This window comes from Marinobacter nauticus ATCC 49840 (assembly GCF_000284615.1).
GTDB lineage: Bacteria > Pseudomonadota > Gammaproteobacteria > Pseudomonadales > Oleiphilaceae > Marinobacter > Marinobacter nauticus.
Window position 1 is genome coordinate 688,955 of record NC_017067.1, and the last position, 461,373, is coordinate 1,150,327.

Consider the following 461,373-nt stretch of genomic DNA (forward strand, 5'->3'; position numbering starts at 1 on the left):
CAGGTTTCAAATCTCGGCTGCCGCATCAGGCAAAGCGAGTTCGATGCCATGATCCATTTCAGGTTAGTGGCAACGTCGATGCCTTCCACGCTAACGATGAACTGATGCTCGAGTTGCTCCGGGATGGTCATGAAAGGCTTGTGATAGGCCTGCAATGCGGGCTCTTTGTGGCGCACACATCCGATATCGCAAAGTTGGCTGTCGGCCCATTTTCGGGCGAAAGCAATGCGTTCCGGGTGATTGGATTTTCCCCGCCAGACAGCCGTAGGGTGTTTATCTTCGAAGGTGAGCTTATCTTCGACCTTGACGTAGTGGCGAACAGTATTGAGTTTCAGGAGCACGGAGTGCGCGTTGGTGTCGCCAGCGGTGATCGGCCGGCTCTTCACGAAACGGGGGTGCTCGGGTATGCGGGTAACATCGCCTAACTGATAGGCAACCCTGGCGTCTCGTGGAAAGTAACGGATCACGTTACGAAGATCAAAGTAATAGGCACTGCTTTTATTGCGCGGTGAAAACGAGCGGATGGGCTCGGCATCGGGCGCCGGTGCGAAGGTTTGGTGTAAACGGTTGTAGTAACGAACCCGGGCCATGATGTCCGCCCGAGTGCTTGGTGTCAGGCTCTCCAGCTCAGACATAAGGCGGTCACGTTGCTGTGACCACCACGCCCAGGGTAGAACGCCGGACAACGCGTTGGCGGCATAGAAGCCGGCTTTGTGCAACCGATTGGGGCGGGCGTTCTGCTTTGCCATACAACCTTCCTGAATACCGGACGAGAAATGTATGGCAATAAGTTGTAATCAAGCCCCATGTCATCCGGGTGACGATTCTGTGGCAATTCGATGACGTTGGGGCTGGCGCTAACGACAGATTTTATGAGGGTAATAGGGGTTGGGGTTGCCGGGCGGGCGATGTCGCAGGCGCTTGTACTCCCATTGATACTGAGCGGGTGCCATTCGAATGACTTTCTCGACCGATTGGTTCAGCGCGGTTGCGGCGACCACGGGATCTGAGTCGCCATTGCCCGGAACTGCCTCCTCAACGATCAGGCGGAATCCATTGCCATCCGGCAGGCGTTCAGCAAAAGTGACCAGAACGTTGGCTCCGGTTTTCTGAATCAGGCGATTCACCAGCGTCATGGTGCGCACTTCCATCCCGAAGAAGGGAGCATAGGCGTTGGTTTTGCCTCGTGGCGACTGATCCGGAAGTATGCCGGCCACCCCGCCTTCTTTCAGAATGCCCATCAGCCGGAGCAGTCCCTTACGGTCACCGCGCACCAGTTCGGAACCCAGACGACCACGTACGCGGATCATGTAGTCCTCGAATTCCTTGATATGGGGAGGGCTGTAGAGGGCAGCCATCTTGTAGCGAGACGAAAAAAACAGTCCGGTCAGTTCCCAGTTGCCGAGGTGGGGGGCGAGCAGGATCAGTCCCTTGCCGGAGGCCAACGCCTGATCAACCAGCTCCAACCCTCGGGTTTCCTTGATAAGTTTGAAGCACTTGTCGACCGGCCATTCCCACATCAAAGGAATCTCCATCGCCGTCATGCCGGTATGGGCCATGGATTCCTTCGACAGTCTTTGCTGTTCCTCCGCCGATAGTTCCGGCAGGCAGATCCTGAGGTTTACGTCGGTGGTTTTTCGCGAGCGACCGTTCAGGCGCCAGGCCAGCAAACCGACGAACCTGCCAATGGCCTGGGCAAGTTTCAGAGGCAGCAGGCCGGCGATACGCAACAAGCCGGCAATCAGAAAATACTTGAGCTTGCTCATGACCGACCGTAACGATCCTCGTAACGAACAATGTCGTCTTCACCGAGATAGGAGCCGGATTGAACCTCAATCAGCTCAAGATCGATGACGCCGGGATTCTCCAGAGAATGGATCTGGCCAACCGGGATGTAAGTGGACTGGTTTTCCGTGACCAGATAGGTTTTCTCGCCATTGGTAACTTTGGCGGTGCCACTGACCACGATCCAGTGTTCAGCCCTGTGGTGATGCATCTGAACCGATAGCTTGGCGCCGGGTTTAACCGTGATTCGCTTGACCTGATAACGGGTACCGTTATCAATGGAATCGTATACCCCCCAGGGGCGGTATACCTCCCGGTGATTCATATGTTCGTGGCGACCATCATTCTTGATCGCTTCCACCACTTTCTTGACGTCCTGAACCTGATCTTTGTGAGCGACCAGCAGGGCATCTTTTGTTTCGATGATCACCAGGTCCTTCACACCTACGGTGGCTACCAGTCGGCTATCGGCCCGAACCAGGGTGGTCTCGGTATTGTGGGCAATGACATCGCCCGAGAAACAGTTGCCGTTGGCATCCTTGTCGCTCACTTCCCAAAGCGCTGACCAGGAACCAATATCGCTCCAGCCTGCATCCAGTGCGACTACCGCAGCGTTATCCGTTTTTTCCATGACGGCATAATCAATGGAGTCTTCCGGGCACTCAGCAAAGACGCTTTCGTTTACGCGGGTGAAATGCAGATCCTCACTGGCGTCATCCAGCGCAGCCTGGCAAATGGCGAGAATATCCGGGCGGTGTTTCTGAAGTTCCTGAAGGTAAGTGCGAGCGCCAAAAAGAAACATGCCGCTGTTCCACAGGTAATCGCCGGAGCTGAGATACTGTTCCGCAGTCTTCTGGTCTGGTTTCTCGACGAACCGGCTGACTTCGAAGCTGCCGTCTGCCAGTCCGGAACCCTGTTGAATATAGCCGTAACCGGTTTCGGCATGGCCGGGTACAATCCCGAAGGTGACCAGCTTGCCCTGCTCGGCCAGCGGGATTGCCTTTCGAATACCGTTCTGGAATGCGCCCATATCCTTGATCAGATGATCCGCCGCCAGTACCAGCATCAGTGGGTTCTGATTCTCATCGGTTTTTCTGATCAGTTGCAGGGCAGCAAGGGCGATGGCCGGCGCCGTGTTGCGGCCACAGGGCTCCAGGATAATGCGGGCATCGTTGTAGCCGGACTGGCGCATCTGTTCTGCCGCCAGGAACCGGTGATCTTCGTTGCAGATCAGCAGCGGGTCAGCAGATTCCATGCCCTCAAGTCGGGCGACCGTGAGTTGCAGCATGGACAGTCGATCGTCCGTCAGTTTCAGGAACTGTTTCGGATTCAGTTGCCTGGACAGTGGCCAAAGGCGTGAGCCGGTGCCTCCGGCCATGATGACGGGGTGAATCATGTGCACACTCCGGGATGTGAAAGTTGCGATGGATGCAGATAAAAGTGGTCGATATCTTATCACGCTGCCAGGCACGGTTTTATCTTAAGCGTTGGAAATCTTCCCAGGAATGTCCCTGGCTATCCTGCTCCCAGGCTAATCGCTTTTCGAAACGTCGAACCTTCCTTTCAATATAGCGCTCGCTCCAGCCGGGTGCCGAGGCCAGGGCCTGGGGGATAGCAGGAGCCCCCAGGCCGTCCACCAGAAACAGCTCAGGTTGGCCGGTACGATCGGTTACTACAAGATTGTGTGGCAGTAGATTGCGGGTAAGAATGCGGTTCGCGGTCAGCCAGTTCTCAAACCGCTGAATGGCCTCAAGGAGCTCAGGCGTTAGCCCTCCGCCCCGGATCAGGAATTCGAGTGTCGGTGCTATATTGCCGTCCTTGCAGCGAAGCATTTCGCTCTCGTTCGCTGGCCCCAGGGTGGTCGCAACCCGGCCATAGAACTTTGGTAAATGACTCCACAGGCTTTCTTCGTTACCTGTTTGAATCAGGCGTCTTATAGCCGGTTGCTGGTGTGCTCTCAGTTCCTGGGTGTTGTCATTGAGCCGGGCTTTTCCCAAAAGCCGTTTCACCACTGACTGTTTTTGATACCTTGCCTGGATACTCCCGGGGCGAATTACCTTCAGGCAGCGGTCCGGATTGTCCGGATGTTGAAAGCAAAAACGATTGGCACCTTGCGCAAAGGGCAACAGTGAATCCAGATTGGCTTCCGCCTGATGGTATTGATTATGTGCACTATCCACGGCGTGTAACCTCACGGTACACCTGCAAGGTGTTCGCAACCATAGAATCGACGCTCAGTTCACGGGCAGCAAAATCCCGTACTCCAGCCTGAGACTCCACCAGTTCGGCAATCGGCGTGTTGAGAAGCGAAGATAGCCCGGCGGTGTCACCCGTCGGACAGATGTGCTGTGGTGGGAGCAACTCATTGGCCACGGGCACATCGGTTGAGACTACTGGTTTTCCCGAAAGAAGAGCTTCTGCACAGACATAGGAAAAACCCTCGCGCCGAGAAGAAATTACAATGCCGTCGACGGACTGCATCAGTCCGGGAATATCTTCCTGATAGCCGATGAGCTTGACTCTGCTGGTAAGCTTTAGCCGTTCGATCCTCTCCTGCAGTGCCTCGTGCTCTTTCCCGTCCCCTGCGATCAGCAGGCTGCCTTTTGCGCTCTGGAAGGCATCAATAAGTTGATCGAAGCCCTTTGCGTGAACCAATCGGCCGACAGCCAACCACAAGGGGCGATCGTAAGTCTGGAAGTTGAAGGGCGCTTCCGGGCATCGCTCGATGTTTATTCCGTTATAAACGACGGTTACGTTTCCGCCAATATCACTGGCCAATGCGTGGCTAACGGCAATAATCCTTGAAAACCGATTGGCAGCCGGATATCGGGATTTGAAATTGTGAATGGTCGCGATGAAACGGGTTTTGGGAAACAGGGGCGACAGTAGCTGGATTGTCGCAGCGGACTTACTGCCCTGAGCATGAACCAGGTCGAATTCCTGAGCCCGAAGCGCCTTTACGATCGAGCAGATCAATGTAGGAGAATAACGGGACCCTTTGGTGTTGACCGGGTACCGGTTTACTCCGGGATCAAGAGCTTCGAGGTGTTCCGGTGCCGACATGCAGTAGACAGATACACCCGCTCCCGCCAGTCCGTTGGCAAGATCGGCGAAGTGTTTCTCCATGCCGCCTTTTGCGGACGGAGGCGATAGCATCATCAGCAGAACTTTCACTGGAGCTCCGCCCGTCTGGTCTGAATTGCTGCTTCGTATATCTCGAGTGTGGACTCTGTCTGCGCCCGCAGTAAAAACCGGTCCGGAAGAAATATATCAGGCTTGGGTTTGTCCAGCAGCCCGAGCACGGCGCTGGCAAACGCGCCGGTGTCGTCCGGTGTTACCAGCCCTTCCCGGAAACAGGCTTGCAGGGTTTCCGCTGCACCGCCGCGGTTGTACGCCACCACCGGTGTACCGGACGCCAGGGCCTCGGTGACTGTGCGGCCGAAGGGCTCTGGCTTGGTGGACATGTGGCACACCACCTCGGCCAGCAGGTAGAGGTTGGTCATGTCGTTTCGCTGGCCGAGAAACGTGACTTTATCAGTCAGTTGCAAACGACTGCGCTCCTTTTCCAGCTCCTGCAGAAAGCGCTCCTTACCCGGTTCTGCGCCGCCAACGATGATGCCGTGACAATCCGGGCGTTGACGTACGATACGCGCCATGGCCTCCAGAAAATGCAACTGGCCTTTCCAGCGAGAGATACGGCCCGGCATCATGATGATCTTTTTGCCGGCGAGTTGAGGAAACCTCCCGAGGAGGTGGTTTTGCCATTGTTCGTTGATGGCTCGGTTGCGGAAGGCTTCAATGTCTACGCCACGCTGGACCACCGTCAGCTTGTGTTCCGGCACAGCAAAGTGCTTCAGAACATAGTCTCGTACGCAATTGGACACCGCTATGACCTGATCCGCTTTTGCCATGATGGCGCTGTAAGGCGTCACTGAATACATGCCGTGGAAGGTCGAAACTACGGCCGGGCGTTCATATTGTGGCAGCGTTTTCAACGCCAGGTGAACAATCCAGGCCGGCATTCGGGAACGCACGTGAACGATGTCTGGCTTCAGATCCTTCAGCAGCTTGCGCATGGGCAGTATCTGTCCGAATGAAGCCGGCGTTTTTCGGTGTATCGGCATGTGAATATGCGAGGAGCCCTGGCCGCGGACCTGTTCGGCCATCGGGCCGCCGTTGGAAACCACGAAGGATTCGTGGCCTCGTTTCACCAGTTCGGCAGCGAATTCAACAGTACCTCTTTCCACACCGCCACTGTGCAGCGCCGGTAACGCTTGTAGAACCCTCACCTTGTCCGCTCCCCGTCCTTGTTCTGATACTTGCCCAGGAATATCTGCATTACCCAGCGGCCGGCCCGGTCCGCTTCCCAGAGACGATCGTGTCGTTCGGGCTGTTCGGCCATGATTGATGCGTGGTCGGCCCAGTGCGCCAGCAGTCCTTTCTTTGCGAGTTGCTCGACACCATTGGCTACCCTGCTTCCCGATCGAGGATTAAGATCCAGAAGGCCGGTTGGCACCCCCGACGTAACGGCTTCGCACACCATGGACTGGCTATCCGGTGTTACCCAGACGGCTCTTGATGACGCGAGCTGGTGGTTCAGCCAGCCCTCGTGCGTCTGATTGTGGTCAACGACTGAAATCCTGGGGCCCTGAAGCTCCGAGAGGCTGTCGGACAGGGCTTTTGGTGTGCGCCGGGAGTTGGTGATGGTCCAGCGCCATTCGGGGTAGCGTGCCATCAGGTCGCCCAACTGCGAAAGAATGGCATCATCATGCCAGTCATAGTGCTGCGATGGTCCTCCGATCAGTACCAGAGCTTCGGGCTTGCTGGTGAGCCTGGCCAGGGGCGTGACGGCATTAATTACCCCCTCTGTGATCAGAATGTTGCGAGCAGGCTTAACCTTGTCGTGGGCCGGAATAATGGCGGCATCGACCAAACGGAGGGGGAATCCAGGCTTCATCAGCACGAGCGTTTTTGCCTTGCGATAGCGTCGCAAGGCCAGCAATAACCGGTGGGTTCCTGAACCGGCCCCGATTATAAGTGCAGGGGCGGGCAGGTTTGGCACCGAAGCCGGCGCAATTCCCGTCAGTGCTCGCCACATCGGGGTTGGGTAATCCGTGGCGTTTATCCAATGGAGGTCCGCGCCGGCGAGGACGCGCAATCGATTACCCAAACCGCGTAACTGGTTGCGATGGCCGGCCTTGTTGTCGGTAATCAGCCAGATAACGGGTGCGGTGGCGCCGGAGTCCCTGTTCAAGAGTTACCTCTTCTTCTTCCGTTTTCGGCCATAGAAGCCCGGATCATCCCTGTTCGGTCTGGTTTTGAAGCGGCGGTGCATCCAAAGATACTGGTCGGGCGCCTTGCGGATTTCCTGCTCGATAATGGCGTTGATCCTGGTGGCATCCTCAAGATCATCGCCACTGGGGAAGTTCTCCAGGGCAGGGTGGAAATAGATGTCGTAGCCCGGGCCATCTTCCCGGCGGAAATGACTGAAGGGAACAACCTTGCACTTGCTACGCTCAGCAATCCGCGATGTGGCAGTAATGGTGCCGGTTGGAATCCCGAAGAAGGGCGCGAAAACGATGTCTTTCCGGCCGTAGTCCTGATCCGTGGCGTACCAGACGGCCCGGTTGTTCTTCAGGCAGCGAAATAGCCCGCGAAGGTCACGTGCGCCCAGCACCGAACCGTAACGTCGGCCGCGAGCCCGCGTCATCACTGCGTTCATCAGTGGGTTGTTGTGATCCCGCTGCATGACGTCTGCCTCAATATACTCCGTCGCCAGGCTACCACCCAGATCCAGCGTGCTGTAGTGGCCTCCGAGCAACAATACGCCATGCCCCTCTTCGAGCGCTTGCTCGAAGTGTTCGAGACCGTGAACTCTGGTGATCTTTTTGAGTTTTGACGCATCGCGAAACCAGGCAACACCAATCTCCATCAAGCCAATCCCGTTGGCGATAAAAGCATTGCGAACCAGCGCGGCCTGTTGCTGCTGGTTCAGCTCCGGGAAACACAGGCGAATATTCACTTCGGCAATATGGCGCCGGCTTTTCGCCAGCCGCCAGGCCAGCAGGCCAGCAATCTTGCCCAGCCACCATTGCAGGCGCAGCGGCAACTGGGCCACTAGCCACATCGCGGCTATGCCAAGCCAGGTTGGCCACCATCGTGGATGGCGGTAGGCTGAATAGTCTGTGTTTCGTGGTAGTTTGCGGTACTTCTTCTTCAAAATCGTGAATCCTGCATCGACAAACGGTTTTCCGGGGGGCAAGATGCCCGTCCAAAGAAAAATTGGCCCTATGATAACGCACTGTTTTGCCGGGAGTCCTGCGTGTTCCAGTTTATCTATTCCCAGCTGATTCGCCTTGTGCTGCCGTTCATACTGATCCGGCTGTGGTGGCAAGGGCGTAAAGCGCCCGCCCTTCGGCGCGACTGGCAACACCGTTTGGGTTGGGTGCCCGAAATTTCTGGCCCGGTTATCTGGGTACACGCCGTGTCTGTGGGTGAAACCATTGCGGCAGGCCCGTTGGTCAGGCGCCTGCTCGCCAGGAATCTGGGGGCCACTATTTTGATGACGGCGATGACCGACACCGGGTTGGCCCAGGCCCGCAAGATGTTTGGTGACAGGGTAACGTATGCCTACGCCCCATACGACACACCCGGCGCCATCCGGCGTTTTCTGGACCGCATCAATCCCAGGATTCTGGTTATTCTCGAAACTGAAATCTGGCCCAATATGATCCGCCAATGCCGCCGGAGGAGAGTTCCGGTTTTCCTGATAAATGCGCGCTTGTCCGAGCGTTCTGCCCGTGGTTACGAACGGGTCAAAGGGCTGGCCGCGCCGATCATGAAAAGCATTACCTGGGTGGCGGCGCAGGCCGACCGGGATGCTGACCGGTTTCGGCGCATTGGCGTTGCCGCCTCCCACGTTGAGGTTACTGGCAGTGTGAAGTTTGATGTCGATATACCGGATGATGTGCGTGCGGCTTCCAGTGCCTTGCGTGAGGAGCTTGGGGCTCGCCCGGTCTGGATTGCCGGCAGCACGCACTCCGGAGAAGACCAGCAATTGCTTGACGCTCATCAGAGAATACTTCAGCAACATCCTGAGGCTTTGCTGATTATTGTGCCCAGGCATCCGGATCGCTTTGACTCTGTCGCGGAGCTGGCGGAGAAAGAGGGGTTTTCTGTTGCCCGTCGTTCAACCGGTGATGACCCCGCCGAAGCTCAGGTTTATCTGGGTGACACCATGGGCGAACTGATGATGCTGTACGGTGCCAGTGATATCGCCTTTGTTGGAGGTTCGTTGATCGAGCGTGGTGGGCATAATCCACTGGAGCCGGCAGCCTGGGGAATACCGGTTTTTTCGGGGCCTCATGTTTTCAATTTTGAAACCATATACGAACACTTGCTGACGGATGGTGCTGTGCAGGTAATAGACGGGGCGAAAGCCTTGGCCACGGCGCTCAGTAAGCTGATGACTGATAAAGAAGAATGCCGGGCCTACGGAGTGCGTGCATTAAGCGTCGTTCAGAAAAACCGGGGTGCCTTGGATAAGGTTGTCGAAGGGATTATCGAACGTCTGTAGCTCCGGGTATCGCCGGTGATACCCGGAGCTCGCCTTTTGGGGATTACCGGGCAGGGTTGTCCAGTGTGCGGTCTTCCTCTGCCATCGCTTCTATGCCTCGCGCACCTTCACTCAGCCAGTTGTTCAGATCCACCAGATCCTGAGGGCTCAGGGTTCCGGCTGCCTGTTTCAGTTGCAGAGTGTTGATCACGTAATCATACCGCGCATTGGCGTAGTCCCTCAGGGCGACGTAGTAAGCCCGCTCTGCATCCAGAACTTCCACGATGTTGCGGGTACCAACGTCATAACCGGCCCGGGTGGCATCCAGGGCGCTACGACGAGAGATGATGGTCTGCTCCAGTGCCGATGCCGTTTCCACGTTGTTGTTCACGGTGAGGAACAGGCTGCGGGTGTTTACCTGTACATCGCGACGGACGGTGTTCAGATCCTGCTCTGCAGCGGTGACCAGAGAGCGTTGTTGGCGCACGCCGGCCTGGGTGCCGCCGCCCATATAGAGAGGCACGTTGAGCTCCAGGCCAATAACCCCCTGGGTTCCTTCCTGCTGAGGGTTTCGGGCGCCGTCCAGCTCGGACTCGCCATAGGATGCCACCAGGTCCAGTGTTGGCAAATGGCCGGATTTGGCAACTTTAAGATTGGCCTCGCTGGCGTTCAGTTGTGATAAAGCCGCTTGAATGGACCAGTTCTGGTCCAGGGCTGTTGTTTCCCAGGCATTCGGGTTCATGGGCTCAGGTCGACCGAGCGGGAAATTCTCGCGCAGGTTTTCCAGGTCATCGGCGTATTCGCCGGTCAGTCGCGCCAGCTGCTCCCGGGCGACATTCAGCTGGTTGTCGGCTGCGATGCGCTGGCTTTTGCTGTCGTCATAGCTGGCGCGGGCTTCGTACACCTCGGTGATGGCGATCAGGCCGACGTCGAAGCGTTCCTGCGCCTGTTCATACTGGCGCTGGATTGCTGCTTCAGTCGCGCGAGCTGTTGCAACGGTATCCTGAGCGCGCAGGACATTAAAATAGGCGGTTGCAACATCCAGAATCAGTTGTTGCTGGGCCAGGTTGTACTGGGCCTGGGCGGCTTCGGTCTGGAACTGGCTGGCGTCGTAGCGGAACCAGTTGTCGGCGCGGAAAACCGGTTGCGACAATTGCACGCCATAGTTGAATGACTTGTAGCTGTCTCCCGGGCCGTTTTCAGCGTCGAAATCCGTGTGGTTGGCTTCGGCAAACGCACCAACCTGCGGCAATAAGGTACTCTTGCTCACATCGCTGGCGGCTTGCTGGGCCTGAAACTGTGCCAGCGCAGAGGCGATGCCGGAGTCATATGACAGTGCCTGCTCATAAGCCTCCACAAGATCCAGAGAGAAAGCGGGCTGGGCTGCCAGCAGGGTGATCAAACCTGGAAGTAAACGTTTCTTCATTATTGCTCCTGAAAACTATCTCCGGGCATCCGTGATCTGGACACAGGTATCGGCAGGTCAACGTGTAGAGCGCGGGTTTATCCCGATAGTGACCCAAAGGTATTGGTGGCCCATTATGGACAATAATCGTTCCCGTCTCTACACTTGAAAAGCTCACTCATTTTGTGAGCAAAACAGAATATTTATCGCGTCTTGACGGGGTGCTGATTCGCCTGAAGCAGGTGATCGGCTGAGATTGCAACGCAGAACCCGCGACCTGATCCGGATAATACCGGCGTAGGGATTAAGACCGTACGAACCATGCCGGAAGTAGGTTTCGAATTACCTTCGGCATAACTCCGTCATACGCGACCCGACCACCTGAGCAAACACGGGAGCAGACGATGACGGATATCCCATCCTACCTGAGCGATTCCGCACAAGTAGACTCCGCAGCAATCAAACCATTACCAAGCTCACGAAAAATATACGTGCAGGGTAGCCGAGCCGATCTGCGCGTGCCTATGCGGGAAATTACTGTGGGCGACACGCCCACTGAAATGGGCGGCGAAAAGAACCCGCCAGTGGTGGTGTACGACACCTCCGGGCCCTATTCAGACCCGGAAGCCAGCATTGATCTGCGCAAGGGGCTGCCGCCGGTGCGCGCTGCATGGATTGCCGAACGCGGCGATGTCGAACAACTGGAAGGGTATACCTCTGAGTTTACCCGCCGGCGTATGAAAGATCCGACTCTGGATCCGCTCCGGTTTATGGACGAGCGCAAACCCCTGCGTGCCAAACCCGGCAACAATGTGTCCCAAATGCATTACGCCCGGCGGGGCATTGTCACTCCGGAAATGGAATACATTGCCATCCGGGAGAACATGAAGCTGCAGGAAGCCCGAGAGAATGGATTGCTGGCCGAGCAGCACCCCGGGCAGTCATTCGGTGCCAACCTGCCGAAAGAAATTACCCCGGAATTTGTCCGCGACGAAGTGGCCCGTGGCCGCGCCATCATTCCAGCCAACATCAACCACCCGGAAATCGAACCGATGATCATCGGTCGCAACTTCCTGGTGAAGATCAACGGCAACATTGGCAACTCGGCAGTGACCTCCTCCATTGAAGAGGAAGTGGAAAAACTCACCTGGGGCATTCGCTGGGGAGCGGATACCATCATGGATCTGTCCACCGGAAAGAACATTCACGAAACCCGGGAATGGATCATCCGCAACTCCCCGGTCCCCATCGGCACCGTGCCCATCTACCAGGCCCTGGAAAAAGTCGGCGGCGTGGCCGAAGATCTGACCTGGGAAATCTTCCGCGACACCTTGATTGAACAGGCGGAGCAGGGCGTGGATTACTTCACCATCCATGCTGGCGTGCGCCTGCACCACGTACCGCTGACCGCCAAACGCACCACCGGCATTGTGTCCCGAGGTGGTTCCATCATGGCCAAGTGGTGCCTGGCTCACCACAAGGAAAGTTTCCTGTACGAGCACTTTGAAGACATCTGCGAAATCATGAAGGCCTATGATGTCTCCTTCAGTCTTGGTGACGGCCTGCGCCCGGGCTCCATTGCCGATGCCAATGATGCCGCCCAGTTTGGTGAACTGGAAACCCTCGGAGAACTCACCAAAATTGCCTGGAAGCACGACGTCCAGTGCATGATCGAAGGCCCCGGCCATGTGCCGATGCAGTTGATCAAGGAGAATATGGACAAACAGCTGGAATGCTGTGACGAAGCGCCGTTCTATACGCTCGGACCGCTGATCACCGATATTGCACCGGGCTATGACCACATCACGTCTGGCATCGGGGCGGCCATGATCGGTTGGTATGGTTGTGCCATGCTTTGTTATGTCACGCCAAAGGAACACCTTGGACTGCCCAACAAGGACGATGTGAAAACCGGCATTATCACCTACAAGATCGCCGCGCATGCTGCAGATCTCGCAAAGGGTCACCCGGGTGCCCAGATCCGCGACAATGCGTTGTCCAAAGCACGATTCGAGTTCCGCTGGGAAGACCAGTTCAATCTGGGGCTGGACCCGGATACTGCCCGCGCCTACCACGACGAAACCCTTCCCAAGGAATCGGCCAAGGTGGCGCATTTCTGCTCCATGTGTGGCCCCAAGTTCTGCTCCATGAAAATCTCCCAGGAGGTCCGGGATTACGCGGCAGAGCACGGTATCGATGAGGTGTCGGCGATTGATGCCGGTATGCAGGCGAAATCACGGGAGTTTGTGGAATCGGGCAGCAAGATCTACGACAAGATCTGACCCGCATTCACTTGGTTCCATGATGGCGTGAATCCGAGCCTGGCGGGGTGTTAACTTGCACCCCGCCGTGGCTCCGGCTATCGTTCAAGGCCGAATGCGCAACCGGGTGAAGTAATGCCAAAACCATTCCAGTTCAACGCCAGCGACGTCAAAGTCGAAAAACGTGAAACCGTGTTCCAGGGCTTCTTCCGAATGGACAAACTCTGGCTGACGCATCCGCGCTTCGATGGTCGCGACATGCCCGTCTTTACCCGGGAACTGTTTATCCGGGGTGATGCCACCTGCGTGCTGCCATACGATCCGGCGCGCGACGAGGTTGTACTTCTGGAGCAGTTTCGTTTGGGGGCGCTCCACCGTAACCAGTCCCCCTGGTTACTGGAACTTGTTGCTGGCATGAATGAGGATGGTGAGAGTCCGGAAGAGGTGGCCCAGCGAGAAGGTCAGGAAGAGGCTGGGCTGAGTTTCAGTCGCCTGGACAAAATCTGCGATTACCTGGTTTCCCCCGGCGGTACCACGGAAATGATCCACCTGTATTGCGGTCAGATCAGCACCGCCGAGGCTGGTGGTGTTTTCGGTATGGAACATGAGCACGAGGACATTCTCAGCCACGTGGTGTCAGCGGAAGAATGCTTTGCCATGATTGCTGATGGCCGCATCAATAACGCCGCCGCGATTATTGCCATCCAGTGGCTGCAATTGAACCGGGAGCGTTTGCGGCGGGAGTGGCAAGCATGACGGAGTGGGTAAAGCGGCCCAGGCAATATGTGCCGGACCTGCGCCAGTTGGGGGCGCTCTGCGACGGCAACTATCAGCGCCTGCGCAAGCTGCGCCAGCTTGAGGTGGATGGCAAACCCGTATGTGAGTTCGAACTGCACCGGGAGAACCAGTACCTGGGCCGGGTGCGAATTGAAGTGCTGCAAACGGCCAGATTCACAGAAACCCTGCTGCTGGAGCAAGTCCACAACAGCGGCCGATGGCTGAACAACCCGCGGATGACTGTGCGCGTATACCACGATGCCCTCATGGCCGAAGTAATCAGCTGCTACCGGCAACGACAGATTGCGCCCGTGAATGACTATCCGAACCGGTTTATGCATCACCCGGATGAAAAGGTTCAGGTGAACGGCTTCCTGGCCGATTGGCTGGACTATTGCCTGCGTTTCGGGCACCTGCCGATGGAGCATGCAGCCTGGTCTGCGGGCGAAGGCATCGATTGAAAACCCTCATCTCTGAACGGTTTCTCAGTTCGCCGAAAGTCTATAAAGCCGGTTGCCGGACCTGTGGCAGAGTTGTCAAATACTGCAAAATATAGCGTGCCGCTGGTCAGAATGTGATCCACCTTCCATTCGTGAACAATCAATCTGAACTAAGCCATCGTACACTTGTCTGGATTATCAACTGCTTGCAGAAAACAGAACAGGCCTGGCATGACCAAACCCACAACGGCGCGCCCACTCAATGTGTTGCAGCTTACCGATCCGCACCTGATGGCGTCTGCGGATGGAGCCTTGCTGGGAGTCAACACCCGTGACAGCCTGGCGGCGGTGATTGACGAAGTGCTTCGCAATCACGGCCAGCCCGACCTGATTCTTGCCACCGGAGACCTCACCCAGGATGCGTCGCCGGAGGCGTATCGCTATTTCGCTGAACAACTGAAGGCGTTTGATTGCCCCTCGCTCTGGATTGCTGGCAATCATGACGATTCCGCGCTCTTGTCTTCCATTGCGGCGGAGTCCGGCTCTGATCAGAAACAATGGGTCCAGGGCGGCTGGCAGTTTGTCATGCTCGATTCCTCGGTACACAGCAAGGTGTATGGAGAGCTTTCGGCCGATGAGCTGAGTTTTCTCGACAGGGCTTTGTCCGAGCAACCAGAGATGCCTGCTGTGGTTAGTCTGCACCACCACCCGGTGGATATCGGTTCAGACTGGATGGAAAAAATCGGGCTCAAAAACCGGGACGCCTTCTGGCAAGTGATTGACCGGCATCCGCAGGTTCGGGTAGTGCTGTGGGGCCATATCCATCAAGAGCTTGAACAGCAGCGCAACGGTGCTTGCCTGCTGGCTACACCTTCCACTTGCATCCAGTTCGCCACAGGATCCAGTGACTTTGCCGTGGAACCTCTGGCACCGGGTTATCGCTGGCTGGAACTTGATCCCTCCGGCAGCTTCAAGACGGAAGTCCGCCGAGCGGAAAGTTTCGAGTTTGACCTGGACGAGAAGAGTACCGGGTATTGATTCGGGCCTGGCTGAAGGCAGATCACGGTTTACGTTGACGGCTTTGATAATATGACAAGCCTGTGAAGGGGATTTCACAGGGAAGATCAGCACTCGTCAACGGATGACACGGAATGAAAATCATACAACCTCAGGATCTGCGGGCTGCGGATCTGCCAGGGCTGGAATCGCCCTTTTTTGCCTTGGAAAAAGCCCGGCGCTTTATTCAGAACAACCCCAACATAAATCTGGAGCGCCTCCTTGGACAGCCGGCAACTTACGGTCTGGGAGCGCGGGCGTTCAATCTACAGCGCAATACCCATATTGAAAATGTCCTCCGGGAAATACGGGATGGGCGACTTCTTCTGGTTTTTGACAGTATTGATGGCGAGCCATCCTCACCCGTCGTGCGTTGGCGTGAGGAGGTGGGAGGCGAGGGCCGTTGGCAGGTGACAGACGCCGGAGTTGATCATGAGATCATCGCCGGAGTAAACGCTCTGAATCAGCACGGTATTACCCCGGGAGATTTGCGGGTTCAGGGCAGTCTGGGCGTGGGAAGTCTGCCTTCAGGCGATTTCGCGATGGAGTATCGCCTTAAACAGCGCGAGCAGGCTTCGCGGCAAGACGTTCAATCCGGCGGCTCACCCAGCTCATTCTCGAAAAACGTTTTGCCTGTCTCTCCACTGACCAAGACGACCGAATCTTCCACCACCGAAGCACCTCCGGAGGTCCATCTCGAAATCGGCATCTTCACTGATGGCACCCTCAACAATGCTGAAAATTCCAGGGAACTGGAAGAGCGAGTGGCGACCGAATGCGTTGAGGCTTTTGAGCGCGGCGAGATGTCACTGGAGGAATGTGAGTATCGATTGTCTCTGGCATTGGGTGGGAGTTATGGCAATGCGCCGAGTAATGTGGCGAAGCTGGCTCGTCATTATATTGAGTCCAGTGAAGAGTCGAATGGTCGAGCTATACATCGTCTGTTGATTTATGCGCCTGGTATTGGCACCAAAACTGGCGAAGGTGATTCGCTGGTTGGATCTGTTTCTGGAATGGGGGAAACAGGAATTGTTAGTCAGGTGAGAAATGCGTTTTTTCGAGTTGTTCGGCGAATTTATGGTTTGGGATTGTCGAGCAATATTAGAACGCTAACGGTAGATTTATTCGGATTCAGTCGTGGAGCAGCCTCGGCTCGCCTGGCTGCCCACGAAATACTCGAAGGACCAACTGGTGCACTGGGGCGGATGTTTCAGTCATTTGACATGGAATGGCCAGGTAAGGTTGCTGTCCGCTTTGTGGGGGTATTCGACACTGTGGCTGCGGTAATTAATCCGCTCGCCATTGATTTATCGCCGTCGAATGAGCGTAATGCACCTGTTACTGTCTATCTCGATCCCAAAAAGGTAGAGGCCGCAGCGCATTTAATTGCAGCTGACGAACATCGGGAAAATTTCTCCCTCAACAGCTTACGGAATTCTGATGGCAGTCTCCCTGAAAACTTCCGGGAAATCTCATTGCCGGGGGTGCATTCCGATATCGGTGGTGGTTACTCGGATAATCAACGCGAGGATGTTCTGGTAACTCCTTACTATGTGATTCCGACACATCGTCATCGTTGGCCAGAGCAGACGATGGAATGGGATAACCTGAATAACTTGAAACTCAAATTTGAATCGGAAGGCTGGATCGGGGAATACAGTATGCCTGTTCAATCATCTGAAGAACCGGATCCAGCACCCAGTCAGCTCGGTCCGCTGGGAGATGCTTATTATCAAGTGCATAAGAAAGTATCCGCTCACCCGGCGCCAGATGGACGGGTAGAGCTGGCGTTGCGGATGGTGCGGCAGGTTAGGGGAGAGTACTCCAGAATAGCTTTCAAAGTTATGTGGGAATTGGCCAGCCAGGCTGGAGTGCCGCTACGAGATATTCGTGCAGACGAAGAAACGCGTATACCTGATGACTTGATGCAAGTTTCCGAGGACATTCTTCATCAAGTTATTTCTGGTTGTGATTCTCCCTCGTTGACCTTGGGTCAACAGGCATTGATTAGGCAGCGCTATGTTCACTATTCGGCAAACTATAACGCGTTAAGGTTTATGATCGGTGAAACCGTTACGAACATTCGTTTCGGACGAAACTTTAGTCCTAATGCTCCTGCTTCGTCAGGAGAGCGCGCCATTCATGCCAACCGATAAGGTGCCGTTATGTATTCTCTTCGAAGGCTTTTGATGATTGTCAGCGTTGGCTTGCTTATCACTGGCTGCTCCACATCGAAGAAAGGTGATATTCCCTGGTATATTGGTGTAGCTGCTCCCCAGCACTATGAGATGTGGGTGATGAACATGCACCTCGAGAGGTCGGGTGAGCGCAGCTGGCGCGTGCCTATAGGCACTGTTTCATGTTGTTGGACGGGCAAGTATGGTCCACGAGGTGGTGGCGGTGAAATGGATCCGTTTCCCAACTTGATTGCGCTTCACTGGTTCTCGTATGCCGAGCAGAAGTTTTACTCAACGTTGATCAGGGTTCCTGACGATCTGGAAGCCAGAATGAGTGTGCCCGCCCTTACCACGACTCCTAGTGGCAAAGAACGTTATATGCCCCGCCATAGCCTGGTACTTGGCCTGGCCCCCGGCGGCCAGGTCGTAATGTGGATGATGAGCCAGCGAAGTAACGCGGTGGAGGTGATGCGAGTATCTGCTACTGAGGTTGAGGGCGACCCCGCCGATTTTGCCAGTGCCACAGCGTCTTATCTGGAGGAGCATGGCGATTACCTGGAAGAGCACGGCTTGCAGCTCGACAAGTGGTAGCCGCACCGATCAATCTGCGGGTGCCTTTTTTTGAGCGCACCCACAGATTGCAGGTTTGTGCATCCTAGCTTCTCAGTTCCCGTGCGGCCGCTACCATGGTTTCCAGTGCCGGCGTCACTTCTTCCCATTTCCGCGTTTTCAGGCCGCAGTCCGGGTTAATCCACAGCCGTTCTGCGGGGATACGTTCAGCCGCCAGAGTCATCAGGTTGATGATGTGTTCCTTGTCAGGAATGTTGGGCGAATGGATGTCGTATACGCCCGGACCAATGTCGTTGGGGTATTCAAAGCTCCGGAACGCATCCAGCAGTTCCATGTCTGACCGAGAGGTCTCGATGGTGATGACATCGGCATCCATACGGGCAATGGCTTCGATGATGTCGTTGAATTCCGAGTAGCACATATGGGTATGGATCTGGGTGCTGTCATCTACGCCGTTGGCGGCGATGCGGAAGCTGTTGATTGCCCACTCCAGATACGTTGCCCAGTCCGACTTTCTCAGCGGCAGACCTTCGCGCAGAGCGGCTTCGTCGATCTGGATGATGTTCACGCCGGCTTGTTCCAGATCCTGAACCTCCTCGCGAATTGCCAGGGCCAGTTGCAGGCAGGAATCCTTGCGAGGCTGATCATCCCGCACGAAAGACCAGTTCAGAATCGTCACCGGGCCGGTCAGCATCCCTTTCACTGGTTTGTCCGTCAGCGACTGGGCATAGCGGATCCATTCCACGGTCATGGCCTGGGGTCGGCGGATATCGCCAAACAGAATCGGAGGTTTCACGCAGCGCGAACCGTAAGACTGAACCCAGCCGAAGCGCGTGAAGGCATAGCCGTCCAGTTGCTCGCCAAAGTATTCCACCATGTCATTACGTTCGGGTTCGCCGTGTACCAGGACATCCAGTCCGAGCTTTTCCTGCTCTTCCACGCAACGAACGATTTCTGCTCGCATTTGTTCGATGTAAGCCTTTTCGCTCAGCTCGCCCTTACGGAATTGCAGTCGCGCCTGTCGAATCTCGCGGGTTTGCGGGAAAGATCCGATGGTCGTGGTCGGGAAGGCGGGCAGGTTTAGTCTCTCCCGCTGGCGGACGATCCGCTGAGGGTAGGGACTCTGGCGATTGCCAAGCTCAGACGTGGCGGCGGCAACGGCCTTTCGAACCTCCGGATTGGTCACGCGATGGGAGCTGCGGCGGCTATCGATGGCCAATTGATTGTCTGCCAGCTCGGCGCGCACGCTGCTGCGGCCCTCGTTCAGTGCTCTGGCGAGAATCTTCAGTTCGTCGAGTTTCTGAACCGCAAACGCCAGCCAGTTGCGAATGTCGCGATCTAGTTCCTGTTCCCGGGAGAGATCGACAGGGACATGCAGAAGCGAGCAGGTTGGTGCCAGCCACAAACGTTGCCCCAGTTTTTCGTTCAGGGGTTCCAACCAGCCCAGAGTGCTGTTCAGATCCGATTTCCAGATGTTGCGACCGTTGACCACCCCGAGAGAAAGCACCTTGTGGCTCGGCAGCCAGTCTGCCACGCGACTGACCTCGGCCGGCGCGCTGATGGCATCAACGTGCAGGCCTGCAACGGGCAATTCGCACGCCAGTTGAAGATTGTCCCTGAGCTCGCCGAAATAGGTGGCCAATAGCAGTTTCGGGCGGTTCGTTTTGAGCTGGTGGTAAGCCAGATTAAAGGCATAACGCCAGTTGGCGTCCAGGTCCGTGACCAGGGCAGGTTCGTCAATCTGAACCCATTCCGCGCCGGCATCCGCCAGGGCTTCCAGGAGTTGGGAGTACACCGGTAGCAGGCGCTCCAGCAAATCCAGAGGATTGCTTCCATCCGAGGTTTTTCCCAGCCAGAGATAGGTCACCGGGCCAATAATCACGGGTTTTGCGTTGAGTCCCTGCTTCCGTGCTTCGGACAGTTGTGTTAACAGTCGTTCCGGATTGAGTTCAAAGTGAGTGTCAGCTGTCAGCTCCGGCACAATATAGTGGTAGTTGGTGTCAAACCACTTGGTCATCTCGCCAGCGGCAGTGGCGCAGCAGGGGCTATCATTGGCACCCCGGCCACGTGCGGCACGGAAGTAAGCGTCCAGCTCCGAGCCTTCTTTGCTGGCGGCCCGGATGGGGAGGTTTCCCAGAGTGACGGACATATCCAGCACCTGGTCATAAAGGGAAAAATCGCCTACCGGCACGTAATCGAGCCCGGCCTGTTGCTGCCAGTGACGCCGGCGCAGATCGGCTGCCGTGATGGCCAGTTCCTGTTCGGTTTGCCGGCCGCCCCAATAGTCTTCCAGCGCGAATTTCAGCTCACGCTGGCCACCGATACGGGGGAAGCCGAGGTTATGTGTGGTTGCCATGATTGAGTCCTTGAATCCTGTGTGTTGAGTCAGGTCTCAAGGTTAGGTGGGCTTTTGCATGAATAAAAATGGTATTATTTCACTAAATCATGAAAAACGTTCACGGAAAGGTTATGGTCGAGCGGCATCATCTGGAAATCTTGCGAGCGGTGGAGCGCCAGGGTTCACTGACGGCTGCGGCGGAACAGCTACACCTCACCCAGTCGGCGTTGTCCCACGCTATTCGTAAACTGGAGCAACAACTGGGCACTTCGGTCTGGCTCCGAGAGGGGCGTCAGTTGCGTTTGACTCAGGCTGGTCATCAACTGCTGGCATTGGCCAATCGTTTGCTGCCGCAGTTTGAACACGCTGAGATGCAGATTCACCAGATTGCCCAAGGGCAGCGCGGCAGCTTGCGAGTTGGCATGGAGTGTCACCCCTGCTATCAATGGCTTCTGAAAGTAGTAGGCCCTTACTTGCAGCAGTGGCCGGATGTCGATGTGGATGTGAAACAGGAGTTCCAGTTCGGCGGCATGGGCGCGTTGTTTGGTCATGATATCGACTTGCTGGTTACCCCGGACCCGTTGCATAAGCCCGGTGTACGTTTTGAGCCCGTGTTCGATTATGAACAGGTGTTGGTGGTGTCGGAAGATCATTCGCTTGCCGATGAAAAATGGGTAGAGCCGCATCAACTCGAAAAAGAAACGCTGATTACTTATCCGGTGGCAGTAGAGCGTCTGGACATCTTCACGCGGTTTTTTCTGCCGGCGCATACCGCACCGGCACGCCATAAGACCATTGAGACCACCGATATCATGTTGCAGATGGTTGCTGCAGGGCGAGGGGTGAGTGCTTTACCACGCTGGCTGGTGGATGACTATGCCCGGAACATGCCCATCAGAGCCCTGAAACTCGGTCAACAAGGTATGCCCAAACAGATTTTTCTGGGTTTCCGGGAGCGTGACGAGGCGGTGGATTATCTGAACGCGTTCGTGAAGCTGGCCCGCAGCATTCGCTGGAACTAGTCTCTTCGGTTAAACTGCGCGGAAAATTATCACAGGACACACAAATCATGAGTGAAATCCCTTCTGATCTGAAGTACATCGAAACTCACCAGTGGGTGCGCGTGGACGCTGACGGCACCGCCACCGTGGGCATCACCGATTTTGCCCAGGAGCAGCTGGGAGACGTGGTCTACATCGGTGTGCCGGAAATGGGCGCAACGGTAAACGGCGGCGAAGAAGCCGGCGTGGCAGAATCCGTGAAATCCGCCTCAGACGTTTTCAGCCCGGTAACCGGCGAGGTCATCGAGATCAATGAAAAGCTGGAAGACGAGCCGGAAATCGTGAACGAAGACCCCTACGGCGATGGCTGGATGTTCAAGGTAAAGCTGGCCGACGAAGGCGAGCTGGAGGGCCTCATGGATGCGGCTGCCTACGCTGAACACGTGGCCGCTGAGGAATAATTATTGATGGAATTCCCCGTTCTCTATCTGCGCAAAGGCGCAGAACGTCGTCTCCGGGCCGGTCATTTGTGGGTGTACAGCAACGAGGTGGATACCCGCCGCAGCCCGCTGACGGAGTTTCAGCCCGGCGCGCAGGTGCAGGTTCGGGCATCGAACGACAAACCGATGGGGGTGGCGTTTGTGAATCCCCATGCCCTGATCTGCGGTCGTTTGATCAGTCGTGATGCTGCTCACGGCATGACGCCCAAGCGGCTGACTGATCGCATGGAGGCGGCCCTGAGTCTGAGGGAGCGATTGTTTGATAAACCCTTCTATCGCTGGGTATTCGGCGACAGCGATGGTCTTTCTGGCCTGGTAGTAGACCGGTTCGATGATGTCGTCGTAGTGCAGATCTCCACCGCCGGCATGGAGCAGATGAAGGAGGCTATTGTCCGTGCCGTCCAGCGCCTGGCTCATGCCCGCATCATCGTGCTGAAGAACGATGGCAAAATGCGCAAAGTAGAAGGGCTGGATACTTACGTGGAGTTTGCCCACGGTCCGGAAGCCGACACCGTACTGGTGGAAGAGAACGGCGCCCGCTTTGAAGTGCCCCTGGCGGGCGGCCAGAAAACCGGTTGGTTCTATGACCACCGCATGAATCGCCAGCGCCTGCAGGCCTACGCGCCCGGCAAAAAAGTTCTCGATGTGTTCAGTTACGTGGGCGGTTGGGGCATTCAGGCCGCTTGCGCCGGCGCATCCCAGGTGACCTGCGTGGACGCATCGTCAGCCGCCGTAGATGCGGTACACCACAACGCCAAACTGAATGGGCTGGAAAACGTGGATACCATTGAAGGTGATGCCTTTGATGCCCTGAAAGCCCTGGCGGACGAAAAGGAAAAATTCGACATCGTGGTGCTGGACCCTCCTGCCTTGATCCCGCGCCGCCGGGACCAGAAAGCTGGTGAGCAAGCCTATGCCCGGTTGAATCAATTGGGGCTCCGGCTGCTGGAACGCGACGGACTATTGGTGTCGGCCTCCTGTTCCATGCATCTTTCCCAGGAAAAGCTGATCGATATTATTCGTAGCAGCGGACGCAAGATCGACCGGTTTGTGCAGTTGCTGGAACAGGGTCACCAGGCGCCGGATCATCCGATCGTACCGGGGATTCCGGAGACGGACTATATCAAGTCCTGCTTTGTGCGTTCCCTGACTGGGTTTTTGTGATCTGCGGGCGTTACGCCCGCAGCGAAATCACCGCCCAGCCATTCTCAATTGCCGTTTTCTCCAGGGTAGGGTCCGGGTCCACCGCCACAGGATTGTCCACCTTCCGCAACAGCGGCAAATCATTGTGGGAATCGCTGTAGAACCAGGCGCCCTCAAGGCTCTCGCCGTGGGCAGCCAGCCAGTCATTCAGCCGCTTTACCTTGCCCTCCTGAAAACTCGGTGTGCCCGCCACTTCACCCGTGAATTTCCCGTTCACCAGCTCTGGCTCAGTGGCAATCAAATGATCCACTCCCAGCATTTCGGCAATAGGTTCGGTAATAAAACGGCTGGTTGCCGTAATGATCATCAGCGTGTGGCCCCGCTCGCGATGATCCGCGAGTAACTTCACCGCCTTGTCCAGCATCATCGGCTGCACCTTCTTGGCCATGAAAGCAGCCCGCCAGCCTTCAAGCTCTTCCAGATTGTGGCGGGTGAGGGGGGCCAGTACAAAGCGCTGGTAATGGAAAACATCCAGCTCTCCATTCAGATATTCCTGATAGAAGCGGTCGTTGGCCCGCTTGTACTCCTCCGCATCCACCATGCCCTCTTCCACCAGGAATTCGCCCCATGCATGGTCGCTGTCCCCGGCCAGCAAAGTGTTATCCAGATCAAAAATCGCGAGCGTCAAGCCTTCTCCTCCCATCCGTACAGGCATCATGGCAAAGGCGACAGTCTACCACGGCATGGCAGTAACGTGCCGCCAACAGCTCCGTTTGCCGAAGCCTTGGGTTTCTGTAAGAATGAGAGCAACTTGGACAATTTTCGCCGGTTAAAAAATAACCGGCAGCCGACTACTACGAGGACTGTGCCGTGATCGACTCAGACGGTTTCAGACCCAACGTCGGAATCATTCTGGCCAACCACAGGGGAGAAGTTCTCTGGGCAAGGCGAATAGGGCAGGACTCCTGGCAGTTTCCTCAGGGCGGTATCAAGCACAACGAAACCCCCGAGGATGCACTCTACCGGGAGCTTGGAGAGGAAATCGGCCTGTGTGCCAGCGATGTGGAAATCATCAGCTGCACCCGGGGCTGGCTGCGTTACCGGCTTCCGAGGAGGATGGTACGCCATAACTCGCACCCCGTATGCGTGGGGCAAAAACAGAAATGGTTCCTGCTGAGGATGTTATCGCCAGATGCGCATGTACGCGTGGATGGCACGGATTCACCGGAATTCGACGGCTGGCAGTGGGTGAGCTACTGGTATCCGTTGGGGCAGGTGGTTTCATTTAAACGAGAAGTATACAGACGCGCGTTGAGGGAGCTGGCCCCAAGACTGTTTCATAACATGGAGCAGTGGCACCGGGCCGAGAACCCACGGCGTATGAAGGAACATCAGAAATGACGGACTGACTCCATGCTGAGCATCCTGCGAAGTCTAGTACAAGAGGTAAACAGCGCCCGCGATCTCCAGGAGGCGTTGGAAATCATTGTATCGCGGGTGCAAAAGGCCATGGGCACAGAGGTCTGCTCGGTTTATCTGCTGGATCCCGCCTCCAATCGCTATATCCTGATGGCTACCGAAGGCCTGTACAAAGACTCCGTGGGTCAGGTCAGCCTGGCCTACTCCGAGGGTCTGGTGGGGCTTGTCGGTTCCCGTGAGGAACCCATCAATCTTGAAGATGCGCCATCCCACCCGCGCTACCGTTATTTTCCGGAGACCGGTGAGGAACGCTTTCGCTCGTTTCTGGGGGTGCCGATCATTCACCATCGCCGGGTACTGGGCGTGCTGGTGGTTCAGCAGCGGGAGAGTTCCCGTTGCTTCGATGAAGGTGAAGAAGCTTTTCTGGTCACCGTGTCTGCCCAGTTGGCGGGTGTGATTGCCCACAGTGAGGCCACAGGTGCCATCAGTGGATTGTCGCTGACGGGTGAGGAAGCCCGCGATGTCAGTTTCAGCGGCGTTCCCGGAGCGCCGGGTGTCGCCATTGGAACGGGCGTGGTGGTTTATCCTGCCGCCGATCTGGATGTGGTTCCGGAAAAGCCGACCGAAGACATCGATCAGGAGCTGGAACTCTTTCGTTCAGCTGTTTCGGCGGTGCGGGAAGATATCGAGCGCGTTGCCAACCGCCTTGCGTCCCAGCTCCGGCCGGAAGAGCAGGCGTTGTTCGATGTCTATCTGCGGATGCTGGGAGATGAGGCGCTACCGGGTGAGGTGGCGAATCGAATCCGGGAAGGCGTCTGGGCTCAGGGCGCCCTGAAACAGGTGGTTCAGCAGTATGTTCGTCATTTCGAGATGATGGACGACCTGTACCTGCAAGAACGTGCAGTCGACATCCGTGATCTGGGCCGCCGACTACTCTCACACCTGCAGGAAGGTGAGCAGAAGCATCTGGAGTATCCCGAGCGTACCGTGCTGGTGAGTGAAGAGCTGACGCCGGCCATGCTTGGTGAAGTGCCCAAAGGGCAATTGGTTGGGCTGGTCTCGGTAAAGGGGTCGAGCAACTCCCACGTTGCCATCCTGGCCAGGGCAATGGGTGTGCCCACGGTGATGGGTCTGGTAGACATCCCGGTTAACCAGCTCGATAGCCGGGAACTGGTGGTAGATGGTTTCGAAGGGCAGATTTTCGCGTCTCCCTCAGCGGATCTCAGGGCCTTTTTCCAGGCCATCTGCGACGAAGAGGACGAACTGGTTCGGGGCCTTGAAGCGCTTCGTGACAAGCCCTGTGAGACCACTGACGGTCATCGGGTCTCGCTGCTGGTGAATACCGGTTTGATGACCGACGTGGTGCGCTCCCTTTCCCATGGTGCCGAGGGCATCGGCCTGTACCGCACCGAAGTGCCGTTCATGATCAAGGATCGCTTCCCGTCAGAGCAGGAGCAGCGGGAATACTACCGGGAACAGCTGGAGGCCTTTGCTCCCAATCCGGTGACCATGCGAACCCTCGATATTGGCGGTGACAAGGCACTGACCTATTTTCCCATACAGGAAGAAAACCCGTTCCTTGGCTGGCGCGGTATCCGGGTAACGCTGGACCATCCTGAGATCTTCCTGGTACAGGTGCGGGCCATGCTTAAGGCCAGTGAGGGTCTGAACAACCTGCAGATCATGTTGCCGATGATCAGCAATATTTCTGAGGTGGAGGAGTCCCTGCACCTGATCTATCGGGTCTATCACGAAGTTCGTGAAGAAGGGTACGACATCCATATGCCCAAGGTGGGTGTGATGGTGGAAATCCCGGCCGCGGTTTACCAGATTCGTGAGCTGGCGGAGCGGGTGGATTTCCTGTCAGTGGGCTCCAACGATCTGACTCAATACCTGTTGGCGGTAGATCGCAATAACCCGAGGGTGGCGCAGCTGTATCACTCCTATCATCCGGCGGTGCTGCAGGCGCTGGTGCGGGTGGCTCAGGATGCCCATTCGGTGGGCAAGCCAGTGGGTATCTGTGGCGAACTGGCGGGTGATCCGGGCGGCGCGCTGTTACTGATGGCCATGGGCTATGATTCCCTGTCGATGAACGCAGCGAGTCTGCCGAAAGTGAAATCCGTGATCCGCAGCGTGGGGCGGGAATGGGCCATTCAACTGTTGGAGGATGTGCTGTTGCTGGATTCGCCCCATGTCATCAAGAGCTGTGTTGATCTGGCGTTACGCAATGCTGGTTTTGGTCGCTACTTGCGTCCAGCCCGTACCTCGTCGGCAGCACTGGCAGAACAGGCCGTTTCCTGAGCAGTGTGAGGGTTATAGTGTGCGCACTCTAAATTCCCTTGTTAGGTTGTTGGATAACTGAAATCCTGCAGCAGTATCCGATAAGGACAGTCAATGAAGACAGCGACCGAGCTCAAGCCAGCACCGAGAATTGGCCTCGCCCTTGGCGGCGGTGGGCCTCTGGGTGGTATTTACGAGATCGGTGCCCTGCGGGCTCTGGACGAAGCCCTGGATGGTCTGGATTTCAATAATATCGATGTCTATGTCGGCGTAAATGCCGGCTCTTTTGTGGCTGCCAATCTGGCAAACCAGATGACCACAGCCCAGCTTTGCCGCATCTTTGTAAGGAACGAAGCTGAGGTTCACCCGTTTCACCCTGAGGTTTTCTATCGTCCGGCTTTGCGTGAGATCGGGCGCCGGCTGCTCGCCGTTCCGGGCTTGCTTTCAACGGCGGTCAGCCGGTTTGTGAACAACCCTTACGACCAGAGCCTGCTGGAAGCCATGACCATTCTGGCCCAGGCGGCACCGGCCGGACTTTTCGATAACGAGGGGTTGCACGAGTACCTGAAGCGCGCCTTCACCATGCTTGGCCGCACGAATGATTTTCGTCAGCTCAAGCGCAGTCTGTATGTGGTTGCTGCAGACGTGGAGAGCACGGAAGCGGTCTGCTTTGGTGCGCCCGGGTACGATCATGTCCCCATATCCCGGGCGGTTCAAGCCAGTACTTCATCTCCGGGGCTGTACGTGCCGGTCGAGATTGATGGTCGTTTTTACGTGGACGGTACGCTGCGAAAGGGGTTGCATGCCTCGGTCGCTTTTGAAGATGGCGCGGATCTGGTGTTGGCGGTCAATCCCCAGGTGCCCATCGATGCCAGTGCTGCGGTGCGCGCGGGGACCATGAAGCCGGGAGAGCTCACCCGTTCCGGAATGCCGAATCTGTTGTCCCAGATGTTCCGGACCATGGTTTATTCCCGTATGCAGTCGGGTATTGCTCAATATACCCGTGATTATCCGGATAAGGACATACTGCTGTTTGAACCTACCCGGGATGATGCCAAGCTGTTTTTCTCAAATGTGTTCAGCTTCCAGAGTCGCCGGATGGTGTGTGAGCACGCCTATCAGATGACCCGCCGAGATCTGCTCCGGCGGGCAGATGAACTGGAGCCCAAACTGCGCAAGTACGGCATTACGCTGCGCCGGGATCGTCTTGAGGATGAGCAGAGAACCATCAGTACCAGCCTGTATGGTGAAATGCTGCCCCTGTATGTGGCCAAAGGTCGCAAGAAGCAGGGCGAGAGGAACCGGATTGCGAGCGGCTTCAGTACCGTCACGCACCTGTTCTCAAAGGCAGAATAAGTACTGATGTTGCCGATACGGGCATGAAAAAGCCGGAGAGGTCATCCCCTCCGGCTTTTTTGTTGGCATTTCAGGAAACCGCGAATCAGAGAATGTAGCGGCTCAGGTCTTCGTCTTCAGACAGCTCGCCGAGCTTCTCGTCAACGTAGTCCGCGGTCACCTCAAAGGTATCGGTGACCTGGTCGCCAGCGTCGTAGGACAGACTTTCCAGCAAGCGCTCAAGCACGGTATGCAGGCGGCGCGCACCGATATTCTCGGTGGTTTCGTTCACCTTGTAAGCCACTTCCGCAATGCGGGCGATGGCATCGTCGGCGAAGGTCAGTTTCACACCTTCGGTGCCCATCAGCGCTTCATACTGCTGCACCAGCGAGGCATCCGGTTCGGTCAGAATGCGCTTGAAGTCGTCCGGCGTCAGCGCCTGCAGCTCCACGCGAATCGGCAGGCGGCCCTGCAGTTCCGGAATCAGGTCAGAAGGCTTGGACAGGTGGAAGGCGCCAGAGGCAATGAACAGAATGTGGTCGGTCCGAATGGAACCGTATTTGGTGCTTACGGTGCTGCCTTCAATCAGAGGCAACAGGTCGCGCTGAACGCCTTCCCGGGACACATCCGAGGAGGTGTTTTCCGAGCGTTTGGCAACCTTGTCGATCTCATCGATAAAGACAATCCCGTTCTGCTCAACCGCCTGAATGGCCTTCTGCTTGATCTCTTCCTCATTCACCAGCTTGGCGGCTTCTTCGTCCTTCACCCGCTTCATGGCATCCGCCACTTTCATCTTGCGGGTTTTGCGCTTGTCCGAAGACAGGTTGGAGAACATGCTCTGCAACTGGGAGGTCATCTCTTCCATACCCGGAGGTGCCATGATCTCCACGCCGGCTCCACTGCTGCGCAAATCGATCTCGATTTCCTTGTCGTCCAGCTCGCCTTCCCTCAATTTCTTGCGGAACAGCTGTCGGGTCGAGGAGTCCGCATTGGTGCGCTGGCTGTCTTCGTTAAAATCCCTGGGGGGCGGCAGCAGGGCATCCAGAATGCGGTCTTCGGCGGCATCCAGTGCACGGTGTTCATGCCGCTTCATTTCCTGTTCGCGCAGCATTTTAACCGCCATGTCGGCCAGGTCGCGGATGATGGACTCAACATCCCGGCCTACATAGCCCACTTCGGTGAATTTGGTGGCTTCCACTTTCAGGAAGGGGGCATCCGCCAGTTTGGCCAGCCGGCGGGCAATTTCGGTTTTGCCGACGCCGGTGGGGCCGATCATCAGGATGTTTTTCGGGGTAATTTCATCCCGCAGGCTGCTGTCCAGTTGCATGCGGCGCCAGCGGTTACGCAGGGCAATGGCGACGGCGCGTTTGGCTTCTTCCTGGCCCACGATGTGTTTGTTCAGTTCGTGGACAATCTCTCGGGGAGTCATTGCAGACATGGTCGCTCCGGTCGTCAGTCTTTAATGGGCAGCACTTCCAGAGTGCGGTTCTGATTGGTGTAAATGCAGATGTCGCCGGCAATTTCGAGCGCCTTCTCGGCGATTTCGTGGGCGCTGAGCTCGGTGTTTTCCAGCAGCGCCCGGGCGGCGGCCTGGGCAAACGGCCCGCCGGAACCGATAGCGATCAGCCCCTGCTCCGGCTCGATCACGTCGCCGTTGCCGGTAATGATCAGAGAAGCGGTTTTGTCCGCAACGGCCAGCAGGGCTTCCAGTTTGCGCAGGGCGCGGTCTGTGCGCCAGTCTTTGGCCAGTTCTACAGCGGCACGGGTGAGGTTGCCCTGGTGCTTTTCCAGCTGGGCTTCGAATCGCTCGAACAAGGTGAAGGCATCGGCGGTGCCACCGGCAAAACCAGCGATTACCTGGCCGTTGTACAGGCGGCGTACCTTTCGGGCATTGCCTTTCATAACGGTGTTGCCGAGGGATACCTGGCCATCACCGCCCATGGCGACTTCATTCTCCCGGCGTACGGAAACTATCGTGGTCATTGGCGCTCCAGTTGCCTGTTTGAATTTGTATTTTGGCTTTATGGAGGCGCTGGGCGGGATTTCAAGAGCAGGGGAGGTGGCTGAACAAAGTTCAGCCTTCTTTCGGGATCTTCCGCACCAGAGGCTGGATATTGATAGTAACCAGCTTGTCGACCGCCGAGTTCATCTGGCTGCGTGAGTTGAATGGTCCCACATTTACGCGGTACCAAACACTTCCGTTGTCGAGATCAATACGCTGTACATGAGCTCTGAGTCCCTGGAAGGCGATCTGTGCGCGCTGTCGCTCGGCGTCTTCCTTACTCCTGAACGAGCCAGACTGTACGACATAATCGAACTCCTGCATGGCCGGGCCCGGGGTATATTCTTCCACTTTGGGCGGAACGACCTCGGATTCCGGCAGCATTTCATAGAACCGGAAGTTCTGCTCTTTCGGCCGGCCATCCTGTTTAGCCGTGGTGTTGGCGGGTTGCTTGGGCGCTACCGGGGTCTGCTCCTGAATCGGGGTTTGCCTGGCAGTTTCCGGCCCGCCGGGCAAGGTGTTCAGGTAGACGATAAAGCCGATGAAGCCACCCACGGCGGCCAGAGACAGGATGGTTTTCATAGACAACGCGCCATGCTGTGAGTGTGATGGTGCACTCTTTTGGGGTTTGGACGGCTTGCGGGGCCTGGCCGCAGGCTTGCTGGCGGCGGCCCCTTTGCCCGCAGGGCGATCTTTCCTGGCGTAATCTCTGGCCATGGCCTGATTACATCTCCTCTGGTGCGCTTACGCCGAGCAGGTCCAGGCCGTTGGCAATCACCTGGCGCACGGCCAGGTACAGGCTGACTCTTGCGTCCCGCAGGGCGGTATCTTCAATCAGCACCTTGTGGGCGTTGTAGTAAGTATGGAACTGGCCCGCCAGCTCACGCAGGTAATGGGTGAGGTGATGCGGCTCGCGCTGGGCGGCAGAGTTGGCAATCAGTTCCGGATACTTCGCCAACTGGTTGGCCAGCTCTTTTTCTTCATCCAGAGTCAGCAGGCTCAGGTCGCCGACGCATTCGTTCATGCCACGCTGTACGCCCTCGGCGGCCAGCTTGCGCAGCACGCTGCAAATCCGGGCATGGGCATATTGGATGTAATACACCGGGTTTTCATTGGTCTGGGAGCGCGCCAGGTCGATATCGAAAGTCAACTGGGAATCCACGCGACGTGCCGCCAGGAAGAAGCGGGTGGCATCCCGGCCCACTTCGTCGATCAGATCCCGCACGGTAACGTAGCTGCCTGCGCGCTTGGAGATTTTTACTTCCTGGCCAGAGCGGGTCACCATCACCATCTGGTGCAGAACGTAATCCGGCCATCCCTGGGGGATATCTGCCTTCAGGGCCTGCAGTCCCGCGCGAACACGGGTTACGGTGGAGTGGTGGTCAGCGCCCTGCTCGTTAATTACGGTGGTAAAACCGCGCTGCCACTTGTCCAGGTGGTAGGCGACATCGGGCAGGAAGTAGGTGTAGCCGCCGTCTTTCTTGCGCATTACCCGGTCTTTGTCGTCGCCGAACTCGGTGGTTTTCAGCCACATGGCGCCATCCTGCTCATAGGTGTAACCGTTGGCCTTGAGGCGCTCAACGGTGGCTTCCACCTTGCCATCCTCGTACAGAGAGGATTCCAGGAAATACACATCGAACTGAACCCCGAAGGCTTTCAGGTCCAGGTCCTGTTCACGGCGCAGGTAGGCGACGGCGAATTCCCGGATGGCATCCCGGTCTTCCGGATCTGCTTTTGCGGTTACCTCGCGGTCATCGGCCACCACGGTTTCGCCAGCAAGGTAGGCGTTTGCCACATCGACGATGTAATCGCCCCGGTAGCCATCTTCCGGCCAGCTTTCATCTTCCGGCGTCAGGCCCTTAACGCGGGACTGCACCGAAAGGGCCAGATTGTTGATCTGCGCTCCGGCGTCGTTGTAGTAAAACTCCCGGGTAACGTTGTAACCGTTGGCTTCCAGCAAGCGGCACAGGCAATCGCCAATGGCGGCGCCCCGTCCGTGACCCACGTGCAGAGGGCCAGTGGGGTTGGCAGACACAAACTCCACCTGAACCTTTTCGCCGTTACCAGAGTTGTTGCGGCCGAACTGCTGTGCTTCGTCCAGGATAGTGTTCACAATGCCGAAGGCGCTGGCGGTGCTCATGAAAAAATTGATAAACCCCGGCCCGGCAATCTCCACTTTTTCCACGGCGGAGTTCTCAGGCAATGCAGCCACCAGGGCTTCGGCCAGCTTGCGAGGTGGGCAGCCGGCGGCTTTGGAGGCCACCAGGGCAATATTACAGGCATAGTCCCCGTGGGACTTGTCTTTGGTGTTGCCCACCTGAGGAGTGAAGCTCTGGTCTGCCGGCAGTGTGCCGTCAGACTGCAGGGTCGCCAGTGCAGACTGGAGAAGCTCGGATACGGTCTCTTTCATGCTGTCGAATGACTCGGTTTGCAGAAGAATGGGTGTCAGGGCAGGGCGCCCGTTAAAAACAGAAGGGGCGTATTATCGCGGAAAGTTGGTGTGTAAGCAAAAAGACTCAGGAAAACACGCTTGGCCAGTGACGGCGATGACAGGCGGTGAGGTTTAGCGGGGGTTTTAAAAGAAAATGGGCCTTTCCAGGCCCATTTTGTATCAGACAATATTAGTTACAAGCGGTTGGGTTATAGGGGCTCTCTGTGCCACCCGGCGGGCGTACGTCCTCATTGGTAAGGTCTGCGGACAAGCACGGGAGTATAAATTCCCTGGAGTTAGAGCTTGTGAAACCCTCAACATTGGAGGTCGCGGTCAGACGAACCCTTACCCAGCTACACTCGCCTTTTGGATAGCGAATATCGAATTCAACAGAGCCGCTGGCGTCTGTGGATACCGAGGTAGGCGCTGATGCCGGGTTGGCGATTTCAGTACCGTTTACCGGGTCCGCATGATTGGTCTGGCAGCTTTGACTTACGTTGGTAACCCAGAGGTCTCCGTTGTAGCTGTAAGTGCCCTTGTAGAATTCCAGCGGCAAAACGCTCAGTTGGACTGGCTGGTTGGTGCTGGCGTTACCATTTGCATCGGTAACCAGCACGCTCCATGGCATGTCATACACGGTTTCATTGGGTGCTGCGATGGTGTTGCCGGTGCCAAGGATGAGAGTGAGTGCTCGCCCGGCAACGGTCAAAGAAATAGAGGCCTCGTCGGTTGAGCTGTCCTGACGGGTGATGCGAGCGGTTACCTGCACGCCGTCTTTATCGCTGATACTGCTGGTGGACCGGTAGGTCGAGATCGCCCGGCCCTGGCTGTCGGTGTTGACGGTGCCTGGTGACAGGGTGCCGCCGGTGGGATCTACCAGCGTGAATTCCACGGTCGCGTTTTTAACCAGGTTACCGTTTACATCGCGAACGGTGGTAATGATGCTCGCCTCGTCGTTGGTTGATACCTGGGTCTTCGAGGCACGGATGTTCACTTCGTGGGGCGCTGAAGAGACAAACTCAATGGTGGTGTTTGCCTGAATCTGGCTGCCACCGGCGGCATCAGCGCTTGCAGTGACTTCAGCAATACCCACGTCGGAAGAGGAAATGCTGACTTGAGCGGTTCCCTGAGCGTTGGTTGTCACGGAGCTGTTGGAGAGTGTCCCACGGGTTGTGGAGAAGCGTACCGTCTGGCCGACCACGGGGGCTCCGTTCTGAGTCCAGGTGACGGACAATGCTTGTGGAGTGTCGATTTCAACTTCATTGTCAGCCAGAGTGCCGAAAGCAAAGCTGTCCGCAGAAACGTTGATGTTGATCTGTGCCGAAACCCTTGACTCGCCTTCATAGGCGGATACGACAACGGTATCTGAACCGCCGCTCGAAGCAGTCAGTTGGAACTGAACCCGGCCGGAAGCATCGGTTGTCAGTGTTGGGCTTGAGACGGTGTTCTTCTGGCTCGATACTGACACGGCGGTGTTTCCGATGCCTTGGCCTGAAGAGTCAAGCAGCCGGGCCTCGTAGCTGGCATTTGCGCCATTACTGATGGCTGAAGGCCCGGTGAGGCTCATGTTAGTTCCGGTGACGGCGATATTCACGGAGTTTGAAACGCCACCCGTAGATGCGGTCACGGAAATGGTGCGGTTGCGGGCGTCTCCCTGAGTCGAGAGTTCTGCACTCGCTTGACCTGCGTCCGTCGTGGTTTGGTTGGTAACGGTCAGTGACCCGTTATTGGAGGCATTGAAGGCCACTTCAAGACCAGGCGTAAGAATGCCATTCTGATCCCGTACAAGTGCGGTAATCTGAGCCTTGTCCTGTCCGGAAGATCCAATGGAAGGCGTGCTGGTAATAAGCTGGATGGAGCCGACCGTGACGCCCGGAGTGGTTGGTGTCCCGGAGCCGTTATCTCCACCGTTGTTATTGCTACCGCCCGCTAATGGTGTGGAGCCACTGTCGCCTCCACAAGCTATGAGCAAAAGGCTCAGCGACAATGCGGCCGCACGCGCAAGGAATTTCCATGCCATTTTATTTCTCCAGTTTTCATCGACAGCAAAAGCCATAAACCTGCGCATTCCCGCACGAGAACCGCAACCTCAGGTTTTGATCCAAGAGTAGTGGTTATAGTGCTGAAAATCATAGCACAGTCAGTTCAAACTGAATGAGTATGAATGGTGAATTCTGAAAAAGATTGTAACGAATTGCAGAATATGGACTGTGTCACGATTCGGGATGATGATCTTCAGCCAGTCTCCTGAGGGTCAACATCAACAATCCATTTGGTGCTCGCTGGCAGCTTGCATTGGTCCAGGTACTGGCAAATGTGAGTAAGCAGATGGTTGAGTTGGCGCCGGTGGTTACTGCACAGGATCAGCTGCGCCCGGTGTCGGTCGGCTTTGCGTGCAATTACCGCCGGTAGCGGCCCCCAGGTTTCTATGCCGTTCGCGGCCGTCATTGGTTTAATGCTGTCTAACAGTTGCAGGCTTGCCTGCATGGTGTCGGCTTCCGCGCGGAGTATGGCCATGGCGCGGAATGGTGGCAGGGCGCCGGTTTGGCGTTCAGTCAGAAGTTGGTCTGCCAGAGCGGCATAATTACCCTGGCAGAGCGATTTCAGCAGCGGGTGGTCGCTGTGGCAGGTCTGGATAAGCACTTTGCCGGGTTTTTCGCCCCGGCCAGCGCGGCCGCTCACTTGCAAAAGTGTCTGCACCATCTGTTCCGGCGCCCGAAAATCGACACTGAACAGGCCACCATCGGCGTTGACGACGGCAACCAGGGTCACGTTGGGAAAGTCATGGCCCTTGGCGAGCATCTGGGTGCCCACCAGTATGCAGGGCGCACCGCTGTTAACCTGAGCCAGTATATTCTGGATACTCCCTTTGCGCTGGGTGCTGTCCCTGTCTACCCGTACAATGGGGGTGTTCGGAAACTGTTCGGCCAGGGTTTCTTCTGTGCGCTCTGTGCCCTGGCCTACGGGTTTGAAGTTTTCACTCCGGCATTTGGGGCAGCTGTGGCTTGCGGCCATCTGGAAGTCGCAGTGATGGCAACGCATGGCTCTGTCCCGGCGATGGTATGTCAGTCGGGTGTCGCAGCGCGGGCATTCCTCCATGTGGCCACAATCGAAGCACATCATGATGGGGGCGAATCCCCGCCGGTTCACAAATACCAGTGCCTGCTCACCTCGTGCCAGTGTTTCCTTTATAGCGTTCAGGGTGGGGCGCGAGAGGCCGGCTTCCAGAGGGCGGCTGCGGATGTCGAGCAACTCCACTTCCGGAGGTGAGGCATTGCCAGCCCGTTGTTCCAGCCGGATAAGGTGGTATTTGCCTTGCCTGGCGTTGTGCCAGGATTCCAGCGAAGGCGTTGCTGAGCCCAGGATGACGGGGCATTGATTCAGGTGAGCCCGATACACGGCAACGTCCCGCCCCGAGTAGCGAAACCCTTCGCCCTGCTTGTAGGAGTTGTCGTGTTCTTCGTCCACAACAATGGCGCGAAGATTCGTGAACGGCAGCAAGACGGCGGAGCGGGTGCCAATCAGAATAACCGGTTCCCCATGTCGGATTCTCAGCCAGGTAGCCAGGCGTTCGCTGTCGTTCAGGGCCGAGTGCCAGGCCACAATCCGGTGGCCGAAATAACGCCGGAAGCGCTCGAGGGTCTGGGGCGTGAGGTTGATTTCGGGAACCAGTACCAGAGCCTGTTGGTCGTCCTGCAGTTTTTGTGTCAGGTAATGAAGATAGAGCTCGGTCTTGCCGCTCCCGGTGATGCCATAAAGAAGTGTGGCGCTGAAGCGATCTGTAACCTGCGGTAATTCTTTGGCCGCTGCCAGTTGCGCGGGTGAGAGTCTGGGGCCGTCTGCTGTGGCGATGCTCTCGCTGGAAGTCGGATGCTGTGGATCGCTAAGTTCGATGAGGCCTTTATCGCGAAGGCTTTTGATCTGAGGGCGGTTGAAGCCGGCTTTAACCAGTTCGCCGGTCGATATGCCGGGTGCGCGCTGGATGGCTTCCAGCAAGGCTTTCTGTCGATGGGCGTTGGCCGGCAGTGGGGCGATGTTTTGGGTGCCTTGCCAGTGTTCATCCTGTTTCTGCTGTGACGGCCGGCCTCGGCGTAATGTGGGAGGCAGGGCGGTGAACAGGCACTCACCCAAGGGGTGCTGATAGTAGTCGCTGGCCCAGCTAAGGAGTTGGAAGGTGGCTGCGGGTAAGGCGAGCCACGGCTCCAGCACTTCCAGAATGGGCTTGAGGGTAATGCCGTCTGGTGGTGTCACGCCGGTTTCCACCACAAGGCCGGTGAGGGTTTGCCTGCCAAAGGGTACTTTCACGCGTTGCCCGGGTGAGACTGTCACGGTCTCCGGGATTCGGTAATCAAAGAGTCGCCGGAGCGGGCGATTCAGGGCGATGCGAGCGGTTGAGGGCCGTGTCACGGTAACTGCGTATCCTGAAAGCGGGCAAAAGTAGGCTGGTTGCATGGTATCCGGACTGTTCCGGATGGCCAAGATACTTGCCTGTGGTCGGGTTTGTCAGTAAGATTCGCGGTCTGTTTCTGGCCGGGCTTGATTGTGCACGGTCTTTTCAATTGATTCAAACATGCGGTGCCTGGCACCTGGGCAGCAAAGATGCCCCGTGATCAGGTAGCGGCATGACCTAACGAGGTTCGCCATGAAAGAAGGTATTCACCCGAAGTACGAAGACATCACCGCTACCTGTTCCTGCGGTAATGTGATCAAAACCCGTTCCACCATCGGTCACGATCTGCAGCTGGACGTATGCTCCCAGTGCCACCCGTTCTACACCGGCAAGCAGAAGGTTATGGACACCGGTGGTCGTATCGATCGCTTCCAGAAGCGTTTCGGCAGCCGTATCGGTGGCAAGAAAGACTGATCCGCGCCGGGATGTTGAAAAAGCGCCTTTGGGCGCTTTTTTTGTGCGCCAATGAAAAATAAAGTTTGCTATATACGCAAAATGCACTATTGACTGTTCATAAAATATTCGATTTCGGCTTGTCGTTTTGGGTCGGGCGCGCCATAATGGCGCGCTCCGTTGGGCGAGCTCCAGCGGGATTTACCTTTAAACGTGACAAACGGAACAGTGGCAATGTCTCAAGATCTGAAAGAAGCAGCCCTTGAATATCACGCCAAACCGCGGCCGGGTAAGCTGAGTGTTGAAATCACGAAGCCGACCCAGACTTCCCGCGACCTCTCCCTGGCGTACAGCCCCGGGGTTGCCGAACCGGTCCGCGAGATCGCGAAGGACCCCGAGAACGCTTACAAATACACAGCCAAGGGTAACCTGGTTGCCGTGATTTCTGACGGTACCGCTATCCTGGGTCTGGGTAATCTCGGCCCTCTGGCGAGCAAGCCGGTTATGGAAGGCAAGGGCGTACTGTTCAAGCGCTTTGCCGGAATTGACGTCTTCGACATCGAGGTTAATTCCGAAAGCCCGCAAGCGTTTATTGAAACTGTTGAGCGCATCGCCGATACCTTCGGTGGTATCAACCTCGAGGACATCAAAGCACCGGAGTGCTTCGAGATTGAGCGTGCGCTGATTGAAAAGTGTAACGTGCCCATCTTCCACGATGACCAGCACGGTACCGCTATTGTAACTGCGGCCGGCATGATCAATGCTCTTGAGCTGCAGGGCAAGAAAATTGAAGAGGCAAAGGTGGTATGTCTGGGCGCCGGTGCGGCCGCCATTGCCTGCATGAAGTTGCTGATCAGCTGCGGTATGCGCTCTGAGAACATCTTCATGCTCGACCGTAAGGGTGTGATCCACTCTGGTCGTGATGATCTGAACCAGTACAAGGCGATGTTCGCCAACGATACCGACAGGCGTACTCTGGACGACGCCATCGACGGTGCCGACGTGTTCTTGGGTCTGTCCGGCCCGGACCTTCTGACTGCCGAGCAATTGGCGAAAATGGCGCCGAACCCGGTGGTGTTTGCCTGTTCCAACCCGGATCCGGAAATCAGCCCGGAAGTGGCCCTGGCTACCCGTGATGATCTGATCATGGCGACAGGTCGCTCTGACTATCCGAACCAGGTGAACAACGTGCTTGGCTTCCCGTTCATTTTCCGTGGTGCACTGGATGTACGTGCAACCGCTATCAACGAGGAAATGAAGGTTGCCGCGGTTAACGCAATCCGTGAACTGGCCAAAGAGCCGGTGCCGCAGGAAATCTGTGAAGCCTACGGTGTTGATTCGTTCGAATTCGGTAAGGAATACATCATTCCAAAGCCGATGGATGTTCGTCTGCTGGAAGTGGTGCCGGCCGCCGTGGCCCGTGCTGCGGTAGATTCCGGTGTTGCGCGTAATCCGTACCCTGCGCATTACCCGCTGAAGTCTATGGACGACATCATCTGATCGGGATGTAGTCTGGCTTCAAAAAAAACCGGCGGAGATCCCGCCGGTTTTTTTGTGCGTCCTGCTTGGGTGGTGCTGCGACAGATCAGAAGATCTGCCGAGACAGGTCGTCCCCGTTACCGTTGTCGCCGTTCCCTCCGATACTCTCGGCTGGCAGAGGCGAGGGTGCGTCTTCTTCCTTGAATATCTCGAACACGGCTTCTTCGCCGGGCCTGGCTCTTTCTCCGGTTTCCGGATTGATGCGGATATTCACGATGCCGTTGGGCCTGGGCATGGTGGCTGCTGGCTGGTCTGCCAGTGCTACTTTCATATAGTCGACCCATATCGGCAGTGCGGTACTGGCGCCATACTCGCCCCGACCCAGAGGGGAGGGTTGGTCAAATCCGACCCAGACGGTAGTTGCGATATCGTGGTTGAAGCCCGCGAACCAGGTGTCTTTCTGCTCGTTGGTGGTGCCCGTCTTGCCGGCAATGTCGCTGCGATTCAGGGCCAGGGCGCGACGTCCCGTTCCCCGGCGAACCACGTCCTGCATCATCGAGTGCATGATGTAGATTGATCGTTCGTCGGCCAGGCGTTGCATAATCCGTGGTTCGGTTGTGTTCTCCTCGGCTGCGGAGGCTGGCAGTGTCATGCCTTCAATTTCGGGTGGTTGCTCCGAAGTGCTTTGTTCGGCATCGGCGAACTGCGTCTGGGAGGCGTCGCAGTTCTCGTCGCATAATATGGTCTTCGGGGCTTCATAGACCATGGTGCCGTCCCATTCCTCGATTCGTTCAATCAGGTAGGGCTGTACGTCGTAACCGCCATTGGCGATTACCGCAAAGCCTCTTGCCAGCTCCATGGGTGTCAGCAGGCCGCTGCCCAGCGAGAGCGAGAGGTTGGAGGGCATGTTTTCAGTCGGGAGTTTGAGTTGCTTCAGGTAGCTGAGGGCGGTGTTGATGCCCAGGTCTCTCAGCAGGCGGATGGAAACCAGGTTGCGGGAGCGGTAAAGGCCCTCGCGCAATGTGGTTGGTCCGTAGAACTGGCCCGATGAGTTTTGTGGTCGCCATGCGGTTTCAAGTTCGGAGTCTTCGAATACGATCGGAGCGTCGTTGTAGATGGTCGCCGGTGTTCGGCCGTTTTCCAGCGCGGAAAGGTACAGGAACGGCTTGAACGTTGAGCCTGGTTGGCGGCTGGCCTGGGTGGCGCGATTGTACTTGCTCTGGTTGAAGCTGTAGCCTCCCGCCAAAGCTTCAATAGCGCCGGTTTTGGCTTCCAGGGAGATGAGTGCGCCCTCGATTCGGGGGGCTTGCGCCAGGGATACTCGCAGTTCGGTGACGGACTGCGTGGGGGCGCTCTCGCTGCCAGATTCTGCCTCAGAGTCTTTAATCTGTGGCAGTTGGTCAACTTTTACATAGATGACCTCCCCGGGGTTGACTACATCCGAAGGTTTTTCTGGTTCGGGGCCGGTGATGCTCTCGGTTCGGAATCGGCGTGCCCAGGTCATGGTTTCAAAGGGCATGACGCCGGGGCCCAGGCGCCGGGCATGTACTTTTACTTCGTTCTTTTCGTCGTCTATTGATGTCACAACGGCTGGTACCAGCGTTTCAACCCGCGGGTAGTTCTGCATCTTGTCCGACAGTTCGGCCGGGGTCAGGCCTTCAATGTCGAACTGTCCGGTGGGGCCCCGGAAACCGTGCCGGCGGTCATAGGCTTCGAGGCCTGCCCTCAGGGCTTCGGTAGCGGTTTGTTGCTTGTCGCTGTCAACGGTGAGGGTCACGCTGTAGCCATCGGTGTAAGCATTCTCTCCGTAGCGGCGAACCATTTCGGCCCGGGCCATCTCGGCCACATAGTCTGCATCCACTTCGGCGTCACGAGTGTTATAGCTGGCGGTCAGTGGTGCTTTGCTGGCCAGAGACCAGGCGTCTTCGGTGATGTAGCCCAGGTCTTTCATTCTGCCGAGAATCCAGTTACGGCGAATCAGGGCCCGCTCCGGATTTGCCAGGGGGTTGTAGGCAGAGGGCGCTTTGGGGAGGCCGGCCAGCATTGCCATCTGGGCCAGTGACAGTTCTGTCACCGGTTTGTCGTAGTAAACCTGGGCGGCAGCGGCGATTCCATAGGCCCGGTTGCCGAGGTAGATCTTGTTCAGATAGAGCTCAAGAATCCTGTTTTTATCCAGTTCACGTTCAATCTGAAGAGCCAGCAGTATCTCGTTGAACTTTCGTATGAAGGTCCGGTCGCGTGACAAAAAGTAATTTTTTGCAACCTGCATGGTGATGGTGCTGCCGCCAGACTGGATTTCTCCGGTGGTGATCAGTTCCACTGCAGCCCGCGTCAGGCCTTTAATGTCGACTCCGAAGTGCTCGTAAAACCGCGCGTCTTCCGCTGCCAGGAAGGCTTGTAACTGAATTGTAGGGATCTGTTCTATTGTGATCGGTGCCCTTCTCTTTTCACCGAATTCTGCTATTAATCTGTTGTCTTTGCTATACACCCGAAGCGGCGTCTGCAGCCGGACATCCAGCAATTGCTCCACCGGTGGCAGATTGGGCCGAAGATAAAGATACAGGCTTGAGGAAATAATAATGGCGACACTCAGGCCGGTAAGAAAGAACCAGGCAAAAACGCGAGATGTACGCAACAAATGAGACATTTTTTTCTGACAACTGTTGGATATAGGTCTATTATTTGAGAAATTGCTTTAGGAAGGTTCGGTCGCCTCGCCGTCTGCAATGTCTCCCGAAATTCGAGAGATTGCATTGTAGACGGAATAAATAAGAAATTCTCTTACATAAAAAACACATAGAACGCCTCTGAAATGATCGCCTTTACAGGGAGTGGTTCAGGGGTTCCAACGCCGGGTGCATTTAACCAGGTATAGGGTGAGCGCGTGTTCGGATTACCAGGAAAAAAATCCAGTGCCGTCCTTGGAGTGGATGTAAGCTCCAGTTCGGTCAAGCTGCTAGAGCTGTCAAAACATGGCGATCGATACAAGGTCGAGAGCTATGCGGTAGAGCCGTTGCCGGCCAATGCAGTTGTTGAAAAAAACATCACAGACGTCGAAGCGGTTGGGGAAGTGCTCAAACGTGTCGCGTCCAAGTCACGTACCAGTGTGAAGCAGGTGGCTGTTGCTGTTTCCGGCTCGGCGGTGATCACCAAGGTTATCCAGATGGACGGTGGTCTCAACGAGTTTGAAATGGAAGACCAGATTGCGCTGGAAGCCGATCAGTACATTCCTTACCCCCTCGATGAAGTGGCGATCGATTTCGAAGTCCAGGGCCCGTCTGAATCCAACCCGGATCAGGTGGATGTGCTGCTGGCGGCCTGCCGTAAGGAAAACGTCGACATCCGCGAAGATGCCCTGGAAATTGCAGGGCTGACAACCAAGATTGTCGACGTGGAAGCCTATGCTCTGGAGCGGGCTTACAGCCTGATTGAGCCTCAGCTCGACTCTCAGGGAGAAGAGTTGGTGGTTGCCATCGTTGATATTGGCGCGACCATGACAACTCTGAGTGTGCTGGCAGAGGGTAAGACGGTCTATACCCGTGAGCAGATTTTTGGCGGAAAGCAGCTGACGGAAGAAATTCAGCGTCGTTACGGATTGTCGCTCGAAGAAGCGGGTCTGGCCAAGAAGCAGGGTGGTTTGCCAGACGACTACAACGAGGAAGTCCTGACCCCGTTCCGGGAAGCGGTTGTTCAGCAAGTGGCGCGGGCGCTGCAGTTCTTCTTCGGCGCGAGTCAGTACAACGCGGTGGATTACGTGGTGCTTGCCGGAGGAACAGCGTCGATTCAGGGGCTCACGGAAATGGTGGAAGAGAAAACTGGAACGCCAACCCTGGTGGCCAATCCATTTGCCAATATGGCGGTGGGCTCCCGGGTTAACGCCTCTGCGCTAAGCAATGATGCCCCCTCGTTGATGATTGCCTGCGGTCTGGCAATGAGGAGTTTCGACTGATGGCAAAGATTAACCTCAGACCCTGGCGGGAAGAGCTTCGCGCCGAGAAGCAGAAACAGTTTGTTGTGATGATACTGGGCGCCGTGATTATCGCGGGTGGCCTGGCTTTCCTCTGGAAATCGGATATGGACAGCCGGATTGCCTATCAGCAATCCCGTAATGCCTATATTGAGACTGCAACCAAAGAGCTGGACAAGCAGATCAAGGAGATTGAAAACCTCAAGCGTCAGCGCGATGAATTGCTGGCACGCATGCAGGTGATTCAGGATCTTCAGGGTAAGCGACCGGTGATTGTGCGGGTGTTCGATGAATTGGTGAGGACTCTCCCGGACGGGCTTTACTACACTGATCTCAAGAAAGCCGGTGAGCGGCTCGATATCGTGGGTATGGCCGAGTCAAACAGCCGGATTTCGAACCTGATGCGTCAGTTCGAGGATTCGGAATGGTTTGCCAATCCCAATCTGACCAATGTGGCTGCAGCAGACAGCGCCCGGTCCGGATACAGCCAGTTCAATCTCTCTGTCCAGCAGCGGACGCCTGAGCCCGAAGGGGAGGATAACTGATGAGCCTCGCGGACTCTCTGAAAAGTCTTAATGAATTCGATATCAATGACCTGGATATCAACAATGCCGGCATCTGGCCGGCTCCGGTCAAAGCCATTGTGGTGTTGATTGTCTTCGGCCTGATACTGGGTGGCGGTTACTGGTTCTTTGTCAAAGATCAGTATGCCCAGCTCGATCAGGTGGAACGAAAAGAGCAGGAGCTCAAGCAGCGCTACGAGCAGAAGGCCTATCAGGTAGCGAACCTGGATGTGTTCAAGGCCCAGATGGAAGAAATGGAAGAAACCTTTGGAGCCCTGGTACGTCAGTTGCCTAGTGAAACCGAGGTGCCTGGCCTGTTGGAAGATATTACCAATACGGCGTTAGGAAGCGGTTTGGCGTTGCAGGAAGTCAAACTTCAGCCGGAGCAGCAGCGAGACTTCTATTCGGAGCTTCCCATTAATATTCGGGTGTCAGGTTCTTATCATGAGCTGGCTTCCTTCGTAAGCAGCGTGGCGAGCCTGCCGCGTATCGTGACGCTGCACGATCTAACCATCAAACCAATTGGCGGAGACGGAGACCAGCTTGATATGCAGGTGGTTGCACGTACTTACCGCTACCGGGCTGGAGAATGAGCATGACAGGAAAGCATGCGGGAAAGGCCTGGCTGGGTGTGTGTCTGGCGTCTTTGCTGACGGCTTGTTCCCAGGGAAACGGTTTCTCGGATCTCGACAAGTTCATGGCAGATACCCGGGCCAAGCCTCGTGGACACGTGGAGCCTTTGCCGGAGTTTAAAGCCTATGAGGCTTTCAGTTACTCGGCGGCAGACCGTCGCGCACCTTTTGAGCCGCCGGTGGATGTCCAACTTACGATGGTTGATGAGCAACCGGTCAGTGACGTAGAGCCGGACCTGGATCGGCCGCGCGAGGTGCTTGAGAACTTTGATCTGAAGTCGTTGACCATGGTAGGCACGCTTCAAGGGGTTGAGGGCAATCTGTTCGCGTTGGTGCGCGATGATATGGGTGGCATTCACCGTGTTCGCACCGGCAATTATATGGGGCAGAACTATGGCCGTATTGTGGGTGTCAGTGAAACCCGCATTGAACTAATTGAAATCGTTCCGAATGGCCGGGGTGGATGGGTAGAACGCCCGCGCTCCCTGTCTTTGGATGAAGGCTGAGGAGCGGTAACGGTATGAATTCAAGAAACATGCACGAACAAACAGGTTTAGGGTCGAGGCTAGCGATGTTCAAAAAACTCAATGTCTGCGTAGGCGTGATTGCCATCGGGTTATGGAGCGGCCTGGCCAGCGCGGTCACGCTGCAGGACTTGTCGTTTTCGTCGCTGCCAGGGGAGCGGCTGGAAGTCACCATGCAGTTTGATGGCACGCCGCCCGAACCTTCGGGCTATACCATAGAGCGGCCTGCCCGGATTGCGGTGGATCTTAAAGACACCACCAGTGCCTTGAACCAGCGCAGTATCCCGCTGGGTACCGGTAATGCTCAGAGCGTTACCGTGGTCGAAACCAAGGATCGCACCCGGTTGATCTTTAATCTGGTTGAGTTGGTGCCTCACGACACCGTACGCACCAACAACTCTCTGGTAATGACCATTGGTGGTGAGTCCGATGCCGTCGCCTCCACCTCTTCTCAGCCAGCACAGCGTACGACAACGGCTTCTCCTGCATCGTCGAATGCGTTGGCCGGTGTTGATTTCCGTCGTGGTAAAGAGGGCGAAGGTCGGGTGATCGTCGATCTGGGTAGCAGCACGGCGACCGTCAATCTGAACGAGCTGGGCGGCCGTATCCGTCTGACCATGCCTGACCTTCAGGTTCCTGCCGATCTGAGACGTCGGCTGGATGTCACCGATTTTGCGACACCGGTTACTCGCATCGATACTTTTGTGGAAGATGGCAGTGCGGTAGTCGAGATCAGACCACAGGGTGAATATGACTATATTGCCTATCAGTCAGGTCGTGAGTTTACCGTAAGCATTGAAGAGCTCTCGCGTGAAGAGGCCGAGGCACGCCGTGAGGAGAAATTCCCATACACCGGCGACAAGCTTTCCCTGAATTTCCAGGACATTGAAGTGCGTTCGGTGCTTCAGCTGATTGCTGATTTTACCGGGCTTAACCTGGTCGCCAGTGACACAGTGGGTGGAAGCATCACTCTGCGACTGCAGAACGTGCCATGGGATCAGGCGCTGGATCTGATCTTGAAGACCAAAGGCCTGGATAAGCGTCAGATCGGCAACGTCCTGTTGGTCGCGCCTGCCGAAGAAATTGCGGCCAGGGAAAAGCTTGAGCTCGAGACCAACAAGCAAATTGCGGAGTTGGCTCCGGTTCGGTTGGATATTATTCAGGTGAATTACGCCAAGGCGGCTGACATTGTTGAGCTGATCCAGGCGGACGAAGAGCTCATTTCTTCCAGAGGCTTTGTTTCATCTGATGCCCGTACCAACACAATCAGTGTCCGGGAAACTGCTGAGAAGCTCGATGAAATCCGTCGACTGGTATCGACATGGGACGTTCCTGTCCGTCAGGTTTCTATTGAAGCGAGAATCGTCAGGGCTCAAACCAACGTGGCTGAAGATCTTGGCGTTCGTTGGGGTGGCGCGGCGTATAACGTAGACGGTGATGATGTTGTCACGGTTGGCGGGTCTCTCGGTACTCTGCAAGAGGCTCGGGATGCGGCAAGCGGTGGAAGCAACACTATTTCCTTCCCGGGAGCATTGGGTGTAGATCTCGGTGTGAGTGGCGAGGGGGCCTCATCTTTTGCGATTGGTTGGGGTAGCGATGATTTCCTCGTCGATCTCGAGTTGTCAGCGCTTGAAAGTGATGGTCGTGCGGAAGTGGTGTCCCAGCCCAGAGTGGTGACTGCAGATCGCCAGAGCGCGTCGATCAAATCTGGTGAAGAGATCCCTTATCAGGAAGCGTCTTCCAGTGGTGCGACTTCTGTATCGTTCAAGGAAGCGGTGCTTTCTCTTGAGGTGACCCCGCAGATTACGCCCGATGACAAAATCATTATGGATCTCGTGGTCAACCAGGATTCCCGGGGCGAAGTAACCGCAGGTATCCCGTCTATCAATACTAATGAAGTGACAACACAAGTATTGGTTGCTAACGGCGAGACGGTTGTCCTGGGTGGTATCTTCCAGTCTGAAGTTGCCACGCAGACCACAAAAACTCCGTTCCTGGGTGACATCCCCTATCTCGGGCGTCTGTTCAAGCGCACCGAGCATGTTGATGAGCGCAGCGAGCTGTTGATCTTTATTACGCCGAAGATCATCAAGAACGATATCTTGCAGTAAGATTGGTGTAAGGAAAAAAGCCGCCGGGTAACCCCGGCGGTTTTTTTTGTTCTGGGCTTGTTGCCCGATACCGAGCCGCTTATGGATTGCCGGTCCTTGTGCTATTCTCACCCGCCTGAAACCTGTTGAGCGGAAATTATGTCTTTGCCCAAACGTGTTGTTCTGGTTGGGCCCATGGGGGCTGGAAAAAGCACCATTGGCCGGTTGCTGGCCAGGGAGCTCGGCTATCGATTCCTGGACTCGGACCGGATTATCGAAGAGCGATGTGGTGCCAATATTCCCTGGATCTTCGATGTTGAAGGTGAGGACGGTTTTCGTCAGCGTGAAACCTCAATGCTTGAAGAGCTGTCCAATGAGGTGGGCACGGTGCTGGCGACCGGGGGCGGTGCCGTCATGCGTGCTGAAAACCACGGATTGCTGAAAAAGAACGCTGTGGTGGTTTACCTTAAAACGTCCATAGACCAACAGGTTGAGCGCACACGCAAGGACAGGAACCGACCGTTGTTGCAGAACGACGATCCGGAAGGCGTGTTGCGCAGGCTGTTTGCGATTCGGGACCCGCTCTATACCGAGTTGGCGGATATCGTTATGTTTACCGATCGTAAAAGCCCCCGTCTTGTGGTTCGGCAACTGGTGAACCGAATCAATCCTAAAACGCCCCGCCACAGAAGACAGCGGCGGAAAGAGGGCAGGCATAATGCACAAGGTACTTCGAGAGCTGAAGGTTGAGCTCGGGGAGCGCAGCTATCCGATCATTATCGGGCAGGGGCTGCTGGGCTCGTTTGACCTGACACCCTGGGTGGCAGGCCAGCAGGTCATGATCGTAACTAACGATACCGTTGGCCCCCTGTATCTTGAGAAGGTGAAAGGCTGTTTTCCCGGCAAGGCCATTGAAGTAGTGACCTTGCCCGATGGAGAACAGTTCAAGGATTGGCAGACGCTCAACCTCATTTTCGACGCGCTTCTGGAAAAACGACATACCCGCAAAACGACACTCGTTGCCCTGGGCGGCGGCGTTGTGGGTGATATGGCGGGTTTCGCGGCGGCCTGTTACCAGCGTGGCGTTCCCTTCATACAGGTTCCAACCACGCTGCTCTCTCAAGTGGACTCGTCTGTTGGGGGGAAAACAGGGATAAATCACCCGCTTGGCAAGAACATGATCGGTGCTTTCCATCAGCCGCAGGCGGTGCTGATCGATACCAACAGCTTGCAAACACTGCCGGAGAGGGAGGTGTCTGCCGGTCTCGCAGAGGTGATCAAATATGGCCTGATTCGGGACGAGTCTTTCCTGGCCTGGCTTGAGGATTCCATGGAGAGCCTGTTGCGACTTGATGCTGAGGCATTAGGTGAGGCGATCTATCGTTCCTGTGTCTGTAAGGCGGAAGTTGTTGCGCTTGACGAACGAGAGGGTGGGTTGCGTGCAATCCTCAATCTTGGTCATACCTTTGGTCATGCCATTGAAACCTTTGCTGGCTACGGCAACTGGTTGCACGGTGAAGCCGTGGGCACGGGTATGATGATGGCAGCCGATCTCTCTGTGAGAGAGGGGCTGATCTCGGCGGACGACCGGGCCCGGGCGGTTGCCCTGATTCGGCGCGCTCGTTTGCCTGAGTGGGCACCGAGCGGCATGACATCAGAGGACTTCATGAATCTGATGTCCGTGGACAAGAAGAATGTGGATGGTCGGCTACGGTTGGTTCTCCTGAAAGCAATAGGTGATGCCTTTATCACCGAGAATGCCTCCGCTGACAACATCCGTGATACCTTGAGGGCATTCCTGCCACAGGCAGGCTGATGGGCTCTGAGTTTCGAAACAGGGACAGCGTGTGACTCAAGAATCCTTGAACAGTTCCGATGGTGGGGGGCTTTTCCCTCGACTCCAGCAGCGATACGGTCTTCGAGACAATCCTCTCGAGATGGAAACGCCGTTTTTCCCGGATGCCATGCGTCAGCACGCTTTGGAGACGTTGCGCCATCTTTGTGGGTTCGGGGACATGGTGCTGGTTCTGACCGGTGCGCCGGGGGCCGGTAAGACCCGGGTATTGGCAGAGTTGGTGCGCAGCGAGTCCTCAAGGCTTGATTTTCATCGAATTCCCGCGTCGGCGCTTACCAGCCGCCAGGCTCTCGCGCGTTACCTGAAACAACTGGCAAAATCCGGGATACCGGCAGACTCTGAGCCCAGAGAGGCCGTTTATCGCTTTTTTCGCTGGTCCGAATCCGGCCTCCGCCGAGGTCACCGGCAAGTGCTGCTGATTGACGATGCAGACCGGGTTGAGTCGGATGTTCTGAATCTTCTGGTAGCAGGCTTTGTGGCATCAGAACGGTCTGTTTCTGCCGTTCCGATTCTGGCCGGAACCGAGCAGGTCTGGAGCCAGTTGGAAGATCGTCCGGATTCCGCTTATGCGCATCACCTGAACCTGCCTCCGTTAAGCCGCGAAGATATCAAGGCTTATCTCGAACCCAGGGTTCACCGGGCGGGTGGTTCTCAGTCTGAGCTGCTGTCGGCCTCTCGGCTGAAAAAGCTTGAGGTGTTGAGTCAGGGTAGCTTTGGTCGGCTAAAGCGTGTTGCGCCGGGTGTTTGGCTGGACATGGTGCCGTCTTCGGCAACGTCCTCTTCAAAAGCTGGTTTTACGGTTGCGCATTTACGGTGGCCTGCGCTGGGGCTGGTGTTGCTGGCGGCATCCTGGTGGTTTGTTTCCCAGCAATACGAGAGCACGGTTCAGCGACAAGCCGGCGCCGAGGTTGAGCCTGAGCCAGTCCGTAAGAGCATTACCATTGGTCCGGGTGCTGAGGATCCTGAACCGGAAATAGCGCCTTTGATTGCGCCTGCGGGCCAGGATGAGCCTGTCGTTCCGGGCGAGAACAATGCGGCTGAGGAATTGACACAGGCCCCGCCTGAAACAGAGATTGTCCCAGAGCCAGAGCCAGAGCCAGAGCCAGAGCCAGAGCCAGAGCCAGAGCCAGAGCCAGAGCCAGAGCCAGAGCCAGAGCCAGAGCCAGAGCCAGAGCCAGAGCCAGAGCCAGAGCCAGAGCCAGAGCCAGAGCCAGAGCCAGAGCCAGAGCCAGAGCCAGATTTGCCCCAATTCGCTCCGGAAATGCCTGACTCATACGTGCCAATAGGTGAGCTGCGAGCGCGGGAAGGGTGGACACTGCAACTGGTTGCCGGTAATTACGAGTCGACCGTACTGGAGGTGCTTGGCCGGGCATCTGACGAGTCCGCCCTCGAGTATACTGTCGGTGAAAGGCAAGGGCGCCAGTGGTTCATGTTGTTGTATGGCCGCTTCGCCAGTCAGGCTGAAGCGCAGACTGCGGCGCGTAATCTTCCCCCGGAGTTGGGAGTGAGCAATGCCTGGGCGCGGGCATTTAGGAGCCTGTAGGTCTGCACCATAGTGGTGCGTTTTTCGGGGTGGCGGTGGCCCGAACAGCGAAAAAAATTGTATACGTAGTTTCACGTGTGTAAAATCCCTTCCCCCTTTTTTTCGGTGTCAGCGCATTTCGTGCACCATATTGGTGCAGTGGCGTCGCTGGCGGGAAGCATTTACACGCGAGAGAACGCTTATGACAACAGGCTTGTATCATCCTGATGAGTTCAGGGACAACTGCGGTTTTGGCCTGATTGCCCACATGAAGGGCGAAGCGAGCCATAAGCTGTTGCAGACAGCCATTGAATCTCTGACCTGCATGACCCACCGGGGCGGCATTGCTGCCGATGGCAAGACCGGTGATGGTTGTGGTCTGCTTATTCAGAGCCCCAAGGCCTTCCTCTATAAAGCTGCCCAGGCAGCCTTCGGCAAAAAACCTGGCGACTTGTTTGCGGTTGGCCAGGTTTTTTTGGCTAAGGACGACGCAAAAGCTTCTGCTGGTCGATCAGCTATTGAAAAAAGGCTTACGGAGCAAGGCCTTGAAATTATGGGTTGGCGGGAAGTGCCCGTCGATGACAGTTGCCTTGGCCCCATGGCTCTGGATTGTCTGCCGCGCATCGAACAGGTATTTGTAGAGCCCGGCGGCAAGGAAGAAAAAGAATTTGCGATCAGTCTGTTCGTCGGGCGCCGCCATGCTGAACGAGATATGGCGGAAGACCCGGAATTCTATATCTGCAGTCTTTCCCATAAGACGTTGGCCTACAAAGGCCTGATGATGCCCGCGGATCTGGCCAACTTCTACAAGGATCTTGGTGATCCGGATCTGCAAACGGCCATCTGTGTTTTCCACCAGCGCTTCTCGACCAACACCATGCCGCGTTGGCCACTGGCGCAGCCGTTCCGGTTCCTGGCCCATAATGGTGAGATAAACACCATCGACGGCAACCGTAACTGGGCAATCGCCCGCGCAGCCAAGTTCAGCTCACCGGATTTGCCGGATCTGCAGACCCTGCAGCCGCTGGTTAACCTGACTGGCTCCGACTCCTCCAGCATGGACAACATGCTGGAAGTGCTCCTGGCAGGTGGTGTTGACCTGTTCCGGGCGGTGCGCATGATGATTCCGCCTGCCTGGCAGAATGTCGATACCATGGATTCTGAACTGCGTGCCTTTTACGAGTACAACTCCATGCACATGGAGCCTTGGGATGGCCCGGCGGGCCTGGTAATGTCAGATGGCCGTTATGCGCTGTGTATGCTGGATCGCAATGGTCTGCGTCCCGCACGCTGGGTTATCACCAAGGACGATTTCATCACCCTGGCCTCGGAAGTAGGTACGTACAGCTACTCACCGGATGATGTGGTGGCCAAGGGGCGGGTTGGCCCGGGTCAGATGCTGGCCATCGATACCGAATCCGGCGAGGTCCTGCATACCGGGGATATCGACCAGCGGCTCAAAAAAGCCCAGCCCTACAAGCGCTGGCTCAAGGACAATGCACTGCGAGTCGAGACCACGCTGAATCAGGCGACCCCGGAATTCAAGCTGATGGAATCCGACGAGCTTCTGGTTCATCAGAAGATGTTCAATATCTCGTTTGAAGAGCGGGACCAGGTGCTGCGCCCACTGGCTGAGAGTGCCCAGGAGGCGGTCGGTTCCATGGGGGACGATACCCCGATGGCGGTTCTGTCCAGCAAGGTGCGCCATGTGGCGGATTACTTCCGTCAGAAGTTTGCGCAGGTCACCAACCCGCCCATTGACCCGCTCCGTGAGACCATCGTCATGTCTCTGGAGACCTGTCTGGGTGCAGAGCAGAACGTTTTTGAGGAGTCTCCGGAGCACGCTAACCGGATTATCCTGACCACGCCGGTGCTGTCGCCGGCCAAATTCCTGAAGATCAGCAATAACGATCGCCCGGGATTTGAGGTGGCAAAAATTGCCCTGAGCTATCGGCCGGAAGAGGGCCTGGAACAGGCGGTTCGTCGAGTATGTGACGAGGCTGAAAAAGTCGTCCGTGATGGCAAGGTGCTGCTGATTCTCAGCGATAAGGACCTGGCTCAGGGAGATCTCCCCATCAATGCCCTGATGGCCACCGGCGCAGTGCATCATCACCTGGTGGCGAGAGGTCTGCGCTGTGATTCCAACATCATTGTTGAGACCGGCTGGGCTCGGGATCCGCATCACTTTGCGGTACTGTTCGGATTTGGTGCCACGGCGGTCTACCCGTACCTGGCGTACCAGATCCTGAACGATCTGATTCGCACCGGCGAAATGCTGATGGATCCGATCGAAGCCAAGAACAATTACCGCAAGGGCATTAACAAAGGCTTGCTGAAGATCCTGTCGAAGATGGGTATCTCCACCATTACCTCCTATCGCGGTGCCCAACTGTTTGAAGCCATTGGTCTTGCCGACAATGTGGTAGACCTGTGTTTCAAAGGCGTCCCGAGCCGGATTCAGGGCGCCGACTTCTTCGATTTCCAGCAGGATCAGGAGCAGTTGGCCGCGGTTGCCTGGAAGCCCCGTAAGCCTATTTCCCAGGGCGGCCTGCTCAAGTACGTGCATGGTCAGGAATACCACGCCTTCAACCCGGATGTGGTGGGCAAACTGCAGGATGCCGTGATCAGTGGCGACTATGGCACCTACAAGGAATACGCCGGTCTGGTCAATGAGCGCCCGGTTGCCACCCTGCGCGACCTGTTGGTGTTCCGTGAGGGCATCCAGTCAATTGACCTGAGCGACGTGGAGCCAGTGGAAAACATTTTCCCGCGTTTTGACTCTGCGGCGATGTCTCTCGGTGCCCTGTCGCCGGAGGCGCACGAGGCTCTGGCCGTGGCCATGAACACGCTGGGTGGTCGTTCCAACTCCGGTGAGGGCGGCGAAGACCCGGCTCGTCACGGCACTAACAAGCGTTCCAAGATTAAACAGGTGGCTTCCGGTCGTTTCGGTGTGACCGCTGAGTACCTGCGTAGCGCCGATGTTATGCAGATCAAGGTGGCTCAGGGTGCCAAGCCGGGTGAAGGCGGCCAGTTGCCGGGCGGTAAGGTGAATGACCTGATCGCGCGCCTGCGTTACTCGGTGCCGGGTGTCACCCTGATTTCGCCACCGCCGCACCACGACATCTACTCCATTGAAGACCTGGCGCAGCTGATCTTCGACCTGAAACAGGTGAACCCGGAGGCGCTGGTGTCGGTCAAGCTGGTATCAGAGCCCGGGGTGGGCACGATTGCCGCGGGCGTTGCCAAGGCTTATGCCGACCTGATTACGGTTTCCGGTTATGACGGCGGTACCGCAGCCAGTCCGCTGACCTCAATCCGCTACGCAGGCTCCCCCTGGGAGCTGGGCCTGACGGAAACCCAGCAGGCGCTACGCGCCAATGATCTACGAGGCAAGATTCGCCTGCAGACCGACGGCGGCATCAAGACTGGTCTGGACGTGGTGAAAGCCGCGATTCTGGGCGCGGAGAGCTTTGGCTTCGGTACCACTCCGATGGTGGCGTTGGGTTGTAAATACCTGCGGATCTGCCACCTGAATAACTGTGCGACGGGTGTCGCGACACAGAACGACTATCTGCGCGAGGAGCACTTCAAGGGCACCGTGGAAATGGCCATGAACTTCTTCCGCTTTGTGGCGGAGGAAACTCGCGAATGGCTGGCGAAGCTGGGTGTGCGTTCTCTGGAAGAGTTGGTCGGCCGTGTTGACCTGCTGGAGCGTCTGCCGGGTAATACCGAGCGCCAGAAGAAGCTGGATCTGACCCGTCTGCTGCAGAATGACCACATTCCGGCTGACAAGCCGCACACCTGTCAGATTGAACGCAACAAGCCTTTCGATGAAGGTAAGCTGGCGGAGCAGATGGTGCAGGACACCGCTGCTGCCATCGCCGAGAAGTCCGGCGGTGCCTGGAGTTACCGGGTGACCAACTGTGACCGTTCCATTGGTGCACGCCTGTCTGGCGAGATTGCCGCCCGTTACGGCAATCAGGGCATGACCGATGCGCCCATCACTCTGGACCTGACCGGCACCGCTGGCCAGAGTTTCGGTGTCTGGAACGTCGGTGGTCTGAACCTGATTCTGGAGGGTGATGCTAACGACTATGTGGGTAAAGGCATGACCGGCGGTAAGCTGGTCGTCAAGCCGCCCCGTGGTAGTGACTTTGAGACCCAGGAAACCTCCATTGTCGGTAACACCTGTCTGTATGGCGCAACTGGTGGCAAGCTGTTTGCGGCCGGCACCGCCGGTGAGCGCTTTGCGGTTCGTAACTCCGGCGCCCATGCCGTGGTTGAAGGTGCTGGCGATCACTGCTGCGAATACATGACGGGTGGTCTGGTCACCGTGCTGGGGTCCACCGGCTACAACTTTGGTGCCGGCATGACCGGCGGGTTCGCCTATGTGCTGGACCTGGACAACACCTTTGTGGACAAATACAACCATGAACTGGTTGAGATCCAGCGTATTTCCCGTGAAGACATGGAAGCCTACCGGAACCACCTGCGTGGCGTGATCCGGGAGCACATCTCTGAAACCGGAAGTGCCTGGGCAGAGCACCTACTTGAAGATTTCGACGATTACATCGGCCGTTTCTGGCTGGTCAAGCCCAAGGCCGCGAACCTTCGCAGCCTGCTGGCAAGCACCCGCGCCCGTCCGGAATAACGGGCAGGTCCAACAAGGTTGATGGGTTGCACTCCGGTGCGGCCCCCGTCGAAATCGAGCTGATGAGAGTGGCAACATGAAAGAACGTCTCAACAATGACTTTCAGTTTGTGGAAGTTGGGCGGGTAGACCCGAAGAAGGTGCCTGCCAAGAAGCGCAAAAAGGAATTCGGGGAAATCTATCACCCGTTCAGCGAAACCCATGCGGCCTCCCAGTCCCATCGCTGCCTGGCGTGTGGTAACCCGTACTGTGAATGGAAGTGCCCGGTACACAACTATATTCCGAACTGGCTGAAGCTGGTGTCGGAGGGCAACATCATGAAGGCGGTGGAGCTGTGTCACCAGACTAACTCCCTGCCGGAAGTCTGTGGTCGTGTGTGCCCGCAGGATCGCCTGTGTGAAGGTGCCTGCACCCTGAATGATGGCTACGGCGCGGTTACCATCGGTTCTGTTGAGAAGTACATTACCGACACCGCATTTGCGCTGGGCTGGAAACCGGACATGTCCAATGTCACCTGGACTGACAAGAAGGTGGCTGTGATTGGCGCTGGCCCCGCAGGGCTTGGTTGTGCTGATGTTCTGGTGCGCAACGGCGTCAAGCCTGTGGTGTTTGATCGTTACCCGGAGATCGGTGGCCTGCTGACCTTCGGTATTCCTGAGTTCAAGCTGGAAAAATCCGTCATGTCCCGCCGCCGCAAGGTGTTCGAGGAGATGGGCGTGGAGTTCCGTCTGAGTACCGAGGTGGGTAAAGACGTTCAGTTGAACAAGATCCTGGAAGAGTTCGATGCCGTCTTTATGGGCATGGGTACCTACACCTACATGAAAGGTGGGTTCCCCGGTGAGGAGCTGCCGGGTGTCTATGACGCCCTGCCGTTCCTGATTTCGAATGTTAACCGTCGCCTGGGTTTCGAGAAAAAGGAATCTGACTTCATCGATATGAAAGGCAAGCGTGTTGTGGTGCTGGGTGGTGGTGACACCGCTATGGACTGTAACCGGACTTCCATTCGCCAGCAGGCCGAGAGCGTGACCTGTGCCTATCGCCGCGATGAGGCCAACATGCCTGGTTCCCGTCGGGAAGTGGCCAACGCGAAAGAGGAGGGCGTCAAGTTCCTGTTCAACCGTCAGCCCATCGCCATCATCGGTGAAGACCGCGTTGAGGGTGTAAAGGTAGTCACCACGGAGCTGGGTGAGCCGGACGAAAACGGCCGTCGTCGTCCGGAAGTGGTTCCGGGCAGTGAGGAAGTGATTCCGGCTGATGCCGTGCTGGTAGCGTTCGGCTTCCGCCCGAGCCCAGCACCCTGGTTTGAAGAGCTGGGCGTGAACACGGACGACTCCGGTCGGGTGACTGCGGCAGAAGAAGCCGAGTTTCCGTTCCAGACCAGCAATGCCAAGATTTTCGCTGGTGGCGACATGGTGCGTGGCTCGGATCTGGTGGTTACCGCAATCTGGGAAGGACGTCAGGCAGCCGAAGGCATCCTGGACTACCTGGACGTTTAACGCTGGATTGACCAGAGTCAGAAAGGGCGGCTTGCTAAGGGTAAGCCGCCCTTTTTTATTCGTGCAAACGGGGTATCATTGCTCCCCATTGTCTCTGACCATTTTTACCGACGAGAACGGGAAACTCTATGACCGAGCTGAAGAACGATCGCTTCCTGCGCGCCCTGATGCGCCAGCCTGTAGACCGCACCCCGGTGTGGATGATGCGCCAGGCAGGCCGTTACCTGCCGGAATACCGCGCAACCCGGGCCAAGGCCGGCGACTTCCTCAGTTTGTGCAAAAACACCCCGCTGGCCTGTGAGGTTACCCTGCAGCCGCTGGAGCGTTACCCCCTGGATGCCGCCATCCTGTTTTCTGACATTCTGACCATTCCCGATGCTCTAGGGCTGGGGCTCTATTTCGAAACTGGCGAAGGCCCGAAATTCCGTAAGGTCATTCGTTCGGAAGCAGATGTGGATGCACTGCCCAGGATGAATGCTGAGTCTGACCTGGACTACGTGATGAATGCGGTGTCTACCATTCGCCGGGAGCTGAATGGCCGCGTGCCGCTGATCGGTTTCTCTGGCAGTCCCTGGACTCTGGCCACCTACATGATTGAAGGTGGATCTTCCAAGACCTTCTCGGAAGCCAAGAAGTTGATGTACGGTCAGCCGGAGGTAATGCATCGTCTGTTGGACCATCTGGCGGATTCGGTCATTGACTACCTCAATGGCCAGATCAAGGCCGGCGCCCAGGCTGTGCAGATTTTTGATACCTGGGGTGGTGTGTTGAGCAGCTGGGCCTATGAAGAGTTTTCCCTGCGCTACATGAAGAAGATTGTTGATGGTCTGATTCGCGAGAGCGAAGGTCGCCGTGTGCCGGTGATTGTTTTCACCAAGAACGGTGGTCAGTGGCTGGAGTCTATCGCTGATTGTGGCGCCGATGCTGTGGGGCTGGACTGGACGACGGACATCGGTAACGCCCGTGCCCGCGTGGGCGACAAGGTGGCCCTGCAGGGCAACATGGACCCGGCCATGCTGTATGCGCCGAAGGCGCGCATTCGCCAGGAGGTGGCGGATATCCTGAAGCGCTATGGTTCTGGCTCGGGGCATGTGTTCAACCTTGGGCATGGGATTACGCCGGATGTGGATCCGGAGCATGCCGGGGCTTTTATTGAGGCGGTTGTTGAGCTTAGTGGGCAGTATCACCAGCGAAGCTAAACTAGGAGATTGCCGTCATTTGTAGCCTGCGAGCTTGGTGCTTGCGGGCTGGTGGAACGGCCTCCGAAAAACCGCTACGAGCACTTCCCTGTGCGCTTCTCTCCGGCCATCCATGGCCTCCGACATTTTTCGGAGGCCGTTCCACCAGCCCGCTAATCAACCCTCTGGAAGTATCCTCTCTAGAATGGATGCAGCGTTTTCGGACGGTGGCTTCTCTCGCTGTGGTTGCTGGAGGTTCTTTGCTGTACTCCCTTTTGTGCCCGGTCTATAGTCATAGAAAGCAATGACTTTTGATCCGGAGCATTCCCTTGTCTGCTAAAACCTCAGAAAAACGCCGGTTTCACCGAATCAGTTTCGATGCCCCCTGTGAGCTGCATTGTCAGGACCAGGTGTGGTCAACGGAGGTGTTGGATATTTCCCTGAAGGGTGTGTTGGTTCAGCGGCCAGAAGGATGGAAGGTTCCTCTGAACAAGCCCTGTGAAGTGGTGATTCACCTGAATGAGCATGAAGCTGCGATTGTAATGGCGGTGGAGCTGAAGCATGTGGAGGATCATCGGCTGGGATTTCGTTGCCAGTACATTGATCTGGACAGTGCATCGCATTTGAAGCGGTTGGTAGAGCTGAATCTGGGGGATCAGGCGCTTTTGGAGAGAGAGTTTGCGCATCTCATTGATTGATAGTTTTGCGGGGGTTTGATGTGGATAGGTCCAATGTTTGGTTATTGCGGGCTATTTCACTCAGGTTGCTAGGCTGGTGTTGGAGAACGCTTCAAAAAATTTCGGAGGCCATGGATGGCCGGAGAGAAGCGCACATGGATGTGCTCGTAGCGGTTTTTTGAAGCGTTCTCCAACAGCAGCCCGACGCTAAAGCCAGAAGGCTAGGGCCAAAACTCAAAGCTCCTCAAGAGCCGAAAGAGCATCCGAAAGCTTGGTCACCGGAATCACCTTCATGCCATCGACAGGCTTACGCGGAACGTTGGCCTTGGGCACCAAAGCCCGGGTAAAACCGTGCTTGGCCGCCTCGTAGATACGCTCCTGGCCGCTTGGTACCGGCCGGATCTCGCCAGACAAGCCAACTTCGCCAAAAATAACCAGGTCCTGCGGCAGCGCCCGATTCCGGAATGACGAAACCACAGCTGACAGCAAAGCAAGATCCGCACTGGTTTCGTTGACCTTCACACCGGCCACCACATTTACAAACACATCCTGATCGGCCACATGCATGCCGCCATGGCGGTGCAGCACGGCCAGAAGCATCGCTAAGCGGTTCTGGTCAGTCCCTACCGCTACCCGTCTAGGGTAGCTCCCCTGGGCCATGTCCACGAGGGCCTGAATCTCCACCAGCATCGGCCGAGTGCCTTCCCAGACGACCATCACTACGCTGCCCGGCGCCGCTTCCTCGCCTCGATTCAGGAAGATGGCGCTGGGGTTTTTTACTTCCTTCAGACCTTGTTCCAGCATGGCGAACACGCCCAACTCATTAACCGCGCCGAAGCGGTTCTTGATGCCGCGCAGGGTTCGGTAGCGGCTGTCGCTGGAGCCCTCCAGCAGGATCGAGCAGTCAATCATGTGTTCGAGCACCTTCGGCCCCGCCAGGCTGCCATCTTTGGTGACGTGCCCCACCAGCAAGAGGATGGTGCCGGTTTGCTTGGCAAAGCGGGTCAGAAAGGCGGCGCTTTCCCGAACCTGGGATACCGAGCCAGGGGCGGATTCAATGTCCGCGACATGCATTACCTGGATACTGTCGATTACCAGAATGCGGGGCTTCTCCGCTTCCGCCACCTGCATAAGCCGCTCAACGGAGGTTTCCGAGAGCATTTTCAGGTCTTTGGTGGGCAGGCCCAGCCGCTTGGCGCGCATGGCCACCTGTTGCAGGGATTCCTCACCGGTGACGTACAGCGCTGAGTGCTTCTCGGCCAGTTGGCAAACCGCCTGCAGTAGCAGGGTACTTTTGCCCGCGCCGGGGTGACCGCCCATGAGTACCGCCGAGCCTTCCACCAGGCCGCCACCCAGGACACGGTCGAATTCCTGCATGCCGGTGCTGATGCGTGCCTGCTCTGCCAGGCTGACTTCGTCCAGGCTTTTTACCTCCGACAAGCTGCCGGCATAACCCTCAAAGCGGGCGCTGCGAGCACCTTTGCCGGGGCCTGAGACGCCGCGTACTTCGCTGATGGTGTTCCAGGCCTGGCAGGCGGTACATTGGCCCTGCCACTTGGAATAGTCGGCACCACACTCGGTGCATACAAAGGCGGTTTTGGCTTTGGCCATGGGTATGGTTCCGTGTCGGGCAGATCGGGGAGGGCAAGCGGGCCGACGCGAAGGCCGGCCCGGTCATCGGTTACGCCAGTTTCTTGTACTTCATACGCTTGGGCTGCATGGCGGAGTCGCCTTTGCGCTTCTTGAAGTCGGCGTCGTAATCGGTGAAGTTGCCTTCGAAGTAGACTACTTCGCCGTCGTCTTCGAACGCCAGGATGTGGGTCGCTACCCGGTCCAGGAACCAGCGGTCGTGCGAGATCACCAGGGCGGAGCCCGGGAAGTTCAGCAGGGCTTCTTCCAGAGCGCGCAGGGTTTCCACGTCAAGGTCGTTGGTGGGTTCGTCCAGCAGCAGCACGTTGCCACCCTGTTTCAGCAGCTTGGCCAGGTGCAGGCGGTTGCGCTCACCGCCGGACAGGTCGCCCACCCGTTTCTGCTGGTCAGTGCCCTTGAAGTTGAAGCGGCCCACGTAGGCCCGGGACGGGGTCTCGTAGTTACCGACCTTGATGATGTCCTGGCCGTCGGAAAGCTCTTCCCATACAGTCTTGCTGCCGTCGAGATCGCGCATCTGATCCACATAGGCCAGTTCCACGGTTTCACCAACGGTGATGGTGCCGGAATCCGGTTTGTCCATGCCTGCGACCATCTTGAACAGCGTGGATTTGCCTGCGCCGTTACCACCGATGATGCCAACAATCGCACCCGGTGGAACGTGGAACGAGACATTCTCGTACAGCAGGCGGTCGCCGAAGGCCTTGCTGATGCCGTCCACCTCGATCACCTTGTCGCCAAGGCGAGGTCCGGGCGGGATATACAGTTCGTTGGTTTCGTTGCGCTTCTGGAATTCCTGGGAGCTCATCTCCTCGAAGCGGGCCAGGCGCGCCTTGCTCTTGGACTGGCGACCCTTGGCGTTGGTGCGTACCCATTCCAGCTCGTGCTTGATGGCTTTCTGGTGAGCGGCCTCCTGCTTGGCCTCCATCTCCAGGCGCTTCTCTTTGTTCTCCAGCCACTGACTGTAGTTGCCCTCGAACGGAATGCCGTGGCCACGGTCCAGTTCCAGGATCCAGCCGGCGACGTTGTCCAGAAAGTAACGGTCGTGAGTGATGGCGACAACGGTGCCGTCGTAATCGTGCAGGAAGCGCTCCAGCCAGGCCACGGATTCGGCATCCAGGTGGTTGGTAGGCTCGTCCAGCAGGAGCATGTCAGGGCCGGACAGCAGCAGGCGGCAAAGGGCCACACGGCGGCGCTCGCCCCCGGACAGCACCTTGACCTTCTGGTCCCAGGCCGGCAGTCGCAGGGCGTCTGCCGCCACTTCCATCTTGCGCTCTATGTCGTGGCCATCGGTAGCCTGGATAATGGCTTCCAGTTCGCCTTGTTTCTTGGCCAGTTCGTCAAAGTCCGCATCCGGCTCGGCGTAGGCGGCGTAAACCTTGTCCAGCTCCGCCAGAGCGTTGTGTACGTGCGAGACGGACTCGTCAACGATTTCCTTTACGGTCTTCTCCTCGTCCAATTCAGGCTCCTGCGGCAGGTAGCCCACATTGATGCCGGGCTGTGGCCGGGCCTCACCGATGTAATCCTGGTCGACACCCGCCATAATACGCAGCAGGGTGGATTTACCGGCGCCGTTCAAACCAAGTACGCCGATTTTGGCGCCCGGAAAGAAGCTCAGAGAGATGTCTTTCAGAATTTCCCGCTTGGGCGGTACCACCTTGCCCACGCGGTTCATGGTGTATACGTATTGAGCCATTTTGGCATATTCCTTTTATCAAACAGTAGCTTGAAAAATGAAAGCACGTCAGGCGACTGATCGAGGACTTCGGGGTGAGCGATCCGGGATCGTCAAAATCAGGGATGATTTTGTCGAGCGTACAGGGACGTATTTACAGCGTATCCCGGATCGCTCACCCCGAAGGCCGATACCACGGACGTCGGTACCTGAGAACAATAACCGGGTAAGGTATCTAAAGCGTTCCGCGATAGCAATTGACAGCCTCCGGTGTGCCGGTATCTGCGGACGGCATAAAGGATGATTTTTAACCCGCTTTCAAGATAGAATAGCGGCCCAATTTTTCAGGGGTTCCGGCTTGCAAAGAGGCATCGCCGGGCCAGCCATACAGACAGGGGCAGCACATCCATGTTTACTCGTGATATGAAAATCGCCGGTTTCGATGACGAACTTTGGAACGCTATGCAGGCGGAAGAAAAGCGCCAGGAAGCACACATCGAACTGATCGCGTCTGAAAACTACACCAGCCCGCGGGTGATGGAAGCCCAGGGCAGTGTGCTGACCAACAAGTACGCTGAAGGTTACCCCGGCAAGCGTTACTACGGTGGCTGCGAGTTTGTGGACATCGCTGAGGATCTGGCCATTGCCCGCGCCAAGGAGCTGTTTGGTGCCGCCTACGCCAACGTGCAGCCGCATTCCGGTTCACAGGCCAACTCTGCGGTGTTCATGGCGCTGCTCAAGCCCGGTGATACCGTTCTGGGTATGAGTCTTGCTCACGGTGGCCACCTGACCCACGGTGCCAGCGTGAACTTCTCCGGCAAGATCTACAACGCGGTTCAGTATGGCCTGAACCCGGAGACCGGTCTGATCGATTATGACGAAGTGGAAGCTCTGGCTGTCGAGCACAAGCCGAAAATGATCATCGCGGGCTTCTCTGCTTACTCGCAGGAGCTGGACTTTGCCCGTTTCCGTGCCATCGCCGACAAGGTGGGCGCGTATCTGTTTGTTGACATGGCCCACGTGGCTGGTCTGGTCGCCGCTGGCGTCTACCCGGATCCGGTACCTCACGCCCACGTAGTTGCGACCACCACGCACAAAACCCTGCGCGGTCCACGTGGCGGCCTGATCCTGGCCTGTGACGACGAAGATCTGCAGAAGAAGCTGAACTCTGCTGTGTTCCCGGGCGGTCAGGGCGGCCCGTTGATGCACGTGATTGCGGCCAAGGCCGTGTGCTTCAAGGAAGCCATGAGCGACGAGTTCAAGGCCTACCAGCAGCAGGTCGTGAAGAACGCCGCCGCCATGGCAGAGGTGTTCATCGAGCGCGGCTTTGACGTGGTTTCCGGTGGTACCAAGAACCACCTGTTCCTGGTGAGCCTGATCAAACAGGACATTACCGGTAAAGACGCGGATGCCGCGCTGGGCAAAGCGCACATTACCGTGAACAAGAACGCCGTGCCGAACGATCCTCGTTCACCGTTCGTAACGTCCGGACTGCGCATTGGTACTCCGGCGGTGACCACACGCGGCTTCAAGGAAGCCGAATGTCGGGATCTGGCAGGCTGGATGTGTGACATCCTCGATAACCTTGAAGACGAAGCGGTTAATAGCCGTGTGCGGGAGCAGGTGGAAGCTGTCTGCGCACGGTTCCCGGTCTACGGCTAACAGGCTTAGAGACAGGTCAGCCCGGGCGCTCCGGTGAGTGCCCGGGTTCTTTCTTTCCGGAGCAGGTGATTTATGCATTGTCCTTTCTGTGGTGAAGCCGATACCAAGGTGATTGATTCACGCCTGGTGGCCGAGGGTGACCAGGTTCGCCGCCGCAGGGAGTGTCTGTCCTGTCGTGAGCGATTTACCACCTTTGAAACTGCCGAGCTGGTGATGCCCCGGGTCGTTAAGCAGGATGGTACCCGGCAGCCATTTGATGAAGAAAAGCTGCGGGCCGGCATCATGAAAGCTCTGGAAAAACGTCCGGTCAGCATTGAGGAAATCGATGCCGCCCTGAACCGTATCAAGTATCGTCTCCGCTCGACAGGTGAGCGTGAGGTCAAGTCGATGCAGTTGGGTGAGGAGGTAATGACCGAGCTGCGCCAACTGGACAAGGTTGCCTACGTGCGTTTTGCGTCGGTTTACCGCAGTTTCCAGGACATCAACGAGTTCAAGGAAGAGATCGAGCGGCTGTCCCAGGGCAATGGCGATACCGCGGTGGATGTTGCCAGGGCATTGGTGGATAACGGTACAGACAAAGGCAAGGCATGATTTCAGACCGTGATCGGGCAATGATGGCCCGGGCCGTTCAACTGGCCTGGCGCGGTCGCTATTCCACCCATCCCAATCCCCGTGTTGGTTGTGTTATTGCCAAAGGCGATCTGATTGTGGGCGAGGGCTGGCACGAGCGTGCCGGTGAAGCCCATGCGGAAGTGCGTGCTTTGAGCCAGGCAGGCCATGAGGCTCGGGGAGCCACCGCCTACGTTACGCTGGAGCCTTGCAGCCATTACGGGCGCACGCCGCCCTGCGCACGGGCACTGATAGATGCCGGTGTGGCCCATGTGTTTGCCGCTACCAAAGACCCCAACCCGTCTGTGTCCGGTCGGGGGCTGGATATGCTCAGGGAGGCTGGCATACGGGTGACCGAAGGCGTGATGGCCGATGAGGCTTCGCGTCTGAATCCTGGCTTCATGAAGCGTATGAATACCGGCCGCCCCTGGGTTCGGCTGAAGATGGCGGCCAGTCTTGATGGCCGGACCGCCATGGCCAGTGGTGAAAGCCAGTGGATAACCGGCCCGGAGGCGCGCGCGGATGTGCAGCGTTTGCGGGCGATCAGCGACGCCATCCTCACCGGGGTAGGTACGGTACTGGCGGATGACCCTTCGTTGACCGTTCGGCGGGACGAGATGGGCGATATCGGCGATGCCACGGATCCGTCCCGGCAGCCGTTGCGGGTGATCGCCGACCGGGATGCCCGTACGCCGGCCACCGCCAGGATTCTTCAGGGTGGCAATGTGCAGGTATTCTGCGCCAGTTCGACACTGGCCTCCGGCCCGGCCCAGGATCTGGCTGCGCTGGGCGTCAGCCTGACCGGGGTTGCCTGGAAAGATAACGGTGTTGATGTCGCCGAGTTGCTGGACGCGCTGGGAGAGCTTGGTATTAACGAGTTGCTGGTTGAAGCCGGCCCTACGCTGGCCGGTACGTTCATCGGTGAAAATCTTGTGGACGAGCTCTGGCTCTACCAGGCCCCGGTTTTCCTGGGTAGTACCGGCAGGCCGACAGCGCATTTGCCGCTGGAGACCATGGCCGACAAAGTGCAATGGAAGGTGCTGGATCGTCGTCAGGTGGGTGAGGATCAGCGTCTGATCCTGGCTCGCCACTAATCATTCAATCCATTCCCCGTGAACCGGCTAGACTGTCGGGAGGGGTGAAAGGGTGCAGAACCGTATGGCACTGAACAGCATTGAAGAAATCATTGAAGACATTCGCCAGGGCAAAATGGTCATCCTGATGGATGATGAGGATCGCGAGAATGAGGGCGACCTGGTGATGGCGGCGGAGCACTGCACGGCAGAGGCCATCAACTTCATGGCACGCTTTGGCCGCGGACTCATCTGTATGCCCATGACCCGTGATCGCTGCGAACAGCTGGGTCTGCCGTTGATGGTTCAGCAGAATGCTTCTGGCTTCGGAACCAAATTTACCCTGTCTATCGAAGCCCGTGAGGGTGTTACCACGGGAATTTCTGCAGCGGACCGGGCTCGTACCGTGCAGGCAGCGGTTGCCCGGGATGCCAAGGCTTCTGACCTCGTTCAACCGGGACATATTTTCCCGCTGATGTCCGATCCTGGTGGCGTTCTCAGCCGTGCCGGTCACACCGAAGCGTCGTGCGATCTGGCGGCCCTGGCTGGCTGTGAGCCTGCCGGTGTGATCTGTGAAATCATGAATGATGACGGCTCCATGGCACGGCGCCCGGATTTGGAGAAGTTCGCAGAAGAGCATGATCTGAAGATCGGCACCATCGCAGACCTGATTCATTACCGCACTATGAACGAGCGCACGGTGGAGTGCGTAGAACAGAACGAACTGGATACCGAGTACGGCCTGTTCAAACTGCACACCTACCGGGACAATATCCAGGGTGCTACCCATCTGGCTATGGTAATGGGCGATATCCAGCCGGAGGAGCCGGTGTTTGTGCGTGTGCACATTACCGATACCCTGCGCGATCTGCTGGGTGCACGCCGCAAAGATTCCCGGAGCTGGCCGCTGCATCACGCACTGGAGAAGGTTGCGGAAGAAGGCAAAGGCGTGGTGGTGCTGCTTAACAGTGCTGAAGACAGCTACAACCTGGAAGACCGGATTCAGGAGTTCTTTGACAAAGGGCAGGGATCCTCAGGCAAGGGCAGTTCCGGCGTGTATTTTACCGTCGGTACCGGTTCCCAGATTCTCCGGGATCTTGGAGTCGGTAAAATGCGCCTGCTCAGTCCGCCGGTTAAATTCTCCGCCATCTCCGGTTTCGACCTGGAAGTGGTGGAATACGTACCTTACGCCCCCGAATGATAAACCCGGTTATCGCCAATAAGGCGATGACCCGTGAAGGAGCCCGAGATGGCAGATATCAAAGTAATTGAAGGTGATTTTACCCAGTGCAGCGGCCGCTATGCGCTGGTGGTTGGCCGGTTTAACGGCTTTGTGGTGGAAAGTCTGGTGGAAGGTGCAGTGGATACCTTGCGTCGTCACGGCATTTCCAATGATGACATTGCCATTATCCGTGTGCCGGGTGCCTATGAAATGCCACTGGCGGTCAAGCGTGTTGCCGAAACCTCGGACTACGACGCCATTATTGCCCTCGGCGCGGTAATTCGTGGTGGTACTCCCCACTTTGAATACGTGGCGGGCGAGGCCTCCAGCGGCCTGGGCGCTGTCAGCCTGGAAACCGATGTCCCGGTTACCTTCGGCGTATTGACCGTAGATTCCATTGAGCAGGCCATCGAACGCTCCGGCACGAAGGCCGGCAACAAGGGCGCGGAAGCCGCCATTACTGCCCTGGAAATGGTCAGTCTGTTCAAAAAGTTGGGTGAGTAATGAGCGAAGCGGGTGACACTTCTCCCCAGCCGGGGAAAACCGGCCAGCCCAAGGCAGGCGATCGCCGCCGGGCACGGGCGCTGGCCATGCAGGGTTTGTATCAGCGGCACTTCAGCAAAACGCCGATTTCTGATATCGAAGCCGAGTTCATGGTCGACAACGACATGAGCAAGGTCGATATCATGTATTTTCGGGACCTTCTGCGTGGCGTTTACCGCGAGCAGGCAGAGCTCGACAAACTGCTGGAGCCGTTTCTGGATCGTCCCCTCAAGGAGGTCGACCCGGTTGAACTGGCGATCGTTCGCCTGGGCGCCTATGAGCTGAAACACCGCATCGATGTGCCCTATAAAGTGGTCATCAACGAGGGTATTGAAATGGCCAAGCGCTTTGGTGGCACCGAAGGGCACAAGTTCGTGAACAGCATTCTGGACAAACTCAGCCGCCGGCTTCGCCTGGCCGAGACCCGCCCGCGTTGATTCATGGGTGAATTTGAGCTGATCCGGAAGTATTTCCAGCCGCTGGCCGATGGTGCCGGGCAGGATCAGCTCCTTCTCGGTCCCGGCGACGACTGTGCGATCCAGCGGGTATCGCCGGGGCTGGATCTGGTGTTTTCTGTGGACACCCTGGTAGAGGGCGTTCATTTTCCTTCCGATTATTCGCCAGATTATCTCGGATGGCGAGCTCTGGCGGTTGCGGTAAGTGATTTGGCCGCGATGGGCGCAAGCCCGGTCTGTTTTACTCTGGCTTTAACCTTGCCAGACGCCAATCAGGGCTGGCTGAAGCCGTTTTCAGAGGGGCTGGCCCGGGCCAGCAAAGCCTTTGGTATCGCCCTGGCGGGCGGAGATACTACCCGCGGCCCCCTGACAATCAGCATCCAGGTGCACGGAACTGTTGAGAGTGGGCGTGCGCTGTATCGATCCGGCGCGAAGCCCGGCGACCTGATATGTGTCAGCGGCACGCTCGGGGCGGCCGGTGCCGCTCTTGATTACCTTGCTGCCCCCGCGCCCTCACCGGCCCAGCTCGCCTTGTTGTCACGTTATCATTTCCCGCAGCCTCGTCTGTCACTGGGTCAGCAGCTGGCGGGCTGTGCCTCCTCTGCCATAGATATTTCTGACGGGCTCCTGGCGGATCTCGGCCATATCCTTGATGCCTCGGGGGCCGGAGCGCGAATCGACACGGGACGTATACCGATGATGGCAGAGTTGATTGCATTAAAGGGTGAGAACGCCCGGGATCTGGCGTTGGGAGCAGGAGATGACTATGAGCTTTGCATCACCATCCCGCCAGAAACCTTCGGCACTCTTGACGACTCTGTGGCCCGTGAGCTGACGGTCATTGGAGAGATTACTTCGGAGCCTGGCCTTCAGCTGAGCGGGCCGGTCTCTGGCGTCATTCAAGGATATGAGCACTTTGGGAGACCCGCATGAGTGATGAGCTGATGCATGAACCGGACGCCGCCCAGGTCATCTTGCCCCCTGGCTTTCTGAAAAACCCGGTCCACCTGTTGGCCTTCGGTTTTGGCAGCGGTGCAGCGCCCAGAGCGCCGGGAACCTGGGGTAGCCTCGCCGCTATTCCGGTTTGGTATGCCTTTTCCTGGATGCCTCCGTTGGCCTACTGGCTCGTGGTTCTGGCGGCGTTTCTGGTGGGTATCTGGTTGTGTGGCAAAACCGCGACAGACCTGAAAGTGCATGATCACGGCGGTATTGTATGGGATGAATTTGTGGGGATGTGGATTGCCCTGGGCCTGTTTCCGGATCAGCTTTACGGGGTGCTCATGGCGTTCATGCTGTTCCGGCTGTTTGACGTGTGGAAGCCCTGGCCCATTAACTGGCTGGATGAGCGCTTGCCCGGCGGGCTCGGGATTATGGTGGACGATGTCGTCGCCGGGGCCATGGCGCTGGGTTGCCTTTGGGCGATTGACGTCTGGGTGATGCCCTATATTATCTAGCGGGGCATCACCCATTCGGTCTGTCGGGTGGGTTAGTGCACCTGCTGCTCTTCTGGCAGCATGCGAACAACATGCAGAAAGCGTTTAAGGCCGACTTCTGCCCGCTCTCTTGAGGCAAAAGGCCCGCTATCGAAGCCCTCGCGGGTTGTAAAGTACCATTTGCTCCCTACGCAGAAAAAACGACTGCTGCGAAACGGGACGGGGCCTTGCTCTCCTGTCCTGCGCTGAGTGTCCATGGTTTCTCCTGAGCCCACTTGTTCTTTTCTTCTCGGGCTGTGCGTTGTGTAAGCCGACTTGTTTAAAATTAATCCAATTGCAGCCGAATTCAACAATTTTTTACATTCTTACGTTGGGCGTCACATTCCGGACCTTCCTGCAGTGAAAGTGAATTCCGTTGCGTGCCTTGCTCTGATCCGCCCGGATGGTCAGAATGCTTGGCAGAGTTGTCCTCAACATTGCAGGCCGTGCCAACGGCCATCCCTATGGATAAGGAGATGAAGTGAGTATGTGTCACGTTCCAAGGCTTTTCAAGTTGCTGGCTGTTCTGGCGAGCGTTGTCATGGCGGGCTGTGCATCGAGTGTGGCCAGAGTGGATACCTGGGAAGGCCAGTTGCCGGCGACGACAAAACCGGCTGTGCTGCAGGCGCCCGGTGAGATACAGGTGATCAGTGTGAATGGTCGGAACATGACCAACTTCCTGATTGAGGATCTGGCACTGGACTACGGTTTGTTGCCGGGAGAGAACGAGGTGGTGTTCCGCTACAAAACCATCTGGGCGAAGAGTGGTGTGGTACGCAACGGCGAATCCAAAGTGCATGTTATCGAGAGCAGCACTCAGGTGGCGCGTTTCACGGCGAGCCCGGACGCAGTCTATGGTTTCGAGTTTGATAAGCCGGCAAGTCGCCAGGAAGCCGAAACCATGATGGAGAGCTTTTCAGCAAAGATCGTTGCCGGCAATGGCACTGTCGTGGCGGTATCTGAGGAGTGGGACGGACAGTCCCGGCTGACGGACAGCCGCACTCCGGTTCCGGCTTCCGGGGGCGAGAGCACCAGCCGACCCCAGGAAGGCAGCACTCTGGAGCAGCTCAAAGCCATTTGGGCCGATGCTTCTGATGAAGACAAGAAAGCCTTTTTGCGTTGGGCATTCGAATAACCCGGCGCCGGGCCTGCGGGCCCGGCTATCTTCTGAATCTGCCCAGCCCGCCTTTCAGCAGTTTTTCCACGTAGGCAAGGACATCGTCGGTCATGTTGTGTTGTGGTTCCGGAAACTGCTCATGGCCCTGATCGGGGCCCAGCTCCGCTGCAGCTTTCTCTATCGCTTCCAGACTGTCGTGTACCAGTTCCGGTAGCTGGTCGCTGTCGGCGACCACGTCCGGGCAAAGAGTAAAGTTCAGGGTGAGCTGGCCCTGGTAGCTGACCGCAACAATCACCAACCCAAGGCTGTCGAATAATGGGGCACTGTTGTACTGGCGCACCAGTCGGGCACCTTGCAGGTACAGCGGTACCTGCGGGCCCGGTACGTTGGTAATCGGCACGTTGAACAGTGGCTGGTAGCGCTGTGCGACCTGCAGCTCGGAATACAGGCGGGCGGACAGTGCCAGCAGCGTTGACGGAAGTAGCTCGGTCAGCCGGTCTGCGGCTATGGCTTCACGGTAGGGCTCGGATTCAACCGCATTGCGGTGAATTCGCCGGATCCGGGCTGCCGGGTTGGGTTCTGCGGTGGCCAGGTCCAGCAACATGGCTGACATCTGATTGCCGGTGGCCTTGCGAAGACTGCTGGAACGAACCGAGATCGGCGTCATGGCGACCAGCGAGGATTTCGTTTCTATGTTCTGGTTGGCGAGGTATCGGGCCAGGGATTCGGCACACAGGCCGAGGACCACATCATTCAGGGTGACGTCGACCAATGAGCCCTTGATGGCTTTGAGCCGGGACAAGTCCACGCTGGTTGAGACAATTCGCCGGTTGGCGGTAATCTGCCGGTTGAAGGGGCTGTGGGGCGCGGTGAACAAGGGCAGTGGCAATGGCAGCTTGTGTAATTGCTTCTGGATCAGCCCACGGGTGGTGGCTTCGGCGGCGTTATAGGCCAGAGAGGCCAGCTGCATCGGCGTTTTCAGCATGTTGGCGCCGGCCTGCAGGAAAACCCGCTCTTCTGAAGGTTCCTGCCTTGGCAGCCAGGGACGTGGTGGCGTGATGGTTCTCGGGCTGGGTGTGTACTCCAGTAGCTTGCCCATGATTTCCTCACCGCTAAACGCGTCAATGGCGGCATGGTGCAGCTTCACGATCAGTGCAAACCCTTCTTTTTCACCCTCCGGATCGTCGATCCGGAAACCATCGACAAAGGTGATGTGCCAGAGTGGTCGGTCCCGTTTCAGCGGCTCTTCAAGAATCTTCGAGGCCAGGGATATCAGGCTGGCCTGCTTGCCGTGTTCGCCAAGGTTTACGTAGGCCAGGTGCCGCTCGATGCTGAAATCGGCGTCGTCCACCCAATAGGGGCGGCCAAGCCGGAGAGGGATTTCTTTCAGCTTCTGGCGGAACAGAGGTACCACGTGGAGCCGGCTGCGCAGATAGGCGACGAAGGTGCTGAATGCCAGTGGGTTGGACAGCCCGCTGGCATCGAACAGATAAATGCCGCCGATGTGCATCGGGGTGGTGTCCGATTCCAGATACAGGAACGAGGCATCCAGTTCCGACAGCTGACGCATGGAACGCACTCCTTGTGTTTCTCGTTGTATTCGGCTGGTCAGTATACTTCAGGTCGTGAATTCGCCGGTTGGCCCCTTTGCCTCAGGAATCGGCAGGCTTGAGCCACTGGCTGAGGCTCTGGTCTTCGCTCAGCCGGTTCCAGAACCACATCAGTGCCTTGCCTTTGTCTTCACTGTGGCGGGCCAGGTGAATGGCGATCGGGGGGCGTGGTTCGTGCACGGCTTTCGCCACCAGCCGGCCTGAAGCCAGTGCCTCCCGGATGCGTGGCAAGGGCAGCCAGCCAACGCCAAGGCCTGCTTCCTGTATGGCAATTTTCTGGTCGATGTTGGTGACGGTCAAGGTTCGTTGGCGCCGGAAGATGCCGGCATGGCCGGGTGGCAGCGCGCGGGAGGTGTCGGCGGCAACGGCAGCGGGAAATGGGGCGATGTCGCTTTCTTTCAGGGGTTCTTCTGCCTGGGCCAAAGGGTGGTTGGCCGCCACGGCAAAGACGAAAGGTATCTCGCCCAGTGGCTTGGTGGTAAAGCTTCCGGCGGGCTTGCTGAGCTGGTCTGCGCCGATCACCATGTCGACGCGCCGGCTTTGCAGGGCGTCCCAGGCGCCTGCAAAGACCTCCTCCACCACCTGTACATCCACTGGAACGCCCAATTGGTAAAAAGCGTCAATCGCCGGAAACAGGCATTGTGCCGGCAGCAGCGAGTTGAATCCTATTCTAAGCCTGGTTTCCCAGCCCTGAGCTACCTGGCGGGTAGAGTGAGCCAGGTTCTCGGCGGCTTCAAGCAGCGAGCGGCCTTCCTCCAGCAGGTAACGACCGGCGGGCGTGAGCACGGCTTTGTGGCCGGTTCGGTCAAAGACACTGACGCTGAGGTCTTCCTCAAGCTTCTGAACGGTGTAACTGATGGCCGAGGGAACCCGGAACAGTTCGCTGGCGGCACCGGCAAAACTGCCCTTGCGGTCGATAGCGTCCAGTACTTTGAGTGCGTCGATGGTAATGGCTGTATGCATGTTCGAATAATCTGAAAGTGTTTGCCAGAAATGCTTGCTATCAGCCTAGCAGCACAGCCGTTAGCCTGTCTCTATTAATTCAGAACCGGGTCGGCCCCATCACACTTCATCAGGGCAAATTTCATGGTGGTTGACCTCGCAGGAGGGTAGTTATGGGCTTGTTGGTTGACGGCTGTTGGCACGATCAGTGGTATGACACGGGCAGAACCGGCGGCAAGTTTGAGCGCGAAGCGGCGCGGTTCCGAAACTGGGTAACCGCTGATGGCTCTGCCGGGCCGGCCGGAGAGGGTGGTTTTCCTGCAGTGAGTGGCCGGTATCACTTGTATGTTTCCATGGCCTGCCCCTGGGCCCACCGCACCTTGATTTTCCGGAAGCTCAAAGGTCTGGAGAACCATATTTCGGTGTCTGTCGTGCACCCGGACATGGTGGAAAACGGCTGGGAGTTCCGGCCCGGTCGCAAAGAACATCAAGACGACTTGTATAATTTTGACTTCATGCACCAGATTTATGCCCGTGCCGCCCCGCATTATTCTGGCCGGGTCACGGTGCCGGTGTTGTGGGACAAAGAGCGCGAAACCATTGTCAGTAATGAATCCGCAGACATTATCCGGATGTTCAATTCCGCCTTTGATGGCCTTGAGGGCGTGAATAACGACCGGGATTTCTACCCGGAAAGCCTGCGTGGTGACATCGAGGCGGTGAATGAACGGGTTTACCACACGGTGAACAATGGCGTTTATAAAGCCGGGTTCGCCACTGCGCAGGACAAGTATGAGGAGGCCTATCAGGCCCTGTTCGACTCCCTGGACTGGCTGGAAGAAAGGCTGGCGGAAAAGCGCTATCTCACCGGTAACCGGCTAACCGAGGCCGATTGGCGGCTGTTCACCACGTTGATCCGGTTTGATGCGGTGTATTACAGCCACTTCAAGTGCAACCGCCAGCAGATCCGCGACTATCCGAATCTGTCCGGCTATGTGCGGGAGCTATATCAGGTGCCGGGCGTGGCTGAAACCGTGGATCTGGGCCAGATCAAGCGTCACTACTATGTAAGTCAGCGCACCATAAACCCAACCCAGATTGTGCCGGTGGGGCCAGAGCTGGAATTCGAAGCACCCCACGGGCGTGAACATCTCGGCTGAATGGGCCTGGTTGACTAGCTTACCCGGGCTACCGCCACTTCGGTCAATAATTCCAGCGCCTGCCGGTGCTCAGAGCCCGGCAGGCAGGCCAGCAGGTCTCTCGCGATCTGCGCCTGCTCTTTTGCTTTTGTCATGGTGTATTCGATGGCACCGGACGCCTTAACGATATCCAGTACCTTCGGCAGGTCATCCAGCCCTCCCTTCCGGATGGCCTGGCGGATCAGTTGCCTTTCGGCTTCGCTACCATTGGCCATGGCGTAGATCAGCGGCAGGGTGGTTTTGCCTTCCGCCAGGTCGTCTCCCACGTTCTTGCCCATGGTTTCGGCATCGCCCTGATAATCGAGAACGTCATCAACCAGCTGGAATGCCAGCCCGAGGTGTTTGCCATAGTCTTTCAGGGCATTTTCCTGTTCCCTGCTGGCTCCGGCCAGCAGGGCGCCCGTGTGGGACGCGGCTTCAAACAGCATGGCGGTCTTGTTGTGGATAACGACCATATACTGGTCTTCGCTCAAGTCCGGGTTCTTCACATTCATCAGCTGCATGACCTCGCCCTCGGCAATAACGGCCGTGGCGTGCGACAGCACGTTCATGATCGGCAGGCTCTGCAGCTCGACCATCATTTCGAAGGCCCGGGCATAGAGGAAATCGCCGACCAGCACGCTGGGCGCGTTGCCCCATTTTGCGTTGGCTGTGCTGCGGCCGCGGCGCATATCGGAGGTGTCTACCACATCGTCGTGCAGCAGGGTGGCGGTATGCAGGAATTCAATCACGGCAGCCAGCTTCAGATGATCGTCTTTCTGGTAGCCGGCGGCCTGGCTGGCCAGGAGAACCAGCAAAGGTCGCAGGCGTTTGCCGCCGCTTTCGATAATGTACTGGGCGATTTTCTCAACCAGCGGGACATCGGAAGCGAGCCGCTTGATGATAAGGTCGTTAACGCGGCTGAAATCATCCGCTACGGTGTCGTAGATGCGCTGGGCTGTCATCGGGCCGGTAAGTCCCTTGCTGGTGTTTTCGTTGAGTTTTCGGGCAGGTCGCGGCAATGCTAGGTATTGCTGCTTACAGTGTCAACTTGAGCCGGAATCCGGCTTGTATTGGTCGACGGGTTTTCGTACAATCACGCGCCCAACTCATCCCAACCTGCGCTCCCTGCAATAGGGTCGCCAGAGCGCTTCCCTTAGAACCAGGTGGATAAGAGCAGGGATGGGTCAATCGCGGAGACTATGAATGTACGCAGTTATTGTTAGCGGTGGTAAGCAGCACCGTGTAAAAGAAGGCGAAACTCTGAAGCTGGAAAAGCTGGAAGTTGAAACCGGCGGTTCCGTTGAGTTTGATCGTGTTCTTCTGGTTGCCAATGGCGACGACGTAAAAGTTGGCGCTCCGGTTGTTGAAGGTGCCAAGGTGACCGCAGAAGTGGTTAGCCACGGTCGTCACGACAAAGTGAACATCATCAAGTTCCGTCGTCGTAAGCATCACATGAAGCGTCAGGGCCACCGTCAGTGGTTTACTGAAGTCAAGATCACGGGTATCCAGGGCTAAGCCCTCGAATAACCCCTTAATGAAGGAGGCTGGTAATGGCTCATAAAAAGGCAGCAGGTAGTACCCGTAACGGTCGCGATTCCGAGTCGAAACGACTTGGTGTCAAGCGCTACGGTGGCGAGTCTGTATCTGCAGGCAGCATCATCGTTCGTCAGCGTGGCACCCGTTTCCACGCTGGCAGCAACGTAGGCATTGGCAAGGACCACACCCTGTTCGCGAAAGCGGAAGGTCAGGTGAAGTTCGAAACCAAAGGCCCGCAGAACCGCAAGTTCGTAAGCATCGTTCCGGCTGCGTAAGCAGCGGCGATCCGGTTCTGTTGAACCTTGGGTTTGCCTGATATGCTGATTTAGTCAGTTCTCAGGTGAATCCGGAGCCCCGCAAAGCTTCCTTGAGGCTGCGGGGCTTTTTAGTTTATGCAAAGGCATTTGGCGTATGAAATTTGTAGACGAAGCCACCATCATTGTTGAAGCCGGTAAAGGCGGGCATGGTTGCCTGAGCTTCCGGCGGGAAAAGTACGTGCCAAAGGGTGGTCCCGACGGCGGTGACGGTGGGGATGGCGGTTCCGTCTATCTGGAGGCGGACAGCGCACTCAATACCCTGATTGATTACCGCTTTCAGCGTAAATACAAGGCCCAGAATGGTGAGCCGGGCGCTGGCCGTAACTGCACCGGTACCAAAGGCGAAGATCTGGTGCTGCCGGTGCCAGTTGGCACGACGGTGGTGGATATGGATACTCATGAAGTGCTGGGTGATCTCACCAAAGAAGGTCAGCGTCTGAAAGTGGCTCAGGGTGGTTTTCACGGCCTTGGCAATACCCGTTTCAAGTCGTCCGTTAATCGTGCTCCTCGTCAGACCTCCAAAGGGTCTGAGGGTGAGGCGCGTAATCTGCGTCTGGAGCTGAAGGTTCTGGCCGATGTCGGTTTGCTGGGTTTGCCCAATGCTGGCAAGTCTACGTTCATCCGGTCGGTTTCCGCCGCGCGCCCGAAGGTAGCGGATTATCCCTTCACCACCCTGGTACCGAATCTTGGTGTGGTCAGTGTGCAGGCTCATCAAAGCTTTGTTATCGCGGATATTCCTGGTCTGATTGAGGGGGCAGCCGAGGGTGCGGGGCTTGGTATTCGTTTCCTGAAGCACCTGGTCCGGACGCGCTTGTTGCTGCACCTGGTGGATGTTGCTCCTTATGACGGCTCGTCCCCGGCCGACGCGGTCAGGGCGATTGCCCACGAACTCGAAAAGTTCAGTGAAACGCTGGCCAGCCGTCCTCGTTGGCTGGTGCTGAACAAGGTCGATATGGTCGCCGAGGAAGATCGTGAGGCCCATTGTCAGGCCATTGTTGATGAGCTTGGCTGGGAGGGGCCTGTGTTCCGCATTTCCGCGCTGAGTGGTGAGGGCACCAAACCTCTGGTGCAGGCCGTGATGCGCTGGATTGAGGAGCAGGCCGAGCAGGAAGCCGACAATCCCGATTTCGCTGAGCAGGAAGCCGCGCGCAGGCGTCGCATGGACGAAGAGGCCCGTCAGAAAATTGAGGCGGATCGTCAGGCCCGTAGAGCGGCCCGTAACGCGGATGATGACGACGACTTTGACGACGATGATTACGACGTTGAAGTGGTTTACGCACCGGAATAACTCACTAACGGAAGAGACTGTACCGCTATCATGAGTGAACGCCTTCAGCTTCGACAGGCCCGCCGCCTGGTGGTCAAGATCGGTAGTGCCTTGCTGACCAATGATGGCAAAGGTCTGGATGTGGCCGCGTTGGGGTTGTGGGTAGATCAGATCGCAGAGCTGATTGCCGAAGGGGTGGAGGTGGTGGTGGTGTCCTCCGGCTCGGTCGCCGAAGGCATGAGTCGCCTTGGTTGGACAGTTCGCCCCCAGCACTTGCACGAGTTGCAGGCTGCGGCTGCTGTGGGGCAGATGGGGCTTGTGCAGACCTGGGAGGCCCAGTTCAAGCGCCATGATATCCATACGGCGCAGATTCTGCTGACCCACGACGACCTCTCCGACCGCAAGCGTTACCTGAACGGCCGCAGTACCCTGCGTACGTTGCTGGATTACGGTGTGGTGCCGATCGTGAACGAGAACGATACGGTGGTGACCGACGAGATCCGCTTTGGTGATAACGACACCCTGGGTGCGCTGGTGGCTAATCTGATTGAGGCGGATGGTCTGATTATTCTGACCGATCAGGTGGGGTTGTTTAATAAAGACCCCCGCAAGCACGGCGATGCCGTGCTTGTGACCGAGCGCAGGGCGGAAGATCGCGAGCTGGATGCCATGGCCGGCGGTGGTGCCGGAGCGCTCGGGCGCGGTGGTATGCAGACCAAGCTGAGGGCGGCCCGGTTAGCGGCCCGCTCAGGCGCGTTTACGGTGATTGTTGGTGGCCGGATTGAGCATGTGATTGCCCGATTACGCCAGGGTGATGTGATTGGTACCTTGCTGTTGCCGGAGCAGGGGCGGCTGGCGGCCAGAAAGCAGTGGATTGCCAGTCACTTGCAAACCCGGGGCAAGCTCACGCTGGATGATGGTGCGGTGAAGGTGTTGCGCCAGGGTGGACGGAGTCTGTTGCCGGTGGGTGTGAAGGCTGTGTCCGGGCAGTTCCGGAGGGGGGAGATGGTCTCCTGTGTCGATCTGACTGGCAAAGAAATCGCGCGGGGGCTGGTTAACTATGATGCTGATGAAGCCAGGGCCATCTCGGGCCGGTCCAGTGATCGCATTAATGATGTTCTGGGTTATGTGTCCGATGAGGAGATGATCCATCGGGATAATCTGGTGGTGGTTTGATCTTTTTCGCTTGATTCAGACACAAAAAAACCGGCTGATTAGCCGGTTTTTTTATTTCGCACAGAATCAGGCGCTTTTCAGAGCCTTGATTTTGGCGTTCAGACGGCTCTTGTGGCGAGCAATCTTGTTCTTGGCGAAGATGCCTTTGTTGACCATGCTGTCCATGATCGGCTGAGCTTCTTTCAGAGCAGCCTGGGCTTCATCGTGGTTGCCGGCCTTGATCTTGGCGTCGACCTTTTTCATGTAGGTGCGTGCCATGGAACGCAGGCTGGCGTTATGCTTGCGGTTTTTCTCGTTCTGACGAGCGCGCTTCTTGGCTTGCGGGGAATTTGCCACCGTAAAACTCCTGAAAATTCGTTGCTATAAAAAAGAAATTTTTACATCGCGGGCGCGCCAAAACCAGCGCGTCGAAATAAATGACGCGGAACTATGCCGCTGAATGCCCGAAATGTCAAGGCCGCCGCACGGTTCGTGCCTCGCCTGCAAAGCCCTGTGATACACTCCGGCATCGCAGCGCTGGGGCTGGCCGGGGGGCGTTACTCCGCCTTGTGGATTACCGAGATGGCCCGTAGCTTCCACTCAGGATTCTGGACGCCGAAATCATGTCTTCCGAACAACGAAAGCCACCCTCAACAGGGAAGTCAGAACCGCCCAGGGCGCCGGGATTGTTGAGATCGTCTGGCGTGGTCGGGATGATGACCATGCTGTCCCGGGTGTTGGGGCTGGTTCGGGATATGGTGATTGCCCGCTATTTTGGCGCGGGAGCGGGGGCTGACGCGTTTTTTGTGGCATTCAAGATTCCCAACTTCCTCCGGCGTCTGTTTGCCGAAGGTGCGTTTTCTCAGGCTTTTGTGCCGGTGTTGTCATCCTATCGGGAAACGCAGGATATTTCGCAAGTGAAACGCCTGGTAGATGCCGTGGCCGGTTCTCTGGGTTTGGTGCTTCTGGCGGTAACTCTTGTTGCGATGCTCGGCTCGCCGGTGCTGACCGCGGTGTTTGCGCCAGGATTTCTGGGTGACGACGTCAAGTTTGCGCTCACCAGCGAGATGCTGCGCATTACCTTTCCGTATCTGCTGTTGATATCCCTGACCGCCTTTGCGGGTGGCATTCTCAACAGTTATGACCGGTTTGCGGTGCCGGCCTTCACTCCGGTCTTGCTGAACCTGGCGATGATTTCGGCGGCCATTTTCCTCACACCGGTGATGGATGAGCCGGTGATGGCCCTGGCCTGGGGTGTGTTCATTGCCGGGGCCTTGCAGCTGTTTTTCCAGTTGCCGTTTCTGATGCGCCTGGGGCTTCTGCCCAGGCCCCGGATCGATTATCGGCACGAAGGGGTAAGCCGTATCCTGAAGCTGATGGCGCCGGCGCTGTTCGGGGTTTCGGTCAGCCAGATCAATCTGTTACTGGATACCGTGCTGGCCTCCTTCCTGCAAACCGGGAGCGTGTCCTGGCTGTACTACTCCGACCGTTTGTCGGAGTTGCCATTGGGGGTGTTCGGTATTGCGATCGCCACGGTGATTCTGCCCAGTCTGTCGCGCAAGCATGCGGCAGCATCTGCGGACCAGTTTGCGGCGACCCTGGACTGGGCTGTGCGGGCCGTTCTGCTGATCGGCGTGCCGGCCGCCCTGGCGTTGGCTTTGCTGGCAGAGCCCTTGATCGCAACTCTGTTCCACTACGGCGAAGTGACCGATCGCGATGTCGCGATGTCAGCACAAAGTCTGCGGGCCTATTCTGCGGGTTTGTTGGCGTTCATGTTGATCAAGGTGCTGGCACCGGGTTTTTTCGCCCGGGAAGATACCAAAACCCCGGTAAAGATTGGTGTGATCGCCATGGTCGCCAATATGGTGTTTAACCTGGCGCTGATCGTGCCGCTGGCGCATGCCGGGCTTGCGCTGGCGACATCGCTTTCTGCCTGGCTCAACGGTTATCTGCTCTGGCGCGGACTTCGCAAGGAAGGCGCCTGGAAAAGCCAGTCGGGCTGGCCGAAGTTCCTGATGCAGCTGGCGGTTGCGAACAGCGCGCTGGCAGCGGTGATCCTCTGGCTGAACGTGCCGGTTGGCCAATGGCTGGCCTTTACTGGCCTGCAGAGGGCTTCGGAAATGACGATTCTGGTTGTGGCTGGGGTTCTCGCCTATTTTGTTGCGCTGGCCCTTGCAGGTGTTCGCGTGCGGCAATTCCGCCAGAAGTAAGGCATCGTCATTTCTACCACGCCCGCTCCTGGGGTATAATCGCGCGTTTTCTCACCAGTGCGTCGCGCGTTCGCGCCGGCGCGCCGAAAGCCATTGGCAGCATTAGGGTTCGCAGTACATGCGTCTGATTCGAGGCCTGACCAATCTCAAGCGTATCGCGGGAAGTGCGGATTCTCCGCTGGCCGATGGGTGCGTGGCCACTATCGGCAACTTTGACGGCGTTCATCGGGGCCACAAAACCATCATCGATCAGGTCAGAGGCAAGGCTCAGGCACTTAACCTGCCGTCTGTGGTGATGATTTTCGAGCCTCAGCCCCAGGAATTTTTCAAGGGGGCGGAAGCGCCTCCCCGGTTGATGCCGTTTCGCCAGAAATTTGAAGCTCTGCTTGGCGAAGGCGTTGATGTGGTGCTGTGTATCCGCTTTGACGAAACCTTCCGCAGCTATTCCGGCATGGGCTTTATCGAGGATGTGCTGATCCATGGCCTTGGGGTTCGTCACCTGGTGGTGGGCGACGACTTCCGCTTCGGCTGCGACCGGGCCGGCGACTTCAGGCTGTTGCAAAGCGTGGGGCAGGAACGGGGCTTTACAGTTGAGAATACCCGCACCGTTGTCGTGGACGGAGAGCGGGTGAGTAGCACCCGGGTGCGCAACGCCCTGAATGTGAACGGACTTGAGGAAGCCGAGCGACTCTTGGGGCACCCTTACCGGATCCATGGGCGGGTGGTATATGGCCGGCAGCTGGGCCGGCAGATCGGCGCGCCCACCGCCAATATCCTGCTGCATCAGATGCCGGCGCTGAGAGGGGTTTACGTGGTGAGGGCCCGGCTCGATACCGGGGAATGGCGTGATGGCGTGGCGAACATCGGCCTGCGCCCCACGGTAGATGGCAAGCGACCATCGCTGGAAGTGCACCTGTTTGACTTTGCTGGCACACTTTATGGCCAGCACCTGGAAGTCGTGTTCCGCCATGGCCTGCGGGACGAAGTGAAATTCGACTCTGTTGACGAACTTCGGCAACAGATCGCCCGGGATTTTGAGCATGCCCGGGCCTGGTTGGCGGAGAACCCCGCCACCCCGGAAACCTGATTCAACTGACCAACCAAGAGTACGCACACAGACATGAGCGACTACAAGCATACCCTGAATCTGCCGGAAACTGCGTTCCCCATGCGCGGTAACCTGGCCAAGCGCGAGCCGGACATGCTCAAGCACTGGCAGGACCTGAACGTTTACGGCAATCTGCGCAAGCAGCGCCAAGGTCGTGAGAAGTTCATCCTGCACGATGGCCCTCCCTACGCTAACGGCAGCATTCACATCGGGCATGCGGTCAACAAGATCCTGAAAGACATGATCGTGAAATCCCGCAGTTTCATGGGCTACGACGCACCCTACGTGCCGGGCTGGGATTGCCACGGTCTGCCCATCGAGCACAAGGTTGAGCAGGAAATCGGCAAGGCCGGCGTGAAGGTGGACTACAAAACCTTCCGCCAAGCCTGCCGAGACTACGCCACCAAACAGATCGAAGGCCAGAAGGCCGACTTTATCCGCCTGGGCGTGATGGGTGAGTGGGACAAGCCCTATCTGACCATGGATCCGAAAGTGGAGGCGGGCATTGTCCGGGCGTTGGGCAAGATCGTCGCCAAGGGCCACCTGGTGCGGGGCTTCAAGCCGGTTTACTGGAGTGTGGTTGGTCAGTCCGCACTGGCAGAAGCCGAAGTTGAATACCAGGACAAAACTTCAACCCAGATTGACGTGCGCTTCACTGTCGTGGATCAGGACGCCGTACTGAAAACCTTCGGAACCAGCGAAGGTGAGGGCGATGTATCCCTGGTGATCTGGACCACGACTCCCTGGACGATTCCCGCCAACCAGGCGGTGTCCATCGGTGCCGATATTGAATACGCACTGGTACAGTTAGATGTCGGCCACGGCGCTGAGCGAATGATTCTGGCCACGGACATGGTGCAGGGCATCATGGCTCGCTGGGGTGTGGAAGACTACAAAGTGCTGGCCAACGTCTCCGGTTCCGCACTGGAAAACCAGTTGCTGCAACATCCGGTGTACGACAAGCAAGTGCCTGTGCTGCTGGGTGACCACGTTTCCCTGGACGCCGGTACCGGTGCAGTACACACAGCGCCTGACCATGGTATGGAAGACTTCGTGGTGGGTAAGGAATACGGCATTGGCACCCTCAACCTGGTGAAAGCCGACGGCACCTATACCGACGCGGCCGGCGAATTCGCTGGTGTGCACGTATACAAGGCCGATGAGCCGGTATGCGCCGCGCTGGAACGCGAAGGTAAGCTGGTACGCTCGGAAAAATTCCGCCACAGCTACCCGCACTGCTGGCGCACCAAGACCCCGCTGATCTACAGGGCTACGCCCCAGTGGTTCATCAGCATGGACAAGCTTAACCTGCGCGCCGATGCCCTGGAAGCCATCAAAGGCGTGCGCTGGGTGCCGGCCTGGGGCCAGAATCGCATCGAGGCCATGTTCGAGCAGAGCCCGGACTGGTGTATTTCTCGTCAGCGCACGTGGGGCGTGCCGATCACCCTGTTTATCCATAAGGAAACCCAGGAGCTGCACCCGAACACCCAGGAGCTGATCGAGAAAGTCGCCCAGGCGGTGGAAACCGGCGGCATCGATGCCTGGTACGACATTGACCAGAACGAACTGCTGGGCGCCGATGCTGACCAGTACGAAAAAGTGCTGGATACCCTGGACGTCTGGTTTGACTCGGGTGTCACCCATGACTCTGTATTGCGGGTACGTGAAGAATTGGGCCAGTTCCCGGCCGATATGTACCTGGAAGGCTCTGACCAGCATCGTGGCTGGTTCCAGTCATCCCTGAAAACCTCCATTGCCATGAATGGCGTGGCGCCGTACAAGCAAGTGCTCACTCACGGCTTCACTGTGGATGCCAAGGGCTACAAGATGTCCAAGTCCCTGGGTAACGTTATCGCCCCACAGGAAGTCATGAACGAGCTGGGTGCAGACATCCTGCGTTTGTGGGTCTCTGCCACCGACTACAGCGGTGAGATGAGCGTTTCCAAGGATATCCTGCGCCAGACTGCAGACGGCTATCGCCGTATCCGCAACACTGCACGCTTCCTGTTGAGCAACCTGACCGGGTTTGATCCGGACCAGCATATGGTCGCGCCGGAAGACATGATTGCCCTGGACCGCTGGATGGTCGACCGCGCCCTGCAGCTCCAGAACGAACTGCACGAAGACTACGGCAACTATGCCTTCCTTCGGATCTACCAGAAGGTGTACAACTTCTGTGAAGCCACCCTGGGTGGCTTCTACCTGGACATCATCAAGGACCGCCAGTACACCACCCAGGCCGACAGCCTGGCGCGACGTTCCTGCCAGACCGCGCTCTATCATGTAGCCGAAGCCCTGGTGCGCTGGATTGCGCCAATCCTGAGCTTCACCGCTGATGAAATCTGGCAGCACCTGCCGGGCAAGCGCGGCGACACCGTGTTCTACGAAACCTGGTACGAGGGCTTGAGTGCGCTGCCTGAAGGCTTCGAGTTAGGCCGTGACTACTGGCGAGAAATCTATGCCGTGAAAGAAGCGGTCAACAAGTGCCTGGAAGAAGTCCGTGCCCGTGGTGAAATCAAAGGCTCGTTGAGCGCGGAAGTGACTCTGTACTGCGAAGGTAGCCTGGCCGAGCGTCTGAACTATCTTGGTGAAGAGCTGCGCTTTGTGCTGATTACCTCTGAAGCCACCGTTAGGCCGGTGAGCGAAGCGGCCGGCGTAGAGCAAACCAACCTGGAAGGTCTGCTGGTGAAGGTGACCCCGGCGACTCACGCCAAGTGCGAGCGCTGCTGGCACCACCGTGAAGACGTGGGGCAGAACGAGCAGTACAGCGATCTGTGTGGCCGTTGCGTGACCAATGTGGAAGGCCCGGGTGAAACCCGTGCATACGCCTGATGGATGCGGTCATGACTGAAAGCACTGGCAGTAAATTGAAATGGCTGTGGCTGGCGCTGCTGGTCATCGCCATTGACCTGGGCACCAAAGCCATAGCCACGGCTATGCTGACCTACGGTGACCCGGTACCGGTACTGCCCAGTTTCAACCTGACGCTACTGCACAACACTGGCGCGGCATTCAGCTTCCTGGCCGATGCCGCCGGCTGGCAGCGCTGGTTCTTTGTCGCCCTGGCGGTCGTGGTCAGTGTGGTGCTGGTGGGCTGGCTGAGAAAACTCAAAGCCGATGAAACCTGGACCGCGATTGCCATCGTATTGATCCTTGGTGGCGCCATCGGCAACGTATACGACCGGGTGGTGCATGGTTACGTGGTGGACTTCCTGCATTTCTACTGGCAGGACTGGCATTTCCCGGCCTTTAACCTGGCCGACACCGCTATCACCATTGGTGCTGCCATGATGATCATCGATGCATTCCGCAAACCCGCTGGTGCCAGCGGCGATGCTGATAGGAGCAACTGAACCCCATGAAAGAACTGCCCATCGATAAGGGAACCCGAGTAAAACTGCACTTCGCCCTGAAGTTTGAAGACGGCGAAACTGTGGATTCCACCTTCGACAAAGAGCCGGCTACCCTGGAAATCGGTGATGAAAACCTGCCGGAAAATTTTGAAGCCTACCTGATGGGCCTGAAAGCCGGCGACCACAAAACCTTTGAAGTGCCGCCGGAAAAAGCCTTCGGCCAGCACAACCCCAGCAATATCCAGACCTTCAAGCGCCACGAATTCAGTGCTGACATGGTTCTGGAGCCGGGTGTGGTGATTTCCTTCGCCGACGCGCGCCAGCAGGAACTGCCTGGTGTGATCAAGCGGGTAGAAGGTGACCAGGTGGATGTGGACTTTAATCACCCGCTGGCAGGGCATACACTGAGCTTTGAAGTTCAGATTATCGACGTTGAACCAGCAGGGCCGACACACTGATTATGCACATTCGACTCGCTAACCCCCGTGGCTTCTGTGCCGGCGTAGACCGTGCCATAGAAATTGTCAACCGCGCGCTGGACGTGTTCGGAGCGCCCATCTACGTGCGCCACGAAGTGGTTCACAACAAATTCGTGGTAGACAACCTGCGCAACCGGGGCGCGATCTTTGTCGACGAGTTGGACGAAGTGCCCGACGACAAACTGGTGATCTTCAGTGCCCACGGCGTATCCCAGGCGGTACAGAACGAAGCCGCCCGGCGCGGCCTGAAAGTGTTCGACGCTACCTGCCCGCTGGTCACCAAAGTGCATATGGAAGTGATGCGTTACAGCCGTGATGGCCGCGAGTGCATCCTGATTGGCCACCATGGACACCCGGAAGTGGAAGGCACGATGGGCCAATACGATCACAGTAACGGCGGCGACATCTATCTGGTGGAAGACGAAGCCGACGTACAAAAGCTGGAAGTGAAAGACCCCAGCCGTTTGTCATTCGTTACCCAAACCACGCTGTCCATGGACGATACCGCACGGGTAATCGACGCCCTGCGCGCCAAATTCCCGAAAATCGAAGGCCCCCGCAAAGACGACATCTGCTACGCCACCCAGAATCGGCAGGACGCGGTCAAGCAGTTGGCCGGTGACTGTGATCTGATGCTGGTGGTGGGCTCTCCCAATAGCTCCAACTCCAATCGCCTGCGGGAACTGGCGGAACGCATGGGCACGCCTGCCTACCTGATTGATGAGGCTGCCCAGATAGAGCCGCAATGGCTTGAGGGCAAGAAGGCTGTAGGAGTCACTGCTGGAGCGTCGGCTCCGGAGGTGCTGGTTGCCGACGTGATTGCCCGACTCAAGGAGTTGGGCGGGGAAGAACCCGAGGAAGTCTCCGGCCGGGAGGAGAACATTGTCTTCTCGATGCCGAAAGAACTGAGGATTGAAGCCCTTCAAATCGACTGAACCTGAAGGGCTATCAATTCGTTTTGATGTTACCAGCAGCCCGCCTGGGCTGCGCCTCTGACGCCTTCATCGTTCAGCGTCAGCGTGCCGCAATCATCATTGGCTTGAGCACCCGTGGGGACCGCCTGCAGAGTATAGGTGTCGCGCGTCGCGTTCACGGAAAAGCTGATGTTATAAAACGCTGTGCCTGTTTGCGGCGATTGCGTGAAGGGCAATACTGGATTATTCCCACCATCTCTGTAGTCAAAGCCGTTTGAGTAGCGTCTTTCCATCCACTGGGCCAGTTCCAACAGGTCTGCTTGGGCTGTGGTTCGTCGGGTTTGTTCCACCTGGTTCTGGTAGAGCGGCAGGGCTATTGCAGCTATGATCGCGATGATTGCAACCGCGATCATGAGCTCGACCAATGTGAAACCGGCATTCGATTGAATCTTCAAGGTAATAGATCCTTACTCTGGAATGTGTTTTGGCGGATCAATCGCGTATAACGCTGAGACCCACCGCCACTGTTGGCCCCGAGCCGCCCGCAGTATCGGGCGACAGTTCCAGTCTGATGGAGTCTCCTGGCTGAATTTGCTGCAGCACCTGTTCTCGTGACCAGACGGTATTCCTGAACTGGACGAGTCTGTCGAGCGTGAAGGACTCATCATCGACGATCAGGATGGATTCCTCAGCGTGGATGGCGTTTATGGCCCCCTCGTAAAAACGATCATTTGTATTCATAGGCGTGCCGTCAGCGATCTCCTCCTGAGCCTGAAGGCCGGAAGAAATGGATATCGCGACCAATAGGGCGCCTAAACTGCCCAGGGTTTTCTTGTTGATTCGGCGAACGCCGAGAAGCTTGAACGGATTCTTCATGGTCAATCCCGTTTCTAGGTTGAATCAGTTTTGGGACCAGCTTCTTAACGAAGCTGCTCCCAGGTCTGTCTTCCGATGTTTGTGTCGAGCGATCTGGCGCATAAGCCATCCTCGCATGGATCGCCGGGTGACAACTGAGTCGGGTCCAGCCCCGGAATGACGATCTCCGCGTCACCGTCGGACGTGGCTATGGTCCGGTTTTCGCCACCATACCCAACCTGGATACCACTGGGCGCATACCCCCCGGTAATATCGCCGGTATTGAATTTTCCGTCGCTGTTCAGGTCGAAAACTGCCGTGTCTGAGGGCGCACCGGTGCTCAGCCTGAGGTCCATCAGAAACCCTGTTCGTCCGCTGCCACAGGGGTCGCGGTCTGGAATAACGGTCGTGAAACGCACCCGATCCGGGTTAACACCAAATGGGAAGGTGGCACGACTGATCACCCGTTCGCCTACCTTATTCCCGTTATAAGCCAGATCCAGGTACCAGCCACTTTGGGTTGTCAGGCTGTTGCCGGAGGTGTCTCGGACAATGAAGCTATTGGATCCATTTCCGGATGCCTTGCTGACACTGATACTTTCCTGTTTGGTGATGGTTTGCTCCAGCAGGTCTGAGCGCGCTAATCCGCTCTTGTTCAAATCATCCTTGATGGCATAAAGCGACTGAATATCGTAGTCACCTTCGTCCCCGCTGCGGAGGAAACTACCGGTGCCGAAGGCGACAACCAGTTCATCGCTGTCGTTTGGATTAAGCGCCACGCGCGGGGCCACCGTGATCGGCTGGCTATTTCCCGCTGGACTTTGCGCTGTAAATACCTTGGTCGCGGACCAATTAGACACTCGCCCTGTCAGGTCAAACCTCCAGAGGTTGCCCAACAGGTCTCCACCGTAGGCATAACGGGTTACCGGGTCGGTTTCAGGAAAGCTGGTTACTGTCACTGATGCCAGTCCATTGGGGCTGGTGGCAGAGCCTGCTCCAGTCTGAATTTCTTTGATCAGGGTACCGGTCTCAAGATCCACAACGAACAAGCTCGATTGCCCGCTGTCGCCATTGTAGCCATTGCCGAACAGGGCCACCCAGGTGCCATCGCCCAGCCGGGAAATCTGCGGATCGGTTACGCCATAGCCCAGGTTCGGGTGTGAAAACTCCCATAGAACGTCATCCGATGGAGAGAAAGAACCCGGGTTGGTGACATCAAGTGCGAAAACGGTTTTTCCACCGATGCCCATGCCTCCCAGCAGCACCGTGCGCCAGGACTGCGTCCCGCCGCCAGACTTGTCGATGTAGGCGTCCTGGACACGGGGTGTGCCATCCATGAAATATTTATGGGTGTAGTTGGGCTGCATCAGCTCAGAGATTCGTGCGTAGGTTTTTGACCCCGAGGGCAGCAATAGCTCGGAGGGGATGTAGCCAAACAACTCTTCCCCGGTTTCGCTATTGAACGCATGGAGTATGCCGTCGTTCGCGGGTACGTAGAGCGCATCGACACGGTTCTGATACGAGGACGTGGACCTGAAATTCCGGTAAGCGACCCCCTCAGGGTCCGGGAGCCGGGCGAAACCATAGTTGGTTTTACCCACGAACTGGGGGTTGGCGTTGATGATATCGCCCATCAGGCGCAATACGCTGGCGCCACCGTCGTCCTGAACCAGCCGGTCTCTTAACGTCGGGTGGGCATTGTTATCCCCATGGAGCCATGCAATTCGATTGTGCCCAAGGTTGTCCTGGGTGGAGTTGAGCGTGGGGTCGGCGTTCAGGGCGTTCTGCTGTGCCGTCGACAGATTCGACAGCGAGCTGGCCGATGCAAACTCCAGCTCAACCCCGGCACTGCCATTGTGGGTAATCAGCTTGCGCGCTTGCGGCTGAGTGCTGGCGAGGACTTCTTCAGCATTCCAGGCTTCTGAGCCCTGATCAAAATTGAAGGCGGTTAACGTGCCAGACCAGTCCTGACTCCTGAATCCAGCGAAGAAACCCAGGGAATCGGTGCGGAGCACTGCTGAGCTTACTGCTGCCGAGGATGCGGAGGTTTCAGAACGTGCAATGACATCGCCCAGGAAGCCCTGGATTTCAGTGGTGAATTCGGTTGGATTCTGGGCGCTGGCATAACCGCCCCGGCCGTTAATGGCTGCGTGTAACAGATCATCGATATTATCCGGGCTTTGGTCGGCGCCGGGCTCTGGCCAGTTAATGGTGATATTTTTGCTCGAGTCCAGTGCGGCCAGCGCGTCGGCTTCCTTGATGTCGCCGGTCACACCCAGGCCGATGGTAAACGTGGTCATGTGCTGCCAGAAGGCCGGATCTGTCGAAGAAACCGGCACTTTATTGGCCAGGTCCGTTCTCAAATCGGTCTTCCAGTATTTCATTGCCACGTCTGCGAGAGTGTTGGAATAGCTGTCCGAAAACGGCGACACCGCCTGGTAGGTGAAGTTTTTACCGTTGGGATCGGGATTGTTGTAGGTGGGGCCACCGGTTCCATCTATGTTGCCAACCTGCGGACTGCTGCCGTTCCAGATACCGTCCGTCATCAGGATTGAGAAACTCTGCCGACATTCAATGTGAGAGGTATTGTCATTGGTGCCGGGCACTTCACCCCAGGGCCCGAGGTTGTCGGTTCGGGAATAATATTGACCAACGTCCTTGAGCGCGGTCCGCAACGGGGTGCCGCCATTGATGCTCTTACCGTGCAGCCAGGTCAGGAAGGTTTGTCGGCGTGCCGCAGTGTACGGACGCACCCCGCTCACAAGCGTGTCAGTGTTAACACCATCAATGGTTCTTCCGTTGACGTTGATCGCGCCATAGCCAACTCTAATGTTCTCGGGGAGGTCAAAGAAGGCTTCAGTGATACCGGATTTTGCGGCCAATGCCCGGGTGCTGTAATAGGAAAACCAGTTGGCATAGTTCTGTTTTTCTTCGGCCGAGGCATTGTTTAGCAATACGGCTGTATAACAACTGTTTTGCCTGGGGTTGCTGTCACAACTCGTTGAGGAGTTGAACTGCATATAGAAGCCTTGCTCGATGCTGCCAATCTGGTCAAACCGAATATCATTGCGCAGGTCGTCCGTACCCTCTGATTGATCAAAACCGTTGACCCACGCGTTGGTGTAGGACGAGTTCGGATACCGGCTACTGCCATCTGGCTTGTAGGGCGGCGTGTAGGTCACCGACGGGTCATAATAGATTTTATTGACGTGGCTGGAGTAGTAATAGTTGTTGCCCGCTCGCCCGCTCAAATCGTCTGGCATAAAACGCCAGCCCATGGAGCCCGAGTCGTCAAAAATGAAAACCAGGTTGGGATCCACTGATTCCTTCAGAAACAGTGGCACTTGTGACAGGTTTACCTGAGCGATCGCAGATTGTGCGGTCAGGATAGAAAACGCCGCACTGACACCGAAGGTGGTCAGCTTTGACAGCTTTCTCGACTGTAGCCGTTTGCGGAAGATTTTTTTCATAACTGGCTCTCCGGATGGAATGAGCAATCCTAATCTGATGTTCGTTTATGGTTTTCTTTATCACTGAGGCGGTAGCAGAACGGTTGACTGCAGAACCGTCACTGCCTCGGCACTGCCGCCTTGGGCTCGGGCAGTTGTCATATACCTCTCAAAGCAGGGTTGGCCCGGTTCAATCGGGCAGACATCGGCCAGTCGGGCAATGTGGTAAATCGGCTGTGCGCTGACATCCGGGCCGGCATTACCAACGCCCAGGCGAGTCGGATTGGTGCCATCCCAGAGCCACGGGGTCGCAATCAGCGGCTCATCGAAAGCCGTGAGGCGTGTCGGCAGACTGTTCAGAATATCGTCTTCTGCCTGTCGCAGGGCTGCTTCGGATGCCTGAAATGAAAGAGCTCCATCATGGGCGTTGCTGGCCATCCGTTCCTGCATGATGGATCCCTGCATGCCTCCGATAGCCAGCAGGGATATCAACAGCAGCATGACCAGGGCAACGATCAGGGTGGCGCCTTGCTGTTGTCCAGGAAACTGGCCATTCGCGAGCGGATAACCTGGGGAGACTGCGTCAATCATTGCATTCTACCTCTGATGGTGGTGGTGCCGACGGAAACCAGTCGAACTCGTCTGTCACCGTTGTTGGCCTGGGACACTTCGCTGCCCAGGACGTCAAACAACCGATCGTTTTCTTCATCAAGCACCTCGTCCCGACTGCGGGTGATTACCGCAAATCGGACGCTTGAAACCGAATCCCAGTTAGCCACGAGGTTGGCGGGAACATAATCGTCTGCGGCTTCGTCTCCAACCGTGTCGACGCCATACAGGAGTTGCAGCGTCTCGACCCCTGACACGAGTTCCTGTGGGGGTTCTAACGGTGTCATCAGCCGTCGAAACAGGGCGGGTTCGCCGTTGGTGCCCTGACCGATGTAGTAAGCCATAGAGGTAAATTCATACACTCGTGTTTCAGAGTCATATGCCAGGTTGAAATTGTTGCCATTATTGCCTGGTATGACATTGCCGCCTGCCATGGTCACTGAGCTCGAGTTGAAGTTATTGCTCTTTTGAAACAACTCGCCTTCAGAACAGTCTCCCAGTGTTGCCAGTACGATCCGGTTGACGGGCACCTCGGAGTTATCAACGAGGTTGATGCTGTTGCCGTTCTGAGGGTTCGCTGCGTTTACAGGCACGCTCAGGGGGGTGAGGGCGTTTATAACGACCACGTCTGAATTGGCCAGTACCGAGCCGGCCAACTGGGCCGGCAGCTGCGCGCCAGCATTACCAGAGGACCAACTGCCCGCACCCGGTGTGTTCAGAGCGGCGGGAAGGGTAACGCTGTCGCCGGGTCCGGTGCCGTTGAAATCCCAGCCCTGGACGGGCCGCCCCAATGGCATCAGCAGGCCACCATTCAATCGATTATCGACAACCTGGTCCAGCGGCCGGCCCATCTCTGCGAGGCAGCCAAAGCTGCCTGCGGACCGGAAATCCGGGGCGAGGATCGCAGACACAAAGCGTGCGCTCTCTTGAGCATGGGCAAGTCCCTGGGTTTGGCGATACGTTTCGTTTCCGCTCAGATAAATCTGTGTGACGCCAAGCGTCAACAGCAGGCCCAGTGCAACTGCAATCAGCAACTCCACGAGTGAAAGCCCGCGCTGGGATTGCCAACGGGGAGCGGAAGCGTGAGCTCTTGCTTGGATAGTGTGCGCCATCAGATCTGAGTCCTCACCACTACGGGGTTCATTGCCTGGTCGTTTTGATCCCAGTCGATCGTCACAGTGACCGTGTTGTTGAGGCCGTCAATGACAACTGTGCGTTCTGCATCCGGGAGCAGGCAAGCCAGGTTGTTTTCCCAGGTTGCCAGATCATTTGCAGCTACACTCCCGTTTGCCGGGACGAAGGATGTGTCGCAGGCGCCGCCATCAGCGCCTTGGGCATCGCCTTGAGCCAGTGCGTAGCCGGCGATGTTATCCGGATTGGCTCGAATTCGGTCAAGCAGATCCTCCGCCAGCTGAACCGCCTGGCTGCGGCTTTGCGATTGCGTGTTCATCTGCAGGGAGACCACCTGTGTCGATGCGACGCCCAGAATCCCGATACCGAGAATCAGGACGGTGACCAGTATCTCAATGAGTCCGATACCTGCCTGGCGGGTCAGAGCCATGGGGCTGTGCGAATTCACTGTGTCATTTAGGGAATTGATCGTCACGGGCATACTCCGTCTTCCACTTCAGTTCGCCCTACCGGACTGATTCGAATAGTCCGAAACCGTATATCCCCGGCAGCGCAGCCAACGGGAGCGACCGTAAATGTCTGGGCTGCCTGCGGTACCAGAAAACCTCGGCGGTCAAACACGATGTCGGCCGCTGATTCGGTATACGTCAGATTGCCGGGAGCCTCAAAAACACGAATCTGGTTGTTTGTGCAATCACCGGCAGCACCGCCCTCATGGACGCACCAGCCACTGTCGAGCCCGCCATCGGTGCTGAGGGTCACGTTCTCGCCACGCTTGATAGCTTCCGATCTGGCCAGCTTGATGGATGAAACAAGCAGGTTGGTACCTGATACCAGGCGGTTGTTATCGATTAACCTGCCAAATCCCGGAATGGCGATGGTTGCGACAAGCGCGAGAATGACCATCGTCACCATGAGCTCAATTAGCGTAAAACCCGCAGTTCTGTTCCTCATATGCCATCCTGCCCATTAATACAGCCTCAATTACAGCAGAATGAGTCGTACAGTCCATGAGTCTTGCGATAAAAGGTAGTTGTCAGGGAATGAGCGGTCCGAGTGTCTGATAAAATGAGACCCCGTACCCGCTATCCCGGTGTGCGATCAGGAACAGACCACGGTGGTGCCCCACGGTAACCTGATGGTTCCGTCCCGGTCCTCGTCCTCCAGGCTGCGTAGACGTCCCCCGATATTCAGAGCCAGGTAGCTCATTCTGATACCGTTCGGCTGGGTCCCGGAGCACACCACTATGCTCCCCATTGTGCCGCGGCTCATTCCGGTTGAAGCGAACTGGAAGTAGCCCCGGCCGGCGGTTCGAGTATGGAGTCTTGCCTGGTTGTCGTTGAGGTGGAAAACCTGATGGCTACGCCCATTATCCGGACGCTTGTCGTTGTCGGCGTCAAGGAACACGTGAACCGGACGGTTCCAGTCGTCGATGCAGGATTGCGCCGGTGTAAGTGGGCATACCGTGATCACTGTCCTGCGGGTGACGGCCAGTGAGCGGGCACTGGCAAACATGCGATGGATCTGATTGACTGTATCCGTGTGGCGCGTTGAGGTGATCAGTTGGGGCCAGGAGACACTGGCCAAGGTAGCCAGAATGGCCATGATAGATAGCGTAAGGGTCAGCTCTATAAGCGTAAACCCGCCACTGCGTATTTTGTAACGCATAGCGAACATCCTTGTCTGAGGTTATCTGATGAGCTCTGTACATCCTGTTCAGAGCCTGTCAATCCTAACCCAGGCCGCTGGCCTGATTCTAAGTACTGAGTCTACTTCTGGATTACTCCATCCCCAGTTTCTTTAATCGATACCTCAACGCCCGAAAACTGATCCCTAAGCGCTTGGCCGCGGCCGTTTTATTCCACCTTGTTGCCTCCAGAGCCTTTTCAATAGCCTGGCGCTCAATGCTTTCCAGATAGCCCTCAAGATCGATCTCACCCTCGGGCACCGGAGCTGCGGCAGCATCCGTTTCTGACTCCGTCTCTCTGGACGCGGAGGCCGAGCCCGCTGGCACGACACCGCCGCCAAGATGCAGATCTCCGGCATCAATCAGGTCTTCATCGCACAGGGTAAAAGCGCGTTCCAGGATGTTCTCCAGTTCACGAACGTTACCGGGAAACTCGTAGCCTTTGAGTCGTTCGATGGCGGCCGCGGTGAGTTTGGCCGGGTCGCACTCGTATTCCCGCGCTATGCGTTGGAGAATGTGCTCGGCCAGCAGGGGAATATCCTCGGCGCGTTCGCGCAGCGGTGGAACCGCCAGTTCGATGACGTTGATCCGGTAGAACAGATCCTGGCGGAAGTCGCCTTCCTGCACCAGTTCCGGGAGGTTTTTGTGGGTGGCGCTGAGCACCCGGATGTCCACTGGCACTTCTTTGGTATCGCCGACCGGGCGGACGGCTTTCTCCTGGATAGCACGCAGCAGTTTTACCTGCATGGCCAGTGGCAGGTCGGCCACTTCGTCCAGAAACAGGGTGCCACCATCGGCAGAGCGGAACAGGCCCTGCTTGTTCTCGACGGCTCCGGTGAAGCTGCCCTTCTTGTGGCCAAAGAACTCGCTTTCCATCAATTCCGAGGGGATTGCGCCACAGTTCACTGCGATAAAGGGGCCGTCACTTCTGGGGCCTTGCAGGTGAATCATGCGGGCGACCAGCTCCTTGCCGCTGCCGGATTCGCCGCTGATAAACACCGGTGCCTGGCTTCTGGCGAGCTTTTTCGTCTGTGTGCGCAGTTTCCGGATTTGCGGCGAGTCGCCCAGAAGCAGGCCAGGCTCATCGGAATCAGCGGTTCCGCGGGTCTGGGGTTCTGACAGCTTCAGAGCGCTGTTGACCAGTTCCCGCAGGCGGGGCAGCTCCACGGGCTTGGATACGAAGTCAAAAGCGCCGGCTTTGAGCGATTCGATAGCCGTATCCATGCTGCCATAGGCGGTGATCACTGCAACGGGGGTGCAGGGAGTGTGTTGCTGGATCCAGTGAACAAGCTCTATGCCATTGCCGTCGGGCAGGTTCATGTCGGTCAGGCAGAGCTGGGGGTTGTGCTGCTGCAGCAATTCCCTGGCGCTGGCCAGATCGGGGGCAGTGTAGGTGGTAATGCCCATCCGGGTGAGGGTGATTTCCAGTAGATCCCGGATATCCGGCTCGTCGTCAACAATCAGCGCTGTCTGTGTAGTCATTCTGTGTCTTCGGTTCCCTGTTGAATTCAAACGCCCGATGGCCAGCTGGTCAGATCATTCGCCCGGGGTGAGCAAACGTTATGCGGAATCGGCACCCCGGCTGTCCGTCATCGACCAGCGACAGGTGTGCCTGGTTGGCTTCGCATAACTCCCTGGCCAGGTAGAGGCCAAGCCCGGTTCCGCTTTTATCCGTGGTGAAAAAGGGCTCGAATACGGAATGCCGATGCTCGGCACTGATGCCCGGGCCAAAATCCCGAACGTCCACGTAAGCCCGTTTGCCATCGGCCGTGGCGCCCGCAATTAATTGTATCCTGTTTTGCCCGGTCTGCTGTTTGCTGTACCGCAAACCATTGTCGCACAGATTCACCATCACCTGCTCAATCTGGCTCTTGTCGAAACGAGCCTGTGGAATCTGCTCACTGATATTCAACTCGATCGTGGTGGCCGTTTCCCCATTCACCGTCTGCACGAAATCATCCCGGAACTCGCGAAGCCATTGGCCGACATCTATCAGCTCGGAATTTGCGGTCCGGCGGCGAGAGAGGTCCAGTACATTCTCGATGATGCCATTCACCCGTCGGGAGTGACGGCGAATGATATCGAGCATGCGAAGATCCCCTTCATCCAGGCTGGGGGATTCTTCCATTAACTGGGCAGCGTGGCTTATGGCGCCGAGAGGATTCCGGATTTCGTGAGCGATGCCAGCCGTTAAGCGTCCGAGTGAGGCCAGCTTCATCTGTTGGGCCTGCTGGGTCACTTTGCTCATGTCTTCAATAAACACCAGAATCTGGTCGCCCCGCTCCTGGTCCAGTTGCGTGAAGTTGGCCTGCAAAAGCGGTGAGGTAGACGACGCCTGAAAGGGTTCAATCCGCATGTTGGGGTTTTTCAGCCAGCTTTCGAGCCCCTGCCTGAGCGGTTTAGGCAGTAGCCTTGCACGGGGCTCCAGATCTTCTCCATCGGCGCTCACACCGAACAGCAGTTCTTCGGCGGCGGCGTTGGCAAGCCGAATCTGGCCGAAACGATCAAGCACCAGGATGCCGGTACGCATGCGCTGGATGATCTGCTGGTTGATCTGTTCCAGTTCCTGAATGCTCCGTGCCCGGCTGCTGGCCAGGGCTTCGCTTCGGATCATCCGTTTTGAAATGCCCTGCAGGACAAAAGCCGCGGCAAAGTAGAGTATGCCCAGAGAGCCCGCCCGGACAATGTCGTCGGCGGTTTCATTGATGGCGAGTACCGCCCAGCCGGAGATGCCGAGAGAGCAGATGGCAGCCAGCGCCGCGTAGAAGGTGCCTATCCGGCTTGGTGTCAGAATATTGCCCGCCGCCACCGAAATGATAACCAGGTTGGCCAGGCCATTAGTGATACCGGTGCTGGCCAGTAACAGTCCATGCATCACCAGTATGTCGATCAGAATGGAGAGCGTGATATGCCGCTGTCGTGGCTGGAAGCCGGCAAGCAGTAGCAGTGCGGTAAAGCCATTGATTGCCAGGTAGGTAACCACGCCCGCCTGGTAGTACTCCAGCCAGCGGAACTTGCTGTCGGTGGTGAATGGATCGAAGAGCAGCAAGCCCAGCAGCATCAGGCTGATGACCACGCGATAATGATTGTAGATCCGGAACAGCCTTCCCTGTTGCTGCTTGGCCGGCGGCCCGAAAGCAGAGCGCTTGCTGTCTTTGTCGGCAGTGTCTTGAGCCATGGAGCGAGTCATCTGTCTGTGTGCGGGAGAAATCTTTGTTGTTGACGGGTTATAATAGCCTTTTAACGGCAACAAGTTACAGGAGCTAGTCCATGCCGGAAGCCGGTCAAACATCCCAGAGCCAGAACGCCGCCCGAAAACTCCGCGTTGTTATGGCGCAACTGGATTTCCTGGTTGGAGATATTCCGGGCAATACCGATCTGATTCTGGAGGCAACCCAGCGGGCCTGGGCGGAGCATCAGGCCGATATCGTTGTCTTTCCGGAGCTGTGCCTGACCGGCTACCCGCCGGAGGATCTCCTGTTGCGCCCAAGTCTGGACCTTCGCGTGCGCGAAGCACTGGAAAAGCTGCAGAGTGCGGCACTGCCTCCGGCGATGGTCATCGGGGCTCCTATTCGCTCTGGAGGGTTGCTATATAACGCGGCGCTGGTGATTGAAGCCGGTCAGATTCGCGGTCGCTACTTCAAACGCTTCCCGCCGAACTACCAGGTTTTTGACGAAAAGCGCTATTTCGCCGAAGGTTCCGACACACTGGTGCTCGACATTAAAGGCCAGCCTGTCGGCATTACCGTGTGTGAGGATCTCTGGAAAGATGGCCCTGTGGAAGATGCGGCAGCCGCGGGTGCTCGGCTCATCCTTAATCTCAATGCCTCGCCCTACGATATCGATAAACAGGCCCGTCGCAAGGCTTTGCTGGAACGCAAGTCCCGGGAGAACCGGGTCAGCATCGTCTATGTGAACCTTGTGGGCGGCCAGGATGAGCTGGTGTTTGATGGCGGCTCCATGGTGTTTGATCGTTCCGGTGGGCTGTCGGCGGAAGTGCTTCAGTTCGAGGAAGGGCTGTACCCGGTGGACCTCTTGTGCGAACACCACTGCCAGCCGATCTCCCGCCCATTGCCGCCAGAACCGCAGTTGGAAGCCAATGTATACCGCGCCCTGGTGACTGGTGTGCGGGATTACGTCAACAAGAATGGTTTCAGGTCGGTAGTACTTGGCCTGTCCGGCGGCATCGATTCGGCGGTTACACTGGCGGTTGCGGTGGATGCACTGGGCAAGGAGCGTGTGCACGCGGTGATGATGCCGTTTCGGTATACCTCCAGCATCAGCCTGGAAGATGCCGAAGCCGAGGCCACCGCCCTGGGTGTGCAGTATGACGTGTTCTCCATTGAGCCCATGTACGATGCCTTCATGGCGGCGCTGGCAGAACCGTTTGCGGGCACCAAGCCGGATACCACTGAGGAAAACCTTCAGGCTCGTCTGAGGGGGGTGCTGCTCATGTCGCTGTCCAACAAGTTTGGCTCGTTGGTGCTCACGACTGGCAACAAGAGTGAAATGGCGGTTGGCTATTCCACGCTATACGGTGACATGGCCGGTGGCTTTGATGTTCTGAAGGATGTGCCGAAAACGCTGGTTTTCCGGCTGGCGCGCTACCGCAATACCCTGTCACCAGTGATTCCAGAGCGGGTGATTACCCGCCCGCCCTCAGCCGAGCTGGCGCCAGACCAGAAAGACGAGGACAGCTTGCCGGGCTATGACGTGCTGGATCAGATTCTGAACCTATACGTGGAGCGTGATTACAGTGCTGATGCTATCGTCGCGGAAGGGTTTGAGCGCGAGGATGTGGACAGGGTGGTCAGGCTGGTTGATATCAATGAATACAAGCGGCGCCAGGCCCCCATCGGTGTTCGTATTACCGAACGGGGCTTTGGCAAAGACAGACGCTATCCCATTACCAATGGCTGGAAGAGCGGGAAGTAATCCCGCTCTTACTCATCCCCCATCAGACCGAAGGTCACCACGTTGGTCAATGACCGGTTCTGGCGGCGAAGAAGATCTGATTCGTACTCACCGTTGTCATTGAAGGCGTCGCTGTTCGGGAAGTTTTTTCTCAGCGTGGCAATGGCATCGTTGGCGCCCTTTTTCAGCTCCAGAAAGCGGAAGGTATCCGCCATGATCATCAGAGCCTCTTCCACTGAAGGCGAAGACGGGTAGTTCTCCACTACGTAGCGAGCACGGTTGTTGGCGGCCACGTAGGCTTCACGTTTGATGTAGTAACGGGCAGCGTGCAGTTCCAGTTCGGCCATTCGATTGCGGATGGCGATCATACGCTGGCGGGCGTCCAGAGCGTAGTCACTGTCCGGAAACCGGTTGAGCAACTGTGAGAAATCGCGGAACGCCTGCAATTGCTCGCCGGGATTGCGTGCGGCCGCATCAACAGGGAAATAGCGTGTGGCCAGTCCCAGGTCCAGATTATAGGAGGCGAGCCCTCTCATGTAGAGCGCGTAGTCCAGATGCTCACTCTGCGGATTCAGGCGAATGAAGCGGTCGGCGGCAGCCCGGGAACCTTCAAGGTCGAGGTTCTGGTAACGGGCAAAGATCAGATCGAGCTGGGCCTGTTCGGCATAACGGCCGAATGGATAATAGGTTTCCAGGGCATCCAGGTTCTGTTCGGCTTCGTTGAAGTTGCCCGAGTTCATGGCCTCACGGGCATTCTCGTAATAGGTTTGTTCCGGCAGGACTTCCACCTCCTTCTGGGACGCACAGCCGGCGGCCAGCGCAAAAAGTGTGGAAAGTAGCAGTAATCGAACGACTGATCTCATGCCGGAATCCCGTATAATGTTCAGAACTTGTGGTTGGATTGGTCATTGTAACGGGGAAGGCTGTCTGTGTGCAGTGTTTCCCGATATTGGCACCAGAATCTGACCGAAACGTAACATCGCCGCCTGTCCGGCGGCCGTCTGCGCCAGAAACCAACGGCGAAAACGAGGCTGAATGACTTCCGAAAACCGAATTACCGGCCAATTTACCGTACCGCCGGAGCTCAGCGATAAACGGCTGGACCAGGCGGCGGCGGAACTGATGCCCGAGCATTCCCGCTCCCGCCTGCAGTCCTGGATCAAGAGCGGAGCCCTGACGGTGAATGGAAAATCCCGTAAGCCGCGAGACAAGGTAATGATGGGCGATTCCCTGGCTCTCGATGCTGAGCCGGAAGTGCAGGTGACCTGGGAAGCCGAACCCATCAGCCTGGATATCGTCTACGAAGATGAGCACTTGCTGGTGATCAACAAGCCGGCCGGGTTGGTGGTGCACCCAGCGGCCGGCCATGCCGATGGCACGCTGGTGAACGCCCTGCTGAACTACGCGCCGGAAGTGGAAAACCTGCCGAGGGCAGGTATTGTTCACCGCCTGGACAAGGATACCTCCGGCATCATGGTGGTGGCCCGCAGCCTGATTGCACATACCTCCCTGGTAGACCAGTTGCAAACGCGCACGATGGGGCGGGAGTATGAGGCCGTGGTGGTGGGCGCGCTGACCGGTGGTGCAACAGTTGACGCACCTATTGGCCGTCATCCGCAGGATCGTAAACGCATGGCCGTGGTTTCCAGTGGCAAACCGGCGGTCACCCATTACCGTCTGCTGGAGCGTTTTGCCGCGCATACCCTGGTTCGTTGCAAGCTGGAAAGTGGCCGCACCCATCAGATCCGTGTGCACATGGCGCATGTGCGCCACCCGCTGGTTGGTGATCCTGCCTACGGTGGGCGTCTGCGGTTGCCCAAAGGCACTACAGAGGAGCTTCGGGATGTACTGGCTGCGTTCACCCGGCAGGCCCTGCATGCGAGACAGTTGACCCTTGAGCATCCGGAAACGGGTGAGATTCTGAGCTGGGAGGTGCCGCTACCAGAGGATATGGTTCACCTGATCGAAGCTCTGCGCAAACACGCCCGGGAGCTGGAAGAACGTGATTTCTGACAACTACATCCTGAGGCCGAGTTGGTCCGCACCGGGGGCGGTGCAAGCCATGTGCACGACTCGCAAGGGAGGCGTCAGTGAGGCGCCGTGGAGCTCGCTCAACCTAGGGGATCATGTCGGGGATAGCCCTGAATCTGTCGCCGAAAACCGGCAGCGCCTGGCCCGCTTCACGGGGTTAGAGGTGGATCGGATTGGCTGGTTGAATCAGGTGCATGGTGCGAGGGTGGTCGAGCTTACACCCGACAACGCCAAGCTGGTTCCGGAAGCGGATGCCAGTTTCACCCGATTTCCCGGCCTTGGTTGTGCCATTCTGACTGCTGACTGCCTGCCCGTGGTGATTGCTGATTCCGATGGAACCGTAGTGGGGGCTGCTCACGCCGGCTGGCGCAGCCTCAGCGGAGGCGTGCTGGAAAACCTGGTCAGTGCGATGGCGGTTGAGCCTGACAAGCTTTCGGCCTGGCTGGGTCCCGCCATTGGCCCAGACAGTTTCGAAGTTGGTCCTGAAGTGCGCGAAGCGTTTGTTCGCCATAGCCCGCGGGCTGCGAATGCCTTTAAAGCCAGGGGAGCTCGCCCGGGCCATTTCATGGCCGATATCTACAGCCTGGCAGCCCTGCGCCTGCATCAGGTTGGTGTCTCGGCGGTCGCTGGCGGTAGCCTGTGCACCGTTCAGGATCGGGAATGGTTCTTTTCCTATCGCCGGGATGGTCAAACCGGCCGTATGGCGACCCTGGTCTGGTTAAAATCCTGAACTCCTGATTGCTCTCCCTGATGTGTTAACTGACAGCCGTCAAATTTCTGACGAATTGAGGTCGGCTCAACTTGAACTCCCCCCACTTGCCCCTACATTAAGTTTCAAAGCAATCGGAATATCCGCACCACAGGGTTGATCGGTATTCACTACGAATTTTGGGGATAAGAACACATGAGAATCGACAAGCTCACCAGCAAACTGCAAACCGCGTTGGCGGATGCGCAGTCCATCGCGGTTGGCAAAGATCATAACTTCATCGAGCCCGTGCATCTGATGCAGGCCCTGCTGGACCAGCAGGGAGGCTCCATGAAACCGCTGCTCAAACAAGTGGGGGTCGAGCCCGGCCGGGTACGGCAGGCCGTGGCGAAGGAAATTGAGAACCTGCCGGAAGTGCAGGGCAATGCCGGCGATGTGTCCATGTCGAACGACATGGGTCGACTGTTCAACATTTCCGACAAGCTGGCCCAGAAGCGGGGTGACCAGTTCATATCCAGTGAGCTGGTTCTGCTGGCGGCGGTTGAAGACCGCGGTTCGCTGGGGCGCATTCTGCGAGAGCAAGGCGTTGACAAGGCGGCGCTGGAAAAGGCGATTGACGAAGTGCGTGGGGGAGAGTCGGTGAATGATGCGGGCGCTGAGGAAAACCGTCAGGCGCTTTCAAAGTACACCATTGATCTTACCGAGCGGGCTGAAGCCGGTAAGCTGGACCCGGTAATCGGTCGCGACGACGAAATCCGTCGCACCATTCAGGTACTGCAACGCCGGCGCAAGAACAACCCCGTGCTGATCGGTGAGCCTGGTGTGGGTAAAACCGCGATTGTTGAGGGGCTGGCCCAGCGTATCGTCAACGGCGAGGTGCCCGATGGCCTGAAGGACAAGAAAGTACTGTCGCTGGACATGGGCGCATTGATTGCCGGCGCCAAATTTCGCGGCGAATTTGAGGAGCGCCTGAAGGCGGTGCTTAACGAGCTGTCCAAGCAGGAAGGCCAGATCATCCTGTTCATTGACGAAATCCACACCATGGTGGGGGCCGGTAAAGCCGAAGGGTCCATGGATGCCGGCAATATGCTGAAGCCGGCGCTGGCCCGGGGAGAGTTGCATTGTGTCGGCGCCACCACGCTGAATGAGTACCGGGAAAATATTGAAAAAGACGCAGCACTGGAGCGCCGTTTCCAGAAAGTGCTGGTCAGCGAGCCCAGTGAGGAAGATACCATCGCCATCCTGCGTGGGCTGAAAGAGCGCTATGAGGTTCACCATGGGGTTGAGGTAACGGATGGCGCCATCATCGCGGCCGCCAAGCTGTCTCATCGATATATTACCGATCGTCAGTTGCCGGATAAGGCCATTGACCTGGTGGATGAAGCGGCCAGCCAGATCCGTATGGAAATGGACTCCAAGCCTGAGGCTCTGGATCGCCTGGAGCGCCGGCTGATTCAGCTCAAGATTGAGCGGGAAGCCCTGAAAAAGGAAACCGACGCAGCCTCTAAGAAGCGGCTGGAAGAGTTGTCTGCCGTTATCGGCAACGTTGAGCGCGAATACGCCGACCTTGAGGAAGTCTGGAACACTGAAAAGGCGGCTCTGCATGGCTCCCAGAAGATCAAGAGCCAACTGGAGCAGGCCAGGATTGACCTGGAGAATGCCCGCCGTGCAGGGGATCTGGGCAAGATGTCCGAGCTGCAGTACGGCAAGATCCCGGAGCTGGAGCGCCAACTGGATATGGCCAGCCAGGCGGAAATGATGGAAATGAAGCTGTTGCGCAACCGGGTCACGGATGAAGAAATTGCGGAAATCGTTTCAAAGTGGACCGGGATTCCGGTATCCAAGATGCTGGAGGGGGAGCGCGACAAGCTGATGCGCATGGAGGAAGCCCTCCACGATCGGGTCATTGGCCAGGATGAGGCCGTGGAAGCGGTATCCAATGCGGTGCGCCGGTCCCGGGCTGGACTGTCGGATCCGAATCGTCCCAATGGTTCTTTCCTGTTCCTTGGGCCGACCGGGGTGGGGAAGACCGAGTTGTGCAAGGCGCTGGCAAACTTCCTGTTCGATACCGAAGAGGCCATGGTTCGCATCGATATGTCGGAATTCATGGAGAAGCACTCGGTCGCCCGTTTGATTGGTGCGCCTCCCGGATATGTGGGGTATGAAGAGGGTGGCTACCTGACCGAGGCCGTGCGTCGCAGGCCCTACTCGGTTCTGCTTCTGGATGAGGTTGAAAAGGCGCACCCGGATGTCTTCAACATCCTGCTTCAGGTGCTGGATGATGGGCGTCTGACCGATGGTCAGGGCCGCACGGTCGACTTCCGCAACACAGTGGTGGTGATGACCTCAAATCTGGGTTCCCACATCATTCAGGAGAAGGCCGGAGAAGAGAACTACGAAGACATGAAGTCGGCGGTGATGGAAGTGGTTGGCACTCATTTCCGGCCGGAGTTCATTAACCGTGTGGATGAAGTAGTGGTGTTCCATCCGCTGGCGGAGTCCCAGATTCAGGGCATTGCCCGCATCCAGATCGAGAATCTGGCTCGTCGCCTGAAGGATCAGGATATGAAACTGGAACTCGGAGACGACGTCATGCAGTTGCTGGCGGAAGTCGGGTACGACCCGGTTTATGGTGCTCGGCCGCTGAAGCGGGCGATTCAGCGCATGATCGAAAATCCGCTGGCGCAAAAGCTGCTTCAGGGTGCGTTTGTGCCCGGCGATATCATTCGCGCAACGGTGCAGGAAGACCGGTTGGTATTCAGCAAGAACGGCTGACGAGGGAACTACAGTTGCTGATTTAAAAAAGGGCGGAAGACACGAGTCTCCGCCCTTTTCTGTTATCCGAACCCCTAGGGTTTAACGCGGGCTGCTGCCACCTTGTTCCGGGCCGCAGTTTTCGTCTGCGATTTCCTGGAATTTCTGGCGCTGCTGCTCTATTTCCTCAGGGCTCAGGTATCGGGTTTCACCGTTCTCCTCCACCCGGATACGAGCGTTGTTATTGATCACCTCAAGATTGGAGCGAGCTGTGCCGCAGTTGGCCTCGCGCTGCTTCCGGCGAGCTTCTTCAACCGCGGATTCTTCTCGTTGCTGCTGCTCTGCCGCTTGTTGTTCCTGCAGTTCGTCCAGCTGTTCCTGTGCGCTTCGGCGCTGAACACCAGCGCCCTGACTGGTGCCGGAACGAACGTTGACCTGTTCGGCGTTACGGCCGGTTGGCTGTCGGTCGCCAAAGTGTGTTACGCCGTTCTCGTCTGTCCACTTATAGACCGAAGCGCTGGTTGCAAGGCCGGGTGCGGCCGCCATCAATACCGTCAGCAATAATATTTTTCGGTTCATGTCTCTGCTCGTCACTTGGTTACTGCCTGTGGCTATCATGCCATCGGATGGCTGGATTTTCCTGTCTCTGGTTCAAAATCTTGCACGCAGTTTTGCACAGTATGGCAGAGAGAGGCGAATTCGGCGGTAATTAAGCCACAGCGCCTATTGACAGCGAGTTTCCCGCTGTCAGAATTACCGATTGCCTGAAGACTGGGGTCAATACGGCAGGCAATCCCGAGCGAGTATCCCCCGTTAATCACCACACTGCGTTCGCCAGCGTCTGGCGGGCCTTGGTTGTTGCTTACGTGCAACCCGTTGATTGGCCGTTCTCCGCAACCCTCAGGAGGGCGGCTGGCCAGGAGACAACCTCTTTAGTTTTGGTGTGGAGGAGTACGCCGGTTCCGCTTTCACAAGAAGCAGGGAAACCGAGAATCCAGGCAACCGGGGCGTAACCCGGCTCATTCACTCGTAGAAGAGGGTAGAAAATCGTGGAGTTATTGTCTGGCGCCGATATGCTGATCCGCTCCCTGCAGGATGAAGGGATCGAATACATATACGGCTATCCGGGTGGTGCAGCCCTTCATATTTATGATGCGCTGTTCAGGCAGGACAAAGTCAAGCATATTCTGGTGCGGCACGAACAGGCGGCGGTCCACATGGCCGACGGCTATGCCCGTGCAACCGGAAAACCAGGTACCGTACTGGTGACCTCGGGTCCTGGAGCCACCAACACCATTACCGGCATTGCCACCGCGTTCATGGATTCCATCCCCATGGTGGTTCTGTGCGGCCAGGTTGCATCCACCCTTATTGGTGAGGATGCCTTCCAGGAAACCGATATGATCGGTGTTTCCCGTCCGGTGGTTAAGCACAATCTGAGCGTTCGTCACCCCGAGGAAATCCCTGAGGTAATCCGCAAGGCATACTACATCGCTGCTACCGGTCGTCCCGGTCCGGTTGTGGTTGATATCCCGAAGGATATGACCACACCGAATGAGCGCTATGAGTACTCCTATCCCAAGAAGGTCAAGCTGCGCTCCTATAACCCGGCGGTTCGTGGCCATGCCGGTCAGATCAAAAAAGCCGTCGACATGCTGATGGCGGCCAAACGCCCGGTCATCTATGCCGGCGGCGGTGTGATCCTGGGCAAGGCTTCCAGCCAGTTGACCGAGCTGACCCGGACCCTGGGCTTCCCTATCACCAACACCCTGATGGGCATTGGTTGCTATCCGGCGACTGACAAACAGCACCTGGGCTGGCTGGGTATGCACGGTACCTATGAAGCCAACATGGCGATGCACCATTCAGATCTGATTCTCTGTGTGGGCGCGCGCTTTGATGATCGCGTGACCAACGCCACCGAGAAGTTCTGCCCGGGCGCGCGCATTATTCATATCGATATCGACCCGGCATCTATCTCAAAGACCATAGATGCAGACGTGCCCATTGTCGGCCCGGTGGATGCGGTACTGAAAGAAATGCTGTCGCTGGTAAAAGAATCCAGGGACAAGCCGGATGCCGAGGCGCTGGCATCGTGGTGGAAGCAGATTGAAGAGTGGCGCGCGTTCCACGGCATGCGTTACGAGACCAGCCCGGATGTAATCAAGCCCCAGGAAGTGGTCGAGATGCTCTGGAAGCTCACCAATGGTGATGCCTTCGTAACCACCGATGTAGGTCAGCACCAGATGTTTGCTGCCCAGTACTACAAGTTCGACAAGCCGAACCGATGGATCAACTCCGGTGGCCTCGGCACCATGGGCTTCGGCCTGCCGGCCGCCATGGGCATCAAACTGACCCATCCGGAAGATGAAGTGCTGTGCTTTACTGGTGAAGGCAGTATCCAGATGAATATCCAGGAACTGTCCACCTGCAAGCAGTACGATCTGCCGGTGAAGATCATCAACCTGAATAACCAGGCTCTGGGCATGGTCAAGCAGTGGCAGGACATGAATTACGAGTCTCGCCATTCCCAGTCTTACATGGAGTCTTTGCCGGACTTCATCAAGCTGGCGGAAGCGTATGGTCATGTGGGTGTGCGCATTGATCGCAAGGAAGACCTGGAGCCCAAGCTCAAGGAAGTCCTGGCCATGAAAGACAAACTGGTGTTTGTCGATATCTATGTGGACCGCTTTGAGCATGTCTATCCCATGCAGGTCGCTCGAGGATCCATGAAAGACATGTGGCTCAGCAAAACGGAGAGGGTGTGATCATGCGTCGAATCATTTCTGTTTTGCTGGAAAACGAACCCGGCGCACTGTCTCGTGTGGTTGGCCTGTTTTCGCAGCGCAACTACAACATCGAAACCCTGACCGTGGCGCCCACGGAAGACGAAACCCTGTCTCGCCTGACTGTCACCACGACAGGTTCCGACAAGGTTATCGAGCAGATCACCAAGCAGCTGAACAAGCTGATCGAAGTGGTCAAGCTGGTGGATCTGACCGAGGGCGCTCACATCGAGCGGGAGCTGATGCTGGTCAAGCTCAAGGCAACCGGATCCCAGCGTGCCGAGATCAAGCGCACGGTGGATATCTTCCGTGGCCAGATTGTGGATGTCACCAGTTCTGTCTACACCGTGCAGCTTGCCGGCGACAGTGAAAAGCTGGACGGCTTCATTCAGGCGGTGGGCACTTCGGGTGTTCTGGAAGTTGTTCGCACTGGCGTATCTGGCATTGCCCGGGGCGAAAAGGTGCTCAGCCTGTAAGGGCTGCCGAAACAAATCGAAAATCATGGCCCCGAGGGGTCAGTACATATAATAGAGGTTTCTCATGCAGGTTTATTACGATAAGGATTGCGATCTTTCCATCATCCAGGGCAAGAAAGTTGCCATTCTCGGCTTCGGCTCCCAGGGTCACGCTCATGCGTGTAACCTGAAGGACTCCGGTGTAGACGTGGTTGTTGGTCTGCGTGCCGGTTCATCCTCCATCGCCAAGGCTGAAGCCTATGGACTGAAGACCAGCGATGTGGCTTCTGCCGTTGCATCTGCAGACGTGGTCATGGTTCTGACGCCGGACGAGTTCCAGGCCCAGCTGTACCGTGAGGAAATCGAGCCGAACCTGAAGCAGGGCGCTACCCTGGCCTTCGCTCACGGTTTTGCGATTCACTACAACCAGATCGTTCCGCGCAAAGATCTGGACGTGATCATGGTTGCTCCGAAAGCTCCGGGCCACACTGTGCGCACCGAGTTCACCAAGGGCGGTGGTATCCCTGACCTAATTGCGATCTTCCAGGACGCGTCCGGCAACGCCAAGAATGTAGCTCTGTCCTACGCCAGCGGCATCGGCGGCGGCCGTACCGGTATCATCGAAACCACCTTCAAGGACGAAACCGAAACCGATCTGTTCGGTGAGCAGGCGGTTCTGTGCGGTGGTGCGGTTGAGCTGGTTAAAGCCGGCTTCGAAACCCTGACCGAAGCAGGCTACGCTCCGGAAATGGCGTATTTCGAGTGTCTGCATGAGCTTAAGCTGATTGTTGACCTGATGTACGAAGGCGGTATCGCCAACATGAACTACTCCATCTCCAACAACGCCGAGTACGGTGAATACGTAACCGGCCCGGAGGTGATCAACGAGCAGTCTCGCGAAGCCATGCGTAACGCACTGAAGCGCATCCAGAGTGGTGAATACGCCAAGATGTTCATCTCTGAAGGCGCATTGAACTACCCGTCCATGACCGCTCGCCGTCGCCAGAATGCGGCTCACGAGATCGAAACCGTGGGCGAGAAGCTGCGTTCCATGATGCCGTGGATTTCCGCGAACAAGATCGTGGACAAAGACAAGAACTGATCCGGATTTTCGGTAAGGTTTGGAAACGCGGCCCCTTGTGGCCGCGTTTTTCGTTTATACTCCGCCCAAATGCTTTCCGGAGTTTATGGAATGACTGAAGAAAAGAATACCGTGGAAAAATCAGAAACCAGGAAAGCCGCAGATCCGGAAATTGAGCCCGGTGAAGTGGTTGAAGAGGAGCTTGTTGAGGGGGCAAAGGTTCGTCGCAAAGGCATTTACCTGCTTCCCAACGCGCTGACGACAGCCTCTCTGTTCTCTGGATTCTATGCGATTGTTTCTGCCGCCAATGGTGTGTTCGACAATGCGGCCATTGCCATTTTCGTGTCCATGATTCTGGATGGACTGGATGGCCGTGTTGCCCGGATGACGAATACTCAGAGCAAATTCGGTGAGGAATACGACAGCCTTGCCGACATGGTGGCCTTCGGTGTTGCGCCCGGCCTGGTGGCGTTTTTCTGGTCCCTCAACGGATTGGACAAAGTGGGCTGGGTGGTTACGTTCATCTACGTGGCCGGCGCAGCATTGCGGTTGGCCCGGTTCAATACCCAGATCGGCTCCGTGGACAAAAAATACTTTGTGGGCCTGCCCAGTCCATCGGCAGCTGCCTGTGTTGCGGGGCTGGTGTGGTGTTTCCACAGTTTCGAGCCATCGTCCTGGCTGACGTTGCTGACAATTATCGTTGTGGCCGGAACCGGTGTGCTGATGGTCAGCAATATCCTTTACCGCAGCTTCAAGGATCTCGATCTTCGAGGTCGGGTTCCTTTCGCGGCAATACTTCTGGTGGTGCTGGTGTTTGTGGTGATCGCCCTTGATCCTGCCACCGTACTCTTCACCGGGTTCCTGATTTACGCACTTTCCGGCCCGGTTCGGGCTCTGTTCCGTCGCAAGCCGGCCCGCGCTCGGTAGGACTTACCCCTCGGCCGAGTGAATCGGCCGGGAATTTTCTCGGGAACCTCCGGTCAGTTACCTCAAGTAATGAATTGGAGATTCCCGATGCTTATCAAGCGCCGCCCGTCGTGGGCTCTGTCAGAATCTGAAGTGACGCCTGAATCCGTCTACCTGAACCGGCGGAAATTCATGGCCTGGACGATGGCATCCGCTGCGGCGCTGACCATGCCGGGCCTGCTCAGGGCGGAGGAGGGCGGAATTCCTGGCGACTCCCTGCAATATAAGGCCATGCCGGCGTTTTCTACCGACGAAAAGAAAGCGCCTTACCCCGCGATTACTTCCTACAACAATTTCTATGAATTTGGCACAGATAAGGGCGATCCTGCGCGCTATGCCGATGCCATGTCGGTCGACCCCTGGTCTGTGTCTGTCGAAGGTGAATGTGCAAAGACAGGCACCTATGCGCTGGAAGATCTGTTGAAGCCTCATCAGTATCAGGAGCGTATTTACCGGTTGCGTTGCGTGGAAGCCTGGTCGATGGTGATTCCGTGGGTCGGTGTGCCGTTGGCCGAAGTGCTCGCCAGTCTGCAGCCGACATCAAAAGCTAAATACGTCTACTTCGAAACGCTTCATGATCCGGACCAGATGCGTGGGCAGCGCTCCATGTTCAGCGTGATTGACTGGCCCTACCGGGAGGGGCTCCGGATGGACGAGGCCATGAACGAGTTGTCGTTTCTGGCCATTGGTTTGTACGGCAAGACCTTGCCAAACCAGAATGGTGCGCCGATCCGCCTGGTTGTGCCATGGAAATATGGCTTCAAGAGCATCAAGTCGATCGTCCGTATCCGCTTCATGGAGCAGCGACCCAAGACCAGCTGGGAGATGATCGCGCCTGAAGAGTATGGCTTTTATGCCAACGTGAATCCGGAAGTGGATCATCCGCGATGGAGTCAGAAGCGTGAGCGTCGCCTGCCCTCTGGTTTGTTGAGCCCGAACTGGATCGAGACGGTGGAGTTTAACGGCTATGGTGAACAGGTCGCCCATTTATATAAGGGCATGGATTTGTCCAGGTATTATTGATGGCATCCAAGGCTTCTCGTCAATTTCCCTATGCTCCGGTTAAAGTTCTGGTTTTTCTGATCTGCCTGATTCCGCTCGCGTTGATCGGGTGGGACATCCAGAACGGTAATCTGGGGCCTGATCCAGGCCAGACCATTACGGAAGCACTGGGTATCGCGGCGTTCCAGTTTCTGCTGATAACCCTGTTGATCTCACCATTGCGAAAAATCACAGGTTGGGCTGGTTGGCTCCGCTTTCGCAGGATGGTGGGGTTATATGCTTTTTTCTACGCGGCTTTGCATGTGCTCGCCTTCCTCCAGTTCATTCTTGGATGGTTTGATTTATGGGCAGCCTTTACCAAGCGCCCCTATATCATCGCGGGTGGCTTGGCGTTCCTGTTAATGGCGCCGCTGGCGGCGACCTCGACCAGGGGCATGATGAAAAGGATGGGGCGCGGCTGGAAACCATTACATCGTCTTATCTACAGCTCGGCACTCCTGGCCTGGGTTCATTTTCTGTGGCAGGCGCGCAGCGACGTGACCGAAATGATGATCTATGGCCTGGTGCTGGCTGTTTTATTGGGCGCTCGCGTGTACTGGTCAGGTTTTTCCACGCTCATTCCTCTGAGAAGAGCGTGATTTTGATCAACGTCTGAGCGTTTTGGTGGGTATTTGATCGCTGGCGTAGGTGGAAACCGAAGCCCGGTAAAATAAATTGAAAATGGGCGTTGACAGTTTTCCTGAGGGCTGTAGAATGCGCACCACTTCTGAGGGACACGGCAGACAACGCCGGTTCACGAGGGATGCAACTACTTGAAAGTGTTCGAAAATTTGCTTCAAAAATTCTTCGAAAAAAGTGGTTGACAGGGCAGCGGAACGATGTAGAATACGCGGCCTTGATTGAGCAACAGCTCAAACGCTCTTTAAAAAGTTAACCAAGTAATTCGTGTGGGCGCTGGCCGAGGTATTTCGGACACGAAATATCAGGACAGTGACTCGTCGAAATTGAGTTTTGTCTTGAGCAAGAATTAAGAACTTTCGGGTTCTTGTATGATTTAAACTGAAGAGTTTGATCATGGCTCAGATTGAACGCTGGCGGCAGGCTTAACACATGCAAGTCGAGCGGTAACAGGGGAAGCTTGCTTCCCGCTGACGAGCGGCGGACGGGTGAGTAATGCTTAGGAATCTGCCCAGTAGTGGGGGATAGCCCGGGGAAACCCGGATTAATACCGCATACGTCCTACGGGAGAAAGCAGGGGATCTTCGGACCTTGCGCTATTGGATGAGCCTAAGTCGGATTAGCTAGTTGGTGGGGTAAAGGCCTACCAAGGCGACGATCCGTAGCTGGTCTGAGAGGATGATCAGCCACATCGGGACTGAGACACGGCCCGAACTCCTACGGGAGGCAGCAGTGGGGAATATTGGACAATGGGGGCAACCCTGATCCAGCCATGCCGCGTGTGTGAAGAAGGCTTTCGGGTTGTAAAGCACTTTCAGTAGGGAGGAAAACCTTATGGCTAATACCCATGAGGCTTGACGTTACCTACAGAAGAAGCACCGGCTAACTCCGTGCCAGCAGCCGCGGTAATACGGAGGGTGCAAGCGTTAATCGGAATTACTGGGCGTAAAGCGCGCGTAGGTGGTTTGGTAAGCGAGATGTGAAAGCCCCGGGCTTAACCTGGGAACGGCATTTCGAACTGTCAGACTAGAGTGTGGTAGAGGGTAGTGGAATTTCCTGTGTAGCGGTGAAATGCGTAGATATAGGAAGGAACACCAGTGGCGAAGGCGGCTACCTGGACCAACACTGACACTGAGGTGCGAAAGCGTGGGGAGCAAACAGGATTAGATACCCTGGTAGTCCACGCCGTAAACGATGTCAACTAGCCGTTGGGACTCTTGAAGTCTTAGTGGCGCAGCTAACGCACTAAGTTGACCGCCTGGGGAGTACGGCCGCAAGGTTAAAACTCAAATGAATTGACGGGGGCCCGCACAAGCGGTGGAGCATGTGGTTTAATTCGACGCAACGCGAAGAACCTTACCTGGCCTTGACATCCAGAGAACTTTCCAGAGATGGATTGGTGCCTTCGGGAACTCTGAGACAGGTGCTGCATGGCCGTCGTCAGCTCGTGTCGTGAGATGTTGGGTTAAGTCCCGTAACGAGCGCAACCCCTATCCCTGGTTGCTAGCAGGTAATGCTGAGAACTCCAGGGAGACTGCCGGTGACAAACCGGAGGAAGGTGGGGATGACGTCAGGTCATCATGGCCCTTACGGCCAGGGCTACACACGTGCTACAATGGCGCGTACAGAGGGCTGCCAACTCGCGAGAGTGAGCCAATCCCTTAAAACGCGTCGTAGTCCGGATCGGAGTCTGCAACTCGACTCCGTGAAGTCGGAATCGCTAGTAATCGCGAATCAGAATGTCGCGGTGAATACGTTCCCGGGCCTTGTACACACCGCCCGTCACACCATGGGAGTGGATTGCACCAGAAGTAGTTAGTCTAACCTTCGGGAGGACGATTACCACGGTGTGGTTCATGACTGGGGTGAAGTCGTAACAAGGTAGCCGTAGGGGAACCTGCGGCTGGATCACCTCCTTAAACGAAGCCGAATGCTTCGGTCAGAGTCCACACGAATTACTTGGTTGGCTAATAAAGAGAGCAGATGGGTCGTTGCAGGCCCGTGTTTTGGGTCTGTAGCTCAGGTGGTTAGAGCGCACCCCTGATAAGGGTGAGGTCGGTGGTTCAAGTCCACCCAGACCCACCAGAATTGTTCAGCTCGTCGTTGTCGAAGTACTTGCATAGCAGGCTATGCGGCGCACTTCGACGCCTAGATCTGATCAATTCTTGTAGATAGCTTCTTGGGGCTATAGCTCAGCTGGGAGAGCGCCTGCCTTGCACGCAGGAGGTCGGCAGTTCGATCCTGCCTAGCTCCACCAAACTTTACTGACTAACTTCGGTTAGCAGTGTACAGAAACGAATGTTTCATATCGATGAAGCCTTCCTTTCTGATCACTGGGTCAGATTTGCTCTTTAACAAATTGGACGAGATAGAACACGAATATTTTTCTCTCATTATCTCCGAGAGAAAATGTTCAAAGTGATAGCGATTTCAAGCGTTATCCGGTGTTGTCGTTGAAGTGGTTGTTCTATTGCTTCAAGTGACTGTCTCGAAGATACCTCGGAATCAGGCTTGCCTGGTGATGAGTGTGACTTCGTGATCAGTTGTCTTGGGGTTATATAGTCAAGCAACTAAGCGCATACGGTGGATGCCTTGGCAGTCAGAGGCGATGAAAGACGTGGAAGCCTGCGATAAGGTTCGGGGAGCTGGCAAACGAGCTGTGATCCGGACATCTCTGAATGGGGAAACCCACCAACCTTCGGGTTGGTATCTTACACTGAATCCATAGGTGTAAGAGGCGAACCAGGGGAACTGAAACATCTAAGTACCCTGAGGAAAAGAAATCAACCGAGATTCCCTAAGTAGCGGCGAGCGAACGGGGACCAGCCCTTAAGCTGAACAACTGGTAGGAGAAGGCTCTGGAAAGTGCCGCCATAGTGGGTGATAGCCCCGTATCCGAAACCTGAGTTCAGTGAAATCGAGTAGGTCGGCGCACGAGAAACGTTGACTGAACATGGGGGGACCATCCTCCAAGGCTAAATACTCCTGACTGACCGATAGTGAACCAGTACCGTGAGGGAAAGGCGAAAAGAACCCCTGTGAGGGGAGTGAAATAGACCCTGAAACCGTATGCGTACAAGCAGTCGGAGCAGACTTGTTCTGTGACGGCGTACCTTTTGTATAATGGGTCAGCGACTTATGTTCAGTGGCGAGGTTAACCGTTTAGGGGAGCCGTAGGGAAACCGAGTCTGAATAGGGCGAATTAGTCGCTGGGCATAGACCCGAAACCGGGCGATCTATCCATGAGCAGGTTGAAGGTGCCGTAACAGGCACTGGAGGACCGAACCCACTGTCGTTGAAAAGCCAGGGGATGACTTGTGGATCGGAGTGAAAGGCTAATCAAGCCCGGAGATAGCTGGTTCTCCCCGAAAGCTATTTAGGTAGCGCCTCGGACGAATACCACAGGGGGTAGAGCACTGTTTGGGCTAGGGGGTCATCTCGACTTACCAACCCCATGCAAACTCCGAATACCTGTGAGTACTATCCGGGAGACACACGGCGGGTGCTAACGTCCGTCGTGAAGAGGGAAACAACCCAGACCGCCAGCTAAGGTCCCAAAGTACCAGTTAAGTGGGAAACGATGTGGGAAGGCTCAGACAGCTAGGAGGTTGGCTTAGAAGCAGCCACCCTTTAAAGAAAGCGTAATAGCTCACTAGTCGAGTCGGCCTGCGCGGAAGATGTAACGGGGCTCAAACTGGTCACCGAAGCTGCGGCTGCATACTTTGTATGCGGGGTAGGGGAGCGTTCTGTAAGCCTGCGAAGGTGTGTTGAGAAGCATGCTGGAGGTATCAGAAGTGCGAATGCTGACATGAGTAACGACAATGCGGGTGAAAAACCCGCACGCCGGAAGACCAAGGGTTCCTGCGCAACGCTAATCGGCGCAGGGTGAGTCGGCCCCTAAGGCGAGACCGAAAGGTGTAGTCGATGGGAAACGGGTTAATATTCCCGTACCTTGGATAGCTGCGATGGAGAGACGGAGAAGGCTAGGTGAGCCGGGCGACGGTTGCCCCGGTTTAAGCATGTAGGGAGTGGACTTAGGCAAATCCGGGTCCACAATCCCGAGACGCGACGACGAGTGCCCAAGGGCGCGAAGTCATTGATGCCCTGCTTCCAGGAAAATCTTCTAAGCTTCAGGCTATTCGAGACCGTACCCCAAACCGACACAGGTGGTCAGGTAGAGAATACCAAGGCGCTTGAGAGAACTCGGGTAAAGGAACTAGGCAAAATGGTGCCGTAACTTCGGGAGAAGGCACGCCGGTGTGTACGTGAAGCCCCTGCGGGTGGAGCGGAAGCCGGTCGAAGATACCAGGCCCCTGCGACTGTTTATTAAAAACACAGCACTCTGCAAACACGAAAGTGGACGTATAGGGTGTGACGCCTGCCCGGTGCCGGAAGGTTAATTGATGGGGTTAGCATTCGTGCGAAGCTCTTGATCGAAGCCCCGGTAAACGGCGGCCGTAACTATAACGGTCCTAAGGTAGCGAAATTCCTTGTCGGGTAAGTTCCGACCTGCACGAATGGCGTAACGATGGGGGCGCTGTCTCTACCCGAGACTCAGTGAAATTGAAATCGCCGTGAAGATGCGGTGTATCCGCGGCTAGACGGAAAGACCCCGTGAACCTTTACTATAGCTTCACAGTGAACTTTGAGCATGCTTGTGTAGGATAGCTGGGAGGCTTTGAAACCGGGACGCCAGTTCCGGTGGAGCCAACCTTGAAATACCAGCCTGGCATGTTTGAGGTTCTAACTCTGGCCCCTTATCGGGGTTGAGGACACTGTGTGGTGGGTAGTTTGACTGGGGCGGTCTCCTCCCAAAGCGTAACGGAGGAGCACAAAGGTGGGCTAAGCACGGTCGGACATCGTGCGGTTAGTGTAATGGCACAAGCCCGCTTGACTGCGAGACAGACACGTCGAGCAGGTACGAAAGTAGGTCATAGTGATCCGGTGGTTCTGTATGGAAGGGCCATCGCTCAACGGATAAAAGGTACTCCGGGGATAACAGGCTGATACCGCCCAAGAGTTCACATCGACGGCGGTGTTTGGCACCTCGATGTCGGCTCATCACATCCTGGGGCTGAAGCCGGTCCCAAGGGTATGGCTGTTCGCCATTTAAAGTGGTACGCGAGCTGGGTTTAGAACGTCGTGAGACAGTTCGGTCCCTATCTGCCGTGGACGTTGGAGATTTGAGGAAAGCTGCTCCTAGTACGAGAGGACCGGAGTGGACGAACCTCTGGTGTTCGGGTTGTCACGCCAGTGGCATTGCCCGGTAGCTATGTTCGGACAGGATAACCGCTGAAAGCATCTAAGCGGGAAGCCCCTTCCAAGATGAGATCTCCCCGAGGCCTCGAGCCTCCTGAAGAGCCGTTCAAGACCAGGACGTTGATAGGTCGGGTGTGTAAGCGCTGCGAGGCGTTGAGCTAACCGATACTAATTGCTCGTGCGGCTTGACTATATAACACCCAAGACAATTGCGGATGACGCAACGAAATCCACATCACTCAGTTCCTTCTCGTCCCCCAGTGATCAACCGTTTTGCCTGACGACCATAGCGGTCTGGAACCACCTGATCCCATCCCGAACTCAGAAGTGAAACAGACCTGCGCCGATGGTAGTGTGGCGTTGCCCATGTGAGAGTAGGTCATCGTCAGGCGCCTAATGCCTAAAAACCCCCGACAGCGAAGCTGCCGGGGGTTTTTTATTTCTGGTTCCGGAGAAGTGATATACTTCACCGAAAATCAAAGCAACGTTTCTGATGGGAGCCCAGCAATGGCCGCTAGTGAACACCTGGTCATTTTTGATACCACTCTGCGTGATGGCGAGCAAAGTCCGGGCGCCACCATGAACAAGGCGGAAAAACTCCGCATTGCCAAGGCGCTCGAGAAGCTTCGCGTAGACGTTATCGAGGCGGGGTTTGCCATTGCCAGCCAGGGCGACTTTGATGCAGTCAAGGCTATTGCCGAGAACATCAAAGAATCCACTGTCTGCAGTCTGGCTCGTGCGTTGGACAAGGATATCGACAGGGCCGCTGAAGCGATCCGCCCTGCCGAGCGCTCCCGTATCCATACCTTTATTGCCACCTCGCCCATCCATATGAAGCATAAACTTCAGATGGAGCCAGATGAGGTGGTCGAGCAAGCCGTGCGCGCTGTCAAGCGGGCGCGTAGCCACGTTGATGACGTCGAGTTCTCCTGTGAAGACGCCGGGCGGTCAGAGCTGGATTTTCTTTGTCGCATCATTGAAGCCGCTATCGATGCCGGCGCCCGTACCATCAACATCCCTGATACCGTGGGCTATGCCATTCCTGAACAGTTTGGTGAGACCATCCGTCAGTTACTGAACCGTATCCCGAATGCCGACAAGGCTGTTTTTTCAGTCCATTGCCATAACGACCTGGGGCTTGCGGTAGCCAACTCGCTGGCTGCGGTTACCCACGGTGCCCGTCAGGTCGAATGTACTATCAATGGTCTGGGCGAACGGGCAGGTAACGCAGCGCTGGAAGAAATAGTCATGGCGGTTCGTACCCGCCAGGATCTCTTCAATATTGATACCCGCATAGACACCCAGCATATCGTCCCGGCATCACGTCTGGTGTCCACCATTACCGGGTTTCCTGTTCAACCCAACAAGGCGATCGTCGGTGCTAATGCCTTTGCCCATGAGTCCGGCATCCATCAGGATGGCGTGCTCAAGCATCGTGAAACCTACGAGATCATGCGGGCACAGGACGTAGGCTGGCATACCAATAGCCTGGTTTTAGGTAAGCATTCCGGCCGCAATGCCTTCCGTACGAGACTACTGGAGCTTGGTATCCAGTTTGAAACCGAAGGGGAGTTGAATGAGGCCTTCACCCGCTTCAAGGCACTGGCCGACCTCAAGCATGAGATTTTTGATGAGGATCTGCAGGCGATTGCCAGCGATACCAAGCAAAAGGAAGAAGAAGGCCGCTTCGGTCTGGTCTGCATGCAGGTCTGTTCTGAAACCGGCGTTGTGCCCAAGGCGCATCTGACCATGACCGTGGACGGTAAGGAACACACGGTAGAGGCTGAGGGCAGCGGTCCTGTAGACGCAACTTTCAAGGCCATTGAATCTCTGGTGGATTCCGGGTGTAACCTGCAGCTGTATTCGGTCAACAATATTACCAGCGGCACTGATGCCCAGGGGGAAGTCACCGTTCGTCTTGAGCGGGGCGGCCGTATTGTGAACGGCGTTGGATCGGATACCGACATCATTATTGCGTCGGCGAAGGCCTACATTGAAGCTCTGAACCTGATTTCCAGTGGCGGTATTCGCCAACATCCCCAGGTGGCTGATGTTTAAAGCGCCCGAAGGATTGCCATGGAGGGATTCGTGATAGGGAATGAGGCGGAGCGGCAGTTCTATCTGGCGGCGGCGGGCATTCGGATGTGGTATGCCCGCGAGAGTCTGCCTGGTGCGGCGCCAAGCCCCGACTTTGATTTCGGAGTGGAGGACGAGCCGCAATTCCAGCCCGCGTCGGAGATGCCTCAGATTGGGCGTAAATCTGAGCCGCTGTCTGGTGACCAGGGGCGGGAGCGCATTGCTCAGCTCCAGAGCCTGATGGGCAACAAGCCTGAATCCGGGCAGAAGGCGGACAACGCTGGGCAAAAGGCCGCGGACCCAGTGAAAGCTCCACCTGCCACCGAGCCCCGGTCTGAAACTCCAGAAACGGTGCCAGAGGCCTCCCTGCCGGCCTCGGAACCAGTAGAAGTACAACAGCCGGAGCCAGTGCACCGGGTGTGTCTGACTGCCTGGAAAGGCTCCCGGGTCATGCTCTTGTGCCATATTGCAGAGGACGCCAGTTTTGCCTTGCAGGAAAATCTGGCTCGTAACATATTGCGAAGCATTGGAGAGACCGGGGTGTCTCAATGCAGAGTAGTGCGCTGGCCCTTGTTCAATAACCTGAAAGTGACGCTCAACAGTGAAAGCGATCTTGTCTCAGTCATAGCCTCTGCTTTTGCTGGCGACGCCCCGACAGAAACGCTAATAACGCTGGGGCTTGGCGACGAAACTCAGGCACGGTTGATCGAGCGTGGCCTGGGCCGGGTGCCGGAGATTGCGTTTTCCGGCACGCTCGCATCACTGGCATCAGACCCCTCCCAGAAGCGACTGCTCTGGCAATCGATTCGGGTTCTCGTACCTGGCCGATGAAAGCATCACAGCCTTTTCTCGATGTGCACAACCAGGATGTCCGGGTACGCCCTCTGGTCGAGGCAGACCTGGCGGCGGTCATGGAGCTGGAGTGTCAGGGACACTCCCATCCGTGGCCGAAATCGACTTTTCTTGACTGTTTTAAGCCGAATTACAGGCTCTGGGCCGCTGAGCGTGGCGATGAGCTGATTGGCTACGCGGTTGTGGCCTATATGGTCGACGAAGCCCATCTGCTGAATATCTGCGTCAGTCCTCGTGTGCGTGGTCAGGGTGTCGGGCGCTGGCTGCTACGGCATCTGATCGCTGTCGCGGTGTCGGATGGTATGGAACAACTGATTCTGGAAGTGCGGGTTAGCAATGATGCCGCCACCCAGCTCTATCTGAGCGAGGGTTTCTCTGAAATTGGCAGAAGGGCCGGCTATTATCCCGATGGCGCTGCACGGGAAGATGCCCTGGTCATGGCGCTGCGGTTCACCTGAGGACGGTATAGGCCGTATAATGCTCGGCTTTAATCCATCTCGATTCAGGTCACCAGAGTTTATGCCTAACCTTTCCCAGGAAGTGGCCAAGCGCCGCACCTTTGCGATCATCTCGCACCCGGATGCCGGTAAGACCACCATTACAGAGAAGGTGCTGTTGTTCGGCCAGGCCCTGCAGAAGGCGGGAACCGTCAAGGGCAAAAAATCCGGACAGCACGCCAAGTCTGACTGGATGGAGATGGAAAAAGAACGGGGTATTTCCGTCACCACGTCGGTGATGCAATTTCCCTATGGTGGAAAGCTGGTCAACCTGCTGGATACACCGGGTCACGAAGACTTCTCCGAGGATACCTACCGGACACTGACCGCCGTCGACTCCTGCCTGATGGTGATTGACAGTGCCAAAGGGGTCGAGGAGCGCACTATCAAGCTGATGGAGGTGACCCGCCTGCGTGACACCCCGATCCTTACCTTTATGAACAAGCTGGACCGGGATACCAGGGACCCCATCGAGTTGATGGACGAAGTGGAAGACGTACTGAAGATTGCCTGTGCGCCGATTACCTGGCCCATTGGTATGGGCAAGGGGTTCAAGGGTGTTTACCACCTGCTGCGGGATGAAGTGATTCTCTATCAGTCAGGCCAGGGGCATACCATTCAGGAAAAACGTGTAGTCAAAGGTCTGGACAACCCGGAGCTGGATGACGCCATCGGCAATTACGCTTCCGATCTTCGTGATGAGATCGAGTTGGTCAAAGGGGCTTCCCACGAATTTGACCAGGAGGCTTTCCTGGCTGGTGAGCTGACCCCGGTGTTTTTCGGAACAGCGCTTGGCAACTTCGGTGTTGATCACATGCTTGATGGTCTGGTGGATTGGGCGCCGGCTCCTCAGCCCCGGGCCACGGATGTGCGCCAGGTGACCCCGACCGAGGATGGCTTTTCCGGCTTTGTCTTCAAGATTCAGGCAAACATGGATCCACAGCACCGGGACCGTATCGCTTTCCTGAGGATCGTGTCAGGTAGTTACAATCAAGGCATGAAGGCCCGGCACGTCCGTATCGGTAAAGATGTTCGGTTCTCCGATGCGCTCACGTTCATGGCTGGTGACCGTGAGCATGCGGAAGAAGCTTTTGCCGGTGACATCATTGGCCTGCATAACCACGGCACCATTCAGTTGGGTGATACCTTTACGGCGGGCGAGGACATGAAGTTTACCGGTATCCCGAACTTCGCCCCTGAGCTGTTCCGGCGCATTCGATTGAAAGATCCGCTGAAAGCCAAGCAATTACAGAAGGGCCTGATCCAGCTTTCCGAGGAGGGTGCAGTTCAGGTCTTCCGTCCGCTGAAGAACAACGATCTGATCGTCGGGGCGGTGGGTGTGCTGCAGTTTGATGTAGTTGTCGCCCGCCTGAAAAGTGAATACAAGGTGGAAGCGGTTTACGAGCCCATCAACGTGGCAACTGCCCGTTGGGTAACCTGTTCCGATGAGCGTAAACTGGACGAATTCCAGCGTAAGAATCAGGACAACGTCGCACTGGATGGCGCAGATCGCCTTGCGTACATCGCGCCGACCATGGTGAACCTGAATCTTGCTCAGGAGCGTTATCCGGATATCCAGTTCCACAAGACCCGGGAGCACTGATTCGCTTCCGGGAGGAGGCCGCCATGCAGTTGGTAGACGCCCATTGCCATTTTGATTTCCCGTTTTTTGACGGGCATCGGGAGACGGTGTTGGCGCAGGCGGCCAGCCTTGGAGTTTGCGCGGTCGTGATTCCGGGGGTCCGGCGGCAGGACTGGCAGCGTGTGGCGAGCATGGCAGATGCAGAGAAGGGTCTCTGGTACTGTCTGGGTATTCACCCCTGGTTTATTCAGGAGCACGGCGCTGACGATCTGGCCGAGCTTCAAAGGTTGCTGTCTTCCGCGCCCCAAGCCTGTGTTGGCCTTGGAGAGTGTGGTCTGGACGCCCTCAAAGGCGATCTGTCTGAGCAGGAACCCTGGTTCGAGGCCCAGATTGATATTGCCCAGCGGCTCGGTCTGGCGCTGGTGATTCACTCCGTCAAGAGCCATGATCTGGTGCACAGTAGTCTGAAACGCGCCGGATGGAACGGGCGCGCATTGGTTCACGGCTTCTCGGGTAGTTATAAGCAGGCGCAAAAGCTGGTTGATCTGGGTTGTTACATTGGCGTGGGTGGCGTGATTACCCACGATCGGGCCCGGAAAACCCGGGATACCATTGCCCGGTTACCGGCGGATGCGCTGGTTCTGGAAACCGATGCGCCGGATATGGCGCCGGCCGGAGTGGCGAAAGGGCAGAATTCGCCCATCCACTTGCCGGAGATTTTTGAAGCCCTGGCAGATCTGCGGAGTGAGCCCCGGGAGTCGCTGGCTGAAATACTGTTGGCCAATACCGCGAAGCTCTACCGAAAAGATCCGCTAACTCTGGTGCCGGGACCATAGGGGATTAACGAAACAGCATAGGTCGGGGTTGGCATTCGATAGGGGTTCGAGTATACTTCGCGCCCTGGCTTTTCAAGGCGATGTCATTATCTCAGCCCCGAATGATGGCAGCGCAACATACAGGTATGAACCTCCTCCGGATGCCTTGCATGTACCGGTGGTGGTTTTTAACGTTTCTTATATAGCGTTCAAGGCGGAATCAATGAAGACTCTGAGTGCGAAACCAGAAACAGTAAAACGTGACTGGTACGTTGTAGACGCAGCCGGCAAGACGCTGGGTCGTCTGTCAACCGAAATCGCCCTTCGTCTGCGGGGCAAGCATAAGCCTGAGTATACCCCTCACGTGGACACTGGCGACTACATCATTGTTATCAATGCCAGCCAGGTGAAGGTTACCGGCAAAAAGGCATCGGCTAAAATGTATTACAGCCATACCGGCTTTCCGGGTGGAATCAAATCCATCAATTTCGAGAAGCTGGTTGACAAGGCTCCCGAGCAAGTCATTCAGAAGGCCGTAAAAGGCATGCTTCCGAAGGGCCCGCTTGGCCGCGCCATGTTCAAGAAGCTGAAAGTGTACGCAGGCGCTGAGCATGCTCATGCCGCCCAGCAGCCCAAAGAACTCGACATCTAACGGAAGGCGAATATGTCTGTAGCACAAAATTACGGTACTGGTCGCCGCAAATCATCCACGGCTCGCGTCTTTATCAAGCCGGGTAGCGGTAACATCTCCATCAACGGTCGCACTATCGAAGATTTCTTCGGTCGTGAAACCCTGCGCATGATTGTTCGTCAGCCGCTGGTGGTTGCCGAATCCGAAGATCGTTTCGATATCGCCATTACCGTAAAGGGTGGCGGCATCAGTGGCCAGGCTGGCGCCATTCGCCACGGTCTGACTCGCGCGCTGATGGACTACGACGAAACTCTGCGTCCGGCACTGCGCAAAGCGGGTTACGTAACCCGTGATGCCCGTAAGGTTGAGCGTAAGAAAGTGGGTCTGCGCAAAGCGCGTAAGCGTCCGCAGTACTCCAAGCGTTAATCGACGTTCAGTCGATTTGGAAAAACCCGGCCTTGTGGCCGGGTTTTTTTATATCTGTACTCCGGAATTATTTTTGATCTGGCGCAGGGATAGGCTCGCCTGCCGACCTTTCCGGCTTGTAAGCGGGGGGTAATTTCATTACCATTTCAGCGCTTATATTTTTGGGTTGTGAAGTCCTTTTCGAAGCGCAGTGCCGGTTTTTCCGCGTCTGTGCCTCGCCTGATGGGAGAAAACCATAATGAGTAATGGCGACGTGAGCCAAGGCCGGCGCCGGTTTCTGATCGGTGCTACGTCCGTGGTAGGTGGTGTCGGCGTCGTCGGTGCAGCCGTTCCTTTCGTAGCGTCCTGGAACCCCAGTGCGAAAGCGGAAGCGGCCGGTGCACCGGTAACCGTCAATATCAGCAAAATCGAACCGGGTCAGCAAATCACCGTTGAGTGGCGAGGTAAGCCTGTTTGGATTATCCGCAGAACGGAAGAAATGCTGGCGAATATCGAGAAGCTCAATGACGCAGTGAAGGACCCGATGTCGGAGGCGCCTCAGCAGCCTTCGTATATCCAGGGGCCCTTGCGAGCGATCAAGCCAGAGTTCGGTGTCTATGTGGGGCTCTGTACCCATCTGGGCTGCGTGCCCTCCTACCGGCCAGAGGTTGCGCCGGCTGATCTGGGTGAAAACTGGCTTGGTGGGTTGTTCTGCCCGTGTCACGGTTCCCGCTATGACATGGCCGGTCGGGTTTATGAGGCTCAACCCGCGCCGCTGAACCTTGAGGTTCCGCCGTACCGGTTTGACGATGATGTGACCATGACCATTGGTCTTGATCCGGAGGCCGCGTGATGCAAAAGCTGATTAACTGGGTAGACGAGCGTCTGCCAATCGTTGAGGCCTGGAACAAGCACCTGGCCAAGTATTACGCGCCGAAGAACTTTAACGTCTGGTATTTCTTCGGTTCACTGGCAATGCTGGTGCTGGTCAACCAGCTAGTGACCGGTATCTGGCTGACTATGAGCTACAACCCGTCTGCCGAGGGGGCGTTTGCCTCGGTGGAATACATCATGCGTGATGTGGAGTGGGGTTGGCTGCTGCGATACCTGCACTCGACCGGCGCATCTGCGTTCTTCGTTGTGGTGTATCTGCACATGTTCCGTGGTCTCATGTACGGTTCCTACCAGAAGCCGCGGGAATTGATCTGGATTTTCGGTATGCTGATCTACCTGGTGCTGATGGCAGAAGCCTTCATGGGCTACCTGCTGCCCTGGGGCCAGATGTCATACTGGGGTGCCCAGGTAATCGTTAACCTGTTTGGTGCGATTCCGGTCATCGGTGAAGATCTGTCTCTGTGGATTCGCGGTGACTATCTGATCTCCGGTATCACGCTGAACCGTTTCTTTGCCCTGCACGTGGTTGCTCTGCCAATCGTTCTGCTGGGTCTGGTTGTTCTTCACATCCTGGCGCTGCACGAAGTGGGTTCTAACAACCCCGACGGCATCGACATCAAGAAGAACAAGGATGAAAACGGTATTCCGAAAGACGGTATTCCGTTCCACCCGTATTACACCGTTCACGATCTGCTGGGCGTTGGTGTGTTTTTCTTCATCTTCTTCATCGTTGTCTTCTTCTTCCCGGAGATGGGCGGTCTGTTCCTGGAAAAGCCGAATTTTGAACCGGCCAACGCCCTGAAGACACCAGCGCACATTGCGCCTGTCTGGTACTTCACGCCGTTTTACGCGATGTTGCGGGCGGTGACGGTAGACTTTATGGGGCTGCCGGCGAAGTTCTGGGGTGTTGTGGTCATGGGTGGTGCGATTGCGATTCTGTTCGTGTTGCCGTGGCTTGACAGAAGTCCTGTCCGCTCAATCCGCTACAAGGGCTGGTTGAGCAAGATTGCCCTGGCAATCTTTGCGGTGAGCTTCGTAATCCTTGGCTACCTTGGACTGGTTCCCGCAACAGAAGGTCGCACGACTGTCGCTCAGATTCTGACAGTGTTGTACTTCCTCTACTTCATTCTGATGCCGTTCTACACGCGCATGGAGAACACCAAGCCAGTTCCAGAGAGGGTGACAGGATAATGAAAAAGCTGATTGTTGGTCTTTTCATCGCACTCCTGCCAGCGCTTGGCCTGGCGGCTGGTGCCGCGGTTCCTCTTGATCATATGGAGCCGGATCATACGGACAAGGCGTCGCTGCAGCGCGGTGCTGCCTTGTTTACCAACTACTGCATGGGGTGTCACTCCATGGAGTATGCTCGCTACAAGCGTGTTTCGGATGATCTGGAGATCCCTGTCGAGCTTTACGAGGAAAACCTGATCTTTACCGGTGCCAAGATCGGTGAGCTCATGAAGAACTCCATGAACAAGGATATGGCGGCCGGCTGGTTCGGTGCGCCGCCACCCGATCTTACGCTGGAAACCCGTCTGCGTGGTGAGTCCTGGGTATATTCATACCTGCGGGGCTTCTACAAGGACGATTCCCGGCCACTGGGCGTAAACAACGTGGTGTTCGATAACGTTGGTATGCCTCACATTCTGGTCGAGATGCAGGGTCTGTGCGCCGTGAAGCCGAACATTGGTGTCGGGGCGTCTGTTGAGCCGTTGAGTGGTAACGTCAATAACGCAGACGCTTGCCCGGATTACGCAACGGAGGGCTCGATGTCCGGTGCGGAGTTTGATCAGGCCATGTGGGATCTGACCAACTTCATGTCCTACATGGGCGACCCGGTCAAGGTGGAGCGCGAGCGTCTCGGTATCTTCGTGCTGATCTTTGTGGCGATCTTCTTTGTCTTCGCGTACCTGCTCAACCGCGAGTACTGGAAAGACGTACACTAAGATTTAGGGTATAATCCCGTGTCCTTGATTCCAGCGAGTCTTTAAGGCTCGCTGGATTTTTGCGTTTTGCATTGTTTCGATTTTTAGAATCGTGAGGTAGCTATATGGGCGTTGTGACCAAGCGGTCATCAATGACTTTTTTCTCGGATCCCGCAAGCCACTACAGTCACCGGGTGCGTATTGTCCTGGCTGAGAAAGGTGTCACTGTTGATATCGTGGATGTGGATCCGGACAACCCGCCGGCGGAACTGGCGGATATGAATCCGTACAACGCCCTGCCAACCCTGGTAGATCGGGACCTGGTTCTGTACGAGCCCAACATCATGATGGAGTATCTGGATGAGCGTTTTCCTCATCCGCCGCTGCTGCCGGTTTACCCCGTTGCCCGGGCTAACAGCCGCCTGATGATTCACCGCATCCAGAAAGACTGGTGCGGACTGGTTGATCAGATCCTGGCGCAGCCGGGGGCCAAGGCCAGCGATGCCGCTCGCAAGGAACTCAAGGAAAGCCTTCTGGCCACGGCACCTTTGTTTGCCGAAATGCCGTTCTTCCTGTCGGAAGAGTTCACCATCGTGGACTGTTGTATTGCGCCGATCCTGTGGCGTTTGCCGGCTCTGGGTATTGAGCTGAATGAAAAGCAGGCCAAGCCTTTGCAGAAGTACATGGAGAGCATCTTTGCCAGAGAAGGCTTCAAGGCAAGCCTTTCGGATCTGGAAGAAGATATTCGCAGCTGATTGTCAGCGCCCGTATTTCAGGGTAGGAGTTAAGCAGTGTCTGACATGACTATCGCCATGACATCCAGTCGTCCCTATCTGGTCCGTGCGTTGAACGAATGGATCCTCGATAACGACTGTACCCCGTATATCGTGGTGGATGCCGGCATTCAGGGTGTTCAGGTGCCTACTGAGCACGTTGCCAACGGCCAGATTGTGCTCAATATCAGCCCCGGCGCCGTGCGCGGACTGGTGATTGGCAATGGTGCGCTGGAATTCAGCGCTCGTTTCGGTGGTGTGCCGATGCAGGTTTTCATACCGTTGCAAGCGGTTATGGCCATCTATGCCAAGGAGAACGGCGAGGGCATGGTGTTTGGCAGTGAGCCTGGCTCTCCCGATCCGGAGGGTGGAGGTGAGCCCAAGTCGTCACGGCGAGCGGAAGACCGCCCGAATGGCAGGCCAACCCTGAAAGTGGTCAAGTAATAAAAAGCCGGCGATGCCGGCTTTTTTATTAGCCTCCAAAAAGCTTGTGGTCAATCAGGTCGCAGAAGGCGTTGATGATGACCAGCAGTAAGGGCGTGGCCTCGCTTGGCGGCAAATCGTTTAGTGCGATTTCATGGTCTTCAGGGTGCATCAGGGAAGTGATGTCGGATTTTTCCCTGGCGCTCAGCACCACAATCCTCATTTCCCGGTCGTGGGCAGCCTGGATGGCCTGGATCAGGTTTGCCTTGTGGCCGTCATCCACGATCACAAACAGAAGGTCGCCGGGCTTGCCAATGGCTCTGACCTGACGAGAGAAGGTGTCGTTAAATCGATTGTCACGGCAGATAGCGGAATAAGTGGTGGCGTCCGCCCCAAGGTTGATTGCCGGTAGTGCGGGGCGGTCCTGGTCAAAGCGGGACAATAATGCCGTGCAGAAATACTGGGCCAGTACGTTGGCGTTGCCATTGGCGCAGGTAATGATCTTGCCATCCTGGAGCAGGGCGTCAACAAATGCCTGCGCTACCTGCTCAATGGCGGGGCCAGCGGTGCTTGCCGCCTGTGCTGTGTGCTCCATATGGCTGGCGAACCACTGGTTGATTCTCTGTTCGGTGTCGGTCATGGTTTCTGGTCAGTCTGCCTGAATTGCGTTTTTGATCCATTGTATACGGTACTTGCTGGAGTGGCCTGGTGTGATGCCGATAACATCGATCCGGCTGACCCGGTCCCAGAGCCCGTGGCGGTGCAGGTAGAATGAGGCTGCACGCACCAGGCGTTGCTGCTTCACCGCGGACACCGAGCTTATCGGGTCCACCAGCGCACCATCAGCGCGGAAGCGAACTTCAAAGAACACCAGTGCTTCGGCATCCATTCCAATAAGGTCGATCTCGCCGCCACGATTGTGCACGTTCCGCTCAATAATCCGGATGCCTCTGCTTTCCAGATACCGCGCGGCGACACCTTCGTAATGCTGTCCGAGTTTTCTGGAGCCTTCCCTGGCCATCGGTTATCAGTTGTTTGCAGTCGGGGCGGGTTCACTTTCCCGGGGAACCGTCGGAGAAAGCAGTTTGGGTGTTCCCCCCTGGAATTGTGCCCAGCGTTGTTCGCGATGAATGCTGCCGTCAGGATCCATGGTCAGAATGCCGGTTTGCCCTTCAATGGCGGCATCTTCAACCTGGCGTAGAAGCGGCAAGCGCTTGCTCAGTTGCCAGGCGTCGGCGCCCATGGCGAAAAGGCGCCCCAGTTGCCCGGTGGTGCCACTCAGATACTGGCGCGATTCTTCCCGCAGGCTATTCGTCTCGGCCAATACCCAGGGGATGTCCGTAAAGAAGACCCGGTCAATATCCCTGTCCCGGCCCGGATTCGGCGTACCCTCGTACACGATGGAAGGTGAGTATACCGGCAGATCGCCGCCATAATAGAAGGCGAACAGTGGCTTGAACTGGCGGGCAACCGTGGGTGCGGCAACCAGCACGATGCCCTCGGCATCCTGGCGGCGGCGGGGTTCAAATTCCACATTCAGGCCAATTGTTCGCTCCACCTGAATGGCGCGCTGGCGGGAGTCGGTAATGCCCAGCAGGTCAGCTGTCACCGAGCGAAGGTTGTCTTCCGGGAAAAAGCGTTCGATGTCGAGCGCTCGTAACCCGAGCTGGTCCATCCTCGCCCGCAGGGCGGCTTCAACCCGGTCTCCCCATTCGCCGTGGGGAATCAGTACGAGAACCTGTTCGATGTTCTCGGCATCGAGTCTGTCGGCGATCTGTCGCGCCTCGTCTTCGGCAGATAGCCCGAACTGATAAAGGCCGTCCGGGATACGGGCATCCGGGCCAAGGTAGTTCAGGCCCAGTGCCGGAATCGGCAGCGTGTTCATGTTAGCTAGCTGGGACAGTGCTTCCTTGTCCAGCGGGCCAACAATCAAATCAATGTCGCTATTGGAGAGTTCCTCGTAGAGCTCGGAAAAAGAGCCGGTGGAGGTGTCGATGACCCGAATATCGGTTTTACTGCGGTCCGTGGTCTCATCCTGATAATAGGCGGCCAGGAAACCGTCGCGAATCGCTTTGCCGGCGCTGGCGAGGGCGCCTTGAAGCGGAACCGCCAATGCCAGTTTCTCCGGCCGGCTTGCCGCAAGTTCAGCCAGCAGGGCGAGATCCATGGGGAGCACCTGTGCTGCGGGGTGTCCGGGCCAGTTATTCTGCCATTGCCGGATCAGGCGCCCCTGATCATCCAGGCTGGCCCCCTTGGTGCGAAGGCGCAGAGCGAGCTCAAGCCATCCTTGAACCTCGAATCCGAGAGCGTTGTTGGAGGCGGATTGCAGGGTTGAGCGGTTGATGGGCTTGAGCAATTGCCAAATGCGATTATGCACCTCCTGCGGGGAAGTGCTGGAGTCGGTCTGGCTGAGCAGGATCAACGTCAGTGCCCCGTCCAAAGGTTGTCCGGCCAGCTCATAGGTCCGGGCCTGCAGCATGGCTGCCCGGGACATTAACTCCGCGGGGTAGGAAAGAAAGCTTTCTGGGGTGCTATCTGTGGCGAGCTGCTCAGCCCATTGGCCGTCCTGTAACTCGCTGGCACTGGCCATGGACAATAGTAAGCGTTGTCTGGCGATGTCCTCCGGAGCATTTTCCAGAGCGGGGGCCTGGAGAATGACTCGGGCATCTTCGTGGCGGCCTTGATCCTGGAATCGGCTGGCCACCCTTAATAGATAGCGTTGGCCAACCACCGGATCACGTTCATCGCTGGCCAGTGACAGTGCCTGCTCCGGGCTTTGTGCCATATGTTCATCGAGATTGACGGTGGCGCAGCCGCCCAGATAGAACAGAACGAGGGTGATCAGGGCCAGAATTGGGCTGTGACGGAAGCGATTTGTCATGGCGGGCTCGGTACTCTCTGAATCGTTGGGCTTGTGGTGCCGCGTTTTAGCTGGCAAGTTTACCAGCTCCCGGCGCATTTCACATGACGGGACAGTCATGGGCCGGAAATAGCGGCGCCGCGGTTCATTTCAGTGGAGTTTATTATGTCCAGTTCTGTAGCAAGCGTTGTCGGTGGCCGGCTTTCAATTGTTGCCACGCCCATCGGTAATCTGGCCGATCTTTCTGATCGTGCCCGGCAGGTGCTCGCTGCGGCGGATCTGGTCGCTGCGGAGGATACCCGTCACAGCTCGCGCTTGTTACAGCACCTGGGCCTTAGCAAGCCTTTGCTAGCGCTACACGATCATAATGAGAGGGATCGCGTTGGCAGAATCCTCTCTGCCCTTGCTGAAGGGCAGCAAGTGGCGCTGGTTTCCGATGCTGGCACCCCGTTGATCTCCGATCCCGGGTACATCCTGGTACGTGAAGCCAGAAGGGCGGGCTTTCCGGTTTCCCCTATCCCCGGTCCGTGTGCGCTGGTTGCGGCATTGTCGGCGGCAGGTTTACCGACGGATCGTTTTCTTTTCGCAGGTTTTTTGCCGGCTAAACGGGCGGGTAGACGTTCAGCGCTCGTGGAATTGCGTGAACAGACTGCCACTCTGGTGTTCTACGAATCCCCCCATCGAATTCTGGACCTGATGCAGGATCTGGTTGATGAGTTTGGCGATGGTCGGGAGTGTGTCCTCGGTCGGGAGCTGACCAAAACCTTTGAAACTTTCTACAGTGGGACGGTTAAAGAAGTGTTGGCGGAGTTGGAGGTCGACCCGCATGGCAGTCGGGGCGAATTCGTGGTGATGGTCCGAGGTAACGATGTCGTGGCCGGTTCGTCGCTCGATCTGGATGCCGATAAGCTGTTAAAGCTGCTTGTTGCAGAGATGCCGGTCAAAAAGGCAGCGAAAATCGTCGCGGAAGTCAGCGGCATCGGAAAAAATGAACTGTATCAGCGAGCGCTGCAGTTAAAGGGTGATTAAGTCTTGCATGCCTGCGCGCACGCGGGTATTGTCAGCGCCGAGCTCGCCAGACAGTCGCCGCCGGTTGATCCGGGGGAGGAAAGTCCGGGCTCCGCAGGGCAAGGTGCCAGGTAACGCCTGGGCGGCGTGAGCCGACGGAAAGTGCAACAGAAAGTATACCGCCTAAGCGCTTTCGGGCGCCGGTAAGGTTGAAATGGTGCGGTAAGAGCGCACCGCGTGGCTGGCAACAGTCCACGGCGATGGTAAACCCCACCTGGAGCAAGACCAAATAGGAATCCAATGGCGTGGCCCGCGCTGGATTCGGGTAGGTTGCTTGAGGTCTGTGGTGACGCAGACCCTAGATGAATGACTGTCCAAGACAGAACCCGGCTTATCGGCGAGCTCGCCTCTTTTCCTGATTATTCGGATGTGATCTACATACTTCTCACAAGTTACCTTTTATAGCCAAAAAATCTTAAACCTGAAGTTGGCTGTCTAAAGGTGTCTGCAGGTATTTGTTTTTTATCCTTTTCTTTACGTCTTTTTAACGCTTCGTTCCGTTTCTGCTTTGTAACCTCTTGTCGTTAAAGGAACTTTCCTGTGTGTGGTGCCTGTCGCGGCGCTTGCATTGTTATTTGCGTGTTTCTATAGTGTGCGGGAGTGGGAAAAAGTGGTTTTTGGTGGAATTTTGTGGAAATGAAAGCCTCGGACTAGACGTTAATGAGCAATTTTCTTGGCAGTCATGCCATCAATATGGACGCGAAGGGTCGCCTGGCGATCCCGACAAAGGTGCGTGAAGAGCTCGCGCAGCTTTGCGGTGGCCGTATTGTATTGACAGCCAACGCCGATGAAGAGAAGTGCTTGTTGCTCTACCCCGAGCCGGAATGGGAAGTGCTGCGCCCGAAAATCGAGGCGCTGCCCAACATGAACAAGGCGGCCAAGCGTCTGCAGCGCCTCATTCTGGGTAACGCTGCCCTCATGGAGCTGGATGCGTCCGGCCGGATTCTGGTACCGCAGACCCTCAGAAATCACGCCAATCTTGAAAAACGGCTGATGTTGGTCGGGCTTGGCAAGAAGTATGAGTTGTGGAGTGAGGAAAGCTGGAATGCTTACCTTGATGCCTCCGCAGCCGACGAGGAAATGCCACCGGAAATGGAGGCGCTGTCGCTATGACCGTACGCCAGGACGATCAGGCCAATGAAGGCTATCAGCATCGCTCGGTACTGTTGGATGCAGCGGTCGACTATCTGGTTACAGATGAAAACGGCCGTTATGTCGACGCCACGTTTGGCCGGGGCGGTCATAGTCGTCTGATTCTCGGCAAGCTCGGTCAGGATGGTCAGCTCCTGGGCATTGATAAGGATCCGGAAGCTATTGCCGTCGCCAGAGAGCTGGCATCTGAGGATTCCCGGTTTCAGTGGTACCACGGCTCGTTTGCCGGACTGGATCTTGCGCTTGAACGTCAGGGTTGGTCACAGGTTGATGGCGTGTTGATGGATCTGGGGGTGTCGTCGCCACAACTGGATGATGCTTCCCGCGGTTTTTCGTTCATGCGGGATGGTCCATTGGATATGCGAATGAACCCGCAGCAGGAGCCGAGTGCTGCCCAGTGGCTGGCCGAGGCTGATGAGCGGGAAATCGCAGATGTGATCTGGCGATACGGCGAGGAGCGGTTTTCTCGCCGTATCGCTCGTCTTGTCGTGGAGCGGCGTCAGGAGCAGCCGATTGAAACCACGCGGCAGCTGGCGGAGTTGGTTGCGGAGGCCGTGCCGAAGAAAGAGAAGCACAAGCACCCCGCCACCAGGGCTTTTCAGGCTATCCGGATTTTTATCAACCGGGAGCTCGAGGACCTGGAAGCCGGTCTGGCCGCGGCAGTTGATCGCCTGGCTCCCGGTGGGCGCCTGGTGGTGATCAGCTTTCACTCTCTTGAGGATCGTCTGGTCAAGCGCTTTATGCGTGATCTGGCGCGGGGGCCAAAGCTGCCGAAGGGGATACCGGTCACGGCGGAGCAGGAAGAATCCGGGTTCCAGCTGATTGGTAAAGCCAGCAAGGCCAATGAGCAGGAAATTACTGAAAACGTCAGGGCTCGCAGCGCGGTCATGCGAGTGCTTGAACGTAAAGCGAATTAATCGAAACGCAGGGGAGCGCGACGCCATGGGCGCGGTAGCGATTGAGCAACCAGTAAAAACCAACAGGATAAACAAACAGCGGGTTCGCGAGGGTGTTGCGACAGCCGTTCGTTTGTCCCGTCAGGTGTTTGATGCAACACGGGAAAGTCGGGTTCTGGTTACTCTGGTGTTGGTGGCGGTACTGACGCTGTCGTCCATAGGGGTGGTGGTCAGTGCCCATGAGAACCGCGAGCTGTTCAATACGTTGTCGGGTCTGCAGGAGCAGCGCGATGCCTATCAGCGTGAGTGGAGTCAACTGTTGCTGGAGCAGAGTGCTTTGAGCGCTCACGGGCGGGTCGAGAAACTCGCTGCTGAGCGCTTCAACATGGTGGTGCCCGGGCGGCAGGACATTGTACTCGTGCCTTTGATGTCACCGCTGGCAGCGAACTAAAACCAACAATAACCATCCGGGGTAACTGAAGTGTCCGGTCAGGGAACGCACGCAAACAGCTGGAAGCAGAGGCTGGTGACAGGCTTGAAAGCCTGGCGCTTCGGCTCTGTGCTGGGCGTTTTCCTGCTGGTTGTGGCCGGCATTGGATGGCGGTTGGTGGATCTTCATGTGGTGGATAATGACTTCCTGCGCAAGCAGGGAGATGTCAGAACCATCCGCGTTGAATCTATCGATGCCCATCGAGGCGTGGTGACGGATCGTCATGGCGAGCCTTTGGCCGTCAGTACGCCCGTTCAGACCGTGTGGGCAAATCCTTCCGAAACCGATCCCGAAGATCCGCAACTGGCGGCTCTTGCCCGAATTCTTGGGTTGTCTGAGGGCGCGCTGCGGGAGCGATTGCGCCAGTATGCTGGCCGCGAATTTATCTACCTGCGCCGCAAAGTGCAGCCCTCAATGGCGCGTGAAGCGCTGGCTCTAGGTGTCGGTGGTATCTATGCCCGGCAGGAATATCGTCGTTATTACCCCGCGGGAGAAGTCACCGCTCATGTGGTCGGGTTTACTGATATCGACGAGCATGGCCAGGAAGGTATCGAGTTAGCCTATAACAAATGGTTGACCGGTGAGCCGGGCCAGAAGCGGGTGCTCAAGGATAACCGTGGGCGCGTCATCAAAGATCTGATGCTTATCCGCGATGCCCGGCCCGGGAAGGACCTGGAACTGAGTATTGATCTCCGGCTGCAGTATCTGGCCTATCGGGAGCTCAAGGCGGTGGTCGGTGCTCACAAGGCTCGCGGCGGTACGCTGGTGATGCTGGATGTCGACACCGGTGAGGTGCTGGCCATGGTCAATCAAGGTTCCTACAACCCGAATGACCGGTCACAGCTTGCCGCAGAAAACCTGCGCAACAAGGCGATTACAGATCTGTTCGAGCCCGGCTCAACCATGAAGCCGCTGACGATAGCGGCTGCTCTGGAGTCCGGGGAATACACGGTTAACAGCACCATTGATACTTCCCCGGGCTTTCGGAGATTTGGTCGCTTCACCATTCGGGATCATCGCAATTACGGGGTGCTGGATCTGACGGAGATTATTGTCAAGTCCAGCAACGTCGGGGTGAGCAACATCGCAACGGATCTGGGTGGCGATACTCTGAGAAACCTCTATGCCCGCCTGGGCCTCGGCCAGGCAACTGGTATCGGCTTCCCTGGGGAAGCCGTTGGTGTTTTGCCGGCCCCCCCGAAATGGCGGCCGGTAGAAGAGTCCACCTTGTCTTATGGCTACGGCATGAGCGTTAACGCCTTGCAACTGGCACAGGCGTATATGGTTATTGCCAATGGTGGAATTCGTTACCCCCTCAGCCTGATGAGGCAGGAGCAGAGGCCGCAGGGGCAACGTGTACTGTCTGAACAGGTGACACGGGCCGTGCGGGACATGCTCAAGCAGGCGGTTGCCCGTGGTACTGGCAAGCGCGCCCAGCCCGGGCTGTATGCGGCCGGAGGCAAAACCGGGACCGTTCACCTGGTGGGAGCGAACGGGTACGAAGACAGTCAATATAAGGCCATCTTTGCCGGTATGGCACCGATTGATGACCCCAGAATTGTAACCGTTGTGGCCGTGGATGCGCCGCAGGCCGGAGAATATTACGGCGGAGAAGTTGCCGCGCCGGTATTCGCCCGGGTGATGGGTGACGCGCTGCGACTGCTGAATGTGAAGCCTGAACTGGAAGTCAGTGAAACACGCGTTTCGCAAGTAACTTCCGGGGGGAGAGGGTAAGCCATGTGCATCACATCCATCAGCACCTTGCTTCAGGGCATTATTGAGGTGCCATCGGTCTTCGATGTCACTATCCACGGACTGAAGACGGATAGCCGGAAAGTGCAGCCCGGTGACGCCTTTATTGCTCTGGCCGGGGCACGAACGCCCGCAGAGCACTATATGGATCAGGCCATCAGCGCCGGTGCCACGGCTATTCTGCTTGAGTCCGAGCGAGAGCGGCAGTGCCATGAGCGCCACGGCGCGTTAATTGTGCCCGTGGTTGGTCTGCGCGCCCGTCTGGGCCGAATTGCTGATCGCTTCTTCGAGCATCCCTCGCGCCATCTGAGAGTGATCGGGGTTACCGGCACCAATGGCAAGACGTCGGTGACCCAATACATCTCCCAGTTGTTACGGGAAACCGGCACGCCCTGCGGGCTGCTGGGTACCCTGGGTTATGGCATGCCGGGCAGTATCGAGTCGGCCACGCATACCACGCCGGATGTGGTCCAGGTGAACCGGGTATTGAACCGCATACGCAATGAGGGTGGTCGGGCTGCAGTAATGGAAGTGTCGTCGCACGCTCTGGATCAAGGGCGGGTTGATAATCTGACTATGACCGGTGCGGTGTTCACCAACCTCACGCGTGATCACCTGGATTACCACGGTTCCATGGAAGCCTATGGCGAGGCCAAGGCCAGGCTGTTCCTGCGGGAAGAACTGCACTTCTCAGTGATCAATTTTGACGATCCGTTTGGCCGGCAGCTTTACGGTCAGCTTGAGGGCCAGTGTGACCGGGTTCGTTACAGTCTGCATGAAGCCCAGACGGAACTCTGGTTGAAGGAATTTACGCCCACGGCCTCAGGGTTTAGCGCCAGGGTCGATGGGCAATGGGGCGAGTTTGATCTTACTGTCCCCCTGTTAGGGAGTTTCAATGCCAGCAATGTTCTGGCAGCCCTGGCTACCGTACTGACGCTTGGCGTACCTGTTGAGCGGGCGGTGTCCGTTGTCAGGGAGCTGTCACCGCCCCCGGGGCGTCTTGAACGATTCACCGGCCCAACCGGCAAACATGTGGTGGTGGACTATGCCCACACGCCTGATGCCCTGGCCAATGCCCTTGAAGCATTGCGGCCCCACACCCGGGGCAGGCTGATCTGTGTGTTCGGTTGCGGTGGCGACCGGGACCCCGGCAAGCGGCCGGAAATGGCGAAAGAAGCGGAAAAGCGGGCGGATTACGTCATCGTAACCGACGACAACCCGCGTACCGAGCAGCCTGAACGGATTGTCAGCGACATTTCTGCTGGTTTCACTCAGGCTGGTCGCTGGCAGGTGATTCACGACCGCGCTCAGGCAATTGCCGAGGCATTGGGTATGGCCAATGAGGATGATCTGGTGCTGATTGCAGGTAAAGGTCATGAAGCCTATCAGGAGATCCGGGGCCAGAAGTTGCCGTTCAGCGACGCCGAGCAGGTACGCCATCTATTGAACCTGAATGGAGGTGTGGCATGATGCGCGCCTTTTCGCTGGCGGAAGCTCGCGAGTGGCTTCAGGCCACCCTGGCAGGGGCGCGTACTGATGCGGGTGAACTCTGGTTTGATGGCGTCTCCACCGATACCCGATCGGTTGGAGAGGGGCAGCTGTTTGTTGCTCTGCGCGGTGAGCGGTTTGATGGTCATGAATTCCTTGGCCAGGCCCTGACACAGGGAGCCGTCGCTGCGGTAGTGGATACCGAGGTCACCGACGTTGCCATTCCGCAACTGGTCGTTAGCGATACGGTTCAGGCCTTGGCCGATCTGGCCAGCGCCAATCGCAGCGGAAGCGCGGCCCGGCTGGTGGCGATTACCGGCAGCAGTGGCAAAACCACGGTTCGTGAAATGACCGGGGCCATTCTCGCCGGCATGGGGCCGACCTTGGTGACTGAAGGCAATCTCAATAATCACATTGGTGTTCCGCTGACCCTGTTTCGGCTGACGCCGGATCACCAGTTCGGCGCCATTGAGCTGGGGGCCAGTGGTCTTGGCGAAATTGCCAACACGGTGTCAATTACCCGACCGCAGGTTGCGATTCTGACCAATGCAGGCCAGGCGCACCTGGAGGGTTTTGGCAGTTACCAGAATATTGTTCTGGCCAAAGGCGAGATTATTGATGGCGTGCCGGCAGATGGAGCCGTCGTGCTGAACCGGGACGATCCTGCCTTCGATCAATGGCATGCCCGTGCGGGCCAACGGCGGGTGCTGGGGGTTTCCCGGATGGGGCACCCGGGCGCGGATTACCGCGCGGAGGCGATCATGGCCACTGATCAGGGGTTTGAATTCCTGGTGTTGGGGCCAGACAACTGGCGCTGTCATCTGGTGCTGGGGTTGCCCGGTGAACACAACATTACCAATGCTCTGCTGGCTCTCGCGGCCTGCAGGGAACTGGGAGCGACAGATCAGCAGGTTCAGTCCGGGCTCATGCAGGTAGAAGCCGTGAAGGGGCGTCTCCAGGTGCTCAAGCCGGCCCCGGATCTGACCCTGATTGACGACAGTTACAACGCCAATCCGGCGTCTATGAAAGCGGCGCTGGACGTTCTGGCGTCGTACCCGGCGCCCCGGCTGGCGGTGCTCGGCGCCATGGCAGAGCTGGGCGATGAGGCGAACGAGCTGCACCGGCAGGTGGGTGAACATGCCCGTGCCCGTGGAATTGAGAAGGTTATGGTGGTGGGAGCCGGAGGTAACGGCTACGGCACCGGATTTGGTGACGAGACAGAGTTTTTCCCGAGTCATGAGCAGGCGGTGAGCGCCATTGTGGCGGGCCGGAGTGGTGCTATGACGGTCCTGGTGAAAGGTTCTCGTAGTTCCGCCATGGATCGCGTGGTGGAGGGAATTCAGAAAAAGGTGAAGAACCCATGCTGCTCTGGCTGACAGAGATACTATCGCAATACTTTTCGTCGCTGACGGTGTTTCAGTACCTGACACTGCGGGCGATCCTGGGCATTCTTACGGCGCTGCTCATCTCGCTGGTGATCGGTCCGGTGATGATTCGCAAGCTGAGTCAGTATCAGATCGGCCAGGCCGTACGTGATGACGGCCCCCAGACTCACCTGAGCAAAGCCGGTACGCCGACGATGGGCGGCGCCCTGATTCTCGTGGCCATCGCCATTTCCACCCTGCTGTGGGCGGATCTGACCAATCGTTATGTCTGGGTGGTGTTGCTGGTTACCCTGCTGTTCGGTGCCATTGGCTGGGTGGATGACTACCGTAAGGTTGTGGAGCGCAATCCCCGGGGCCTGCCGGCACGCTGGAAATACTTCTGGCAGTCGGTGATCGGGGCCACGGCCGCGATCGTGCTCTATGTCACTGCTTCACTGCCCCAGGAAACCTCGCTTTATCTGCCGTTCCTGAAAAATGTCTCGCTGACCCTCGGGCCGGTGTTGTTCATTCTGCTGACCTACTTCGTGATTGTTGGTAGCAGCAACGCGGTAAATCTGACAGACGGCCTGGATGGTCTGGCTATCATGCCAACCGTCATGGTGGCGGGGGCTCTGGCCATCTTTGCTTACCTCTCGGGCCATGCGCAGTTCGCCAATTACCTGCTGATTCCGCATCTGCCCGGAACCGGTGAGCTGATCATTTTCTGCGGAGCCCTGGTGGGTGCAGGACTCGGGTTCCTGTGGTTCAACACTTACCCGGCGCAGGTATTCATGGGCGATGTCGGTGCCCTTGCCCTGGGAGCCGCCCTGGGCACAGTGGCTGTCATCGTCCGGCAGGAAATTGTGTTGTTCATCATGGGCGGCGTGTTCGTGATGGAAACCATTTCTGTGATTCTGCAGGTGGCCTCATTCCGGCTCACGGGTCGGCGGATCTTCCGGATGGCGCCGCTGCACCATCATTTTGAATTGAAAGGCTGGCCCGAGCCACGAGTCATTGTCCGGTTCTGGGTTATTACTGTTGTTCTCGTTCTGATTGGCCTGGCCAGTCTGAAAATCCGATAGGAAATTGCTACGGCTATGAGTGTCATTGTTTCGGATCGTCGCACGTTAATCGTAGGGCTCGGTAAGACCGGGCTTTCCTGCGTGCGTTACCTGTCCGGGCAGGGGCGTGAGATTGCTGTGGCTGATAGTCGCCTTCAGCCACCAGGCCTGGATGAGCTGAAGGTCGGTTGGCCAGACGTCCCGGTTTACCTGGGCGAGTTTGATGAGGAGCTGTTTGCCGGTTTCAATGAGCTGATAGTCAGCCCGGGAATCAGTATTGCAGAGCCGGCGATTGCCGGTGCGGCGGCCAGGGGCGCCCGGATTCGCGGCGACATCGATTTATTCGCCGATGCGGCCGACGCGCCGATCATTGCCATCACCGGCTCTAACGGCAAAACCACGGTAACAACCCTGGTAGGGGAAATGGCGCGAGCTGCGGGCCGCAATGTGCAGGTGGGCGGTAATATCGGTACGCCCGCGCTGGATTTGCTGGACCAGGGTGCGGATCTCTATGTGCTGGAGCTGTCGAGTTTTCAGCTGGAGACCACCGAAGAACTCGGGGCTCTGGCGGCCACTGTGTTGAATGTCAGCGATGATCACATGGACCGGTACCCGGACAAGATGGCGTATTTCCAGGCCAAACAACGGATCTACCGTGGCTGCAAAAATGCCATCGTGAACCTCGACGATGCCCTGAGCACGCCCATGGCTCGGGATACCCTGAGGTTTCTGTGTTTTGGCTTTAACCGGGTGAATCCGGAGACCTTCAGTACCCGGGATGATGACCAGGGTACCTGGATTACCTGGGGCCTGGATAACCTTTTGCTGGCCAGTGAACTCCAGTTGATGGGCAGGCATAACATCAGCAACGTGATGGCCGCCCTGGCGCTGGGGCACGCGGCTGGCCTGGCCATGGAGCCGATGCTGGAGGTGGCCCGCAGCTTCCGGGGGCTGCCCCATCGCTGTGAATTCGTCCGCAACCTGAATGGGGTGGATTACATCAATGATTCCAAAGGTACCAATGTTGGTGCCACGGTAGCCGCCATTGAAAGCCTGGTGCCGGATTCAGGCAAGGTGATCCTGATCGCAGGCGGAGATGGCAAAGGCGCGGATTTTCAGCTGCTCGCAGAGCCGGTGGCCGCATGCTGTAGGGCCTTGGTGCTGATTGGACGCGATGCCGGCAAGATATCCGAGGCGGTAGGCGCGTCAGTGCCGCAGTATCGCGCAACGTCAGTGCAAGAAGCGGTCAGCCTTGCCCGCCAGGCGGCGGAGCCGGGCGATCGGGTGCTGTTGTCTCCAGCCTGTGCCAGCTTTGACATGTTCCGGGATTACAACGATCGCGGCGAACAGTTCCGCGCTTTGGTGGAGGGGCTGTGATGCAGGCAGGCGTCAGCGTTCCTCATTATCAGGGTGTGGCGGGTGAGTTGCAGCCGCTGCCGGTGCTGATTATTACCTCCGTGGCCTTGCTGGTGACTGGTGTGGTGATGATTTCGTCAGCGTCGATGGACATGGCGGCCGCCACGTTGGGCAACAGTTACCACTACGTTATTCGCCAGATCCTGTTCGCCGGTCTTGGCTGTGCCACGGCTCTTGTTGCTGTCAACGTGCCGGTATCCTGGTGGGAGCGCAGCGGATGGCTGCTGCTGGGCATTGGCCTTCTGGTATTGGTGCTGGTACTGACGCCGCTCGGCCGCACGGTTAATGGTTCTACCCGGTGGATTCCCATGGGGCTGTTCAATGTTCAGGTGTCTGAAGTCGCCAAGCTCTGCCTCATAGCCTACCTGGCCGGTTATGTGGTCCGTCGGCGGGAAGAACTGCTCCATACCTGGCCGGGCTTCCTGAAACCCCTGGGAGTTTTGGGCGTGGCATCGGTGTTGCTGGTTATCCAGCCCGACTTCGGCGCAACGGTGGTGCTGGTGACGGCGGCGGCCGGCATGATTTTTCTGAGTGGCGTGAGGCTTAGCCGGTTCATGCCATTGATTGGCGTACTGGCGGCGCTGGGTACGATTCTGGTGGTCACCCAACCGTATCGATTGAAGCGGGTGGTCAGCTATCTCGACCCCTGGAAAGACCAGTTCGACAGTGGTTATCAGCTCACTCAGTCGCTGATTGCCTTTGGTCGAGGCGAGTGGGTGGGCGTTGGCCTGGGGAACTCGGTACAGAAACTGTTCTTCCTGCCAGAGGCCCATACGGACTTTATCTACGCGATTATTGCCGAGGAGTTCGGTTTGCTTGGAGCGCTGGTGGTGCTCGGCCTGTTTGCGGCGCTGGTGGTCAGTGGCCTGGTGATTGCCCGGCGTGCGGAGAAAGCCGGCATGGCGTTCGGCGCCTGTTTCAGCTACGGCATCACGCTGCTGATCGGGTTGCAGGCGGGCATCAACATGGCAGTAAGTACAGGGCTGTTGCCAACCAAAGGCTTGACCCTGCCTCTGGTCAGTTATGGCGGCTCCAGCCTGATGGTTACCTGCATTGGTATCGCGGTTATCGCCCGGGTAGAACTGGAGCGGCAGGATCGGGCCAGGGTGGCATCGGAAACAAAGAGCAGCGGGCGCAAAGGAGGAGCAGTGTATGACTGATTCACCTCGCCGTCGCTTCCTGATGATGGCTGGCGGCACCGGCGGCCATGTGTTTCCTGCGTTGGCCACAGCCCGCGCGTTGCAGCAACGGGGGCACGAGGTGCACTGGCTCGGGGCCAGCGGCGGCATGGAAGAACGTCTGATTGGAGACACCGATATTCCGCTGTCGCTCATTCACATTTCCGGCCTGCGCGGTAAAGGCAAGCTGGCGCTGCTGCTGGCACCGTTCCGGTTGATGCGCGCCCTGGGCGAAGCCTACACCCATTTGCGCCGGATCCGCCCCGACTGCGTGGTAGGTATGGGCGGTTTTGTCACCGGGCCGGGTGGTATTGCCGCCTGGCTGATGCGCAAGCCGCTGGTGATTCATGAACAGAACGCCATCGCTGGAATGACTAACCGTTGGCTCACACGTTTTTCCGAAACGGTGCTTGAGGCGTTTCCTGACAGTTTTGGTGACCAGACGGTTACCCGCTGTACTGGCAATCCGGTGCGGGGCGAAGTGGCGTCGATGGACGCCCCCGAACAACGATTGGCGGGCCGAAGTGGCAGGCTCCGGGTGTTGGTTATTGGTGGCAGCCTGGGAGCACAGGTGTTCAATCAGCAGCTGCCCCGGGCCCTGGCGCTGATGCCGGAGGCTGATCGCCCGGATGTTCGGCATCAATGCGGTGAGAAGAATCTCGAGGCGGCCCGGGCGGCCTACGACGAAGCCGGAGTCAGTGCCAGCATTGAGCCCTTTATCCGCGATATGGCGGAGGCCTATGGCTGGGCTGATCTGGTGATCTGCCGTGCCGGAGCGCTGACGGTGTCTGAGCTCTGTGCGGCGGGAATTGGCGCGGTGCTGGTGCCATTCCCCCACGCGGTCGATGACCACCAGACCCGGAACGGCCAGCACATGGTGAAAGCCGGGGCGGCCATTCTGGTTCCGCAGCCAAAGCTGAACCCGGAGGTGCTGGCGGAAACCCTGAAAGATCTGGCAACAGATCGAAAACGAATTCTGACTATGGCGAAGGCCGCCCGCTCGCTGGCCCGCCCTGATGCAACGGAGAGAGTCGTGAATTACTGTCTGGAGGCCGCCAATGGCTGATGCAACCAATCCGCCACTGGTCTATCAGGTGCCGGAAATGCGCCGGATCCGCCGCATCCATTTTGTCGGGATCGGTGGTGCCGGGATGAGCGGTATCGCCGAAGTCCTGAAGAACCAGGGCTATGACGTATCTGGCTCTGATATCCGGGACAGTGCTGTTACTGCGCGCCTGCGGGCAATGGATGTCGATGTGTACATCGGTCATCGCGCCGAAAACACCGATCAGGCCGACGTGGTGGTAGTGTCTTCGGCCGTTGCCGGCGACAACCCGGAAGTGGTCTCTGCCCGTGAACGGCGGGTACCGATTGTACCCCGGGCCGAGATGCTGGCGGAGATCATGCGCTATCGCCATGGTATCGCTGTGGCCGGTACCCACGGCAAAACCACAACCACCAGCCTGATTGCCTCCGTGTTGGGAGAGGCCGGACTGGACCCCACCTTTGTGATCGGTGGCAAACTCAACAGCGCCGGAACCAATGCCCAGTTGGGTGGTTCCCGTTACCTGGTGGCAGAGGCCGACGAAAGCGATGCGTCGTTCCTGCATCTGACACCGGTTATTTCTGTGGTCACCAACATTGAAGCTGACCACATGGACACCTACGGTGGGGATGTCGAAAAGCTCAAGCAGACCTTCGTGGACTTCCTGCACAACCTGCCGTTTTACGGTGTTGCGGTTATGTGCGTGGACGACGACTACGTTCAGGAGATCATTCCACGCATTTCCCGGGCCATTATCACTTATGGCATCGACAATCCTGATGCTGATTACCGGGCGGAGAACATTACCTCTGATGGTCTGAAGACCCGGTTTCTGGTTCGTCGCCCTGGTGGTCGGCCGGATCTCCAGGTGGAGCTGAAAATGCCGGGTCGTCACAACGTTCTTAACGCCCTGGCAACGATTGCCGTGGCGACCGACGAGGGGGTGGACGACCAGGCCATCTGCCGCGGGCTGGCTGGATTTGCCGGTGTTGGCCGTCGGTTCCAGGTGTATGGCGAGTATCAGACACCGAAAGCAGCAGCGACGCTGGTGGACGACTACGGCCACCACCCCACCGAGGTGGAGGCCGTTATCCGGGCTGCCCGCGAAGCCTGGCCCCAGCGCCGGATCGTGATGCTGTATCAGCCACACCGATACACCCGGACCCGGGATCTATATGAGGATTTCGTGCGGGTATTGTCCGAAGTGGATGGGCTGTTGCTGATGGATGTGTATTCCGCCGGTGAGCCGGCTATTCCGGGAGCAGACGGGCGGGCTTTGTGCCGGAGCATTCGGCAGCGGGGCAAGGTAGAACCCGTGTTCGTTGAAGATAACCGTGAAATCGAGAGTCTGCTGGCCAATGTCCTGCAGGATGGTGATCTGTTGATCACCCAGGGGGCCGGCGATATCGGTGGCGTAGCAGCAAGGCTGGCAGCAGCAGGAGTCAAGGCAAGTGAGTGATCTGACCCACAACGACATTCAGCCGTATCAGGCACCCCCCGAACTGGTTCGGGCACTGGGGCGCGTGGCTGTGTTCATGGGGGGCGATTCCGCCGAGCGGGAAGTATCCCTGAAAAGTGGCAAAGCCGTGCTGGCAGCGCTGCAATCGGCGGGTATTGATGCGGTTGGCCGGGACATTCGGGGCTGTCTGCTGCGGACCGTGGACGAACCCGATTTCGATCGCGTGTTCATTGCCCTTCATGGCCGTGGTGGCGAAGACGGGACCCTTCAGGCGATCCTTGGGCAGGCAGGCATTCCCTATACCGGCAGTGAAGTGCTGGCATCGGCACTGGCCATGGACAAATTGCGCACCAAGTATGTGTTCGAAGGTTGTGGGCTGCCTACGCCGGCATTTCGTGCCATGACCTCCGTGAGCGAGGCCGAGGACATTGTGACGGCACTGGGGGCGCCCCTGAGTGTGAAACCGGCCCACGAAGGTTCGAGTATCGGTATCCGTAAAGTGAGCAGCGCGGCAGAGCTGGCTGAAGCCTATGAGGCGGCAGCCCGGCTGGATGATCTGGTGCTGGTAGAGCAGTGGATCGAAGGGCCGGAGTTTACCGTCAGCCTGCTACAGGACAAAGCGTTACCGGCGATTGGCCTGAGCACCGATCACGCCTTTTACGACTATGACGCCAAGTACCTGGCGGACGATACCCGGTACCGTATTCCCTGTGGTCTGGCGCCGGATGACGAATTGAGATTGCAGCATCTGGCCCTGGATGCCTTCCGGGTGCTGGGCTGTCGCACCTGGGGACGGGTCGACATCATGCAGGACCGGACCGGTGAGTTCTGGTTGCTTGAGGTGAACACGGTTCCCGGTATGACGGACCACAGCCTGGTGCCGATGGCTGCAAAGGCGGCCGGCATCAGTTTTGAAGAACTGGTGGTGCGAATTCTCAGGGATACGCTGGCGGAGGGCATCGATGCTTGAGACGTTGCTGATCCGGAGCCGGGCGGTACCGCCCGAACCGCCACGCCGCCGGGGGGCAACCTCTGTCGGGCCTGAGCGGGACCGGTTTGGTGTGTTGAAAGCTGTGCTGTCGGCCGTACCCTGGTTGCAGGTCGGCCTGGGCGCAACGGTGGTACTTCTGGCCGCCATGGTGCCCTGGGCAACGGACCGGATGCTGACCGCCATGGATCAGCAGATCCTGGCGGTGGATGTGCGGGGCGAATTTGTTGGCGACAGCCAGACGGCTATTGAGCGAGCGGCCGGCGCCTGGATTGGCAAAAGCTATTTCGCCACCGATCTGGCTGACATCAAGGCTGAACTGGAACGGCGCCCCTGGGTGGCGTCGGCAGCGATAAAGCGAGTCTGGCCAGGCCGTCTTGAAATCGATATTCGGGAAAAGAAGCCATTGGCCTACTGGACCGATGGTCGACTGGTGAGCCGTTCAGGCGAACTGTTCTCGCCGCCGAATCCGGAGGTGGCCGGAAAGCTGCCTCGTCTGGCTGGGCCGGATGAGCGGGTCAGGGACGTGATCGGTATGGCCCGAACCATGAGCGAGCAGTTGGTGGGATATGGCCTGGGTTTTGCCGGACTGGCGCTGGAGCAACGTGGCGCCTGGACCCTGACTCTCAGCAATGGCATCGAAGTGGTGCTGGGGCGAGATCAGGTAGAACAACGGTTTGAACGCTTTATCACCGTTTATGAGAACCGTCTGGCCTCGCGGGTTGATGAGGTCAGCCGCATAGATGTCCGCTACTCGAACGGGGTAGCGGTGCAGTGGAAGACGGACGTGGCTCAGGCTGCTCCGAAATCCTGATAACGATTACTACGAACCTGGGGTTTGGTGAAACACATGTCATCGGTTGAAACGGAAAACATGATTGTCGGCCTGGATATTGGAACCTCCAAGGTGGTGGCGATAGTCGGCAAGCGCAAGATGGATGGAACCATCGAAGTAGTCGGTATCGGTTCACACCCGTCCCGGGGGCTCAAGCGCGGTGTAGTGGTGAACATTGAAACCACGGTACAGGCCATTCAGCGCGCAGTCGAAGAGGCTGAACTGATGGCGGGGTGTCGCATTCATTCGGTGTACGCCGGTATTGCTGGCAGCCACATCAAGAGCCTGAATTCCCACGGCATCGTGGCGATCCGAGACCGGGAAGTCACCCAGGCGGATATTGACCGGGTGATTGACGCTGCCCAGGCGGTGGCGATTCCGGCGGACCAGAAAATCCTGCACATCCTGCCTCAGGAGTTCGTCATCGATAACCAGGAAGGTATCAAGGAACCGATGGGGATGTCAGGTGTGCGGCTCGAGGCCAAGGTGCACCTGGTGACCTGTGCCGTGAATGCAGCCCAGAACATCGAGAAGTGTGTCAAGCGCTGTGGGCTGGAAGTGGATGACATCATTCTGGAACAACTGGCTTCTAGCCACGCCATCCTGACCGAGGATGAAAAAGAATTGGGCGTCTGTGTGGTGGATATCGGTGGTGGTACAACCGACATTGCCGTGTTCACGGGCGGGGCAATTCGCCATACCGCAGTCATCCCGATCGCCGGTGACCAGGTGACCAACGACATTGCCATGGCGTTGCGCACGCCCACCCAGAATGCCGAGGAAATCAAGATCAAGTACGCCTGCGCCCTGACCCAACTGGCGGGTGCGGAAGAAACCATCAAGGTTCCCAGCGTGGGAGACCGGGCTCCGCGGGATCTTTCGCGTCAGGCTCTGGCGGAGGTCGTTGAGCCCCGCTATGAGGAGCTGTTCACGCTGGTGCAGTCTGAGTTACGCCGGTCCGGGTTCGAGGATCTGATCCCGGCAGGCATCGTGATTACAGGCGGCTCGTCCACCATGGAAGGGGTGGTGGAGCTGGCTGAAGAAATCTTCCACATGCCGGTAAGACTGGCCTGTCCGCAGGCGGTTTCCGGTATGACGGAAGTGGTCAACAACCCGATATACGCCACTGGCGTCGGATTGTTGATCCATGGCTTCCGGCAAATGGATCTTGGCCGGGCGCCGGTGCTCAAGGGGGAGGAGGCTCCCTCGCTGGTTGAGCGCATGAAAGCCTGGTTCACCGGTCATTTCTGACGGTGTTCCGGTTGCAGTACACGAAGGTCTCTCGAAAAAAACACAACGATTGAAGCAACCGGCCTGGAAAGGCCGGACACAGCACGAAGGAGTAGGGGAAATGTTTGAACTCGTTGATAATGTTCAGCAGAACGCAGTTATCAAGGTCGTCGGTGTTGGCGGTGGCGGTGGCAACGCCGTTCGTCACATGCTCAACAGCGACGTGGAAGGCGTTGAATTTATCTGCGCCAACACAGATGCCCAGGCCCTGAAGGACCTGGACGCACGTCAGATTATTCAGCTGGGTGGCAACATCACCAAGGGCCTGGGCGCGGGTGCCAATCCGGAAGTCGGTCGCCAGTCTGCACTGGAAGATCGCGACCGTATTGCCGAAGCTCTGAGCGGCTCCGATATGGTGTTCATCACCGCCGGCATGGGTGGCGGTACCGGCACCGGAGCAGCCCCCGTGGTTGCTGAAGTTGCCCGTGAGCTGGGTATCCTGACGGTTGCGGTGGTTACCAAGCCATTCCAGTTTGAAGGCGGCAAGCGCATGAGCGTGGCTGAAGCCGGTCTGAAGGAACTGGAAGAGAGCGTTGACTCCCTGATTACCATTCCCAATGAAAAGCTGTTGGCAGTCATGGGCAAGAAAACCAGCCTGCTGGATGCCTTTGCCTCCGCCAATGATGTGTTGCTGGGTGCGGTTCAAGGCATTGCTGACCTGATTACCCGCAACGGTATGATCAACGTCGACTTTGCCGACGTGAAAACGGTTATGTCCGAGATGGGCATGGCGATGATGGGTACCGGTCGCGCCACCGGCGAGAATCGTGCCCGTGAAGCCGCAGAAGCCGCGGTTCGCAGCCCGCTGCTCGAAGATATCAACCTGCAGGGTGCCAAGGGTATTCTGGTCAATATCACCGCTGGTATGGACCTGAATCTGGGCGAGTTCTCCGAAGTGGGCGACATTGTGCGCGAATTCGCGTCCGATTCAGCCACTGTGGTGGTCGGTACCGTGATCGATCCGGAAATGACCGACGAACTCAAGGTTACTGTTGTGGCGACTGGCCTGGGTGGCGAGCGCGAGAAGCCGACCAAGGTGGTGGACAACACCCGTACCCTCGATGGCAAGACCGATTACAACCAGCTGGATCGCCCGGCCGTGTTGCGTCGTCGTGCGGTTGCCCAGGGTAATGTGGCGCTGGATCAGAGCAAAGAAAGCGAAGAACAGGGCGTGGACTATCTCGATATTCCCGCATTCCTTCGCCGGCAGGCTGATTGATAATCTGTTCCAACCGTGGCAGGGCTGGCTTTACTGTGAATCAGAAAGCATAAGCTTCCGCCTAAGTTGAGCTGATGCGCCATAGCTCATGACTATTGCAAAAGTTAAGTAAAGTCATGTTGGTTAAATGGTACTCAGTCTTGAATTCTGATACTCTCCGGGCAGTTTTTTGCTCAGAATATCGACTTTTTGTGACGGAATAATGAACCGATGATCAGACAACGGACACTCAAAAACACCATCCGCGCGACCGGTGTTGGCCTGCATTCCGGGGAAAAGGTATACCTGACCCTGAAGCCAGCACCCGTCGACACGGGGATCATCTTCCGCCGCACGGACCTCGACCCGATGGTCGAAATCCGTGCCTGTGCGGAGAATGTGGGTGAGACCATGCTGTCCACGACGCTGGTAAAAGACGGTGTCCGTGTGGCGACGGTAGAGCATCTGCTCTCCGCCATGGCTGGTCTCGGCATCGACAACTGTTTTGTCGAACTCAGCGCTGCAGAAGTGCCGATCATGGATGGCTCTGCCGGGCCGTTCGTGTTCCTGCTTCAGTCTGCCGGTATCTCCGAGCAGGAAGCGGCCAAGCGTTTTATCCGCATCAAGCGCGAAGTCACTGTGGAAGAGGGCGACAAAAAAGCTACCTTCCTGCCGTTTGAAGGCTTCAAGGTGAGCTTCGGGATTGATTTCGATCACCCGGTCTTCAAGGGCCGTGCCCAGACAGCGACCGTGGACTTTTCCAGCACCTCCTTTGTGAAGGAAGTGTCCCGGGCCAGAACCTTCGGGTTCATGCGCGATATCGAAAAGCTGCGGGCGATGAACCTGGCACTGGGTGGCAGCGTGGATAATGCGATTGTGGTGGACGACTACAAGATCCTCAATGAGGACGGTCTCCGCTACGATGACGAGTTCGTCAAGCACAAGGTACTGGATGCCATCGGCGATCTCTATCTGTTGGGCAACAGCCTGATTGGTGAGTTCCGTGGTATCAAATCAGGTCACGACCTGAACAACAAGCTGCTGCGCAAGCTCAGGGCAGAAGAAGACGCATGGGAAGTAGTGACCTTCGATGATGAAGCCACTGCACCTATCTCTTACATGAAACCTGTGCTGGCGGCGGGTTAAGGCGGGAAGCCTTAATCCCGGACGTGGCTGGCGAGTTTTTCGAGAACCTCGCGTAGAGCTTTATCCTTCGTGTGCCCGGCTTCCTCCTGGAGGAGCCGGGCATTTTCTTTGCTGAGCGGCTCTTTTACCGGTTTGCGTCGGCTGGCGAATCTGGGTGGGCTGACCTTGATTCTGACCTTCCAGACGTAGCGGAACAGTTCATTCTCCCTCAGTGCCGACATGATCTCGTGCTGGCGGAAGCGCAGTCGCGTGGCTTTGCTCGCGTTATCAGTGGACAGCACCAGTTCCCCCTCCCGGCAGCTGACAAATCGGGTACCCTCGGACAGTTCTGCGGGAATGGCCGCGAGTACCAGTTGTTCGGCCTGTAGGTGCAGTTCGGCTTTGGACATCAGCTCTTTGAGCGTATTGTTGCCAGCCGACCCTTTGCCAAAGATCATTTTTTGATCATTTTTTTCCGTCATGGTCGCTTTTTTCTCGACGAGCCTGTTTACGATTGGTTACACTTCGGCACGCTTTGTGCGTAGCGCCATTGTTACTCTCGTTTTACATTGTCACGAGTGAGAGAGTCTACCGGGCGCTGCGATTATTCAGTACGTAGTTGTTGCCAAGGATAGCAGACCCGCTCGGAATATTTCCGGGTCGCAGCACTACAGGGATACGGTTGCGGCTCAACAATGAAACCGAAAGACGATATGAACGTAATTTTCGTAGGCAAACGTCACGGTCAGTCCAGGGCAATACCGCTGAATGGGCCGCTGTTGTGTGGCCTGGTCTTTCTGGTGTTGGCCACGCTGGCGGCAGCCGGATGGGCTGGCTATCAGGTGGCGATCAGTCAGTTTGAAGCTCGGCAACCCACCGAGTCTGAGCTTGTGGCCGGCTGGAAAGAAAGGCTGCAAGATCAGAAGGACGAAGTCGCCCGGGTTCGTGAGAACGTGCAGCAGCAGATTGATGCGCTGACCCTTCGGCTGGGCCAGATTCAGGGTCGTCTGCTGCGCCTGGATGCGCTCGGCCAGCGATTCGTGGAAACCGGCATGGTCGCCAGCGATGAATTCAATTTTGACAAGCCGGCAGCGGTTGGTGGCCCCGAAGAAGATGCGCTACCCGGGGATTCCTACACGGCTCCCGAGCTGACGGACATGATCAATCAGCTGGAACAGCAGATCAACGATCGTGAAAAGCAACTGCGCCTGCTCGATAAAGTCGCTTCCCGCAAAAAGCTGGAAGATGAGCTCTATGTGCAGGGGCGGCCGATCACCTGGGGCTGGCTCTCGTCCAAATACGGATACCGCTCGGATCCTTTTACCGGAAAACGTACCTGGCATGCCGGTGTTGATCTGGCGGGCAAGGAAGGCAGCGACATTATTGCCGTGGCGGCTGGTGTTGTAACCTGGGCCGACGAGCGCTATGGCTACGGAAATCTGGTTGAAATCGACCATGGCGACGGCCTGGTTACCCGGTATGCCCACGCCAAGGCCATCAAGGTTAAGGTTGGGGATGTGGTGCAGAAAAGCCAGGTTGTTGCACTGATGGGCAGCACCGGCCGGTCCACCGGCCCCCATGTGCATTTTGAAGTTATCCGCAATGGTAAATCCGAAAATCCCGTGAAATACATCCAGCGCGCAAGCCGCTGATTCCATTCCCGTGAACCCCGCCTTTTGTCCTGTCGCCAAATAAGGTTAGAATGCCGGCTTCCTCCGTTTAACTGAAGAAGCAGTGGTCTATGTTCACAAAGCTTGCAACCAAGATGTTCGGCAGTAAGAACGCCAGAGAAATCAAGAGGATGCGCAAAGTAGTCGCGCGTATCAATGAACTTGAGGAACAGTTTGGCGCATTGTCTGACACCGAGTTGCAAGGCAAGACTGCTGAGTTCCGGCGCAGACTTGATGAAGGTGAAGCGCTGGACAGCCTGCTGCCTGAAGTGTTTGCCACAGTGCGGGAGGCCAGCCGCCGGGTGATGGGCATGCGCCACTACGATGTCCAGCTCATCGGGGGCATGACCCTGCATGAAGGTCGAATAGCCGAAATGAAGACCGGTGAAGGGAAAACTCTGGTGGCTACCGCCGCGGTCTACCTGAATGCGCTTCCCGGTAAAGGCGTGCACGTGGTAACCGTGAACGATTACCTGGCTCGCCGTGACGCCGAGTGGATGGGCAAACTTTACCGTTTCCTCGGCATGCAGGTGGGAGTGGTGGCGTCGGGCCAGCCGCCGGAAGAAAAGCGTGCCGCCTATCAGGCCGATATCACCTATGGCACCAATAACGAGTTCGGTTTCGACTATCTGCGCGACAACATGGCCTTCAGCATTGAGGACAAGGTTCAGCGCGGTCTTAACTTTGCCATTGTCGATGAAGTCGATTCCATCCTGATCGACGAGGCCCGTACCCCGCTCATTATTTCCGGTGCCGCTGAGGATTCTTCCAAACTGTATCAGGCCGTCAATGCTCTGGTGCCGAGTCTTGAGAAAGGCGAGGTGAGCGAGGAAGGTGAATCCTCCGGTGACTTCACCATTGATGAGAAATCCCGTCAGGTTGAACTGACTGAATCCGGTCATGAGAAGGTTGAAGATCTGCTGCTTGGTCAGGGCCTGCTGAAGGAGGGCGAAAGCCTGTATTCGGCTGCCAACCTGAGCCTGCTGCACCATGTGCACTCGGCGCTTCGCGCCCATCACCTGTTCCAGAAAGACGTGGATTACATTGTCCAGGGCGGTCAGGTGGTGATCGTAGATGAACACACTGGCCGGACCATGCCTGGTCGCCGGTGGAGCGAAGGTCTGCATCAGGCTATTGAAGCAAAAGAAGGGCTCAAGATTCAGGCCGAAAGTCAGACGCTGGCGTCGACTACCTTCCAGAACTATTTCCGTCTCTATGACAAGCTGGCCGGTATGACCGGTACGGCGGATACCGAGGCCTTCGAATTCCGCCAGATCTACGGCCTGGACGTGGTGGTGATTCCGCCGAACAAACCGATCCAGCGGATTGATTACAACGACCTGGTGTACCTGACCCAGGAAGAGAAATTCCACGCCATTATCGATGAAATCAAGGATGTGACCGCAGAAGGGCGGCCTATTCTGGTGGGTACGGCGTCCATCGAGGCCTCCGAGCTTCTGTCCATGCTGCTGAAGAAGGCGCGGATTGACCACAAGATCCTGAACGCCAAACAGCACGAATCCGAAGCCCTGATTATTGCCCAGGCCGGGCGGCCGGGCGCGGTTACCATTGCCACCAATATGGCGGGTCGGGGTACCGATATTGTCCTCGGTGGCAACTGGGAGTACGAAGTTGCGGCCCTGGATAATCCCTCGGAAGAGGAAGTGGCTCGCATGAAGGCGGAGTGGACTGAGCGCCACAACCAGGTACTGGACGCCGGTGGCCTGCACATCATCGGTACCGAGCGCCACGAGTCCCGCCGGATTGATAACCAGCTCCGGGGGCGTGCCGGTCGTCAAGGGGATCCGGGCTCTTCCCGATTCTTCCTCTCGCTGGAGGACAACCTGATGCGGATCTTTGCGCCGGAGCGCGTGAAGAATCTGATGCAGGCCATGGGCATGAAGAAAGGTGAAGCCATCGAGCACCGGATGGTCACCAATGCCATTGAAAAGTCGCAGCGCAAGGTCGAAGGCCGCAACTTCGATATGCGTAAAACGCTGCTTGAATACGACGATGTGGCCAACGATCAGCGTACGGTCATTTACGAGCAGCGCAACGAGGTGATGGCGTCCAACGACGTTTCCGAGATGATCGATACCATCCGCGAAGACGTGGTGGATTCGGTGGTCAGTGAGTTTATTCCGCCGCAAAGCATGCCCGAACAGTGGGATGTGCAGGGGCTGGAGGCTCAGTTGCAGTCCGAGATGGCGATTGAACTGCCCATCCAGCAGTGGCTGAAGGACGACAATAAACTGTATGAAGACAATCTTCGCCAGAAGATTCTCGACGCCATTGTGGCTGAGTACAAGGCCAAGGAAGAAGTGGCCGGTTCCGAGGCCCTGCGCAAGTTTGAGAAGCAGGTTTTCCTGCAGGTGCTGGATACCCTGTGGAAGGAGCATTTGTCCAACATGGATCACCTGCGCCGGGGTATCCATCTGCGTGGCTACGCTCAGAAGAACCCGAAGCAGGAATACAAGCGCGAGGCGTTTAACCTGTTCGAAACCATGCTCGATACCATGAAGCGTGACGTTACCCGGGTTTTGTGCCATGTGCGGGTTCAGAGCCAGGAGGAAATGGCGGAAATCGAACGTCGACGCAAGGAAGAGCTGGAGCGGGAAATGGCGCGCGCCAAACTCCGCCACGAGCAGGCCAGTGCCGCCCAGGCAGAAGGTGAGGGTGACGATGGCCAGCAGGCCCAGCAGGCAACCCCGGAGACCTTTGTCCGCCAGGAGCGCAAGGTCGGTCGTAACGAGCCGTGCCCCTGCGGGTCTGGCAAAAAGTACAAGCAATGCTGCGGAAAGGTGAGCTGATCAGCCACTGAGTAGCCGGAAACCAGAACCCGCAATTCGCCAGTGCGCTGGCGCTTGCGGGTTCTGTCGTTTGAAGATCAGGAAAATTCAAGGAGACAGGCATGGCGGTAGGTCCAGGAACCTTACCCGATTTCTTCCCGGTGGCGGGAATCAAGCTGGGCATAGCCAGTGCGGGGATCAAAAAGCCCGGCAGAAAAGACATCGTGGTGTTTGAGCTGGCGCCGGAAACCCGGGTAGCGGGTATTTTTACCCGCAACCAGTTCTGTGCGGCCCCAGTGGTCCTTAGTCGCCGCCACCTGTCCCAGGATGCTCCTCGATATCTGTTGATCAATACCGGCAATGCCAACGCCGGTACCGGCGAACGGGGCCTGACGGACGCCGCGGCCTGCTGCGAGGCGCTGGCGAAAGAAGCGGGCATTTCTGCCAGCCAGGTATTGCCGTTCTCTACCGGGGTGATTGGAGAGCCATTGCCGGTCGCCAAGATCGTCAGTGCACTGCCAGAGGCTTTGGCCGACACCCGGGAAGACCGCTGGGCAGAGGCGGCATCCGGCATCATGACCACCGATACCCGCCCTAAAGGCGCGTCGCGGCAGCTGGATCTGGATGGCCATCGGGTGACCATTTCCGGAATCAGCAAGGGCGCGGGCATGATTCGCCCCAACATGGCCACCATGCTCGGCTTCATCGCTACCGATGCCCGTCTTGCGCCGGAGGTACTGCAAACGCTGGCTTCTGAGCTCGGCGAGAAGTCGTTCAACCGCATTACCATTGACGGCGACACCTCCACCAACGATGCCTGCATGCTGATGGCCAGTGGCCAGTATGGCGGGCCTGAGATTACCGCCGACAGCCCGCTGCTGCCGGAACTGCGGGCGGCCTTGCAGGACGTATACCTGGAACTGGCCCACGCCATTGTCCGGGATGGCGAGGGGGCTACCAAATTCGTCACCATTGATGTCAGCGGCGCAGCCAGCCAGCAAGAAGCGCTTGATGTAGCCTATACCGTGGCGCACTCCCCGCTGGTGAAAACCGCCCTGTTCGCGTCAGACCCGAACTGGGGGCGTATCCTGGCGGCCGTTGGTCGTGCCGGTGTGGAGAATCTGGACCTCAATGCCCTTGAAATTTACCTGGGCGATGTCTGCCTGGTGCGCAACGGTGGCCGAGCCGACGACTACTCCGAGGCTCGGGGCCAGGCGGTGATGGATCAGGAAGAGATCACCATTGCTATTGACCTGAAGCGGGGCAATGTCCGAGAAACGGTCTGGACCTGTGATTTTTCCCATGATTACGTGACCATCAATGCCGAATACCGTACCTGAGTCTGTCGAGGGTCTTTCGGCTAACCGTAAGACTGTTCATGTAGCGGTGGGCGTGATCGTTCGCGATGGTCGTGTCCTGATTGCAAGGCGCCCGGACAAAGCCCATCAGGGCGGTTTGCTGGAGTTTCCGGGTGGTAAGGTCGAGCCCGGAGAAACCGTCCAGCAGGCACTGTGTCGGGAAATCGCCGAAGAGACCGGGCTGGTTCTGACTGAGGACAGCCTGGAGCCGGTGATTGGCATACGTCACGACTACGGCGACAAGTGTGTGTTTCTTGATGTCTGGTCAAGCCACTCGGCTCAGGGCGAGCCAGAGGGGAAAGAAGGTCAGCCGGTCAGCTGGCTGGCTCCTGAGGCGCTCAAGGACGAAGAGTTTCCTGCCGCTAACCGGCCCATCATCAGGGCGCTGCGATTGCCCCATCGGCTGGCGGTTACCGGAACAATTGAGGATGCGCCGGCAGGCCTGGCCAGACTCGGTGCCGCTCTCGACCGGGGGCAGCCGGATTCACTGGTGGTGCTTCGCGCTCCGACCCTCTCCGGGGCTGCGTACCTTGAGCTGGCCGCAGCGGCTCTGGGCGGGTGCCGGGAAAGGGGCGTCGGGTTGATTCTGCATGGGACGGCAGACCTGTGTCGGGCCGTTCCAGATGTCCAGGGCGTTCACCTGCCTTGGCGCGAGGCGCAGCAGCATTCAGAGCGCCCTGTCAGCGACGATTACTGGTTGGGTGTGTCTTGCCATAGTGCTGAGCAATTGCGCCATGCAGAGCGCCTGGAGGCGGATTACGTGGTCCTGGGTAATGTGCTGGAGACGCCCAGCCATCCGGGGCAGCCCGGAATCGGGTGGGCTGCTTTTCAGGCGTTGGCGGCAACGGCAAATGTGCCGGTTTACGGTATCGGAGGTCTCGGACCTGAGCACCAGTTCCGGGCCCGCGCGCTTGGTGGCCAGGGCGTGGCTGGTATCGGTTTCTGGTGGTAGCCATCTGTGGCCCGGGGCGATTACGGATTCCAACCAGGCCCGGGCCATGCCAAAGTAACCTCTTCAACAGATCAATCGGAGTTTTCTGTGACAAAACTGACCCATCTGGATGACAAGGGTGAAGCCCGAATGGTGGATGTCACCGACAAAGCGGTGACGGAACGCGAGGCCAGCGCCGAGGCCTGTGTCCGGATGGCTCCGGAAACCCTGAGAATGATCCTGGAAGGTGAGCACCCCAAGGGGGATGTGCTGGCGACGGCCAGGATAGCAGGCATCATGGCTGCGAAACGAACCCACGACCTGATTCCCCTGTGCCATGCGCTTAACCTGACCTCCGTGAAAGTCGAACTGAGGGCTGGCGATGATGGCGCCTCCGTGGCGATCGAGACCCGGTGCAAACTGGCCGGTCAGACCGGTGTTGAAATGGAAGCGCTGACGGCCGCGAGTGTGGCCGCCCTGACCATTTACGATATGTGTAAGGCGGTCGACAAAGGTATGGTGATCGATAATCTGCGTCTGCTGGAAAAGAAAGGCGGCCGCTCCGGCCACTGGCAGGCCCGGGAGCAATGATCTGAAGCCTGGCGGCGACCGTAACCTTTCGGGTACTGCATAATCCGGAGGGGAACTGTGTCGACACTACGCCAGGCAAGCAGCCGCATGATAGAATGCCCGCCCAATTTGTCCGAACCACGAGGAAACACAGTGGCTGTTCGTTACATTGAAACCTGCCGTTTGCCCACCCCCTTTGGTGTGTTTGATATGCACGGCTTTGAGGAGCCGGACACCGGGAAGGAGCATGTGGCGCTGACGTTGGGGGACATTGATAGCGCAGAACCACTGCTGGCACGAACCCACTCAGAGTGTCTGACGGGTGATGCCCTGTACAGCATGCGTTGTGACTGTGGTTATCAGCTGGAAGAAGCGTTGCGCAGTATCGCCCGGGAGGGTCGGGGTATTCTGATGTACTTGCGTCAGGAAGGCCGCGGTATCGGATTGCTGAACAAGATCCGGGCCTACCGTCTGCAGGACCAGGGCGCCGACACCGTGGAAGCGAATGAGCGTCTGGGCTTTGGCGCAGATCTCCGGGATTACAGCATGTGCAAGGACATGCTTGAGCACCTGGGCATCAAAAGCCTGCGATTGATGACCAACAATCCGCGCAAGGTGAAGGCGCTGGAATCCTACGGCATCAACATTGCCGAGCGCGTGCCTCTGCATGTGGGCCGCAATCCGCATAACGAGCACTACCTGAATACCAAGCAGAGCAAACTGGGCCATTGGCTGGAAACCCACCAGGATGACGACCCGGTCTGACCGACCTCTGGCGGATCAGTTGTGATCCGCCTTCGTTCCCGAGTTATTTAGCCGCCACCACTGTCGGGTATCCGAGCTGCTCCATTCGCGTGGCAATGCTGCGAAGAATGCCTTCGGTATCCAGCCCACAGTCCCGCAGTAATTCCTTATGCTGACCGTGTTCAACGAACGCGTCCGGCAGTCCCAGTTGTAATACCGGCATGGAAACCTGGCGGGCATTCAGGAATTCCGTCACCGCGCTGCCCGCGCCACCGGCAATAACGTTTTCTTCCAGGGTGACCAGCAGGTCGTGGGTTTCCGCCAGTTCCAGTACCAGGGCCTCATCCAGAGGCTTGACGAAGCGCATGTCGGCGACCGTGGCGCCCAAGGCTTCTGCTGCCTCCAGTCCCGGCGCCAACAGAGTGCCGAAATTAAGGATGGCAATACCGCTACCGTCGCGTACGCGCCGGCCCTTGCCGATGGGCAGTGGGGTGAGTTGCTGCTGGATTTCGGCCCCAGGTCCGGTACCCCGGGGGTAGCGAACGGCAGCCGGGCCGCTGTATTCAAGGCCGGTGTGCAGTAGCTGCCGGGTTTCGTTTTCGTCCGACGGCGTCATCACCAGCATGTTGGGAATGCAGCGTAGATAGCTGATGTCGAAGGCGCCAGCGTGGGTGGGGCCGTCCTCGCCGACCAGGCCCGCACGATCAATGGCAAACAGGACATCCAGGTTCTGGATGGCGACATCGTGTACCAACTGGTCATAGGCTCGCTGCAGGAATGTTGAGTAAATGGCCACGACCGGCTTGGCTCCATCGCAAGCCAGACCTGCCGCCAGGGTGACGGCATGCTGCTCGGCAATGGCGACATCAAAATAGCGATCCGGGAAACGCTCTGAAAAGGCCAGCAGGTCTGAACCCTCGCACATGGCGGGGGTAATTCCGGCTACCCGGCTGTCCTGTTCGGCGGCATCGCATAGCCACTGCCCGAAGACGTTGGCGTATTTCGGGCTGGCCGGTTTCGGCTTCACCGGTTCCGGCTTGCTGGCGGGCACCGGTTCAATCTTGTTGATGGCATGGTAGCCAATCGGGTCCGCTTCGGCAGGGGCAAAACCTTTGCCTTTGGTTGTGACCACGTGCAGGAACTGCGGGCCTTCCAGCTCACGGATGTTCTCCAGGGTTTCCACCAGCAAGGGCAGGTCGTGGCCGTCGATGGGGCCAATATAGTTGAACCCCAGCTCCTCAAACAGCGTGCCGGGCGCAATCATACCCTTGAAATGTTCTTCGGTTTTCTTTGCCAGGGCCATCAGGTGAGGAGTGCCTTTGAGCACCTTCTTGCTGCTGTCGCGCACCTGATTGTAGGTACGGCTGGAGAGCAGCTTGGCGAAATAGTTGGAAAGCCCGCCGACGTTGCGTGAAATCGACATGTCGTTGTCGTTCAGCACCACCAGCATGTCGGCATGAAGGTGTCCGGCATGATTCAGGGCTTCAAAGGCCATACCCGCGGTCATGGCACCATCCCCGATAACGGCAATGCTCTTGCGGCCGGTGTTCTGCATCCGGGCGGCGATTGCCATGCCCAGTGCCGCGCTGATGGATGTGCTCGAATGACCTACGCCGAAGGTGTCGTACTCGCTCTCTGCCCGTTTCGGGAAGCCGGCCAGGCCTCCTTTACGGCGAATGCTGCCCATTTGTTCCTTGCGACCGGTCAGAATCTTGTGGGGATAGGCCTGGTGGCCGACGTCCCATACCAGCCGGTCTTCGGGGGTATTGAAAACGTAGTGCAGGGCCACCGTCAGTTCGAGCACGCCAAGGCCAGCGCCGAAATGACCACCGGTCTGGCCCACTGACCACAGCAAGAACGCTCGCAATTCCCTGGCCAGCCGGGGCAAGTCCTCCGCTGGCAGTTCACGCAGCTGGGATGGCACGTCTATCCGGTCGAGCAACGGCGTATTGGGTCGCTGCGACGGGATTTCCCTGAAAATGTATGTGTCCTGCATCAGCTCGGGTCTTTATCGGAATGTGGGTTCTATGGCTGGCATTATAAGGGAACAGGCGGCCCGGTTTCATACATCCCGGGCCAGTTGTTACAAAATGGTGATGCTTGGCCTTGAAATGGTTCAGTGGCTGCGTGCCACCACGTAGTCAGCCATGGCCCTCAGGGTGTCGGCTTCCGAGTCGAAGCTCTCCAGTGCGCTCAGAGCTTCATCAAGCAGTCTGGCCAGGTGCTGGCGAGCTCCCTCGATACCCAGTAATGCCGGATACGTGGGTTTTGCCCTGGCGGCATCAGAGCCCTGGCGTTTTCCGATGACCTCGGTGTCGCCCTCAATATCCAGAAGATCGTCCTGCACCTGAAACGCGAGCCCCAGTGCGCTGGCGTAATCCGTCAGGTTGCTCAACTGGCACTCGGTCACGGTTTCAGAGGTTAGTGCGCCCAGGCGAACACTGGCTTCGATCAGGGCGCCAGTTTTGTGCCGGTGCATGGCTTCCAGTTGCGCCACGCTCAGCTGTCGCCCCACGGATTCCAGATCAATGGCCTGACCGCCAACCATGCCTTGATGACCGCTGGCCCGGGCCAGCTCCGAGATCATGGTCACGCGTTGTCGATCTGACAACGCCGGCGCATCGGACAGCAACGCAAATGCCAGTGTTTGCAACGCGTCCCCGGCCAGAATGGCCGAAGCTTCGTCAAAGGCAATGTGAGCGGTCGGTCGGCCCCTGCGGAGATCGTCATCGTCCATGGCCGGCAAGTCATCGTGGACCAGGGAATAGGCGTGAATCAGTTCCAGAGCGCAGGCTGGCGCCAGGGCCGTGCTTTCGTCGCTGCCCATGGCTCGGGCGGCAGCCATGCACAGGGCCGGACGCACTCGTTTGCCGCCGCCCAGAACGCTGTAACGCATGGTTTCCTGGAGCCGTTCTGAGGTGGCGTGGCGGGCAAGGCAGCGGTCCAGCTCCCGATCAACCTGTTGGCGGCACTGGTCCAGATAGGCCTCCGCCTGGCGGATGCGATGGTCCATCACTGCTCGTCGTCTGCTGAGAAAGGCCGGGTTTCCAGTGTGCCGTCACTGTTCTGCACCAGCTGCTCGACCCGCTGTTCGGCGGATTTCAGGGCACTCTGGCACTCCCGTGTCAGCTTGACGCCGCGCTCGAAAGCCGCCAGTGATTGTTCCAGGGACAGTTCGCCCTGTTCCAGGTCACGAACCAGTTGTTCCAGTTCGTTCAGGGATTTCTCAAAGTCGGCTATGGAAGCGCTGCTGGTGTTCTCGCCGGCCATGGGGCGACCTCCGGTCGGGTGTTTCGGAAATTGCGCGGATTATAACAGAGTCGGTTTGCTATCGCTGCCAGCTGAATTGCCGTTTTTCCAGGGCCTGGGCATTGGGTCCCCAGGATTGTTCTGTCACCCTGACTTCGCCCTGTGCGTCCAGTGTGACGATGGTAGTGGCCCGTGTGCCGTAGTCACTGCCGACAATGAACGGTGACGATAGAAATCGTTCGGTCTCAATGCCTACGCCAGTATCGGGAAGCATGGCGTCGGGCGCCGGGCTGGTGTCCTGAAGCAAAGGCAGGAGTTGGTTGTGCAAGTCCTCGGTACGGTGGCTCGCAGCTTCAACCACGGTGGCAAAGGCCTTTCTCAGGCGCAGCAGTTTCGGCCAGGGTGTCTGTAAAAGATGATTGCTAAGACCAAAGCTGCCTCGGAAGAGTTGGCGCCCGGGGTGCGCGTCGCGGTTGCTGTAATACCAGCCGCCGCGTTCTGTCAGAGACACCAGGTTAAATCCGGCGTACCGATCGGGTTCGCTGTTCAGAGCAGCGCCCAATACGCTGGCGGGTTCAGCCAGGGCACGAACGGGCAGCTCGCCGCGGCTGGAGCGACCGGTTTCCGGGCTACCCTCCCGCACATTGGTGACAGCGGCAACCTGACCGTTCGCGCTGATGGCCAGCCAGGTGCCGCCAGAAGCCAGGTCTCTCCCGGCCAGCAGATGCTGACCGCTGTCGGCCTGCCACCAGTCCATGGCGGCCGTGGGACGGCGGAAGAATTCATCCCGGTTGGCAGCAACCACCAGGGGAAAGCGGGGGTTCTGGCCGATGGCAAAAGCAATTAGGCACATGGGTGAACGGAATTCCTTGGATGCGTGGGCTGAAGTTGCTGGCATTCCTGCGTATCATACCAGCCTGATCTGAGCCGGGGTGGTCTGTAACCATGAGCATGATAGGCATCATCGTACTGTATCTTTTATTGGGCGCATTGGCAGGCACCATGGCCGGTCTGTTTGGCATTGGTGGCGGTCTGGTGATTGTGCCGGTACTGATCTTCAGTTTCGGGCTGCAGGGGATCAGCCCGGAGATTGCAGCCCATCTTGCTGTGGGGACGTCTCTGGCCACCATTGTCTTTACCTCCATCAGTTCCATACGTACCCACCACCAGCATGGCGCAGTACGCTGGGATCTGTTTCGCCCCATGACTTTTGGTATTGTGGTTGGCGCTGTGCTTGGTGCCTGGACAGCTGCGATGCTGAGTGGCCCGGTGCTGGAAACCATTATCGGGGTGTTCGTCATTCTGGTGGCACTGAAGATGATTCTTGAGGTCAATCCGAAGCCGGGGCGGGATGTTCCAGGCACCACGGGGCTCGGGGCAGCCGGCGGTATCATTGGCTGGGCATCGGCCATCTTCGGTATTGGTGGTGGCACTCTGACCGTACCCTATTTGAGCTGGTGCAACGTCAAAATGCAGCAGGCGGTGGCGACTTCGGCTGCTTGCGGCTTCCCGATTGCAATTGCGGGCGCCCTGGCCAATGTCTGGACCGGCTGGCAGGATCCCGATCTGCCCGAGCTGAGTCTTGGTTTTATCTACCTGCCGGCGTTGGTGGGTGTGGTTGCCACCAGTGTGTTCTTTGCACGAATCGGCGCCGGGCTGGCCCATCGTCTGGATGGGCGTCTGCTCAAGCGCATCTTTGCCATTATGCTGGTTCTGGTTGGTTTACGGTTTCTTCTGAGCTGAGAGAGCATTCATGCTGCAACATCCACAGTTTGACCCGGTGGCGATCGCCCTTGGGCCGTTGAAAATTCACTGGTATGGCCTGACCTATCTGGTCGGGTTTGCCGCCGGCTGGTGGCTGGGCCGTCTTCGGTCCCGCAAGCCCTGGTCGCCACTGCAGGAAGAGCAGGTGGGTGATCTGCTGTTCTATATGGCCCTGGGTGTGATCCTCGGTGGCCGCTTTGGCTATGTAGTGTTTTACAACTTCGATGCCTTTATAGCGGACCCGCTCTGGTTGCTCCGGGTCTGGGAAGGCGGTATGTCTTTCCATGGCGGGTTGCTGGGGGTAATGCTGGCCATGTGGTGGTATGGCCGAAAAACCGGAGCCGGGTTCTGGAAAATCGCCGATTTTGTCGCGCCCTTGGTCCCGGTCGGGCTGGGTGCCGGGCGAATCGGAAATTTCATAAACGGCGAACTCTGGGGCAAACCGACAGACGTAGCCTGGGGCATGGTCTTTCCGCAGGCGCCAGACACCCTTGCCAGGCACCCGTCGCAGTTATATCAGTTCGCGCTGGAAGGCGTACTCCTGTTCGTGATTCTCTGGTGGTTCTCCTCAAGGCCCCGCCCGAAAATGGCAGTGTCCGGCCTGTTTCTGGTGTGCTATGGCATCTTCCGTTTCCTGGTGGAGTTCGTTCGCCAGCCAGATCCACAGTTGGGTTACCTGGCCTTTGACTGGCTGACGATGGGGCAGGTGCTCTCTGCACCGATGATTGCCGCCGGCGCCGCCCTGATGTTCCTTGCTTATCGGAGAAACGTCCAATGAAAGCCTATCTCGATCTGATGCAGGATGTTGTCGATAACGGATTCGACAAAGGTGATCGCACCGGCGTGGGCACCCGCTCGGTGTTCGGCCGCCAGATGCGTTTCAATCTGCAGGACGGTTTCCCGCTGGTGACGACCAAGAAGGTCCACCTGCGCAGCATCATTTATGAACTCTTGTGGTTCCTCAAGGGTTCCACCGACAACACCTGGCTGACAGAACGCAAAGTCAGCATCTGGAATGAGTGGGCACTGGAAAACGGCGATCTCGGTCCGATCTACGGCAAGCAGTGGCGCAGCTGGCAATGCCACGACGGCCGCGTGATTGACCAGATCAGCGAGGTGATCGAGCAGATTCGCACCAAGCCCAACTCCCGGCGCCTGATCGTCTCCGCCTGGAATCCGGCCGAGCTGCCGGATGAGTCCATCAGTCCGCAGGATAACGTGCGGGAGGGGCGCATGGCCCTGGCGCCTTGCCACTGTCTGTTTCAGTTCTATGTCGCCGACGGCAAGTTGTCTTGCCAGCTCTATCAGCGCAGCGCCGACCTGTTCCTGGGCGTGCCCTTCAATATTGCGTCCTATGCCTTGCTGACCCATATGATTGCGCAGCAGTGTGATCTGGATGTGGGGGAGTTTGTGCACACATTTGGTGATTGTCATCTTTACCGGAATCACCTGACGGACGATATCGTATTCGAACAGCTCAGGCGTGAGCCCCGTGCGTTGCCGAAGCTGGTCATCAAACGTAAACCGGAATCCATCTTTGACTACGAGCTGGAAGATTTCGAGTTCGAAGGTTACGACCCGTACCCCGTGATCAAAGCCCCTATAGCGATTTGAGCAAGGAACCCGTTATGCGCAAGGCCCTTATCGTAGCTATGGCCCGAAACCGGGTGATCGGCCGGAATAACAAGCTGCCCTGGTATCTGCCAGGTGATCTGCGCTACTTCAAGCAGGCCACCATGGGCAAGCCCATTATCATGGGTAGAAAGACCTGGGACTCCATCGGCCGGCCTTTGCCCGGGCGGATGAACGTGGTGATTTCCAGAAATCCGGAATGGCAGGCGCCAGCCGGAACCGTTGCCGCAGCGTCGCTGAACGAAGCGTTGGTGAAAGCCGAAGCCCAGGCGGAGTTGGAAGGTGGTGATGAAGTGATGATTATTGGCGGAGGCCAGATCTATGCCGAAGCGCTGCCAATGGTTGACCGGATATACATCACCCAGGTGCACGCAGAGGTGGACGGAGATGCCTTCTTTCCGGAAGTGAACTGGGACGAGTGGGAAGAGATCGGGCGCGAAGATTTTTCTGCGTCTGACAACAATCCTTACGACTACAGCTTTGTCGTATACCAGCGTAGCCGGTCAGAATGACCGGCTAGCCAATCAGGCCTCAGCGCGGCGCGCGCTTGGGGCCTTTTCCTGCAGGCTTGCCGCCCTTGCCGGCGGGCTTGCCACCTTTCGGCCCGCTCTTGCGGAAGCCGGGTTTGCCATCCTTGCTGAACTTCTTGCCAGGGCCGCCTTTGCGGAAGCCGCCTTTGCCCGGAGGCGGGCCTTTGCGATCCCGGCGAGGCGCGGCGGAAATCTCGGGCAGTGCTTCCGGTTGTTCCAGTGGCAGAGAATCCGGCTGGGAGGCTTCCAGCAAGCAGGCCATGGCGCCAGCGATGGCGGCCATGTCCATGTCGTTACGTTCGGCGATCTCATCCAGCAGGGCGATGGCCTTGGCGGCGCGAGGATCGTCGGTGAAGCCCAGCAGCTGCGCCTCAAACTGTTCTACCCGCATTTTCTGCAGGGCGGCAGGTGACGGCAGCTGGTACGGTTCCATCGGGGAGTTGGTGGCCCGCTCCAGAGTGCGCAGCCAGCTGCGCTCACGCGGAGTCACCAGCAGGATAGCCTTGCCGGTGCGACCGGCACGGCCGGTACGGCCAACCCGGTGGATGTAGGCCTCGGTGTCGTAGGGCACATCGTAGTTGATAACGTGGGTAATCCGGGGTACGTCCAGACCACGGGCGGCGACATCGGTGGCAATGATGATATCTTTTTTGCCACGCTTGAGATCTTCAACGGTCTGTTCGCGCTGACGCTGGTTCAGGTCGCCGCTCAGGGGCGCCACAGCGTGGCCGCGTGCGGACAGCTTCTCTGCCAGCATGGTAGTTTCGGCCTTGGTGCGCACGAAAATGATCGAGGCGTCAAATGGCTCAACTTCCAGAATGCGGGTCAGCGCATCCAGCTTGCGCTCGGCGTAGACCGGCAGCACGAACTGAGCGATGCGTTCAACCGTGCGGGTTTCGCTCTCGATTCTTACTTCGGTAGCGTTTTTCAGGTAAGTCTGCGCAACCTTCTTGATCTGTGGCGGCATGGTGGCCGAGAAGAGCGCGCGCTGGCAGGTGTCCGGCGTCTTCGCCAGGATGGCTTCCACGTCATCAATGAAGCCCATGCGCAGCATTTCGTCGGCTTCGTCCAGCACCAGTGCCTTCAGGCCGTCGAGCTTCAGGGTGCCCTTGCGCAGATGGTCGAGCATGCGGCCAGGTGTGCCCACAATAACCTGGGCGCCACGCTTGAGGCCGCGAATCTGTGGTGAGAAATCCTGGCCACCGTAAATTGGCAGAACATGAAAATTGCGGAACTTGCTGGCGTAGGTGGTGAACGCTTCCGCGACCTGAATCGCCAGCTCCCGGGTAGGGGCCAGCACCAGAATCTGTGGCTCGGCCACGTTAGCATCAATCCGGCTCAGCAATGGCAGGGCGAAGGCTGCGGTCTTGCCGGTGCCTGTCTGGGCGACGCCCAACAGGTGGTTGCCGGCCAGCAGAGCAGGGATGGATTGCGCCTGGATGGGCGACGGGGTTTCATAGCCAACGGCGGAGACGGCTTCCAGTACTGCTGGATCCAGCCCCAGTTCGGCAAAAGACAATTCTGACATGAATGTACTCGGTATTCGGAGGGTATCGCACTGCAAAGGCAATGCATGATTTTGGCGCATTATAGTCTGTTTGGGGTGGTTTTTATACGACTATTGCCAGGCAATCGATAGGTAGTTGCCGGGGCCGGCCTATTGTCAGGCTTCGACAAGTGGTGCAGTCTTACCGGTTTGCAGGCTAATGAACAGGATCTAAAACAAATGACGTTCGATGACCTTCTCGGTGATGTCCGGAATAACTGCGAAGTGGTGATACCGTCAGACTGGGGCCAGGGACGTGCCACGTTCGGCGGCCTGGTCGCGGCCCTGGTGTTTGAGGTGATGGCATCAAAAGTGGCGGATGATCGCGCCATGCGGGCTCTTCAGGTGTCTTTTGTCGGCCCCGTAGAGCCGGATGTGCCGGCCCGTGTTGAGGCCGAAGTCCTGCGTGAAGGCAAGGCAGTATCCCAGGTCCAGGGACGGATCCTTCAGAATGGCGAGCCCCGCCTTGTCTGTCTGGCCAGTTTCGGGGGAGACCGTGAGTCTGCTGTCCGAGTGGCGCCGACATCGGCGCCGGAAGCGGTGCCGGTAGAGCAATGTCAGTCACTTCCGTATATCCCGAAAGTGACGCCGGAGTTTACCCGTCATATCGAAATGCGCTGGGCGTTTGGCCATATGCCATTCTCCGGTAAGGGCGGGCGCGAAATGGGGGGCTGGATGAAGTTCCGGGAAGCCCCGGAGACTATGACCGACGCCCACATTGTTGCTCTGGTAGATGCCTGGCCACCGGCGCTGTTGCCGCATCTCAAGGGGCCGGCGCCAGCCAGTTCCCTGAGCTGGGCGCTGGAGATTGTCCATCCCCGGCCTGCCATGAAGCCGGATGACTGGCTGCTGTACCGGGCAACCATCGACCAGGCTGGCGCCGGATATGGTCACACTCATGCTGGTATCTGGACTCCGGCCGGTGAACTGGTGGCCCTGAGCCGGCAAACGGTTACAGTCTTCGGCTGAGTGAGGCGGGCCTGGCTATCAGGCCGCCATCTCGGCTTTGAGCGCGTCCAGAATGACCCGGGCAAACTGTCGGGGGGAATCTTCCTGCAGGAAATGTCCGCCGTTGAGGGTGATATGGGGCTGGCCGAAGGCTCCGGGGATTCGCCGCTGCATATAACGGTCGCCACCCCGGGTAATCGGGTCGCCGCTGCTGAAGCAGGTGATAAAGGGTTTGCGCCATTTTTCCAGCACGCGCCAGGCTTCCCGGTTGGCGGCGCTGGCCGGGTCGTTGGGTGAGGTTGGCACCAGTGCCGGGAACGCCCGGGCACCGGCTTTGTAATCCGGTGTCGGGAAGGGCGCCTCGTAGGCGGCTATTTCGGCCGGGCTTAGTGACCGTTCGGTACCAAGCTGGACAATCCGGCCTATCGGAAACCAGGGGCTATGGCTGGCAAACGCCTTCCAGAGTCTGAAGACGGCCGGTACCCGGGTGTCCCCCGTTGGCAGCATGCCGTTGCCGACAATGATCCGGCTGAACCGACGATGATGCTCTGCCGCCAGCCTTAATCCCAGCAGTGAGCCCCAGTTCTGACACACCAGCGTGACGTTGGTCAGGTCCAGTGTTTCAAGCCAGTGGGTCAGCCAGCGCATGTGGCTGTCATAACTGTAGTCGCTGACATCGGCGGGTTTGTCTGACTTGCCAAAACCAATCAGATCGGGCGCCAGCACCCGATGGCCCGCTTCGGCGACAAGCGGAATCATGTGCCGGTAGAGATAGGACCAGGATGGCTCCCCGTGAAGCATCACCACTGGGTCTGCGTGGGCGGGCCCTTCGTCTACATAGTGCATCCGAAGACCTGGCTCAACATCCAGATAGTGTGCTGAAAAGGGGTAATCCGGGAGGCCTGCGAAGCGGGCTTCGTCGGTTCTCAGAATACGCATGCCATCGACTGTCCTGACTGAGTGGTTGCGTGATTATCGGTACGACAATCGTCGAAGGTCAGGATAAATCAGATGGGAATTTTGTGTGTTTGAGTTGCGTAACAGAGCGTTGCCAGTTTGAATCAGGATGCGATGTCAAACAGGCGTTCTGGGTTTTCCACCTGGGCCAGAGCCTCGTCGCAGCAGTTCACCGCGCCGCAATCGTCCGCGGAGCACAGGCCGATGGTGTTGCACTCAATGGCCTGATGGGCGTCGCCCTGGTTACGGAAAATTCTGGCGCGGGAGAGAATGGAATGGCAATGCCCGCACAACAGGGTGGGCACGGCGCTCCCCTGGGCCAGGATGGCAGTGTAATGGTTGTTGTCTGTCATAGTTATCCTCCTGATCAGATCACAGTAAGGGCGAAGTGTGACACTTCAAAGTCAGTCCGGGCCTGGGCCCTGCACTTCGGCTTCCGCAGTTGTACGTATCAGGCGTCAGGATCGACCAACGGCCGGCGGTTGGAGCGCTTGTCCTCCCAGTCGAGTTGCTTGGGGTCGTACCAGCCAAGTCCGTCCAGAACCCGTTGGCGAGTGTATTCAGACAGCGTGGGCCAGAGCTCCTGGAAATCCTCCAGGCCGCGATCCCGCAATCGTTGCTGCTTGCCACTCAGGCGGCTGATGGTTCTGGGCAGGTGCAGGGCCTCGCCCAACTGGCCGGGCACGAGTACCTCCTGGCCCATCACCTTGCGACGATGGGTTCGGGCTGCCAGCACTTTCTGCAGTTCCAGTGCCGCCTCCAGAGCGCTCTCCACGGTAAAGTTGTCTGCTTCCAACCACATAACCTGTATTGTTGGCTGATCGATAACCGACCACTATAACGCGAACCCCACTACACTGGCCACGCTATCGTGGTAGTCTGCTTTCCCTATCGGCCCGGTGGGCATGTTCTGGACAGGAATTGTTTAACTATGTACGCAAAACTTGAAACACGGACTTTTCTGGCGATGCTGCTCGGTGTGTCGCTTGCGTTCATTCTGTTGATGAAGCCGTTCTTTGGCCCGATCTTCTGGGCGGTGGCCATTGCTCTTATTTTCCATCCGGTGCAGCTGTTGCTGGTACGGCGACTGGGCGACCGGCCGACACTTAACGCCCTGATAACACTGTTCGTGTGTATGGTGATCGTGGTGATTCCGGTGCTGGTACTGGGCGCGGCGCTGATTGCGGAAGGTATGGGGATCTACCAGAAGATCCAGGCCGGAGAGATCCGGCCGGGGGAATACATTGATCAGGTTAACCAGTCGTTTCCTGCCATCCAGGCCTTTCTGGCCCAGTTTGACATCAACTTTGCGGATCTGAGGGACCGCGCCGTTAATGCCTTTCTGGGGGGGAGCCAGTTCCTGGCCAAGCAGGCCCTGGGCATAGGGCAGAACACCTTTCAGTTCTTTCTGGGGCTGGCTCTGATGGTTTACCTGGCCTTTTTCCTGATCCGCGATGGCCAGAAACTGATAGAGTTGATGATTCGCGCCTTGCCGCTGGGTGATGAGCGTGAGCGCCTGTTGTTTGCCAAATTCGCGGAAGTCACCCGTGCCACGGTCAAGGGTAACCTGCTGATCGCCATCATTCAGGGTGCGCTCGGTGGCGTAATCTTCTGGATACTGGGCATTACCGGAGCCTTGCTGTGGGGGGTGGTCATGGCCATCGTCTCATTGCTGCCAGCCGTCGGGGCTGCGATTGTCTGGGTGCCGGCGGCCATCTATCTGGCTGCCGTGGGGGACATTGTGTCGGCCATCATTCTGACCGCCTATGGGGTGGTGGTGATTGGTCTGGCGGATAACCTGCTCCGGCCTGTGCTGGTAGGGCGGGACACCAAAATGCCGGACTATCTCGTGCTTTTGTCCACCCTGGGCGGCATTGTTATGTTCGGCATCAATGGTTTTGTCATGGGTCCGCTGGTGGCGGCGCTTTTCATGGCGTTCTGGGGCATTTTTATCCGTGAATTTGGCCAGTATCACTATGCCGATCCGTCAAATCCCGAGAATGGTCCGGCCCGCGAAGATTAAATTATGTTATGGTCTATGGAGCGCTGATACGTAGAGGAAGGCGCCACACTATAAAAACAGAACAGCAGATGTCACAGAGATATCCAGGAGTAGATCAGGTGAGAACCATGAAAACAGTCACCCGTCATATCGGCAGGACGGCGCTGGCGGTCGGAACGGTCGCCCTGCTGGGTCTGGCACCCGTTGCCCAGGCCAATGAAGTGGTCGCGCTCAAGCACGCGCTTTATGGCGCCGGTTACGACATCACCAATGTCAGCCCGAGCATGGATGACAAAACCCGGGCGGAACTGACCCGCTTCCAGAAGGACAACGGCCTTGAGGCAACCGGTATCCTGAACGAGGAAACCGAGCGGGCTCTGGGGTTGATCACCGTGCAGCAGGCGGCCGCTGATGCAGGCCAGTCTGCACCGGCCGCAACTGCGCAGGCGGCACCGGCGGAATCGGCTCCGGCTGAGACCGAGTCTTCTGCCGATGACACCATCGAAGAAGACGAAGATGGTGGCTGGTCGCTCTGGTAAACGCCAGGCCCCGGATAAAAAAAGCCCGCCAGGAAAATACCTAGCGGGCTTTTTTGTGGTCCAGACTCAGTCCAGCTTGCTCAAATCCCGAACCGCACCTTTATCGGCACTGGTGGCCAGCAATGCGTAGGCTTTGAGGGCGGCGGATACCTTCCGGTCTCTCGGTAGCTCCGGTTTCCAGCCCCTGGCGTCGCGTGCTTCCCGTCGCTGTGCCAGTTCTTCCTTACTGACCTGAACATTGATAGATCGGTTGGGGATGTCGATCAAAATGGTATCGCCATCCTCAATCAGTCCAATCGCGCCACCGGCAGCAGCTTCCGGCGAAGCATGGCCGATGGAGAGCCCTGACGTGCCGCCGGAGAACCGGCCGTCAGTCAGCAGTGCACAGTCCTTGCCCAGCCCCTTGGATTTAAGGTAGCTGGTCGGGTAGAGCATTTCCTGCATTCCTGGACCGCCTTTGGGCCCTTCGTAGCGAATGATCACCACATCACCGGCTTTGACCTCGTCACCCAGAATGCCCGCTACGGCGGAATCCTGGCTTTCGAAGACCCGGGCCTTGCCCTCGAAGACGTAGATGCTTTCATCAACGCCCGCGGTTTTCACTACGCAGCCATCCTGGGCGATATTGCCATACAGTACGGCCAGACCGCCTTCTGAAGAATAAGCGTGTTCCACGGAGCGGATGCAGCCGTCTTCACGGTCGCCATCGAGGCTTGGCCAGCGGGTGCTCTGGCTGAAGGCTGTCTGAGTCGGAATGCCGGCGGGGCCGGCTTTGTAGAATTCGATCACTTCAGGTGTTGGTGAGCGCATGATGTCCCAGGTTTCCAGGGCTTCGCGCATGGTTTTGCTGTGAGTCGTGGGCAGGTCAACGTTGATCAGTCCGCCGCGCTCCAGTTCACCCAGAATGCCCATGATGCCGCCGGCGCGGTGCACGTCTTCCATGTGGTACTTGGGGGAGTTGGGAGCGACCTTGCACAGCTGCGGAACCTTGCGGGACAAGCGATCGATATCGGCCATGGAGAATTCAACACCGCCTTCCTGGGCTGCAGCCAACAGGTGCAGGATAGTGTTGGTGGAGCCGCCCATGGCAATGTCCATGGTCATGGCGTTCTCGAATGCTTCCACAGAGGCGATGCTGCGCGGCAGAACGCTGGCATCGTTCTGCTCGTAATAGCGTTTGGCATTCTCCACAATCTGACGACCGGCTTTCAGGAACAACTGTTCCCGGTCGGCATGGGTGGCCAGCATGGAGCCATTACCGGGCAGGGCCAGGCCGATGGCTTCGGTCAGACAGTTCATGGAATTGGCGGTGAACATGCCGGAGCAGGAACCGCACGTGGGGCAAGCGCTGCGTTCGTATTCCTCGACCATCTCATCGGTCGCCGTTGGATCGGCGGCGATGACCATGGCATCCACCAGGTCGAGCTTGTGTTCAGATAGCTTGGTTTTTCCGGCTTCCATCGGGCCGCCGGAAACAAAAATGGTGGGAATGTTCAGGCGCATCGCGGCCATTAGCATACCCGGGGTAATCTTGTCGCAATTGGAGATGCAAACCAGAGCATCGGCGCAGTGGGCGTTGACCATGTATTCCACCGAGTCGGCGATGATTTCCCGCGACGGCAGGGAGTAAAGCATGCCATCGTGCCCCATGGCGATACCATCATCCACAGCAATGGTGTTGAACTCTTTGGCAACACCGCCGGCCGCTTCGATCTCGCGGCAAACCAGCTGGCCCAGGTCTTTCAGGTGAACGTGCCCGGGCACAAACTGGGTAAAGGAGTTGGCAACGGCGATGATGGGTTTGCCGAAGTCCTCGTTCTTCATGCCGGTGGCACGCCAAAGGGCGCGGGCACCGGCCATATTGCGGCCGGCGGTAGAAGTGTGGGAACGATACTGGGGCATGGTAGGCGGTTCTCTCCCTAGGTTATCGGATAAAGTGAAAGACCAGAGGATAACAGATTCGACGCCGCTCGCATGGCTGTTTTCCCGAGTGGTGATTACAATACGTAACATGTGATGCCCGTTTATTATCCAGCAGTTCAGGGGAGTCTGCCTATGGGCGGCCAGGAAAGCCTGCCATTACGTCGTCTTAAAAGTTTTCAGCCTTTGGGCCGTCTGACTGACGATCAGCTTGTGTTGTTGGCCAGCCGGGCTGAGCGCAGAACCCACGGACCAGGGCAGAGGGTCATGGAACGGGGCGTTCGGGATGGTCTGGATTATTTTCTGATTTCCGGCGCCGTGGAGCTGCAATCGGTTGATGGTCGTAAGTCGACCATTGAGGCTGAGACCGACAAAGCTCTCAATCCAGTAGCCCGTCTGCAGCCCCGGATGTATGACGTTACTGCGGTCAAACCCTGCGAGTTTCTGGTGATCGAGCAGGAAGTGCTGAACCAGATGCTGAGGGCGGCGCCCATTTCCCAGGTGGAAATGGACTCGTCCGATCACGACGAAGATCAGAGCGAAGAGCACCATCTGTTGATGGAGTTCTACTCTGAGCTGCGGTCCAATCAGGTCCAGCTGCCGAGTGTGCCGGATGTGGCCTGGAAAGTCCGGCGGGTGGTGGACCGGGAGGACTCGTCGGCCACCGAGGTCGCTTCTGCGGTGTCGGCAGACCCGGCCATGGCGGCCAAGCTGGTACGTTCCTGCAACAGTCCGCTCTATCGCGGTTTCAGCGATGTGCGCAATGTGCGTGAGGCCGTGGTTCGTCTGGGCATGCGAACCACCCGGCAATTAGTGACGGTGTTCGCCATGCGCGAGGTGTTCAAGACCCGTCGGGCGCCATTGCAGAAAGAAATGGAGCAGCTATGGCGCCATTCCCGGGAGGTGGCGGCGCTGTGCTGGGTGTTGGCGGACCACGCCACACGCATTGATCCTGAGGAAGCCTTACTGGCGGGGTTGCTGCATGATATCGGGGTGGTTCCTGTACTGGTGCAGGCCGAGCACCACGTCAATCTGTTCGCCGATGACAGAAACCTGCACCATGCCATCGACGAACTCCGCGCCGATGTCGGGTGTGCGGTACTTGAGAACTGGGCGTTCCCGAAAGCCTTCGTGGAGGCGGTGCGTCATGCGGAAGACTGGCATCATGAGTGCCGGGAAACTGCGCCCCAACTGGTTGATGTGGTGATTGTTGCCCAACTGCATTCGATGATTGGCTCCAGCCAGAATGAGGGGCTTCCAGCCTTTGATCAGGTGCCGGCATGGCGCCGGCTGGGCGAGTTGGAATTGAATGCTTCCAGAAGTCTGCAACTGCTGAGTGAGGCCCGGGAACGGGTGGATGAAGTGCAGAAGCTTCTTTCGATTCGATAGACCAAGCCGCAGCAGGAGCCTGGCCAGTAGTGACTGAAAAACTTATGAACGTACCGCTGTTTCCATTGAATTCAATCATACTCCCCGGGGGGCGAATCCCCCTGCAGCTGTTCGAGCCCCGTTATATCGACATGCTCACCCGTTGCCTGAAGGAAGATCGCGGCTTTGTGGTGGTTTTGTTGCGAGAAGGTGCCGAGACCGAAGCCCGGGCCTCGTTCTACGACATGGGTACCTACGTCCGGATCATCGACTTCCAGCAACTGGATAACGGTTTGCTGGGTATCACCGTTGAGGGAGATTGCAAGGTTTCCGTCGTCCGTAGCTGGCAGCAGGAGGATGGCCTCAATGTCGGCGATGTGGAGTGCCTGATTGCCGAGGCCGAGAGCGATGTGCCGGAACGCTACCATGAGTTGCCCTCGGTTTTGCGGGCACTGTTCCGGCATCCGGTGGTCAAGGATCTGGAAATGGATGTGGATTATGACGATGCCCGCCATATTGGCTGGAGGCTGACCGAATTGCTGCCGCTGGATAAGCAGGAAAAACAGCGGCTGGCGGAATTGCAGGATCCGCTTGAACGGCTTGACCGACTGCAGCAGTTGCTGGAAGCGCTGGAGCAGGGCGGCTGACAATTATAGCTGGGGTGCGTAACTCACCACGGCTGTTTCCCAGTTACCCATCATGTACATGGCCACGAAAACCAGCCAGCCGATACCAGCGGCCCAGGTCAAGCTGTCCGGGCTCAGCGCCACCCTGTCGTATCGGCTGTAACTGGCCCGTGTCGCACCGGTGATCGCGAGCCCCAGAAACAGGCCTCCAAGCACATCCGTGAACCAGTGCACGCCGAGATACAGTCGGCTCAGCGCTACCGGTAGCAAGGGTAGTGACAGAAACAGGTAATGTTGCCAGCGCTGGTGTTTGCGGTTTTCGCCGGCGACGAAGCTGGCGGCCAGGGTAACCAGAACGGTCATACCGGCCGTATGCCCGCTGGGGAACGCGCCGGAGCTTGGTGCCGAGAGCACCTGATCTGGCCGGCTGATGCCGATGCCCGCTTTCAGCAGCCAAACGCTGATCCCGGTGATGGCTGCGGCACTGGCAATATGAATGGCGGCTGCGTAGTAGCCCCGGAACGCCAGCAACAAAACGGCAATCACGGCGGCAGCGAACAGGACCGGGGGATCGCCCAGCAAAGTGAGTGCTACCATGGGAAAATCCAGCAGGGGTTGGCGCAGAGCGCTGAACCACTGCAGCACTTGCTGGTTCATAGAGGCCAGCTCATCACTGACTCCGACCAATTGCGCGACCCCAAGAAACAATGCGAGCGAGGAGGCCGTCATTAGCAGAGAGGGCAGAGGAAATTCCCCCTGCTGAGCCGGCCGCTCATTGCTGTACAGGCGCCAGAACCGGTGTGTTGCGTCGTATTGACCCATCCGGGATTCCAGCCATTGATAGAGCCAGCTCCCTTCACCAACACCGAGCCGAATCCGCAAAACAATCAGATAGACAACCACCAGTGCCGCACCACTGACCGCAAGTACCAGATAGAAATGGGGTGGGGGTTTGATCTCGCTGCCCATGGCCGAGCCTACGAAAAATCCCGGCAGGACATACACCAGGGCCCAGCCCGCGGCTGATAGCAGATTGAAGGTGAGAAAACGCTGCCAGGACATGGTCAGCGCACCGGCAATCAGGGGAATGACCGGGCGTATCGGCCCAACAAAACGGCCGATGACCACGCTCTTTCCCCCGTGGGCGCGAAAAAAGCGCTCTCCGCGGGCAATGAGCCCCGGGTATCGACTGAATGGCCAGACGGTATCCAGGCGCCCCTTGAGCAGTCGGCCGATGGCGAAGCTGATCGCATCCCCTGCCACGGCACCAAGGCCGGCCCACAGCAGGGCGTCGGACAAGGGCAGGCCGCTCTTGCCGGCAAGCGCGGCAAATGCGAACAATAAAGCCACTCCAGGTATGATAATGCCGGCAACCGCCAGCGATTCTATCAGCGCGGTCAGGAACAGGGCGGCAATCAGCCAGCCCGGATTGGCGGCTACCCAGGAAGTAACGTCAGTGAGCCAGGTCGCGGTCATGCCTTGACGGGCTCTCCCGGGCTGAACCAGGCAGAATCCGCTCCTCGCTTCCTGGCTTCGAGCATGGCGGTGACGGCGCGGTCACGCAATGAATGGGTGCTGGTGTCGCCGTTGCCCCGGGTGGTGCAGCCGAGGCTGACCGATATTTTGCCAACCTGGGCCCAGTCATGTTCACTGAGGGTCCTGCGAATGCGCTCTGCAATGACCCGTACCCCTTCCTCCGGCGTAAACGGCAGGATCAGGAAGAACTCCGATCCGTTGATACTGTAGAGCGAATCCCCGGCCCGGATGATTTCAAACAGGGTGCCTGTGACGTCGCGCAGCAGCGTTTGCAGGCCGGCCTTACCGTGCAGGTCGCGAATTTCGTCGGCATGGTCGATGTTCAGGCTGATCACCGACAATGGGTGGCCGGTGGCAATGGCACGACTGATTTCCTTCTGCAGTGTCTCATCCAGAAAACGCGCGTTATGGGCTCCGGTGGCGGGGTCGGTAATGGCAAGATCTTGGGCCGATTGCGCCATGTGGTCATAGTGCCAGATATACAGGGCGGTCACTGCCAGAAGTGCTATAAGGCCGGCTGTCGTCATCAGGGCTGTGTCTATGGGTGTCGACAGCCAGGCGACAACCAGCACCGGCACCAGTAGCATCGCTGAGAGCATTAGCCCATGCCGCAGGGGCAGAATCAGCAGGTTCAGAGAAAGCAAAGGCATGGCCCAGTGGCTGATGCCCGGGGCATCCATTGTCAGTACCGCTGCAACCAGGCCACTGTTAAGGCCGGCGAGAATGACCAGGTGGCCGGGTGCGGAAAGCTGCTGGCGACGGCATAGCCAGGTGTAGACCAGGCCGGCAACCAGTAAGGCGGTCATGGCCAGGGCCAGATAGAACAGCTGGTAAAAGCCGTAACGCAGGTTCTGCAGTGCCAGCGCGGCGGTGAACAGCGCCGCCAGGCCGTAGCCAAAGGCGTGGGTCCAGGTTCGGAGTCGGGTCTCGGTCATTGCGCTGCCTCCCTGCCGGAAGGTTCAGTCAGTCCGCTGGCCTCCGGGGGAACCGGGTTGCTGTAGGTCTGGGTCCGGTTACCACCCTGCTGTTGGGCACGCCGCAGGGCGTTGGCAACGCTCTGTTGCAGGCTGTCGGCATCGTCGCCGATGTTGAGCCCGGCCACGCCGGTACTGACCGTAAGCTTCAGGCCGTGCGAATCCATCAGCGTGCACAGGCCGCGGCGAACCTGTTCTGCTGTTCGGGCAGCCTCGGCAGTATTGGCGCCGGGGAGAATCACCAGAAACTGAAGGTCGGCCACCCGGTAGTAGGTATCGAAATCCCGAAGCTGGGAGTGCAGGTAGCGGCCGATGCGTGGCAGAATCGCACGAATGTCTTCGTCCGGATCGACGTCGCTCAGGTGAGTATCCAGCCCGATCATCATCACCGACATGTTGGTGCCTTCCCGTTCGCTGCGTTGTATTTCTTTGTGCAGGTCGGCTGACAGGTATTCCCGGCTGGCTGCCTGGGTAAGCTCATCGGTACGGCGCAGGGGCGCAAGCTGCCGGGATTTGTACTCGCGCATGAACACCAGAATGGCTCCGAGGAGCGTGGTCAGTACCAGTGCAGTCATCATCTGGTGCCTGTCCGGGAGGGCTATCGCCCACTGGGTGCCGGCCAGCACCAGGAAAATGAAGATAACAGTAACAATGGCGGCCAGATAGACCGGCGCCATGGCAAACAGTACCAGCGGTAGGGCATAGAGCCAGTGGCTGAGTGGCCAGGGGCCCAGCCAGATGGCCGATACCAGCGCCAGAACCAGGGCTGTCAGAAAGAATGCCCGTAATTGTGGCCAGGGGGCATTTTGATGTGTTTTGCCCTGATGGGTGCCCGCAAGGCAAAGACCAGCCGCAGCTGCAGCTGCCACTGCCGCCAGCAGTTCCCCCATGAACAGACAGAGCCCGGTGGTCAGGCCAAAGGCAATAAACCCGCTGCGGGAAAACTTGCCGGGAAGAAATTTTTCGGCGGTTTGGGGCATTGAGTCTGTCCTTTGCTGGCGCATCCATTTGAACCTGTGCAGCGCTATAATAGTCGTTTGGGGTGCGGACTTGAAACGGGAAAGGTAAAGTAACCCTCCCGTTTTGGAATCAGCTTGCAGAATTAAGGGTAAATCAATGGATGTAGCAGCCTACATGACGGAGCTCGGCCAGCAGGCCAGGGCCGCTTCCCGGGAAGTCGCCCGGTCCTCCACTGCCGTGCGGAATCAGGCACTTCGGGCCACCGCCGCCGCCCTGGACGCCGCCAGATCCGAGCTTGCCACGGCTAACAGCAAGGATCTGGAGCGTGGCCGGGAAAATGGACTCGATAGTGCCATGCTGGACCGCCTGGAACTTACCTCTCAGCGCATCGATGCCATGATTGAGGGTTTGCGACAGGTGGCTGCGCTGCCGGACCCTGTGGGTGTGATTACTGATATGACGTATCGCCCGTCGGGTATTCAGGTAGGCAAGATGCGGGTTCCGCTGGGGGTGATCGGTATCATTTACGAGTCCCGGCCCAATGTCACGGTCGAGGCTGCCAGCCTGTGCCTGAAATCCGGCAACGCAACCATTCTGCGCGGCGGCTCCGAGGCGATTCACTCCAACCAGGCCATTGCCCGTTGTCTCAAACAGGGCCTGAGCGAGGCGGGGTTGCCGGAAACTGCAGTCCAGGTGGTCAGCACCACCGACAGGGCCGCTGTGGGTGAGCTGATCACCATGCCTCAGTTCGTGGATGTAATTGTTCCCCGCGGCGGTAAGGGCCTGATTGAGCGCATCAGTCGGGACGCCCGTGTGCCGGTAATCAAACATCTGGATGGTGTGTGTCATGTTTACATCGACAGCCATGCCGACCCGGAGAAGGCGCTGAAGGTAGCGGTTAATGCCAAAACCCAGCGTTACGGGACCTGCAATACCATGGAAACCCTGCTGGTTGATGACGAGGTGGCGGAGGACTTGTTGCCGCTGCTGGCGGAACAGTTCCGAAGCAAAACCGTGGAGTTGCGGGGGTGCCAGCGCACCTGTGCCATTCTAGGAGATATTGTCGAAGCTACCGAGGAAGACTGGCACGCGGAATACCTTGCCCCCATTCTGGCGGTGAAGGTCGTTGATGGACTGGATGGTGCCATTGAGCACATCAATCGCTACAGTTCCCAGCACACCGACAGCATTATCACCGAAAACTACACCCGAGCCCGTCGGTTCCTGACTGAGGTGGATTCCAGCTCTGTCATGGTCAATGCCTCAACCCGATTTGCCGATGGCTTCGAGTATGGCCTGGGCGCTGAGATTGGTATTTCCACCGATAAAATCCATGCCCGTGGGCCGGTCGGTCTGGAAGGGCTTACCTCACAGAAATACGTGGTGTTCGGTGACGGCCATATCCGGACCTGACACCATGCACGTGATCTACGGTGGCACCTTTGACCCGATTCACCACGGTCACCTCCGACTGGCACTGGAAGTGTCCGAGGCGCTGGAGGTGAGCCGGGTGCATCTGGTGCCCAGCCATATCCCGCCGCATCGGGGTAACACCGGCGCCAGTGCAGCGCAGCGTCTGGAGATGATCCGGCAGGCCATCGCTGGCGAGCCCGCGTTGGCGCTGGACGAACAGGAGGTGCAGCGGGGCGGAGCCTCATACACTGCCGATACACTGCGCCAGCTTCGGGCCGAGCTGGGGCCGGATTGCCCTCTGGTGATGGTGGTCGGTACCGATGCCTTCTCATCGTTTGACCGCTGGCGCGAGTGGCAGGAGATCCCCGGGCTTGCCCATATCGTGGTGGTGCGCCGCCCCGGCTCGGAACTGCCGGTGGGCAGCGAGGCAGCGCAGTTGGTTGCAGAGCGCTGTGTGGGTTCAGCGTGGGAGCTGCATTCGCGGCCGGCGGGCCAGGTACTGGAGCTGGCACCGCCGTTGCTGGATATTTCCGCCACGGGTATTCGACGGCGTATCGCGGCGGGCCGGTCGCCACGCTACCTCACCCCGGATGACGTCTGCCGGAGCATCCGCGCCTGGGGGCTCTACGGTGCCCGGCCCGTTGAAGGCCAATAGGAGTTATTCACAGGCGTCTTTGATGCTACAATCGCGTCTGAATATCATTGATCGGGTGGCCATACCGGCCAGTACCCGTACTACAGGGTAATTATGCAGGCTGAACAACTGAAAGATCTGGTCGTTAACGCACTGGAAAATATCAAGGCTCAGGACATCAGTGTGATTGATGTTCGCGACCGCACCAGCGTGACCGATTTTATGGTTCTGGCATCCGGTACCTCCAACCGACATGTAAAATCCCTCGCGGATTCGGTGGTGATCGAGGCCAAAGAGCAGGGTGTACGTGCATCCAACGTTGAAGGTGAAGGCGGCAGTGACTGGATCCTGGTTGATCTGGGTGACGTGGTTGTTCACGTGATGATGCCTGCTACCCGGGAGTTCTACGATCTGGAGCGCTTCTGGCGTGATGCTCCGGATCTCGGTGCTGCGGGCAGCGAGTAGTCATGCGCCTGCGTCTGATCTGTGTGGGGCAGAAAATGCCCGACTGGGTCACTGCGGGGTACAACGACTACGCTCGCCGGATGCCGCCCGAGTTGCCCCTTGAACTGACTGAAATCCCCATGGCCCACCGGGGCAAAAATCCCGACATCTCCCGGCTGATGCAGCGGGAAAGCGACGCTATCCTGTCTGCAGCAGGCGCTCGTGACCGCGTGGTGGCTCTGGAGGTGGGTGGGCGCCCCTGGTCAACGGAAAAACTCGCCTCACAGTTGGAAAACTGGCAACAGGACGGCCGGGATGTCGCTTTTCTGGTCGGAGGCCCCGACGGCCTGGCGGATGCCTGTCGACAGCGAGCGGACCAGCAATGGTCACTGTCGCCTCTTACCTTGCCCCACCCTCTGGTGAGAATCCTCTTGGCCGAGCAACTCTACCGGGCCTGGAGCATCACCCGTAACCACCCTTACCACCGGGCCTAGGAACAGACATGGTCTGGGGCGAACTGAAAAATACCGCAGCGGAGCGTCGGCTGTTCCAGCGCCGGGCCATGGTGATGCTGGTGTTCGTCCTGGTGCTGATGACCGGGTTGCTGGCTCGGATGTACCAGTTGCAGATCGTTGAGCACGAAATTTACACCACGCTGTCTGACAAAAACCGGGTTCAGGTACAGTCGGTACCGCCTCCCCGAGGCCTGGTGTACGACCGGAATAACGTTCTGCTGGCGGAGAATCGCCCGGTATTCAGCCTGACGGTAGTGCCGGAGCGCGTTGGCGATATGGACGCAACACTGGCGCGCCTGAGCGACATTCTGAGTATTGCCGATGAAGATCTGGAACGGTTCGAGCGCCGACTGCGGGAGCCGCGGCGTCCGTTCCAGGCGATCCCCCTGAGTTACGATCTCGACGAAGCCGAAATTGCCCGCATGGCAGTGCACCGGCATCAGTTTCCGGGGGTGGAAGTTGAGGCCGAACTGGTTCGCTACTATCCCCATAGCGAGCTGACCGCCCATGCCCTGGGGTTTGTCGGCCGTATCAATCGCGACGAACTTCAGCGTATCGATCCGGTCAATTACGCGGGGACCAACTACATCGGCAAATCCGGGATTGAGCGTTTCTACGAGGAGGCGCTTCACGGTCAGGTGGGCTACCAGCATGTAGAAACCAACGCCCGTGGCCGGATCTTGCGGGTGCTTGAGCGAGTAAATCCTGTTCCGGGCGAAGACCTCCAGCTCCATCTTGATTTGCGGCTCCAGCGTCGGGCGCATGAGCTGATGGAGGGCAGGCGAGGTGCGATCATTGCTATCGAGCCCAAGACCGGCGGGATTCTGGCGCTTGCCAGTGTGCCCGGTTTTGATGCCAATAAGTTTGTGACCGGTATCAGCGTCAATGATTATCGCGAATTGAGTCAGAGTATCGATAAGCCATTGTTTAACAGGGCGCTCCGGGGCCAGTACCCCCCTGCGTCGACCATCAAGCCCATGATGGCTGTTGCAGCGCTGGACAGCGGAGCAACGGATAAAGACCGTAGAATCTGGGACCCGGGATACTTCCAGCTACGTGAGGGCGGGAGGCGCTTTCGGAACTGGAATCGCTCTGGCGATGGCTGGGTGGATCTGAAGTACTCCATGGCGAGATCCAATGATGTTTACTTTTACGCAGTGGGCGTTGATATGGGGGTGGATGTCATGTCTTCCTATCTGGCCCGGTTCGGCTTTGGTGAGGATGCCACCCTGGATGTGTCCGGTGCTTTGACCGGGTTGTTGCCGACCGCAGACTGGAAAAGGGCCGTGAGAAATGAACCCTGGTATCCCGGAGACTCAGTCAACATGAGCATTGGACAGGGTTTTTTGCTGGCAACGCCCATGCAACTGGCAACGGCTACAGCATTGATTGCCAATCGCGGAGCCTGGGTTGAACCCAGGTTGCTTAAGGATGTTCATGGCGACAGTCCAGTGGAGGAATTCCTCCCGGAGCAGACGCATGAGCAGCTTGAACTGAAGGATCCTGACGATTGGGAATATGTCGTCGATACCATGGAAGAAGTGATGCACGGTGCCAGGGGGACGGGGCGAAGCGCTGGTCGAGGCGCAAGCTACCGAATGGCTGGAAAAACGGGCACGGCCCAGGTATTCAGTCTTGGTCAGGATGAGGAGTACGACGAAGAGCAGATAAGGGAACGACTTCGGGACCACGCGCTGTTTGTCGGGTTTGCGCCAGCGGATGACCCCAAGATCGCAGTGGCGGTTATCGTTGAAAATGGTGGCAGTGGCAGCGGCGCCGCGGCTCCGGTTGCCCGGGCCTTGTTTGATGCCTGGCTGGAGGAGTTTCCGGCGGAGCAGGCGGAACCTGTAATCAGCGATTCCAGAGCGGCCGGGGGAGATAACTGATGGCCGGTAGCAAATTGTGGAGCACTCAGACTAGCAGCGATCTGGGGCGCAATCGCAGTATCTGGTCAGCGTTGCATCTGGACCCGATTCTCCTGGGGCTTCTGTTGTTGCTCGTCGGTGGCGGCCTTTTTGTGCTTTACAGTGGGGCTGACCGGAATATTGATGTGGTCAAGGCACAGGGTATTCGCCTGGGCGTTGCCTTTGTGGTGATGTTCGTATTCGCTCAGTTGGATCCGGCGGTCTTTCGCCGATGGGCGCCCTGGCTCTACGGCTTGGGGCTGATCGGGCTGGTCGCCGTGTTGCTGGTGGGTGTCGGTGCCAAAGGGGCGCAACGCTGGCTGGCGTTGCCTGGCCTGCCCCGGTTTCAGCCTTCCGAGTTCATGAAGCTGGTGGTACCGATGATGGCAGCCTGGTATCTGTCTCGCTATTACCTGCCACCGACCTTCCCCAGGGTGATGACGGGGCTGGTGATCGTTTTGCTGCCGATGTTCCTTATCATCCAGCAACCGGATCTCGGTACCTCTCTGCTGGTCGGCATGGCCGGCATTTTCGTGGTGTTTTTTGCCGGTATCAGCTGGAAGTTGATTGCCGCGTTCCTCGCCATGGTCTCGGTTTCTGCCCCCCTGATGTGGTTCTTCGTCATGCGGGAATACCAGAAGCAGCGGGTATTGACGCTGTTGGACCCCCAGAGCGATCCACTCGGAGCCGGCTGGAATATTATCCAGTCGAAAACCGCGATCGGTTCCGGCGGTATGGAGGGCAAGGGCTGGTTGCAGGGCACCCAGTCACACCTGGAGTTTTTGCCGGAAAGCCACACTGACTTTATTGTCGCGGTGCTGGCAGAGGAGTTCGGTTTTATCGGTATGTTGCTGCTGTTGACGGTGTACTTCCTGATTATCCTGCGTTGTCTCTATATTTCGGTTACCGCCCAGGACTCCTTCAGCCGGTTGGTGGCCGGAGCACTGACCATGACGTTCTTCATCTATATCTTTGTCAACATCGGAATGGTGAGCGGCCTGTTGCCAGTGGTCGGTGTGCCTTTGCCGTTGATCAGCTATGGCGGCACCTCAAGTGTCACTCTGATGGCGGCGTTCGGCGTGCTGATGTCGATTCACACCCATCGTCGGATGATCACCGCCTGAACCAGTAATGATGGCTGCCCGGTAATGGTGTATACACAAGGGAACCCGTTACAATGTTGCTGGTCAGTAATGGCGGTATCAATACACAGGTTTTGGGGTAGTGAACAGACATGGTCAAGGTCTCTGACAAACGGATTCCCGCACTGGCTTTAGCTGCCTTGCTGGCCGGCTGTGCCAGCAGTCCTGAAGTTGACCACTCGTCACGCTATACCATTAAGCAGGATCGGGCACCTTCGGGCAGCTTTGACGCCAGCGGCCTGGCCGATGCCACACCCCGATATGAGCAGCCACGGTCGGCTGGCAACAAGTCGCCCTATACGGTCTGGGGCAAGCGCTATCATGTGATGGACAGTAACGACGGCTACGTGCAGCGCGGCACCGCGAGCTGGTATGGCGAGAAATTTCACGGCCACAAGACCTCCAACGGTGAGGTGTTCGACATGTATGCCATGTCGGCGGCACACAAATCCCTTCGGATTCCGGGTTACGCGCGAGTGACCAATCTCGATAACGGCCGTTCGGTGATTGTCCGTGTGAACGATCGCGGCCCCTTCCACGGGGATCGGCTGATCGATCTGTCCTATGCCGCTGCCAAGAAGCTCGGCTATCAATCCCGTGGTACCGCCAGGGTCGAAGTGGCCGCTATTACGGTGCGTCCGGACGGCGCCATGTTTCTGGCTGGCAAGCCGTTTGATGCCGCTGGCCAGGCTCCGGTGGTTGCCTCGCCGGCTTCCGGATCAACAGACCTGGCTGCCGGTGAGGGGCTGTTTGTTCAGCTCGGCGCATTCAGTCAGCGGGATCCGGCTGAGGCCATGCGCGAGCGTCTGCTGGGAGTGCTGGATAATCCTGTGAGGGTCCGGGAGATCACCACTGATAATGGCCGGTTCCATCGGGTTCAGGTGGGGCCATTCAAGAGCGAGGGCGACGCGCGCTACGCTCAGAACCTTCTGGAATCAAGAGGGTTCCGGCAGTCTATTGTACTGACCGATTCGCACTGAACCGACTGAGTTCAGAACCAACATAAGACAAGCATCTGACGACGAATGAAACTATCCATGGCTTTCAAGACTGTAACTCGAACACTGTTTCTGGTTTTTTCCCTGTTGCTGATGAGCGGGCAGGCCTCGGCGCAGGCGGTACTGATCCCGTCTCCGCCGCAGATTGCCGGTAGCTCCTGGGTATTGATGGATCCGCTCAGTGGTCGTGTGATCATGGAGCACAATAGCAATGAGCGTTTGCCACCGGCGAGTCTGACCAAAATGATGACGGCCTATATTGTCGAGCGCGAGCTGGATGAAGGCCGTATCTCCATGTCGGATATGGTACCTATCAGTGTCAAGGCCTGGCGCACAGAGGGGTCCCGAACCTTCGTGCAGGAGGGCACCTCGGTGTCCGTTGAGGATCTGCTCAAGGGTGTGATTATCCAGTCTGGCAACGATGCGTCTGTGGCGTTGGCCGAGTTTGTGGCCGGCAGTGAAGGGGCTTTCGTGGACATCATGAACCAGCAGGCGCAACTGCTGGGCATGAAAGATACCCACTTCGAAAACGCCACCGGCCTGCCCTCCGCAGACCATTTCTCAACCGCCTACGATCTTGCGGTCCTGGCACGGCATATTATCCAGGACTACCCGGAAAACTACTCGCTGTATGCGCAGAAGCACTTCACCTACAACAATATTCGTCAGCCCAACCGAAACAGCCTGCTATGGCGGGATGATAGCGTTGATGGTTTGAAAACCGGGCACACGGAAGAGGCCGGTTATTGTCTGGTGGCATCGGCCAAGCGGGGTGAGACCCGGCTGATTGCTACGGTTATGGGAACCAGCAGCTCTGAGGCCCGGGCCCAGGAAGTGCAGAAAATGCTCAACTACGGCTTCCGCTACTTTGAAACCGAGCGGCTGTTCCGTGCCGGTCAGGAGCTGATGGCGTCCAGAGTGTGGGGCGGTCAGGCGGATGAGGTGTCGGTAGGCATGCCGGAGGATATCTATGTCACCATTCCCCGTGGCTCCCGCGAGCAACTGGAATCGGTGGTCGACCTTGATTCCGTGATAAAAGCGCCCATTAAGGTGGGAGATGAGCTGGGCCGCGTTCGTGTGGTTCTGGATGGTGAAACCCTGGTGGATGAGCCGGTGCTGGCACTTACCGAAGTGCCTGAAGGCGGTTTGTTCAAGCGCATCTGGGACGCCATCAAGCTGTTTTTTGTTCAACTGTTTAACTGAGGTTGAGGCGCTGTTTGCCTTAGCCGGGAGTAATGTGCGGCATGACTGAGCCGAAAGCACCAAAAATCGAGTTTCCCTGTGACTATGTCATCAAGGTGATTGGCAATGCCGCGCCCGATTTCACCGAATTTGTGGTGGAGGTCGTTGAGCAGCATGCCCCGGGACTGTCTGAAGCGGACATCTCGGTGAACGACAGCAGCAAAGGCCGGTTTTCTTCGGTTCAGCTGAAAATTGTGGCGACCGGTGAAGATCAGCTCAAAGCACTCTTTGAAGAGCTTAAGGCCAGTGGCCGCGTTCACATGGTGCTGTAACGGTGGCTGACCTCATCGTACGGTCACTGGGGCAACAGCCCTACATGGAAACCTGGGAAGCGATGAAATCGTTCACCGCCAACCGGGACGAGGCCACCGTGGATGAGCTCTGGTGCCTGGAGCATCCCAGGGTGTTTACCCAGGGGCAGGCGGGCAAAGCCGAGCATATCCTTCTGCCAGGAGACATTCCGGTAATTCAGGTGGATCGTGGTGGTCAGGTGACCTATCACGGCCCCGGGCAGCTGGTGATCTACCTGCTGATTGATCTGACCCGGCGTAAACTCGGGGTGCGTAACCTGGTCAGTGCCATTGAGCAGGCGATTGTCCGTACCCTGGCCCAAGGCGGCATCGAAGCAGCACCGCGGTCAGATGCGCCGGGTGTCTATGTGAATGGCGCCAAGATTGCGTCCTTGGGTTTGAGGGTCCGCCGGGGCTGCTCCTTCCATGGCCTGGCTTTGAATGTGAACATGGACATGGAACCCTTCTCCCGAATCAACCCTTGTGGCTACGCGGGTATGTCCATGTGCCAAGTCAGTGATTTTGAGGCCGGAGCCTCGGTCTATGACCTGGAACGCCGGCTGGTGAGCGAGCTGGTCGAAGGCCTGGGCCATTGTCAGGTGGAGCAACGTCAGGGCTGGTGAAGCGCCTCAGTAGCCTGACATACGCGATTTCTCCCCAGCGTCTTGGCCTGATACAGCGCCTCATCGGCCCGTTGCAGCAGGCGATCGATCGACTCCGACCCCTGTATACAGGCCACGCCGATGCTGATGGTGGCGGTCACTCGCTTGCCCGCGCAGTCAATGGCCTGGCTCGCCACGGCTGAACGGATTCGCTCTGCCGTAGCGGCGGCTTCGGTCAGGGCGGTTTCGGGGAGTAGTACCAGAAACTCTTCTCCGCCCCAGCGGGCGATGGTGTCCACCTTGCGGCTCTGGCCGGTCACGGTGCGGGCAACCAACACGATCATGTCGTCGCCCGCCTGGTGACCGTAGCAGTCGTTTACATTCTTGAACAGGTCGATATCCATCAGCAGAACCGAGAAGCTGCGACCGTTACGCAGGTAGCGCTGATACTCTGTTTCCAGTTGTTCCAAACCTTCGCGGCGATTGGCCAGGCTGGTGAGCGCGTCGTGCTTGGCGGCGTACTCGAATTCTGCGGCCAGCCGGATCAAGCCTAGCTTGCTCCGCCGCCGGCTCTGGTCGAGGATGTAGCAAGTGGCCATTTCGAAAGCCAGCACGATGATCATGGAAAGCCGGAAGCTGGTACTGTAGGGCGAGTCAAAAACCATATCCCCCAACGGACTGAACAGAAATAATACGGCCAGCCATCCGCCCACACAGGCCAGTATGCCGACTCTGGCTTCACTGATGTAGAAGATTATGGGGGGATAGGCGAACAGCCAGATGATGGCCGAGCCGTCTTCAACCGCCTGAATGGCCAGGTAGGTAAACAGAGCGATAATCAGGGTAATGAATGCCCGGCGCTGGAGGGTTTTGTGGCCCAGGCTCAGAAAGACGATCGCATTAATGGCCAGAAGGGCGGCGAAGGCCAGCAGCAGCCGTGAAGTTAACGGGTCCCCGTGGCCGGACGAGCGCCAGGCAAAAAACACAAGCAACGGCACTGCCGCACAGGTGAGGCCGTTGATCAGGGCCGGTACCGGTATTTCGCCTTTAACGCGAAACTGCGACAGCTCGGCGTCTGGCGTTCTTGAAGCGGGCTGATTCATGTGTGGGTGGTGTTGTTGTAGTTGATAAATATCACAGAAACCCTGTCAACCAATACTAGACCGCTTTGTGATCTGTGACTGTGTCAAAACGTAACCGATGTCACGAACTCTTTTAAATTGGTCGAAGTTTATACACATTGGCTCCAGGGGCAGTGCCGGCGCGACGACTGGGTTAGGTAGTCGCGCGCCCAGATCCGTATAATGGTCAGATGAATTGCAGGCATTCACATTTCCTGACATAAACAGGTCTTTCATGTCTTCCAGCCGACCCGGAAAATCCGTCTCCCGTATCAAGACCGGCAGCTTTGAGCGCAGGTTGTCGCTGACCAGAGCCGGACTGTTCGCCGGCACGCGCATGGCGTCCCATATGGCGACTAACTGGTTCAGCAACAAGGAAACCCGGGAGCAGCGGCATCGGGCAATGCTCTCCAGTCAGGCCCGGTTTCTGGTGGACGAACTTGGCCGGCTCAAGGGCAGTGTGGTCAAGATCGGGCAGGTCATGGCGCTGTACGGCGAGCATTTTCTCCCCGAAGAAGTCACTGAGGCGCTGCACACTCTGGAAGACCAGACCACCTCTCTGGAGTGGCCGGCCATCGAGCGGGTGCTCAAAGCCGAACTGGGGGAGAGCCGGCTTTCTGAACTCGATATTGACCCGGAGCCTATAGGAGCCGCCTCACTTGGCCAGGTTCATCGTGCGGTACGCCGTAGCGACGGGTTGGAGCTTGTGCTCAAAGTGCAATACCCCGGTGTTGCCGATGCCGTCGACAGTGATCTGAACGCTGTGGCTCATCTGCTCAAAGTGGCGCGGCTGGTCAGCTTCGGCCCTGAATTCAACGACTGGCTGGAAGAAGTCCGGGAAATGATGCACCGGGAGGTGGATTACCGGCTGGAGGCCCGTACCACCGAAAAGTTCCGCCAGATGCTAAGCCATGATCCACGCTTTGTGGTGCCAAGAGTGCTGGCAGAATTTTCAACGGATCATATTATTGCCTCGACCTATGAGCACGGCCATTCGGTCAGTTCAGTGGCGGTTCGTGAATTGCCACTGGAGCGACGCAGTGCCCTGGGCCAGGCAGCCCTGGAATTATTTTTCCGGGAACTATTTGAATGGGGTGAGATCCAGACCGACCCGAATTTCGGCAACTACCGGATACGTATTGCGGGCGAACAGGGTGGTGATTCGGAAACTGACCGGATTGTCCTGCTGGATTTTGGCGCCGTGCAGAGTTACTCGTCTGACTTTCTGAAGCCGGTCATCCAGATGATCAGGGCTTCCTATGAGGAAGATCTGGAGCAGGTTGTTGAGGGCGGAATCAAGCTCAGATTCATGAGCCGGGACTGGCCGGCGGAGGTGCTGGACAAGTTTGGCAAGGTCTGTATGTCAGTACTGGAACCCCTGGCGAAGGATCGCAGTCAGTGGCCGGATTATGCCGTCAACAGCCATGGCCAGTACCGCTGGAAACAGAGCGATTTGCCCTCGAGAGTGGCCAAGCAGGCCGCAAGGTCTGCCATCAGCCGCTATTTTCGTGTACCCCCCAAGGAATTCGTGTTCCTCAATCGAAAACTAATCGGGGTTTACACGTTCATTGCGGTGTTGCACTCCGAGTTCAACGGCGAGGACTTGTTGAGAAAATACCTCTATGGGAGCGGTGCTGCCTAGCCAGACGCGGTCAGCACCACCCAGATGACGAAGGCATAGCGCAGTCCCTTACCAATCCCCACCAGAACAATAAAATTCAGCCAGGGGACTCGCATAATGCCGCCCACCAGAGTCAGTGCATCGCCGCCAATGGGCAACCAGCCCAGCAGGAGCGACCACTGACCATATCGATTGAACCGGTTTCGTGCCTTGTGAAGTTGAAGTTCACTGACGGGAAACCAGCGTTTGTGCTTAAAGCGATCCACTTGCCGGCCGATAAGCCCATTAACCACTGACCCCAGAGTATTTCCCATGGTTGCCCAGAACCACAACCAGAACAGGGGATAATTCTGGCTGACCAGGGTGCCGAGCAGTATTTCCGAATACGCGGGCAGCAGCGTTGCCGCGGCAAAAGATGTCAGGAACAGGGTCAGGTAGGCCAAAAACGCCTCCATGCTCTAGGATGTTGGTTAAGCCTCACAGAAAAAGGTTTCGATGTACATGAAACAACTCTCTCTGCGCGTAAAACTCTACGCCCTGGTGATTGCACTGCTGCTAACCATGGGTGTGAGTATTGTTATCACCGCCCAGCTCTCCCTCGGTTCCATGGAGGAACGGCTGACCCGGGAAACCCGGGGCACGGTGCAACGTATTGTAATGGATCAGCTTAGCGCGACCGCAGGGAAATACGGTGAGCTGGTGACCGGAGTATTCGAAACCGCCTACCAGACGCCTGAAGTGGTTCGCAGCCTGATTACCCGCAATATAGAAGCGGACAGTTCCGGAAGGATAAGCCGGCGCGACCTTCAGGAAAACATTGGGGCTGTGCTCGAGGAACAGAAGCATCTGAGTTCGATTTACGCCCAGTTTGAGCCGGATGGTTACGACGGCCAGGACATTTACTTTACCGGCGGCGTGGAAGAACACAGCAGTGATGAGGGTACCCTTGAGATCTACTACTATCGGGACCCGGCCGGCAATGTGTTGTTCAGCAGAACCGAAGACCCTGCCACCAAATACCTGGACAACCGCAATGAGTTCGGGATCCGTGAAGCCGAATGGTACCTGTGTTCCCGCGATTCTCTGAAGCCCTGCCTGATGGAGCCCTATGAGTATGAGATTGAAGAGGGCTACTCCGAGCTGATGACCAGCCTGGTGGTGCCGGTGATCAGTGACGGCGAGTTTGCCGGGGTGGTCGGTTCCGACATCAACCTGTCGACACTGCAGTCGACCATTGCCCGCGTCAGCGAGGAACTCTTTGGCGGCCAGTCACGGGTCACATTGCTGAGCGAGAAAGGCCTGATTGCTGCTTCGAGTCATTATCAGGAGCATCTGGGCCGGCCACTGCGGGAAGCACTGCCGGATCTGGCTGGCGAATTTACGGCGTTGCACCGCAACGGAGGCAGCTTCGACAACGGTGAGATTCTCGCCGTGTCGTATCCCGTCAAGGTCGCGTTACCGGGCGCTGAATGGTCGCTGTTGATTGAATTGCCGCGCGATATCGCCCTGGCCAGTGTGAATGAAATAACGGCGTTGCTGTCAGACGAAGTAACCAGCACGGCCACCCGCCAAACCGTGGTGGGCATTGTGGTGGTCGTGCTTGCGATTGCCGTATTGGTGTTGCTGGTGCGTTCGGTTACCCGGCCGCTGGACGAAATCCGGAAGCGCATGCGCAATCTGGCCAGTGCCGAGGGCGATCTTACCCGTGAACTGGATATTGACACTCATGCCGAGCTGATTGACCTTGCTGGCGGCTTTAATGCCTTCCTGGCCCGCCTGAGGGAAATGATCAACGACCTCAAAGATGTGAATGCCCAGGTGCGGGGGCAGGCTTCGGATGTGGGCTCCATTGCACGGGATACCGATGAACAGACAGCCCGCCAGCATCAGGATATCGACAGTGTGGTGACCGCCATGAATGAAATGTCGGCGGCGGCGGGGGAAGTGGCCGGCTTTGCTGGCGAGGCAGCGGATAATGCCCGGGCGGCGCGGGATGGCATTAAATTTACCCAGGATACTCTGGGTACGGCGTTGCGGGGCGTGGATGCACTGGCCGGCGATATGGATCAGGCCAGCTCGGCTATTGGTCACGTGGCCCAGCGCAGTGAGGAAATTAACCGGATTCTGGAAGTAATCCGTGGCATTGCCGAGCAGACCAATCTGCTGGCACTGAATGCCGCTATCGAGGCTGCACGGGCCGGAGAGCAGGGGCGTGGCTTTGCGGTGGTAGCCGATGAAGTGCGCACGCTGGCGTCCCGAACCCGCGAATCCACGGACGAGATCAGTGGCATGATTGAGCGCCTGAAAGGCGACGTGGACGGTGCGGTAACGGTCATTGGAACCGGGGTGGAGCGAGCCACCAGCGCGGTAGAGGGAACCCGGGAAGCCAGTCACTCGCTGGCCACAGTGGTTGAGCGTATCGCCACGATTGTTGAACATGTCACCCAGGTGGCCACCGCCGCTGAGGAGCAGAGTTCGGTGAGCGAGGAAATTAACCGGAACCTGACCCACATCGGCGACGCAGCCAACGATCTGAGGGAGTTGGCGCAGCGGGTCCGTCAGAGTGGCGAAGCGCTCGATGGCCAGGTTCAGGTGCTGGATCGCGAACTGGGCCGCCTGAATACTTGAGGCTGGCCCTTCCTCGGGCGATATCGGTATCGTCAGCTACTATCACGATCATGGCGAGGATCAATTTTCAATTGGTGCTCGCCATGCCATTATTGCGACATTATAAATGCGCTGAGTGCCAACCACTCGCAACCCTTTGAGTCAGGAGGTATGTATGGAGCAGGTCACGATTTATGGCCGTTCAAGTTGTGGTTTTTGCGTTCGGGCAAGGGACCTGTGTGAATCCAGAAACATCCCCTACGTGTGGGTGGACATGATCGAAAAAGGCATGAGCAAACAGGACATTGCCGACCGTATCGGCCATCCGGTCTACACGGTGCCCCAGATTCTGGTGGGTTCCGAGTATGTGGGTGGTTTCGACGATTTCTCGGCGTATGTGCGCCGCCATGAGGCGCAAACGGCCAGTTAGGTCGCAGCCGTTTGTAGCGTAAAAAAAGCCCGGCAATTTTGGCCGGGCTTTTTTGTAGGGCTGCAGGGCAGGATCAGAGTTCGAACTCGGTCCTCAGTTTCTTCTCCACCAGCTGGTTCTTCAGCTTGGCAACCCTGGGCAGACCGTCGTCAAACGGCGGGAAGCTTTCGCCGGCGATCAGCGGCTGCAGGTAATCCCGGCAATCCTGAGTGATGCCAAAGCCGTTGTCTGTGATGTAATGGATCGGCATTTTCTTTTCCTGGTTGGCGACCTCGCTGAGGTTGGCCTCGCCGATTGACCAGCGATAAGGCTTGGCCTGATCCCGCACGATGGTGGGCATCAGAGCCTGTTTGCCTGCCAGGGCCATTTCCACCGCAGCCTTGCCAACCGCGTAAGCCTGCTCCACATCAGTGGCCGAGGCAATGTGCCTGGCTGCACGCTGCAGATAGTCTGCCACTGCCCAGTGGTATTTGTGGCCCAGGGCCTGTTTCACCATATTGGCCAGGGCCGGTGCAACACCACCAAGCTGGGTGTGGCCGAAGGCATCCTTGGCGCCGGCATCGGCAACGAAGCGGCCGTCTTCGTATTGGGCGCCTTCAGACGCCACCACCACGCAGTAACCGTAATCCCTCACGCACTGATCCACTCGTTCCAGGAATTTCTCCCGGTTGAAGGGAATTTCCGGGAACAGGATGACGTGAGGCGGCTCGCCTTCGCTCTGTCCGGCCAGTCCGCCAGCGGCAGCAATCCAGCCGGCGTGGCGACCCATCACTTCCAGAATGAAGACCTTGGTGGAGGTTTCACACATGGATTTGATATCCAGGCTGGCTTCGAGGGTGGATGTGGCAATGTACTTGGCCACGGAACCAAAGCCGGGACAGCAGTCGGTGAAGGGAAGGTCGTTGTCGACCGTTTTGGGCACGCCAATGCAGGTGATCGGGTAACCCATACGATCGGCCAGTTGGGAGACCTTATAGGCGGTATCCTGGGAATCGCCGCCGCCGTTGTAGAAGAAGTAACCGATGTCGTGGGCCCGGAACACTTCAATCAGGCGCTCGTATTCGCGCTGGTTCTCGGAAATGTTCTTGAGCTTGTAGCGGCAGGAACCAAAAGCCCCGCCGGGCGTGTGGATGAGGGCCTGGATGGCGTCGTCAGATTCCAGACTGGTATCAATCAGCTCTTCTTTCAAAGCACCGATGATGCCGTTGCGGCCGGCATAGACCTTGCCGATCTGGTCCGGATGTTTGCGTGCGGTCTGGATAACACCGCAAGCACTGGCATTGATAACGGCGGTGACCCCGCCAGACTGGGCATAAAATGCGTTCTTGATAGCCATCTCGGGCTGAAGCCTCCTGCTGGTTCAACGATGGCGCAGATGATACGCCAAACACCGCGGTTTTTCATGAGCATATGCCGGCTCTTGACCGCGCAGAAAGTATGGTAGAGGCTTGGCAGGTTTCAAACCGGAGGCACAACCTTAATGCATATACATATTCTGGGCATTTGCGGCACGTTCATGGGCAGTCTGGCGGTGATCGCCCGGGAGCTGGGGCATAAGGTGACCGGTTCGGACCAGGGCGTTTACCCTCCCATGAGTACTCAGCTGGAGGCCCAGGGCATTGCGTTGACAGAAGGTTACCGGCCCGAGAACCTGGAGCCGAAACCGGATCTGGTGCTGATCGGAAATGCCATGTCCCGGGGTAACCCGGAAGTGGAAGCAGTGCTCAACCGGCGCATTGATTATATGTCTGGCCCTGAATGGCTTGCCCGGGAGGTCCTGCGCCACCGTTGGGTGATGGCCGTAGCCGGTACCCATGGCAAAACCACCACAACGGCCATGTTGCTGTGGATTCTCGACCAGGCCGGCTTTGATGCCGGTTACCTGATAGGCGGTGTGCCCCAGGACTTTCCGGTGTCTGCCCGGCTGGGCAGCAGTGATTTCTTTGTGATCGAGGCGGATGAGTACGACAGCGCGTTCTTTGACAAGCGCTCCAAGTTCATCCACTACCGCCCGAATACCCTGATTCTGAATAACCTGGAATTCGACCACGCCGACATTTTCGAAAACGTGGAAGCCATCGAGCGTCAGTTCCACCACCTTGTGCGTACCGTACCGTCTCAGGGCCTGATCATTCGACCCGCTCTGGACAGCCACCTGGATAATGCCCTGGAGATGGGGTGCTGGAGCCCGGTGCAGGATACGGCTATCGGCAGCGAGATCAGCCGCACGGCGGACTGGCGGGCTGAGCTTCTGGTTGAGGATGGCAGCCGCTTCATGGTTATCCACCATGAGCAGCCGGTTGCGACGCTGAAATGGGGGCTGACCGGCTTGCACAATGTGCGTAATGCCCTGTCGGCGATTGCCGCTGCCCGTCATGTGGGCGTTACGCCTGACCATGCGGTGGCGGCGTTGTGCCGGTTCTCTGGAGTGAAGCGCAGAATGGAGCTGGTGGGCGAAATCGGCGGTGTGCGCGTATACGACGACTTTGCCCATCATCCAACCGCGATTGCGTCTACCCTGGAGGGATTGCGCAATCGGGTGGGGGATGAGCCAATCCTGGCCATTATCGAACCCCGCTCCAATACCATGAAGCAGGGTGTGCACAAGCAGACGCTGATCCCGAGTGCCGCACTGGCGGATCGGGTGCTTTGGGGTAATCTCAGTGATATGGACTGGTTGCCGGAACTGGTGGGGAACTGGCAGGCGGAACATGGTGAGCTGGATCATCACAGGGTGGAGGCGTCGGTGGAGGAGCTGATTGAGAAGGCCCTGGAGGGACTGCCAGAGACCTGTCATATCGTAATCATGAGTAATGGCGGTTTTGGCGGCATTCATCGGAAACTGGTGGCGGAACTGGAGAAGCGTCGTGGCTGAACAATCACCGGTTGTTAATCTGGCGTTTACCGGCGCGTCGGGAGCCCAGTACGGGCTTCGTCTGTTGCAGTGCCTGGTAGCCAACGGTTGCCGTGTGAACGTGATGATCAGTAAGGCGGCCCAAGTGGTGATCGCGACTGAAACCGATTTTCGGCTGCCGGGTTCTACGCCTGCCATGGCAGAGGCCTTGTCGGACTTCGCCGGTGCGCAGCCCGGTCAGGTGCAGGTCTTTGGCCGGGAGGAGTGGTTTTCTCCACCGGCTTCCGGTTCCGGCGAGAAGGCGCCGCTGGTGATATGCCCCTGCAGCACTGGTACGCTCTCGGCCCTGGCGACCGGGGCCAGCAATAACCTGATCGAGCGCGCCGGCGATGTGGCCCTGAAGGAGCGCCGCAAGCTGATTCTGGTGTTACGGGAGACGCCCTATTCTGAGGTGCACCTGGAAAACATGCTCAGGCTTACCCGCATGGGTGCGGTGATGATGCCGGCGAGCCCTGGGTTCTATCACAACCCGCAGTCGGTGGATGATCTGGTCGATTTCATGGTTGCCCGGATTCTCGACCACCTGGATTTTCCGCAGACTCTGGTACCCCGCTGGGGCGAGAAGAAAGCCGACTGACCCGTTCCGGGGCGATGGTTTTGGCCAAAGCGATTGATGGTTTTCACCATTGAGCGAAACCCCGCCCCGCCACAGACTTGCTGAACACAACGATAAACCAACCCGTTCACCGAGGTTCAGCAATGATTCCACGTACTCTGTTCGATGCCGATCTTGAAGGCTTCCGGGACTCCGTTCGCAAATTCCTGGAACAGGAAGCCGCTCCGTATCACGACCAATGGGAAAAGGATGGCCAGGTCAGCCGGGAGCTCTGGAAAAAAGCGGGCGAGCTGGGGTTCCTATGCCCCATGCTGCCGGAAGAGTACGGCGGTGTGGGGGCCGATTTCCGTTACTCGGCGGTGATCATGGAAGAAATCTCCCGGGCCGGATTGTCCGGCATTGGCTGGGGGCTGCACTCCGATATCGTGGCGCCCTATATCCTGAACTACGGCTCGGAAGAGCAGAAGCAGAAGTATCTTCCCAAAATGGCATCAGGTGAAATGATCACGGCCATCGCCATGACCGAGCCTGGGGCAGGTTCCGATCTTCAGGGCGTGAAAACCACGGCCATCCGCCAGGGTGACCATTACATTCTGAATGGCTCAAAAACCTTTATCACCAACGGTCAGCTAGCGGATCTGGTGATTGTTGTTGCCAAGACTGACCCCAAAGAAGGTGCCAAGGGCACCAGCTTGTTGCTGGTCGAAACCGCCTGGGAGGGCTTTGAAAAGGGCCAGAATCTGAACAAGGTGGGCATGAAGGCCCAGGATACCTCTGAGTTGTTCTTCCAGGACGTAAAAGTTCCGGCAGATAATCTGTTGGGCAGCATGGAAGGACAGGGCTTCTTCCAGTTGATGCAGGAGTTGCCGGCAGAGCGGCTTCAGGTGGCTCTGACCGCCGTCGCTGCCGCCGAGGCCGCCTGGCAGTGGACCCTGGATTACGTGAAAGAACGCAAAGCCTTCGGTAAACCGGTCATCGCGTTCCAGAACACTCGTTTCAAGCTGGCCGAGCTGAAAGCCGAAATCACGGCAGCCCGTGTCTTTACAGACCGCTGCCTGGAGCTGCACCTCGACAAGAAGCTGGATATCCCGACGGCGGCCATGCTCAAGCAGCACACCACCGACCTTCAATGCAAGGTGATGGACGAATGCGTTCAGCTGCACGGTGGCTATGGCTACATGTGGGAGTACCCGATTGCACGGGCGTGGGCCGATTCTCGCGTGCAGCGGATCTACGCCGGTACCAACGAAATCATGAAAGAAATCGTGGCGCGGTCGTTCTGACGAATTGCCCCGATTTGCAGGCCCCGGCACATTCCGGGGCCTGCTCGTTACCAAACTTTACAATTTGCCAAGCCTGTCAAGGTCTCCCGGCGGCACATCTCCTAAAGTAGCGGCACAACCTCTAACAAGGATAAATGGTTGCCGCGATGAAACGTCTGATCAGTGTTACCGTTCCTCTGCTGTCACTTGTGATCGCCGGCTGTGGCGATGAATCCGATGACCTGCCGGTTGATGGCCGGGAGTTCGATGGTGTTACCTACAGTGAGCGAGCGCCCTACCAGGGGCGGGTAATCGATGGTTACCTCAACAATGCCCGGGTCTGGCTGGATCTTGACGACAATGGTCAGTACACCGCAGGGCCGGTGGAGATTGAGCTGGACAGCGGTAATACCCACATACTCGAAGACGGCGAGCCAACCGTGATGAGCGGTCCCGGCGGGCGGTTTTCCATGGACGTTTCCGCACTGGATGTTCCGCCATCGATCGGCGCAAACCTGGACCCCAGGGATTATCCGCTTTATGCCCTCGCGATTCCCGGCCAGACCCTGGAGGAGCGTAGCTACGGCGATGAGGCGGTCAGCCGGGCGTTTTTGATGTCAGCCAGCCCCGGCGTAACCAATATTACCCCCCTGACTACGCTGGCCCGTTTCCGGAGCCTGGCCGGCCAGTGGAATGCTGAAAATCCGATTCCGGATAACCGGTTCGCTGATCTGGACGGTATCAACCTGTGGAAGGACTATATTCTTGCCAATGATGACCGGGCTCACGCCTATGCCCGGGCGTTGGCGCGGTTCATGGCCAGCCAGATTCCTGATGGCTACAACGATTACCTGGCAGGGAATGGCAGTGACGGCAGCGAAGCCAGCCTGTTACCGCCTGACGGGGTGTACCTGCTTGGTTATTCGGTGGTGCAGAACGTTGATGAGGTTATTGCCATTGTCGATGCTGCTGCGTCCGGTGGCAACTACGGCAATGTGGATACCGATACGCTGGTACTGCCGGATGTTGATGTGGAAGTAAGCAATCCCAGGCTTCTGGTGAGTCAGCGGATTTCGGCACGGCCAACCCGATCAGACGTACTGCCTACCAGTACCTCTGATCTCGGTGCCTCGGCTGAGCTGTCTTTTGAATACAGTGAAGGTGGCAGGCTGCTGGCCGTATCCAGTCGGGGCTGCATGGGGATTTCATTGCCAGAGATGGCCCGCCTGTTTCAGGCCGATGGCTATATGACCAATCTGAAGACTCAGTGGCTGCCATCTTCCTCCCTTTCGCCCCAAAGTGCCGTCTGGTACGACGAGGAGGGCGTGCACGAGCGTCTGGAGTTTGCGTGGGAGAATGGCACGGCCAGTCTCGATACCGTCACTACGTGTCACGAGCAGACGCTCGGGGTAACGCCAAGGGGAACCGAACTGGATGGTATCAGTGACATCAGCTGGGTTTGGGATGAGCAGACCGGGACTCTGCTGGAATCCGTGCCCGGCAGAGCTGATGATCGCGTGCTGACATTAGAGGAGGCCAATTCGCCAGCGGACATTCTGGATGGCGAGCAGTCGCCACGGGATCTGGTCAGTGGGTATCGGCTGACCGCGGGCGGTGGCCTGGAAGCAGCCGTTGAGTTTGCAGGTGGTGGAGCCTCCTGCGCGCCCCAGGGTGTTGCGCCTAACGATACCGAGCGCAACGGCCAGTATGCGACCCGGCTGTTTCCCTTCTCATTTACCAGTGACGTTGCCGCTTCCGATCTTTTCGGGGCTGGTGCCTATGAATACGATATTGATGAGCGTAATGGCGTCTCTTTTGCCCGCTTGCTCCGGTTCCCGTTCCTGGATCGGGCGACCGCAAATAGGCCAGAAGTGGATTCTGCGAACGGGGCGTTCCAGTGGCAGCTGTTTTACGACGCACTGAACAGCGAAGAGCTGGATATGCAGCGTCCAAACCTGCTCAAGACGGCGTATCTGGTCGATTTCGTCGCCACATCCGATTGCGGTGACGGTCCTCTCGACCGGCCGGGCCGGGCGTATTCCACAGTGGAGTACGAGTACCAGAGCCTCTCGGACTATCTGTTGGACAGGCTGTCGGAGTAAGGCGGTTTGCGGAAAGGGCGATGGATGTTCTGTCTGTCGTCCTTCCAGACAGCACAAAATGCTCGGCGTAAATACGGCGAGTTCGACGTCAGATGCTGCTGATTTTTCGGGATTTTTAATTTCTTAGGCCATTTTCTGGGGAAGAAAATGGTGCCGAGGAGAGGACTTGAACCTCCACGGGGTTGCCCCCACTAGCACCTGAAGCTAGCGTGTCTACCAATTTCACCACCTCGGCAGGTGATTTGCAGATTCGCGTATAGTTTATTGAAAACCTAGCGTTTCTGCCAGTGGTGAGGAGTTGCCCCTCAACCGATGGCGCGTACTTTAATGATTCGTTCAGGTGCTGTCAAACATTTTTTTCAAAAAAGTTTCGGCGGCAGAGTCTGACGATTTCAGGGTATTTGTGCCTATATTGGCGCCCTTGTTAGGCAGCATTCCCATCCCAACGTTATACTGCATCAAACATGAATGATGCCGCACGGTTTGCGGTGAGACAGAAAGGATCCGAATGGTTTCCAGGAAGAACAAACAAAGTGACCCTCATGCCCAGCGTGAGGCCCAGAAATATGACAACCCCATCCAGAGTCGGGAGTACATTCTCCAACATCTGAAAGAGCGGGGCGCGCCGGCCACGCACGAGACCCTGTGTCAGGAGCTCGGGCAGACGTCTGCGGAAGGAATTGAAGCGTTGCGCCGTCGTCTGATTGCGATGTGCCGTGATGGACAGTTGATCTGTAACCGCCGTGATGCGTTCCTGCCGATCGAGGAAGCGGATCTGGTCACCGGGCGTGTGGTTGGACATCGTGATGGTTTCGGGTTTCTGATCCCCGATGACGGTGGCTCCGACCTGTTTCTGACTGCCCGGCAGATGCGCCAGGTATTCCACGGTGACCGGGTAGCCGCCCGGGTGGATCAGGTGGATGATCGCGGGCGCCGGGAAGGCAAGATTGTAGAAGTGCTGGAGCATCGCACCTCCCAGATCGTCGGTCGCTTTTTTAAAGAAAGCGGCATCGCCTTCGTAGTGCCAGAGAACGCCAGAATCAATCACGAGATACTGGTTCCGGATGAGCAGGCTGGTAAGGCGGTTCACGGCCAGTATGTTGTGGTGGAAATCATTCGTCAGCCGACGATTCGAACCCAGCCCACCGGCCAGGTTATCGAGATTCTGGGCGAGCACATGGCGCCGGGAATGGAAATCGATGTGGCCATTCGTTCCTACGAAATCCCGCATAGCTGGCCGCCCGCGGTCGGTGAGCAGGCCGCCTCGATTCCCGCGGAAGTGGCAGAGAAAGACAAGGCAAACCGGGTGGATATCCGCAACATGCGCCTGGTGACCATCGACGACGAGAGCGCTCGTGACTTCGATGATGCCATTTACTGCGAGCCTCGTCCCCGTGGTGGCTATCGGTTGGTGGTGGCCATCGCTGATGTCTCCCATTATGTCCGCCCGGGGTCGCCACTGGATGAAGAGGCCATTCAGCGCGGTAACTCGGTGTATTTTCCGGACCACGTGGTGCCCATGCTGCCGGAGAAGCTCTCCAATGGCCTGTGTTCCCTGAACCCGGATGTCGACCGTCTGTGCATGGTGGCCGACATGACCATCAGTGCCGCCGGTAACATCAGCGGCTACACCTTCTATCAGGCCGTAATGCGCAGCCATGCCCGGCTGACCTACAACAAGGTCAGTGCCATGCTGGAGCATCCGGATACGGAGCAGGGCTACAAACTCAGCGCCCACTATGCGGATCTGCTGCCACATCTGCACAACCTGTATGACCTCTACAAGTTGTTGCGAAAGGCTCGCACCGAGCGTGGGGCCATTGATTTCGAGACCACGGAAACCAAGATTGTTTTCGATGCCCAGCGCAAGATTGAGGAAATTGTTCCGGTGCACCGGAACGATGCCCACAAGATTGTCGAAGAGTGCATGCTGTGCGCCAATGTGGCGACGGCCCGCTTCCTCAAGAAGCACAAGATTCCGGCGCTTTACCGGGTGCACGACGGGCCTTCGGAAGAGCGTCTGAGCAATCTGCGCCTGTTCCTGGGTGAGCTGGGATTGCAGCTGGGCGGCGGCGACAAGCCGTCATCGGCAGATTACCAGGCCTTGCTGGGTCAGGTGGCCGACCGCCCGGATGCCAATGTCATCCAGATGGTGATGCTGCGCTCTCTGAGCCAGGCGGTGTACAGTCCTGAGGAAGCCGGGCATTTTGGTCTTGGCTTCGCCAGTTATACCCACTTCACGTCGCCAATTCGACGTTACCCGGACCTGATTGTGCATCGGGCCATCAAGTCCCGGATCCATAATCCCGAGGCAACCAAAGATCTGGTGTCCCCGAAGGTGCACGATCCCGAATTGGCTGAGTATCCCTACGATTATGCCCGTATGGAGCAGTTGGGTGAGCATTGCTCCATGACCGAACGCCGGGCCGACGATGCCACACGGGATGTCATGGCCTGGCTCAAGTGCGAGTTCCTGCGCGATCACGTGGGCGAGGAGTACGATGGCATTATCGGCGCGGTGGTGCCGTTTGGCTTCTTTGTTGAGTTGTCCGATATCTACATCGAAGGTCTGGTACACGTCTCCACGCTCAGTGGTGACTACTTCCATCACGATGCCGTCAAGCATCGTCTGATTGGTGAGCGCACGGCGGTCAGCTTCCGTCTGGGTGACGAAGTGCGTGTCCGCGTGGTGCGTGTCGATCTGGAAGACCGAAAAATCGATCTTGAGCTGGTAAGCACCCCCAGGCGCCGGAAGGCAGACCGCGATGCGCTGGAAGTGTCCAAGCGCGAGCCGCGGGGCAAGGGCAAGGGTGGTCGCTCCGGTAAAGGGCAAAAATCCGGTAAGCCGGCCAGCGCCAAGGAAAAGCTGGCCGCAGAGGCTGCCCGGGAGGCCCGGTCCAAATCGGCCAAAGGTAAACCGTCAGGCTCGGGCCGTAAGCGCAAGAGTCGCAAATAACATGTTACGCAGGAATTGATTGTCAGTGTCTCAGGAATATGTATTCGGCTGGCATGCCGTAGATGCCGTGCTGAAAAGAGAGCCGGAGCGGTTGCAAAGGGTCTGGATTCAGACCGGTCGTCAGGACAAGCGGGTGAAGTCGGTTACCGATGCCCTTGACGGTCTGGGGGTGCCCTGGAAAGTGGTGCACCGGAAAGAGTTGGATGAGCAGGTGTCCGGCGTCCACCAGGGTGTTGTTGCTGCCGTTGCGGAAAGCCGGGAGTGGACCGAGGATGATCTTCTTGCCCAGTTGGCCGCCAGCGACAAGCCGCCATTCCTTCTGGTGCTGGATGGCGTGACGGATCCCCATAATCTGGGTGCGTGCATGCGCACCGCCGATGCGGCGGGAGTGCAGGCCGTGATTGTGCCCAAGGATAAATCTGCCTCGTTGACGCCGGTTGCCCGAAAGGTCGCCTGTGGGGCGGCAGAAACGGTACCGTTTGTCCGGGTGACCAATCTCGCCCGTTTCCTTCGGGAGTTGAAGGACCAGGGCGTGTGGTTGATTGGTACGGCAGGTGAGGCGGATGCCACCTTGTATCAGGCTGATTTCAAGGGGCCGGTTGCTCTGGTCATGGGTGCCGAAGGTAAAGGCATGCGCCGTCTGACCCGTGAACATTGTGACCAGTTGATCAACATTCCGATGCTCGGCCACGTCGACAGTCTGAATGTGTCGGTGGCGACCGGTGTCTGTCTGTATGAGGCGTTGCGCCAGCGCCTCGGTTAAACCTTGCACAAACAGGCCTGCGGGCCTAGAATACGTCACCCCTTTTTCAAGGGGTGGCTTTTTATTGTCTGTTGTATGGCAATGGTTAGCTTCGCTTTTGATCAAGCCTTTCTTGTAAAGCCTTATTGATAAAGCAAAAAAGAAACCGGCAGCACTTGCTGTCACCTCCTTGCTTTCACGCTCCGGCCACAACCACTGGTATGGCCACCGGGAGAAGGAAGCTGTTTAAACCGTAGGGAGAACTCATGCGTCACTACGAAATCGTTTTCATGGTACATCCGGATCAGAGCGAGCAGGTGCCCGCGATGATCGAGCGTTATACCAGCGTCATCACTGAAGATGGCGGCAAGGTACATCGCCTGGAAGATTGGGGCCGTCGTCACCTGGCTTACCCGATCAACAAGATCCACAAGGCTCACTACGTGCTGATGAACATCGAGTGTTCACAGGCAGCGATGGACGAGCTGACTCACAACTTCCGGTTCAACGACGCCATCATCCGTGACCTGATTCTGCGTCGCGACGAGGCCGTTACCGACCTGTCTCCGATGAAAGCCGCTGAGTCCCGTGAGGACCGTCGTTCCGGCGGAGACGATCGTCCACGTCGTTCAGCTGACTCTGAAGAGCGTCAGAGCGCATCCCAGGACGAAGAAGAGTAATTAACCGGAGTTAGGAGTTACGTTATGGCTCGTTTTTTCAGACGTCGTAAGTTCTGCCGCTTCACGGCAGAAGGTGTTAAAGAGATCGATTACAAGGATCTGGACACCCTGAAAGGCTACATCACTGAAACCGGCAAAATCGTGCCCAGCCGCATCACCGGCACCAAAGCACGTTATCAGCGTCAGCTGGCTACCGCTATCAAGCGTGCCCGCTACCTGGCACTGCTGCCGTATACGGACGGTCACGACCACTAAGTTTTAACGGACAGGACCCGGGACCATGCGTGCACTGGCACAGTATGTAATGCGCGGTCCCCTGCAGGCTGGCGGGGTTGCAGCGGTTACCACCGCAGTACCCTTACTGTTCTGGATTGGCGCAGCGGTAACTGGCCTGGTCGTTCTTCGACTGGGCATTCGCCAGGGGCTCAATATTGGCCTCTGGGCTTTGATTCCGGCGATCGGGTGGGCCGTTTACGGCCAGGATCCCACGGCGCTGGCGGTGCTGCTGCAGGTGATGCTGATGGCATCCATTATCCGGACGACGCTGTCCTGGGAAAGAGCGCTGTTGTCCGGTGCCTTTCTGGCGATACTGACCGGGCTGATGTTGCCTGTGATGTATCCGGCGCTGCTGAACGATCTGGTTCAGGCTGGTGTCGAGGTTTACGAGCAGTACAACACTGAAATGGCCCGTGCGCTGGGTGGTGAACTGGAACAGGTTATCCGGGACACCATGAACGCCAGCATGGCCGGTACCTACTTTGCCACCGCCATCGGTATGACGATGCTGGCAAGGTCGTGGCAGGCGGGGTTGTATAACCCCGGTGGATTCCGCAAGGAATTCCATGGCCTCAGGTTATCGCCGGCGGTAGCCGTAGTGTGCGCCATCACCATGGTGGTCGGCCCGATTCTTGGGCTGAATGCCATCCTGCTGGCCTGGGCTGCGGGCACCCCGCTGGTTCTGGCCGGGTTGGCTCTGGTGCACGGTGTGTTTGCTCGAAAGCAGTGGAGCGGAAACTGGTTGGCAATGTTTTACGTTGCTCTGGTTCTGCTGGGTCCCAATCTGTTGATGCTGTTAGTGGTTCTGGCTTTTGTGGATAGCTGGCTGGATATCCGGGGGCGTATACCCGCCGGTCCGGCTGAATAAAGCACGAAGAGGTTAACGAGATGGAAGTTATTCTGCTCGAGAAAGTCGCAAACCTTGGCTCCCTGGGTGACAAGGTAAAGGTTAAGGCCGGTTACGGTCGTAATTTCCTGCTGCCGTACGGCAAGGCCGTTCCTGCTACGGAAGCAAACGTAAAGGCGTTTGAAGAGCGTCGCGCTGAGCTGGAAAAAGCTGCTGCTGAGAAGCTGGCTGCTGCCCAGGCCCGTGCCGAAGCTCTGGAAGGCGCTTCCTTCACCATCACCTCCAAGGCTGGTGAAGAAGGTAAGCTGTTCGGTTCTATCGGTGTTCGTGACATTGCCGACGCAGTGTCTACCGGTGGTACTGAAGTCGAGAAGAGCGAAGTTCGTCTGCCGGAAGGCCCGATCCGGGTGACTGGCGAGTACGACATCGAGCTGCAGCTGCACACAGACGTTGAAGTGACCATCAAGCTGGCGGTTGTTGCCGAGTAATCGGTAGCCCAGTGACAGGTCGATTCAACCAGCACTGAAGCCACAGGTTTCCGTGCTGAAAAACGGGCCCGAGCCGGAGACGGTTTCGGGCCCGTTGCTTTCTGGTATTCTTGTAACCTCGTTTGTTCATTTCCCTGATGTCGGTGTCTATGGCCAATCCCACTCTGAAACCTGCTTCTATTGATCCGGAAACCAGTCGCATCAAGGTCCCGCCGCATTCGGTCGAGGCTGAACAGGCGGTGCTCGGCGGCCTGATGCTGGACAACCGTCGGTTTGACGAGATTGCCGAGATTATTTCAGCGGCTGATTTTTACCGGCAGGACCATCGCTTGATTTTCGGCGCCGTGGAGCGCCTGGCCAGCGAGAGCGAGCCGCTGGATGTGGTTACCCTGGCCGAGTTTCTGGAACGGGCCGGCGATATCGAGGATGCCGGTGGCCTGTCTTATCTGGCGGAACTGGCCGAGAAAACACCCGGCGCCGCCAACATTCGGGCCTATGCTGACATTGTTCGCGAACGCTCCATTCTGCGGCAGTTGGTAGAGGTGTCCGGCAAGATCTCCGATTCCGCCTTCAACCCGCAGGGGCGGAAAAGTAACGATATCCTGGACGAAGCCGAGCGCAGTGTGTTCCAGATTGCCGAGGCGCGTACCAAAGAGGGCTCTGGCCCCAAGGCCATTAACCCCATTCTGGCCACCACACTCAGCCGCATTGAAGAGCTGTTTGAGTCTGGCGAGCAGACGACCGGTTTGACCACCGGATTCCGGGATCTGGACGACCAGACCTCCGGTATGCAGCCGGCTGACCTGATCATTGTGGCGGGGCGCCCCTCCATGGGTAAGACCACCTTTGCCATGAACATCGTTGAGAACGCGCTGATCAGCACCGGCACCCCGATACTGGTGTTCAGTATGGAGATGCCCGCAGATGCACTGGCCATGCGTATGTTGTCGTCACTCGGTCGCATTGATCAGACCAAAGTGCGGGGCGGCAAGCTGGAGGAGGATGACTGGCCCCGGCTTACTTCCGCCGTCAGTCTGTTGAAGGACAAGCCGCTTTACATCGATGACACTCCGGGCCTGAGTCCGACCGAAATGCGCTCCAGGGCCCGTCGGGTGGCCCGGGAGAACGGCGGCAAGATTGGCCTGATCATGGTCGACTATCTGCAGTTGATGCGGGTGCCGGGTAACACCGAAGGCCGTACTGCCGAGATTTCCGAAATCTCACGCTCACTCAAGGGTATTGCCAAAGAGCTGGGCTGCCCGGTTGTGGCGCTGTCCCAGTTGAACCGGAGTCTGGAGCAGCGACCCAACAAACGCCCGGTCAACTCGGACCTGCGGGAATCCGGTGCGATCGAGCAGGATGCCGATGTGATCATGTTCGTATACCGGGATGAGGTCTACAACGAGGATACGCCGGATAAGGGCATTGCCGAGATCATTATTGGTAAGCAGCGGAATGGCCCGATCGGTACCATCCGTCTCGCGTTCATCGGTAAATACACCAAATTCGAAGACCTGGCGCACGGCGATTACAGCGATTACGGTGGGGATTATTAATGCCACGCCCCACCGTTGCCCGCATTGATCTTGACGCCCTGAAACACAATTTCCGCCGGGCCCGGGAACTGGCCGGAACCGCCTATGCCATGGCGGTGGTCAAAGCCGATGGCTATGGCCATGGCATTCGCTCGGTTGCTGATGCTCTGGCCCCGGAGACCAGCCGGTTTGCGGTGGCCTGTATCGAGGAAGCCATAGCCATTCGCGGTGCCGGCCATCGGCACAGCGTGGTGCTGCTGCAGGGCACCCATCAAAAGGATGATCTGGCCGAATGTGAGCGGTCGGGTTTTGAACCGGTGCTCCACTGTCAGCAACAGTTATCGTGGCTCGGTGCGGGGCGTTCTCCCAGATTCTGGATCAAGGTCAATACTGGCATGAACCGTCTGGGCTTCCGGCCCGAAGAGCTGCCGGAGGTGATGGCCGGGCTTGAGGAAGCGGGCCTGAAGCATCTTGCGATTGGTTTTGTCACTCATTTTGCCTGTGCCGATGATTCGGACAGCGAAATGACCGGGCTCCAGACCCGGATTTTTGAGCGGGCAGTAGCCCCCTGGCCGGATTTGATGCGTAGCGTTGGCAATTCTGCGGCTCACTTTCGCCCGAATCAGCCGCTGTACGAGTGGAGCCGCCCGGGGATCATGCTCTACGGGGCGTCACCCATGGAGGGCAAAACCGGTGCGGAGCTGGGGCTTTGCCCTGCGATGACCTTGCAGGCGCCTCTGATTACCACACGCGTGGTCCGTGCCGGGGAGTCGGTAGGGTATGGCGCTTCCTGGACGGCCAGTCAGGATACCCGGATGGGCATGGTGGCCATTGGTTATGCCGATGGCTACCCGCGTCACGCGGGTACCGGAACGCCAGCCGCTGTGCGCGGCCAGCGAATCCGTTTGTTGGGGCGGGTCTCCATGGACATGTTGGCGGTAGACCTGAGTGCTGTCCCTGAAGCCCGCGAGGGCGACCTGGTGGAGCTCTGGGGCAAAACCGTGAGTGTCGACGAGGTGGCCGGTTACGCCGGTACCATTGGCTATGAGTTGCTCACCGGCGTTACGTCGCGGGTGCCTCGGGTTCATGAATGATTTCTTCGATGAAATCGAGAATCGCCGCCAGGCTGCGGTCGTCCAGTTTCTTGAGGACTTTGTGAATCACCATTTTGCTGCCCTTGAGCATGCTACTGATGCCCATTTTGGCCATTCCCATCATCATGCTGCCGGCATTCAGGCGGCGTAGTGGCTCAAGGAAAAAGAAATCCAGCCCGGATTCGGTCAGTTCAACGATGAGCTCATACAGGCGGTCGATGGCCTGCTTGTCGGCTTTGCCGCGGCCTTTGAGCTCACTGACGGTATAAAGAGCCCGGGTTCTTAGTTCATCGGGGATAGGGGCCACTATATGGCTCTGTTGTTTCAGCATTGGGATTCCCGTTGTTGTATGCTTGTCGATCCGGGAGCGTTCACCGGCTCCCCGTAAGGCTGACGTTTCAGGCTGCATGATACTGCAGTAAAGTAGTGTTCCGAGCCATTGGCCCGAGTGTTTCCTGACATCCGTCACATCAGTGATATTCCGGAGGCGTTGTTTCCACGTGCATGTACTTGTTGTTCACGACTATGGCCCGCTTGGCAAGGTGCTGTTGGAGCGCCTGCGGGAAACGCATCTGCGGATCAGTCCTTTGCTGGTCAGTGATCCTGCCAATGTCGACCTGCATGCCCTGGATAACTGGATTCCTGAAGACACCGCGCTGATTATCAATGCGTTGTGGCTCGCGGATCCGGAAAAGGCGGAGAAAAACCGGGAGGCGACTCACGAAGCGGCGTTTTCATTGCCGTTGGCGCTGGCCGAGCATGCCCGTGAGCGTAACATGGCTTTACTGCAGCTTTCTTCATGTTATGTGTTTGATGGCCGTAAACAGGGTGCCTACATCGCGTCGAATCCAGGGCAGCCTGTTAACGAGCTGGGTCGCTGGCAATGGGAATGTGAGCAGGCCCTGAGAACGCAGCTCCCGCGGCATATTATTCTGCGTACCGGCTGGAGCCTGGCCCGGTTTATCGGCAAGGTTCAGCGAAGTACGGCGCAAGGTGGCCTGTCTTTGCCCGGCCGCTGTCAGGGGCAGCCGGTGGCGGTGAAGGATCTGGCGAGGGTGATCGTGGCAGTGGCGCTCCAGATCGATTGTGGTGCTGAAGTCTGGGGTACCTACCAGTATGCCGGGGCAGAAGAGATCAATCTGTATGAACTTGGGTTGGCGATAGCCGGCATGCCCGGCATTCCTGAGGGAATCAAGGTGGTGGACGAGGTGCCCGACTGGGGCCACATCGAACCGGTAAACACCACTATGGTCTGTACCAAGATCCGCAATACCTTCGGCATAAAACAGATGCCGTGGCGCACCTGGTTGTCTGAAGAGGTGGCGATGTTGAAGGAATCGAACAGCGCTGAGCGGGTTCCGGCAAATTCCTGAATCCGCTCAGGGCGTGTGGCTGGTTAGTGCTTACTGGCCCTGACGGGCGAAATCCCGCGTTACCATCTGCAGCGCTTCCACATCCAGCAGTTCCACTTCCCGCCCGCGAGCGCGGATGATGCCCTGATTCTGGAAGCGGGTGAAAACCCGGCTCACGGTTTCAACTGCCAGGCCCAGGAAGTTGGCAATGTCGTTCCTGGCCATGGGCAGGCTGAAATTGGTAGCCGACATACGACGACGGCGGAAGCGGCTGGAAAGCGAGAGCAAAAGCGCCGCAATGCGCTCTTCTGCGGTATTCTTGCTGAGCAGCATCGCCAGCTGATGGCTGTTCTGGATTTCCTGGCTCATCAGGTGATACATGTGGTGCTGCAGTTCCGGCAGCTTGCCCGTGAGTTCCTCAAGCCTGTCGACCGGGAATTCACACACGCTGGTACGTTCCAGCGCTTTGGCAGTGCAGGCATAGTTCTCGCTGCTCATGCTGTCCAGCCCCACCAGTTCACCAGGCATGAAGAAACCGGTTACCTGTTCTTCACCGCCTTCGGTAATAATGGATGTTTTGATGGAGCCGCTCTTGACCGCAAAGCAGGAGCGAACCGGGGTACTCTGATCGAAAATATGCTCGCCGCGGTTATAGATTTTCCCCTGCTGGACAATGTCCTCAAGGCGATCAAGATCGTTCTCTTCAATGGCCAGAGGTAGACACAGGTTGCTCAGGCTGCACTGGTGACAGGAGGCCTTGAGAGGGGATACTTGGTGAAGTCGAATTGCCTGGGCCATAGTTGACGAACCATCCGGGTTGATCCATTCAAAACCGCACCGAAGCGTGTGCGGTGCGTCCTCAGCCCCAACAGGTAAGGCTTTTGCCTGCGTTCGGGGCGGACACCCTGGGCGATCCGGATACCTGGGCATGCGGCGGATTCCCATGGGTGCCAATGCTGAAACATCTGGTTTCAGTCACCTTGATTTAAATCAAGTATAGCAAAAAAGGCTAGTCTTATGCCCAAACTTTAGTCTTTTCGGGTTTGGCTTTTACGCCGACTCCGGCTAGCGTTTCTTCTTCTTGCGCTGCTCGTCTTTTCTTGCTCTCTCTTCCGCCTCGGCCTGTTCCCGGGCTTGTGCTTCGACCAGTTCCTGTTCCACCATATCCGGCGTTTCCAGCGAGATCCGGCCCAGCGTCCCGGCCCGGAGTTCGTTCAGCAGCACTTCGGAAACCTTGTGCAGATCCGGTACCCCGCCGCGGCCCAGGAAACGGCGTTTTACGGCGATGGCATCCATCAGTGCCAGCCCATCTACGGGTGTTTCGTCCAGCCCGTAGCGGTTGACGACGAGCTCCGGGTAGTGGGCAATCAGATAATCCGCCTCGAATAGCGCAACATCCTCGAAATCCAGTACAGCACTGCGGATTGCGCCGGTTATTGCCAGGCGATAGCCGCATTGCACCGGCGAAAGCTTGGGCCAGAGGAAGCCAGGGGTATCGTAGAGCAGAACGTTATCCGGCAGTTTGATGGCCTGTTGTGCCCGGGTAACTGCTGGCTCGTTACCAGTCTTGGCGGCGGGCCGGCCAGCCAGGGTATTGATCAGTGTGGATTTGCCGACGTTCGGGATGCCCAGGATCATCACCCTCAAGGCGCTTTTCTGTCGATCATGCCCGGGCGTCATCTCTTCCGCCAGCTTGAGGATGCCCAGGGCTTCCTGGCGTTGATTGTGTGTGAGCGTGACCGCACGCACGCCCCGTTCCTGCTCCAGCCAGGCCAGCCATTGCTCGGTGATGACCGGGTCGGCCAGGTCTCGCTTGTTAAGCACCTTGATCAGCGGGGTATCGCCACGCAGCGAAGGCACCAGCGGATTCTCACTACTGAAGGGAATCCGGGCGTCCACCACCTCGATGATGAGGTCCATCTGGGGCATGACTTTCTTGATCTCCTTTCGGGCCTTGTGCATATGCCCGGGAAACCAGTTAATGGCCATGGTGTATACTCCGCTGATTGATTGAGGGCGCCATTATGCAGGGGAATGACTAAATTTTCACATTCATCAAATCCCGCCAGTGCCGCGCCCTCAGAGCGAATCAAACTGAGAACCTGTACAAATTGAAGGGATATCGGGGTGAAATGAAGCAGGAGAATGCTTTAGGGTGTCACTTCAAACGATCAAAGCCAATCCGTGGTGGCTCCCGACAGGCCGCCTCAATGATGGAGAACAGTATGAAGCTCGCAAAATTCATCGGTTCCGCACTTGTCGCCCTGACTATCTCAGCGCCGGCGATCGCACAGCAGTCGCCGGGTGGTCAGCCGGATCAGGTTGCCCAGCTCGCGCAGATGGTGGGGCTGTCTGAAGAACAGCAAACCGAGATTCGCGGCATCATCGACGACATGCAGGGCGAGATCGGCGAACTGCGCCAGGATGCCCGCTCGCTGCAGGAAGACCTGCAAGAGCAGATCAAGCCGGATTACGACGAGTCTGCCATTCGTGACAATGCCGCCAAACTCGGTGATGTGACCGGTGAAATTGCAGCGCTTTCTGCCCTGATGCAGGCGAAGGTGGATGCGGTGTTCACCCAGGAGCAGCGTGATGAGCTGGATCGCCGCATGAAACAGATGCAGCAGCAGATGCAACAACAGCGTCAGATGATGCAGCCTCAGGGCCAGCAGTAATTCGCTGAGTCGGTGTATTTGAGAGAAACCCCGCCGGAGCCTGGCCCCGGCGGGGTTTTTTGTTATCGGGCGTTAAACGGTCGAACCAGAATGATCAGCCTGGGCAGCAAGGTGAGCGCACCCAGCAAGGCCATGAACATGGCAAAACCGGTGAACAGGCCAAAATAAATGGTGGGAATGAAGTTCGACAGCACCAGTATGGAGAAACCGGCAATGATGGTCAGCGAGGTGTAGAACATGGCCTGGCCGATACTGCGGTGACAGCGATGCATGGTGGCCAGGTAGTCGCCGTCTTTGGCGAACTCGGTTTTGAAGCGATGGATGTAGTGGATGGTGTCATCTACCGCAATCCCGACGGTGATGGCCGCCACGGTAATGGTCATCATATCCAGTGGAATGCCCAGCCAGCCCATCAGCCCCAGTACTGAGCCTGCGGCAATCAGGTTGGGTGCCATACCCACCAGCGCCAGCTTCACGGAACGGAACAGGATCAGAAACATGACCAGTATAGCGCCAAACACCACGCCGATGGTTTTGATCTGGGAATCGAACAGGCTCTGAAGCATGTTGTTGTACATCACTGTCATGCCTGAGAGCAGTATGCGATCCCGGTCGTAACCGAGTTCGGTGCTCAGGTGGTGGCGAATGTCATCCAGCAGCTCCTGTCGACGCAGGTCTGGCATGGTTTCGAGTATGCGGATACTGAATCGCGCCTTGTCCTGCTCCTCAGAAATATAGGGGGTCAGCAGAATATCCTGTAGATCGTCCGGTACGGCGGCGGGCACAAAGGCCAGCTCCAGGGCGTCCAGGGGCTCACCGCCGTTAACCTGGGCCAGCAGGTCGAGTGTGGTCTGTATGGACAGGACTTTGCCGGTCTCCGGCAGGCTATGCAGGTAATCATGCACCTCACCGAGTTGGCGCATTTTCTGATAGGTGTACCAGGTATCCCGGTATTCCTCGTCACCGCAGTCTTCCACAAACGGGTCGCAGTCACTGGCGAAGGGGTCTGTGTTGGCATTTGCCGGGGCGGGCTGGTCGGTGATGACCACATCCAGCGGCGTGGTGCCCCCCAGGCGGTCGTCTATGGTAACCATGCCCTGATGGATTTCGGTGGAGGACTTGAAGTAGTCGATAAAGCTGTTCTCCACCGTCAGCCGGTTCAGGCCAATCACGCAGAGCACGGCAATGACCCCGGAACTGACCAGAACCGTCCCGCTGAAGCGCTCGGTGAAGCGGGCGAAGGCATCGGTGAAGGGCACCTTGTCTGAGCTCACGCGCTGGTCGATAGGGGGTGGCAGCAGGCTCAACAGGGCCGGGAAGATCAAGAAGGTAATGAGAAAAGCCACGGTCAGCCCCAGGGTCATCATCCAGCCAAAATCGATGACTGGCCGGATGCCGCTGAAGGTGAGAGAGCCGAAGGCAACAATGGTGGTGATCGCCATATAGAAGCACGGTCGGATCATGGTCATCAGGGTGTTGCGCAGGATGTTGTTTGGCGCAGCCTCGGGCTCGTCATGCTGGAATTCCCGGTAGCGCACAATCAGGTGGATGGTGAGCGACAGGGTCATGATCAGTAGCAGCGAGATAAAGTTGGACGAAATCACTGTCACCGGCCATTGGGCCCAGCCCAGAAATCCGACCATCAGCCAGACGGTAAAACCGCAACACAACAGTGGTACCACGACCCAACGCCATTGCCGGAAAATAATCGCCAGGGTGAGCAGCAGGAAAGCCAATACCCCGAAGCCGAAAGTGGAGAGATCGTTTTCAATAAACCGGATCATGTCGGCGACAATCATGGGCACGCCGCCCAGGTGGATGCTGGCGTGGTCGCGGTATTGCTCCAGTATGGCGCGAACCTGATTGATGGTGGCATCACGCTCTTCACCCAGTTGCTCGGTGTAGCGGATAAATTCGTCGCTTGTCTGCTCAAGTTGCGTCCGCTCGGCCTCGCTGGCCTCGCCCCGATTCACCTTTTCCCGGAGTTCGTTACGCTGGTTGAGTAAGTCAAAATAGCGGTCCGGGGTTGGCAGGTTGACCTGGATGGCCGTGGTCTTGCCGTCCTCGCTGATAAGCAGGTTGGGGTACATGGGGTTGTCCAGCAACGCCTGTCGGCCGGTCGCCGGAGCCACATCGTGTTCATCCAGTGTTTTGATCTCGCTGTCGACGGTGTCCAGGGTAAGGTCCGGACTGTGCAGCAGCGGTACATTCAGAATGCTGTTGGTGGAACCGACGGCCTCAAGAGCCTGCAAGTCGTCGCGAAGAGCCCTTAACCGCGACAGGCCTTCGGTGGTGAACAGGGGCTCGTTGGGGGTGTAGGTGACCACCAGGAAATCGTCAGAGGTGGTGAAGGTCTGGTTTACCTGTCGGTACTGCTCCAGCGAACGATCGTTTTCCAGCACCAGGGATTCTGCCGAGGCATCCAGCCGGAACTGATCAAAACGCAGCGCGGTCAGTGCCAGTAGCAGGGCAAACAGGGCCAGAACAATCCAGGGGTGGGGCAGGATAAAACGGTCGTAGAAGGCGCCAAGGCGATTCATGAGTTACAACTCTGCAGTCAAAAACGAGTGCAGAGTGTGCCACAAACCTCAGCGAACTGTGACCTTTGCCGAGGCTTCTTCCAGTGAACGGATCAGTTGCTCCAGACGTTGCGTCATATCCGCGCTTTCCGAGAGCTGGACAACCATGTTCCGGGTAGTCTCCCGGATGTCCTGAACATTGGTCAGAACCTGATCGGTATCGGCGGTCTGTTCGGCAGACATATCCGCGATTTCCTGATTGGTCCGGTCGATACGACCGACCACCTCGTTAATGGCTTCCAGGGCCTGGCGCCCCTTCTCGGATTCTTCCACGCATCGCTCGGCGTCGTCTGAGCTCCCCGTCATCTGTTCGACAGCGGTATTCATGGAGGCCAACAGGCGATCCAGGGTGGTCTGGATCTGGTCGGTGGAGTCCTGAACCCGGCGCGCCAGGTTACGGACTTCTTCGGCAACCACCGCAAAGCCCCGGCCCTGTTCGCCCGCGCGGGCGGCTTCTATGGCGGCATTGAGGGCCAGCAGGTTGGTTTGCTCGGCAATGCCCTTGATTTCGGTAATGGTCTGGCCAATCTCATGGCTGTTTTCGGCCAGTGACTGTACGCTGCCAGCAGACTGGCGAACCACACTCGCCAGCCTGCGAATGCTGTCGGCGCTCTGGCTGACCCGTTGGCTGCCATTTACCGCAGTTTCCCGGGCTTCTGTTGACAGTGTTTTGGCAATGCCTGCCTGTTCGGCAATGCCGACAAAGCTTTGCAGCATGGCCTCAACGGATTCGGCTGAGCGGTTGGCGCCTTCCTGTTGCCGCGTGAGGCTGTCCCTGCGTGCGGCGGCCCGCTGGGTGAGAGATTCGACCTCCTGGTGCAGGTGCTCGGTGGCCGTTTTCATACTGCGAACGACATCAGATGTACGATCCTGCATCGCATTGAAGGCAGCGGCCATTTCGCCAATTTCATCCCGGGAGTCGACGTCGGCCCGACGGCTCAGGTCGCCGCTGGTCTGCACCGCAACCATGGTGTTCTTGAGCCGGTTAACATGGCGTTCGATAAAGGAAATCAGCAGCTGGGAACCGGCCATCTCCAGCGCCATGAGCACCGCCACGATCAGTGCAAAGCCCGGCGCGGTGTCTGCAAAAACCTGGCTGAAGCTGGATTCGGTCTGGCCTGCAATCACCTGCATGGCATAGAGCACCAGCAGACACAGCACCGCAAACACGAGAATATTCAGCAACCAGAATTTGTACTTCAGCCGGATATTTCGCAACAGGGTCAGCATTGGCAGCTCTCAGTCAACGGCCTTGACCGGAATCTGCATCGCCTTGTCGGGCACGGGAACCTCCGGCACGCTCAGGCCAAGATTGTTCTTGTCGAATACCCGGTCGGCCCGGTAGCTGGAGCGAACCATGGGGCCGGACGGCACTTCCATGAAACCTTTTTCCAGACCAATGTCGCGGTAACGGTTGAATTCTTCCGGGGTGACGTAACGCTCCACCGGCAGGTGGTTCGGCGTGGGGCGCAGGTACTGGCCCAGGGTGAGAATATCCACACCAATGGCGCGCAGATCGTCCATGGTTTCAAGGATTTCCTCTTCGGTTTCACCCAGACCCAGCATCAGGCTGGTCTTGGTGAGCACATCTGGCCGATGTTTCTTGGCGTGGGCCAGTACGCTCAGGGTTTTTTCGTAACCGGCACGGGGGTCTCGCACACGACTGGTCAGGCGCTTGACGGTTTCCACGTTCTGGGCGAAAACGTCCAGTCCGGAATCCACCACTTTTTCCACGTCGCTCATTACTGCATCAAAGTCCGGGGTCAGGGCTTCTACCGCCACCTCCGGGGTACGCTGTTTGATGGCCGAGACACAGGCCGCGTAATGTGCGGCGCCGCCGTCGGGTAAGTCGTCACGGTCTACCGACGTCAGCACGATGTAGCGCAGGCCCATCAGTTCCACAGACTTGGCGGTGTTTTCCGGCTCTTCCGGGTCAAGCCAGCCTTTAGGGTTGCCGGTGTCGACCGCGCAGAATTTGCAGGCCCGTGTGCATACGGAGCCCATCACCATGATGGTGGCGGTGCCGTTGGTCCAGCATTCGCCAATGTTAGGGCAATGTGATTCCTGGCAGACGGTGCTCAGGCGGTGCTCGGTTACGTTCCGGCGCACGGCATCGTAGCGCTCGCCGCCCGGCATGCGCGCCCTCAGCCATTTCGGCTTGCGCTCCAGAGATTTGCCTTCCGTGTTTGATGATGAACGCTTGACGCCGTCCTTGATGGCGGAGAAGCCGTGTTCGTTACGGAATTTGGAACCACTGGTAATGCGGGGCTTTGCGCTTTCGCTCATTGGCCAGGAACTCTCGGATAAGGGTGTGGTGAACCTTTAAGAGTAATCGGCAGGCAGGGCAGTTACAAGGCAGGTAGGGGCAATCACGGGGTTACCGGGCACGACTTTGGTCGTACCCGGTTGAGGGATATCAAGCCTGGGATTTTTCCAGGGCCTGAGTGATATCGGCGATGATATCGTCGGCATCTTCAATGCCGATCGACAGCCGTACAAGGTCTTCGCTGACCCCCGCACTTTTCAGCTCGTCAGCATTGAGCTGGCGGTGGGTAGTGGTGGCCGGATGGCAAGCCAGGGACTTGGCGTCGCCAATGTTCACCAGTCGCAGGATCAGATCCAGGGCATCGATGAATTTAGCGCCGGCTTCGCGGCCGCCTTTAATGCCGAAACTGAGAATGCCGGAGGCCTTACCGTCACAGATCTTGTCGCAGGTCGCCTTATAGGGGCTGTTCGCCAGGCCGGCGTAGTTGACCCATTCCACGGCGGGATGATCCTGTAGGAACTGGGCAACCTTCTGGGCGTTGTCGCAGTGGCGTTCCATGCGCAGGGCCAGCGTTTCCAGCCCCTGCATAATCAGGAAAGAATTGAACGGCGACAGGGCGGAGCCGGTGTTGCGAAGCGGTACCACCCGACAGCGGCCGATAAAAGCGGCTTCGCCCAGGGCTTCGGTGTAAACCACGCCATGGTAGGAGGGGTCGGGCTGGTTCATCATCGGGAACTTGTCGGCGCTGGCCTTCCAGTCGAACTTGCCGGAGTCCACCACAATACCCGCTACCGTGGTGCCGTGGCCGCCGATGTACTTGGTTAGCGAGTGAATCACGATATCTGCGCCATGCTCGAACGGGCGGCACAGAAACGGCGTGGCGACAGTATTATCGACAATCAGCGGAATGCCGTGCCTGTGGGCAATCTCGGCCCACTTCTGGATATCCACCACATTACCGGCCGGGTTGCCGATAGATTCACAGAACAGGGCTCGGGTCTGGTCGTCGATGGCGTTCTCTACCGCCGCGAAATCATCGTGGGGCACCATCTTGCATTCGATGCCCTGGTTCGGCAGCGAGTGAGCAAACAGGTTGTAGGTGCCGCCGTACAGCTGGCTGGTGCTGACAATGTTGTTGCCCACCTTGCAGATGGTTTGCAGGGCATAGGTAATGGCCGCCATGCCGGACGCTACTGCCAGTGCGCCAATACCACCTTCCAGCGCTGCCATACGCTCTTCCAGAACCGCGTTGGTGGGGTTCATGATGCGGGTATAGATGTTGCCCTGTACCTTCAGGTCAAACAGGTCGGCACCATGCTGGGTGTCGTCGAAGGTGTAAGACGTGGTCTGGTAAATAGGCGTGGTGGCGGCCTTGGTGGTCGGGTCGCTCTTGAAGCCGGCGTGCAACGCGAGAGTAGCTGGTTTCATCACAACATTCCTTGCTGGTGGATTGTTCGTTATTGGTTTAAGGAGCCGAGTATGCCACAGGCATTCGGGCTTCGGCACAGTTCCAGCGGTTATACCGATATAAGGTGGAACGCGGAGTCAGTCCAGGACACCGTATACCAAAGCTCTGAGCTGCTGTCGGATGGGGTAGGACGAAGACGGCATCAGCTGGGTCATGAAAATCACCACCAGATCTTCCACCGGGTCGATAAAGAAGCTGGTGCTAGCCAGGCCGCCCCAGCCGAATTCTCCCGGCGAACCAATCGTGGCGGATTTGGCGATATCGGTTTTGACCGAGAACCCTAATCCGAAGCCGCTGCCGGCATAAGGTGTTTCAGTAAAGCCGCCAATAGACAGGGCAGGGAGATCCTGGCCGCCCGGTAGGTGGTTCAGGCGCATAAACTCCAGGGTTTTGCGGCCGATGATGCGCTGGCTCTGATATTCGCCACCCTGGCACAGGGCCTGGGCGAAGCGGAAATAATCATCTATGGTGGACACCAGCCCGCCGCCACCCGACAGGAATTTGGGTTCCTTCAGATAGCGTGACCGCTCCGGATCATCCTGAAGTTTCATGGTATTACCGGATTGGTACAGGTAGCAGGCGGCAAAGCGTTCCTGCTGGTCTGGTCGCACATGAAATCCGGTATCGGTCATGCCCAGGGGGGCAAAGATGTGCTCCTGAAAGTAGCTGTCCAGAGATTGGCCGGAGAGCAGCTCAACCAGGTAGCCCAGGACATCGGTGGACACAGAATAGTTCCACGCAGTGCCGGGAGAGAACTCCAGAGGTAACTCGGCCAGCCGGTCGACCAGCTTGTCCAGAGTCAGAATGGTACTGCCATCCAGTTTCAGCTTGCGGTAGGCGGCATCTACCTCGGTTCGCTCGGTGAAGCCATAGGTCAGCCCGGAGGTGTGGGTCATCAGATCCCGGATTGTCATGACCGAGGCCGCGGGTTCGGTCTCGAAATCCGGATAACGGCCTCCCTTGTAGACGCGTAGATTGCGCCAGCCTGGAATGTATTTGTGGACCGGGTCGTTGAGCAGGAACTTGCCCTGCTCGTACAGCTGCATCATGGCAATGCTGGTGACGGGTTTGGTCATGGAGTACACGCGGAACAGGGTGTCCCGGTTCATCGGTAAGTTTCTCTCAACATCCCGCAGGCCCTGGGCGTGACACCACAGAATCTCGCCATGCCGGGCTACCAGGGTAACCATTCCAGGAAGCTTCCCCGGCTGAAGGTAATGAGTGTCAAAGAAAGAAGCGATTGGTTCGAATTTTCCGGTATTCCGTTTTGGCATAGTCACTGTGCACAGGTATTGAAGAGGTTGGTTCCATCAGCGTGTTGCCAGCAGACTGGGCATTTCTGTACTACCCTGAAACCACCGTTCGAGTTGCACGGGCAGGGAGCAGCTGACATGGGCAGGATACCGCACTGGCTTGCGCCGGTTTTAATCTACTTTCTCACTATACCTTCATTATCGGGTGCCGTAACTGACGAAACCGTCTATCCCGTCGGTGTTTTTGAGGGGATTCCGCGGGAAATTGGCGTTGAGAACGGCTCGCTGGTTGGCCGCTTTGCCGACATTTACCGCTGCGTCTTTGATCGGGTGGAAGGGAACTTCCAGTTTATTGAGATGCCGCTGGCGAGAATTCTTTTTCAGTTGGAGAAGGGAGAATTGGCGATTGGGTTGCCTCTTGTGCAGACGGCAGACCGCGACCAATATGCCGATTTTGGTGGCAGGCTGTTCCAGACCGAATACGTGTATCTGTTTTTGGAGCAATATCCGCCTTTGCGCCAGGTGTCCGGCCTGCGTTATGCCTTTGTGCGTCGGTTCATAGGCAACCAGTTTCTTCAGGGAGACAACGCCAGTGCGGTCATGGTGGCTGAATGGAAGCAGGCCGTTGATATGGTGAAGCTTGGCCGCGCTGATGTCGTGGTTTTACCGGCGGTTCTTATCGACCATTTGATGGCGGGGTATGAAAAGCCATTCTACGTACGAACCGCGGCGTGGGTAGATCTTTCGTTGTATGTGTCACACCGCTTCGGTGCGGGGCGATTGGCACCGGAATTCCGTAGAGCTATTCGTGATTGCGAATCCTATGATGACCGCGAGTAATGGCTGACCCGGATTCTATCCTTTTTTGTGGAGCAATCGTTCAAAAAGAAGTACTGTATTCGGTAGCGGCATAAACTGCTTACCGGTGGCCTATCCCTTGATATCAGATTCTCTGTACCGTTTTCTCTTCTATGTCCTGCTGTTGATTCCTGGTGCAGTGAAGTCAGACGCGTTTCCATTGGCTCCCCTCATCGTCATGGCGCCCGACATACCCGGGATGTCGGAGCCAGGTGAAATTGGCCGAGATGTAGAATTGGTGAATGCTGTGCTGGAGGCCTGCGGCTGGGAAGCCGAATTTGTCTACCAGCCCTTCGGTCGCCACATCCGTACTTTTCGCGACCTGAGTGCCGCCGATGCCGTTATGACCGTCCCGCTATCTTTGGACATACCGGGGGTCTCCACGTCTGCCTATATCTGGTACCACAACGGCGCTTTCTATAACGCGTCGGTGGTTGGTCCCATAACGACAATTGATGATCTGGCAGGGTTAAGGGCGGTTACGTTTCAGAATGGAATCGACATACTCAGACTATCTGATCGCGTGGAGGAGTTTGAGCTGTTGCTGGAGGTGACTGACCAGACGATCCACGCCCGGATGCAGTTAATGGGCCGTGTTGATGTCATTCTTGCCGACGGTCTTGTGGTGGCTACTCTGGACAGGCGGATCCGTTCAGACCGTCGTTTTGGGGAGAGTTGGCCAAAAGAGCTGGACGATTTTGTATTCTATCCGGTTTTCAATCCTACTCCTTACAAAATGGTTTTCCGAAGTGAGGAGCTTGCCACTCAGTTTGACGAATGCTTTGATCGCCTCAGTGCGAAAGGCCGGATCGTTGAAATCAACAGCAAACACATTGATCAGTATCAGGAGCTGCTGCTGCACCGGTATTTGGGGTTCTAGCCAGCTCGCATCGCGGTATCGTTGAGAATCTTCTAGTGTGGAGCCTGGTACTTCTGAATTGGAAGCAAGCGTGTCGTCCAAAGGGATTTATTTCTTTCTCGTTACTCTTAAACGGGGACGCTCACCAGGTTCTTTTGCCCGCTGCCAATGACAGTCCCCGAATAACCGCCTCTGATGACGGCTATCTGATTCTGAACTACGACGACTTCTTATCTGAGAACTTGCTGCTGATTCGAAAAGACAACTCCTAGGATTTAACAGACGAGGAATTCAGTCGCCTGTCTGAGCTGGTCTTTATGTTCGGAGCGCAAGCATCCTCAATTGCTTCTTCATCCGGCATTCACTGACTGTGATTGACAGTGTGTTTCGGGGGCAGTTGAGCCGGCAAGTTGTTGTTGTCGGCAACCGAGGGACAAAAAGGGGACAACCATAAAAAAAGGGCTACAGCGTGAGCTGTAACCCTTTGAATTCTGGTAGCAAGGGGCGGAGTCGAACCGCCGACCCCAGCATTATGAGTGCTGTGCTCTAACCAACTGAGCTACCTTGCCATTTCGCTTCGGGACACGCCCCAAACGAGGCGCGTATTTTCGGTATTTGGGCTCATTCTGTCAAGGCTTTACGGCCAAAAAATACCGAAAATTACACGTTGAACCGGAAGTGAATAACATCGCCGTCTTTGACGATGTAATCCTTGCCCTCCAGGCGCCATTTGCCGGCATCTTTGGCGCCGGCTTCGCCGTTGTACTGTACGAAATCGTCGTAGCTCACCACCTCAGCCCGGATGAAGCCGCGTTCGAAGTCGGTGTGGATAACGCCAGCCGCCTGAGGGGCTGTGGCGCCGATTCTGACGGTCCAGGCACGCACTTCCTTCACGCCGGCGGTAAAGTACGTCTGCAGGCCAAGCAGGCCGTAACCTGCGCGGATCACACGGTCCAGCCCAGGTTCTTCCATGCCCATTTCATCCAGGAACATGGATTTCTCTTCGTCTTCCAGTTCAGAGATCTCGGCTTCCAGCTTGTTGCAGATGGGTACCACGACTGCGTTTTCAGAAGCGGCAATCTCACGCACCTTGTCCAGGTGGGGATTGTTCTCGAAGCCGTCTTCGTTCACGTTGGCGATGTACATGGTGGGTTTGACGGTAAGCAGGCAAAGCTCGCGAATGAGTGTCATCTGGTCTTTGTCCAGGCCCATGCTGCGCACTGGCTTGCCTTCGTTCAGTACCGGCAACAGTTTTTCAAACATTTCCAGTTGGGCCTTGGCTTCTTTGTCGCCACTCTTGGCGACGCGCTGGACGCGTTTGATGGCTTTCTCTACGGTGTCGAGATCGGCCAGGGCCAGCTCGGTGTTGATCACTTCGATGTCGGAAGCGGGATCTACCTTGTTGGCCACGTGGATGACGTTGCCGTCTTCAAAGCAGCGCACCACGTGAGCAATGGCATCGGTCTGGCGGATGTTGGCCAGGAACTGGTTGCCCAGGCCTTCGCCCTTGGAGGCGCCGGCGACCAGACCGGCGATGTCGACGAACTCCATGGTGGTGGGCACCACCCGTTCCGGCTTGACGATCTCCGCCAGTTTGGTGAGGCGCGGGTCTGGCATGGCCACCACGCCGGCGTTCGGCTCGATGGTGCAGAACGGGAAGTTTTCCGCGCCGATGCCGGCTTTGGTCAGTGCGTTGAACAGGGTGGATTTGCCGACGTTGGGAAGGCCGACGATGCCGCAGTTAAATCCCATGGAATGCCTCTGCTGGAACTGAAAAATTTGGGCGGATTATACCGGTGTATCGGTAAGGGTGCGAGTAAGGGGATGTGCCTTGCTCAGGGCGTTGGTTTGAAGCTGTGCAAACGGTTCATGGCGGCAGCCAGTTTGCCGCTGGCGGCATCCGGTAATACCCGCATGACTTCGTCAAACACGGCGGTCAATTGTTCGGTTTCCTGTTTGCCCAGTCGGCCCAGTACAAAACCGGTGACTTTGCGGCTGTCGCCGGGGTGGCCTATGCCAAGGCGCAGGCGCTGGAAATCGTTGGTGCCCAGATGGGCGATGGTGTCGCGCAGCCCGTTGTGGCCGCCGTGGCCGCCGCCTTTCTTGAGTTTGGCCGTGCCGGGAGGCAGGTCAAGCTCGTCGTGGGCAACCAGAATCTGTTCAGGGGAGATCTTGAAGAAGTCCGCCAGGGCCTTGATGGCAATGCCGCTGCGGTTCATAAAGGTGCTGGGGTTCAGTAAGTGCAGGTCCAGGCCCTGCCACTGAATGCGGGCGTATAGCCCGTGATACTTCTTTTCGGGACGGAGCGTCTGACCCGCTTCGCGGGCCAGCGCTTCGACGAACAGGGCGCCGGCGTTGTGGCGGGTATTCTCGTAGTCGGAACCGGGATTTCCCAGTCCAACCACCATGACAATATCCTGTGCCATTCGCCGTTGCCCCCGGAGTTATTACTCCTCGCCGCCTTCTTCGCCTTCCTCGCCTTCAGCGTCGTCCGCCTTGGCGCCTTTCGGCTTGTGAATAGAGGCAACTGGCAGGTCGTGGTCTTCGCCCTGCTGCAGAGCGGCAACTTTAACGCCTTTCGGCAGTTTCAGGTCGCTCAGGTGAACTACCTGATCCATCTCGACTTCGTTCAGGTCGACTTCGATGAACTCGGGCAGGTTCTGCGGCAGACAGATCACTTCAACTTCGGTCATGGTGTGGGAAACAATGCCACCCTGGAGTTTCACGGCCGGAGCTGTGTCTTCGTTGATGAAGTGCAGCGGTACGTTAACGTGAATCTCGTGGTCCTTGTCAACGCGCAGGAAGTCGGCGTGAGTCAGGATGGGCTTGTACGGATGACGCTGCAGATCCTTCAGGATCACGCTCTCTTTTTTGCCCTGAATGTCGACGGTCAGGATGTGAGAGAAGAAGGCTTCATTTTCGATGGCCTTTTTCAGTTCATTGTGCCAGATGGCGACCGGAGTTGCGTCTTTGCCGCCACCGTAGATGATGGCCGGAATCTTACGCTCTTCGCGACGCAGGCGGCGGCTCGCACCTTTCCCCTGATCGTCACGAGGAAATGCTTCAATAACAAAATCCTGAGACATGGTAATTACCTCGTTGGTCATCTGAGCGGCCCGCGACCAGGCTCTGAACAGATGAGCATTTCAAAAAGACCGGAGTTTTCCGATCGACTAAAAGAGTCGGGAGCCCTGTTGGACTCCCGACCCGGAAACTGCCTTTAAGTCTGAGGGTTACAGCGATAAGGCTGTTCAGACGTTCTCGAACATGGCACTGATGGACTCTTCGTTGCTCACGCGGCGAATGGATTCGGCGAGCAGCCCAGCCATGCTGAGGGGGCGGATTCTATCACAATTTTTGGCTTTGTCACCCAGCGGGATGGTGTCGCACACCACCAGTTCGTCCAGCTCCGAGTTGTTGATGTTCTCGATGGCCGGGCCGGAAAGTACCGGGTGAGTAATGTAGGCAACCACGCGGGAGGCGCCGTGCTCTTTGAGCGCGTTGGCGGCTTTGCACAGTGTGCCGGCGGTGTCGACGATGTCATCCACCAGGATGCAGGTCTTGTCGCGGACGTCACCGATGATGTGCATTACCTGGGAAACGTTGGCCTTGGGGCGACGCTTGTCGATGATGGCCAGGTCGGCATCATCCAGACGCTTGGCAACAGCGCGGGCGCGGACAACGCCGCCTACGTCCGGAGATACGACGACAAAGTTCTCGAACCGCTGTTTTTCAATGTCTTCAAGCAGTACCGGGGTGGCGTAGATGTTGTCCACCGGGATATCGAAGAAGCCCTGAATCTGGTCGGCGTGCAGGTCTACAGTCAGCACACGATCCACGCCAATGCTGGAGATCATGTCGGCGACCACTTTGGCGCTGATGGCTACCCGGGTAGAGCGAACGCGACGATCCTGACGGGCGTAGCCGTAGTAAGGAATAACGGCGGTGATTCGTGTGGCGGATGCACGACGCAGGGCGTCAGCCATCACGATCAGTTCCATCAGGTTGTCGTTGGTGGGGTAGCAGGTGGGCTGGATAATGAAAACGTCGTGACCACGAACATTCTCATTGATTTCAACGGTGGTCTCGCCATCGCTGAAGCGGCCTACAGTGGCCTGGCCCATGGGAATATGGAGTTTTCTGGCAATGTCACGCGCAAGTTCGGGGTTGGCATTGCCAGCGAAAATCATCAATTTGGACACGACAGCATCCTTCTCAGTATCGGCGTTTGATTCAGAAGAAGCGGGAGAAAGGTGGCTGGGGTGGCAGGATTCGAACCTGCGCATGACGGGATCAAAACCCGTTGCCTTACCACTTGGCGACACCCCAATATCATCGTGCTTTTTTGGCATCATTTCAGCTCTGTCAGCTTTTTGTGCAGAGGTGAATGGTTCACCCCTTTAGCTACGAACCCCGTGATGCCGGAGGGTTTGCTTTCCCAGATAATCCGGGCTGCGGATTCTGTCGGGAAACGTCCAAAAATGCAAGCCCCGGTTCCGGTTAATCTTGCAGGTCCGAATTGTGAAAGCCACTCCAGGCTCTGGTTAACCTCAGGATACAGTTTTCGAACTACATCCTCACAGTCGTTTCGGTACCTCGAGGCGTCTCCCTCAAAAGCGGGGCGTATTTTGATTTTTGGTGTGTCCCTTGTCAACCCTTCGGCTGAAAAAATCTTTCCGGTGCTGATGTTGCACTCGGGTTTGAGCACCACAAACCAGTCTTCCGGCGGGTTTGTGGGGGTCAGCTTTTCGCCGACACCCTCGCCAAAGGCTGCATGGCCACGCACAAATACCGGCACATCGGCGCCCAGGCGCAGGCCGATTTCTGCAAGCTGGTCTTCGCCCAGATTCAGTTCCCAGAGGCGGTTCATTGCAAGCAGGGTGGTTGCGGCGTTGGAGCTGCCGCCACCCAGGCCGCCGCCCATGGGCAAGCGCTTGTGGATGTGAATGGTAACGCCGGGGAGCGTGTTCTCGGTGGTTGCGGCCAGGGCTTTGGCTGCCCTGATCACCAGGTTGTCACTGTCCGGAACACCTGGTACGGGTTCTGCCAGTCGTATGCCGGGCTGCTCCGGAGTCAGTGTGAACGTGAGTTCGTCGCCATAGTCCAGAAACTGGAACAGGGTCTGGAGCTCGTGGTATCCGTCCGGGCGCCGGCCAACGATATGCAGGAACAGGTTGAGTTTGGCGGGCGAGGGCAGGGTAATCCGGGTTAACAATACTCAGTCCTCTTGTTGCCATTCGCTGATGACCACGCGTACCCGTTTGTCGCCGTTCAGGGCTGTGATCCGGGCAGGAAGCGCGGGCAGGCTGTCAATGAATGGCTGCCAGCGGTCATAGCGAATTTCCCAGCCATCCTGCCGCAGGATGGCCAGTTGGTGCTGTTCGTCGAACAGCAGGCGGAAATCACCCTCCGGCGCCGGCAGTCCTCGAACCCACCAGGCGAGGTTGTCGATGGGCAGGTTCCACCCTGTAGCGGCGGCCACCAGGGTTTCCGGGTCTGAGGACTGGTAGGTCTCACCATTGGCCAGAGTTAATTCTATGAAGCCCGGAACGCCCGTGAGTCGTGTTGTGCCCATGCCCAGGAATGAGGATGACAGCGAGAGGTCGTAGCGTTCACCCTGCTGGCGCCAGCCGTTGATAATGGCAGTGCCGCTGTCTGAGGGTTGTTTTACCGCCAGCTTTCCTCTCAGTTGCCATTGGTCAAAGCGGCTCAGGTGGTCGCTGCGCTCGGCCCAGTCGGCGGGCGGCTGGTTGGTCATGCCCTCGGGCAAGGGTTCCAGCTGGATGGTGGTACAGCCGGTTATGGCACCGGTTAGCAGTGCCACGCCAAGTAGTCTTCGGATCATTGGTCGGCCCCATCACTGGTCAGCCGGTCGATGGTTTCCCGAAGAATTTCATGGTCCGGGTTCTGGTCCAGTCCTTCTTCCCAGATGATGCGTGCCTGTTCTTCATTACCGGTTACCCACAGGACTTCGCCATAGTGTGCCGCTACTTCCGGGTCCGGGTAGGCTTCCCAGGCGCGGGCCAGAAAGTCGAGGGCCTGATTCGTTTCGCCCTGGCGAAACAGTATCCATCCCATGCTGTCCAGAATGGCCGGGTTCTCCGGATCCAGCGCGAGGGCTTTTTCAATATAGCCGCGGGCTTCATCCAGGCGATCAGTGCGCACCGTCAGAATGTAGCCCAGGGCGTTCAGGGCAACGGCATTTTCCGGTTGCAGTTCCAGGATGGTTTTCAAATCCTGTTCGGCACCAGCCGGTTCTCCCATGGTGTCCTGCAGCATGGCCCGCGCATAGCGAAGTTCAACGTTGTTGGGGTAGCGTTCCAGTGCGGCATCGGCTGCGGCAAGGGCTTGCTCATTCCGCTCCTGGTCGATCAGCAGATTCACCTCCAGCAGCCAGAACTTCTCGGCGTGATCAGGGGCTCGCTCGCGCAGGTTCTGGATGTGGGCAATGGCCTGGTCCAGTTCGCCGGCCTGGGCCTGCAGTTCGCTGGCACGGGCCAGCGACGGGAAGAAATAGTTTCCCCGTTGCACGCTCTGGTAGTACTCGATCGCCTGGTCGGTATTGCCGGCATCTTCCTCAATGCGTCCCAGGTAGTAGCTGGCTTCGTCTTCATGGTGGCCCTGCTCGATCAGGCGGGTCAGTTCCTCCCGGGCCAGTGCGGGTTGCTGGTTTTCCAGGGCGACCAGGGCGTGCGAGAGTCTCAGCCCCGGGGTCTCCGGATAGCGCTTTACCAGCCGTTCGAATTCGTCCTGGGCGGCCTGCAGTTCGCCCTCGTTGATCAGCATGCGGCCATAGAGGGTGCCCATCTGGCGGTTGGCCGGGAAGCGCCGGGTATTGGTGGTCAGGTAATTCAGGGCCTCACGTTTCTGCCCGGTCTGGTAGAGCAGATCGCCCTTTAGGATGATGGCGGGCTGGAAGTTCGGCGCCTGCTCAAGCAACTGGTTAATCTGCCGGAGGGCGACCGTGGGGGTGCCGGTTATTTTCTGCAGCAGGGCAATGCTGTACTGCAGTTCGGGGTTATCCGGGTGCTTGACGGCCAGTTGACTGTAAAGCGCCAACAGCTCCTGTTGCTGCGCGGGCGGTAGTCCCGCGGCCATGGCAGCGAGGCTGTCAAAATCCGCGTCTTCTCCCTGGTCCATGATCTGCTCCATATGGAACAGGGCGTTTTCCAGTTTCTGGCGCTTGACCGCCTGAATGGCCGATATCCGATGTGCCTCCAGATTGTCGGGGTCCACGTCCAGCCAGAGCGTAGCCAGTTGTTGCTGGGCATTGTCTGCATTGAGAGACTGGGCGATCCGCATGGCCCGCTCAATCACGCCGGTGTCCCGTGAGGTTTTCGCAGCCTGGAGGTAATTGACCAGGGTGACATCGTAGCGCCCACGCTGGCCGGCCACTTCAGCCGACAGAAGCTGATAAAGCACTTCCGGTTCGAATTCGGCATAGTTGATGGGCGTGACAGGCGGGGTAGCTGCGGGGGTATCGGTCCCGGTTACCTCATCGGCGGGTTCCGGGGTGCCAGAAAATACGGCGCAGCCCGGAAGTGCGGCGAGAGTGAGTCCCAACAGGCAGGTAACCAGATACGGTGCGGATTTTTGCATGCAACTTCCTGTGTGCTATCGGCGATAGGTCTGTGAAAACCGTTTTCTGCCCGGTAATTGAGGCAGATCGGGTTGCGGCCACGGCCAAGGCCCTATAATGGCATAAGCATCTGAACTTGCCCAACCTGTCCGCACTTGCCGAAGGCGACGGGTTTTCGGGTGGCGACTGAGCAGTTGCCCCGGTAGAATGGCGAGTGATTATCCATAATCTGGGCAGGGTTTTCTGTACTCCAAATGGCACTAGTAACGCTGGGAATCAACCATCGCACCGCACCCGTGGAGATCCGCGAGCGTGTGGCGTTCACGCCGGAGCGAATGGCCGAGGCCTTTTCAGAACTCCGTGCTGCCTCCGGTGCCAGCGAGGCGGCTATCCTGTCCACCTGCAACCGGACGGAGCTTTATCTGGCCGGGGATGATGACTGCGCCCCCTCAGTGCTGCGCTGGCTGGCCGGCTTCCACGAGCTGGATGTGGCCGATCTTGAAAACGTACTCTATGTGCATCGGGATTCCGACGCGGTTCGTCATATGATGCGGGTGGCCGCCGGCCTGGACTCCATGGTGTTGGGCGAACCGCAGATTCTGGGCCAGCTCAAGGATGCCTATGCGCTGGCACGGGAGCACAGCGCCACCGGTTCCTTTCTGTCCCGGTTGTTCGAGCAGACTTTTTCCGTAGCCAAACGTGTACGTACCCAGACAGCTATCGGTGAAAACCCGGTGTCGGTTGCCTATGCCTCGGTCAGCATGGCACACCACATTTTTGCGGACATGTCCCGCAACAAGGCGCTGCTGATTGGTGCCGGGAAAACCATTGAGCTGGTAGCCCGACACCTGGCAGAAGCCGGCGTGCGCAGTTTTCTGGTGGCCAACCGTACACTGGAGAAGGCCCAGGCGCTGGCAGAAGCCCACGGAGGTAAAGGCATTCTGCTCTCGGAAATTCCGGATCATCTTTCCGATGTGGATATCGTGATTTCCTCCACCGCCAGCCCCTTGCCGATTCTGGGCAAAGGCGCGGTGGAAAGGGCGTTGAAGAAGCGCAAACACCGGCCCTATTTCATGGTCGACATTGCCGTGCCCCGGGATATTGAACCGGAAGTGGCGTCACTGGCTGACGTCTACCTCTATACCGTAGACGACCTGCGTCAGGTGATTGAAGAGAATATTCGCTCCCGGGAAGGCGCGGCCCGTGAGGCGGAAAATCTGATCAGCAGTGGCGTTCAGGATTTTCTGGATCAGCTGCGTGCCCTGGATGCGGTTTCCACCCTCAAGGTGTTCCGTCAGCGAGCAGAATTGCTGCGTGATGCGGAAACCGAGAAAGCCCTGCGCGCCCTGCGCAACGGTACTGATCCTGAGACGGCTCTGCGCTCACTGGCGCGGGGCCTGACCAACAAACTTCTACACCAACCCTCGGTTCAGGTACGCAAGGCGATGGCCGAAGGCCGTACCGAAGTGACCGAATGCCTGAGGGAGCTTTACCAGCTGGACGCACTGGAAGCTGACGAGCCCACCACCACGGAAAAACTATGAAACCATCCATCCAGTCCCGCCTCGAACAGCTTGTTGAACGGTTCGAGGAGGTGAACGCGTTGCTGAGTGATGCATCGGTGATTGCCAATCAGGATAAATTCCGGGACCTGTCCCGCGAATTCGCCGAGATTGAACCGGTGGTCAAGTGTTTTCAGGCTTGGCGACAGTCTCTGGAGGACATCGATGCGGCCACGGAGCTGGCCAAAGACGGCGATGCAGACATGCGGGAAATGGCCGAAGAGGAGCTGGCCAGTGCCCGGGCTCGCAGTGAAGAGCTGGACGAAGAATTGCAGCGTTTAATGCTGCCCAAAGACCCCAATGACACCAAGAATGTGTTCCTGGAAATCCGTGCCGGCACCGGGGGCGATGAAGCCGCTATCTTTGCCGGCGACCTGTTTCGCATGTATTCCCGCTATGCCGAGAAACGCCGGTGGCAGGTCGAGGTGCTCAGCGAAAATGAAGGGGAGCACGGCGGTTTCAAGGAAATCATCGCCCGCCTCTCTGGCGATGGCGTTTATGGCACCCTGAAATTTGAATCCGGTGCGCACCGGGTGCAGCGGGTGCCGGAAACCGAATCCCAGGGCCGCATTCACACCTCGGCCTGCACGGTTGCCGTGATGCCGGAGGCCGACGAAGCCGAAGCAGTCGAGATCAACAAAGCGGACCTGCGGGTGGATACCTTCCGCTCCTCCGGTGCCGGTGGTCAGCACGTTAACAAAACTGACTCGGCGATCCGCATCACCCACCTGCCCACGGGCATTGTGGTGGAATGTCAGGAAGAGCGTTCCCAGCACAAGAACCGTGCCAAGGCCCTGAGCCTGCTGGCCTCCCGCCTTCAGAATGCCGAGCTGGAAAAGCAGCAGAAGAGCGTGGCGGAAACCCGCAAGAGCCTGGTGGGCAGCGGTGATCGTTCCGAACGTATCCGCACCTACAACTTCCCCCAGGGCCGGGTAACGGATCATCGTATCAACCTTACTCTGTACAAGCTCGACGAAGTCATTGCCGGAGATCTGGACGCCGTGGTGGTTCCCTTGCAGCAGGAACATCAGGCGGAATTGCTGGCAGACATGGCCAATGAACAGCAGTGAATGTTCGCTCACCTGTGAGGCCCTGCTGAGGGAAGCGGCAGGCCGGATTGGCGGTGAATCTCCCAGGCTGGATGCCGAACTCCTGTTGAGCCATATCACCGGCCTGACCCGCACCAGTTTCCGGGCGTGGCCGGAGCGGGACGTGCCGGTGGAGCAGGCAGAGCGGTTTTTCGAGTTGGTGGGCGAGCGTGCCAGCGGCCAACCCGTTGCCTATCTGCTGGGTGAGCAGGAGTTCTGGTCTTTACCTCTGAAAGTCAGTCCGTCCACCCTGATCCCCCGGCCAGACACGGAGTGCGTGGTAGAGGCGGCGTTGTCGCTGGAATTACCTGCCAGGGCAAGCGTGCTGGACCTCGGCACCGGAACCGGTGCTATCGCGCTGGCGCTGGCCAGTGAACAGCCGGGTTGGCAGGTTATGGCCAGTGACCGTGTTGAAGACGCGGTCGCCCTGGCCCGGGAAAACAGCCAGAGCCTGGGGCTGCCCATTACCGTGGTAAAGAGCCACTGGTTTGACCAGATTCCCGCCGGTACTTTCGATCTTCTGATTTCCAACCCACCGTATATACCGGCCAGCGACCGTCATTTAAGGGAAGGCGATGTGCGCTTCGAGCCCGAGTCTGCCCTTGTGGCTGGAGACGACGGCCTGGACGATATTCGTCTGCTGGTGACCGAAGGACTGAACTGGCTCAACCCCAATGGCTGGATGCTGCTGGAGCATGGCTACGACCAGGGCAGCGCTGTACGGGATTTGTTTGCCAAAGCCGGATGGCGCAACATGGAAACCCGCAAAGATTACGGCGGCAATGATCGCATGACCCTGGCCCGAAAACCGGCCAGCGACCAATAGCGAGAACAACTATGCTCAGCGACGAAGAACTCCTCCGCTACAGCCGGCAAATCCTGATGCCCCGGTTCGACATCGCCGGCCAGGAAAAACTCAAAGCCGCCCACGTACTGGTTATTGGCGCCGGCGGCCTGGGTTGTCCTGTGGCCCTCTACCTGGGCGCCGCAGGTATTGGCCACCTGACTCTGGTTGACGATGACCAGATCGAGCTGGCAAATCTGCAGCGCCAGATAGCCTTTGAGCAAAGCTGGCTGGGCAATTCAAAAGCCGAGCGTCTGGCCGAGCGGGTGAGGGCGATCAATCCGGAGATTACCGTTAATGCGGTGAATCGCCGGGTGGATGGTGATGATTTGCGCCAGTTGGTGAGCGAATCCACACTGGTGCTGGACTGCACGGACAACTTCAATACCCGGTTCGCCCTGAACCGGGCTTCGGTTTCCTCGAAAGTGCCCCTGGTTTCGGGGGCTGCAATAAGAGGTGAAGGCCAGCTTTCTGTTTACGATCCCCGCCACCCAGAAAGTCCTTGTTACCATTGCCTGTATCCTGAACAGGGCAACGAAGACCTGACCTGCTCAGAAGCCGGCGTCATCGCTCCGTTAGTCGGCATGATCGGCTCGGCTCAGGCCATGGAAGCAATAAAAGTAATCTCAGAGGTAGGCAGGCCGCTTGTCGGTCGCTTGCTCCTACTCGACGCCTGGCAAATGGAGTGGCGAGAAATGAAACTCGCAAAAGATCCAGACTGCTCCGTATGCGCAGGCTAACGCCAAATGATCAGTCCTTTAGCGCCTGAAACCTGGCAATGGCCTCTTTACGGGACTCTTTCAGATCGACAATGGGTCTGGGGTAGCCTTTTGGGATAACACCACCCCTGGAAGGGTCATGAATCCGCTTGTTGTCGAGCTTTGCCAGCTCCGGCACCCAGTTCCGAATAAACTCCCCCTTAGGATCAAACCGCTCACTCTGGGTCACCGGATTGAACACCCGAAAGTAGGGCGCAGCATCGGTACCCGTTGAGGCACTCCACTGCCAGCCACCGTTGTTCGACGCCAGAAAGCCATCCACCAGATTCTGCATAAACCAGGCTTCACCAAGCCGCCAGTCGATAAACAGGTTCTTGGTGAGGAACATGGCAGTGATCATCCGCAGGCGATTGTGCATCCAGCCGGTGGCTTTCAACTGGCGCATGGCTGCATCCACAATAGGGATACCCGTGCGGCCTTCCTTCCAGGCTTCGAAATGCTCGCCCGGCGTATTCCAGGCCAGAGCCTCGGTTTCCTCCTTGAACGCACGCCCCATACTCACCCGCGGGTAGTGATAAAGGATATGGATGTAGAAATCCCGCCAGGCGATTTCATTGATCCAGGTTTCCACGCCTTCCCCGGAAAGGCCGGATTGCTTTGCCGCAATCAGGCACTGGCGCCCGGAGAGCACGCCATTGGCCAGGTAGGGGGAGAGCTGGCTGGTGCCATCCAGCGCCGGGAAGTCCCGGTTATCTTTGTAGTCCTTGGCGCGATCCGCCAGAAACGCTTCCAGCTGCTCGTGAGCGGCATCCTCTCCCGTCGGTACCAGCGGCTCCGGTGCCGCTCTGAACGGCGCAGGCAGGGTGTCGGTCTGTTCGGGTTTGACCGCGTTGCCGATCGCGGCGGGCCTGGGGTGCAGAGTGGGCCGTGTTTCCTCTATCCAACTGCGCCAACGACGGGAGAAAGGCGTAAACACCGAGTAGGGTTCGTTCTGCTGGGTCAGAATCTGGCCGACCGGGGCGACGGTCTGATCCCGGTACTTGCTCACCCGGATGCCGAAATCCACCAGGCGATCGCGCAGTGCTTTATCCCTGCGGCGTTCGTTAATGCCGTACTCCTCGTTGAAATGGACGTCGGCAATGTCACTGTCCTTGCAGAACTGCAGCAGTGCATCGCTGCCATCCGAAAAACGCTCGGCGTTCAGGAATGTCAGTGGAACGCCAAGCTCAGCCAGTTCCCGGGCCAGGGCGTTGGCGTGTTCAAGAACAAAGCGTACCCGGGCGGCAGACCAGTCGTGTTCCTGCCATTGCTGAGGGGTGACTACAAAACACGCGCGCACCGGTTCTCCTGACTGGCACGCGGCCGTCAGGGCAGGGTTGTCGGCAAGCCGAAGGTCGTTACGGAACCACACCAGTTGTGTCATCGGGTCATCCAGGTCGTTGACGGGTGCATATAAGGGTAAATACAACCCAAAAAATCATAGGCTTGTATATTCGCTGCAACTACCGGATTGGATTATAGTTAAAACCAGCCGCCACCGAATCACGCTGACAACAAGGAGCCGTTTCGCAGGCATGACCGAGCAAACCGAAAGCCAGCGCGAAGGTGTCTGGGCGCACCCCTATCAACTGGCATCCGGCCAGACACAGCAACATCAGCTTGGACATACCCGGGTCTGGATTACCCTGCTGGATCTTGAGTGGCAGGTGCGTGAGGAGAAGCTGGATATTCATTCCGATCCCCTGCATTGGCAGGAAACCCTGGGCCATACCGTGCCATCCGCTGATATTCCGGTGCAGCGTTTTGTGCGTATGGATGATCAAGGTATCGTCCGCTTCAACCCCGCTATGGGCTGTCGTCCCACGGTTATACGGCCATTCCAGCCTTTAACCATTCCTGCCGGTGGGCGCTGTTTGCTTTACGTGGGAACATCCTTGTGGATGAAAGTGTGTGTAGGCGATGGGCAAACAGAGCTGACCGAGATCCCGCTGGCCGTGCCCTCCATGACCTGGCTTGGCCGTAACACCATGGAGGGAGAGCTTTGCTACGCTTCCTCCACGTTTGGTCGTCTGGCACTTGAGGCGGTGCCGAAACGTCCCTGGCGGGCCGTTACTCCGGTGACCATCATCAATCGCCGTGAGCAGGCACTGCTGCTGGAAAGGTTCAGCCTGCCCACGCCATTGCTGGCCCTTTATCGTAACGAGCGTGGACAGCTGTGGACGCCGGGTGTCACGGTAGAGTGTGAAACCGATATGAACTCTGCCAGCCTGAATATTGAACAGTCGGTACCCGCCTGTGCCGGTCAATGCCAACTGGTGGCGCCGCCCCGGGAAAAGCTGGCCAAAGGGCGCCGCCTGGTGCGGGCGTTTGACCGAATGTTTGGCTGACAGAATCAGGAGCAACTCTGTTGATTGAGGCTATTGAGGCTACGTTTATTCAATTGATCAGTGGCATTGCCTGGGGGCAGTGGCTGGCGGCGGGATTTTTGCTGGTGCTGGGTATCTTCCTGGGTACCATGCTGGCCCGGAGCGTCGGGCGGCTGGTCGAAAGCCGCACTTCACGGCACCACCAGGTGCTCATCCGGCGCCTGGTGTTCTATGTGATTTTCGTACTGTTTGCTATCGCAGCGCTGCGGGAAGCCGGGTTTTCACTGGAAGTGGTGCTGGGGGCGGCCGGTATTCTCACGGTAGCCATTGGCTTTGCTTCGCAGACATCGGCTTCCAACATCATCAGTGGCCTGTTTCTGGTGATGGAGCGTCCGTTTGAGATAGGCGATGTCATCGAAGCGGATGCCACCATTGGTGAGGTGGTGGCGATTGATCTGCTCAGTGTAAAGCTGAGAACACCGGACAACCTGTATGTGCGTATCCCCAATGAAACCCTGATCAAAACCCGGGTGGTGAACCGGTCCCGGTTTCCGATCCGGCGGATCGATTTGGTGATCGGTATCGCCTACGCTGAAGATGTGGAGCGGGTGCGGGATCTGTTGCTCGGGCTGGCGGAGACCAATCCGCATTGCCTGGAAGAGCCCCGGCCATTTGTGCTGGTGACCGGTTTCGGGCCTTCGTCTGTGGATCTCCAGTTTTCCTTCTGGGTGGCCCGGGAGGATTTCCTGGAAGGTAAAGGCGGCATGATGATCGCTATCAAGAAAGCACTGGACGGGGCTGGTATTGAAATACCGTTTCCTCACACCAGTGTCTACGCCGGCAGTCATTCCGAACCTTTCCGCATACAGCTGGTCGGGTCGGAACAACAGCAAGAAAAGGAATTACCGGATGTCGACAATAAAACCTGAAGCCATTAAAACCACTCCCCCGAAAGCCGCGGAGAACAAGGTTAGTCTGGGGTGGCGGGAATGGGTGGCGCTGCCTGATCTTGATATCCAGCGTATCAAGGCCAAGGTGGATACTGGCGCCAGGACATCCTGTCTGCACACGTTCCGAACCGAGCCCTATACCGAAAACGGCGAACGTCGTGTGAAGTTCTGGGTGCACCCGGTTCAGAACGACCTGCACCATGTGGTGGAATGCGATGCCCGGGTGCTGGATGAGCGCACGGTATCGGATTCCGGTGGCCACAAGGAACAACGCCTGGTGATTGAAACCACGCTGGTCCTGGGCGACCAGAGCTGGCCCATTGAAATGACACTGACCAACCGGGACTCCATGCGGTTCCGGATGTTACTTGGGCGCACCGCCATGGCGGGACGCTCAACGATTTACCCCGAAGCTTCTTATCTTGCCGGCGAGCCGGCACCAAGGACCTGACTATGAAAATTGCGGTACTGTCCCGAAACCGTCACCTGTATTCGACCCGGCGTCTGGTGGAGGAAGGCATTAACCGTGGCCACGAAGTGAAGGTCATCGACTGCCTGCACTGCTCCATGAACATCACCTCTGCCGATCCGAAAATCCACTACCACGAAGAGGTGCTGGAAGATTTTGATGTTGTGATTCCCCGCATTGGTGCCTCGGTCACGTTTTACGGCACTGCGGTGCTCAGGCAGTTTGAGATGATGGGCGTGTTTCCGGTGAATGAATCGGTTGCCATTACCCGTTCGCGCGACAAGCTGCGCTCTTTACAGTTGCTGGCTCGCAAAGGTGTCGGCATGCCGGTGACCGGTTTTGCCAATAAACCGGACAACGTGCCGGAATTGCTGAAAATGGTGGGGGGGGCTCCGGTGGTCATCAAACTGCTGCAGGGCACCCAGGGCATCGGCGTGGTGCTGGCGGAAACCCGCAAGGCGGCAGAAAGCGTGATCGAGGCCTTTATGGGCCTGAAAGCCGATATTCTGGTGCAGGAGTTCATCAAGGAAGCTGGTGGCGCCGATATTCGCTGCTTTGTGATCGGCGACAAGGTTATTGCTGCCATGAAACGCCAGGGCGCTGAAGGCGAATTCCGCTCCAATCTGCACCGCGGTGGCACCGCCTCGCTGGTGAGAATTACTCCGGAAGAGCGCCGAACTGCCATTACTGCCGCCAAAGCCATGGGCCTGAACGTCGCCGGCGTGGACCTGCTGCGTTCGAGCCGAGGTCCGTTGGTGATGGAAGTAAATTCCTCGCCTGGCCTGGAGGGTATTGAAAATGCCACCGGAAAGAACGTGGCGGGCATGATCATCAACTGGACCGAAAAGAACTATAAACCCTGGAAAACCAAAACCCGGGGCAGGGGATAAGAAGGCATGGCCAGAGCTCCGTTTGAGATTGCCGGCGTAGAGGTGAAAGCCGGTACCCGGGAGACCGTGGAAGTCCCGGTGGCAAAACTCTACACCCATACCCCGCTGCATATTCCGGTGGAAGTGGTACACGGCCGCCGGGATGGCCCGGTATTGATGGTCTGTGGCGCCATCCACGGCGATGAGATCAACGGTGTTGAAATCGTCCGCCGTGTATTGAAGAACTCCGCGCTGCGGCACCTGAGGGGCACCCTGGTGGCGGTCCCGATTGTCAATATCTTCGGGTTCGTGCAGCGTACCCGCTACCTGCCGGACCGGCGGGATCTGAACCGCTGTTTCCCGGGCTCAGAGAGTGGTTCTCTGGGCGGGCGTATTGCCTATCTGTTGCGCACCCAGATCATGGAAAGCGTCACCCACATTATCGATCTGCATACCGGCGCCATTCACCGGTTCAACCTGCCGCAGATCCGCGCCGAGCTGAAAAACCCGGAAACTTCCCGCATGGCTGAAGCCTTTGGAGCGCCGATCATTATCAATGCCGGTCTGCGCGAAGGCAGCCTGCGTGCCTACGCCGATTCACTGGATATTCCGGTCATTACTTTTGAAGGCGGCGAAGCCCTGCGCTTTGACGATGTCGTCATTGCCAGCGGCGTGAAGGGCATTATCCGGGTAATGAGGGAATTGGAAATGGTGCCGGCCAAGAAAGGCCCCAAGGCGCCGAAAAAGCGTTCGGAAACGGCGGCCAATTCGCAGTGGGTGCGGGCAGACATCGACGGTATCATGCGGCCGGTGGCCAGGCTGGGCCAGAAGGTCCGCAAAGGGCAGCGGCTGGCCATGGTAGCCGATCCCTTTGGCGAGACTGAAGTGGCTATTACTTCACCCTGTTCCGGGATCGTCATCTGTGTGAACAACCTGCCCTTGGTGAACGAAGGTGAGGCCATCTACCACGTGGCGCGGTTTGATGAGTTGGGTGAGGCCGAGAAGGCCATGGACTACTTCCGCAGTTCCTTCGAGAGCGAGATGTCGGAAGAAGCCGTGGTGCCGGTACACCCCTGGGATGAACTTCAGAAATAACCGACTGTTGGAGCACGTATGATCTGGCACCAGAACACTATTGAGCTGGCCCCGCTGCCCAGGGGATTTAACCTGGTGACCAACGAAATCCTGGCCCAGGCGCCGGAACTGACGAACTGCGAAGTGGGGTTGCTGAATCTGTTCATTCAGCATACCTCCGCTTCTCTTGCCATCAATGAGAACGCCGACCCGGACGTACGTGGCGATCTGGAGCGTCACTTCAATGTGATGGTGCCGGAACACGCCGACTATTACGAGCACACCCTGGAAGGCCCGGATGACACCACCTCCCACATCAAAAGCGTGATCATCGGGCCGTCGCTGACCATCCCCATCAGCCACGGCCATTTGGCTCTCGGTACCTGGCAGGGCATCTACCTTTGCGAACACCGGAATCATGCCGGTGGCCGTAAAATTGTGGCGACATTACAGGGGCGTTGGTGAGGCAGCTGAGGCTGTGTCGAGGAACCCGGCGCCAGGCTAAAGTGTGGACTGTAGTTTTGCGCTGAACCGCTGAAGCTTGCTCCGGGCAGCGCTCCAGTTTTCCTCCCCGACCAGGTCCGTGAATTCCTGGTGTGCTTCTTCCCATCTGATCAACGCTTGCCCGTAGACTTCCTCTCCCTGTCGCGTCAGAGATAGCCCCAGAGATCGCTTGTGTCCTGAGGGCTGGGACTGCAGTAGCCCCTTGCTAATCAGCTTGTCGACTGTCCTTTGTAATGAGGTTCTCTCCATGCCCAGGAGCTCTGCCAACTCATTGATCGAGTTGGGAGGTGCTAATTTGATGGCATTCAGCACAGAAAACTGGGTAACGCGCAGGCCAGTGTCGGCCAGGGCACGGTTGTAGTGCCGGGTCACCAGTCTTGAGAACACCCTTGAGTACAGGGCGGCACAGGTTTTCCCGACATCCAGAGGGGTTGTTTGGTCGTTGGCACTTTTCTCGGGCATCAGGGCTGCCTGTTTTATTAAGTGTATATGCAAGATGGTAGGTTCATCGCTGGGCTATGTCCAGCGTGAGAGTGCATGGAGCGGTCAGGGTGATGCTCAAAAAATATCTTGTAATCATTTAAAAAGTGTATATACACTTAAAAGGCTTTTCTGTATTACAAGGACATTTCGAAAAATGATCGCCGGACAGATAGAGGTAAACAGGCATGAACCTTTCGCTTAATCTATTTCGGGCAGCTTTTGGGGCATACAGCCGACTACTGCCAGCGCGAGCAGCCGTAAGAGCGGTGAAACTGATGACGAGTCCCCGCATTGCGGCAGAGAGGCGGCTTTCGCATAGAGAGCTCTTTGGAGGTCCGGTAATGCTTCGGGGCGGCGGTATGCTGTCCATCCATGGCCGAGGCCACAAGAAGATGCTGCTGGTGCACGGCTGGTCTGGTTGGATCGGGCAATTCGAGTCGCTGTTCGCTGAGGTTGATCCGGACGAATACACCGTTTATGCGGTGCATCCCCTCGGCCATGGCGAGTCGTCGTCTGAACAATCACATCCGGGACGATTCATTGAGGCCGTGCTGGATGCACATGACTATGTGGGTAAACCCTTCGATGTCGGCATCGGTCATTCGCTGGGTGCTGCCGCGCTGGTTTATGTAGAAGCTATGGACCCCTGCTTCAGAAGGCTGGTTTTGGTTTCGGGCCCGGCCACCATTGAGGGAGTGTTGGATCGGTTTGCCCGGTTTGTGAATCTCGGCGGACGGAGTAAGCAACTCTTCCTCCAAGGTATGGAAGCAACGGTTGGGCTGGCAGTGGACCGGCTGGACCTGCTCGCCCTGGCGACCTCTATCCAGAAGCCCGCGCTGCTGGTGCACGATGATAGTGATCGGGAGGTCCCGGTAGAGGAAGCAAGGCGACTGAACCAGGCATTTCCGAACAGTTGCCTGGTCCAGACCTCAGGCTATGGCCACAGCCGTATACTGCAACAGCCTGACGTGATCCGTGACATTCTGGCGTTTGCCCGGGATACCGCCGTGCGGTAACGGAATTTTCAAGCTTAAAAGTGTATATACACTATTGGGAGAGTAGGATGTCGGAACATCAAAAGCACCAATCAGTCGGATATTCGTTTTTCAGCCTAGTGATTCGTTACCGGTGGTTTGCGCTGGTGATATCGCTCATGGTGGTTGGGGGGCTGGGCAGCCAGCTGGGCGCACTGAAAAAGAACACCCAGGCCGACGCCTTTATCGATGAAAATGAGCCGGCCTTGATTTACCGGGATGCCGTCGAACAGATTTTCAACCTGAAGGACCCACTGGTGATTGCCGTCCAGAACCGGGGCCCGACCGGCATCTACAACGAGCACAGCCTGAAGCTGGTGCGCTGGCTGAGTGATCAGCTTCAGGCGGTGCCGAACATTGATCCTCAGGGCATCACAAGTCTTGCCACGGAATCCAATATCCAGGGCGATACCCTGGGTATGGAGGTTCGGGAGTTTCTCGATGGTCCGCTGGACCGGACCCATATTGCCTGGATTGAGCGCAGCATAAAAAACTTTCCACTCTATCAAGGCAGTCTGGTAGCCGAAGACGGCTCCATGACCCTGATCATTGCCGAGTTGCTGAATCAGGATCAGGCGGAAGCCACCTATCAGTTGGTCCGGCAGTTGGTTGAGAGCGCACCCACGGGCCGGAGCCAGGTTTACCTGGCCGGGGAAGGCGTGGTGTCCGCGTACCTGTCGGAATACGTCGACCGTGACGCCAAGCGCCTGAACCCGATGGCCGGGCTGATTATCACCCTGGTGCTGGTGGTGGCGTTTTTCTCACTCAGAGCAGCCTTGATTCCCAATCTGATAGTGGCTGGCACCGTGGCCGGCACCCTGGGGGCCATGGTCCTGGCAGGGGCCGAATTCTATGTCATTACCAATGGCCTGATTGTCTGCATGATCGGGATTGCGGTGGCCGACTCGATTCATATTTTTTCTGAATATTACGAAGTCATGGCCGGCGATCCGGCCTTGTCCCAAACCGAAGCGATTGCCACTGCGATGGCCGGTATATGGCGTCCGGTTACGCTGACTACCCTGACGACGGCAGCCGGATTTCTGGCGCTATATGCCACCAATGACATGCCACCACTGAAGTTCTTCGGCCTTTTTGGCGCCTTTGCCGTGATCCTGGCGGGGCTTTTGACGTTGTTCGTAACACCGTCACTGTTGTCGCTTTTCCGGGCCCGGCCCAGCCCACGCTTTCGCAGGCACGAATCCAGCCTGCCCAGCCGGGGGCTGGCGTCCGGACTGGGTTCATTGTCGCTACGGTATCCGAAAACGATACTCCTGACCGCTGCAGTGGTTGCCAGTGTCGCCGGGCTGGGCGCTCTGAAGCTGGTGATCAATGAAGAGCGCATTGAAAACTTTCAGCCCCATGAGCCGATCTACCTGGCTGACAAAACGATTAACGCGGCGATGGATGGCACCTATTACCTGGATGTGGTGATTGAGACCCCGGCGCCGGAGGGCATCTATGATCCCTCGGTGCTGCAGGCGATCAGTGAGTTGCAGGTCTTCCTGGAAGCGCAGCCCGGAATCCATGGAACCACCTCGATTGCCGACTACATCAAACAGATGAACAAGGCCGTGAACGAGGATGATCCGGCGTTTTACAGGGTACCGGATGACAAGAACCTGGTTGCCCAGCTGTTTCTTCTTTACACCGCCTCTGGCGACCCGACCGACTTTGAGGAACGAGTGGATTCGCAGCGGCAGAGGGCGCTGATCAGAGCCAACCTGAAAGAGGGCTCTTACCTGATCAGCCGTTCATTGATTCCCCGTCTGGAGCGTTACCTGGCCTCGGAGTTTAAAGGGGATGTGGCAGCCCGGATCAGCGGCCGCGTTAACGTAGACTATCACTGGGTCAGTGGTATTGCCGAGACTCATGCCAGGAGCGTGATCGTCTCTTTCCTTGCCGTGCTTCTGATGGCGGCACTGTTGTTCCGGTCGGTGACCGCTGGCTTGATGGCGGCGATTCCGGTGGGCTTGTCGATTCTGGTCATCTACGCGGTCATGGGAGTGAAGGGCATATGGCTGGGGGTGGGCACCTCAATGTTTGCCGCCATCGCCATCGGCCTGAGTGTTGATTTTGCCATTCACACCCTGGACCGGCTCCGTGAGGCCATGTCAAAGCCCGGCCACCTCAGCCCCGGACAGCGTATCGCTACCGTGTTCTCGTCTACCGGGCGAGCACTTTGGTTCAACCTTCTGGCCGTGGCGCTGGGCTTTGGTGTGCTGATGACCAGCCAGGTGCCGCCGCTGATGAATTTTGGAATGCTGGTGGCGCTGTCGGTTTCGGTTGCCTTCGTGGCCAGCTTGCTCCTGTTGCCTGCCATCACCCTGGTGTCTCAACCGGCCTTTATGGTGGGTAAACCGGGAAGTTTCATGAAAACCGGGTTGATACTGCTGGCGCTGATGGGCGCGGCTGTGCTGACCAGCAAGGCGTTCGCCCTTGAGAAAGCGCCGACCGCCCGGGAGATTATCCAGCTGATGAACAGTCGTCCTGAGGGCGTGTCGGTGCAGAGAGACATGCTGATCACCCTGACCGATCAGGGGGGCAATATTCGTGAAGAGCAGACCCGCGCCTTTCGCCGTTACTTCGACGACATCAAGAAAACCGTCATCTTCTATACGCAGCCAGCCACGGTGGCCGGCACCGCATTTCTCACCTGGGATTACGCGAACCCGGCCCGGGAAGACGATCAATGGCTGTACCTGCCGGCCTTGAGAAAAGTGCGCAGAATCTCGGCTTCTGACCGGGGTGACTACTTCCTCGGAACCGACTTTACCTACGAGGAGATCAAGAAAGAGAGCAAGATTGCCGCCGAAGATTACCACTTCGCCTTGCTCGGCGAAGAGCACGTGGACGGCCACCACACCTGGCTGGTGGAGGCCTCGCCGGTGGGGCCGGAGGTAAGCCGCGCGTTGGGCTACGGACGAGTGCTGATGCGCGTTGATTCCTCGTTATGGATTCCACGACTGACAGAGTACTGGGATGTAGCTGGTCATTTTCTGAAGACCGTTCATGCCCGACGTATCGAGATGATCGACGGCATCTGGAGTACTACCGACATCGAAGCCATCAACAGGAAAACCGGGCATAAAACCCGTATTCAGTTCCGCGACACCGATTATGGCGTTGATGTCCCGCCCCGGTTGTTTGAGCAGAATGCTCTGAAACGAGGGTATTGAGATGAAAGCGCTTCCCGTCATCGGTTGGCTGCTTGCATGGTGCCTGTTGTCGATGCCGGCACAGGCCCAGGAAGTTCAGCACTCGTCGATCCTGGAGATTGGGGCCGCCTATGCTCATGAAGCCGGGTCCTGGCAAAAACAGGACATTACCTGGCGTCCGGAGTGGTTGGTACGATTTCATTCCGGGGCGCGGTTGATGCTGCGAGGGCAGGCGCGCCTGGACGTACAGGACGAACTGAGCCCGGGCCAGCCCAGGCAACCCTTTCGTGCGCGGTACACGCGTAAACGTCTGCCCAATGATCACCTTGAGCTGGAACTCAGGGAATTCTATCTGAATCACTACCTGGCGGACGCCTTTGTCAGCCTGGGCAAACAGCAGGTTGTTTGGGGGCAGGCCGACGGCCTGCGAGTTCTGGATGTGGTAAACCCGCTGAGCTACCGGGAATTCATTCTTCCGGACATCGAACATCGCCGTATTCCATTGTGGTCAGCGCTGGTGGAATTCCCGGTGCATGAGTGGACAGCCCAGATGGTCTGGATTCCTGATGCTACGGTAACGGAGAGTACACTGTCCGGAGCAGCCTATTCCCTGTTTCCCGACCCGCCTGGTGACAGCCGCCTGATGGTTGATCGTCCCGATTCGCTGACCACCAGCGATTTCGGGGCAAGATTCTCCACCTTCGAGCGAGGCTGGGACCTGTCTCTGAATTATCTCTATCACACCATTGACGACCCCCTGATTCGGTTCGACCCTTCAGAGCAGCGGGTTCTGGCGGACTACAACCGCTCTCATCTGCTTGGCGGAAGCGCCTCAAAACCCTTTGGGAATGTCACGCTTCGCAGTGAGGTGGGGCTGGAAAGCGAAAAACGGTTTCTGACCCCTGACACTGGAGCCATTGTTGACACAGCCGTTGGCTCCTATGTGATCGGGCTGGATTTCAGTGGATGGCGTGACTGGTTTATCAGCGCCCAGTTCTTTCAGACCTACCGTTTCTCGAACGATACGCCGGACCGGTCTTCGCAAGAACAAGCCACACTTCTGGTCCGACGTAATGCGCTGAACGATGCCCTCACGATGGAGGCGCTCTGCCTTTACGATCTGAACAACCGGGATTCGCTGATCCAGTTGCATGCTGAATATGCTGTGGCGACCAGAGTGGTTCTGAACGCTGGCGCAGACCTGTTTTTCGGTGAATCCACGGGTACTTTTGGCCAGTTTCATGATGAAAGTCGCCTGGAGGCGGGTTTGACTCTGAGTTTTTGACAACGTGGTCTTGTCTAATCCGATAGGGCGCCACCCCAAGAACACAATGGGTGGGTATCCACCCATTGTTGGTTTTTCTGTGGGTGGTAAGCCACCCAATACTCTTCGGCTGTTTAACTGTCGGAATATCAATTCGTTGTTTTGTAAGTGTTTTTACTAACTGGCCTGGCCCTTGCTGAATGCTCCCCCAGCGAGGCCGGGCAGGTCTCATCAGCACCCAACCAACAAGATGAATCGGGAGCATTTCTTATGAAACTTCAAACCATTCTGGCGGCTGCGATCGCCTCCTCCGTTGTTGCTGGCCCTGTGATTGCCCAGGATCGTGCCGGCTGGCCTGAGAGCTTTACCGTTGGCACGGCAAGCCAGGGCGGCACCTACTTTGCCTATGGCTCCGGCTGGGCGAACTTTGTGGCGGAGAATCTGGGGGTGTCTGGTGGCGCTGAAATCACCGGCGGCCCGGTTCAGAACATGGCGCTGGTCCACACCGGAGACCTGAAGTTTGGCCTGACTACCATGGGCCCCGCCCGTGAGTCCGTGGACGGGCAGAGCCCGCTGGCACCGGGCATGAAGATGGACAACGTCTGTGCCATGTTCCCGATGTATGAAACCCCGTTCTCCATTGCCACGCTGTCCAGCTCCGGTATTACCAGCATCTCCGAGATTCCGGACGGCGCCACCATTGGTTTCGGGCCAGCCGGTTCCACCTCGGATACCTACTTCCCGCGCATGATGGAAACGCTGGGCGTCAAGTTCGAGCGCCGTAACGGCAGCTGGTCAGACCTCGGTGGCCAGCTTCAGGACGGTCTGATTGATGTGGTGGCCTTCGCAGCCGGTATTCCCATTCCGGCGGTCAGCCAGCTGGAAGTCCAGACCGACGTTAACGTGATTGGCATGAACGATGACGAAGCCAAGAAGATCGTCGATAACTTCCCGGTGTCTGAATTCGTGATTCCGGCCAGCACCTACCAGTCCCTGGATGCTCCGTCCCGTGTGGTCTCCATGTGGAACTTCGCCATGGTGAACTGCGATATGCCGGAAAGCTTTGTGTATGAAATCACCAAGCTGACCATGGAGAACAACGACAAGATGGTGTCGATCCATAAGGCAGCGCGCCACTCCGTCCCCGAGAACTACACCAAGAACAAGGTACTGCCCTGGCATCCGGGTGCAGCACGCTGGTTCAACGAGAACGGCTATCCCATCGAAGACGCTGCCATCAAGCAGTAATGAACCTGGCCGAAGGGTCGCCTGACGACCCTTCGGCATCCGGTCGATACCGATTCACCGCCTCTCAGACAGGCAGGACTTATCATGACCAAAGAACAATCCCATGCCAGCGGTGAAATCCAGCTGGCAGAAAACCTGACGGTCAATGAAGACCATGTATTGGCCCACAATGTGGACGAAGAGCCGGTGGAGGCGAACCGCCGCCTGTACACCGGTATTTTGCTGAAGTTCGTCGTGTTGCTGGCGATTGCCTATTCGGCGTTTCACCTCTACACCCTGAACGTGTCGCCCATGGAAACCTGGTCGTTCCGTATTGTGCACGTGGCCGGTGCCCTGGTGTTGGGCTTTATCTTGTTTGCCGGTGCCCGCTTCGTTTCCGGTGAAGAAGGTGCTGCGAGGCATCGCTGGACCACCTGGTTTGCAGCAGTCGCACTGATTCCCGCGCTCTATGCGCTGTACCAGACTTATGCCTTCCACCAGATGATTCTGGGTGGCACCCTGCGGATTCCCGCCGAACTTGAAACCTGGCATTTTGGCTGGCCGCTGCTGGCGGCTTCCGGTGTGGGTATTGTCATGAGCTGGTTCCACCAGCGCGATCGTGCCCGGTTCAGCGTGCCGGATCTGGTTCTGATCGTCTGCTCTGTGGCGGTTGCTGCCTACCTGCTGGTGGTGTTCAACACCTCCATGCGGATGACCACCGGCACCGCGTTTGCCCCCGTGGGTATTTCTTTCGCCGCTGTGGCCGGTACCGCGCTGATTATGGAGCTTACCCGCCGGGTAGCCGGTATGGCTCTGGTGGTGATTGCGCTGGTGTTTCTGGCCTACGTCTTCGCCGGCCCCTACCTTCCGGGCTTTCTGGGGTATCCCGGGCTGTCGGTGCAGCGCTTCTTCAGCCAGGTCTATACCGATGCGGGTATTCTCGGGCCGACCACGGCGGTGTCTTCGACCTACATTATCCTGTTCATTATCTTTGCCGCGTTTTTGCAGGCGTCGAAGGTAGGTGACTACTTTGTCAATTTCGCTTTTGCGGCGGCTGGCCGGTCCCGGGGTGGTCCCGCCAAAGTCTCCATTTTCGCCTCTGGCCTGATGGGTATGATCAACGGCACCAGTGCCGGGAACGTGGTATCCACCGGTTCCCTGACCATCCCCTTGATGAAGCGGGTTGGCTACAGCAAGGAATCCGCCGGCGCGGTTGAAGCAGCAGCGTCTACGGGCGGGCAGATCATGCCGCCGATCATGGGTGCGGGCGCCTTCATCATGGCGGAGATTACCGGTATTCCCTATACCGAAATTGCCATTGCGGCGATTATTCCGGCGATTCTGTACTTTGCCTCGGTCTACTTCATGGTCGATTTCGAGGCCAAGAAGCTGGGCATGCGGGGCATGCGCGAAGACGAGCTGCCCAATTTGCGCCTGATGCTGCGCCAGGTATACCTGTTTGTGCCCATCATCATTCTGATCGTGGCGTTGTTCCAGGGCTACTCGGTGATTCGTGCCGGTACTCTGGCCACGATTTCTGCGGCGGTGGTCAGCTGGATTTCCCCCAACAAGATGGGCCTGCGGCAGATTCTGCATGCGTTCGAGATAGCGGCCTATATGTCGATTCAGATCATCGTGGTCTGTGCGGCCGCCGGTGTCATTGTGGGTGTGATCTCACTCACCGGCGTTGGCGCGCGGTTCTCGGTGCTGTTGCTGGATGTGGCGGCCCACAGTCATCTGCTGGCTCTGGTGTTTGCCATGTTTATTTCCATTCTGCTGGGCATGGGCATGCCGACCACCGCAGCTTATGCCGTTGCAGCTTCGGTCGTGGCTCCGGGCCTGGTGCAGTTGGGGATTGAGCCGCTGACGGCGCACTTCTTTGTCTTCTACTTTGCCGTGGTCTCGGCCATCACGCCGCCTGTGGCACTGGCGTCCTATGCGGCGGCGGGTATTTCCGGTGCCAACGCCATGTCCACATCGGTCGCATCATTCCGGATCGGCATTGCGGCGTTCATCGTGCCCTTCATGTTCTTCTACAACAGTGCGCTGTTGATGGAAGGAGGGTGGTTCGAAATCGGACGGGCGCTGATTACCGCTACCTTTGGCGTGTACCTGCTGTCTGCCGGTGTGCTGGGCTGGTTCGCACGGTCGTCCGCCCCGGTTCTGGTACGGTTGTTACTGGTGGCCGCAGCCCTGCTGACCATCGAGGGTGGTTTGTGGACGGATCTGGCCGGTATCGCGCTGGCGGTAATCGCCATGCTCATCCAGCGCAAGCGTGCGCCGGCTCTGGCCGCAGCCTGATCTGGCCAGTACCCGGAGGACAACCTGCCGCTGAGCGGGTTGTCCTGCCGGTCCGGGGGCGCTAGGCTTGGCCGAAGCCCCTCTTTGATGTCTCGGAACTGAATTCCATGCTCCAGCGCTTCAGCGTCGTTGTGATTCTGGTTGTCATCATGCTGCTGTCCTGGCTTCTGGGCGGTTGGTACGGTTATCGCCAGCTGGAGCAGGAGGCCCTGCAAGAGGCTTTCCGGTACCGACAACTGGTTGCGAATGAGCTGAACCGGTATCTGCCGGTACCGGCTCTTATCGCCGAACACCCCCTGTTAGCCGACGCGCTCAAGCAACCGAATGATGCCGTGACCCTGCTTCGGGCCAACGAGCAGATGCAAAGAATGGCCACCATTGTCGGCGGCTCAGATATCTACCTGATGGATTTGTCTGGTTTGACGATTGCGGCCAACAATTTCGGCCAGCCGGACACCTTCGTTGGCAATAATTACGCGTTTCGCCCCTACTTTTCTGAAGCCGTGCAAACCGGAGATTCAGTGGCCTATTTCGCCTTGGGTTTACGGTCCCTGGAGCGTGGTCTGTACTTCACTCATCCGGTGCGCGATCAGCGGGGCAAAATGCTCGGGGTCGTAGCCATCAAGATATTGGTCCATGAGCTGGAGTCGCAGTGGCACCGGCCAGAATCGACCCAGCAGGCGCAAATGGTGGTGCTGGACGGCGACGGAATCAGTTTTCTGTCCAGTCGCAGCCAGTGGTTGTATCGGGACTTTCGGCCAGGTGACAAGGCCGAAAAAACCGCCCGCGTGCGGCAACGTTACCCCGAGCGGGATTTAGAGCCTGTTGACTTCTCTGTCACTGGCAAGCCGTGGGGGCTGGCGGATTATTCCACACGGATTCAGTTACGGGACAGCAACAGTGCTGGCACGTACCTGACCGTCGAGGTGGACCTGCCCAGGCTGGACTGGAGCCTGATGGTACTGACCGAGACGCGATCAGTACTCTGGACCCGCGCCGGTTTCCTGGTCAGCGGGCTGGCCTTGTTCCTGGCCGGGTTCCTTACCTGGTTGTATCTTCGCGAACGATACCGGCGGGAACGTGAACTGGCCTTGAGGGGAGAGCAGTTGGAGCGTCGCGTTGCTCAGCGGACAGCCGATCTTAAACGTTCCAATGACCAACTGCTGGAAGAGATACAGGAGCGGGAGAGAGCCCAGACCGAGTTGCGTGAAACCCAGCAAGAGCTCATCCAGGCTGCCAAGCTAGCGGTGCTCGGGCAAATGTCGGCGGGTCTGAACCACGAGATCAATCAGCCCCTGACCGCTATCCAGGGTTATGCCCGCAACAGTCGGAAGTTTCTGGAGCGAGGGGCCACCGATATGGTGGATGCCAACCTGGGGGAAATTGTTGCCCTGTGCGACAAGATGGCGGAGCTCATCCGACAGTTTAAGGTGTTCGCGAGAAAATCCGAGGGCCCCCCGTCGGTGGTTGATCTCAGATTGGCGGTGGATGGAGCCCTCAAGATCATTCGTGCCCAGCACAGCAGTAGCGGCATTGGCATCGATTGGCATCGCCCGGAGCAGCCGGTCATGTGCCACGGCGATCTGATCCGGATCGAGCAGGTGATGGTCAATCTGGTGGCGAACGCGGTTCAGGCGGTTGAAGGCCGTGACGAGCCGTTGATCGAGATCATGATTGATGAAGAAGAGGGGAACTGGCGTTGCCGGGTTCGAGACAATGGGCATGGCCTTCCCGGTAACACAGAGAAGGTGTTCGAACCGTTTTTTACCACCCGCTCCGTCAAACAGGGGTTGGGCCTGGGGCTTTCCATTTCCCGTCAGATCGTTGAAGCTCTGGGCGGAAACCTGGTCGGCCACAATCGTGACGATGGTCCGGGTGCCGAGTTCGTTCTCAAATTGAAACAGCGTAGGGCAGAGGAATGACAACCGCTTCAGTCATTTTTGTCGATGACGACCCGGATATCCGGCCACTGATGGAACAGACCCTGGAGCTGGAGGATATCCCGGTGGCCTGTTTTGCGGATGGAGCCTCAGCTTTGCAGGAGGTTCATCCGGATTTTGAGGGCATCGTCCTGTGTGATTACAACATGCCGGGCATGGACGGCCTGGATGTGTTGCAGCGCATCCGGCAGATTGATGAAGATATTCCGGTCATTCTGCTGACTGGTCAGGGCGATATCAGCACGGCGGTATCGGCCATGCAGCAGGGTGCCTACGATTTCATCGAGAAACCGTTTGATCACGAGGAGTTGATTGAACTTCTGCGGCATGCCCTTGAGAAACGGCATCTGGCGCTTGAGAACCGGCGGCTGAAAGCTCAGCTCCGACACCTTGCCCGCCCCGGCCCCCGGATGCTGGGCGATTCGCCGGCTATGCAACGGGTGATGGCGACCATTGATCCGGTATTGGATATCTCCGCAAACGTGCTCCTTCATGGTGAGACGGGGTCCGGTAAGGACGCGCTGGCCAGATATATCCATGAAAACAGTCCACGCAGCAGCCACAATTTTGTTGCGATCAATTGCGGCGCTGTACCCGAGAATCTGATCGAAAGCGAGCTGTTCGGGCACGAGGCCGGTGCCTTCACAGGTGCTGACAAACGACGTGTTGGCAAGATAGAACACGCTCATCGGGGAACCCTGTTCCTGGATGAGCTTGAAAGTATGCCCATGCCGTTGCAGATAAAACTGCTCCGGGTTCTTGAGGAGCAACGGGTTGAGCGGCTTGGCAGCAACCAGGTCGTGGACGTGGACGTACGTATTATCGCCGCCACCAAATCCGATCTGAAGGAACTGAGTGACAAGGGAGAATTCCGGTCCGACCTTTATTACCGACTGAATGTGGTGAAAGTGGATATTCCGCCGTTGCGGGAGCGAAAGGAAGACATCCCCAAACTGTTCCATCACTTTGTGCTGATTGCTGCCGCTCGCTATGACCGCGAGAGTGTGCCTTTGGACGCACGTCAGGCTGCCCGGCTGATGCAGCATTCCTGGCCCGGCAACGTTCGGGAACTGCGTAACCTGGCTGAGCGATATGTCTTGCTGGGCCCGGCAGCCCTGGCCGAAGGGGATTCCGCCAGCGGACCGAACATTGCCAGCCGGCAGACGTTGTCGGAAATGATGGATGGCTTTGAACGCTCGGCGATTGTCAGTGCTCTGAACGCCTGCCACGGTAGCATCAAGGACACCATGGTTCAGCTCGGGATTGCCCGCAAGACGCTGTATGACAAAATGAAGAAACACGGGCTGGACAAAGCCGAGTTCAAGGACTGACCGTTACAAAAGATAACGCCCTGGTTGCACTGGTTTTACAAACTACGAGGTTTCCTCGATAAATCTGTCGTGTGTTTTTCTGTAGGATTGCTAATCTTTTTTTAGCGGACTTCTCCGACAGTCATTCCAACCACGGAAAACACACCACATGAAGAATCTGACCATCCAGGCGAGGGTGCTGTTGCTGGCACTGGTGCCGGTTATTGTTCTGACTGCATTGCTGACCACTTACAACCTGAATCAGGCCCGCTCGATCGGAGAGCAGGCGGTTGCAAGCTTCTCGGAAGACATGGAGGCCAGCAAGCGCCAGGAGCTGCGCAACTATCTGGAGCTGGCAAAAACGTCCATCCAGCATCTTTATGAGCAGCCGGGCTCGGCCAATGATCCTGAGGTCCAGCAGCAGGCCTGGGACATCTTGCGGCAACTGCGTTTTGACGACTCCGGCAGTGAGGGCTATCTGTTCGCCTATACCACGGAAGGTGTTTCGGTGATGCATGGTGTCAATTCCGCCCTGGAAGGCCGTAACCTCTGGGGCTTTCAGGACCCGAACGGCACCTACCTGATTCGCGAACTGATCGAGGCTGCGCGCAATGGTGGCGGCTATGTACCCTATGGCTGGAAACACCCGGAAACCGGTAACGTAGCCCCCAAGTTAGGCTATGCCGAAATGCTGCCGAAATGGGGCGTGATGATCGGCACCGGATTCTGGATTGATGGCCTGGAATCTCAGGTTGCTTCCATGGAACAGCGGGTGGGCGATTCCCTGGGTGAGGCGATCATTGGCTCGGTGACCACCTCCCTGATAGCCCTGGCCATTATTGTCTTCCTTGCCCTGGTAGTGGTTCGCGGCATTATCAGTCCGTTGAAGTCGGCGGTGACGGCGATGAATGGCATTGCCAGTGGCGACGGGGATCTTACCCGTCGGCTTGACGTCTCGGGCAGGGATGAGCTGTCCCAGTTGGCCACGGCGTTCAACAGCTTTGCGGATCAGGTGCATGGGCTGGTCCGCCAGGTCCGCCAGTCGGCCGAGACATTGAATGTTACCACCGGCGAGTTGAACGAGGTCATGGTGGAAGCCGAGCAGGGCGTTGAGCGCCAGAAATCGGAAAGTGATCAGGTAGCCACCGCCATGAACGAGATGACCGCCGCAGCCCAGGAAGTGGCCGGTAATGCCAGTGAAGCGTCGGATTCGGCTGGCCACGCTACCGCTCAGGTAACCGATGCCCAGGGGCTGGTCTACCAGGCCATCGAGGTGATTGGCGGGCTCTCCAAACAGGTGGAAGAGGGGGTTCAGGTCATAGAAAAACTGGGCACCGACTCCCGCCAGATCGACAGCGTGCTGGAGGTTATTCGGGAGATCGCCGACCAGACCAACCTGTTAGCCCTGAATGCTGCCATCGAGGCGGCTCGCGCCGGAGAAGCCGGCCGTGGCTTTGCCGTGGTTGCCGACGAGGTACGTACGCTGGCAAGCAGGACCCAGAAGAGCACTCAGGAGATCCAGGCGACCATCGAGCGGCTGCAGAAAGGTGCCCAGCAGGCGGTAATGCTGATCGGCGCCATCAGCCAGCGCAGCGAGGAAACCGTGGAGGAAACCCGCCAGGTGAACGAAGCGCTGCAGCGTATTTCCCAGGCCGTGAACACGATTACCGATATGAACACCCAGATTGCCAGTGCTGCGGAAGAGCAGACCAGCGTGTCGGAAACCATCAACCAGAATGTTCACGAAATCGTGGCAATCTCGGAACAGACTGCCCAGGGAACCCGTCGCGCCGGCGAAGCGACCCAGCGCCTCAAGGCACTGGCCGGTGAGTTGACCGACGAGGTCAGCCGCTACCGGGTCTGAGCAGAGTTACCTATCCAGTCGAAGGAAAAGGCGCAGTCACGCAAGTGACCTGCGCCTTTTTTTTGCCTGGATCAGGGCGCGATCTTCTTTTTCAGGGCTTTGGTCAGCGGCCTTGGCAGGCTCGGCAGCGACTTCAGCAGCCAGGGCAGCACCTTTCTTTTTACGCCATTCAGGGATTCCGGCACCACCGCTTCAATCAGGTGCGGGCCGGGGTTGTGTTTGGCGTATTCCATGGCTTTGATCAGCTCTTCCGCCGTGGTTACCCGGGTGCCGTGCACGCCCATGCTCTGGGCCAGCAACGCGTAGTTGGTGACCGGGCCACTGATGTCGAGTTGGGATTTCGCCTTGGCACCGGCTTCTTCTGCGCCAACCCGTTCCAGTTCTACGTTCAGGATCGAGTAGGAAGCGTTGTTGAAGATGATGGTGGTCACGTTCAGGTTTTCCCTCGCCATGGTCCACAGGGCCTGGTTGGTATACATGGCGGTGCCGTCACCGATCAGTGCGTAAACCTGGCGATCCGGACAGGCGATGGCTGCGCCGACGGCGTTGGGCATGCCTTGCCCGATGGCCCCGCCGGTGAGGGTGATCAGGTCGTGCCGTGGCGAGCCTGCGGTCATGGCGTTCAGCATCAGGCCGGAGGTGATGGCTTCATCCACGATAATGCTGTTCTCGGGCATCAGTTCGCCCACCGCCCGGCAAACCTTTTCGGCGGTGAGTTTACCTTTGGGCAGACCGGGGCGGCCGGGCGCCTGCAGCTTGGGTTGGGCATTGCTGGCACCGAGAGTATCGGCCAGCTTTTTCAGGCTGGCGGTGGCATCCTGCTCCGGTGTGCTCAGAGTGTGAGCCGTGCAGTTGTCTGGCACCAGGTAGCTTTGTTTGCCCGGATAGGCGAAGAAGGATACCGGGGCCTTGGCATCCACCAGAATCAGGTGGTCAAACTCGGAGAGCTGCAGGGTAGCCAGTTCCGCCAGGTAAGCGATCCGCTCCACCGGCGGCAGGCCGGCGCCCCGTTCAATGCGGGTTGGGAAGGTTTCGGCAAACAGGGTGACACCGTTGTGAGCGGCAATGCGTGCCGCCTCCAGCAGAGCGGGCTCACGCAAGGCGCGGCCACCCAGCAGCAGGGCGGTTTTCCTACCGCTCTTAATGGCTTCTGCGGCCGCTTTAACAGCGCTATCTTCAGCTGCAGGCGCTTGCGGTTGAGTGGGTGCGGCACAAGGCTTGCCGCCTTCGCCCCAGGACACATCCGCTGGCAGAATCAGAGTGGCTACCTGCCCTGGCAGGCCCCGGGCGGCGGTGATGGCTTCGGCGGCATCCTGGCAAAGGGCTTCTGTGCTTTGTGACGTGCGCACAAAACTGGGGGAGATGTTGCGAGCGACCGTTTCGATGTCAGACTGCAACTGGGCGTCGTATTTCACATGGTAGGTGGCATGGTCGCCAACAATGTTGACCACCGGTACCTTACCCTTGCGTGCATTGTGCAGATTGGCCAGGCCATTACCCAGGCCACAGCCCAGGTGCAGCAGGGTAGCAGCGGGTTTGTCCGCCATCCGGGCGTAGCCGTCGGCGGCACCGGTGGCGACGCCTTCAAACAGGGCCAGTACCGCCCGCATTCCGGGTTCGCTGTCCAGGGCGGCGACAAAATGCATTTCGCTGGTGCCCGGGTTGGTAAAACAGACTTCAACACCCGAATCCACCAGGGTTTTCATGAGTGCCTGAGCGCCGTTGGTCATTGTTGTTCTCCAGCTTGGGTCAATTCGTTTGTATTGGTCCGGTCGAGATGGGTCTCGTTGATATCGGCAATTCTGGTGACACCGGTCAGGGTCATGGCCAGTTTCAGTTCCTGCTGCAAGGTGTTCAGGAGCCGGGTTAATCCGGCCTGGCCTTCCGCAGCCAGGGCCCAGGCCCAGGGCCGGCCCACCATCACGCCGTTGGCTCCCAGCGCGAGGGCCCGGAAAACGTCCACGCCGTTGCGAATGCCGCCATCCACCAGGATTTCGGTGTCGTTGCCGACGGCGGCCACGATATCCGGGAGTTTGCTGGCGGTGGCGGCTACACCGTCGAGCTGGCGACCGCCGTGGTTGGACACCACGATGCCATCGGCACCCACGTTGACGGCTGCTTTGGCATCGTCCACTTCCAGAATGCCTTTCAGGATCAGCTTGCCGGGCCAGCGTTCCCGCAGCCATTCGATGGCCTGCCAGGTGACGGAAGCGTCGAACTGGGTATCGACCCATTGCTTGAAGGAATCCAGGTTACTGGCCTCTGGCACCGCGTCGCTCAGATTGCCGAAGGTGAGGGGGTTACCTTTTATGGCTACCTGCCATAGCCACCCGGGCCTCGATAGAAGCTGCTGCGCTTTGAGCGCAACGGAACGGGCGCCGGCGCTGTTCAGGCCGTTGCGGGTATCCCGATGCCGGGGGCCGGGTAGGGGCAGGTCGATGGTAAATATCAGCGTCTGGCAGCCGGCATCCCAGGCTTTTTTCAGCAGGGTGTCTACGTAGTCCCGGTCACGAATCATGTACAACTGGAACCAGAAGGGCGCCGTGGCGGCTGCTTTCACTTCTGCCAACGGGCATATGCCAACGGTGGAGAGGGTGAAAGGCACCTCGGCGGAGTTGGCTGCCTTCACAGCCTGGGCTTCTCCCCGTTGTGCCATCATGCCGGCCAGCCCCAGAGGCGCCAGGGCGACAGGCATGCTGCAGGATTGCCCGGCCAGCTCGGTGCGGGTGTCCACGTTATCGACATCAATCAACACACGCTGGCGCAGGGCGATATCCTGCCAGCCGCGGACATTGGCCCGCAGGGTGTGTTCTTCGGTAGCGCCGCCGTCCAGGTAATCTGCCAGAAACCGGGGCAGTTTACGGCGGGCGAGTTGCTGGTAATCGGCGGCGGTGGCCGGATAACTCAGGGGCATGGTCTCAGTTTCCCTTGGTGATGGAGCGGGCGGCAGCCCGCGCCGTCAGAATGCAACCGGGCAGGAAGGTGCCTTCGAGTGACCGTTTGCCATTGCTTCCACCGCCGCCAAAACCGGCCGCTTCGCCGACACAGTACAGGCCGCGGATGGGTTGCCCGCTGGCATCCATTACCCGGCTTTGCAGGTCGGTGCGTAGGCCACCCAGGCTCTTGCGGGTAGTCAGTTGCATGTGAATGGCGATAAACGGCCCGGCGCCTGGTTTCTGAAGAGGTGCCGGTTTGCAGGTGCGCAGCCGGTCCGGGCCCCACTGGCGGGCGTGGCGGATCATGCGGATTTGGGCATCGTTGTTCAGTTGATCGCCCTTGCTGAAATTGGCATCGAAAGCATCGGCAGTGGCCTGCAGGTTGGCGGCGTCAATGTCCAGAGAGCAGGTCAGGGCGTTCATTTTCTTCGCCAGCCCTTCCAGGGTGTCATCCACCAGGAAGTGACGGCTTTCGTTCTGCATCTGATTCACCAGCGGTTTGTTGCCCAGCAGCAGTTCTTTCAGGAACAGCGGGAATTGTTTGTCCCGGATGCGGGCGTTGTGTTCAGCGCCGGAGATGGCAAATTCTTTCAGAGCGATGCGCCGGTTCAGCAGGTGCCAGGTCCAGGGTTTTTCCTGATCGGCTACCCGTTGGCACAGCCAGTGAGTATCAAAGCCGGTCACCAGGGGCTCCGGCCCGATACGTTCGCCCCGGTGGTTCAACCATAGTGCGGATTTACACGGTATCGTAGACAGGCCGTGGCCCGGGAAATGCGGATAGGGGTGGGGAAAGCCCGCGGCATAGTTCCACATTTCGCCGGCGTGAGTGATGCGTGCGCCAAGGTGGTCTTTGGCCCAGTGATGCAGTTTGCCATCGGCAAACGGGTGGGCACCGTTAAGCATGGTGGCCGGTTGCGGCCGATGTCTGGGCCAGTTGGCCCGGCACTCGGCGTGGCTGCCGTTGATACCGCCCATAGCCAGCACCACATTCGCAGCCTCAAATCGCACTTCTTCGCCGGTTTCCTCGTTGATGGCAACGGCGCCACAGACCTCACCGGCCTGATGGTCGAGTGCGGTAATTCGGTGCCGGTGATGAATGGCCAGTCTGCCACCGGTACTGGCTTCGTGCAGGGCATTGACCATGCAGCGCACCAGTTCCCGGGAGGTGCCCCAGGTGATGTGGTAGCGGGGCACGCTGTTGCCATCGCCAAAACGGCCTCGCTCCACCCAGTTCACCGCCGGCATGAATTTGATGCCCTCGTTGGCGAGCCAGTCGTGCACCTCGGTACGGGAATGCTCAACGTAGTAGCGGGCCCACTGCATGGGCCACTCATCGTTCGGGTCCAGTTCGCCGAAACGCAGCCAGTCGTTCAGCGCCAGTTCCGGCGAATCGGCGATTCTCATGCGCCGCTGAAGCGGCGTGTCAATCAGCATCATGCCGCCAAAGGCCCACAGCGCCAGACCTCCGAAGCGTTCGGGGCTGTCACGATCAACAATGGTTACGGACTTGCCAGCTCGCAGCGCTCCCAGGGCGGTGACAATGCCCGCCAGTCCGCCGCCGGCAATCAAAAGGTCTGAGCTAACAGGTTTCACCATGGTGCGTTTCCGGATTGTATTTTTGATTTTGTTGTTACAGACCATATAACGCTATGATCGGTTCTGAATTGACTTCAGAGGCCATAATAATTGACGTTAGAAGCCACCGTATCGATGGGCTGGGTCAATACCGTGATCGATGCCGCGAAGAATCTGGGCGTTCCCGAGAACCTGTTGCTGGAAACCGCTGGTCTGCCGGCCGGGGCCCTGTCTCTCGAACGATGGCCCATCGACTTCATTACCCGTCTCTGGCACGCCGCGGAGCAGTGCACGCGGGATCCCGGGTTTGGTCTGAAAGTTGGCGCCGGGGTGCGGCCGGCCAGTATTGATGCGGTCAGTTTCGCCATGCAGAGCGCCGCCACGCTGCGCGAAGCCATCACCCTGGTCCAGAAATACCAGCGGCTGATCTCTGATGGCGGTCGCTTCCAGATGATACCGGGTAGCAGGGGCACCTGGATTGTCTACCACCCCCGGCAGGGGCGTCTGGCGTTCAGTCCGCATCAGATTGAAGCGGTGCTGTCGGCCGTGGTCAGCCTGACCGACTGGATTGCCGGTTCTGCGGTTGGGCCTGTGCGAGTGCAATTCAGTCAGGCCCGTCTGGGGCCGCTGTCAGGGTACCGGGAGGTGTTTGGTTGCCCGGTGGAGTTCGAGCAGGCGTTCAGTGGTTTGCTGGTGGGTAATGAGGTGCTGGACAGGCCTTTACCACAGGCAGATCCGGCCCTTGCCCGTGTACATGAACAGTACAATGCAGGACGGCTGGCGGCGCTGGAAAAGGGCGCTGTGTCGGCAGAGGATCTTCGACAATGGCTGGTCGCCCGGATGGGGCCAAACCTTCCACGACGGGCAGAAGCGGCCAGGATGTTGGGGCTCAGCGAACGTACGTTGGCCCGTCGGCTGGAGGCACAGGGCTATACGTTCAACAGCTTGTTGGACGAGGTGCGCCGGGAGCTCGCCCTGGCGGCGGTGCGGGAATCGGGGTTGTCCCTGGCAGAGATCGCTTTATCGCTCGGATTTGCAGAGGCCAGTACCTTTTACCGGGCATTCCATCGCTGGACTGGCATGCCCCCGGCTCGCTGGCGCAAACAGGGGGCGCACTGAAACCTACAGATTGGCTTCGGCAAACTCTGCCAGTACCGAACGGGGCACGCCTTGCAGATGGATGTGACCGCCGTGGCGGAAGCCCTTGAAGCGCTCAGTCATGTAGGTCAGGCCGGAACTCAGGGGGCTCAGATAGGGGGTGTCTATCTGCGCCAGGTTGCCCAGGCAGATCACCTTGGAGCCGTTACCGGCCCGGGTGATGATGGTCTTGATCTGGTGCGGGGTCAGGTTCTGTGATTCATCGATGATGATGAGGCTGTGCTGGAAGCTGCGGCCCCGGATGTAGTTCATGGATTTGAAGTGCAGAGGCACTTTGCTGAGGATGTAGTCGACGCTGGCGGTCATGTTCTCATCGTCTTCGTGCAAAGCTTCCAGGTTGTCCACGATCGCACCCAGCCAGGGTTCCATTTTCTCGGCTTCGGTACCGGGCAGGAAACCGATATCCTCATCCAGGCCCTGGGTAGAGCGGGTCGCGATGATGCGTTTGTAGAGTTTGCTGGCCACGGTCATTTCAATACAAGCGGCCAGGGCCAGAATGGTTTTACCGGAACCCGCCGAGCCGGTCAGGTTCACCAGGTGGATGTCGGGGTCCAGTAACAGGTTCAGGGCCATGGCCTGATAGATATCCCTGGGCACCAGGCCCCAGACTTCTTCATTCATCAGGTCATGCTGGTGCAGATCCTTGAGCACCAGTTGGTCCTCGGAGATATCAACTACCTTGCCGATGAAGCCCTGCTCGTCAATCACGAACTCGTTGATGTTCAGTTTCGCCAGTTCCCCTTCGCGTTTGAGCAGGTGTTCCGTCACTCCCTCCCGCTGGATGGTTTCCACCTTGGCGATACCGTCCCAGAACGAGTTCGGGAACTCCTTGTAGCCCTTGGGCAGCAGGTCAATGTCGTCAAGTAGCTGGTCGTTGTGGTAGTCCTGGGCTTCGACACCAAAGCCGCGGGCCTTTAACCGCATGTTGATGTCTTTACTGACCAGGATGATATCCCGTGACTTGTGGCGTGCCTGCAGGGCGGCGAGGGTGTTGATGATCTTGTTGTCGTTCAGGTGCTCCGGCAGGGAATGATTGCCGGCACCTTCGGTGCTCATGATGATTGAGAGGGTGCCCAGTGGGTCCGCTTTCTTGCCGCGCAGAATCGGCACGCCTTTCTCGATGTCCTTGGGGCTGGCATCACCCAGCAGTTTGTCGATGTTACGAATGGCCTGGCGGCAGTCGGCAGCAACCGTCTGTTTGCCGGATTTCAGGCTGTCGAGCTCTTCGAGGACGGTCATCGGAATGATGACATCATGTTCTTCAAAGTTCAGGAGGGCATTCGGGTCGTGAATCAGGACGTTGGTGTCGAGGACATACATTTTCCGGCGAGCTTGCGGTGCTCTTGGCATAGGGGGCGCTACCTCTCTGGTGGCTCAGTCGGTCTCGGCGCAGCGTTGCGTCAGGTCTCTGTCGGAGATCAGTTTCAGCATGTCATAAGTGGTTATGATACCGGTGATTTTTGAATCCCGGGTGACAAAGATCCGGTGCAGGTGCTCTCGCATCATGATATTGGCAATGTCTCGCACTGGCGTGTCTTCGTCAACCGACAAAACAATGGGCGTCATGATGTCCCGGACCTCAACCGGAACCTTGCCCATCTCTTCGAAGATGACCATACGCAGACGCCGGGCCTCTTCCTGCTCCTCTTCGGTCAGCCTGGGCTGATCGCCGGAACGGGAGGCATTCCAACGGAATTCGGTAATGTCCTTGAGGGTGGCTATGCCGATGATGTCGCCGTTGTCGTCGGTAACCGGGCTGCCGGTGATTTCGTTGTCGGTGAGGAACCTGGCGAGGCGATCCATAGTCCAGTTGTGGGGGACAGCCTTGATGGTCGGGGTCATGATCTCATGGGCGAGAACACTCATGTGCGGGCATCTTCCGTTTGCTGTGCTTTTGATGAAGCTTAGCCGTTCCGTGGCCTGCCGTCACCCCTGCATTGTGGGTCGGGTTAACGGGCTTCCGGGCTTACGCCCTGCAATGTGCCGTCTTCGCCCCATTGCAACTGGTAACCCTGATAGCGATCCTGTTTGGCGACGGCTTCCAGTGCGAGGATGGATTTGACCGGTATATCGACAATCAGGCTATTGACCAGCCATCCGGGCAATGCGCCGTTGGGTTCGGTGTGCTGCACCCAGACCATTCGGGTTCGGTCGCCCTCGGGAGTAAACCGGTAGAGTGTGTCGGAGCGGTCCACCCGCACGCGACTGTTGAACTCGGCCCGCATGTTGGGAGTGGCGTTGAGGTCCATGACAATCTCGCCGGTGGACGCGTCGCCGCGGGTACGGATGCGCAGTACATAATCCCGGTCGGCTACCGGCCACGGCATATCGTTGACCGAATAGGCATAGCGATCGTGGAAGTCCCCCTGCCCAAAGGCATGGGATTCGGTGCAGTTGTGAACCCATTCCTCACAGGATTCCGGATTGACCATGACGGCCATCAGGTTCTCGATAGGAACGTCCAGTTCCGCTACTGCCTTGAAAGCCTCGAACCCCGAGCCTTCCCGCGCCATGGTGTATATCCGCACATTGTCCACTTCCTTGCGCAGTGACCAGGCCTCGGCATCTTCCGATGGCAACGGGCCGGTTTCACTGGCGGACACAGACAAGGTCATCAACAGGCCCATAATGCCGGAAATCAGGCGGCTAACGCCGTGGGCTCTGGTTGTGGTCATAGGCTAAACTTCCGTTGTAAGAGTGAGCCGAGTCTACCACGGGGCGCAATGGCCCCCGCCTGTGAATGCGGGGGTTTGTGAACCAGGTAGCTTAGTTACACAACGCACACCACGATTGGCCTGATCTGACGAACATTATGACAACACAGAAACTGGTAGATGCCCGCGGACGAATAACGCCAGGGCTGATGGAGCATCCTGTCGACACCATCAACTATCTCGACTACGACCTGCGCACGGTGATGGACAAGCCTCGGACCCGCCTGGCCAGACACTGGCGTTTCAACCAGTTCCAGTTTGTCAGTGCGATGGCACCGGGCTGGGTGTTTGGCCTGGCTATTGTGGATCTGAACCTGGTGGGTAATGGCTTTTTCTATCTGTTCGATTTCGAGAGCGGACAGATGTTCGAGCATTCGTTTTTGCAGCCTCTGGCCAGGAACACGAACATAGAGCCCTATCCTGAACGCGGTCACGCCCGGTTCCGCAAAGGCGACTTGAGCATGGCCATTGAACCGGCCACCGGCGGTCGGAATGTGAGAGTGAGCGGACCCGGTAATATCCGGGTGGATCTTGAGTTGCGGGACACCGAACAACCCTTGCGGCTGGTGTCGCCGGCCGGATACAACGGCTGGGTGTTCACCCGGAAATCGGCCGGGCTGACGGTGGACGGTGAAGTGCGCCTGGGCGATGTGGTCTGGCGTTGCGATGAGTCTACCCGTGGGTCCATCGACTGGAGCTGCGGCTTCATGCGCCGGGAGACTGCCTGGAACTGGGCCAGTCTGGCTGGGGTTGCCGACAATGGTGTTTCAGTGGGGCTGAACCTGGCCGCTGGTGTGAACGAGACCGGGATGACCGAGAACGCGCTCTGGCTCGACGGACGTCGCATTCTGCTGGGGCCGGCCCGATTCGAGTTTGATCGCTATCAGCCCGGGGCAGACTGGCGGGTCACCACCGACGATGGCCGCGTTGACCTCCGTTTCGTGCCCGCTGGCGCGCGCCGGGAAAAGCTCAACGCCTGGGTTATTGCCTCCAATTTCCGTCAGTTTGTGGGCACTTTCCAGGGTACGGTTGCGGATGAAAGCGGCAAAAAAATCCCCGTAAACGGGTTACGGGGATTGATGGAAGATCACTTTGCCCGGTGGTAAACCGGGCGTAGCCATCACTTTTCGGGCAGGGTGACGTTCAATTCCAGCACGGAGCAGTGGTCATTGCGATCCACCTCCACCTGTACCATGTCGTCGCTGATCTGAACGTACTTGCGGATCACCTGCAACAGCTCCTGCTGCAGCTGGGGCAGGTAGTCCGGCTGTTCACGCTGGCCCCGCTCATGGGCCACGATAATCTGCAGTCGCTCCTTGGCGACACTGGCCGTACTGTTTTTCTTGCTTCTGAAGTAATCGAAAAAACTCATCCCTTAGCCCCCTTTGAACATCCGTGAGAAGAAGCCTTTTTTCTGGGACGTCATGAAACGGTGTTCCCGTTCCTCGCCCAGCAGCCTCGCAACGGCATCTTCATAGGCCTGGCCGGCATCGCTTTGCTCCTCCAGAATGACCGGCAGGCCCTGGTTGGAGGCATTCAGTACGATCTGGCTCTCGGGAATCACGCCAAGCAAGGGAATGGCCAGGATTTCCTCAACATCCTGTACCGACAGCATCTCGCCTTTTTCTACCCGGTCCGGGTTGTAGCGGGTCAGTAGCAGGTGTTCCTTGACTGGGTCCTGCCCCATTTCCGCTCGCCGGGATTTGCTCTGCAGTATGCCCAGGATGCGGTCTGAATCCCGTACCGATGAGACTTCCGGGTTGGTTACGACAATCGCCTCGTCGGCATAGTAGAGCGCCATCAGGGCGCCATGTTCGATGCCGGCCGGGGAGTCGCACACGATGTAGTCGAAGGTTTCGGACAGTTCGTTGATGACCTTCTCCACACCATCTTTGGTGAGAGCTTCCTTCTCGCGGGTCTGGGAGGCAGGCAGGATGTAGAGCGTTTCTACCCGCTTGTCCTTGATCAGGGCCTGGTTGAGAGTCGCTTCGCCCTGAATGACGTTAACGAAGTCGTACACCACCCGGCGTTCGCAGTTCATGATCAGGTCCAGGTTGCGCAGACCCACGTCGAAATCAATCACGACGGTCTTGTGGCCACGCTTTGCCAGACCAGTGCTGATGGAGGCGCTGGTGGTGGTTTTGCCCACGCCGCCTTTTCCTGAGGTAACGACAATGATTCTAGCCAAGGTTCAGTTCCTGTTTCTCGGTGGATTCGTCATGGTTTCAACTGTTGTTATCGGTTGTCACAACATCAGGCCTTGTCCAGTGGCGTCACCACCAGTACATCGTCCCTGAGCTGGATCTGCACAGCGCTTTTCCAGCCAATGTCCTGAAGATCTTCGGAGATTTTATAGTGTCCGGCGATGGACACAAGCTCCGCCTCAAGTGACTGGCAGAACACCCGGGCAGACTCGGCACCGTGAATGCCGGCCAGCGCCCGCCCGCGTAACGGGCCGTATACATGAATATTGCCGGCAGCCAGAACTTCGGCTCCAGCCTGCACCGGCGCAAGGATGATCAGATCGCCTTCCGGCGCGTATACCTGCTGCCCTGATCGAACCGGTTGATTGATGATTTTTGCCGGTGCCGGTTCGTTTGCAGGCTCCGGTGCAGCGGCCGCTTCCGGTTCGGCTTGTGCCGGAGCTTCCTGGGCCGGCTTTTCTTTCAGGCTGCCGCCGGGCAGCAGTGCCAGGGAGGCTCCCCGGGCAAGCCGGCGCTGATCGTCGTTGGCGGCACGTACGCCAATCACATGGATGTTGTGGCGGCGGCAGGTCCCGATCATCTTGAAAAAATCGAGTTCGCTGTCAAGGCCTTCATATTTCTCCAGGCTGATAATCAGCGGGATGTCTTTGAAGAAGCCCGGCGCCTGGCTGATCTTGTCCCGAAGATTGGCTTCAAATTCGTCGTTGTCGAAGTAGTAAAGCTCAAGGGCGGTCAGGGAAACACTGGCACTCTTCAGTTGAAAGCTCTGTTTTGTGTCGGTGGCTGCGGAATCGCTCATGGATGGACCTGTTCTCCGGTGTCTGAGGCATGGGCATCTCCGAGGGCGCGCAGCGGAGGGGCATCGAAACGGATGCCGGACCAGCCCGTGCTGATAAACTGGCGAATGTTACCATGGCTGTCCCCGGCCGGGTCGCCGAGCACCTGCTCGTAGTGTTGGGCGAACAGGCGCAGGGTGTCGGTCTCGCTCAGATTACAGTACTGACCCAGGCCGAAGACCCGGCAGGAGCCAGCGTTTTCGCCAGTCTCGTTGCGAAGCGGGCCGTTGCTGAAACCGGTGGGCCGAAATTCGAAATACTGATTGATCAGTTTCAGGGTGTCGTCGAAATCGGCATGACCGGCCTGCACTGAGGCCAGGTGGATACGAACCGCTTCATTAACATTCATTATTTGTGATCCTGCTTGGGGCCGGTCTGGTAGTTGGCTTTCCATTCTTCGTACGGCATGCCGTAGATTTCTTCCCGGGCGTCCGGATCTGAAATGTCGAACCCCCGCTCTCCCGCTTCGGCCCGATACCATTTGGACAGGCAGTTGCGACAGAAACCCGCCAGATTCATCAGGTCGATGTTCTGGACGTCGTTGTTTTCACGCAGGTGCTGCACCAGGCGCCGGAAGGCGGCGGCTTCGATTTCGGTGCGTTCAGACTCGGGAATCGGGTTACTCATGGGGCCTCGCTGTTGCTTGCCGGGACTATCGGGATTTCCTGACATTCTCGGCATGTTACCGTAAGATACAAGGCTGTATAAACGTACAGATTGTTAACGTGAGCCCGCCCCTATGGCCCAGCGCAAGATCATTCATGTGGACTGCGACTGCTTCTATGCCGCCGTCGAGATGCGTGACGACCCAAGCTTGCGGGATGTTCCGCTGGCGGTGGGTGGCGAGGGCGGCCGTGGTGTGGTGACCACCTGCAACTACCGGGCCCGGGCTTTTGGCGTGCGTTCGGCCATGCCCGGCAGCGAAGCCCGGCGGTTGTGCCCCGGCCTGGTCACGGTACCGCCGGACATGGGCCGTTACCGGGCAGTTTCCCAGCAGGTGATGGCGATACTGCGGGAGATGACCGATCTGGTTGAGCCCTTGTCCCTGGATGAGGCGTTTCTGGATGTGACCGATGTTGACGCGTTCAAGGGCAGTGCCACCTTGATGGCGCGGCACCTGCGGGAGCGGGTGAGCAGGGAAGTCGGCATTACCATTTCCGCCGGCGTGGCCCCCAACAAGTTCCTTGCCAAAATTGCCAGTGACTGGCGCAAGCCCGATGGTCTGTTTGTGATTACGCCGCCGGAGGTGGCCGACTTTGTAAGCGAGCTGCCGGTGGAAAAGCTCTTCGGTGTAGGGCAGGTGACCGCGGCCCGGCTGCACGCCCTGGGTGTGAAAACCTGTGGCGATATGCAGGCGCTGGGTGCCGACGTGTTGATCGAGAAGTTTGGCAAACAGGGCTATCGTTTGTTTGAAATGGCCCATGGCCGGGACAATCGCCCCGTTGTGGTGTCGCGGGTGGCCAAGTCGGTGAGCGTCGAGCGTACCTTTTCCCAGGACCTCCCGGACCGGAGCGCCTGCGATACCGTGATGCCGGCCCTGGTGGCCGACCTCAATCTTCGCCTCTCGCGCAAGGGGCAGCACAAGCCGATACACAAGCTGTTCGTGAAAATCCGCTACAGCGATTTTTCCACCCACACGCTGGAGCGGGTTCGGGAGTCCGTCACCGAGCCGGCCCTGATGGATTTCCAGCCACTGCTCGAAGAGCTGATGCCCAAAGACCGCCCGGTTCGCCTGCTGGGCGTGGGTGTCCGGTTCCGCAATGACGATGCTCCGGTCACCCAGTTGCGCCTGTTTGACTGACTTCGGTCCCCGCGGGCATATCCGCCATTTTTTTAGTTTAAAACGGTATGGCTGCCGCTTTGACGTGACAGTGTGTCACCTCTAGCTTTTAGGTGACGCTATCCTGCTGTAAGCGTTGCGGGCCACGCCCGCCCCGAAACAACAATCGCAGGAGAACAAGAATGAACAAAGCTGGCTGTTGTGGCCCCTGGCGCTCCGGTGCGCTGGCGGGCTTGTTGTTATTGTTGCTGTCGGCTCCGGTATCGGCGGAGCTGGGGGATTATGGATTCTGGCGAACTCTGGGTAACCTGGCGTCGCCGCCCGGTGCCGATAATCCGGTGACATCGGATCAGCGCCAGGGTGCCTACCCTTTGTTGGCCAATCCCGATGGCTACGAGAATTTCTCGGCGGGGGCCTACTACCAGTGGCAGACCATCGCACTGGCGCCGGAAACCGGCGCTGTATGCGGTAACGGTTCGGAGTACAAGTTCTTCGTGAACCGGGTGCCGAACACTTCCAATACCGTGGTTTATTTTGAAGGTGGCGGTGCCTGCTGGGATTACGAGAGTTGCAGTGGCCAGACCGGGATCCGGGGAGCTCGTAATCCCGATGGTATCCCGGATGATTACATGTCTCTGTTGAATCCCGGCGCCAGCCTGGTGAGCCCGTTTGTGGTTCGTCTGCATCCCTGGACCCGGGTAAAAACCCAGAACTGGAACATGGTCTACGTACCCTACTGTACGGGGGATATCTATTCCGGTGACCGGGTGGCGGTGTATGAAGATCCTGAAGGCGAGGCGGAACCTCTGATCTGGCATCACAACGGCCTGAGGAATACCCGGGCGGTGATCAGCTGGCTCAAGGACAACCTGCAACGCCCCGGGCAGATGCTGGCGACCGGTTGCAGTGCTGGTGGCATTGGTGGCCTGACCAACTATCACCCAACCCGGCGGGACATGGCGCCGACTCGAAGTTTCCTGATCAACGATTCAGGCCCTGCCTTCAGTGCGCCGGTTGGCGCCGACCCTCAGCAGTATCCTTCGGTGCTGCTACAGAGCTTCATCAGGCAATCCTGGGGGCTGGACCAGCCGGGCGGCCCGCTGGCTTACCTGAAGTCCGGTTTACCGGCACTGAACCTGAATGACCTCGGCAGCCTGTATCCTGCGCTGGCGACGGCGCTGCCACAGGACCGTATGGGGCATACGCATTTCTGGCGGGACCTGAACTACTCCTCCTATTCCTATGAGCGCTTCTTCCCGGAGATCGAGAATGCGCCGGATCAGGCCACCAAGGAGGCTTTGCTGCATCAGAAGTGGGCCGTGGATACCGAACGGTTGACGCAGACGCTGGCCGGGCTGGATAACTTCGGCTATTACCTGCCCATGTTTCGGGACGTGAATGAAAGTCACTGCACGTCCATTATCGAGTTCGCCAATTCGGATATTCAGGAGTTGGGCCTGGAACTGGGGGATTTCGTCAATAACGTGATGAATGGCAGCGGTGCGGTGATGCAGGCCTCGGAGACCGATACGGTGGCCGATTACAACAAACCGTTCAACCTGTTGTACTGGTCGCTGGATCAGTTGCTCTGATTATTGCCGGCGGACCGGCCCATGGCCTCTACCCGAGCTTCCTGAAGGCGCTCACGCAGGTATTGGTCCCGGGTCAGTCCGCCGGGAATATCATCCATGGCCATCACTTCTTCCACAATTGCCTTTTCCCGGGCCTTGTAGCGTTCGAAGTCCGGCCTGGGTTCCTCCAGCCAGGCCTGCAGTCTGGCTCCGGATTCAGCCCGGTACCGGTCCATGAGTTGCTGTGCGGCGGCTTTTGCAGCCTCCTCATCCGGCTCCAGAATCTGGATCATCGCCAGTTGAATCAACGCGGCTTCCGGAGCACTCACCTGCGCAGATCCTTCGTATTCGTTCATACGCTCTTGCAGGGCATCGGCCTGGGCCCGGCGCTTCTGTTCGGGGAGAGATGGGGCGTTGGCAAAGAAATCGTGCAGGTCATCTTCAAATTCAAGCCGCTGGGCGTAAGCCTTGACCTTGGGGTTGTCCAGCAGTGCCTGTTGTTCAGGTGTCAGGGTATCGGAAGAGGGCGGGGGTGCCTCGTCCGGATCTGAAGCGGTATCCGGAGCGTTTCCGGCTGGTGGTAACTCGGGTGGCGGGGTATTGGTCGGCCACAGGAGCGCCAGCGCCAGAATAATTGCGGCCCCGGTGACCAGCAGGATCTTTGTGTTCATGACTCACTCCGGCAGGATTCTCCGGAATCAGTGTAGACCAGAATGCGGCAACTGCCTGGGTTGGGCTCAGCCGGCCAGCCACTGCATAGAGGCCCAGCCCATGGTGCCACCAATCAAGGCGCCGGCCAGGACATCGCTGGGGTAGTGGAGCCCGAGAATGACCCGGGATGCCGCCACTGACAAGGTGAATGGAAGCACACACCAGGCCAGGGCCGGGAGCGCAACGAACAGCATGGCCTGAAAACACACCGCGTGCAGGGTGTGGCCGGAGGGAAAGCTGTACCGGTCCAGTGGCGGCGTTGCACAGTTAATAACCGGAAACGAAATAAAAGGCCGTTCGCGGATCAGCCAGCGCTTCAGGGCCTTGTAGGTCAGTGTGCAGGTGAGCCCGGTAAGCGCCATTTGAAGTGCCAGGGCCGGGCCATAGTCCCCGGCGTAGAAAGGCAGTGAGAGAATCAGTGCGTACCAGAACCAACCGTCGCCAAGTCGGCTGACGACTCGGAAATACCCCAGAATTGGCCGGAATCGTACGCTGCGGTTAATGGCCTGGCAGACCGCGAATTCTCGCTGGTCGGCCAACTCAAAGAAGCGAGATGCCTTGCTTGTTAATGCCATGGTATCGGGCCTGTGCAGTTTGGTTTAAAACCAGCTGTTCAAACTGGTCGATCTGGCTGCTCCAATTCAATTCGAGGGCGTCCAGGCGAGCCTGGGCGCGGACTCGGTTCAATAGTGAGGGCTGGTCGGCCAGTCTCAGGGCGTGATTGATGAAGGCTTCGTCGTCTGTCAGTTCAGCCTTCATGCCGTTTTCGTCGTGTCGGATATGTTCTGCGGCTGCCGCATCGTCGAAGGCGACGATGCCCAGTCCGCTGGCCATGGCTTCCAGCACCACGTTGCCGAAGGTGTCGGTTTTGCTCGGAAACAGGAACAGGTCACCGGAGGCAAAGTGCCGGGCCAGATCTTCGCCCCGTTGGGTGCCACAGAATATGTAGTCCGGGTGCCGGTCTTCCAGGGAGCGGCGCATGGGGCCATCCCCTACCAGCACGAAGCGGGCATTAGGATGCAGGCCGCGGATACGCTCGAAGCAGGCAACAGCCATACGCAGGTTTTTTTCCGCAGCCAGGCGCCCGACATAGAGTACGGCACGTTCGTTGTCGTGTAGCCCCCATTGCCGACGCAGGGATTGGTCGCGTTTGTGGGGGGTGAAGCGCTGGCAATCCACGCCCCGGCTCCAGAGACCGGTGCGGGTGATCCCCATGTCCCGGGTAACCCGCTGCATGCGACCGGTAGGCACCAGGGTGATGGCTGTCCTGTTATGGAACCAGCGACCGTAGGCACACAGCAAACGTTCGAGCAGGCCCGCTCCGTAATAGCTAGAGTACTGGTGGAAATTGGTATGGAACCCGGAACTGACGGGCAGGGCGAGGCTGCGAGCCGCATTCACTGCCGCCACGCCGAGTGGCCCCTGGGTTGCCACATAGATGCCGTCGGGCCGCTGTTTCTGCCAGAGCTTTTTCAGGCTCGAGGGGCGGGCGGTACCGAAGCGCAGATCTGCGTAGCCGGGAAGAGGCAAGCCATTAACCACCAGTTCGGTGGAAAACAACCCGCTCCCGGTACTCTCAAACAGTCCTTTCTGTTCGTGGGGCTGCCGGGGGCGCACCACGGTTACATGGTGGCCCCGTTGCATCAGCCCCTGACACAGGTGCCGCATGGTGTTGGCAACACCATTGATTTCCGGCGGAAACGTCTCGGAAACAATGGTAATGTGTTGCGGTCGCCGTTCGGTCAACTGGGCTTCGGTCACGGGGGTTCCTGAAGGTTCTGCTGTCATGCCTTTACTATGGAAAGATGCCATGACAGAAATGCGACAACTCCGTGACATTCCGTTTACGTGTTTATACCCCGTCTCTTATCGACCTATTGCAAGGAGATTCCATGCAAACGCGAAAACTTGGCTTTACAGATATCGAGGTCAGCCTGATCTGCCTGGGAACCATGACCTGGGGCGAGCAGAACAGCGAGCAGGAAGCCTTTCAGCAGCTCGACTATGCCATGGAGCAGGGCATCAATTTCATCGACGCCGCTGAAATGTATCCAGTGCCACCCAGGGCAGAAACCCAGGGTCTGACCGAGCAGTATCTGGGCAACTGGCTGGCCCGCCGTGGCCAGCGTGATGATCTGGTGATCGCCAGCAAGGTGGCCGGGCCGGGTAATGGTCTCGGGTATTTGCGCGGGGGGCCGAGGCTGACCCGGGAGCATATCCGCTCTGCCTGTGAGGGCAGCCTCAAGCGCCTGCAGACGGATTACATCGATCTTTATCAGGTGCACTGGCCGGACCGGAGCGCCAATTTTTTTGGCAAGCTTGGTTATGACCGCAATCCCGATGAGCAGATGACGCCCATTGAGGAAACACTGGAGGCACTGGATGAACTGGTTCGTGAAGGAAAGGTCAGACACATCGGGCTTTCCAACGAGACACCGTGGGGCACGATGCAGTACCTGCGCCTGGCGGAGCAGCATGGCTGGCCCCGGGTGGTCTCTATCCAGAACCCCTACAACCTGTTGAACCGGTCCTTTGAAGCGGGGCTGGCGGAGTTTGCCCATCGTGAAGGCACCGGCCTGCTGGCCTATTCACCGCTGGCCTTTGGCATGCTGACCGGCAAATACCTGGGGGGAAAATGGCCGGAAAAGGCCCGGCTGACTCTGTACGAGCGGTTCAGTCGCTATACCAATGACCGGGCGGCGGACGCCACGAGGGCCTATGTTGAGCTGGCTCACCAACATGGTCTCACGCCGGCCCAACTGGCACTGGCCTGGGTGAACAGTCGGGAGTTCGTAAGCAGTAACATCATTGGCGCAACCACCATGGAGCAGCTCAGGGAGAACATCGGGGCAGCCAGTGTGACTCTGAGCCCCGACCTCGTGTCCGCCATCGAGGCGATCCATGCCGAGTTCACCTATCCCTGCCCTTGAAGACTGTATGCATAAGGGCTTGCAGTAGCCAGGTGCGATCCTGCCGCTCCGACCAGCGGCAGGGTCGTTACATACTGCAATATAAGTGATCATTTATTGACAAAAAAGCTGGTGCCAGGCGACGGAACGCTGGCGAAATTGTGTGCAAAATCACACCAATCTTCGTCGCAATCATTAGACTTTGGTACTGTGAATTACATAAAGCCAATGTCGATACCGGATTTCCTGTTGCCATGATTCTTCGCCTGTTCGTCGTCCTCCTAGCCCTGAATAGCGTCGCCTTTGCGATGCGGGCTGACGCTGCGCAGCCCATGTTGTCGGAACCGATGCTTTCCGAGCGCATGATGGCCGAGCGCGACGAAATGACGACGGCGGAGGATGTTTACGAACTTCAGGAATGGATGTCCGGCGATTATGAAGACGACCGCAGCGATGCACTTACCGCTATCGGCTCCCGTCTGCTCAGCCTGAGCCTCAGCCGCTCCCGCACTGCTGAAAAGACCTATGCTTCCGATCCGGCTCAGCCTGACCACGGCATCGCCCTGTTGAACGAAGGTGCCTGCCTGAACCTGCGCTGGAAGTTCTGACCGCTGTTCCTTGGCGTGCCCGCCATCTTTCTCCCGACATCCGCTTTGTCAAAATGTCATGACCTGACGCATTGTCAGCTTGAATCTGCCGTGTGATCATCCACCTTAATTGAGATTCTCAAGCGACGAGGAGCCGGTAATGGCAGCAGAGAACGGAGTCTATTGCGACGACGCAGAACGGTGTGTTGATCGGGTGATTGAACGGGTTGGCAAGCGCATTACCCTGGGCTTGCCGCTTGGTCTTGGCAAGCCGGTGAGGTTTGTGAATGCGCTCTATCAGCGTGCCAAGGATGATCCGGACATTGAGCTGCATATTGTGACCGCGCTCTCCCTGTTAGCGCCTGAGGGCAGTTCTTCACTGGAAAAACGTTTCATGGGGCCCTTCGCCAAGCGCCTGTTTGGCGATATTCCGGAACTGGCCTATGCCCGTGATGTCGCCAATAACCGCTTGCCAAGCAATGTCCAGGTGTCTGAATTTTTCTTCAAAGCTGGCAGCTACCTGAACAATCGCAACCAGCAGCGAAACTATGTATGCACCAACTACACCCATGCCGTTCGCGATCTGATGGCGCAGGGTGTGAATGTGGTGGGGCAGATGGTTTCCCCAGGCGAGCCCAATGGCTTTCCGGGCCAGGTGAGCTTTAGCTGTAACCCGGACCTGTCACTCGATATCCTGCCGCTGCTGCGGGAGCGTGAACAGCAGGGCGTACCGGTGGCCATGGTGGCTGAAATCAATCAGTACCTGCCCTGGTTTGGCCATCATGCAGCCGTCGAGGAACAGCAGTTTGATCTTCTCTTCAGTCATCCATCGACAGACTATCCGTTATTCTCGGCTCCTCAGATGGCCATCAGTCCGTCTGATCACCTCATTGGATTCTACGCCAGCTGCCTGTTGAAGGATGGCGGAACCCTTCAGGTTGGCATCGGTTCACTGGGAGCCTCGCTGGTTCACAACGCCATTCTGCGCCACAAGCACAATGATGCCTGGCGCGCAGTTTATGACCACCTGGATGTGGGATCCAGGTTCCCTGTGGTTGACAGCTGCGGCGGTACCGGTACGTTCGAGACCGGCCTGTATGGCTGTAGTGAAATGATGGTGGATGGCTTCCTGTATCTGATGCAGGAGGGCATCCTGAAGCGGGAAGTATTTGATCATGCCGGTTTGCAGACTCTGATCAACCGGGGCGAGATTACCCTGACGCCGTCGCTCGACATGCTGGATGTGCTGGTCCGGGAAGGGCTGATCGACTCGCCATTGCGGGCGCGGGATGTCAACTGGCTGATTCAGTACGGCATTCTGCGGGACACAGTGGAATTCCGTGGCGGACGCCTGCGCCTGAGTGAAGATCACGCTGTAGAAGCAGACCTCAGCCAGGATCAGACCCGTGAGGCGCTGGCGGCCCTGGGTCTTGGTTCAAGGCTCATCGGTGGTATTGCCATGCACGGGGGCTTCTACGTGGGGCCGGAGGCCTTCTACCAGGCTCTGAGAGATCTGTCGCCAGAGCAGCGTGACAAGATCTGCATGACCAGTGTCAATTTCATCAACCACCTTTACGATCACCGTTTCGGAGATCAGAAGCTCAAAGCCGCCCAGCGTTTGCACGGTCGGTTTATCAACTCTGCGATGATGTACACCCTCAATGGCGCGGCAGTGTCAGATGGGCTCGATGATGGTCGCGTGGTCAGTGGTGTGGGGGGGCAGTACAACTTTGTTTCGATGGCCCATGAGTTGCCCGGGGCGCGCTCCATCCTGGCTCTCAGAGCCACCCGCATGTCGGGTGGGCAGGTAGTGTCCAACATTGTCTTCAACTATGCCCATTGCACCATTCCAAGACATCTCAGGGACATTGTGATCACCGAGTACGGCATTGCCGATTTGCGGGGGCGGTCCGACGAAGATGTGTTCCTGGCGCTGATCCGTATTGCCGATTCCCGTTTCCAGGCGGATTTGCTGAAACAGGCCCAGAAGGCGGGCAAGGTCCGTGACGATTTCCGCTTGCCTGCGGACTGGCAGAACAATACGCCGGCGTCGGTTCGCCAGGCTTTGGCTGCACCCGGTAAGGGCGACTGGTTCCCGGCGTTCCCGTTCGGCCGGGATTTTACCGATGAGGAGCTGACCCTGGGGAAAGCCCTTAAAGGACTGAAAGCCGCAACCGCTACTCCCCGTGGTAAACTGGCGACCCTTTGGCAGGCCATCCGGGCAGAAGACGATACTGGCCAGTACGCGGTGCTGCTCGAACGCATGGGGTTGAACAACCCCTCAGGCATTCGGGAGAAGCTGGATCGCAAACTGGTGATACATGGCCTGCAGCAACTTGAACCCGCGACAAAGACAGGAAGCGAAAACAGCTGATGCAAGCCGATAACCCGAACACCCGGCCGGATGTTTTTACCGTCCATTACGTGCTCAAGAACCGCATCGGTGAGCTGGTGGATACGTCTGAAGGCAGCGAGCCTCTGCACTTTATCTACGGCAGCCCCGAGATCATTGCCGGCATTCAGGAGGCGGTGAAAGACCGAAACGTAGGTGATTGCCTGGAAGTGACCGTGCCACCGGAGATGGCCTACGGCGAATACCGCGAGGACCTGGTGCGCAAGGTGCCCCGTTCCCTCTTTGAGGGCGTTGAAAACCTGGATGTGGGCATGAAATTCCAGACTAACTCCGGTGATCAGGCCCAGGTGGTACAGGTGGTGGCGATCGACGGCAACCTGGTCAAAGTGGATGCCAATCACCCTCTGGCCGGTTTCACTCTCTATTTTGATCTGGAAATCGTGGGTCGTCGCGAGGCTACTGAAGACGAGGTAGCTCAGGGTCGCCCGCTGTTCTGAGAGGGCGTTCGGGTACCTGGTCGAACTCGCCCGAGTGAATGCGGGCGAGGCCCTGGCTGATCTGCTGGTGTATGCACCCGGTCAGCTCATTCAGGGATAGATCCGGATCCGGTCCAAGGGGCGGATGCAGTATTACGATGATCTGCCCCGGTGGCTGTCGCAGCAGCCTGAACAGATGACAGTGGAAACTGTCATCGCCCACAAAGGGCGCCAGTGAGTCAGGGCGCCGTTCTCGCCGATAACCGATGGACACTGGCTGTATGGCCGTGTTGCTGTCCCGGGCGGCGCTCATCAACAGTCCGTGCATGGGTAATACGGCTACCCCGGTGCTGGTGGTTCCCTCTGGATAGACCATCACCGATTCTCCAGCCTGCAGGCATTGCGCGATACTGGCTTTGATAGCTCTGGCCTGACCGCCGCCACGTTTGATGAACAGCGTGCCGGCCTGCCGGGCCAGCCAGCCGATCACCGGCCATTGACCTACTTCCGCTTTTGACAGAAACCGCATGGGCGTGATGCTGCCAAGAACCGGGATGTCTGACCAGCTGATGTGGTTGGCGACAAACAGGGCGTTTTCCGGGCAGGGCTGGCCATAAACCTGAACCTGCCAGCCCAGGCATTGACATGCCTTCCGAAAACAGATTGTGGCCCAGGGATTCCTGTCCACCGGTCTGGTCCTGGCCAGATCGGAGATCCGGAGCAAAGCCGCCAGCGCGCAGGCTCCGACAAGGAAGCCTGCAAACATTGCTAAGCGAAAGCTCAATCGAAGCCAGCTCATCGGCAATCCTCCGAATCAGGCGGGGCGACGCAGGAAGTGCCGGCTGTAGCGGCCGGCCAGGTTACTGACCTCCAGCAGCACCAGCATGTCGGCACAGCGGAATTCAGGATCCCAGCAAGGCTCGCCACAGACCCTTGCGCCCAGGCGCATGTACGCCTTGATCAGGGGCGGTATGTCCACAGAGCGTTCTGATTCCGGATGGGCAAGATGTGGCAGTTGGCGCTTTGGCGTTACCCGGCAATGCGGCTCAGACAGATGCTGTTGTTGCAGAAGCCGGGCCACATGCCAGGCTTTCGCCCCGCCGTCGGCCATGCTGATACTGGCGCAGCCGATCAGATGGGTAACGTTGCGCTGCACCAGGTACTCCGCCACCGCTGACCACAGCAGCGTGATGGTGCCGCCATTGCGGTAGTCCGGGTGCACGCAGGTGCGGCCGAGTTCAGCCAGTGTTCCGGGCAGGGCTTCCAGAGCCGCGAGATCAAACTCGCCTCGGGAGTAGAAGCCGCCAACGGAAGCCGTATCGTCCTGGTGAAGTATGCGGGTGGTGGCCACCAGTTCACCGGTGTCTGCGTCGTTGACGATCAGGTGATCGCATGCCGCATCGTAGGCATCGGCATCAATACCCGGGATTGTGGCGCCGAGATCGCTGCCATACTCCTCGGAGAATACCCGGTAACGCAGGCGCTGCGCCGCTTCTATGAGCTCCGGGTCACGGATCAGTTCGGTGCTCAGGTTACGGCCCCGGCGGGGTTGAAGGCTCGCGGTGGTTGCAGTCATGGCTTGGCCTCTGTGTTTCTGTTTCAGGTCAAGGCTATGAAGCGGGTATGACAGATGGGTGACGCCGGGGTGACGTCTCTGTGACAGTGCGAGACCGTTTTCAGGAAAACGGATATGTGTCACAGGCTGTAACCCTTTGGCGGTTCCATGTATATTTCTGAATAGCATGTATAATTGCTGTAACTGAACGTTGCCTGTATCGTCGGGTGTACAACCCTGAAACCGGAATAAAATAATCAGAGATGGATGGCGTGGAACAAACAAACGAGAGTTGGCGAATCCTGATCGTAGAGGACGATGAGCGGCTTGCGGATCTGACCCGCGAGTACCTTGAGAACAATGGCCTGACAGTGTCGTTGGAAACCCACGGGGGAGCCGCTGTTGAGCGGATCCGCAACGAGCAGCCTGATCTTGTGGTTCTGGATCTGATGCTGCCTGGCGAAGATGGTCTGTCTATCTGCCGGCGGGTACGGCCGTTCTTCAATGGCCCCATTATTATGCTCACCGCCCGGACAGACGACCTGGACCAGGTCCTGGGCCTGGAAATGGGCGCGGATGACTACATTGGCAAACCGGTCCAACCGCGCGTTCTGCTCGCCCGCATCCGTGCCATGCTCCGCCGGGTAGAAACCTCGCCCGTTAGTGGGCAGGAGACGTCCGGGGAGGAGCCGGTGCGTTTGCAGTTCAACGACCTCGTGGTCGATCGTTCCATGCGTGAAGCCTGGTTAAGTGACGAAAGTATCGACCTCACCAGTGCTGAGTTCGACCTGCTCTGGCTGCTGGCCAGTAATGCCGGGCGGGTGCTGAGCAGGGAAGAGATTTTCACCGCACTCCGGGGCATCGAGTACGATGGGCAGGATCGTTCCATTGACGTTCGCGTGTCCAGGATCCGCCCGAAAATCGGTGACGATCCCATCCACCCGCGCCGTATCAAAACCGTTCGCAGCAAGGGCTACCTGTTCGTCAAGGAAGCCTGATCGCGCCTGAGGCGTTGCCGCCCCGAAGGTGGCAACGCCGGTTACCAGGGTTGGCCCGATGTCCCTGAAATTTTTCCTGAAAGCCTACGCTCGTATTGCGGCCATTGCGGCGGCGGTCGTGCTGGTGTGCGTCCTGCTGTTTAACGGCATCAACTCCGTTCGCGAACAATACTGGCATGAGCAGGCCATGACACCGGTTATGCGTTGGCTGGCAGCGGCCCCGGATCCGCTCAGTCAGTATCACTGGATGGCCCCGATGTTTGGTCTGCACAGTGGCGTTGCGGCCGACTTCGGGCTTTCCCGGGTTGCGCTTGAGCGCCTGGGCTATGGCCAGGTGGTGGCGCAGTCAACCGATAGCGGGTATGGCTATTATGTCCTTGGTCTCGGGGGCGAGGTGCTCGGCATACATCTGGAGCAACCCTACCGGGATCTGGCCCGGGCAATCTCGTTGATGGTGCGTTGGCATCTGGATACCAGCCCTGCGGCTCAGCGTGCGGATGTGGCGCAGCAATTGGCAGAGTCTCTGAATCTCGATATCCGTCTGGTTCAGAAGACCGAGGATCTGCCGGATCAGCAGGCGCTTGAGCGGCTTGGCGACACCGGGCTGGCGATTTTTGAACACGGTGATAACCGTGCCAGGGCGCTGGTTCGTTTGTCGGAAGGCGCATTGGTTGTGGTGACATTGCCTCCCCCCTTCAATCCCTGGGGCTGGCCGATTATCTTGCTGCTGACCGCTGTTGTCGGTGGCGTGCTGGCAGTGGCCCTGTTTCTTGCGTTGCGTTTTGTAGAGAGTCATCTGCGCAAGGTTGAGTCGGTAGCGATTCGTATTGCCCGGGGAGAGATGGGAGCCCGGGTGGAATCCGAGCAGGGCACGCTCGTTTCCCGGCTGGGGACTTCGTTCAATGGAATGGCGGAACATATCCAGCGCCTGGTGCAGGTGCAGCGGGAAATGATTCACGCGGTTTCCCACGAACTGAGAACGCCGGTGGCCCGCATCCGGTTCGGCGTCCAGATGATTGAATCCGGTAGTACTCAGGAAGTGCTTGAAAAGCAGCTCGAGGGCATTGATGGCGACATCCAGGAGCTCGACGAACTGATTGACGAGATCCTGACCTATGCCCGGCTGGAGCAGGGCGGGCCGGTGTTCAGTCTCCGGGAGGGATCGGTCACGGATATAGTCAGGCAGGTTGTCTCCGAACAGCGGCTTATCCGGGAGGGAGTCGACATTGAGTGTCAGATTGACGAAGCTTCGGAGCGCTGGGCACAGGCCGATATGGAACCTCGTTACATTCACCGGGCGATTCAGAACCTGGTCGGCAATGCCGCGCGCTATGCCGCAGGCCGTGTGCAGGTGAGTTGCCACCTGGATGAAGATAATTGCCGGATTGATGTGGAAGACGATGGCCCGGGCATTCCGGAACAGGATTGGGAAAAAGTGTTCACCGCCTTTGCCCGGCTAGATGACAGTCGTACCCGTACCTCAGGCGGCTACGGGTTGGGCCTGTCCATTGTTCGCAGGATTCTGTACTGGCACGGTGGGCAGGCGTTTGTGGGCCGCAGTGATGTCTTGGGCGGAGCCCGGTTCAGCCTGGTCTGGCCGCGCCTGAAGCCCGCAGACCCGGATTTGTGAACCAGTGCTCGGTACCTCACCTGATGTAACAAAGCTCTACACAACCACAACTGAACCCTCCGCAGCCCTGGGTAATACTTCAAAGCGTAAGGGATGACTTTTGAGGTTGTAGTTCTTACGAACTTTCCTTGTTTCATTCGTCATTTGAGGGCCGGTTTTTCCGGCCCTTTTTTTATTTCCGCGCCGCGTCACACCGCTCGATCCCCGTCCTGTTAGAATCTCCTGAAAACAACAGGAGGTTTTGATGTCCCGATATCTGCTTGCCATAGACCAGGGTACCACCAGTTCCCGCGCCATCGTGTTTGATGACAAAGGCGCTCAGGTGGCCGTTGCCCAGCAGGAGTTTCACCAGTACTTCCCCAAAGATGGCTGGGTTGAGCACGATGCCATGGAAATATGGGACAGTACGCTGGCGGTCTGTCGTGCAGCGCTGAACAACGGCAAGATCAAGGCATCTGACCTCGCAGGCATCGGCATTACCAACCAGCGGGAAACCACTGTGATCTGGGACAGGGCGACGGGGCAGCCGATTCATCACGCCATTGTCTGGCAGGATCGCCGTACCGCGTCCTGGTGTACCAAGTTGCGCCAGGATGGCCATGAATCCCTGGTGGTTGACCGCACCGGATTATTGATTGATCCCTACTTCTCTGCCACCAAGATAGCGTGGATTCTGGACAACGTTGACGGTGCCCGCCAGCGCGCGGAAGCCGGTGAGTTGGCCTTTGGCACCATTGATACCTGGTTGCTCTGGAATCTGACCGGCGGCAAGCACCATCGTACCGATGCCACCAATGCGTCCCGCACTGCACTGTTCAATATCCATACACAGCAATGGGACCCGCAGCTGCTCAAGCTGTTTCGGGTGCCTGCTGCTCTGTTGCCGGAGGTATTCGACAGTGCAGCTGAGTACGGGTTGACGGAACCCGAATGTCTGGGCGCTTCGGTGATGATTGCCGGTATTGCCGGTGATCAGCATGCCGCTTTGATCGGCCAGGCCTGTTTTGAGCCGGGAATGGCCAAGAGTACCTATGGCACAGGCTGTTTCCTGATGCTCAACACCGGCCAGCAGGCCCTGCGCTCTGAAAACCGGTTATTGACGACGGTAGCTTACCGCCTCAACGGCAAACCCTGCTATGCCATTGAAGGCAGTATTTTTGTTGCCGGTGCCGCCATGCAGTGGCTCAGGGATGGGCTTCGGCTGATTTCCCATGCCCGGGAATCGGCGGAGCATGCGGCGACGGTCGGTGTGAATAATCCGGTGTATCTGGTGCCCGCGTTCACCGGCCTGGGGGCCCCGCACTGGGACCCCAACGCCCGGGGTGCAATCCTGGGGCTGACCCGGGATACCGGCATTGCCGAGATTGTCACGGCGGGTTTGCAATCGGTGTGCTATCAGACCAAAGACCTGGTGCGCGCCATTCGCAACGATGGCGCCCGACTGGAATCGCTGCGAGTTGACGGAGGTATGGCTGTGAACGACTGGGTGATGCAGTTTTTATCGGACATTCTCAATGTGCCGGTTGACCGGCCGAGCGTGACTGAAACCACGGCGCTGGGGGCCGCATATCTTGCGGGTTTGCAGACCGGGGTTTTCGATAGCCTGGAGCAGATTACGTCGCTTTGGGAATGCGAGCACCAGTTCCGGCCGGATATGGCGCCGGGGCTGCGGGAATCACTCTATGCCGGCTGGCTGGATGCTGTTGAGCGAGTCTGTAATCACTGAGGTTCAGTGGCCGGTGCGTTCGAAGGCGATCAGGTGATCAGCCTCCACCCGGACCGGTACCTGCTCACCCAGGTTAAAGTCCAGGTGGCTCCGGAAGAGGGCCTCAAATTCAGTGTCTTCTGAACACCGGAAACGATAGAGCGTGGAGGTTCCGGCAAAGGTTTTTTCCACCACCTTTGGCTTCAGCTCTGAGTCTTCATCGAAAACAATGTCGTCCGGCCGGATCAGGACGTCCAGCAGGGTGCCTGGTTGCCATTTGTAGGCCCGGTTGCCATGGATGACGCCCAGTTCCGATTCTATGGTGTCAGGGCCCAGGGCCTTGCCGGGAATAAACCCACCTTGCCCGACAAAACTGGCCACGAACCGGTTCGCCGGCTCATGGTAGAGGTTGTAGGGCACATCCCACTGTTGAATCTGCCCGTCCCGGAGAACCGCCACCTGATCACACATGGCAAAGGCTTCCTGCTGATCATGGGTAACCAGGATGGCGCTGATGCCGAGAGTCTTGAGGATTTCCCGCACATCCAGGCTCAGCCGGCGGCGCAGATCCGTGTCCAGGTTGGAGAAAGGCTCATCCAGCAGGATCAGTGTTGGCTCTGGTGCAAGTGCCCGGGCCAGGGCCACCCGTTGTTGCTGGCCGCCGGACAGCTCGTGGGGATAGTTGTCTGCAAGGTCCTGGAGGTGCACCAGGTTCAGCAACTCCATGACCTTTTGTCGACGTTCCGCTTTGCTTAATGACTTCAGACCGAAGCCGACGTTATCGGCAATGCTCAGATGCGGAAAAAGGGCATAGTCCTGGAACACCATGCCAATCTTGCGCTTTTCCGGTTGCAGTGCCCGCCCGGGCAAGCTGATGGCCTGTGACTGCAGGCGGATTTCACCCCGGGAAATCGGCAGGAAGCCGGCCAGTGCCCGGAGAATGGTGCTCTTGCCACAGCCGCTGGGGCCCAGCAGGCAGCCAATATCGCCGTGGCTGAGGGCAAAGCTGACGTCCTTGACGACGGAATCACCGCCGTAGCCACAGGACAGATTGTTTACTTCCAGCAGCCAGTCTGCGGGGGGCACCAGGGCTTCGGGCATGGATCAGTCCAGACGATTGAGAATCAGGAATTCCAGCAAGGCTTTCTGGGCATGCAGCCGGTTTTCCGCCTCATGCCAGACTGCCGAGCTTTCGTGGTCCATCATGTCTGCCGAAATCTCTTCACCCCGGTGGGCGGGCAGGCAGTGCATGAAGAGGGCGTCTTTGTCGGCCTGAGCCATCAGAGCCGGGTTGATCTGATAGCTGCGGAAGGCTTTTTCCCGGGCTTTCTGCTCGTCTTCCTGGCCCATGGAAGCCCAGACATCGGTGACCAGCAGTTGGGCGCCTCGTGCTGCCTCTTCCGGCGCGCGCACAACGGTCACCCTGTCAGCATGCTGTTCGATCAGTTGTTGATCCGGTTCGTAACCCTCTGGGCAGGCAACGTTCAGGCGGAAATCGAAACGCTCTGCAGCGTTTATGTACGAGTGGCACATATTGTTGCCGTCACCAATCCAGGCCACGGTGGCACCACGGATGCTGCCGCGAAGCTCCCGATAGGTCTGCATGTCGGCCAGCAGCTGGCAGGGGTGGAATTCGTCGGTGAGAGCGTTGATCACGGGCTTGCTGGAGGCAGTGGCAAAGCGCTCGACCGTTTCGTGGGCAAAGGTACGGATCATCACCGCGTCGACCATGCTGGAGATCACAATGGCAGAATCCTCGATCGGTTCGCCGCGGCCAAGCTGTGTATCCTTGGGCGAGAGGAACATGGCGCTACCCCCGAGCTGGGTCATGCCGGCTTCGAAGGAAACCCGGGTCCGGGTGGATGATTTTTCGAAGATCATTGCCAGCACCCGGTTTTTAAGGGTGTCCCTGGTCTGGCCTGAACGCCACTCTTTGCGTAATTTGGAAGCATGATCGAGCAGATCTTCCAGTTCCGCCGTGGTCATGTCGTTCAGTGTCAGAAAATGTCTTGCTGCCATGAAAGGCCCCTGTTTCAAGCAAACTGCCCGTTCGGAAAAGCCAACAAGTCTAGCCCGTCGCTACCCTGAAAACAACGCCGGGCGCGGTGCTGTTGTTCTGGGTCAAAACGGACGGTTTGTTGAGGCCTGAGGCACCCGTGTACAATAAGCGCAAAGGCCGTTTGGCGGCAAAGCTGACTCCCAACCAGAGGAATGAGTTCATGGACATCAATGAAACCATCAAGAGCCAACTTGAAGAGAACCCGGTTATTCTTTACATGAAGGGCACCCCGCAAGCTCCGCAGTGCGGTTTCTCGGCACGTACTGTTCAGGCTCTGATGGCGTGCGGTGAGCGCTTTGCGTTTGTGAATATTCTCGACAATCAGGAACTGCGTGAGGCCCTGAAAGTCTATTCCAGCTGGCCAACCTATCCGCAGCTCTACATCAACGGTGAGCTGGTGGGTGGTTGCGACATCGTTCTGGAAATGTCAGAAAGTGGCGAGCTGGCCAAGATGGTCAAGGATGCTGCGGGTCAGGCCGAGGCCTGATCATTCTGCTACTCGTAACGGTATTTAAGCTTTATCGTAAAACGACCTCCTATCCCGCTCTCTGGAGCGGGATAGGGGCTTGCCTCTAAAGCCGCCCGGTATATTGCGGCGTCTACATCCTTTAGGTCCGTTGATTTAACGATTTTCGCGCCCGTCACCGCGCCATTTCCCATTAATCTGAGTTCTATTTCTGCTATCCATGTCTTTGATCCCTCCGAGTCTACAGGCACCCTAATCGTCTCTCGGAAGAGATATTCCGACAAATGACTTGAGAGTTTTGCGACAAAAGGGTCTCTTTCATCGGGAGTCTCAGTCTTTTGCTTTACTGGCTCCGGCGTTTCTACGGCCTCGCTTGCACGTGCAGTCAATGCAGGTGTAGCAACTGATGCAGGGGATTCGAAGGATGTTGCCCGGGTTTGGGTGCTTTCGGTTGTCCGCTTCGGGGAATCTGGCTGTGTCGCAGTGACGGTTTGCGATTCGGGCGGAGCACTGAAGGTAGATTCTGTCGAGGTTACCACCGGCTCGGCCGGCGGGATCTCGAACTCGGAGTGCCTGGGCTTTGGCGGTTCCGGGCTTGCCACGCTCTCTGGTGTCGGGACGGCCGCCGGGGTTGTCAGCGTAAAAACCAGCCGGTGAGTCAGTTCCCGGGCCTCCTTCAGAGGCGATGGAAGCCCGGCCAGTACCAGAGTGTGAGCCAGTATGGCCAGGGAAACCGCTAGCAGGAGCCGATAGGATGCCGGCATTGAGGGTGAACGAAAACCCGTGTCCGGCATCTATATCAGGCGGTTTTTGTGCGCAGGTTGCCCACGACGGCATTCAGGGCCCGGTCAATCAAGGCACCCTGTTCGAGCAGCGTCAGGCGGCCACGGCGCATCTCATGAGCCAGCTCAACACGGGTTTTCTCAATGACTTTCAGGCCCATACGGTTGACGAACACAAAGCAGTCCGCTTCGTCAATAATGGCTGAGAGCTTGCAGCGGAAGCTGGTGCCGTTGACCAGGCGGAACTCCACCCAGTTGCCAATTTCGATAGTGTCGAGCTTGGCCACATATTCGGCAATCGCAGCATCTTCCAGTTCCTGTTGCCGTTCAACGGCGGTCTGGTGCACGGTCGGGGCTTCGTCTTCGGCATCCGACGGTGCATCCTGACGGGCTTCGATGGCGGCGTTGGTCCGGAAGGCCTCAGCCAGCTCATGCTTCAGGTGCCCCATCATCTGATCAAGCCGGGTGGCGTTGTAGGAGACTTCCTCAAGTCCTGCCCGCAGTGATTTCAACAGACCGGGCACAACCCGAACCCACTGGTCACGCTCTTCATCTTCTTCATGGGGGTGCAGGCACCAGATCAGGTCATCCACGACCCGTGCTGTTTCGTGCCAGCGATGTTCGGTGTCGTCCTTCAGATAGGCCAGGAACATAACCCGGCTCCAGCCATTCATCAGAATATCGCTGACCGAGTCCGGAAGCCGGTAACGGGATACTTTTTCCCGTAACAGCCGGTCCACCTCTTCCTGGGCCTTCTGGGATTTGATGCGACCACGTTCCGATTCTCGTGTTCTCTGTTCCACCAGGGAGGCCTTACGGTTTTCTCGCTCCAGGAATTGCTCAAATTCTTCGTTCAGGGTTTCGAACAACTGAATGTTGCCATCGAATTCATTGAGGATTCGTTGCACCACGTTGTGTATCTGACCGTACAGCTTGTCTCGGGTTTTCTCATCACTACTGCTCCAGCCAATGCCCGCGCGGGCGAGGGAGTTGAGCAGCTTGCGGGCCGGGTGGGTTGCCTTGCTGAAGAAACTCTTGTCCTTGATCACAACCTTCAGAATCGGAATCTGCAGGCGACTGATCAGCACCTGAACCGGGGCGGACAGGTTGTAGTCATCAAGGATGAACTCGAACAGCATGGAGACCAGATTGATCAGATCTTCATCCACTTCATTCAGTGCGGGCTGGCGACCATCTTGAGCGTCGGCCTTGGCCAGCAGTTGCTGAACGACCTGGCGCAGGTCGACGGTTACGGGCTCACCCGTGCTCAGGTCGTCGGTTCCCGGCCAGTTTTGCTGAAGCGGAATGGCGTTGAGCATATCGGCCAGTTCCCGGCCTCCGACCACTCTCAGAGAGGGATCGGCGCTGCGTGGGGGCATGCCGGCATTGGACCTTTGCAGAGCCAGCATCTGACGGATCTGGTCAAACAGTACGGTGTCTTCCGGGCGTTGATCGTAGCCGGCAGTCGTCTCGCTGGGGCTTTCGGCAGAGCTGTCTGCTGTTGCAGATGGCTTCTGGTTCTGGCTCTTCTTGCCGTGATAACGGAAGTTCGGGATAACGCCGGCCTGGATCAGAATGCGATTGGCTTCATCCAGGAGCATGCCCAGGTTGGAGATAACGTAACGGTCAAATTGCTTGAGCAGGATGAGCCGTTCGCGAATCTGGATATCGAGGGCCTGGATCGCTTCGGTAAAAGCGCTGCACAGGTGCTCCGGTGCCATCGGGTTGACTGGCTCCTGCTCGGTGGCGTCCGGATAGATCTCGGTAAAACGGGCCTGCAATTGCAGTAAAGGGCCTTGGAAGTGCGCCTTGGCCTTGGTGGTCATGGCGTTGAAGGCAACCTGTTCTTCCAGATCGTCATTGCCAACCAGCGAAAGAGTGTCGGCACTGGCCTGCGGGCTGGCTTCGGTTGACGGAAGCTGGCCGGCATGGGGCGGGTTGGCAAAGAACTGGGCAACCGTATTCTGAAAATGACGCTCTACGCCCTTGCGCTTGATGCGAATCTCGCGCATGGCTTCGAAGTAGCGGTTTTGTTCATTGTTGCTGCGGGCATTGTTGGCCAGTTCGAAGAGTGAATCATCGACGGCATCGAAAGCCCCCTGCAACAAATCACCCAGCCCCGCAACAACGGTGTCGCGGATGCGGGCTACCTCCGCAGGAACCGGTCGGGTGCTTGCCGCTTCCCTGTGCTCGCGGAGGTAATGTATGCCGGACTGCTTGTTCATGGCCGACTCCTGTTTACGCCTCAACCGGATACATGACCGAGCCTGATTCTTGTCTGTTCTGATTATTGGATAAATTTAGCGCATTTTGATCTGCATTAACATGAATAAACGCTAACCTGCGATCAGGTTCATAAACTCCGGCCACGCTTTTTCTTGCGTTTGGGGTGGACAATGGCGGCTTTAACCACGTTGTCCTTGATTTGCAGGACTTCAATACGATGACCGCCAACTTTCAGACACACGTTGGTGTCCGGAATATTTTCCAGAGTTTCGGTGATAAGTCCGTTCAGGGTTTTCGGGCCATCGGTTGGCAGATGCCAGCCCAGGGTCTTGTTGATCGTCCGCACGGCGGCACTGCCATCGATGATAAAGGTGCCGTTGTCCTGGGGAATGATGTCGGGCGAGGTGGCGGCATAATCGGTGGTAAATTCCCCGACGATTTCCTCAAGAATATCCTCAAGCGTAGCCAGGCCCAGTACATCGCCGTATTCATCCACCACAATGCCGAACCGGCGTTTGCCTTTCTGGAAGTTCAGTAGTTGGGTATTGAGCGCAGTGCTCTCCGGAATGAAGTAGGGTTCCTGGCACAGCTGCATGATCATCGCCTTGTTGATGTCTGCCTCCTGCAGCAGCCTGGCCGCGCTGCGAAGGTGCAGAATGCCCTGAATGTTGTTGATGTCACCCTTGAAGATAGGCAGCCGCGTGTGTTGGCTGCTTCTGAGCTGGCGCAGGATAGTGTCTGTGTCGTCTTCCAGGTCGATGCCGACGACTTCGTTTCGGGGCACCATGATGTCATTGACGGTGACATTCTCCAGATCCAGGATGCTGACCAGCATGTCTTTGTGCCGGGCCGGAATCAGTGCGCCGGCCTCGTTCACCACGGTTCTGAGTTCTTCGCGGCTGAGATGATCTTCCGAGGCCTGGGCCGAGGAGACGCCCAGAACGCGAAGAATGCCGGTGGTAAACAGGTTGACCGTCCATACCAGCGGGTACAGAAGTTTCAGCAACGGCCCAAGAATATGACTGGCCGGGAAGGCAATTTTTTCAGGGAACAGGGCTGCGAGAGTTTTCGGGGTGACCTCGGCAAAAATGAGGATAACGATCGTCAGCAGTAAGGTGGCAATTGCGATACCGGCGTCGCCCCAGAGGCGAATCGCGATGACCGTGGCGATCGATGACGCAAGAATGTTCACGAAGTTGTTGCCGATCAGGATAACGCCGATCAACTGGTCGGTTCGGTTAAGCAGGCCTTGCGCTCGCTGGGCCCCTTTGTGGCCGGTGTTCGCCATGTGTTTCAGGCGGTAGCGGTTCAGGGACATCATGCCGGTTTCAGAGCTGGAGAAAAACGCAGAGAGGATGATCAGTCCGACAAGTAGAATAAACAGCGCGGTGAGCGATGTTTCGTTCAAGAGAGCAGCCCTTATATTGAGGATAAGTTGCGAAAATAGGATTTGAAGGTAACAGGTGTCAAGCGGGTTAGGTCAGTAAGGGGGGCGGGTCTCAGACGCCCCGGTGGAAAACCAGCTCGAGAACAAACTTGCTGCCGTAGAAGGCCAGCATCAGCAGTGCGCAGCCTGCCAGTGTCCAGCGACTGGCGGTGATGCCGCGCCAGCCTTTGGTGTAGCGGCCTACCAACAGTCCGACAAAAACCAGCAGGGACAGCAGGGAAAAAATGGTTTTGTGGGCCAGATCCTGAGCAAAAAGGTCTTCAATGAAAACAGCGCCAGTGACAATGGCGAGTACCAGCAGCACAACGCCCGCCCAGACCATTTCAAACAACAATGACTCCATGGTTTGCAGCGGTGGCAGGTTCCTTACCAGCAAGCTGTTGTAGTTGCGCTTGAGCTGCCGGTTCTGTACGTACAGTAAAACCGCCTGTATGGCTGCCAGGGTAAACAGGCTGTATGCCGTGACTGACAGGGCAATGTGAGACAGCATGCCGTAGCTTTCTTCGGACACCAGACGAGACGGTGTGTGGGTAATCAGCGCCATGACAATGGTCAGTGCTGCAATCGGATAGGCCGCAATGAACAGGCTTTGTACGGGTTTGCTCAGATTTAGTCCCAGAAGCAGAAAGACAATGAGCCAGGAGATCAGAACGGAGCTCTTGAAGAAACTGAAGTCGAAGCCGCCGTCCAGGTGTACGGTCTGGGCAATGAGCAGGCCATGGCCGATCAGGGCAAGCACGCCAATCAGTGTCGTAACCGCCAGGTTGCTGTGGACCTTGCCACGTAAATGGAGGGCCTGAAGCGCGGTTCCAACGCTATAGAGGAAAAGTGCGGTAACCGCGAGAATCAGCGTTCCCATGACATCCTTAATCGTGTTGCCTGATGAAGTGAAATCGGCGCGGAGTTGTTCAGAGGCTCCGTAGTCTGGGTATAATGTCGCGATTATGCAACAGGAATCAAGCAGGCCGACCTGGCTTCTTGATCTGTGTGAACAAATTCTCCGGGGTACGGAAGAGCAACATGTTTGAGAATCTCCAGGACCGGCTATCCGGTAGCTTGCGCAAGATCTCGGGCCAGGCGCGCCTGACTGACGACAATATCAAGGACACGCTCCGTGAAGTGAGGATGGCCCTGCTGGAGGCTGATGTCGCCCTGCCGGTGGTCAAGGCCTTTATTGAAGGGGTTCGTGAGCGTGCGATTGGCCAGGAAGTTCAGCGCAGCCTGACCCCGGGCCAGGTCTTCGTTAAGGTTGTCCAGCAGGAGCTGGAACGAGTCATGGGGGAGGGCAATGAATCCCTGAACCTCGCCACGCGTCCGCCCGCGGTTATTATGATGGCGGGCCTCCAGGGTGCGGGTAAAACCACGACGGTGGCCAAGCTGTCCCGTTTCCTGAAAGAGCGTGAGAAAAAGTCCGTGCTGGTGGTCAGTGCCGATATTTATCGGCCGGCGGCCATCCGTCAGCTGGAAACGCTTGCCGGTGAGGTGGGCGTTGAGTTCTTCCCCAGCACCACCGAGCAGGACCCGGTGGATATTGCCAATGGTGCCATCGAGGCTGCCCGCCGCAAGCACATTGATGTGGTTATCCTGGATACCGCGGGTCGTCTGCACGTGGATGAGCAGATGATGGGTGAAATCGGTCGCCTGCATAAGGCGGTGAACCCGGTTGAAACCCTGTTTGTGGTTGATGCCATGACGGGCCAGGACGCGGCCAATACCGCCAAGGCATTTAACGATGCGTTACCGCTGACCGGCGTGGTGCTGACCAAGACCGACGGCGATGCCCGTGGCGGCGCGGCGTTGTCCGTGCGTCATATCACCGGCAAGCCCATCAAGTTCCTGGGTATTGGTGAAAAGTCAGACGCCCTGGAGCCTTTCTATCCGGATCGTGTTGCCTCCCGCATCCTTGGTATGGGGGATGTGCTCTCCCTGATTGAGGAAGCTGAGCGCAAGCTGGACCGAAAGAAAGCCGAGAAGCTCACCAAGAAGATCAAGAAGGGTAAAGGTTTTGATCTGGAAGACTTCCGCGACCAGCTCCAGCAAATGAAGAATATGGGCGGTATCGGCGGACTGTTGGACAAGTTGCCGGGCATGGGGCAGATGGCCCAGATGGCACAGGCTCAGGTTAACGACAAGTCGGTTGGTCAGATGGAAGCCATTATCTGCTCCATGACGCCAAAAGAGCGCCGTTATCCGGATGTCATCAATAACTCCCGCAAGCGTCGGATTGCCGCCGGTTCTGGTACCCAGATCCAGGACGTGAACCGTCTGCTCAAGCAGCACAAGCAGATGCAGAAGATGATGAAAAAGTTTGGCAAGAAGGGCGGGGTGGCTAACCTGATGCGCGGTATGGGTGGTATGATGCCGCCCGGCGGCGGTGGTGGCATGCCCCCGTTTGGCCGTATGTAAAAAGCCTTACATATAAAATGGGGAAACCGGTGGTTTCCCTGTTTTCATTGGCGCTTTTTTCGCATAGAATAGCGCCCCTTTCGAGTATGGGTCTTCCCGTCAGCCGTGAAACGGTGTGTCGGGAATCGTACAAAGTTCGTACAACAGAACAGGATATTGGTCGAAATGGTAACAATCCGTTTGGCTCGTGGCGGCTCCAAGAAGCGCCCGTTCTACCATCTGACAGTCACTGACAGCCGTAACTCCCGTGACGGCCGTTTCATTGAGCGTGTTGGTTTCTTCAACCCGATTGCCCGTGGTCAGGAAGAGCGTCTGCGTGTTAATCGTGAGCGCGTTGATTTCTGGCTGGGCCAGGGTGCACAGGCCAGTGAGCGTGTTGCTCAGCTGCTGAAGGCTGCTCAGTAATAGCATTGTTGGTACCGGGGTTGTAAAGGCATGACGCAGAATTCGCAGGAAACTGTGATCGGCCGGATCACCTCGGTGTTCGGGGTAAAGGGTTGGCTTAAGGTCTTCTCTTACACAGACCCGAAAGACGGAATACTGAACTACCGTGACTGGACTCTGCTCCTGGACGGCAAGCGTATTCCGATCAGGCTTGAGGAAGGTCGCCGCCAGGGGCAGGGGATCGTCGTCAGGCTTAAAGGTATTGATGATCGTGAAGTAGCCCGCACCTATTGCGGAGCGGAGATCCGGGTTCCCACCGAGCAACTGCCGGAACTGCCCGAAGGGGAGTTCTACTGGCATCAGCTGGAAGGTCTGGATGTCTTCACGGTAGAAGGTGAGTGCCTGGGTAAGGTGCATCACCTTCTGGAGACAGGCTCCAATGATGTCCTGGTGGTGCACGCTACGGCGGGCTCTATTGACCAGCGCGAGCGTCTGATTCCCTATCTGCCGGATCAAGTGGTTCAGCAGGTAGATCTCAAAGGCTCTCGCATGGTGGTTGACTGGGATCCGGAGTTCTGACGGGTGTGGATTGGCGCAGTCAGTCTGTTCCCGGATATGTTTTCTGCGGTGACGGATTACGGGATTACCGGGAGGGCAGTGCGTGAAGGTCTGTTGACCTTTCAGAGCTGGAATCCTCGGGATTACACCCACGATCGTCATCGCACGGTGGATGACCGGCCTTATGGTGGTGGCCCGGGGATGCTGATGAAAATTCAGCCTCTGCGGGACGCAATCCAGGCGGCCAGGGCATCGGCACCCGGCAAGGCCTGTGTGGTCTATCTTTCGCCGCAGGGTGAAAGGCTGGATCAGTCGGTGGTGGAGTCACTCGCCGCCGAGCAGCAGCTGATTCTCGTTGCCGGTCGTTATGAAGGTGTGGATGAGCGCCTGATTGCGGCAGAAGTCGACCGGGAGGTATCCCTTGGGGATTTCGTTCTCTCGGGTGGCGAGCTGGCAGCGATGGCTGTAATTGATGCGGTAACACGCCTCATCCCCGGAGCGCTGGGTCATGCGCAGTCGGCAGAGCAGGATTCCTTTGCCGACGGATTGCTGGATTGTCCGCACTACACCCGGCCCGAGGTTTACGAAGGTCAGGCGGTGCCGGAAGTTCTGTTGGGCGGTCACCATGAACAGATCCGGCGTTGGCGATTGAAAGAATCGTTGAGGCGAACCAGTGAGCGGCGCCCCGACCTGCTGGAAAAGCGGGAACTTACGGAAGAAGAGCGTCAGTTACTGGAAGAAATTTTGAACGAACCGGGTGCCTCTGAGTCATCAGGGCATTGAAAGATTGGGTATCAGGAGCATTACGATGAGCGGCAAGAACAACATCATCAGTCAACTTGAAGCAGAACAGATGACCAAGGAAATCCCCGCGTTCGCGCCGGGCGATACCGTGGTTGTACAGGTTCGCGTAACTGAAGGTAACCGTGAGCGTCTGCAGGCGTTTGAAGGCGTGGTTATCGGCAAGCGTAACCGTGGCATGAACTCTTCCTTCACCGTTCGTAAGATCTCTTACGGCGTGGGTGTTGAGCGTACTTTCCAGACCTACTCCAAGCTGATCGACAGCGTCAGTGTGAAGCGTCGTGGTGACGTGCGTCAGGCCAAGCTTTACTACCTGCGCGATCTGTCTGGTAAGGCAGCTCGTATCAAGGAAAAGCTTAACTGATTCAGACTCGTCTGTTCAGTACCAAAAAGCAGCCTCAAGGGGCTGCTTTTTTTATGGTTTAATGCCTGCGATGACTCCGGAATCGAAGAGGGTGCTGTGCCAAGGCCAGAAGATGAGCAGTTGATAGAGCGTTTCAGTGACGCGGTCTGGCTTGAGGATGGCCTTGGCGAGCAAACCCGGCAGGCCTATGCCAGTGATCTGTGCCGTTTGTCCGGGTGGCTGGAGCAGCAAGCTGGGGCGCCAACCCTGCGCAGCGCACGACGCACAGACCTTCTGGCCTGGATGTCCCGGGGCTTGTCCGACGGCCTGAAAACCAGCACGGCGGCCCGCCGCCTGTCTGGCGTAAGGCGCTTCTATCGTTTTCTGTTGCGTGAAGGCATTATTGCCGAAGACCCAACGTTGCGGATTGACAGCCCTAGGTTGCCCCGGCGCTTGCCGGATACCCTGACCGAGGCCGACGTGGAGTCGCTGCTGACTGAGCCGGACCCGGAGCTGCCGGTAGAATTGCGGGATCGGGCCATGCTGGAGATTCTCTATGGCTGCGGACTTCGGGTTTCCGAGTTGACGGGGCTGACGGTGGACCAGGTCAACCTGAGGCAGGGCGTGGTTCGCATACAGGGCAAGGGCGGCAAGGAGCGTTTGGTGCCGCTGGGTGAAGAAGCTGTGGACTGGTTATTACAGTATATGCGGCAGGCCCGGGGCGAGCTGCTGCGAGGCAAAACCAGTGATGCCCTGTTTCCGGGTAATCGTGGCACCGCCATGACCCGGCAGGCCTTCTGGTATCGAATCCGGCATTATGCGATTCGCTGCGGAATCACCAAGCACCTTTCTCCTCATACGCTCAGGCATGCATTTGCCACCCATTTGCTCAATCACGGGGCGGATCTTCGGGTGGTGCAGATGCTGTTGGGGCATTCAGATCTGTCGACCACCCAGATCTACACTCATGTTGCGCGGCAAAGATTGCAGGATCTTCATCAGGCCCACCACCCCAGGGGTTGACTGCGGCCGCTCCGGAGGCTGAACTAATCCGATTTTCCGGTGTCGCAGACACCACACAAACCGACAGAGGTAGTTTCAAGCTCATGAACATCAAATCAGTAGCAGCGTCCATTGGACTGGCGCTGACCCTGGTCGGGGCGCCAGCCTCCCAGGCAGGCGAAGCCGAAGACCGCATTGCCCAGCGGCTGACCGAGGCGGTTCCCGGTCTCAAGGTAAACTCTGTTCGCGAATCTGAGGCAAAAGGGTTGTACGAAGTTCAGAGCAACAACGGCGACACCATCTATACCACGGAAGACGGCACCTATCTGCTGACGGGCGATCTGCTGAAAATCACCAAAAACGGCATTGCCAACGTTACTGAAGAATCCCGTGCGGGTTCCCGTAAGGACCTGATGGCGGATTATGGTGGCAAGGGCGTGATTTCGTATCCGGCCAAGGGTAAAGAGAAGGCGGTCGTTAATGTGTTTACCGATATCGATTGCCCCTATTGCCGGAAGTTGCACGATGAAGTGCCCCAGTTGAATGAGTACGGTATTACCGTCAATTACTACGCGTTTCCCCGTTCCGGGCCAGGTACGGCCTCCTTCAATAAATATATCTCGGTCTGGTGCGCTGACGATCAGCAGGCCGCTATGGATGCCGCCAAGGCCGGGCGTTCGGTAGAGCAGAAGAGTTGTGAGAACCCGGTGGCAGAGCAGTATCGTCTCGGCGGTCAGGTGGGTGTGACCGGCACGCCGGCTATTTTGCTGGAAGACGGCAATATGGTTCGGGGTTATGTGCCGGCCCGAAATCTGGCTGAGGGTCTCGGTATTCTGTGACCCTGTCGGTGTTCGTCGCCAGTCGTCATCTTTGTTGAAAGCGTGACCGATTCAGGGCTTATTCAGCCGGCCCTGAATCGGTATACTATGCCCCCTTATTGCAATCCATCAGCACCCCCATCGGGATCAGAGGTGAGAGCTTGAAAGACGTCAATGTCGGAATTTGCGGACTGGGAACCGTAGGCGGCGGTACATTCAATGTCCTGACTCGCAACGCCGAGATTATTGCGGGTCGTGCCGGCTGCAACATCCGGATTGCCCGGGTGGCGAGCCGCCATAGCCGCGATGACCTTGATCTGGGCAATGTCCCGTTCAGTACCGACATTTATGACGTGGTGAACGATCCTTCGATTGATATCGTGGTGGAGCTGATTGGTGGCTATGATGCGGCCAAAGAGCTGGTGCTGGCGGCCATTGCCAACGGCAAGCATGTGGTGACTGCCAACAAGGCCCTGATTGCCGTGCACGGTAATGAGATTTTCGACGCAGCGGAGAAGGCTGGCGTCGTGGTTGCCTATGAAGCCGGCGTTGCCGGCGGCATTCCGGTGATCAAGTCTGTGCGCGAGGGCCTGGCCGCCAACCGCATTGATACCATTGCCGGCATTATCAATGGCACCGGCAATTACATTCTCACCGAAATGCGCGCGGGCCGGGAATTTGGTGAAGTTCTCAAGGAAGCGCAGGCACTGGGCTACGCGGAAGCGGACCCGACGTTCGATGTGGAAGGCATTGATGCCGCTCACAAACTGACCATCCTGGCGGCGTCCGGGTTCGGCGTTCCCCTGCAGTTTGAGAAAGGTTTTACCGAGGGAATTTCCGGTATTACTCCATATGATATTTCCCACGCAGAGTTGCTGGGGTACCGGGTGAAGCACCTGGGCATCGCCCGTCGTCGTGAAGACGGTATTGAACTGCGGGTGCATCCGACGCTGGTGCCACAGAGTCATCTGATTGCTCAGGTTGATGGCGTTCTTAACGCAGTCCTGGTGGATGGCGATGCTGTTGGCCAGACCATGTATTACGGTCCTGGTGCCGGGGATGAGGCTACAGCATCTGCGGTCATCGCAGACATCGTGGACGTCGCCCGCGCGGTGGCCAGCAACAGCCAGCAGCGCATTCCCTACCTCGGGTTTACGCCGGACGCCCTGGAAGACCTGCCGGTGCTGCCAATGGAAGATGTCCAGTCGGCTTACTACCTGCGAATCCAGGCCTTTGACCATCCGGGTGTGTTGGCCAAGATTGCTGCCATTCTGAGTGAGCATGGCATCAACATCGAGTCAATCATGCAGAAAGAATCCGAATTCAAGGATGGCCGGATTCCGGTCATCATCCTGACCCACACGGTTCAGGAGCGCCAGATGAACCTGGCCATTGACGAGATGGAATCCCTCGCCGACATCGATGGCAAGGTTGTCCGCATTCGCGCAGAAAACTTTAACTGACAGGTACGCACGTGAGATACATCAGTACACGGGGTGAAGCTCCCGCACTGGGCTTTGAGGACGTTCTTCTGACCGGGCTGGCCACCGATGGTGGCCTCTATGTGCCGGAATCGTTGCCGCACTTCAGCCTGGAAGAAATTCGTAGCTGGCGTGGGCTTCCCTATGCGGAGCTGGCCTATAAAGTGATGTATCCGTTCGTAGAGGATGCCATCCCGGCGGACGACTTCCGCAAGATGCTGGATGAAACCTACAGCGTGTTCAGCCACCAGGCGGTGGCACCGCTGGTTCAGCTGGACACCAACGAGTGGGTGATGGAGCTGTTCCGTGGCCCGACGCTGGCGTTCAAAGACTTTGCCCTGCAGCTGCTGGGCCGCTTGCTGGACTACGTTCTGGAGAAGCGCAACCAGCACGTTGTGATCATGGGGGCCACCTCCGGTGATACCGGTTCTGCTGCCATCGAGGGCTGCCGCCGGTGCGAGCACGTGGATATCTTTATCCTGCATCCGCATCAGCGAGTGTCTGAAGTGCAGCGCCGCCAGATGACTACGGTGCAGGGCGACAACATCCATAACATCGCAGTCAAAGGCAACTTCGACGACTGTCAGCGCATGGTGAAGGAGAGCTTCGGCAATCAGTCCTTCCTGGGCGGCAAAACCCAGCTGGCGGCGGTGAACTCCATCAACTGGGCCCGGATCATGGCCCAGATCGTGTACTACTTCCAGGCGTCTCTCGCTCTGGGTGGCCCGGACCGCAGCATGGCGTTCTCTGTGCCCACAGGCAACTTTGGCGATATTTTCGCCGGCTACCTGGCCAAGAAAATGGGGCTGCCCATCAGCCAGCTGGTGATTGCCACCAACCGCAACGATATCCTGCATCGCTTCATGAGCGGCAACAAGTATGAGCAGCACCAGCTGGAGCATACCCTGTCGCCGAGCATGGACATCATGGTGTCCAGCAACTTCGAGCGTCTGCTGTTTGATCTGCACGGCCGTGACGGCGCGGCGGTCAAAGCCTTGCTGGAAAATGCAGCCAAAGGCCCGGTCAGCATTGAAGACTACCGCTGGAAGCACGCCCGCAAGCTGTTCGACAGCGATGCGGTGGACGATAAAACCACCTGCGACACCATTCGTGACGTCTACGAGCAGAACGAATATCTGCTGGACCCGCACACCGCCATTGGCGTACGCGCTGCCCGCAACTGCCGCCGAGACTCTGCTGTGCCCATGATCACTCTCGGTACCGCGCACCCGGCCAAGTTCCCGGATGCGATTGCCGAATCCGGCCTGAGCGTGAAGCCGCAATTGCCGGCTCACATGGCTGATCTGTTCGAGCGGGAAGAGCGCTACACCGTGCTGGATAACAATGTGTCCGAGGTGCAGGGTTTTATCGCCAAGCATTGGAAGAACGCCTGATCCGGCATGACCCCTAAAAAGATCCTGCGTCGCCCCCAGCCGTCCGATGTGACGGGATGGGGGCAAAACCTGCCTCCCATCCTTCGCCGTCTGTACGCCGCCCGCGGTGTGCAATCCGACGACCAGCTCCAGTACACCCTGAAACACCTGGCTTCGCCGATGCAGCTTCGCGGTATTGATCGCGCAGTTGAACTGCTGGCCGAGGCCATAGTGCAGAAACAGCGGGTAATGGTGCTGGGGGACTTCGATGCCGATGGGGCCACCAGTACTTCGGTGGCTATGCTGGGTTTGTCGATGCTCGGTGTGGCGGCGATTGATTTCCGGGTGCCCAGCCGATTCTCTGATGGCTACGGCCTGACACCCGGCATCATCCACCGGTTGCAGGAAGACGGGAATTTGCCGGATCTTCTGGTGACCGTCGACAACGGCATCTCCGCCATCGAAGGCGTGCGTGCTGCCCGGGAGTTGGGCATCAAAGTGGTTATCACCGACCACCATCTGGCCGGAGAAGAGCTGCCAGATGCCGATGCCATTGTGAACCCCAATCAACCCGGTTGTCCGTTCCTGAGCAAAAATGCTGCGGGAGTGGGCGTGATGTTCTACGTGCTCACGGCGCTGCGTAAGTACCTGCGAGACAACAACCGGCTGCCGGACCCGGAGCCTAACCTGGGTAGCCTGCTGGACCTGGTGGCCGTGGGTACCGTGGCCGACGTGGTGCCGCTGGACCATAACAACCGCATCTTTGTGGAGCAGGGCATCCGCCGCATCCGCAAAGGCGAAGCCCGACCGGGCATCCTGGCCCTGCTGGAAGTAGCCGGCCGCGACTACACCGAAATCAGCGCCACCGATCTGGGCTTTGTGGTTGGCCCGCGCCTGAACGCTGCCGGCAGGCTGGACGACATGAGTATCGGCATCGCCTGCCTGCTCGCCGACAGTCGCGACGAAGCGCTGCGTCTGGCCCGGGAACTGGACAACTTCAACCGCGAACGCCGCACTATTGAAAAAGACATGAAAGCCCAGGCCCAGGACCTGTTGGCCTCCATGTCCCTCGATATTGACGGCCTGCCCTGGGGGCTGGCCCTGTTCGACCAGGACTGGCACCAGGGCGTGATCGGCATCCTGGCGGCCCGCATCCGCGAACAGACTCATCGCCCCACCATTGCTTTTGCGCCCGACGACGACGGCGAACACCTGAAAGGCTCTGCCCGATCCATCCCCGGCCTGCACATCCGGGATGCGCTGGCCGTGGTTGATGCGAAGAATCCGGGCTTGATGAAAAAATACGGCGGCCACGCCATGGCCGCCGGCATGACCATCGCCCGGGACGACCTCGCATGTTTCAGCAACGCCTTCGACCAGGCCGTGCGTGACACGTTGAAACCGGAAGACCTGGAAGCCGCCATCACCACTGACGGCCCACTGGCTCCGGAAGAGCTGAACCTGGACACCGCCTACCTGCTCAAACGCGCCGGCCCCTGGGGCCAGCACTTCCCCGAGCCGGTGTTTGACGGTGAATTCCGGGTAGTGAGCCAGCGGATTGTCGGCGAGAACCATCTGAAGCTGGTGCTGCAGCCGGTTGAGGGCGGCGGCATTATTGATGGCATCGCCTTCAACACCGGGCCGGAAGTGCCGGACTTTACCCGGAGTGGCGCGCGGGTGGTTTATAAGCCGGATGCCAATACGTTCCGGGGGCGGACCAATTTGCAGCTTCTGGTGGATTACCTGGAACCTTTGGGCTGATTAGGCTTGCTGATTTAACCCGCAAATTCCGGTAGAATCCGCCCTCTGTTTTTATCGCACCATTTTCCAAAGCGAGACAAGGTTTCATGGAAATTAATCCCATAGTGACGAAGATCAAAGAGCTTCGCGAGCGCACCGAAGCGCTGAGGGGGTATCTTTGACTACGATCAGCGAAGTGAACGCCTGACCGAAGTCGAACGCGAACTCGAACAACCCACCGTCTGGGACGATCCCGAGCGGGCCCAGGCATTGGGCAAAGAGCGCTCAGACCTTGAACTGATCGTTAAAACCATCGACAACCTCACCAACGGCCTGGCCGATGCAGAAAGCCTGCTCGACATGGCGGTGGAAGAGGACGACGAAGGCACTGTCCAGGAAATCGAAGCCGATCTCGAAAACCTTGATAAAGAACTCGAGAAGCTCGAATTCCGCCGCATGTTCTCCGGCGAAATGGACGCCAACAACGCCTACCTGGATATCCAGGCCGGCTCCGGCGGCACTGAAGCCCAGGACTGGGGCAACATGCTGTTGCGTATGTACCTGCGCTGGGCCGAGCGTCGTGGCTTCAAGGCCGAAATCGTTGAACTGCAGGAAGGTGAAGTGGCCGGCATCAAGAGTGCCACCATCCACATCCAGGGCGACTATGCCTACGGCTGGCTACGCACAGAAACCGGCGTACACCGCCTGGTGAGGAAATCCCCGTTTGATTCCGGCAACCGTCGCCATACCTCTTTCTCTTCCGTGTTTGTATCACCGGAAGTGGACGACAGCTTCGAAATCGAGATCAACCCGGCGGATCTGCGGGTCGATGTGTATCGCGCTTCCGGCGCCGGTGGTCAGCACGTAAACCGGACCGAATCCGCAGTGCGACTGACCCACAACCCCACGGGCATCGTGGTGGCCTGTCAGGCCGGCCGAAGCCAGCACCAGAACAAAGACCAGGCCATGAAGCAGCTCAAGGCCAAGCTCTTTGAACTGGAAATGCAGAAGCGTAACGAAGAGAAACAGAAAGCCGAAGACTCCAAGTCTGACATCGGCTGGGGTAGCCAGATCCGTTCCTACGTGCTGGACGACAGCCGTATCAAAGACCTGCGCACCAAGGTGGAAACCAGCAACACCCAGTCGGTGTTGGATGGTGACATCGACAAGTTTATTGAAGCCAGTCTGAAGATGGCGCTGTAGACGGCGCCATCCAAACCAAACCGGACCATTCCGACTTCTTTAGTGAGCCAAGATGACTGAACAGACCCAGAACGCCGCACAGCATGAGGATAACAAGCTGATTGCCGAGCGTCGCGCCAAACTGGCTGCGCTGCGCGAGCAGGGCAATCCGTTCCCGAATGACTTCCGTCGCGATGCCACCGCCGCCGAACTGCAGGCGAAGTACGGTGATAAATCCAAGGAAGAGCTGGAAGGTTTGGGCATCAAGGTGGCCATTGCTGGCCGCATGATGCTCGACCGCAAGGCGTTCAAAGTGGTTCAGGATATGACCGGCCGCATCCAGATCTATGCCTCCAAGGACGTCCAGAAAGACACCAAGCACTGGGATATGGGCGACATCGTGGGCGTGCGTGGCACTCTGTCGAAATCCGGCAAGGGCGACCTGTATGTGACCATGGACGAATACGTACTGCTGACCAAGTCACTGCGCCCGCTGCCGGAGAAGCACAAGGGGCTGACCGACACCGAAGCCCGCTATCGGCACCGGTACGTGGACCTGATGGTGAACGAGGACAGCCGCCGTGTGTTCCATGCCCGGTCGAAGATCATCAACGCCATGCGCCAGTACTTCGCCGAGCGCGATTTCATGGAGGTGGAAACCCCCATGTTGCAGGTGATTCCGGGTGGCGCCACCGCCCGTCCGTTCGTGACCCATCACAACGCTCTGGGCATCGATATGTATCTGCGCATTGCGCCGGAACTGTTCCTCAAGCGCTTGGTGGTCGGCGGCTTTGAGCGTGTGTTCGAAATCAACCGCAACTTCCGCAACGAAGGGCTGTCCACCCGGCACAACCCCGAGTTCACCATGGTCGAATTCTACCAGGCCTACGCCGATTACAACGACCTGATGGACCTGACCGAAGACATGCTGCGTACCATCACTCAGAAGGTGCTGGGTACCACCACCGTAATCAACACACGGGTGCTGAAAGACGGTAGCGAAGAGACCATCGAATACGATTTCGGCAAGCCGTTTGAGCGCCTCACTGTGGTCGACGCCATCCTGCGCTACAACCCGGACATCACCCGTGAGCAACTGGCTGACGACGCACAGGCCCGAGAAGTGGCCAAGAACCTGGGTATCCACGTGAAAGACATCTGGGGCCTGGGCAAGGTGCAGATCGAAATCTTCGAAGCCACCGCCGAGCATCGCCTCACCCAGCCGACATTCATCACCGAGTACCCGAAAGAAGTGTCGCCCCTGGCCCGCTGCAAAGACAGCGATCCGTTTGTGACCGAGCGCTTCGAGTTCTTCGTGGGCGGTCGCGAGATTGCCAATGGCTTCTCTGAGCTTAACGATGCCGAAGACCAGGCCGAACGCTTCCAGGCCCAGGTGGCTGAGAAAGACGCCGGCGACGACGAAGCCATGTTCTACGATGACGACTATGTCATGGCCCTCGAATACGGTTTGCCGCCTACCGCCGGTGAAGGTATCGGCATCGACCGCCTGGCCATGCTGCTGACCAACTCGCCATCCATCCGCGACGTTATCCTGTTCCCGGCCATGCGCCCGGAGCACAAGGCCGAACAGAAACCGGAAAGCGAGTAAGCCCATGCACCCTGCCGAGGCACTGGCTCAACAACTGAGGCCCGGCCGCGGCTGGGACCACTGGCTGGCGGATGAGTTCCGCCAGCCCTACATGCGGCAACTGGCCGAATTCCTCGCCGCCGAGGAACAGGCCGGCAAGGTTCTGTATCCCCCCAGCACCCACTGCTTCAATGCCCTCAACAGCACACCGCTGGCGAACGTAAACGTAGTGATTCTTGGCCAGGACCCCTACCACGGCCCCGGCCAGGCCCATGGTTTGTGCTTTTCCGTGCGCCCTCAGGTTCCGCCACCACCGTCCCTGGTCAATATCTTCAAGGAAATCGAAACCGACCTGGGTATCGCGCCACCGGATCACGGCTGTCTACAGCCGTGGGCAGAGCAAGGCGTGCTACTGCTCAACAGTGTCCTCACGGTCGAGCAGAGCAATGCCGGAGCCCATCAAGGCAAGGGTTGGGAGCAGTTTACCGACAAGGTGATCGAAGTTATCAACCGGGAGCGCGACAACGTGGTGTTCCTGTTGTGGGGCAGCTACGCCAAGAAAAAGGGCCAGCACATTGACCGGAACCGCCACCTGGTTCTGGATGGCCCACACCCGTCACCGCTCAGTGCCTACCGTGGATTCTTTGGTTGCCGGCATTTCTCGAAGGCTAACGAATGGCTGAGGGAGCAGGGCAGGCCCTCCGTTGATTGGGCTTTGCCAAGCAAAGCTGCGTTGATTGCCAAGTATAAAAAGTGACGCGCTGACGAAGGCGGTCGGCAGACTCCCGAAGAAAGCCGGAACCTATTGAAGCAGCGCCATAGCTGCTTCCATCTGCGCATTCAGATCCTCTTCCTCGCTCATATCGACATTCGGATCCAGTCCCAGCCGATCGAACGCAGAAATCTTCGTCCAGTCCATCTCGTTCCAGGGATGATCGCTCCCGGCAACCAGCTGCAGGTTGGCCACCATGACCAGATCGGCATAATCCGCTGCCGGCACCTCACGCTGGAAGTTGGCGTATTCCAGAGGCACATTCTGCAGTTCCTTTGGAAAATCCCATTTTTTCAGAATCATAGAGCCAATACGCGGGTGCAGCTCATCAATCACATTGTCCAGCATGATGCTGCTGATCTGGATATCCTGATCCTCCACATAACGCAGAATCGGCAGAATACCGATCAGGTGCACCAGGCCAGCCAGCGTTGCCTGATCCGCCTTCAGGCGGGTGTAATGTTGCGCCAGAACATGGCACACGCCCGCCACTTCGGTGCTGGTCTGCCAGGTGGCGCGCAGGCGCTTGTCGATCATATCTGACGTGGCCTGGAACATCTGTTCCATCGCCAGCCCCATGGCCAGATTACTGGTGTAAGCCATACCCAGCCGGCTGACCGCCATGTTCAGGTTCTCGATGGCGCGACTGCCGCGAAACAGCGGGCTGTTGCACACCCGGATGATACGCGCCGAGAGCGCGGTATCGTTGCTGATGACCTTAACCAGATCAGCAATGGCAGAGTCTTCGGACTCGGCAATCTCCCGTACCTGAAGCGCTACCTCAGGCAGGGTTGGAAGTACCAGCTTGTCGTTTTCAATGGCAGCCGTCAGGTCAGACTTGATGGTTTCAACAATATTGGCCATGGTCAGTTAGGTTCCACTTGTCTGGAGGCATCCCGCGTACGGGGATAAAACCGGTATGTGTTTTAATTTATAGCAAATTTTTCCGGTATTTCCTGTCAACTTATGTATCCGGCTGTTCGGCTTTCTCTCGTTCAGGGACCGGATAGGGTATCGGCCGCACCTCAAGTTGCAGGCCCTCATAACCGTCTACGCCCAGGTGCTTGCTGGCCGCGTCATGTCGGATCACCGCCAGCATTTCCCCCTGCTGCTCGCCAGTCAGTACTGAGTTAACCACCTCGCCCACGGCACTGTCATCGGCGATCAGGCGGGTACCGGCTGCCGGGGCGACGTCAGTGCCGGAGAAGGCGACCCGGAACAGGCTTTTCTTTAACTGGCCGAGGAAATGCATCCGCGCAATCACTTCCTGTCCGGTGTAACAGCCTTTCTTGAAGTGAATGCCTTGCAGGTGCTGAAGGTTGAGCATCTGGGGAACATAGGCTTCCCGGGTCGCAGCGGTCAGCCAGGGTACGCCGGCGCTGATCTCCGAGGCCTGCCAGGTCGGCATAGGCAGTTCGGAGGTGGGCGGCAACGCAGGCTGGGCATCGGTTTGCCAGAGTTCGAAGCGAGCGAGGTGGTTGCTGTCATCTTCGACACGAATCAGGTACCCGTTATCGGTACTTAACACCTGACCGGGGCGGGTCAGTTCGTCTGTGGCCGCGCCGGCAACCTGTCGGGCGGTCTCGATCCCCAGTAGACCGGTGATCCGGCCCGAGTCAAGAACGCCAAGGGATGTGCCCCGGAACAGCATCAGATACTTGTTCAGGTGCTGAAGGGTGTCGTCGGCGGTCTCCCGCTCGAGGCTGAGCAGCAAGTCTTCGCCATCCCGGACCAGTCGCGTAATGCAGTAGGCCCTGCCCTTCGGGGTGCAGGCTGCTGCCCTGAGCGACTGTCCGGCAGTGACTTCGTCCACACTCTGGCTGAACTGGCCCTGGACAAACTTGTTGGTACCCGGCCCGCTGATTCTGGCCAGAACCCGGTCGGTCAGATGAGCCCAACCCTCGTAAGTGGGATTGGCTGGCGTTTCGGTATTGGCGTTAGTCATCGAAAACTCCGGATGGAATCGGGGGTTCACCGTGAAATAGCTGCTGGCCCTGCAAGGAGCCACATGCGCAGCCGACGGAATGCCTGTTCGGAAACATTGCCACGACATAGCCGGGATGGACTGAGCAGGATCGCGGTCATGGTGTCTGATCTGGTGACAACGGACTCTACTTTCAAGACCAGAAAGGATGCACCGAGCGAGCTGCAGCCGCAAACTCTGACGGTAACTTCCTGGCCATTGGCCAACTGGCATCGAAGATGCCGGTCGTCAGTGGTCAGGCTGATAATGGCATTGGCTCCACGGAGCCGGCCACAACGACGGAATTCCTGCCAGCCCAGAAGCAGGGAAACCGGTAACAACACCAGTGCCAGCGGGGTGATGGACAGGCTGATTGCCAGTAGTACAGCAGACAGCGCCAGCCAGGGCAGGCTGGCGCAAATACCCGCGGCCCTGGAGGGCGACAGGTTCAGTTCAATCGGGTTGGACACGGTTCAGGATCATGTCAACGATGTGACGAAGATCCGGGTCCTCCGGCTTGCTGCGCTGCATGAACCACTCGAACATGTCCGTATCCTCGCAACTTAACAGCTTGCGGTAACGGGCCTGGTCTTCCGCTGAAAGATCCCGGTATACCTCTTCAAGGAACGGGAGCAGCAGAACGTCCAGTTCCAGCATGCCGCGGCGGCTGTGCCACCACAGGCGATGAAATTCGGTGTGATCCTGAGAAGTATTGGTTTCGGACATAACGGATTCTGCCTTTGGAAACGGAGTAAGGCCCGGTCTCAGGGAGACAGGGTGCGGTAAGTCGTCGGCACCAGCACGGTATCCTGGGCGTCATTCAGCAGGCCCGGATAATCCAGTGTGTAATGCAGGCCACGGCTTTCCTTGCGTTGCAGTGCCGAGCAGATGATGAGGTCGGAGACTGTGACCAGGTTGCGCAGTTCGATCAGGTCATTGGAGACCCGGTAGTTACTGTAAAACTCGCCGATTTCACGGGACAGCAGGTCAACCCGGTGTTTCGCCCGCTGCAGGCGTTTGGTCGTTCGGACAATGCCGACATAGTCCCACATAAAGTGCCGAAGCTCGTCCCAGTTATGGGAGATGATGACGTCTTCGTCGGAGTCCCGCACCTGGCTCTCGTCCCAGTCCGGGGCTGACGGTGGTGGCGGTATGTCAGCCTCCCTGCGGGTGATGTCCTGAGCCGCGGCCCGGCCATATACGAGACATTCCAGCAACGAGTTACTGGCCATGCGGTTGGCGCCGTGCAGGCCGGTGAAGGCGGCTTCGCCAACGACATAGAGCTGGTTGATGTCGGTGCGCGCCCGTTCATCACTGACAATTCCGCCGCAGGTATAATGGGCAGCAGGCACCACGGGGATGGGTTCGCGGGTAATGTCGATCCCGAAGCTTAGACACTTTTCGTAAATGGTCGGGAAGTGCTGTTTGATGAAGTCGGCCGGCTTATGGCTGATATCCAGGAACAGGTGGTCTGCACCCAGGCGCTTCATCTCATGGTCAATGGCCCGGGCAACAATGTCCCGGGGCGCGAGTTCCGCCCGTTCATCAAACCGGTCCATAAATCGACTGCCATCCGGCAGCCTGAGCACGCCACCTTCGCCCCGAACCGCCTCGGTAATCAGGAAGGACTTGGCGTGCGGGTGGTACAGGCAGGTGGGGTGGAACTGGTTGAACTCCATGTTGGCAACACGGCACCCCGCCCGCCAGGCCATGGCAATTCCGTCTCCCGAAGCGCCGTCCGGATTGGTGGTATAGCGATACGCCTTGGAGGCGCCGCCGGTAGCGATGACGGTGAACCTGGCTCGAAACAGTTCCACATGATTGTCTTCGAGATTCAGGATGTAGGCGCCGACGCAACGGTTGCCGGGAAGCGCAAGCTTGCGGTTGGTAATCAGATCCACAGCCACCCGGCCGGCTTTCAGGTCAATATTCGGCCTGGCCTGGGCCTGGCTCGCCAGGGTGGTGGAAACCGCGTGGCCGGTGGCATCGGCGGCGTGGATAATCCGGCGATGGCTATGGCCACCTTCTCGGGTCAGGTGGTAGTCCTCTCCGTCATCCTGCCGGGTGAACTTCACGCCGGAGTCGATCAGCCACTTGATGCTTTCCTTGCTGTGTTCCACGGTAAAGCGGACCGCGTCTTCGTGGCACAGACCGCCGCCCGCGTTGAGGGTGTCCTGTATGTGATTCTCTACGGAATCGGTATCGTCCAGAACCGCAGCGATGCCTCCCTGGGCCCAGAGGGTGGCGCCAGAGCTGATATCGGCTTTGCTGATGACGCAAACCCGCAAGTGCTCCGGAAGATTCAGCGCAACGGTAAGGCCGGCAGCGCCGCTGCCGATGATCAGAACATCGTATTCGTAGGACTGTGGCATTGAGTCGTGGTCGCGGGCCATAATGTGGACGTGTATTGAACTAAACTTTACGCTTGCTGTCTATTTGGGCTAACGGATAACCCTGTCAGCCGGGTGCGGTCTGCATCAAGGGTTAGTGAACGAACGCTGGAACAGCCCAATGACACAAGCCACTCGTATCGAGGCCAGACCACTGGCTCCCAAAACAGGACTTTCTGTTGCTTCGTCCATGACGCCTGACAATGACTGGAAACCCGGTGAGCAGTCCGACAGCCAGACGGATCTGCAGTTGGTTCGCAAGGTCCGGAACGGAGATCGTGCGGCCTTCGATCTGCTGGTGGTGAAATACCAGTCCAGGGTCGCGTCTATTATCAGCCGCTATGTCTACGACAGCCAGGAAGTCATGGATCTGACTCAGGAAACCTTTGTCAAAGCCTTCCGCGCGATTGATCGCTTTCGCGGCGACAGCGCGTTTTACACCTGGTTGTACCGGATTGCCGTAAACACCGCCAAGAATTTCCTTGAGGCCCGCGGCAGGCGGCCCCAGGGATCGGCGGATGTCACCGATGCGGAAAACTTTGATGATGGCGGCCGACTGCGTGACCCGGCCTCGCCGGAGCGGTTGCTGCAGAGGGAACAGTTGCAGAAAGCTCTTGCGGAAGCCATTGCCAGCCTGCCGGAGGAACTGCGGTCGGCGTTCCTGCTCAGGGAATACGATGGCCTGAGTTATGAAGATATTGCCCGGATACTGGAGTGCCCCATAGGTACCGTGCGCTCAAGAATTTTCCGGGCGCGGGACTCGGTGGATCGCCACCTTGGCCCGCTCCTTGATCAGTCAGTAACGTGAATGAGGTTGCATCCTATGGATGAGCGTCTCAGAGAAACACTGTCTTCGATGATGGATGACGAGGCCGATGAGCTATCGGTTCGTCGGTTGTTGTCACATGGCAACCAGGAGGACGTGCGCGGCCAGTGGCAGCGATGGCAGCAGATACGTGATCTGATGCACGAGCAGCACGGTCCTGCCGATGGTATTGATGTTGCCGGCGCGGTGAGGGAAGCGCTCGATGGCCATGCTCGCTCAGAACAGGCCCGGTCGCCGGTGGAGGTGCCCAGGGTGTCGGTCTGGCGCTGGCCGGTGGCCGCCATGGTGTTCATGGCGTTGATTGTGGGCTTCGGTGCTGGAGCCGGCTGGGATACCCGCACCGGAGTACCTGTTCAGGCACTGGCCGGCGGCAGTACTGAGCCTTCAACCTCCGCGGTAACGCTGTCGGCGGCGGTTGAGGAAGTGGCACTACAGCGGCTGGACGAAGACCAGTTGCGCCAGATGCGTCAGTACCTGCTTGAGCATGCCCAGCACAACAGCGTGGGTGCAGGTCGTGGCTCGGTGGGTTACGCCCGCCTGGTCAGCGCCAGTGGTAACTATTGAACCGGGAGCATGGGTTTATGAATAACCGGGTATCCAGCAGGTCGGTATTCGGAGCGGTTGCCGCTCTTGTGGCTCTGCTGTGCCTGTTGATCAATCCGGTGAGGGCCGAGTTGGCCAGCGAGACAAAGAAAAGCGGTGAAGCCCCGGCGGCCATGGCCTGGCTGGAGCGGCTTGGCCCTGCACTCAACATGACTTCGTACCGCGGGGTCTTTGTTTATGCCCGGGGCGATCAGGTACATTCCATGCGCATTGCCCACCGTTACCGGAACGGGCGTGTTGAGGAACGCCTGGTGATGCAGGACGGCGGCAGTGGTGAAATCGTCCGTAAAGGCATGAACGTGGTCTGTGTATTGCCTGACAGGGGCAGGGTCCGGCTGGACGAGGTGATACCTTCGGGCCCGTTCGCAGAAGCGTTTACCAGTCAATTGATGCCGTTTGGCCGCTGGTATCTGCCTGAACTGGCGGGTGAAGACCGGGTCGCCGGCTACGATGTGGTGATCGTGGCGCTCGGGGCCCGGGATGATGATCGCTACAGCCACCGCCTCTGGCTGGAAAAAGAGACGGGACTACTGGTCAAGAGCCAGGTGCGGGATGTAAACGGTGAGGTACTGGAGCATTTTCAGTTCACCGATCTTGAGATCACTGACGATATTTCCGACGAGGAACTCGAGGTTCAGACCCGTGGTCGTGAGATTAGCCGTACCCTGGACGATGGCCGGAAACAGGAGTCATCTGTTGGCCGGATGAATGGCTGGACTTTGTCCTGGCAGCCGGAGGGCTTTGTGCCGGCGGCTGCACCACGTTCGGGCAGTGGCAAGGCCGTGGCGTTCTCCGATGGCCTGGCTGCGTTTTCCGTATTTGTTGAGCCTGTCGGGCGGCTGAAAATGCCGACAGGCGCTTCCCGTATAGGGGCAACCACCATCTACATGCGCGAAGTCATGGTCTCTGATCGCCCCTTCCTGATAGCGGTGGTTGGTGAAATTCCGCCGGGCACCGCACGAAAGGTGGCAGATGCCGTGGAAGTGGATGACGATTTCGTAGCTGAGCTGTCCGGTCATGATCACGGAAACCGGTAAAGTCGTGGCCCTGGTGGGTGATCAGGTTTGGGTTCAGACGATAAGAACCAGTGCCTGTCAGAGTTGCTCGGCCCGCTCGGGCTGCGGGCAGCGAGCCCTGGCTGCGGTATCCGGCGGCCGGGCCAATCAGGTACTGGTAGATAATTCCGTGGGCGCCCGGGTGGGGGATGAAGTGGTCATCGGTCTGGATGAACAGTCGCTGCTGAATGCCTCGCTGATTATTTATGGTTTGCCGTTGGTGCTGATGGTGCTTGCCAGTGTGATGGCGCATACCTGGGCCGCGGGGTCAGACCTGGGCGCCATCGCCGGAGCGGTGGCAGGCCTGGGCGTCGGGTTCTGGCTGGTGCAGCGTTGGCAGGCCGGGGCCGGTGATCGCTACCAGCCGCGGTTGTTGAGGGTAAAGACAATTCCATCCTCGACATGTCCATGATCCCTACCGTTTTTTAAGTTGAAAATTCACGCCTCAGCCCCAGAATAGCTCTATAAACGCAAGTAAAATCAGGGGGTTCTACATGCCAGAAAAAAATATAGAAGCTGCCCGTATGCCTTCCCTGGCCAGGCCCGGGGCCATGCTGGGCGTTCTGCTGATGCTGGCTGCCATGGTGTCGGTATTCTGGAGCCAGGGCGTCGCAGCCAGAGGCCTGCCGGATTTCACTGAGCTGGTGGAAGATAACTCCAGTGCGGTGGTGAATATCAGCACTACGACGGATCCGGGCAGCCAGAGCTCTGGCTTCCATGGGCTCCCTTTTGATGAAAGGCAACTGGAGCAGTTGCCGCCTTTCCTTCAGGATTTCTTCCGCGGCCCGCAGTCTCCTTTTGGTGGTTCCCCTCGGCCGCAGCAGCCGCGCAGGAGCATGGGCTCCGGCTTTATTGTGTCAGCGGATGGTTACGTACTGACCAACAATCACGTGGTTGAGGGTGCCGATGAAGTGATTGTGCGCCTGAATGACCGCCGCGAATTTTCCGCCACTATCGTGGGTACCGATCCCCGCTCAGATATGGCGGTTCTCAAAATCGAGAATGGTGAAGACCTGCCGGTGGTCAGCGTTGGACGTTCCCGGGATCTGAAAGTCGGCGAATGGGTTTTCGCGATCGGCTCGCCATTCGGGTTTGACTACACGGTGACGGCGGGCATTGTCAGTGCTCTGGGCCGCTCGCTGCCATCTGAGAACTACGTGCCGTTTATCCAGACCGACGTTGCCATTAACCCCGGTAACTCCGGTGGCCCGCTGTTCAACCTGGAAGGCGAAGTGGTGGGCATCAACTCCCAGATTTACACCCGCTCCGGCGGCTTCATGGGAGTGTCGTTCGCCATTCCGATTGACGATGCCATGAACGTATTCCGCCAGCTCCGTGACAAAGGTACCGTCGCCCGGGGTTGGTTGGGCGTGCTTATTCAGGAAGTGAACCGGGATCTGGCCGAGAGTTTCGGGCTGCGCCGTCCCCGCGGCGCGTTGATTGCCGAAGTGATGCCGGATTCACCGGCGGAAAAGGGTGGCCTTGAGGCCGGTGATATTGTGCTGGAATACAATGGCGAGGATGTTCAGTTGTCCTCTGACCTGCCGCCCATGGTTGGCCGTACACCGGTGGGTGAATCGGCGCGCCTGACCGTGTTGCGAGGTGGTGATGAAATCACCCTCGACGTGGAAATTGGCAAGTTGCCGGAAGACGGCGATGACGCTGCCCAGCCGTCCACCGGTAGCCGCGACAACAGTGCGGGCGCACCGCTTGGGTTGTCCGTTGAGCCGCTGGCTCCCGAGACTGCCCGTTCAGTTGGCGTGGAAGGCGGTGTTGTGGTCGCCGGCGTAGATCGTGGCCCGGCGTTTGAGGCTGGTATTCGTGCCAGGGACATCATTACCGAGATCAACCGCCATCAGATTCGCTCTGTGGAGGATTTCCGGTCTGTGGTCCGCGACTTGCCGGAAAACCGGGCGGTTTCGGTCCGGATTGTAAGGCAGGGGCGGGCGATCTATCTGGTCATGAAGCCCTGAGTTAATAACGACATTTTATGAAAGTTCAGGCCCCCGGCGTGTCAGGACGCGTCCGGGGGCTTTTGGTTTTTAAGTCATAGTTTGTCCGCTTTGGACGAACACTATAAAAGCCATTCAATGCTTTTTGCCCACCAAGTTGACCCGGAATTTCTGTCATTAACGATTAAGCCGTTTTTAAACAAAAGCGAACGTTCAAGATCCTCCACTGCGAACCGGTTTTTAATTCAGTCCTGAAGAACAATGAGCCGCTTCAATGGTTCGGCAATGCAAAGCCATTAGTTAACGAAATAGCGGCCCCATTTGTTCATGAAACCTGTTTATACGCAGTATTTGAGCATGAAGCCATGGACCGTTCCCTGTAGTTTGGCTGTAGGAAGCTCAACCAAGCCTTCCGAGAACCGGAAACGTCGACAACATCCACGACGCAAAGAGTGTCATCCGACCGGTGAGCACCATTACTCCCATTACAACGAGCACCAAGCCAGCAAGCGCTCTCAGCAGTCTACTCCAGCGACTGAGCCAGCGTACTCGTTGCCGAAAGTGTTCAATAAACAGGGCGGTTCCGAGAAAAGGAAGAGCCAACCCCAACGAATACGCCGCCAGATACAGCATGCCCGCCTCAGCATTGGCATGCGTGGAGCTGAGCGCCAATATGGCCCCGAGTATGGGGCCTATACAGGGTGTCCAGCCGATGGCAAACGCGGCGCCAATTCCCCAGGTTGCAAGATCAGGAATTTAGTCTTCAGTAGGGCACCTACTTCGGTATACGCCTATATTTTCGGTTTGAAAATAAGTGAACGTTCATTTATTTTAGGCCGACCAATTTGAAGCGTTGAGCAGACAAATGCGGCAAAGAGACGACTCGAAACGAATAGCCTTCCTGGAAGCTACCGTGAGGGAAGTAGCAGATCACGGTTTTTCAGCAACCTCGGTTGGCAAGATAGCCAAGGCTGCGGGTTTGTCACCAGCCACGCTGTACATCTATTACGAAGATAAAGAACAGCTTTTATTGGCGACATTTTATTACGTCAGCGATCAGGTCATTGATGCGGCGCTGGACAGTTTTTCTCGCGGGAAAGATCTGCGTGAAGGACTGCGACGCCAGTGGCACACACTGTTCCGGATCGGCCTTGAGCGTCCGGAACTATTCCGCTACCACGAGACGTTCACGCATTCTGCTTGGATGACTCCCGAGATCCAGGCACGAAACGAAAGCCGAGCCGCAAATCTTTTGAATGCAGTTGATCAGGGAAAGCAATCCGGGCTGATCAAACCGGTACCTTTTCCACTTCTCGAAACGTTTATGTTCCGCCCGATTTACCACCTCGTTCAACGATGCCTGCAAGGGTCGTTCGAAGGTACCGATGAGCATATCGAATTAGCGTTTAATATGGCTTGGGATGCGGTTGCCGATCGTCGGAATACCTAATTTTTTCTGGAGAGTGACGCGTTATGAAATTCAAGATGGTCAGTACCGCCATGCCCTTGAGAGGCCTACAAGCGCTTGCAATGCTTTCGAGCCTCCTGGTGATGGGATGTTCGGCGGAGGCGCCCCCTCTGACACAGCAAACTGTCTACCCGGTAAAGCTCATGACGCTGGAGCAGGCGCAGTCAGGCACGCTCAATCAGTATCCGGGCAGAGTCTCGGCGTCTGACCATTCAGAACTCTCTTTCAGAGTGGGAGGAGAGCTGACGGAGCTGGCCGTTAAAGCAGGCGACACTGTGGAAAAAGGGGAGGTCGTTGCCCGCCTGGACGATCGGGACGCAAGAACCCGCCTGGAAAACGCCCGGTCAAATTTCAATCTGGCACAGGCCACCTTCGAGCGAATGCGAATATCGTTGGAGCGCCAGGCCATCAGTCAGGCCCGTTTCGATGAGGCCGAGGCCGAGTACCTCTCTGCCAGAGCGCAACTGGCCAGCGCGGAGGACCAACTTTCCTATACCGTTCTCAAAGCGCCATTTGATGGCGTCATTTCACGGGTGCCGGTGGATGTCTTTCAGGTTGTATCAGCGCAGCAGGCCATTGCCGAACTGCAACGGCCCGGCTCTATCGACGTCTCGTTCCAGATGCCTGAACAACAGGTCCGCCGCCTTCAACCACAGAGATCCAGGAACGTTCGCGCCAATGGCAACACTATCGCGTGGGTACAGTTTCCCGAGCTTCCCGATAAACGCTACGCCGCGAGCTACAAAGAGCATGACAGCAATGCCTCTCAGGGGTCGCTCAGTTATGAGGTTACCGTAACGCTCCCTGAACCCGAGGACATCACAGTGCTTTCGGGGATGAGCGCGACCGTTCTGCTTGATTACGGCACATTGGCTGGAGAGAGCGCCCCGTCGTGGCTGATACCAACCGCGGCGCTTGTAACACCTGACGCAGAACCCGGCACTAGCGTGGTTTGGCGATACGTGGCTGCTGCCGATGGTGAGAATGGCGATAACACGGGCAGCGTCGAGCCGGTGGATGTCGAGCCGGGTAAGAAAATGAACGATGGCGTGCTTGTTCGGGGAGAGCTCAGCCCGGGCGACAGAATCGTGGTTGCCGGCGCTCACCGGATGAACAGGGATCGTTCGGTCCGTCCCTGGGAAAAAGAGGGCGGGCTCTGAGATGGTCGATTATTTTCTTGATCGGAAGTCCATCAGCTGGATGGTCACGCTGTTGCTTGGGGTTGGGGGCATGTTCGCGTTTCTGGGTCTTGGCCAGCTTGAATTCCCGGAGTTCACGTTACGTTCCGCCTTGGTGACCACCCAATATCCCGGAGCAACGCCTCTTGAAGTCGAGGAGGAGGTTACGCTGCCTCTGGAAAAAGCGATCCAGCAGATGCCGGGCATCGATGACATTACTTCGGTGAACTCGGACGGCTTGTCGCAGATTACTGTCCAACTCAAGAAGACGGTCAGAGAAGGGGAGTTAGACCAGTATTGGGATATCCTTCGGCGAAAGATTAATGATGCCCAGCCTGGTCTGCCACCAGGCGTGAACACGTCCATCGTGAACGATGACTTTGGCGATGTCTTCGGCCTGCTGCTCACGTTGCGTGGTGACGGCTACTCGCTGAAAGATCTTGGTGACCATGCGGATCTCATTCAGCGAGAACTGCGATTGTTGGAGGGCGTCGCAAAAGTCAGTATCGGTGGTCGTGTCGACGAGCAGATGATCGTGTCACTGGACCGTGACCGTATGCGTGCTCTTGGCATCTCGCCAGAATACCTGGCAAGCCTTCTGAATGCGCAGAATACGGTGGGCAACGCTGGCCACCTGCGCAGTGAAGGGCTGTCGTTATCCGTTCAGCCAACCGGTCAGCTTGATTCCGTTCAGGCACTTGAGCAACTGGCAGTTGGAAGCGCTGATTCGGGTATTATCCGGCTCAGCGATCTGGCCGAAGTTCGCAGGGTGACCAATGACTCACCCGCCTTGCTTTACCACTCTGACGGATTGCCTGCTTTGACCATCGGCGTGTCATTTGCAGAGGGCACCAACGTTGTTGATGTAGGTGAGAGTCTCAATGAGGCTTTGAAACGCCTGGAAAAACAGCAACCCATCGGCATGACACTGAACACAGTGTATAACCAGCCTGAAGTAGTCGAGGAGGCAGTATCTGCTTTTCTCATGAACCTTGCTCAGGCGGTGGGCATTGTCATTATTGTGCTTTTGCTGTTCATGGGGCTGCGAAGTGGCCTGCTCATGGGGCTGATCCTGCTGATTACCATCATGGGTACATTCGTGCTTATGGCAATACACGGTATTCAGCTCCAGAAGATTTCATTGGGTGCGCTGATCATTGCGCTGGGGATGCTGGTCGATAATGCCATCGTCGTCACCGAGGGCATGATGATTGGCCTTTCCAAGGGCAAGTCCAAAAGGCAGGCAGCCAAAGAAGTGGTCTCGCAGAACCGGTACCCGCTGCTCGGCGCTACCGTGATTGCCATTACGGCCTTTGCTCCTATCGGCCTTTCACCAGACACCACCGGAGAATTCATTGGCTCCCTGTTCTGGGTTCTGTGCTACTCGCTTTTCCTGAGCTGGCTGACGGCACTCACTCTGACCCCGTTTTTCTTTGATATGTTCTATCCCGACAAGCTCGAGAGTGTCGGGCAGTCATCCGATAACGACCCCTATAAGGGAATTGTTTTCGTCGTCTTCCGCCGCCTGCTGACCTACGCGATTCATTATCGCTTCGTGACATTAACACTTGCGATCGCGCTTCTGGCTGGGGTTCTATCGTTCTCGGGACAGGTTAAGAATGCTTTCTTCCCGAATGCCACAACGCCACTCTTCTTTGTTGACCTTTGGTTGCCCGAGGGCGCCGACATCTTGCAAACCGAAGAGACCGTAAAGCGGCTGGAATCGCGCGTGAATGACATGGACCAGGTCGTTCAGGTGACCAGTGTCACCGGTGGCGGAGCCCAGCGTTTTACGTTGACGTATTCACCGGAGCAGCGATACGCCAGTTTTGGCCAATTGATCGTAGAGACCCGGGATAAGGCGTCGAGAGAGGCCCGTATGGAGGAAGTCATTGAGCAACTGCGTACAGACTTCCCGAACGTGCATTACAAAGTGCAGGCTTTGCAGGTGGGGCCCTCAGCCAAAGCCAGTCTTGAAGCTCGTATCTTTGGAGAAGATCCCGAAGAACTCCGGAAAATCGGTGTGCGCGTGCAGGCAATTTTTGAAAATGAACCTCTGGCCGACAGCGTGCGCTTGTCCTGGGGTAATCGGGAAGCCGTGATCGTACCGGAGTTCCTCGAAGAACAGGCCCGGCGCCTTGGCGTATCTCGCGAATCACTGCACCAGGCGTTGTTGCTGAATAATCAGGGGCAGCAGGTTGGAGTGTACCGTGAGGGGAGCGACCTCATTCCGATCATTATGCGGTCAAGAGAGGAGCAGCGTTTTGACATCGAAAACCTTACCTCGATCAATGTCTGGAGTGAAGAGCAGGGCCGCTATGTCAGCGCGGGCAACGTCATCAATGCCATCAATACGGAACTGCGGGATCCGTTGATAAAACGCAGAAACAGGGAGCGGATGTTGGCGGTTTATGCCGAACCCATGCCTTTGTCGGGGGAGACGGCGGCGAGTGTGCTGGAGAGGATCCGCCCGCAGGTCGACGCGCTGGAGCTTCCCCACGGCTATTCGATTGAGTGGGGTGGAGAGTACGAGACCTCATCCGAAGCTCAGACTTCGCTTTTCTCCTCGCTGCCTCTTGGACTGCTGGGGATGTTCATTATTTCGATGCTGTTGTTCGGTAGCTTCCGACAGGCTCTGTCTATCTGGATGATTGTTCCTCTCATGATGATTGGAATCATTGGTGGACTGGTATTGCTCGGCGCGCCTTTTACATTCATGGCGCTGCTCGGGACTCTGAGTCTGATCGGTATGGTACTGAAGAATGCCATTGTGCTGGTTGAGGAGATCAATATTCAGTTAGAACAGCAGGATGATGCATTCACTGCGGTGGTTGAGGCCGCGGTAAGCCGGGTACGACCTGTGCTTATGGCGGCCGTAACCACCATGTTGGGAATGATTCCTCTGTTCAGCGATGCCTTCTTCGCGAGCATGGCGCTGGTTATCGTGTTCGGTTTGGGTGTTGCAACGGTATTGACGTTAGTGGTGCTGCCAGTGGTGTACTGCACGTTAATGAGAATTTCTTATCATCAATAACGCACCCGCTGTTTTTCAGGCGTCTTTTTTTCCTCCGGACAAGCGATCCGGAGGAAAAAAGCCTCCGGCAATCATTGCATTCATCAGTTCGCCTACTTTTGCACGCAGGTCATCCCTCAACAACCTCATTGCCGGCGTTATTGACTGTCGGGTAGGACAAATCAGCCACAGCTCGGATACCGGCGGCGCATAGTCCGGCATGATTGTGGTGACACGGCCTGCAAGCAGATCATCCGACATATCAAGACACGATTTTATCGCAAGACCGCGACCAGCGACGCACCACCGGCGAACCAGATCGCCATCGTTTGAGGCGCGATCGCCCGTCATTTTGACTCGATATTCCTCGTCTCCCCGTTTGAACGTCCAGAGGTCAAATGGGATGTCCTGCAACTGATAGAACAGTCCGTTGTGGTTCTCAAGGTCATCAGGATGAATGGGGCGACCATGACGCGAAAGGTAATCAGGAGATGCGCAAAGCAGGCGCGGCACATCGCAAATTTTGAAGCCATACAGGTTGGTGTCACTGGGCGCGCCGTAGCGAAGCGCCATGTCGACCGAATCCCGGTAAAAGTCCACGTTGGTGTCAGTAATCTGAACTCTGAGATTCAAACCTGGATGCGTTGCCATCAATTCGTCGATCCAGGGCACAACGCGGTAGCTGACCGAGCAATGACCACACCGGGTTGCGCAATAGGGCGTCACTGGGCGATGTGCCTGTTTCGCTAAGCGCTGTTTCCAGGTTGATGGATGGCAGCATGTCCTTGTAGGCAACGGACGTTCGAAAATCATTTGCCCTGATAGCCATATAGGCCGCTTTAAGGTCCGGGCGACGCTGCAATGTTTGCTCTGCAAGGTCGGACAGGGGTAAAAGAACCTGCGGATAGTCGGCGGAAATGACCGTGCTAGCCTGGCTTCGCCCGAGCAACAGGTTCAACGCCCTTTGCTGTTGCTGCAGGGATTCCTGAACTGCAATCAATGTCGCCCTGGCACTGGCCGCAGAGCTTTGGGCGCTGTCCAGATCTTCAAGGTCACCCAGTCCCGAGCGGTAACGCTGAAGAATCCACTGTTCGTTTTTTTCCAATAGCTCCGCGCGTTGCTTTTCGATGGCAACGGAGCGATTCAGATTCACCAGTTTCAACCAGCCCTGCATGACCTCGGCTGCGAGCGTATCCCGCGCAGCTTGGTAGAGAGCCAGCTGTTCAGCAACGTCACTGGCGGCAGCCGACGCCTCATCAGAAATCTTCGACCACAAATCCAGCTCCCAGCTGATGCTGACGGTGCCGGTGTAGGCAGTATCTAGACCGTCAGTGTTATTCGCGACGAATCCAGCCTCGACGTCGGGGAGTTGATCCGCCTGAGTCGCTCGGTATTGAGCACGGAGAATTTGGAGTGAAAGCCGTGTTTGCTGGAAATCAGGATTGGCCGCGCGCGCTTCGACAATAAGCGCGTCCAGGTCATGGCTGTTGACCAGCTCATTCAGGTAGGCTGTTTCGAGACCAACCTCCATCTCAAACTTGGAGACGACGTTCTGACGCTCGGAATCGGCCTGAGCGAGATAGTCCGTTCTCGTGGACAACGAACTGCAGCCTGCAATAACCAGGCAGCATAAAGCAGTCAGCACTACTTTCGAGCAGGGCAAGCGATACATAGGTAAAGTCCATTCGGGCGCGGTCAAATCTGCGGTAAACGACGGGATACAGACTATCTAGGAGGTGGTTAATGGAGGGTTAAGACCTTCATGGACCTGCCTATTATCTACGGCGACGACCAATGGATGCTCCATGAAGAACAGGGCCATGCGCGTGTCACGAAGACCAAAGAAGCATTCGAAGCAGCCGCCGCCCCGACGTGGCGGAAGAGTACAAGAACTACTGCGGTGAAGGACGCATAAAATGGCTTAAAAACGGCGAACCTGTCACTCCGCATGTTGCTGAGCGCCGCGAACAGGTAGAACAGGTTGGTGTTCTTCGACAGGCTGCGATCGCGGACTTTGGCATAACTTAACTGCCGCTTGATGGTGCGAAAGGGATGCTCCGAGTTCAAAAAGTCCGTCAACTGGACCAGAGTGTTCCAGTGCAATTCCACGAATCGGCCCGTTAGGCTGGCGCTATCTTCCAAGCTGAATGTTCGCTTTGCGACCGTGACCTGCTACCCTCTTGCTCAACGAACCAGCCCAGATTTTCCAGATTTTCCAGATTTTCCATTCCAAATAGACGGCCGAAGCAGTTGATTACCCCCTTACATCTTTGAAAGAAAAAGCACGGTCAGCCACACTGGCTGAGAGCAAATTAAAAGAGAGAGAATTTCGAATGGTGAAGGTTAGCGTTTTAGGCTTTCTTGTCCTGATGTTTGCAAGCTCCGTATCGGCGCAAAGCACTTATTGTGATGATTTTGGAAACTGCTCGGGCGGCGGAGTAAACACCTACACGGACGACTTTGGAAACACATCCGGAACTGTCGAAGGGAGGTCCTACAATACATACCGAGATGATTTCGGTAACACGTCAGGGTCGATTGGAAACGAGAGCATCAATACGTATTCAGATGAGTTTGGGAATACAACGGGAACGATTGGCGGCGATTCAGTAAATCTTCATACCGATCAATTCGGAAACACGACCGGAACGATTGGAGGAGAGAGTGTGAACTGCTATACCGACAGCTTCGGAAACACCACCTGCTAATGATCAGTCGCAACTTCCAACGAAAAAGCCGGCCATAGAGCCGGCTTTATGATTTTTAAAGAGGCAATTTGCCGCCAAAGAAGTGTAAACACCCCCCCCCCGTTTTAGTGGCCCCGCTTACGAGATTACGCTCAAAAAAGACAGCCTCTGCCCAATTATCGAATGTCCGCTTTGCGACCTGGCTGGCCAGCAGAAAACAATATTCTGAACCATACTTAAAGGCCCTTCCCCTCCAAAGAGGGCCACGTCATGACATTTCCTATCAGCAAAGCTCCCTGGAACAAAGGGAAGCTTGTCGGCCAGAAGCTACCGCTCAAGCTCGAACAAATATGGGCTATCCGTATTCGGTTAGAGATAGCAAAGAACATCCGCGAACTGGCGATGTTCAACATGGCAATTGACTGCAAACTCCGATCCTGCGATCTGGTAAAGCTATTGGTTCGAGATATTTCCAGAAACGGTGAGGTTCTGGATCGGGCGCAAGTCATCCAGCAGAAGACCAGTCAGCCTGTTCAGTTTGAGATAACAAAAAAGACGCGCGAATCGGTCGAAGCATGGATCGAGTTGCGCCGACTCTCAGGTATGGATTATTTGTGGCCGAGCCGGATACGAAAGTCTGACCATATCACGACTCATCAATACGCCCGTCTTGTCAAAAAGTGGATTACCAGCATTGGACTAGATCCTTCAGTCTACGCAACCCATTCAATGAGACGCAGCAAAGCGACATTGATCTACAAGAAGACCAAGAATCTCCGAGCCGTCCAGTTGCTGTTGGGACACACAAATATGTCGAGCACCGTGCGGTACCTTGGTGTCGAGGTCGAGGATGCTCTGGAGATAGCTGAGAGTATTGAAATCTAGTTGCGTAACTTGTGTCCTTGGTTCCCTGTGGATGCCGCAGACGCTACCAGCTCCGGTCGATGATCACCCTCGACCCTCTTGTTTCGATCAGGCTCCTCCAGTCGCTAAACAAAAGCGAACATTCTAGTCACGCCTTCCCTCCGCCTCCGAAAGCACCACTGCCAAATCCTCGGGCACCGGCATGGGTGCAAACGCGCTGACGTTTGCACGACCGGTGTTTCCGACCGGAACCCAAATTCGGGAAAAGACCAGGGCGGCAATGGTTCGGGTCAACTGCCCCAGCACCTCACGAACGTCTCTTGTTCGCCAACCCAGTCTGAGCATCCGTAAGTGGGTTGCAGCGTGCGCCAGAGCATATTTCTGGCTGAGGATATGGGCACGTTCCAGATGGGTGAAGGCTGTCTGGAAATCGCCTGCGCCTTCCGCCCTGCCTGTCGCCTCAAGCTCCGCAATATAGGATGGCTTCAGTTCACTGTGCATTGATGTTTACTCCCCGTAGATTGGCAACGGCAAGCCGATAATCGACCGCCTGCCCCCGAAAGGTTCAGCCTTTCAGTGCCAGTATGCGTTTGGCACCCATCAAGACGATGCCACCGACAATTCCGCCAATAATCAGATCTGGGTAGTTGGACCCGGTCCAGGCAACGAGCAGCCCCGCAAGTATTACCCCCAGGTTGATGACCACGTCGTTGGCTGAAAATATCCAGCTGGCTTTCATGTGAGCACCGCCTTCACGGTGTTTTGCGATCAGGAGCAGGCAACTGATATTCGCAATGAGAGCAACAGAGGCGACGGCCATCATCATTAACGACTGAGGATCACTGCCGAACAGAAAACGTCTGCTAACTTCAACCAATACCCCAGCGGCAAGGATAAGCTGGAGGATGCCTGCCACATGGGCCGCTCTGACCTGCATTTTGATGCCGTGCCCAACGGCGTAAAGTGCGAGACCGTAGACGGCGGCATCGGCAAGCATGTCTAGCGAGTCTGCAATCAGGCCAGCGGACTGGGCGATCAGGCCCATCGTCATCTCGACCAGAAACATCAGGCCGTTGATTGCCAGCAGTATCCATAAAGTGCCGGATTCTTCGCTTTCGTTGGCCTTAGAAGATTCAGCCGCTCTGACGGATTCAGCGCTGGCGTCTTCTGTCCGCTGCAAGGAAGCACCCAGGCCCAGGTTTTCCAGTTTGCTGGTAATAGGACCGGTTTCTCCATGGTGGATAATTTCCAATGTACGACCCGATAAATCGAATGACAGCGACTGAATGTTTTCAACGCCAGTCAGTGCCATTCGAATCATTCGCTCTTCCGAGGGACAATCCATTTTTGGTATTTTGTAGGTGCTTAGCTGGCTACCTGTTTCGGCGGTGGCGCGTCCCTGAAACTTGTCATCTACGACAGAGTCTTCACTACCACACTGCCCATTGCAGGGTTTGCTCATTTTCTCGGCTCCGGTTTTCGTACAAATGATGCAATTTAAAACCCTGTAGCCACTACAGGGTCAATAACTAATCTACACTAGTAGTCGTCAAAATCGGCGTTTGTCTGGATAAAGATCTACAATGATAAGTGCGATGGTGTGGACGTCTAATTTTATTTCGAGGGTAAACTTTATGATTTCATTTAAAGGACTTACAGCAACCGCTGCGTTGTTGGTTTTTCCTGCATTCGTGCTAGCGCATGGTGATCAAGGCTCATGGCAAGGGCATGGTCCTGGCATGATGATGGATCAGGAGCAAATGCAACAGATGCACCAGAACTGGTCTCACATGAACCAGCTGATGCAACGCATTCCTGATGAAGCTTCACCGCAAGAACGGCAACGATTGATGCGAGAACACAGGGAGGCGATGCAAGAGCAAATGGGTTTTATGCATCACGGTATGATGGGCCCCGGCATGATGCGTGGACAAAACGGCATGATGGGAGGTCAGCACATGATGAACGGCGGCGGTAAATCAAAGAATGGTGGTAGTCTGTCTAACGAGCAACAAATTCAGATGATGCAGGAGCGCATGGATCAAATGCAGCTGATGATGGAGCAAATGCTGCAATACCAGCAAAATCTAAAGGTAGAGTGATCGAGAAGCCTTCAAATACTTTTACTTAACAGACGCGTAGTAACTGGCGAGTTTGATAGGCTGAAGTTTGTGAAAACGGCGCAGTAGCTGGGTTTCGGTCTCAACGAAATCCCTGGCCTTTTACGGCTGGAAGATGGCGCTCTGGGCACCACTTCGAATGTTCGCTTTGCGACCAGTCCGAGCTAGAGAAACATCTTCCTTTACAGGAAGTCGCGCGTGGTGTTCTGGTTCTATGCGGAGCACGAACATCTTGATTTAATGGTGGGATGCCCTTCAAAAGCCGTCAATCGACCACATCGAGATACCGCTTCCCCTTTATGTAAATGCGATAGATTGTAATTGCATTGGTTACTAGCACGAGGGCTTCAGCCAACGTGCCACCCACCGATCCAGCGATGATGTGGCTGGCCATCCATGACAGCGCCGCCAGGCCAAGGCACACCCGCATCGGGATGCCGCGGAGCAAGAACATCCCAACGGTACCCAGAATCATCGCGATGATTGCCGGCAAATCCGACCAGCTCTGCCAAGTAAGCACAGACGCCAGACCGCTGACGACTAAAATAGCCGCCATCACCGATATATTTCGAGGGTAATGATGTGCAAGGCAAATTCGGGCGATTACCAGCAAGGAAAGTGCCGCAGCGGTCCAGCTTCCAAAGAATGCGAATTGCAGTGCAAAGGCCACGTTCGCGGAGAGCAGCAGGACAAACAAACGCTCGTCTTGCTTGCTCGAAAATGCCAGAACGCAGAGAACAAGAGAGATTAGGCCGAAGACTTGACCGGCCAATGTGCAGTAATTGTCATACATAGCATTCGTGCTCTTCGAGGTTATCCGCCAAGCCTGTCAGAACCACTGATTCTGACCGACAGCGAAAAGACTGCTGTATTTCATACGTTTGTAGCTATGCTAATGTTTGCGATTGGACAAAGTAATTCTATAAACGTGCATGCTTTCCTTGCAGAAACGCACGGGAAATAGATCGACTTCGACTGATGGGATTTGAAATGACACGCGGTCACCTTACCTGGAATGACTTTAAAATCGTCATGGCGATAGCAAACGCTGGTTCATTGTCTGGTGCGGCTCGCTCACTAGGAGTAAATCACGCAACAGTATTTCGTCGACTTGGAGACATTGAACGGCGGCTTGGCGTTGCCCTGTTTGAAAGAAGCCGCAAGGGATACAAGCCTTCTTTGGCGGGAGAAGAGCTCGCCAACACTGCCAGAATCATGGATGAGGCGGCTCATTCCGCAGAGCGTAAGGTGGCAGGGCGTGACCTGCGGCCGAGCGGGGAAATATGGGTTACGACGACAGACTCCCTATTAATGGGGTTACTGGCACCTCTATTCAAAGAGTTTCGCAATCGCTATCCGGATATAGTGTTGGACGTCGCAGTTGCGAATGAGATGCTTAACCTGACACGCAGGGAAGCCGATGTTGGCATCCGGCCAGTTAACCGCCCTCCAGAGAATCTTATTGGTAGGCGGCTTGCCACTGTCGGTCAGGCCATATTTGGCCATCGCAACCTGGGTTTGGACAAAGGCCAGTCCATCGATTTTCTCTCCCAGCAACCTTGGATAGGTGCAGGACCTCGACTACAGGACTCCGTACTTGAACAATGGATGGCTCAGAAAAACCTGGCAGATGCATGCGTATTCAGAGTAGATACGCTGGTTGGTCTACTTAGCGCTGTGAATGAAGGCCTGGGGCTGGCAGCGCTTCCATGTTATCTGGCGGAAACCTGTCCTGATATCGTTCAACTATCAGACCCTATTCCTGAACTGAACTATGACCTTTGGCTGCTTGTGCACCCGGATCTTCGAGGTGTCGTAAGGATTCATGCATTAATGGATTTTGTGACAGAAGCAATTCGGGAAAATGGTCACAGTTTGGCAGGGACCGCTTTGACTCGCTCGGCAATCCCCCCCAAAAACTACGGAGATCAGAAGTAGAATTTACCTCAAGCTCCTCGCAGGCAGACTTTCTATGAGGCAGTGATGCTTGCGGACAAACGTTCGCTTTGCGACCAGTCCGCACCCCCGGCAAGACTCAACAAAAGCGAACACAGCCCCCCGATGTGATATGAGCCAATTTCCCCTGTGCTGTGAAAAACCTACGTCCAGTCTGTCTCGATATCAATGCTTTGAGCCGCACCCCAGATGCCTGCCATGAAATTGCAGATGCTGCTCGATAAAGCTCGAGATAAAGAAGTAGCTGTGGTCGTAGCCCTCCCGGAAATTGAGCTCCAGCGGGTAATTGCTGATGCTGGCTGCGGCCTCAAGCGCCTCTGGCTGAAGCTGCTCAGTCAGGAAGTTATCCGCGTCCCCCTGGTCGACCAGTGCCGGTACGAACTGTGTTGCATCCCGGATCAGCAGGCTGGCGTCGTATTCGGCCCAACGCGAGCTGTCTTTGCCCAGGTAGGCAGTAAAGGCTTTTTTGCCCCATGGGCAGTTTACCGGGTTGCTGATCGGGCTGAAGGCCGACACGGACTGGTAGCGCTCCGGGTTGCGCAGAGCCAGAACCAGGGCGCCATGACCACCCATTGAATGGCCCGCAATCGAGCGTTGATTCGTTACCGGGAAAACAGATTCGATCAGTGCAGGCAGCTCATTCAGAACATAGTCGTACATGCGGTAGTGGGGATGCCATGGGCTTTCGGTCGCGTTTACATAGAAGCCCGCCCCCTGGCCAAGATCGTAGCTTTCATCGTCGGCAACGTGATCGCCCCGGGGGCTGGTATCCGGTGCCACGATGGCCATGCCCAGTTCCGCAGCCGCGCGATGGGCGCCGGCTTTCTGCATGAAGTTTTCGTCTGTGCAGGTGAGGCCGGAAAGCCAATAAAGCACCGGCACTTTCTGTCCGTTGGCAACCTGCGGTGGCAGGTAGATCGCGAAGCGCATAGCGCAGCCAAGGCTTTCGGACGGATGGCTGTACTGTTTGTGCCAGCCACCAAAACTTTTGTTACTGCTCAGGTTTTCAAGGGTCATTGGACACTCCGTTGCAGGGCGGCGCGCCGAAGTGGCGGGCCGCCATCACCATTACTTGTCGAAATGGATAACGCTGCGAATGCTCTTGCCTTCGTGCATCAACTCAAAGGCTTCGTTGATGTCATCGAGGCCCATGGTGTGGGTGATGAAATCATTCAGCTTGAACTCACCTTGCAGGTAGCGTTCAACAATGCCGGGTAGCTCGGAACGGCCTTTGACCCCACCGAAGGCGGATCCTCTCCAGACGCGGCCGGTAACGAGCTGGAACGGGCGGGTGGAAATTTCCTGGCCTGCCCCGGCAACGCCAATAATGACCGACTCGCCCCATCCCTTGTGGCAACATTCCAGTGCGGACCGCATGACATCGACGTTGCCGATGCATTCGAAGGAATAGTCCACGCCACCGTCAGTCAGTTCAACGATCACTTCCTGAATCGGCTTGTCATAGTCGTTGGGATTGATGCAGTCGGTTGCACCAAGCTGTCGTGCCAGGTCGAACTTGCTGTTGTTGATGTCGATGACGATAATCCGACTCGCCTTGGCCATGGTCGCACCAATAATCGCAGACAGGCCGATACCGCCGAGACCGAAAATGGCCACCGTAGCGCCTTCTTCCACCTTGGCGGTATTCATGACCGCGCCCATGCCGGTGGTTACGCCGCAGCCCAGCAGGCACACTTCTTCCAGCGGGGCTTCCTTGTTGACCTTTGCCAGCGAAATCTCCGGCAGAACGGTGTACTCGGAGAAGGTCGAGCAGCCCATATAGTGATAGATGGGCTGGCCGTCCTTGTAGAAGCGGCTGGTGCCATCGGGCATCAGCCCCTTGCCCTGGGTTTCGCGGATTTTCCCGCACAGGTTGGTTTTGCCGGACAGGCAGAATTTGCACTCGCCACATTCGGGGGTATACAGGGGAATAACGTGATCGCCGACGGCAACACTGGTAACGCCTTCACCAATCGCCTCTACAATGCCGCCGCCTTCATGGCCAAGGATGGCTGGAAAGTTGCCCTCGGGATCCTCACCCGAGAGGGTAAACGCATCGGTGTGGCATACACCGGTTGCGATCACTTTTATCCTTACTTCCCCTGCTTTCGGGGGCATCACGTCCACCTCTTCAACCGACAGTGGCTGACCGGGGCCCCAGGCAATTGCTGCTTTTGATTTGATCATCTCAGCCATAACGTTCTCCATTGGTCATTCAGGAAGGGCGGGACGCCCAAACGAAGGCCATATTGTATTTATGGCCCTCTGATTGATAATCGCTGTTTTTATCAAATCACCTTTACGTGTGTGCAATAATCGGGTGGTGCAAAGCAAACGGGGAAAACCATGTATCGCTGGGAAGGGATAAACGAGTTTGTGGCGGTTGCCGAAACCGAGAGTTTCACGCGTGCCGCGAAGCGACTGGATGTGTCGACGGCACAGGTCAGCCGCCAGGTCAGTGCCCTGGAGGCCCGCCTATCGACCCGGTTGTTCTACCGCACCACACGCCGGGTGTCGGTAACCGAGGCCGGACAGATCTTTTACCAGCACTGCCGGCAGGTACTCGACGCCCTGGAGCAGGCCGAGCGCTCTATTACCAACATGCAGCTGGTCCCGCGAGGCAGGCTGAGGCTGACTGCGCCGGTGACCTATGGAGAGAAATCCATTGCGCCGCTGGTCAATGACTTCGTTTTGCGATACCCCGAACTCGACGTGGACATGAAGCTTACCAACCAGACACTGGATCTGGTCGCTGAGGGGTACGATCTTGCCGTGCGCATGGGAAAGCTGCAGGATTCGACCTTGATGGCCCGGCGTCTCGCATCCCGAACCCTATACGTGTGTGCCTCGCCCGATTATCTCGCCACGCACGGCACGCCTCACTCGTTGTCCGAACTGGCGAACCACAACTGCCTGCTGGGAAACCTGGATTACTGGCGCTTCCAGGAATTGGGCCAGCCGCGCAACGTGCGGGTAACGGGGAACATCCGCTGCGACAGTGGCAGGGCCCTGCTTGATGCCGCCCTCAAGGGGATTGGCATTGTTCAGCTTCCGGATTACTACGTTCAGCGCGCACTGGATTCCAGGCTGTTGATTCCGGTGCTGACCCGTTATCAGGAAGACGATGACGGTATCTGGGCGGTGTATCCCCATAACCGTCATCTGTCGCCGAAGATAAGGCTGCTGCTGGATTTTCTTTCGGAATCCCTGAAACCTGGCGGTTCTCCGCCGGACGCAGCAAACGCGGATTATTAAGCAATGAACCGATGGGATTGTGTATTCAAAGAACGGCGCTTTGCGACCGTAGCTCCCGTCTGTACCTCCTCAAGCCAGCCTGAATTCCAAAGAGTGTCAGGAGCACCGACCAAGCTGTCGGCCACACCTCAGCGCCAACGGCCGGCCAAACTGTGGGTTCAAGAACACTTTTGTTATACTCGCCGGATTCGACAATAAACCGGGTCATGGAATGGGCCGAACACGATGATGACCAAAAAGGATCTTCCCCTCCGTCAGTTGCTGAAGCTGCGCAATTCCTGGATAGCCTGGGTGGTATTCCTGGTGTCTGTGGTTGCGACGGTATTGCTTTGGCAGGTCTCCATCCGGCTGGTTGAAGATCGCACCGAGGCCCGATTCCGCACTCAGTCCCTGCAGCTTAAAACCGCGATTGAAGAACGCTTGCTCAATTACGAACAGGTTCTTGCCGGCAGTGCCGGTCTGTTTGCTGTCACCGGTAAAGTCACACGCGATCAGTGGAAAGAGTACGTCGACAACGTCGATATCAATCGTTATTACCCCGGCATTGAGGGTATCGGCTACGTTGAGCGTATTGGTGTCCGCGAAATGGCCGATCACATTGCCTCGGTTCGGGCGGAGGGGCTTTACAATTATCTGGTCAAACCGCTGGGTACCGGGCCCTACTACTATCCCATGGTTTATCTGGAGCCGGGCACCGAGCGTAATCGCAAGGCGCTGGGTTATGACGCTTTCAGTGACCCTATCCACCGTACCGCCATGGAGCAGGCCCGGGATGACGCTATCCCGACGGTTACCGGCAAGGTTGTGCTGGTGCAGGAGTCTGTGGCCGAGGATCAGGCTGGTTTTCTGATGTACTACCCGGTGTTCCAGGGCGGCGAGATTCCGGAGATCCGGGCCGAGCGCCGCATGATGCTGGCCGGGTACGTGTTCAGTGCCTTCCGGATGAACAACCTGATCGACGGTATTGTTGGCCTGATATCGCCATTTCTGGATGTGCGCATCTACGACAGCGGGGTGGTGGCACGAGATACCCTGATGTATGGCTCCAATCTCGGTTCGCTGGACAACGAATTCAGCTTTGAAATGAGCCAGACCATCAGACACGGTGGCCGGGAGTGGCTGCTGCAGACCCGTTCCACGCCAGCCTTTGATTATCTAGCCGCCGACCCACGTCCCCCGATTGTTCTCGGCTCTGGCCTGGCCATCAGTTTGCTGCTCTGGCTGTTCGTGCTGGCCCTGATTCGCTCCCGGCTGATTGCCCAGGTCAGCGCCGGCCGTTATCGCGCCATCACTGAGGGCGCAGCCAACGTCACCCTGGTCATGGATCGTCGTGGGCGCCCGCTTTATGCCAGCCCGTCCAGTCGTGACATCCTGGGATTCGATCCGGACAAGGTGGAAGCCCTGGAATTCGAGAAGCTGGTGCACATGGATGACTGGTCGCACCTGCAAAGAGGGTTTGAGGAGTCCATGGCCTCACCGGGCAAACAGATGCCGGTGGTGCGTGCCCGGGTGCGCGATGCCGATGGCCAGTGGCGTGATATGGAGGGCACCTTCACCGCGATGCTCTCGGTGCCTGGCGTCAACGGTGTGGTTCTGAGCCTTCGCGATCTTACCCAGCTCAAGGCAGCTCAGTCCGAACTGCACCGGCTGGCGTTCTACGATCCGCTGACTGGGCTCGCCAACCGGCAGCTGTTCCGGGATCGGTTGAATCACGTGGTTCGTCGCAGTCGCCGAAGTGGCGAGGCGGCAGCCCTGATGTTCCTTGATCTGGACGGTTTCAAGCGAATCAACGATACCCTGGGGCACGATGCCGGTGACGAACTCCTGCGTCAGGTCGCACAATGGCTGGAAGGCTGTGTCCGTGAGGAAGATTCCGTGGCCCGGCTCGGTGGCGACGAATTTGTGGTGTTGTTGTCCCGGATCAGTGGCTCCGAAGCCGCCGGCAAAGTGGCGGAAAACATTTTGCGGCGCCTGTGCCAGCGTATTCGACTGAACGACCATGAGGTAGGTGTGACCGTCAGCATCGGGATCACCATGATCCCTCACGACAGTGAGGATGCAGGCGCGCTGATGAAATATGCCGATTTGGCTATGTATCGCGCCAAGGAATTGGGGCGCAATACCTATCAGTTCTTCACGCCGGCCATGAACATTCAGGCCGCCCGTCGCTTGCTGCAGCAGGAAGAACTGGCCACGGCACTCGATGGCGACCGGTTTGTCCTGCACTACCAGCCAAAAGTGGATCTGGCTACTCAGCGGGTGATCGGTGTTGAGGCTTTCCTGCGCTGGCATCATCCGGAAAAAGGTCTGGTCTCGGCCCAGCAGTTCATCACCCTGGCAGAAGAAACCGGGTTGATTATCCGCCTGGGCGAGCTGGCGCTGCGGCAAGCCTGTATCCAGGTCCAGGCACTTGAACGGGCCGGGTTCGAGTCGCTGAAGATGGCGGTGAACTTCTCGGTGCGGCAGCTGACGGACTCCGGCTTCCTGGACATGATCCGGCGGGTGATTACCGAGACGGGCGTTTCTCCCGAGCGGCTGGAGCTGGAAATGCCGGCGGAGTTGCTCAATGAAGACCCGAGGATGCTGCGGGAATTGCTGGTGTCCCTGAACGATCTGGGCGTGTGCCTGATTCTGGATGATTTCGGTACCGGATCCTGCTCACTGGTGGCGCTGCAGCAGTTGCCGCTGGATGTGATCAAGATTGATCATCGCTTCATTCGCGACATTCCCTACAACGTCAGTGCCACCGATGTGGCGTCGGCGGTGATTGCCCTGGCTCACAAGCTGCACCTGACGGTGGTGGCGGAAGGGGTGGAAACGCTGCAGCAGCTGACGTTCCTGAAATCCGCCGGTTGCGCCCAGTGCCAGGGCAATCTGTTCAGCTATCCGCTGGACGAAGATGCCCTGATCGGATTCCTGATCCGGCAGTACGAGAAGCCGCTTATTTCCTGATCATGGCAATGGCGGCCTGTAACCGGTAAAATCACGCCGTTCCCGGATCCCGGTAGCGGCCCCTCCGGGCTCAATCCTACGTCTTATATGAGTAATCATTGTCTGTGACTGAACTGAGCCGAATCCGTAACTTTTCCATTATTGCCCACATCGACCACGGTAAATCCACGCTGGCGGATCGTTTTATCCAGATCTGCGGTGGCCTGACAGACCGTGAAATGGCCGAACAGGTCCTGGACTCCATGGATCTGGAGCGGGAACGCGGGATCACCATCAAGGCCCAGAGCGTCACGCTCAACTACAAGGCAAAGGATGGGGAAACCTACAAACTGAATTTCATCGATACCCCGGGCCACGTGGATTTCTCCTACGAGGTGTCCCGCTCACTGTACGCCTGTGAAGGGGCGCTGCTGGTAGTGGATGCCGGCCAGGGTGTGGAAGCCCAGTCGGTGGCCAACTGCTACACCGCTATCGAACAAGGCCTTGAAGTGGTGCCGGTCCTGAATAAGATGGATCTGCCCCAGGCCGAGCCCGAGCGGGTTGCGGCGGAAATTGAAGACATTATCGGCATTGACGCTTCCGATGCCGTGCGCTGCAGTGCCAAAAGCGGACTGGGTGTTGAGGATGTCCTCGAGGATCTGATCAAAAAGATTCCGCCCCCCAAGGGTGATCGCAGCGCGCCGTTGCAGGCACTGATTATTGATTCCTGGTTTGATAACTACCTGGGCGTGGTGTCACTGGTTCGGGTGACCGAAGGTGTACTGCGTAAAGGCGACAAGATCGTTATCAAGTCCACCAAGAAAGCCTGGAACGCCGACAAGGTTGGTGTCTTCAATCCCAAGCCGACCGACACCGATGTGCTTGAAGCCGGTGACGTCGGTTTTGTTGTTGCGGGGATCAAAGACATCCACGGTGCGCCGGTGGGTGACACCATCGTGCACCAGAAGTTTGCGGAAGAAACCCCGATGCTGCCGGGGTTCAAGAAAGTGAAACCCCAGGTTTACGCTGGTCTGTTCCCGGTCAGCGCCGATGATTATGACGATTTCCGGGATGCCCTGGAAAAGCTTACCCTCAACGACGCCTCGCTGTTCTTTGAGCCTGAGAACTCTGACGCCCTGGGCTTTGGCTTCCGCTGTGGTTTCCTGGGCATGCTGCACATGGAAATCATCCAGGAGCGGCTGGAGCGAGAGTACGATCTGGATCTGATTACCACGGCGCCGACGGTAATCTATGAAGTGGTCACCAAGCAGGGTGAGACTCTGTCGGTGGACAACCCATCACGGCTTCCAGATATTGGTTCCATCGAAGAAATGCGTGAGCCCATTGTCGAGGCCAACATCCTGGTACCCCAGGAGCACCTCGGTAATGTCATTGCCCTGTGTGAAGAAAAGCGCGGTGTGCAGAAGAACATGCACTTCATGTCCACACAGGTACAGCTCACCTACGAGTTGCCGATGGCGGAAGTGGTGATGGATTTCTTCGACCGGATCAAATCGGCCAGCCGAGGCTTTGCATCACTGGATTACCACTTTGTCCGTTTCCAGAGTGCCAACCTGGTTCGCCTGGATGTACTGATCAACGGGGATCGTGTCGACGCCCTGGCGCTGATTGTGCACCGGGATCTGTCACACCGCAAAGGGCGCCAGTTGATTGAGAAGATGAAAGAGCTGATCCCGCGTCAGATGTTTGATATTGCCATTCAGGCTGCCATTGGTACCCAGGTGGTCTCCCGGGTAACGGTCAAGGCCCTGCGCAAGAACGTAACGGCGAAGTGTTACGGTGGCGACGTCAGCCGTAAAAAGAAACTGCTTCAGAAGCAGAAGGAAGGTAAAAAACGCATGAAGCAGCTGGGTAATGTCGAGGTGCCTCAGGAAGCGTTTCTTGCTGTATTGAAAGTGGATAACTAAAAAGGCACCTGGATGGACATTGATTTTCCACTGGTACTGGTGGTTCTGACTTTCGTGACCGGAGCGGTCTGGCTGGCGGACATCGCGTTCCTGAGAAAGCGTCGGCTTGCCGGCGCAGAGCAGGGTGGCCAGGTAGACGAATCAGCCGATGAGTTCGAGGACCGGGAACCCTGGCTGGTGGATATCAGCCGCTCATTTTTCCCCGTGCTGGCGGTAGTCCTGGTGCTTCGGTCGTTCCTGATCGAGCCGTTCCAGATCCCCTCAGGCTCCATGTTGCCGACCCTCGAAGTGGGGGATTTTATTCTGGTCAACAAGTACGCCTATGGCCTGCGCCTGCCGGTGGCCGGTACCAAGATTGTTGAGATCGCCGATCCGGAGCGGGGTGATGTCATGGTGTTCCGCTATCCTGAGGATGGCACCACCAATTACATCAAGCGGGTTGTCGGCCTGCCGGGCGATCATATTCGTTACCGCAACAAGCAACTGTTCATCAATGATGAGCCGGTTCCCCGGGATTTCGTTGCGCGCTTGCCCCCCATGGAACGCTGGCGGGAACAGTTGGGTGAGGTTGAACATGATCTGTACCTGACCATGGGGCGGGTGAGCGGTTCCGGTGAGGGAGAATGGGTTGTTCCTGAAGGCCATTACTTTGTCATGGGCGATAACCGCGACAACAGTAACGACAGCCGTTTCTGGGGCACGGTGCCGGATGAGATGGTGGTGGGCAAGGCCTTTGCCATCTGGATGCACTGGAAATCACTGACAAGTCTGCCATCTTTTGATCGGGTGGGTGGCATCCAATAATTCTGATGGTTCCGGAGTATAAGACGATGAGAAGACACTATCCCGCAGGCCTGAACACGCAGCAGGGCGGCGCTTTGACGATGATGATCATGGCTCTGTTCTTTGGTGGCCTGCTGACTCTGGCGATCAAGATCGGGCCGGCCTACCTGGATGACTTCACCATTCAGGAAGCGCTCGAAGGCCTGGATGGCACCGAGGGTCTGTCGCAGATGGGGCCGGCGCAGGTGCGCAACCTGATTGACAGGCGCCTGAGCGTAAATAGTGTCGACGGTTTTGATCCCAAAAGCATTACCGTCGAAAAAAACGGCGAACTGGTCGTGATCAAGGTGGATTACGAGGTTCGCAATAACATCTTCCGGAATGTGGACACCGTTGTGCACTTCCAGCACGAGTATGAGTTTCAGGGCCAGTGAGTTCACAACCAGACCTAGACCAACTTCAGCGCCGCATTGGCTACCAGTTCAAGGAACCGGAGCGGCTTCTGCTGGCGCTGACCCATCGCAGTTTTGGCAACCAGAATAACGAACGTCTTGAGTTTCTGGGCGATTCTATCGTGAACATGGTGATCGCCGAATATCTGTATCTTCATTTCGAGAAGGCCCGGGAAGGGCAGTTGAGCCGGCTTCGGGCCCGTATGGTCAAGGGGGTTACCCTCGCCGAGATCGGTCGTGAATTTCAGTTGGGCCAGTATCTGAGGCTCGGTTCGGGAGAGCTGAAAAGTGGTGGCTTCCGCCGTGAGTCCATACTCGCCGATGCCGTGGAATCCATTATCGGGGCCATTTATCTGGACAGCGACTTTCATACCTGTCGGGCTCAGGTGTTACGCTGGTTTGAACAGCGCTTGGCAAACCTGGATATTCAGGACACCCAGAAAGATCCGAAAACCCGGTTGCAGGAGTACCTGCAGTCTAGGCAATTTCCGTTGCCGCGCTATGAAGTGATTTCCGTTGACGGCGAGGCCCACAACCAGACTTTCCATGTCTCCTGCGCCTTGCCCTCGCTGGACCGTAAAACCACCGGCACTGGCAGTAGTCGACGTGTTGCTGAACAGCAGGCCGCCCGAAATGCACTCAAGCAACTGGGTGTGGAGAATTCCTGATGACTGATATTACCCGCCCGGAAAACCCGGAAAGCCGCTGTGGTTTCGTCGCCATTGTCGGCCGGCCGAATGTGGGCAAGTCCACACTGCTCAATCACATCCTTGGCCAGAAGCTGAGCATCACTTCACGGAAGCCACAAACCACCAGGCATCAGGTGCTCGGTATCAAGACCGAAGGCCCCGTACAGGCCATTTATGTCGACACACCGGGCATGCATGAGGATGAGCCCAGGGCCCTGAACCGCTATATGAACAAGGCGGCGGCGTCCGCCCTTATCGACGTGGATGTGGTGGTCTTCGTTGTGGATCAGCTGGCGTGGACCAGCGCCGATGAGATGGTGCTGGAGAAGCTCAAGCGGGTGAAGTGCCCGGTTATCCTGGCGGTCAACAAAGTCGACAAGCTGGAGAAGCGGGAGCTGTTGTTGCCCCATCTGGAGGCTCTGTCTAAAAAGCGGGACTTTGCCGAGATCATTCCTCTTTCGGCACTGAAAGAGACCAATCTGGAGCCGCTGGAATCGGCTGTTGGCCGTTTCCTGCCCGAAAGTGTCCACTTCTACCCCGATGATCAGATCACAGACCGCAGTGAACGCTTTATGGCAGCCGAAATGGTCCGGGAGAAAATCACTCGCCAACTTGGCGCTGAACTGCCGTATTCCGTGGCAGTGGAGATTGAAGAGTTCAAGCACCAGGGCAATACCCTGCATGTTTCGGCACTGATTCTGGTCGAACGGGAAGGCCAGAAGAAAATCATCATTGGCGATAAGGGTGAGCGCCTGCGCAGTATCGGTCAGGAAGCCCGGGTTGATATGGAGCGGATGTTCGGGTCCAAGGTGATGCTCCGGCTCTGGGTCAAGGTCAAGCGAGGCTGGGCTGACAGCGACAGGGCTCTGAAAAGCCTGGGCATGAGCGATTTCTGAGGCCGCCATGAAGGGCGCGGTGCAGCAAGAGCCCGCTTATGTGGTCCATCGGCGACCCTGGCGCGAAACCGCCTTGCTGGTGGATCTGTTTACTCTGAATCACGGCCGCATGAGTGTGGTTGCCCGCGGCGCCAACAGCACCAGAAGCCCGCTCAAGGCCCAATTGCAGCCGTTCCAGCCGTTATTAGTGGACTGGACCGGCAAGAGCGAGCTGAAAACCCTGGTGCAGCTGGAAGTTCGCAGCGCGCCAGCGGTCAGCCAACCCCGTGCACTGTACAGTGGTTTCTACATTAATGAACTGGTTCAGCGGGTGTTACCGGTGGCCGATCCCTCCCCCGCGTTGTTTGCCAGCTATATTGAAACCCTGCAGGCCCTGGCGGATCTGTCTTCACAGGACGATGTCGAGCCTTTACTGAGGCGTTTTGAGCGGGCGTTCGCCGCCTCGCTGGGCTACGATTTTGCCTGGGACGAAACCACGGATACCGGTATGTCTGTACAGGCGGGGGAGCTCTATGGCTACGACCCGGGCCAGGGGATCGTTTCCAATCTCGCGCCCGAGCTGCCATTGCGCCAATTGCCGGGTGAGGCATTGCTGGCACTGGCGGCCGGCGATTTCATAAGTGAAGCGCCCCGTAAAACCGCCAAGCGCGTCATGCGGGTGCTGGTGGATTACCTTTTGCAGGGCAGGCCGCTGCACAGCCGTTCCCTGTTCAGTCATTCGAATCCGTCATCTGGGAGAGAATCATGAATACCCGAGTCCTGCTAGGAGTGAATATTGATCATGTGGCCACCTTGCGTCAGGCCCGCGGTACCCGTTACCCGGACCCTGTGCAGGCGGCGTTGGTGGCGGAAGAAGCCGGTGCCGATGGCATCACCATTCACCCCCGTGAGGATCGCCGGCATATCCAGGACCGGGATGTGCTGCTGTTGCGGGAAGTACTGCAGACCAAAATGAATCTGGAAATGGCGGTGACCGACGCCATGCTGGCGTTCGCCGAGCAGGTGCGCCCGGAATGTGTTTGCCTGGTGCCGGAGAAACGCGAGGAACTCACCACCGAAGGTGGACTGGATGTGGATGGCCAGGAAGAGCGGGTGGCCAAGGCCTGTGATCGTCTGGCAAAAATCGGCGCCGAGGTTTCGTTGTTTATCGATCCGGACCCAGTACAGATCGACGCGGCGGTGCGCTGCGGAGCGCCGGTGGTGGAGTTGCATACCGGTGAATACGCCGAGGCCGGGGAACCCGAAGCGGTGGAAGCCTCATTCAAAGTGCTTGCAGATGCCGTGGCCTATGCCCGCAAGAAGGGGCTGATTGTGAATGCCGGCCATGGTCTGCACTACCACAACACAGAGCGGGTGGCCGCTATTCCGGGTATCAATGAACTGAACATCGGCCATGCGATCATCGCCCGTGCCGTCTTTACCGGCCTGAAAGATGCGGTCCGGGACATGAAGGCGATTCTTGACCGGGCCAGAGCCTGATCAACAATCAGGTGGTTTCCGGCTGGCGCTGCTGTTCCCGGAACAGTTGCTGCCAGTCGGTCTGCTCACTCCAGATCTGCAGCCGCTCCATGGCCGCAATCAGTTGATCTTTTAACAGCTCACGATCCGGAGCCTCGCACTTCAGGGCGGTCTCGAACCGGTTGGCGGCTGTGCGCAGCTCGGGAACGCCGCAGTACCGGGTGGCCCCGTGAAGCTTATGCACGCACTCAAGCAGGGGCTCGTTGTCGCCGGTCTGCCAGAGCGCCTGAATCCGGTCGATATCGGTGTGTAACTGCTCCAGCAGCATGCTGAACAGCTCCTCCGCCAGATCGGCCTTGCCCGCCGCCAGTTGAATGCTCTCCTCTACACTGACGCAGTCCTGCTGCATCCTGCGGTTTGAAGGCCGCAGTGTCCGGCGGGTATCCCGTACTTCGGAGATCCGGAAGCGGTCGGCGCTATTGGTGCAGTCGTAGCCGGTGTATTCGCGAATCAGTTCTACCAGTTGGCTGCTGCTGATCGGCTTGGGCATATAGCCGTCGAAGCCTTGTTGCGCCAGCCGTTCCTGTTCGTCCGCCAGAGCGTGGGCGGTCAGGGCAATAATGGGGGTGTGGTGTGAACCGCTGTCCAGATCACGGATGCGGGCCGTGGTTTCCACGCCGTCCATCCCGGGCATCTGCAGGTCCATGAACACCAGGTCAAACGCCTTCTGGCGCACCTTGGTCAATGCCTCGAATCCGCTGGAGGCGCCTTCGGCTTCCAGTCGGCAGTCATTGAGCAAGGTCATCACCAGTTTCAGGTTGGCTTCGTTATCGTCCACCGCCAGAATGCGGGGCGTGCCTGAGCCGCTGTTCTGCCTTAATGGTAGCGCGGCTTCCGGCGCGCTTCGGTTGCCCGACTGAATGCCATGGATCAGCAACAGCAGTTCGTCGTAGAGGGCGTCCCGGCAGACCGGTTTGGTCAGGTGGCCGCTGGCCAGGCCCGACAGCGGCGTGTCATGGGTTTCCAGAGTGGGCGTCAGCAACAGGGTGCGGCAGTCGCGTTCCACTTCCAGGGAACGCACCAGGTTGCAGTACTGGCTGGAGTTGAGCAGGTGGCGGGTAATGCCGATGATGGCGCCGGCGTAGCCTTCCTGCCGCCGTTGCGCCTCTTCTATCTGTTCCTGCAGCGCCCCGGGTGAGGCAACCCGTTCAACGGCCACGCCCCAGTCCCTTAACAGGTGTTCCACCGCCAGCCCGGTGGTCTTCTGGTGTTCGAGATAGATGATCTTCTCGCCCCGGAGCGCCTCTTTGGGGCTGGAGCTGTCGCCGGTTGAGGACAGTTCCGGCGTCAGGGTAAACCAGAACGTGGAACCTTTGCCCAGCTCACTTTCCAGGCCGATCTTGCCGCCCATTTCTTCCACCAGTCGTTTGGAGATGGCCAGTCCCAGACCGGTACCGCCATACTGCCGGGCAGTGGAGGCATCGGCCTGGCTGAAGGCGTTAAACAGTGACTGCTGCTGGGCACGTGACAGACCAACGCCGGAATCGGTTATGCTCAGGCGTAGTGTGACCCGGTTATGCTCGGTATCTTCGTCTTCCAGACTCGCCCGTAATACCACTTCGCCGGTCTGGGTGAACTTGATGGCATTGTTCACCAGGTTCGTGATCACCTGCTTGACCCGCAGCGGATCCCCCATGATGTTGTCCGGTACATCGTTGTAGACCAGTGGCACCAGGTCCAGGTTTTTAGCGTGGGCCGCCGGTGCCAGCATGACCATCACTTCCTCAACGATATCCCGGAGCTGGAACGGCACGCGGTCCAGGATCAGTTTGCCGGCTTCGATCTTGGAGAAATCCAGAATGTCGTTAATGATGGTCAGCAGGATTTCCGAGGATTTGCGGATGGTGTTCAGGTGGTCGCGCTGCTGGCGGGGCAGTGGGCTTTTCAGCAACAGTTCGGTGAAGCCGATGATGCCGTTCAGCGGCGTCCGGATTTCATGTGACATGTTGGCCAGGAACTCGGATTTGATCCGGCTCGCTTCCAGTGCTTCCTTGCGGGCAAAGTCCAGTTCGATATTCTGGATTTCAATGGTCTCCAGGGTCTCCCGCAGGTCTTCGGTGGCCTGGTCAATGTTCTGTTGCATTTCGGCCTGGGCCTTGCTCAATTCCGAGGCCATATCGTTGAGCCCCGATTCCAGCTGTTCGAACTCCGGGCCGGCACTGGTGTAAACCCGGGTGTCGAGCTTGCCTTCCTTGAGTTTGGCTACGGCTTCGTTGAGCTGGAACACCGGATCGGTAAAGGCACGGCTCAGCCGCAGCGCGATGGCAAGACTGAGCAGGACACCACCGATCACCAGCAGCAGCGAGATCAGTAGCGCCTTGTAGGTTTCCTTTTCCGTGCGGACGTGGGACATCTCTACGGCAACCCAGCCCAGCGGGGCCTGGCGCTTCGCCGCAGACTGGCGGGCGTCCGGGTCCAGCATGGTCTCGATCATCAGATCCTGAAGGTGAACCGGCGTGACAAAACGAGTGCTGCTGTCGTGGGTCACCCGGACCGGCTGGTTGGGTTCCAGCGGAGCCATCGCCACGGTTTCAGCGCTGCCCGGGCCGGTATGAAGCATGCGCTGGCCATCGCTGCCATAGAAGGTGATGGAGCGAACATCCTGTTCTTCAAGAAGGGCGTTGGAGAGGCTGCTCAGCAGGCTGCGATTGGCCGTGAACAGGCCGTATTCAGAGCCTGCGGCAAGCTGTCGGGACAGGGACTCTCCGCGATCCTTCAGCAGGTTCTCAATGTTGTTCACCCAGCTGTAGGTAAAGAATAGTCCTAACAACAGCGTGGTGAGCAGGGTGGGAACCAGAGTTACCACCAGTACTTTCTTGCGAATGCCCCAACGTCGCATACCGTGTTCCTGTAAAATTACCTTGTCCGCCGGCAGGACACGCCTGCTGGTGGATACTTCCATGTCAGCATAGCTGAACGGCAATGATATAACCGTGGCCGTTATCCCGGAAACAGACAGTTATAGCCGCAGGTCATGGATATAGCGACAAGCTGTATTGGGACAAGGCGGCCATAACGCGTATGATTCGAATCCGAAAGTGTATCACAGGGTATCAATATGATTTTCCCCACCATTGAAGATTATGTCGGCCATACACCCCTGGTGCGTCTGCAGCGTCTGCCGGGAGACACCAGTAACGTCATCCTGGCAAAACTGGAGGGGAACAACCCGGCAGGTTCGGTGAAAGACCGGCCGGCTTTGAGCATGATCCAGGAGGCTGAACGCCGGGGAGAGATCAAGCCCGGGGACACCCTGATTGAAGCCACCTCCGGCAATACCGGTATCGCGCTGGCCATGGCCGCGGCCATCAAGGGCTACCGAATGGTGCTGATCATGCCTGATAACCTGAGTGAGGAGCGACGGGCCTCCATGCGTGCATACGGCGCACAGGTGGTGAACGTTTCCCGTGCGCAGGGCATGGAAGGCGCCCGGGATCTGGCCATTCGAATGGAGGCCGAGGGCAAGGGCAAGGTTCTGGACCAGTTCAGCAATGCCGATAACCCTTCGGCCCACTATCACACCACGGGCCCGGAAATCTGGGAGCAGACCGCCGGGCGGGTTACGCACTTTGTCAGCTCCATGGGCACCACCGGCACCATCATGGGCGTGTCCCGTTACCTGAAAGAGCGCAATCCCGATATCCGTATTATCGGCCTGCAGCCAGAGGATGGGGCGTCAATTCCGGGTATTCGCCGCTGGCCGGAGGCTTACCTGCCGAAAATCTACGATGCCAGCCGGGTCGACCAGGTTCTGGATATTGGCCAGCAGGAAGCCGAGGACACCATGCGGGCACTGGCCGAGCGAGAGGGCATTTTCTGTGGTGTGTCCTCCGGCGGAGCCATTGCAGCGGCCCTGAAATTGTCCCGTGAGGTTGAAAACGCCGTGATCGTGGCCATTATCTGTGACCGCGGAGACCGTTACCTCTCCACCGGTGTGTTTCCCGGCGCCTGAGTGGCCCCTAATCAAGAGAATTCTATATGAGTAAGCGTCGCCGCAAGGTTCTGCCCAAGGAGCCTGTGCGTTGTGAAATCGAGACCCTGAGCCACGATGGCCGGGGCATTGCCCGCGCTGATGGCAAAACCCAGTTTGTTGACGGAGCCCTGCCGGGCGAAACCGTGATGGCCAAAATGGTCAGCACCCGCAGCCGGTTTGATGAACTGCGTACAACCGAAGTGCTGGAAGCAGCGCCTGACCGCCAGCAGCCGCCCTGTGAGTTTGCCGATCTTTGCGGTGGTTGCAGTCTTCAGCACATGAGCGCCGATGCCCAGATCCGGTTCAAGGAAAATACCCTGCGCGAGCATTTTGCCCACTTTGGGGGCATTGAACCGGAGCAGTGGGTGGCTCCGATGCGTTCTCCGGATAGCCTCGGCTATCGTCGCAAGGCGCGGCTGGGCGTACGTTATGTGAAGGCCCGGGAGTCGGTGCTGGTTGGTTTCCGGGAGAAACGCAACAGCTTTCTGACCGATATTGACCGCTGCGTGGTACTGGATCCCCGGATCGGTGAGCGAATCGAGCCCCTTCGGGAGTTGCTGCATGGCATGGCGGCATTTGACCGGATTGCCCAGGTAGAAGTGGCCTGTGGCGATGATACGGCTGCCATGGTGTTCCGTAACATGGATGACTTGGTGCCGGACGACCGGGAAAAGCTGATCGCCTTTGGTCAGGCCCATGACTTGCATATCTATCTGCAGCCCAAGGGCCCGGACACCGTGCACCGGATCTGGCCGGAATCCGGCGGGCGGGACGATGAGCGTCTGACCTATCGTATGGATGAGTTTGACCTCACCATGGCCTTTCATCCTATGGACTTCACCCAGGTGAACGCCGGAATCAACCGCAATATGGTGCACCGTGCGGTCGAGTGGCTGGACGTCCAGCCGGGTGAGCGGGTGCTGGATCTGTTCTGTGGTCTGGGCAATTTTACGCTGCCACTGGCCCGCAAGGGCGGTCAGGTTGTGGGTGTGGAAGGTGACGATGCCATGGTGGTTCGTGGCCGTGAAAATGCCCGCTTGAACGATCTCTCCAATGTGGAATTCCATGGTGCCGATCTGCACGGGGATTTCACCGGGCAATCCTGGGCAAAAGAGGGGTTTGACAAGATTCTGATCGATCCGCCACGTTCAGGCGCGGAGGAGATCTGTAAGTATCTGACCGCTTTCGGTGCCAACCGCATTGTTTACGTGTCCTGCAACCCCGCTACCCTGGCGCGGGATGCCGGGGTGATGGTGCGCAACGGTTATCGGCTGGTACAGGCCGGTGTGATGGATATGTTTCCCCATACCACCCACGTTGAGTCCATTGCGTTGTTTGAGCGTAGCGCAGACTGACCGGGTTTCGGGGATACGCAATGGAACGGCCAGGATGGCCGTGAGAATAACCGAAAAACAAACGGGTAAAGCTCTGCCATGGTAAAAGTTCGGGAAGACTATTCGATCAGCGGTGACGGCGAGGTCGATTTAGACCGTTGCGTGCAGCACATCGCTGAACAGACTCATCTCGAGGACCCGGGTCAGCTTCGGAGGGCTTGTGAGAAAGCCGCCCAGATCGCCGTTCAGGCGTTCCGGGAAGACCGCTTGTGGGCGCCCGGTGCCAGCAGTTTCCGGACCGGTCTGGAAATGGCGCAGGTTTTGGCAGAGCTGCATCTTGATCAGGCCAGCCTGGTTGCCGCCGTACTCTATCGGGCGGTGCGTGAAGAACGGGTGCCGCTTGAAGAGGTTCGCAAGGAATTCGGCGATGAAGTGGCGGGGCTGATCAACGGCGTGCAGCAGATGGCTGCGATTTCGTCCATCCATCATCCGCTCAAGGGCAATGTCCTGGGGCAGAGCGAAGGCCAGTTGGACAATGTCCGCAAGATGCTGGTCACCATGATTGATGACGTTCGGGTAGCGCTCATCAAACTGGCAGAGCGCACCTGCGCTATCCGCGCAGTGAAAGATGCGCCGGAAGAAAAACGCATGCGCGTGGCCCGGGAAGTGTTCGATATCTATGCCCCGCTGGCTCACAGGCTTGGTATCGGTCACATCAAGTGGGAGCTGGAAGATCTCTCATTCCGCTACCTGCATGGTTCTGCATACAAGAAAATCGCCAAGTTGCTGGATGAGAAACGGCTGGACCGTGAAAGCTACATCCGCCGCGTGATTGATACCCTGCAAACCGAGCTCAAGGCTTCCGGTATCAAGGCCGAGCTCAGCGGGCGGGCCAAGCACATCTACAGTATCTGGCGGAAGATGCGTCGTAAGGGAATCGATTTTTCCCAGGTTTACGATGTCCGTGCCGTGCGCATTCTGGTGCCGGAGGTTCGTGATTGCTATGGCGCGCTGGGGATTGTTCACACCCTGTGGCGCCACATTCCCAACGAGTTTGATGACTACATTGCCAACCCCAAGGAGAACGGTTACCAGTCGCTGCACACCGCTGTGATCGGCCCGGAAGGCAAGGTCATGGAGGTGCAGATTCGTACCCATGCCATGCATGAAGAAGCGGAGCTGGGTGTGTGTGCCCACTGGCTGTACAAGGGCACCGATACCAGGAACAAATCCACCGGCTACGACGCCAAGATCAACTGGTTGCGCCAGGTTCTGGAGTGGCAGGAGGAGCTGGGAGACATTTCCGGACTGGCGGATCATCTGAAATCAGACGTGGCCTCAGACCGGGTGTATGTGTTTACGCCGGAAGGCCATGTGGTAGACCTGCCCCAGGGCGCCACGCCGGTGGATTTTGCCTACCGGGTGCATACCGAAATTGGTCATGCCTGCCGGGGTGCCAGGGTGAACAGCCGCATTGTTCCGCTGACCTACCCGCTCAAGACCGGGGATCAGGTTTTTATTCTGACCTCCAACAATCCGGCTCCCAGCAGGGACTGGCTCAACCCGAGCCTGGGCTATATTCAGACGTCCAGGGCCCGGGCGAAGGTTACACACTGGTTCAAACAGCAGAACCGTGACCGCAATGTCATTGACGGCCGCGCTATTCTGGAAGATGAGTTCAAGCGCCTGTCGCTGTTTGATGTGGAGCTGGAACAACTGGCAGCCAAGGTCAACTACCACAGCATTGATGATATGTTTGCCGCCATCGGGGCGGGAGACCTGCGGCCTACTCATGTGGCCAATGTGGCTCAGCAACTGTTGGAGCCCCGGTCTGAACAGCTGGATCTTAAGCTGACCCCGAACCGGAAAAAGCCCTACGATACTGAATCCGATATCCAGATACTCGGTGTTGGCAAGTTGAAAACCCAGGTGGCCAAGTGTTGCAAGCCGCTGCCCGGCGACCCGATCGGGGGATACATCACCGTGGGCCGCGGCGTGACCGTGCACCGCCAGGACTGCCTCACGTTCCTGAACCTGCGGGAATTTGAACCGAACCGCATCATTGAAGTGAACTGGGGCGGGCAGCCCGCGGCGGTCTATCCGGTGGATATCGAAATTGAGGCCTACGATCGATCCGGTCTGCTGCGTGACATCACCCAGGTGCTGTCTTCGTCCCGCAGTGATGTGTTGTCTCTCAACACCGTGACCAACAAAGACGAGAACACGGCCACTATGCGGGTGACGGTGGAAATCTCCAGCCTGGAGCAGTTGGCGCGGCTGCTGGCCCAGATTCGGAACCTGCCGAACATCATCGACGTAAGGCGGAAACGCGGATGAGTTACAGCATCGAAGATCTGAAATACCTGATGGCCCGGCTCCGGGATCCGGACACCGGTTGCCCCTGGGACACCAAACAGACCTTTGCCAGCATCGTGCCTCACACGATTGAAGAAGCTTACGAAGTCGCTGATGCCATCGAGCAGGAGGATTTCCCGCATCTGAAAGACGAACTGGGAGATCTTCTTTTCCAGGTCATCTTCTATGCCCGCATGGGAGAAGAAACCGGACACTTTGAGTTTGATGGCATTGTTGACCACTTGGTTCGCAAGCTGGTTCGGCGCCATCCCCACGTGTTTCCGGGGTGCACACTGGAGAGCCGTATCGATCCGGATAATCGACCCGATGAAGCCTGGATCAAGGAAAGCTGGGAGCGCATCAAGGCCGAGGAGCGCGCTGAGAAGCCGGTGGCGGAGACTCCGGCCAGCCGTCTGGACGGTATTGCCCGCACTCTGCCGGCCATGGCCCGGGCGGAAAAACTGCAACGGCGTGCGGCCCGGCATGGCTTCGACTGGCCGGATATCGGCCCGGTGTTCGACAAACTTCACGAAGAGATCGACGAGCTCAAGGAAGCCTGGCAAATGGCCGAGGCCGGTACCGGAGATCTGGATGCGGTTGAGGACGAGCTGGGTGACCTGCTGTTTGTTTGCGTAAATCTGGCACGTTTCCTGAAAGTAAATCCCGAGCAGGCCCTGAAGCGAACCAATCACAAGTTTGATGCCCGGTTCCGTGCCATTGAGCGGGTGCTGGAAAAAGAAGGTCGTAATCTGGATGAAGAAACCCTGGAAGCGCTGGATGCCGTGTGGCAGAGCGTGAAAGGGGTGGAAAAGGAGTAGGGAAGCGGAACTGGAAACCGTCACCGATAGGTACAATCCGTTACCAATTTTCCGTCACCGGCCTGTCATTCTTCGTCTACACTTCCGGGAACAGTCGCACTGAAAAAGTGCGTTGTGCCATCAAACAAGATGCAGGAGTGAAGGCACCATGAAGATCAAAGATCTGGTCAAGCACTGGGATAAACACGGCCGTGGAAGACTGACCCGGGATGCCGCCTATCTGTCTTTGGCTGACCAGCATCATGACCGTTTGCAGAAGCTTGCGGCACTGTATCCGATGAAGTCCACTCAGGATCTGATGCGGGATCTGATCTCCGCCGCTCTCGACGAGCTGGAAACCAGTTTCCCCTACGTTCAGGGTGAGAAGGTTGTGGCTTACGACGAGGATGGCTTTGAAATCTATGAGGACAAAGGCCTGACGCCGCAATTCGTTGCCCTGAGCCAGAAACACATCAAGCGCCTCAAGGCCCGCCAATTGGAGTCGGTTGCCTGACGGTTGCCAACACCCATTGCCATAGATTCTGTAACAACAACGCCGGGCTCAGCCCGGCGTTGTTGTTTGTATTACGACTTCTTCTGTTCTGCCAATCGGTCTTTCAGCGGGCCCTGGCTGATCAGGTCGTCCAGAGCGGCGGCAATCATGTCGTTCAGGATCTCACTTTCGCTCCGGTCCGGGTAGAGTTCCGCCAGGGCCGCAATCCGTGCGGCATCTTCCAGAGGCAGGCGCAGGTTGTATTCATGGCTGCGCTCCTGGGCCTGTTTTTCCTTTTCCCAATGCTGGGGCAGTTCGGTCACTTTCATGTCAGCTCCTGAGCGAAGTGGTTGAATCGTCAATAGACTTTCTGCGTTGCTCCCTAGTATCGTAAGTTTAGATTGTTTCCGTCAATTCAGAAGGAACCTGCCGTGACCGAACTGCACTCGGATCTTCGAGAAAACGTACGTTTGCTGGGCGATCTGCTTGGCCAGAGCATACTCCGATTCCCCGGACAGGACTGCTACGACCGCATTGAAGAAATCCGCGCCGCCGCCAAGGCTGACCGGCGCCAGGAAAGTGGTTCCGGACAACGCCTGGTGAAACTCCTGGGCCAGCTCAGCGATGATGAGCTGCTGCCGGTGACCCGAGCCTTTAACCAGTTCCTTAATCTTGCCAACCTGGCTGAGCAGTACCATGGAATTCGTCGCAAGCAGGGGCATCCGTCAGATCTGATGGTGGAATCCCTGGGGGACGTGTTTGATCGGCTGAAGTCCGGGGGGATAGACCCGCAAGAGTTGCATCGGAAGGTTGCAGATTTACGCATAGAGTTTGTGCTCACCGCGCACCCCACCGAAGTGGCCCGGCGTACATTGATCCTCAAGTACGATGAAATGTCCGATTGCCTGTCGAGGCTGGATCATGACGACCTGATGCCCGGTGAACGGGAGGAAATTGTTGACCGGTTGTCGCTGTTGATTGCCGAGGCCTGGCATACCGACGAGATTCGGCATGAAAGGCCGACCGCCGTGGACGAGGCCAAGTGGGGCTTCGCCGTTATCGAGAACAGTCTCTGGCAGGCGCTGCCGAAATTTCTCCGTAGCCTGGACACCTCGCTGTCGGAGGCGACCGGTCAGGGGCTTCCGTTGCAGGTGTCGCCGATCCGAATTGCCTCGTGGATGGGGGGAGACCGTGATGGCAACCCCAATGTCACCCACGAAGTGACCCGGGAAGTGTTTCTGCTTGGTCGCTGGATGGCCGCAGATCTCTATCTGCGCGATATCCAGGCGCTGAGAGCGGAGCTCTCCATGTGGCAGGCAAGCGATGAATTGCGGGCCGAGGTGGGAGATTCCCGGGAGCCGTATCGCCAGGTGCTGGCCCAGTTGAGGGAACGCCTGATCAAGACCCGGGACTGGGCCGAGGCCAGCGTCAAGGGCGAGCCGGCGGACGATTCGGGCATTCTGTTTGAGAACGAGGATCTGACCGGGCCTTTGGAATTGTGCTATCGCTCCCTGATGGAGTGCGGGCTGGAGACCATTGCCAATGGTCCGCTGCTGGATACCATTCGCCGGGCTCACACCTTCGGCCTGCCACTGATCCGACTGGATATCCGCCAGGAGGCCTCACGCCACGCCGAGGCGGTGGCAGAGATGGTGAACTACCTGGGGTTGGGTGACTATCTGTCCTGGTCGGAACAGGAGCGCCAGGCGTTTCTGGTCAAGGAACTGAAAGGGCGGCGCCCCCTGGTGCCCCGGAATTGGCAACCCTCCGAGCCGGTGCGGGAGGTGCTGGCAACCTGCGAGGTGGTCGCAGGCCAGACACCGGAAGCCCTGGGTTCCTACGTCATTTCCATGGCCAGCAAGCCCTCGGACGTTTTAAACGTGATTTTGCTGCTGCGGGAAGCGGGGATGGCTTTCCCCATGCGCGTTGTGCCGCTGTTCGAAACGTTGGATGATCTCAAGGGGGCACCCGACAGTATGGCGGCCCTGTACGAGGTGGACTGGTATCGGGAATACTGCAGCGGACGCCAGGAAGTCATGATCGGCTATTCAGACTCCTCCAAAGATGCCGGCCAGTTGATGGCGGCCTGGGCCCAGTACCAGGCCCAGGAGAAGCTGACCGAAGTGGCCAATCGATATGGAGTGCATCTGACTCTGTTTCATGGCCGCGGCGGCACCGTGGGCCGGGGCGGTGGTCCGGCGAATCGGGCGATTCTGTCCCAGCCGCCGGGCTCGGTGAACGGCAGCTTCCGGATTACCGAGCAGGGCGAGATGATCCGCTTTAAATTTGGTCTGCCGAGGCTGGCGGTGCAGAGTCTGACCTTGTACACCACCGCGGTGATTGAGGCGACCCTGGCGCCACCACCTGTGCCAAAGGATGAGTGGCGCGAGGTGATGGACTGGCTGACCGAGCGTTCGCTGCGGTCCTACCGTGAGGTGGTCCGTGAGAATCCGGATTTTGTGCCTTACTTCCGCCAGGTCACACCGGAAACGGCTCTGGGTAAACTTGCCCTTGGCAGCCGGCCGGCCCGGCGCAAGGCCACAGGGGGCGTTGAAAGCCTGAGAGCCATTCCGTGGATTTTTGCCTGGACCCAGATGCGGTTGATGCTGCCAAGCTGGCTGGGCAGTGATGTTGCCCTCGAACAGGCGGCCCAGGCGGACCGCCTGCCCGAACTGCGGGAGATGATGCAGGGCTGGCCGTTCTTCCGCACCTACGTGGATATGCTGGAAATGGTCCTCGCCAAGGCAGATTTGCGTATTGCCAGCTATTACGAGCAGACCCTGGTTGAGGACGAGCACTTGCTGGCGCTTGGCCAGAGCCTGAGGCAGCGTTTGCAGGGCTGCATTGAGCGTCTGCTGGAGCTTAAACAGCAACAGACTCTGCTGGAGCAGGAGCCGGTGTTTGCCCATTCAATGAAAGTCCGGAATCCCTACACTGATCCGCTGCACTATCTGCAGGCAGAATTACTCAGGCGTGACCGGGAAAGCGAGGGGGCTGGAAAGGTGCCGGAATTGGTCGAGAGGGCGCTGAAGGTGACCATGGCCGGAATTTCTGCCGGTATGCGAAATACCGGTTAAGGTGCATAATAAGGCCGGGGCCGGACAGCCCCGGCCCATTTGCTTTAAGGAGTTACCCCCGTTGGCATTGTCGGAGAGGCTTTCGCGTTTTCTGGCCCGCAAGGGCATTACCTACCAGCCACTGGAAACGGAGCCCGTTGCCAATCTGGACGCGGCGGTGCTTGCTTCGGGTAAACCCCAGCATGACTTTATCAAGGCGACCCTGCTGATCGATATCAATGGGGTGGTTATGGTGGTACACCGTTTTGACAGCACGCTTGATATGGATGCCGTGCACCAGTTCACCGGTCGGCGCCTGCAGCCGCTGACGGCGCGCCAGACTTCCCGGTTGTTCGGGGACTGTGACGCCGGATTCGTACCTCCGATCGGAGCCGCCTGGGAGCTGCCGGTTCTGGTGGATGAAGATGTAGTGACAGCCGAAAGTGTGATCTTCTCCGGTGGCACGGACCACAGCCTGGTTGAAATGGACGGCCGGGCCTTCCGTCTGGCCCAGGCTGGCGCCCGGCAGGGACATCTGGTTATTCGTGGTCAGGGCGTGGAAGATCGCGAAGCCCTGACTCTGGAAGACGTGGCAGACAAACTGCAAAAGCTTTATCGGCTGCCGCCAATGCCGGCCCTGGCATTGCGAATCCTGCGGCTGACCGCCAATACTGAAGCGACGGCCAAAGAGCTGGCCGAGTTGATCGAATTCGACCCCAGTATGACCGCGCAGATCATGCGCTATGCCCGATCAGCGCTGTTCAACTACCCCGGCCAGATAAACTCTGTACAGGAAGCGGTCACCCGGGTCCTCGGTTTTGACCGGGTTGCCCACATTGCCCTGGGTATTGCCTCGGTGCGGGCGTTTGATGTGCCCCGCGGAGGCATGCTCGGCATGGATAATTTCTGGCGCCACTCGCTTTATTGCGCGTTCCTGTGCCAGAACCTCGCCGCCTATTCCGGCCGCGACAAGGGGCTCGCCTATCTGTGCGGATTGCTGCACAACTTCGGCCTGCTGCTGGTGGGCCATCTGTTTCCATCGGAGTTTGAAGAGCTCAATGCTCTGCGGGAAATCAACCCGGAGGCAAGCATGCACTCGCTCGAGCAGGAAGTGTTTGGCCACAGTGAGCGCCAGGATATTCTGGCTGTTGGTCATGGTGCCATTGGCGGTATTCTGCACCGGCTGTGGCAGTTGCCGGAAGCCGTGATCAAAGCCGCCGGCATGCACCAGCACATCGGATACCATGGCGAGCACGAGGAATATGTCCAGATGGTGCAGCTGGCCAATGCCATACTCAAAGAGCGTGGTATCGGTGACGAACTCAATCCTGACGACCTGCCGGCACTGGTTGAGAGCCTTGGGCTCCGGGCGGATGTGCTGGAGCGGGTTCAGAGCGACATAGACCAGGTGGCTTCCGATCTGGACGTGCTGGCGTCTTCCCTCGCTTCCTGATTATTCCCAGCCCTGCACTGGCCGTTGAGGCAGCTTACAGCCCGGCATTCGGACAATGATACGGAGGTCGACTTTCTCTGCCGGGTGTGAGTTCGTATAATGCTGCCTCGTTTTTGTGCGTGCGCGCCGGATACACGGTCCGGAGCCGTCGAGAGGTTGTCGCAAAGGCAGAGGTCTTTGCCATAACTTTTCAAACGATAATATAAAGCAATGGGAGCACAACGTTATGCGAATCATTATGTTAGGCGCGCCAGGCGCAGGTAAGGGCACCCAGGCCCAGTTTATTACCGAGCGTTTCGAGATCCCCCAGATCTCCACGGGTGATATGCTCCGCGCTGCGGTCAAAGCCGAATCCGAGCTGGGCCTGCAGGTTAAAGAGGTTATGGCGTCTGGTGGCCTGGTGTCTGATGACATCATCATTGCCCTGATTGAAGAGCGTATCCAGCAGCCAGATTGCAAGAACGGCTTCCTGCTGGATGGCTTCCCGCGCACCATTCCCCAGGCTGAGGCCCTGAAAGACCAGGGTATCGCCATCGACTACGTGGTCGAAATCTCGGTTGAAGACGAAGAAATCGTCAGCCGCCTGTCTGGCCGTCGTGTACACGAGGGCAGTGGCCGCATCTACCACGTTAAATACGATCCGCCCAAGGTAGAAGGCAAAGACGATGAGACCGGCGAAGCGCTGATCCAGCGTGAAGACGACAAGGAAGAGACCGTTCGCAAGCGCCTCAAAATCTATCATGAGCAGACAGCGCCGCTGGTGGGCTTCTACCAGAGCTGGGCAGAGAAAGCCCCGGCCGATGCACCCAGGTATGTGCGCGTTGAAGGCGTTGGCAGCCTCGACAGTATTCGCGATCAGATTCTGTCCCAACTGAAGTGATCGAAACCGGCTCAGCCCAGGAGGCGTGATTCTGTGAAACTTCTGGCACTGGATACCTCATCCGAGGGCTGTTCCGCGGCACTCTGGCTGGATGGCCGGGTGACCGAGCGATTCGAGGTGGCTCCGCGGGGCCACACTCGCCTGTTAATGCCCATGGTTCGCGAATTGTGCGCGGAGCAGGGCCTGTCCCCAACCGATCTCGATGCGCTGGCGTTCGCCCGGGGCCCAGGCTCTTTCACCGGGCTGCGGATTGCAACCGGTGTAGTCCAGGGATTGGCCTGGGGGCTGGATATCCCCGTGGTTCCAGTGTCGTCCCTGGCGGCGGTGGCGCTCGCGGCGATCGAAACGCACGCCCTGCAGGAGGGTGATTGCATTGCGGTGGCCTTTGACGCCCGCATGGGGGAGGTTTACTGGGGCGTGTTCCGCTGTGAGGCGGGGCTTCCAGTGTTGCTGAGCGAGGAGCGGGTCTGCCCGCCTGACGCGGTGACTCTGCCACCGGATGCCAGTGGCAACTGGTACGGCGCCGGTCAGGGCTGGACCCTGAAAGAGCAGATGCCCGGTGAACTCGTTGAACGCCTCGCAGCCATTGACGATACGTTGTTGCCGGCAGCGGCCCAGGTGGCGAAGCTGGCCGAACAGGGAATGTCGAACGGGCAGGCGGTGCCAGCAGAGCAGGCACAACCGGTGTATATCCGGGACGAAGTGGCCTGGAAGAAGTTGCCCGGTCGGGAGTGAACCCCGCTCCAACCGCCGTCTTTGCATTCTGCACCAGATCCTCCATAATGCGATGACGACTCTGAATCCTCACCCCGGTGGTGCGTTATGATTGGCGGCATCAATCCCTCAAATCCTTCGTTGTACCAGGCGGGTAATAACTCCCCGGCCCGGGAACGCACGGATGTATCCCGCACCCCGGCGGCGGACCCCCAGGCACTTGCCACGGGTGATGTTCGCAACCAGCTCAATACCGCCCGTCAGGATCGGGATACCGCCCCCGGTAATCCGGCACAGCCCGGTGGTACCGGCCCGGAACTGGACAGCCGGCGTGTCGAAGCCCGGCGCGCGGCGGAAGATGCCCGGCTTGAACGTTTTCGCGCAGATGAATTGCCGCTTCCTGCCGCCCGCGCGCTGTCGGCTTTTGCCGGCGTTGCCGCTGCCGGACAGGAGTTTGAGAGCGGCAGCGTGCTGAGCGGAATTGATATTCTGGTCTGATGCCGTCGCCTTCCTCTCACACCGAGCTTCCGGATTCCTCGTCTCTCCGTCACATCCTGGCCGTTGCTCATAGCCCCTTGGCTGAACCGGGCGTAGCCCGTACGCTGGCCACCGAGCTGGGGCTTGACTGGCTGGGCGTGATCGCCCCCAAACAGGTTCGGGACTACGGTCTTCTATTGTTCATGGACGAGCATGGGCTGGCGTTACAACAAACCGGTAAAGGTGCGCCCGGGCCAGTCAGGGCGGAATTTGTCAGTGGCAAGATGGGCTACCGGCGCGAGCACGGTGGTGGCGCTGGCCAGTTGGTGGCGCGCGCCGTGGGTATGCAGAAAACCCGCGCTCCGTTGCAGGTGCTTGATGCCACCGCCGGCCTCGGCCAGGACGCCTTTGTACTGGCCTCCCTGGGGTGCCAGATGACACTGTTCGAGCGTAACCCGATCATTCATGCCCTGTTGGCCGATGGCCTGTACCGGGCTAGCCTGAATGAGGCTTGTGCACCGATTGTGGCGCGAATGACGCTGCACTCTGGCAACTCACTGGACTGGATGAACCAGGCAGGACCCGAAGCCGTCGATGTGGTCTATCTGGACCCGATGTTTCCGCATCGGGACAAGTCTGCGCTGGTCAAGAAGGAAATGCAGGTGTTCCGGCAGGTGGTGGGTGATGATGACGACGCCAGCCAGCTACTGGAGGCCGCGCTCGGCTGTGCCCGCTATCGGGTGGTGGTCAAACGCCCCCGCAAGGCACCCGCGATCGCCGGACCGGAGCCGGCTGCACGGGTTGAGGGTAAAAGCAGTCGCTACGACATCTATCCGATCCGGGCGCTGCCGGCCTGACAGTGCCGCAGCGATCTGTCAGGCGTCGAGCATGGTGACCTGCTGGATCGCCTGGCGTTTCTCCACGCTCAGAACCAGACGGGCGTCTTCAGCCACTTCATCCAGACCCTCGCCATAGCACAGCCGGCCGTCTTCATCGGTTGTGAGAACGCCGTTTTTCTGCATATTGGCGATGAAGTTCCGGAACAGGGTCTTGTCAAAGAACTCCGGTGCGTTCAGGCCGAACAGAATCGACATCCGTTCCGCCAGCAATGTGCTCTGTTCTTCCAGCTCTGCCGCCGTCAGGTTGCCGGAGCCATATTTCCTGAGTATGCCCAGGGTGATGTGATAGCGTTCCAGGGTCTGGATGATGAAGCGGGACAGAATCCGCGACCGCAGCATCGCTTCGGTACCTTCCTCAGGCCGTCCCAGACGCTCATCCTCAAGCCTGATCAGCAAGCCCTGGTCCACCAGCACGTCAATCCACTGGTTGATCACCGCGTCTACCTTTTCCTGGTCATACTGCAGGAACAGCTCTGACTGCAGGTAGGGATAGGCGACGCTGGTGAGGAAAACGATCTTTTCCCGGCTCAGGCTGGCCTTGTTCTCGAACAGGCTGGCAATGAGGGCTGGCAGAGCAAACAGATGCTGGATGTTGTTCCGATAGTAAGTCATCAGGATGGCGTTCGAGCCCTCCAGGGCAATAATGTCGCCCAGTTTCTGGGGCTGACGGGTAATCAGCCCCATGTTCTCGCAATAGGCAATCCAGTCCCGGCCGCTGCCTTCGGGCAGGGTAATGGTTTCGGCATAGGGATAGGCGCGGAGCAGGTCAGCATACTTGTCCAGCAGGCGGATCAGTTGGCCCTCATCCATCGCCAGCCGCTCAGTGCCCAGCAGAACGGTGGCCGTCATGCCAATCGGGTTCACGGCCACCGAGGCGTTGATGTTGCTGGCCACACGCTGGGACAGATTATCAACGGCCTGGTTCAGCCAGGGGGGACGATACTCGGTGTCATAGGCTTCGTGGCGCCAGCTTTCGTGAACGTCGTCCAGTACCTTGTCCAGGTGGATCGGATCACCGAAGTTGACGGCAACGCGGCCAAACGAGTTGGTCAGTTTGCGAGCGGTCTTGGCGAGACCGAAAATGCTTTCTTTCTGTTTCTTTTTCCCGCGCAGCTCGCCGAGGTAGGAGCGCCCTTCCATGACTTTCTCGTAGCCGATGTACACCGGTACAAAAACGATGGGCTTGCGGTGATCCCGCAGGAAGCTTCGCACGGTCATTGACAGCATGCCCGGGCGCGGAGGCAGCATGCGGCCGGTCCGGGAGCGGCCACCCTCGACGAAATACTCCACCGAGTAGCCCCGGGTGAACATCACATGCATGTACTCGTTGAACACCGTGGCGTAAAGCGGGTTGTCCTTGAAGCTGCGGCGCATGAAAAACGCGCCACCACGTCGCAGGATTGGTCCCACGATGGGCATGTTCAGGTTAATGCCTGCCGCAATGTGGGGCGGCATCAGGCCGTTTTTGTAGAGCACATAGGACAGCAGCAGGTAGTCGATGTGGGAGCGGTGGCAGGGTACGTAGACCACAGCGTTGTCCTGTGCCGCTTCCTTGGCTACCCCAATGTTGTGGATGGCAATGCCGTTGTAGATCCGGTTCCAGAGCCAGGCCAATACCAGTTCCAGGAAGCGAATAGTGACAATCGACATGCTGGCGGCGATCTCGTCGGCGTATTTGTAGGCCTTGGCGCGGACCTTCTCCGGCGGGATATCATCCTTCGCAGCAGTCTCACGGATGGCTTCCTTGACCGCCTGGGTGCGTACCAGCCCTTCCACCAGGGTGCGTCGATGCGACAAATCCGGCCCCAGCACCGCCTGGCGGACACGACGGAAGTGGGTTCGCAGAATTCGCGCCAGCTTGCGGTTGGCCTTCTGCTCGTTGTCGCGATACTCGTCCACCACCTGCCTGAGTGACAGCGGCTGGTTGAACTGCACGTAGGTGTTGCGACCATGCACAAGAATAATCAGAAATTTCTGCAGGCGGCCCGCCACCGACCAGGTGTCTGAGAGCAGTAGCTTGACCAGGGACTTTTCCTTGTCGGGTGATCGGCCCCAGAACAGCGAGACGGGCACAATCTGGACGTCCTGATCCGGATGTTCCAGCCCGAAGTGGACCAGATCAGTAAATTCCCGGGTAGGCACCGGCTTGTGCCGGCCGCCCCGAAACAGGCCGCCAATGCGTTTGTAAAGGAAGAAAAACGAATGCGAGGGCCCGTTTTTGACCGGCAAGGTATCTGTGGCTCCCGGCAACCGGGCCCGGATGACTTCCTGCTCCAGCACCAGACGGCTCGACAGTGAGCTGTACTGGAGCACGTAACAGACGGGCTTGTCCGGGTCCAGCCCGAGGGCTTCCAGGGTATTGCCACTGACATCAGTCCTGACCCATAAAAACAGGATCTTTCGGAAAAGAGACAGGATCAGGCTGCGAATGCCCTGATAAAGTCGCATAAACGGTTACTCCGGTCCTGGAAACAGGCGCCAAGTTTAACGGGTTGGGGCGGTAGCGGAAAGTCGTGCACTAATTCTTGGTGATGAATGTGATGTGGTACATTTCGGGACTGGTATTCAGGCAGCAGGAAAGGCAGGGCATGGCAGACGACAAGGCACAGTGGGTACCCGGGTGGAATGAGGCCTCGCCGGAGCAGGGTGATCTGCTGCTGGCGTTCACGGGCAACAGTATTCTGAAGCCGGCGGATGGCTGGTTCCTTCGCTGGGGTGGCCCGGAAATGGGTGGAAGCCGGCCGGAGGCGCTGTCCCTGGGCGCCTGGGAGGGGCGCCCTCTGTATGTCACCATGCTGCCGGACACCGGTGTGCCGGGCATGCAGACGCTGTCCCTGCGTGAGGCTATGCTGCTTACGCCCGGGGCGCCGGTGGATCTGCTCAGTACCGGTTATCAGGTTTGGCAGTGGTGGCAGGACCATCGTTACTGCGGCCGCTGTGGAGAGAAAACCGGAGCTCATCCCCGCGAACGGGCGCGCTGGTGCAACCGGTGTGGCATCCCCTGGTACCCGCGTATTGCCCCTTGCATCATTACCGTTATTCGCCGGGGCGACCGCTTCCTGCTGGCAAAATCCGCGCGGGTCACCCGCAACTTCTACAGTCTGATCGCTGGTTTTGTGGAGCCGGGCGAGAATCTGGAGCAGGCGGTGGCCCGGGAGGTGATGGAGGAAACCGGCTTGGCGGTGACCAACATTCGCTATCAGGGGTCGCAGCCCTGGCCATTTCCTCACCAGTTGATGCTGGGCTTCTTTGCCGACTACGAGAGTGGTGAATTGCGGTTGCAGGAAGACGAACTGGCGGATGCTGGCTGGTTTACGGTGGATGAACATCCCCCGGTTCCGCCAGACACCACGATAGCAGGGCGATTGATCAACGTCCTGAAAGCAGAGATGACTGCCGGAAATGGTGGTCGCCACCATGACTGACCGTCGCCCGAGGGTGCTGGTGTTTGATTCCGGGGTCGGTGGCCTGAGTGTCGCTGCCTGTATTCACCAGACGTTACCCGGTGCGGAGCTGGTTTACCTGGCAGATAATGCCGGCTTTCCCTATGGCGACAAGCCCGAACAGGTGGTGATCGAGCGCTGTTGCACGCTTATACGGCAATGCCTGGCCCAGTTTCCGTGCGATGTGGTGGTGGTGGCCTGTAATACCGCCAGTACCGTTGTCTTGCCCGAGCTCAGGGCCAACATTGCTGTGCCGGTGGTCGGGGTGGTGCCGGCGGTCAAACCGGCGGCAGCCTGTTCCGTCAATCGCCGCATTGGCCTGTTGGCGACACCGGCGACGGTCAAGCGCGCCTATCTGGATGATCTGATTCAGAAGTTTGCGCGAGATTGTGAGGTAGTCCGCCTTGGTCATCCCGCCCTGGTGCGCTGGGCTGAGGAGCTGGTTGGCGGCTCTGCGCCGGATCAGGTGGAGGTGGATGGCGCCATGGTGCCGCTGCGCGAAGCCGGTGTCGACACGGTGGTTCTGGGCTGCACTCATTACCCGCTATTGTTGCCCTGGTTACGCAAGGCGTTACCGGAGGTGATGCACTGGGTGGAGTCTGGCGAGGCGATTGCCCGCCGCGTGGCCTGGTGGCTCGATCAGGCGGGGCAGTTGGCCGGTGCGCAGACGCCACCGGACCACTCCGGGCCGGTGGTGATCAGTGCCTGCTTTTCCGGTGATGCGCCGGAAGACCTGAGCCCGTTCATGTCGGAAATGGGCATCCCGGTGGGGCTGGTGGCCGGCCACTGGCCCGGCGTTACAGTAACCGGGTCAGTTTGAACATGGCGAGGAACTCCAGAGCTGGAATAGCCCGCTTGTGGCAGCAGTAGGTCTTGAATCCATCGCCGCGGAAACGTGATTTGGTGAACTCCAGCCCCTTGAAGTTGTACAGGAAGTTTCCTTTCTCATAGATGCCGTGGAGCATCTTTTTGAGCAGCCGGCTTTCCTGGTGCTCCGTGGCTTTGTCCAGGGACAGGGGAATCAGGCCCAGGTCCAGAAACGGCACACCCTCGGCTTTGAACACGTCCATGGCGTGGGCCATCAGGGTATAGAATATGCCCTGACGAAAGTCCGCGTTGGCGCGGGATATGTTGGGCACATAACTGATGATTTCGTTGTTGCGATAGATCGGGTCGAAGTAGATAAAGCCGACGGCTTTGCCATCCTGATAGGCGTAGAAATGCCGTTCGTTTTCCCGATAATCCATTTCCATCGGGCGAATCAGGAAACGGATTTCGTTGCTCTTGCATTTTCGGGTGCGAATCCAGGCTTCCGAGATTTCCCGCGTGTGGTCATCACTGAAACGCTCTTTAACCGTGATCCCGTTCTTTTCGGCCTGGTTCAGGGCGGTTCTCAGAATCTGCTTTTTCTTGCCGCTGAGGGACCATTTGCGCAGGTCGATGCGGGATTCGCTGCCAAACTGGGTGCCGTAGAGCCCGAAGCGTAGATGCAGGAAATCCACCACCGGTTTGGAGACCTGGATGTAGCAGGCATTCGGAAACTTCTGGTGGAAGCGCTCCAGAATCACCGGAAAGTTCTCGGGTGCGCAAACCGGGTCTGACAGCACAAAGGTGCCGCCCCATTTACGCATGTAGGCCACGTAGCCCATCCCTTCAACATCGAAGTACTGCATCCCCGGCTGCAGAGTCGAGAAGGACTGTGAGTGCACGCCGAACTGCTTGAGGTAGTTCACCCGCTCTGAAAACGTAAACTGTCCGTCGGTGAGTCCCTGGGTACGGTCCAGTGCAAGAATCTGGTCTGACATGATGACGCTCCCGATAACCTGTTGTTGTTTTTGGTGTCAGGGGTTCAGGCCTGTTTTCGGCCGAGGATGGACCAGTAGCAGTCCATGTTCAGAAGCTTGAAGTGCTTCTTCTCGGTTACCTGCAGGCCCAGGCGCTGCATGTGCTCGGGGTAGTTGTAGATCTTGTGGAAGGCGTTGTTGGCAAACAGCCAGAAAATGAACACCGCCATGTACCAGTAGAGTTTCTTGAACATGCGGGACAGGATGTTGCCCGTCGGGTAGCAGAAGTCGCCGACAACCACTCTGGCATCGGCTTTGCCCAGGCGAATCAGGTGCTCGAGCACCTTCACCATCATGTCTTCGTCAAACACGTTCAGGAAAAAGTTGGCGACCACCATGTCGTATTGCTCGAACTCATCCACCTTCATGATGTCGCTGTGGATGCGGCGTATGGTCAGATGAGGCGCTTCTTTATGCTGGGCATCGGCGAATTTGCGCAGCATGGTTTCGGACAGATCGACCACCGTTACCTCCGCTCCCAGCTCTGCGGCTCGGATAGCGTCCCGGCCGTGGCCGACGCCGGCAAAGAGAATGCGGTCTCCGGGTTTTACCGTTTCCACATCCAGCATGGCGGTCTTGCAGCGATGGATGTTCTTGCCGCTGTAGAGATTGCTGAGAAAATCGTAGACGGGGCCAATATACTTGTACTTGTCGCGCATGATGACTGCTGCCTTCTTCTTGTTCCCTGGTTGTCCGCCACCGTTATTGTGATTGTTGCTCCGACAGCCTGTCGGACATTCCGGTGATCGGTTACTGATAAACCGAGCTTAGAGAAGGGGTAGGTTGAAAGATGTGCAGTACTGCGCATTTCCGGATACACAAAGTAACGTAAGGATACACTTTGCAAACCGGGTCAATGTTTTGGTTCTGAGTGTCAGACAATCGATAATCGTTTTAGCCGGTATGTGCGAAGGCCAGACCATCTTTGGCCAGCAACCGTGTAATGTCGGCGGCGGGTCGGGCGGGGCCGTAGAAGAAGCCCTGAACCTGGTGACAGCCGAGGCTTTTCAGGTACGCAAGTTGGTCGTCGGTTTCCACACCTTCGGCCACAATCTCGAGTTTCAGGCCGTGTGCCATGGCGATAATGGCGTTGACGATGCAGGCTCCGTCTTCGCCACTGCGTATGGCTTTAACAAAGGACTGGTCCACCTTCAGAGTGTGAATCGGTAGACGGTGCAGGTAATTGAGCGAGGAATAGCCGGTACCGAAATCGTCGATGGCGATGCGCACGCCGGTGGCGGCCAGCTCCTTGAGCTTGCGGCTGATCTGTTCAAGATCATTCATGATCACATTTTCTGTGATTTCGATTTCCAGGTTATCGGCCGGGAAGTTGTGGGCGGCCACCCGGTTCATCAGGGTTTCGACGAATCTGGGGTGCTCCACCTGGCTGGGGGAGAGGTTCACCGCCAGGCGCAGGTCGGAATGCCCGCTACTGATCCAGCGGCCGACGTCGCGGCAGGCCTGATCGATAACCTGTTCACTGAGTTTGCCAACCAGCCGGGTTTCTTCTGCCAGGGGCAGGAAATCCCCGGGGTAGAGCAGTCCCCGTTCCGGGTGCTGCCAGCGCACCAGGGCCTCCAGGCCCACCACCCGGTTGGAACGGGAGCATACCTGAGGCTGGTAAAACACCCGGAGCTCGTTGCGTTCCAGTGCCAGGCGAAGATCCCGTTCCAGGCTCAGCCGGTTGGCGGTGTTGATGCTCATGCTGTCGGAATAGAAGCGATAGCCATCTTTACCCCGCGCTTTCACGTGGTACATGGCAATATCGGCGTTCTGTATCAGCAGATCCATGGTCTCGCCGGCTTCGGGGAATACTGAAATCCCGATACTGACCCCCACAAAGACCTCGTGGTCTCCCAGCTGGAACGGCGCTTTCAGAGCGTTGATCAGTTTACGGGCAATGTTCCTTGCGTCGTCGTTGCCGTGAATGCTCGGCAATAACAGGGTGAATTCATCGCCCCCGAAGCGGGACAGGGTGTCTCCCCGGCGCAGGCACTTTTCCAGTCGATGCGTGACCGCCTGCAACAGGCGATCTCCCATGGCGTGTCCGAGCGTGTCGTTAACCACCTTGAAGCGGTCCAGATCCAGAAACATCACGGCAAGTTTCTGCTGGCTGCGTCGTGCATGGGTGATGGCCAGTTCCAGCCGGTCTTTGAACAGAGCCCGATTCGGCAGCCGGGTCAGCAGGTCGTGGTAAGCCTGGAAATTGATGAAGGCCTCGGCCTCCTTGCGCTCGGTGACATCGCGGGCGATGCCATAATAACGCGCTGGCTGGCCGGTGCAGCCGCCCTGGGTCTTGCCGGTCTGGGGCCAGGTTTGTGGGTCTACCGGGAAGGCGGTGATCTCGAAATGACGGGTGGCCTTGCGGCTGCCCCGGGTTTTCAGGCGGACCTCCAGCACCCGGGGATTATCCGCAGAGATGTTGGGGCCCTGCAGAGCATAGGTGCCACGGGCCACGTCCCGGTCATCCAGTATGTGGCGGAAATGCTGCCCGCAGAGCTCTGAGGGCTGATAGCCGAGCAGGCTTTCGACCTTGTTGTTGATGAAGCAGATATGCCCGGTTTCATCGAGCATGAACACGATGTCCGGCGAGCTGTTGACGATATAGCGGTGCAGAGCCTCGGATTTCTCCAGCCGGGACTGAACCATCTCATGGGCGCGAATAAGCGACTGCTTGCCCAGAACCCCTTCCACAGTTGCCAGCAATTCTTCCGGGTCAAAGGGTTTACGGATGTAATCCAGTGCGCCCCGGCGCAGGGCCCGACTGACGGTGCTGAAAGACGACTCTCCGCTGACCACAATGACGCCGCAATCCGGCTGCAGCCGGCCGGTTTCCGCCATTACCTGGAAACCGTCCAGCTCTGGCATGTTCAGATCCAGCAGGGCCAGATCAAAGGCTTGCCGGTGAAGCTGTTCACAGGCCTGTCGCCCACCGTGGGCTTCTGACACCTCAAAACCCCGGCTCCGGAGGAGGTCGGCCAGGGTTTTGAGCAGGCGTGGCTCGTCGTCTGCCACCAGGATACTGGGGCGTCGGGAAAGGCTGGAGGACTCTGTGGTCTGTTCGCTTGCCATGGCTGTGTGTCCGTGGTTTCGTCGTCAGTCGGCGTCGTTATCGTTATGACTTGCCGCCGGCAGCAGTATCCGGAAGGCCGTGCCCTCCTGTCCGGTGTGGCAAGCAATGATGCCCTCCATGTCATCAATCAGTTGTTTAACAATGCTCAGCCCCAGGCCGCTATGGCCATCTCCCTTGGTGCTGTTGACCGGTTCAAACAGTCGGCGTTGCAATGGCTCCGGAATGCCGGGACCGTTATCGGTGACCTGCAACTCAACCCAGCGTCGCCGGTTCTGAAACAGGGGTGCCGTGGTTTTCAGAGTGACGGTTCCGGGCCGCTCTCCAAAACCCTCAACTGCGTTTCTGACCAGATTAAGGACGATCTGGCGGACCGCAGAGGGGGCTGCCTGTACTTGAGTGTCCGCTTTGCAGAGGTGCAGGTGAAGCTCCCGGTGATCGTCATGGAACAGGCTATCCCGAAGGATTCTGCCCAGACCGGTCAGTTCTTCGTTCAGATCGGTGTCGGAGCCTGTTGCTTCGGCTGAGTGCTGGCTGATCTGCAACAACAGGTTGCCGGCACGCTCGAGTTCTTCCTGAATGATGTTCAGCTCATCCTGAACATCTGGATCCTGGAGCCGGCTGCGCAGCTGGAACAGGTACTGGCGGATAATGGTGAGCGGGTTACTGACCTCGTGTACCTGTCGGCGCAGACGATCGTTCACCATTTGCTGGTCCGAGCCAAGGCGATCGGCAGATGACAGCTCAAGAACCGCTGAGAGTTCCCGGGTGAACAACTCTCCGAGGTTGCGCGCACCCGCCACTGTCTGGTCGTCGATGCCAATCACGAACACACTGTCCCCGGTTGCAACCGGGAGCGCCAGTAGTGAGGGTGCGGCCAGCAAGGAGCACAGCTGTTGATCAAGCACGGTGGGTTCGGTCTGATCCATGGTTGTGGTGGTGCCGGTTCTCAGAGCAGTGGTTAGCGCGCTGTCGCCGTAGGCTGGATTAACGGACATCTCCGGCAGTTGCCGGCAGGTGCCTGAACGTAGCGTAAGATCCTCACCCTCCCGGCTGAAGCAGAGCACGGGCAGACCGGTGATCAGTGCCAAGCTGCTGGCGGCTTCCGACACCAGTGTGGAGAGGTTTTCCGGGCCAGAGGCTGGCAACGCCAGCGCGGTTCGCACCATGGTGTGTTCCAGCAGCCGCTGGTTCAGCTGACGTCTGGCCTCGCGGGCATCGTAATCAGTATCCAGAGGGATACCGAGGGAGGCAGCCACGCTGGCAACCTCTTCGCCGATCTTCTTGTTGATCTCACGGGTAAGATCTTCCTGCAACCCGAAGATGGTGGCCGCTGCCCCTACGCCTACGGCATCAGACAGAGCTAGCCGGGTAGAGAGACTGACCACCTTGACCAGGTGCCCGGCATCCCTCAGTTGTCCTGGCAGGGCCTGTTGATAGCGCATGGCATCGACAGCCATTGTGCCCAGCCCCCAGGAGGACACCAGCCCGGCGGCGATGTCGTTCTGCTGGTTCAGTATCTGTTGCTTGCGTTCGGGGCAGGGTGTTTTGATCGCAATGAGCTCGCCAATGTTATGCATCATCCCCAGAAGAAAGGCCTCTTCCGGTTCCGGGTAGCGGGTCAGCGTAGCCAGCGTCTTGGCCGTCAGTGCGGTGGTCAGGGAGTGCCGCCAGAAGTCCCTCAGTTGTTGCCACTCATCGCCTCCAAGTTCAAACATCAGCTGTCGCAGGGCGGACGTCAGTAGCAGCGTCTGGAATTTTCGGGTCCCCAGTCTCAACAGGGCCTGTTCAACAGAATGGCTGGGAGCTCCCCGATGGTATAGCGCGGAACTGGTGAGGGCGAGTAACCGGGTAACGAGGGCGGTGTCGGCAGAAACGATACGACTGATTTCGCGATAGCTTTGACCGGAATGGCAGGCGTCCAGAGCGCGCAGGATAACCTCCGGAAGGCTCGGCAGCTGTAGATCTGACGCAATATCCGTCGCTGTAGTCATGGCACGCCCCTTTGGTCCTGCGCGGTCCGCTAATGGCCGTGCGCAAGCTTCCCTGTTCTGTATTGAAATAATATGACAGGGTGTTCATTCTTCTTGTTGGTCCCTGAGCTTAGACAATAATCCGTCACTATTAAATACTTATTGGTGCTTTTTTAAGCAATCTATCATCCGGTCTGTGATATGTGTACCCTTTTTACAGGTTAAAATGTCGCTTATAGTGACAAGTTTAAGCGTCCAGGCTGTTTTTCATGGAAGTCCCCAAGCAGACACAAAGCCAGAACCCAGCGCAAAAATCGCGCCAGACCCGAACCATTGCCATTACGGGCGGAAAGGGCGGTGTTGGCAAGACCACGGTGGCGCTGAACCTGGCCATTGCTCTGTCCGAGCAGGGCCAGAAGGTGCTTCTGCTGGATGGTGATACCGACCTTGCCAACGTCAGCATTATGGTAGGTGCCTACCCTCAGCGCACGCTTGCCGATGTGGTGGCGGGGCGATGCGCCATGCAGGATATTATCATGACCACCTACGCCGGGCTGGATCTGATCCCAGGTGCATCCGGTGTGCAGAGCTGTATGGAGATGTCGGAGCAGGGCGGTCTGGCTGTTCTGCGGGCACTGCATGAGCTTGAGAACCGCTACGACACCGTTATTATCGATACGGCGTCGGGTTTACAGTCGGTGGGCTTGCATATGATTGCTGCTGCCGAGCTGGCCTGTCTGGTTGTCACGCCTGATCCGGCCTCACTAACCGACGCTTTTTCTCTGATGAAGGTACTCAAACGCCGCGGCTACCGCCGGACTCCGGCAGTGATCGTTAATATGGCGCAGGGGGCCAGTCAGGCGCGCTCTGTGTTTCAGCGTTTTAATGGTGCCTGTCAGCGCCATCTGCAATGGTCGCTGCATTATCTGGGCGGGCTCTGGCGTGATGAAACTCTGCGTCAGTCAGTGCTGGACCAGATGCCGGTGACGGTGCTGCCGGCTTCGGACCCCTCCTGTCGGCAGTTTCACTCCCTGGCGGAGATGCTGAACGTTCATGTTGGCCGACTGCCCCCAAGAAAGGCGGGGATCGCCGCTTATTGGTACCGGGCCGCCAAACGCGCCACTGAGGCGGACGCAGGTAATGGTCAGAGCAGCGGGGCGGATAAAAGCAGCCGGCAGCATTGTCTGGATCTGATCGCACAACTAGAAAAGGCCATGATATCGGTACCCGACGATGTCATGCTCAGATATGAAGCATTTACACGGCTGTTTGCACTGTTGGGGCGCAGTCCCGATGCCGACACGGTGGAGATCATTCAGACCAGTCTCGCCGCCATGAACTGGGATAAGCTGCCGACTCGCGATCGCGCCAGTCTTGCCCGTCATTTGCGGCATTTGTCAGATGAGTTGGCACCACCGCCGAGTGACCAGCCCCCCTCTCAGGCGGTTCATCACAGCCTTGAGGGCCCTCTGTATGACCGGGTCAGTTTCGGTGAGCAGGAGCAACTGGTACGCGCCCTGCGGGAAAAACCGGCCAATGTCTCACTGGACGACCTGCTGCGGGCGCTGGCGGGCAAAGACCGAACGGGCTCATGAGGCAGCCGTTTCAGGGTCGATCCATGTGCCTTTTTAATTGTCATTTTATTAGCGTTTTTTGTGTCGTAATTTTGCAGTCTGTCACCGTGCTGTCACGTTCGTTGTGTGAGAATTGACCGATATCGTGGCTCGTGGCCCGCAATATGCAGGCACTCTGACAGGCGGTTGCAACAGGGAATCAGTGACGACGGGGAAAGGGATGTGCCCCGCCCGCACAGTACTGGCCGGCGTTAGATCGGCATTAGTGATCTCAGAGAAGGAGTTCTATCATGGCAATACAGCAGGTACATCACGCTGACACTTCATCATCAAAGGTGCTCGGACAGCTACGCGGCAAGCGGGTTCTGATCACCGGTACCACCGGCTTTCTGGGCAAGGTGGTCCTCGAAAAGCTGATTCGGGCGGTGCCTGATATCGGCGCTATTTACCTGCTGATCCGGGGCAATAAACGGCACCCGGATGCTCGTTCCCGTTTCCTGGAAGAAATTGCCACGTCCTCGGTGTTTGACCGTCTTCGCGAGGCCGATTCAGAGGCATTTGACGCCTTTCTGGAAGAGCGCATTCACTGCGTGACCGGTGAGGTGACCGAAGCGGGTTTCGGGATAGGGCAGGAAGACTATCGCAAACTCGCCACCGAACTGGATGCGGTGATCAACTCCGCCGCGAGCGTGAATTTCCGTGAAGAGCTCGACAAGGCTCTGGCCATCAACACCCTGTGCCTTCGGAATATTGCCGGCCTGGTGGATTTGAACCCGAAGCTTGCGGTCCTGCAGGTCTCCACCTGCTATGTCAATGGCATGAACTCGGGGCAGGTAACCGAATCGGTGATCAAGCCGGCAGGCGAGGCCGTGCCGCGTTCCCCGGACGGCTACTATGAGATAGAAGAGCTCGTTCGACTGCTGCAGGATAAAATTGAAGACGTTCAGGCCCGTTATTCCGGCAAGTTGCTGGAGAAGAAGCTGGTGGACCTGGGGATTCGGGAAGCCAACCGCTATGGCTGGAGCGATACCTACACCTTTACCAAGTGGCTGGGCGAACAGTTGCTGATGAAGGCGTTAAACGGGCGCACCCTGACCATTCTGCGTCCTTCGATTATCGAAAGTGCCCTGGAGGAGCCGGCGCCCGGCTGGATTGAGGGGGTGAAGGTGGCAGATGCCATCATCCTGGCTTACGCACGGGAAAAAGTGACCCTGTTCCCGGGCAAACGCTCCGGTATCATCGATGTGATTCCAGTGGACCTGGTGGCCAACTCCATCATCCTTTCCCTGGCGGAAGCTCTTGGAGAACCCGGTCGGCGACGCATTTATCAATGTTGCAGCGGGGGCGGCAATCCAATCTCCCTGGGTGAGTTCATCGACCATCTCATGGCGGAATCAAAAGCCAATTACGCTGCCTACGATCACCTGTTCTACCGGCAGCCCAGCAAGCCGTTTCTGGCGGTTAACCGGGCGCTGTTTGATTTGGTGATCAGTGGTGTTCGCTTACCGCTCTCCCTGACGGACCGTGTGCTCAAATTACTGGGAAATTCCCGGGACCTGAAAATGCTCAGGAACCTGGACACCACTCAGTCGCTGGCAACGATTTTTGGGTTCTACACCGCGCCGGATTATATCTTCCGGAACGATGAGCTGGTGGCGCTGGCGAACCGGATGGGGGAGGTCGATAAAGGGCTGTTCCCGGTGGATGCCCGCCTCATTGACTGGGAACTCTACCTGCGCAAGATTCACCTGGCCGGGCTCAATCGCTATGCCCTGAAAGAACGAAAGGTGTACAGCCTGAAAACCGCGCGCCAGCGTAAAAAAGCAGCCTGAAAAACGTCGCCGGGGCAGGAAAGCGCTTCTGCCCCGGTTTCTTCCTTCTGTTTTGGTCATTTCCTGCGGGCAAACTATCCTTGCGAGTATTACTTGGTAGTGGCCCGTCCCTGCCCTTATCGCTGCATTTCTGAGCAGGTTGCCCCTAATTGCCGGGCATCTTAGGACGTTAGTCTAATTCATTGTGCGGTGGCACACATGTTGAACTACAGGCATCTGTCTTGCGGGCGAAAAACGCCCGACCACCCTGAATTTAAAAACCGACAATGACAACAGACTCAGATCAAGGGGGAGCACAATGACTGACAAACAGGTATATCCGGTAAGTCCGGAGGTCGCCGAGCGCGCACTGGTCAGCAAATCGCAATATGAGGAAATGTATCGCCAGTCCGTAGAGGACCCGAATACCTTCTGGGGCGAGCATGGCAAGCGTATTGACTGGATCAAGCCGTTCACCAAGGTCAAGAGCAGTACCTACGATTACAATAACTTGTCCATCAAATGGTTCGAGGACGGTGTCCTGAACGCTTCGGCCAACTGCCTGGACCGTCACCTGGAACAGCGGGGCGATCAGACCGCGATCATCTTTGAGGGGGACGATCCCTCGGTATCCCGGAATGTCACCTACCGGGAGCTCTACGAAGAGACCTGCAAGTTTGCCAACGTGCTCAAGGATCAGGGTGTCAAAAAGGGTGATGTGGTTACCATCTACATGCCCATGATTGTTGAAACTGCCGTTGCCATGCTGGCCTGCGCACGTATTGGTGCGATCCACTCTGTGGTGTTTGGTGGCTTCTCTCCGGAAGCTCTGGCCGCACGGATTGTGAACGGCAAATCCCGTTTTGTAATTACCGCAGATGAAGGTCTGCGTGGTGGCCGTGCCATCCCACTGAAGAAGAACGTGGATTCCGCCCTCAAGCATGAGGACGACGCCAAGGTCGACAAGGTGATCGTGGTGTCTCGCACCGGTAACGATCAGGTACCCTGGACCGAAGGCCGCGACCTGCGTTACGAAGATCTGATGAAGAACGCCTCGGCCGAGTGCCAGCCAGAGCCAATGAATGCGGAAGACCCGCTGTTCATGCTGTACACCTCGGGCTCTACCGGTGCGCCGAAAGGCGTTCTGCACACCACCGGTGGCTACATGGTCTACGCCTCCATGACCCACCAGTACGTGTTTGACTATCACGATGGCGATGTTTACTGGTGTACCGCTGACTTCGGGTGGGTAACCGGCCACAGCTACATCCTCTATGGCCCGCTGGCAAACGGTGCCATCACTCTGCTGTTTGAGGGTGTGCCCAACTATCCGGACAGTTCCCGCATGGGACAGGTGGTCGACAAGCACAAGGTCAACATCCTGTATACTGCACCGACCGCTATCCGCGCACTGATGGCTCAGGGTGAGTCCTGCATGGACGGCACCACCCGCGGCAGCCTGAAACTGCTGGGTTCTGTGGGTGAGCCAATCAACCCGGAAGCCTGGGAGTGGTATCACCGCGTTATCGGTAACAGCAAGTGCCCGATCGTAGATACCTGGTGGCAGACTGAAACCGGCGGCATCCTGATTTCTCCGCTGCCTGGCGCGGTGGATCTGAAGCCTGGTTCCGCGACGCTGCCGTTCTTCGGCGTTCAGCCGGCGCTTGTGGATAACGAAGGCAACATCCTGGAAGGCAAGACCGAAGGCAACCTGGTGATCCTCGACAGCTGGCCGGGCCAGATGCGCACCATCTACGGTGATCACGAGCGTTTCGTTCAGACTTACTTCAGCACCTACAAGGGTATGTACTTCACCGGTGACGGTGCCCGTCGGGATGAGGACGGTTACTACTGGATTACCGGTCGGGTGGATGACGTTCTGAACGTCTCTGGCCATCGACTGGGTACTGCGGAAGTTGAGAGTGCGCTGGTTGCTCACGACAAGGTGGCAGAAGCTGCCGTGGTGGGTTACCCGCATGACATCAAGGGGCAGGGCATCTACGTGTACGTAACCCTGGTGCAGGGCGAGGAGCCCAGCGACGAGCTCAAGAAAGAGCTGGTACAGTGGGTGCGTAAGGAAATCGGCCCGATTGCCTCGCCGGATGTGATTCAGTGGGCACCTGGACTGCCCAAGACCCGGTCTGGCAAGATTATGCGCAGGATTTTGCGTAAAATTGCCGCTAACGAGCACGATCAGCTTGGAGATACATCCACTCTGGCTGATCCGGGCGTAGTGGATGAGCTGATCAGCAGTCGGGCGTTCAAGTAACGCCCCGCTGCTGGCACTAACCTGTGAGGAATCTGTTGAATGACACAAACAATTATCGTCGCTGATGATCACCCGCTGTTTCGGGCAGCACTGAAACAGGCGGTCAATCAGGCGGTGCCGGATGCCGAGACGGTGGAGGTCGACAGCATCAAGGCGCTGCAGGCGGCGGTAGAGTCGCACCCGGACGCGGACCTGATCCTGCTGGATCTGAACATGCCGGGTGCCCATGGCTTTTCGGGTCTGGTGTTCATGCGAGGCCAGTACCCGGGTTTGCCTGTGGTGGTTGTGTCCGGTTCAGAAGATCTGCAGGTGATGCGCCGCTCGATTGATTACGGTGCTTCCGGCTTTATTCCCAAATCGGCACCTTTGCCAACCATTACCGAGGCTATACAGGCGGTGCTGGAGGGGGATGTCTGGCTGCCGGAGGGAGTCGCCGACAAGATTGAGCGGATGCAGGCTGAGACCACGGATTTCTCTGAGCGTCTGGCGTCGCTGACACCGCAGCAGTTCCGGGTGTTGGGGATGCTGGCCGAGGGGCTTCTGAACAAGCAGATCGCTTACGATCTGGATGTTTCGGAGGCGACGATCAAAGCTCACATCACGGCGGTGTTCCGCAAGCTTGGGGTTCGTAATCGGACTCAGGCGGTGATCGCCATTCAGCAGATGGAGCTGGATCCTTCGGAGCAGTCGCTTTCGGGGAGTTGAGGTTTTAGCTTTTCAGTTTGTTTCAAAACGGGAGCCTTTGGGCTCCCGTTTTTTTTGCCCGCAAGTTTGGTGCTGTGCCACGGGTGAGGAAGCCCTCCCTGAGACCGCTACGAGCACATCCATTTGCGCTTTGCTTTGGCCATCCATGGCCAAAGAAATCTCAGGGAGGGCTTCCTCACCCGTGGCATCATGCTTTGGTGATTGCTTATCGGAATACGCTTGTTCTTACTTTTCTGTGCCGGTTCACTTTCTCTGTCTGTAGCCATTGTTTTATTGAGTTTACTGCTGTAGTTTTCAGCTAACAAGTGTGCGCTGAAAGTTTGGTGCATGGTGGGTTTGTTCAACAGCAAATGGTGACAGGTAAAAGATGAACGCAGCAGTGAAACCCGAAACAAGTGTGAGTGCTGTCTTCGGAAAGCCGGACGAACGGGAACTCCGGGATCGCATGAAAAAGGAACTTCCCGCTGACACGTTCAAGCCGCAGACCTGGCGGGTGACCTGGTTTCTGCCTCTGCAGGCCATTATCTGGGGTGGGCTGGCCGTTATCCTGATGGCGGGTTTGCCGCGGTACGCCAATCTGGGGCTGGCGTTGCTGGTGGGGCATACCATAGGTTGCCAGGCACTGCTAGCCCATGAGGTGCTGCATGGTGCTCTGGGCATGAGCCGGCGCTGGCAGAATGTGTTTGGCTGGCTGGGGTTTGGGCCGTTGTTGGTGCCGCCGGAGTTCTGGCGCAAGTGGCATAACGTGGTTCATCACGGTAACACCAATACCGGCGATACGGACCCGGACAGCTTCGGCACGCTTCGTCGTTACAAGACCAACCCGGGCCAGAAAAAGTTTCACAAGCTGGCTCCGGGTTCCGGTACCTGGTACAGCTATCTGTTCCTGACTTATTCGTTCACGTTCCACGCCCAGCTGGTGCTTTGGATTCAGGCGAAACGCCGCAAGCAGTTCAAGGGGTTTGAACGCCGAAAGGCCATCGCGCAGGTGTTTCTGTGCCTGGGGGGCTGGCTGGCGCTGGCTGTGGTTTCTGGCTCGCTCGCGCTGTTTACGGTGCTGATTCCGTTCATGGTGGCCAACGCGCTGGGGCAGGGCTATATCCTCACCAATCACTTCCTGCGCCCACAGACCGCCACCAATAACCCGCTGGATAACTCGATGAGCCTGCGCAGCCATCCGGTGCTGGACCGCCTGCATTTCCGATTCAGCCACCATATTGAACACCACTTTTTTCCGAAAATGGCCCACAACATGGCGCCGAGGGTTCGCAAGTGGCTGGAGGAAAACGAGCCGGAGCGTTATATGGCCATGCCTCATGGCACGGCGCTCAAGATGTTGTACACCACCCCGCGGGTCTATAAATCTCCGACGGAGTTGGTGGATCCTAATGATGAAAGCCGGGTGTTTGATTTGCTGCCGTTACAATCAGAGTACTCAGCAGCTAATCTGAATTAACTCCCGGCGTAGCCAAGCTCTTTGTTCACCAGGTTAAACAGCTCACCCCGCTTGTGCCACCGATCAAAGTTCTCCAGGAACTGATCGGTGAGCGCCCGCTTCCAGCCGATAAAATCACCGGCCATATGGGCGGTCATGATCACGTTTTCCCGCTGCCAGAGCGGGTGGTCCGAGGGCAGTGGTTCCTCTTCGAAAACATCCAGTCCGGCGCCGGCAATCTCGCCATCGTCGAGTGCCTTGAGCAGGGCTTCGGTATTGACGATCGGGCCGCGGCCGATGTTGATCAGGCGTGCGGTCTTTTTCATGGCGGCAAAGGCTTTGGCATCAAACAGGCCTTCGGTTTGTGGCGTCAACGGCGCCGCAATCACCACGAAGTCTGCATGTGAGAGCTGCTCATAGAGCTCATCGTTGCCATGCACCGCCACGAAATCCGGGTCATCATGTCTCGGGGTACGGGCGATACCGTGGGCGTGCAGGCCGATGGCATTTACCAGCCGGCCAATCTGCCGGCCGATGGAGCCAGCGCCAACCACCAGTACCTGTTTGCCCTCGGCCCGTTCGGTATCCCGGTGTTTCCACTCCTGATTCATCTGCAGCCGGATGGAGCGGGGGAAATCCTTGGCGAACATCAGGATGGTACAGAGTACGTATTCGGCGATGGTGCGGTCGAAAATGCCACGGGCGTTGGTGACCACCACATCGCTCTTGATCAGGGCGGGAAACATCAGCGCATCCACCCCCGCGCTGGTGGCGTGAATCCACTGCAGCTTGTCAGCACAGGGCCACGCCGCTTCAAGGGCTTCGGTACGGAAGTCCGTGACCATCATGACATCGGTACCGGGCAGGCTTTCACGCAGGGTGGGTTCGTCGCAGGCAAAGCGCACTTCAGCCCGGGCCTTGACCGCCTCTATGCCCGGCGGTGCCGGTTCTCCCGGTGCTGTCAGAACGGTAACGACCGGTTTGCGTGAATCTGTCATGTAACCTCCGGTGATGGTGCACTCAAATAACGACTGTCTTACTAGTCTGGTTGGCGGTTGTGGGCTGGTCAACCTGAGGCAGCCGGAACCGGTTTTTCAGGGGTTCGGTTATCCTTTAGTCCCGCTTGCTTGTACCCCCCCTCTTTCCTGACTAACCTGCAAAGGTACGCTTTTATTTACCCTGTCCCCCAGGAGGTGCTTATGGCGGAATCCGCGAACAAGGACACCGGCCAGACCAAGCCGCGTAAAGTGAAGTACCGGAAGACCAAGGCCAGTTGGAACCCTGCCATGCAGGCCATTCCTGTTTCGGGGATTCGCCGCCTGGTGAATATGGCATCCACCATGAAGGATGTGATTCATCTGTCGATCGGCCAGCCAGATCTGCCAACGCCCAAACATGTTATCGATGCCTACATTGATGCGCTCAATGCCGGCCAGACCGGTTACACCATGGATGCCGGCCTGCCAGAGCTTCTGGTTGCACTGCGGGATTACTACGGCAAGCGCTACAACCGCAAGCTCACCCGTGACAATATCCTGGTGACCAGCGGCGCTACTGAAGCTATGTATCTGGCCATTTCGGCCACCTCGGCGCCCGGGCGGCAGTTCATCGTGACCGACCCATCGTTTCTGCTATATGCACCGTTGATCCGGATGACCGGGGGTGAGGTGAAGTTTGTGCCCACGCGGGCCGAGAACAACCACCAACTGGATCCGGACGATGTGATTCGGGCCATGGGCTCGCGCACCTTTGCGCTGATCCTGAACAATCCGAACAACCCGACAGGGGCGGTGTATCCCCGCAGCACCGTGGAGACCATCCTGGAAGAGTGCGCCTATCGCGGTATTCAGGTATACGCCGATGAAGTGTATGACCACCTGATTTTTGATGACGATGATTTTGCCAGTGTCCTCAATTGCTCTATGGACCTGGATAACATCATGTGCATCAGCAGTTTTTCCAAAACCTACAGTATGGCCGGCCTGCGCGTAGGCTGGGTCATTTCCAGCCAGGCGGCGATCAAGTCCCTGCGCCGGTACCATATGTTCACCACCTCAGTGGCCAATACCCCATCCCAGTTTGCCGGCGTGGCGGCGCTGACGGCCGACCAGCAATGCGTTCAGGACATGGTGGATATTTACCGGGAGCGTCGGGACAAGGTTGTCGAGTTGATTGATCAAACCCCTTACCTGACCGGCTACAAGCCCGGTGGTGCCTTTTTCGCCTTCCCGGACTTGCCGCCCCACGTCGATGGTTCGGATCTGGCCTTGCGCATGCTCAAGGAAACCGGTGTCTGCGTGGTGCCGGGGGACGCCTTTGGTGAGCACTGCACCAACGCCTTGCGGTTCAGTTTCTCCACTACCTGCGAGCGTATGGAAGAGGCCTTCGACCGGATCATCCCCTGGATGGCCAAGCAACAGTTCTGAGGCCTGGCATGTCGGCTCTGGAATCCGTCCTGATTCAATGCCCCTACTGTTGGGAGACGCTGGATGTCAGCGTCGACCCGACCGTGCCTGAGCAGGAATATGTCGAGGACTGTCAGGTGTGCTGCCAGCCCATTGTTCTGACTGTCCAGTTGGAAGAGGGGCGAGTCGTCAGCGTGGATGCCCGCCCCGAGAATGAGTAAGCGGATGACCAATCGTTAATGCCAGTCAGTTGCGGTGCAGGGCGCTCTGGCGCAGGATAAAAGCCGACCAATTTGCAGGGAATCCAATCATGTTGAATCACGCCAAAGCCTGGCTGCTGTCTCTGTTCGTTGTGCTGACGGCTAGCGGCTGCGCAAGCCTTTCGCCCTACGCCATCTCCGAGGGTGAGATTGAGGGTCACCTGAAGGATGTGGTGGCGGAGTTTGATCGAAAACAGCTGCAGAGTGGGTCGCCTCTCAGTCTCAGCCTGGATGACGCGGATATTACCCTTGGGCCTGATGGTCGGGACGTAGCGGTGATCGACCTGCGTGGACAGGTAGCCCTGAATGCGTTGATGGCCAAGTTACCCGTGGACCTCGCTTTGAAAGTGGAGGGTGCGCCGGTATACGACAGCCAGGAGAAAGCAGTGTATATCCGACGCTTGCAGTTGCTGGAGAGCTCGATTGACTCGCCCTTCTTCAAAGGGGATCTGGCACCCATCACCGACAATGTCATGCGGGCGGTGGCTCAGATGCTGGAAACCATGCCGGTGTATCGTCTGGATGAAACCGATTTCGCCCAGCGCATGTTCGGGATGGTACCGATGGATGTTCGGGTAGCCCCAGGACGACTGGAGTTTGTGATGGCGGATCAGTAAGGCCAGATCCTGCCTTACGGTGAGTGGAAGCAAAAAAGGCCGGGTGGATGACGTTCCGCCCGGCCTTTCTGTTTGCTGGTACCTGCCTATGGCTCAGGCCGTGGCTTTCAGTGCCTCTTCGAAGATGCCGGTGGCTTCGTCAATCTGTTGCTGGTTGACGATCAGCGGCGGCAGCCAGCGCACTATTTCCTGGTATGGGCCACACCGCAGCATCAGCAGCCCCCGTTTTTCACATTCTTTCAGGATCTTGCCGGCGCGTTCTCCGTCCGGGCAGTCTCCGCGGCGCATTTCCACGCCAACCATCAGGCCTTTGCCCCGGACATCCGCCATTTCCGGGTAGTCCTTTTTCAAACTGTGCAGGTTGTCCCACAGGCGTTTGCCCATCGCATCGGCGTTCTGCACCAGGCCCTCTTCCTGAATCACGTCGATGGTTGCTATGGCGGCAGCCGCCGCTACAGCGTTGCCGCCATAGGTGCCGCCCTGAGAACCCGGCCAGCCCTTGGCCATGGTTTCTTCTGAAGCCGCCAGAGCAGAAATGGGGAAGCCGCTGGCCAGGCCTTTGGCGATCATGATGGCGTCGGGTGTTACCCCGAAGTGTTCGTGGGCCCAGAACTTGCCGCTGCGGCCGAACCCGGCCTGTACTTCGTCAAACACCAGCATGATGCCGTGCTTGTCGCAGCGCTCCCGCAACCCCTGCATAAAACGAGCGTTGGCCGGCACATAGCCACCCTCGCCCTGAACCGGCTCAATCAGCATGGCCGCGGTTTCCTTGGGGGCGGAATAGGTCACGAAGATGCGATCCAGCTCTCTCAGGCAGAAGTCCGTGGCCTCATCCAGGCTCCAGCCGTAATGGAAGGCGTGGGGGAATGGCGCGACGACCACACCCCCCATCATCGGGCTGACACCGGCTCGCAGGCCCACGCTGGAGGTGGTCATGGACAGTGAGCCCATGGTGCGACCATGAAAGCCGCCATGGAATACGATCACATTGGGGCGACCGGTGGCCTGGCGCACCAGGCGGATGGCACCTTCGGCAACTTCGGTGCCGGCATTGGAAAAGAAAAAGGCATTCAGCGGATCCGGGGTCACTGCGCCGAGTTTTTCTGCCAGTTCAGGTAGTCTCGGGTTCATGACTGTGGTGGCCTGGGCATGGATCATGGTGGCTACCTGTTTCTGGGCGGCTTCCACCACTTTCGGGTGACAGTGCCCGGTACTGGTGACACCAATGCCGGATGTAAAGTCCAGGTAACGGCGACCTTCAGGGTCAATGATATAGGCACCTTCGCCTTTGGCAGCGGTGATGCCGGTAGCCTGCTTGAGCAGGGGGGACAGTTTGCCTTTGTGGTCGGTCATGGACACCTCCCGAAGTGAATGGAATACCTCTTTTGCAGCCTAGTCAGGCCCCAAGGCGTTTACAAATAGCATCCCCGATTTCCCGGGTGCTGCGTTGTTCAGAGCCTTTCTCTGCGAGATCCGCGGCCACCGCATCAAACAGTTCCTGCCCGGCCTGGGCCAGCAACGGATCTTTTCGGCCTAGCCAGTCCAGCATGCGGGCGGTGGTAAACAGCATGGCGGTTGGATCAGCGATGCCCTGGCCGGCGATATCCGGCGCGCTACCGTGGGTGGGTTCAAACATGGAGGGCATGTCCGGGTCGGTCGGGTTCAGGTTGCAGGACGGAGCTACCCCCATGCCCCCCGAGATCACGGCGGCCAGATCGGTCAGAATATCGCCCTGGAGGTTGCTGGCTACGACTACGTCAAAGGCCCAGGGGCTGGAGACAAATTTCATGCAGGCGGCATCCACCAGTTCGTGATGGGTGGCTACATCCGGGAATTCCCGGCTGATTTCCTCAAACACTTCGGTATACATGTCACCCCAGTAGCGCAGGGCATTGCGCTTGGTGATCAGGCATACCTGGCTTTCGCAGGTCTTGCCATCCAGTGTCCGGAAGCTGCGGGTGCGGCCTTGCTGAATACGTTCTCCGGCCCGTTTACGAGCCTGTTCAAAGCCGTACCGTATAATGCGCTCAGTGGCCCGGCGGGTGAACACCTCCATCTGGGTGGCCACTTCGTCGGGCGATCCCGGGCGCAGCCGGCCACCCTGACTGACGTACTCACCCTCGCTGTTCTCGCGAATCACCAGCATATCGATGTCCTTGGCGCGGTCATCTTTCAGATACTGGCGAGCGCCGGGGAGCAGTCGTGCCGGGCGTTCACACACCCACTGGTCAAAGCCTTTTCGCATGTCCAGCAGGGGCGCGAGCGAAATGCTGTCCGGTAACAGATAGCGCTCCGGGTCGTGCATGGGGCCCGGATCTCCCAGCGCGCCCAGCAATATGGCGTCGTAGGCCTTGAGCTGCTCAAGGGCATCTGCGGGCCAGGATTCGCCGTGTTCTTCATGCCAGGCGTGAGAAGGCCATGGAAAACGGGTCCATTCCAGTGGCAGGCTGTGCCTGGATCGCAGTGTCTCCAGGCAGCGCACGGCTTCCGCGACCACTTCCGGGCCGATACCATCTCCGGGTGTTACTGCAATACGGGTGGTCTGGGCCATCCATGAACCTCCTTTTAAGAGCGGCTTGACTGATTAAATACACCAAAACCAGTGTAGACCCGCAGCCGGCAGATGCCACCCGACTATGGGAGGTATAGCGAGTTTTCGTTTTACCCGATTGCGGATGGTGTCTATAGTTGAATGTGATTGATTCTTTTACAGTTCCACCCGAATTCATTTCGAGCGAGCCGCTCTGGAGCTTCTGTGGATAGACCCTCTGTTCTTTTTGATGAGTCCCATTGCGACGAGTGCGCCTGTGGTAATGGCCTCGACTTTTCGTTCAGCTTTGCCTTCCAGCCTATTGTTGATGCCACCAATAAAACGGTGTTTGCATACGAGGCGCTGGTGCGGGGAACCGAGGGGCAAGGGGCCATGACTGTGCTGGATAAGGTGAATAGCCAGAACCAGTATGCGTTCGACCAGATATGCCGGGTCAAAGCGGTGAAGCTGGCGTCGCGGCTTGATATGAAGGCCATGTTGAGCATCAACTTCATGCCCAATGCGGTCTATCAGGCAGAATATTGCATTCGTACCACGCTGGCGGCCGCCAAGACCTATGATTTCGACACCCGGAAGATTATCTTCGAGGTGGTAGAGGGTGAGGAGATGACCTCGGTTGATCACCTCACCTCCATCATCGAAGCCTACAAGAGCATGGGGTTCAGCACCGCCATTGATGATTTCGGTGCCGGTTACTCCCGCTACAACCTGATGATCTCGAGCCCGCCGGATTTGCTGAAGCTGGATATGGGGCTGGTTCGCAACATTCATGCGGAACCCAACAAGCAGGCAGTGGTCTCAGGTATCATCACCATGATGCGCCAGCTTGGCGGCCGAATTGTGGCGGAGGGCGTGGAAACGCCGGAAGAATACTTCTGGTTTCGTTCTCAAGGGATTGCCCTTTACCAGGGCTACCTGTTCGCCAAACCGGGATTCGAATGTCTGCCGGAGCCGGTGTTTCCCGACTGATTGACTCTTAACAGGATGTTTCCGTGCTCTATCGCCTGATTACCCTGATTGGCGGCCTGGTCTTTGTGGCTGCCTTGTTTGCCCTGGTCTGGTTCTTCTGCAAGAAGTTTCTGGAACATCATGGCGTGACCGACCAGACCTCGGACCGCGCGACTGTACTGGCTACCTGGACCTTTGCCGGAATCGCCATCGGCCTGGTGTTTGCCGTCGTGGGCGCGTTCGTGCTTGGCCCATGGGCGTTCTATCGCACCCTGCGCGGTCATGGTGTCGACATTGCCGATGGTGCGGCTATCTGGTGGGGCTTCGGTATCGTGGCGGTATCTCTGGCGATTACCGCGGCTGGCTTCTTCGGCTTTCTGATGCTGGTCGGAGCCTATTGAGCCTTTTGCAGGTTGCGCAGCAAGTCCCGAAACCACACCAGCGCCGGTTCCTGTTCATAAGCCTTGTGCCAATACAGATGCACATCAATCGACGGCATCTCCACCGGCGGCGCCAGCACTTCGATGTCGGTGTTCTGGGCAATGATCCGGGCGTAGGTTTCCGGCATCGTCAGTAACAGGTCTGAGCTCTCCACCACCCGGCAGGCCGCGTAGTAATGCTGGCAGCGTAGGCGAATAGTGCGCTGGGCGCCGTGGCGGGAGAGCTCGAAATCCTCAATACCCGGGCCCTCGGCTCGTGACGACACCAGAATGTGCCGGGCCTCCAGGTAGCTGGCCATATCCAGCCCTTGCGCAATGACCGGGTGACCCTTTCGCGCCAAGACCACCAGTCGGTCCTGCCTCAGCAGTTCATGACTGGTCTGGTTGCTCACTGGCAATAACACATCAATGGCAAAGTCCAGCTTGCCTGCGGCCAGTTGCGTTTCCATGTCTCGTCTTGCCACCCGTTGACTCTGAACCTCCATGTCCGGATACGGCGCGAGTTTTGAAATGAGTTGAGGCAGGAAGGTGGATTCTAGAACATCCCGAAGGCCGAGGGCGTAGGTTTTACGCTGGCTGGCGGGGTCGAAGGCGTGAAACTGATTCACTGCACTCTGGATCTGGTTCAACCCCGGGCGCATGGATTCCAGAAACCGTCGGGCCAGGGGGGTGGGCACCATCTGGTTACCCTGGCGGGTAAACAGCGGATCATTGAAATGATCCCGAAGCCGAGCCAGGGAATGGCTGATCGCAGGCTGGGTCAGATGCAGAGCCTTTGCGGCCCGCGTCAGGCTTCCTTCCCGATAGATAGTGTCGAAAACATGCAGCAGGTTCAGGTCCGGTCGATTCAGCGCCATGATGAGGTTCCGTTTTCTGAATAAGCATGATTAATGATAAACGATAAGAACAATTCAGTCGCGTAATAACGCGTTGGCTCCTAGACTGATTCCCATCTGATCGACATTGCCCCCGACAGGGCGGCCAGCGCGAGGAGCTGCACCATGGATTTCAATATTTCCGAGAAAGGCCAGGATTACCTGAAGCGCGTGAAACAGTTCATGCGCGACGAGATTTTTCCCATTGAGGAGCAGTATCACAAGGAGCTTGCTTCTCAGGAAAACCGCTGGGTGGTGCTGCCGATCATCAAAGAACTGAAAGAAAAAGCCAAGGCCCAGGGCCTGTGGAACATGTTCTTTCCTGACGACAAGTACGGCTGTGGCCTGCTCAACTCCGACTACGCCCTGATTGCCGAAGAAACCGGTCGCAGCTTCATCGCCCCGGAAATCTTCAACTGCAACGCGCCGGATACCGGCAACATGGAAGTACTGATCCACTACGGCTCCGAAGAACAGAAAGCCGAATGGCTGCCGAAACTGCTGAGCGGTGAAATCCGCTCCGCCTTCTGCATGACAGAACCGGCCGTTGCCTCTTCCGATGCCACCAACATGGAAGCCACCGCCACCGTAGAAGGTGACGAAGTGGTGCTCAACGGCCGCAAATGGTGGAGTACCGGCATTGGCCACCCAGACTGCAAAGTGGGCATCTTCATGGGGGTAACCGACCCGGACGCGCAGAAGCACCGCCGACACTCCATGGTGCTGGTGCCGCTGGATGCCCCGGGCATCACCATCGAGCGCATGCTGCCGGTCTTTGGCGCCTACGACGAGCCCTACGGCCACGGCCAGGTGTTGTTCGACAACGTACGTTTGCCCAAAAGCGCCATCATCGCCGGCCCGGGCCGCGGCTTCGAAATCGCCCAGGGCCGTTTGGGGCCCGGCCGCGTGCACCACTGCATGCGTGCCATCGGAGCTGCCGAGCGCGCTCTTGAGATCATGATCAAGCGCGCCATGACCCGCGAAGCCTTTGGCCGGCCAATCGCCAAGCTGGGCGGCAACCCGGACATCATCGCCAATGCCCGTATGAACATCGAACAGGCGAGGTTGCTGACCCTGAAATGTGCCTGGGCTCTGGATACCAAGGGCATTATGGGCGCGTTGCAGGAAGTGTCCATGATCAAGGCGGTGGTGCCGAAGATGCTTCAGCAGATTGTGGATGACGCGATTCAGATTCACGGCGGGGCCGGTGTCAGCGACGATGATTTCCCGCTGACAGCGTTATTCGGCTACGCTCGGGTTCTGCGGTTGGCCGACGGTCCCGACGAAGTGCATCGAGCCATGGTGGCTCGCCTGGAGCTTCGGAAGTATAAGTCCTGATTTTGGGCTTGGGTGCTTTGGCTCTTCTGGCCTCTTGGCTCGGAGTGGGTGGCCGTTGGGGTGGCGCTTCTGAAAAGCGCTCCTTCGGCACGTCCATGTGGCGCTTGTGTTCCGCCATCCATGGCTCCACAAATTTTCAGAAGCGCCACCCCAACGGCCACATCCAACTTTTGGGAGGGACTTCCCTGAACAAATGCTGGTGGTTTTGCCAAGGTGGATCTCGAATGGGTTACCGAGCGGTGCGCCAAAGAATTTTCTTCTTTTGAACAGCATACTGGAGAGTATGGGAGTTGGTGCCAGAGGGCCCTTTCCAAAAATTTCGGAGGCCATGGATGGCCGGAGAGAAGCGCACATGGATGTGCTTGTAGCGGTTTTTGGAAAGGGCCCTCTGGCACCAACTCTTTCTCATAAGCATAAAGAACGCGAACTCCAAAATACAAAACGAACTCAAACGTAGAAACGGTGAGCACGAACATGACACAGAGAGTATTCATAACCGGCGGGGCCAGTGGCCTGGGCCGGGCGATTGCATTGCGGTATGCCAAAGAAGGCGCGAAAGTCTGCATCGGGGACATTAACCCGGAGCAGGGTGTGTCCGTTGAGGCGGAACTGAACCAGGCCGGCGGCGAAGGTTATTTCGTGGAATGCGATGTGCGCCGCCTGAGCGACTTCGAGAAAGTCCGTGATGACCTGGTCCAGAAATGGGGGGGAGTGGACGTAGTCGTGAACAACGCCGGCGTTGCCTCCGCAGGCTCCATTGAAGACACCACCATCGGTGACTGGGAATGGATTCTCGACATCAACGTACTTGGCGTCGTGCGTGGCTGCAAAGCCTTTACCCCGCTGTTCAAGGAACAAGGCTCCGGCGCGTTTGTGAATGTCGCCTCCATGGCCGGGCTTATGCTGGCGCCATTGATGGACAGCTACAATGTTTCCAAAGCCGGGGTGATAGCCCTGTCGGAAACCCTCAGCCAGGAATTGCGTGATTCCGGCATTCACGTCAGCTGCGTGTGCCCGGCGTTCTTCCAGACCAACCTGGCCAGCACCATGCGTTCGGATATTCCCGGTATTCAACAGAACGTGAACAAGCTGATGAAGCGCTCCAGCATCACCGCCGAAGACGTGGCCGAGGATATCTTCCGCAGTGTGAAAGACAAAGACTTCTGGGTACTGCCCCACGCCAAAGAGCGCCGTATGTGGATGCTCAAGCGCCACGCACCCTGGGCGTTTGACTGGCTGATGCACCAGGAAACCAAGCGCTGGATGAGCAAGATGGGTAGCAAGGCGAACGCCTGAACACATCACAGGAGAGATTGAATGACACAGATCGACCAGGCCGTAGACATCCGGGAAGGCGAAGAGCTGGATATCAGCGCCGTCGACCAGTTCATGAAGAAGGCCATTCCGGGCCTGGAAGGCCAGCCGAGCATCAAGCAGTACCCCGGTGGTGCGTCCAACCTGACCTATCAGGTGGATTATGGCGACCAGTCATACGTGCTGCGCCGGCCACCGTTCGGCAAGATCGCCAAGTCCGCCCACGACATGCTGCGGGAAGCGCGGGTGATGGAGGCGTTGAAGCCAGTCTATCCCTACGTGCCCAACATTGTTGCCATTTGCGACGATCACAGTGTACTGGGGTGTGATTTCTATGTAATGGAGCGCCTGAAGGGCATCATTCTGCGCCAGGATTTCCCGAAGGATTTGGAATTGAGCGCCGAAGACACTCGCAAACTGTGCCTGAACGTGATCGACAAGCTGGTGGATCTGCATACGGTGGACGCCAAGGCCGCAGGCCTGGACAAGCTGGGCAAGGGCGCGGGTTACGTGCAGCGGCAGATTGGCGGCTGGAGCGACCGCTTCCGCAAGGCCCGTACCGACGATGTCGGTGACTTCGAAGAGGTCATGGCCTGGCTGAACGATAAGATGCCGGATGATATCGCTCAGGTGGTTATTCACAACGACTACCGTTTCGACAATGTGGTGCTGAACCCGGACAACCCGTTTGAAGTGATTGGCGTGCTGGACTGGGAAATGGCCACTATTGGTGATCCGCTGATGGACCTGGGCAACAGTCTGGCCTATTGGATCGAAGCCGACGATGAAGGCCCGTTCCAGATGCTGCGGCGCCAGCCCACGCACCGGCCGGGCATGCTGACTCGTAAAGAAGTGGTGGACTACTACATGGAGAAATCCGGCTTCCGGGCGGAAAAGTTCGACTTTTATGAAATTTACGGGCTGTTCCGCCTGGCGGTGATCATCCAGCAAATCTACTACCGCTTTTATCACGGCCAGACCAAAGACAAACGCTTCGCCGCCTTTGGCCACGCCGCCAACTATCTGGAGAAACGGTGCCAGCGCCTGATTAGCGAGAGCACCCTGTAATGGCCACGATTTATCTGGTGCGCCACGGTCAGGCCAGTTTCGGCAAGGAAAACTACGACCAGCTCTCGCCGCGAGGCTGGGAGCAGGGCAGGATTCTGGGCCGCTGGCTGGCGGGCAAGGTGGAGCCGGGTGCTGTTTTTGGCGGTAACCTGCAGCGCCATCGGGAAACTGTGGAGGCGATCACTACCGGTTACGGTGTCAGCCTGCCGGATATGCAGGTGCTGGAAGGCCTGAACGAGTTTGATCATCTGGAAGTGGTGGAGCGCCTGCGCCCGGAATGGGCGGATAAACAGGTAATGGCGCGAGACCTCGCCAGCTTTCCCAAACCTGCAAGAGCCTTCCAGCAGGCTTTCGAGAAGGCGGTGACCCGCTGGGTGAGTGGCGAGTTCGACCAGGAATACAGCGAAACCTGGAACGGATTCCGGCAGCGGGTTGGCCATGCACTGGATCAGCTGATTGAACTGGCCGATGGTGCCGATGTGATTGTGTCCACCTCTGGCGGCCCCATTGCGGTCATTGCCCAGCGCCTGCTTGAACTGTCAGACCGCAAGGCGCTGGAGATGAACAATGTGATTGCCAACACCAGCGTGTCCCGCATTCTGTATTCCGGCCCCCGGCGCAGCCTGGCCGTATTCAACAACTATAGCCACCTGGAAGCGGAAGACCCCGCCCTGGTGACATTCCGATAAGCTGAGGGAATTCCATGAGCAACAAAAACCTGTTCGACCTGACTGGCAAAGTCGCCCTGGTAACCGGCGCCAGCCGCGGTATCGGCGAGAGTATCGCCCGTACGCTGGCTCATTACGGTGCTCACGTGATTGTCAGTAGCCGCAAGATTGACGGTTGTGAGGCCGTGGCCAGTAGCATCCGTGAAGACGGCGGCAGCGCCGAAGCCTTCGCCTGCCACATTGGCGAGATGGACCAGATTGAAGCGGTGTGGGAGCACATCGCCAAAGCGCACGGCAAACTGGATATCCTGGTGAACAACGCAGCCGCCAACCCATACTTCGGTCCGGTGGAAGACACCGACCTGGGTGCTTTCCACAAAACCGTAGATGTGAACATCCGTGGTTACTTCTTCATGTGCGCCCGTGGCGCTCAGCTGATGAAAAAGAACGGTGGTGGTTCCATTGTGAACGTGGCCTCGGTTAACGGCGTAAATCCCGGCCACTTCCAGGGCATCTATTCGGTGACCAAGGCAGCAGTGATTTCCATGACCAAATCTTTCGCTATGGAGCTGGGCCAGCAGAATGTGCGGGTAAATGCCTTGTTGCCGGGCCTGACCGATACCAAATTTGCCAGCGCCCTGACCACCAATGAGGCCATCAAGAAGCAGGCCATGGCCCACATCCCGATGAAGCGTGTGGCGGATCCCGATGAAATGGCGGGTACTGTGCTGTACCTGGTGTCTGACGCTTCCAGCTATACCACAGGAGCCTGCATTAATGCGGATGGTGGTTACCTGACGGTCTGACACAGATCGAGACGCAAAAAGGGCCGGATGATACGGATTCATCCGGCCCTTTTTTGGTATCGCGATCCGTGTTTAGCTGCAGGTCAGCGCTGCAAAATCTCCTTTCAGCTCACTGGCCCTGGCCAGCAGCTGATCTTGATGCCGGCTATCTCCAGCCTGCAGAAGATCGTGCATCAAGCCGGCCATCGCCACCCGGCTTTCGGCCAGCATGGCCTGGTATTCCGCTCCTCTGGCGCGCTCTGAGTGAACCAGCAACTCGTTCACCTGTTCAGCAAAGCCGGCCTGGCGTCGTCTCTCCAGCGTGTCGAGCAATGCCAATTGCCAGTTTCTCCGCCCTGTTAACCAGATTTCCGTTTGCCGGCCACGGTTCGCTGACCAGTTTTCGACGATGGCCCGCTGTTGCTGATTCAGGTCGCCAAGCCATCGTTCAATACGCTCAATAGTCCGTTCAGAGCGCGCCTGTGCGGTTTGAGCGGGTGTTCCCTCCAGCATTTCCTGCTCCAGCTCCTGCTGCTTCTCCGCCATGTTGTCGGCTAGTTGCGCTACCTGCTCATCCGATAGAGAAGACAGCAGATTAACGGCTACCGGAGTGGCCCGTTCCAACAATTCGGGTAAGAAGTCCATGAGTTGTTCCTGGTGGAACAGAACCGTGGCCTCGCTCGGCTTCCCTTCCTCCAGATCTGATTTGAGGACTGCCAACCATTGCTGGTAACGGGGCAACTCTGCCGAGCAATGCCATTGTCTGAGCGCTTCCAGATCCTGACTCAACTGAGCTTCCTGTTCACCGGTCAGGCTGATGTAATCCTCCACCCACCAGACGACGCCCCAGTCGGCGTAGCGGTAGGCCAGGCGCGTCTGACTGCAGCCCGCTAAAAACATCAGCAACACCAGCCCGACGATCCAGCGGGCGCGGCAGGTTCCGGGCGTTGGGTCATCCATTACCTGTGCTCCTTGGTAAAAAGCCGTATGGAAAAATGTTGCATGCTCACTAAGATGTTGCGATCCAGCATCGGTGGCCGCGTCTTTTCTCCTACGCTGCGGTCGCCTGAATGGATTCGGCAGTGTTCCATACGTTAAAACCGGGAAGGAAAACATGTCCAGTTACAAGCAAACGCGTGTGCGCCAGTTTGTTTTTGCCTTTTACATGTCCGGCATCATGTCGCTATTGATGTCCGGGATTATCACCCTGATCAACACCGGCCTGACCGAGGGGTATTTCCATCGCTGGGGCGCAGCATTTGTGGTGGCCTGGACAGTGGCCTTCCCGCTGGTCAGCTTTATCGCACCAATGGCAGGCAAAATGGCGGACTGGACCATGGCCCGATTGTTTTCCAAAGAACGCCGGCCAGACTGATAAAGGCACTGTATCGCTGTAGTTCAGCTTACAATTGTTCGCTGTAATGTAAAAAACTGTAAATCCGTTTCTCTCGCCTTACCGTAATTTGCTTTCGATACTGGTCAGGGACTGAATCAGTGCAGGTTCGAACCACTTTAACCTGGTAATCAACCCTCCAGACGAGGCACGAAAAATGAAAGCAAAATACGCTTTACCCATGGTTTTAGCGGGCAGTGTCATGCTATCCGGTTGTTGGCTTGATGACGATGATAACGACGATAACGGCACTACCGAGGCTGCAACGCAAAGCATCCTGGAAATCGCTGTTGAGAATGCAAACACGACGATTCTGGAAGCTGCCGTTCTTGAGGCCGATCCATCCATCGCGGAACTGCTCGGTGGAGATGACCAGTTAACGGTGTTCGCACCGACAGACGCCGCCTTTGAAGCCCTGTTGGGCGATCTGGGACTTACAGCGGAACAGTTGTTAGCCAACACGGAGTTATTAAACGCGGTTCTTACCTACCATGTCCTTGCAACGTCTGTGGGTGAAGTGAAGGCTGCCGCTGCGATCAGCGTCGCGCAAAGCCCGGTCCCACAAAACCTCGTTCCAACCGTGAATGGTGAAAACGTCGCGCTGTCGATTTCACAGGAAAGCGGAGAAGACGTGCTGTACGTCAACACGTCTCGAGTGACGGGGCCAGATGTAGACGCCACCAATGGTGTTATTCACATTATCGACAAAGTGCTGCTTCCGCCTCCGAGCGATCTCAGTGATACAGATTCAACGATTGCAGAAATCGTAACCGCGCTGGCAGGGGCTGAGAATGCGGAGTTTACAACGCTACTTGCTGCACTCCAGACCCCTGGTGCGGCAGCGTTGCTCACTGCAGCTTCGGACGTTGATGCAACCTTGACGGTGTTCGCGCCAACAGATGCCGCTTTTGAGGCGCTACTGACGGATCTCGGTATTACAGCCGGCGACTTGCTCAATGATCCGAATCTGCCAGCCATTCTGAGCCAGCATATTCTCGGAACTACGGTCGGCTCTCTAACGGCATACGCCTCTAACGGCGGAACTGTAACAACATTGGCCAGCAACAACTTGAACGTTGATATACAGGACAACGCTCTGGTTATCGAGGGCAGTACCGTCGTCGAAGCTGATGTTGAGGCGTCTAACGGCGTGATTCATGTGATCGACGAGGTAATTTTTACAGTCGACTGACAGACGAAACACGCTTTCTTTGTATAAAGCATGAGTGCCTGGCCGGCTGCTGCAGCCGGCCTTTTTATATTGACTTACTGAATCGAAGACGCAGGATTTTCGTCGGCAGACCGGGATAAGGTCATGCCCACGGGAGGCCGGAAATGCAGAGAGTAGAGTACCCGATCCAGAACCGCCTGACCGTTCCAGGCCGGGTCGTTGTTCACCATACCGACAATGGCCCAGGTAGTGTTGTTATCGTCGCGGGTGAACCCCGCGATTGAACGAACATTCTCCAGATAACCGGTCTTGATGCGGCCTTCGCCATCCATACCGGTGTTGCGAAGCCTGCGCGCCATGGTCCCGTCCATGGCGATAATGGGCATGGAGGCCATCAGATCGGAGGCGTAGGGGCTGTCCCAGGCCTGTTGCAGTATCTGGGCGCCTTGCCGGGCCGTGATGCGACCATGGCGGGTGAGCCCGGCACCATTGTCAATCACCATGCCAGCAGTGTTGATGCCCATATTCTCCAGCCATTCGTACACTGTGCGGATGCCGGCTACCCGGTCGTCTTTGTCATCTTCCTTGCGGAACTCGGCGCCAATGGTCAGCAGCATCTGGCGTGCCATGACGTTGCTGCTCCATTTGTTGATGTCTCGCACCATGGAAACCAGATCTGGTGAGGTGGTGCGCATGACCAGCCGTGCATCTTCCGGAGTGCTCTCAAAGCGGTCGCCACCGCTGACAATAATGCCCATGTCCGACAGCACAGAGCGAATCACGGAAGCGGAGTACCGTTCGTGCGGTAGCAGAGACAGGTAGGTGGTGCTGCGGCAGCCTTGCGGTAACTGCCCGGTTACCCGAACCGTTACCTGATGGTTTTCATGAAATACCGGCTCCCAGTCAAAGCGGCTACGAGCAGGGCAGGGACCTTCCGGTAATGCGGTTACCCGGTTATCAATGGAGACTTCGCCCAGATCCGGGGTTGTCCAGGCCTGTGTTCCACGCTCATCGGCGCGTACCTGGAAATGCAGCAGATTCAGGTTGGTCAGATAGCCGGAGGGTTCCACCAGAAAGGGCGCGTGGGGGTTGTCGCCGTTATCCTCGAACGTCGGGAAGCCGCCGTCGACGCGGAAATAGCTGCCATCCAGTACCAGGTCGCCTTCAATGCGGCTAATGCCCATGCTCTTGAGTTCACGCAGGGTGCTCCAGAGCCGTTCCAGAGTCAGTTTGGGATCGCCGCCGAAGCGCACGTAGAGGTTTCCTTCAAGGCTGTCGCCCACCATCATGCCGTCTGTAAGGAAATCGGTCTTCCAGTGGTGGGTAGGGCCCAGGAGTTCCAGGGCAGCATAGGTGGTTACCAGCTTCATGATGGAGCCCGGGCTCATCAGTGTGTCAGCGTTTACATACTGCTCAATGCCCGGGCCGTTAAGGGGAATAACGGCAACACTCAGGGCTTCATCGCTGTTCAGGGATTTGCTGGCATAACTTCGGATCTGGCTGGCCCAGTGACGGGAGCTGGCGAAGGCCTCTTCCGCAGAGGTCTGTTCTTGAGCGAAAGCCAGACCGAGCGGGGCGCTGGCCAACGCGATGGCCAGCGCCACTGCTCCTGACGCAAATCTGCCTGTGGCAAGGCCTTTGCCCGCCTGCAACCCCTGAGTATTCATGACCGGAACCCGTTGTTGTGTTCTCTCTGTACAATAGCCCATTCCGGGCGTATGTACTATGCAGAAAAGCTATACATGACGTTAAAAATTGGCAGTAGAGTCTTTGTTTATATTGAGTTTTTGTGACATCGAGTAAGTGGCCTGAAGAATCAGTGAGTTAGTATGACGTCGGCACAGTGGCCTGCGGGCCAATGGGCACAGATTCTCCTGTGGGACAATGCAGAAAATGACGAAAACAAGGGAACTATCATGTTAAAAACTCTGAGACATCAGGTGAATGTGCTGGAATCGGTGGCCACTTCCTCTTTTGCAGCCTGGCGCGGGTGCCTGGTTATCAAGGCCGTTCCGCAACCTGAGAAACCGCTGGTTCTCTATGACATTGAAGCCTGTCCATACTGCCGACGTGTTCGTGAGGTGCTGACGGCATTACATCTGGACGTAGAGATTCGACCCTGCCCGAAGGGTGGTCGGGTATTTCGCCCGGAAGCCGAGGCCTTGGGGGGAAAGCAGCAGTTTCCCCTGCTGCATGACCTGAACACCGGCGAAGTGTTGTATGAATCCGAGGCGATTATCGAGTATCTGTTCCGTCAGTATGCGCATCGTTCCGTGCCGCGCTACTACCAGGGCCGTCCCTGGCAACCGGCACTCGGTGCTGCAGGCTCCGGGGCCAGTGAACTTCGCGGGATGCGGGCGCGGCCAGCCCAGCGCCCTGAGCAGGGGCTTCATTTGTGGAGTTTCGAAGGCAGCCCGTTTTCGCGCCTGATTCGGGAACGACTCTGCGAAAACGAGATTCCGTACACTTTGCATAATCTGGGCAAGGAACACTGGACCGAAGTCGGACCTGCCCGGCAGCGCATCAAACCCGGTCCGTATCGGCCCATTCCTGGCGGCAAACGGGACGCGTTTTTCCAGCAACATGGCCGGGTGCAGGTGCCCTACCTGGAAGATCCCAATAGCGGGGAGGGGTTGTTTGAATCGGCGCGCATTCTTGCTTATCTGGAAAAAAACTACGGGTAACGAGTTTGCGGAACCAGGGCTGCTAATCCGGCTGCCAGCCGGTATCATCTGCGCGAACAGTGAGTCTTCGCGGAGTCAGGAGTGTTATGTATACCGGCCAGTGCCTTTGTGGCGATATCCAGTTTGAATACGATGGCCCAATAGGGCCCGTGGCGCTGTGCCACTGCAGCCAGTGCCGCCGCAATCATGGCAGTGCCTTTTCAGCCAGTGCGCCGGTTCAGGCTGTCCGGTTCCGATTTACGGCCGGTGAGGACCGGATCACCGAATTTGAATCCCGGCCCGGCAAATACCGGGCCTTCTGTAGCCGTTGTGGAAGCCCTCTTTACAGCCGGGTCGACGCTATTCCTGGCATCCTCAGGCTGCGAATTGGCGTGATCAATGAGCCGCTGGGAAAAAAGGCGGCCCAGCACGTTTATGTGGGGTCGAAATCCGACTGGTTCGAGATCACCGACAACCTGCCGCAGTTCGAGAAAACCGAAAGAACCAACGATCCGCACTGAGCCTCAATCCGCCGGCACCATCCGGTATACCTTGCCGTTATCGGAGTCGGTCAGCAGCCAGAGTGCGCCGTCTGGCCCCATACGCACGTCGCGGATACGTTCACCCAGTTCGGTGAGCAGATCTTCCTCCTCGATGACTTTTTCTCCGTCCAGGGACAAGCGCACCAGTTTCTGAAGCTTCAGGGCGCCGACAAAAAGATCGCCCTGCCACTGCGGGAAAAGATCGCCGGTGTAGAACGCCATGCCAGAGGGCGCAATGGATGGGTCCCAGTAATGCAGTGGTTCTGTGATGCCTTCCATCGTGGTACGACTGGAGATCGGCAGGCCCGAGTAGTCAATGCCGTAGGTGACCTTGGGCCAGCCATAGTTATTACCCGCGCGAAGGATGTTGACCTCATCGCCACCCCGGGGGCCATGTTCATGGCTCCAGATCTCACCGGTTTGTGGGTGCCGGGTCATACCCTGAATGTTGCGGTTGCCATAGGTGAAGAAAGACGCTTTGAAGCCGCTTCGATCGGCAAAGGGGTTGTCCTCTGCCGGCTCACCGCTGATGGTGATTCTGTGAACGCCACCGGCATCGTCTGCGGTATCCTGGGCACGATCCATTTCACCCCGGTCACCGACTGAGATGTATAGATTGCCGTCGCGATCAAACTGCATCCGGCCTGCGAAGTGCCGGCTGGTGTTTGAACGGGGAAGAGCCTCGAAGATCACCTCGACATCTTGCAAAGAGTCGTCAGCCAGAGTTGCCCGGGCAACCCGGGTGGTCATGCCCTCGCGATTACGGTGAGCGTAGCTAAGGAACAACAGCCGGTTAGCCTCGAAATCCGGATGCAGCAGTACATCCAGCAGGCCACCCTGGCCCGAAACGACTAGCTCCGGCAGGCCTTTGACTGGTTCACTGCGAAGTTGCCCATCTTCCAGAATTCGTAAACGGCCCTCCCTTTCGGTAATCAGTGCAGATCCGTCGGGCAGGAAAGCGATGGCCCAGGGGTGTTCCAGCCCCGCGGCTACGGTTTCCAGATGAAAGTCTGCCTTTTCGGATTGAAAGGTCTGGTTTGCCTGTGTGGCCAGGGCTGCCGAGACCAGTAGGCTGGCCAGAGTCCACTTCCAGAATTTGCGCTTGAACATATCCGTCTCCGCCTCTCTGTTGTTCTTGGAGATCTTCAGCACCTGCAATAACCATAGCAGGTCGTGGTATTGCGGCCGATGCGAGCCTCTGGAGATATAGAGTTTCGCGATAATTTCGGATCATTTACATTTGGTGTTCCAAATCTAAACTATTCGCATTAACATAGTGGGGTTTAAAAATGACGTGGTCTTAATCAACCAAGGAGCCGTTAGATGTCTCTGAATCCGGAGCCCCGATTTAGAAGAAAAACCCTGATCACTGCCATGATGTGTGTGACTCTGCCAGGACTGGCAGCAGCGCAGGGCAGCGAACCGAAGGCATTGGAAGCCCTGGATGTTACCGCAACCCGTGGCCAGGTGGCCTCGGAAACGACGGAGAGTTACATCAGCGGAGCCAGCACAACCTCCATGAAGATGGAGCTGTCACACCGGGAGGTCCCTCAGGCCGTCACGGTCATTACCCGCGAACAGATGGACGATTTCGCCCAGAACGACATTAACGATGTTCTGGAAGGCACCACCGGTGTCACCGTAGAGTCGGTGGAAACAGACCGCACGTATTACACCTCACGTGGTTTCGATATCAACAACTTCCAGTACGACGGTGTTGGCATGCCGGCGGTATATGACAACGTTCAGGGTGAGCTGGACACCGCCTTCTTTGATCGCGTGGAGGTGGTTCGGGGCGCCAACGGTTTGATGACCGGTTCCGGCAGCCCGGCCGCGACAGTCAACTTTATCCGCAAGCGCCCAACCGCTGACACCAATGCCTCGGTTGCGGTGACTGGTGGTTCCTGGGACAAAAAACGGATTGTCGGTGATGTTTCCGGTGCCGTGTCTGAATCCGGGGCGGTGCGCGGCCGTGTGGTTGCAGGTTATGAGGACAAAGGCTCCTACCTGGACCGGTATAACAACGAAAAGCAGATGTTCTACGGGGTGCTGGAAGCAGACCTGACTGATACCACGTTGCTGACCCTTGGCCACGCCGTTCAGACGTCTGATACAGACAGTCCGTTGTGGGGTGCGCTGCCTTTGTTCTACTCCGATGGCTCAGCGACGGATTTTGCGCGTTCAACCAGCACGGCGTCAGACTGGTCCTACTGGGACAACACCCAGCACAACAGCTTTGTTGAATTGCGTCAGGAGCTTGCTGGTGGCTGGAGAGCCACGGGCACGGTGTTCCGGCTGGAGAATGAAAGTGAGTCCGAACTCTTTTATCAGTATGGTACTCCGGATCGCCAAACGGGTGAGGGACTTAAAGCCTACCCCAGTCAGTACGACCTGGATGTAGAGCAGTGGGTCGTGGATGCATACGCTACCGGCCCGTTCCAACTGGCTGATCGAACCCATGAGCTGGTTTTGGGGGCATCCTGGTCGCGCTCAGAGACGGTGGATGAGTCTCGTTATGGCCGCGGCATCGGGACTCCCTTGCCACCGCTCAATGAGTGGGATGGGAACTACCCCAAGCCTGCTTTCGATAATGGTGTTGGCGGCTCTGACTGGACCGACCGCGAAACGTCCACCTATGCTGCCGCTCGTTGGTCCCTGACCGATCAACTCACCGCCATTACAGGGCTCCGTCTGACCTGGCTGGATAACAAGGGCGAAAGCTACGGAGCGACCAAGGAAAGCAGCTACGATGCCGTAGAAACACCCTATGCAGGTCTGATCTACGACATCAATGACGATCATTCGGTCTACGCCAGCTATACCGAGATTTTCACTCCCCAGACTGAGGTGGACATCAATCGTGATCGACTGGATCCGATTGACGGGGTCAACTACGAGCTGGGCCTGAAAAGTGAGTTTCAGAACGACCGTGTGAATACCACTATTGCTTTGTTCCAGACTGAGCAGAAGAACGTAGCCGAGGCAGAAGGTTTGTTCGCCGGAACCAATGATTCTTACTACACCGCTGTGGATGGGTTGACCAGCCAGGGTGTGGAAGCCGAAATAGTGGGTGATCTCACCGACCGAATCCAGCTCTTCGCCGGTTATACCTATGTGGATATTGAGGACAAGGATGGTAAAGGGGCCAAGTCCTTCGTGCCAGAGCATCTAGCCCAGTTGCGCGCTACCTGGAAGGTGCCTGGGGTCGAAGGGTTCAAGCTTGGTGGCAAGGTACGCTGGCAGTCTGAGATTACCCAGGAACAGGGTGTTGCTACTACCGGCCCGAATGCCGGTGAGACCATCGTCACAGAGCAGGACAGCTATGCGGTGCTGGATCTGATGGCAAGCTATGATTTCGCCCGACACTGGAATGCAACCCTGAACGTAAACAACGTTACCGACGAGAAGTACATCGAGAGCCTGAAAAAATTTGGTGCCTCGGCCCAGGGTTTCTACGGTGAGCCGGCCAATGCCAGCCTGACCGTTTCCTGGGTGTATTAATCACAGGGTGGGGCAGTCGGCGCTGCGCTGGCTGCCCCGGTTTTGTTGATCAAGCCTCAAGGAGAGTGAGCATGAATCCGGAACAGGAAATACTCGATGGATTGAAGCTGGCGGCAGGTTCAGGTGCCGTCATAGGATTGATTGCGTTGGGGGTGATACTGGTTTCGATGCTCGGAGCTAGCTGATCCGCTCTTTCCGATAGATCCCACACGTTCCGCAATAGCCGCCTCCGGGCAAAAGATATTTGAGGCAGCACCCTTTGCGCTGAGGGATGGCACACCACTGTTGGCTGAATTCTGCCGGAATCCAGTCAATGTATCGGTTGGCCTCGCATTTGAACTGCGCCAGCCAGCTGCCGGCCTGTTTACACAACTCTGCCGGATTAACCCGGTTCCACACCACCGAATAGGGCGCACCCAGCGCCAGCCCGACGCTGCTCCAATAGGCCCCCGGACTAACCCCGAAATGGTGGCGGAACACGCCGTACCAGTCTTGCATCTGCTCACTGAGAATTCTTATGAACGCCTCAGGCTCCAGTATCTCCTGTTCACTGGCCGCATATTGCCAGCGAGACGGGTCCGCTGGTGTTGATGTTGTCGGGCACAGGAAAACCCGCCGGGGATCGAGTGCAGCACTGCTGCCATCCCTGAACAGCCGGATCACCAATGGTCCGATAATCTGAAGTGCCAGGCTCTGGTGCAGGACAGAAAGCCGCGCCTTGCGGAGTCGCGGATGATCGGCATCCTGATAGTCATTGAGGACCTGTTGTTGCAGAAGGTCTGGATTTGCCAGTAGCTGGGCCAGGGAGAACAACGCGGGTTGTTCGCGGTTGGCGGGTGTCAGTGCGCTGTCCATCAGAGTGGTAGCGTCAAGGTCGTGGCGGGCCAACAGATTGTGGTAATCCGTCAGCCATTGCGTTGCTGTCTCAGCCGCGACCATGACGGCTTAGCCCCCACAAGAAGTACAAGCCGCCGACCAGGGCGGCCAGCAGCCCCGCGGGTAGCTGATTGGGATACACCAGAACCCGGGCCAGGTAGTCGGCCAGTGAAAGCAGTAGGCCCCCTGCCAGGGCTGCGACCAGCATTTGCCGGCCCACGGTCTGTTGTCCCAGTACCCGGGCCAGGTGCGGGGCGATCAACCCGACGAAGCTTAATGGCCCGATCACTACAGTCGACGCCGCGGTCAGCACGGCAGCCAGCACCAGTAGAAGAAGTCGCGCCCGTGGCACCCGCAGTCCCAGGGCAGAGGCGGATGTTTCGCCCAGGGGCAGCAGTGTGAGCGGTCGCAGGGCAAGCAAGAGCAAGGTCGAAAGGCCTACCACCAGTGCCAGTAGACCGAAGGCTTCGGATTCCGAGATCAGCCAGGTGGAGCCGTACATCCAGTTCAGCAGGCGCGCTGCAACGGTGCCGCCAGAGGCCATCACCAGTCTCAGGCCGGCATCCATGAAAACGTACAGTGCCAGGCCGCCAAGCAACAGCTGGTTGCCCGCGAACTGGTGCTTGCGGGCCAGCAGCAGTAACAGGCCCAGAGCGCCGGCGGCACCCGCAGTGGCCGCCGCCAGTTGGCCAAGGCGGCCAATTTCAAGTCCGGTCAGGACCATAACCACCATCACCAACGCTGCACCGCCACTGATGCCGAGGAGCTCCGGACTGCCCATGGGGTTGCCGGTCATCCGCTGAATCAGGGTGCCGGCCATACCCAGAGCCATGCCGGCAAGGATAGCAGCCATTAATCTTGGGCCTCGCCATACCCAGGCGTCTGTCCACTGCGCCAACGGGGTCCAGTTCCAACCTTCAAGACCCGGAGACCAGCTCATGGAAAGAATGATCGTCAGGGCTAACAGAGTGCACAGAGTTCCGGCAACCAACTGCGGGCTTCGGCGGCGCGGTAGAAAGCCCGCAGGTCCGTTGCCCTGGTCAGGCATATGGTGAGTGTTTCGGAACCCCTGAAGCGCCAGAAGGATAACTGGGCCGCCAATGAGAGCGGTGGTGGTACCGGTCGGCACCAGCGAGCCGCCATCCCAGGCAGTTGCCCATTGGGCCAGAGTATCCGCCAGTAACAGCAGGCCACCACCAGCCAGTGTGCTCCAGAACAGTCGTTCGGTCAGTGTTCTGGCGCCCAGCAGTCTTGCCAATACTGGTGCTGCCAGGCCAACAAATGCGACAAGACCAACCCGGCTCACCACCACGGAGCTCATAAGCACCACCAGGAAAAGTGCAGCGGCGCGAAGCCACGACACCTTTGCTCCCAGCGAATCTGCCGAGGCCTGACCAAGCTGAAGCAGCTGTAGCGGGCGCATCAGGGCCAGCATGAGCGCTGCAATAACCAGCACCCTGGGAAGCAGATCAAAGAATGGGGTCCAGTTGTTCTGTACCAGAGATCCCGCGCCCCAGATAAACAGATTACCGAGCCACTCACCTTTCAGAAGCAGGAAGGCCATGTTGATGGCGCCGAGAAAAAAGGTCACCACCAGCCCGGCCAGAATCACGGTGACAGGTGAAAAGCCGAGCCGCCAGGTGAGCACTATTACCAGGCCGATGGCGAGCAAGCCACCGGCTACTGCGGCAAGATCAGGGCTGAAAGCCAGCAAACCAGGTGCAAACAGGGTGGCAAAGGTAACACCGAACTGTCCTCCGGCTTCGACCCCCAGGGTAGTGGGTGAGGCCAATGGGTTGCCAAGTACCTGTTGGGTAACAGCTCCTGCCAATCCCAGTGCGCAGCCAATCAGTATCGCGATGGAGACCCTCGGTGCCCAGCTGAAGTGGGCCAGAACGGAGGCGTACTGATTGCCATCAAAGGTCCAGAATGCGGCGAGAAGCTGTGAAAAGTGCAGTTGGTCGAACCAGGGTAAGGCACTGGCGCTGAATGCGGTAAGCCAGAGTAACGCGACCGCAATCGGGAGCCTGGCTGGAATCTCCGGGCGACTGGCGGTGTGCAGAGCGGATTCAGCGGCGGACATTGTCACTGCCCCCTTCAATCAGAGCGTTGGTCAGGGCAATGGCCAGGCGCTTCACCGGATAAACCCCACCAAAAGGCCAGGCAGCGGGAATCCGGTAGATCTCGTCGTTCTGTACCGGTGGCAGGTAGGTCCAGAAGGGACTGTTAGCCAGACTGTCAGCCAGGCCCGGAACCAGTGGCTCTATCACCACGATGCGGCTGTTTCGTGCATCTGCCACAGATTCAAGGCCTATGGCTGAAAACCCCCAGTAGTTGCCTGGATCTGACCAGGCATTGGTAAGCCCAAGGTTATCCAAGGCAGTCTGGAACAGACCGTTGGGGGCATAGATGCGGACATGGCGGTCATCCATAAAGTTCACCAGGGCAACCGGCTTGTCGGTGATGCCGGCTTGCTCCAGTCGTTTCCGCTGTTGACGCAAGGTCTGTTCGATATCGGCCAGTACCCATTCGGCCCGGTCGATCCGGTGGGTGATTTCGCCCAGGGTTATCAGCATTTCCCGGGCCCTGTCGAATGGACGGGCGTCTTTTTTATACACGCTGATGACGTAGGTTGGCGCAATCCGCTCCAACAGTTCGGCCGCGGGAGCCATTTCGGTGCTGGTGACGATCAGGTCGGGTTTCAGTTCTGCGATTGCCTCCAGGCTGGGCGCGACCCTGGTGCCGACATTGGCGACGCTGTCAGGCAGTTCCGGCTCCTGAACCCAGGTGTGATAGCCGGCTTTGTCTGCCACGCCAACGGGGGTGATACCCAGTAATAGCAGCGTCTCGGTGGCGGCCCAGTTCAGCGCGATAATGCGTTCAGGGGGCTCTTCAAGGGTTAGTGTGCCGCCTTCGTGGTGCCAGGTCTGGGCGGTTCCTGCGATCGGCAGCAGAAAGAGCAGCGCGCCGAGCATCATGGCTTTCGTGTTAATGGACATAGGAAACCCATTGTCCCGGCGCCCGCTCCATCACCCCCATGGGAACGCTGTAGATGGACTCAAGAATCTGGCTGTCCATGATCTCTGCCGGAGTGCCATCGGCCACCACCTGGCCCGCTTTCAGGGCCACCAACCGGTCGCAGAAGCGGGAGGCCAGATCGACATCATGCAGTACCACAATCACGGTCAATTCGCGCTGGCGGGCAAGGCGCTGCACAAGGCGCAACGTTTCTACCTGATGCTTTACATCCAGGGCGGAGATGGGTTCGTCCAGCAGCAGGCAGCGTGTTTGCTGTGCCAGCAACATGGCAATCCAGGCGCGTTGGCGCTCGCCACCAGAGAGGGTGTCGACAGAGCGGTGTTCAAAAGGTTTGAGGTCGGTGTCTGCGATAGCCTGATCAATCAGCGCGTAATCCGCATCGCTGTAGCGGCCAAGCGGGCCTCGCCAGGGGTAGCGGCCCAGCTCGATCAGTTCCCTGACCGTCAGGCCATCGGTGCCCGGCGGGTGCTGGGGCAGGTAGCCGACAATCCTGGCGAAAGCGCGGGCGCCCAGACTTTTCGCAGCGTTACCCTCAAGCCTGACATCACCGGCACTGGCTGGAATCTGCCTGGCCAGTGTCTTTAACAAAGTGGATTTCCCCGAGCCGTTATGGCCAAGCAGGGCAGTCACCTGGCCTTCGTTAAAGGCCAGGTTAATGTTATGAAGGATAGCCGTGCTACCAATGTGAACGGCGAGATCGCGGACATCAAAAAACGCGGACATTCAGATTCCCCTGTTTCTGTGGCTGGCAGGATAATCTAAATGCGAATACCTATCAATAATAATTGGTAAACAGAATTACCTTCTCACGCCTGACCTGTTTGCACGCGCCACTGCGCGGCGTAAGCTCCGTTATTGCGTATCAGGCTGTCGTGATCGCCTTCCTCAACAATCCGGCCATTCTCGACCACGGCAATGGTGTCCGCATCCACAATGGTGGAAAGCCGGTGGGCAATCATAATGACGGTGCGGTTATGGCCAATGCGCTTGAGTGAGCGCTGAATGGCGGCTTCGGTTTCGTTATCCACGGCACTGGTTGCTTCGTCCAGAACCAGAATGGGGGGATTCTTCAGCAGCGCCCGGGCCAGGGACAGCCTTTGACGCTGGCCGCCCGAGAGGCGAATGCCCCGCTCACCGACGGGGGTGTCCAGACCTTGCGGTAGTCCCTCAATGAAGGACCAGGCCTCGGCAGTCCGAGCGGCCTCCATGATCTCTTCTTCGCTTGCTTCCGGTTTGCCGTAGGCGAGGTTGTCACGGATGCTGCCTTCAAACAGATAGACATCCTGGCTGACCAGTCCAATGGCATCGCGCAGGGACTTCAGACTGACCTCTCGGATGGGCTGGCCGTCAATGCGGATATCACCATGGGCGGGGTCATAGAATCGCAATAACAGTTTGATCAGCGTGGACTTGCCGGAGCCGGTTGCGCCCACCAATGCCAGAGTATTGCCTGCCGGAACGTTCAGGGTAATGTCCTGTATACCCGCGCCACTGCCAGCGTAACGGAAGCTCACCTGGTTGAATGAAACCTTTCCGCGAACGGGTTGTTCCAGGGACTTGCCGGCTTCATCCCGGACGTTTACCGGTTCGGCGAGCAGATCGAGAATCCGTCGGGTACTGGCCATGGCCCGTTCAAACAGATCAATCACTTCCGCCAGCCCGGTCAGGGGCCAGAGCAGTCGCTGAGTGAGGAACACCAGCACCCCGTAAGCGCCCACGTTCAGGCTGCCTTCCAGCGCCATCATGCCGCCAACGGTAAAGGTGGCCAGGAAGCCGGCCAGAATGGCCATTCGAATGACCGGAATGAATGCGGAGCTGATACGAATGGCGCGGCGGTTAGCATCAACATAAGCTTCGCTCGCGTCCTTCAGGCGTTTGGCTTCCCGCTGTTCGGCGGTGAAGCTCTTGATTGTGGCGATGCCACCCAGATTGTTGGCCAGGCGGCTGGACAGGTCGCCTACTTTCTCCCTTACGTCTGCGTACAGCGGACCGGCTTTGCGCTGGAAATAGAAGGCACCCCAGATGATCAGGGGAATCGGTGTGAACGCCAACAGGGCAATCAGTGGCGACAGCACAAAGAATACGGCACCCACAGCCACTACAGTAACCGCTACCTGAATCATGGCATTGGCGCCGCCATCCAGGAAACGCTCCAGCTGGTTTACATCGTCGTTCATGGTGGCTACCAATTGTCCGGAGCTGTTGGCCTCAAAGAAGCTCATGTCCAAACGCTGGGCGTGTTCGTAGGCATCTTGTCGGAGATCGGACTGCAGTCGCTGAGCCAGGTTGCGCCAGAGAATCTGAAACAGGTACTCAAACAGCGACTCGCCAGCCCAGATGAAGAAGGTGAGCACCGCCAGGATGGTGATCTGTTCCCGCGCAGTCTCAAAGCCCAGGCCGGCAACGAAGCTCTCTTCCTGGTTCACCACCACATCGATGGCGACGCCGATCAGTATTTCCGGGGCAATGTCGAAGAGCTTGTTGATGATGGAGCAGGTGGTGGCGGCGATGATCTGGCGCCGGTAACCACGCGCGTATCGAAGCAGGCGGCCGAGAGCGGCAAAGCTGCTGGTGTGCTGGGCGCGTGTGGTCATGTTCCGCTTCCTTCTGCTGTCTGGTTGTCAGAGGCGGGAAGGGTAGCGGATTCTTCTGTTTATTAAAACAGAATCATTTTCACTTGCGTGCGTTTCTTTGCAGCCATCGGTTCAGTTGGTCGGCAAACTCTTTTCGATCTCCCTGGCTGAATGGGGCCGGCCCGCCGGTTACCTGGCCGGCGTTACGCATTTCTTCCATGAAGTTACGCATGGCAAGGCGCTGGCGGATGTTTTCTTTGGTGAAGGCCTGCCCACGGGGGTTGAAGACGTCTGCGCCTTTTTCGATGGCTTCGGCGGCCAGAGGAATGTCCTGGGTAATCACCAGATCGCCTTTGCTCATCTGGTCCATAATTTCGTTGTCTGCAACGTCGAAACCGTGTGGGACTTGCCGGCGGCTGATGTGTGGGCTTGGTGGCAGGCTGATGGCGTGGTTAGCGATGAAGGTGGTCTGGATTTGCCAGCGGGTGGCGGCACGGCAGAGAATTTCCCGGATGGGAACGGGGCAGGCATCGGCGTCGACCCAGATTGGCATTTCGGTTTTCCTTCGTTGGTTTGGCTGATGGTCAGTTTAACCTTTCATGGGGTGAGCCTGTTAGTTTGGTTCCGCGTATTGGCTAATAGGCCCTTGGAGGTTGGCTGGGGAGGTGTCGAGGCGATGGTGCATGGCATGTTCAGGGATGGCTTCCAAAAAACCGCTACGAGCTCATCCCTGAGCGCTTCTCTCCGGCCATCCATGGCCTCCGAGATTTTTTGGAAGCCATCCCTGAACACGCCGTCTGGCCGCGGTGATAATCGCTTGTTGAGGCGCAAGAGATACCTGGAGATGAATCATGCAAATCCTGGCAATTTTGCTGATGATAACGACAACCTTGGCTGCGTCACCATTGTCTGCGTCTGACAGTTCCGCATGGACTGCCCTTAGAGAGGGGCGAGCCGTTTTGATGCTGCGTCATGCCCTGGCTCCAGGCACCGGTGATCCAGTTGGGTTTGTTCTCGGAGATTGCAGTACCCAGAGGAATCTGAACGACAAGGGACGTGAGCAGGCCCGGGCGTGGAAAGCGTTTCTGGCAGAACATGGAATTGCTGAGGCGAGGTTGTTTTCCAGCCAGTGGTGTCGATGTGTTGAGACCGCCCAGGAAATGAATATGGGGCCAGTGACTGAGTGGCCGGCTCTGAATTCATTCTTTCGCAACCGGGGCGATGGCCCGCAACAGACCCGTGAAACCATCAACTTGGTGAATGCCCTTGGGCCCGGCATGCCGGTGGTGATGGTCTCACACCAGGTGAATGTGACAGCGTTGACGGGCATTTTTCCGGCTTCGAATGAAGGGGTGATTCTGGCGTTGCCGTTGTCGGAGAACCCGGACATTCTGGCGAGGGTGGCGCCGGGGCAATAGTGGTATAATCCTGTGCTCATTCAGTTAACAGGAAATGATAATGTCTCAGTTGCCCCCTTGCCCCAAGTGCAGTTCTGAATACACCTACGAAGATGGCGTTCAGCTGGTGTGCCCGGAGTGCGGCCATGAATGGACGGAGGCCGAGCAGGCAGCGGCTGAAGCAGGCAAGGTGGTTCGTGATGCCAATGGCAATGAGCTGCAGGATGGCGATACCGTCACCGTAATCAAGGATTTGAAGGTGAAGGGTTCCAGCCTGGTGGTGAAGGTGGGAACCAAGGTCAAGAACATCCGCCTGGTGGATGGCGATCACGACATTGATTGCAAGATTGATGGTGTGGGGGCCATGAAGCTCAAGTCGGAGTTTGTTAAGAAGGCCTGACGCTGATTCGGCACCGGGGTGGCCGGTGCCTTCTGCTGTGATTGATTAACTGGCAGCCAGCACTTGTTGTTCAAGCTCCCTGGCCAGATTGGGTTCTATCTTCAGGGCACCGGCCAGTTGTTCCAGCCAGGCGCGCTCCATGGGATTCTGCTCGTCAATCATCACCGCGCTGACGACATAGATTTCCCGGGCGGCCTGGGGCGAATCGGCGTTGTGTGCCAGAGCACTGGCATCCAGTGGCGCGTCGAATTGTTGCTGGATCCAGGCCTGGAGTTCGTCGTCCGGGCCCAGTCGCTCGATTTCCTGAGTCAGTAGTTGCCTTTCATTGGCATCGATATGGCCATCGGCACGGGCGGCCATAATCATGGCCTGGAGAATTTCCAGACCACGACGCTCCTGGTCGGCTCCCTGCAACTGCTCAAGGGGTTGGCCCTGTTGCACCGGGGCGGGCTGTGCCTGGCCCTGGTTGTTGCTCTGGTAGTTTTGATAGGCCTTCCATGCCAGTACGCCGACGCCGGCCAGGGCGCCATACTTCAGTGCCTTGCCGCCCATTTTCCGGCCGCGCTTGGAGCCCAGCATAAGCCCCAGTGCTCCGCCGCCCAGAAGACTTTTTACGTCAATGCCACTGCTGCCTTTACCTCCGGACAGCTGGTTGCCAAGGTTGCCCATCATCTGGTTTACGTTCGTTCCACCCTGGCTGCCTTGGCGGGACTGACCGCCCTGGGCCTGGTTCATGATCTGGTTCAGCACGGACATTACATTCATTGTCTGGCTCCTTTTCCGCCTGGTTGCCGTTGGCTTTGATTTTGATTCTAGCCTCAGTAAACCCTATCCGGCATGAACGCCAGATGAACAGATTGTCTGGATAACGACGGCAAAGTTCCTTTTGGCATCATCTTTTTTGGTAAGGTTGTGTCAAAACAGGGTGCGTATTTGCAACGTCATCCTATAATCATGGTTAGCGAAATTAACCCATTCACCGGGACAAATGGACTGACTACTTGGCGGCTCTGAAACGCAATATCTGGACGCTGTATTTTCTGATCGTAATCGTCGGCGTTGCGCTTTTAGGGGTGTCTCTCCAGCAGCGCTGGCAGGAAACCCTGTCTGATGAAACTGCGCATCAGTTGTCCAGAGCTGAGCTCATATCCCAATCCGTTCACAGTCTGTTCCGGACTCAGGAGCTGGTGCTTGATGTCGTGGGGCGCGAACTCCTCGACAGTGGCGAACCGCTGGAAGAGCGGAGGGAAATGCCTTTATTGGACAGTATCCTTTCGGTTAACCCGGCCCTCGTAGGTTTTGGCCTGGCTCGCCCGGACGGCACGCTGGTTCGTATCAGCACCAATATGGACACCAGCCGCCTGCCCAATCTCCTGGAGAACCCCAGTACCGCAGAAGGTTTCAGGCAAGCCCTTGAGTCGGATGTGATGGTGGTAGGGCGTACTTATTATATGGATGCGCTCGGTGCCTGGTTGATCCCGATACGGAAGGCGTTGCGAGCGGATGATGGTTCTGTGGTTGCAGTAATGACGGCCGGACTGAAGATCGGTGCCGAAGGTTCAGTTCTTGGGCAGGATCTGCACGATGGTCCCGAGGACAGTGTCATCCTGTTTCGGGAGGCAGACAAATACGTCCAGTTTATGTCGCGAGAGGGCGCAACGCCTGAGCGATATTCTGCCTCGCAGGTCAACGAGGAGCGTTTGAGCGCACAGCGGCGTGATTTCGAGGAGGGAACCGGAAAGACCATGGCCGATATCATGGCCAGTCCGGAGGCGGTTTCTTTTCATATGACCCGCGACCAGCGAGATTATCTGACAGCCGCCACCTTCGACGCTCGGTATCAGATCTGGACAGTGTCCGAGACGCGTTTTGCCCCTCTTTACCGCGATTTTATGGGAACCCTCGTACCCTACGTGATTGGCTTTGTACTGGGGGCCTGGTTGCTCTACCTGTTGTTCCGGGTTATTGATCGTGCCGAGGGAGAGCGTCGGGAAGAGTTGCTGTACCGGGCTCGACATGACGATCTCACCGGCCTGTTAAACCGCGCCGGGCTCCTGGATCGATTGGAAGGCAGGCTTTCTCAGGCGAGGCCGTTCAGTCTGGTGGTGATCAACATTGATAACTTCAGTGGCATCAATGACCGCTTTGGGCTGGAGTACGGGGATCACACCCTGGTGGAATTCGGGCGAAGACTTGAGCGGTTGGCGGAACGACACGACGATCTGGCGAGGCTCGGGAGCGATGAATTCGCCATCGTTACCCCCAATACCAACATCCCCTCGTTGACCGATGCCTGCCGGGCGCTGGTAGAAGATCTGGCCCAAATCTTCGAAGTGGGCCGGCTTCGTCTGCAGGTGGGGGCGAGTGTCGGGGTGGCCCGGTACCCCGAAGACGGAGACTCCCTCAGCAAGCTGATTCGTAGTGCCCACCTGGCGTTGTATGAGGCCAAACAAAGCCGGAATGCCGTCTGCGTCTACAAGGCAGAAATGGAAACCGCTTATCTACGGCGGCTGAACGTGGAACAGAGGCTGCGCTATGGCCTGGCCTCTCATGCTCTCTATATGGTGTACCAACCGCAGGTGAACGATGCAGGCGAAACCATTGGTCTGGAGGCTTTGGTGCGCTGGCAGGATGAAGAGTTGGGATTCGTTTCGCCGGCAGAATTCGTGGATGTGGCCGAGAAAAGCGGCCTGATGATTCCTCTGGGTAACTTCGTGCTGGACACCAGCCTGAGGGAATTCCGGCAATTGATAGACAAGGTGAAACAGCCGCTGGATCTGGCCATCAACATCTCGGTGATTCAGTTCTGCCAGCCAGGCTTCGTGGATACAGTATTGAACGCCTTGAAAACCCACGATGTCTCGCCGTCCTCTCTGGTTCTGGAGATTACCGAAACGCTGTTCATGGGCAATTTCGATCAGGTGCTGCAAACTATCTGCGACCTGAGAAGCCACGGTATACGCTTGGCCATGGATGATTTCGGAACCGGCTATTCTTCCCTCAGCCTGCTGCGCCAGTTACCTCTGGATGAGCTTAAAATCGACAAAAGCTTTGTGGACGGTATTGTTGAAGATGAAAAAGCCGCCAATATGGTGCGCAGCATCGTCGCCATTGCCCGCAGCCACAACATGAGTCTGATCGCTGAGGGTGTAGAAGAGCAGGCTCAGGCCCAGGCCTTGATCAAAATGGGCTGCCTGCGCTTCCAGGGTTACTATTTCAGCCGGCCGGTGCCTATGGCAGACGTTCGTCAGGTGCTCACTGACACGGCAAACACGGACAATATCCCTGCGACCATTCGTCGCTCCTGATGGCTTTGAAGTGGTCGGAGCCGGCCGCTACAGTAGTGATATTTGTCAGAAAACAAGGAACGCCGAATGAAACAACCCCTGATTGCTCTGGCATTGGGCGCAGCCCTGTTCGCCCCGGCCGCATTTGCTGCCGATCACGCACACGGTAACGACCACAAGAGCCATCCGATACAGATCAATCACCCCTGGAGTCGGCCAACACCGCCGGGTACGCCCATGGGTGTGGGCTATATGGCGATCACCAACCACAGTGAACAGGCCATCACCCTGGTGGGCGCAGAAACCCCTAGAGCCGGCAACGTTTCGATTCACGAAACTTCCATGCATGAGGGTGTCATGCGTATGCAGCCGGTAGATGGTGGTCTTCTGATACCCGCCGGCAAAACCGTGGAGTTAAAACCTCACAGTTATCACCTGATGCTTGAAAGGCTGCCTGAGCCCCTGGTTGAGGGCGAGAAAGTTCCGGTAAGACTGGATTTTGATGGTGCCGAAGACCTGAATATTGAACTGATGGTGCGCCCCCTTGACGGTGCCCCGGCGATGAACGACCACGCCGGCATGAAGCACTAACCACTATTCTTCTCAGCGAAATCCGGTAACGCTCAACGCTTTACGCAGACAAACAGTGCGTTTCCGGATTCGCCATCCCAGGGCAAGATGCGTTCGTAGTCGTGCTCGAAGATGGTCACGTCAAACCAGGGCTGCAACAGGGTGGCCAGCTCCCGAAAGCTCAGTGCTACCATGGGGTGCTCATCCTGCCAGGATTCACTGATGCCATTGGTGGTGCGATCAATGCTAAGCCGGAGCGACTGCCGTTCACCACTGCCGACGTAATGCCAGCCAGACCGAAAGGTAAACTCACTGTCATCGTGCAGGGCGGAGTGGCTGACATACAGGTTGTTGTTGATTCGGGTCTTGTCTACGGCATTGAAACAGAACAATCCGTTGGCTGATAACGCCTGGTGGGCGCTTTCGATACAGCCCTGAAGCTTCTCGATACCATCGCTGTAATGAATGGAGTACAGGAAGCAGGTAATCAGATCAAATGGACTATCAAACCGGAATTCGCACATATCCCGAACACTGAAGACGGCTTCCGGGCAACGCTCCTCGGCTACATCCAGCATGGGCTGATTAATATCCAGCCCTTCGCACTGGTAACCGAGGTTCAGGAAATGCCGGATGTGCGGCCCGGTGCCACAGGCCAGATCCAGATGACGCCTGCCGCCATTGCCGAATAGCTGATGTAACCGCTGTACCCCAAGACTCTGGGCCGGGTAATCGATATCGGCACACATCAGATCGTAGTAGCCCGACAAGTCGGTATATAAGGCATTAATGGACAAGGGAAAGCCTCTGCAGAGTCAACTGGATCACCTCTGGCGAACAGCAGCTGCAGACGGGCCTGGCGCAGCGGGCGGGCGTTTTGAGGGTGGCGTATGGTAGCGAAAAGATGCGGGAGCGGGTAGCCACCCTCGTAGATGTACTACACCGGCTTGTCTGAGTGCCCCAGTGAGTGCTCCGGGGCAATCTGATCCCGCACCAGCTGTTTCAGTTGCTTGATATCCGGGAAGCCCCCTTGCTCCTTGCGGGACCAGATTCGGGTATCGTTTACCCAGACTTCAAAGATGCCGCCGGAGCCGGGTTTCAAGGTGAGCTCGTCGACCATGCCGTCGAAGGTGGTTAGCAGTTCCTGCGCCATCCAGGCGGATCTCAGCATCCAGTTACAGCCAGTGCAGTAATGGAGAGTAATGCGCGTTGCCATACGGTAATGCTTCCTGCATGAAGAAATCGATCAGCCATGCTATCAAATGAAGGGGACAGTTTCTTTCTCCAGAGGGAATGGTATGGCGTATTGGCTGGTGGATAGCCCCGGTTCCGGTGATGGCTGCCGGGATGCGGATTTCTGGTTGCCCTATCTGCGCGAGCAGGGCATCGAGAACGTAACCGAGTGCAGGCTGGATGAGGCTGAACAGTGGCTGCGCCTGGTGACTGGCAACGACGTACTGTTGGCCGCGGGTGGGGATGGCACTGTGAACGGTGTGGCCGGTCTTTGCCTGCGCACCGGCGCGACTCTCGCGGTTCTTCCCTCGGGAACCGCTAATGATTTTGCTCGCAACCTGGGTATTCCGTCTGAACCGGCAGAGGTGGCCCGTCTGGTGGCGGACGGTAGCACCGAGATGATTGATGTGGCGGAGTTTGATGACCGCATCTATCTCAACGTGGCCCACATTGGCCTGGGCACTTTGCCTTCACGCCAGGCCAGTTCACCCACCAAAAGGTTTCTTGGAAAGTTCAGTTACATGGCCACACTGTTCCGACAACTGGGCGCCCAGCGGGGATTCCACGCCCATATACGTACTGATCGTTCTAATCTGGGTGGTCGTTGGCTATCGATTGCCGTTGCCACGGGGGCCTATTTCGGTGGCGGCCATGAAATACCGGAGGCCTCTGCGAACGATGGTTTGCTGGATGTCATTGCCGTTAAACCGCGCCCGTTGCCGCAGCTGTTACTTGCATTTTTGATGGTGCGCCTGAACCGCAAGACGCCGCGCCGGACCAGCACCGTGATCCAGATCAAGGGCAAGTGGTGCCACGTAGAAACCACCCGCGCCAAGACGGTAACGGTGGATGGCGACGTGGCCGGCAAGACCCCGTTTCGCGCAACCTGCCGGCCTGAGGCTATCCGGGTGATCGGCAAGCGGGTGATCCACACCGGCGAGCCGGCGCCCGCCGGTTAGGCTGACAGCCCGGCTTTGCGGGCCCTGGCCGCGTGCAGCTTCTTGTAGCTCTCGATCATCTTCAGGTGCCGGTCCAGCCCGCGCAGGTCCATGCCGGTTTCTTCCAGGCCAAAGAAGCGGACCGTACCGTTAATCGAGCCCACTACGGCATCCATTACCTCGTCACCAAACATCCGGCGGAAGTTGTACAGGTAGTCGTCCAGTTCCAGTTCTTCGTTCAACGTGGCTTCCAGAGCCGCGTTCATGGCCTGATAGAACAGGCCGCGCTCAACGGTGTTGTCATTGAATTGCAGGAACATCTCCACCAGCTCCTGGGCCTCTTCAAGCTCGCCCAATGCCAGGTAGATCAGCAGTTTCAGTTCCAGAATGGTGAGCTGGCCCCACACGGTGTTTTCATCGAATTCGATGCCGGTGAGGGTGACGATGGTCATGTACACATCCAGCTCGGCCTCTTCCAGGCGCTGTACCAGATCGGCCAGTTCTTCTTCACTCAAACGGTGCAGGTTGAGGATGTCTTCGCGGAATTCCAGGGCCATGTTGGTGTTGTCCCACACCAGGTCTTCCACCGGATACACCTCGGAATAGCCCGGCACCAGGATTCGACAGACCGGAGCGCCGAGGTCTTCGAACACCGCCATGTAGCATTCCTTGCCCATGTCCGCGAGGATGCCGAACAGGGTGTCGGCTTCTTCTTCGTTGCTGCCGGAAAAATCCCATTCCACAAAATCGTAGTCGGATTTGGCGCTGAAGAACCGCCAGGACACCACACCACTGGAATCGATAAAGTGTTCAACGTAGTTATTGGGTTCGGTCACCGCCATGGAGTTGAAGGTGGGCGCCGGCAGGTCGTTCAGACCTTCAAAGCTGCGACCCTGCAGCAGCTCGGTCAGACTGCGTTCCAGGGCAACGTGGAAGCTGGGGTGTGCACCGAAGGAAGCAAACACACCGCCGGTTTTCGGATTCATCAGGGTGACACACATCACCGGGAACTGACCGCCCAGGGAGGCATCTTTCACCAGTACCGGAAAGCCCTGTTCTTCCAGGGCTTTTATACCTTCGACAATCTCCGGGTACTTGGCCAGCACGCTCTCGGGAACATCCGGCAGGGCGATTTCGTTCTCAATGATCTCTTTCTTGACTGCCCGTTCGAAGATTTCTGACAGGCACTGTACCTGCGCTTCCTGAAGGGTATTACCGGCGCTCATGCCGTTGCTCAGGTACAGGTTCTCGATCAGGTTGGAGGGGAAGTAAACGGTCTCTCCGTCTGACTGACGCACATACGGAATGCTGCAGATACCACGCTCGGGCGTGCCCGAGTTGGTGTCGAACAGGTGCGTGCCCAGCAGTTCGCCGTCCGGATTGAAAATCTTCAGGCAGTAGTCATCCAGAATGCCGTCCGGCAACTCGCCTTCCGGGCCTGGCTGGAACCATTTTTCGTTCGGGTAGTGCACGAACTCGCTGTTGGCGATGTCCTGGCCGAAGTACTGGTCGTTGTAGAAGAAGTTGCAGTTCAGCCGCTCTATAAACTCACCCAGGGCCGAACACAGGGCGGCTTCCTTGGTGGCACCCTTGCCGTTGGTGAAGCACATGTGGGCCGCGGTGTCGCGCACGTGCAGAGACCACACGTGGGGCACGATGTTACGCCAGGAGGCAATCTCGATCTTCATGCCGAGATCCGAGAGGATGCCGGTCATGTTGGCAATGGTCTGCTCCAGCGGCAGATCCTTGCCCTCGATATAGGTGTTGCCGTCGCCGCCCGGGGCGGCGGTGAGCAGGGCCTGGGCGTCTTCGTCCAGGTTTTCCACCACTTCAATCTGGAAATCCGGGCCGGTTTGCACCACTTTTTTCACGGTGCAACGGTCGATGGAGCGGATGATGCCCTGGCGGTCCTTGTCCGAAATGTCTTCCGGCAGTTCCACCTGAATCTTGAAAATCTGCTTGTAGCGGTTTTCCGGGTCTACAATGTTGTTCTGCGACAGGCGGATGTTATCTGTGGGAATATCCCGGGCGTTGCAGTAAACCTTTACGAAGTAAGCCGCGCACATGGCAGATGAGGCTAGGAAGTAGTCAAACGGGCCGGGCGCCGAGCCATCGCCTTTGTAGCGGACGGGCTGGTCTGAGACGACGGTAAAATCGTCAAACTTGGCCTCAAGCCTCAGGTTGTCGAGATAATTGACTTTGATTTCCATGGGCAGCTTACCGGATTCAGAAATATGAACAGTTTACGCGGAGTAGACGAGGTAATCCCCGATGCGCGGGATGGTCTCACAAAAACGGAACGGACGATACTTTACGTCCTGAGCGAAACCCAGAAGGAGTTAGGCGGGCGCAATGTACCTACCGTGATGCTCTATGGCCGGGTACTGGAATACGTGAATATCAGCGAAGAAGAGCTGCATCTTTACCTGGATCGTCTTGGCGTCAAGGGAAACGGCCCAGGCGGCTGATCATCAAAACTGGCAGGCACGCATGTGCTCCGGTTCGATCCGGTAAAATCGGCACAGGGCAGCGTAGACGTCAGGTTGTTCACGCTTCAAGTGCTGCGGTTGTTGATAGAAGGCCTCGGTCAGCACCGCGAAAAACTCGGCTGGTTCGGTGGCGCCGTAGGGATCAAGCCAGGGTTTGTGGTGGTGTTCCAGCCTGTGCTGCAGGTGGTCCCAGGCTTCGGTCATGGTTTCCTGCCAGCGCGCCGCCTCATCGCCACTCAGTGGTGGTGCGCCGTCTGCAGTGCCATCCAGGTAGTCCAGCTGATGGGCGAATTCATGGAGAATCACATTGTGCGGGCCATGAGGATTGGCGATGGCTTGTTCACACTGGCTCCAGGCCAGAATCACCCGGCCGTGGGACCAGGCCTCTCCGGCCCGGGTTTCGTCACTGGTGCTGACCACGAGGCCATCACTTTCGGTGTCCTGTACCCGGTAAATATCGGGATAGACCAGGATGCTTTTAACGTCATCGTATTCGTAAAACCCGCGTTCAAGCAGCAAAAGGCAAGCATGGCCGGCAATGGTCACTCGCACCCGATCATCGATTTCAAAACCGGCACATTCGTAGAATTCCTTCTCCGAGATAAAGAGCTGAACCAGATTCTCCAGCCGGGTTTTGTGGCTGTCGGAGAGCCGATTATAGAGCGGCACATTTTCCTGAAGGTGGTGCCTCCAGAGTGCAGGGAACGGTTGTTGCAGTTCGCGCCGGCGTCGCCAGTTGCGGTAGAAAAACAAATAGAACAGCGAGCCGCCAATCAGGGCACTGGCGATAACAGCAAAAACAAGCGGTGCGGACATTGGTAACTTCCCTGTGAATGTCCGGCCAGTCTACCGCAAGCTTCAGCGAACCACGAAAACCGAAATGTCGCTGTGTTTGACGATTTCTGCCCCGTTAGAGCGCAGAAGGTGCAAGGTGTCGCCGAGGCCCGGTGCATGGGAGGCCATGATTACCAGATCGGCCTTGGTATCCTTGATCGCGCCCAGTAGTATTTTATCCAGCTCAACGGCGGTATCGACCGATTCCAGCACCCTGGATTCGGTCTGAATGCCGTGGCTCTTGCCCTGTTCCTCGGCAAACTCCGTGAGTTTGTCGGCCAGTTCCTTCGGGTTGTGGGCCGCGGCTCCCGGGGTACTGTTGGTGACCGTCACGTAGCACAGGCTGGCCTGGTAGTGTTTAGCCATGTCGATGGCGGTGTTCAGGGTTTTGGGTATCTTGTCGAGATGGGCAAGATCGACGGGAACCAGTATTTTCTGATACATGCGTCCGTCTCCTGTGGTCAGAATTTGATCTGTACTCTTCAAGTCTGGACCATGACCTCAGGATGCTGCAAATCAGGAGGAGGCGATGAAGTATATTTTCGAGGTCACGGTGAAAGACGGGCACTCTGCCGAGGAGTATGCCGATGCCTGGGTCCGGGCCAGTGAGCTGATTCAGCAGGCGCCCGGTGCCCGTGGTACCGAACTACACCGAAAGATTGGTGAGCCGAACAAGTTGATCGCTATCGCCAGCTGGGACAGCAAGGTCGACCGCGATGCCATGGATGCCCGGAAGGACCCGAGGATCGCGGAGATCATTAAAAGCGCCGCTCCGTTTGTTGAGATCCGGCCTTTGGGGGAATTTGAAGATCCTGAATGGGTGGTACTGCCGCCAGGCCAGAATAGCGACTGATTAGTTGTGGTCAACTTTGTGTAGCTGGAAGTCTTTCTCCAGACGGTAGGTGTCAAAATCCCGGGCCAGGAAAAGCTGGCCCTTGTAATGCTGCAACGCCTCGGCGGCGAGCTGGTTGATGTGAGGGCTGCCACCGGGGGCGGACTGATATCGGGAGCTGAAGTGGGTGAGTACCAGATTGGGCAGCTTCGTTGCCTGTGCGAACCGGGCCACCTGCTGCGCCGAGCTGTGTTGGGGCCAGGGGCCAACCCGGTCTGCGACATCCTGGGTGTAGGTGGCCTCGTGAATCAGGACGTGGGTGCCTTGGCAGGCATCTTTCAGCAGTTCCGGGGTGTCGTTGTCACCGCCGACAATGATTTTTCGCGCGGTTCTGGGAATGTGAGTGTAATCGTCGCTACGCAGCAGGCGCCCATCATCCAGTAGAACATCTTTGCCTTTCTGCAGGTCGCCCCATTGAGGGCCAGGCTCTATGCCATCAGCAACCAGTTTCTCCTTTTGCAGCTGACGTTCCAGATTGCGCTCTGTGAATACGTAGGCCCGGCAAGGTACCCGGTGTGAAAGCGCCACGTTGGTAACGCCCAAATGGTCATCCTGCCAGTAAAAATCCGGAGCTTCCGAGTTGATGAAGTTCAACGGATAACTCAGGCTGGAGTCACTGTTTTCGATGACCGCATCGATAAACCGGCGTACCTGTGGCGGCGCAATGATGTCCAGAGGCTCGGTGCGACCCAGCATGGAAGCGCTGGTAAGCAAGCCCGGTAGCCCGAAGATGTGGTCACCATGGATGTGGGTGATGAAAATGGCGCGCAACTGCATCACCGAATACCGTGTGCGCATCAACTGATGCTGGGTGCCTTCACCGCAGTCCACCAGATACCAGGGTTTGGGCCCCGACAGGCAAAGGGCCAGGCCCGTGACGTTGCGTGACCGGGTTGGTGTTCCGGCCGATGTGCCAAGGAAAGTGAATTCCATCGTGCCTCGTTTCGCGGTAATGTGCTCCCTAATAATACGAAACCATGCTCTCAGATGATACGGGATCCATCATGTCTGAACTCGCCAACTACGAAAGTTTCAATATTGAAGTAAAAGACCACATCGCCCATGTTCAGTTCAGTCGCCCTGAAGCGCTGAACACCATGAACAAAGCATTCTGGCTGGAGCTGCCGCGCTGCGTTCAGGACATTGAAGCCAATACCGATGCCCGGGTGATTGTGATCTCCTCGACTGGGAAGCACTTTTCCGCAGGCATGGATCTGGGCGTGTTCTCGGATCCGAAATCCGTGCCCATGAGTGGTGATCCTGGCCGTATGGCGGAGAACCTGCGAAGAGTCGTACTGCAGCTGCAGGATACTCTGAGCTCTCTTGAGAAAGTACGTCTGCCGGTGCTGGCTGCGGTGCACGGGGGCTGTATTGGTGGGGCTCTGGACCTGGTATGCGCTGCTGACAGCCGGTATTGCACCTCCGATGCCTATTTCACCATCAAGGAAACCGAGCTGGGCATGACAGCTGATGTGGGCACGCTGCAGCGGCTGCCTAAACTGATGCCTGAGGGCGTGGTGCGTGAGCTGGCTTACACGGGCCGCAAGTTCGGTGCTGAAGAAGCTCATCGCCTGGGTTTTGTGAACTCGGTATACGAGACTCAGGAAGCGATGCTTGAGGGCGTGATGTCCATTGCCGCCCAGATCGCTGCCAATTCACCGCTGGCGGTGACCGGCTGCAAGGAAATGATCAACTTCAGCCGCGATCACAGCGTAGAAGACAGCCTCCGCTACATGGCCACATGGCAATCCGGCATGTTCCGCCCCACGGACATGATGAAATCCTTCCAGGCCAAGGCCCAGAAACAGGCGCCCGCCTATGACGACCTGTTCCCGGTCAAGGGCCTGTTCGAAAACTGAGTTATGGCCCAAGGTCGCGCCACTATATCCACTACCGCCGCCCTGCTGTTTCAGGGCGGTATTGGTTTGGTAGGCTGGCTCGCGATCTGGCTGTTCGATATTCCGTTAATGCTGAACGGCCTGAATCTGCCGGAAATCCTGCTGTACGGGATCCTGGGCGCTGGCACCACCTACCTTGTGCTATTGCTGCTGACTCAGCTCTCCTGGCTGTTCCCTGACGATCTTGGTTCGCAAATGCAGGCCCTTTACCGTTTCGCGGCGAGTTATCGCTGGCCGGTATTGCTGACCTTGTGCCTGCTCGCCGGGGTGGGGGAAGAACTGTTGTTTCGTGGTGCCGTGCAGGGCTGGCTAATGCAGCACACCGGGCCCTGGACAGCCTTGCTGGCGGCCTCTGTGTTGTTCGGGTTGGTGCACTATGTGTCGTTTACCTATTTTCTGGTAGCGACGTGTCTGGGCCTGATTCTCGGTGGCGCTTACCTGGTATGGGGCAGCTTGCCCATGGTGATGGTCTGGCATGCGGTTTATGACATGCTCGCGCTGTACTGCCTGCTGAACAATCCCCAGTGGTTCGGTGTGAAACCTTGATGTTTTCAGTCTAAATAATTCAAACGGTCGTATGAATTTTCGTTGAAAATGCAGTGTGGCTGTAAGAAGATAGCCAGCTATGCAGTTTTCAGGCTGATTCTCAACCGTTTGGATGTTCCTATGAATTCAACCATTCGCCGCTGGTTTGCCAGTGCCGGCGCCATGCGCCGAGTGCTCTCTACTTTCGCCCCTTACCTGGGGGCAGGTATTAAAGTCACTCACATTGCTGATGACTTCAGCTCTGCAACGGTGGAAATGCGTCAGCACTGGTACAACACCAACTACGTGGGCACGCATTTCGGCGGATCTCTCTACAGCATGGTTGACCCAATGTATATGCTGTTACTGATGCGCCGACTGGGCAACGATTACATCGTGTGGGACAAGTCAGCGAGTATTGATTTTATCCGCCCCGGCAAGGGCGTGGTAAAGGCCCGCTTCGAGCTGACCGATGCGCGTCTCGAGGAAATACGCGAAGCCACCGCCGACGGCGACAAGTACTTGCCGGAGTGGTATGTCGACGTTGTGGATGAAGCAGGAACGGTCGTTGCCCGAGTCCATAAGGTGCTGTACGTCAGGCGAAAGCCGGCGGAGTAATGCCGGCACCAGCCTACTATGGTTGTTCCACTCTCTTCAGAAAAGCCGCGATGTCGTCGAATGCCTCGTCTGCTTCAGGGAGCAGTGGCGTGAAGATGTGCCATACATGAACCATGTTCTGCCAGGTGTGAAGCTCCACCGGTGAACCCTGGGCTTTTGCCTTGGCAGCGTAACGCGTGGCGTTGTCCAGCAGCATTTCCGTGGTGCTTGCGTGGATAAGCACGGGTGGCAGTTTGTTAAGCTCGCCCCGCAGAGGTGATGCAACCGGGTTGGTGGGAGAGATTCTGAACGCGGCAAGTGTTCCCCACCACAGCACGGGCAGCGGGATTTTGGACAAACCACCAAACACCGGGCCCAGTAGTGGGTCCGTGCGAATATTTTCGCGATTGCTCGGCGCCGTAAGCGTGAGATCCGTGGAGGGTGACAGGGCAACGGCGGCATCAGGCTGCCGCAGGCCATTGTCGCGAATCCACGCCAGCAGTGACAGGGTGTGGCTGCCGCCCGCTGAGTCTCCGGCAACCACCATGAAGTCGACAGGCGCTTCGCCGTCCGGGCCATGATTCAGCAACCATGCATAGGCCTGGCGGCAGTCCCGAATGCCATCCATGAACCGGTGTTCGGGCATGAGCCGGTAGTCAACCGCAAAAACGGCAGCATTGGCAATCCGGGAAAAACGGTCGGTAATCGCCCGGTGACTTCGAGGGCTGCCAGCAGCCCAGGCACCGCCGTGAATATAGAGCACACGTCGGCGGGAATCGGCCCCGGGCGCCAATATCCATTCTCCACGCGGATGATCCTGATGACGGATGTCCGATTCGATATCCACGCCTTCACCCAGGCTATCCAGGTGATTGCGGAGGGCGATCAGCCGGGCTTTGCCTTTCAGGCCACGGGAGGCCCGCCCCATGTCCTTGATGCGTTCTATGACCTCATCATGAGCCGGGTTTGGAGCAACTTCCTTGATAACCCAGTCCTGGCCGTCGTACTCGGAAAGATCCTTTACTCGGAAGATCAGCAGTGTGATCAGGACAACAAGAGTAACGACAGCGAGCAGAAACCAGAGCATGGACAATCCTTGGGGCGCGAGACACAGGGCATGTGGACGACTATAGTCGAAACAGCGTTAAGCATATAGGAGTGCTCCGTTTTGCAAATAGCCTATCGGGCCCGGGATATTACCGAGGCTCACATCATTGCTGGCCTGCTGCGTGCCAATCACATAGAGGCGCACGTAGGCGGACATTATCTGCAGGGCGCGCTGGGCGAGATCGGCGCAGCCGGCTTTACCAACGTGCATGTCGCTGACGAAGACTGGGTTCTCGCCAGAGCCTTGATTGAGGACTACGAGGCAAACCGACTTGAGCAATCCTGAGGCTTCAGGTGGTTAACGGATAGCGTTCCAGTACGGTATAGACCGAGCCGCTTTGGCCTGGACTGCTTTCAAACAGTGCAAAGCCCTGAACCGGCCAACTGCCAAACCGGGTCCTCTGGTAGTGCTCGATCAGCCCGGCCACCGAGCCTGCGCCAGCCCGAAAGCGGCTCAGTGTAATGTGAGGTTTGAATGAGGGATTCTGGAGAGTGAAGCCGTCGTTGATGAGCCTTTGGGCAAGGGTGCGTTGCAGTCCCCTCAGTTCTGCCTCGGGGGAGACTCCCGCCCATAGGATTTTCGGGCTCTCCTCCTTGCCGAAGCAACCCAACCCGGCGGCTTCCAGCTTAAAAGGCGTATGGGTCACCTTTCTGGCGTTATCCCGAGCCTGGATTACCTGTTCGGCCTCCACCTCTCCCAGAAACGCCAGGGTTAGGTGAAGCTGGGTTTTGCTTTGCCAGCGGGCACCTTTAATGTCAGTTTTTACCTTTAAGAGGCTGGTCTTGATCGACTCAGGAATTTCCAGTCCGAAGAACAGTCTTGGCATTAACTCCTCCATAGTCGGGACGTAGCCCGGCCTGGTCAATGTTGTTATAGTATAACGTTTTTGAGGCCAGAATTATGTCCAGCATTCCCCGCCCGATTCCCACCAACCTGATACTCGGGTTCCTTGGCGTTGGCAAAACCACTGCCATTCTGGACCTTCTGCGCCAGAAGCCGGAAGGGGAAACCTGGGCGGTACTGGTGAACGAGTTCGGCGAGGTGGGCATTGATGGTGCCATCCTGGAGACCGAGGGTGCGGTGGTGCGCGAGGTGCCGGGTGGCTGCATGTGCTGCGTCGCGGGGCTGCCCATGCAGATCGGCCTGAATCAGCTGATTGCCAGAGCCAAGCCGGATCGTTTGCTGATTGAGCCCACGGGCCTGGGCCATCCGTCCCAGATTCTCGATACCCTGACTGGAGAGCATTATCAGGATGTCCTGGCGTTGGGGCCGGTGATTACTCTGGTGGATCCACGCAAACTCGAGAACCCGAAAGTGCTTGAGAATGTGCAGTTCCGGGATCAGATCGAAGCTGCCGATATTCTGGTCGCCAACAAATCGGATCTGTGCACGGCACAGCAACTCTCGGCGTTTGAAGACTGGGTTGCCACGCTGCCCCTGACGAAGCGTGCCGTTTACACGACAAGCCAGGGACATTTGGCGCCCGAATGGCTGGACGGTGAGATGGAGCGTCAGCCGGTATCCAGCCCGGATGCTCATCAACAGCGGGCTGCGCTTGATCTTCGCCCCCCGGCACCGTCTCTGGACGACCAGCCCTGGCAGCGGATGACCAACCGTGGTCAGGGGCATTACAGTCTGGGCTGGCGCATCCACCCGGAAATTCAATTCTCGGAGGCGTCTCTTCTGGCAACGGCGATGGACGAACGCCTGGTGCGGTTCAAGGCCGTTGTGCATACCCTGGATGGCTGGCGAGTGATCAATCAGGTGGAAGGTGCGTTGACCGTTCAGCCCTGTGAGCCGGGAGAACAATCGCGGATTGAATTGATCAGTTCAGAGCCCTTGGCAGAGAGCGATCTGGATCTGGAAATGAAACGCGCCGCCGGGTTGGCAGAGTGAGGGCCCGGAACGGGCCCTCGGTGCATCACTGGTGACCGTAGATTCTCATGCGGGTGTTCTGCACTGAGAGGTTGTCCAGTGTCAGGGAGCCGATGCTGGTTCCGCCCACCAGAACCTGGCCAATCTTCATGTCTGCGTCAAACTGCTGCAGATCAATCGCCAGGGAATCGTCCGAGCTGCCGAAGCGTTGGTCTTTGTAGACCTCCACTACGATATCCGCGGCGGCATCCAGAATGGTCGGGCCATTGCCGCCAGTTGCTTTGTCAGCAACCTTTTCGAGATAGGTATTCTTGGTGAGCTGCAGGTCACGAATACCGATCGCGAGGAAGTCGACATCGATATCCAGATCGGAAATACCGACCTTTGTGTCCAGGGTCAGCTTGTCGGTCGCGGTATCCACCGTGATGCCGACCTTGTTGAAGATACCTCTCATTGAAAAGTTGCTTGCCAGCAGGGTGGAGTCTGTGTTGCCCTGCAGGCTCCATTCACCGGTTGTCACGCCAAAATCGATAGGAGCTGCGGTGATTGGCAGTACGTTGATGATGGCGTCGCCATCTGCGGCAACGTCGATCTCGATCTTGATATTATCGATCAGGTCGGTGTAGTCCTTGAAGGCCAGGCTTCTGCCGATCTCGATGTCTTTGAACATCTCATCCTCATAGCCGGCGCCAGCACCGCCGATGCTGATGTCCTTGATGGCGAGAGAGCCCTCATCGGTATATCTGAATTCACCAATGTTTACTTTGGTTTCGAGCTCGATGGTGACACCGGCCTGGCCGGTGATGCTGCCCATCTGAGCATCGTCGATTGGTTTAAGCTCTGCCTGCGCGGCAAACGGCGCGCCGATGATAGCCAGTGCTAGCAGATTTCTTTTCAGGCTTTTCATTGCATTGTTCCTTTTTTGATTTTGTTTTTACTGCGTATGAGGTCCACGGCCAGCTGCGCTGACCATGGACCCGCCTCCGGCATTGCCGGAAGTTCTTACTACTCTGGAGTCAGCTCCAGATCGATGGTGTTGCCCGGGCCTGTCATGAACTGATTCAGCAAGCTGGTGAGCAAGCCACAGTTCTCCAGTGCTGGCAGCTCATAGACACCGCTTACCGCGCCGCCGGTGGCAGGCGAGAAGTTGGAGCCTTCAACGGAAGTGAGCTGGATATCAACTGGCTGGCTGGTCTGGCACTCTTCGCCACCACCAATCTTCACCGGCAGGCCGAACAGTTTGATGGCAACCTTGGGCACCTTCACGTACAAGTGAGAGTTCGCCGTCAGCTTGCCGTCGACCAGGGAACCGGTGGTTACTTCAGCCTGTTCAAACTCAACGTTTGCAGATGCGTGGATCTTGCTGAACAGGAGTTTGATGGAGAAGTTGCCAGAGGTTGGCTCAACATCCAGGTCCGCTTCGAACGTGCCAGAAGCAAGATCAAGGAGTGTGGCAATGCTGCCAGTCAGGGGCAGTGTGCCGCCGGTAGCTTTGATCAGGGTTGAGCCTTCAAGGCCCAGCAACAGTTCCAGGGTCGGATTTCCGGTCTGCTCATACGCTTCGGCAGTGACCGGAACCTGGATCTCCGGATTCTCGGAATCGCTGGAACGGATCACCAGGTTAGCGTTGCTCACGCCTACCGAGGCTGCGGTAAAGGCTACCTGAACAGCGCAGCTCTCGCCGGCCGCGACGGTGGTGCAGTCTGTCGACTGGGTGAAGTCGGCCGCGTTCGCGCCTTCCAGTGCAATGCTGTCGATCTGCAGAGCAGCGTTGCCACTGTTGGATACGGTAACTTCCGCACTGGCGGATTCACCGAGGAGTATCCGGCCAAGGTCGATGGACTCCGGATTGACGCCGATTTCGGGAACCGGTGCCAGGACTCCTCGGCCGGTCAGCCCAACGTCCACAGACGGTGTTTCGGCGTCGGTAGACTGGATGGTCAGAGTAGCGTTGCGGGTTCCTTCCGTGGACGGTGCGAACGTTACGTCGACATCACAGGAGGCACTGGGTGCAATGGTGGTACAGCTATTGGTTTGTGTGAACACTGTGGAATCTGTGCCACCAATGGAGATGCCATTGATGCCCAGATCCGAATTGCCGGTGTTGGAGATGGTAACGGTTTGCGTAGCGGTCAGGCCGGCCTGAACGTTGCCAAAGGCCAGCTCCTCAACGCCGACATTGATGCGGGGCGCCTCAACCGTATCGCCTTCGACGAGAACGGTCTGGAGCAGGTTGTCCTGGTCTGGAAGCTGCACGCAGTCTGTGGTGATCTCGCCGATAGGCGCCGGCGCTATGTCACCATTGGCGGTGCGAGCAATCAGATCCAGGGACAGGGAGCCGACGCGAATTTCAGCCTCACCGATATCATCATCGGTGAACAGCACCTCGGGAGCCGTGCCTGCAGCGGGAACGTTGAACTCTCCGGTCTCGGACGGAATGTTGGTTGGCGGAATGTCCAGCTTTACGATCTGTTCAAACGTGCGGTTGACCGTCACGATTTCGTTGATGCTGGTGGCAACCCCCTCGAGGGTCTCTGAATTGACCAGCTTCAAACCAGTGCGTGCGTCGTCATTAACGACGGTAATGGCGTCAACCTGAAACTGCGGTGTGGGTTGTCCAACGGTTGCGACCGGCGGTATGTCGGCGCTGATCTGGGCGCGAATGGGTTGGGTGCCGATCAGTGGGAACGGGCATTCAAAGGCCAGTTCCAGGGAAACCTGCTCGGCAGACGCATTACCTGCGCCCCCCGCCATCAAAGCCGCCGCGGCAATCGCGGGGCCGAGCTTGCGGACACTCGTATTGAGGTTCCTGAGTTTCATGAGTTCGTCCTCTGTACGTCGTTATTTGTTGTAGTGGGTTGCAGACAACACCGATAAGGACTGCTCAATCGGACTTGCAAAGATCCCTTTGCCATACGTGTTCACGTATGAGTGCAGCGTTATTAGACGGGGAGAGGGTGCCGCGGGTCATTGCTTGTCGCGGCACCGTTTTTGTTCAAAGCGGAGAGAGGCGAAGGGATTGTCTAAACCGTGAACGGTGTCAAAACGAAAAGTGAGCTGTGTTCACTTTTTTGAGCGGGCTTGCCGCCGAACGTCGCCAGGGGTTGTGCCCGTCCAGGATCGATAGGCTTTGGTAAAACCGGCCTGGTCACTGAACCCCAGTTTTTCGGAGATGGACTCCAACGGTACGTTGGTGTCTTTCAGATAAAGGGTGGCGAAGCTTTCGCGAATTTCGTTCCGCAATTCCCTGAACGATGTGCCGGCGCTGGCAAGATGCTGGCGCAGGGTGCGCGGGCTGATATCCAGGCGCCGCGCAATGTTTTCGGTGGTGCAGGGGCGGCCGGGTTGGCTCATGATCAGTTCGCGAACCTGCATGGCGGTCTCGTCGGCTTCCAGATTGCCCGGTTTTCGATGGCATCGGGTACGGGCTACCAGAAACTCCAGGTTAGCCTCACTTTTAGGGGCTGGTGAGCCCTTCAACGGCATGGTGACCTGAGCAACCGGCGCCTCGAATTCGAACTCGCATCCAGGGGCCAGGAGTTGCCAGTCCTCCAGCGAGGCAGACGACGGGAAATCAAACTGGAAGTTGAAGTTGCTGCAAACCTGGCATGAGATACGGTGAATGCTGCCCATATAGATTTTGGTCAGGCAGGGTCTCAAGTCCTCCACGCCCCAGGTATCGATCAGCCGGATGCGGAATGTGGAGCCGGTCGATTCCAGTTCCATGTCCATCAATGGCAGGCCTACGCGCAGGTATTGGACGATCATGCTCACCAGGCGTCGCGGATTTTCCTGACCCAACATGGCGAACCCGAGAAGGCCGTGACTGGGCAGGTCCAGTTGTTGGCCAAATTCGAACGCCGCGCGTTCGTCGGTCATCAGCCAGTCCGCCTGTCGCAGCAAATCCATGACCTGATGCATGGACAAGCTGGCGTCCGGGTTATTCATCATTTCGTCGGTGATGCCGGTATTGGCAAGAATGGTATGCCGCTTTACACCGCGATGTTCCATAAAACGGACAAAACGGCGGGCATAGCGAGCCGAGACGATCGGCACTTCCAGTGCAAGTTCGGATGACGTTTCCATGTTCCTGTCTCTGAGCCGGGGGCTTCCTGGCACTTAGCCTTGAATTGTTCTGTTGGTATCATTCAAGAGGTACTATCCGGCTCCTCTCTACTCTGCGGCAGTATAGGCAGCGGGAAAGGGGGGCTTTTACGTAGCCGGTCACAAACCTGCCGCATGGCCGGATATGACAATGAAACTTTTGTCAGGTTGAAAGTGCATGATTGAAAAGCCGGAGCCTAAGGAATGTCTTCAAGCGCACTGCCCGGTTTGCCGAACCGGGCAATTGGCGCCTTTTCGGACGATTGGAGATCAGCGCTATCTTCGTTGCGGTTTGTGTCAGGCAACGGTCATGGCCCCGGAGTGTCGTTTGGCTGAGGACCGGGAGCGGGCCGTTTACGAGTTGCACGAGAATAGCGAGTCTGACCCGGGTTACCGGCGGTTTCTCACCAAACTCGCGGAGCCCTTACTGGCACGTATGGAAGCTGGCGCCTGTGGCCTGGATTTTGGCTGCGGGCCCGGTCCGGCATTAGCGAAGATGCTGGAAGAGGCCGGGTTGGCGGTGGCTCTTTACGATCCGTTCTTCTATCCCGACGACCGGCTGTTGACGCAGCGGTATGACTTTGTCACCTGCACGGAAGTTGTCGAACACCTTTACCAGCCGGCCGAGGTGTTCCAAATGCTGGATCGCCTGTTACGGCCTGGCGGCTTGCTTGGCATCATGACCTGTTTTCAGACCGACGACGATCGTTTTGATAACTGGCACTACCGGCGTGACCCGACGCATGTGGTGTTCTACCGGGAGTACACCTTTGACTGGCTGGCGCAGAACTACGGCTGGGATCTCGAGATTCCGGCGAAAGATGTTGTACTCCTGAGGAAACCGGTTTGACCGGTTGTTAATCCGTGTCTGATGGACAGGAGGGGATCGCCGGGCATCCCTCCGCACTTGCCCCCTTGGACAGGATGTCATCGCCGGCTGACTCAAACCGGTCCGGCGCCAGCGTGGCCGCACAAGCTGAGGCCCTTCGAGCCTGAGCCGGGCACCCGGCATCGTTCAGTGCGATAGCGAGGTTGTTCCAGCCTTCAGAGAACTCCGGGAATTTGTTGATGACTTCCAGGAAACCGTCAGCGGCCTTCTGATGACGCCCTAGCTGGTACTGGAGATTGGCTTTTGCCATGAGTGGTGTTGGCTGCTCTTGCCACTTTGATATTGCCGTTTCGTAGGCCTGCTGAGCTGCGAGAGTATGGCCTGTTGTTTCAAGATCGTGGGCCGCCCGGAGGTATGGAAGCATTTCACCGGTGGCGGGTATCCGATCCGGTGGCAGAATGACGGTAGCCCAGTGGTCTGCCTTGGCCCAGGTGTTGTAAAACACTTTATACGGCATTTCATAATGGCGCCGGGTGTCCGTGTTCAGAATCAAGACTTGCCTCTCGGTGTCGTAACCGACTACCACGGCGAAATGCCACTGAGGCCACCAGCCCAGGCGCAGGTTCTGCATGATCAGAACGGGATTGCCAGCTTCAACCTCGGCGAGAACTGCCTCGGGCTCTGGTGGTAAACGGTATACCAGCATATCGTGGGACCGCGCACCCGCAACCATTTCCACTTGCAGGGAGCCTTCCTTGCCCGGCAGGTAGACCAGTTCTTTCAGTAGATCCGGATTGGTCTCCAGCCCCTGTGCGTTCAGCATCATGGCCAGCGATGCCGGACCGCACTGGTATTTTTCTTGCGGATAGAAGGGAACACTCTCAAGCAGTGTGGCAGAGCTTGCTGGTTCAGCGCTACGGGGCGTGGTATCTGGCCAGTCCGGGGTGGATGCGCACCCCGCAAGTAGAATGACGGCCGCCAGAATGACGGCCGTGGTGTGTTCAGGAAACCTGCTCGCTTTCAGCATTACAAATCAGCGAATGCATTTCACGAAGGGGAACAGATCCGTCGCGCAGAGCATATCGGTTATGATGAATACCACCAGGAACAGAACAATGATGCCGACAACCCCCTCGCCGGTTGGTGCTTCGGCCAGTTGTTGCTCGAACTCGGCCAGTTCGGCCGGCGTCAGATTCTGGATGCGCTCCGCAACCTGGGCTTCTGTCACGCCCAGTTGCTGAAGTTTTGCCTTCACGTCCTGATCTTCAAGCATTTCCAGCAACTGTTGCCGGTCCAGATCGACCTGCTGTTGCTGGATCAACTCACCGGTACCCACCATGCCTGCGTTGGCGGACATGGAGAACGTGGTCGCAAACGCGAGGAGTACGGCCATCGTCAGTGAGAACTTTCTTAAGTGCTTTCTGATACCGTTCATGTGAGGCTCCTTTCTCTGTTGTATTCCAGTACAGTAGATAGCGATCTGTACTCATTCAACATACAAAACGTTCACACAGCCGCTCGGGTTCCATGACTATTTGGTCATTGCGCGGGCGTTCAGGTACTCAGCGAAAAGCTTCAGCAAGTGATTGGCATCAGGGGCGGGGCGCACGCCCTGCAGCAGACTCTGGGCGTCCAGGCCTTCGGCTACGATGTCCGGAAATTGGACTTCGAGATAGGCTTTCATGATGGCTTCGGTGAATTCCGGATGAAACTGCACGCCCCAGGCATGGTCGCCAACCCGGAACGCCTGGTGTGGCTCGAAGGCCGAATTGGCCAGCAGTACAGCGCCCGGAGGGAGTTCAAGTGCTGATTGCTTGTGGGTCAGGTGGGCGGGGAATTCTGCCGGCAACTGACTGAACAGGGGGTCTGAACTGGCGCTGTCGAGCAATCGCACGGTGTGCGTCCCGGTCTCTCGGCCTTTCGGATGGTAGTCCGCCTTGCCACCCATAGCGTGGGCCAGCAACTGGTGGCCATAGCAGACTCCGAGAAGTGGAACCTTGGCCTCGACCGCCTGTTTTATCCAGCGGGCGGTTTCTTCGCTCCAGGGCGCTTTGTCGCTGACCATTGCCGGCGAGCCGGTAATGACGATGCCAGCCCAGTCGTTGGGAGCAGACGTGGGTGGCGTTTGCACGGCATCCAGCACGGTAACGTCAAGATCACCGTCGAGGTTGCGGAGGAACCAGGCGTCGAAATCACCAAACTGATCCCGTATCTGCGGGTAGGTTGAGCCTGTTTTCAGGATAATAACCTTTGGCTTTTCCACGCCTGCTACCTCCGCCCTGTCGCGCCTCTGTGACTACTCTTTGCCGGCAGAGGTTATTCCTGCGGCAGTTCTGCGTTGTGGAATACGTTCTGTACGTCGTCCAGATCGTTCAGCATGTCGAGGAATTTCTCGAACATCGGGATGTCGTCGCCTTCTACCACGGTGGTGGTTTTTGGCAGGAACTGGATCTCGTCCACATCGAACTCAATGCCTTCAAACGCGGCTTCCAGAGCCTGTTTGGCTTTGGCGTATTCGGTGTTCGGGGTGAATACCGTGATTTTGCCGTCTTCGCTTTCGATGTCGGTAACGTCCACGTCGGCTTCCATCAGGGCTTCCAGTACGGCTTCTTCATCCTGGCCGGCGAATGCAAAGATGGCGCAGTGATCAAACATGTGGGCCACGGCGCCCGGGGTGCCGATCTTGCACTTGGTTTTGGTGAACGCCAGGCGAACATCGCCAAAGGTGCGGTTCGGGTTGTCGGTCAGGCAGTCCACGATGACCATGCAGTTGCCCGGGCCGTAGCCTTCGTAGCGGGCCGGCGCATAGTCTTCGCCTGCACCACCCTTGGCTTTGTCGATGGCTTTTTCAATAACGTGGGTGGGCACCTGGTCTTTCTTGGCCCGCTCGATCAGCCCGCGCAGGGAAAGGTTGGCTTGCGGGTCGATGCCACCAGCCTTGGCGGCCATGTAGATCTCGCGGCCGTACTTGCTGTAAACCTTGGTTTTCGCGGCGGCCGTTTTGGCCATGGATTCTTTGCGGTTTTGGTAGGCTCTGCCCATATTCGCTGCCTCTAGGGTTCAGTGAAAAGGCGGATTTTACTGAACCTGAGCGGATTGCAACAGGCCTGATTTCGCAGCTTTTGCCAGGAGGTGGTTCCGCGTCCCTGCGGAACCGGGTTGTTACACGTATTCCACCGGCTGGCGATAGTTGTCCTGGGATACCAGATCAATGCCACAATCCATATCGCTGACCCAGTTAAGGAAGCGATCAATCATCACCGGGCCTTCAAAGCGCTTGCCATGCTGGGGCACGATCATCGACACGTCCATGTCTCGAACCATGTTGGCCCAAAGACGACAGACTTTCTTGGAAGCAATGTAACGGCGGTGGAAGCCGATCATGTTCGGGATGTGTTTGTCGAAATCTTTCACCGGCTGGTGGTCGTCTTCTCCGCCCATGGACGCGCCGAGGTCACCTGAGAACAGGATTTTTGAGACCGGATCGTAGAATTGAAGGTTACCGACCGAGTGCATGAAATGCGCCGGCAGGCACTGCAGATAAGTCTCCCCGAACCTCACATTGGCGCCGCCGTCAGGAATACTGACGATGCGGTCGTAGACGCTGCCGCTGAGCTGGTTGGTGACGTAGCTTGACACCAGGTGCGGCAAGAAGCGCGCCCACAGCTTTGAGGTAACGATTTTTGCCCGGGTGTGAACAATCCAGCGGTCGATGGCGCCGATGATGTCCGGGTCCTGGTGGGACGCGAAGACATAGTCCATATCGCGGATGTTCATGTACTTGGACGCGGCGACGGAGAGTGGGGTGTAGGTCAGATCTCCGCCGGGGTCGATCAGGGCTTCGTGTTTGCCATCAACAATCAGGAACTGGTTGGACTGAACGCCTTCGCCAGTGACCAGGGAATCGAACATCAGGCACTTGTGGTGTCCGTTGTCGAAGAGAACAATCGGTGCTGCCGCCATTTCTGTCTCCCGCAAAGCAGTAAGGTCTTCGGCTTCAGGCACACTTATAGCCCGATGGCCGGATATTGCAAACTGCGCGGGAGAGTACAGAATTGACAATTATAAATTGTTGCCTCAGGTCAATTATCTGATATTCATCAAGTTACCGATTGTTGCCTTCGCTCCCACAGGCTTACGCCATTGACGGCAGGCGTTTGATACCACGGCGTAATCCCTTTTCCAGCGCGACCTGAACCGCTTTGCCGGTAAACGGCACAATATCCTCAAAACGGATGGAGTACTGAATACGGGTTCTTCCTTCGCCTACATCGGAGAACAGAATACGCCCCAGGTGATTACGCAAAGGGCTGATGCTGCTGATGGTGTACTCAATCAGAGAGTCGGGTTCAAAACCGAGTACGGTTTCCTCAAGAGACAGCGGGCCAATGCCGATCTTGCGAACCGAGCCAATGCCGTTGGGGTCTGCCTGGTCGCTGTCCTTGATACGCTTGACCGGTGCCCCGACCAGTTTGCCAAAGCGGTGGTGGTCGGCAAAAACGGCAAAAGCCTTGCGCCTGGGGACATCGAAAGTTTCATCAATTTCAATGGTGTACTGTGCCATGGTGCTGCTCTTGTTGTTAGACGGTGTTCAAGGTTAACCGTTCACCGGGTTCAACAAAAGTCGCAGGCGCGGGTTTTCATCACTGAGAACTGGTTAAAACAGGCCATCGGTTTGTTGGTTGGTATTCCGGAGGCTGGTGGTTATAATCGGGACTGCTCAGGATGAGTCAGTTCAACATAATCTTCAGGGATCGAAGTCATGCCCCAGGCAAGCGGATTGCAGTTCACCGCCCGTGTAGGCGAATTCCCCTCGGATCACTTTGTCGTTGTCGGCTTCGCGCTGACCGAACGGCTGTCTGATCTGTTCCATGGCCGGTTGCAACTGGCCAGCACCGACCCGGATGTGGCCGCCGCCGATGTACTGGAACAGCCGGTAGACCTGGTGGTGTGGCAGGACGGCCAGCCCCTGCGCCGATTTACCGGCGTGGTGAACGAATTTATGCGAGGCGACACCGGCCACCGCCGCACCCGCTACGAAGTCGTCATCCAGCCGCCCCTGTGGCGCCTGGGCCTGATGCACAACAGCCGCATCTTCCAGACCCAGACCACCGACGCCATCGTGCGCACCCTGCTCGAAGAGCGGGGCATTGTGGATTCCATCTTCGACTTCAAACGCCCACCGGAAGAACGGGAATACTGCGTCCAGCACCGGGAAACCGACCTGCAGTTCCTGGAACGCCTGGCCGCCGAAGAAGGCTGGCACTACCGCTACCAGCACGGCAGCGTGGATGGTGAAGAACAACCGGCACTGATTCTCGCCGACCACCACGGCGACGCCCCGAAACTGGACCCGGTCACCTGCAACACCAAAGCCGGTGGCAGCACCCAACAGGCCTGCGTGTTCCAGTTTGCCTACGAAGAACGGGTCAAAGCCGCCACCGTGGCCATGAAGGACTACACCTTCAAGAACCCCGCCTACGCCCTGATGCATGAACACAGCGCTGCCGACGCGAACCACCGGGAAGACTACCAGCACTACGACTACCCCGGCCGCTACAAAGCCGACGCCAGCGGCCAGCCGTTCACCCAGAACAAACTGGATGCCCTCAGAAACGACGCATCCATGGCCAACGGCAAAAGCAACCGCCCGGATTTCACCCCCGGCGCCAAAGTGGAACTGCAGGACCACGACAGCCAGACCCTGAACCGGGAATGGCTGCTCACCGCTATTACCCACACCGGCAAACAGCCCCAGGCCCTGGAAGAAGAGGGTGGCAGCGAGCCCACCAGCTACCACAACACCTTCAGTGCCATCCCGGCCGACAAAACCTGGCGCCCGCTGTGCAACCACAAACCCGTGATGGACGGCCCCCAGATGGCCCTCGTCACCGGCCCGGAGGGGGAAGAAATCCACTGCGACCAGTACGGCCGGGTAAAAGTAAGATTCCCTTGGGACCGCTATTCCAAGAACGACGAACACTCAAGCGCCTGGCTGCGTGTGGCTCAGGGTTGGGCCGGAGGCCAATACGGCTTTATGGCCTTGCCAAGGATTGGTAACGAAGTGATTGTCTCCTTCCTCGACGGCGACCCGGACCAGCCCATCATCACCGGAAGAACCTACCACGCCACCAACACACCGCCGTACGCGCTGCCGGAACACAAAACCCGGACCACCCTGAAGACCAAAACCCACAAGGGTGAGGGCAGCAACGAGCTACGCTTTGAAGACGAAGCGGGCGAAGAGCAGATCTACGTGCACGCCCAGAAAGACCTGGACCTGCTGACGGAAAACAACCGCACCGAAGTCATCAGGAACGACAGCCACCTTACGGTGGAAAACAACCGTTTCAGCCACACCCAAGGCAACCGCCACCACACCACAGATGGCGAACATCGCGAGAGCATCGGCGCCGACTACAGCCTCACCGTAAACGGCAGCCACCACAGCAAGCAGGGCAAAAACCAGCTGGTGGAAGCCGGCACCGAAATCCACCACAAGGCTGGTATGAAAATTGTGATTGAGGCGGGTGCCGAGGTGACACTTAAAGCGGGTGGCAGCTTTGTGAAGGTAGACCCGAGTGGGGTGACGGTGTCTGGGCCTTTGGTGCGGATGAATTCCGGAGGTGGGCCCGGGAGTGGTAGCGGGGTTGGGGTTACGGGGCCGTTGTTGCCCGAGAGTTTGAGCGAGTTAACGGTCAACGATGAGCCGGTGCAGGTGGCGGAAAATGACACCAGAGCGACAGCGGGCCCTTCTGTAGCCTCGGTGCCCGCGTTGAAGTCCGCAGCTAAAAAGGATGTTGCTCTTGTGAAGCAATGCGGCCGCCAACCGGATGGTTCTTGTGCCATGGAAGCCTGCTCATGTGAGGGTGACATTGCATGATGGGCTTGGATGAGAAGGCCGTTAAGCGAGCGTACATACTGATTGATGGTGCGGTATTTGATGCTCCCAGATTCATCTATGAATACGATGATCAGCCGGAACTAGAATACCTGTACCTTGGTACACCCCATGAACCGGTCATCGAGGTGAGCCCCTGCCTTGTAAAGCCTTCGCCATCATCACGAATATGGTCAGAGCAGGGAACGTGGCAGGACCATGCCGTTGTCCTGATGGCAGACGAGATCCTGCCCGTGTTGGCCGATCATTTGCGAAGCCTGTTGAGCGTCAGGTTATCTGATGGTGGCTATTCCTATCTCAGATTCTATTCTCCAAAGCAGCTTGTCAGGTTGATGGGAGTGTTCAGTGATCTGGAGCGAGACCAATTCAGTGGCCCGATAACCGACTGGCTGGCTGTCCAAAATGATGGTCAGTGGAGGCGATTCTGTGCCGAGGGGCAGAAATCAGCCAGGCAGGCTTCGGAGGAAGGCTGGTTTGTTCTTGCTGATCACCATATTGAGGCCCTGGCAGCGATGGCCAGAGAAGAGTTCGCAACCAGGTTGGCCCGATATCTTTGTCTGAACGATACATCCAGAGTGAACGCGCTGATTCAGCAGGCGAGCTCGTTTGGGTTCCGTACAGAGAAAGAAGTAAGTCGATTTGCAGAGCTCGCTGTAGTGCACGGAGAGCGCATTGAGCATCCAGAACTTCAGGCTATTTTGTCCAGTACTGAAATACCCGCAGGTATGCGTCTGAATGAAATGGATAAACGTTTGGCATATGGAGTTGCCTCATGAGTTCTGAGTACACCGTCAAGTCCGGCGATACACTGAGCGCGATCGCGCAGCGGCACCAAACCACGCTAAGCAGCCTCCTGAGACTGAATCCGGATATCGAAAATCCTGATCGGATTTTCCCCGGGCAACGGCTCAAACTTCCCGCTGCAAACGATGCCGATTTCTCCAGCTGCGAGGTAGGGCAAATAGCTCAGGAACCACCATGTGCAGAAGAAATTGTGGACGTTGTCCATGTCACTGGCTCTGATGAATTGATCCTGTTGACGGAAGAGGAACTCTCCGAGTGGCTTGAAGAGGAAGAATTTGTTTGCGGCCCGATAAACGAGTTTTATGAAAGGCTGGATGAGCTTAACGACGGTGACGAGGATTCCGAATTGAGTCCGACTGATGGTGAAGGACAGTTGCTGTCGGAAGTGCAGGAAGAGAAAGAGCGCCTAGTTGAAGAACTGGAAGCTCGCTCCGTTCTTACTAACGATATGCAGAGCATACCGCCGATCACTGAGATCAAAAGATTGGCCGGTAATAGACATGTTACGTTTGTGCGCTCTGACAAAATGAAGAATCACCGGCGACGTTATTCCATAGCGGCAAGAGACCGGGCGCGGAGTGATGGATGGTTAACCGAGAATGGTGTTGATCCGGCAAAGCTTCGAGATGCTATTCGAAGTGAGCTAAACATCAAGTTCAACGCAAAATTGTGGGAGCCTGATCAGAATGGTGCCCTCATGACGACATTGAACAAGTTTTACGATGAGGCGTCCTGGTCGATCTGGGGTGATGCCGAGGCAAGACAAAAAGCGATCGACGAAACTGGCTTTGATGCGTCGGCTGAGGCTCAGTTCATGCGATTTGCCGCGGGGGGAAGTGCTTCCGGTGAGTTTGATCCGAGGAAGGGCAAGGTGCACTTTCAGGCGAAGATAGAAGGTCAGTTTGCTCTGGCGCAAGGCAAAGTGGGGATAGAGCAGGCGTTCCCTGTGAATAAGCGGTCGGAAATCCAAATCCCTTACCGAGTCGGCGGCTGGGACGGCGAGCGGAGAGTTGCTTCGCTGGGGCATTTTCAGGCAGCGATTATGGCTTCGCTTTCTGGATTTGCCGGTGCTTCAGCACTTGTTGCCGGTAATGTTCATGTATCTACTACCGATGGCCTCCCAACTATCAAAGGAATTGCTGCTAGACAGAACGGGCAGAAAGCGGAGATAGAAGGTGGTGTATTTGCGGGTGTCCGCGGCGGGTGTGAAGTTTCAGGGGAGCTGCGCTGGAGAGATGTTCTAACTGAAGCGCGAGAGTGGGATAAGCTCTGCGGAATCGGGAAGAAGGTCGAGGCTGCGTTTGGTGCAGGAGCTGAGTTTAATATTCGATTGCACTTCAGTGAAACCACAGGAAAGTTTTATTGCAATGCCCACGCAGGGCTCGTTTTGGGTGCCGGAGCCGCAGGAAGTTTTCTTCTCGAAGTAGAAACACAGAAAATTATGCGGATGCTTCATTTTGTCTATAACGCATTGCTTGATGTGGACTTCAGGTATTTGGAGTTATTTGATCCTGATACGGAAGCGTTCGACTGGTATAAACGAATGAGTTTGTTCGCATTGGGGCGTGGCCTCACTGCTGCTGCGGCAGCTCATGAGTTTGCGACGAGCGTGGTGACCGGGCTTGCAGAGTTTGTGGATGATGTATTCGTAGGACGAAAGCGCGAGCGGGGTGGGGCTGAGCTTGCCCAAAACGTTGTCAATGATCTCGCTCTTAAGGAAGACGCCGTGTTCTTGCATTCCCCTCCTGAAGTCAAAGGCACTGTCTTGGACAATATTCTCTATGATTGGTGGGTTACACCTGATATCTGGAGTAGTAACGACATAAAGATTCAGGCTGTGAGCGAGATCCTTGCTTCATTTCAAAGTTGGCGTGATTTCGAAGAAACGGTGTTTCGGATGAATCCTGAGGGTGTTGCCAATCGGGAGGATTTTCAAGAGAACCTTGATCGCCTATTTGAGTTCGTTGGAAAAGGTGAAACTGATCAGAGGTTATTCATTTATGAGCTGAGGAGTAAAGTCGCGATCGCGGGTAGACCAGTGCAAATGGACCCGTTTAATGCCTGTCGAATATGCGGGATAGCTTAGGAGGCTTTGATTAATGTCGGGTGTTGAACCACTAAAAGTAGCTTGTTTGGTAGTAGTGCAAGCGCTTATTTCGGGCTGTGGCGAGGATGAAGTGGTATCCCAAGTCCTAAAGCAAGCTATAGATAATCAGGTGTTCGTGCAAGGTGGTGAGTTTGCTCTTGGAGATGTTGGGAAGCCTGATGGCACTCCTTACGTGACTCTGACGGATCATAGCCGCCCAGTGGTTAACGTTAGGATCGATAGTTACTCGGTATCGCGGTTCGAGACGACTTGGGGTGAAATGGCAGTTTACTACGAAGATCTTGAGCGAGCTCACCTATATGCAGACCAGTTCAGCTTAAAAAAGTACCTGATGGTTTCGGATGACCCCTTGTCACCCAACTATTACCGAAAGCCCGCCCGAGTACCAAATTACGGAGAGGCTGAGGGGTATTGCGCCTGGCTTGCAGAACGCACCGGGCTGCCTTTTGCTTTGCCTACGGAGGCTCAGTGGGAGTATGCGGCTCGAAGCCGGGGGAGGGCGGTGCCCTATGCCACCGATACAGGCGATGTCGAGAGGGATCCCTACCTGCGCCGCCCAAAAGAGTATGTTGACCCTTCCATACCGCCTTCTGGCAACACCCTGATCCACTCTTCGCTGAAGTTCGAGCGGCGCCCGGTTGGAAGCTACCCACCAAATCCGCTAGGCCTCTATGACATGACCGGAAACGTAGCGGAATGGACGCAGGATTGGTTTCAAAGCGACTATTACAGGAACGCACCCAAGGAAAATCCAAAGGGTCCTGACGGTCCGCTTGATGCCGACAATCCTGAAAAAACCGTGAGGGACTGGGCCGGTAGAGGGGAGCACATTGGCGGTGGCGGCACCGTGTTTGCTCGAAGTGGTCAGCACATTGATTCTTCGGGGAATGGTTTCCGTTGTGTCGTTAACCACTCTGAGCCTGTTAACTGATTAACGGAGTGCAATACTCTGACGCTGTACGACAAGTAATTCCGACGATAAATATGTGAGGTTTTCAAGTTCAGAGGAAGAGCTCAGCACTTTAATAAGAGTTGATAAAACACGGACGTTACTATCAATGCAGTATATTTCAGCCTTTCTCTTCTTACCCTCAACGCTCGTTCTTCTCAGTTATGTAGCGACGACAGTGGCCGGCGGCTCTGGATATTCTTTTCTGGGAATCGAGAATAGGGCTCTGGACATCGGGTTCCTGATCGTCTTCTTTGTCAGCAGTGTGGCTGGATGGCTGACCGTGTTTTTCGGTGTGCCTTTTCGCGATGGAGATCGTATTACCCTCATTGGTAAAGGCTTGCTGATGGGGTTTCTGACGTGGCCTTTCGTAATTATCTCACTTTTTTTCGACGGCAGGATTGCTCTCGCAAGTTGCTTGTTCTTAGGTTGGCTTGGTTTGGCTGTTTCGTTCTTGCCCGCCATGAACAGCTTCTGGAATCGCCGGTTGCCTATACTTGGCATGCTTACGGTTGCACTAGGAATTCCTGTACTGATTAATCCGGCGCTATGGGCTACCTCCAAATCGGCTCCCATACGCGAGGCTTATTGGGGCGTTTATTATCCGGACTATGCAGTAGAAGAGGGTGAAGATTTTGTGGCGTACTATCAGGACCATGAGAAGCGCTTCGAAAAAACTCCACGTTTAATAATTTCCAAAACGGGAATGTTCTTGGTTAACGTCCTGGGTCGCCCGCTATCCAATAGCTTCAACCATTGCGGGGCAAGCGACAACGTTCACGTATTTGTCAGTAGTTCCGTGAATGGTTGTGGTTTCGATAAAACGGAGTTTTCGGGGAATACCTTGGAAATTGTGTTTTACATGCCGGGAAAACTACGTTGCGTTAATTGCCGGGAGTTTGGCAAGCCAGAGCATTGGATGTGGGTCGAGTCCCTTCAGAATCTGTGATCTGATCCCACGTTTCTAACTCTCGATGCTACCGAAGCCCGTCGATGGCATAGTTCTCAATGGTTCTATAAAATCCGGGCCAACACCTCCCAGGGAAGAACCCAAAACACAAGGATTGAACCATTGAAAACCCTGAATATCCTCAAATATGCCTTCACACTCATTGGCGCCGGTATGCTTGTTGGTGCGGTGATGAGTTACAGCAGTACGGTGTCATTTATCGAGCGAGCTACGGAAGCCGCGGGCACGGTCATTGATCTGGAGCGCTCTCGCTCCAGCGATTCGACTACCTATTATCCGGTGGTCGTTTTCGAGGATATCCGTGGTCGGGAGATCGAGTTCCGGTCGCGCTCCGGCTCAAATCCGCCGTCGTTCAGTCGCGGCGAGCGTGTGTCTGTGTTTTACGAGCCGTCGGCTCCGGAGAGTGCTCGAATCAACAGTTTCTTCTCGCTGTGGGGGCTGCCCATGATTCTTGGAGGTATCGGGCTCGTGTTTGGCGCCATTGGCGGCGGGATGCTGTTATTTGGTTGGAAGAAGAGCCGCTCACAGGCTTACCTGAAAGATCACGGCACCGAGGTGCTCGCAACATTTTCGTCGGTTGAGCAAAACACCAGTCTGACCGTAAACGGTCGTAACCCGTTCCGCATTGTCTGCCAGTGGCAGCATCCGCAAACCGGTGAGCTTCATGTATTCCGAAGCGATAACCTGTGGTTCGATCCGAGTAATCATATTCACCAGGAAACAGTGCCCGTGCTGGTCGATGAGGCCAATCTCAAGCGCTATTGGGTGGATACCTCATTCCTGCCCAAGCTGGCCAGCTAGCAGTCTTTTGCCTCAGGTTCCCGGTGGGCACGATTTTTCGTGGCCCATCGCACAAATGTATTTACGCTCATACCGTTTGTCGGCCCAGGTTTCATAAATCCGGCTGGCAATCGGGTGAATCACCGGCCACAGAAGCGGCTTGAACAACCAGCCAAATCGGGTGTGCGACCAGGCTCGCACATTGGCGTGTAATCCCGTTACCCACTCCCCGGTCCAGCTCATCAGATGCAATCGCCGAAGCAGTTGCTCCCGGGAAGGGAGTTGCTGGTTGCTCGGGTTTTGTTCGTGAATATCCGCAAAGATCAGGTTGCCGGTCTGCAATCTTCGCAGGGTGCGTATCTCACGCGCGCACAGGGGGCAGGAGCCATCGTAGAACAATGTATCGTAGCGCGGTGCCATGGGTTCTCCGCTGTCAGCTGTTTATCCCGAAGGTATACGGTGTGCTGGGCGTGGATGGTTCAGTTTCCTCAAATGCACTTGGTAATTGTTTGATAATGCGGGTGCTTCCTGTAAACGCTACACTGTGTTGCTAATCGCCAGATTGTTGAGCTGGCGAAACTCCTGTGTCCTGAGCGGCACTCCGACAAGGTAAAACAGCCCATGGATGACCAGAAGACAGAATCCCCGCAAACGAATGGCACAGGTTCGCGATCGTTCGCGGATCTCTCCACGCCAATCTACGGGTTGTTCATCCTTGGCATTCTGTACACCCTGTATATTGCTCATCAGATTGTTCTCCCGATCATCCTGGCGGTACTGACCAGCCTGTTACTGGCGCCTCTGGTCAAAAAGGCTTACTTGCGCTGGCGCATACCGCGTGTGGTATCCGCATTGGTTCTGGTGCTGGCGGTCCTTGCCGGAATTCTGGGGCTGGGTGCCGCGGTCGCCACGCCAGCTCTGGAGTGGGCCCAGAAAGCACCGGAGGGGCTGTCTCGCCTGTTGGTGGGGGAGAGTGAGATCATGCGCCAGATCGACAAGGTCAGTCAGTCTGCCGAGCAGGTCGAAAAATCGGTTGAAGAGCTTTCCAAAGATCAGGGCACCAAACCCACCACGGTGGTATTGCAAACCGACTCCTGGCGCAGTCAGTTAATGTCCAAGGCCCGAAACGGCATTGCCGGGCTGGCGCTGGCACTGGCGTTAACCTATTTCCTTTTGGTCAGTGGCGACCGGTTGATTCGCAACTTCGTCAAGCAGTTGCCCCGGTCCCAGCGCAAGACCGTGCTGAGGATCACCCACGATTCCCAGCATCAGATTGCGCAATATCTGGCGGTACTGGGGTTGTCCAATACGTCTGTCGGCGTGTTGACCGGCCTGATCTGTTGGGCCATCGGCCTGCCAGACCCGGCCGTCTGGGGCCTGATTGCAGGCCTTGCACGGTTTATTCCGTACCTTGGTAACATGCTTACCATCACCCTGTTGGCCATAGTCTCCGCCATTTCCCTGGACGTGCTCTGGATGATGGTGCTTGCGCCGATCAGCTTCATTGTGCTCACCACGATTGTCGGATTTTTCCTTGAGCCCTGGATTCATGGTTTCCGGATGGCCATCAACCCCGTGATCATCTTTGTTTCGATCTTCTTCTGGGGCTGGTTGTGGGGGCCAGTGGGGGTTCTCCTTGCTGTGCCCTTGATGACGGTTATCCAGGTGGTCCTCAAGCAGATTCCGCGATTAAGGCCGGTTTATCGGGTAATCGCTCGGTAAACCGGTTGAGTCTAATGGATATCCGTAACAGGCCCTGACACACCCGGTGATCTTTCCTATTCTGTCTGGGTAGTTTATTCACCAGAACAGGAGGGTCTGTTGCCGATGATCCCGTCCTCAATGAAGGCGATGGTTCTGAAAGGCCATGGCGGAATTGATCAGCTCATGTATCAGGATGTACCGGTACCTCAGCCGAGGGAAGGCGAGGTGCTGGTTCAGGTAACTGCCACCGCCAAGAACAACACAGACCGCAAAGCCCGTGAGGGGCTATACCCCACTAAAAAAGGGGAAATGACGTCGTTCCAGATGGGCGGCAAACCTACGCTCACCTTCCCGCGCATTCAGGGGGCCGATATTGTCGGTCGTATTGTTGCCGTGGGCGCGGGTGTCAGTGAACAGCGTATCGGCGAACGCGGCTTGTTGGACTTCAACATCTATGCGGACAACCGCACAGACATCAATCTCACGCCGGATTATTACGGCCATGGCGCAGATGGCGGATACGCCGAGTACGTCGCTTTACCGTCTGATCAGTTCCATCACATTCCCAATCCGGACCTGGCCGACGCCGAGCTCGCTTCCATGGGCATGTGTTCCTATCAGACCGCCTACCACATGCTTACCTCTGCCAATATTCAGGCTGGTGAACGCGTGCTGGTTACCGGTGCCAGCGGTGGCGTGGGTACGGCGCTGATTCAGCTCTGCCGGATTATCGGTGCCATTCCCTACGCTCTGAGCCAGAAGGACAAGGCTGATTCATTGCTGAAGCTTGGCGCCGAGGCCGTTCTCGACAGAACCGACATGGATAGCTTTGTCGATCGGGTGAAGGCGGAAACCGGAGGCAAGCCGCTGGATGCGGTCATGGACCTGGTGGGCGGCGACATGACGGACCGTTTCATCGACGCCATGATTTTTGACATGAATGCCCGGAGCACCTATCCGAGGCTGAGTATTGCCGGGGCCAGTGGCGGCAACATCAGCGAAATTCTCTGGACCCGCATCTATCTGTACCAGGTGCAGATTTTTGGTGTGTCCCATGGCACCCGGGAAGAGGCAGAGCAGCTTATGAGATGGATCCGGAGCGGTGATTTGAAGCCGGTACTGCACGGTGCTTTCCGGTTGTCTGAGTTGCACCGCGCGGAGGAGTACTTCGTGAACCGAGGCAGCAATTACCTGGGGAAAATCGTGATTGTGCCCGATGCCCAGTGGCAGGAGCACGGGCAACCCTACGAGGTGGAGGCGGACTGATGAAACCGGAACTGACCATTCAGTTGATGGACACTCACGCCGGTGGTGATGTCAGCCGCATTGTTACCGGCGGCATTGACCTGTTGCCCGGCGACACCGTGCGGGCGCAGATGGAGTACCTCCGGGACGATGCTGATGGCTTGCGCAAACTCCTGCTGGAGGAGCCCTATGGCATTCCCGAAATGTCCGTGGATTTGCTGGTCCCCGCCACCGATCCCAGGGCGGCGGCTGGATACATTATTATGGAGGTGATGGGATATCCCATCTATTCGGGTTCCAACACCATATGTACGGCGACGGCGGTCCTCGAGGCGGGCATAGTGCCAAAGCAGGAGGGCAAACAACATTTCATGCTGGAATCGCCGGCGGGTCTCGTGAACATTGAGGCTATTGTTCATGACGGCGTGGTAGAAGCGGTCACCTGCGAGGGCTTGCCGAGCTACATCCACACCTACAATGCTAGTATTAACGTGCCGGGCATTGGCGAGGTTGCCTACAGTGTGGCCTATAGTGGCGGGTTCTATGCCCTGGTGGATGCCAAATCACTGGGCTTTGACCTGACCCTTGACGAGGAACGGGAGCTGGCCCGCACCGCGCATGCCATTGTCGAGGCCATTCAGGCTGCCCGTGGATTTTCCCACTACACCCTGGGTGATGTCGGGCCTCTGCCATTTCTGCACTTTATGGGGCCGGAAGAAAAAGTGGCCGATGGTTATTACCGCTCACGATCGGCCACCTACGTCCACCCCGGCGTGATCTGTCGTAGCACTACCGGTACCGGTACCTCGGCCAGGCTTGCGTTGATGAACTACGAAGGCCGAATCCAGCCGGGCGATAAACTGGAAACCGTTTCCCTTCGAGACACCGGTTTTATCGGTGAATTTACCACGGTCGAAACCGAAGGCGAGTATCAGGTGGTCAAGAACAGTATCACCGGAAAGGGCTATGTGATTGCCCATTCGGACATCGTCGTGAACTGCGACGACCCCATGGTCGACTGTGATGGTCTGCACCACATTCTCTCAAGTCGCCATCCACAGCGCCCTGCAACCTAGACGGACGCCACCGCCTGAAGCAATGGCTGCATGCACCATCAGCGACTAAGATTGATTCAGTAACTCAATCAGTCGCTATGCGTCGTTAATGGGCAGGCTCTGGCAGGGCCTTGCCCACGATACAGGGAATGGTGTCCATGCAGCTTCTTGAGATGTTTTATAAAGAGCGACTCCGTGCACTCGGATGGTCGTTGGTGTTGTCTTTGCTGGTGGGGTGCTCCGAGTCTGCGGAGTCGCCATCGCCTCAGCCCGTTGCGGTGTCGGTGGTGGAGCTCAAAACCTCGGAGGTTCGACCTTCCCGGGAATTCGTTGCCCGCACGTCAGCGTCGGCCCGGGCAGACATCACGGCCCGGATCGAGGCCGAAATCCGTGAGGTGCTGTTCAGAGAGGGCGCCCGGGTGGAGCAGGGGCAGGTGTTACTGCGGCTGGAAGATACGCGCGCCAATGCCGATCTGCAGCAGGCTGAAGCGGAGCTGGCTGCAGCCCGTGCCGAGCTGGACTCCGCGCGCCGGAATCTGGACCGGGGAGAGGATGTTGCGGGTAAAGGCTTCCTGTCGGCAGCAGATCTCGACAAACTCAAGGACCGTTTCAGCGCTGCTCAAAGCCGCCTTCAGACCGCAGAAGCGGCGCTTCAGAAGGCACGCACCAATCTTGATTACGCGGAACTCAAGGCTCCCTTCAACGGCTGGGTAGGCCGCCTGAATTATGATGTCGGCGCGGTAGTCGGGCCGGCTACTGGTCCCATTACGTCGGTACTGGTGACGGACCCGATGTACGTGGAGTTTCAGGTCAACGAGGCTGACTTCATTGCGTTTCGCCGGGCGGGCGCCGAATCCGCGCAGGCAGTCGCGAAGAGTCTGGACCTTTCACTAACCTTGTCCGATGGTGAAGTCTACGCCCAGCCGGGCACGCTCGACTTCGCCGATGTCCAGACCGACGCCAGTACCGGTACCGTGGCAATTCGTGCCGTGTTCCCGAATCCGGATGCGGTGCTGGTGCCTGGTCTTTACGTCACGCTGAAAGTCTCCGGACATACCGGAGAGGCACGGGTCCTGGTACCGCAGGTGGCGATTCAGGAGACCATCGAAGGCAAGTTTGTCCTGCTGGTGGATGACCAGAATCAGGTGGCCCAGCGATTCATTAAGACCGGCGCCCGTGACGGAGCATTACTGGTCGTGAAATCCGGCCTGGAGGCCGGGGACCGGGTCATTGTTGAAGGGCTGCAGAAGGTTCGTGCCGGCGTCGCGGTGAATCCGGTCCGCAAAGACATCGATCCAGACACCGGCGTGTTGAGCCAGCCCGGTGAGGCACAGCCATGATCAGCCGCGTGTTTATTCAGCGCCCGAAGTTTGCCTTCGTTATTTCCATTCTCATCACGCTCGCAGGGGCGCTCGCGTTACGTATCCTGCCTGTCAACATGTACCCGGACATGGCGCCACCCCAGGTTCAGGTGACTGCGACGTTGCCGGGCGCCAGCGCCCAGGTGGTAGAGGAGGCTGTCATACGGCCGGTGGAGCAGCAGCTCAACGGCGTGGAGGGCATGATTTACATGGAATCATCGGCCTCCAGTGACGGTACCGCCAAAATCACGCTGACCTTTGAAAGTGGGACCGACACCGACATTGCCCAGGTGAATGTGCAGAACCGGGTCGCGCTGGCCGAGCCCTTCCTGCCAGATGAGGTCCGGCGCCAGGGTGTTATCGTCAGCAAGCAAACCGGCAACATGCTGCTGGGCATCAATCTGACTTCCAGCCGGGACGACCTGGACGGTGTGTTTCTCAGCAACTATGCCTCAAACAATCTCGTGGAGGCGTTGGGCCGGGTTGCCGGGGTGGGCTCCGCCGAAGTGATGGGCGCCAAGGATTACAGCATGCGGGTGTGGCTGAATCCCCGCCGCATGGCCGCGCTGGATGTGACGGTTGCGGAGGTGGCCGCCGCGCTGAAGGAGCAGAACCAGATTGTCGCCGCCGGTAAGCTCGGACAATCGCCGGTGCCTGCCGGGCAGCAGTTTGTCTATAGCATCCAGACACGGGAGCGGTTATCGGACCCGGAAGAGTTCGGGCAAACGATCCTGCGGTCGCGGCCGGACGGCGGATTTGTCCGGCTGCGCGATGTCGGCCGGATTGAACTTGGTTCGCGGTCCTACACTTCCACCGCGAAACTGAACAACCGCGACACGGCCTTTCTGGTGATCTACCAGCTCCCGGATGCCAACGCGCTGGATGTGGCAGAAAGGGTGAAAGCCTTGGTCGAAAGTGCCTCGGCAAGTTTTCCCGAGGGCGTGGAATACAGCGTTCTGTACGACACCACGGAGTTTATCAGCCGGTCTATCAGTGAAGTGGTCGTTACGCTGTTTCAGGCGGTTGGCCTGGTCATTCTCGTGGTTTTCCTGTTTCTGCAGAACTGGCGGGCCACCCTGATACCCAGTATCGCCATTCCGGTTTCGCTGATCGGGACCTTCGCGGTGATGTCCGTACTTGGCTATTCCATCAATACAATCACGCTGTTCGGCCTGGTCCTGGCGATCGGGATTGTGGTGGATGACGCCATCGTGGTGATCGAGAACGTCGAGCGCATCCTCAAGGAAGAAGCCTTGCCAATCCGTGAGGCGGTCAGCAAAGCCATGGCAGAGGTGACCGGCCCGGTCATCGCCACCACGCTGGTGCTGCTGGCGGTCTTTGTGCCGGTTGCCTTCATGCCGGGCATTACCGGCAAACTGTATCAGCAGTTTTCGGTCACGATCTCGGTGGCTGTGATCATATCCTCTGTTAACGCTCTTACGCTCAGTCCGGCTCTGTGTGTGGCCCTGCTCGGTCGAGGTGGCGATCAATCTGTCCGGTGGCTTCGGCCCTTTGAGACACTGATCACGCGCAGTACGGGTGGTTATTCCAAAGCCGTGGCTGAGCTTCTGCGCAAAGGAATGCTGGTGGGGCTGGTGCTGCTGGTTGTGCTGGTCGCCGGTGGCGGACTCTTCAAGGCGGTACCATCGGCGTTCGTGCCACCGGAAGACCAGGGCTTCCTGTTTGTAGATGTGCAGTTGCCAGATGCAGCCTCGTTGGAGCGAACCGATGCTGTGCTGGAAAAGGTGACGGACATGGTGCTTGAAGATCCGGCAGTGACGGATTTCATAACCGTGTCGGGTTTTTCCCTGCTGGGAGGCGCCGCATCCAACAATGGTCTCGGCATTGTCATGCTAAAGGATTGGGAAGACCGGGAGACACCGGAGCTTGGCCTGGGCAGCGTGATTCCCCGGCTTTATTCAAAACTCTGGACGGTCTCCGAGGCCCAGGTGATGGTGTTTAATCCTCCACCGATTCCCGGCCTTGGCACATCGGCCGGTTTTGACTATCGCCTTCAGGACAATCTGGGGCGCGATGTCTCGGAGCTGGCGCAGGTGATGAACGGCCTGATTTTTCAGGCGAACCAGCATCCGGCCCTGTCCCGGGTATACAGTACGTACCGTGCCAATATCCCCCAGTACCTTCTGGAAGTGGACAGAAACAAGGCCAAGGCCCTTGGCATTCAGCTCTCCGATATTTTCTCGACCTTGCAAACCCAGCTTGGCTCCCTGTACGTGAATGATTTCACCCGATTCGGAAAAAACTACCGGGTGTTGTTGCAGGCCGAAGGCGAGTATCGCCAACGGCCAGAGGATCTCACTCACTATTTTGTCCGAAACCAGGAAGGCGACATGGTGCCACTGACAACGCTGGCGTCGTTGGAACCTGTGCTGGGGCCTTCCAGCATTCAGCATTTCAATCTCAAACGCTCGGTCACCCTGTCCGGCGAGCCCGCTCCCGGGTTTGCCAGCGGCGATGCGATCAATGCCATGGAAGCTTTGTCTGAAAGCCTGCCCCAGGGTTATGAGTTCAGTTGGTCCGGTCAGAGCCTGCAGGAAATCCAGGCGGGTAACCTGGCCGCCGTGATCTTTGTGCTGGCCCTGGTGTTTGTGTATCTGTTTCTGGTGGCCCAATACGAAAGCTGGAGCCTGCCTGCTGCGGTTCTCGGTGCGGTGCCGCTGGCACTCGCCGGTGCCATGGCTGGGCTCTGGCTGGTGGGGCTGGCGAACAATATCTACGCCCAGGTGGGGCTGGTATTACTGATCGGTCTTTCCACCAAAACGGCCATCTTGATTGTCGAGTTTGCCATGCAACTGAGGGCATCGGGACTGTCTACGGCTGAGGCGGCTCAGAAGGCCGCCGTGTTGCGATTCCGAGCGGTTCTGATGACGGCGCTGTCGTTTGTATTGGGCGTTCTGCCGCTCGTCTTCGCCAGCGGCGCCGGCGCCGCCAGCCGTGTGAGCCTCGGTATTACCGTGCTCAGCGGCATGGTGGCGGCGACGATTCTGGGGACACTGCTGGTGCCAGTGTTCTATCAGTGGATCCAAAGCATTCGGGATCGGCGAATGGCATCGGGTCAGGGCGCTTTGTAGCCCCGTCGCGGCACAGCTCAGGCCCTGGTTCGTCGCTTGTCTGCTCGCCGCAGCCAGAGCCAGGCGATAAACGCAATCACAGACACCGCAGCGATAATCAGAGTCGCCAGCGCGTTGATCTCCGGTGACACTCCCATCCGAACGGAGGAGAACACCACCATCGGCAAGGTGGTGGCTCCCGGGCCAGACACAAAGCTGGCAATTACCAAGTCGTCCAGCGACAGGGTAAATGCCAGCAGCCAGCCGGAAACCAGTGCCGGAGCGATGACCGGCAGGGTGATGACAAAGAAGGTTTTCAGCGGCGTGCAGCCCAGATCCATGGCGGCTTCCTCAATGGAACGATCCACTTCTCTCAGGCGGGCACTCACCACCACAGCCACGTAGGCGCTGCAGAAGGTGGTATGGGCAATCCAGATGGTGGCCATGCCACGATCCGTCGGCCAGCCAATCAGTTGGGCCATTTGCACAAACAGCAGCAACAATGACAGGCCGGTGATCACCTCTGGCATTACCAGAGGGGCGGTGATCATGCTGGACAGCAACGTGCGCCCGCGCATCTTCTTGAACCGGGTGATCACGAACGCGCACAGGGTGCCCAAACACACCGCCATGCTGGCGGAATAGAAGGCAATGCGCAGGCTCATCCACACCGCCGACAGGATCTGTTCGTTGGCGAGCAGGGCGCCGTACCATTTGGTGGAGAACCCGGCCCATACCGATACCAACCGTGAGGCGTTGAACGAGTATACGATCAGCACCACCATGGGCAGATACAGGAACAGCATGCCCAGCATCAGCATGGTCTTCGAGAAACCGGGGGCTTTTAACCTAACCATTCTTTTCCATCTCCCGGGCCTGGAAGCGGTGGAACAACACAATGGGTACCAGCAGCAGCGCCAGCATCACGATTGCCAGCGCAGAGGCCACCGGCCAGTCTCGGTTGTTGAAGAACTCTTCCCAGAGCACCTTTCCGATCATCAGGGTATCCGGACCACCCAGCAGTTCCGGAATCACCAATTCGCCCACGGCTGGAATGAACACCAGCATGGAGCCGGCCAGGATTCCGGCCCTGGACAACGGCAGGGTAACGGACCAGAAGGTGGTCAGGCTGCGGCAGCCCAGATCCGACGCCGCTTCCAGCAGGCGTATGTCCAGCTTCACCAGATTGGTGTAGATGGGCAGGATCATGAACGGCAGGTAGGCATAGACGATTCCCAGAATCACCGCGAAGTTGGTGTTCAGCATTTTCAGCGGCGATTCGATTACGCCCAGCCACAGCAGGAAGCTGTTGAGCAGGCCCTGGTTACCGAGTATGCCCATCCAGGCATAAACCCGAATCAGGAACGAGGTCCAGGACGGCAGCATCACCATCAGCAGGAACACCAGTTGCCAGTGCTTCGGCGCGCGGGCCATGGCATAGGCCATGGGGTAGCCGATCAGCAGGCAGAACAAGGTGGCCAGAAACGCGGTTTTCACCGAGCCCCAATAGGCGGCAATGTAGAGGCTGTCGGAGGCCAGGAACAGGTAATTGCCAAAGTTCACCACCACCGACAGGGTATTCTCCACCCATCGGAACACCGGCTCGTAGGGCGGAATGGCCATTACTGCCGAGGTCAGGCTGATCTTCAGCACCAGCGCAAACGGCAGCAGGAAGAACAGCAGCAACCAGGCGAAGGGCACACCGAAGACGACCCGCCGGTGAAATACCACCGCGCGCACCCGCTCCGCCAGAGGGGTTGCCAGAAGCTTCTTGGTCATGGCGTCAGTTCCAGAGCAGGATAGGGCTGGAGGCTTCCCAGGATACATAGACCCGGTCGCCCCAGGTGGGCCGCTCACCACGGCGTTCCACATTGGCCATGGTGGCCTGCACCCGCTTGCCGCTGGCGAGCTTCACGTAGTAAGACGTGATGTCACCCAGGTAAGCAATGTTGTCCACCGTGCCGCAGCTCCAGTTGCTATCGCCTTCGGGCTTCTCGGTCGTCAGGTAGATCTTCTCCGGGCGCAGGGCGATCAGGGTTTCCGTGGTTTCCGCCGGCGTGGTTACCCCCCGGTCAATAAACACCGGTGCGTCCAGCAGCTCGCTGGCCAAGGAGAGGCTGTCGGAATTGTCTTCCAGAATGTTCGCCTCAAAGATATTCACGGAGCCGATAAACTCTGCCGTCATTCGGCTGTTCGGGCTTTCGTAGATATCAATGGGCGAACCCACCTGAGCGATCCGGCCGTGGGACATAATGGCTATCCGGCTGGCCATGGTCATGGCTTCTTCCTGGTCGTGGGTGACCATCAGGCAGGTCACGCCCACCTTCTCCAGAATATCCACCAGTTCCAGCTGCATTTCGGTGCGCAGTTTTTTGTCCAGAGCACCCATCGGCTCGTCCAGCAGCAGCAACTTTGGTCGCTTTGCCAGCGAGCGGGCCAGGGCCACACGCTGCTGCTGGCCACCTGAGAGCTGCTGCGGCTTGCGTTTGGCGTAGGGCTCCATCTTCACCAGCTTGAGCATGGCGGCTACACGGTCGGCAATGTCGTTCTTCGGCAGCTTGTCCTGTTTCAGACCCATAGCAATGTTCTGCTCCACGGTCATGTGCGGGAACAGGGCATAGGACTGGAACATCATGTTGGTGGGTCGCAGGTAAGGCGGCAGGGCCGTGATGTCCTGACCATCCAGCACAATGCGGCCGGAATCCGGGGTTTCGAAGCCCGCCAGCATTCGCAGCAGGGTAGATTTGCCGGAGCCGGAGCCACCCAGAAGGGCAAAGATCTCGCCCTTGTGGATGTCCAGGCTGACGTCGTCTACCGCCAGGGTGCTGTCAAAGCTCTTGGAGATGCCCTTGATGCTGAGAAGTACCTCCGCTTGCGCGGAGGTATTGTTGGTCACGGCCACCGTCAGCGACCGGATTTCACGCTGGTCCAGGTGCGGGTCATCAGACGCTGGGCGTCCTGAGGCCGACCTTCCATGATGTACAGCTTCTTCATCACCTCATCGGTGGGATAGATGCTGGTGTCGTTACGGATTTCTGCCTCCACAAACTCATCGGCCGCCTTGTTCGGATTGGCGTACCACACGTAGTTGGTGACATCGGCGATGATTTCCGGGCGCATCAGGAAGTTCATTAGCTTGTGGGCGTTCTCCACATTCGGCGCGCCGGCCGGAATAGTCATCATGTCAAACCACAGCACCGCGCCCTCTTTGGGGATGGTGTAGCGGATGACGTTGCCATTCTCGGCTTCTTCCGCGCGGGCAGCGGCCTGCAGGATGTCGCCGGAGTAGCCGGCGGCCACGCACAGGTCGCCGTTAGCCAGATCGCCAATGTAACGGGAAGAGTGGAAATAGGTGATGTTCGGGCGCACAGCCTTGATCACTTCACCGCCTTTTTTGATGTCGTCGGCGTTGTTGCTGTTCGGGTCCAGGCCGATGTAGGCCATGGCGGCACGCACCATTTCTTCACCGGAATCCAGCATGGCAATGCCACAGCCGCCAGCGGCCAGCTTGCCGGTCACTTCCGGGTCAAACACCAGAGCCCAGGAGTCGGTCGGTGCGGTGTCACCCAGAATCTCCTGAATGCGGCCTTCGTTGTAGCCATAACCGTTGGTGCCCCACAGGTACGGCAGGGAGAACTGGCTGCCCGGGTCGACCTTTTCCAGCTGGGTCATCAGGTCCTGGTTCAGGTTGGTCATGTTCGACAGTTGGCCATGGTCCAGCGCGACAAAGGCTTTGGCAGAAATCTGCTTGGCCACGTAGTGGTTGGAAGGCACAACCAGGTCGTAGCCCGAACGGCCAGACAACAGGGCGGCTTCCAGCACTTCGTTGCTGTCGTAAACGTCGTAAACAACTTTGATGCCGGTTTCCGCGGTGAACTTCGCCAGGGTGTCCTCGGCGATGTAATCAGACCAGTTGTAGACACGCACTTCTCCGGCTGCAAAAACCGAAGAGGCACCCAGAGACATAGCAACAGCGGCGGCAAGCGCCTGTGGCTTACACAACTTCAACATTGGATGGTGTCCCTCACTGAAAAGGGATGGATACAAAGCGTGCAGGACGCACGCGGTGTTGTGCAGGTCTGCTGAGGGTGGCCGGAGGTGGCAGGTGTTTGTGAAAACACCGGGGTGCCGCCTTTTGACTCCTTTGAGGCTTATCCTGGAAACGGTGGTGGGGAATCCGACCGTATTCGCGCGATATTTATCATGAGAATTCTGGCCGCGCCACTTTTTTTTCCGGATTTGATAAGCGCTTGTGCCTACCGTTTTCCGCGGGCCAGAAAAGGCCGCCCGCAGCGTGGCGGGCGGGTTTAAGACGGGTGCTTACTGCACGGTGATGGTTTTTGTGACCAGCTTGCCATTCTTTCGGATAGGTCCGTCTTCCTTGGCGCCTAGCGTGTATTCAAAAATGCCGGTCTGGTTGCCACCGGCTTCGCTGTGGACCATAAGCATGAGCATGTCACCGGCGGATACTTCCTCGGTAAGAATCGCCGCCACATCCATATTTTTGCCGGCCCTTAATGGTGCGTGGGCGACCACCGGGCCAGGCTTCATAGCCGAATCGGTACGGTGAACCACCAGCCAGCCGTTTTCCTCGGCAACGACTTTGCGGGCAGAGACCACGCCATTGCCCACGGACTGATCCATGGCCCAGACACCGGCCTTGTGATCCTCGGCCTGGGTGGTCGGGGTAAGCGCCAGTGCCGACGCTACGGTGGCTGCCATAAACAGGATGTTCTTGCTGTGCTTTTTCATTACGTTCTCCTTGCTTCACTTAGGTAAAACCCATCAAGGCTGTTGTTTTCTGATGGGTTACCGGCAGCTACGGAGACAACGTCCGAAAGTTTCAGGGAATGTGATATTTACAGACGGTTGGTATCAGCACCCTCACCGGTGGGATACAGAAAACCGTGAAGCGCGGGCCCGGTGGGCTGTCCGGTGGGCGATCCGCCCCGGGGCTCCAGACTGATGCCAAACGTTGCGCGACGCAGCAGCTCCGCGTCGTAATTCGTGAGCGCGGCCGGGTCTACTTCAAAATGCTCGTTCAGGACGCCCACGGATCTTGGCGTCGGGCCAAGTTCGTCATCCTTTATCCAGAGTTGGTAAGACTGGTTCCCGGCGGGTCGGGCGGTGACGGGTTGAATGTTCAGTTGTTTCCTGGCCAGATCCACCGTCAGCAGGAAAGCCGGCTGTTCGTCATTGTGCTGGAACACAGCCACATAGGGGCTTTCTGTTGGGGTGGGCTCAAGCATCATCACGGCAATCAGAAGCATCGCGGCAATCGAAGCCGCCGCTGTGCTCAGGCGCCACCTGGACACTTGTTGCCGGAGCCTGACCACCTCGTTGTGCTGCGATGAGGCCTGCTCCAGCTGATCAATGGAGCGCTCAATCCTGGCGAAAAGCCCGGGGGCAGGGTCGACCGGTTCGATTTCGTCGTTCAGAGCGGACAGCCGTGATTCCCACTGCAGTATTTGCGCGTCCAGCTCTGGATGGGTGGTCCGCAGGCGCTGAACGCGCTGGCGATCTTCGACCGGCAGGGTCCCCAGAACGAACTCTGCCGCCAGCATGTCCAGGTCGTCTCGTTCGATCATGAGTCCAGGCACCTTTTCAGCTGTTTAAGGGCGCGGTGAAGCCAGGTTTTTACGGTGTTGACCGGCTGTTCGAAATAGTCTGCCAGTGCATCGCGGGTCCAGCCATTCAGATACGCAAGCCGCACCATGTCCGCACGGTCCTTATCCAGTTCTTCGAAACACCGGTTGAGCCGGGCCTGGGCCTGCACATCGTCAATCCGGTCGATCACGTTTGGCGAACGACTTGGGATCTCGTCAATATCGGTTTCCTGACCTTCCCGCTCTACCGGCTGTTTGCGCAGCGCGTCAATGGCCGCATTTCTGGCAATAGAAACCAGCCAGGTGATAGGGGAGGAACGGGTTTCGTCAAACAGCGCAGCCCGTTGCCAGACCTTGATAAACGATTCCTGGAGTACATCCTCCGCCCGAGCCCTGTCTTTCAGGATACGCAGTATGACCCCCAGAAGTTTCGGGGCTGTGGCCCGATACAGTTCAGCAAAGGCCGTACGGTCTTTCTCAGCAACCGCGTGGAGCCAGGCCGTGACGGGGTGATCCGATGCCACCACCGGCCTCAGTTAGCCGGCTCGGGGGATCGGCCCGGGGTGCCGATATAGAGATAAACGGAGTGCTGTGAACGGTCCTGAACGCGATGCAGGGAGACGGCCGGGCCGGCCCTGCCGCTGTTCTGATAACGCGTCACTTCACCGGCGGGGCGGCCATCCCGTTCGCGCCCGGCTTCGGTACCTTGCCAGTTTTCCCCAAGGCAGGCGCTGAGCTGGTTGTTAGCTTGCTGATACATGGCCGTTGCCACCTCCTGGTTCGGTGCGCCGACCGTGCAGGTGTATGCGGCATCGCCGTTGCCCCACTCCCAGATTTCGCAATGGCCTTTGATTAACTGCTCTTTGGCCCGGTAAAGGGTCACCATGGCGTAGCTTGAGCCATTGCCGCGATAGGCATCAAAGCCGGTGGTGTAATCGGCAACAACCGATTGCAGGGTTGCACAGGGATCATCGGTTCCGCTGGTGACGGGCCCGAAACTGCTGCAGCCAGACAGCAAAGCCAGCGAGGCAGACAGTGCCAGCATGGGGCGACGGTTCGTGGTCATCGATCATTCCTTGGTCGGGGAAAGTGCCAGAACCCTATTTGAGCCCAACCATCAATGGGATGCAATGCCGGCGCATGCATCAGTGCCGCGCTGTGTGGCGGTAATCCGTGGGCGACTTCCCCATCACTTTTTTGAACAGTCGAGAGAAGTAATAGGCATCGTCATAGCCCAATTGCCGGCTGATATCGGCGAAGCTCTGGCTGGTGGTATCCAGCAACTCACAGGCCCGTTCCACTTTGAGATGCAGGAAGTGCTGGATTGGCGAGGTGCCGGTCTGTTCCCGATACCGGGTGGCGAAGTGAGCCGGCGACAGGCCGGAAAGCTCGGCCAGCTGATTCAGGGTCAGGCGTTCCTCCAGATGCTCCCGCATGAAGCTGTGCAAGGAGTCCAGCTCGGCCTGCCGGGCCTGGCTGGTTTCGTCGGCGTTGATGGGCACGGCGGCCAGCAACTGTCGTAGCCGATTGCTGGCGTGGATCAACCCACGAGCCCGGAAGCCCGTTTGCCGTACCGACAACAGGCCGTTGAAATCCACCAGTAACCGGGGCTGTCTGCCCAGATGCCGGATGCGGGTGCTGTCATCAAAGCCCATGTACTGGCCGAAGTCTTCGGCCAGGGGGCCGGTATAGTGAACCCAGTGAATGGTCCAGGGGTTGTCCGGGTCGGCGGTGTACCGATGGCTGGCGCCGGCCGGCAGTAGCAGGAGGTCGCCGGCCTCGACTGTGTGGGGCACGCCGGCGACGTTCAGAAAGGCCTTGCCGTCCGTGCAATAGATCAAAAGATTATCACGGTGGTGTTCCCTATGCATGTGATGCCCGGCCGCTCTCCGATAATGCCCGAAGGCAAGTGGATACAGCTCCCGGGTGAGCGGATGTGCCGCCAAAAGCCGCACAATAGGCTCTGGCACCACATAGCGAACACTGTCGGCTGGCACGGGCCACTGTGAGGTTTGAGTGGCCGGTTTCTTGGCTGCGATCTCATTCATCGAAAAATAATCCATCATGGGCGAAATTTAGTCAATCACCAAGCGTAAATCCGCGTGCTAGTCTTTCTTCAAATCATCGTCGGATCTGCCTTGTTATCGGTAGGCCGGCTCATCCCGGATAACAACAAACAGGGAACATCATCATGAAAAAAGTACCTCAGTTTATTGCAGGGGAATTCGTTCAGAGCCAGACCCAGAACTGGATCGACGTGACCAACCCCGCCACCAACGAAGTGATTGCCCAGGTGCCCTGCGCCACTGCCGACGAGATGCGTCAGGCGATTGATAACGCCAGTGAAGTGTTCAAAAGCTGGAAGGAAACCCCGGTTTCTGAGCGAGCACGGGTGATGCTGCGTTATCAGGCGCTGCTTAAAGAACATCACGACGAAATCGCCGAGATCCTGTCCCAGGAAACCGGCAAGACTTTTGACGACGCCAAAGGCGATGTCTGGCGCGGCATTGAAGTGGTGGAACACGCCGCCAACGTGGCTTCCCTGATGATGGGCGAGACCGTTGAGAACGTGGCCCGCGAGGTAGATACCCATTCCTGGATCCAGCCTCTGGGCGTGTGTGCCGGCATTACGCCGTTCAACTTCCCCGCCATGATCCCGCTGTGGATGTTCCCCATGGCCATTGCCTGCGGCAACACCTTTATCCTGAAACCGTCCGAGCAGGACCCGCTGACACCAACCCGCCTGGCCGAGCTGTTTGAGCAGGCCGGCGCACCCAAGGGTGTACTGCAGGTGGTTCACGGGGCCAAAGAGCAGGTTGATACCCTGCTGACTGATCCGGCCATCAAGGCCGTGTCCTTCGTCGGTTCGGTTCCGGTCGGGCAGTACATCTACGAAACCGGTACCCGCAACATGAAGCGGGTGCAGAGCTTCGCCGGCGCCAAGAACCACATGGTGATCATGCCGGATGCGGACAAACAACAAGTGATCAATGCTCTGGTAGGTGCCTCTGTAGGTGCCGCAGGCCAACGCTGTATGGCGATCTCGGTGGCGGTCTTCGTGGGCGCTGCCCAGGAGTGGATTCCGGAGCTGAAAGAGGCCATGGCGAAAGTGCGCCCCGGCGCCTGGAACGATTCCGGTGCCAGCTATGGCCCGGTGATCAGTGCCAAGGCCAAAGACCGCATCGAATCGCTGATCGCCACCGGTGAAGCCCAGGGCGCCAAACTGCTGCTGGACGGCCGTGGCTGCACCGTTGACGGGTTGCCGGAAGGTAACTGGGTAGGGCCGACCCTGTTCAGTGAAGTCACGCCGGACATGGATATCTACAACGAAGAGATCTTTGGCCCGGTGCTGTCCTGCGTCAATGTTGACAGCCTTGGTGATGCCATCGAGCTGATCAACGCCAGCCCCTACGGCAACGGAACTTCCATCTTTACCAGTCATGGCGGCGCGGCGCGTCGGTTCCAGCACGAGATTGATGTGGGCCAGGTGGGTGTGAACATTCCTATTCCGGTGCCCCTGCCGTTCTTCTCGTTCACCGGCTGGAAGGGCTCGTTCTACGGTGATCAGCACGCTTACGGCAAACAGGCGGTGCGCTTCTACACGGAGACTAAAACGGTGACCTCTCGCTGGTTCTCCAGTGAGGCGACCTCATCCGAGGCCAACTTCTCCATCCAGCTTCGTTAATCTCGTTGTCGGTGAGGTTATTGGGCCGGTTCCCCCACCGGCCCCTTTTTCCGCTTCTTCAGTGGAAGCCCCGACCGTAACAACCAAGGAGCCTGACGATGGATTTTAATCTCACTGAAGACCAGCAGGCGTTTCGGGATGCTGCCCGAGCCTTCGCTGAAAAATCCATGGCGCCCCATGCCGCCCAGTGGGACGCCGAGCATATTTTTCCGGTCGATGTCATGAAAGAAGCCGGAGCCATGGGTTTTATGGGCATGTACACGCCCGAATCCCTGGGTGGTATGGGCTTGTCTCGCCTGGATACCTCGGTGATTGTGGAAGAGTTGGCGGCAGCGTGCCCGTCCACCGCCGCCTTCATCACCATCCACAACATGGCCACCTGGATGGTGGCAAGTTTCGCCTCTGATGATCTTCGCCAGGAAATTGTCCCCAGGCTGGCCAGTGGTGAATGGCTGGCTTCGTATTGCCTGACTGAACCCGGTGCCGGCTCCGACGCTGCCAGTCTCCGCACCCGCGCAGTTCGGGACGGTGAAAGCTATGTGATCAATGGCAGCAAAATGTTCATCTCCGGAGCTGGCGCAACCGATATTCTGGTTCTGATGGCGCGCACCGGAGACGCCGGCAGCGGCTCGAAGGGCATCTCTACCTTCGTGATACCAGCGGATGCCGACGGTGTCTCCTACGGCAAGAATGAGGAAAAGATGGGGTGGCATAGCCAGCCCACGCGCCTGGTTACCCTGGAAGACGTTCGCGTGCCTGCCAGCAATCGGGTGGGTAATGAAGGCGATGGCTTTGCCATTGCGATGAAGGGCCTGGACGGCGGCCGCCTGAATATCGCCACCTGTTCCCTGGGCGGTGCCCAGGCTGCCTTGCTCCGGGCCCGGAATTATATGCACGAGCGCCAGCAGTTTGGTAAGCCGCTGGCGGCCTTCCAGGCGCTGCAGTTCAAGCTGGCGGACATGGTTACCAACCTGGTGGCTGCCCGGCAGATGGTGCGTTTGGGTGCGTTCAAACTCGACAGTGGCGATCCGGAGGCTACGCTGCATTGTGCCATGGCCAAACGATTCGCCACCGACGCCTGCTTTGAGGTGGCCAACGAAGCCCTGCAACTGCATGGCGGCTACGGTTACATCCGGGAATACCCGCTTGAGCGTTACCTCCGGGATTTGCGGGTACACCAGATTCTGGAAGGCACCAACGAAATCATGCGCCTGATCATTGCCCGCCGGCTGCTGGACGACGGCGTTGCCGAAGCGATTCAGTAACCGGCCACGGACTATAGAGGAATTTGTGATGAGTGAACTGATTCAACTGGAAAAACGCGGCCACATTGCGGTATTGACCATCGCCAATCCGCCGGCTAACACCTGGACGGCCGATTCCCTCGCCGCGCTGAAGGCGACCGTGGAAGAGCTCAACGCCGACCGGAACATCTTCGCGCTGGTGGTGACTGGCCAGGGGGAAAAGTTCTTCTCCGCCGGTGCTGACCTGAAAACCTTCGCCGACGGCGACCGGGCTCGCGCCAACGACATGGCGCAACGATTCGGTGAAGCGTTCGCAGCGCTGACGGCGTTCCGTGGCGTATCGATTGCCGCCGTAAACGGTTATGCCATGGGTGGTGGCCTGGAATGTGCCATGGCCTGTGATATCCGGATTGCGGAAGAGCATGCCCAGATGGCCCTGCCGGAGGCCAGCGTTGGCCTGCTGCCCTGTGCCGGCGGCACCCAGAACCTGCCCTGGCTGGTGGGTGAGGGTTGGGCCAAGCGCATGATTCTGTGTGGTGAACGGGTAACCGCCGCCAAGGCCCTGGAAATCGGGTTGGTGGAAGAAGTGGTGCCCACCGGCAACGGCCTGGAAGCCGCCCTGAAACTGGCGGAAGGTGCCTGTAAGCAGAGCCCTTCGTCCATCGCCCGCTGCAAGCAGTTGGTGATGAGCGCCCGCGACGGTCGCAGCCATAGCGACGGCTGGCGCATGGAGCGTGAATTGTTCGTGGAGCTGTTCCATACCGAAGACCAGAAAGAAGGCGTGAATGCGTTTCTGGAGAAGCGCAAGCCCGACTGGAAAAACCGATAACCCGGATTCGCTATGAGTGATCAACCAATCGTATTTGAAGAATGGAAAACCGCTGATGGTGAGCTGATTGCCGTGGCACGTCTGAACACGCCGCGCAATCTCAACTCACTGTCGATGGATATGATCAGCCTGCTCAAGCCCCAGCTCAGCCGCTGGGCCGAGGATCCCAAGGTTCAGGCTGTCTGGCTGGAAGCCGAGGGTGACAAAGCCTTCTGCGCTGGCGGCGATATCGTCTCGCTGTACCGGGCCATGACCGAGCCGGGCAAGCTGGCGGAGGGCGAGCGCTTCTTTAACGAGGAATATGAGCTGGATTACCAGATCCACACCTACCCGAAGCCCATCGTTTGCTGGGGCAACGGCATCGTGATGGGTGGCGGTATTGGTCTGATGGTGGGTGCTTCTCACCGGGTGGTGACCGAGCACTCGAAGCTCGCCATGCCGGAAGTCAGCATCGGCCTGTACCCGGATATCGGTGCCGGCTGGTTTCTGAACCGCATGCCCATGCGCACGGGCCTGTTTCTGGGACTGACCGGTGCCCGCATGAACGGCGCCGATGCGTTGTTCGTGAACATGGCCGACCGGTTTATCTCCCATGGCCTGAAAGACCAGGTTGTGGATGCCCTGAAAGCGGCGGATTGGCAACGAGCGGAGGCGCAGGCGGTGGTGAGCGCAGTGCTGCGGCAGTTTGAACAGCAGAGCCGTGAGGCCTTACCCGCGTCTCCCGTGCGTGAGCATTTTGAAGACATCCAGCAGGCCACCGATGCGGATTCTCTGGAGCAGGTGGTGGCACAACTGGACGAGCTGGGGGCTCGGGAAGATTGGCTCGGCAAATCGGTGAAGGGGCTGAAGGCCGCGTCTCCGACCTCCCTGGCCCTGATGTGGCAACACTACCACCGCAGCCGCCTGCACAGCTTGAAAGAGGTGCTCGACAACGAGTTGGTGATGTCCCACAACAGCCTGAAGAAAGGTGAATTTGCCGAGGGCATACGGGCATTGCTGATCGACAAGGATATGCAGCCCCGCTGGCGCTATGCCTCACTCAGTGAAGTGGACAGTGCCTGGGTTAACGGATTTTTCAGCCAGTAGTCTGCCTTTGCGCAGCGATGACCCGTACAACAACAAGGAGAAGCAACATGGCCAAGATTACCTTTATCGGCCTGGGCAACATGGGTGCGCCAATGGCGGCCAACCTGCTCAAGGCCGGCCACGACGTTACCGTGTTCGATTTGTCCAAGCCCGCAGTTGAGGCCCTGGTGGCCGAAGGTGCCCGCACGGCGGATTCCGGCAAAGCCGCCGCCGAGGGCGCAGAATGCGTGATCACCATGCTGCCGGCCGGCAAGCATGTGGAGGCGGTCTACCTGGGTGACGATGGCCTGCTGGCTGCATTGCCAGCCGGCACGCTGGTGATCGATTCTTCCACGATTGCCCCGGAAACGGCCCGCAACGTCGCCGAACAGGCGGCTGAGCGAGAGCTTGCGTTTATCGATGCCCCGGTATCCGGAGGTGTGGGTGGTGCCAAAGCCGGCACGCTCACCTTCATCTGTGGCGGCGACGCGAGTACCTTCGAGAAAGCCAAGCCGATTCTGGAAGGCATGGGTAAAAATATCTTCCACGCCGGCCCCCATGGTGCCGGGCAGGTGGCCAAGATCTGCAACAACATGCTTTTGGCGATCCTGATGGCCGGCACCAGCGAAGCCCTGGCCCTGGGTGCGAAAAATGGCCTGGACCCTGCCGTACTCTCGGAAATCATGAAACAAAGCTCTGGCGGTAACTGGGCACTGAATGTCTATAACCCCTGGCCGGGGGTGATGGAGGGTGTGCCAGCCTCCCGCGAGTATCAGGGCGGTTTCCTGGTGAACCTGATGGCGAAGGATCTGGGCCTGGCCTTCGACAACGCGGTGACCAATCAGGCGTCGATTCCCATGGGCTCCCTGGCCCGAAACCTGTTCCAGCTGCATGCCGGGCAGGGCAACGGAGAGCTGGATTTCTCCAGCATTCTGCGGCTGTACAAACCGGAGTAAGCAGGGGAGGGCGATGGCAGGTCGCCCTTTCTTTTTAGCCTAAAGTTTACCTTTACGTAAAGTGAAGGCTATGCTAAACCTGACTAAATCTTGTGCAACCAACAACGACAACAAATGGAGTGTACGATGAGCCTACCGCACTACAACGAGGTGTATGACAACTTTGATGCGGCCGCACTGGAAGCGGAAATCCTGGACGGGCGCCTGGACAGTGGCCTGAACGTCTGTCACGAAATCTGTGATAAATGGGCTTCCGACCCGCAAAAGGTTGCGCTGTTTTACGAGAAAGTGGGTGGTGGTGATGGCGTGCTTACCTTCGCAGAGCTGAAAGCAGCCTCGGCCCGCTTTGCCAACTATCTGAAGTCTCATGGTGTCAAAAAGGGTGACCGGGTAGCGGGCCTGCTGCCGCGGGGCCCGGAACTCCTGATCGTGATTGCCGGCACCTTGCGCCTGGGTGCGGTTTACCAGCCGCTGTTTACCGCGTTTGGCTCCGGGGCCATTGAATACCGCCTGGAAAAAGCCGGCACCAAACTGGTGGTCACCGATCCGGACAACTATCCCAAGCTGAACGACGTCAACAACTGCCCGCCGGTGTTGTGCGTGAACGCCGCCGCCACGGGCGAGGACGTTGCAGACTTCCAGTAGGTACTGGACCAGCAGTCAGACCAGTGTGAGCCGGTGATGATCACCGGCAGCGATCCGTTCCTGCAGATGTTCACCTCCGGTACTGTCGGCAAAGCGAAAGGCGTGGCGGTGCCCGCCAAAGCCCTGTTGGCCTTCTATGTGTACATGAAGTACGCCATTGAACTGCGCGACGACGATGTGTTCTGGAATGTGGCTGACCCCGGCTGGGCCTATGGTCTGTACTACGCCGTTACGGGCCCGCTGTTGATGGGCCACGCCACGCATTTCAACCCCAACCCGTTCACCCCTGAATCCACCTACGACATGATCCGCAAGTACAAGATCACCAACCTGGCGGCGGCGCCCACGGCGTATCGGCTGTTGAAGGCCAACGATCAGGTCTTGCCGGAAGGGGAGAATCTGGGGTTGCGGGTGTGCAGCAGTGCGGGTGAACCGCTGAACCCGGAAGTGGTGAACTGGATTGCCCGCCGGCACTTCTGCCCGGTCAAGGATCATTATGGCCAGACAGAAACCGGTATGACCTGCTGCAACTTCCATGGCCTGGAGCACACCATTCGCCAAGGCTCTATGGGGTACTCATCGCCCGGGCATCGCGTGGTAGCGCTGAACGAGAAAAACGAAGAGGTGGGGGCCGGCGAGATTGGCCAGTTGGCGGTGGATATCAAAGCCTCGCCACTGTTTCATTTCGATGGCTACACCTGGGGTGAGAAAGACCCGTTCGTGAACGGCTACTACCTGACCGGTGACATGGTGATCTGCCATGGCGATGGCGGCTATTCTTTCAGTGGCCGGGACGATGACATCATCACCACCGCAGGCTACCGCGTGGGGCCGGCCGATGTCGAAAGTACCTTGCTGGAACACGCCGCTGTTGCCGAATCCGGTGTCGTGGCCAAGCCGGATGAAAAGCGCGGCTCGATCATCAAAGCCTATGTTGTGATCAAAGCTGGCCAGGAGCCGGTGGACGCGCAGGCACTCAAGGAGGAGTTGCAGGAGCTGGTTCGCCGTCGTCTGTCCACCCACGCCTATCCGCGCGAGATCGAATTCGTGGATGAACTGCCGAAAACGCCCAGTGGCAAGATCCAGCGCTTCGTGCTGCGCAACCGGGCCCAGGATGAGGTGCCGGCATGAAAGTGACCTTCGAGGAGCTGAAAGACTTCCTCGAGGTTCAGTTCCCCCAGGGGGCCGCATACGGCTCCCTGGAGGCACTGGGTGACGGCTGGGCGGAAATGACCCTCGCCGTGGAGGATGATCACCTGCGCCCGGGCGGGACCGTATCCGGGCCAGCGATGATGGCGCTGGCGGATGTCACCATGTACGCAGCCTTGCTCAGCCGGATTGGCCTGGTGCCGTTGGCGGTGACGACGAACCTGAATATCAACTTCCTTCGCAAGCCCGTGGCACATGCGCCGATACGGGCGCGGGCGACCCTGTTGAAGGTGGGGCGCACCATGGGCGTGGGCGAGGTTTTCGTCTATTCCGATGGCATGGAAGACCCGGTGGCACACTCCACCATGACCTATTCCATACCGCCCGAGAAATAACAAAATTAGTTCTTGACGTTTACGTGCACGTAAATCTAATCTGTGTGCTAGTTGCGAAATACAACAATAACAAAAGGTGAAGTGGCTCATGAGTGAACAGTACGTTCTCGAGACCCGTAACCTGGTCAAGGAATTCAAGGGGTTTGTTGCCGTTAACGACGTCAACCTCCAGATCCGTCAGGGGGATATCCACGCCCTGATCGGCCCCAACGGTGCCGGCAAGACCACCGTATTCAACCTGTTGACCAAGTTCCTGATTCCCACCCGCGGGCAGATTCTGTACCGCGGCGAAGACA

General features: G+C 57.6%; 410 protein-coding genes, 5 tRNA genes, 3 rRNA genes, 1 other RNA gene, 4 pseudogenes and 1 riboswitch (2 of these 424 only partly in view). Of the genes and pseudogenes, 264 read left to right on the forward strand and 159 right to left on the reverse strand.

Annotated features, from left to right (window positions below):
- From MARHY_RS03180 to lpxL, 8 genes are all read right to left on the reverse strand, one after another.
- On the reverse strand, positions 1-749 hold the 5' portion of the coding sequence (locus tag MARHY_RS03180) for a glycosyl transferase family 90 (protein WP_014420541.1). Its footprint begins 226 nt before the window's first position; only the first 749 of its 975 coding nucleotides appear in the window; it begins with the start codon at positions 747-749; the stop codon falls past the left edge of the window.
- A 108-nt stretch (positions 750-857) separates the two neighbouring features.
- Entirely contained in the window at positions 858-1,766 is a 909-nt protein-coding gene (locus MARHY_RS03185; protein ID WP_014420542.1) for a lysophospholipid acyltransferase family protein, read from the reverse strand.
- The gene (locus MARHY_RS03190; protein ID WP_041654558.1) at positions 1,763-3,181 is read right to left on the reverse strand and encodes a mannose-1-phosphate guanylyltransferase/mannose-6-phosphate isomerase; all 1,419 of its coding nucleotides are present in this window, start codon (positions 3,179-3,181) and stop codon (positions 1,763-1,765) included. Before MARHY_RS03190 ends, MARHY_RS03185 begins: the two co-directional genes overlap by 4 nt.
- A gap of 79 nt (positions 3,182-3,260) precedes the next feature.
- Entirely contained in the window at positions 3,261-3,965 is a 705-nt protein-coding gene (locus MARHY_RS03195; RefSeq protein WP_226374391.1) for a YrbL family protein, read from the reverse strand.
- Positions 3,958-4,959: a glycosyltransferase gene (locus MARHY_RS03200; RefSeq protein WP_014420545.1), complete on the reverse strand. Its 1,002-nt coding sequence runs from the start codon at positions 4,957-4,959 to the stop codon at positions 3,958-3,960. The genes MARHY_RS03195 and MARHY_RS03200 overlap by 8 nt, the downstream gene beginning before the upstream one ends.
- Positions 4,956-6,074 (reverse strand): glycosyltransferase family 4 protein, encoded by a 1,119-nt coding sequence (locus tag MARHY_RS03205; protein ID WP_014420546.1) that lies wholly within the window; start codon positions 6,072-6,074, stop codon positions 4,956-4,958. Before MARHY_RS03205 ends, MARHY_RS03200 begins: the two co-directional genes overlap by 4 nt.
- Positions 6,071-7,039: a mitochondrial fission ELM1 family protein gene (locus MARHY_RS03210; RefSeq protein WP_041654559.1), complete on the reverse strand. Its 969-nt coding sequence runs from the start codon at positions 7,037-7,039 to the stop codon at positions 6,071-6,073. The genes MARHY_RS03205 and MARHY_RS03210 overlap by 4 nt, the downstream gene beginning before the upstream one ends.
- A 3-nt stretch (positions 7,040-7,042) precedes the next feature.
- Positions 7,043-8,005 (reverse strand): LpxL/LpxP family Kdo(2)-lipid IV(A) lauroyl/palmitoleoyl acyltransferase, encoded by a 963-nt coding sequence (lpxL, locus tag MARHY_RS03215; RefSeq protein ID WP_081496549.1) that lies wholly within the window; start codon positions 8,003-8,005, stop codon positions 7,043-7,045.
- A gap of 102 nt (positions 8,006-8,107) precedes the next feature.
- Between lpxL and waaA the strand changes: the two genes are divergently transcribed.
- A complete protein-coding gene (gene waaA / locus MARHY_RS03220; protein ID WP_014420549.1) occupies positions 8,108-9,361 on the forward strand; it encodes a lipid IV(A) 3-deoxy-D-manno-octulosonic acid transferase in 1,254 nt (417 codons plus the stop codon).
- A gap of 43 nt (positions 9,362-9,404) precedes the next feature.
- On the opposite strand, the gene MARHY_RS03225 is transcribed toward waaA, so the two are convergent.
- Complete coding sequence (locus MARHY_RS03225) at positions 9,405-10,766, reverse strand: TolC family outer membrane protein (protein WP_014420550.1); 1,362 nt, start codon at positions 10,764-10,766, stop codon at positions 9,405-9,407.
- Between the two features lie 186 nt (positions 10,767-10,952).
- Positions 10,953-11,066, forward strand: a riboswitch (TPP riboswitch).
- Between the two features lie 83 nt (positions 11,067-11,149).
- On the opposite strand from MARHY_RS03225, the gene thiC reads away from it, so the two are divergent.
- The 6 genes from thiC (at position 11,150) to MARHY_RS03255 (ending at position 18,047) form a co-directional block, all read left to right on the forward strand.
- Complete coding sequence (gene thiC, locus MARHY_RS03230) at positions 11,150-13,027, forward strand: phosphomethylpyrimidine synthase ThiC (RefSeq protein WP_014420551.1); 1,878 nt, start codon at positions 11,150-11,152, stop codon at positions 13,025-13,027.
- Between the two features lie 114 nt (positions 13,028-13,141).
- Entirely contained in the window at positions 13,142-13,762 is a 621-nt protein-coding gene (locus MARHY_RS03235) for an NUDIX domain-containing protein (RefSeq protein WP_014420552.1), read from the forward strand.
- Positions 13,759-14,244 carry a DUF1249 domain-containing protein gene (locus MARHY_RS03240; RefSeq protein WP_023010963.1) on the forward strand — a complete coding sequence of 162 codons (486 nt, stop codon included), beginning with the start codon at positions 13,759-13,761 and terminating at the stop codon, positions 14,242-14,244. The genes MARHY_RS03235 and MARHY_RS03240 overlap by 4 nt, the downstream gene beginning before the upstream one ends.
- A gap of 210 nt (positions 14,245-14,454) precedes the next feature.
- On the forward strand, positions 14,455-15,261 hold the full coding sequence (gene cpdA, locus MARHY_RS03245; RefSeq protein WP_041654561.1) for a 3',5'-cyclic-AMP phosphodiesterase: 807 nt from the start codon (positions 14,455-14,457) through the stop codon (positions 15,259-15,261).
- A 113-nt stretch (positions 15,262-15,374) separates the two neighbouring features.
- A complete protein-coding gene (locus MARHY_RS03250) occupies positions 15,375-17,435 on the forward strand; it encodes a T6SS phospholipase effector Tle1-like catalytic domain-containing protein (RefSeq protein ID WP_014420555.1) in 2,061 nt (686 codons plus the stop codon).
- A 33-nt stretch (positions 17,436-17,468) separates the two neighbouring features.
- Positions 17,469-18,047 (forward strand): DUF2931 family protein, encoded by a 579-nt coding sequence (locus MARHY_RS03255; protein ID WP_226374446.1) that lies wholly within the window; start codon positions 17,469-17,471, stop codon positions 18,045-18,047.
- Positions 18,048-18,111: 64 nt separating this feature from the next.
- On the opposite strand, the gene metE is transcribed toward MARHY_RS03255, so the two are convergent.
- Positions 18,112-20,382: a 5-methyltetrahydropteroyltriglutamate--homocysteine S-methyltransferase gene (gene metE / locus MARHY_RS03260; protein ID WP_014420557.1), complete on the reverse strand. Its 2,271-nt coding sequence runs from the start codon at positions 20,380-20,382 to the stop codon at positions 18,112-18,114.
- A 113-nt stretch (positions 20,383-20,495) separates the two neighbouring features.
- On the opposite strand from metE, the gene MARHY_RS03265 reads away from it, so the two are divergent.
- From MARHY_RS03265 to MARHY_RS03275, 3 genes are read left to right on the forward strand one after another with little or no spacing between them, the layout of a single operon-like run.
- Positions 20,496-21,386, forward strand: coding sequence for a LysR family transcriptional regulator (locus MARHY_RS03265; RefSeq protein ID WP_022992065.1), 891 nt, complete (start codon positions 20,496-20,498; stop codon positions 21,384-21,386).
- A gap of 47 nt (positions 21,387-21,433) precedes the next feature.
- On the forward strand, positions 21,434-21,826 hold the full coding sequence (gcvH, locus tag MARHY_RS03270) for a glycine cleavage system protein GcvH (protein WP_011784330.1): 393 nt from the start codon (positions 21,434-21,436) through the stop codon (positions 21,824-21,826).
- A gap of 6 nt (positions 21,827-21,832) precedes the next feature.
- Entirely contained in the window at positions 21,833-23,029 is a 1,197-nt protein-coding gene (locus tag MARHY_RS03275) for a class I SAM-dependent rRNA methyltransferase (RefSeq protein WP_011784331.1), read from the forward strand.
- A gap of 10 nt (positions 23,030-23,039) precedes the next feature.
- On the opposite strand, the gene MARHY_RS03280 is transcribed toward MARHY_RS03275, so the two are convergent.
- On the reverse strand, positions 23,040-23,696 hold the full coding sequence (locus tag MARHY_RS03280; protein WP_014420560.1) for a histidinol-phosphatase: 657 nt from the start codon (positions 23,694-23,696) through the stop codon (positions 23,040-23,042).
- 182 nt (positions 23,697-23,878) lie between these two features.
- Between MARHY_RS03280 and MARHY_RS03285 the strand changes: the two genes are divergently transcribed.
- From MARHY_RS03285 to MARHY_RS03295, 3 genes are all read left to right on the forward strand, one after another.
- Positions 23,879-24,409, forward strand: a complete 531-nt coding sequence (locus MARHY_RS03285; RefSeq protein WP_011784333.1) for an RNA pyrophosphohydrolase — start codon at positions 23,879-23,881, stop codon at positions 24,407-24,409.
- Positions 24,410-24,421: 12 nt separating this feature from the next.
- Complete coding sequence (gene ptsP / locus MARHY_RS03290; RefSeq protein WP_011784334.1) at positions 24,422-26,728, forward strand: phosphoenolpyruvate--protein phosphotransferase; 2,307 nt, start codon at positions 24,422-24,424, stop codon at positions 26,726-26,728.
- Positions 26,729-26,821: 93 nt separating this feature from the next.
- Positions 26,822-28,063, forward strand: coding sequence for a patatin family protein (locus tag MARHY_RS03295; protein ID WP_014420561.1), 1,242 nt, complete (start codon positions 26,822-26,824; stop codon positions 28,061-28,063).
- An 85-nt stretch (positions 28,064-28,148) separates the two neighbouring features.
- Here the strand turns inward: MARHY_RS03295 and hslU are convergent, their stop codons facing one another.
- The 6 genes from hslU to MARHY_RS03325 form a co-directional block, all read right to left on the reverse strand.
- Positions 28,149-29,480 carry an ATP-dependent protease ATPase subunit HslU gene (gene hslU, locus MARHY_RS03300; protein ID WP_011784336.1) on the reverse strand — a complete coding sequence of 444 codons (1,332 nt, stop codon included), beginning with the start codon at positions 29,478-29,480 and terminating at the stop codon, positions 28,149-28,151.
- Between the two features lie 14 nt (positions 29,481-29,494).
- The gene (hslV, locus tag MARHY_RS03305; protein ID WP_011784337.1) at positions 29,495-30,025 is read right to left on the reverse strand and encodes an ATP-dependent protease subunit HslV; all 531 of its coding nucleotides are present in this window, start codon (positions 30,023-30,025) and stop codon (positions 29,495-29,497) included.
- 91 nt (positions 30,026-30,116) lie between these two features.
- Positions 30,117-30,761 (reverse strand): SPOR domain-containing protein, encoded by a 645-nt coding sequence (locus MARHY_RS03310; RefSeq protein WP_014420562.1) that lies wholly within the window; start codon positions 30,759-30,761, stop codon positions 30,117-30,119.
- Positions 30,762-30,768: 7 nt separating this feature from the next.
- The gene (gene argS, locus MARHY_RS03315) at positions 30,769-32,454 is read right to left on the reverse strand and encodes an arginine--tRNA ligase (protein WP_014420563.1); all 1,686 of its coding nucleotides are present in this window, start codon (positions 32,452-32,454) and stop codon (positions 30,769-30,771) included.
- Between the two features lie 211 nt (positions 32,455-32,665).
- Positions 32,666-34,495: an Ig-like domain-containing protein gene (locus MARHY_RS03320; RefSeq protein ID WP_158011869.1), complete on the reverse strand. Its 1,830-nt coding sequence runs from the start codon at positions 34,493-34,495 to the stop codon at positions 32,666-32,668.
- Between the two features lie 215 nt (positions 34,496-34,710).
- Positions 34,711-36,882, reverse strand: coding sequence for a primosomal protein N' (locus tag MARHY_RS03325; protein ID WP_041654562.1), 2,172 nt, complete (start codon positions 36,880-36,882; stop codon positions 34,711-34,713).
- Between the two features lie 235 nt (positions 36,883-37,117).
- Between MARHY_RS03325 and rpmE the strand changes: the two genes are divergently transcribed.
- Together rpmE and MARHY_RS03335 are read left to right on the forward strand one after the other, a co-directional pair.
- Positions 37,118-37,339, forward strand: coding sequence for a 50S ribosomal protein L31 (gene rpmE / locus MARHY_RS03330; protein ID WP_014420566.1), 222 nt, complete (start codon positions 37,118-37,120; stop codon positions 37,337-37,339).
- Between the two features lie 213 nt (positions 37,340-37,552).
- A complete protein-coding gene (locus MARHY_RS03335; protein WP_041654564.1) occupies positions 37,553-38,818 on the forward strand; it encodes a malic enzyme-like NAD(P)-binding protein in 1,266 nt (421 codons plus the stop codon).
- Positions 38,819-38,903: 85 nt separating this feature from the next.
- Here the strand turns inward: MARHY_RS03335 and MARHY_RS03340 are convergent, their stop codons facing one another.
- Positions 38,904-41,444: a penicillin-binding protein 1A gene (locus MARHY_RS03340; protein ID WP_014420568.1), complete on the reverse strand. Its 2,541-nt coding sequence runs from the start codon at positions 41,442-41,444 to the stop codon at positions 38,904-38,906.
- A gap of 237 nt (positions 41,445-41,681) precedes the next feature.
- On the opposite strand from MARHY_RS03340, the gene MARHY_RS03345 reads away from it, so the two are divergent.
- From MARHY_RS03345 to MARHY_RS03400, 12 genes are all read left to right on the forward strand, one after another.
- Complete coding sequence (locus MARHY_RS03345; protein ID WP_011784345.1) at positions 41,682-42,746, forward strand: pilus assembly protein PilM; 1,065 nt, start codon at positions 41,682-41,684, stop codon at positions 42,744-42,746.
- On the forward strand, positions 42,746-43,309 hold the full coding sequence (locus MARHY_RS03350; protein ID WP_014420569.1) for a PilN domain-containing protein: 564 nt from the start codon (positions 42,746-42,748) through the stop codon (positions 43,307-43,309). The genes MARHY_RS03345 and MARHY_RS03350 overlap by 1 nt, the downstream gene beginning before the upstream one ends.
- Positions 43,309-43,920, forward strand: a complete 612-nt coding sequence (locus tag MARHY_RS03355) for a type IV pilus inner membrane component PilO (RefSeq protein ID WP_014420570.1) — start codon at positions 43,309-43,311, stop codon at positions 43,918-43,920. The genes MARHY_RS03350 and MARHY_RS03355 overlap by 1 nt, the downstream gene beginning before the upstream one ends.
- Positions 43,921-43,922: 2 nt before the next feature.
- Positions 43,923-44,465 (forward strand): pilus assembly protein PilP, encoded by a 543-nt coding sequence (locus MARHY_RS03360; protein WP_023007639.1) that lies wholly within the window; start codon positions 43,923-43,925, stop codon positions 44,463-44,465.
- 14 nt (positions 44,466-44,479) lie between these two features.
- On the forward strand, positions 44,480-46,594 hold the full coding sequence (locus tag MARHY_RS03365) for a type IV pilus secretin PilQ (RefSeq protein ID WP_014420572.1): 2,115 nt from the start codon (positions 44,480-44,482) through the stop codon (positions 46,592-46,594).
- Between the two features lie 138 nt (positions 46,595-46,732).
- The gene (gene aroK, locus MARHY_RS03370) at positions 46,733-47,323 is read left to right on the forward strand and encodes a shikimate kinase AroK (protein ID WP_014420573.1); all 591 of its coding nucleotides are present in this window, start codon (positions 46,733-46,735) and stop codon (positions 47,321-47,323) included.
- A complete protein-coding gene (gene aroB / locus MARHY_RS03375; RefSeq protein WP_011784350.1) occupies positions 47,292-48,389 on the forward strand; it encodes a 3-dehydroquinate synthase in 1,098 nt (365 codons plus the stop codon). The genes aroK and aroB overlap by 32 nt, the downstream gene beginning before the upstream one ends.
- A gap of 31 nt (positions 48,390-48,420) precedes the next feature.
- A complete protein-coding gene (locus MARHY_RS03380; RefSeq protein WP_014420574.1) occupies positions 48,421-49,971 on the forward strand; it encodes an AAA family ATPase in 1,551 nt (516 codons plus the stop codon).
- A gap of 181 nt (positions 49,972-50,152) precedes the next feature.
- Positions 50,153-54,601 carry a glutamate synthase large subunit gene (gene gltB / locus MARHY_RS03385; RefSeq protein ID WP_041654565.1) on the forward strand — a complete coding sequence of 1,483 codons (4,449 nt, stop codon included), beginning with the start codon at positions 50,153-50,155 and terminating at the stop codon, positions 54,599-54,601.
- A 76-nt stretch (positions 54,602-54,677) separates the two neighbouring features.
- Positions 54,678-56,096 carry a glutamate synthase small subunit GltD family protein gene (locus MARHY_RS03390; RefSeq protein WP_011784353.1) on the forward strand — a complete coding sequence of 473 codons (1,419 nt, stop codon included), beginning with the start codon at positions 54,678-54,680 and terminating at the stop codon, positions 56,094-56,096.
- Positions 56,097-56,224: 128 nt separating this feature from the next.
- On the forward strand, positions 56,225-57,295 hold the full coding sequence (hemE, locus tag MARHY_RS03395; protein ID WP_014420576.1) for a uroporphyrinogen decarboxylase: 1,071 nt from the start codon (positions 56,225-56,227) through the stop codon (positions 57,293-57,295).
- Positions 57,296-57,603: 308 nt separating this feature from the next.
- Complete coding sequence (locus MARHY_RS03400; protein WP_023011676.1) at positions 57,604-57,972, forward strand: PilZ domain-containing protein; 369 nt, start codon at positions 57,604-57,606, stop codon at positions 57,970-57,972.
- A gap of 213 nt (positions 57,973-58,185) precedes the next feature.
- On the opposite strand, the gene radA is transcribed toward MARHY_RS03400, so the two are convergent.
- Complete coding sequence (radA, locus tag MARHY_RS03405; protein WP_011784357.1) at positions 58,186-59,562, reverse strand: DNA repair protein RadA; 1,377 nt, start codon at positions 59,560-59,562, stop codon at positions 58,186-58,188.
- Between the two features lie 70 nt (positions 59,563-59,632).
- Complete coding sequence (gene ettA, locus MARHY_RS03410) at positions 59,633-61,294, reverse strand: energy-dependent translational throttle protein EttA (protein ID WP_014420578.1); 1,662 nt, start codon at positions 61,292-61,294, stop codon at positions 59,633-59,635.
- A 387-nt stretch (positions 61,295-61,681) separates the two neighbouring features.
- Here ettA and glyA point away from each other — a divergent pair, with 387 nt between their 5' ends.
- The 8 genes from glyA to MARHY_RS03450 all read left to right on the forward strand — a co-directional run bounded on the left by glyA (position 61,682) and on the right by MARHY_RS03450 (position 68,291).
- On the forward strand, positions 61,682-62,935 hold the full coding sequence (gene glyA / locus MARHY_RS03415; RefSeq protein ID WP_014420579.1) for a serine hydroxymethyltransferase: 1,254 nt from the start codon (positions 61,682-61,684) through the stop codon (positions 62,933-62,935).
- A 72-nt stretch (positions 62,936-63,007) separates the two neighbouring features.
- On the forward strand, positions 63,008-63,526 hold the full coding sequence (gene nrdR / locus MARHY_RS03420; RefSeq protein ID WP_011784360.1) for a transcriptional regulator NrdR: 519 nt from the start codon (positions 63,008-63,010) through the stop codon (positions 63,524-63,526).
- Positions 63,523-64,638, forward strand: coding sequence for a bifunctional diaminohydroxyphosphoribosylaminopyrimidine deaminase/5-amino-6-(5-phosphoribosylamino)uracil reductase RibD (gene ribD, locus MARHY_RS03425; RefSeq protein WP_014420580.1), 1,116 nt, complete (start codon positions 63,523-63,525; stop codon positions 64,636-64,638). Before nrdR ends, ribD begins: the two co-directional genes overlap by 4 nt.
- A gap of 64 nt (positions 64,639-64,702) precedes the next feature.
- Entirely contained in the window at positions 64,703-65,818 is a 1,116-nt protein-coding gene (gene ribBA / locus MARHY_RS03430; RefSeq protein ID WP_011784362.1) for a bifunctional 3,4-dihydroxy-2-butanone-4-phosphate synthase/GTP cyclohydrolase II, read from the forward strand.
- A gap of 48 nt (positions 65,819-65,866) precedes the next feature.
- Positions 65,867-66,343: a 6,7-dimethyl-8-ribityllumazine synthase gene (gene ribH, locus MARHY_RS03435; RefSeq protein WP_011784363.1), complete on the forward strand. Its 477-nt coding sequence runs from the start codon at positions 65,867-65,869 to the stop codon at positions 66,341-66,343.
- A complete protein-coding gene (gene nusB / locus MARHY_RS03440; protein ID WP_014420583.1) occupies positions 66,343-66,819 on the forward strand; it encodes a transcription antitermination factor NusB in 477 nt (158 codons plus the stop codon). Before ribH ends, nusB begins: the two co-directional genes overlap by 1 nt.
- 3 nt (positions 66,820-66,822) lie before the next feature.
- Positions 66,823-67,770 carry a thiamine-phosphate kinase gene (gene thiL / locus MARHY_RS03445; protein WP_014420584.1) on the forward strand — a complete coding sequence of 316 codons (948 nt, stop codon included), beginning with the start codon at positions 66,823-66,825 and terminating at the stop codon, positions 67,768-67,770.
- Positions 67,767-68,291 (forward strand): phosphatidylglycerophosphatase A family protein, encoded by a 525-nt coding sequence (locus MARHY_RS03450; protein ID WP_014420585.1) that lies wholly within the window; start codon positions 67,767-67,769, stop codon positions 68,289-68,291. The genes thiL and MARHY_RS03450 overlap by 4 nt, the downstream gene beginning before the upstream one ends.
- Positions 68,292-68,323: 32 nt before the next feature.
- Here the strand turns inward: MARHY_RS03450 and MARHY_RS18905 are convergent, their stop codons facing one another.
- Complete coding sequence (locus MARHY_RS18905) at positions 68,324-68,527, reverse strand: DUF6316 family protein (protein WP_011784367.1); 204 nt, start codon at positions 68,525-68,527, stop codon at positions 68,324-68,326.
- 269 nt (positions 68,528-68,796) lie between these two features.
- On the opposite strand from MARHY_RS18905, the gene MARHY_RS03460 reads away from it, so the two are divergent.
- Positions 68,797-69,444 (forward strand): DUF2057 family protein, encoded by a 648-nt coding sequence (locus MARHY_RS03460; protein ID WP_041654567.1) that lies wholly within the window; start codon positions 68,797-68,799, stop codon positions 69,442-69,444.
- Positions 69,445-69,469: 25 nt separating this feature from the next.
- On the opposite strand, the gene MARHY_RS03465 is transcribed toward MARHY_RS03460, so the two are convergent.
- Entirely contained in the window at positions 69,470-70,996 is a 1,527-nt protein-coding gene (locus MARHY_RS03465; protein WP_041654568.1) for a WS/DGAT/MGAT family O-acyltransferase, read from the reverse strand.
- A gap of 82 nt (positions 70,997-71,078) precedes the next feature.
- Entirely contained in the window at positions 71,079-71,999 is a 921-nt protein-coding gene (locus MARHY_RS03470; protein ID WP_014420588.1) for a LysR substrate-binding domain-containing protein, read from the reverse strand.
- Between the two features lie 152 nt (positions 72,000-72,151).
- Here MARHY_RS03470 and MARHY_RS03475 point away from each other — a divergent pair, with 152 nt between their 5' ends.
- Entirely contained in the window at positions 72,152-73,138 is a 987-nt protein-coding gene (locus MARHY_RS03475; RefSeq protein WP_014420589.1) for a glutathione S-transferase family protein, read from the forward strand.
- Positions 73,139-73,152: 14 nt separating this feature from the next.
- Here the strand turns inward: MARHY_RS03475 and ispB are convergent, their stop codons facing one another.
- Positions 73,153-74,121: an octaprenyl diphosphate synthase gene (gene ispB / locus MARHY_RS03480; protein ID WP_023009250.1), complete on the reverse strand. Its 969-nt coding sequence runs from the start codon at positions 74,119-74,121 to the stop codon at positions 73,153-73,155.
- A 241-nt stretch (positions 74,122-74,362) separates the two neighbouring features.
- Between ispB and rplU the strand changes: the two genes are divergently transcribed.
- The 4 genes from rplU (at position 74,363) to proB (ending at position 77,455) form a co-directional block, all read left to right on the forward strand.
- The gene (rplU, locus tag MARHY_RS03485) at positions 74,363-74,674 is read left to right on the forward strand and encodes a 50S ribosomal protein L21 (RefSeq protein WP_011784373.1); all 312 of its coding nucleotides are present in this window, start codon (positions 74,363-74,365) and stop codon (positions 74,672-74,674) included.
- 35 nt (positions 74,675-74,709) lie between these two features.
- On the forward strand, positions 74,710-74,970 hold the full coding sequence (rpmA, locus tag MARHY_RS03490; RefSeq protein ID WP_011784374.1) for a 50S ribosomal protein L27: 261 nt from the start codon (positions 74,710-74,712) through the stop codon (positions 74,968-74,970).
- 136 nt (positions 74,971-75,106) lie between these two features.
- On the forward strand, positions 75,107-76,300 hold the full coding sequence (gene cgtA, locus MARHY_RS03495) for an Obg family GTPase CgtA (protein WP_011784375.1): 1,194 nt from the start codon (positions 75,107-75,109) through the stop codon (positions 76,298-76,300).
- A 30-nt stretch (positions 76,301-76,330) separates the two neighbouring features.
- Entirely contained in the window at positions 76,331-77,455 is a 1,125-nt protein-coding gene (gene proB / locus MARHY_RS03500) for a glutamate 5-kinase (RefSeq protein WP_014420591.1), read from the forward strand.
- A gap of 66 nt (positions 77,456-77,521) precedes the next feature.
- Here proB and rpsT read toward each other — a convergent pair whose 3' ends face one another.
- On the reverse strand, positions 77,522-77,791 hold the full coding sequence (gene rpsT, locus MARHY_RS03505; protein ID WP_011784377.1) for a 30S ribosomal protein S20: 270 nt from the start codon (positions 77,789-77,791) through the stop codon (positions 77,522-77,524).
- 266 nt (positions 77,792-78,057) lie between these two features.
- Between rpsT and murJ the strand changes: the two genes are divergently transcribed.
- The 6 genes from murJ (at position 78,058) to ispH (ending at position 85,519) form a co-directional block, all read left to right on the forward strand.
- On the forward strand, positions 78,058-79,644 hold the full coding sequence (gene murJ / locus MARHY_RS03510; protein WP_081496550.1) for a murein biosynthesis integral membrane protein MurJ: 1,587 nt from the start codon (positions 78,058-78,060) through the stop codon (positions 79,642-79,644).
- Between the two features lie 118 nt (positions 79,645-79,762).
- On the forward strand, positions 79,763-80,731 hold the full coding sequence (gene ribF, locus MARHY_RS03515; protein WP_011784379.1) for a bifunctional riboflavin kinase/FAD synthetase: 969 nt from the start codon (positions 79,763-79,765) through the stop codon (positions 80,729-80,731).
- Positions 80,732-80,764: 33 nt separating this feature from the next.
- Entirely contained in the window at positions 80,765-83,584 is a 2,820-nt protein-coding gene (gene ileS, locus MARHY_RS03520) for an isoleucine--tRNA ligase (protein WP_014420594.1), read from the forward strand.
- Positions 83,584-84,105, forward strand: coding sequence for a signal peptidase II (gene lspA / locus MARHY_RS03525; RefSeq protein WP_014420595.1), 522 nt, complete (start codon positions 83,584-83,586; stop codon positions 84,103-84,105). The genes ileS and lspA overlap by 1 nt, the downstream gene beginning before the upstream one ends.
- Positions 84,106-84,110: 5 nt before the next feature.
- The gene (gene fkpB, locus MARHY_RS03530; protein ID WP_014420596.1) at positions 84,111-84,563 is read left to right on the forward strand and encodes an FKBP-type peptidyl-prolyl cis-trans isomerase; all 453 of its coding nucleotides are present in this window, start codon (positions 84,111-84,113) and stop codon (positions 84,561-84,563) included.
- 2 nt (positions 84,564-84,565) lie between these two features.
- Positions 84,566-85,519 carry a 4-hydroxy-3-methylbut-2-enyl diphosphate reductase gene (ispH, locus tag MARHY_RS03535; RefSeq protein WP_014420597.1) on the forward strand — a complete coding sequence of 318 codons (954 nt, stop codon included), beginning with the start codon at positions 84,566-84,568 and terminating at the stop codon, positions 85,517-85,519.
- A gap of 29 nt (positions 85,520-85,548) precedes the next feature.
- On the opposite strand, the gene MARHY_RS03540 is transcribed toward ispH, so the two are convergent.
- The 10 genes from MARHY_RS03540 to MARHY_RS03585 form a co-directional block, all read right to left on the reverse strand.
- Positions 85,549-85,953, reverse strand: a complete 405-nt coding sequence (locus tag MARHY_RS03540) for a type IV pilin protein (protein ID WP_014420598.1) — start codon at positions 85,951-85,953, stop codon at positions 85,549-85,551.
- 37 nt (positions 85,954-85,990) lie between these two features.
- Positions 85,991-86,374: a hypothetical protein gene (locus MARHY_RS03545; RefSeq protein ID WP_023009255.1), complete on the reverse strand. Its 384-nt coding sequence runs from the start codon at positions 86,372-86,374 to the stop codon at positions 85,991-85,993.
- A gap of 44 nt (positions 86,375-86,418) precedes the next feature.
- A complete protein-coding gene (locus MARHY_RS03550; protein WP_041654569.1) occupies positions 86,419-89,823 on the reverse strand; it encodes a pilus assembly protein in 3,405 nt (1,134 codons plus the stop codon).
- 60 nt (positions 89,824-89,883) lie between these two features.
- Positions 89,884-90,393, reverse strand: a complete 510-nt coding sequence (locus MARHY_RS03555) for a pilus assembly PilX family protein (RefSeq protein ID WP_023009257.1) — start codon at positions 90,391-90,393, stop codon at positions 89,884-89,886.
- Positions 90,390-91,523 (reverse strand): PilW family protein, encoded by a 1,134-nt coding sequence (locus tag MARHY_RS03560; RefSeq protein ID WP_014420602.1) that lies wholly within the window; start codon positions 91,521-91,523, stop codon positions 90,390-90,392. Before MARHY_RS03560 ends, MARHY_RS03555 begins: the two co-directional genes overlap by 4 nt.
- Positions 91,523-92,023, reverse strand: coding sequence for a type IV pilus modification protein PilV (gene pilV / locus MARHY_RS03565; RefSeq protein ID WP_081496551.1), 501 nt, complete (start codon positions 92,021-92,023; stop codon positions 91,523-91,525). The genes MARHY_RS03560 and pilV overlap by 1 nt, the downstream gene beginning before the upstream one ends.
- Positions 92,014-92,496 carry a GspH/FimT family pseudopilin gene (locus MARHY_RS03570; RefSeq protein WP_014420604.1) on the reverse strand — a complete coding sequence of 161 codons (483 nt, stop codon included), beginning with the start codon at positions 92,494-92,496 and terminating at the stop codon, positions 92,014-92,016. The genes pilV and MARHY_RS03570 overlap by 10 nt, the downstream gene beginning before the upstream one ends.
- 147 nt (positions 92,497-92,643) lie before the next feature.
- Complete coding sequence (locus MARHY_RS03575) at positions 92,644-93,210, reverse strand: GspH/FimT family pseudopilin (RefSeq protein ID WP_162132548.1); 567 nt, start codon at positions 93,208-93,210, stop codon at positions 92,644-92,646.
- A 112-nt stretch (positions 93,211-93,322) separates the two neighbouring features.
- Positions 93,323-94,711, reverse strand: a complete 1,389-nt coding sequence (locus MARHY_RS03580) for a sigma-54-dependent transcriptional regulator (protein ID WP_041654572.1) — start codon at positions 94,709-94,711, stop codon at positions 93,323-93,325.
- A gap of 49 nt (positions 94,712-94,760) precedes the next feature.
- The gene (locus MARHY_RS03585; protein ID WP_023009262.1) at positions 94,761-96,407 is read right to left on the reverse strand and encodes a sensor histidine kinase; all 1,647 of its coding nucleotides are present in this window, start codon (positions 96,405-96,407) and stop codon (positions 94,761-94,763) included.
- A gap of 92 nt (positions 96,408-96,499) precedes the next feature.
- Here MARHY_RS03585 and MARHY_RS03590 point away from each other — a divergent pair, with 92 nt between their 5' ends.
- Positions 96,500-98,164: an NAD+ synthase gene (locus tag MARHY_RS03590; protein ID WP_014420608.1), complete on the forward strand. Its 1,665-nt coding sequence runs from the start codon at positions 96,500-96,502 to the stop codon at positions 98,162-98,164.
- Between the two features lie 8 nt (positions 98,165-98,172).
- On the opposite strand, the gene MARHY_RS03595 is transcribed toward MARHY_RS03590, so the two are convergent.
- Positions 98,173-99,006: an outer membrane protein assembly factor BamD gene (locus MARHY_RS03595; protein ID WP_011784395.1), complete on the reverse strand. Its 834-nt coding sequence runs from the start codon at positions 99,004-99,006 to the stop codon at positions 98,173-98,175.
- Positions 99,007-99,178: 172 nt separating this feature from the next.
- On the opposite strand from MARHY_RS03595, the gene rluD reads away from it, so the two are divergent.
- The 3 genes from rluD to clpB all read left to right on the forward strand — a co-directional run bounded on the left by rluD (position 99,179) and on the right by clpB (position 103,658).
- On the forward strand, positions 99,179-100,156 hold the full coding sequence (gene rluD, locus MARHY_RS03600; protein WP_014420609.1) for a 23S rRNA pseudouridine(1911/1915/1917) synthase RluD: 978 nt from the start codon (positions 99,179-99,181) through the stop codon (positions 100,154-100,156).
- Positions 100,157-100,205: 49 nt separating this feature from the next.
- Positions 100,206-100,904, forward strand: coding sequence for a peptidoglycan editing factor PgeF (pgeF, locus tag MARHY_RS03605; protein ID WP_081496552.1), 699 nt, complete (start codon positions 100,206-100,208; stop codon positions 100,902-100,904).
- Positions 100,905-101,078: 174 nt separating this feature from the next.
- Positions 101,079-103,658 carry an ATP-dependent chaperone ClpB gene (gene clpB / locus MARHY_RS03610; RefSeq protein ID WP_014420611.1) on the forward strand — a complete coding sequence of 860 codons (2,580 nt, stop codon included), beginning with the start codon at positions 101,079-101,081 and terminating at the stop codon, positions 103,656-103,658.
- 81 nt (positions 103,659-103,739) lie between these two features.
- Here clpB and MARHY_RS03615 read toward each other — a convergent pair whose 3' ends face one another.
- Entirely contained in the window at positions 103,740-104,216 is a 477-nt protein-coding gene (locus MARHY_RS03615; protein WP_041654573.1) for a DUF4124 domain-containing protein, read from the reverse strand.
- Between the two features lie 470 nt (positions 104,217-104,686).
- Between MARHY_RS03615 and MARHY_RS03620 the strand changes: the two genes are divergently transcribed.
- The 23 genes from MARHY_RS03620 to MARHY_RS03730 all read left to right on the forward strand — a co-directional run bounded on the left by MARHY_RS03620 (position 104,687) and on the right by MARHY_RS03730 (position 126,758).
- Positions 104,687-106,405, forward strand: coding sequence for an acetolactate synthase 3 large subunit (locus tag MARHY_RS03620; protein ID WP_011784400.1), 1,719 nt, complete (start codon positions 104,687-104,689; stop codon positions 106,403-106,405).
- 2 nt (positions 106,406-106,407) lie between these two features.
- Positions 106,408-106,899, forward strand: a complete 492-nt coding sequence (gene ilvN, locus MARHY_RS03625) for an acetolactate synthase small subunit (protein ID WP_011784401.1) — start codon at positions 106,408-106,410, stop codon at positions 106,897-106,899.
- A 64-nt stretch (positions 106,900-106,963) separates the two neighbouring features.
- The gene (ilvC, locus tag MARHY_RS03630) at positions 106,964-107,980 is read left to right on the forward strand and encodes a ketol-acid reductoisomerase (RefSeq protein ID WP_011784402.1); all 1,017 of its coding nucleotides are present in this window, start codon (positions 106,964-106,966) and stop codon (positions 107,978-107,980) included.
- 90 nt (positions 107,981-108,070) lie between these two features.
- Positions 108,071-108,886, forward strand: coding sequence for a CDP-diacylglycerol--serine O-phosphatidyltransferase (gene pssA, locus MARHY_RS03635; protein ID WP_011784403.1), 816 nt, complete (start codon positions 108,071-108,073; stop codon positions 108,884-108,886).
- Between the two features lie 87 nt (positions 108,887-108,973).
- A complete protein-coding gene (gene msrP / locus MARHY_RS03640; protein ID WP_041654574.1) occupies positions 108,974-109,948 on the forward strand; it encodes a protein-methionine-sulfoxide reductase catalytic subunit MsrP in 975 nt (324 codons plus the stop codon).
- A complete protein-coding gene (msrQ, locus tag MARHY_RS03645) occupies positions 109,948-110,565 on the forward strand; it encodes a protein-methionine-sulfoxide reductase heme-binding subunit MsrQ (protein ID WP_014420616.1) in 618 nt (205 codons plus the stop codon). The genes msrP and msrQ overlap by 1 nt, the downstream gene beginning before the upstream one ends.
- A gap of 418 nt (positions 110,566-110,983) precedes the next feature.
- Positions 110,984-112,524 (forward strand): 16S ribosomal RNA (locus MARHY_RS03650).
- Positions 112,525-112,613: 89 nt separating this feature from the next.
- A tRNA-Ile gene (locus MARHY_RS03655) sits at positions 112,614-112,690 on the forward strand.
- A 96-nt stretch (positions 112,691-112,786) separates the two neighbouring features.
- Positions 112,787-112,862, forward strand: a tRNA-Ala gene (locus MARHY_RS03660).
- Positions 112,863-113,165: 303 nt separating this feature from the next.
- Positions 113,166-116,057 (forward strand): 23S ribosomal RNA (locus MARHY_RS03665).
- 83 nt (positions 116,058-116,140) lie between these two features.
- Positions 116,141-116,255 (forward strand): 5S ribosomal RNA (gene rrf / locus MARHY_RS03670).
- The 16S, 23S and 5S rRNA genes sit together here with 2 tRNA genes alongside, the layout of an rRNA operon.
- 116 nt (positions 116,256-116,371) lie before the next feature.
- Complete coding sequence (locus MARHY_RS03675) at positions 116,372-117,922, forward strand: 2-isopropylmalate synthase (protein WP_011785936.1); 1,551 nt, start codon at positions 116,372-116,374, stop codon at positions 117,920-117,922.
- Between the two features lie 30 nt (positions 117,923-117,952).
- Complete coding sequence (locus MARHY_RS03680; RefSeq protein ID WP_226374394.1) at positions 117,953-118,771, forward strand: hypothetical protein; 819 nt, start codon at positions 117,953-117,955, stop codon at positions 118,769-118,771.
- Positions 118,768-119,250, forward strand: a complete 483-nt coding sequence (rimI, locus tag MARHY_RS03685) for a ribosomal protein S18-alanine N-acetyltransferase (protein WP_011785934.1) — start codon at positions 118,768-118,770, stop codon at positions 119,248-119,250. Before MARHY_RS03680 ends, rimI begins: the two co-directional genes overlap by 4 nt.
- A gap of 61 nt (positions 119,251-119,311) precedes the next feature.
- Complete coding sequence (gene prfC / locus MARHY_RS03690; protein ID WP_014420619.1) at positions 119,312-120,892, forward strand: peptide chain release factor 3; 1,581 nt, start codon at positions 119,312-119,314, stop codon at positions 120,890-120,892.
- A gap of 23 nt (positions 120,893-120,915) precedes the next feature.
- The gene (locus MARHY_RS03695; RefSeq protein WP_014420620.1) at positions 120,916-121,707 is read left to right on the forward strand and encodes a TatD family hydrolase; all 792 of its coding nucleotides are present in this window, start codon (positions 120,916-120,918) and stop codon (positions 121,705-121,707) included.
- 202 nt (positions 121,708-121,909) lie between these two features.
- Positions 121,910-122,338, forward strand: a complete 429-nt coding sequence (gene rplM / locus MARHY_RS03700; protein ID WP_011785931.1) for a 50S ribosomal protein L13 — start codon at positions 121,910-121,912, stop codon at positions 122,336-122,338.
- Between the two features lie 12 nt (positions 122,339-122,350).
- Complete coding sequence (gene rpsI / locus MARHY_RS03705) at positions 122,351-122,743, forward strand: 30S ribosomal protein S9 (protein ID WP_011785930.1); 393 nt, start codon at positions 122,351-122,353, stop codon at positions 122,741-122,743.
- 238 nt (positions 122,744-122,981) lie between these two features.
- Positions 122,982-123,575, forward strand: coding sequence for a ubiquinol-cytochrome c reductase iron-sulfur subunit (gene petA, locus MARHY_RS03710; protein WP_014420621.1), 594 nt, complete (start codon positions 122,982-122,984; stop codon positions 123,573-123,575).
- Positions 123,575-124,807, forward strand: a complete 1,233-nt coding sequence (locus tag MARHY_RS03715; RefSeq protein WP_014420622.1) for a cytochrome b — start codon at positions 123,575-123,577, stop codon at positions 124,805-124,807. Before petA ends, MARHY_RS03715 begins: the two co-directional genes overlap by 1 nt.
- Positions 124,807-125,562 (forward strand): cytochrome c1, encoded by a 756-nt coding sequence (locus tag MARHY_RS03720; RefSeq protein WP_014420623.1) that lies wholly within the window; start codon positions 124,807-124,809, stop codon positions 125,560-125,562. The genes MARHY_RS03715 and MARHY_RS03720 overlap by 1 nt, the downstream gene beginning before the upstream one ends.
- A gap of 104 nt (positions 125,563-125,666) precedes the next feature.
- Positions 125,667-126,296, forward strand: coding sequence for a glutathione S-transferase N-terminal domain-containing protein (locus tag MARHY_RS03725; protein WP_011785926.1), 630 nt, complete (start codon positions 125,667-125,669; stop codon positions 126,294-126,296).
- A 57-nt stretch (positions 126,297-126,353) separates the two neighbouring features.
- Positions 126,354-126,758 carry a ClpXP protease specificity-enhancing factor gene (locus tag MARHY_RS03730; protein ID WP_206769525.1) on the forward strand — a complete coding sequence of 135 codons (405 nt, stop codon included), beginning with the start codon at positions 126,354-126,356 and terminating at the stop codon, positions 126,756-126,758.
- A gap of 28 nt (positions 126,759-126,786) precedes the next feature.
- Here the strand turns inward: MARHY_RS03730 and MARHY_RS03735 are convergent, their stop codons facing one another.
- From MARHY_RS03735 to MARHY_RS03745, 3 genes are read right to left on the reverse strand one after another with little or no spacing between them, the layout of a single operon-like run.
- Positions 126,787-127,377, reverse strand: coding sequence for a D-sedoheptulose-7-phosphate isomerase (locus MARHY_RS03735; protein WP_011785924.1), 591 nt, complete (start codon positions 127,375-127,377; stop codon positions 126,787-126,789).
- 9 nt (positions 127,378-127,386) lie between these two features.
- Positions 127,387-127,758, reverse strand: a complete 372-nt coding sequence (locus tag MARHY_RS03740) for a YraN family protein (RefSeq protein WP_014420625.1) — start codon at positions 127,756-127,758, stop codon at positions 127,387-127,389.
- 6 nt (positions 127,759-127,764) lie between these two features.
- Positions 127,765-129,618, reverse strand: coding sequence for a penicillin-binding protein activator (locus tag MARHY_RS03745; protein WP_081496587.1), 1,854 nt, complete (start codon positions 129,616-129,618; stop codon positions 127,765-127,767).
- 144 nt (positions 129,619-129,762) lie between these two features.
- Here MARHY_RS03745 and rsmI point away from each other — a divergent pair, with 144 nt between their 5' ends.
- The 18 genes and pseudogenes from rsmI (at position 129,763) to lpxC (ending at position 149,423) form a co-directional block, all read left to right on the forward strand.
- A complete protein-coding gene (rsmI, locus tag MARHY_RS03750; protein WP_041654578.1) occupies positions 129,763-130,626 on the forward strand; it encodes a 16S rRNA (cytidine(1402)-2'-O)-methyltransferase in 864 nt (287 codons plus the stop codon).
- Between the two features lie 38 nt (positions 130,627-130,664).
- Positions 130,665-131,015: RNase P RNA component class A (rnpB, locus tag MARHY_RS18430), an RNA gene on the forward strand.
- 310 nt (positions 131,016-131,325) lie between these two features.
- Entirely contained in the window at positions 131,326-131,778 is a 453-nt protein-coding gene (mraZ, locus tag MARHY_RS03755; RefSeq protein WP_011785920.1) for a division/cell wall cluster transcriptional repressor MraZ, read from the forward strand.
- Positions 131,775-132,734 (forward strand): 16S rRNA (cytosine(1402)-N(4))-methyltransferase RsmH, encoded by a 960-nt coding sequence (gene rsmH / locus MARHY_RS03760; protein ID WP_014420628.1) that lies wholly within the window; start codon positions 131,775-131,777, stop codon positions 132,732-132,734. The genes mraZ and rsmH overlap by 4 nt, the downstream gene beginning before the upstream one ends.
- Before the next feature lie 25 nt (positions 132,735-132,759).
- On the forward strand, positions 132,760-133,164 hold the full coding sequence (gene ftsL / locus MARHY_RS03765) for a cell division protein FtsL (protein ID WP_014420629.1): 405 nt from the start codon (positions 132,760-132,762) through the stop codon (positions 133,162-133,164).
- A gap of 30 nt (positions 133,165-133,194) precedes the next feature.
- Positions 133,195-134,937: a peptidoglycan D,D-transpeptidase FtsI family protein gene (locus MARHY_RS03770; protein ID WP_014420630.1), complete on the forward strand. Its 1,743-nt coding sequence runs from the start codon at positions 133,195-133,197 to the stop codon at positions 134,935-134,937.
- Positions 134,938-134,940: 3 nt separating this feature from the next.
- Positions 134,941-136,425: a UDP-N-acetylmuramoyl-L-alanyl-D-glutamate--2,6-diaminopimelate ligase gene (locus MARHY_RS03775; RefSeq protein WP_014420631.1), complete on the forward strand. Its 1,485-nt coding sequence runs from the start codon at positions 134,941-134,943 to the stop codon at positions 136,423-136,425.
- Positions 136,422-137,819, forward strand: a complete 1,398-nt coding sequence (locus MARHY_RS03780) for a UDP-N-acetylmuramoyl-tripeptide--D-alanyl-D-alanine ligase (protein WP_014420632.1) — start codon at positions 136,422-136,424, stop codon at positions 137,817-137,819. Before MARHY_RS03775 ends, MARHY_RS03780 begins: the two co-directional genes overlap by 4 nt.
- On the forward strand, positions 137,804-138,889 hold the full coding sequence (gene mraY / locus MARHY_RS03785; protein ID WP_014420633.1) for a phospho-N-acetylmuramoyl-pentapeptide-transferase: 1,086 nt from the start codon (positions 137,804-137,806) through the stop codon (positions 138,887-138,889). Before MARHY_RS03780 ends, mraY begins: the two co-directional genes overlap by 16 nt.
- A gap of 15 nt (positions 138,890-138,904) precedes the next feature.
- Positions 138,905-140,245 carry a UDP-N-acetylmuramoyl-L-alanine--D-glutamate ligase gene (murD, locus tag MARHY_RS03790; RefSeq protein ID WP_014420634.1) on the forward strand — a complete coding sequence of 447 codons (1,341 nt, stop codon included), beginning with the start codon at positions 138,905-138,907 and terminating at the stop codon, positions 140,243-140,245.
- The gene (gene ftsW / locus MARHY_RS03795; protein WP_014420635.1) at positions 140,245-141,444 is read left to right on the forward strand and encodes a putative lipid II flippase FtsW; all 1,200 of its coding nucleotides are present in this window, start codon (positions 140,245-140,247) and stop codon (positions 141,442-141,444) included. Before murD ends, ftsW begins: the two co-directional genes overlap by 1 nt.
- On the forward strand, positions 141,437-142,528 hold the full coding sequence (gene murG, locus MARHY_RS03800) for an undecaprenyldiphospho-muramoylpentapeptide beta-N-acetylglucosaminyltransferase (RefSeq protein WP_014420636.1): 1,092 nt from the start codon (positions 141,437-141,439) through the stop codon (positions 142,526-142,528). The genes ftsW and murG overlap by 8 nt, the downstream gene beginning before the upstream one ends.
- The gene (gene murC, locus MARHY_RS03805) at positions 142,521-143,966 is read left to right on the forward strand and encodes a UDP-N-acetylmuramate--L-alanine ligase (protein ID WP_014420637.1); all 1,446 of its coding nucleotides are present in this window, start codon (positions 142,521-142,523) and stop codon (positions 143,964-143,966) included. Before murG ends, murC begins: the two co-directional genes overlap by 8 nt.
- Positions 143,959-144,936: a D-alanine--D-alanine ligase gene (locus MARHY_RS03810; protein WP_014420638.1), complete on the forward strand. Its 978-nt coding sequence runs from the start codon at positions 143,959-143,961 to the stop codon at positions 144,934-144,936. The genes murC and MARHY_RS03810 overlap by 8 nt, the downstream gene beginning before the upstream one ends.
- A complete protein-coding gene (locus tag MARHY_RS03815; protein ID WP_011785908.1) occupies positions 144,929-145,768 on the forward strand; it encodes a cell division protein FtsQ/DivIB in 840 nt (279 codons plus the stop codon). The genes MARHY_RS03810 and MARHY_RS03815 overlap by 8 nt, the downstream gene beginning before the upstream one ends.
- A gap of 36 nt (positions 145,769-145,804) precedes the next feature.
- Positions 145,805-147,040, forward strand: coding sequence for a cell division protein FtsA (gene ftsA, locus MARHY_RS03820; RefSeq protein ID WP_011785907.1), 1,236 nt, complete (start codon positions 145,805-145,807; stop codon positions 147,038-147,040).
- Between the two features lie 100 nt (positions 147,041-147,140).
- A pseudogene (gene ftsZ, locus MARHY_RS03825) lies at positions 147,141-148,130 on the forward strand (cell division protein FtsZ); the annotation flags it as partial.
- Between the two features lie 378 nt (positions 148,131-148,508).
- Entirely contained in the window at positions 148,509-149,423 is a 915-nt protein-coding gene (gene lpxC / locus MARHY_RS03830; protein WP_011785905.1) for a UDP-3-O-acyl-N-acetylglucosamine deacetylase, read from the forward strand.
- A gap of 11 nt (positions 149,424-149,434) precedes the next feature.
- On the opposite strand, the gene MARHY_RS03835 is transcribed toward lpxC, so the two are convergent.
- Positions 149,435-149,884: a DUF721 domain-containing protein gene (locus MARHY_RS03835; protein ID WP_011785904.1), complete on the reverse strand. Its 450-nt coding sequence runs from the start codon at positions 149,882-149,884 to the stop codon at positions 149,435-149,437.
- Positions 149,885-150,115: 231 nt separating this feature from the next.
- On the opposite strand from MARHY_RS03835, the gene MARHY_RS03840 reads away from it, so the two are divergent.
- The 6 genes from MARHY_RS03840 to ribA all read left to right on the forward strand — a co-directional run bounded on the left by MARHY_RS03840 (position 150,116) and on the right by ribA (position 157,485).
- Entirely contained in the window at positions 150,116-151,054 is a 939-nt protein-coding gene (locus MARHY_RS03840) for a M23 family metallopeptidase (RefSeq protein ID WP_014420640.1), read from the forward strand.
- Positions 151,055-151,143: 89 nt separating this feature from the next.
- Positions 151,144-153,882, forward strand: coding sequence for a preprotein translocase subunit SecA (gene secA / locus MARHY_RS03845; protein WP_014420641.1), 2,739 nt, complete (start codon positions 151,144-151,146; stop codon positions 153,880-153,882).
- A gap of 101 nt (positions 153,883-153,983) precedes the next feature.
- Positions 153,984-155,201: a bifunctional glutamate N-acetyltransferase/amino-acid acetyltransferase ArgJ gene (gene argJ, locus MARHY_RS03850; protein WP_011785901.1), complete on the forward strand. Its 1,218-nt coding sequence runs from the start codon at positions 153,984-153,986 to the stop codon at positions 155,199-155,201.
- Positions 155,182-156,171, forward strand: coding sequence for a Nudix family hydrolase (locus MARHY_RS03855; protein ID WP_014420642.1), 990 nt, complete (start codon positions 155,182-155,184; stop codon positions 156,169-156,171). The genes argJ and MARHY_RS03855 overlap by 20 nt, the downstream gene beginning before the upstream one ends.
- An 87-nt stretch (positions 156,172-156,258) precedes the next feature.
- Complete coding sequence (moaC, locus tag MARHY_RS03860) at positions 156,259-156,741, forward strand: cyclic pyranopterin monophosphate synthase MoaC (protein ID WP_014420643.1); 483 nt, start codon at positions 156,259-156,261, stop codon at positions 156,739-156,741.
- Positions 156,742-156,873: 132 nt separating this feature from the next.
- The gene (gene ribA, locus MARHY_RS03865) at positions 156,874-157,485 is read left to right on the forward strand and encodes a GTP cyclohydrolase II (protein WP_014420644.1); all 612 of its coding nucleotides are present in this window, start codon (positions 156,874-156,876) and stop codon (positions 157,483-157,485) included.
- Between the two features lie 43 nt (positions 157,486-157,528).
- Here the strand turns inward: ribA and dxs are convergent, their stop codons facing one another.
- The 4 genes from dxs to MARHY_RS03885 form a co-directional block, all read right to left on the reverse strand.
- Positions 157,529-159,460 (reverse strand): 1-deoxy-D-xylulose-5-phosphate synthase, encoded by a 1,932-nt coding sequence (dxs, locus tag MARHY_RS03870; RefSeq protein WP_014420645.1) that lies wholly within the window; start codon positions 159,458-159,460, stop codon positions 157,529-157,531.
- Positions 159,461-159,580: 120 nt separating this feature from the next.
- Positions 159,581-160,477 (reverse strand): (2E,6E)-farnesyl diphosphate synthase, encoded by an 897-nt coding sequence (gene ispA / locus MARHY_RS03875; RefSeq protein WP_014420646.1) that lies wholly within the window; start codon positions 160,475-160,477, stop codon positions 159,581-159,583.
- Positions 160,477-160,734: an exodeoxyribonuclease VII small subunit gene (locus tag MARHY_RS03880; RefSeq protein ID WP_011785895.1), complete on the reverse strand. Its 258-nt coding sequence runs from the start codon at positions 160,732-160,734 to the stop codon at positions 160,477-160,479. Before MARHY_RS03880 ends, ispA begins: the two co-directional genes overlap by 1 nt.
- Positions 160,735-160,792: 58 nt before the next feature.
- Complete coding sequence (locus MARHY_RS03885; protein ID WP_014420647.1) at positions 160,793-161,566, reverse strand: NRDE family protein; 774 nt, start codon at positions 161,564-161,566, stop codon at positions 160,793-160,795.
- A 92-nt stretch (positions 161,567-161,658) separates the two neighbouring features.
- Between MARHY_RS03885 and MARHY_RS03890 the strand changes: the two genes are divergently transcribed.
- From MARHY_RS03890 to MARHY_RS03905, 4 genes are read left to right on the forward strand one after another with little or no spacing between them, the layout of a single operon-like run.
- Positions 161,659-162,456: a sulfite exporter TauE/SafE family protein gene (locus tag MARHY_RS03890; protein ID WP_011785893.1), complete on the forward strand. Its 798-nt coding sequence runs from the start codon at positions 161,659-161,661 to the stop codon at positions 162,454-162,456.
- Between the two features lie 10 nt (positions 162,457-162,466).
- Positions 162,467-163,255 (forward strand): prolipoprotein diacylglyceryl transferase, encoded by a 789-nt coding sequence (lgt, locus tag MARHY_RS03895; RefSeq protein ID WP_014420648.1) that lies wholly within the window; start codon positions 162,467-162,469, stop codon positions 163,253-163,255.
- Positions 163,252-164,091, forward strand: a complete 840-nt coding sequence (locus tag MARHY_RS03900; RefSeq protein WP_014420649.1) for a thymidylate synthase — start codon at positions 163,252-163,254, stop codon at positions 164,089-164,091. The genes lgt and MARHY_RS03900 overlap by 4 nt, the downstream gene beginning before the upstream one ends.
- Positions 164,092-164,105: 14 nt before the next feature.
- Positions 164,106-164,621: a dihydrofolate reductase gene (locus tag MARHY_RS03905; protein ID WP_014420650.1), complete on the forward strand. Its 516-nt coding sequence runs from the start codon at positions 164,106-164,108 to the stop codon at positions 164,619-164,621.
- 19 nt (positions 164,622-164,640) lie between these two features.
- Here the strand turns inward: MARHY_RS03905 and MARHY_RS03910 are convergent, their stop codons facing one another.
- Entirely contained in the window at positions 164,641-166,167 is a 1,527-nt protein-coding gene (locus MARHY_RS03910; protein ID WP_022991977.1) for a DEAD/DEAH box helicase, read from the reverse strand.
- Positions 166,168-166,365: 198 nt separating this feature from the next.
- Between MARHY_RS03910 and MARHY_RS03915 the strand changes: the two genes are divergently transcribed.
- Positions 166,366-167,154 (forward strand): acyl-CoA thioesterase, encoded by a 789-nt coding sequence (locus MARHY_RS03915; protein WP_014420651.1) that lies wholly within the window; start codon positions 166,366-166,368, stop codon positions 167,152-167,154.
- Positions 167,155-167,172: 18 nt separating this feature from the next.
- On the opposite strand, the gene MARHY_RS03920 is transcribed toward MARHY_RS03915, so the two are convergent.
- The 3 genes from MARHY_RS03920 to MARHY_RS03930 all read right to left on the reverse strand — a co-directional run bounded on the left by MARHY_RS03920 (position 167,173) and on the right by MARHY_RS03930 (position 168,892).
- Positions 167,173-168,072, reverse strand: coding sequence for a haloalkane dehalogenase (locus MARHY_RS03920; RefSeq protein ID WP_014420652.1), 900 nt, complete (start codon positions 168,070-168,072; stop codon positions 167,173-167,175).
- 122 nt (positions 168,073-168,194) lie between these two features.
- A complete protein-coding gene (locus MARHY_RS03925; protein WP_011785886.1) occupies positions 168,195-168,443 on the reverse strand; it encodes a hypothetical protein in 249 nt (82 codons plus the stop codon).
- Between the two features lie 98 nt (positions 168,444-168,541).
- Positions 168,542-168,892 (reverse strand): hypothetical protein, encoded by a 351-nt coding sequence (locus MARHY_RS03930; protein WP_014420653.1) that lies wholly within the window; start codon positions 168,890-168,892, stop codon positions 168,542-168,544.
- 129 nt (positions 168,893-169,021) lie between these two features.
- On the opposite strand from MARHY_RS03930, the gene MARHY_RS03935 reads away from it, so the two are divergent.
- A complete protein-coding gene (locus tag MARHY_RS03935) occupies positions 169,022-170,113 on the forward strand; it encodes an AI-2E family transporter (RefSeq protein ID WP_014420654.1) in 1,092 nt (363 codons plus the stop codon).
- A 107-nt stretch (positions 170,114-170,220) separates the two neighbouring features.
- Positions 170,221-170,631, forward strand: coding sequence for a peptidoglycan-binding domain-containing protein (locus tag MARHY_RS03940; RefSeq protein WP_011785883.1), 411 nt, complete (start codon positions 170,221-170,223; stop codon positions 170,629-170,631).
- A 66-nt stretch (positions 170,632-170,697) separates the two neighbouring features.
- On the opposite strand, the gene ilvD is transcribed toward MARHY_RS03940, so the two are convergent.
- Positions 170,698-172,533, reverse strand: a complete 1,836-nt coding sequence (ilvD, locus tag MARHY_RS03945; protein WP_014420655.1) for a dihydroxy-acid dehydratase — start codon at positions 172,531-172,533, stop codon at positions 170,698-170,700.
- Between the two features lie 153 nt (positions 172,534-172,686).
- On the opposite strand from ilvD, the gene MARHY_RS03950 reads away from it, so the two are divergent.
- Both MARHY_RS03950 and MARHY_RS03955 read left to right on the forward strand, forming a co-directional pair.
- Positions 172,687-173,940, forward strand: coding sequence for an HDOD domain-containing protein (locus MARHY_RS03950; RefSeq protein WP_014420656.1), 1,254 nt, complete (start codon positions 172,687-172,689; stop codon positions 173,938-173,940).
- A 44-nt stretch (positions 173,941-173,984) separates the two neighbouring features.
- Positions 173,985-174,566: an LON peptidase substrate-binding domain-containing protein gene (locus MARHY_RS03955; protein WP_014420657.1), complete on the forward strand. Its 582-nt coding sequence runs from the start codon at positions 173,985-173,987 to the stop codon at positions 174,564-174,566.
- A 3-nt stretch (positions 174,567-174,569) separates the two neighbouring features.
- Here the strand turns inward: MARHY_RS03955 and MARHY_RS03960 are convergent, their stop codons facing one another.
- The 3 genes from MARHY_RS03960 to MARHY_RS03970 are packed head-to-tail and all read right to left on the reverse strand — an operon-like array spanning position 174,570 to position 178,035.
- A complete protein-coding gene (locus tag MARHY_RS03960; RefSeq protein WP_014420658.1) occupies positions 174,570-176,021 on the reverse strand; it encodes a bifunctional DedA family/phosphatase PAP2 family protein in 1,452 nt (483 codons plus the stop codon).
- The gene (locus tag MARHY_RS03965; RefSeq protein ID WP_014420659.1) at positions 176,018-177,016 is read right to left on the reverse strand and encodes a GGDEF domain-containing protein; all 999 of its coding nucleotides are present in this window, start codon (positions 177,014-177,016) and stop codon (positions 176,018-176,020) included. The genes MARHY_RS03960 and MARHY_RS03965 overlap by 4 nt, the downstream gene beginning before the upstream one ends.
- Positions 177,013-178,035 carry a GGDEF domain-containing protein gene (locus MARHY_RS03970; RefSeq protein ID WP_014420660.1) on the reverse strand — a complete coding sequence of 341 codons (1,023 nt, stop codon included), beginning with the start codon at positions 178,033-178,035 and terminating at the stop codon, positions 177,013-177,015. The genes MARHY_RS03965 and MARHY_RS03970 overlap by 4 nt, the downstream gene beginning before the upstream one ends.
- Positions 178,036-178,171: 136 nt before the next feature.
- Here MARHY_RS03970 and MARHY_RS03975 point away from each other — a divergent pair, with 136 nt between their 5' ends.
- The 10 genes from MARHY_RS03975 (at position 178,172) to lipB (ending at position 187,220) form a co-directional block, all read left to right on the forward strand.
- The gene (locus MARHY_RS03975; RefSeq protein ID WP_014420661.1) at positions 178,172-179,428 is read left to right on the forward strand and encodes a glutamate-5-semialdehyde dehydrogenase; all 1,257 of its coding nucleotides are present in this window, start codon (positions 178,172-178,174) and stop codon (positions 179,426-179,428) included.
- A 4-nt stretch (positions 179,429-179,432) separates the two neighbouring features.
- A complete protein-coding gene (gene nadD, locus MARHY_RS03980) occupies positions 179,433-180,083 on the forward strand; it encodes a nicotinate-nucleotide adenylyltransferase (protein WP_014420662.1) in 651 nt (216 codons plus the stop codon).
- A 93-nt stretch (positions 180,084-180,176) separates the two neighbouring features.
- Positions 180,177-180,527 carry a ribosome silencing factor gene (gene rsfS, locus MARHY_RS03985; RefSeq protein ID WP_011785874.1) on the forward strand — a complete coding sequence of 117 codons (351 nt, stop codon included), beginning with the start codon at positions 180,177-180,179 and terminating at the stop codon, positions 180,525-180,527.
- Positions 180,528-180,529: 2 nt separating this feature from the next.
- Positions 180,530-181,000, forward strand: a complete 471-nt coding sequence (gene rlmH, locus MARHY_RS03990; protein ID WP_014420663.1) for a 23S rRNA (pseudouridine(1915)-N(3))-methyltransferase RlmH — start codon at positions 180,530-180,532, stop codon at positions 180,998-181,000.
- Positions 181,001-181,008: 8 nt separating this feature from the next.
- Positions 181,009-182,907 (forward strand): penicillin-binding protein 2, encoded by a 1,899-nt coding sequence (gene mrdA / locus MARHY_RS03995; protein WP_014420664.1) that lies wholly within the window; start codon positions 181,009-181,011, stop codon positions 182,905-182,907.
- Positions 182,907-184,049 carry a rod shape-determining protein RodA gene (rodA, locus tag MARHY_RS04000; RefSeq protein WP_014420665.1) on the forward strand — a complete coding sequence of 381 codons (1,143 nt, stop codon included), beginning with the start codon at positions 182,907-182,909 and terminating at the stop codon, positions 184,047-184,049. The genes mrdA and rodA overlap by 1 nt, the downstream gene beginning before the upstream one ends.
- Before the next feature lie 110 nt (positions 184,050-184,159).
- The gene (locus MARHY_RS04005) at positions 184,160-185,047 is read left to right on the forward strand and encodes a septal ring lytic transglycosylase RlpA family protein (protein WP_014420666.1); all 888 of its coding nucleotides are present in this window, start codon (positions 184,160-184,162) and stop codon (positions 185,045-185,047) included.
- 57 nt (positions 185,048-185,104) lie between these two features.
- Entirely contained in the window at positions 185,105-186,268 is a 1,164-nt protein-coding gene (locus tag MARHY_RS04010; protein WP_014420667.1) for a D-alanyl-D-alanine carboxypeptidase family protein, read from the forward strand.
- Between the two features lie 32 nt (positions 186,269-186,300).
- Positions 186,301-186,579 carry an HP0495 family protein gene (locus MARHY_RS04015; RefSeq protein WP_370228928.1) on the forward strand — a complete coding sequence of 93 codons (279 nt, stop codon included), beginning with the start codon at positions 186,301-186,303 and terminating at the stop codon, positions 186,577-186,579.
- A 2-nt stretch (positions 186,580-186,581) separates the two neighbouring features.
- The gene (lipB, locus tag MARHY_RS04020; RefSeq protein ID WP_014420669.1) at positions 186,582-187,220 is read left to right on the forward strand and encodes a lipoyl(octanoyl) transferase LipB; all 639 of its coding nucleotides are present in this window, start codon (positions 186,582-186,584) and stop codon (positions 187,218-187,220) included.
- Here the strand turns inward: lipB and MARHY_RS04025 are convergent.
- Positions 187,208-188,302, reverse strand: coding sequence for a GGDEF domain-containing protein (locus MARHY_RS04025; protein WP_014420670.1), 1,095 nt, complete (start codon positions 188,300-188,302; stop codon positions 187,208-187,210). The two genes, lipB and MARHY_RS04025, sit on opposite strands and share 13 nt — an antisense overlap.
- 253 nt (positions 188,303-188,555) lie before the next feature.
- Between MARHY_RS04025 and MARHY_RS04030 the strand changes: the two genes are divergently transcribed.
- Positions 188,556-189,962, forward strand: a complete 1,407-nt coding sequence (locus MARHY_RS04030; RefSeq protein WP_014420672.1) for an ABC1 kinase family protein — start codon at positions 188,556-188,558, stop codon at positions 189,960-189,962.
- On the opposite strand, the gene MARHY_RS04035 is transcribed toward MARHY_RS04030, so the two are convergent.
- Positions 189,959-190,384, reverse strand: coding sequence for a YqaA family protein (locus MARHY_RS04035; protein WP_014420673.1), 426 nt, complete (start codon positions 190,382-190,384; stop codon positions 189,959-189,961). The genes MARHY_RS04030 and MARHY_RS04035 overlap by 4 nt on opposite strands.
- A gap of 58 nt (positions 190,385-190,442) precedes the next feature.
- Between MARHY_RS04035 and MARHY_RS04040 the strand changes: the two genes are divergently transcribed.
- Positions 190,443-192,569 carry a methyl-accepting chemotaxis protein gene (locus tag MARHY_RS04040; protein WP_041655402.1) on the forward strand — a complete coding sequence of 709 codons (2,127 nt, stop codon included), beginning with the start codon at positions 190,443-190,445 and terminating at the stop codon, positions 192,567-192,569.
- A 154-nt stretch (positions 192,570-192,723) separates the two neighbouring features.
- Positions 192,724-192,978 carry a GrxA family glutaredoxin gene (locus tag MARHY_RS04045; RefSeq protein ID WP_011785863.1) on the forward strand — a complete coding sequence of 85 codons (255 nt, stop codon included), beginning with the start codon at positions 192,724-192,726 and terminating at the stop codon, positions 192,976-192,978.
- A gap of 73 nt (positions 192,979-193,051) precedes the next feature.
- Here the strand turns inward: MARHY_RS04045 and MARHY_RS04050 are convergent, their stop codons facing one another.
- Positions 193,052-194,314, reverse strand: a complete 1,263-nt coding sequence (locus MARHY_RS04050) for a 6-phosphofructokinase (protein ID WP_011785862.1) — start codon at positions 194,312-194,314, stop codon at positions 193,052-193,054.
- Between the two features lie 144 nt (positions 194,315-194,458).
- On the opposite strand from MARHY_RS04050, the gene mpl reads away from it, so the two are divergent.
- The 4 genes from mpl to MARHY_RS04070 all read left to right on the forward strand — a co-directional run bounded on the left by mpl (position 194,459) and on the right by MARHY_RS04070 (position 199,812).
- The gene (gene mpl, locus MARHY_RS04055) at positions 194,459-195,853 is read left to right on the forward strand and encodes a UDP-N-acetylmuramate:L-alanyl-gamma-D-glutamyl-meso-diaminopimelate ligase (RefSeq protein WP_014420675.1); all 1,395 of its coding nucleotides are present in this window, start codon (positions 194,459-194,461) and stop codon (positions 195,851-195,853) included.
- On the forward strand, positions 195,846-196,469 hold the full coding sequence (locus tag MARHY_RS04060; RefSeq protein WP_014420676.1) for a flavin prenyltransferase UbiX: 624 nt from the start codon (positions 195,846-195,848) through the stop codon (positions 196,467-196,469). Before mpl ends, MARHY_RS04060 begins: the two co-directional genes overlap by 8 nt.
- A gap of 122 nt (positions 196,470-196,591) precedes the next feature.
- Positions 196,592-197,731 (forward strand): acyl-CoA dehydrogenase family protein, encoded by a 1,140-nt coding sequence (locus tag MARHY_RS04065; RefSeq protein ID WP_014420677.1) that lies wholly within the window; start codon positions 196,592-196,594, stop codon positions 197,729-197,731.
- Between the two features lie 146 nt (positions 197,732-197,877).
- On the forward strand, positions 197,878-199,812 hold the full coding sequence (locus MARHY_RS04070; protein WP_041655405.1) for a hypothetical protein: 1,935 nt from the start codon (positions 197,878-197,880) through the stop codon (positions 199,810-199,812).
- A gap of 148 nt (positions 199,813-199,960) precedes the next feature.
- Here the strand turns inward: MARHY_RS04070 and MARHY_RS04075 are convergent.
- Positions 199,961-200,047: transfer RNA gene (locus MARHY_RS04075), tRNA-Leu, on the reverse strand.
- Positions 200,048-200,320: 273 nt separating this feature from the next.
- On the opposite strand from MARHY_RS04075, the gene rnr reads away from it, so the two are divergent.
- The 8 genes from rnr (at position 200,321) to alr (ending at position 208,430) form a co-directional block, all read left to right on the forward strand.
- A complete protein-coding gene (gene rnr / locus MARHY_RS04080; protein ID WP_014420680.1) occupies positions 200,321-202,768 on the forward strand; it encodes a ribonuclease R in 2,448 nt (815 codons plus the stop codon).
- 25 nt (positions 202,769-202,793) lie between these two features.
- The gene (rlmB, locus tag MARHY_RS04085; RefSeq protein ID WP_014420681.1) at positions 202,794-203,531 is read left to right on the forward strand and encodes a 23S rRNA (guanosine(2251)-2'-O)-methyltransferase RlmB; all 738 of its coding nucleotides are present in this window, start codon (positions 202,794-202,796) and stop codon (positions 203,529-203,531) included.
- Between the two features lie 245 nt (positions 203,532-203,776).
- On the forward strand, positions 203,777-204,190 hold the full coding sequence (rpsF, locus tag MARHY_RS04090) for a 30S ribosomal protein S6 (RefSeq protein ID WP_011785849.1): 414 nt from the start codon (positions 203,777-203,779) through the stop codon (positions 204,188-204,190).
- Between the two features lie 24 nt (positions 204,191-204,214).
- Positions 204,215-204,445 carry a 30S ribosomal protein S18 gene (gene rpsR, locus MARHY_RS04095; protein WP_011785848.1) on the forward strand — a complete coding sequence of 77 codons (231 nt, stop codon included), beginning with the start codon at positions 204,215-204,217 and terminating at the stop codon, positions 204,443-204,445.
- Positions 204,446-204,470: 25 nt separating this feature from the next.
- A complete protein-coding gene (locus MARHY_RS04100) occupies positions 204,471-205,334 on the forward strand; it encodes a hypothetical protein (RefSeq protein ID WP_014420682.1) in 864 nt (287 codons plus the stop codon).
- 20 nt (positions 205,335-205,354) lie between these two features.
- Positions 205,355-205,801 (forward strand): 50S ribosomal protein L9, encoded by a 447-nt coding sequence (gene rplI / locus MARHY_RS04105; RefSeq protein ID WP_011785846.1) that lies wholly within the window; start codon positions 205,355-205,357, stop codon positions 205,799-205,801.
- A 149-nt stretch (positions 205,802-205,950) separates the two neighbouring features.
- On the forward strand, positions 205,951-207,357 hold the full coding sequence (dnaB, locus tag MARHY_RS04110; RefSeq protein ID WP_014420683.1) for a replicative DNA helicase: 1,407 nt from the start codon (positions 205,951-205,953) through the stop codon (positions 207,355-207,357).
- On the forward strand, positions 207,357-208,430 hold the full coding sequence (gene alr, locus MARHY_RS04115) for an alanine racemase (protein ID WP_014420684.1): 1,074 nt from the start codon (positions 207,357-207,359) through the stop codon (positions 208,428-208,430). The genes dnaB and alr overlap by 1 nt, the downstream gene beginning before the upstream one ends.
- Here alr and MARHY_RS04120 read toward each other — a convergent pair.
- Positions 208,399-208,761 (reverse strand): hypothetical protein, encoded by a 363-nt coding sequence (locus tag MARHY_RS04120; protein WP_014420685.1) that lies wholly within the window; start codon positions 208,759-208,761, stop codon positions 208,399-208,401. The two genes, alr and MARHY_RS04120, sit on opposite strands and share 32 nt — an antisense overlap.
- 169 nt (positions 208,762-208,930) lie before the next feature.
- Here MARHY_RS04120 and MARHY_RS04125 point away from each other — a divergent pair, with 169 nt between their 5' ends.
- Positions 208,931-209,803 (forward strand): SDR family oxidoreductase, encoded by an 873-nt coding sequence (locus MARHY_RS04125; protein WP_014420686.1) that lies wholly within the window; start codon positions 208,931-208,933, stop codon positions 209,801-209,803.
- Between the two features lie 30 nt (positions 209,804-209,833).
- Here MARHY_RS04125 and fnr read toward each other — a convergent pair whose 3' ends face one another.
- On the reverse strand, positions 209,834-210,580 hold the full coding sequence (fnr, locus tag MARHY_RS04130; RefSeq protein ID WP_011785841.1) for a fumarate/nitrate reduction transcriptional regulator Fnr: 747 nt from the start codon (positions 210,578-210,580) through the stop codon (positions 209,834-209,836).
- A 267-nt stretch (positions 210,581-210,847) separates the two neighbouring features.
- Complete coding sequence (gene ylqF / locus MARHY_RS04135; protein WP_014420687.1) at positions 210,848-211,771, reverse strand: ribosome biogenesis GTPase YlqF; 924 nt, start codon at positions 211,769-211,771, stop codon at positions 210,848-210,850.
- Positions 211,772-212,007: 236 nt separating this feature from the next.
- Here ylqF and MARHY_RS04140 point away from each other — a divergent pair, with 236 nt between their 5' ends.
- On the forward strand, positions 212,008-212,457 hold the full coding sequence (locus MARHY_RS04140) for a Spy/CpxP family protein refolding chaperone (RefSeq protein WP_014420689.1): 450 nt from the start codon (positions 212,008-212,010) through the stop codon (positions 212,455-212,457).
- A 62-nt stretch (positions 212,458-212,519) separates the two neighbouring features.
- Here the strand turns inward: MARHY_RS04140 and MARHY_RS04145 are convergent, their stop codons facing one another.
- The 5 genes from MARHY_RS04145 to MARHY_RS04165 form a co-directional block, all read right to left on the reverse strand.
- Positions 212,520-214,997 (reverse strand): efflux RND transporter permease subunit, encoded by a 2,478-nt coding sequence (locus tag MARHY_RS04145; protein ID WP_014420690.1) that lies wholly within the window; start codon positions 214,995-214,997, stop codon positions 212,520-212,522.
- Between the two features lie 48 nt (positions 214,998-215,045).
- The gene (locus tag MARHY_RS04150; RefSeq protein WP_014420691.1) at positions 215,046-216,266 is read right to left on the reverse strand and encodes a methyl-accepting chemotaxis protein; all 1,221 of its coding nucleotides are present in this window, start codon (positions 216,264-216,266) and stop codon (positions 215,046-215,048) included.
- Positions 216,267-216,275: 9 nt separating this feature from the next.
- On the reverse strand, positions 216,276-217,322 hold the full coding sequence (lipA, locus tag MARHY_RS04155) for a lipoyl synthase (protein WP_011785836.1): 1,047 nt from the start codon (positions 217,320-217,322) through the stop codon (positions 216,276-216,278).
- Positions 217,323-217,452: 130 nt separating this feature from the next.
- On the reverse strand, positions 217,453-218,730 hold the full coding sequence (locus MARHY_RS04160; RefSeq protein WP_014420692.1) for an O-acetylhomoserine aminocarboxypropyltransferase/cysteine synthase family protein: 1,278 nt from the start codon (positions 218,728-218,730) through the stop codon (positions 217,453-217,455).
- 117 nt (positions 218,731-218,847) lie between these two features.
- A complete protein-coding gene (locus MARHY_RS04165; RefSeq protein WP_041654581.1) occupies positions 218,848-220,044 on the reverse strand; it encodes a serine hydrolase domain-containing protein in 1,197 nt (398 codons plus the stop codon).
- 117 nt (positions 220,045-220,161) lie between these two features.
- Here MARHY_RS04165 and MARHY_RS04170 point away from each other — a divergent pair, with 117 nt between their 5' ends.
- Positions 220,162-220,863 (forward strand): transporter substrate-binding domain-containing protein, encoded by a 702-nt coding sequence (locus tag MARHY_RS04170; RefSeq protein WP_014420694.1) that lies wholly within the window; start codon positions 220,162-220,164, stop codon positions 220,861-220,863.
- Between the two features lie 25 nt (positions 220,864-220,888).
- Complete coding sequence (locus tag MARHY_RS04175; RefSeq protein ID WP_226374398.1) at positions 220,889-221,761, forward strand: transporter substrate-binding domain-containing protein; 873 nt, start codon at positions 220,889-220,891, stop codon at positions 221,759-221,761.
- A gap of 471 nt (positions 221,762-222,232) precedes the next feature.
- Here the strand turns inward: MARHY_RS04175 and MARHY_RS04180 are convergent.
- The 9 genes from MARHY_RS04180 to MARHY_RS04220 form a co-directional block, all read right to left on the reverse strand.
- A tRNA-Met gene (locus MARHY_RS04180) sits at positions 222,233-222,309 on the reverse strand.
- Positions 222,310-222,400: 91 nt separating this feature from the next.
- Positions 222,401-223,492, reverse strand: a complete 1,092-nt coding sequence (gene ychF / locus MARHY_RS04185) for a redox-regulated ATPase YchF (protein ID WP_014420697.1) — start codon at positions 223,490-223,492, stop codon at positions 222,401-222,403.
- Between the two features lie 83 nt (positions 223,493-223,575).
- Positions 223,576-224,166 (reverse strand): aminoacyl-tRNA hydrolase, encoded by a 591-nt coding sequence (pth, locus tag MARHY_RS04190; RefSeq protein WP_014420698.1) that lies wholly within the window; start codon positions 224,164-224,166, stop codon positions 223,576-223,578.
- Between the two features lie 21 nt (positions 224,167-224,187).
- Positions 224,188-224,826, reverse strand: coding sequence for a 50S ribosomal protein L25/general stress protein Ctc (locus MARHY_RS04195; RefSeq protein ID WP_011785829.1), 639 nt, complete (start codon positions 224,824-224,826; stop codon positions 224,188-224,190).
- Positions 224,827-224,991: 165 nt separating this feature from the next.
- A complete protein-coding gene (locus MARHY_RS04200) occupies positions 224,992-225,942 on the reverse strand; it encodes a ribose-phosphate diphosphokinase (RefSeq protein WP_011785828.1) in 951 nt (316 codons plus the stop codon).
- 52 nt (positions 225,943-225,994) lie between these two features.
- A tRNA-Gln gene (locus MARHY_RS04205) sits at positions 225,995-226,069 on the reverse strand.
- A gap of 22 nt (positions 226,070-226,091) precedes the next feature.
- On the reverse strand, positions 226,092-226,955 hold the full coding sequence (ispE, locus tag MARHY_RS04210; protein WP_014420700.1) for a 4-(cytidine 5'-diphospho)-2-C-methyl-D-erythritol kinase: 864 nt from the start codon (positions 226,953-226,955) through the stop codon (positions 226,092-226,094).
- Positions 226,956-226,958: 3 nt separating this feature from the next.
- Positions 226,959-227,585 (reverse strand): lipoprotein insertase outer membrane protein LolB, encoded by a 627-nt coding sequence (gene lolB / locus MARHY_RS04215; RefSeq protein WP_011785826.1) that lies wholly within the window; start codon positions 227,583-227,585, stop codon positions 226,959-226,961.
- Positions 227,582-229,339: a tetratricopeptide repeat protein gene (locus MARHY_RS04220; RefSeq protein WP_014420701.1), complete on the reverse strand. Its 1,758-nt coding sequence runs from the start codon at positions 229,337-229,339 to the stop codon at positions 227,582-227,584. Before MARHY_RS04220 ends, lolB begins: the two co-directional genes overlap by 4 nt.
- 234 nt (positions 229,340-229,573) lie before the next feature.
- On the opposite strand from MARHY_RS04220, the gene hemA reads away from it, so the two are divergent.
- The 4 genes from hemA to MARHY_RS04240 are packed head-to-tail and all read left to right on the forward strand — an operon-like array spanning position 229,574 to position 233,553.
- The gene (gene hemA, locus MARHY_RS04225) at positions 229,574-230,863 is read left to right on the forward strand and encodes a glutamyl-tRNA reductase (protein WP_014420702.1); all 1,290 of its coding nucleotides are present in this window, start codon (positions 229,574-229,576) and stop codon (positions 230,861-230,863) included.
- On the forward strand, positions 230,860-231,951 hold the full coding sequence (gene prfA / locus MARHY_RS04230) for a peptide chain release factor 1 (protein ID WP_014420703.1): 1,092 nt from the start codon (positions 230,860-230,862) through the stop codon (positions 231,949-231,951). The genes hemA and prfA overlap by 4 nt, the downstream gene beginning before the upstream one ends.
- Positions 231,938-232,795 carry a peptide chain release factor N(5)-glutamine methyltransferase gene (prmC, locus tag MARHY_RS04235; RefSeq protein ID WP_014420704.1) on the forward strand — a complete coding sequence of 286 codons (858 nt, stop codon included), beginning with the start codon at positions 231,938-231,940 and terminating at the stop codon, positions 232,793-232,795. Before prfA ends, prmC begins: the two co-directional genes overlap by 14 nt.
- A gap of 11 nt (positions 232,796-232,806) precedes the next feature.
- A complete protein-coding gene (locus MARHY_RS04240) occupies positions 232,807-233,553 on the forward strand; it encodes a HesA/MoeB/ThiF family protein (protein ID WP_014420705.1) in 747 nt (248 codons plus the stop codon).
- Positions 233,554-233,563: 10 nt separating this feature from the next.
- Here the strand turns inward: MARHY_RS04240 and phrB are convergent, their stop codons facing one another.
- A complete protein-coding gene (gene phrB / locus MARHY_RS04245; RefSeq protein ID WP_014420706.1) occupies positions 233,564-234,955 on the reverse strand; it encodes a deoxyribodipyrimidine photo-lyase in 1,392 nt (463 codons plus the stop codon).
- Positions 234,956-235,106: 151 nt separating this feature from the next.
- Here phrB and MARHY_RS04250 point away from each other — a divergent pair, with 151 nt between their 5' ends.
- The 6 genes from MARHY_RS04250 to MARHY_RS04275 are packed head-to-tail and all read left to right on the forward strand — an operon-like array spanning position 235,107 to position 239,725.
- A complete protein-coding gene (locus MARHY_RS04250) occupies positions 235,107-235,919 on the forward strand; it encodes a DUF432 domain-containing protein (RefSeq protein WP_014420707.1) in 813 nt (270 codons plus the stop codon).
- A gap of 20 nt (positions 235,920-235,939) precedes the next feature.
- Positions 235,940-236,827 (forward strand): mechanosensitive ion channel family protein, encoded by an 888-nt coding sequence (locus tag MARHY_RS04255; protein ID WP_014420708.1) that lies wholly within the window; start codon positions 235,940-235,942, stop codon positions 236,825-236,827.
- The gene (locus tag MARHY_RS04260) at positions 236,808-237,299 is read left to right on the forward strand and encodes an ATP-dependent zinc protease family protein (RefSeq protein WP_011785817.1); all 492 of its coding nucleotides are present in this window, start codon (positions 236,808-236,810) and stop codon (positions 237,297-237,299) included. Before MARHY_RS04255 ends, MARHY_RS04260 begins: the two co-directional genes overlap by 20 nt.
- A 2-nt stretch (positions 237,300-237,301) precedes the next feature.
- The gene (rimK, locus tag MARHY_RS04265; protein WP_011785816.1) at positions 237,302-238,207 is read left to right on the forward strand and encodes a 30S ribosomal protein S6--L-glutamate ligase; all 906 of its coding nucleotides are present in this window, start codon (positions 237,302-237,304) and stop codon (positions 238,205-238,207) included.
- A gap of 6 nt (positions 238,208-238,213) precedes the next feature.
- A complete protein-coding gene (locus MARHY_RS04270; protein ID WP_011785815.1) occupies positions 238,214-239,281 on the forward strand; it encodes a succinylglutamate desuccinylase/aspartoacylase family protein in 1,068 nt (355 codons plus the stop codon).
- Between the two features lie 18 nt (positions 239,282-239,299).
- Positions 239,300-239,725, forward strand: coding sequence for a secondary thiamine-phosphate synthase enzyme YjbQ (locus MARHY_RS04275; protein WP_014420709.1), 426 nt, complete (start codon positions 239,300-239,302; stop codon positions 239,723-239,725).
- 36 nt (positions 239,726-239,761) lie between these two features.
- Here the strand turns inward: MARHY_RS04275 and MARHY_RS04280 are convergent, their stop codons facing one another.
- Positions 239,762-240,226, reverse strand: coding sequence for a MarR family winged helix-turn-helix transcriptional regulator (locus tag MARHY_RS04280; protein WP_014420710.1), 465 nt, complete (start codon positions 240,224-240,226; stop codon positions 239,762-239,764).
- Positions 240,227-240,588: 362 nt separating this feature from the next.
- Here MARHY_RS04280 and MARHY_RS04285 point away from each other — a divergent pair, with 362 nt between their 5' ends.
- The 8 genes from MARHY_RS04285 to MARHY_RS04320 all read left to right on the forward strand — a co-directional run bounded on the left by MARHY_RS04285 (position 240,589) and on the right by MARHY_RS04320 (position 254,345).
- Positions 240,589-241,263: an alpha/beta fold hydrolase gene (locus MARHY_RS04285; protein ID WP_014420711.1), complete on the forward strand. Its 675-nt coding sequence runs from the start codon at positions 240,589-240,591 to the stop codon at positions 241,261-241,263.
- Between the two features lie 47 nt (positions 241,264-241,310).
- Complete coding sequence (locus MARHY_RS04290) at positions 241,311-244,460, forward strand: outer membrane lipoprotein-sorting protein (RefSeq protein WP_014420712.1); 3,150 nt, start codon at positions 241,311-241,313, stop codon at positions 244,458-244,460.
- Between the two features lies 1 nt (position 244,461).
- On the forward strand, positions 244,462-245,724 hold the full coding sequence (locus MARHY_RS04295) for a DUF1302 family protein (RefSeq protein ID WP_014420713.1): 1,263 nt from the start codon (positions 244,462-244,464) through the stop codon (positions 245,722-245,724).
- Between the two features lie 249 nt (positions 245,725-245,973).
- Positions 245,974-246,951, forward strand: a complete 978-nt coding sequence (locus MARHY_RS04300) for a TAXI family TRAP transporter solute-binding subunit (protein WP_011785813.1) — start codon at positions 245,974-245,976, stop codon at positions 246,949-246,951.
- A gap of 84 nt (positions 246,952-247,035) precedes the next feature.
- On the forward strand, positions 247,036-249,231 hold the full coding sequence (locus tag MARHY_RS04305) for a TRAP transporter permease (protein WP_014420714.1): 2,196 nt from the start codon (positions 247,036-247,038) through the stop codon (positions 249,229-249,231).
- Between the two features lie 107 nt (positions 249,232-249,338).
- Positions 249,339-251,153, forward strand: a complete 1,815-nt coding sequence (locus MARHY_RS04310; protein ID WP_014420715.1) for a sensor histidine kinase — start codon at positions 249,339-249,341, stop codon at positions 251,151-251,153.
- Positions 251,150-252,502, forward strand: coding sequence for a sigma-54-dependent transcriptional regulator (locus MARHY_RS04315; protein WP_011785810.1), 1,353 nt, complete (start codon positions 251,150-251,152; stop codon positions 252,500-252,502). Before MARHY_RS04310 ends, MARHY_RS04315 begins: the two co-directional genes overlap by 4 nt.
- A 148-nt stretch (positions 252,503-252,650) precedes the next feature.
- The gene (locus tag MARHY_RS04320) at positions 252,651-254,345 is read left to right on the forward strand and encodes a methyl-accepting chemotaxis protein (protein ID WP_014420716.1); all 1,695 of its coding nucleotides are present in this window, start codon (positions 252,651-252,653) and stop codon (positions 254,343-254,345) included.
- A 71-nt stretch (positions 254,346-254,416) separates the two neighbouring features.
- Here the strand turns inward: MARHY_RS04320 and MARHY_RS04325 are convergent, their stop codons facing one another.
- The 3 genes from MARHY_RS04325 to MARHY_RS04335 are packed head-to-tail and all read right to left on the reverse strand — an operon-like array spanning position 254,417 to position 258,877.
- Entirely contained in the window at positions 254,417-256,075 is a 1,659-nt protein-coding gene (locus tag MARHY_RS04325; protein ID WP_014420717.1) for an acetolactate synthase large subunit, read from the reverse strand.
- Complete coding sequence (locus MARHY_RS04330; protein WP_014420718.1) at positions 256,072-257,259, reverse strand: L-lactate dehydrogenase; 1,188 nt, start codon at positions 257,257-257,259, stop codon at positions 256,072-256,074. Before MARHY_RS04330 ends, MARHY_RS04325 begins: the two co-directional genes overlap by 4 nt.
- 4 nt (positions 257,260-257,263) lie before the next feature.
- On the reverse strand, positions 257,264-258,877 hold the full coding sequence (locus MARHY_RS04335) for an FAD-binding dehydrogenase (protein WP_014420719.1): 1,614 nt from the start codon (positions 258,875-258,877) through the stop codon (positions 257,264-257,266).
- 90 nt (positions 258,878-258,967) lie between these two features.
- Between MARHY_RS04335 and MARHY_RS04340 the strand changes: the two genes are divergently transcribed.
- Entirely contained in the window at positions 258,968-259,975 is a 1,008-nt protein-coding gene (locus MARHY_RS04340) for an AraC family transcriptional regulator (RefSeq protein ID WP_011785805.1), read from the forward strand.
- Positions 259,976-259,978: 3 nt separating this feature from the next.
- Here the strand turns inward: MARHY_RS04340 and MARHY_RS04345 are convergent, their stop codons facing one another.
- The 3 genes from MARHY_RS04345 to MARHY_RS04355 form a co-directional block, all read right to left on the reverse strand.
- Positions 259,979-261,364 carry a PhoH family protein gene (locus MARHY_RS04345; RefSeq protein ID WP_011785804.1) on the reverse strand — a complete coding sequence of 462 codons (1,386 nt, stop codon included), beginning with the start codon at positions 261,362-261,364 and terminating at the stop codon, positions 259,979-259,981.
- Between the two features lie 24 nt (positions 261,365-261,388).
- Entirely contained in the window at positions 261,389-261,880 is a 492-nt protein-coding gene (locus tag MARHY_RS04350; RefSeq protein WP_014420722.1) for a CBS domain-containing protein, read from the reverse strand.
- 83 nt (positions 261,881-261,963) lie between these two features.
- Positions 261,964-262,689 carry an START domain-containing protein gene (locus MARHY_RS04355; protein ID WP_014420723.1) on the reverse strand — a complete coding sequence of 242 codons (726 nt, stop codon included), beginning with the start codon at positions 262,687-262,689 and terminating at the stop codon, positions 261,964-261,966.
- A 137-nt stretch (positions 262,690-262,826) separates the two neighbouring features.
- Between MARHY_RS04355 and MARHY_RS04360 the strand changes: the two genes are divergently transcribed.
- Positions 262,827-263,834, forward strand: coding sequence for a DUF2804 domain-containing protein (locus MARHY_RS04360; RefSeq protein ID WP_011785801.1), 1,008 nt, complete (start codon positions 262,827-262,829; stop codon positions 263,832-263,834).
- Between the two features lie 14 nt (positions 263,835-263,848).
- Here the strand turns inward: MARHY_RS04360 and minE are convergent, their stop codons facing one another.
- From minE to MARHY_RS04385, 5 genes are all read right to left on the reverse strand, one after another.
- Complete coding sequence (minE, locus tag MARHY_RS04365) at positions 263,849-264,100, reverse strand: cell division topological specificity factor MinE (RefSeq protein WP_011785800.1); 252 nt, start codon at positions 264,098-264,100, stop codon at positions 263,849-263,851.
- A 3-nt stretch (positions 264,101-264,103) separates the two neighbouring features.
- On the reverse strand, positions 264,104-264,916 hold the full coding sequence (gene minD / locus MARHY_RS04370; protein WP_011785799.1) for a septum site-determining protein MinD: 813 nt from the start codon (positions 264,914-264,916) through the stop codon (positions 264,104-264,106).
- Between the two features lie 65 nt (positions 264,917-264,981).
- Positions 264,982-265,731 (reverse strand): septum site-determining protein MinC, encoded by a 750-nt coding sequence (minC, locus tag MARHY_RS04375; RefSeq protein WP_014420726.1) that lies wholly within the window; start codon positions 265,729-265,731, stop codon positions 264,982-264,984.
- On the reverse strand, positions 265,728-266,117 hold the full coding sequence (locus tag MARHY_RS04380; RefSeq protein ID WP_011785797.1) for a HopJ type III effector protein: 390 nt from the start codon (positions 266,115-266,117) through the stop codon (positions 265,728-265,730). Before MARHY_RS04380 ends, minC begins: the two co-directional genes overlap by 4 nt.
- A complete protein-coding gene (locus MARHY_RS04385; RefSeq protein ID WP_011785796.1) occupies positions 266,117-266,395 on the reverse strand; it encodes a DUF1244 domain-containing protein in 279 nt (92 codons plus the stop codon). Before MARHY_RS04385 ends, MARHY_RS04380 begins: the two co-directional genes overlap by 1 nt.
- Positions 266,396-266,507: 112 nt before the next feature.
- Between MARHY_RS04385 and dinB the strand changes: the two genes are divergently transcribed.
- Both dinB and MARHY_RS04395 read left to right on the forward strand, forming a co-directional pair.
- Positions 266,508-267,569, forward strand: coding sequence for a DNA polymerase IV (gene dinB / locus MARHY_RS04390; protein ID WP_014420727.1), 1,062 nt, complete (start codon positions 266,508-266,510; stop codon positions 267,567-267,569).
- Positions 267,570-267,730: 161 nt separating this feature from the next.
- Positions 267,731-269,140, forward strand: a complete 1,410-nt coding sequence (locus tag MARHY_RS04395) for a pectin acetylesterase-family hydrolase (RefSeq protein ID WP_014420728.1) — start codon at positions 267,731-267,733, stop codon at positions 269,138-269,140.
- Here MARHY_RS04395 and MARHY_RS04400 read toward each other — a convergent pair.
- From MARHY_RS04400 to MARHY_RS04410, 3 genes are all read right to left on the reverse strand, one after another.
- Positions 269,128-269,790, reverse strand: a complete 663-nt coding sequence (locus MARHY_RS04400) for a hypothetical protein (protein WP_011785793.1) — start codon at positions 269,788-269,790, stop codon at positions 269,128-269,130. The genes MARHY_RS04395 and MARHY_RS04400 overlap by 13 nt on opposite strands.
- Positions 269,791-269,856: 66 nt before the next feature.
- The gene (locus tag MARHY_RS04405) at positions 269,857-270,405 is read right to left on the reverse strand and encodes a phosphatase PAP2 family protein (RefSeq protein ID WP_014420729.1); all 549 of its coding nucleotides are present in this window, start codon (positions 270,403-270,405) and stop codon (positions 269,857-269,859) included.
- Entirely contained in the window at positions 270,371-271,591 is a 1,221-nt protein-coding gene (locus tag MARHY_RS04410; protein ID WP_014420730.1) for a glycosyltransferase family 4 protein, read from the reverse strand. Before MARHY_RS04410 ends, MARHY_RS04405 begins: the two co-directional genes overlap by 35 nt.
- 131 nt (positions 271,592-271,722) lie before the next feature.
- On the opposite strand from MARHY_RS04410, the gene MARHY_RS04415 reads away from it, so the two are divergent.
- From MARHY_RS04415 to MARHY_RS04430, 4 genes are all read left to right on the forward strand, one after another.
- Complete coding sequence (locus MARHY_RS04415) at positions 271,723-272,760, forward strand: NADP(H)-dependent aldo-keto reductase (RefSeq protein WP_014420731.1); 1,038 nt, start codon at positions 271,723-271,725, stop codon at positions 272,758-272,760.
- A gap of 233 nt (positions 272,761-272,993) precedes the next feature.
- Positions 272,994-273,347 carry a hypothetical protein gene (locus MARHY_RS04420; protein WP_011785789.1) on the forward strand — a complete coding sequence of 118 codons (354 nt, stop codon included), beginning with the start codon at positions 272,994-272,996 and terminating at the stop codon, positions 273,345-273,347.
- Between the two features lie 139 nt (positions 273,348-273,486).
- On the forward strand, positions 273,487-275,700 hold the full coding sequence (locus MARHY_RS04425; RefSeq protein ID WP_011785788.1) for an acetyl-CoA hydrolase/transferase C-terminal domain-containing protein: 2,214 nt from the start codon (positions 273,487-273,489) through the stop codon (positions 275,698-275,700).
- Positions 275,700-276,176, forward strand: coding sequence for an FKBP-type peptidyl-prolyl cis-trans isomerase (locus MARHY_RS04430; protein WP_011785787.1), 477 nt, complete (start codon positions 275,700-275,702; stop codon positions 276,174-276,176). Before MARHY_RS04425 ends, MARHY_RS04430 begins: the two co-directional genes overlap by 1 nt.
- On the opposite strand, the gene MARHY_RS04435 is transcribed toward MARHY_RS04430, so the two are convergent.
- Together MARHY_RS04435 and MARHY_RS04440 are read right to left on the reverse strand one after the other, a co-directional pair.
- On the reverse strand, positions 276,136-276,954 hold the full coding sequence (locus MARHY_RS04435; RefSeq protein WP_014420732.1) for a lysophospholipid acyltransferase family protein: 819 nt from the start codon (positions 276,952-276,954) through the stop codon (positions 276,136-276,138). The two genes, MARHY_RS04430 and MARHY_RS04435, sit on opposite strands and share 41 nt — an antisense overlap.
- A 15-nt stretch (positions 276,955-276,969) precedes the next feature.
- Positions 276,970-277,731 (reverse strand): GNAT family N-acetyltransferase, encoded by a 762-nt coding sequence (locus tag MARHY_RS04440; protein WP_014420733.1) that lies wholly within the window; start codon positions 277,729-277,731, stop codon positions 276,970-276,972.
- Between the two features lie 242 nt (positions 277,732-277,973).
- On the opposite strand from MARHY_RS04440, the gene MARHY_RS04445 reads away from it, so the two are divergent.
- The 3 genes from MARHY_RS04445 to glpK all read left to right on the forward strand — a co-directional run bounded on the left by MARHY_RS04445 (position 277,974) and on the right by glpK (position 282,064).
- Positions 277,974-278,708, forward strand: a complete 735-nt coding sequence (locus MARHY_RS04445; RefSeq protein WP_011785784.1) for a response regulator — start codon at positions 277,974-277,976, stop codon at positions 278,706-278,708.
- 58 nt (positions 278,709-278,766) lie between these two features.
- Positions 278,767-280,338 carry an ATP-binding protein gene (locus MARHY_RS04450; protein WP_014420734.1) on the forward strand — a complete coding sequence of 524 codons (1,572 nt, stop codon included), beginning with the start codon at positions 278,767-278,769 and terminating at the stop codon, positions 280,336-280,338.
- 244 nt (positions 280,339-280,582) lie between these two features.
- The gene (gene glpK, locus MARHY_RS04455) at positions 280,583-282,064 is read left to right on the forward strand and encodes a glycerol kinase GlpK (RefSeq protein WP_011785782.1); all 1,482 of its coding nucleotides are present in this window, start codon (positions 280,583-280,585) and stop codon (positions 282,062-282,064) included.
- Between the two features lie 3 nt (positions 282,065-282,067).
- On the opposite strand, the gene MARHY_RS04460 is transcribed toward glpK, so the two are convergent.
- Positions 282,068-283,144, reverse strand: a complete 1,077-nt coding sequence (locus MARHY_RS04460; protein WP_011785781.1) for an ABC transporter ATP-binding protein — start codon at positions 283,142-283,144, stop codon at positions 282,068-282,070.
- Positions 283,145-283,147: 3 nt separating this feature from the next.
- Complete coding sequence (gene argF / locus MARHY_RS04465; protein WP_011785780.1) at positions 283,148-284,062, reverse strand: ornithine carbamoyltransferase; 915 nt, start codon at positions 284,060-284,062, stop codon at positions 283,148-283,150.
- A gap of 200 nt (positions 284,063-284,262) precedes the next feature.
- Here argF and grxD point away from each other — a divergent pair, with 200 nt between their 5' ends.
- The gene (gene grxD, locus MARHY_RS04470) at positions 284,263-284,589 is read left to right on the forward strand and encodes a Grx4 family monothiol glutaredoxin (RefSeq protein ID WP_014420735.1); all 327 of its coding nucleotides are present in this window, start codon (positions 284,263-284,265) and stop codon (positions 284,587-284,589) included.
- A 778-nt stretch (positions 284,590-285,367) separates the two neighbouring features.
- Here grxD and MARHY_RS04480 read toward each other — a convergent pair.
- From MARHY_RS04480 to MARHY_RS04490, 3 genes are all read right to left on the reverse strand, one after another.
- Positions 285,368-287,575: a DUF1631 domain-containing protein gene (locus MARHY_RS04480; RefSeq protein WP_014420737.1), complete on the reverse strand. Its 2,208-nt coding sequence runs from the start codon at positions 287,573-287,575 to the stop codon at positions 285,368-285,370.
- A 128-nt stretch (positions 287,576-287,703) separates the two neighbouring features.
- Positions 287,704-288,984 carry an HlyC/CorC family transporter gene (locus MARHY_RS04485; protein ID WP_011785776.1) on the reverse strand — a complete coding sequence of 427 codons (1,281 nt, stop codon included), beginning with the start codon at positions 288,982-288,984 and terminating at the stop codon, positions 287,704-287,706.
- Positions 288,985-289,075: 91 nt separating this feature from the next.
- A complete protein-coding gene (locus MARHY_RS04490; protein ID WP_014420738.1) occupies positions 289,076-289,882 on the reverse strand; it encodes a cytochrome C assembly family protein in 807 nt (268 codons plus the stop codon).
- Positions 289,883-290,043: 161 nt separating this feature from the next.
- Between MARHY_RS04490 and ffh the strand changes: the two genes are divergently transcribed.
- The 13 genes from ffh (at position 290,044) to ung (ending at position 303,456) form a co-directional block, all read left to right on the forward strand.
- Positions 290,044-291,429 carry a signal recognition particle protein gene (ffh, locus tag MARHY_RS04495; protein ID WP_014420740.1) on the forward strand — a complete coding sequence of 462 codons (1,386 nt, stop codon included), beginning with the start codon at positions 290,044-290,046 and terminating at the stop codon, positions 291,427-291,429.
- Between the two features lie 165 nt (positions 291,430-291,594).
- The gene (gene rpsP / locus MARHY_RS04500; protein WP_011785745.1) at positions 291,595-291,834 is read left to right on the forward strand and encodes a 30S ribosomal protein S16; all 240 of its coding nucleotides are present in this window, start codon (positions 291,595-291,597) and stop codon (positions 291,832-291,834) included.
- Positions 291,835-291,864: 30 nt separating this feature from the next.
- Positions 291,865-292,392, forward strand: coding sequence for a ribosome maturation factor RimM (gene rimM, locus MARHY_RS04505; RefSeq protein WP_011785744.1), 528 nt, complete (start codon positions 291,865-291,867; stop codon positions 292,390-292,392).
- Between the two features lie 3 nt (positions 292,393-292,395).
- Positions 292,396-293,154: a tRNA (guanosine(37)-N1)-methyltransferase TrmD gene (gene trmD / locus MARHY_RS04510; protein WP_014420741.1), complete on the forward strand. Its 759-nt coding sequence runs from the start codon at positions 292,396-292,398 to the stop codon at positions 293,152-293,154.
- 25 nt (positions 293,155-293,179) lie between these two features.
- Complete coding sequence (gene rplS, locus MARHY_RS04515) at positions 293,180-293,536, forward strand: 50S ribosomal protein L19 (RefSeq protein WP_011785742.1); 357 nt, start codon at positions 293,180-293,182, stop codon at positions 293,534-293,536.
- A gap of 96 nt (positions 293,537-293,632) precedes the next feature.
- On the forward strand, positions 293,633-294,538 hold the full coding sequence (xerD, locus tag MARHY_RS04520; protein WP_014420742.1) for a site-specific tyrosine recombinase XerD: 906 nt from the start codon (positions 293,633-293,635) through the stop codon (positions 294,536-294,538).
- Positions 294,539-294,621: 83 nt separating this feature from the next.
- Complete coding sequence (locus MARHY_RS04525) at positions 294,622-295,356, forward strand: DsbC family protein (RefSeq protein WP_014420743.1); 735 nt, start codon at positions 294,622-294,624, stop codon at positions 295,354-295,356.
- Positions 295,357-295,496: 140 nt separating this feature from the next.
- Positions 295,497-296,798 carry a homoserine dehydrogenase gene (locus tag MARHY_RS04530; protein WP_014420744.1) on the forward strand — a complete coding sequence of 434 codons (1,302 nt, stop codon included), beginning with the start codon at positions 295,497-295,499 and terminating at the stop codon, positions 296,796-296,798.
- 11 nt (positions 296,799-296,809) lie between these two features.
- The gene (gene thrC, locus MARHY_RS04535) at positions 296,810-298,210 is read left to right on the forward strand and encodes a threonine synthase (RefSeq protein WP_011785738.1); all 1,401 of its coding nucleotides are present in this window, start codon (positions 296,810-296,812) and stop codon (positions 298,208-298,210) included.
- A gap of 6 nt (positions 298,211-298,216) precedes the next feature.
- Positions 298,217-299,950, forward strand: a complete 1,734-nt coding sequence (gene recJ, locus MARHY_RS04540) for a single-stranded-DNA-specific exonuclease RecJ (RefSeq protein WP_014420745.1) — start codon at positions 298,217-298,219, stop codon at positions 299,948-299,950.
- 86 nt (positions 299,951-300,036) lie between these two features.
- Positions 300,037-301,132 (forward strand): peptide chain release factor 2 gene (prfB, locus tag MARHY_RS04545; protein ID WP_113879872.1). Its coding sequence is split into 2 segments (ribosomal slippage): positions 300,037-300,108 and positions 300,110-301,132, totalling 1,095 coding nucleotides; the frame shifts between segments, so codons are not numbered across the junction.
- A gap of 52 nt (positions 301,133-301,184) precedes the next feature.
- Positions 301,185-302,720 carry a lysine--tRNA ligase gene (gene lysS, locus MARHY_RS04550; protein ID WP_014420746.1) on the forward strand — a complete coding sequence of 512 codons (1,536 nt, stop codon included), beginning with the start codon at positions 301,185-301,187 and terminating at the stop codon, positions 302,718-302,720.
- 4 nt (positions 302,721-302,724) lie between these two features.
- Positions 302,725-303,456 carry a uracil-DNA glycosylase gene (gene ung / locus MARHY_RS04555; protein WP_014420747.1) on the forward strand — a complete coding sequence of 244 codons (732 nt, stop codon included), beginning with the start codon at positions 302,725-302,727 and terminating at the stop codon, positions 303,454-303,456.
- A gap of 45 nt (positions 303,457-303,501) precedes the next feature.
- On the opposite strand, the gene MARHY_RS04560 is transcribed toward ung, so the two are convergent.
- From MARHY_RS04560 to nadB, 5 genes are all read right to left on the reverse strand, one after another.
- The gene (locus MARHY_RS04560; protein ID WP_014420748.1) at positions 303,502-304,335 is read right to left on the reverse strand and encodes an HDOD domain-containing protein; all 834 of its coding nucleotides are present in this window, start codon (positions 304,333-304,335) and stop codon (positions 303,502-303,504) included.
- A gap of 100 nt (positions 304,336-304,435) precedes the next feature.
- On the reverse strand, positions 304,436-305,416 hold the full coding sequence (ygfZ, locus tag MARHY_RS04565) for a CAF17-like 4Fe-4S cluster assembly/insertion protein YgfZ (protein ID WP_014420749.1): 981 nt from the start codon (positions 305,414-305,416) through the stop codon (positions 304,436-304,438).
- A 26-nt stretch (positions 305,417-305,442) separates the two neighbouring features.
- Positions 305,443-305,904, reverse strand: a complete 462-nt coding sequence (locus tag MARHY_RS04570) for a hypothetical protein (RefSeq protein WP_014420750.1) — start codon at positions 305,902-305,904, stop codon at positions 305,443-305,445.
- On the reverse strand, positions 305,888-306,160 hold the full coding sequence (locus tag MARHY_RS04575) for an FAD assembly factor SdhE (protein ID WP_011785730.1): 273 nt from the start codon (positions 306,158-306,160) through the stop codon (positions 305,888-305,890). The genes MARHY_RS04570 and MARHY_RS04575 overlap by 17 nt, the downstream gene beginning before the upstream one ends.
- Before the next feature lie 38 nt (positions 306,161-306,198).
- A complete protein-coding gene (nadB, locus tag MARHY_RS04580; protein ID WP_181861274.1) occupies positions 306,199-307,806 on the reverse strand; it encodes an L-aspartate oxidase in 1,608 nt (535 codons plus the stop codon).
- A 208-nt stretch (positions 307,807-308,014) separates the two neighbouring features.
- On the opposite strand from nadB, the gene rpoE reads away from it, so the two are divergent.
- From rpoE to MARHY_RS04605, 5 genes are all read left to right on the forward strand, one after another.
- Entirely contained in the window at positions 308,015-308,632 is a 618-nt protein-coding gene (gene rpoE, locus MARHY_RS04585; protein ID WP_023008839.1) for an RNA polymerase sigma factor RpoE, read from the forward strand.
- A gap of 15 nt (positions 308,633-308,647) precedes the next feature.
- Positions 308,648-309,214: a sigma-E factor negative regulatory protein gene (locus MARHY_RS04590; RefSeq protein ID WP_014420752.1), complete on the forward strand. Its 567-nt coding sequence runs from the start codon at positions 308,648-308,650 to the stop codon at positions 309,212-309,214.
- Positions 309,215-309,231: 17 nt separating this feature from the next.
- Positions 309,232-310,290 carry a MucB/RseB C-terminal domain-containing protein gene (locus MARHY_RS04595; RefSeq protein ID WP_041654584.1) on the forward strand — a complete coding sequence of 353 codons (1,059 nt, stop codon included), beginning with the start codon at positions 309,232-309,234 and terminating at the stop codon, positions 310,288-310,290.
- Positions 310,271-310,720, forward strand: a complete 450-nt coding sequence (locus MARHY_RS04600) for a SoxR reducing system RseC family protein (RefSeq protein ID WP_014420754.1) — start codon at positions 310,271-310,273, stop codon at positions 310,718-310,720. Before MARHY_RS04595 ends, MARHY_RS04600 begins: the two co-directional genes overlap by 20 nt.
- Positions 310,721-310,832: 112 nt before the next feature.
- Complete coding sequence (locus MARHY_RS04605; RefSeq protein WP_014420755.1) at positions 310,833-312,281, forward strand: DegQ family serine endoprotease; 1,449 nt, start codon at positions 310,833-310,835, stop codon at positions 312,279-312,281.
- A gap of 378 nt (positions 312,282-312,659) precedes the next feature.
- Here the strand turns inward: MARHY_RS04605 and MARHY_RS18470 are convergent.
- Positions 312,660-312,989, reverse strand: a pseudogene (locus MARHY_RS18470) (cytochrome c biogenesis CcdA family protein); the annotation flags it as partial.
- 184 nt (positions 312,990-313,173) lie between these two features.
- On the opposite strand from MARHY_RS18470, the gene MARHY_RS04610 reads away from it, so the two are divergent.
- Genes MARHY_RS04610 through MARHY_RS04620 form a run of 3 tightly spaced genes read left to right on the forward strand, consistent with a single transcriptional unit; the run spans position 313,174 to position 317,940 of the window.
- A complete protein-coding gene (locus tag MARHY_RS04610) occupies positions 313,174-313,710 on the forward strand; it encodes a TetR/AcrR family transcriptional regulator (RefSeq protein WP_014420756.1) in 537 nt (178 codons plus the stop codon).
- 23 nt (positions 313,711-313,733) lie between these two features.
- Positions 313,734-314,888, forward strand: coding sequence for an efflux RND transporter periplasmic adaptor subunit (locus MARHY_RS04615; protein WP_008172291.1), 1,155 nt, complete (start codon positions 313,734-313,736; stop codon positions 314,886-314,888).
- Between the two features lies 1 nt (position 314,889).
- Positions 314,890-317,940 (forward strand): efflux RND transporter permease subunit, encoded by a 3,051-nt coding sequence (locus tag MARHY_RS04620; protein WP_014420757.1) that lies wholly within the window; start codon positions 314,890-314,892, stop codon positions 317,938-317,940.
- 15 nt (positions 317,941-317,955) lie between these two features.
- On the opposite strand, the gene MARHY_RS04625 is transcribed toward MARHY_RS04620, so the two are convergent.
- From MARHY_RS04625 to MARHY_RS19070, 3 genes and pseudogenes are all read right to left on the reverse strand, one after another.
- Positions 317,956-318,570: a substrate binding domain-containing protein gene (locus MARHY_RS04625; protein WP_227716182.1), complete on the reverse strand. Its 615-nt coding sequence runs from the start codon at positions 318,568-318,570 to the stop codon at positions 317,956-317,958.
- Positions 318,527-319,591 (reverse strand): TolC family protein, encoded by a 1,065-nt coding sequence (locus MARHY_RS04630; protein WP_014420759.1) that lies wholly within the window; start codon positions 319,589-319,591, stop codon positions 318,527-318,529. Before MARHY_RS04630 ends, MARHY_RS04625 begins: the two co-directional genes overlap by 44 nt.
- Positions 319,592-319,866: 275 nt before the next feature.
- Positions 319,867-319,977 (reverse strand): annotated as a pseudogene (locus MARHY_RS19070) (IS5/IS1182 family transposase); the annotation flags it as partial.
- Between the two features lie 899 nt (positions 319,978-320,876).
- Here MARHY_RS19070 and MARHY_RS04635 point away from each other — a divergent pair.
- Complete coding sequence (locus tag MARHY_RS04635; RefSeq protein WP_014420762.1) at positions 320,877-321,491, forward strand: tyrosine-type recombinase/integrase; 615 nt, start codon at positions 320,877-320,879, stop codon at positions 321,489-321,491.
- Positions 321,492-321,614: 123 nt separating this feature from the next.
- Here MARHY_RS04635 and MARHY_RS04640 read toward each other — a convergent pair whose 3' ends face one another.
- Complete coding sequence (locus tag MARHY_RS04640) at positions 321,615-321,971, reverse strand: DUF3703 domain-containing protein (RefSeq protein ID WP_014420763.1); 357 nt, start codon at positions 321,969-321,971, stop codon at positions 321,615-321,617.
- 64 nt (positions 321,972-322,035) lie between these two features.
- Positions 322,036-322,932: a cation efflux transmembrane domain-containing protein gene (locus MARHY_RS04645; RefSeq protein ID WP_014420764.1), complete on the reverse strand. Its 897-nt coding sequence runs from the start codon at positions 322,930-322,932 to the stop codon at positions 322,036-322,038.
- Between the two features lie 172 nt (positions 322,933-323,104).
- On the opposite strand from MARHY_RS04645, the gene MARHY_RS04650 reads away from it, so the two are divergent.
- Positions 323,105-323,572 carry a hypothetical protein gene (locus tag MARHY_RS04650; protein ID WP_041343552.1) on the forward strand — a complete coding sequence of 156 codons (468 nt, stop codon included), beginning with the start codon at positions 323,105-323,107 and terminating at the stop codon, positions 323,570-323,572.
- Positions 323,573-323,855: 283 nt separating this feature from the next.
- On the opposite strand, the gene MARHY_RS04655 is transcribed toward MARHY_RS04650, so the two are convergent.
- Positions 323,856-324,383 carry a YgjV family protein gene (locus tag MARHY_RS04655; protein ID WP_014420765.1) on the reverse strand — a complete coding sequence of 176 codons (528 nt, stop codon included), beginning with the start codon at positions 324,381-324,383 and terminating at the stop codon, positions 323,856-323,858.
- Positions 324,384-324,580: 197 nt separating this feature from the next.
- On the opposite strand from MARHY_RS04655, the gene MARHY_RS04660 reads away from it, so the two are divergent.
- Complete coding sequence (locus tag MARHY_RS04660; RefSeq protein ID WP_226374399.1) at positions 324,581-325,528, forward strand: LysR family transcriptional regulator; 948 nt, start codon at positions 324,581-324,583, stop codon at positions 325,526-325,528.
- Between the two features lie 183 nt (positions 325,529-325,711).
- Here MARHY_RS04660 and fghA read toward each other — a convergent pair whose 3' ends face one another.
- Entirely contained in the window at positions 325,712-326,563 is an 852-nt protein-coding gene (fghA, locus tag MARHY_RS04665) for an S-formylglutathione hydrolase (protein ID WP_014420767.1), read from the reverse strand.
- A gap of 51 nt (positions 326,564-326,614) precedes the next feature.
- A complete protein-coding gene (locus MARHY_RS04670; RefSeq protein WP_228703062.1) occupies positions 326,615-327,733 on the reverse strand; it encodes an S-(hydroxymethyl)glutathione dehydrogenase/class III alcohol dehydrogenase in 1,119 nt (372 codons plus the stop codon).
- Between the two features lie 159 nt (positions 327,734-327,892).
- On the opposite strand from MARHY_RS04670, the gene MARHY_RS04675 reads away from it, so the two are divergent.
- From MARHY_RS04675 to pdxJ, 9 genes are all read left to right on the forward strand, one after another.
- Positions 327,893-328,801 carry a LysR substrate-binding domain-containing protein gene (locus MARHY_RS04675; protein ID WP_014420769.1) on the forward strand — a complete coding sequence of 303 codons (909 nt, stop codon included), beginning with the start codon at positions 327,893-327,895 and terminating at the stop codon, positions 328,799-328,801.
- 225 nt (positions 328,802-329,026) lie between these two features.
- Entirely contained in the window at positions 329,027-331,753 is a 2,727-nt protein-coding gene (locus MARHY_RS04680; RefSeq protein ID WP_011785716.1) for a bifunctional diguanylate cyclase/phosphodiesterase, read from the forward strand.
- 104 nt (positions 331,754-331,857) lie between these two features.
- On the forward strand, positions 331,858-333,660 hold the full coding sequence (gene lepA / locus MARHY_RS04685) for a translation elongation factor 4 (protein ID WP_011785715.1): 1,803 nt from the start codon (positions 331,858-331,860) through the stop codon (positions 333,658-333,660).
- 12 nt (positions 333,661-333,672) lie between these two features.
- Positions 333,673-334,464 carry a signal peptidase I gene (gene lepB / locus MARHY_RS04690; protein ID WP_014420772.1) on the forward strand — a complete coding sequence of 264 codons (792 nt, stop codon included), beginning with the start codon at positions 333,673-333,675 and terminating at the stop codon, positions 334,462-334,464.
- Positions 334,465-334,490: 26 nt separating this feature from the next.
- Positions 334,491-334,877 carry a DUF4845 domain-containing protein gene (locus MARHY_RS04695; RefSeq protein ID WP_014420773.1) on the forward strand — a complete coding sequence of 129 codons (387 nt, stop codon included), beginning with the start codon at positions 334,491-334,493 and terminating at the stop codon, positions 334,875-334,877.
- Positions 334,874-335,563 (forward strand): ribonuclease III, encoded by a 690-nt coding sequence (gene rnc / locus MARHY_RS04700; RefSeq protein WP_011785712.1) that lies wholly within the window; start codon positions 334,874-334,876, stop codon positions 335,561-335,563. Before MARHY_RS04695 ends, rnc begins: the two co-directional genes overlap by 4 nt.
- A complete protein-coding gene (era, locus tag MARHY_RS04705; RefSeq protein ID WP_011785711.1) occupies positions 335,563-336,480 on the forward strand; it encodes a GTPase Era in 918 nt (305 codons plus the stop codon). Before rnc ends, era begins: the two co-directional genes overlap by 1 nt.
- Positions 336,481-336,487: 7 nt before the next feature.
- Positions 336,488-337,228, forward strand: coding sequence for a DNA repair protein RecO (recO, locus tag MARHY_RS04710; protein WP_014420774.1), 741 nt, complete (start codon positions 336,488-336,490; stop codon positions 337,226-337,228).
- Complete coding sequence (pdxJ, locus tag MARHY_RS04715; RefSeq protein WP_014420775.1) at positions 337,225-337,959, forward strand: pyridoxine 5'-phosphate synthase; 735 nt, start codon at positions 337,225-337,227, stop codon at positions 337,957-337,959. The genes recO and pdxJ overlap by 4 nt, the downstream gene beginning before the upstream one ends.
- Positions 337,960-337,966: 7 nt before the next feature.
- Here the strand turns inward: pdxJ and MARHY_RS04720 are convergent, their stop codons facing one another.
- A complete protein-coding gene (locus tag MARHY_RS04720) occupies positions 337,967-340,837 on the reverse strand; it encodes an ATP-binding protein (protein ID WP_041655427.1) in 2,871 nt (956 codons plus the stop codon).
- Positions 340,838-341,056: 219 nt separating this feature from the next.
- Between MARHY_RS04720 and cysM the strand changes: the two genes are divergently transcribed.
- From cysM to MARHY_RS04745, 5 genes are all read left to right on the forward strand, one after another.
- Positions 341,057-341,950 carry a cysteine synthase CysM gene (gene cysM, locus MARHY_RS04725; protein ID WP_014420777.1) on the forward strand — a complete coding sequence of 298 codons (894 nt, stop codon included), beginning with the start codon at positions 341,057-341,059 and terminating at the stop codon, positions 341,948-341,950.
- Positions 341,951-341,976: 26 nt separating this feature from the next.
- Positions 341,977-343,326: a 23S rRNA (uracil(1939)-C(5))-methyltransferase RlmD gene (gene rlmD, locus MARHY_RS04730; RefSeq protein WP_014420778.1), complete on the forward strand. Its 1,350-nt coding sequence runs from the start codon at positions 341,977-341,979 to the stop codon at positions 343,324-343,326.
- 78 nt (positions 343,327-343,404) lie between these two features.
- The gene (gene relA / locus MARHY_RS04735) at positions 343,405-345,642 is read left to right on the forward strand and encodes a GTP diphosphokinase (RefSeq protein WP_011785705.1); all 2,238 of its coding nucleotides are present in this window, start codon (positions 343,405-343,407) and stop codon (positions 345,640-345,642) included.
- Positions 345,639-346,478: a nucleoside triphosphate pyrophosphohydrolase gene (mazG, locus tag MARHY_RS04740; RefSeq protein WP_014420779.1), complete on the forward strand. Its 840-nt coding sequence runs from the start codon at positions 345,639-345,641 to the stop codon at positions 346,476-346,478. Before relA ends, mazG begins: the two co-directional genes overlap by 4 nt.
- Positions 346,479-346,626: 148 nt before the next feature.
- Entirely contained in the window at positions 346,627-346,971 is a 345-nt protein-coding gene (locus tag MARHY_RS04745; protein WP_011785703.1) for a hypothetical protein, read from the forward strand.
- A 71-nt stretch (positions 346,972-347,042) separates the two neighbouring features.
- Here MARHY_RS04745 and MARHY_RS04750 read toward each other — a convergent pair whose 3' ends face one another.
- Complete coding sequence (locus MARHY_RS04750) at positions 347,043-347,279, reverse strand: hypothetical protein (protein ID WP_011785702.1); 237 nt, start codon at positions 347,277-347,279, stop codon at positions 347,043-347,045.
- Between the two features lie 102 nt (positions 347,280-347,381).
- Here MARHY_RS04750 and ppc point away from each other — a divergent pair, with 102 nt between their 5' ends.
- The 6 genes from ppc to MARHY_RS04780 all read left to right on the forward strand — a co-directional run bounded on the left by ppc (position 347,382) and on the right by MARHY_RS04780 (position 354,387).
- The gene (gene ppc, locus MARHY_RS04755; protein ID WP_014420780.1) at positions 347,382-350,027 is read left to right on the forward strand and encodes a phosphoenolpyruvate carboxylase; all 2,646 of its coding nucleotides are present in this window, start codon (positions 347,382-347,384) and stop codon (positions 350,025-350,027) included.
- Between the two features lie 61 nt (positions 350,028-350,088).
- Positions 350,089-351,459 carry an HDOD domain-containing protein gene (locus MARHY_RS04760; protein ID WP_014420781.1) on the forward strand — a complete coding sequence of 457 codons (1,371 nt, stop codon included), beginning with the start codon at positions 350,089-350,091 and terminating at the stop codon, positions 351,457-351,459.
- 226 nt (positions 351,460-351,685) lie between these two features.
- Positions 351,686-352,339, forward strand: a complete 654-nt coding sequence (gene adk, locus MARHY_RS04765; RefSeq protein ID WP_011785699.1) for an adenylate kinase — start codon at positions 351,686-351,688, stop codon at positions 352,337-352,339.
- Positions 352,340-352,372: 33 nt separating this feature from the next.
- Entirely contained in the window at positions 352,373-353,074 is a 702-nt protein-coding gene (tsaB, locus tag MARHY_RS04770) for a tRNA (adenosine(37)-N6)-threonylcarbamoyltransferase complex dimerization subunit type 1 TsaB (RefSeq protein WP_014420782.1), read from the forward strand.
- Positions 353,075-353,161: 87 nt separating this feature from the next.
- Entirely contained in the window at positions 353,162-353,551 is a 390-nt protein-coding gene (locus MARHY_RS04775) for a hypothetical protein (RefSeq protein WP_011785697.1), read from the forward strand.
- Positions 353,551-354,387 carry a class I SAM-dependent methyltransferase gene (locus MARHY_RS04780; RefSeq protein ID WP_014420783.1) on the forward strand — a complete coding sequence of 279 codons (837 nt, stop codon included), beginning with the start codon at positions 353,551-353,553 and terminating at the stop codon, positions 354,385-354,387. The genes MARHY_RS04775 and MARHY_RS04780 overlap by 1 nt, the downstream gene beginning before the upstream one ends.
- An 18-nt stretch (positions 354,388-354,405) precedes the next feature.
- On the opposite strand, the gene plsB is transcribed toward MARHY_RS04780, so the two are convergent.
- Positions 354,406-356,877: a glycerol-3-phosphate 1-O-acyltransferase PlsB gene (plsB, locus tag MARHY_RS04785; protein WP_014420784.1), complete on the reverse strand. Its 2,472-nt coding sequence runs from the start codon at positions 356,875-356,877 to the stop codon at positions 354,406-354,408.
- Between the two features lie 140 nt (positions 356,878-357,017).
- On the opposite strand from plsB, the gene nudC reads away from it, so the two are divergent.
- Together nudC and murI are read left to right on the forward strand one after the other, a co-directional pair.
- Positions 357,018-357,854, forward strand: a complete 837-nt coding sequence (gene nudC / locus MARHY_RS04790; protein WP_049756939.1) for an NAD(+) diphosphatase — start codon at positions 357,018-357,020, stop codon at positions 357,852-357,854.
- Positions 357,847-358,692 carry a glutamate racemase gene (gene murI / locus MARHY_RS04795; protein ID WP_014420786.1) on the forward strand — a complete coding sequence of 282 codons (846 nt, stop codon included), beginning with the start codon at positions 357,847-357,849 and terminating at the stop codon, positions 358,690-358,692. Before nudC ends, murI begins: the two co-directional genes overlap by 8 nt.
- Here the strand turns inward: murI and MARHY_RS04800 are convergent.
- From MARHY_RS04800 to MARHY_RS04815, 4 genes are all read right to left on the reverse strand, one after another.
- Positions 358,670-359,677 (reverse strand): DUF2156 domain-containing protein, encoded by a 1,008-nt coding sequence (locus tag MARHY_RS04800; RefSeq protein WP_014420787.1) that lies wholly within the window; start codon positions 359,675-359,677, stop codon positions 358,670-358,672. The genes murI and MARHY_RS04800 overlap by 23 nt on opposite strands.
- Positions 359,678-359,721: 44 nt before the next feature.
- Positions 359,722-360,375, reverse strand: a complete 654-nt coding sequence (locus tag MARHY_RS04805; RefSeq protein ID WP_011785691.1) for a class I SAM-dependent methyltransferase — start codon at positions 360,373-360,375, stop codon at positions 359,722-359,724.
- Between the two features lie 235 nt (positions 360,376-360,610).
- Positions 360,611-362,788 (reverse strand): putative bifunctional diguanylate cyclase/phosphodiesterase, encoded by a 2,178-nt coding sequence (locus tag MARHY_RS04810; protein WP_014420788.1) that lies wholly within the window; start codon positions 362,786-362,788, stop codon positions 360,611-360,613.
- 24 nt (positions 362,789-362,812) lie between these two features.
- Positions 362,813-364,780, reverse strand: coding sequence for an HDOD domain-containing protein (locus MARHY_RS04815; protein ID WP_014420789.1), 1,968 nt, complete (start codon positions 364,778-364,780; stop codon positions 362,813-362,815).
- A 248-nt stretch (positions 364,781-365,028) separates the two neighbouring features.
- On the opposite strand from MARHY_RS04815, the gene MARHY_RS04820 reads away from it, so the two are divergent.
- The 5 genes from MARHY_RS04820 (at position 365,029) to MARHY_RS04840 (ending at position 372,574) form a co-directional block, all read left to right on the forward strand.
- Complete coding sequence (locus MARHY_RS04820; RefSeq protein WP_014420790.1) at positions 365,029-366,354, forward strand: MinD/ParA family ATP-binding protein; 1,326 nt, start codon at positions 365,029-365,031, stop codon at positions 366,352-366,354.
- A gap of 269 nt (positions 366,355-366,623) precedes the next feature.
- Entirely contained in the window at positions 366,624-368,165 is a 1,542-nt protein-coding gene (locus MARHY_RS04825; protein WP_014420791.1) for a fatty acyl-CoA reductase, read from the forward strand.
- Positions 368,166-368,463: 298 nt separating this feature from the next.
- A complete protein-coding gene (gene acs, locus MARHY_RS04830) occupies positions 368,464-370,413 on the forward strand; it encodes an acetate--CoA ligase (RefSeq protein ID WP_014420792.1) in 1,950 nt (649 codons plus the stop codon).
- Positions 370,414-370,452: 39 nt separating this feature from the next.
- A complete protein-coding gene (locus MARHY_RS04835; protein ID WP_011785685.1) occupies positions 370,453-371,118 on the forward strand; it encodes a response regulator in 666 nt (221 codons plus the stop codon).
- Between the two features lie 379 nt (positions 371,119-371,497).
- The gene (locus tag MARHY_RS04840; RefSeq protein ID WP_226374401.1) at positions 371,498-372,574 is read left to right on the forward strand and encodes a fatty acid desaturase family protein; all 1,077 of its coding nucleotides are present in this window, start codon (positions 371,498-371,500) and stop codon (positions 372,572-372,574) included.
- On the opposite strand, the gene MARHY_RS04845 is transcribed toward MARHY_RS04840, so the two are convergent.
- The gene (locus tag MARHY_RS04845) at positions 372,571-373,551 is read right to left on the reverse strand and encodes a D-2-hydroxyacid dehydrogenase (protein WP_011785683.1); all 981 of its coding nucleotides are present in this window, start codon (positions 373,549-373,551) and stop codon (positions 372,571-372,573) included. The genes MARHY_RS04840 and MARHY_RS04845 overlap by 4 nt on opposite strands.
- A gap of 201 nt (positions 373,552-373,752) precedes the next feature.
- On the opposite strand from MARHY_RS04845, the gene MARHY_RS04850 reads away from it, so the two are divergent.
- The 3 genes from MARHY_RS04850 (at position 373,753) to MARHY_RS04860 (ending at position 375,835) form a co-directional block, all read left to right on the forward strand.
- Positions 373,753-374,979, forward strand: a complete 1,227-nt coding sequence (locus MARHY_RS04850; RefSeq protein WP_011785682.1) for a pyridoxal phosphate-dependent aminotransferase — start codon at positions 373,753-373,755, stop codon at positions 374,977-374,979.
- 8 nt (positions 374,980-374,987) lie between these two features.
- The gene (locus MARHY_RS04855; protein WP_011785681.1) at positions 374,988-375,179 is read left to right on the forward strand and encodes a CPXCG motif-containing cysteine-rich protein; all 192 of its coding nucleotides are present in this window, start codon (positions 374,988-374,990) and stop codon (positions 375,177-375,179) included.
- Positions 375,180-375,268: 89 nt separating this feature from the next.
- Positions 375,269-375,835, forward strand: coding sequence for a YceB family lipoprotein (locus MARHY_RS04860; RefSeq protein WP_011785680.1), 567 nt, complete (start codon positions 375,269-375,271; stop codon positions 375,833-375,835).
- 93 nt (positions 375,836-375,928) lie between these two features.
- Here the strand turns inward: MARHY_RS04860 and MARHY_RS04865 are convergent, their stop codons facing one another.
- Positions 375,929-377,188, reverse strand: a complete 1,260-nt coding sequence (locus tag MARHY_RS04865) for an aspartate aminotransferase family protein (RefSeq protein WP_011785679.1) — start codon at positions 377,186-377,188, stop codon at positions 375,929-375,931.
- Between the two features lie 43 nt (positions 377,189-377,231).
- Positions 377,232-378,386, reverse strand: coding sequence for an isocitrate/isopropylmalate dehydrogenase family protein (locus MARHY_RS04870; protein ID WP_014420795.1), 1,155 nt, complete (start codon positions 378,384-378,386; stop codon positions 377,232-377,234).
- Between the two features lie 204 nt (positions 378,387-378,590).
- Here MARHY_RS04870 and MARHY_RS04875 point away from each other — a divergent pair, with 204 nt between their 5' ends.
- Entirely contained in the window at positions 378,591-379,355 is a 765-nt protein-coding gene (locus MARHY_RS04875; protein WP_014420796.1) for an EAL domain-containing protein, read from the forward strand.
- Between the two features lie 23 nt (positions 379,356-379,378).
- The gene (locus MARHY_RS04880; RefSeq protein ID WP_014420797.1) at positions 379,379-379,735 is read left to right on the forward strand and encodes a hypothetical protein; all 357 of its coding nucleotides are present in this window, start codon (positions 379,379-379,381) and stop codon (positions 379,733-379,735) included.
- Here the strand turns inward: MARHY_RS04880 and MARHY_RS04885 are convergent.
- Positions 379,729-380,631: a LysR family transcriptional regulator gene (locus MARHY_RS04885; protein ID WP_011785675.1), complete on the reverse strand. Its 903-nt coding sequence runs from the start codon at positions 380,629-380,631 to the stop codon at positions 379,729-379,731. The two genes, MARHY_RS04880 and MARHY_RS04885, sit on opposite strands and share 7 nt — an antisense overlap.
- Positions 380,632-380,775: 144 nt before the next feature.
- On the opposite strand from MARHY_RS04885, the gene MARHY_RS04890 reads away from it, so the two are divergent.
- From MARHY_RS04890 to MARHY_RS04910, 5 genes are all read left to right on the forward strand, one after another.
- Positions 380,776-381,987: an acyl-CoA dehydrogenase family protein gene (locus tag MARHY_RS04890; protein WP_014420798.1), complete on the forward strand. Its 1,212-nt coding sequence runs from the start codon at positions 380,776-380,778 to the stop codon at positions 381,985-381,987.
- Between the two features lie 474 nt (positions 381,988-382,461).
- On the forward strand, positions 382,462-383,283 hold the full coding sequence (locus tag MARHY_RS04895) for an SDR family oxidoreductase (RefSeq protein WP_014420799.1): 822 nt from the start codon (positions 382,462-382,464) through the stop codon (positions 383,281-383,283).
- Between the two features lie 21 nt (positions 383,284-383,304).
- Positions 383,305-384,369 carry a phosphotransferase family protein gene (locus MARHY_RS04900; RefSeq protein ID WP_011785672.1) on the forward strand — a complete coding sequence of 355 codons (1,065 nt, stop codon included), beginning with the start codon at positions 383,305-383,307 and terminating at the stop codon, positions 384,367-384,369.
- A complete protein-coding gene (locus tag MARHY_RS04905; protein WP_014420800.1) occupies positions 384,369-385,058 on the forward strand; it encodes a histidine phosphatase family protein in 690 nt (229 codons plus the stop codon). The genes MARHY_RS04900 and MARHY_RS04905 overlap by 1 nt, the downstream gene beginning before the upstream one ends.
- Positions 385,059-385,072: 14 nt before the next feature.
- Positions 385,073-385,843: an SDR family oxidoreductase gene (locus MARHY_RS04910; RefSeq protein ID WP_014420801.1), complete on the forward strand. Its 771-nt coding sequence runs from the start codon at positions 385,073-385,075 to the stop codon at positions 385,841-385,843.
- Positions 385,844-385,915: 72 nt separating this feature from the next.
- Here MARHY_RS04910 and MARHY_RS04915 read toward each other — a convergent pair whose 3' ends face one another.
- Positions 385,916-386,782, reverse strand: a complete 867-nt coding sequence (locus tag MARHY_RS04915; RefSeq protein WP_014420802.1) for a DUF6279 family lipoprotein — start codon at positions 386,780-386,782, stop codon at positions 385,916-385,918.
- Positions 386,783-386,936: 154 nt separating this feature from the next.
- Between MARHY_RS04915 and MARHY_RS04920 the strand changes: the two genes are divergently transcribed.
- Entirely contained in the window at positions 386,937-387,197 is a 261-nt protein-coding gene (locus MARHY_RS04920; RefSeq protein ID WP_014420803.1) for a DUF2798 domain-containing protein, read from the forward strand.
- A 175-nt stretch (positions 387,198-387,372) separates the two neighbouring features.
- Entirely contained in the window at positions 387,373-388,407 is a 1,035-nt protein-coding gene (locus MARHY_RS04925; RefSeq protein ID WP_041654586.1) for a fasciclin domain-containing protein, read from the forward strand.
- A gap of 74 nt (positions 388,408-388,481) precedes the next feature.
- Here the strand turns inward: MARHY_RS04925 and dacB are convergent, their stop codons facing one another.
- The gene (dacB, locus tag MARHY_RS04930) at positions 388,482-390,053 is read right to left on the reverse strand and encodes a D-alanyl-D-alanine carboxypeptidase/D-alanyl-D-alanine endopeptidase (RefSeq protein WP_014420805.1); all 1,572 of its coding nucleotides are present in this window, start codon (positions 390,051-390,053) and stop codon (positions 388,482-388,484) included.
- A gap of 249 nt (positions 390,054-390,302) precedes the next feature.
- Here dacB and MARHY_RS04935 point away from each other — a divergent pair, with 249 nt between their 5' ends.
- A complete protein-coding gene (locus MARHY_RS04935) occupies positions 390,303-391,070 on the forward strand; it encodes a glutathione S-transferase N-terminal domain-containing protein (protein WP_041655430.1) in 768 nt (255 codons plus the stop codon).
- A gap of 86 nt (positions 391,071-391,156) precedes the next feature.
- Positions 391,157-391,570, forward strand: a complete 414-nt coding sequence (locus MARHY_RS04940) for a GFA family protein (RefSeq protein ID WP_014420808.1) — start codon at positions 391,157-391,159, stop codon at positions 391,568-391,570.
- A 3-nt stretch (positions 391,571-391,573) separates the two neighbouring features.
- Here the strand turns inward: MARHY_RS04940 and MARHY_RS04945 are convergent, their stop codons facing one another.
- Positions 391,574-392,701 (reverse strand): PQQ-dependent sugar dehydrogenase, encoded by a 1,128-nt coding sequence (locus MARHY_RS04945; RefSeq protein ID WP_014420809.1) that lies wholly within the window; start codon positions 392,699-392,701, stop codon positions 391,574-391,576.
- A 213-nt stretch (positions 392,702-392,914) separates the two neighbouring features.
- On the opposite strand from MARHY_RS04945, the gene MARHY_RS04950 reads away from it, so the two are divergent.
- A complete protein-coding gene (locus MARHY_RS04950) occupies positions 392,915-395,092 on the forward strand; it encodes a TonB-dependent siderophore receptor (RefSeq protein WP_014420810.1) in 2,178 nt (725 codons plus the stop codon).
- A 177-nt stretch (positions 395,093-395,269) separates the two neighbouring features.
- On the opposite strand, the gene MARHY_RS04955 is transcribed toward MARHY_RS04950, so the two are convergent.
- From MARHY_RS04955 to MARHY_RS04980, 6 genes are all read right to left on the reverse strand, one after another.
- A complete protein-coding gene (locus tag MARHY_RS04955; protein ID WP_014420811.1) occupies positions 395,270-396,031 on the reverse strand; it encodes a (2Fe-2S)-binding protein in 762 nt (253 codons plus the stop codon).
- The gene (gene fhuB, locus MARHY_RS04960) at positions 396,018-398,051 is read right to left on the reverse strand and encodes a Fe(3+)-hydroxamate ABC transporter permease FhuB (RefSeq protein WP_014420812.1); all 2,034 of its coding nucleotides are present in this window, start codon (positions 398,049-398,051) and stop codon (positions 396,018-396,020) included. Before fhuB ends, MARHY_RS04955 begins: the two co-directional genes overlap by 14 nt.
- Entirely contained in the window at positions 398,038-398,967 is a 930-nt protein-coding gene (locus MARHY_RS04965) for an ABC transporter substrate-binding protein (protein WP_014420813.1), read from the reverse strand. Before MARHY_RS04965 ends, fhuB begins: the two co-directional genes overlap by 14 nt.
- A complete protein-coding gene (locus MARHY_RS04970) occupies positions 398,957-399,730 on the reverse strand; it encodes an ABC transporter ATP-binding protein (RefSeq protein WP_014420814.1) in 774 nt (257 codons plus the stop codon). Before MARHY_RS04970 ends, MARHY_RS04965 begins: the two co-directional genes overlap by 11 nt.
- Before the next feature lie 83 nt (positions 399,731-399,813).
- Entirely contained in the window at positions 399,814-401,601 is a 1,788-nt protein-coding gene (locus MARHY_RS04975) for an ABC transporter ATP-binding protein (RefSeq protein WP_014420815.1), read from the reverse strand.
- A 79-nt stretch (positions 401,602-401,680) separates the two neighbouring features.
- Complete coding sequence (locus tag MARHY_RS04980) at positions 401,681-402,133, reverse strand: YaiI/YqxD family protein (protein WP_014420816.1); 453 nt, start codon at positions 402,131-402,133, stop codon at positions 401,681-401,683.
- A 298-nt stretch (positions 402,134-402,431) separates the two neighbouring features.
- Between MARHY_RS04980 and MARHY_RS04985 the strand changes: the two genes are divergently transcribed.
- Positions 402,432-402,998, forward strand: a complete 567-nt coding sequence (locus MARHY_RS04985) for a histidine phosphatase family protein (RefSeq protein WP_041654588.1) — start codon at positions 402,432-402,434, stop codon at positions 402,996-402,998.
- Positions 402,999-403,038: 40 nt separating this feature from the next.
- Positions 403,039-403,377: a zinc ribbon domain-containing protein YjdM gene (locus tag MARHY_RS04990; protein ID WP_011785654.1), complete on the forward strand. Its 339-nt coding sequence runs from the start codon at positions 403,039-403,041 to the stop codon at positions 403,375-403,377.
- Between the two features lie 45 nt (positions 403,378-403,422).
- Here MARHY_RS04990 and MARHY_RS04995 read toward each other — a convergent pair whose 3' ends face one another.
- Positions 403,423-404,142, reverse strand: a complete 720-nt coding sequence (locus MARHY_RS04995) for a tellurite resistance TerB family protein (protein WP_014420820.1) — start codon at positions 404,140-404,142, stop codon at positions 403,423-403,425.
- A gap of 236 nt (positions 404,143-404,378) precedes the next feature.
- Here MARHY_RS04995 and MARHY_RS05000 point away from each other — a divergent pair, with 236 nt between their 5' ends.
- A complete protein-coding gene (locus MARHY_RS05000) occupies positions 404,379-406,685 on the forward strand; it encodes a putative bifunctional diguanylate cyclase/phosphodiesterase (RefSeq protein ID WP_014420822.1) in 2,307 nt (768 codons plus the stop codon).
- Between the two features lie 66 nt (positions 406,686-406,751).
- Positions 406,752-407,255 (forward strand): copper chaperone PCu(A)C, encoded by a 504-nt coding sequence (locus MARHY_RS05005; RefSeq protein WP_014420823.1) that lies wholly within the window; start codon positions 406,752-406,754, stop codon positions 407,253-407,255.
- A 32-nt stretch (positions 407,256-407,287) separates the two neighbouring features.
- Here MARHY_RS05005 and MARHY_RS05010 read toward each other — a convergent pair whose 3' ends face one another.
- Positions 407,288-408,031: a class I SAM-dependent DNA methyltransferase gene (locus MARHY_RS05010; RefSeq protein ID WP_014420824.1), complete on the reverse strand. Its 744-nt coding sequence runs from the start codon at positions 408,029-408,031 to the stop codon at positions 407,288-407,290.
- Positions 408,032-408,171: 140 nt separating this feature from the next.
- The gene (locus MARHY_RS05015) at positions 408,172-408,450 is read right to left on the reverse strand and encodes an Rdx family protein (protein WP_014420825.1); all 279 of its coding nucleotides are present in this window, start codon (positions 408,448-408,450) and stop codon (positions 408,172-408,174) included.
- Between the two features lie 82 nt (positions 408,451-408,532).
- Here MARHY_RS05015 and MARHY_RS05020 point away from each other — a divergent pair, with 82 nt between their 5' ends.
- Positions 408,533-409,426 carry a diacylglycerol/lipid kinase family protein gene (locus tag MARHY_RS05020; protein ID WP_014420826.1) on the forward strand — a complete coding sequence of 298 codons (894 nt, stop codon included), beginning with the start codon at positions 408,533-408,535 and terminating at the stop codon, positions 409,424-409,426.
- Here MARHY_RS05020 and MARHY_RS05025 read toward each other — a convergent pair.
- The gene (locus tag MARHY_RS05025; RefSeq protein ID WP_014420827.1) at positions 409,423-411,615 is read right to left on the reverse strand and encodes an OsmC domain/YcaO domain-containing protein; all 2,193 of its coding nucleotides are present in this window, start codon (positions 411,613-411,615) and stop codon (positions 409,423-409,425) included. The genes MARHY_RS05020 and MARHY_RS05025 overlap by 4 nt on opposite strands.
- Positions 411,616-411,639: 24 nt before the next feature.
- Here MARHY_RS05025 and MARHY_RS05030 point away from each other — a divergent pair, with 24 nt between their 5' ends.
- Complete coding sequence (locus tag MARHY_RS05030; RefSeq protein WP_014420828.1) at positions 411,640-411,873, forward strand: hypothetical protein; 234 nt, start codon at positions 411,640-411,642, stop codon at positions 411,871-411,873.
- Between the two features lie 3 nt (positions 411,874-411,876).
- Here the strand turns inward: MARHY_RS05030 and MARHY_RS05035 are convergent, their stop codons facing one another.
- The gene (locus MARHY_RS05035; protein ID WP_014420829.1) at positions 411,877-412,710 is read right to left on the reverse strand and encodes a M90 family metallopeptidase; all 834 of its coding nucleotides are present in this window, start codon (positions 412,708-412,710) and stop codon (positions 411,877-411,879) included.
- Positions 412,711-412,752: 42 nt separating this feature from the next.
- Positions 412,753-413,172: a universal stress protein gene (locus MARHY_RS05040; RefSeq protein ID WP_011785641.1), complete on the reverse strand. Its 420-nt coding sequence runs from the start codon at positions 413,170-413,172 to the stop codon at positions 412,753-412,755.
- Between the two features lie 85 nt (positions 413,173-413,257).
- On the opposite strand from MARHY_RS05040, the gene MARHY_RS05045 reads away from it, so the two are divergent.
- Positions 413,258-413,581 (forward strand): antibiotic biosynthesis monooxygenase family protein, encoded by a 324-nt coding sequence (locus tag MARHY_RS05045; RefSeq protein WP_014420830.1) that lies wholly within the window; start codon positions 413,258-413,260, stop codon positions 413,579-413,581.
- Here MARHY_RS05045 and MARHY_RS05050 read toward each other — a convergent pair whose 3' ends face one another.
- Positions 413,582-414,553 (reverse strand): ribonuclease Z, encoded by a 972-nt coding sequence (locus tag MARHY_RS05050; RefSeq protein WP_014420831.1) that lies wholly within the window; start codon positions 414,551-414,553, stop codon positions 413,582-413,584.
- A 71-nt stretch (positions 414,554-414,624) separates the two neighbouring features.
- Between MARHY_RS05050 and MARHY_RS05055 the strand changes: the two genes are divergently transcribed.
- The 3 genes from MARHY_RS05055 (at position 414,625) to MARHY_RS05065 (ending at position 416,661) form a co-directional block, all read left to right on the forward strand.
- Positions 414,625-415,479: a crotonase/enoyl-CoA hydratase family protein gene (locus MARHY_RS05055; RefSeq protein ID WP_011785638.1), complete on the forward strand. Its 855-nt coding sequence runs from the start codon at positions 414,625-414,627 to the stop codon at positions 415,477-415,479.
- Positions 415,480-415,482: 3 nt separating this feature from the next.
- On the forward strand, positions 415,483-416,064 hold the full coding sequence (locus tag MARHY_RS05060; RefSeq protein WP_014420832.1) for a CPBP family intramembrane glutamic endopeptidase: 582 nt from the start codon (positions 415,483-415,485) through the stop codon (positions 416,062-416,064).
- A 120-nt stretch (positions 416,065-416,184) separates the two neighbouring features.
- Positions 416,185-416,661 (forward strand): DUF4442 domain-containing protein, encoded by a 477-nt coding sequence (locus tag MARHY_RS05065; protein ID WP_014420833.1) that lies wholly within the window; start codon positions 416,185-416,187, stop codon positions 416,659-416,661.
- A gap of 16 nt (positions 416,662-416,677) precedes the next feature.
- Here the strand turns inward: MARHY_RS05065 and MARHY_RS05070 are convergent, their stop codons facing one another.
- A complete protein-coding gene (locus MARHY_RS05070; RefSeq protein WP_014420834.1) occupies positions 416,678-417,727 on the reverse strand; it encodes an alpha/beta hydrolase in 1,050 nt (349 codons plus the stop codon).
- Positions 417,728-417,808: 81 nt separating this feature from the next.
- On the opposite strand from MARHY_RS05070, the gene MARHY_RS05075 reads away from it, so the two are divergent.
- On the forward strand, positions 417,809-418,033 hold the full coding sequence (locus MARHY_RS05075) for a putative signal transducing protein (protein WP_011785634.1): 225 nt from the start codon (positions 417,809-417,811) through the stop codon (positions 418,031-418,033).
- 4 nt (positions 418,034-418,037) lie between these two features.
- Here MARHY_RS05075 and thpR read toward each other — a convergent pair whose 3' ends face one another.
- Positions 418,038-418,574 carry an RNA 2',3'-cyclic phosphodiesterase gene (gene thpR / locus MARHY_RS05080; RefSeq protein WP_011785633.1) on the reverse strand — a complete coding sequence of 179 codons (537 nt, stop codon included), beginning with the start codon at positions 418,572-418,574 and terminating at the stop codon, positions 418,038-418,040.
- A gap of 74 nt (positions 418,575-418,648) precedes the next feature.
- On the opposite strand from thpR, the gene MARHY_RS05085 reads away from it, so the two are divergent.
- Entirely contained in the window at positions 418,649-419,644 is a 996-nt protein-coding gene (locus MARHY_RS05085; protein WP_014420835.1) for a CobW family GTP-binding protein, read from the forward strand.
- A 25-nt stretch (positions 419,645-419,669) separates the two neighbouring features.
- Here the strand turns inward: MARHY_RS05085 and MARHY_RS05090 are convergent, their stop codons facing one another.
- The 3 genes from MARHY_RS05090 to MARHY_RS05100 all read right to left on the reverse strand — a co-directional run bounded on the left by MARHY_RS05090 (position 419,670) and on the right by MARHY_RS05100 (position 423,709).
- Positions 419,670-420,530, reverse strand: coding sequence for a DUF6160 family protein (locus MARHY_RS05090; protein ID WP_011785631.1), 861 nt, complete (start codon positions 420,528-420,530; stop codon positions 419,670-419,672).
- Between the two features lie 98 nt (positions 420,531-420,628).
- Positions 420,629-422,443, reverse strand: coding sequence for a choice-of-anchor D domain-containing protein (locus tag MARHY_RS05095; RefSeq protein WP_014420836.1), 1,815 nt, complete (start codon positions 422,441-422,443; stop codon positions 420,629-420,631).
- Positions 422,444-422,686: 243 nt separating this feature from the next.
- Positions 422,687-423,709 (reverse strand): helix-turn-helix transcriptional regulator, encoded by a 1,023-nt coding sequence (locus MARHY_RS05100; protein ID WP_014420837.1) that lies wholly within the window; start codon positions 423,707-423,709, stop codon positions 422,687-422,689.
- A gap of 196 nt (positions 423,710-423,905) precedes the next feature.
- Here MARHY_RS05100 and MARHY_RS05105 point away from each other — a divergent pair, with 196 nt between their 5' ends.
- Positions 423,906-424,577, forward strand: a complete 672-nt coding sequence (locus MARHY_RS05105) for a class I SAM-dependent methyltransferase (protein WP_050998997.1) — start codon at positions 423,906-423,908, stop codon at positions 424,575-424,577.
- Between the two features lie 7 nt (positions 424,578-424,584).
- Here MARHY_RS05105 and MARHY_RS05110 read toward each other — a convergent pair whose 3' ends face one another.
- The 6 genes from MARHY_RS05110 to MARHY_RS05135 form a co-directional block, all read right to left on the reverse strand.
- Positions 424,585-425,583, reverse strand: coding sequence for a PA2778 family cysteine peptidase (locus MARHY_RS05110; protein ID WP_014420839.1), 999 nt, complete (start codon positions 425,581-425,583; stop codon positions 424,585-424,587).
- Between the two features lie 6 nt (positions 425,584-425,589).
- The gene (locus MARHY_RS05115) at positions 425,590-425,991 is read right to left on the reverse strand and encodes a PA2779 family protein (RefSeq protein ID WP_014420840.1); all 402 of its coding nucleotides are present in this window, start codon (positions 425,989-425,991) and stop codon (positions 425,590-425,592) included.
- 96 nt (positions 425,992-426,087) lie between these two features.
- Positions 426,088-426,819 carry a glutamine amidotransferase gene (locus tag MARHY_RS05120; protein WP_011785625.1) on the reverse strand — a complete coding sequence of 244 codons (732 nt, stop codon included), beginning with the start codon at positions 426,817-426,819 and terminating at the stop codon, positions 426,088-426,090.
- A gap of 53 nt (positions 426,820-426,872) precedes the next feature.
- A complete protein-coding gene (locus MARHY_RS05125; protein WP_011785624.1) occupies positions 426,873-427,598 on the reverse strand; it encodes a YebC/PmpR family DNA-binding transcriptional regulator in 726 nt (241 codons plus the stop codon).
- A gap of 120 nt (positions 427,599-427,718) precedes the next feature.
- Entirely contained in the window at positions 427,719-428,519 is an 801-nt protein-coding gene (locus tag MARHY_RS05130) for an oxygen-binding di-iron domain-containing protein (RefSeq protein ID WP_011785623.1), read from the reverse strand.
- Between the two features lie 172 nt (positions 428,520-428,691).
- Positions 428,692-429,120, reverse strand: a complete 429-nt coding sequence (locus tag MARHY_RS05135) for an SRPBCC family protein (RefSeq protein ID WP_014420841.1) — start codon at positions 429,118-429,120, stop codon at positions 428,692-428,694.
- 198 nt (positions 429,121-429,318) lie between these two features.
- On the opposite strand from MARHY_RS05135, the gene MARHY_RS05140 reads away from it, so the two are divergent.
- From MARHY_RS05140 to MARHY_RS05165, 6 genes are all read left to right on the forward strand, one after another.
- The gene (locus MARHY_RS05140; RefSeq protein WP_014420842.1) at positions 429,319-431,439 is read left to right on the forward strand and encodes a type VI secretion system Vgr family protein; all 2,121 of its coding nucleotides are present in this window, start codon (positions 429,319-429,321) and stop codon (positions 431,437-431,439) included.
- Positions 431,436-432,233, forward strand: a complete 798-nt coding sequence (locus MARHY_RS05145) for a DUF4123 domain-containing protein (RefSeq protein WP_014420843.1) — start codon at positions 431,436-431,438, stop codon at positions 432,231-432,233. The genes MARHY_RS05140 and MARHY_RS05145 overlap by 4 nt, the downstream gene beginning before the upstream one ends.
- The gene (locus MARHY_RS05150) at positions 432,230-434,347 is read left to right on the forward strand and encodes a LysM peptidoglycan-binding domain-containing protein (protein ID WP_014420844.1); all 2,118 of its coding nucleotides are present in this window, start codon (positions 432,230-432,232) and stop codon (positions 434,345-434,347) included. The genes MARHY_RS05145 and MARHY_RS05150 overlap by 4 nt, the downstream gene beginning before the upstream one ends.
- A 13-nt stretch (positions 434,348-434,360) precedes the next feature.
- A complete protein-coding gene (locus MARHY_RS05155) occupies positions 434,361-435,299 on the forward strand; it encodes a formylglycine-generating enzyme family protein (protein WP_041654589.1) in 939 nt (312 codons plus the stop codon).
- 127 nt (positions 435,300-435,426) lie between these two features.
- A complete protein-coding gene (locus MARHY_RS05160) occupies positions 435,427-436,266 on the forward strand; it encodes a hypothetical protein (RefSeq protein WP_014420846.1) in 840 nt (279 codons plus the stop codon).
- A 123-nt stretch (positions 436,267-436,389) separates the two neighbouring features.
- Entirely contained in the window at positions 436,390-437,088 is a 699-nt protein-coding gene (locus MARHY_RS05165; protein WP_014420847.1) for a DUF3592 domain-containing protein, read from the forward strand.
- Positions 437,089-437,100: 12 nt separating this feature from the next.
- On the opposite strand, the gene MARHY_RS05170 is transcribed toward MARHY_RS05165, so the two are convergent.
- Positions 437,101-437,487 (reverse strand): thiol-disulfide oxidoreductase DCC family protein, encoded by a 387-nt coding sequence (locus MARHY_RS05170; protein ID WP_014420848.1) that lies wholly within the window; start codon positions 437,485-437,487, stop codon positions 437,101-437,103.
- A 201-nt stretch (positions 437,488-437,688) separates the two neighbouring features.
- Here MARHY_RS05170 and MARHY_RS05175 point away from each other — a divergent pair, with 201 nt between their 5' ends.
- The 5 genes from MARHY_RS05175 to MARHY_RS05195 all read left to right on the forward strand — a co-directional run bounded on the left by MARHY_RS05175 (position 437,689) and on the right by MARHY_RS05195 (position 445,524).
- Positions 437,689-438,789 carry an AI-2E family transporter gene (locus MARHY_RS05175; RefSeq protein ID WP_011785614.1) on the forward strand — a complete coding sequence of 367 codons (1,101 nt, stop codon included), beginning with the start codon at positions 437,689-437,691 and terminating at the stop codon, positions 438,787-438,789.
- Positions 438,790-438,894: 105 nt separating this feature from the next.
- Positions 438,895-440,037, forward strand: a complete 1,143-nt coding sequence (locus tag MARHY_RS05180; RefSeq protein WP_011785613.1) for a zinc-binding dehydrogenase — start codon at positions 438,895-438,897, stop codon at positions 440,035-440,037.
- Complete coding sequence (locus MARHY_RS05185) at positions 440,037-441,092, forward strand: proline racemase family protein (RefSeq protein WP_014420850.1); 1,056 nt, start codon at positions 440,037-440,039, stop codon at positions 441,090-441,092. Before MARHY_RS05180 ends, MARHY_RS05185 begins: the two co-directional genes overlap by 1 nt.
- A 137-nt stretch (positions 441,093-441,229) precedes the next feature.
- The gene (locus tag MARHY_RS05190; RefSeq protein ID WP_014420851.1) at positions 441,230-442,411 is read left to right on the forward strand and encodes an efflux RND transporter periplasmic adaptor subunit; all 1,182 of its coding nucleotides are present in this window, start codon (positions 441,230-441,232) and stop codon (positions 442,409-442,411) included.
- Entirely contained in the window at positions 442,408-445,524 is a 3,117-nt protein-coding gene (locus tag MARHY_RS05195) for an efflux RND transporter permease subunit (protein ID WP_014420852.1), read from the forward strand. The genes MARHY_RS05190 and MARHY_RS05195 overlap by 4 nt, the downstream gene beginning before the upstream one ends.
- A gap of 17 nt (positions 445,525-445,541) precedes the next feature.
- Here MARHY_RS05195 and MARHY_RS05200 read toward each other — a convergent pair whose 3' ends face one another.
- The 9 genes from MARHY_RS05200 to MARHY_RS05240 all read right to left on the reverse strand — a co-directional run bounded on the left by MARHY_RS05200 (position 445,542) and on the right by MARHY_RS05240 (position 453,157).
- Positions 445,542-446,360 carry an ABC transporter permease subunit gene (locus MARHY_RS05200; protein WP_011785609.1) on the reverse strand — a complete coding sequence of 273 codons (819 nt, stop codon included), beginning with the start codon at positions 446,358-446,360 and terminating at the stop codon, positions 445,542-445,544.
- Positions 446,353-447,282 carry an ABC transporter permease subunit gene (locus MARHY_RS05205; protein ID WP_014420853.1) on the reverse strand — a complete coding sequence of 310 codons (930 nt, stop codon included), beginning with the start codon at positions 447,280-447,282 and terminating at the stop codon, positions 446,353-446,355. Before MARHY_RS05205 ends, MARHY_RS05200 begins: the two co-directional genes overlap by 8 nt.
- A 4-nt stretch (positions 447,283-447,286) precedes the next feature.
- Positions 447,287-448,399, reverse strand: coding sequence for a polyamine ABC transporter ATP-binding protein (potA, locus tag MARHY_RS05210; protein ID WP_370230853.1), 1,113 nt, complete (start codon positions 448,397-448,399; stop codon positions 447,287-447,289).
- An 8-nt stretch (positions 448,400-448,407) separates the two neighbouring features.
- Positions 448,408-449,514 carry a polyamine ABC transporter substrate-binding protein gene (locus MARHY_RS05215; RefSeq protein WP_014420855.1) on the reverse strand — a complete coding sequence of 369 codons (1,107 nt, stop codon included), beginning with the start codon at positions 449,512-449,514 and terminating at the stop codon, positions 448,408-448,410.
- Between the two features lie 309 nt (positions 449,515-449,823).
- The gene (locus MARHY_RS05220; protein WP_014420857.1) at positions 449,824-450,255 is read right to left on the reverse strand and encodes a DUF7282 domain-containing protein; all 432 of its coding nucleotides are present in this window, start codon (positions 450,253-450,255) and stop codon (positions 449,824-449,826) included.
- A gap of 107 nt (positions 450,256-450,362) precedes the next feature.
- Positions 450,363-451,091: an anti-sigma factor gene (locus tag MARHY_RS05225; RefSeq protein ID WP_014420858.1), complete on the reverse strand. Its 729-nt coding sequence runs from the start codon at positions 451,089-451,091 to the stop codon at positions 450,363-450,365.
- Positions 451,088-451,633, reverse strand: coding sequence for a sigma-70 family RNA polymerase sigma factor (locus MARHY_RS05230; protein ID WP_023009375.1), 546 nt, complete (start codon positions 451,631-451,633; stop codon positions 451,088-451,090). Before MARHY_RS05230 ends, MARHY_RS05225 begins: the two co-directional genes overlap by 4 nt.
- 8 nt (positions 451,634-451,641) lie before the next feature.
- Positions 451,642-452,175: a hypothetical protein gene (locus tag MARHY_RS05235; protein ID WP_014420860.1), complete on the reverse strand. Its 534-nt coding sequence runs from the start codon at positions 452,173-452,175 to the stop codon at positions 451,642-451,644.
- 79 nt (positions 452,176-452,254) lie between these two features.
- On the reverse strand, positions 452,255-453,157 hold the full coding sequence (locus tag MARHY_RS05240; RefSeq protein WP_014420861.1) for an AraC family transcriptional regulator: 903 nt from the start codon (positions 453,155-453,157) through the stop codon (positions 452,255-452,257).
- Positions 453,158-453,300: 143 nt separating this feature from the next.
- On the opposite strand from MARHY_RS05240, the gene MARHY_RS05245 reads away from it, so the two are divergent.
- From MARHY_RS05245 to MARHY_RS05280, 8 genes and pseudogenes are all read left to right on the forward strand, one after another.
- On the forward strand, positions 453,301-454,794 hold the full coding sequence (locus tag MARHY_RS05245; RefSeq protein WP_014420862.1) for a CoA-acylating methylmalonate-semialdehyde dehydrogenase: 1,494 nt from the start codon (positions 453,301-453,303) through the stop codon (positions 454,792-454,794).
- A gap of 98 nt (positions 454,795-454,892) precedes the next feature.
- Positions 454,893-456,059 carry an acyl-CoA dehydrogenase family protein gene (locus MARHY_RS05250; RefSeq protein ID WP_014420863.1) on the forward strand — a complete coding sequence of 389 codons (1,167 nt, stop codon included), beginning with the start codon at positions 454,893-454,895 and terminating at the stop codon, positions 456,057-456,059.
- Positions 456,060-456,087: 28 nt separating this feature from the next.
- Entirely contained in the window at positions 456,088-456,867 is a 780-nt protein-coding gene (locus MARHY_RS05255) for an enoyl-CoA hydratase (RefSeq protein WP_014420864.1), read from the forward strand.
- Between the two features lie 12 nt (positions 456,868-456,879).
- The gene (locus MARHY_RS05260; protein ID WP_014420865.1) at positions 456,880-457,953 is read left to right on the forward strand and encodes an enoyl-CoA hydratase/isomerase family protein; all 1,074 of its coding nucleotides are present in this window, start codon (positions 456,880-456,882) and stop codon (positions 457,951-457,953) included.
- A gap of 47 nt (positions 457,954-458,000) precedes the next feature.
- Positions 458,001-458,888, forward strand: coding sequence for a 3-hydroxyisobutyrate dehydrogenase (gene mmsB, locus MARHY_RS05265; RefSeq protein WP_014420866.1), 888 nt, complete (start codon positions 458,001-458,003; stop codon positions 458,886-458,888).
- A gap of 126 nt (positions 458,889-459,014) precedes the next feature.
- Positions 459,015-460,664, forward strand: a pseudogene (locus MARHY_RS05270) (AMP-binding protein).
- Complete coding sequence (locus MARHY_RS05275) at positions 460,661-461,077, forward strand: PaaI family thioesterase (protein ID WP_014420869.1); 417 nt, start codon at positions 460,661-460,663, stop codon at positions 461,075-461,077. Before MARHY_RS05270 ends, MARHY_RS05275 begins: the two are co-directional and overlap by 4 nt.
- 88 nt (positions 461,078-461,165) lie before the next feature.
- Positions 461,166-461,373, forward strand: partial view of an ABC transporter ATP-binding protein gene (locus MARHY_RS05280; RefSeq protein ID WP_014420870.1) — the beginning only. The gene runs 599 nt beyond the window's last position; the window shows 208 of its 807 coding nt (coding positions 1-208); the start codon lies at positions 461,166-461,168; its stop codon lies beyond the right edge, outside the window.

Excerpts from the sequence above, each read along its gene's own strand:
- MARHY_RS03185 (WP_014420542.1), bottom strand. The coding sequence starts at position 1,766 with ATGAGCAAGCTCAAGTATTTTCTGATTGCCGGCTTGTTGCGTATCGCC.
- MARHY_RS03190 (WP_041654558.1), bottom strand. The coding sequence starts at position 3,181 with ATGATTCACCCCGTCATCATGGCCGGAGGCACCGGCTCACGCCTTTGG.
- MARHY_RS03225 (WP_014420550.1), bottom strand. The coding sequence starts at position 10,766 with ATGAAGAAACGTTTACTTCCAGGTTTGATCACCCTGCTGGCAGCCCAG.
- thiC (WP_014420551.1), top strand. The coding sequence starts at position 11,150 with ATGACGGATATCCCATCCTACCTGAGCGATTCCGCACAAGTAGACTCC.
- MARHY_RS03235 (WP_014420552.1), top strand. The coding sequence starts at position 13,142 with ATGCCAAAACCATTCCAGTTCAACGCCAGCGACGTCAAAGTCGAAAAA.
- MARHY_RS03240 (WP_023010963.1), top strand. The coding sequence starts at position 13,759 with ATGACGGAGTGGGTAAAGCGGCCCAGGCAATATGTGCCGGACCTGCGC.
- cpdA (WP_041654561.1), top strand. The coding sequence starts at position 14,455 with ATGACCAAACCCACAACGGCGCGCCCACTCAATGTGTTGCAGCTTACC.
- MARHY_RS03250 (WP_014420555.1), top strand. The coding sequence starts at position 15,375 with ATGAAAATCATACAACCTCAGGATCTGCGGGCTGCGGATCTGCCAGGG.
- MARHY_RS03255 (WP_226374446.1), top strand. The coding sequence starts at position 17,469 with ATGATTGTCAGCGTTGGCTTGCTTATCACTGGCTGCTCCACATCGAAG.
- metE (WP_014420557.1), bottom strand. The coding sequence starts at position 20,382 with ATGGCAACCACACATAACCTCGGCTTCCCCCGTATCGGTGGCCAGCGT.
- MARHY_RS03265 (WP_022992065.1), top strand. The coding sequence starts at position 20,496 with ATGGTCGAGCGGCATCATCTGGAAATCTTGCGAGCGGTGGAGCGCCAG.
- gcvH (WP_011784330.1), top strand. The coding sequence starts at position 21,434 with ATGAGTGAAATCCCTTCTGATCTGAAGTACATCGAAACTCACCAGTGG.
- MARHY_RS03275 (WP_011784331.1), top strand. The coding sequence starts at position 21,833 with ATGGAATTCCCCGTTCTCTATCTGCGCAAAGGCGCAGAACGTCGTCTC.
- ptsP (WP_011784334.1), top strand. The coding sequence starts at position 24,422 with ATGCTGAGCATCCTGCGAAGTCTAGTACAAGAGGTAAACAGCGCCCGC.
- MARHY_RS03295 (WP_014420561.1), top strand. The coding sequence starts at position 26,822 with ATGAAGACAGCGACCGAGCTCAAGCCAGCACCGAGAATTGGCCTCGCC.
- hslU (WP_011784336.1), bottom strand. The coding sequence starts at position 29,480 with ATGTCTGCAATGACTCCCCGAGAGATTGTCCACGAACTGAACAAACAC.
- hslV (WP_011784337.1), bottom strand. The coding sequence starts at position 30,025 with ATGACCACGATAGTTTCCGTACGCCGGGAGAATGAAGTCGCCATGGGC.
- MARHY_RS03310 (WP_014420562.1), bottom strand. The coding sequence starts at position 30,761 with ATGGCCAGAGATTACGCCAGGAAAGATCGCCCTGCGGGCAAAGGGGCC.
- argS (WP_014420563.1), bottom strand. The coding sequence starts at position 32,454 with ATGAAAGAGACCGTATCCGAGCTTCTCCAGTCTGCACTGGCGACCCTG.
- MARHY_RS03320 (WP_158011869.1), bottom strand. The coding sequence starts at position 34,495 with ATGGCATGGAAATTCCTTGCGCGTGCGGCCGCATTGTCGCTGAGCCTT.
- rpmE (WP_014420566.1), top strand. The coding sequence starts at position 37,118 with ATGAAAGAAGGTATTCACCCGAAGTACGAAGACATCACCGCTACCTGT.
- MARHY_RS03335 (WP_041654564.1), top strand. The coding sequence starts at position 37,553 with ATGTCTCAAGATCTGAAAGAAGCAGCCCTTGAATATCACGCCAAACCG.
- MARHY_RS03340 (WP_014420568.1), bottom strand. The coding sequence starts at position 41,444 with ATGTCTCATTTGTTGCGTACATCTCGCGTTTTTGCCTGGTTCTTTCTT.
- MARHY_RS03350 (WP_014420569.1), top strand. The coding sequence starts at position 42,746 with ATGGCAAAGATTAACCTCAGACCCTGGCGGGAAGAGCTTCGCGCCGAG.
- MARHY_RS03355 (WP_014420570.1), top strand. The coding sequence starts at position 43,309 with ATGAGCCTCGCGGACTCTCTGAAAAGTCTTAATGAATTCGATATCAAT.
- MARHY_RS03360 (WP_023007639.1), top strand. The coding sequence starts at position 43,923 with ATGACAGGAAAGCATGCGGGAAAGGCCTGGCTGGGTGTGTGTCTGGCG.
- MARHY_RS03365 (WP_014420572.1), top strand. The coding sequence starts at position 44,480 with ATGAATTCAAGAAACATGCACGAACAAACAGGTTTAGGGTCGAGGCTA.
- aroK (WP_014420573.1), top strand. The coding sequence starts at position 46,733 with ATGTCTTTGCCCAAACGTGTTGTTCTGGTTGGGCCCATGGGGGCTGGA.
- aroB (WP_011784350.1), top strand. The coding sequence starts at position 47,292 with ATGCACAAGGTACTTCGAGAGCTGAAGGTTGAGCTCGGGGAGCGCAGC.
- gltB (WP_041654565.1), top strand. The coding sequence starts at position 50,153 with ATGACAACAGGCTTGTATCATCCTGATGAGTTCAGGGACAACTGCGGT.
- MARHY_RS03390 (WP_011784353.1), top strand. The coding sequence starts at position 54,678 with ATGAAAGAACGTCTCAACAATGACTTTCAGTTTGTGGAAGTTGGGCGG.
- hemE (WP_014420576.1), top strand. The coding sequence starts at position 56,225 with ATGACCGAGCTGAAGAACGATCGCTTCCTGCGCGCCCTGATGCGCCAG.
- radA (WP_011784357.1), bottom strand. The coding sequence starts at position 59,562 with ATGGCCAAAGCCAAAACCGCCTTTGTATGCACCGAGTGTGGTGCCGAC.
- ettA (WP_014420578.1), bottom strand. The coding sequence starts at position 61,294 with ATGGCTCAATACGTATACACCATGAACCGCGTGGGCAAGGTGGTACCG.
- glyA (WP_014420579.1), top strand. The coding sequence starts at position 61,682 with ATGTTTACTCGTGATATGAAAATCGCCGGTTTCGATGACGAACTTTGG.
- nrdR (WP_011784360.1), top strand. The coding sequence starts at position 63,008 with ATGCATTGTCCTTTCTGTGGTGAAGCCGATACCAAGGTGATTGATTCA.
- ribD (WP_014420580.1), top strand. The coding sequence starts at position 63,523 with ATGATTTCAGACCGTGATCGGGCAATGATGGCCCGGGCCGTTCAACTG.
- ribBA (WP_011784362.1), top strand. The coding sequence starts at position 64,703 with ATGGCACTGAACAGCATTGAAGAAATCATTGAAGACATTCGCCAGGGC.
- ribH (WP_011784363.1), top strand. The coding sequence starts at position 65,867 with ATGGCAGATATCAAAGTAATTGAAGGTGATTTTACCCAGTGCAGCGGC.
- nusB (WP_014420583.1), top strand. The coding sequence starts at position 66,343 with ATGAGCGAAGCGGGTGACACTTCTCCCCAGCCGGGGAAAACCGGCCAG.
- thiL (WP_014420584.1), top strand. The coding sequence starts at position 66,823 with ATGGGTGAATTTGAGCTGATCCGGAAGTATTTCCAGCCGCTGGCCGAT.
- MARHY_RS03450 (WP_014420585.1), top strand. The coding sequence starts at position 67,767 with ATGAGTGATGAGCTGATGCATGAACCGGACGCCGCCCAGGTCATCTTG.
- MARHY_RS18905 (WP_011784367.1), bottom strand. The coding sequence starts at position 68,527 with ATGGACACTCAGCGCAGGACAGGAGAGCAAGGCCCCGTCCCGTTTCGC.
- MARHY_RS03460 (WP_041654567.1), top strand. The coding sequence starts at position 68,797 with ATGTGTCACGTTCCAAGGCTTTTCAAGTTGCTGGCTGTTCTGGCGAGC.
- MARHY_RS03465 (WP_041654568.1), bottom strand. The coding sequence starts at position 70,996 with ATGCGTCAGCTGTCGGAACTGGATGCCTCGTTCCTGTATCTGGAATCG.
- MARHY_RS03470 (WP_014420588.1), bottom strand. The coding sequence starts at position 71,999 with ATGCATACAGCCATTACCATCGACGCACTCAAAGTACTGGACGCTATC.
- MARHY_RS03475 (WP_014420589.1), top strand. The coding sequence starts at position 72,152 with ATGGGCTTGTTGGTTGACGGCTGTTGGCACGATCAGTGGTATGACACG.
- ispB (WP_023009250.1), bottom strand. The coding sequence starts at position 74,121 with ATGACAGCCCAGCGCATCTACGACACCGTAGCGGATGATTTCAGCCGC.
- rplU (WP_011784373.1), top strand. The coding sequence starts at position 74,363 with ATGTACGCAGTTATTGTTAGCGGTGGTAAGCAGCACCGTGTAAAAGAA.
- rpmA (WP_011784374.1), top strand. The coding sequence starts at position 74,710 with ATGGCTCATAAAAAGGCAGCAGGTAGTACCCGTAACGGTCGCGATTCC.
- cgtA (WP_011784375.1), top strand. The coding sequence starts at position 75,107 with ATGAAATTTGTAGACGAAGCCACCATCATTGTTGAAGCCGGTAAAGGC.
- proB (WP_014420591.1), top strand. The coding sequence starts at position 76,331 with ATGAGTGAACGCCTTCAGCTTCGACAGGCCCGCCGCCTGGTGGTCAAG.
- murJ (WP_081496550.1), top strand. The coding sequence starts at position 78,058 with ATGTCTTCCGAACAACGAAAGCCACCCTCAACAGGGAAGTCAGAACCG.
- ribF (WP_011784379.1), top strand. The coding sequence starts at position 79,763 with ATGCGTCTGATTCGAGGCCTGACCAATCTCAAGCGTATCGCGGGAAGT.
- ileS (WP_014420594.1), top strand. The coding sequence starts at position 80,765 with ATGAGCGACTACAAGCATACCCTGAATCTGCCGGAAACTGCGTTCCCC.
- lspA (WP_014420595.1), top strand. The coding sequence starts at position 83,584 with ATGGATGCGGTCATGACTGAAAGCACTGGCAGTAAATTGAAATGGCTG.
- fkpB (WP_014420596.1), top strand. The coding sequence starts at position 84,111 with ATGAAAGAACTGCCCATCGATAAGGGAACCCGAGTAAAACTGCACTTC.
- ispH (WP_014420597.1), top strand. The coding sequence starts at position 84,566 with ATGCACATTCGACTCGCTAACCCCCGTGGCTTCTGTGCCGGCGTAGAC.
- MARHY_RS03545 (WP_023009255.1), bottom strand. The coding sequence starts at position 86,374 with ATGAAGAATCCGTTCAAGCTTCTCGGCGTTCGCCGAATCAACAAGAAA.
- MARHY_RS03550 (WP_041654569.1), bottom strand. The coding sequence starts at position 89,823 with ATGAAAAAAATCTTCCGCAAACGGCTACAGTCGAGAAAGCTGTCAAAG.
- MARHY_RS03555 (WP_023009257.1), bottom strand. The coding sequence starts at position 90,393 with ATGATTGACGCAGTCTCCCCAGGTTATCCGCTCGCGAATGGCCAGTTT.
- MARHY_RS03560 (WP_014420602.1), bottom strand. The coding sequence starts at position 91,523 with ATGGCGCACACTATCCAAGCAAGAGCTCACGCTTCCGCTCCCCGTTGG.
- pilV (WP_081496551.1), bottom strand. The coding sequence starts at position 92,023 with ATGCCCGTGACGATCAATTCCCTAAATGACACAGTGAATTCGCACAGC.
- MARHY_RS03570 (WP_014420604.1), bottom strand. The coding sequence starts at position 92,496 with ATGAGGAACAGAACTGCGGGTTTTACGCTAATTGAGCTCATGGTGACG.
- MARHY_RS03575 (WP_162132548.1), bottom strand. The coding sequence starts at position 93,210 with ATGCGTTACAAAATACGCAGTGGCGGGTTTACGCTTATAGAGCTGACC.
- MARHY_RS03580 (WP_041654572.1), bottom strand. The coding sequence starts at position 94,711 with ATGACTACACAGACAGCGCTGATTGTTGACGACGAGCCGGATATCCGG.
- MARHY_RS03585 (WP_023009262.1), bottom strand. The coding sequence starts at position 96,407 with ATGGCTCAAGACACTGCCGACAAAGACAGCAAGCGCTCTGCTTTCGGG.
- MARHY_RS03590 (WP_014420608.1), top strand. The coding sequence starts at position 96,500 with ATGCCGGAAGCCGGTCAAACATCCCAGAGCCAGAACGCCGCCCGAAAA.
- MARHY_RS03595 (WP_011784395.1), bottom strand. The coding sequence starts at position 99,006 with ATGAGATCAGTCGTTCGATTACTGCTACTTTCCACACTTTTTGCGCTG.
- rluD (WP_014420609.1), top strand. The coding sequence starts at position 99,179 with ATGACTTCCGAAAACCGAATTACCGGCCAATTTACCGTACCGCCGGAG.
- pgeF (WP_081496552.1), top strand. The coding sequence starts at position 100,206 with ATGTGCACGACTCGCAAGGGAGGCGTCAGTGAGGCGCCGTGGAGCTCG.
- clpB (WP_014420611.1), top strand. The coding sequence starts at position 101,079 with ATGAGAATCGACAAGCTCACCAGCAAACTGCAAACCGCGTTGGCGGAT.
- MARHY_RS03615 (WP_041654573.1), bottom strand. The coding sequence starts at position 104,216 with ATGAACCGAAAAATATTATTGCTGACGGTATTGATGGCGGCCGCACCC.
- ilvN (WP_011784401.1), top strand. The coding sequence starts at position 106,408 with ATGCGTCGAATCATTTCTGTTTTGCTGGAAAACGAACCCGGCGCACTG.
- ilvC (WP_011784402.1), top strand. The coding sequence starts at position 106,964 with ATGCAGGTTTATTACGATAAGGATTGCGATCTTTCCATCATCCAGGGC.
- pssA (WP_011784403.1), top strand. The coding sequence starts at position 108,071 with ATGACTGAAGAAAAGAATACCGTGGAAAAATCAGAAACCAGGAAAGCC.
- msrP (WP_041654574.1), top strand. The coding sequence starts at position 108,974 with ATGCTTATCAAGCGCCGCCCGTCGTGGGCTCTGTCAGAATCTGAAGTG.
- msrQ (WP_014420616.1), top strand. The coding sequence starts at position 109,948 with ATGGCATCCAAGGCTTCTCGTCAATTTCCCTATGCTCCGGTTAAAGTT.
- MARHY_RS03675 (WP_011785936.1), top strand. The coding sequence starts at position 116,372 with ATGGCCGCTAGTGAACACCTGGTCATTTTTGATACCACTCTGCGTGAT.
- rimI (WP_011785934.1), top strand. The coding sequence starts at position 118,768 with ATGAAAGCATCACAGCCTTTTCTCGATGTGCACAACCAGGATGTCCGG.
- prfC (WP_014420619.1), top strand. The coding sequence starts at position 119,312 with ATGCCTAACCTTTCCCAGGAAGTGGCCAAGCGCCGCACCTTTGCGATC.
- MARHY_RS03695 (WP_014420620.1), top strand. The coding sequence starts at position 120,916 with ATGCAGTTGGTAGACGCCCATTGCCATTTTGATTTCCCGTTTTTTGAC.
- rplM (WP_011785931.1), top strand. The coding sequence starts at position 121,910 with ATGAAGACTCTGAGTGCGAAACCAGAAACAGTAAAACGTGACTGGTAC.
- rpsI (WP_011785930.1), top strand. The coding sequence starts at position 122,351 with ATGTCTGTAGCACAAAATTACGGTACTGGTCGCCGCAAATCATCCACG.
- petA (WP_014420621.1), top strand. The coding sequence starts at position 122,982 with ATGAGTAATGGCGACGTGAGCCAAGGCCGGCGCCGGTTTCTGATCGGT.
- MARHY_RS03715 (WP_014420622.1), top strand. The coding sequence starts at position 123,575 with ATGCAAAAGCTGATTAACTGGGTAGACGAGCGTCTGCCAATCGTTGAG.
- MARHY_RS03720 (WP_014420623.1), top strand. The coding sequence starts at position 124,807 with ATGAAAAAGCTGATTGTTGGTCTTTTCATCGCACTCCTGCCAGCGCTT.
- MARHY_RS03725 (WP_011785926.1), top strand. The coding sequence starts at position 125,667 with ATGGGCGTTGTGACCAAGCGGTCATCAATGACTTTTTTCTCGGATCCC.
- MARHY_RS03730 (WP_206769525.1), top strand. The coding sequence starts at position 126,354 with ATGACATCCAGTCGTCCCTATCTGGTCCGTGCGTTGAACGAATGGATC.
- MARHY_RS03735 (WP_011785924.1), bottom strand. The coding sequence starts at position 127,377 with ATGACCGACACCGAACAGAGAATCAACCAGTGGTTCGCCAGCCATATG.
- MARHY_RS03740 (WP_014420625.1), bottom strand. The coding sequence starts at position 127,758 with ATGGCCAGGGAAGGCTCCAGAAAACTCGGACAGCATTACGAAGGTGTC.
- MARHY_RS03745 (WP_081496587.1), bottom strand. The coding sequence starts at position 129,618 with ATGACAAATCGCTTCCGTCACAGCCCAATTCTGGCCCTGATCACCCTC.
- rsmI (WP_041654578.1), top strand. The coding sequence starts at position 129,763 with ATGTCCAGTTCTGTAGCAAGCGTTGTCGGTGGCCGGCTTTCAATTGTT.
- mraZ (WP_011785920.1), top strand. The coding sequence starts at position 131,326 with ATGAGCAATTTTCTTGGCAGTCATGCCATCAATATGGACGCGAAGGGT.
- rsmH (WP_014420628.1), top strand. The coding sequence starts at position 131,775 with ATGACCGTACGCCAGGACGATCAGGCCAATGAAGGCTATCAGCATCGC.
- ftsL (WP_014420629.1), top strand. The coding sequence starts at position 132,760 with ATGGGCGCGGTAGCGATTGAGCAACCAGTAAAAACCAACAGGATAAAC.
- MARHY_RS03775 (WP_014420631.1), top strand. The coding sequence starts at position 134,941 with ATGTGCATCACATCCATCAGCACCTTGCTTCAGGGCATTATTGAGGTG.
- MARHY_RS03780 (WP_014420632.1), top strand. The coding sequence starts at position 136,422 with ATGATGCGCGCCTTTTCGCTGGCGGAAGCTCGCGAGTGGCTTCAGGCC.
- mraY (WP_014420633.1), top strand. The coding sequence starts at position 137,804 with ATGCTGCTCTGGCTGACAGAGATACTATCGCAATACTTTTCGTCGCTG.
- murD (WP_014420634.1), top strand. The coding sequence starts at position 138,905 with ATGAGTGTCATTGTTTCGGATCGTCGCACGTTAATCGTAGGGCTCGGT.
- ftsW (WP_014420635.1), top strand. The coding sequence starts at position 140,245 with ATGCAGGCAGGCGTCAGCGTTCCTCATTATCAGGGTGTGGCGGGTGAG.
- murG (WP_014420636.1), top strand. The coding sequence starts at position 141,437 with ATGACTGATTCACCTCGCCGTCGCTTCCTGATGATGGCTGGCGGCACC.
- murC (WP_014420637.1), top strand. The coding sequence starts at position 142,521 with ATGGCTGATGCAACCAATCCGCCACTGGTCTATCAGGTGCCGGAAATG.
- MARHY_RS03815 (WP_011785908.1), top strand. The coding sequence starts at position 144,929 with ATGCTTGAGACGTTGCTGATCCGGAGCCGGGCGGTACCGCCCGAACCG.
- ftsA (WP_011785907.1), top strand. The coding sequence starts at position 145,805 with ATGTCATCGGTTGAAACGGAAAACATGATTGTCGGCCTGGATATTGGA.
- lpxC (WP_011785905.1), top strand. The coding sequence starts at position 148,509 with ATGATCAGACAACGGACACTCAAAAACACCATCCGCGCGACCGGTGTT.
- MARHY_RS03835 (WP_011785904.1), bottom strand. The coding sequence starts at position 149,884 with ATGACGGAAAAAAATGATCAAAAAATGATCTTTGGCAAAGGGTCGGCT.
- MARHY_RS03840 (WP_014420640.1), top strand. The coding sequence starts at position 150,116 with ATGAACGTAATTTTCGTAGGCAAACGTCACGGTCAGTCCAGGGCAATA.
- secA (WP_014420641.1), top strand. The coding sequence starts at position 151,144 with ATGTTCACAAAGCTTGCAACCAAGATGTTCGGCAGTAAGAACGCCAGA.
- argJ (WP_011785901.1), top strand. The coding sequence starts at position 153,984 with ATGGCGGTAGGTCCAGGAACCTTACCCGATTTCTTCCCGGTGGCGGGA.
- MARHY_RS03855 (WP_014420642.1), top strand. The coding sequence starts at position 155,182 with ATGCCGAATACCGTACCTGAGTCTGTCGAGGGTCTTTCGGCTAACCGT.
- dxs (WP_014420645.1), bottom strand. The coding sequence starts at position 159,460 with ATGCAGGACACATACATTTTCAGGGAAATCCCGTCGCAGCGACCCAAT.
- ispA (WP_014420646.1), bottom strand. The coding sequence starts at position 160,477 with ATGGACCATCGCATCCGCCAGGCGGAGGCCTATCTGGACCAGTGCCGC.
- MARHY_RS03880 (WP_011785895.1), bottom strand. The coding sequence starts at position 160,734 with ATGGCCGGCGAGAACACCAGCAGCGCTTCCATAGCCGACTTTGAGAAA.
- MARHY_RS03885 (WP_014420647.1), bottom strand. The coding sequence starts at position 161,566 with ATGTGCCTAATTGCTTTTGCCATCGGCCAGAACCCCCGCTTTCCCCTG.
- MARHY_RS03890 (WP_011785893.1), top strand. The coding sequence starts at position 161,659 with ATGAGCATGATAGGCATCATCGTACTGTATCTTTTATTGGGCGCATTG.
- lgt (WP_014420648.1), top strand. The coding sequence starts at position 162,467 with ATGCTGCAACATCCACAGTTTGACCCGGTGGCGATCGCCCTTGGGCCG.
- MARHY_RS03900 (WP_014420649.1), top strand. The coding sequence starts at position 163,252 with ATGAAAGCCTATCTCGATCTGATGCAGGATGTTGTCGATAACGGATTC.
- MARHY_RS03905 (WP_014420650.1), top strand. The coding sequence starts at position 164,106 with ATGCGCAAGGCCCTTATCGTAGCTATGGCCCGAAACCGGGTGATCGGC.
- MARHY_RS03910 (WP_022991977.1), bottom strand. The coding sequence starts at position 166,167 with ATGTCAGAATTGTCTTTTGCCGAACTGGGGCTGGATCCAGCAGTACTG.
- MARHY_RS03915 (WP_014420651.1), top strand. The coding sequence starts at position 166,366 with ATGACGTTCGATGACCTTCTCGGTGATGTCCGGAATAACTGCGAAGTG.
- MARHY_RS03920 (WP_014420652.1), bottom strand. The coding sequence starts at position 168,072 with ATGCGTATTCTGAGAACCGACGAAGCCCGCTTCGCAGGCCTCCCGGAT.
- MARHY_RS03925 (WP_011785886.1), bottom strand. The coding sequence starts at position 168,443 with ATGACAGACAACAACCATTACACTGCCATCCTGGCCCAGGGGAGCGCC.
- MARHY_RS03930 (WP_014420653.1), bottom strand. The coding sequence starts at position 168,892 with ATGTGGTTGGAAGCAGACAACTTTACCGTGGAGAGCGCTCTGGAGGCG.
- MARHY_RS03935 (WP_014420654.1), top strand. The coding sequence starts at position 169,022 with ATGTACGCAAAACTTGAAACACGGACTTTTCTGGCGATGCTGCTCGGT.
- MARHY_RS03940 (WP_011785883.1), top strand. The coding sequence starts at position 170,221 with ATGAAAACAGTCACCCGTCATATCGGCAGGACGGCGCTGGCGGTCGGA.
- ilvD (WP_014420655.1), bottom strand. The coding sequence starts at position 172,533 with ATGCCCCAGTATCGTTCCCACACTTCTACCGCCGGCCGCAATATGGCC.
- MARHY_RS03950 (WP_014420656.1), top strand. The coding sequence starts at position 172,687 with ATGGGCGGCCAGGAAAGCCTGCCATTACGTCGTCTTAAAAGTTTTCAG.
- MARHY_RS03955 (WP_014420657.1), top strand. The coding sequence starts at position 173,985 with ATGAACGTACCGCTGTTTCCATTGAATTCAATCATACTCCCCGGGGGG.
- MARHY_RS03960 (WP_014420658.1), bottom strand. The coding sequence starts at position 176,021 with ATGACCGCGACCTGGCTCACTGACGTTACTTCCTGGGTAGCCGCCAAT.
- MARHY_RS03965 (WP_014420659.1), bottom strand. The coding sequence starts at position 177,016 with ATGACCGAGACCCGACTCCGAACCTGGACCCACGCCTTTGGCTACGGC.
- MARHY_RS03970 (WP_014420660.1), bottom strand. The coding sequence starts at position 178,035 with ATGCCCCAAACCGCCGAAAAATTTCTTCCCGGCAAGTTTTCCCGCAGC.
- MARHY_RS03975 (WP_014420661.1), top strand. The coding sequence starts at position 178,172 with ATGGATGTAGCAGCCTACATGACGGAGCTCGGCCAGCAGGCCAGGGCC.
- nadD (WP_014420662.1), top strand. The coding sequence starts at position 179,433 with ATGCACGTGATCTACGGTGGCACCTTTGACCCGATTCACCACGGTCAC.
- rsfS (WP_011785874.1), top strand. The coding sequence starts at position 180,177 with ATGCAGGCTGAACAACTGAAAGATCTGGTCGTTAACGCACTGGAAAAT.
- rlmH (WP_014420663.1), top strand. The coding sequence starts at position 180,530 with ATGCGCCTGCGTCTGATCTGTGTGGGGCAGAAAATGCCCGACTGGGTC.
- mrdA (WP_014420664.1), top strand. The coding sequence starts at position 181,009 with ATGGTCTGGGGCGAACTGAAAAATACCGCAGCGGAGCGTCGGCTGTTC.
- rodA (WP_014420665.1), top strand. The coding sequence starts at position 182,907 with ATGGCCGGTAGCAAATTGTGGAGCACTCAGACTAGCAGCGATCTGGGG.
- MARHY_RS04005 (WP_014420666.1), top strand. The coding sequence starts at position 184,160 with ATGGTCAAGGTCTCTGACAAACGGATTCCCGCACTGGCTTTAGCTGCC.
- MARHY_RS04010 (WP_014420667.1), top strand. The coding sequence starts at position 185,105 with ATGGCTTTCAAGACTGTAACTCGAACACTGTTTCTGGTTTTTTCCCTG.
- MARHY_RS04015 (WP_370228928.1), top strand. The coding sequence starts at position 186,301 with ATGTGCGGCATGACTGAGCCGAAAGCACCAAAAATCGAGTTTCCCTGT.
- MARHY_RS04025 (WP_014420670.1), bottom strand. The coding sequence starts at position 188,302 with ATGAATCAGCCCGCTTCAAGAACGCCAGACGCCGAGCTGTCGCAGTTT.
- MARHY_RS04030 (WP_014420672.1), top strand. The coding sequence starts at position 188,556 with ATGTCTTCCAGCCGACCCGGAAAATCCGTCTCCCGTATCAAGACCGGC.
- MARHY_RS04040 (WP_041655402.1), top strand. The coding sequence starts at position 190,443 with ATGAAACAACTCTCTCTGCGCGTAAAACTCTACGCCCTGGTGATTGCA.
- MARHY_RS04045 (WP_011785863.1), top strand. The coding sequence starts at position 192,724 with ATGGAGCAGGTCACGATTTATGGCCGTTCAAGTTGTGGTTTTTGCGTT.
- MARHY_RS04050 (WP_011785862.1), bottom strand. The coding sequence starts at position 194,314 with ATGGCTATCAAGAACGCATTTTATGCCCAGTCTGGCGGGGTCACCGCC.
- mpl (WP_014420675.1), top strand. The coding sequence starts at position 194,459 with ATGCATATACATATTCTGGGCATTTGCGGCACGTTCATGGGCAGTCTG.
- MARHY_RS04065 (WP_014420677.1), top strand. The coding sequence starts at position 196,592 with ATGATTCCACGTACTCTGTTCGATGCCGATCTTGAAGGCTTCCGGGAC.
- MARHY_RS04070 (WP_041655405.1), top strand. The coding sequence starts at position 197,878 with ATGAAACGTCTGATCAGTGTTACCGTTCCTCTGCTGTCACTTGTGATC.
- rnr (WP_014420680.1), top strand. The coding sequence starts at position 200,321 with ATGGTTTCCAGGAAGAACAAACAAAGTGACCCTCATGCCCAGCGTGAG.
- rpsF (WP_011785849.1), top strand. The coding sequence starts at position 203,777 with ATGCGTCACTACGAAATCGTTTTCATGGTACATCCGGATCAGAGCGAG.
- rpsR (WP_011785848.1), top strand. The coding sequence starts at position 204,215 with ATGGCTCGTTTTTTCAGACGTCGTAAGTTCTGCCGCTTCACGGCAGAA.
- MARHY_RS04100 (WP_014420682.1), top strand. The coding sequence starts at position 204,471 with ATGCGTGCACTGGCACAGTATGTAATGCGCGGTCCCCTGCAGGCTGGC.
- rplI (WP_011785846.1), top strand. The coding sequence starts at position 205,355 with ATGGAAGTTATTCTGCTCGAGAAAGTCGCAAACCTTGGCTCCCTGGGT.
- dnaB (WP_014420683.1), top strand. The coding sequence starts at position 205,951 with ATGGCCAATCCCACTCTGAAACCTGCTTCTATTGATCCGGAAACCAGT.
- alr (WP_014420684.1), top strand. The coding sequence starts at position 207,357 with ATGCCACGCCCCACCGTTGCCCGCATTGATCTTGACGCCCTGAAACAC.
- MARHY_RS04120 (WP_014420685.1), bottom strand. The coding sequence starts at position 208,761 with ATGCTGAAACAACAGAGCCATATAGTGGCCCCTATCCCCGATGAACTA.
- fnr (WP_011785841.1), bottom strand. The coding sequence starts at position 210,580 with ATGGCCCAGGCAATTCGACTTCACCAAGTATCCCCTCTCAAGGCCTCC.
- ylqF (WP_014420687.1), bottom strand. The coding sequence starts at position 211,771 with ATGGCCATTAACTGGTTTCCCGGGCATATGCACAAGGCCCGAAAGGAG.
- MARHY_RS04140 (WP_014420689.1), top strand. The coding sequence starts at position 212,008 with ATGAAGCTCGCAAAATTCATCGGTTCCGCACTTGTCGCCCTGACTATC.
- MARHY_RS04145 (WP_014420690.1), bottom strand. The coding sequence starts at position 214,997 with ATGAATCGCCTTGGCGCCTTCTACGACCGTTTTATCCTGCCCCACCCC.
- MARHY_RS04150 (WP_014420691.1), bottom strand. The coding sequence starts at position 216,266 with ATGCTGACCCTGTTGCGAAATATCCGGCTGAAGTACAAATTCTGGTTG.
- lipA (WP_011785836.1), bottom strand. The coding sequence starts at position 217,322 with ATGAGCGAAAGCGCAAAGCCCCGCATTACCAGTGGTTCCAAATTCCGT.
- MARHY_RS04160 (WP_014420692.1), bottom strand. The coding sequence starts at position 218,730 with ATGAAACCAGCTACTCTCGCGTTGCACGCCGGCTTCAAGAGCGACCCG.
- MARHY_RS04165 (WP_041654581.1), bottom strand. The coding sequence starts at position 220,044 with ATGCCAAAACGGAATACCGGAAAATTCGAACCAATCGCTTCTTTCTTT.
- MARHY_RS04170 (WP_014420694.1), top strand. The coding sequence starts at position 220,162 with ATGGGCAGGATACCGCACTGGCTTGCGCCGGTTTTAATCTACTTTCTC.
- ychF (WP_014420697.1), bottom strand. The coding sequence starts at position 223,492 with ATGGGATTTAACTGCGGCATCGTCGGCCTTCCCAACGTCGGCAAATCC.
- pth (WP_014420698.1), bottom strand. The coding sequence starts at position 224,166 with ATGGCACAGGATATTGTCATGGTGGTTGGACTGGGAAATCCCGGTTCC.
- MARHY_RS04195 (WP_011785829.1), bottom strand. The coding sequence starts at position 224,826 with ATGTCTCAGGATTTTGTTATTGAAGCATTTCCTCGTGACGATCAGGGG.
- lolB (WP_011785826.1), bottom strand. The coding sequence starts at position 227,585 with ATGATCCGAAGACTACTTGGCGTGGCACTGCTAACCGGTGCCATAACC.
- MARHY_RS04220 (WP_014420701.1), bottom strand. The coding sequence starts at position 229,339 with ATGCAAAAATCCGCACCGTATCTGGTTACCTGCCTGTTGGGACTCACT.
- hemA (WP_014420702.1), top strand. The coding sequence starts at position 229,574 with ATGGCACTAGTAACGCTGGGAATCAACCATCGCACCGCACCCGTGGAG.
- prfA (WP_014420703.1), top strand. The coding sequence starts at position 230,860 with ATGAAACCATCCATCCAGTCCCGCCTCGAACAGCTTGTTGAACGGTTC.
- prmC (WP_014420704.1), top strand. The coding sequence starts at position 231,938 with ATGAACAGCAGTGAATGTTCGCTCACCTGTGAGGCCCTGCTGAGGGAA.
- MARHY_RS04240 (WP_014420705.1), top strand. The coding sequence starts at position 232,807 with ATGCTCAGCGACGAAGAACTCCTCCGCTACAGCCGGCAAATCCTGATG.
- phrB (WP_014420706.1), bottom strand. The coding sequence starts at position 234,955 with ATGACACAACTGGTGTGGTTCCGTAACGACCTTCGGCTTGCCGACAAC.
- MARHY_RS04250 (WP_014420707.1), top strand. The coding sequence starts at position 235,107 with ATGACCGAGCAAACCGAAAGCCAGCGCGAAGGTGTCTGGGCGCACCCC.
- MARHY_RS04260 (WP_011785817.1), top strand. The coding sequence starts at position 236,808 with ATGTCGACAATAAAACCTGAAGCCATTAAAACCACTCCCCCGAAAGCC.
- rimK (WP_011785816.1), top strand. The coding sequence starts at position 237,302 with ATGAAAATTGCGGTACTGTCCCGAAACCGTCACCTGTATTCGACCCGG.
- MARHY_RS04270 (WP_011785815.1), top strand. The coding sequence starts at position 238,214 with ATGGCCAGAGCTCCGTTTGAGATTGCCGGCGTAGAGGTGAAAGCCGGT.
- MARHY_RS04275 (WP_014420709.1), top strand. The coding sequence starts at position 239,300 with ATGATCTGGCACCAGAACACTATTGAGCTGGCCCCGCTGCCCAGGGGA.
- MARHY_RS04280 (WP_014420710.1), bottom strand. The coding sequence starts at position 240,226 with ATGCCCGAGAAAAGTGCCAACGACCAAACAACCCCTCTGGATGTCGGG.
- MARHY_RS04285 (WP_014420711.1), top strand. The coding sequence starts at position 240,589 with ATGCTTCGGGGCGGCGGTATGCTGTCCATCCATGGCCGAGGCCACAAG.
- MARHY_RS04290 (WP_014420712.1), top strand. The coding sequence starts at position 241,311 with ATGTCGGAACATCAAAAGCACCAATCAGTCGGATATTCGTTTTTCAGC.
- MARHY_RS04295 (WP_014420713.1), top strand. The coding sequence starts at position 244,462 with ATGAAAGCGCTTCCCGTCATCGGTTGGCTGCTTGCATGGTGCCTGTTG.
- MARHY_RS04300 (WP_011785813.1), top strand. The coding sequence starts at position 245,974 with ATGAAACTTCAAACCATTCTGGCGGCTGCGATCGCCTCCTCCGTTGTT.
- MARHY_RS04305 (WP_014420714.1), top strand. The coding sequence starts at position 247,036 with ATGACCAAAGAACAATCCCATGCCAGCGGTGAAATCCAGCTGGCAGAA.
- MARHY_RS04310 (WP_014420715.1), top strand. The coding sequence starts at position 249,339 with ATGCTCCAGCGCTTCAGCGTCGTTGTGATTCTGGTTGTCATCATGCTG.
- MARHY_RS04315 (WP_011785810.1), top strand. The coding sequence starts at position 251,150 with ATGACAACCGCTTCAGTCATTTTTGTCGATGACGACCCGGATATCCGG.
- MARHY_RS04320 (WP_014420716.1), top strand. The coding sequence starts at position 252,651 with ATGAAGAATCTGACCATCCAGGCGAGGGTGCTGTTGCTGGCACTGGTG.
- MARHY_RS04325 (WP_014420717.1), bottom strand. The coding sequence starts at position 256,075 with ATGACCAACGGCGCTCAGGCACTCATGAAAACCCTGGTGGATTCGGGT.
- MARHY_RS04330 (WP_014420718.1), bottom strand. The coding sequence starts at position 257,259 with ATGCCCCTGAGTTATCCGGCCACCGCCGCCGATTACCAGCAACTCGCC.
- MARHY_RS04335 (WP_014420719.1), bottom strand. The coding sequence starts at position 258,877 with ATGGTGAAACCTGTTAGCTCAGACCTTTTGATTGCCGGCGGCGGACTG.
- MARHY_RS04345 (WP_011785804.1), bottom strand. The coding sequence starts at position 261,364 with ATGCCAAGAGCACCGCAAGCTCGCCGGAAAATGTATGTCCTCGACACC.
- MARHY_RS04350 (WP_014420722.1), bottom strand. The coding sequence starts at position 261,880 with ATGAGTGTTCTCGCCCATGAGATCATGACCCCGACCATCAAGGCTGTC.
- MARHY_RS04355 (WP_014420723.1), bottom strand. The coding sequence starts at position 262,689 with ATGACCACAACCAGAGCCCACGGCGTTAGCCGCCTGATTTCCGGCATT.
- MARHY_RS04360 (WP_011785801.1), top strand. The coding sequence starts at position 262,827 with ATGACAACACAGAAACTGGTAGATGCCCGCGGACGAATAACGCCAGGG.
- minE (WP_011785800.1), bottom strand. The coding sequence starts at position 264,100 with ATGAGTTTTTTCGATTACTTCAGAAGCAAGAAAAACAGTACGGCCAGT.
- minC (WP_014420726.1), bottom strand. The coding sequence starts at position 265,731 with ATGAGCGATTCCGCAGCCACCGACACAAAACAGAGCTTTCAACTGAAG.
- MARHY_RS04380 (WP_011785797.1), bottom strand. The coding sequence starts at position 266,117 with ATGAATGTTAATGAAGCGGTTCGTATCCACCTGGCCTCAGTGCAGGCC.
- MARHY_RS04385 (WP_011785796.1), bottom strand. The coding sequence starts at position 266,395 with ATGAGTAACCCGATTCCCGAGTCTGAACGCACCGAAATCGAAGCCGCC.
- dinB (WP_014420727.1), top strand. The coding sequence starts at position 266,508 with ATGGCCCAGCGCAAGATCATTCATGTGGACTGCGACTGCTTCTATGCC.
- MARHY_RS04395 (WP_014420728.1), top strand. The coding sequence starts at position 267,731 with ATGAACAAAGCTGGCTGTTGTGGCCCCTGGCGCTCCGGTGCGCTGGCG.
- MARHY_RS04400 (WP_011785793.1), bottom strand. The coding sequence starts at position 269,790 with ATGAACACAAAGATCCTGCTGGTCACCGGGGCCGCAATTATTCTGGCG.
- MARHY_RS04405 (WP_014420729.1), bottom strand. The coding sequence starts at position 270,405 with ATGGCATTAACAAGCAAGGCATCTCGCTTCTTTGAGTTGGCCGACCAG.
- MARHY_RS04415 (WP_014420731.1), top strand. The coding sequence starts at position 271,723 with ATGCAAACGCGAAAACTTGGCTTTACAGATATCGAGGTCAGCCTGATC.
- MARHY_RS04420 (WP_011785789.1), top strand. The coding sequence starts at position 272,994 with ATGATTCTTCGCCTGTTCGTCGTCCTCCTAGCCCTGAATAGCGTCGCC.
- MARHY_RS04425 (WP_011785788.1), top strand. The coding sequence starts at position 273,487 with ATGGCAGCAGAGAACGGAGTCTATTGCGACGACGCAGAACGGTGTGTT.
- MARHY_RS04430 (WP_011785787.1), top strand. The coding sequence starts at position 275,700 with ATGCAAGCCGATAACCCGAACACCCGGCCGGATGTTTTTACCGTCCAT.
- MARHY_RS04435 (WP_014420732.1), bottom strand. The coding sequence starts at position 276,954 with ATGAGCTGGCTTCGATTGAGCTTTCGCTTAGCAATGTTTGCAGGCTTC.
- MARHY_RS04440 (WP_014420733.1), bottom strand. The coding sequence starts at position 277,731 with ATGACTGCAACCACCGCGAGCCTTCAACCCCGCCGGGGCCGTAACCTG.
- MARHY_RS04445 (WP_011785784.1), top strand. The coding sequence starts at position 277,974 with ATGGATGGCGTGGAACAAACAAACGAGAGTTGGCGAATCCTGATCGTA.
- MARHY_RS04450 (WP_014420734.1), top strand. The coding sequence starts at position 278,767 with ATGTCCCTGAAATTTTTCCTGAAAGCCTACGCTCGTATTGCGGCCATT.
- glpK (WP_011785782.1), top strand. The coding sequence starts at position 280,583 with ATGTCCCGATATCTGCTTGCCATAGACCAGGGTACCACCAGTTCCCGC.
- MARHY_RS04460 (WP_011785781.1), bottom strand. The coding sequence starts at position 283,144 with ATGCCCGAAGCCCTGGTGCCCCCCGCAGACTGGCTGCTGGAAGTAAAC.
- argF (WP_011785780.1), bottom strand. The coding sequence starts at position 284,062 with ATGGCAGCAAGACATTTTCTGACACTGAACGACATGACCACGGCGGAA.
- grxD (WP_014420735.1), top strand. The coding sequence starts at position 284,263 with ATGGACATCAATGAAACCATCAAGAGCCAACTTGAAGAGAACCCGGTT.
- MARHY_RS04480 (WP_014420737.1), bottom strand. The coding sequence starts at position 287,575 with ATGAACAAGCAGTCCGGCATACATTACCTCCGCGAGCACAGGGAAGCG.
- MARHY_RS04490 (WP_014420738.1), bottom strand. The coding sequence starts at position 289,882 with ATGGGAACGCTGATTCTCGCGGTTACCGCACTTTTCCTCTATAGCGTT.
- ffh (WP_014420740.1), top strand. The coding sequence starts at position 290,044 with ATGTTTGAGAATCTCCAGGACCGGCTATCCGGTAGCTTGCGCAAGATC.
- rpsP (WP_011785745.1), top strand. The coding sequence starts at position 291,595 with ATGGTAACAATCCGTTTGGCTCGTGGCGGCTCCAAGAAGCGCCCGTTC.
- rimM (WP_011785744.1), top strand. The coding sequence starts at position 291,865 with ATGACGCAGAATTCGCAGGAAACTGTGATCGGCCGGATCACCTCGGTG.
- rplS (WP_011785742.1), top strand. The coding sequence starts at position 293,180 with ATGAGCGGCAAGAACAACATCATCAGTCAACTTGAAGCAGAACAGATG.
- MARHY_RS04525 (WP_014420743.1), top strand. The coding sequence starts at position 294,622 with ATGAACATCAAATCAGTAGCAGCGTCCATTGGACTGGCGCTGACCCTG.
- recJ (WP_014420745.1), top strand. The coding sequence starts at position 298,217 with ATGACCCCTAAAAAGATCCTGCGTCGCCCCCAGCCGTCCGATGTGACG.
- lysS (WP_014420746.1), top strand. The coding sequence starts at position 301,185 with ATGACTGAACAGACCCAGAACGCCGCACAGCATGAGGATAACAAGCTG.
- ung (WP_014420747.1), top strand. The coding sequence starts at position 302,725 with ATGCACCCTGCCGAGGCACTGGCTCAACAACTGAGGCCCGGCCGCGGC.
- MARHY_RS04560 (WP_014420748.1), bottom strand. The coding sequence starts at position 304,335 with ATGGCCAATATTGTTGAAACCATCAAGTCTGACCTGACGGCTGCCATT.
- ygfZ (WP_014420749.1), bottom strand. The coding sequence starts at position 305,416 with ATGACTAACGCCAATACCGAAACGCCAGCCAATCCCACTTACGAGGGT.
- MARHY_RS04575 (WP_011785730.1), bottom strand. The coding sequence starts at position 306,160 with ATGTCCGAAACCAATACTTCTCAGGATCACACCGAATTTCATCGCCTG.
- nadB (WP_181861274.1), bottom strand. The coding sequence starts at position 307,806 with ATGCCACAGTCCTACGAATACGATGTTCTGATCATCGGCAGCGGCGCT.
- rpoE (WP_023008839.1), top strand. The coding sequence starts at position 308,015 with ATGACGCCTGACAATGACTGGAAACCCGGTGAGCAGTCCGACAGCCAG.
- MARHY_RS04590 (WP_014420752.1), top strand. The coding sequence starts at position 308,648 with ATGGATGAGCGTCTCAGAGAAACACTGTCTTCGATGATGGATGACGAG.
- MARHY_RS04595 (WP_041654584.1), top strand. The coding sequence starts at position 309,232 with ATGAATAACCGGGTATCCAGCAGGTCGGTATTCGGAGCGGTTGCCGCT.
- MARHY_RS04600 (WP_014420754.1), top strand. The coding sequence starts at position 310,271 with ATGATCACGGAAACCGGTAAAGTCGTGGCCCTGGTGGGTGATCAGGTT.
- MARHY_RS04605 (WP_014420755.1), top strand. The coding sequence starts at position 310,833 with ATGCCTTCCCTGGCCAGGCCCGGGGCCATGCTGGGCGTTCTGCTGATG.
- MARHY_RS04615 (WP_008172291.1), top strand. The coding sequence starts at position 313,734 with ATGAAATTCAAGATGGTCAGTACCGCCATGCCCTTGAGAGGCCTACAA.
- MARHY_RS04620 (WP_014420757.1), top strand. The coding sequence starts at position 314,890 with ATGGTCGATTATTTTCTTGATCGGAAGTCCATCAGCTGGATGGTCACG.
- MARHY_RS04625 (WP_227716182.1), bottom strand. The coding sequence starts at position 318,570 with ATGGCAACGCATCCAGGTTTGAATCTCAGAGTTCAGATTACTGACACC.
- MARHY_RS04630 (WP_014420759.1), bottom strand. The coding sequence starts at position 319,591 with ATGTATCGCTTGCCCTGCTCGAAAGTAGTGCTGACTGCTTTATGCTGC.
- MARHY_RS04635 (WP_014420762.1), top strand. The coding sequence starts at position 320,877 with ATGACATTTCCTATCAGCAAAGCTCCCTGGAACAAAGGGAAGCTTGTC.
- MARHY_RS04640 (WP_014420763.1), bottom strand. The coding sequence starts at position 321,971 with ATGCACAGTGAACTGAAGCCATCCTATATTGCGGAGCTTGAGGCGACA.
- MARHY_RS04645 (WP_014420764.1), bottom strand. The coding sequence starts at position 322,932 with ATGAGCAAACCCTGCAATGGGCAGTGTGGTAGTGAAGACTCTGTCGTA.
- MARHY_RS04650 (WP_041343552.1), top strand. The coding sequence starts at position 323,105 with ATGATTTCATTTAAAGGACTTACAGCAACCGCTGCGTTGTTGGTTTTT.
- MARHY_RS04655 (WP_014420765.1), bottom strand. The coding sequence starts at position 324,383 with ATGTATGACAATTACTGCACATTGGCCGGTCAAGTCTTCGGCCTAATC.
- MARHY_RS04660 (WP_226374399.1), top strand. The coding sequence starts at position 324,581 with ATGACACGCGGTCACCTTACCTGGAATGACTTTAAAATCGTCATGGCG.
- fghA (WP_014420767.1), bottom strand. The coding sequence starts at position 326,563 with ATGACCCTTGAAAACCTGAGCAGTAACAAAAGTTTTGGTGGCTGGCAC.
- MARHY_RS04670 (WP_228703062.1), bottom strand. The coding sequence starts at position 327,733 with ATGATCAAATCAAAAGCAGCAATTGCCTGGGGCCCCGGTCAGCCACTG.
- MARHY_RS04675 (WP_014420769.1), top strand. The coding sequence starts at position 327,893 with ATGTATCGCTGGGAAGGGATAAACGAGTTTGTGGCGGTTGCCGAAACC.
- MARHY_RS04680 (WP_011785716.1), top strand. The coding sequence starts at position 329,027 with ATGATGACCAAAAAGGATCTTCCCCTCCGTCAGTTGCTGAAGCTGCGC.
- lepB (WP_014420772.1), top strand. The coding sequence starts at position 333,673 with ATGGACATTGATTTTCCACTGGTACTGGTGGTTCTGACTTTCGTGACC.
- MARHY_RS04695 (WP_014420773.1), top strand. The coding sequence starts at position 334,491 with ATGAGAAGACACTATCCCGCAGGCCTGAACACGCAGCAGGGCGGCGCT.
- era (WP_011785711.1), top strand. The coding sequence starts at position 335,563 with ATGACTGATATTACCCGCCCGGAAAACCCGGAAAGCCGCTGTGGTTTC.
- recO (WP_014420774.1), top strand. The coding sequence starts at position 336,488 with ATGAAGGGCGCGGTGCAGCAAGAGCCCGCTTATGTGGTCCATCGGCGA.
- pdxJ (WP_014420775.1), top strand. The coding sequence starts at position 337,225 with ATGAATACCCGAGTCCTGCTAGGAGTGAATATTGATCATGTGGCCACC.
- MARHY_RS04720 (WP_041655427.1), bottom strand. The coding sequence starts at position 340,837 with ATGCGACGTTGGGGCATTCGCAAGAAAGTACTGGTGGTAACTCTGGTT.
- cysM (WP_014420777.1), top strand. The coding sequence starts at position 341,057 with ATGATTTTCCCCACCATTGAAGATTATGTCGGCCATACACCCCTGGTG.
- rlmD (WP_014420778.1), top strand. The coding sequence starts at position 341,977 with ATGAGTAAGCGTCGCCGCAAGGTTCTGCCCAAGGAGCCTGTGCGTTGT.
- relA (WP_011785705.1), top strand. The coding sequence starts at position 343,405 with ATGGTAAAAGTTCGGGAAGACTATTCGATCAGCGGTGACGGCGAGGTC.
- mazG (WP_014420779.1), top strand. The coding sequence starts at position 345,639 with ATGAGTTACAGCATCGAAGATCTGAAATACCTGATGGCCCGGCTCCGG.
- MARHY_RS04745 (WP_011785703.1), top strand. The coding sequence starts at position 346,627 with ATGAAGATCAAAGATCTGGTCAAGCACTGGGATAAACACGGCCGTGGA.
- MARHY_RS04750 (WP_011785702.1), bottom strand. The coding sequence starts at position 347,279 with ATGAAAGTGACCGAACTGCCCCAGCATTGGGAAAAGGAAAAACAGGCC.
- adk (WP_011785699.1), top strand. The coding sequence starts at position 351,686 with ATGCGAATCATTATGTTAGGCGCGCCAGGCGCAGGTAAGGGCACCCAG.
- MARHY_RS04775 (WP_011785697.1), top strand. The coding sequence starts at position 353,162 with ATGATTGGCGGCATCAATCCCTCAAATCCTTCGTTGTACCAGGCGGGT.
- MARHY_RS04780 (WP_014420783.1), top strand. The coding sequence starts at position 353,551 with ATGCCGTCGCCTTCCTCTCACACCGAGCTTCCGGATTCCTCGTCTCTC.
- plsB (WP_014420784.1), bottom strand. The coding sequence starts at position 356,877 with ATGCGACTTTATCAGGGCATTCGCAGCCTGATCCTGTCTCTTTTCCGA.
- nudC (WP_049756939.1), top strand. The coding sequence starts at position 357,018 with ATGGCAGACGACAAGGCACAGTGGGTACCCGGGTGGAATGAGGCCTCG.
- murI (WP_014420786.1), top strand. The coding sequence starts at position 357,847 with ATGACTGACCGTCGCCCGAGGGTGCTGGTGTTTGATTCCGGGGTCGGT.
- MARHY_RS04800 (WP_014420787.1), bottom strand. The coding sequence starts at position 359,677 with ATGTCAGACCAGATTCTTGCACTGGACCGTACCCAGGGACTCACCGAC.
- MARHY_RS04805 (WP_011785691.1), bottom strand. The coding sequence starts at position 360,375 with ATGCGCGACAAGTACAAGTATATTGGCCCCGTCTACGATTTTCTCAGC.
- MARHY_RS04810 (WP_014420788.1), bottom strand. The coding sequence starts at position 362,788 with ATGGCAAGCGAACAGACCACAGAGTCCTCCAGCCTTTCCCGACGCCCC.
- MARHY_RS04815 (WP_014420789.1), bottom strand. The coding sequence starts at position 364,780 with ATGACTACAGCGACGGATATTGCGTCAGATCTACAGCTGCCGAGCCTT.
- MARHY_RS04820 (WP_014420790.1), top strand. The coding sequence starts at position 365,029 with ATGGAAGTCCCCAAGCAGACACAAAGCCAGAACCCAGCGCAAAAATCG.
- MARHY_RS04825 (WP_014420791.1), top strand. The coding sequence starts at position 366,624 with ATGGCAATACAGCAGGTACATCACGCTGACACTTCATCATCAAAGGTG.
- acs (WP_014420792.1), top strand. The coding sequence starts at position 368,464 with ATGACTGACAAACAGGTATATCCGGTAAGTCCGGAGGTCGCCGAGCGC.
- MARHY_RS04835 (WP_011785685.1), top strand. The coding sequence starts at position 370,453 with ATGACACAAACAATTATCGTCGCTGATGATCACCCGCTGTTTCGGGCA.
- MARHY_RS04845 (WP_011785683.1), bottom strand. The coding sequence starts at position 373,551 with ATGACAGATTCACGCAAACCGGTCGTTACCGTTCTGACAGCACCGGGA.
- MARHY_RS04850 (WP_011785682.1), top strand. The coding sequence starts at position 373,753 with ATGGCGGAATCCGCGAACAAGGACACCGGCCAGACCAAGCCGCGTAAA.
- MARHY_RS04855 (WP_011785681.1), top strand. The coding sequence starts at position 374,988 with ATGTCGGCTCTGGAATCCGTCCTGATTCAATGCCCCTACTGTTGGGAG.
- MARHY_RS04860 (WP_011785680.1), top strand. The coding sequence starts at position 375,269 with ATGTTGAATCACGCCAAAGCCTGGCTGCTGTCTCTGTTCGTTGTGCTG.
- MARHY_RS04865 (WP_011785679.1), bottom strand. The coding sequence starts at position 377,188 with ATGACCGACCACAAAGGCAAACTGTCCCCCCTGCTCAAGCAGGCTACC.
- MARHY_RS04870 (WP_014420795.1), bottom strand. The coding sequence starts at position 378,386 with ATGGCCCAGACCACCCGTATTGCAGTAACACCCGGAGATGGTATCGGC.
- MARHY_RS04885 (WP_011785675.1), bottom strand. The coding sequence starts at position 380,631 with ATGGCGCTGAATCGACCGGACCTGAACCTGCTGCATGTTTTCGACACT.
- MARHY_RS04890 (WP_014420798.1), top strand. The coding sequence starts at position 380,776 with ATGGATTTCAATATTTCCGAGAAAGGCCAGGATTACCTGAAGCGCGTG.
- MARHY_RS04895 (WP_014420799.1), top strand. The coding sequence starts at position 382,462 with ATGACACAGAGAGTATTCATAACCGGCGGGGCCAGTGGCCTGGGCCGG.
- MARHY_RS04900 (WP_011785672.1), top strand. The coding sequence starts at position 383,305 with ATGACACAGATCGACCAGGCCGTAGACATCCGGGAAGGCGAAGAGCTG.
- MARHY_RS04905 (WP_014420800.1), top strand. The coding sequence starts at position 384,369 with ATGGCCACGATTTATCTGGTGCGCCACGGTCAGGCCAGTTTCGGCAAG.
- MARHY_RS04910 (WP_014420801.1), top strand. The coding sequence starts at position 385,073 with ATGAGCAACAAAAACCTGTTCGACCTGACTGGCAAAGTCGCCCTGGTA.
- MARHY_RS04915 (WP_014420802.1), bottom strand. The coding sequence starts at position 386,782 with ATGGATGACCCAACGCCCGGAACCTGCCGCGCCCGCTGGATCGTCGGG.
- MARHY_RS04920 (WP_014420803.1), top strand. The coding sequence starts at position 386,937 with ATGTCCAGTTACAAGCAAACGCGTGTGCGCCAGTTTGTTTTTGCCTTT.
- MARHY_RS04925 (WP_041654586.1), top strand. The coding sequence starts at position 387,373 with ATGAAAGCAAAATACGCTTTACCCATGGTTTTAGCGGGCAGTGTCATG.
- dacB (WP_014420805.1), bottom strand. The coding sequence starts at position 390,053 with ATGAATACTCAGGGGTTGCAGGCGGGCAAAGGCCTTGCCACAGGCAGA.
- MARHY_RS04935 (WP_041655430.1), top strand. The coding sequence starts at position 390,303 with ATGTTAAAAACTCTGAGACATCAGGTGAATGTGCTGGAATCGGTGGCC.
- MARHY_RS04940 (WP_014420808.1), top strand. The coding sequence starts at position 391,157 with ATGTATACCGGCCAGTGCCTTTGTGGCGATATCCAGTTTGAATACGAT.
- MARHY_RS04945 (WP_014420809.1), bottom strand. The coding sequence starts at position 392,701 with ATGTTCAAGCGCAAATTCTGGAAGTGGACTCTGGCCAGCCTACTGGTC.
- MARHY_RS04950 (WP_014420810.1), top strand. The coding sequence starts at position 392,915 with ATGTCTCTGAATCCGGAGCCCCGATTTAGAAGAAAAACCCTGATCACT.
- MARHY_RS04955 (WP_014420811.1), bottom strand. The coding sequence starts at position 396,031 with ATGGTCGCGGCTGAGACAGCAACGCAATGGCTGACGGATTACCACAAT.
- fhuB (WP_014420812.1), bottom strand. The coding sequence starts at position 398,051 with ATGTCCGCCGCTGAATCCGCTCTGCACACCGCCAGTCGCCCGGAGATT.
- MARHY_RS04965 (WP_014420813.1), bottom strand. The coding sequence starts at position 398,967 with ATGTCCATTAACACGAAAGCCATGATGCTCGGCGCGCTGCTCTTTCTG.
- MARHY_RS04970 (WP_014420814.1), bottom strand. The coding sequence starts at position 399,730 with ATGTCCGCGTTTTTTGATGTCCGCGATCTCGCCGTTCACATTGGTAGC.
- MARHY_RS04975 (WP_014420815.1), bottom strand. The coding sequence starts at position 401,601 with ATGACCACACGCGCCCAGCACACCAGCAGCTTTGCCGCTCTCGGCCGC.
- MARHY_RS04980 (WP_014420816.1), bottom strand. The coding sequence starts at position 402,133 with ATGCCAATCTGGGTCGACGCCGATGCCTGCCCCGTTCCCATCCGGGAA.
- MARHY_RS04985 (WP_041654588.1), top strand. The coding sequence starts at position 402,432 with ATGCAAATCCTGGCAATTTTGCTGATGATAACGACAACCTTGGCTGCG.
- MARHY_RS04990 (WP_011785654.1), top strand. The coding sequence starts at position 403,039 with ATGTCTCAGTTGCCCCCTTGCCCCAAGTGCAGTTCTGAATACACCTAC.
- MARHY_RS04995 (WP_014420820.1), bottom strand. The coding sequence starts at position 404,142 with ATGAATGTAATGTCCGTGCTGAACCAGATCATGAACCAGGCCCAGGGC.
- MARHY_RS05005 (WP_014420823.1), top strand. The coding sequence starts at position 406,752 with ATGAAACAACCCCTGATTGCTCTGGCATTGGGCGCAGCCCTGTTCGCC.
- MARHY_RS05015 (WP_014420825.1), bottom strand. The coding sequence starts at position 408,450 with ATGGCAACGCGCATTACTCTCCATTACTGCACTGGCTGTAACTGGATG.
- MARHY_RS05020 (WP_014420826.1), top strand. The coding sequence starts at position 408,533 with ATGGCGTATTGGCTGGTGGATAGCCCCGGTTCCGGTGATGGCTGCCGG.
- MARHY_RS05025 (WP_014420827.1), bottom strand. The coding sequence starts at position 411,615 with ATGGAAATCAAAGTCAATTATCTCGACAACCTGAGGCTTGAGGCCAAG.
- MARHY_RS05030 (WP_014420828.1), top strand. The coding sequence starts at position 411,640 with ATGAACAGTTTACGCGGAGTAGACGAGGTAATCCCCGATGCGCGGGAT.
- MARHY_RS05035 (WP_014420829.1), bottom strand. The coding sequence starts at position 412,710 with ATGTCCGCACCGCTTGTTTTTGCTGTTATCGCCAGTGCCCTGATTGGC.
- MARHY_RS05040 (WP_011785641.1), bottom strand. The coding sequence starts at position 413,172 with ATGTATCAGAAAATACTGGTTCCCGTCGATCTTGCCCATCTCGACAAG.
- MARHY_RS05045 (WP_014420830.1), top strand. The coding sequence starts at position 413,258 with ATGAAGTATATTTTCGAGGTCACGGTGAAAGACGGGCACTCTGCCGAG.
- MARHY_RS05050 (WP_014420831.1), bottom strand. The coding sequence starts at position 414,553 with ATGGAATTCACTTTCCTTGGCACATCGGCCGGAACACCAACCCGGTCA.
- MARHY_RS05055 (WP_011785638.1), top strand. The coding sequence starts at position 414,625 with ATGTCTGAACTCGCCAACTACGAAAGTTTCAATATTGAAGTAAAAGAC.
- MARHY_RS05060 (WP_014420832.1), top strand. The coding sequence starts at position 415,483 with ATGGCCCAAGGTCGCGCCACTATATCCACTACCGCCGCCCTGCTGTTT.
- MARHY_RS05065 (WP_014420833.1), top strand. The coding sequence starts at position 416,185 with ATGAATTCAACCATTCGCCGCTGGTTTGCCAGTGCCGGCGCCATGCGC.
- MARHY_RS05070 (WP_014420834.1), bottom strand. The coding sequence starts at position 417,727 with ATGCTCTGGTTTCTGCTCGCTGTCGTTACTCTTGTTGTCCTGATCACA.
- thpR (WP_011785633.1), bottom strand. The coding sequence starts at position 418,574 with ATGCCAAGACTGTTCTTCGGACTGGAAATTCCTGAGTCGATCAAGACC.
- MARHY_RS05085 (WP_014420835.1), top strand. The coding sequence starts at position 418,649 with ATGTCCAGCATTCCCCGCCCGATTCCCACCAACCTGATACTCGGGTTC.
- MARHY_RS05090 (WP_011785631.1), bottom strand. The coding sequence starts at position 420,530 with ATGAAAAGCCTGAAAAGAAATCTGCTAGCACTGGCTATCATCGGCGCG.
- MARHY_RS05095 (WP_014420836.1), bottom strand. The coding sequence starts at position 422,443 with ATGAAACTCAGGAACCTCAATACGAGTGTCCGCAAGCTCGGCCCCGCG.
- MARHY_RS05100 (WP_014420837.1), bottom strand. The coding sequence starts at position 423,709 with ATGGAAACGTCATCCGAACTTGCACTGGAAGTGCCGATCGTCTCGGCT.
- MARHY_RS05105 (WP_050998997.1), top strand. The coding sequence starts at position 423,906 with ATGATTGAAAAGCCGGAGCCTAAGGAATGTCTTCAAGCGCACTGCCCG.
- MARHY_RS05110 (WP_014420839.1), bottom strand. The coding sequence starts at position 425,583 with ATGCTGAAAGCGAGCAGGTTTCCTGAACACACCACGGCCGTCATTCTG.
- MARHY_RS05115 (WP_014420840.1), bottom strand. The coding sequence starts at position 425,991 with ATGAACGGTATCAGAAAGCACTTAAGAAAGTTCTCACTGACGATGGCC.
- MARHY_RS05125 (WP_011785624.1), bottom strand. The coding sequence starts at position 427,598 with ATGGGCAGAGCCTACCAAAACCGCAAAGAATCCATGGCCAAAACGGCC.
- MARHY_RS05130 (WP_011785623.1), bottom strand. The coding sequence starts at position 428,519 with ATGGCGGCAGCACCGATTGTTCTCTTCGACAACGGACACCACAAGTGC.
- MARHY_RS05135 (WP_014420841.1), bottom strand. The coding sequence starts at position 429,120 with ATGGCACAGTACACCATTGAAATTGATGAAACTTTCGATGTCCCCAGG.
- MARHY_RS05140 (WP_014420842.1), top strand. The coding sequence starts at position 429,319 with ATGCCCCAGGCAAGCGGATTGCAGTTCACCGCCCGTGTAGGCGAATTC.
- MARHY_RS05145 (WP_014420843.1), top strand. The coding sequence starts at position 431,436 with ATGATGGGCTTGGATGAGAAGGCCGTTAAGCGAGCGTACATACTGATT.
- MARHY_RS05150 (WP_014420844.1), top strand. The coding sequence starts at position 432,230 with ATGAGTTCTGAGTACACCGTCAAGTCCGGCGATACACTGAGCGCGATC.
- MARHY_RS05155 (WP_041654589.1), top strand. The coding sequence starts at position 434,361 with ATGTCGGGTGTTGAACCACTAAAAGTAGCTTGTTTGGTAGTAGTGCAA.
- MARHY_RS05160 (WP_014420846.1), top strand. The coding sequence starts at position 435,427 with ATGCAGTATATTTCAGCCTTTCTCTTCTTACCCTCAACGCTCGTTCTT.
- MARHY_RS05170 (WP_014420848.1), bottom strand. The coding sequence starts at position 437,487 with ATGGCACCGCGCTACGATACATTGTTCTACGATGGCTCCTGCCCCCTG.
- MARHY_RS05175 (WP_011785614.1), top strand. The coding sequence starts at position 437,689 with ATGGATGACCAGAAGACAGAATCCCCGCAAACGAATGGCACAGGTTCG.
- MARHY_RS05180 (WP_011785613.1), top strand. The coding sequence starts at position 438,895 with ATGATCCCGTCCTCAATGAAGGCGATGGTTCTGAAAGGCCATGGCGGA.
- MARHY_RS05185 (WP_014420850.1), top strand. The coding sequence starts at position 440,037 with ATGAAACCGGAACTGACCATTCAGTTGATGGACACTCACGCCGGTGGT.
- MARHY_RS05190 (WP_014420851.1), top strand. The coding sequence starts at position 441,230 with ATGCAGCTTCTTGAGATGTTTTATAAAGAGCGACTCCGTGCACTCGGA.
- MARHY_RS05195 (WP_014420852.1), top strand. The coding sequence starts at position 442,408 with ATGATCAGCCGCGTGTTTATTCAGCGCCCGAAGTTTGCCTTCGTTATT.
- MARHY_RS05200 (WP_011785609.1), bottom strand. The coding sequence starts at position 446,360 with ATGGTTAGGTTAAAAGCCCCCGGTTTCTCGAAGACCATGCTGATGCTG.
- MARHY_RS05205 (WP_014420853.1), bottom strand. The coding sequence starts at position 447,282 with ATGACCAAGAAGCTTCTGGCAACCCCTCTGGCGGAGCGGGTGCGCGCG.
- MARHY_RS05215 (WP_014420855.1), bottom strand. The coding sequence starts at position 449,514 with ATGTTGAAGTTGTGTAAGCCACAGGCGCTTGCCGCCGCTGTTGCTATG.
- MARHY_RS05220 (WP_014420857.1), bottom strand. The coding sequence starts at position 450,255 with ATGAAAAAGCACAGCAAGAACATCCTGTTTATGGCAGCCACCGTAGCG.
- MARHY_RS05225 (WP_014420858.1), bottom strand. The coding sequence starts at position 451,091 with ATGATCGAACGAGACGACCTGGACATGCTGGCGGCAGAGTTCGTTCTG.
- MARHY_RS05235 (WP_014420860.1), bottom strand. The coding sequence starts at position 452,175 with ATGACCACGAACCGTCGCCCCATGCTGGCACTGTCTGCCTCGCTGGCT.
- MARHY_RS05240 (WP_014420861.1), bottom strand. The coding sequence starts at position 453,157 with ATGAATGAGATCGCAGCCAAGAAACCGGCCACTCAAACCTCACAGTGG.
- MARHY_RS05245 (WP_014420862.1), top strand. The coding sequence starts at position 453,301 with ATGAAAAAAGTACCTCAGTTTATTGCAGGGGAATTCGTTCAGAGCCAG.
- MARHY_RS05250 (WP_014420863.1), top strand. The coding sequence starts at position 454,893 with ATGGATTTTAATCTCACTGAAGACCAGCAGGCGTTTCGGGATGCTGCC.
- MARHY_RS05255 (WP_014420864.1), top strand. The coding sequence starts at position 456,088 with ATGAGTGAACTGATTCAACTGGAAAAACGCGGCCACATTGCGGTATTG.
- MARHY_RS05260 (WP_014420865.1), top strand. The coding sequence starts at position 456,880 with ATGAGTGATCAACCAATCGTATTTGAAGAATGGAAAACCGCTGATGGT.
- mmsB (WP_014420866.1), top strand. The coding sequence starts at position 458,001 with ATGGCCAAGATTACCTTTATCGGCCTGGGCAACATGGGTGCGCCAATG.
- MARHY_RS05275 (WP_014420869.1), top strand. The coding sequence starts at position 460,661 with ATGAAAGTGACCTTCGAGGAGCTGAAAGACTTCCTCGAGGTTCAGTTC.